At 44.7% G+C, this 461,373-nt stretch carries 390 protein-coding genes, 8 pseudogenes, 1 CRISPR repeat array and 1 riboswitch (2 of these 400 only partly in view); of the genes and pseudogenes, 193 read left to right on the forward strand and 205 right to left on the reverse strand.

Annotation, left to right across the window (positions count from 1 at the left end; all coding sequences use genetic code 11):
* Together panP and MKS89_RS06770 are read right to left on the reverse strand one after the other, a co-directional pair.
* Positions 1–1,093, reverse strand: partial view of a pyridoxal-dependent aspartate 1-decarboxylase PanP gene (gene panP, locus MKS89_RS06765; protein WP_072957121.1) — the 5' portion only. It extends 560 nt beyond the left edge of the window; only the first 1,093 of its 1,653 coding nucleotides appear in the window; it begins with the start codon at positions 1,091–1,093; the stop codon falls past the left edge of the window.
* Between the two features lie 140 nt (positions 1,094–1,233).
* On the reverse strand, positions 1,234–2,154 hold the full coding sequence (locus tag MKS89_RS06770; RefSeq protein ID WP_072957123.1) for an HDOD domain-containing protein: 921 nt from the start codon (positions 2,152–2,154) through the stop codon (positions 1,234–1,236).
* Between the two features lie 320 nt (positions 2,155–2,474).
* On the opposite strand from MKS89_RS06770, the gene MKS89_RS06775 reads away from it, so the two are divergent.
* Complete coding sequence (locus MKS89_RS06775) at positions 2,475–3,080, forward strand: TfoX/Sxy family DNA transformation protein (protein WP_072957126.1); 606 nt, start codon at positions 2,475–2,477, stop codon at positions 3,078–3,080.
* Positions 3,081–3,145: 65 nt separating this feature from the next.
* On the opposite strand, the gene MKS89_RS06780 is transcribed toward MKS89_RS06775, so the two are convergent.
* The 3 genes from MKS89_RS06780 to MKS89_RS06790 form a co-directional block, all read right to left on the reverse strand.
* A complete protein-coding gene (locus MKS89_RS06780) occupies positions 3,146–3,694 on the reverse strand; it encodes a hypothetical protein (RefSeq protein WP_072957128.1) in 549 nt (182 codons plus the stop codon).
* 315 nt (positions 3,695–4,009) lie between these two features.
* Positions 4,010–4,510: a response regulator gene (locus MKS89_RS06785; RefSeq protein ID WP_072957131.1), complete on the reverse strand. Its 501-nt coding sequence runs from the start codon at positions 4,508–4,510 to the stop codon at positions 4,010–4,012.
* Positions 4,511–4,534: 24 nt separating this feature from the next.
* Positions 4,535–6,487: an ATP-binding protein gene (locus MKS89_RS06790; protein WP_072957132.1), complete on the reverse strand. Its 1,953-nt coding sequence runs from the start codon at positions 6,485–6,487 to the stop codon at positions 4,535–4,537.
* Between the two features lie 266 nt (positions 6,488–6,753).
* Between MKS89_RS06790 and MKS89_RS06795 the strand changes: the two genes are divergently transcribed.
* Positions 6,754–8,007 (forward strand): DUF945 family protein, encoded by a 1,254-nt coding sequence (locus tag MKS89_RS06795; RefSeq protein WP_072957135.1) that lies wholly within the window; start codon positions 6,754–6,756, stop codon positions 8,005–8,007.
* Positions 8,008–8,166: 159 nt separating this feature from the next.
* Positions 8,167–9,261 carry a 3-phosphoserine/phosphohydroxythreonine transaminase gene (serC, locus tag MKS89_RS06800; RefSeq protein ID WP_072957137.1) on the forward strand — a complete coding sequence of 365 codons (1,095 nt, stop codon included), beginning with the start codon at positions 8,167–8,169 and terminating at the stop codon, positions 9,259–9,261.
* 63 nt (positions 9,262–9,324) lie between these two features.
* Here serC and MKS89_RS06805 read toward each other — a convergent pair whose 3' ends face one another.
* Positions 9,325–11,559: a YgiQ family radical SAM protein gene (locus MKS89_RS06805; RefSeq protein ID WP_072957140.1), complete on the reverse strand. Its 2,235-nt coding sequence runs from the start codon at positions 11,557–11,559 to the stop codon at positions 9,325–9,327.
* Between the two features lie 208 nt (positions 11,560–11,767).
* Between MKS89_RS06805 and MKS89_RS06810 the strand changes: the two genes are divergently transcribed.
* Both MKS89_RS06810 and MKS89_RS06815 read left to right on the forward strand, forming a co-directional pair.
* The gene (locus MKS89_RS06810) at positions 11,768–12,445 is read left to right on the forward strand and encodes an HI_1241 family integral membrane domain (protein ID WP_072957488.1); all 678 of its coding nucleotides are present in this window, start codon (positions 11,768–11,770) and stop codon (positions 12,443–12,445) included.
* A gap of 107 nt (positions 12,446–12,552) precedes the next feature.
* Complete coding sequence (locus MKS89_RS06815) at positions 12,553–12,750, forward strand: DUF4250 domain-containing protein (RefSeq protein ID WP_072957142.1); 198 nt, start codon at positions 12,553–12,555, stop codon at positions 12,748–12,750.
* Between the two features lie 153 nt (positions 12,751–12,903).
* Here the strand turns inward: MKS89_RS06815 and MKS89_RS06820 are convergent, their stop codons facing one another.
* The gene (locus tag MKS89_RS06820) at positions 12,904–13,380 is read right to left on the reverse strand and encodes an Lrp/AsnC family transcriptional regulator (protein ID WP_072957489.1); all 477 of its coding nucleotides are present in this window, start codon (positions 13,378–13,380) and stop codon (positions 12,904–12,906) included.
* Positions 13,381–13,598: 218 nt separating this feature from the next.
* Here MKS89_RS06820 and MKS89_RS06825 point away from each other — a divergent pair, with 218 nt between their 5' ends.
* From MKS89_RS06825 to MKS89_RS06840, 4 genes are all read left to right on the forward strand, one after another.
* Complete coding sequence (locus tag MKS89_RS06825; RefSeq protein WP_072957145.1) at positions 13,599–14,837, forward strand: trans-sulfuration enzyme family protein; 1,239 nt, start codon at positions 13,599–13,601, stop codon at positions 14,835–14,837.
* Between the two features lie 271 nt (positions 14,838–15,108).
* A complete protein-coding gene (locus tag MKS89_RS06830) occupies positions 15,109–15,915 on the forward strand; it encodes a transporter substrate-binding domain-containing protein (protein WP_072957148.1) in 807 nt (268 codons plus the stop codon).
* Between the two features lie 90 nt (positions 15,916–16,005).
* Positions 16,006–16,950: an amino acid ABC transporter permease gene (locus MKS89_RS06835; protein ID WP_072957151.1), complete on the forward strand. Its 945-nt coding sequence runs from the start codon at positions 16,006–16,008 to the stop codon at positions 16,948–16,950.
* Between the two features lie 22 nt (positions 16,951–16,972).
* On the forward strand, positions 16,973–17,698 hold the full coding sequence (locus tag MKS89_RS06840; protein ID WP_077316323.1) for an amino acid ABC transporter ATP-binding protein: 726 nt from the start codon (positions 16,973–16,975) through the stop codon (positions 17,696–17,698).
* 40 nt (positions 17,699–17,738) lie between these two features.
* Here the strand turns inward: MKS89_RS06840 and metR are convergent, their stop codons facing one another.
* Positions 17,739–18,650 (reverse strand): HTH-type transcriptional regulator MetR, encoded by a 912-nt coding sequence (gene metR / locus MKS89_RS06845; RefSeq protein WP_072957156.1) that lies wholly within the window; start codon positions 18,648–18,650, stop codon positions 17,739–17,741.
* A gap of 273 nt (positions 18,651–18,923) precedes the next feature.
* Here metR and metE point away from each other — a divergent pair, with 273 nt between their 5' ends.
* Positions 18,924–21,233, forward strand: coding sequence for a 5-methyltetrahydropteroyltriglutamate--homocysteine S-methyltransferase (gene metE / locus MKS89_RS06850; RefSeq protein ID WP_072957159.1), 2,310 nt, complete (start codon positions 18,924–18,926; stop codon positions 21,231–21,233).
* Positions 21,234–21,349: 116 nt separating this feature from the next.
* On the opposite strand, the gene MKS89_RS06855 is transcribed toward metE, so the two are convergent.
* The 11 genes from MKS89_RS06855 to MKS89_RS06905 form a co-directional block, all read right to left on the reverse strand.
* Positions 21,350–21,748 (reverse strand): GspS/AspS pilotin family protein, encoded by a 399-nt coding sequence (locus tag MKS89_RS06855; RefSeq protein ID WP_205409145.1) that lies wholly within the window; start codon positions 21,746–21,748, stop codon positions 21,350–21,352.
* A 23-nt stretch (positions 21,749–21,771) separates the two neighbouring features.
* Positions 21,772–22,068, reverse strand: a complete 297-nt coding sequence (locus tag MKS89_RS06860) for a YciI family protein (protein WP_072957164.1) — start codon at positions 22,066–22,068, stop codon at positions 21,772–21,774.
* An 86-nt stretch (positions 22,069–22,154) separates the two neighbouring features.
* A complete protein-coding gene (gene yciA / locus MKS89_RS06865; RefSeq protein ID WP_072957166.1) occupies positions 22,155–22,556 on the reverse strand; it encodes an acyl-CoA thioester hydrolase YciA in 402 nt (133 codons plus the stop codon).
* Positions 22,557–22,709: 153 nt separating this feature from the next.
* The gene (locus MKS89_RS06870; RefSeq protein ID WP_072957167.1) at positions 22,710–23,249 is read right to left on the reverse strand and encodes a septation protein A; all 540 of its coding nucleotides are present in this window, start codon (positions 23,247–23,249) and stop codon (positions 22,710–22,712) included.
* 441 nt (positions 23,250–23,690) lie between these two features.
* Positions 23,691–24,890: a dicarboxylate/amino acid:cation symporter gene (locus MKS89_RS06875; RefSeq protein ID WP_072957492.1), complete on the reverse strand. Its 1,200-nt coding sequence runs from the start codon at positions 24,888–24,890 to the stop codon at positions 23,691–23,693.
* 356 nt (positions 24,891–25,246) lie between these two features.
* The gene (gene trpA, locus MKS89_RS06880) at positions 25,247–26,053 is read right to left on the reverse strand and encodes a tryptophan synthase subunit alpha (RefSeq protein ID WP_072957170.1); all 807 of its coding nucleotides are present in this window, start codon (positions 26,051–26,053) and stop codon (positions 25,247–25,249) included.
* Entirely contained in the window at positions 26,053–27,243 is a 1,191-nt protein-coding gene (gene trpB, locus MKS89_RS06885; protein ID WP_072957172.1) for a tryptophan synthase subunit beta, read from the reverse strand. The genes trpA and trpB overlap by 1 nt, the downstream gene beginning before the upstream one ends.
* Positions 27,244–27,289: 46 nt before the next feature.
* Entirely contained in the window at positions 27,290–28,699 is a 1,410-nt protein-coding gene (gene trpCF / locus MKS89_RS06890) for a bifunctional indole-3-glycerol-phosphate synthase TrpC/phosphoribosylanthranilate isomerase TrpF (RefSeq protein WP_072957174.1), read from the reverse strand.
* A 3-nt stretch (positions 28,700–28,702) separates the two neighbouring features.
* Entirely contained in the window at positions 28,703–29,701 is a 999-nt protein-coding gene (gene trpD / locus MKS89_RS06895) for an anthranilate phosphoribosyltransferase (RefSeq protein WP_072957177.1), read from the reverse strand.
* A 52-nt stretch (positions 29,702–29,753) separates the two neighbouring features.
* Entirely contained in the window at positions 29,754–30,338 is a 585-nt protein-coding gene (locus MKS89_RS06900; RefSeq protein ID WP_072957180.1) for an aminodeoxychorismate/anthranilate synthase component II, read from the reverse strand.
* The gene (locus MKS89_RS06905) at positions 30,331–31,932 is read right to left on the reverse strand and encodes an anthranilate synthase component 1 (RefSeq protein ID WP_072957183.1); all 1,602 of its coding nucleotides are present in this window, start codon (positions 31,930–31,932) and stop codon (positions 30,331–30,333) included. Before MKS89_RS06905 ends, MKS89_RS06900 begins: the two co-directional genes overlap by 8 nt.
* A gap of 249 nt (positions 31,933–32,181) precedes the next feature.
* On the opposite strand from MKS89_RS06905, the gene rnm reads away from it, so the two are divergent.
* From rnm to rluB, 3 genes are all read left to right on the forward strand, one after another.
* The gene (rnm, locus tag MKS89_RS06910) at positions 32,182–33,024 is read left to right on the forward strand and encodes an RNase RNM (protein ID WP_072957184.1); all 843 of its coding nucleotides are present in this window, start codon (positions 32,182–32,184) and stop codon (positions 33,022–33,024) included.
* A gap of 31 nt (positions 33,025–33,055) precedes the next feature.
* Entirely contained in the window at positions 33,056–33,676 is a 621-nt protein-coding gene (locus MKS89_RS06915) for an L-threonylcarbamoyladenylate synthase (protein ID WP_072957187.1), read from the forward strand.
* 139 nt (positions 33,677–33,815) lie between these two features.
* Positions 33,816–34,739: a 23S rRNA pseudouridine(2605) synthase RluB gene (gene rluB, locus MKS89_RS06920; RefSeq protein WP_072957189.1), complete on the forward strand. Its 924-nt coding sequence runs from the start codon at positions 33,816–33,818 to the stop codon at positions 34,737–34,739.
* A gap of 100 nt (positions 34,740–34,839) precedes the next feature.
* Here rluB and cydC read toward each other — a convergent pair whose 3' ends face one another.
* The 7 genes from cydC to MKS89_RS06955 form a co-directional block, all read right to left on the reverse strand.
* Positions 34,840–36,564, reverse strand: coding sequence for a heme ABC transporter ATP-binding protein/permease CydC (cydC, locus tag MKS89_RS06925; RefSeq protein ID WP_072957192.1), 1,725 nt, complete (start codon positions 36,562–36,564; stop codon positions 34,840–34,842).
* Positions 36,557–38,347, reverse strand: a complete 1,791-nt coding sequence (gene cydD / locus MKS89_RS06930; protein ID WP_072957195.1) for a heme ABC transporter permease/ATP-binding protein CydD — start codon at positions 38,345–38,347, stop codon at positions 36,557–36,559. The genes cydC and cydD overlap by 8 nt, the downstream gene beginning before the upstream one ends.
* Positions 38,348–38,499: 152 nt before the next feature.
* Positions 38,500–39,456, reverse strand: coding sequence for a thioredoxin-disulfide reductase (gene trxB / locus MKS89_RS06935; protein ID WP_072957197.1), 957 nt, complete (start codon positions 39,454–39,456; stop codon positions 38,500–38,502).
* Positions 39,457–39,661: 205 nt separating this feature from the next.
* Positions 39,662–40,498, reverse strand: a complete 837-nt coding sequence (locus tag MKS89_RS06940; protein ID WP_072957200.1) for a DUF2797 domain-containing protein — start codon at positions 40,496–40,498, stop codon at positions 39,662–39,664.
* Between the two features lie 138 nt (positions 40,499–40,636).
* The gene (locus tag MKS89_RS06945) at positions 40,637–41,329 is read right to left on the reverse strand and encodes a SanA/YdcF family protein (RefSeq protein WP_077316318.1); all 693 of its coding nucleotides are present in this window, start codon (positions 41,327–41,329) and stop codon (positions 40,637–40,639) included.
* 95 nt (positions 41,330–41,424) lie between these two features.
* Positions 41,425–41,748: a DUF3392 domain-containing protein gene (locus tag MKS89_RS06950; protein WP_021020466.1), complete on the reverse strand. Its 324-nt coding sequence runs from the start codon at positions 41,746–41,748 to the stop codon at positions 41,425–41,427.
* 75 nt (positions 41,749–41,823) lie between these two features.
* Positions 41,824–43,512 (reverse strand): NAD-dependent malic enzyme, encoded by a 1,689-nt coding sequence (locus tag MKS89_RS06955; protein WP_072957206.1) that lies wholly within the window; start codon positions 43,510–43,512, stop codon positions 41,824–41,826.
* A 369-nt stretch (positions 43,513–43,881) separates the two neighbouring features.
* On the opposite strand from MKS89_RS06955, the gene MKS89_RS06960 reads away from it, so the two are divergent.
* Complete coding sequence (locus MKS89_RS06960; protein ID WP_072957209.1) at positions 43,882–44,259, forward strand: hypothetical protein; 378 nt, start codon at positions 43,882–43,884, stop codon at positions 44,257–44,259.
* A gap of 113 nt (positions 44,260–44,372) precedes the next feature.
* On the opposite strand, the gene MKS89_RS06965 is transcribed toward MKS89_RS06960, so the two are convergent.
* The 6 genes from MKS89_RS06965 to MKS89_RS06990 form a co-directional block, all read right to left on the reverse strand.
* The gene (locus tag MKS89_RS06965; protein WP_072957212.1) at positions 44,373–45,482 is read right to left on the reverse strand and encodes a phosphoribosylaminoimidazolesuccinocarboxamide synthase; all 1,110 of its coding nucleotides are present in this window, start codon (positions 45,480–45,482) and stop codon (positions 44,373–44,375) included.
* A 274-nt stretch (positions 45,483–45,756) separates the two neighbouring features.
* Positions 45,757–46,167: a hypothetical protein gene (locus tag MKS89_RS06970; RefSeq protein ID WP_077316319.1), complete on the reverse strand. Its 411-nt coding sequence runs from the start codon at positions 46,165–46,167 to the stop codon at positions 45,757–45,759.
* Positions 46,168–46,545: 378 nt separating this feature from the next.
* A complete protein-coding gene (locus MKS89_RS06975; protein ID WP_159439581.1) occupies positions 46,546–47,616 on the reverse strand; it encodes a J domain-containing protein in 1,071 nt (356 codons plus the stop codon).
* A 71-nt stretch (positions 47,617–47,687) separates the two neighbouring features.
* Positions 47,688–48,338, reverse strand: coding sequence for a YiaD family glycine zipper/OmpA-like lipoprotein (locus tag MKS89_RS06980; RefSeq protein ID WP_106406937.1), 651 nt, complete (start codon positions 48,336–48,338; stop codon positions 47,688–47,690).
* Between the two features lie 95 nt (positions 48,339–48,433).
* On the reverse strand, positions 48,434–49,117 hold the full coding sequence (locus MKS89_RS06985; protein ID WP_072957220.1) for a DUF2786 domain-containing protein: 684 nt from the start codon (positions 49,115–49,117) through the stop codon (positions 48,434–48,436).
* 233 nt (positions 49,118–49,350) lie between these two features.
* Entirely contained in the window at positions 49,351–50,067 is a 717-nt protein-coding gene (locus MKS89_RS06990; RefSeq protein ID WP_072957497.1) for a DUF3334 family protein, read from the reverse strand.
* A gap of 182 nt (positions 50,068–50,249) precedes the next feature.
* On the opposite strand from MKS89_RS06990, the gene ydiJ reads away from it, so the two are divergent.
* Both ydiJ and MKS89_RS07000 read left to right on the forward strand, forming a co-directional pair.
* On the forward strand, positions 50,250–53,297 hold the full coding sequence (ydiJ, locus tag MKS89_RS06995) for a D-2-hydroxyglutarate dehydrogenase YdiJ (protein ID WP_072957221.1): 3,048 nt from the start codon (positions 50,250–50,252) through the stop codon (positions 53,295–53,297).
* 94 nt (positions 53,298–53,391) lie between these two features.
* A complete protein-coding gene (locus MKS89_RS07000) occupies positions 53,392–53,856 on the forward strand; it encodes a methyltransferase family protein (RefSeq protein WP_072957224.1) in 465 nt (154 codons plus the stop codon).
* Between the two features lie 117 nt (positions 53,857–53,973).
* On the opposite strand, the gene MKS89_RS07005 is transcribed toward MKS89_RS07000, so the two are convergent.
* From MKS89_RS07005 to efpL, 3 genes are all read right to left on the reverse strand, one after another.
* Positions 53,974–54,702 carry a DUF3581 domain-containing protein gene (locus tag MKS89_RS07005; protein ID WP_072957225.1) on the reverse strand — a complete coding sequence of 243 codons (729 nt, stop codon included), beginning with the start codon at positions 54,700–54,702 and terminating at the stop codon, positions 53,974–53,976.
* Positions 54,703–55,057: 355 nt separating this feature from the next.
* Entirely contained in the window at positions 55,058–55,378 is a 321-nt protein-coding gene (locus MKS89_RS07010; RefSeq protein WP_072957228.1) for an HI1450 family dsDNA-mimic protein, read from the reverse strand.
* Between the two features lie 5 nt (positions 55,379–55,383).
* On the reverse strand, positions 55,384–55,950 hold the full coding sequence (efpL, locus tag MKS89_RS07015) for an elongation factor P-like protein EfpL (protein ID WP_072957229.1): 567 nt from the start codon (positions 55,948–55,950) through the stop codon (positions 55,384–55,386).
* Positions 55,951–56,228: 278 nt separating this feature from the next.
* Between efpL and MKS89_RS07020 the strand changes: the two genes are divergently transcribed.
* The gene (locus tag MKS89_RS07020) at positions 56,229–56,999 is read left to right on the forward strand and encodes a nucleotidyltransferase domain-containing protein (RefSeq protein WP_072957232.1); all 771 of its coding nucleotides are present in this window, start codon (positions 56,229–56,231) and stop codon (positions 56,997–56,999) included.
* A gap of 103 nt (positions 57,000–57,102) precedes the next feature.
* Here MKS89_RS07020 and MKS89_RS07025 read toward each other — a convergent pair whose 3' ends face one another.
* A complete protein-coding gene (locus MKS89_RS07025) occupies positions 57,103–59,514 on the reverse strand; it encodes a DNA polymerase II (RefSeq protein WP_072957235.1) in 2,412 nt (803 codons plus the stop codon).
* 150 nt (positions 59,515–59,664) lie between these two features.
* On the opposite strand from MKS89_RS07025, the gene MKS89_RS07030 reads away from it, so the two are divergent.
* From MKS89_RS07030 to pgsA, 4 genes are all read left to right on the forward strand, one after another.
* Positions 59,665–59,961, forward strand: a complete 297-nt coding sequence (locus MKS89_RS07030; protein ID WP_072957238.1) for a hypothetical protein — start codon at positions 59,665–59,667, stop codon at positions 59,959–59,961.
* A 392-nt stretch (positions 59,962–60,353) separates the two neighbouring features.
* Complete coding sequence (gene uvrY, locus MKS89_RS07035; RefSeq protein WP_072957500.1) at positions 60,354–60,998, forward strand: UvrY/SirA/GacA family response regulator transcription factor; 645 nt, start codon at positions 60,354–60,356, stop codon at positions 60,996–60,998.
* Entirely contained in the window at positions 60,998–62,830 is a 1,833-nt protein-coding gene (gene uvrC, locus MKS89_RS07040; protein WP_072957241.1) for an excinuclease ABC subunit UvrC, read from the forward strand. Before uvrY ends, uvrC begins: the two co-directional genes overlap by 1 nt.
* Positions 62,831–62,875: 45 nt before the next feature.
* Positions 62,876–63,433 (forward strand): CDP-diacylglycerol--glycerol-3-phosphate 3-phosphatidyltransferase, encoded by a 558-nt coding sequence (gene pgsA, locus MKS89_RS07045; RefSeq protein ID WP_072957243.1) that lies wholly within the window; start codon positions 62,876–62,878, stop codon positions 63,431–63,433.
* Between the two features lie 304 nt (positions 63,434–63,737).
* Here the strand turns inward: pgsA and MKS89_RS07050 are convergent, their stop codons facing one another.
* The 8 genes from MKS89_RS07050 to pspF form a co-directional block, all read right to left on the reverse strand.
* A complete protein-coding gene (locus MKS89_RS07050) occupies positions 63,738–64,538 on the reverse strand; it encodes an ABC transporter permease (protein ID WP_072957246.1) in 801 nt (266 codons plus the stop codon).
* Between the two features lie 86 nt (positions 64,539–64,624).
* A complete protein-coding gene (locus MKS89_RS07055; RefSeq protein WP_083571256.1) occupies positions 64,625–65,374 on the reverse strand; it encodes a DUF2927 domain-containing protein in 750 nt (249 codons plus the stop codon).
* Positions 65,375–65,411: 37 nt separating this feature from the next.
* Positions 65,412–66,209, reverse strand: coding sequence for a peptide ABC transporter ATP-binding protein (locus tag MKS89_RS07060; RefSeq protein WP_072957250.1), 798 nt, complete (start codon positions 66,207–66,209; stop codon positions 65,412–65,414).
* Complete coding sequence (locus tag MKS89_RS07065) at positions 66,206–67,201, reverse strand: peptide ABC transporter ATP-binding protein (protein ID WP_072957252.1); 996 nt, start codon at positions 67,199–67,201, stop codon at positions 66,206–66,208. Before MKS89_RS07065 ends, MKS89_RS07060 begins: the two co-directional genes overlap by 4 nt.
* Positions 67,201–68,088: an ABC transporter permease subunit gene (locus MKS89_RS07070; RefSeq protein WP_072957255.1), complete on the reverse strand. Its 888-nt coding sequence runs from the start codon at positions 68,086–68,088 to the stop codon at positions 67,201–67,203. The genes MKS89_RS07065 and MKS89_RS07070 overlap by 1 nt, the downstream gene beginning before the upstream one ends.
* Positions 68,075–69,037 carry an ABC transporter permease gene (locus MKS89_RS07075; RefSeq protein WP_072957258.1) on the reverse strand — a complete coding sequence of 321 codons (963 nt, stop codon included), beginning with the start codon at positions 69,035–69,037 and terminating at the stop codon, positions 68,075–68,077. The genes MKS89_RS07070 and MKS89_RS07075 overlap by 14 nt, the downstream gene beginning before the upstream one ends.
* Entirely contained in the window at positions 69,037–70,659 is a 1,623-nt protein-coding gene (gene sapA / locus MKS89_RS07080) for an ABC transporter substrate-binding protein SapA (RefSeq protein ID WP_072957260.1), read from the reverse strand. The genes MKS89_RS07075 and sapA overlap by 1 nt, the downstream gene beginning before the upstream one ends.
* A gap of 122 nt (positions 70,660–70,781) precedes the next feature.
* Positions 70,782–71,822, reverse strand: a complete 1,041-nt coding sequence (gene pspF / locus MKS89_RS07085; protein WP_072957262.1) for a phage shock protein operon transcriptional activator — start codon at positions 71,820–71,822, stop codon at positions 70,782–70,784.
* 205 nt (positions 71,823–72,027) lie between these two features.
* Here pspF and pspA point away from each other — a divergent pair, with 205 nt between their 5' ends.
* The 3 genes from pspA to pspC are packed head-to-tail and all read left to right on the forward strand — an operon-like array spanning position 72,028 to position 73,329.
* Positions 72,028–72,708, forward strand: coding sequence for a phage shock protein PspA (pspA, locus tag MKS89_RS07090; protein WP_072957265.1), 681 nt, complete (start codon positions 72,028–72,030; stop codon positions 72,706–72,708).
* Positions 72,709–72,710: 2 nt separating this feature from the next.
* Positions 72,711–72,950: an envelope stress response membrane protein PspB gene (pspB, locus tag MKS89_RS07095; protein ID WP_021020437.1), complete on the forward strand. Its 240-nt coding sequence runs from the start codon at positions 72,711–72,713 to the stop codon at positions 72,948–72,950.
* On the forward strand, positions 72,937–73,329 hold the full coding sequence (gene pspC / locus MKS89_RS07100; RefSeq protein WP_106406935.1) for an envelope stress response membrane protein PspC: 393 nt from the start codon (positions 72,937–72,939) through the stop codon (positions 73,327–73,329). Before pspB ends, pspC begins: the two co-directional genes overlap by 14 nt.
* A gap of 100 nt (positions 73,330–73,429) precedes the next feature.
* On the opposite strand, the gene MKS89_RS07105 is transcribed toward pspC, so the two are convergent.
* The 3 genes from MKS89_RS07105 to MKS89_RS07115 form a co-directional block, all read right to left on the reverse strand.
* Positions 73,430–74,629, reverse strand: a complete 1,200-nt coding sequence (locus MKS89_RS07105; protein WP_072957271.1) for a cystathionine beta-lyase — start codon at positions 74,627–74,629, stop codon at positions 73,430–73,432.
* A gap of 82 nt (positions 74,630–74,711) precedes the next feature.
* Positions 74,712–76,166, reverse strand: a complete 1,455-nt coding sequence (gene cls / locus MKS89_RS07110; protein WP_072957274.1) for a cardiolipin synthase — start codon at positions 76,164–76,166, stop codon at positions 74,712–74,714.
* Between the two features lie 410 nt (positions 76,167–76,576).
* On the reverse strand, positions 76,577–78,745 hold the full coding sequence (locus MKS89_RS07115) for a methyl-accepting chemotaxis protein (RefSeq protein ID WP_072957277.1): 2,169 nt from the start codon (positions 78,743–78,745) through the stop codon (positions 76,577–76,579).
* 627 nt (positions 78,746–79,372) lie between these two features.
* Between MKS89_RS07115 and MKS89_RS07120 the strand changes: the two genes are divergently transcribed.
* The 3 genes from MKS89_RS07120 to MKS89_RS07130 all read left to right on the forward strand — a co-directional run bounded on the left by MKS89_RS07120 (position 79,373) and on the right by MKS89_RS07130 (position 82,474).
* Positions 79,373–80,716: a sodium-dependent transporter gene (locus MKS89_RS07120; protein WP_072957279.1), complete on the forward strand. Its 1,344-nt coding sequence runs from the start codon at positions 79,373–79,375 to the stop codon at positions 80,714–80,716.
* 116 nt (positions 80,717–80,832) lie between these two features.
* On the forward strand, positions 80,833–81,534 hold the full coding sequence (locus tag MKS89_RS07125; protein WP_072957282.1) for a TIGR01621 family pseudouridine synthase: 702 nt from the start codon (positions 80,833–80,835) through the stop codon (positions 81,532–81,534).
* A gap of 7 nt (positions 81,535–81,541) precedes the next feature.
* Positions 81,542–82,474, forward strand: coding sequence for a class I SAM-dependent methyltransferase (locus MKS89_RS07130; RefSeq protein ID WP_072957285.1), 933 nt, complete (start codon positions 81,542–81,544; stop codon positions 82,472–82,474).
* 52 nt (positions 82,475–82,526) lie between these two features.
* On the opposite strand, the gene MKS89_RS07135 is transcribed toward MKS89_RS07130, so the two are convergent.
* A complete protein-coding gene (locus MKS89_RS07135) occupies positions 82,527–82,970 on the reverse strand; it encodes an META domain-containing protein (protein WP_072957288.1) in 444 nt (147 codons plus the stop codon).
* 292 nt (positions 82,971–83,262) lie between these two features.
* On the opposite strand from MKS89_RS07135, the gene MKS89_RS07140 reads away from it, so the two are divergent.
* Positions 83,263–83,517 (forward strand): DUF1289 domain-containing protein, encoded by a 255-nt coding sequence (locus MKS89_RS07140; protein WP_021020428.1) that lies wholly within the window; start codon positions 83,263–83,265, stop codon positions 83,515–83,517.
* A 43-nt stretch (positions 83,518–83,560) separates the two neighbouring features.
* On the opposite strand, the gene MKS89_RS07145 is transcribed toward MKS89_RS07140, so the two are convergent.
* The 4 genes from MKS89_RS07145 to radD form a co-directional block, all read right to left on the reverse strand.
* Entirely contained in the window at positions 83,561–83,782 is a 222-nt protein-coding gene (locus MKS89_RS07145; RefSeq protein WP_072957290.1) for a hypothetical protein, read from the reverse strand.
* A gap of 201 nt (positions 83,783–83,983) precedes the next feature.
* Positions 83,984–84,163, reverse strand: coding sequence for a hypothetical protein (locus MKS89_RS07150; protein WP_072957292.1), 180 nt, complete (start codon positions 84,161–84,163; stop codon positions 83,984–83,986).
* A 482-nt stretch (positions 84,164–84,645) separates the two neighbouring features.
* Positions 84,646–84,924 carry a 50S ribosomal protein L25 gene (gene rplY, locus MKS89_RS07155; RefSeq protein WP_021020425.1) on the reverse strand — a complete coding sequence of 93 codons (279 nt, stop codon included), beginning with the start codon at positions 84,922–84,924 and terminating at the stop codon, positions 84,646–84,648.
* 142 nt (positions 84,925–85,066) lie between these two features.
* Positions 85,067–86,812, reverse strand: a complete 1,746-nt coding sequence (gene radD / locus MKS89_RS07160; protein ID WP_072957295.1) for a DNA repair helicase RadD — start codon at positions 86,810–86,812, stop codon at positions 85,067–85,069.
* An 89-nt stretch (positions 86,813–86,901) separates the two neighbouring features.
* Here radD and rsuA point away from each other — a divergent pair, with 89 nt between their 5' ends.
* From rsuA to MKS89_RS07220, 12 genes are all read left to right on the forward strand, one after another.
* The gene (rsuA, locus tag MKS89_RS07165) at positions 86,902–87,615 is read left to right on the forward strand and encodes a 16S rRNA pseudouridine(516) synthase RsuA (protein WP_072957297.1); all 714 of its coding nucleotides are present in this window, start codon (positions 86,902–86,904) and stop codon (positions 87,613–87,615) included.
* A 69-nt stretch (positions 87,616–87,684) separates the two neighbouring features.
* Positions 87,685–88,902 carry a Bcr/CflA family multidrug efflux MFS transporter gene (locus MKS89_RS07170; protein ID WP_072957299.1) on the forward strand — a complete coding sequence of 406 codons (1,218 nt, stop codon included), beginning with the start codon at positions 87,685–87,687 and terminating at the stop codon, positions 88,900–88,902.
* Positions 88,899–89,579 (forward strand): DUF2913 family protein, encoded by a 681-nt coding sequence (locus tag MKS89_RS07175; RefSeq protein ID WP_072957301.1) that lies wholly within the window; start codon positions 88,899–88,901, stop codon positions 89,577–89,579. Before MKS89_RS07170 ends, MKS89_RS07175 begins: the two co-directional genes overlap by 4 nt.
* A 359-nt stretch (positions 89,580–89,938) precedes the next feature.
* Positions 89,939–90,706 (forward strand): SDR family oxidoreductase, encoded by a 768-nt coding sequence (locus tag MKS89_RS07180; RefSeq protein ID WP_072957304.1) that lies wholly within the window; start codon positions 89,939–89,941, stop codon positions 90,704–90,706.
* A gap of 10 nt (positions 90,707–90,716) precedes the next feature.
* Positions 90,717–91,757 (forward strand): L-idonate 5-dehydrogenase, encoded by a 1,041-nt coding sequence (gene idnD, locus MKS89_RS07185; RefSeq protein WP_072957306.1) that lies wholly within the window; start codon positions 90,717–90,719, stop codon positions 91,755–91,757.
* Between the two features lie 137 nt (positions 91,758–91,894).
* The gene (gene dctP / locus MKS89_RS07190) at positions 91,895–92,776 is read left to right on the forward strand and encodes a TRAP transporter substrate-binding protein DctP (protein ID WP_205409146.1); all 882 of its coding nucleotides are present in this window, start codon (positions 91,895–91,897) and stop codon (positions 92,774–92,776) included.
* Positions 92,777–92,790: 14 nt separating this feature from the next.
* Complete coding sequence (locus MKS89_RS07195; protein ID WP_072957310.1) at positions 92,791–93,270, forward strand: TRAP transporter small permease; 480 nt, start codon at positions 92,791–92,793, stop codon at positions 93,268–93,270.
* 4 nt (positions 93,271–93,274) lie between these two features.
* The gene (locus MKS89_RS07200; RefSeq protein ID WP_072957313.1) at positions 93,275–94,561 is read left to right on the forward strand and encodes a TRAP transporter large permease; all 1,287 of its coding nucleotides are present in this window, start codon (positions 93,275–93,277) and stop codon (positions 94,559–94,561) included.
* Positions 94,562–94,675: 114 nt separating this feature from the next.
* Entirely contained in the window at positions 94,676–95,413 is a 738-nt protein-coding gene (locus MKS89_RS07205) for a FadR/GntR family transcriptional regulator (protein WP_198298120.1), read from the forward strand.
* Between the two features lie 74 nt (positions 95,414–95,487).
* The gene (locus MKS89_RS07210; RefSeq protein ID WP_072957314.1) at positions 95,488–96,741 is read left to right on the forward strand and encodes an enolase C-terminal domain-like protein; all 1,254 of its coding nucleotides are present in this window, start codon (positions 95,488–95,490) and stop codon (positions 96,739–96,741) included.
* A gap of 622 nt (positions 96,742–97,363) precedes the next feature.
* Positions 97,364–98,005, forward strand: coding sequence for a LysE family translocator (locus MKS89_RS07215; RefSeq protein ID WP_072957317.1), 642 nt, complete (start codon positions 97,364–97,366; stop codon positions 98,003–98,005).
* A 154-nt stretch (positions 98,006–98,159) separates the two neighbouring features.
* Complete coding sequence (locus MKS89_RS07220; protein ID WP_072957319.1) at positions 98,160–99,017, forward strand: MBL fold metallo-hydrolase; 858 nt, start codon at positions 98,160–98,162, stop codon at positions 99,015–99,017.
* Positions 99,018–99,223: 206 nt separating this feature from the next.
* Here MKS89_RS07220 and MKS89_RS20895 read toward each other — a convergent pair whose 3' ends face one another.
* On the reverse strand, positions 99,224–99,349 hold the full coding sequence (locus MKS89_RS20895) for a hypothetical protein (protein ID WP_021020410.1): 126 nt from the start codon (positions 99,347–99,349) through the stop codon (positions 99,224–99,226).
* A 157-nt stretch (positions 99,350–99,506) separates the two neighbouring features.
* Here MKS89_RS20895 and MKS89_RS07225 point away from each other — a divergent pair, with 157 nt between their 5' ends.
* Positions 99,507–99,704 carry a hypothetical protein gene (locus MKS89_RS07225; RefSeq protein WP_021020409.1) on the forward strand — a complete coding sequence of 66 codons (198 nt, stop codon included), beginning with the start codon at positions 99,507–99,509 and terminating at the stop codon, positions 99,702–99,704.
* A gap of 16 nt (positions 99,705–99,720) precedes the next feature.
* On the opposite strand, the gene MKS89_RS07230 is transcribed toward MKS89_RS07225, so the two are convergent.
* Complete coding sequence (locus MKS89_RS07230; RefSeq protein WP_072957322.1) at positions 99,721–99,912, reverse strand: hypothetical protein; 192 nt, start codon at positions 99,910–99,912, stop codon at positions 99,721–99,723.
* A gap of 105 nt (positions 99,913–100,017) precedes the next feature.
* Between MKS89_RS07230 and MKS89_RS07235 the strand changes: the two are divergent.
* The 3 genes and pseudogenes from MKS89_RS07235 to MKS89_RS07245 all read left to right on the forward strand — a co-directional run.
* Positions 100,018–100,140: pseudogene (locus MKS89_RS07235) on the forward strand (IS3 family transposase); the annotation flags it as partial.
* A 25-nt stretch (positions 100,141–100,165) separates the two neighbouring features.
* A complete protein-coding gene (locus tag MKS89_RS07240) occupies positions 100,166–103,432 on the forward strand; it encodes a hypothetical protein (RefSeq protein WP_072957324.1) in 3,267 nt (1,088 codons plus the stop codon).
* A gap of 34 nt (positions 103,433–103,466) precedes the next feature.
* Positions 103,467–103,907, forward strand: coding sequence for a hypothetical protein (locus MKS89_RS07245; protein WP_072957326.1), 441 nt, complete (start codon positions 103,467–103,469; stop codon positions 103,905–103,907).
* 330 nt (positions 103,908–104,237) lie between these two features.
* Here MKS89_RS07245 and MKS89_RS07250 read toward each other — a convergent pair whose 3' ends face one another.
* Positions 104,238–104,945 (reverse strand): GntR family transcriptional regulator, encoded by a 708-nt coding sequence (locus tag MKS89_RS07250; protein ID WP_021020406.1) that lies wholly within the window; start codon positions 104,943–104,945, stop codon positions 104,238–104,240.
* A 185-nt stretch (positions 104,946–105,130) separates the two neighbouring features.
* On the opposite strand from MKS89_RS07250, the gene MKS89_RS07255 reads away from it, so the two are divergent.
* The 6 genes from MKS89_RS07255 (at position 105,131) to MKS89_RS07280 (ending at position 112,149) form a co-directional block, all read left to right on the forward strand.
* Positions 105,131–106,048 (forward strand): aminotransferase class IV, encoded by a 918-nt coding sequence (locus tag MKS89_RS07255; RefSeq protein WP_072957329.1) that lies wholly within the window; start codon positions 105,131–105,133, stop codon positions 106,046–106,048.
* 30 nt (positions 106,049–106,078) lie between these two features.
* The gene (gene proC, locus MKS89_RS07260) at positions 106,079–106,915 is read left to right on the forward strand and encodes a pyrroline-5-carboxylate reductase (RefSeq protein WP_072957332.1); all 837 of its coding nucleotides are present in this window, start codon (positions 106,079–106,081) and stop codon (positions 106,913–106,915) included.
* A 56-nt stretch (positions 106,916–106,971) separates the two neighbouring features.
* The gene (locus tag MKS89_RS07265) at positions 106,972–107,952 is read left to right on the forward strand and encodes a TAXI family TRAP transporter solute-binding subunit (RefSeq protein ID WP_072957334.1); all 981 of its coding nucleotides are present in this window, start codon (positions 106,972–106,974) and stop codon (positions 107,950–107,952) included.
* 70 nt (positions 107,953–108,022) lie between these two features.
* On the forward strand, positions 108,023–110,626 hold the full coding sequence (locus MKS89_RS07270; protein WP_072957337.1) for a TRAP transporter permease: 2,604 nt from the start codon (positions 108,023–108,025) through the stop codon (positions 110,624–110,626).
* A 243-nt stretch (positions 110,627–110,869) separates the two neighbouring features.
* Positions 110,870–111,310, forward strand: coding sequence for a hypothetical protein (locus MKS89_RS07275; protein ID WP_131814881.1), 441 nt, complete (start codon positions 110,870–110,872; stop codon positions 111,308–111,310).
* Positions 111,311–111,588: 278 nt separating this feature from the next.
* Positions 111,589–112,149, forward strand: coding sequence for a LysE family translocator (locus MKS89_RS07280; protein ID WP_083571252.1), 561 nt, complete (start codon positions 111,589–111,591; stop codon positions 112,147–112,149).
* A 147-nt stretch (positions 112,150–112,296) separates the two neighbouring features.
* Here MKS89_RS07280 and MKS89_RS07285 read toward each other — a convergent pair.
* Positions 112,297–112,470 (reverse strand): annotated as a pseudogene (locus MKS89_RS07285) (IS256 family transposase); the annotation flags it as partial.
* Between the two features lie 24 nt (positions 112,471–112,494).
* Positions 112,495–112,736 (reverse strand): annotated as a pseudogene (locus tag MKS89_RS07290) (integrase core domain-containing protein); the annotation flags it as partial.
* A gap of 188 nt (positions 112,737–112,924) precedes the next feature.
* On the opposite strand from MKS89_RS07290, the gene MKS89_RS07295 reads away from it, so the two are divergent.
* From MKS89_RS07295 to MKS89_RS07310, 4 genes are read left to right on the forward strand one after another with little or no spacing between them, the layout of a single operon-like run.
* Entirely contained in the window at positions 112,925–115,102 is a 2,178-nt protein-coding gene (locus tag MKS89_RS07295) for an iron-containing redox enzyme family protein (RefSeq protein ID WP_083571253.1), read from the forward strand.
* Between the two features lie 10 nt (positions 115,103–115,112).
* Positions 115,113–115,727: a LysE family translocator gene (locus MKS89_RS07300; RefSeq protein WP_072957342.1), complete on the forward strand. Its 615-nt coding sequence runs from the start codon at positions 115,113–115,115 to the stop codon at positions 115,725–115,727.
* Positions 115,724–117,556, forward strand: coding sequence for a carbamoyltransferase family protein (locus MKS89_RS07305; RefSeq protein ID WP_072957344.1), 1,833 nt, complete (start codon positions 115,724–115,726; stop codon positions 117,554–117,556). Before MKS89_RS07300 ends, MKS89_RS07305 begins: the two co-directional genes overlap by 4 nt.
* The gene (locus tag MKS89_RS07310; RefSeq protein WP_072957347.1) at positions 117,543–118,625 is read left to right on the forward strand and encodes a G-D-S-L family lipolytic protein; all 1,083 of its coding nucleotides are present in this window, start codon (positions 117,543–117,545) and stop codon (positions 118,623–118,625) included. The genes MKS89_RS07305 and MKS89_RS07310 overlap by 14 nt, the downstream gene beginning before the upstream one ends.
* A 183-nt stretch (positions 118,626–118,808) precedes the next feature.
* Here the strand turns inward: MKS89_RS07310 and MKS89_RS07315 are convergent, their stop codons facing one another.
* The gene (locus tag MKS89_RS07315; protein ID WP_072957349.1) at positions 118,809–119,423 is read right to left on the reverse strand and encodes a 3'-5' exonuclease; all 615 of its coding nucleotides are present in this window, start codon (positions 119,421–119,423) and stop codon (positions 118,809–118,811) included.
* A 284-nt stretch (positions 119,424–119,707) separates the two neighbouring features.
* Positions 119,708–120,703, reverse strand: a complete 996-nt coding sequence (locus MKS89_RS07320; protein ID WP_072957353.1) for a C-terminal binding protein — start codon at positions 120,701–120,703, stop codon at positions 119,708–119,710.
* Positions 120,704–120,960: 257 nt separating this feature from the next.
* On the opposite strand from MKS89_RS07320, the gene MKS89_RS07325 reads away from it, so the two are divergent.
* Both MKS89_RS07325 and MKS89_RS07330 read left to right on the forward strand, forming a co-directional pair.
* On the forward strand, positions 120,961–122,121 hold the full coding sequence (locus MKS89_RS07325) for a Glu/Leu/Phe/Val family dehydrogenase (protein WP_072957356.1): 1,161 nt from the start codon (positions 120,961–120,963) through the stop codon (positions 122,119–122,121).
* Between the two features lie 63 nt (positions 122,122–122,184).
* Positions 122,185–123,438, forward strand: coding sequence for an MFS transporter (locus MKS89_RS07330; RefSeq protein WP_077316315.1), 1,254 nt, complete (start codon positions 122,185–122,187; stop codon positions 123,436–123,438).
* Positions 123,439–123,491: 53 nt separating this feature from the next.
* Here the strand turns inward: MKS89_RS07330 and MKS89_RS07335 are convergent, their stop codons facing one another.
* Positions 123,492–124,109, reverse strand: coding sequence for a TetR/AcrR family transcriptional regulator (locus tag MKS89_RS07335; protein WP_072957358.1), 618 nt, complete (start codon positions 124,107–124,109; stop codon positions 123,492–123,494).
* A 218-nt stretch (positions 124,110–124,327) separates the two neighbouring features.
* Between MKS89_RS07335 and MKS89_RS07340 the strand changes: the two are divergent.
* Positions 124,328–125,128, forward strand: a pseudogene (locus MKS89_RS07340) (transposase).
* Positions 125,129–125,280: 152 nt separating this feature from the next.
* On the opposite strand, the gene MKS89_RS07345 reads toward MKS89_RS07340, so the two are convergent.
* The 5 genes from MKS89_RS07345 to MKS89_RS07365 are packed head-to-tail and all read right to left on the reverse strand — an operon-like array spanning position 125,281 to position 130,779.
* Positions 125,281–126,462, reverse strand: coding sequence for an ATP-grasp domain-containing protein (locus tag MKS89_RS07345; protein ID WP_072957363.1), 1,182 nt, complete (start codon positions 126,460–126,462; stop codon positions 125,281–125,283).
* Positions 126,455–127,639 carry an MFS transporter gene (locus MKS89_RS07350; RefSeq protein WP_072957366.1) on the reverse strand — a complete coding sequence of 395 codons (1,185 nt, stop codon included), beginning with the start codon at positions 127,637–127,639 and terminating at the stop codon, positions 126,455–126,457. The genes MKS89_RS07345 and MKS89_RS07350 overlap by 8 nt, the downstream gene beginning before the upstream one ends.
* Positions 127,640–127,643: 4 nt before the next feature.
* Positions 127,644–128,846: an ATP-grasp domain-containing protein gene (locus tag MKS89_RS07355; protein WP_072957367.1), complete on the reverse strand. Its 1,203-nt coding sequence runs from the start codon at positions 128,844–128,846 to the stop codon at positions 127,644–127,646.
* Complete coding sequence (locus tag MKS89_RS07360; protein WP_077316317.1) at positions 128,843–129,880, reverse strand: pyridoxal-phosphate dependent enzyme; 1,038 nt, start codon at positions 129,878–129,880, stop codon at positions 128,843–128,845. The genes MKS89_RS07355 and MKS89_RS07360 overlap by 4 nt, the downstream gene beginning before the upstream one ends.
* Positions 129,880–130,779 (reverse strand): GHMP family kinase ATP-binding protein, encoded by a 900-nt coding sequence (locus MKS89_RS07365; RefSeq protein ID WP_072957372.1) that lies wholly within the window; start codon positions 130,777–130,779, stop codon positions 129,880–129,882. Before MKS89_RS07365 ends, MKS89_RS07360 begins: the two co-directional genes overlap by 1 nt.
* Before the next feature lie 376 nt (positions 130,780–131,155).
* Here MKS89_RS07365 and MKS89_RS07370 point away from each other — a divergent pair, with 376 nt between their 5' ends.
* Positions 131,156–131,851: an aspartate/glutamate racemase family protein gene (locus MKS89_RS07370; RefSeq protein WP_072957375.1), complete on the forward strand. Its 696-nt coding sequence runs from the start codon at positions 131,156–131,158 to the stop codon at positions 131,849–131,851.
* A gap of 243 nt (positions 131,852–132,094) precedes the next feature.
* On the opposite strand, the gene MKS89_RS07375 is transcribed toward MKS89_RS07370, so the two are convergent.
* Complete coding sequence (locus tag MKS89_RS07375; RefSeq protein ID WP_072957377.1) at positions 132,095–133,543, reverse strand: DUF2867 domain-containing protein; 1,449 nt, start codon at positions 133,541–133,543, stop codon at positions 132,095–132,097.
* A gap of 225 nt (positions 133,544–133,768) precedes the next feature.
* Between MKS89_RS07375 and MKS89_RS07380 the strand changes: the two genes are divergently transcribed.
* From MKS89_RS07380 to nspC, 7 genes are all read left to right on the forward strand, one after another.
* Complete coding sequence (locus MKS89_RS07380) at positions 133,769–135,136, forward strand: MATE family efflux transporter (protein ID WP_072957380.1); 1,368 nt, start codon at positions 133,769–133,771, stop codon at positions 135,134–135,136.
* Between the two features lie 79 nt (positions 135,137–135,215).
* Positions 135,216–135,887, forward strand: a complete 672-nt coding sequence (locus MKS89_RS07385; protein ID WP_072957383.1) for an ABC transporter ATP-binding protein — start codon at positions 135,216–135,218, stop codon at positions 135,885–135,887.
* On the forward strand, positions 135,868–138,321 hold the full coding sequence (locus MKS89_RS07390) for an ABC transporter permease (RefSeq protein WP_072957385.1): 2,454 nt from the start codon (positions 135,868–135,870) through the stop codon (positions 138,319–138,321). The genes MKS89_RS07385 and MKS89_RS07390 overlap by 20 nt, the downstream gene beginning before the upstream one ends.
* Positions 138,322–138,466: 145 nt before the next feature.
* Positions 138,467–139,642, forward strand: coding sequence for a Na+/H+ antiporter NhaA (nhaA, locus tag MKS89_RS07395; protein WP_072957388.1), 1,176 nt, complete (start codon positions 138,467–138,469; stop codon positions 139,640–139,642).
* A gap of 509 nt (positions 139,643–140,151) precedes the next feature.
* Positions 140,152–143,040: a pyridoxal phosphate-dependent class III aminotransferase gene (locus MKS89_RS07400; RefSeq protein WP_072957394.1), complete on the forward strand. Its 2,889-nt coding sequence runs from the start codon at positions 140,152–140,154 to the stop codon at positions 143,038–143,040.
* Positions 143,041–143,056: 16 nt separating this feature from the next.
* Positions 143,057–144,301, forward strand: coding sequence for a carboxynorspermidine synthase (locus MKS89_RS07405; protein ID WP_072957397.1), 1,245 nt, complete (start codon positions 143,057–143,059; stop codon positions 144,299–144,301).
* A 203-nt stretch (positions 144,302–144,504) separates the two neighbouring features.
* Complete coding sequence (gene nspC, locus MKS89_RS07410; protein ID WP_072957399.1) at positions 144,505–145,638, forward strand: carboxynorspermidine decarboxylase; 1,134 nt, start codon at positions 144,505–144,507, stop codon at positions 145,636–145,638.
* 111 nt (positions 145,639–145,749) lie between these two features.
* Here the strand turns inward: nspC and MKS89_RS07415 are convergent, their stop codons facing one another.
* Together MKS89_RS07415 and MKS89_RS07420 are read right to left on the reverse strand one after the other, a co-directional pair.
* Entirely contained in the window at positions 145,750–147,357 is a 1,608-nt protein-coding gene (locus MKS89_RS07415; protein ID WP_072957402.1) for a methyl-accepting chemotaxis protein, read from the reverse strand.
* A 249-nt stretch (positions 147,358–147,606) separates the two neighbouring features.
* Positions 147,607–148,131: a glycine cleavage system transcriptional repressor gene (locus tag MKS89_RS07420; protein WP_072957405.1), complete on the reverse strand. Its 525-nt coding sequence runs from the start codon at positions 148,129–148,131 to the stop codon at positions 147,607–147,609.
* Positions 148,132–148,422: 291 nt separating this feature from the next.
* Between MKS89_RS07420 and MKS89_RS07425 the strand changes: the two genes are divergently transcribed.
* Together MKS89_RS07425 and MKS89_RS07430 are read left to right on the forward strand one after the other, a co-directional pair.
* Positions 148,423–149,649, forward strand: coding sequence for a CinA family nicotinamide mononucleotide deamidase-related protein (locus MKS89_RS07425; RefSeq protein ID WP_072957407.1), 1,227 nt, complete (start codon positions 148,423–148,425; stop codon positions 149,647–149,649).
* A 382-nt stretch (positions 149,650–150,031) separates the two neighbouring features.
* Positions 150,032–150,310 (forward strand): 30S ribosomal protein S6 modification protein, encoded by a 279-nt coding sequence (locus MKS89_RS07430; protein WP_072957410.1) that lies wholly within the window; start codon positions 150,032–150,034, stop codon positions 150,308–150,310.
* 65 nt (positions 150,311–150,375) lie between these two features.
* Here the strand turns inward: MKS89_RS07430 and yfaE are convergent, their stop codons facing one another.
* The 4 genes from yfaE to ubiG form a co-directional block, all read right to left on the reverse strand.
* The gene (yfaE, locus tag MKS89_RS07435; RefSeq protein WP_072957413.1) at positions 150,376–150,657 is read right to left on the reverse strand and encodes a class I ribonucleotide reductase maintenance protein YfaE; all 282 of its coding nucleotides are present in this window, start codon (positions 150,655–150,657) and stop codon (positions 150,376–150,378) included.
* Positions 150,658–150,659: 2 nt separating this feature from the next.
* Entirely contained in the window at positions 150,660–151,793 is a 1,134-nt protein-coding gene (gene nrdB, locus MKS89_RS07440; protein WP_072957415.1) for a class Ia ribonucleoside-diphosphate reductase subunit beta, read from the reverse strand.
* 86 nt (positions 151,794–151,879) lie between these two features.
* A complete protein-coding gene (gene nrdA / locus MKS89_RS07445; RefSeq protein WP_072957418.1) occupies positions 151,880–154,168 on the reverse strand; it encodes a class 1a ribonucleoside-diphosphate reductase subunit alpha in 2,289 nt (762 codons plus the stop codon).
* A gap of 422 nt (positions 154,169–154,590) precedes the next feature.
* The gene (gene ubiG, locus MKS89_RS07450; protein ID WP_072957420.1) at positions 154,591–155,298 is read right to left on the reverse strand and encodes a bifunctional 2-polyprenyl-6-hydroxyphenol methylase/3-demethylubiquinol 3-O-methyltransferase UbiG; all 708 of its coding nucleotides are present in this window, start codon (positions 155,296–155,298) and stop codon (positions 154,591–154,593) included.
* A gap of 383 nt (positions 155,299–155,681) precedes the next feature.
* On the opposite strand from ubiG, the gene gyrA reads away from it, so the two are divergent.
* From gyrA to MKS89_RS07495, 9 genes are all read left to right on the forward strand, one after another.
* Complete coding sequence (gene gyrA / locus MKS89_RS07455; RefSeq protein WP_072957422.1) at positions 155,682–158,417, forward strand: DNA topoisomerase (ATP-hydrolyzing) subunit A; 2,736 nt, start codon at positions 155,682–155,684, stop codon at positions 158,415–158,417.
* 411 nt (positions 158,418–158,828) lie between these two features.
* Positions 158,829–160,331 carry a PTS fructose transporter subunit IIC gene (locus MKS89_RS07460; protein WP_207521948.1) on the forward strand — a complete coding sequence of 501 codons (1,503 nt, stop codon included), beginning with the start codon at positions 158,829–158,831 and terminating at the stop codon, positions 160,329–160,331.
* A gap of 102 nt (positions 160,332–160,433) precedes the next feature.
* Positions 160,434–160,925: a PTS sugar transporter subunit IIA gene (locus tag MKS89_RS07465; protein WP_072957428.1), complete on the forward strand. Its 492-nt coding sequence runs from the start codon at positions 160,434–160,436 to the stop codon at positions 160,923–160,925.
* A complete protein-coding gene (locus MKS89_RS07470) occupies positions 160,922–163,621 on the forward strand; it encodes a glycoside hydrolase family 38 N-terminal domain-containing protein (RefSeq protein WP_072957431.1) in 2,700 nt (899 codons plus the stop codon). The genes MKS89_RS07465 and MKS89_RS07470 overlap by 4 nt, the downstream gene beginning before the upstream one ends.
* Positions 163,622–163,767: 146 nt before the next feature.
* Positions 163,768–164,580, forward strand: coding sequence for a MurR/RpiR family transcriptional regulator (locus MKS89_RS07475; protein WP_072957434.1), 813 nt, complete (start codon positions 163,768–163,770; stop codon positions 164,578–164,580).
* An 11-nt stretch (positions 164,581–164,591) separates the two neighbouring features.
* Positions 164,592–165,485, forward strand: a complete 894-nt coding sequence (locus MKS89_RS07480) for an ROK family protein (RefSeq protein WP_072957436.1) — start codon at positions 164,592–164,594, stop codon at positions 165,483–165,485.
* Between the two features lie 418 nt (positions 165,486–165,903).
* Complete coding sequence (locus tag MKS89_RS07485; RefSeq protein WP_162841353.1) at positions 165,904–166,080, forward strand: hypothetical protein; 177 nt, start codon at positions 165,904–165,906, stop codon at positions 166,078–166,080.
* Positions 166,081–166,380: 300 nt separating this feature from the next.
* Positions 166,381–166,977, forward strand: coding sequence for a GTP cyclohydrolase II (locus tag MKS89_RS07490; RefSeq protein ID WP_072957439.1), 597 nt, complete (start codon positions 166,381–166,383; stop codon positions 166,975–166,977).
* A 239-nt stretch (positions 166,978–167,216) separates the two neighbouring features.
* Complete coding sequence (locus MKS89_RS07495) at positions 167,217–167,873, forward strand: MBL fold metallo-hydrolase (protein WP_072957441.1); 657 nt, start codon at positions 167,217–167,219, stop codon at positions 167,871–167,873.
* Here the strand turns inward: MKS89_RS07495 and MKS89_RS07500 are convergent.
* Positions 167,867–168,547 (reverse strand): DUF2982 domain-containing protein, encoded by a 681-nt coding sequence (locus MKS89_RS07500; RefSeq protein WP_072957444.1) that lies wholly within the window; start codon positions 168,545–168,547, stop codon positions 167,867–167,869. The genes MKS89_RS07495 and MKS89_RS07500 overlap by 7 nt on opposite strands.
* A 309-nt stretch (positions 168,548–168,856) precedes the next feature.
* Here MKS89_RS07500 and MKS89_RS07505 point away from each other — a divergent pair, with 309 nt between their 5' ends.
* Positions 168,857–169,213 (forward strand): MarR family transcriptional regulator, encoded by a 357-nt coding sequence (locus MKS89_RS07505; RefSeq protein ID WP_072957446.1) that lies wholly within the window; start codon positions 168,857–168,859, stop codon positions 169,211–169,213.
* A gap of 86 nt (positions 169,214–169,299) precedes the next feature.
* Here the strand turns inward: MKS89_RS07505 and MKS89_RS07510 are convergent, their stop codons facing one another.
* Entirely contained in the window at positions 169,300–169,776 is a 477-nt protein-coding gene (locus tag MKS89_RS07510) for a MarR family winged helix-turn-helix transcriptional regulator (protein ID WP_021020369.1), read from the reverse strand.
* Positions 169,777–170,265: 489 nt separating this feature from the next.
* On the opposite strand from MKS89_RS07510, the gene MKS89_RS07515 reads away from it, so the two are divergent.
* A complete protein-coding gene (locus MKS89_RS07515) occupies positions 170,266–171,840 on the forward strand; it encodes a BCCT family transporter (RefSeq protein WP_072957449.1) in 1,575 nt (524 codons plus the stop codon).
* 126 nt (positions 171,841–171,966) lie between these two features.
* On the opposite strand, the gene MKS89_RS07520 is transcribed toward MKS89_RS07515, so the two are convergent.
* The 6 genes and pseudogenes from MKS89_RS07520 to MKS89_RS07545 form a co-directional block, all read right to left on the reverse strand.
* Positions 171,967–172,689 (reverse strand): 3'-5' exonuclease, encoded by a 723-nt coding sequence (locus MKS89_RS07520; protein ID WP_072957455.1) that lies wholly within the window; start codon positions 172,687–172,689, stop codon positions 171,967–171,969.
* A gap of 1 nt (position 172,690) precedes the next feature.
* Positions 172,691–174,586, reverse strand: coding sequence for a putative nucleotidyltransferase substrate binding domain-containing protein (locus MKS89_RS07525; RefSeq protein WP_072957459.1), 1,896 nt, complete (start codon positions 174,584–174,586; stop codon positions 172,691–172,693).
* Positions 174,587–174,726: 140 nt separating this feature from the next.
* Positions 174,727–174,906, reverse strand: a pseudogene (locus MKS89_RS07530) (tripartite tricarboxylate transporter permease); the annotation flags it as partial.
* Positions 174,907–174,962: 56 nt separating this feature from the next.
* Positions 174,963–175,649 (reverse strand): HAD-IB family phosphatase, encoded by a 687-nt coding sequence (locus tag MKS89_RS07535; protein WP_072957462.1) that lies wholly within the window; start codon positions 175,647–175,649, stop codon positions 174,963–174,965.
* Complete coding sequence (locus MKS89_RS07540; protein ID WP_072957465.1) at positions 175,646–176,506, reverse strand: lysophospholipid acyltransferase family protein; 861 nt, start codon at positions 176,504–176,506, stop codon at positions 175,646–175,648. The genes MKS89_RS07535 and MKS89_RS07540 overlap by 4 nt, the downstream gene beginning before the upstream one ends.
* Complete coding sequence (locus tag MKS89_RS07545) at positions 176,493–177,104, reverse strand: GNAT family N-acetyltransferase (RefSeq protein ID WP_072957467.1); 612 nt, start codon at positions 177,102–177,104, stop codon at positions 176,493–176,495. The genes MKS89_RS07540 and MKS89_RS07545 overlap by 14 nt, the downstream gene beginning before the upstream one ends.
* An 887-nt stretch (positions 177,105–177,991) precedes the next feature.
* Between MKS89_RS07545 and pncA the strand changes: the two genes are divergently transcribed.
* The gene (gene pncA / locus MKS89_RS07550) at positions 177,992–178,612 is read left to right on the forward strand and encodes a bifunctional nicotinamidase/pyrazinamidase (protein WP_072957470.1); all 621 of its coding nucleotides are present in this window, start codon (positions 177,992–177,994) and stop codon (positions 178,610–178,612) included.
* Between the two features lie 111 nt (positions 178,613–178,723).
* On the opposite strand, the gene MKS89_RS07555 is transcribed toward pncA, so the two are convergent.
* The 3 genes from MKS89_RS07555 to citS form a co-directional block, all read right to left on the reverse strand.
* Positions 178,724–179,407: a response regulator gene (locus MKS89_RS07555; protein ID WP_072957472.1), complete on the reverse strand. Its 684-nt coding sequence runs from the start codon at positions 179,405–179,407 to the stop codon at positions 178,724–178,726.
* The gene (locus tag MKS89_RS07560; protein WP_083571255.1) at positions 179,407–181,053 is read right to left on the reverse strand and encodes an ATP-binding protein; all 1,647 of its coding nucleotides are present in this window, start codon (positions 181,051–181,053) and stop codon (positions 179,407–179,409) included. Before MKS89_RS07560 ends, MKS89_RS07555 begins: the two co-directional genes overlap by 1 nt.
* A 544-nt stretch (positions 181,054–181,597) precedes the next feature.
* Entirely contained in the window at positions 181,598–182,941 is a 1,344-nt protein-coding gene (gene citS, locus MKS89_RS07565; protein WP_072957967.1) for a citrate/sodium symporter CitS, read from the reverse strand.
* 280 nt (positions 182,942–183,221) lie between these two features.
* Between citS and citC the strand changes: the two genes are divergently transcribed.
* The 6 genes from citC to citG are packed head-to-tail and all read left to right on the forward strand — an operon-like array spanning position 183,222 to position 188,502.
* A complete protein-coding gene (gene citC, locus MKS89_RS07570; protein WP_072957965.1) occupies positions 183,222–184,271 on the forward strand; it encodes a [citrate (pro-3S)-lyase] ligase in 1,050 nt (349 codons plus the stop codon).
* A gap of 43 nt (positions 184,272–184,314) precedes the next feature.
* Positions 184,315–184,611: a citrate lyase acyl carrier protein gene (gene citD / locus MKS89_RS07575; RefSeq protein WP_072957964.1), complete on the forward strand. Its 297-nt coding sequence runs from the start codon at positions 184,315–184,317 to the stop codon at positions 184,609–184,611.
* Entirely contained in the window at positions 184,608–185,483 is an 876-nt protein-coding gene (gene citE / locus MKS89_RS07580; RefSeq protein WP_072957962.1) for a citrate (pro-3S)-lyase subunit beta, read from the forward strand. The genes citD and citE overlap by 4 nt, the downstream gene beginning before the upstream one ends.
* Positions 185,484–185,496: 13 nt before the next feature.
* Complete coding sequence (gene citF, locus MKS89_RS07585; RefSeq protein ID WP_072957960.1) at positions 185,497–187,023, forward strand: citrate lyase subunit alpha; 1,527 nt, start codon at positions 185,497–185,499, stop codon at positions 187,021–187,023.
* On the forward strand, positions 187,020–187,559 hold the full coding sequence (gene citX / locus MKS89_RS07590) for a citrate lyase holo-[acyl-carrier protein] synthase (RefSeq protein ID WP_072957957.1): 540 nt from the start codon (positions 187,020–187,022) through the stop codon (positions 187,557–187,559). Before citF ends, citX begins: the two co-directional genes overlap by 4 nt.
* Positions 187,537–188,502: a triphosphoribosyl-dephospho-CoA synthase CitG gene (gene citG, locus MKS89_RS07595; protein ID WP_072957956.1), complete on the forward strand. Its 966-nt coding sequence runs from the start codon at positions 187,537–187,539 to the stop codon at positions 188,500–188,502. The genes citX and citG overlap by 23 nt, the downstream gene beginning before the upstream one ends.
* A 182-nt stretch (positions 188,503–188,684) precedes the next feature.
* On the opposite strand, the gene MKS89_RS07600 is transcribed toward citG, so the two are convergent.
* Positions 188,685–189,878 (reverse strand): class I SAM-dependent methyltransferase, encoded by a 1,194-nt coding sequence (locus MKS89_RS07600; RefSeq protein WP_072957953.1) that lies wholly within the window; start codon positions 189,876–189,878, stop codon positions 188,685–188,687.
* Between the two features lie 227 nt (positions 189,879–190,105).
* Between MKS89_RS07600 and yccX the strand changes: the two genes are divergently transcribed.
* A complete protein-coding gene (gene yccX, locus MKS89_RS07605) occupies positions 190,106–190,384 on the forward strand; it encodes an acylphosphatase (RefSeq protein ID WP_072958004.1) in 279 nt (92 codons plus the stop codon).
* Positions 190,385–190,527: 143 nt separating this feature from the next.
* On the opposite strand, the gene MKS89_RS07610 is transcribed toward yccX, so the two are convergent.
* From MKS89_RS07610 to MKS89_RS07635, 6 genes are all read right to left on the reverse strand, one after another.
* Positions 190,528–190,857 (reverse strand): TusE/DsrC/DsvC family sulfur relay protein, encoded by a 330-nt coding sequence (locus MKS89_RS07610; protein ID WP_072957949.1) that lies wholly within the window; start codon positions 190,855–190,857, stop codon positions 190,528–190,530.
* Between the two features lie 174 nt (positions 190,858–191,031).
* The gene (locus MKS89_RS07615) at positions 191,032–191,694 is read right to left on the reverse strand and encodes a Bax inhibitor-1/YccA family protein (protein WP_072957946.1); all 663 of its coding nucleotides are present in this window, start codon (positions 191,692–191,694) and stop codon (positions 191,032–191,034) included.
* Positions 191,695–191,933: 239 nt separating this feature from the next.
* Positions 191,934–192,695 (reverse strand): amino acid ABC transporter ATP-binding protein, encoded by a 762-nt coding sequence (locus tag MKS89_RS07620; RefSeq protein WP_072957943.1) that lies wholly within the window; start codon positions 192,693–192,695, stop codon positions 191,934–191,936.
* Between the two features lie 19 nt (positions 192,696–192,714).
* Positions 192,715–193,812 (reverse strand): amino acid ABC transporter permease, encoded by a 1,098-nt coding sequence (locus MKS89_RS07625; protein WP_072957940.1) that lies wholly within the window; start codon positions 193,810–193,812, stop codon positions 192,715–192,717.
* A 1-nt stretch (position 193,813) separates the two neighbouring features.
* Positions 193,814–195,025 carry an amino acid ABC transporter permease gene (locus MKS89_RS07630; protein WP_072957938.1) on the reverse strand — a complete coding sequence of 404 codons (1,212 nt, stop codon included), beginning with the start codon at positions 195,023–195,025 and terminating at the stop codon, positions 193,814–193,816.
* Between the two features lie 66 nt (positions 195,026–195,091).
* Entirely contained in the window at positions 195,092–196,123 is a 1,032-nt protein-coding gene (locus MKS89_RS07635) for an amino acid ABC transporter substrate-binding protein (protein WP_072957935.1), read from the reverse strand.
* A gap of 472 nt (positions 196,124–196,595) precedes the next feature.
* Here MKS89_RS07635 and MKS89_RS07640 point away from each other — a divergent pair, with 472 nt between their 5' ends.
* Positions 196,596–197,546, forward strand: a complete 951-nt coding sequence (locus tag MKS89_RS07640) for a precorrin-2 dehydrogenase/sirohydrochlorin ferrochelatase family protein (RefSeq protein ID WP_072957932.1) — start codon at positions 196,596–196,598, stop codon at positions 197,544–197,546.
* Between the two features lie 88 nt (positions 197,547–197,634).
* Positions 197,635–197,991, forward strand: a complete 357-nt coding sequence (locus MKS89_RS07645) for a YibL family ribosome-associated protein (protein ID WP_072957929.1) — start codon at positions 197,635–197,637, stop codon at positions 197,989–197,991.
* Positions 197,992–198,081: 90 nt separating this feature from the next.
* On the opposite strand, the gene MKS89_RS07650 is transcribed toward MKS89_RS07645, so the two are convergent.
* Genes MKS89_RS07650 through MKS89_RS07660 form a run of 3 tightly spaced genes read right to left on the reverse strand, consistent with a single transcriptional unit; the run spans position 198,082 to position 201,017 of the window.
* Entirely contained in the window at positions 198,082–198,564 is a 483-nt protein-coding gene (locus MKS89_RS07650; protein WP_021020340.1) for a YajQ family cyclic di-GMP-binding protein, read from the reverse strand.
* An 18-nt stretch (positions 198,565–198,582) separates the two neighbouring features.
* Positions 198,583–199,656, reverse strand: coding sequence for a 3-deoxy-7-phosphoheptulonate synthase (locus MKS89_RS07655; protein ID WP_242656019.1), 1,074 nt, complete (start codon positions 199,654–199,656; stop codon positions 198,583–198,585).
* Complete coding sequence (locus tag MKS89_RS07660; RefSeq protein ID WP_072957926.1) at positions 199,653–201,017, reverse strand: hypothetical protein; 1,365 nt, start codon at positions 201,015–201,017, stop codon at positions 199,653–199,655. Before MKS89_RS07660 ends, MKS89_RS07655 begins: the two co-directional genes overlap by 4 nt.
* Before the next feature lie 149 nt (positions 201,018–201,166).
* Between MKS89_RS07660 and MKS89_RS07665 the strand changes: the two genes are divergently transcribed.
* A complete protein-coding gene (locus tag MKS89_RS07665) occupies positions 201,167–202,012 on the forward strand; it encodes a CvfB family protein (RefSeq protein ID WP_072957923.1) in 846 nt (281 codons plus the stop codon).
* A gap of 147 nt (positions 202,013–202,159) precedes the next feature.
* Here MKS89_RS07665 and rsmF read toward each other — a convergent pair whose 3' ends face one another.
* The gene (rsmF, locus tag MKS89_RS07670; protein WP_072957920.1) at positions 202,160–203,587 is read right to left on the reverse strand and encodes a 16S rRNA (cytosine(1407)-C(5))-methyltransferase RsmF; all 1,428 of its coding nucleotides are present in this window, start codon (positions 203,585–203,587) and stop codon (positions 202,160–202,162) included.
* Positions 203,588–203,877: 290 nt separating this feature from the next.
* Here rsmF and MKS89_RS07675 point away from each other — a divergent pair, with 290 nt between their 5' ends.
* The 13 genes from MKS89_RS07675 to rmf all read left to right on the forward strand — a co-directional run bounded on the left by MKS89_RS07675 (position 203,878) and on the right by rmf (position 224,635).
* Entirely contained in the window at positions 203,878–204,363 is a 486-nt protein-coding gene (locus tag MKS89_RS07675; RefSeq protein ID WP_072957917.1) for a GAF domain-containing protein, read from the forward strand.
* Between the two features lie 90 nt (positions 204,364–204,453).
* Positions 204,454–205,065 carry an RNA chaperone ProQ gene (gene proQ, locus MKS89_RS07680; RefSeq protein ID WP_072957915.1) on the forward strand — a complete coding sequence of 204 codons (612 nt, stop codon included), beginning with the start codon at positions 204,454–204,456 and terminating at the stop codon, positions 205,063–205,065.
* Positions 205,066–205,082: 17 nt separating this feature from the next.
* Positions 205,083–207,089, forward strand: coding sequence for a carboxy terminal-processing peptidase (prc, locus tag MKS89_RS07685; RefSeq protein WP_072957912.1), 2,007 nt, complete (start codon positions 205,083–205,085; stop codon positions 207,087–207,089).
* A gap of 244 nt (positions 207,090–207,333) precedes the next feature.
* Positions 207,334–208,002, forward strand: coding sequence for a hypothetical protein (locus MKS89_RS07690; protein ID WP_072957910.1), 669 nt, complete (start codon positions 207,334–207,336; stop codon positions 208,000–208,002).
* A gap of 219 nt (positions 208,003–208,221) precedes the next feature.
* Positions 208,222–210,825 (forward strand): aminopeptidase N, encoded by a 2,604-nt coding sequence (gene pepN / locus MKS89_RS07695; protein WP_072957907.1) that lies wholly within the window; start codon positions 208,222–208,224, stop codon positions 210,823–210,825.
* Positions 210,826–210,886: 61 nt separating this feature from the next.
* Positions 210,887–211,105, forward strand: a complete 219-nt coding sequence (locus tag MKS89_RS07700) for a DUF2835 domain-containing protein (RefSeq protein WP_072957905.1) — start codon at positions 210,887–210,889, stop codon at positions 211,103–211,105.
* Positions 211,106–211,257: 152 nt separating this feature from the next.
* The gene (locus MKS89_RS07705) at positions 211,258–216,105 is read left to right on the forward strand and encodes an NAD-glutamate dehydrogenase (RefSeq protein WP_072957903.1); all 4,848 of its coding nucleotides are present in this window, start codon (positions 211,258–211,260) and stop codon (positions 216,103–216,105) included.
* Between the two features lie 46 nt (positions 216,106–216,151).
* Positions 216,152–217,162, forward strand: a complete 1,011-nt coding sequence (gene pyrD / locus MKS89_RS07710; RefSeq protein WP_072957900.1) for a quinone-dependent dihydroorotate dehydrogenase — start codon at positions 216,152–216,154, stop codon at positions 217,160–217,162.
* Between the two features lie 178 nt (positions 217,163–217,340).
* Entirely contained in the window at positions 217,341–217,877 is a 537-nt protein-coding gene (locus MKS89_RS07715) for a cell division protein ZapC (protein WP_072957897.1), read from the forward strand.
* Positions 217,878–218,304: 427 nt separating this feature from the next.
* On the forward strand, positions 218,305–220,434 hold the full coding sequence (gene rlmKL, locus MKS89_RS07720; protein ID WP_072957895.1) for a bifunctional 23S rRNA (guanine(2069)-N(7))-methyltransferase RlmK/23S rRNA (guanine(2445)-N(2))-methyltransferase RlmL: 2,130 nt from the start codon (positions 218,305–218,307) through the stop codon (positions 220,432–220,434).
* A gap of 217 nt (positions 220,435–220,651) precedes the next feature.
* A complete protein-coding gene (locus tag MKS89_RS07725) occupies positions 220,652–222,598 on the forward strand; it encodes an ABC transporter ATP-binding protein (RefSeq protein ID WP_072957892.1) in 1,947 nt (648 codons plus the stop codon).
* 2 nt (positions 222,599–222,600) lie between these two features.
* On the forward strand, positions 222,601–224,289 hold the full coding sequence (locus MKS89_RS07730) for a DUF3466 family protein (RefSeq protein ID WP_072957890.1): 1,689 nt from the start codon (positions 222,601–222,603) through the stop codon (positions 224,287–224,289).
* Positions 224,290–224,461: 172 nt separating this feature from the next.
* A complete protein-coding gene (gene rmf / locus MKS89_RS07735) occupies positions 224,462–224,635 on the forward strand; it encodes a ribosome modulation factor (protein WP_072957999.1) in 174 nt (57 codons plus the stop codon).
* Positions 224,636–224,769: 134 nt separating this feature from the next.
* On the opposite strand, the gene fabA is transcribed toward rmf, so the two are convergent.
* Both fabA and MKS89_RS07745 read right to left on the reverse strand, forming a co-directional pair.
* Positions 224,770–225,288, reverse strand: coding sequence for a bifunctional 3-hydroxydecanoyl-ACP dehydratase/trans-2-decenoyl-ACP isomerase (gene fabA / locus MKS89_RS07740; RefSeq protein WP_021020321.1), 519 nt, complete (start codon positions 225,286–225,288; stop codon positions 224,770–224,772).
* Positions 225,289–225,353: 65 nt separating this feature from the next.
* A complete protein-coding gene (locus tag MKS89_RS07745; protein WP_072957888.1) occupies positions 225,354–227,042 on the reverse strand; it encodes a S16 family serine protease in 1,689 nt (562 codons plus the stop codon).
* A 165-nt stretch (positions 227,043–227,207) separates the two neighbouring features.
* On the opposite strand from MKS89_RS07745, the gene matP reads away from it, so the two are divergent.
* The 3 genes from matP (at position 227,208) to MKS89_RS07760 (ending at position 229,896) form a co-directional block, all read left to right on the forward strand.
* Positions 227,208–227,657 (forward strand): macrodomain Ter protein MatP, encoded by a 450-nt coding sequence (gene matP, locus MKS89_RS07750; RefSeq protein WP_072957885.1) that lies wholly within the window; start codon positions 227,208–227,210, stop codon positions 227,655–227,657.
* A gap of 15 nt (positions 227,658–227,672) precedes the next feature.
* Entirely contained in the window at positions 227,673–227,990 is a 318-nt protein-coding gene (locus MKS89_RS07755; RefSeq protein ID WP_072957883.1) for a DUF3634 family protein, read from the forward strand.
* A gap of 625 nt (positions 227,991–228,615) precedes the next feature.
* The gene (locus MKS89_RS07760) at positions 228,616–229,896 is read left to right on the forward strand and encodes a GGDEF domain-containing protein (protein ID WP_252518340.1); all 1,281 of its coding nucleotides are present in this window, start codon (positions 228,616–228,618) and stop codon (positions 229,894–229,896) included.
* A 194-nt stretch (positions 229,897–230,090) separates the two neighbouring features.
* Here the strand turns inward: MKS89_RS07760 and MKS89_RS07765 are convergent.
* A pseudogene (locus tag MKS89_RS07765) lies at positions 230,091–230,463 on the reverse strand (ISNCY family transposase); the annotation flags it as partial.
* Between the two features lie 1,771 nt (positions 230,464–232,234).
* Between MKS89_RS07765 and pigB the strand changes: the two are divergent.
* The 13 genes from pigB to MKS89_RS07830 all read left to right on the forward strand — a co-directional run bounded on the left by pigB (position 232,235) and on the right by MKS89_RS07830 (position 252,379).
* Entirely contained in the window at positions 232,235–234,298 is a 2,064-nt protein-coding gene (pigB, locus tag MKS89_RS07770) for a prodigiosin MAP biosynthesis oxidoreductase PigB (protein WP_083571258.1), read from the forward strand.
* Positions 234,295–236,955 carry a prodigiosin ligase PigC gene (gene pigC / locus MKS89_RS07775; RefSeq protein ID WP_072957875.1) on the forward strand — a complete coding sequence of 887 codons (2,661 nt, stop codon included), beginning with the start codon at positions 234,295–234,297 and terminating at the stop codon, positions 236,953–236,955. The genes pigB and pigC overlap by 4 nt, the downstream gene beginning before the upstream one ends.
* Positions 236,956–237,170: 215 nt before the next feature.
* Positions 237,171–239,759: a prodigiosin MAP biosynthesis protein PigD gene (gene pigD, locus MKS89_RS07780; protein ID WP_072957872.1), complete on the forward strand. Its 2,589-nt coding sequence runs from the start codon at positions 237,171–237,173 to the stop codon at positions 239,757–239,759.
* A complete protein-coding gene (pigE, locus tag MKS89_RS07785) occupies positions 239,756–242,308 on the forward strand; it encodes a prodigiosin MAP biosynthesis aminotransferase PigE (protein ID WP_072957869.1) in 2,553 nt (850 codons plus the stop codon). Before pigD ends, pigE begins: the two co-directional genes overlap by 4 nt.
* 66 nt (positions 242,309–242,374) lie before the next feature.
* Positions 242,375–243,409: a methyltransferase gene (locus MKS89_RS07790; RefSeq protein ID WP_072957866.1), complete on the forward strand. Its 1,035-nt coding sequence runs from the start codon at positions 242,375–242,377 to the stop codon at positions 243,407–243,409.
* An 8-nt stretch (positions 243,410–243,417) separates the two neighbouring features.
* Positions 243,418–243,684 (forward strand): acyl carrier protein, encoded by a 267-nt coding sequence (locus MKS89_RS07795; protein WP_205409101.1) that lies wholly within the window; start codon positions 243,418–243,420, stop codon positions 243,682–243,684.
* On the forward strand, positions 243,681–245,618 hold the full coding sequence (locus MKS89_RS07800) for an aminotransferase class I/II-fold pyridoxal phosphate-dependent enzyme (protein WP_072957859.1): 1,938 nt from the start codon (positions 243,681–243,683) through the stop codon (positions 245,616–245,618). The genes MKS89_RS07795 and MKS89_RS07800 overlap by 4 nt, the downstream gene beginning before the upstream one ends.
* 4 nt (positions 245,619–245,622) lie before the next feature.
* The gene (locus MKS89_RS07805; protein ID WP_072957856.1) at positions 245,623–247,089 is read left to right on the forward strand and encodes a D-alanine--poly(phosphoribitol) ligase; all 1,467 of its coding nucleotides are present in this window, start codon (positions 245,623–245,625) and stop codon (positions 247,087–247,089) included.
* Positions 247,086–249,455: a prodigiosin MBC biosynthesis protein PigJ gene (gene pigJ, locus MKS89_RS07810; protein ID WP_072957854.1), complete on the forward strand. Its 2,370-nt coding sequence runs from the start codon at positions 247,086–247,088 to the stop codon at positions 249,453–249,455. The genes MKS89_RS07805 and pigJ overlap by 4 nt, the downstream gene beginning before the upstream one ends.
* Before the next feature lie 38 nt (positions 249,456–249,493).
* A complete protein-coding gene (locus tag MKS89_RS07815; RefSeq protein ID WP_072957852.1) occupies positions 249,494–249,808 on the forward strand; it encodes a RedY/HapK family protein in 315 nt (104 codons plus the stop codon).
* Positions 249,792–250,535 carry a 4'-phosphopantetheinyl transferase family protein gene (locus MKS89_RS07820; RefSeq protein WP_072957848.1) on the forward strand — a complete coding sequence of 248 codons (744 nt, stop codon included), beginning with the start codon at positions 249,792–249,794 and terminating at the stop codon, positions 250,533–250,535. Before MKS89_RS07815 ends, MKS89_RS07820 begins: the two co-directional genes overlap by 17 nt.
* Positions 250,529–251,578 (forward strand): nitroreductase family protein, encoded by a 1,050-nt coding sequence (locus MKS89_RS07825; RefSeq protein ID WP_077316219.1) that lies wholly within the window; start codon positions 250,529–250,531, stop codon positions 251,576–251,578. Before MKS89_RS07820 ends, MKS89_RS07825 begins: the two co-directional genes overlap by 7 nt.
* A 72-nt stretch (positions 251,579–251,650) precedes the next feature.
* Positions 251,651–252,379 carry a DUF1295 domain-containing protein gene (locus MKS89_RS07830; protein ID WP_072957846.1) on the forward strand — a complete coding sequence of 243 codons (729 nt, stop codon included), beginning with the start codon at positions 251,651–251,653 and terminating at the stop codon, positions 252,377–252,379.
* Between the two features lie 58 nt (positions 252,380–252,437).
* Here the strand turns inward: MKS89_RS07830 and MKS89_RS07835 are convergent, their stop codons facing one another.
* From MKS89_RS07835 to MKS89_RS07845, 3 genes are all read right to left on the reverse strand, one after another.
* Positions 252,438–254,171, reverse strand: coding sequence for an ATP-binding protein (locus tag MKS89_RS07835; RefSeq protein ID WP_072957843.1), 1,734 nt, complete (start codon positions 254,169–254,171; stop codon positions 252,438–252,440).
* Entirely contained in the window at positions 254,171–255,295 is a 1,125-nt protein-coding gene (locus MKS89_RS07840; RefSeq protein ID WP_106406949.1) for an FIST signal transduction protein, read from the reverse strand. The genes MKS89_RS07835 and MKS89_RS07840 overlap by 1 nt, the downstream gene beginning before the upstream one ends.
* Before the next feature lie 151 nt (positions 255,296–255,446).
* A complete protein-coding gene (locus MKS89_RS07845; RefSeq protein WP_072957838.1) occupies positions 255,447–255,809 on the reverse strand; it encodes a hypothetical protein in 363 nt (120 codons plus the stop codon).
* A gap of 322 nt (positions 255,810–256,131) precedes the next feature.
* On the opposite strand from MKS89_RS07845, the gene fnr reads away from it, so the two are divergent.
* Both fnr and uspE read left to right on the forward strand, forming a co-directional pair.
* Positions 256,132–256,881 carry a fumarate/nitrate reduction transcriptional regulator Fnr gene (gene fnr / locus MKS89_RS07850; RefSeq protein WP_038179334.1) on the forward strand — a complete coding sequence of 250 codons (750 nt, stop codon included), beginning with the start codon at positions 256,132–256,134 and terminating at the stop codon, positions 256,879–256,881.
* A gap of 133 nt (positions 256,882–257,014) precedes the next feature.
* The gene (gene uspE, locus MKS89_RS07855; protein ID WP_072957835.1) at positions 257,015–257,962 is read left to right on the forward strand and encodes a universal stress protein UspE; all 948 of its coding nucleotides are present in this window, start codon (positions 257,015–257,017) and stop codon (positions 257,960–257,962) included.
* A 131-nt stretch (positions 257,963–258,093) separates the two neighbouring features.
* On the opposite strand, the gene ttcA is transcribed toward uspE, so the two are convergent.
* The 3 genes from ttcA to MKS89_RS07870 all read right to left on the reverse strand — a co-directional run bounded on the left by ttcA (position 258,094) and on the right by MKS89_RS07870 (position 260,776).
* The gene (ttcA, locus tag MKS89_RS07860) at positions 258,094–259,005 is read right to left on the reverse strand and encodes a tRNA 2-thiocytidine(32) synthetase TtcA (RefSeq protein ID WP_072957833.1); all 912 of its coding nucleotides are present in this window, start codon (positions 259,003–259,005) and stop codon (positions 258,094–258,096) included.
* A 171-nt stretch (positions 259,006–259,176) separates the two neighbouring features.
* A complete protein-coding gene (locus tag MKS89_RS07865) occupies positions 259,177–259,998 on the reverse strand; it encodes a glucosaminidase domain-containing protein (RefSeq protein ID WP_072957830.1) in 822 nt (273 codons plus the stop codon).
* Positions 259,991–260,776 (reverse strand): DUF2189 domain-containing protein, encoded by a 786-nt coding sequence (locus tag MKS89_RS07870; protein ID WP_072957828.1) that lies wholly within the window; start codon positions 260,774–260,776, stop codon positions 259,991–259,993. The genes MKS89_RS07865 and MKS89_RS07870 overlap by 8 nt, the downstream gene beginning before the upstream one ends.
* Before the next feature lie 306 nt (positions 260,777–261,082).
* Here MKS89_RS07870 and potA point away from each other — a divergent pair, with 306 nt between their 5' ends.
* The 4 genes from potA (at position 261,083) to MKS89_RS07890 (ending at position 265,028) form a co-directional block, all read left to right on the forward strand.
* Entirely contained in the window at positions 261,083–262,207 is a 1,125-nt protein-coding gene (gene potA / locus MKS89_RS07875) for a spermidine/putrescine ABC transporter ATP-binding protein PotA (RefSeq protein ID WP_072957826.1), read from the forward strand.
* Positions 262,194–263,045 carry a spermidine/putrescine ABC transporter permease PotB gene (potB, locus tag MKS89_RS07880; RefSeq protein ID WP_373636451.1) on the forward strand — a complete coding sequence of 284 codons (852 nt, stop codon included), beginning with the start codon at positions 262,194–262,196 and terminating at the stop codon, positions 263,043–263,045. Before potA ends, potB begins: the two co-directional genes overlap by 14 nt.
* 3 nt (positions 263,046–263,048) lie before the next feature.
* Positions 263,049–263,831: a spermidine/putrescine ABC transporter permease PotC gene (gene potC, locus MKS89_RS07885; protein ID WP_072957821.1), complete on the forward strand. Its 783-nt coding sequence runs from the start codon at positions 263,049–263,051 to the stop codon at positions 263,829–263,831.
* A gap of 159 nt (positions 263,832–263,990) precedes the next feature.
* Positions 263,991–265,028 carry an extracellular solute-binding protein gene (locus MKS89_RS07890; protein ID WP_072957818.1) on the forward strand — a complete coding sequence of 346 codons (1,038 nt, stop codon included), beginning with the start codon at positions 263,991–263,993 and terminating at the stop codon, positions 265,026–265,028.
* Positions 265,029–265,213: 185 nt separating this feature from the next.
* On the opposite strand, the gene cobB is transcribed toward MKS89_RS07890, so the two are convergent.
* The 5 genes from cobB to MKS89_RS07915 form a co-directional block, all read right to left on the reverse strand.
* Positions 265,214–265,930, reverse strand: coding sequence for a Sir2 family NAD+-dependent deacetylase (cobB, locus tag MKS89_RS07895; RefSeq protein WP_072957815.1), 717 nt, complete (start codon positions 265,928–265,930; stop codon positions 265,214–265,216).
* Positions 265,931–266,149: 219 nt separating this feature from the next.
* Complete coding sequence (locus tag MKS89_RS07900) at positions 266,150–267,403, reverse strand: aromatic amino acid transport family protein (protein ID WP_072957812.1); 1,254 nt, start codon at positions 267,401–267,403, stop codon at positions 266,150–266,152.
* A gap of 287 nt (positions 267,404–267,690) precedes the next feature.
* Entirely contained in the window at positions 267,691–268,911 is a 1,221-nt protein-coding gene (locus tag MKS89_RS07905; RefSeq protein WP_072957810.1) for an ammonium transporter, read from the reverse strand.
* Positions 268,912–269,234: 323 nt separating this feature from the next.
* On the reverse strand, positions 269,235–269,618 hold the full coding sequence (locus MKS89_RS07910) for a DUF3305 domain-containing protein (RefSeq protein WP_072957807.1): 384 nt from the start codon (positions 269,616–269,618) through the stop codon (positions 269,235–269,237).
* Positions 269,619–269,861: 243 nt separating this feature from the next.
* On the reverse strand, positions 269,862–271,235 hold the full coding sequence (locus tag MKS89_RS07915) for a sigma-54-dependent transcriptional regulator (protein ID WP_072957804.1): 1,374 nt from the start codon (positions 271,233–271,235) through the stop codon (positions 269,862–269,864).
* A 283-nt stretch (positions 271,236–271,518) separates the two neighbouring features.
* Between MKS89_RS07915 and mobA the strand changes: the two genes are divergently transcribed.
* Positions 271,519–272,109, forward strand: coding sequence for a molybdenum cofactor guanylyltransferase MobA (gene mobA, locus MKS89_RS07920; RefSeq protein ID WP_072957801.1), 591 nt, complete (start codon positions 271,519–271,521; stop codon positions 272,107–272,109).
* A gap of 46 nt (positions 272,110–272,155) precedes the next feature.
* On the forward strand, positions 272,156–272,707 hold the full coding sequence (mobB, locus tag MKS89_RS07925; RefSeq protein ID WP_072957798.1) for a molybdopterin-guanine dinucleotide biosynthesis protein B: 552 nt from the start codon (positions 272,156–272,158) through the stop codon (positions 272,705–272,707).
* Positions 272,708–272,750: 43 nt separating this feature from the next.
* Here the strand turns inward: mobB and nagK are convergent, their stop codons facing one another.
* The 3 genes from nagK to MKS89_RS07940 form a co-directional block, all read right to left on the reverse strand.
* Complete coding sequence (gene nagK, locus MKS89_RS07930) at positions 272,751–273,662, reverse strand: N-acetylglucosamine kinase (protein WP_072957795.1); 912 nt, start codon at positions 273,660–273,662, stop codon at positions 272,751–272,753.
* Between the two features lie 231 nt (positions 273,663–273,893).
* Entirely contained in the window at positions 273,894–275,975 is a 2,082-nt protein-coding gene (locus MKS89_RS07935; protein ID WP_072957793.1) for a methyl-accepting chemotaxis protein, read from the reverse strand.
* Between the two features lie 138 nt (positions 275,976–276,113).
* Entirely contained in the window at positions 276,114–276,455 is a 342-nt protein-coding gene (locus MKS89_RS07940; RefSeq protein ID WP_072957791.1) for a DUF3802 family protein, read from the reverse strand.
* A gap of 297 nt (positions 276,456–276,752) precedes the next feature.
* Between MKS89_RS07940 and MKS89_RS07945 the strand changes: the two genes are divergently transcribed.
* The 3 genes from MKS89_RS07945 to MKS89_RS07955 all read left to right on the forward strand — a co-directional run bounded on the left by MKS89_RS07945 (position 276,753) and on the right by MKS89_RS07955 (position 280,268).
* Positions 276,753–277,622 (forward strand): fructosamine kinase family protein, encoded by an 870-nt coding sequence (locus MKS89_RS07945; RefSeq protein ID WP_072957788.1) that lies wholly within the window; start codon positions 276,753–276,755, stop codon positions 277,620–277,622.
* A 119-nt stretch (positions 277,623–277,741) separates the two neighbouring features.
* The gene (locus MKS89_RS07950) at positions 277,742–278,464 is read left to right on the forward strand and encodes a riboflavin synthase subunit alpha (RefSeq protein WP_072957785.1); all 723 of its coding nucleotides are present in this window, start codon (positions 277,742–277,744) and stop codon (positions 278,462–278,464) included.
* A 433-nt stretch (positions 278,465–278,897) separates the two neighbouring features.
* A complete protein-coding gene (locus tag MKS89_RS07955; protein WP_072957783.1) occupies positions 278,898–280,268 on the forward strand; it encodes an MATE family efflux transporter in 1,371 nt (456 codons plus the stop codon).
* Between the two features lie 146 nt (positions 280,269–280,414).
* Here MKS89_RS07955 and MKS89_RS07960 read toward each other — a convergent pair whose 3' ends face one another.
* From MKS89_RS07960 to MKS89_RS07990, 7 genes are all read right to left on the reverse strand, one after another.
* On the reverse strand, positions 280,415–281,272 hold the full coding sequence (locus MKS89_RS07960; RefSeq protein WP_077316185.1) for a DNA ligase: 858 nt from the start codon (positions 281,270–281,272) through the stop codon (positions 280,415–280,417).
* 159 nt (positions 281,273–281,431) lie between these two features.
* Positions 281,432–282,607 carry a tetratricopeptide repeat protein gene (locus MKS89_RS07965; protein WP_205409085.1) on the reverse strand — a complete coding sequence of 392 codons (1,176 nt, stop codon included), beginning with the start codon at positions 282,605–282,607 and terminating at the stop codon, positions 281,432–281,434.
* A 2-nt stretch (positions 282,608–282,609) separates the two neighbouring features.
* Positions 282,610–283,236, reverse strand: coding sequence for an energy transducer TonB (locus tag MKS89_RS07970; protein WP_072957777.1), 627 nt, complete (start codon positions 283,234–283,236; stop codon positions 282,610–282,612).
* A complete protein-coding gene (locus tag MKS89_RS07975) occupies positions 283,236–283,640 on the reverse strand; it encodes an ExbD/TolR family protein (protein WP_021020272.1) in 405 nt (134 codons plus the stop codon). The genes MKS89_RS07970 and MKS89_RS07975 overlap by 1 nt, the downstream gene beginning before the upstream one ends.
* Positions 283,637–284,176, reverse strand: a complete 540-nt coding sequence (locus tag MKS89_RS07980) for a MotA/TolQ/ExbB proton channel family protein (protein WP_072957774.1) — start codon at positions 284,174–284,176, stop codon at positions 283,637–283,639. The genes MKS89_RS07975 and MKS89_RS07980 overlap by 4 nt, the downstream gene beginning before the upstream one ends.
* Positions 284,176–285,537 (reverse strand): MotA/TolQ/ExbB proton channel family protein, encoded by a 1,362-nt coding sequence (locus tag MKS89_RS07985; protein ID WP_072957772.1) that lies wholly within the window; start codon positions 285,535–285,537, stop codon positions 284,176–284,178. The genes MKS89_RS07980 and MKS89_RS07985 overlap by 1 nt, the downstream gene beginning before the upstream one ends.
* 1 nt (position 285,538) lies before the next feature.
* A complete protein-coding gene (locus MKS89_RS07990) occupies positions 285,539–286,306 on the reverse strand; it encodes a DUF3450 domain-containing protein (RefSeq protein ID WP_072957769.1) in 768 nt (255 codons plus the stop codon).
* 217 nt (positions 286,307–286,523) lie between these two features.
* Here MKS89_RS07990 and MKS89_RS07995 point away from each other — a divergent pair, with 217 nt between their 5' ends.
* On the forward strand, positions 286,524–287,252 hold the full coding sequence (locus tag MKS89_RS07995; protein ID WP_072957767.1) for a glycerophosphodiester phosphodiesterase family protein: 729 nt from the start codon (positions 286,524–286,526) through the stop codon (positions 287,250–287,252).
* Between the two features lie 139 nt (positions 287,253–287,391).
* Here MKS89_RS07995 and MKS89_RS08000 read toward each other — a convergent pair whose 3' ends face one another.
* On the reverse strand, positions 287,392–288,135 hold the full coding sequence (locus MKS89_RS08000) for a chromosome partitioning protein ParA (RefSeq protein ID WP_072957764.1): 744 nt from the start codon (positions 288,133–288,135) through the stop codon (positions 287,392–287,394).
* A 510-nt stretch (positions 288,136–288,645) separates the two neighbouring features.
* Positions 288,646–288,739, forward strand: a riboswitch (glycine riboswitch).
* A 108-nt stretch (positions 288,740–288,847) separates the two neighbouring features.
* On the opposite strand from MKS89_RS08000, the gene MKS89_RS08005 reads away from it, so the two are divergent.
* A complete protein-coding gene (locus tag MKS89_RS08005) occupies positions 288,848–290,215 on the forward strand; it encodes an alanine/glycine:cation symporter family protein (protein WP_072957762.1) in 1,368 nt (455 codons plus the stop codon).
* Positions 290,216–290,218: 3 nt separating this feature from the next.
* Here the strand turns inward: MKS89_RS08005 and MKS89_RS08010 are convergent, their stop codons facing one another.
* Positions 290,219–291,244 carry a zinc dependent phospholipase C family protein gene (locus MKS89_RS08010; protein WP_072957759.1) on the reverse strand — a complete coding sequence of 342 codons (1,026 nt, stop codon included), beginning with the start codon at positions 291,242–291,244 and terminating at the stop codon, positions 290,219–290,221.
* Positions 291,245–291,407: 163 nt separating this feature from the next.
* Positions 291,408–292,256 (reverse strand): DUF4123 domain-containing protein, encoded by an 849-nt coding sequence (locus MKS89_RS08015; protein ID WP_072957757.1) that lies wholly within the window; start codon positions 292,254–292,256, stop codon positions 291,408–291,410.
* A 421-nt stretch (positions 292,257–292,677) separates the two neighbouring features.
* Between MKS89_RS08015 and MKS89_RS08020 the strand changes: the two genes are divergently transcribed.
* The 3 genes from MKS89_RS08020 to MKS89_RS08030 all read left to right on the forward strand — a co-directional run bounded on the left by MKS89_RS08020 (position 292,678) and on the right by MKS89_RS08030 (position 296,823).
* Positions 292,678–294,159, forward strand: a complete 1,482-nt coding sequence (locus MKS89_RS08020; protein WP_072957754.1) for a carboxypeptidase M32 — start codon at positions 292,678–292,680, stop codon at positions 294,157–294,159.
* Between the two features lie 251 nt (positions 294,160–294,410).
* Positions 294,411–296,249, forward strand: coding sequence for a hypothetical protein (locus MKS89_RS08025; protein WP_072957752.1), 1,839 nt, complete (start codon positions 294,411–294,413; stop codon positions 296,247–296,249).
* 373 nt (positions 296,250–296,622) lie between these two features.
* Positions 296,623–296,823 carry a hypothetical protein gene (locus MKS89_RS08030; protein WP_131814886.1) on the forward strand — a complete coding sequence of 67 codons (201 nt, stop codon included), beginning with the start codon at positions 296,623–296,625 and terminating at the stop codon, positions 296,821–296,823.
* A gap of 193 nt (positions 296,824–297,016) precedes the next feature.
* Here MKS89_RS08030 and MKS89_RS08035 read toward each other — a convergent pair whose 3' ends face one another.
* Entirely contained in the window at positions 297,017–297,946 is a 930-nt protein-coding gene (locus MKS89_RS08035; RefSeq protein ID WP_198298130.1) for a dihydrodipicolinate synthase family protein, read from the reverse strand.
* Positions 297,947–298,306: 360 nt separating this feature from the next.
* Between MKS89_RS08035 and MKS89_RS08040 the strand changes: the two genes are divergently transcribed.
* Positions 298,307–299,335, forward strand: a complete 1,029-nt coding sequence (locus MKS89_RS08040; RefSeq protein WP_072957746.1) for a LacI family DNA-binding transcriptional regulator — start codon at positions 298,307–298,309, stop codon at positions 299,333–299,335.
* 105 nt (positions 299,336–299,440) lie between these two features.
* Here MKS89_RS08040 and MKS89_RS08045 read toward each other — a convergent pair whose 3' ends face one another.
* From MKS89_RS08045 to MKS89_RS08055, 3 genes are all read right to left on the reverse strand, one after another.
* Entirely contained in the window at positions 299,441–300,223 is a 783-nt protein-coding gene (locus MKS89_RS08045) for a DUF5718 family protein (protein ID WP_072957743.1), read from the reverse strand.
* 60 nt (positions 300,224–300,283) lie between these two features.
* Positions 300,284–301,555, reverse strand: a complete 1,272-nt coding sequence (locus MKS89_RS08050; RefSeq protein WP_072957740.1) for an Nramp family divalent metal transporter — start codon at positions 301,553–301,555, stop codon at positions 300,284–300,286.
* 89 nt (positions 301,556–301,644) lie between these two features.
* Positions 301,645–302,574, reverse strand: a complete 930-nt coding sequence (locus MKS89_RS08055; RefSeq protein ID WP_205409086.1) for a dihydrodipicolinate synthase family protein — start codon at positions 302,572–302,574, stop codon at positions 301,645–301,647.
* 1,632 nt (positions 302,575–304,206) lie between these two features.
* Here MKS89_RS08055 and MKS89_RS08060 point away from each other — a divergent pair.
* From MKS89_RS08060 to arsC, 8 genes are all read left to right on the forward strand, one after another.
* A complete protein-coding gene (locus MKS89_RS08060) occupies positions 304,207–304,680 on the forward strand; it encodes a sporulation protein (RefSeq protein WP_072957736.1) in 474 nt (157 codons plus the stop codon).
* 382 nt (positions 304,681–305,062) lie between these two features.
* Positions 305,063–305,395, forward strand: coding sequence for a metalloregulator ArsR/SmtB family transcription factor (locus MKS89_RS08065; RefSeq protein WP_072957733.1), 333 nt, complete (start codon positions 305,063–305,065; stop codon positions 305,393–305,395).
* A gap of 16 nt (positions 305,396–305,411) precedes the next feature.
* Complete coding sequence (locus MKS89_RS08070) at positions 305,412–305,882, forward strand: arsenate reductase ArsC (protein WP_072957730.1); 471 nt, start codon at positions 305,412–305,414, stop codon at positions 305,880–305,882.
* A 2-nt stretch (positions 305,883–305,884) separates the two neighbouring features.
* Positions 305,885–306,601: an arsenical resistance protein ArsH gene (gene arsH / locus MKS89_RS08075; protein ID WP_072957728.1), complete on the forward strand. Its 717-nt coding sequence runs from the start codon at positions 305,885–305,887 to the stop codon at positions 306,599–306,601.
* Between the two features lie 15 nt (positions 306,602–306,616).
* On the forward strand, positions 306,617–307,636 hold the full coding sequence (gene arsB, locus MKS89_RS08080) for an ACR3 family arsenite efflux transporter (RefSeq protein WP_072957725.1): 1,020 nt from the start codon (positions 306,617–306,619) through the stop codon (positions 307,634–307,636).
* A 2-nt stretch (positions 307,637–307,638) separates the two neighbouring features.
* Positions 307,639–308,631: a permease gene (locus MKS89_RS08085; protein ID WP_072957722.1), complete on the forward strand. Its 993-nt coding sequence runs from the start codon at positions 307,639–307,641 to the stop codon at positions 308,629–308,631.
* A gap of 8 nt (positions 308,632–308,639) precedes the next feature.
* Positions 308,640–308,876, forward strand: coding sequence for a thioredoxin family protein (locus tag MKS89_RS08090; protein ID WP_072957720.1), 237 nt, complete (start codon positions 308,640–308,642; stop codon positions 308,874–308,876).
* Between the two features lie 116 nt (positions 308,877–308,992).
* A complete protein-coding gene (gene arsC / locus MKS89_RS08095) occupies positions 308,993–309,421 on the forward strand; it encodes an arsenate reductase (glutaredoxin) (protein WP_072957718.1) in 429 nt (142 codons plus the stop codon).
* Positions 309,422–309,563: 142 nt separating this feature from the next.
* Here the strand turns inward: arsC and galK are convergent, their stop codons facing one another.
* The 10 genes from galK to MKS89_RS08145 all read right to left on the reverse strand — a co-directional run bounded on the left by galK (position 309,564) and on the right by MKS89_RS08145 (position 323,192).
* Entirely contained in the window at positions 309,564–310,727 is a 1,164-nt protein-coding gene (galK, locus tag MKS89_RS08100; RefSeq protein ID WP_072957715.1) for a galactokinase, read from the reverse strand.
* A gap of 104 nt (positions 310,728–310,831) precedes the next feature.
* Positions 310,832–311,896 (reverse strand): UDP-glucose--hexose-1-phosphate uridylyltransferase, encoded by a 1,065-nt coding sequence (locus MKS89_RS08105; RefSeq protein WP_072957712.1) that lies wholly within the window; start codon positions 311,894–311,896, stop codon positions 310,832–310,834.
* Between the two features lie 139 nt (positions 311,897–312,035).
* A complete protein-coding gene (gene galE, locus MKS89_RS08110; protein WP_072957709.1) occupies positions 312,036–313,055 on the reverse strand; it encodes a UDP-glucose 4-epimerase GalE in 1,020 nt (339 codons plus the stop codon).
* Positions 313,056–313,098: 43 nt separating this feature from the next.
* Positions 313,099–314,700, reverse strand: a complete 1,602-nt coding sequence (locus MKS89_RS08115) for a methyl-accepting chemotaxis protein (RefSeq protein ID WP_159439560.1) — start codon at positions 314,698–314,700, stop codon at positions 313,099–313,101.
* Between the two features lie 273 nt (positions 314,701–314,973).
* The gene (gene lamB, locus MKS89_RS08120) at positions 314,974–316,206 is read right to left on the reverse strand and encodes a maltoporin LamB (protein WP_077316187.1); all 1,233 of its coding nucleotides are present in this window, start codon (positions 316,204–316,206) and stop codon (positions 314,974–314,976) included.
* A 147-nt stretch (positions 316,207–316,353) separates the two neighbouring features.
* Positions 316,354–318,420 carry a beta-galactosidase gene (locus tag MKS89_RS08125; RefSeq protein ID WP_072957702.1) on the reverse strand — a complete coding sequence of 689 codons (2,067 nt, stop codon included), beginning with the start codon at positions 318,418–318,420 and terminating at the stop codon, positions 316,354–316,356.
* On the reverse strand, positions 318,420–319,652 hold the full coding sequence (locus tag MKS89_RS08130; protein ID WP_072957699.1) for a glycoside hydrolase family 53 protein: 1,233 nt from the start codon (positions 319,650–319,652) through the stop codon (positions 318,420–318,422). Before MKS89_RS08130 ends, MKS89_RS08125 begins: the two co-directional genes overlap by 1 nt.
* Before the next feature lie 16 nt (positions 319,653–319,668).
* Positions 319,669–320,532 (reverse strand): sugar ABC transporter permease, encoded by an 864-nt coding sequence (locus MKS89_RS08135; RefSeq protein WP_072957698.1) that lies wholly within the window; start codon positions 320,530–320,532, stop codon positions 319,669–319,671.
* Positions 320,533–320,536: 4 nt separating this feature from the next.
* On the reverse strand, positions 320,537–321,832 hold the full coding sequence (locus MKS89_RS08140) for a carbohydrate ABC transporter permease (protein ID WP_072957695.1): 1,296 nt from the start codon (positions 321,830–321,832) through the stop codon (positions 320,537–320,539).
* A gap of 124 nt (positions 321,833–321,956) precedes the next feature.
* Entirely contained in the window at positions 321,957–323,192 is a 1,236-nt protein-coding gene (locus tag MKS89_RS08145) for an extracellular solute-binding protein (protein ID WP_072957692.1), read from the reverse strand.
* Positions 323,193–323,410: 218 nt separating this feature from the next.
* Here MKS89_RS08145 and MKS89_RS08150 point away from each other — a divergent pair, with 218 nt between their 5' ends.
* The 3 genes from MKS89_RS08150 to MKS89_RS08160 all read left to right on the forward strand — a co-directional run bounded on the left by MKS89_RS08150 (position 323,411) and on the right by MKS89_RS08160 (position 326,860).
* On the forward strand, positions 323,411–324,514 hold the full coding sequence (locus tag MKS89_RS08150; RefSeq protein WP_072957689.1) for an ABC transporter ATP-binding protein: 1,104 nt from the start codon (positions 323,411–323,413) through the stop codon (positions 324,512–324,514).
* 77 nt (positions 324,515–324,591) lie between these two features.
* Positions 324,592–325,599, forward strand: a complete 1,008-nt coding sequence (locus MKS89_RS08155) for a LacI family DNA-binding transcriptional regulator (protein WP_072957686.1) — start codon at positions 324,592–324,594, stop codon at positions 325,597–325,599.
* Between the two features lie 262 nt (positions 325,600–325,861).
* On the forward strand, positions 325,862–326,860 hold the full coding sequence (locus MKS89_RS08160) for a glycoside hydrolase family 53 protein (protein WP_072957684.1): 999 nt from the start codon (positions 325,862–325,864) through the stop codon (positions 326,858–326,860).
* Positions 326,861–326,998: 138 nt separating this feature from the next.
* On the opposite strand, the gene MKS89_RS08165 is transcribed toward MKS89_RS08160, so the two are convergent.
* Entirely contained in the window at positions 326,999–327,544 is a 546-nt protein-coding gene (locus MKS89_RS08165; protein WP_072957682.1) for a TetR/AcrR family transcriptional regulator, read from the reverse strand.
* An 86-nt stretch (positions 327,545–327,630) separates the two neighbouring features.
* On the opposite strand from MKS89_RS08165, the gene MKS89_RS08170 reads away from it, so the two are divergent.
* The gene (locus MKS89_RS08170) at positions 327,631–328,650 is read left to right on the forward strand and encodes an NADP-dependent oxidoreductase (RefSeq protein ID WP_072957679.1); all 1,020 of its coding nucleotides are present in this window, start codon (positions 327,631–327,633) and stop codon (positions 328,648–328,650) included.
* Positions 328,651–328,763: 113 nt separating this feature from the next.
* On the opposite strand, the gene MKS89_RS08175 is transcribed toward MKS89_RS08170, so the two are convergent.
* Positions 328,764–330,527, reverse strand: a complete 1,764-nt coding sequence (locus MKS89_RS08175) for an SgrR family transcriptional regulator (RefSeq protein WP_072957677.1) — start codon at positions 330,525–330,527, stop codon at positions 328,764–328,766.
* Between the two features lie 292 nt (positions 330,528–330,819).
* Here MKS89_RS08175 and MKS89_RS08180 point away from each other — a divergent pair, with 292 nt between their 5' ends.
* Positions 330,820–330,999, forward strand: a complete 180-nt coding sequence (locus tag MKS89_RS08180; protein ID WP_072957674.1) for a hypothetical protein — start codon at positions 330,820–330,822, stop codon at positions 330,997–330,999.
* 131 nt (positions 331,000–331,130) lie between these two features.
* Here MKS89_RS08180 and MKS89_RS08185 read toward each other — a convergent pair whose 3' ends face one another.
* Complete coding sequence (locus tag MKS89_RS08185; protein WP_072957671.1) at positions 331,131–333,098, reverse strand: glycoside hydrolase family 127 protein; 1,968 nt, start codon at positions 333,096–333,098, stop codon at positions 331,131–331,133.
* A gap of 12 nt (positions 333,099–333,110) precedes the next feature.
* Complete coding sequence (locus tag MKS89_RS08190; protein ID WP_072957669.1) at positions 333,111–334,526, reverse strand: MFS transporter; 1,416 nt, start codon at positions 334,524–334,526, stop codon at positions 333,111–333,113.
* A 184-nt stretch (positions 334,527–334,710) separates the two neighbouring features.
* Between MKS89_RS08190 and MKS89_RS08195 the strand changes: the two genes are divergently transcribed.
* Together MKS89_RS08195 and MKS89_RS08200 are read left to right on the forward strand one after the other, a co-directional pair.
* Positions 334,711–335,523, forward strand: a complete 813-nt coding sequence (locus MKS89_RS08195; RefSeq protein ID WP_072957666.1) for a helix-turn-helix transcriptional regulator — start codon at positions 334,711–334,713, stop codon at positions 335,521–335,523.
* 431 nt (positions 335,524–335,954) lie between these two features.
* Entirely contained in the window at positions 335,955–336,944 is a 990-nt protein-coding gene (locus MKS89_RS08200) for a carbohydrate porin (protein ID WP_072957663.1), read from the forward strand.
* A 93-nt stretch (positions 336,945–337,037) separates the two neighbouring features.
* On the opposite strand, the gene hxpB is transcribed toward MKS89_RS08200, so the two are convergent.
* The 3 genes from hxpB to hrpA all read right to left on the reverse strand — a co-directional run bounded on the left by hxpB (position 337,038) and on the right by hrpA (position 342,338).
* A complete protein-coding gene (gene hxpB / locus MKS89_RS08205) occupies positions 337,038–337,694 on the reverse strand; it encodes a hexitol phosphatase HxpB (protein ID WP_072957661.1) in 657 nt (218 codons plus the stop codon).
* A gap of 88 nt (positions 337,695–337,782) precedes the next feature.
* On the reverse strand, positions 337,783–338,265 hold the full coding sequence (locus MKS89_RS08210; RefSeq protein ID WP_072957658.1) for an outer membrane beta-barrel protein: 483 nt from the start codon (positions 338,263–338,265) through the stop codon (positions 337,783–337,785).
* A 152-nt stretch (positions 338,266–338,417) separates the two neighbouring features.
* Positions 338,418–342,338, reverse strand: a complete 3,921-nt coding sequence (gene hrpA, locus MKS89_RS08215; RefSeq protein WP_072957988.1) for an ATP-dependent RNA helicase HrpA — start codon at positions 342,336–342,338, stop codon at positions 338,418–338,420.
* A 187-nt stretch (positions 342,339–342,525) separates the two neighbouring features.
* On the opposite strand from hrpA, the gene MKS89_RS08220 reads away from it, so the two are divergent.
* On the forward strand, positions 342,526–342,906 hold the full coding sequence (locus MKS89_RS08220; RefSeq protein WP_072957985.1) for a VC1380 family protein: 381 nt from the start codon (positions 342,526–342,528) through the stop codon (positions 342,904–342,906).
* Between the two features lie 24 nt (positions 342,907–342,930).
* Here the strand turns inward: MKS89_RS08220 and MKS89_RS08225 are convergent, their stop codons facing one another.
* Positions 342,931–343,992, reverse strand: a complete 1,062-nt coding sequence (locus MKS89_RS08225) for an NAD-dependent epimerase/dehydratase family protein (protein WP_072957655.1) — start codon at positions 343,990–343,992, stop codon at positions 342,931–342,933.
* Positions 343,993–343,995: 3 nt separating this feature from the next.
* The gene (locus MKS89_RS08230; protein ID WP_159439562.1) at positions 343,996–344,586 is read right to left on the reverse strand and encodes a TetR/AcrR family transcriptional regulator; all 591 of its coding nucleotides are present in this window, start codon (positions 344,584–344,586) and stop codon (positions 343,996–343,998) included.
* Positions 344,587–344,970: 384 nt separating this feature from the next.
* On the opposite strand from MKS89_RS08230, the gene MKS89_RS08235 reads away from it, so the two are divergent.
* The 3 genes from MKS89_RS08235 to MKS89_RS08245 all read left to right on the forward strand — a co-directional run bounded on the left by MKS89_RS08235 (position 344,971) and on the right by MKS89_RS08245 (position 348,213).
* Positions 344,971–345,420: a tellurite resistance TerB family protein gene (locus tag MKS89_RS08235; protein WP_072957649.1), complete on the forward strand. Its 450-nt coding sequence runs from the start codon at positions 344,971–344,973 to the stop codon at positions 345,418–345,420.
* Between the two features lie 296 nt (positions 345,421–345,716).
* Positions 345,717–347,126, forward strand: coding sequence for a 30S ribosomal protein S12 methylthiotransferase RimO (gene rimO, locus MKS89_RS08240; protein WP_072957646.1), 1,410 nt, complete (start codon positions 345,717–345,719; stop codon positions 347,124–347,126).
* A 202-nt stretch (positions 347,127–347,328) separates the two neighbouring features.
* Complete coding sequence (locus tag MKS89_RS08245; protein WP_072957643.1) at positions 347,329–348,213, forward strand: EamA family transporter; 885 nt, start codon at positions 347,329–347,331, stop codon at positions 348,211–348,213.
* A 62-nt stretch (positions 348,214–348,275) separates the two neighbouring features.
* On the opposite strand, the gene MKS89_RS08250 is transcribed toward MKS89_RS08245, so the two are convergent.
* Positions 348,276–348,806 (reverse strand): 3'-5' exonuclease, encoded by a 531-nt coding sequence (locus MKS89_RS08250; RefSeq protein ID WP_072957641.1) that lies wholly within the window; start codon positions 348,804–348,806, stop codon positions 348,276–348,278.
* A 208-nt stretch (positions 348,807–349,014) separates the two neighbouring features.
* Here MKS89_RS08250 and MKS89_RS08255 point away from each other — a divergent pair, with 208 nt between their 5' ends.
* The 3 genes from MKS89_RS08255 to MKS89_RS08265 are packed head-to-tail and all read left to right on the forward strand — an operon-like array spanning position 349,015 to position 354,298.
* Complete coding sequence (locus MKS89_RS08255) at positions 349,015–349,635, forward strand: DUF2760 domain-containing protein (RefSeq protein ID WP_072957638.1); 621 nt, start codon at positions 349,015–349,017, stop codon at positions 349,633–349,635.
* On the forward strand, positions 349,635–351,494 hold the full coding sequence (locus tag MKS89_RS08260; protein WP_072957635.1) for an Hsp70 family protein: 1,860 nt from the start codon (positions 349,635–349,637) through the stop codon (positions 351,492–351,494). The genes MKS89_RS08255 and MKS89_RS08260 overlap by 1 nt, the downstream gene beginning before the upstream one ends.
* A 2-nt stretch (positions 351,495–351,496) precedes the next feature.
* Positions 351,497–354,298 carry an Hsp70 family protein gene (locus tag MKS89_RS08265; protein ID WP_072957632.1) on the forward strand — a complete coding sequence of 934 codons (2,802 nt, stop codon included), beginning with the start codon at positions 351,497–351,499 and terminating at the stop codon, positions 354,296–354,298.
* 132 nt (positions 354,299–354,430) lie between these two features.
* Here the strand turns inward: MKS89_RS08265 and MKS89_RS08270 are convergent, their stop codons facing one another.
* From MKS89_RS08270 to queE, 3 genes are all read right to left on the reverse strand, one after another.
* Positions 354,431–355,096 carry a CARDB domain-containing protein gene (locus MKS89_RS08270; protein WP_072957630.1) on the reverse strand — a complete coding sequence of 222 codons (666 nt, stop codon included), beginning with the start codon at positions 355,094–355,096 and terminating at the stop codon, positions 354,431–354,433.
* Between the two features lie 1,357 nt (positions 355,097–356,453).
* Positions 356,454–357,155 (reverse strand): 7-cyano-7-deazaguanine synthase QueC, encoded by a 702-nt coding sequence (queC, locus tag MKS89_RS08275; RefSeq protein ID WP_072957628.1) that lies wholly within the window; start codon positions 357,153–357,155, stop codon positions 356,454–356,456.
* Between the two features lie 9 nt (positions 357,156–357,164).
* A complete protein-coding gene (gene queE, locus MKS89_RS08280) occupies positions 357,165–357,833 on the reverse strand; it encodes a 7-carboxy-7-deazaguanine synthase QueE (RefSeq protein WP_072957982.1) in 669 nt (222 codons plus the stop codon).
* Between the two features lie 391 nt (positions 357,834–358,224).
* Between queE and yidA the strand changes: the two genes are divergently transcribed.
* Positions 358,225–359,031 carry a sugar-phosphatase gene (gene yidA / locus MKS89_RS08285; RefSeq protein ID WP_072957626.1) on the forward strand — a complete coding sequence of 269 codons (807 nt, stop codon included), beginning with the start codon at positions 358,225–358,227 and terminating at the stop codon, positions 359,029–359,031.
* A 135-nt stretch (positions 359,032–359,166) separates the two neighbouring features.
* Here yidA and MKS89_RS08290 read toward each other — a convergent pair whose 3' ends face one another.
* The 11 genes from MKS89_RS08290 to MKS89_RS08340 all read right to left on the reverse strand — a co-directional run bounded on the left by MKS89_RS08290 (position 359,167) and on the right by MKS89_RS08340 (position 371,826).
* Positions 359,167–359,637, reverse strand: a complete 471-nt coding sequence (locus MKS89_RS08290; RefSeq protein WP_072957623.1) for a GNAT family N-acetyltransferase — start codon at positions 359,635–359,637, stop codon at positions 359,167–359,169.
* 160 nt (positions 359,638–359,797) lie between these two features.
* Entirely contained in the window at positions 359,798–361,684 is a 1,887-nt protein-coding gene (locus MKS89_RS08295) for a propionyl-CoA synthetase (RefSeq protein ID WP_072957979.1), read from the reverse strand.
* A gap of 70 nt (positions 361,685–361,754) precedes the next feature.
* Positions 361,755–363,206 (reverse strand): bifunctional 2-methylcitrate dehydratase/aconitate hydratase, encoded by a 1,452-nt coding sequence (locus MKS89_RS08300; RefSeq protein ID WP_072957620.1) that lies wholly within the window; start codon positions 363,204–363,206, stop codon positions 361,755–361,757.
* A 14-nt stretch (positions 363,207–363,220) separates the two neighbouring features.
* Complete coding sequence (prpC, locus tag MKS89_RS08305; protein ID WP_072957617.1) at positions 363,221–364,348, reverse strand: bifunctional 2-methylcitrate synthase/citrate synthase; 1,128 nt, start codon at positions 364,346–364,348, stop codon at positions 363,221–363,223.
* A 169-nt stretch (positions 364,349–364,517) separates the two neighbouring features.
* The gene (gene prpB, locus MKS89_RS08310; protein ID WP_106406941.1) at positions 364,518–365,426 is read right to left on the reverse strand and encodes a methylisocitrate lyase; all 909 of its coding nucleotides are present in this window, start codon (positions 365,424–365,426) and stop codon (positions 364,518–364,520) included.
* The gene (locus MKS89_RS08315; RefSeq protein WP_106406940.1) at positions 365,420–366,118 is read right to left on the reverse strand and encodes a GntR family transcriptional regulator; all 699 of its coding nucleotides are present in this window, start codon (positions 366,116–366,118) and stop codon (positions 365,420–365,422) included. Before MKS89_RS08315 ends, prpB begins: the two co-directional genes overlap by 7 nt.
* Positions 366,119–366,576: 458 nt before the next feature.
* Positions 366,577–367,137, reverse strand: coding sequence for a GNAT family N-acetyltransferase (locus tag MKS89_RS08320; RefSeq protein WP_072957610.1), 561 nt, complete (start codon positions 367,135–367,137; stop codon positions 366,577–366,579).
* 77 nt (positions 367,138–367,214) lie between these two features.
* The gene (gene tyrR / locus MKS89_RS08325) at positions 367,215–368,762 is read right to left on the reverse strand and encodes a transcriptional regulator TyrR (protein ID WP_072957608.1); all 1,548 of its coding nucleotides are present in this window, start codon (positions 368,760–368,762) and stop codon (positions 367,215–367,217) included.
* 170 nt (positions 368,763–368,932) lie between these two features.
* On the reverse strand, positions 368,933–369,982 hold the full coding sequence (locus MKS89_RS08330) for a YcjF family protein (protein ID WP_072957606.1): 1,050 nt from the start codon (positions 369,980–369,982) through the stop codon (positions 368,933–368,935).
* Positions 369,979–371,373, reverse strand: a complete 1,395-nt coding sequence (locus tag MKS89_RS08335; RefSeq protein ID WP_072957604.1) for a YcjX family GTP-binding protein — start codon at positions 371,371–371,373, stop codon at positions 369,979–369,981. The genes MKS89_RS08330 and MKS89_RS08335 overlap by 4 nt, the downstream gene beginning before the upstream one ends.
* 78 nt (positions 371,374–371,451) lie before the next feature.
* Entirely contained in the window at positions 371,452–371,826 is a 375-nt protein-coding gene (locus tag MKS89_RS08340) for an MmcQ/YjbR family DNA-binding protein (RefSeq protein ID WP_072957602.1), read from the reverse strand.
* Between the two features lie 133 nt (positions 371,827–371,959).
* Between MKS89_RS08340 and MKS89_RS08345 the strand changes: the two genes are divergently transcribed.
* Entirely contained in the window at positions 371,960–372,853 is an 894-nt protein-coding gene (locus MKS89_RS08345) for a DMT family transporter (protein WP_072957599.1), read from the forward strand.
* 154 nt (positions 372,854–373,007) lie between these two features.
* Positions 373,008–373,670 (forward strand): START domain-containing protein, encoded by a 663-nt coding sequence (locus tag MKS89_RS08350; RefSeq protein ID WP_072957596.1) that lies wholly within the window; start codon positions 373,008–373,010, stop codon positions 373,668–373,670.
* A 60-nt stretch (positions 373,671–373,730) separates the two neighbouring features.
* Here the strand turns inward: MKS89_RS08350 and MKS89_RS08355 are convergent, their stop codons facing one another.
* Positions 373,731–373,922, reverse strand: coding sequence for a hypothetical protein (locus tag MKS89_RS08355; RefSeq protein ID WP_072957594.1), 192 nt, complete (start codon positions 373,920–373,922; stop codon positions 373,731–373,733).
* A 343-nt stretch (positions 373,923–374,265) separates the two neighbouring features.
* Between MKS89_RS08355 and MKS89_RS08360 the strand changes: the two genes are divergently transcribed.
* Positions 374,266–374,976 (forward strand): hypothetical protein, encoded by a 711-nt coding sequence (locus MKS89_RS08360; protein WP_072957976.1) that lies wholly within the window; start codon positions 374,266–374,268, stop codon positions 374,974–374,976.
* Between the two features lie 133 nt (positions 374,977–375,109).
* Here MKS89_RS08360 and MKS89_RS08365 read toward each other — a convergent pair whose 3' ends face one another.
* Positions 375,110–376,624, reverse strand: a complete 1,515-nt coding sequence (locus tag MKS89_RS08365; protein ID WP_072957592.1) for a fumarate hydratase — start codon at positions 376,622–376,624, stop codon at positions 375,110–375,112.
* A gap of 193 nt (positions 376,625–376,817) precedes the next feature.
* Here MKS89_RS08365 and pabB point away from each other — a divergent pair, with 193 nt between their 5' ends.
* The 3 genes from pabB (at position 376,818) to MKS89_RS08380 (ending at position 380,683) form a co-directional block, all read left to right on the forward strand.
* A complete protein-coding gene (gene pabB, locus MKS89_RS08370) occupies positions 376,818–378,182 on the forward strand; it encodes an aminodeoxychorismate synthase component 1 (RefSeq protein ID WP_072957589.1) in 1,365 nt (454 codons plus the stop codon).
* Between the two features lie 21 nt (positions 378,183–378,203).
* On the forward strand, positions 378,204–378,815 hold the full coding sequence (locus MKS89_RS08375; RefSeq protein ID WP_072957586.1) for a CoA pyrophosphatase: 612 nt from the start codon (positions 378,204–378,206) through the stop codon (positions 378,813–378,815).
* Between the two features lie 506 nt (positions 378,816–379,321).
* On the forward strand, positions 379,322–380,683 hold the full coding sequence (locus tag MKS89_RS08380; RefSeq protein ID WP_072957584.1) for an L-serine ammonia-lyase: 1,362 nt from the start codon (positions 379,322–379,324) through the stop codon (positions 380,681–380,683).
* 177 nt (positions 380,684–380,860) lie between these two features.
* On the opposite strand, the gene queD is transcribed toward MKS89_RS08380, so the two are convergent.
* The gene (queD, locus tag MKS89_RS08385) at positions 380,861–381,217 is read right to left on the reverse strand and encodes a 6-carboxytetrahydropterin synthase QueD (RefSeq protein WP_072957581.1); all 357 of its coding nucleotides are present in this window, start codon (positions 381,215–381,217) and stop codon (positions 380,861–380,863) included.
* Positions 381,218–381,434: 217 nt separating this feature from the next.
* Positions 381,435–382,562, reverse strand: coding sequence for a glycine betaine monooxygenase reductase subunit (gene gbcB, locus MKS89_RS08390; RefSeq protein ID WP_278247332.1), 1,128 nt, complete (start codon positions 382,560–382,562; stop codon positions 381,435–381,437).
* Between the two features lie 321 nt (positions 382,563–382,883).
* Between gbcB and gbca the strand changes: the two genes are divergently transcribed.
* From gbca to MKS89_RS08405, 3 genes are all read left to right on the forward strand, one after another.
* Positions 382,884–384,152, forward strand: a complete 1,269-nt coding sequence (gbca, locus tag MKS89_RS08395; protein ID WP_072957579.1) for a glycine betaine monooxygenase oxygenase subunit — start codon at positions 382,884–382,886, stop codon at positions 384,150–384,152.
* A 439-nt stretch (positions 384,153–384,591) separates the two neighbouring features.
* Positions 384,592–385,950: a PTS transporter subunit EIIC gene (locus MKS89_RS08400; RefSeq protein WP_072957577.1), complete on the forward strand. Its 1,359-nt coding sequence runs from the start codon at positions 384,592–384,594 to the stop codon at positions 385,948–385,950.
* Between the two features lie 42 nt (positions 385,951–385,992).
* Entirely contained in the window at positions 385,993–387,147 is a 1,155-nt protein-coding gene (locus MKS89_RS08405) for a porin (RefSeq protein WP_072957575.1), read from the forward strand.
* Between the two features lie 377 nt (positions 387,148–387,524).
* Here the strand turns inward: MKS89_RS08405 and MKS89_RS08410 are convergent, their stop codons facing one another.
* From MKS89_RS08410 to MKS89_RS08420, 3 genes are all read right to left on the reverse strand, one after another.
* Positions 387,525–389,060, reverse strand: a complete 1,536-nt coding sequence (locus tag MKS89_RS08410; protein WP_072957572.1) for a BCCT family transporter — start codon at positions 389,058–389,060, stop codon at positions 387,525–387,527.
* Positions 389,053–389,949: a homocysteine S-methyltransferase family protein gene (locus MKS89_RS08415; protein ID WP_072957569.1), complete on the reverse strand. Its 897-nt coding sequence runs from the start codon at positions 389,947–389,949 to the stop codon at positions 389,053–389,055. The genes MKS89_RS08410 and MKS89_RS08415 overlap by 8 nt, the downstream gene beginning before the upstream one ends.
* 184 nt (positions 389,950–390,133) lie before the next feature.
* A complete protein-coding gene (locus tag MKS89_RS08420) occupies positions 390,134–390,709 on the reverse strand; it encodes an MSMEG_1061 family FMN-dependent PPOX-type flavoprotein (RefSeq protein WP_072957567.1) in 576 nt (191 codons plus the stop codon).
* Between the two features lie 166 nt (positions 390,710–390,875).
* On the opposite strand from MKS89_RS08420, the gene MKS89_RS08425 reads away from it, so the two are divergent.
* The 4 genes from MKS89_RS08425 to MKS89_RS08440 are packed head-to-tail and all read left to right on the forward strand — an operon-like array spanning position 390,876 to position 394,733.
* On the forward strand, positions 390,876–391,862 hold the full coding sequence (locus MKS89_RS08425; protein WP_072957564.1) for an iron-siderophore ABC transporter substrate-binding protein: 987 nt from the start codon (positions 390,876–390,878) through the stop codon (positions 391,860–391,862).
* Complete coding sequence (locus MKS89_RS08430) at positions 391,859–392,896, forward strand: FecCD family ABC transporter permease (RefSeq protein WP_072957562.1); 1,038 nt, start codon at positions 391,859–391,861, stop codon at positions 392,894–392,896. Before MKS89_RS08425 ends, MKS89_RS08430 begins: the two co-directional genes overlap by 4 nt.
* Positions 392,896–393,936, forward strand: a complete 1,041-nt coding sequence (locus MKS89_RS08435) for a FecCD family ABC transporter permease (protein ID WP_106406939.1) — start codon at positions 392,896–392,898, stop codon at positions 393,934–393,936. Before MKS89_RS08430 ends, MKS89_RS08435 begins: the two co-directional genes overlap by 1 nt.
* Positions 393,933–394,733, forward strand: a complete 801-nt coding sequence (locus MKS89_RS08440; protein WP_021021583.1) for an ABC transporter ATP-binding protein — start codon at positions 393,933–393,935, stop codon at positions 394,731–394,733. Before MKS89_RS08435 ends, MKS89_RS08440 begins: the two co-directional genes overlap by 4 nt.
* Here the strand turns inward: MKS89_RS08440 and MKS89_RS08445 are convergent.
* Positions 394,669–395,655 (reverse strand): LysR family transcriptional regulator, encoded by a 987-nt coding sequence (locus MKS89_RS08445; protein WP_072957557.1) that lies wholly within the window; start codon positions 395,653–395,655, stop codon positions 394,669–394,671. The two genes, MKS89_RS08440 and MKS89_RS08445, sit on opposite strands and share 65 nt — an antisense overlap.
* 133 nt (positions 395,656–395,788) lie before the next feature.
* Here MKS89_RS08445 and MKS89_RS08450 point away from each other — a divergent pair, with 133 nt between their 5' ends.
* Complete coding sequence (locus tag MKS89_RS08450) at positions 395,789–397,942, forward strand: TonB-dependent siderophore receptor (protein WP_235862453.1); 2,154 nt, start codon at positions 395,789–395,791, stop codon at positions 397,940–397,942.
* Between the two features lie 49 nt (positions 397,943–397,991).
* On the opposite strand, the gene MKS89_RS08455 is transcribed toward MKS89_RS08450, so the two are convergent.
* Positions 397,992–400,280 (reverse strand): methyl-accepting chemotaxis protein, encoded by a 2,289-nt coding sequence (locus tag MKS89_RS08455; protein ID WP_072957555.1) that lies wholly within the window; start codon positions 400,278–400,280, stop codon positions 397,992–397,994.
* A 514-nt stretch (positions 400,281–400,794) separates the two neighbouring features.
* On the opposite strand from MKS89_RS08455, the gene MKS89_RS08460 reads away from it, so the two are divergent.
* From MKS89_RS08460 to MKS89_RS08475, 4 genes are all read left to right on the forward strand, one after another.
* Positions 400,795–401,568: a hypothetical protein gene (locus MKS89_RS08460; protein ID WP_072957553.1), complete on the forward strand. Its 774-nt coding sequence runs from the start codon at positions 400,795–400,797 to the stop codon at positions 401,566–401,568.
* 400 nt (positions 401,569–401,968) lie between these two features.
* Positions 401,969–402,166: a hypothetical protein gene (locus MKS89_RS08465; RefSeq protein ID WP_072957550.1), complete on the forward strand. Its 198-nt coding sequence runs from the start codon at positions 401,969–401,971 to the stop codon at positions 402,164–402,166.
* A gap of 422 nt (positions 402,167–402,588) precedes the next feature.
* Entirely contained in the window at positions 402,589–403,353 is a 765-nt protein-coding gene (locus tag MKS89_RS08470) for a tRNA-dependent cyclodipeptide synthase (protein ID WP_072957547.1), read from the forward strand.
* 28 nt (positions 403,354–403,381) lie between these two features.
* Positions 403,382–403,729, forward strand: coding sequence for a DUF3024 domain-containing protein (locus tag MKS89_RS08475; protein ID WP_072957545.1), 348 nt, complete (start codon positions 403,382–403,384; stop codon positions 403,727–403,729).
* A gap of 154 nt (positions 403,730–403,883) precedes the next feature.
* Here the strand turns inward: MKS89_RS08475 and MKS89_RS08480 are convergent, their stop codons facing one another.
* A complete protein-coding gene (locus MKS89_RS08480; protein WP_235862454.1) occupies positions 403,884–404,432 on the reverse strand; it encodes a LysR substrate-binding domain-containing protein in 549 nt (182 codons plus the stop codon).
* A gap of 7 nt (positions 404,433–404,439) precedes the next feature.
* Positions 404,440–404,760 carry a LysR family transcriptional regulator gene (locus MKS89_RS08485; RefSeq protein ID WP_072957541.1) on the reverse strand — a complete coding sequence of 107 codons (321 nt, stop codon included), beginning with the start codon at positions 404,758–404,760 and terminating at the stop codon, positions 404,440–404,442.
* 105 nt (positions 404,761–404,865) lie between these two features.
* On the opposite strand from MKS89_RS08485, the gene MKS89_RS08490 reads away from it, so the two are divergent.
* From MKS89_RS08490 to MKS89_RS08500, 4 genes are all read left to right on the forward strand, one after another.
* Positions 404,866–405,168 carry an SLOG cluster 4 domain-containing protein gene (locus tag MKS89_RS08490; protein ID WP_072957538.1) on the forward strand — a complete coding sequence of 101 codons (303 nt, stop codon included), beginning with the start codon at positions 404,866–404,868 and terminating at the stop codon, positions 405,166–405,168.
* Between the two features lie 43 nt (positions 405,169–405,211).
* Positions 405,212–405,289, forward strand: a complete 78-nt coding sequence (locus MKS89_RS20960; RefSeq protein WP_353844461.1) for a hypothetical protein — start codon at positions 405,212–405,214, stop codon at positions 405,287–405,289.
* Positions 405,290–405,348: 59 nt separating this feature from the next.
* Entirely contained in the window at positions 405,349–405,690 is a 342-nt protein-coding gene (locus MKS89_RS08495) for a hypothetical protein (protein WP_072957535.1), read from the forward strand.
* 128 nt (positions 405,691–405,818) lie between these two features.
* Positions 405,819–406,679, forward strand: coding sequence for a DMT family transporter (locus MKS89_RS08500; protein ID WP_072957532.1), 861 nt, complete (start codon positions 405,819–405,821; stop codon positions 406,677–406,679).
* 279 nt (positions 406,680–406,958) lie between these two features.
* Here the strand turns inward: MKS89_RS08500 and MKS89_RS08505 are convergent, their stop codons facing one another.
* The gene (locus MKS89_RS08505) at positions 406,959–407,870 is read right to left on the reverse strand and encodes a DMT family transporter (protein ID WP_072957529.1); all 912 of its coding nucleotides are present in this window, start codon (positions 407,868–407,870) and stop codon (positions 406,959–406,961) included.
* Positions 407,871–407,994: 124 nt separating this feature from the next.
* Between MKS89_RS08505 and MKS89_RS08510 the strand changes: the two genes are divergently transcribed.
* The 7 genes from MKS89_RS08510 to MKS89_RS08535 all read left to right on the forward strand — a co-directional run bounded on the left by MKS89_RS08510 (position 407,995) and on the right by MKS89_RS08535 (position 412,451).
* A complete protein-coding gene (locus MKS89_RS08510) occupies positions 407,995–408,447 on the forward strand; it encodes an Lrp/AsnC family transcriptional regulator (RefSeq protein ID WP_072957527.1) in 453 nt (150 codons plus the stop codon).
* A 229-nt stretch (positions 408,448–408,676) separates the two neighbouring features.
* A complete protein-coding gene (locus MKS89_RS08515) occupies positions 408,677–409,048 on the forward strand; it encodes a RidA family protein (protein WP_072957524.1) in 372 nt (123 codons plus the stop codon).
* Positions 409,049–409,100: 52 nt separating this feature from the next.
* Entirely contained in the window at positions 409,101–409,511 is a 411-nt protein-coding gene (locus MKS89_RS08520; protein WP_072957522.1) for a cytidine deaminase, read from the forward strand.
* Positions 409,512–409,807: 296 nt separating this feature from the next.
* Entirely contained in the window at positions 409,808–411,085 is a 1,278-nt protein-coding gene (locus MKS89_RS08525) for an Nramp family divalent metal transporter (protein WP_072957519.1), read from the forward strand.
* Positions 411,057–411,506: a manganese-binding transcriptional regulator MntR gene (gene mntR, locus MKS89_RS08530; protein WP_205409094.1), complete on the forward strand. Its 450-nt coding sequence runs from the start codon at positions 411,057–411,059 to the stop codon at positions 411,504–411,506. The genes MKS89_RS08525 and mntR overlap by 29 nt, the downstream gene beginning before the upstream one ends.
* Before the next feature lie 341 nt (positions 411,507–411,847).
* Positions 411,848–411,979: a hypothetical protein gene (locus tag MKS89_RS20900; protein ID WP_261859387.1), complete on the forward strand. Its 132-nt coding sequence runs from the start codon at positions 411,848–411,850 to the stop codon at positions 411,977–411,979.
* A gap of 28 nt (positions 411,980–412,007) precedes the next feature.
* Complete coding sequence (locus tag MKS89_RS08535; protein ID WP_072957516.1) at positions 412,008–412,451, forward strand: NUDIX hydrolase; 444 nt, start codon at positions 412,008–412,010, stop codon at positions 412,449–412,451.
* A gap of 13 nt (positions 412,452–412,464) precedes the next feature.
* On the opposite strand, the gene MKS89_RS21060 is transcribed toward MKS89_RS08535, so the two are convergent.
* On the reverse strand, positions 412,465–412,671 hold the full coding sequence (locus tag MKS89_RS21060; protein WP_072957512.1) for a hypothetical protein: 207 nt from the start codon (positions 412,669–412,671) through the stop codon (positions 412,465–412,467).
* A 74-nt stretch (positions 412,672–412,745) separates the two neighbouring features.
* On the opposite strand from MKS89_RS21060, the pseudogene MKS89_RS08545 reads away from it, so the two are divergent.
* Positions 412,746–413,885: pseudogene (locus tag MKS89_RS08545) on the forward strand (IS3 family transposase).
* 1 nt (position 413,886) lies between these two features.
* Here the strand turns inward: MKS89_RS08545 and MKS89_RS08550 are convergent.
* From MKS89_RS08550 to MKS89_RS08570, 5 genes and pseudogenes are all read right to left on the reverse strand, one after another.
* A pseudogene (locus tag MKS89_RS08550) lies at positions 413,887–414,204 on the reverse strand (helix-turn-helix domain-containing protein); the annotation flags it as partial.
* An 82-nt stretch (positions 414,205–414,286) separates the two neighbouring features.
* Positions 414,287–414,517, reverse strand: coding sequence for a hypothetical protein (locus MKS89_RS08555; protein WP_072961400.1), 231 nt, complete (start codon positions 414,515–414,517; stop codon positions 414,287–414,289).
* A gap of 85 nt (positions 414,518–414,602) precedes the next feature.
* The gene (locus MKS89_RS08560; protein ID WP_072961402.1) at positions 414,603–415,241 is read right to left on the reverse strand and encodes a hypothetical protein; all 639 of its coding nucleotides are present in this window, start codon (positions 415,239–415,241) and stop codon (positions 414,603–414,605) included.
* A gap of 343 nt (positions 415,242–415,584) precedes the next feature.
* The gene (locus MKS89_RS08565) at positions 415,585–416,490 is read right to left on the reverse strand and encodes a GGDEF domain-containing protein (protein ID WP_072961404.1); all 906 of its coding nucleotides are present in this window, start codon (positions 416,488–416,490) and stop codon (positions 415,585–415,587) included.
* A 535-nt stretch (positions 416,491–417,025) separates the two neighbouring features.
* Positions 417,026–417,229 carry an RHS repeat domain-containing protein gene (locus MKS89_RS08570; protein ID WP_159439563.1) on the reverse strand — a complete coding sequence of 68 codons (204 nt, stop codon included), beginning with the start codon at positions 417,227–417,229 and terminating at the stop codon, positions 417,026–417,028.
* Between the two features lie 183 nt (positions 417,230–417,412).
* Positions 417,413–418,844: a CRISPR direct-repeat array (repeat unit 29 nt; unit sequence CGGTTCATCCCCGTGTGTACGGGGAACAC).
* A 463-nt stretch (positions 418,845–419,307) separates the two neighbouring features.
* Between MKS89_RS08570 and MKS89_RS08575 the strand changes: the two genes are divergently transcribed.
* Positions 419,308–419,493: a hypothetical protein gene (locus MKS89_RS08575; RefSeq protein WP_072961407.1), complete on the forward strand. Its 186-nt coding sequence runs from the start codon at positions 419,308–419,310 to the stop codon at positions 419,491–419,493.
* Between the two features lie 314 nt (positions 419,494–419,807).
* On the opposite strand, the gene MKS89_RS08580 is transcribed toward MKS89_RS08575, so the two are convergent.
* From MKS89_RS08580 to MKS89_RS08605, 6 genes are all read right to left on the reverse strand, one after another.
* Entirely contained in the window at positions 419,808–420,155 is a 348-nt protein-coding gene (locus MKS89_RS08580; RefSeq protein ID WP_072961410.1) for a hypothetical protein, read from the reverse strand.
* The gene (locus MKS89_RS08585; RefSeq protein ID WP_165614826.1) at positions 420,155–420,631 is read right to left on the reverse strand and encodes a TNT domain-containing protein; all 477 of its coding nucleotides are present in this window, start codon (positions 420,629–420,631) and stop codon (positions 420,155–420,157) included. The genes MKS89_RS08580 and MKS89_RS08585 overlap by 1 nt, the downstream gene beginning before the upstream one ends.
* Positions 420,632–420,864: 233 nt before the next feature.
* Complete coding sequence (locus MKS89_RS08590; protein WP_072961413.1) at positions 420,865–421,128, reverse strand: DUF6966 domain-containing protein; 264 nt, start codon at positions 421,126–421,128, stop codon at positions 420,865–420,867.
* Between the two features lie 15 nt (positions 421,129–421,143).
* The gene (locus MKS89_RS08595) at positions 421,144–421,635 is read right to left on the reverse strand and encodes a hypothetical protein (RefSeq protein ID WP_072961416.1); all 492 of its coding nucleotides are present in this window, start codon (positions 421,633–421,635) and stop codon (positions 421,144–421,146) included.
* 115 nt (positions 421,636–421,750) lie between these two features.
* Positions 421,751–422,182: a hypothetical protein gene (locus MKS89_RS08600; protein WP_072961418.1), complete on the reverse strand. Its 432-nt coding sequence runs from the start codon at positions 422,180–422,182 to the stop codon at positions 421,751–421,753.
* Positions 422,183–422,192: 10 nt separating this feature from the next.
* Positions 422,193–425,765 carry an RHS repeat-associated core domain-containing protein gene (locus MKS89_RS08605; RefSeq protein ID WP_139342895.1) on the reverse strand — a complete coding sequence of 1,191 codons (3,573 nt, stop codon included), beginning with the start codon at positions 425,763–425,765 and terminating at the stop codon, positions 422,193–422,195.
* 208 nt (positions 425,766–425,973) lie between these two features.
* Between MKS89_RS08605 and MKS89_RS08610 the strand changes: the two genes are divergently transcribed.
* The 3 genes from MKS89_RS08610 (at position 425,974) to MKS89_RS08620 (ending at position 429,628) form a co-directional block, all read left to right on the forward strand.
* On the forward strand, positions 425,974–427,299 hold the full coding sequence (locus MKS89_RS08610; protein ID WP_072961420.1) for an MvaI/BcnI family restriction endonuclease: 1,326 nt from the start codon (positions 425,974–425,976) through the stop codon (positions 427,297–427,299).
* 84 nt (positions 427,300–427,383) lie between these two features.
* The gene (gene dcm / locus MKS89_RS08615) at positions 427,384–429,060 is read left to right on the forward strand and encodes a DNA (cytosine-5-)-methyltransferase (protein WP_072961423.1); all 1,677 of its coding nucleotides are present in this window, start codon (positions 427,384–427,386) and stop codon (positions 429,058–429,060) included.
* Positions 429,061–429,442: 382 nt separating this feature from the next.
* On the forward strand, positions 429,443–429,628 hold the full coding sequence (locus MKS89_RS08620; protein ID WP_072961425.1) for a hypothetical protein: 186 nt from the start codon (positions 429,443–429,445) through the stop codon (positions 429,626–429,628).
* Positions 429,629–429,818: 190 nt separating this feature from the next.
* Here the strand turns inward: MKS89_RS08620 and MKS89_RS08625 are convergent, their stop codons facing one another.
* From MKS89_RS08625 to glyA, 22 genes are all read right to left on the reverse strand, one after another.
* Positions 429,819–430,097, reverse strand: coding sequence for a hypothetical protein (locus MKS89_RS08625; protein WP_072961428.1), 279 nt, complete (start codon positions 430,095–430,097; stop codon positions 429,819–429,821).
* Positions 430,097–430,972 (reverse strand): RHS repeat domain-containing protein, encoded by an 876-nt coding sequence (locus tag MKS89_RS08630; protein WP_077316210.1) that lies wholly within the window; start codon positions 430,970–430,972, stop codon positions 430,097–430,099. The genes MKS89_RS08625 and MKS89_RS08630 overlap by 1 nt, the downstream gene beginning before the upstream one ends.
* A gap of 112 nt (positions 430,973–431,084) precedes the next feature.
* The gene (locus tag MKS89_RS08635; RefSeq protein ID WP_072961431.1) at positions 431,085–431,348 is read right to left on the reverse strand and encodes a hypothetical protein; all 264 of its coding nucleotides are present in this window, start codon (positions 431,346–431,348) and stop codon (positions 431,085–431,087) included.
* On the reverse strand, positions 431,345–436,153 hold the full coding sequence (locus tag MKS89_RS08640) for an RHS repeat-associated core domain-containing protein (RefSeq protein WP_077316211.1): 4,809 nt from the start codon (positions 436,151–436,153) through the stop codon (positions 431,345–431,347). The genes MKS89_RS08635 and MKS89_RS08640 overlap by 4 nt, the downstream gene beginning before the upstream one ends.
* Positions 436,153–436,902 carry a DUF4123 domain-containing protein gene (locus MKS89_RS08645; RefSeq protein ID WP_072961433.1) on the reverse strand — a complete coding sequence of 250 codons (750 nt, stop codon included), beginning with the start codon at positions 436,900–436,902 and terminating at the stop codon, positions 436,153–436,155. Before MKS89_RS08645 ends, MKS89_RS08640 begins: the two co-directional genes overlap by 1 nt.
* A complete protein-coding gene (locus MKS89_RS08650) occupies positions 436,890–438,947 on the reverse strand; it encodes a type VI secretion system Vgr family protein (RefSeq protein WP_072961435.1) in 2,058 nt (685 codons plus the stop codon). Before MKS89_RS08650 ends, MKS89_RS08645 begins: the two co-directional genes overlap by 13 nt.
* Positions 438,948–439,347: 400 nt before the next feature.
* Positions 439,348–439,620 carry a hypothetical protein gene (locus MKS89_RS08655; RefSeq protein ID WP_139342896.1) on the reverse strand — a complete coding sequence of 91 codons (273 nt, stop codon included), beginning with the start codon at positions 439,618–439,620 and terminating at the stop codon, positions 439,348–439,350.
* A 122-nt stretch (positions 439,621–439,742) separates the two neighbouring features.
* Positions 439,743–441,341, reverse strand: coding sequence for a BCCT family transporter (locus tag MKS89_RS08660; RefSeq protein ID WP_072961440.1), 1,599 nt, complete (start codon positions 441,339–441,341; stop codon positions 439,743–439,745).
* A gap of 81 nt (positions 441,342–441,422) precedes the next feature.
* Positions 441,423–442,220, reverse strand: a complete 798-nt coding sequence (etfB, locus tag MKS89_RS08665; RefSeq protein ID WP_072961442.1) for an electron transfer flavoprotein subunit beta — start codon at positions 442,218–442,220, stop codon at positions 441,423–441,425.
* The gene (etfA, locus tag MKS89_RS08670) at positions 442,210–443,448 is read right to left on the reverse strand and encodes an electron transfer flavoprotein subunit alpha (RefSeq protein ID WP_072961445.1); all 1,239 of its coding nucleotides are present in this window, start codon (positions 443,446–443,448) and stop codon (positions 442,210–442,212) included. Before etfA ends, etfB begins: the two co-directional genes overlap by 11 nt.
* A 9-nt stretch (positions 443,449–443,457) precedes the next feature.
* Positions 443,458–445,473, reverse strand: coding sequence for a (Fe-S)-binding protein (locus tag MKS89_RS08675; RefSeq protein WP_072961447.1), 2,016 nt, complete (start codon positions 445,471–445,473; stop codon positions 443,458–443,460).
* A 10-nt stretch (positions 445,474–445,483) separates the two neighbouring features.
* Positions 445,484–447,547, reverse strand: a complete 2,064-nt coding sequence (dgcA, locus tag MKS89_RS08680; RefSeq protein ID WP_072961450.1) for a dimethylglycine demethylation protein DgcA — start codon at positions 447,545–447,547, stop codon at positions 445,484–445,486.
* Positions 447,548–447,645: 98 nt separating this feature from the next.
* Positions 447,646–448,179: a DUF5943 domain-containing protein gene (locus MKS89_RS08685; RefSeq protein WP_072961451.1), complete on the reverse strand. Its 534-nt coding sequence runs from the start codon at positions 448,177–448,179 to the stop codon at positions 447,646–447,648.
* Between the two features lie 45 nt (positions 448,180–448,224).
* Positions 448,225–449,202 (reverse strand): dipeptidase, encoded by a 978-nt coding sequence (locus MKS89_RS08690; protein ID WP_072961454.1) that lies wholly within the window; start codon positions 449,200–449,202, stop codon positions 448,225–448,227.
* Positions 449,203–449,469: 267 nt separating this feature from the next.
* The gene (gene gbdR / locus MKS89_RS08695) at positions 449,470–450,615 is read right to left on the reverse strand and encodes a choline metabolism transcriptional regulator GbdR (protein WP_072961457.1); all 1,146 of its coding nucleotides are present in this window, start codon (positions 450,613–450,615) and stop codon (positions 449,470–449,472) included.
* A 617-nt stretch (positions 450,616–451,232) separates the two neighbouring features.
* Complete coding sequence (locus tag MKS89_RS08700; protein WP_072961460.1) at positions 451,233–452,612, reverse strand: L-serine ammonia-lyase; 1,380 nt, start codon at positions 452,610–452,612, stop codon at positions 451,233–451,235.
* Between the two features lie 222 nt (positions 452,613–452,834).
* Positions 452,835–453,701 (reverse strand): formyltetrahydrofolate deformylase, encoded by an 867-nt coding sequence (gene purU / locus MKS89_RS08705; protein WP_072961463.1) that lies wholly within the window; start codon positions 453,699–453,701, stop codon positions 452,835–452,837.
* Between the two features lie 52 nt (positions 453,702–453,753).
* Positions 453,754–454,419, reverse strand: a complete 666-nt coding sequence (locus MKS89_RS08710) for a sarcosine oxidase subunit gamma (RefSeq protein WP_077316212.1) — start codon at positions 454,417–454,419, stop codon at positions 453,754–453,756.
* A complete protein-coding gene (locus MKS89_RS08715; protein WP_072961467.1) occupies positions 454,412–457,429 on the reverse strand; it encodes a sarcosine oxidase subunit alpha in 3,018 nt (1,005 codons plus the stop codon). Before MKS89_RS08715 ends, MKS89_RS08710 begins: the two co-directional genes overlap by 8 nt.
* 11 nt (positions 457,430–457,440) lie before the next feature.
* On the reverse strand, positions 457,441–457,731 hold the full coding sequence (locus MKS89_RS08720; protein ID WP_072961470.1) for a sarcosine oxidase subunit delta: 291 nt from the start codon (positions 457,729–457,731) through the stop codon (positions 457,441–457,443).
* 26 nt (positions 457,732–457,757) lie between these two features.
* Positions 457,758–459,011, reverse strand: coding sequence for a sarcosine oxidase subunit beta family protein (locus tag MKS89_RS08725; RefSeq protein WP_072961472.1), 1,254 nt, complete (start codon positions 459,009–459,011; stop codon positions 457,758–457,760).
* Between the two features lie 31 nt (positions 459,012–459,042).
* Positions 459,043–460,308 carry a serine hydroxymethyltransferase gene (glyA, locus tag MKS89_RS08730; protein WP_072961476.1) on the reverse strand — a complete coding sequence of 422 codons (1,266 nt, stop codon included), beginning with the start codon at positions 460,306–460,308 and terminating at the stop codon, positions 459,043–459,045.
* A 415-nt stretch (positions 460,309–460,723) separates the two neighbouring features.
* On the opposite strand from glyA, the gene asnS reads away from it, so the two are divergent.
* Positions 460,724–461,373: the start of an asparagine--tRNA ligase gene (gene asnS / locus MKS89_RS08735; protein WP_072961478.1), read on the forward strand. The gene runs 751 nt beyond the window's last position; only the first 650 of its 1,401 coding nucleotides appear in the window; its start codon is at positions 460,724–460,726; its stop codon lies beyond the right edge, outside the window.

Here is a 461,373-nt window from a genome sequence, read left to right on the forward strand (position 1 = left end):
GGGCATGATGCTCAATCGCATGGCTTGATGTGGGTGATTTAAATATCACCATTCCAGCGCCCATCGGGAGGTAGAGTTGTTTATGGGCATCGATGGTCACTGAATCGGCTTGTTCGATACCGTTTAACAGATGACGGTATTGATGCGACATCAATGTTGCACCACCCCATGCTGCATCGACATGGAAATGACACTGTTCCTGCTGACAGATTGCGGCCATTTCAGCGAGCGGATCGATATTGCCTGTTTCCGTTGTCCCGGCAACACCGACCACTGCAAATGGTAAGATCTGTTGTTGCTTCAGCCGTTGAATAGTTGTTTTTAGCTCGTCGGGTATAATTCGATTATGTTCATCCGTCGGAATGACAACTAGACCTTGCTGGCCGATTCCCAGTAAATCCGCTGCTTTTTTTAACGAATAATGACCGCGTTCGGAGACCAGAATTGCTAATCCTTCATAGCCATAATGTTTCATGGCTCGGAACAGACCTTCCTTCTCGACCCCCTGAAATGTACCCTGAGCTTTGAGTGCATTATTGCGGGCGACCCATAGGGCCGTGATATTGGCGATCGTTCCACCTGAGCAAAATGCTCCCAGTGAATGGTTGGCACTATGCATCCACTGAGTATAGAACTCTTCATTACCCGCATAGATCAGTCGGTGTAACATGCCGATGACTTGACGTTCGAGTGGTGTAAAGGCTTTTGATGTTTCAATTTTGACTAGATTTTGATTCAGAGCAATCATGATTTTGGACAGCGGCATCAAAAAATAGGGGAGTGCCGATGTCATATGACCGATAAAGCTAGGAGCCGATGTATGAACCGACTGAGCAACGACCTTATCCAACAAATGCTGGGTATGTTCAGAGACAAATGTCGGTTGTTCCGGAATCTGTGAAGATAGGAAATCTTGCTCAATTGTTTTTAGCGGTTTTTCTTCGGAAACGATATGCTCTCGTAAGAACTGATTGAGGTTCTGAGAAATTTCTTCTTCGATTTGGGTCAGTGTGGACCCAGGACCTTCCGGTACGGTAAAAATTCGAAGCAGGCTATCAAAATTGGCTTCCGCTGTTTTGTTTTTTACAACCATAAAGCTATCAAATTGTGTCATGGCCTATTTTGGCGGGACAATCTAAACGAAAACCTAGTGAATGTCCCGTATTAATTGATGGGTTTGCCCAAACAGCGACTGTCTGCATGATGGCTGTTCGGCGTCTCAATCGTCAGAGGTTAAAATCCAGATGAATGAATAATCGAACGAATCTGAGATTTAAAGTCGTTATCTGATAAGTTACTTAGTTCATATAAGACTTCCGCACCCGTTGCGTTGATTTCAACCTCATGATCGTCAATGCTTTCATCTTGCTCGCGAAATAACAGTAAGTGGTAAGCAATCTTGGCAATATCAAGATAAGAAACCTCTTTGGGTTTATGTGGTCTCTCTCTGTTGGATGCCACAGAAAGAAAGTCCTGATCAAATCCCCATGTTTTGAGGACATGATAGCTGGTTCGGTTACAGCGAGATTCAAAAATACGCATAGCCAAGTCATGATCAAGGTAGTTGCCTTGTTCAAGATAGAGATGGTACTCATTGAGTAAACAGAATAACCCGATATCCGCTAATAGACCGACCAGCAATGCTTTGTCTGATTCCAGATAAGCATATTCCTGTGGGTCCAGCTGTTTAAATGCATTGGTGACCAAGACCATCGTTGCACATAGCTTTCGTGAGTTGGTCGCACTTTGACGCAGGATCTGATTACAGTCATCCTGAAGATTCACCGAGTATTTCATTTGTTTCACTGCTTGTGCAGTGACAATGTCTCTGACCCGAAAAATTCCCAGTCTGGATACAGCGGTGTTGATATCGCTATAGGCAATACTTCTTGAATTAAAAATGACGGAATTCGCAATACGTAGGACAACCGCCGTTAAGCCCGGATCATCGATCAGACATTCCGCGACATCAGTGACAGTCGTCGCTTCATCCAAACAGAGTTTCTGGATTTCCAGCACAACCTGAGGGATCGGAGGGAGTTCTATCTTTCCGCTTCGTATAGACAATTCAACCAGTTGGGCAAATTCGGTTTCAATCGCCTGAAATAAGGCTTGTTGATCACTCGGAAGCCAAAAAAAAGAGACGTGATTCATATTTATCAGATTCGTTGCTATTTACGTTATTTTAGCGTTGCACTGACGGCACCGCAATGAATTATCGGTGCGTTATAAAAAATATTGATTTTACGGTTTCAAATTGAGAATACACACGCATATTTATTATCTCTGTGTGATTGCTCTAGTTTTGATGGGACTCATTTCACACCCCTTGCCGAGATTTTAGAAATCAATTCGTTATATCTTTTAAACCGACAATAGGACGATAGCTCGGACGTTCCTGCTATGAATCTCCGAGTTATCGCCTATGACGTCAGCCTGAAATATACATATAACGACTACCGAGGCTAGGGTAAATGATAGCAACAAAATTTTTTGATTACTTAATGGAAAGAGAAAACTTTGACACGAAGTCAATATTTGGGGATATAGGGCTATTTTGGCAAGATGCCATGTTTGCTTTAATCAGCACTAATCATATTTATATTCGAGGAGGCGGTGTTCTGGATGAAAAATTAAATGCGCTAAATTGCTCAAAATATGTCTTTGTTAAAAAACAAAGTATTTCTAAAGTGAATTATTATGATGTTACTGAATTGTTTCAATCCGGTTATCCTTATTTGGGAGAGTTGATCAGCCGTTCCAAGGCATTGGCTATTTTTCAGAAAAAGCAAAAGTATTCATTATCGAACCGACGTTTGAGGGATTTACCCAATTTACACTTGACTATCGAGCGAATGATGAAGAAATCGGGGATTCCGGATGTTGCCACATTCTTTAAATTGGGTGCTTTGAAAGCTTTTATCAAAGTTAGGCAACTGTACGGCACAACGACAGATATTAAACTGTTATGGAAGTTTGTGGGAGCCATTGAAGAAATTCACTGGAAGCTGATCCCGGAAAAGCGCAAGCAGCAGTTGTTGACTGAATGCTGCATCCTGATGGGAATAGAGGAGGGATAATATTAAACAGCCAAGTCGCTTAACTTGGCTGTATTAGTTATGAGTAATTAGGTCAATTGTTCAAATCAATATTTGAAGCGGGCGCTTAAAATGATTTGATCGTCATATGTGTCATTAAAGCGAGCTTCAGCTGCAACCGAAAACAGTTCTGTTGAGTGGAAGCGAGCATAAGCAGCACCCAACCAGTCGTCGTTGTCGTCAATACTTAGATAGCCCACTTTACCACCGACTTCAAGTTGTGGTCCTAACCACTGGCGAACGCCCAGATTCAATTCCATACCGGTATCACTACCTCGGGAATCATCGTGATCAACCATGCGGACTAACATTTCACCGGTGAAATCAGCCCAGTTGTTAATAGGGGCGTGGAAGCCTAAGCCACCTGTTAGATCGTAATCACCTTCAAGTTTTGAATCGACTCGTCCTATCACATGTGCGTTGGGATGAACTGACATACTAAAACCTGCGCCATAAGTATTGGGACTAATACCTATTCGAGCTTCATAGTAGTCATAACTGAAGTTGCTCATCACCGATGGACTATTTGGATCTACCGCTGCAAATGTATAACCAGAGGCTAGTAACAACACTGCCGCACTAATAATTTTACGCATAACCGAACCTATCTTATTTAGAATCCCTGTAAAATGGCAGTAATTCTGCCTTCAATCAACCCTTTAACACATCATAAACCGGATGAAAGGCATAATGCTACCTTAAGAGTGTCATGCTTTTGTCGTGTGAGTGAATCGTATTGCAAATACAATGCCATAAATGAGAGCCAAAACACATCATAACGTGGATAAAAAGGCGATAACTATTTCCACTTAAAAGCATTTGAAAGCGAATGACTATCGAAGACCGTTCAATCATATCATCTTCCCAAAGTCACCTTTAACTACTTGTTTGAATTACTCGTCTTGTTTGAATTACTCGCCAAATTCACGACGTCGTTGTGAAAGTGCTGTAAGTATTTCCGCTGTGTCCAGTATTTTCATCCAGGGTGACAGATCAGATTCGTTCTGAATCATATACTGAGTGAGTTGGTGTTTAATGGTTTGGCGAAGCGCATCGCCTTGCCAAGGTTTACTGATATAAAAATCCAAACCAGCATGGTTAATCGCTTTGACGGTATCATCAAGGCCAGCCTGTCCGGTCAAAAGAATCTTGCGTGCCTTTGCTGTTTGCGGATCGGCATTGAGCTCTATCAGAAATTGAATCCCTGTCTGTTCCGGCATAATGTGATCACAAAGAATCAGTGCCAGAGGGATCTCTTGTTGTTGACAGTCAGACAAGACTTCTTTTGCTTCCGATACCGACTGGGCTGCTTCAACGACGAAATCATCTTCAAAACAGTCGAGGTCTTGGACCACGCTGTCTAAAATCTCCCGTTCGTCATCAACACAGAGGATCAAATAACGTTGATTCATAGCGTGCTCCTTCATCATCACTCTTCATGGTTGCATGTGTTTATCAATGCCCGATTGAACGAGGGGGAGATAAACATCAATCGTTGTGCCTTCACCCACTTGTGAATTGAGTTGAATCCAGCCTTGGTGTTGTTGAATAATCTGCTGACAAACTGAAAGGCCGATCCCGAGACCGAAGTTTCCTTCTTTTTTGGTGGTAAAGTTTAGTTCAAAAATTCTATCTTGGAGTTCAGCCGGAATGCCTGTCCCATTATCGTTCACGGTAACACACAAGTAAGCGCGATGTTGATGTTCGACCTGACGGGTGTGTATTTCAATCTTGCCATTGTGTTCAGGAAGCGCATCGAGTGCATTCGACAGTAGGTTGACCCAGACTTGCTGTAATGCGGTAGGCTGGCCATAAACTAATGAATTTTCTGCATATTCTTTAATCAGTTGATATCTTTTGAGTCGGTTTTCAAAAATGACCAAGGTATCTTCAATGCCCTCATGAATATTGACGGGAAGATAGCCTTCATCGTCTTTACGCGCATAACTTTTCAGACCTTTGACCATATCTGTGATCCGTTGAGCGCAGATAAGCACGGACCGCAGCGCATTACCTGTTTTCATATAATGCTCAAGCTGATGAACGTACGCTTTGGCATCAGTCTTGTCTGTTGTGAGCTGTTCGATGAGCTCACGATCATGATCCAGTTGTAATTTGACTAATTTTTTGGCGAGGCTGCGATCCGGCAACTGATTTTCCAGTGCTTTCACCCGCTGTCTCTCTTCTGATGTTGAAAGCGGTGAGACGGTCATGGCACGGTGCAGTAACGCTGTTGCTTGCTCTGTCAACGCCGGTGTGTGTGTATTGAACACCCACTGAATTTGCTCGGTCAGCGTTTCAGCGCCGCGTTGAATTGCTGCAACGGGGTTATTCAGTTCATGGGCGACCCCAGCCACAAGTTGACCGAGGACGGCAAGCTTCTCCCGTTCTACTAACTGTTGCTGCGTTGCTTCCAGTGACTCGAGCGTTTTCTGTAATTCCAGCTTTGTGGTAATACTACGCTGTAGGCGTCGGTTAAAATGACGTAAAAGTAAATTAGTGAACAGCGGTAATAGTTGACTGTTGGAATGCATCACCTTGGCAAAAACCTCTCGATCAAGCTTGATGACATGGGTTTTGGTCAGGGTGACAGCCGTTGAGAATGAAGCCTCTCCGGTCACAAATGACATCCCACCGACCAGATTTCCTTTTTGATGCCGGACGACTTCGCGTTCATGACCCAGTTCATCTCGCTTAAACAGGGCAACCTCTCCTTGCGTGATAAACCAGAGAAACTGATTTTCTTCGCCTTCCTGGGTGAGCAGGTGATTCGGGGAGTAAGTCCGGCACGCGTGGGTTTCATCCTTTTGCTCAAAGAAAGCATACAGGAGAACGATCACCTTTTCTGCCAGTTCTGTGTCACTCATCTGATGATAATCATGAATAAATCCCTGACGAAAATGTCGCATGGAATTATCCACATGGGCGCGTAAGAGCTGTTTCTGGTCGAGTACTTGACTGTAGTCTAATAAGTTGTCAGATTCGGTGTCGAGAATGAATTGGGTCAGCTCTTTGTAGGCGGTTTGGTACAATATTTGGTCAGGCAGTGGCTTGGTGAGTGCGTGATCCAATCTTCCTTCATTGACGGCAGACAGAATGACCTGAATATCTTTCCCCGCACTGATGAGTACTTTTCTGGCATCCTTGGTATGTGATTGTTTGTCAAGCTGAATTAAGAAATCTGCGCCATTGAGTGCATCATGATGGCAGGCGATCACTAAAGCAACAATTTGTGAACGTTGATGAATAAAATCCAGTGTATACTGCGCGTCGCTGATAGAATCGACGCAATATAGATCGAACAGGCCAGTGAAAGGGGTCAGTTCATGCTGATACTGTTCCACACTGATCGGGTTGTTATCTAAGCAGATAATCGCGTAGTGGTTCACAATGTTCTCACGGATAAGAATATTTTTCAGAAACTTTACCAAGGTTTTACTGATGGGGATGAGAGCTAAGTTCTATAATGAGCGGTTTGTCGGTGAAAAGAAATGAAACAGTCTGGATTGCATGATTGATATGGATGTCATCGATAAATGCCATTGAGAGTGTAAGGATAAATATTCAAATAACTTTTTTGCTTAAACGGATGGGTGTCCATTTCAAAGTTATTTGAATATGTATGATAGACAATAAACCAAAGAGATCCTGTGTTATGAATCAACTTCAAAAAGTAGCAGCAGTTGGCGGTGCGGTCTGCTTGATGGCTTGTTGGCCATTAGTCGTCGGACAGATAGCCGAAAGAGTATTTCAAAACAATATTGGCAATATTGAGAACCAGTTGGTGACCGCAAAAGTGCTGAATTATGACCGTGGATATCTTTCGTCACATGTTCAAACTGAGATTCAGGTGACTGATCCGGGTTTAAAAGCCCAGATGCAGAATGATGATTTACCCACGTCATGGATTTTTAACAGTGATGTGAAACATGGCTTTTTTTCGATTGATGCGGTTACTCAGTTAGATAATCAGCCGGATGAGCCGCTAAAAATCGTGACGCAGACACAACTCAACGGCAATACCCATTTTGAAATCGATAGCCAAGTGACGCATTATCAGGGCACCACATGGTCGATGACATCCACACCAATGTCCTTGTCTGGTGATGTGACAACGTTAGGTGAAATTGATTACCGGTTGAATGTCCCATCAGTGCAGTTTAGTCATGCCGACCTTCAAATCAGTTTAAATAATCTTTATAGCAATGGTCAGGGTAAGAAAGAAAAAGGATTCTGGATTGGTTCTCAAACACTCCAAGTCGATAAAATGGTGATGTCTGATGATTCAGGACTCGGTGATTTTATTTTAGAGAATGTTGGGTATCAGAATACCTCATCAATGGATGCGGATCGGGCCCGATATGATACTCGCCAACAGTTTAACATTGCCAAAATTTCGGCTCAGGATGGTGTGGTTGAACATCTGAACGTGATTTTCTCGATGGGGCAGCTTGATGTCGATAGTTTGGCGAAAATCGCTGAGATATTGGAGCACTATGCCGATATCACGCCGGCTGATGCGCAAAATTTACAGCAAGCACTTGATCAATTGGTTGCCAAAGGTTTTTCAATGGCGTTAGAACAGTTGGATATCGGTTTAACACAAGGACAAATCGAGTCCAAAGTTGATCTGAAATTGCCAGCAGATATGCAAGGCACCCCACAAGACCCAATAGAAATTGTCAAAAAACTGACAGGGCATGTGGAAAGTCAAGTGCCTAAAGCGGTTGCTGATGCTTTTCCTGTATTGCGACAAGGTGTCGATGAATTGGTGACCATGAAGATGATGCGAGAAAATGGTGATGCCTATCAGATGAAGGCAACTGTGCAAGATGGCGACCTTGTGTTTGAAAGTGGGAAAAAAGTACCGCTGATGGTGATATTGATGTCCATGATGATGCAAATGTAACCACTTTTTATCGTTCAATCGATTTATTCTGGGTTATTTCAGCATCAGAATTCGAAAAGAGGCAATTTGCCTCTTTTCTGCTTTTTTTGTCACAGGAAAAGTGATATTAATCAAAGTCTCTATTATAAACGCATGATTGACCGTAGGAGCAACGAAACCATGGAGTTAAAGTCTGACACCGTGTATAACTTCAGTGCAGGCCCTGCAGCTTTACCAAAAGCCGTAATGGAACAAGCGCAATCCGAATTTATCAACTGGAACCAACTGGGCACATCGGTGATGGAAATCAGCCATCGCAGTAAAGAGTTTATTCAAGTCGCTCAAGAGGCGGAGCAGGACTTTCGGGATCTGTTGAATATTCCTGATAATTATAAAGTCCTGTTTTGTCAGGGTGGTGCCAGAGCTCAATTTGCGGCGGTGCCGTTGAACTTATTGGGTCAGTCAACCAAGGCAACTTATATTGATGCCGGATATTGGGCAGAGAGTGCGATCGATGAAGCGAGTCGATACTGCAACGTCGATACATTTGATGCCAAAACTGATATTGACGGACAATCAGCTGTGAAACCTGCCAGTGAATGGCAAATTGCACCGGATTCCGCGTATGTCCACTTCTGTCCGAATGAAACCATTGATGGTATTGAAATTAATGATCTGCCGGTCACGGATAAACCCATCGTGGCAGATATGTCTTCCAATATTCTGTCTCGGGAAATTGATGTCAGTCAGTACGGTGTGATTTATGCCGGTGCTCAGAAAAATATCGGACCGGCTGGGATTACGATTGTTATCGTTCGGGATGATTTACTTGAACTGGCCCATAAAATGTTACCAAGTGTTCTGAGCTATAAAGAACTGGCGGAAAAAGATTCAATGTTCAATACGCCCCCGACATATGCTTGGTATCTTTCTGGTTTGGTCTTTAAATGGCTGAAAAGTCAGGGTGGGGTCAAAGCAATTGAGCAGATCAATCGTGAAAAAGCCGAGACAATCTATGGCTACATCGATCAGTCGTCATTCTATCGCAATACGATTCACCCGAACAATCGGTCTCGGATGAATGTTCCGTTCCAGTTGGCAAAACCTGAACTGGACGGAAAATTCCTTGAGCTAGCCAAAGAAAGAGGTTTGGTGGCATTGAAAGGGCACCGTGCCGTAGGTGGTATGCGAGCGTCAATTTATAATGCAATGACATTAGCAGGTGTTCAGGCATTGGTTGCGTTTATGCAAGAATTCGAAGCGGAATATGCATAACCCTGAATTCCCACTATGATTGGTTGAAAAAAACGCAGCAAAGATGCTGCGTTTTTTTATGGGTTACGATGCTTTTACCCGTTTGGATTTGGCAGTATTTTTGCCACGTTGCTGGGATTTCGCTGGCTGAGATGACGTTTCCTGAGATCGCGTTCCCTGAGATCGATCGCGTCCCTCGCGTAATGGTGCAAATCCCGGTTGAGATTTGCTGTGTTTGGTCGCAAAACGCTTCGCTCCGTGCCTGCCGGATTGTCTGCGCTGCGCCGGTGTTTGCTTGTGTTGATCATCTGCCGGAATCAGACAGTGTGGTCCGTCTCCAATCAGATATTTTTTCCCCATATCGACCAGAGCTTGTCGGATTAATGGCCAGTTATTCGGATCATGATAGCGAAGTAATGCTTTATGCAAACGGCGCTGACGTTCTCCTTTAGCCACCGGAACAATATCCCGCTTTTTATATTTAACGCGTTTGAGAGGATTAGTCTCCGCATGGTACATGGCTGTGGCGTTACACATCGGGGATGGGTAAAAATTTTGAACTTGGTCGCATTCGAAATTATTTTTCTTCAGCCATAGCGCCAAATTCAACATATCTTCATCTTCGGTGCCGGGATGCGCTGAGATGAAATAGGGGATTAAATACTGTTTTTTCCCGGCTTCAGCACTGTATTGCTCAAACATCGTTTTGAACTGTTCGTAAGTGCCCATCCCGGGCTTCATCATTAGATCTAACGGCCCTTTCTCAGTATGTTCCGGTGCAATTTTCAGGTAGCCGCCGACATGATGAGTCACCAGTTCTTTGACATATTCCGGTGATTCGATAGCTAAGTCGTAACGGACACCGGAAGCAATCAATACTTTCTTGATGCCTTCCACTTGGCGAGCTGAACGGTATAAATCAATCGTATGTTTGTGGTCCGTATTGAGCTTATGGCAGATGCCCGGGAATACACAGGAAGGGCGGCGGCAATTGGCTTCGGCTTTCGGATCCGAGCAGCCTAAACGATACATGTTGGCCGTCGGCCCGCCGAGATCAGAGATTGTGCCGGTAAAGCCGGGAACCTTGTCGCGAATTTCTTGCAACTCTTCCAGAATCGATTCTTTCGAACGATTCTGAATGATTCGGCCTTCGTGTTCGGTGATTGAACAGAAAGAACAACCGCCAAAGCAGCCACGCATAATATTGACCGATGTTTTGATCATATCGTAGGCCGGAATTTTCGCTTTTCCGTAGCGAGGATGCGGAACCCGGGCGTAAGGCAGGCCAAACACGAAATCCATTTCTTCAGTAGACAGCGGAATCGGCGCCTGATTGACCCATAATTCTCGATCACCATGTTTTTGTATCAGGGCTCGTCCTGAGTATGGGTTGGTTTCCAAATGAAGCACCCGACTTGCGTGTGCATAAAGAATCCGGTCATTGACCAGTTTTTCATACGACGGGAGACGAACCGCAGTCGTTTCAGCATCATGACGGGAAGGTCGAATGGTAATCGGTTGTGCCGCGGTCTCGCTGGTAGTATTGGTTTCACAGTCGGGTTCTGCCTGATAAGGATTGGTCGGCACAAACGGTTTCCCCGGCTTTTCTATCCGTGAAGAGTCGATGACTCGATAGTTATCAGGGGCTTGCGAGCGGATCACGGCTGTGCCCCGAATATGTGTCATCGACTGAATCGCTTCTCCTTGTGCCAGTCGGTGGGCCACTTCAACCAAGGCTCGTTCAGCATTACCAAACAGTAACAGGTCAGCTTTGGCATCAAATAAGATCGAACGACGGATTTTATCGGACCAGTAATCATAATGGGCGACACGACGCAGACTGGCTTCGATACCACCTAAAATAATCGGTGTTTCTTTATAGGCTTCGCGGCAGCGTTGAGAATAGACCAGTGTCGCTCGATCCGGCCGTTTTCCACCCTCATTTCCGGGTGTGTAGGCATCATCATGACGTAGTTTTTTATCTGCGGTATAACGATTGATCATTGAGTCCATGTTGCCGGCAGTGATACCAAAGAACAGATTTGGCTGCCCCAACGCCATAAAATCATTTTTGTTATGCCATGCCGGTTGCGAAATAATGCCGACCCGGAATCCCTGTGCTTCGAGCAGACGACCGATTATCGCCATACCAAAGCTTGGGTGATCAACATAGGCATCACCGGTGACGATGATGACATCACAGCTATCCCAGCCCAACTGGTCCATTTCTTGTCTGCTGGTTGGCAGAAAAGGTGCGTGACCAAAGCATTTGGCCCAATAGGGTTCATACTGATGAATTGGCGTTGTGGCGCTGTGCATATTTTAACCTCATGAATGTGCGGCGGGCATTATAGCGGCAAGTGAGGGGACTCGCCAGCTTCATTCATCCACAAAATCAATGGGTGATTGATTTGTCGTGATAAGGGATTGTTGACACGATGTGCCTCGACAGTTCTGCATCATTCAGCTTTCATCCAACCGTGTTTTTGGTATGATCGCGCTATCTAATTTTATGCCAGATTTCGTTATGCTGAACGCTTTTATTGCTGTATTGCTTCCAATGACCGCCGGATCACAATTCATTCTTACGCTCGTTTTGACTCGAGGAGAAATTTGCCCGGGACAACGCGGGAGAATTCACCGCATTTTACCGCTCTTACTCGTGCTATGGCTGCTGGTTGCTTCCCAGCATTTATATACATTGTTAAATGTTGCGCTGATTGGTTATTTCTATTCTCAGGTTAAAACGGGTAAAACGCGACAAGAAGGGCCACTTAAAATACTTTACCTCGCAAATGGGGTGGCCGGACTGACAATGTTTTTCGCTATATTGACTGCTCCGAATTGGGTTGCTGCGGTGACGTTGATATTGTCATGCTTGTTGTTAGGTGCAATCGCAGCACACTGGTTACTGACGGTTGCCAGAACGCGTCTGCAAGCTTTCCACCGGCTGTTACCTATTGCAGGGATTCTGGCGGCGATGTTACTGACACTTTGTATTGTACCGTTGGCTGCCAATATGGATCCGATTCAGTTGCATAATGTACTTCACTCCATTTTGCTCAGTTTTTCCTTGTTAGTCGTTGCTGTGATTATCTGGTCGTGGCATTTACTGATGGCCAAAAGCGCGGATAAAGTTCAGTTGGGGATCTCCTGTGTGGTGCTTTTAACGTCGATGACCGGGTTTCATCTGTTGTATTTCTAATTCGGTGGTATTTTTATTCCGTTGTTTGTCACGATTTAGCACTACACTTAAATTTGGTTGACTTCATTCAGGCTTATAGCTCCAGAATCGCCAAAAGGAGGGTAGTGATGGACTTTTCAATGATTGATCGTTTAGACAACTCGATTTTACTGGGTATCGTCAATGAGAAACTGCGGCTCGAATGTGAGAGTTTTGATGATTTAGTGACCACTTATGAGTTCAACTCTCAAGCAGTACTCGATAAGTTAGGTCATCTGGGCTATCAGTATGATCCGCTCACCAACCAGTTTAAAGCCGAAAACTGAGTGTATCATCGGCTGAGAAAGGGCGCGTTTCATTGAATGAACAATGCCAGATTGGCATCAGCAAGGCCGGATGTGACATTCGGCTTTGCTGATGTTGAAATGTCATTCAGAATCATTGATTTTGTGAATGACTGGCTGTGTTGAGCGCGATTGTTACTCGGGTTGATGGTCTTTGACCGGGGTGTAAAAGGAACGTTTCGGACTATCCAGAACCACATGCGTTGTGACCCGCCGGATTCTCGGATTCTCCTGCATCAATTGTTCGATAAACGCATCATATTCCAGCGCTGTGGCTGCGGTCACCAAGACCATCAGGTCGAATTGGCCGGTCACATAATAGATTTGCTGGATGTTTTCTTTCTGTTCGGCCCAGCTTTTGAAGTGGGAGAGAGTCTGGTAGTTATCTCGTTCGATCTCCAAACCTGCCAAAAAGCTCATATGATTCATCAGATATTGCGGATCGATGATCGCGACTTCCTGTTGAATGACCCCAGCTTGACGTAATTTTTTGATTCGACGTTGCACAGCGGATGCCGATAAACCAACCTGTTCTGCAATCCGTTCGGTTTGCAACCGGCAGTTGCGTTGCATGATATCCAGTATTTTCTTATCAAATAAGTCAAGTTGCATAATATAAAGTCTTAAGATGCGGATTTTCTGCATATTACGATAAAAAATGCAGAAAATCATAACTTAGCCGAGTAATTTCTCCGTTCAGCCGCTCTTTTTTACCCGATACTATTTGATCCGAGATGATGTGTGTCACCGCTCACATCTGTTCTATTGTGCACGCTATTTGAAATTTCTTTTTTGAAACCTCGATTTGAAACTTATGGAAGCTGGTATTGATGTCTAAGCCCTCGCAGCATTGTCGTAAAACGTATTGTCCTGAAACGTATTGCCCTGAAACATTGGCTCTGTCAGCTGGTTTTTGGCCGGATCAGCAAACCCAAGCCACTACGCCCCACATTGCGATGTCGGTGAATCACAGTTTTGTTCCAGAAGAAGGTTCATTTTCTGCGAACGGGATTGAGGACTTGGCCGATGCACCTTTTTTGTATGCCGGCTGGACTAATCCGACCGTCCGCCAGCTTGAACAGCGTATTGCTGCACTGGAATGTACCGATGATGCCTATGCAACGACAACCGGTATGGCGGCATTGTCTGCCGTGTTTTTTTCACTGCTTCGCGCCGGTGATCATTTGATTATCAGTGATGTGTGTTATGCCGCTGTTTATGAGTTAGCAAGAGACGTTCTGCCTGATTACGGTATTGAAGTGACCCCGGTGAATCTGACGGATCTCGATGCGGTTGCGCAGGCGATTCGCCCCAATACCAAACTGATACATGCTGAGAGCCCCTGTAACCCATTACTCCGTCTGACCGATTTGACACAACTGGTTCATTTAGCCAAACAGAATCATGTACTGCTGTCGGTTGATTCTACCTTTGCTACGCCAGTGATCACTCGCCCGGTCATGCTGGGGGTTGACCTTGTGATTCATTCTCTGACGAAATTTATCAACGGTCACGGGGATGCGTTGGGCGGATGCGTTGCGGGGAGTAAAGCGCTGATTGCACAAATTCGTTCCAGAGCGGCGGCACATTTTGGTGCAACGATCAGTGCTCAAAATGCTTGGTTGATTATGCGTGGTATCGAGACATTATATCCACGGATGAAAACCATCAGTGATTCTGCGTTACAGATCGCGCAATGGCTGGAGAATCATCCCCGGGTCAAACAAGTGAATTATCCGGGACTTGCTTCTCACCCTCAATATACTCTGGCCTGTGAACAAATGGCTTATGGCGGAGGAATCATTGTCTTTCAGATCGACGCGATGGATGAGATTGCACAACGGTTTGCCAGAGATGCACGCTTATTTTATTACGCTTATTCGATCGGTCATCAGCGTAGTTTAGCGGTCTTACTCAAAACGGCGGACTTGATGGCATCGACTTACCGGATGACCACTGAGCAGGAACAACAATACCGACGCTATGCCGGAGATGGGGTGTTCCGGCTGTCGATTGGTCTGGAAAATCCACATGATCTGATTGAAGAGCTCGACCGGTTACTGTGTTGATGAGTGCGGCTTGATTTTTGCTTATCTCTTGTTAGAGCCTATTGGGGCACTAGAGAGAGCAAGGCATGAACAGTGTATTATACTGTCCATGTTGCTTGATTTTTTTGTAGACAAGGCTGTGATTAATTGTGACGAAAGTATTGAAAAATGCTACCGTTCTGTCGCACTATGTGAAAGATAAATTTGCTGAATCATTCCGCAAAAGTTAACAACACAACATCGCATTTCTTGATGGAAATGGACACTGATATAAAAATCATAAAGGGATAGTATGAATAAAATATTAAAATCAGCTATTGCTGGGGCGGTGCTTGCCTGTTCGGCACTGACGACTCAGGTTTATGCAGCATCCTCTGCTCTGGAAAACATCCTGAATAAAGGAGAACTCAGAGCTTGTTTTGACGCTGGTTATGTGCCGTTTGAAATGAAGACCAAAGATGGTCGTTTTGTCGGTTTCGATTTAGACATGGCGAAACATATGGCACGTTCTATCGGCGTGAAATTTGTGCCGGTCAATACCGCATGGGATGGGATCATTCCTGCCTTGCAGACCGACAAATGCGATATCATTATTTCCGGGATGACCATTACACCGGAGCGCAACCTGAAAGTTAATTTTGCCGACCCTTATATTGTCATCGGCCAGTCGGTACTGATTTCGCCGAAGCTGGCTGGTAAGATCAAAAGTTATCAGGACCTCAATGATCCGAAATATACTTTAACCAGTAAGTTGGGCACCACGGGTGCAGAGGCTGCGAAACGTTATATTCCGAAAGCAAAGCTGGATCTTTATGACACAGAAGTCGATGCAGTGCTACAAGTCTCGAATGGTAAAGCTGATGCCTATGTGTATGATTTACCATATAATGCTATTTACGCCGCGCAGCATCCACAGCAGGTAACCCATCTGGATACACCGTTTACCTATGAACCACTGGGATGGGCGATTCGTCAGGATGATCCGAATTTCCTTAATTTCCTGAACAATTACCTGCGTCAGGTAAAAGGTGATGGAACTTATCAGCGTATTTATGATAAATGGTTCAAATCTGATAGCTGGCTGAAGGATGTTCAGTAATTTCCTCGCTATTCAAATCAATTGATGTAAAGTGCCGGACTCGGGGATTCCCGGGTCCGGCGAAGTAGTAAACAGAAGAGAATCATTGTAATGCAGTCAAAATCCAGCCGTTGGATAGGCCATGGCATTTATGCCGTAATGATGGTGTTGCTGGTGAGTGGGATCTATTTCTCCGGCAAAACGATTAATTATAACTGGCATTGGGATCGATTGTGGCCCTATATCGTCAATACTGAGATGCAAAATATCCGAGCCAGTGGTGATGGTGTGTCTGTTATCGAAGGCAATAAGATTATTGTGAAATTTGATAACGGCGCCCCCGATCAGGTCATCAAATCCTATGATCAACGGGCGATTGGTGACGGCGATTTAATTTTCGAAGGGGATACTCTTGCACGGGTCGAAGATTGGAAGTTCGGGCCGATAGCCATCGGTCTTTGGGTGACGGTAAAAATTTCTTTCATCTCGCTCTTCTTTGCCATTTTTCTGGGGCTGATTTTCGGGCTGATGCGGGTCGCAAAAAATCAAACTGCCCGGGACCTTTCCCTGACCTATGTTGAAATTATTCGTGGTACACCGTTACTGGTGCAGATTTTTATCGTTTATTTCTTTATTGGCACTGTATTGGATTTAGACCGGTTTACCGCGGGCGTTGTCGCACTGTCGGTATTTACCGGTGCTTATGTCGCAGAAATTATCCGGGCGGGGATTCAGTCCGTATCCAGTGGTCAGATGGAAGCCGCCCGTTCATTAGGCATGACTTACCCTCAGGCGATGCTGTATGTCATATTACCGCAAGCCTTTAAGAGAACGCTGCCACCGCTCGCCGGGCAATTTATCAATCTGATCAAAGATTCGTCATTGGTATCGGTGATTTCAATTACGGATCTGACCAAAGCCGGTCGGGAAGTGGTTGCAGGAAGTTTTGCTCCCTTTGAAGTTTGGTTTACCGTTGCAGCACTTTATCTGCTCGTCACCGGCTCACTTTCATGGGCGATCCAATTATTAGAAAAGAGGTTATCGGCTAGTGACTAATAATCAATATTCCGGTGAAGACATGATCGTTGCCAAGGGGATTGAAAAATTTTATCCCAATGGTTGCCATGCACTGAAATCTGTCAGTGCGACGGTCAGAAGAGGCGAAGTTGTTGCGATTATCGGACCTTCCGGTTCCGGTAAATCCACCTTCTTACGGACCCTGAATCAACTTGAAGCCATTAACGAAGGTGTCATTATTGTTGATGGTATCGATATGTACGCTAAATCAACGGATATCAATCAACTGCGGCAAAATGTCGGGATGGTGTTTCAAAGCTTTAATTTGTTTCCCCATAAGACTGCTTTAGAAAATGTGATGCTGGCACCACTGAAAGTGGCTAAGCGCCCGGTGAAAGACGTTGAAGTGGCCGCGAAAGCGTTGATGAAACGAGTCGGTCTGGCTGAGCGGATGAATAACTATCCTTCTCACTTGTCCGGTGGACAACAGCAACGTGTGGCGATTGCCCGGGCGTTGGCCATGGAACCGGATTTGATGTTGTTCGATGAACCGACGTCAGCGCTTGATCCTGAAATGGTGGGTGAAGTATTGGATGTCATCAAGGGGTTGGCAGCAGAAGGCATGACGATGGTGATTGTGACGCACGAAATGGGATTCGCCAAAGAGGTCGCAGATCGTGTGTTGTTTATGGAAGAAGGCGCACTATTGGTTGATGACACGCCTCAGGTTGTATTTGAATCTCCGCCACATCCTCGCTTGCAGCAATTTCTGGCTAAAATTTTATAGTCGATACTTTCCGCCAGTTTACTGGCGGAAGTCATTTTTATCAGGCGATTTTTATCCCTTCTAAGTGTGTTTTACACTGTTGCCGAGCCGTGGCAAAGAAAGCCTGTAGATAACGTTTCTCTTTTTCCCCATGTCGCACGGCAGCAAATAGTCGTCGCCATAGTCCTTGTCCCAGCGGTTTACTGGTGATCAGACGCTGGCGAGAAAATTCGCTGATGGCCCAATTGGGCAGTGCCGCAACCCCTAAGCCAGCTGAAACCATCTGGACCAGCATGAGCGTATTATCTGCCTGTTTCCATTTCAGAGGTTCCACTCCCGCGGGATGAAGGAAGTGCTTATACACATCGAGACGTTGTTTCGGAACCGGATAAGTCAACATGGTTTGGCCAGCTAAGTCTGTGGGTTGAATGGCTGCCGCGTCAGCCAACGGATGATTGATCGCGGTGACAAGGCGCATTTCAAAATCAAACAACGGTTCGTAATGAATTTCGGAGCGGGGCATAATATCCGAGGTGATCAAGAGATCAAGCTCTCCTGCCAGTAGTGCAGGAAGGGGTTCAAAGCCAAATCCGGAAGAAAAATCCAACGTTACATCCGGCCAACTGAGCTGATATTCCTTGAGCGCAGGCATCAGCCATTGAAAACAAGAATGGCAATCGATCGCCATATGCAGACGCCCATTCACATCTTCTTTGAGACCGGCGATTTGGTTCTCTGCCTGAGCCATTCGCGGCAATACATCTTCCGCCAGCCGTAGCAAAATCTCACCTTCGGATGTAAATCGAACGGGGCGTGTTTTACGGAGAAATAGTGGGCTGCCAATCCGTGATTCCAGATCTTTAATCTGATGAGACAGAGCCGACTGGGTCAGGTGTAGCGCGGTTGCGGTTGCGGTTAAAGACCCGGTATCTCTGAGTGAAATCAATGTTTTGAGGTGTTTGATTTCTAACATGAGTTTTCCTCATTCATGTTCAATCATGTTGAATATTTTTACTAAATTACGCTGAAACCTACCACATGTAAACATCTAGACGGCTATATGAGTTATTTAATTTCAATTTACTTTTATGACTATGAATTTTACTAATGTGTCGGTTGAAGAATTGGTGATTGGCAGTGAGATCATTTTGTACGATATTTTAGCCATCTAGACATCTTTTATGTCTGAAAGATAAGTCAGTATCAAATACTCACGACAAGCAATAATCAATAAAGGATGATATTCATGGCTACAACAACACATATTCTGGGCTTTCCTCGTATCGGTGATAAAAGAGAACTCAAATTTGCTTTAGAAGGGTATTGGCGCGGAGAGCTTGATCAATCTCAGTTGGCAGCGACTGGTGCCTCGATTCGTCAAGAGAACTGGACGCTTCAGGCGGACAATCAACTTCGTTTCGTAACTGTCGGTGATTTTGCATGGTATGACCATGTATTGAATACCTCTCTGTTATTAGGGCATGTCTCACAACGCCACCGGGACGGAGATATGGATATCGATACACTGTTTAAGATTGCCAGAGGGCAGTCCCGTCCAGGGTGTGACTGTCAAGGTGGCAGTGCAGCTTCCGATATGACTAAATGGTTTAATACCAATTATCATTACATTGTGCCGGAATTTTCAGCTGATGATACGTTTGAGGTGAGCTGGTCACAGTTATTTGATGAAGTCGATGAAGCGATTCAACAAGGGCATCAAGTGAAGCCGGTATTACTAGGGCCATTGAGTTATCTCTATTTGGGTAAATCCGTTGTCGAGGGGTTTGACCGATTATCATTATTGCCTCGGTTAACGGTCGCTTATCAAACTATTCTGGATAAATTAGCTGCACAGGGGATTGAGTGGGTTCAGATTGATGAACCGATTCTGGTGTTGGAATTAGAGCAAACCTGGCTGGATGCTTTTCAACTTGCTTATGACCAATTACAAAAGAAACAGAGGAAAACCAAGCTGTTGCTCACCACTTATTTTGATTCGATTACTGATATTTTAGAGCGTGTGACCGCTTTGCCCGTCGATGGACTGCATATTGATACTATTTCTGCGCCGCAGCAGTTGAAGGAGGTCGCGGCAAAACTGCCCACAGATTGGATTTTATCTGCCGGTGTTATCAATGGACGCAATGTCTGGCGAGCCGATCTGGCATTATTACTCAAACAGTTACAGCCCCTTAAAGCGCAGCTTGGTGATCGTTTGTGGGTCGCGAGTTCGTGCTCACTACTCCATAGTCCGGTTGATCTTTCACTGGAAACCGGACTGAGTGAAGAAACGCAGAGTTGGTTTGCTTTTGCCCGTCAAAAAGTGGTTGAGTTGGGATTACTTGGTGCCGCGTTAGACGGTGATGTCAAAGCTGTTGAAGCATGTCAGGACTATAGCCGCCCGATTGAACAGCGCCGAGCCTCCCAACAGGTGAATAAGCCACATGTGCGTCAGCGGGTTGAAGCGATCACCGAAGCTCTGGCAACTAGAGCGTTGCCTTATGAAGCGCGCGCTATACATCAGAAAGAGGCTTTGGGGCTGCCATTTTTACCAACGACAACCATCGGTTCTTTCCCTCAAACCAGCGAAATCAGAAGATTGCGGCGTGATTTTAAGCAAGGGCGGTTATCTGAAAGCGACTATAAGACCGCGCTAAAAGCACATATTCATGAAGCGGTTGAGCGACAGGAATCTCTGGGACTGGATGTTTTGGTTCATGGTGAAGCTGAGCGGAATGATATGGTGGAGTATTTCGCGGAGAACTTATCCGGATTCCAGACAACGCGTTTCGGATGGGTACAAAGTTATGGTTCACGCTGTGTCAAACCTGCCATTGTTGTGGCTGATATCGAACGTGAAAAGCCAATCACAGTCGAGTGGTCGCAGTATGCCCAATCGCTCACATCAAAACCGATGAAAGGGATGCTGACCGGTCCGGTGACAATACTATGCTGGACATTCCCCCGGGAAGATATTGCCCGTAAAACAATCACTCAACAACTTGCGCTGGCCTTGCGTGATGAAGTCGCTGATTTACAAACGGCTGGTATCAATATTATTCAGATTGATGAGCCGGCAATTCGAGAAGGCTTGCCATTGAAGAAACGTGATCATCAGGCTTATCTGGATTGGGCGGTACAGTCTTTCCGTATTTCAGCGTCTAGTGCTGCGCCACAAACGCAGATCCACACGCATATGTGTTACAGTGAATTCAATGAAATTATTGAATCTGTCGCAGCTTTAGATGCTGATGTGATCACTATTGAAACTTCTCGTTCAAATATGGCATTGCTTGACGCATTTGAGGCCTTCAATTATCCGAATGAGATTGGCCCGGGTGTTTATGATATTCATTCGCCGAACATCCCATCTCAGGAGTGGGTCGTCGAGCTATTGAAAAAAGCAGCGCAAGCGATTCCGGCAGAGCGATTATGGGTGAACCCTGATTGTGGTCTGAAAACCAGAGGTTGGCCGGAAACAGAAGCTGCATTACGCAATATGGTTGCTGCTGCTAAAACACTTCGTGAAGATTGGGGAAAACAGACAGCCCAATGATGGTTGTCTTTATCATTCAATCGGCTATAAACAAAAGCTCATAAACAGAGAGCCCCGTTATCGGGACTCTCTGTCATTGGATGGCACGATGTCATTGACGAAAATAAGCGACTCAGTTATTGCTTTGCCGAATATTTGTTACACGTGGCTTGGTTGATCAGTTGATCAATCATCAACTGCCCACGGGTATTACGAATTTTTATTCGGTAGGCAAGACCTGCGTCGAGATTCGACTTGGTTTCTGTATTGGCACAGTAACTCTTGATACTTTGGGTTAAAAGTGACTTCGTTGACTTGGCTTTCGGCGCATCATTGTTATAAATCATCATGATTTCAATGACATTCTCTTTTGAAGAGGCGCGCATGATGGACAACGGTCCGGACTTAATCGGGAGTTCAGCATGAAGAATACTCGCGCGGTTGGCTGCAAGTAACTCCAGTTGTTTTTGCTCACTATGACTACTACAACCGATTAAGAGAGTACTCAGTCCAACTGCAATACATATTTTTCTTATCATGAAATGCTATTCTCAGATCGTTAAAAAACTTGTTTATAGGGTTTGACGATAACAGACTGGTACACACCGGCTGTGACATAAGGGTCGGTATCCGCCCATGCTTTGGCTTCATCCAGAGACGCAAAATCAGCAATCACGGTTGATCCGGTGAATCCGGCTTCTCCCGGGTTGTCTGAGTCAATCGCAGGCAGAGGCCCGGCGGTAAGTAAGCGCCCTTCATTTTGTAATTGCTGTAATCTTTCCAGATGCTGCGGTCGGGCACCCATCCGCTTCTCTAAAGAGTTTTCTACATCTTGAGAAAATATGACATACCACATATTTATATCCTTATACAAAAGTCGGGCGATTGACTCGACTTGTGTTCACTCTCCAACCAATGGCTTGGGGAGAACAATGATTTATTTTATGAGTGAAGCTCAATCATTCTCGGGCGTCCGTCACTATCAACGGCCACGTAGTTGAATGTGGCTTCACAGACCTGAAACCGATCACCGATACCGTGTGCATGAACGGGCTTAATCCAGACTTCAAGCTCAATTGACATGGAGCTACGACCAATGCGGACACATTCACCATAACAACAAACCACATCACCGACACTCACCGGTTTTTTAAAGGCAATGCTTGATACGGAAACCGTTACAATTCTGCCGTGTGAAATTTCTTTTGCCAGAATGCCTCCGGCCAAATCCAACTGTGACATTATCCAACCACCAAAAATATCACCGTTTGCGTTGGTATCTGCTGGCATTGCAAGCGTTCGTGAAAGGAGCTGACCTTTCGGAGTATTGACTTCAGACTTCATAATTTCGTACTACACATGTTGAATGCTTTCAGGAGAAGCGTTGATTCATCAATTAAATACGATGAATTCATCCAACTTCGAAACAATAACAGATGGTGCATCGGATTTCACACAGAAGCAAGAAAGAACCGATGCAAGTTCACGTTTTTCATCCTATTGATGATTTTCATCTTTGGGTAATCGCGTATAGATGTATACACCAGTCAGTAAGGTGTATACCAGAGTTGCGACCAGCAGACCAAAGACTTTGAAATTGACCCAAACATCTAAAGGTAATCTGAACGCGATATAGACATTAATCGCTGCACAGGCAACAAAAAAGAACACCCAGGCCCAGTTGATTTTTGACCAGACATCATCCGGAAGTTGTAGTTCTTTACCCAACATGCTTTTAATCGCCGATTTGCCCATGAGATGGGTAACCGTCAGGCCGATGGCAAAAACAAGATAGACAATAGTCACTTTCCACTTAATAAAATTGTCATCATGGAGGAAAATCGTCATCCCACCGAATACTGCGACCAGAACAAAAGTAATGACCTGCATTTTTTCGACTTTTTTATACCAAAAGTAGGTGATGGCAATTTGCATCGCACTGGCAATAATCAGGGCACCTGTTGCGACATAGATATCGTATAGCTTGAACAGTACGAAAAACACAATAAGTGGGATAAAGTCGATCAATTGTTTCATGGGTATTCAGTCCTTCACTAGAGAGCGCTACAGTCTAACTAAAATTGACAGGTATCTGAATAGTCAGATCATGTTTTGTCGCGATTTCTGCCGGGTTTGATCCTGATTCAGAATATTTATGACGAAGTCCGCATGAGCCGATTGTTGCCAGCGAGTGTCTACATTGACATCGGCTATCAGTAAACACCAAGAGTGGCGAGAATTACTTTATTAAACAACATATCAAAATGGGTTTATTTGTTGGTGGTGCCGGTCTGGAAAAAATGAATGCGGAAGAAGCCAAGAAAACGATTCAAAAACTGAAAATGGCGAAGCAGGGTCACGGCAGCCAATAGTTGAATCACTTGCTTGGTATCATGTAGCAGGTATACGTGATTCACAGGTGACAAAAAACCACTCATTTTTGAGTGGTTTTCTAATCAGTCTGCGATAAACGAATATTTATGCTTCTTGTTCAACCACCTTTTCTTCTGTCTCCGGCTCTTCGATGAGAGAATCGACAATCACTGCACAGGCTGCATCACCGGTGATATTCAGTGCGGTACGAATCATGTCGAAGATACGATCCAGAGCAAATAACAGCGGCAGACCTTCAATTGGAATCCCAGCCGCAAGTAAGACAGCGACAACAAGGAAAGATGGTCCCGGAACACCAGCCTGACCGACAGCACCCAATGTTGCCGTAACGATAATGGCGATATAAGAACCCATGCTCAGATCGATGTTGAATAGCTGGGCAAAGAAAATTGCAACCAGTCCGTAGTAAATTGCGTTACCGGACATGTTGATCGTCGCTCCTAACGGAAGTACGAACGATGCAGTTGAGTTTCTGACACCGAGGTCGTTTTCAACCGTATCCATGGTCACTGGCAGCGTTGCCATGGACGATGCTGTAGATAGGGCAACGGCTTGCGGTTTTTTCATTGCGCCAATGAATTTGCGCGCTGATGTTTTGGTAAAAATTTGAATCATCAGTGGATAGACAATAAAACCAAAAATCAGAATAGCAGCAACATAGACGACAAAGAGTTTCAGTACAACGGTCAGGGCACTGAAACCAAATGTACCGACGGCTTCCGCCATCAGACCGAAAACCCCGATTGGCGCAATAACCATCACTTTGTTGATCATCCAGACCATGGCATCAACAATGGTGTTTATACCATTGATGATTGGCAAACGCCGTTCTTCACTCTGTTTGGCAAGCGCCACACCGAAGAAAAGACAGAATACCAATATTTGTAGAATATTTGCGTTATTCAGTGACTGGAAAACGTTGGTTGGGATCATACCGATAATGGTTGCCCAGAAAGTAGGAAGTTCACCTTTTGACGCATATTCTGAAGAGAACATACCTTCAACACCAGAAACATCAATGCCGATGCCGGGTTGGAAAATGTGTCCCATCACCAGCGCTAAAGCAACTGCCAGCGCAGAAGTGACAGCAAAGTATCCTAAGGTCACGGCTCCGACTTTACCTGCGGAATGGCTGTTTCCCAAACCGGCAGAGCCTGAAATCAGTGCAACGGCAACCAATGGAATGACCAGCATCTTAATCAGATTGATAAAGATAGCCCCAAGTGGTGAGAACATTGCGGCGTCATGTCCCATCGTGGCGCCGACAATTGAACCCAGAATCATCGCAATGACAACCTGAACACCAATATTTGATAATAAACTCTTTTGTTTTAACACTTACGCAACCCTTGTGTTATGAATTTTTAATTTACTAGGATTACCCACCAACATTATTAACATTTGCGGATAAATATTCCGGCTAAGTTTTTACACTGATATCTTTTTCTGATCAAGATATCAGTTATGAAAATGCTCGATAGATAGAAAATTTACGCAAACGTTTGGCAAAATATAATACAGGCAGAAATTTATGCTAAATAATATTTTAATTGTAAAATAATTGCTTATGTGAATGGGTTTGAATAGCTTTAAGTGGCATGATTGGCGGTTTCCGTGATGGAAACCGCATATAAAGCTGTTTATCTCTGTGTCGCAGCTTTCATCGTTGAGACAAACTGATGGAGTTGAGTCAGCAGTGTCGATTCATCATGTTGATTGGATTCGATAATTTTCACGACGGCAGAACCTGAAATTGCGCCTGCCGCACCGGCAGTCAACGCTTGTTTCACCTGTTCCGGCTCTGAAATGCCAAATCCAAGTAATGCCGGCGGTGCTTGATATTCTTTTAGGTTTTTCAGCAGGTTATCAACGGGCATTCCAGCTTTGGTTTCCACCCCCGTGACTCCCGCACGAGAAAGGAGATAAGTATAACCTTTGCTGCGTGATGCCACGGTCTGTAAGGTTTGCTGATCGGCTGTTGGCGGAGCAATAAAAATCGGGTCAATCCCGTGTTTTTCAGCGGCCTGAATGAAGTCTTCACTTTCGTTGGTCGGGACATCGGCAATCAGAACGGAATCGACTCCGGCCTGTTGGCAGCGGTAATAGAAGTTGTCAATGCCGCGCGCATAAACCAAGTTGGCGTATACCAGCAGACCGATCGGTACATCGGGATGATCCTGACGTACTTGTGTGATGAGTTCGAAACAGATATCAGGCGTGGTTGCTGCATCCAGTGCCCGCATATTCGCCCCTTGAATCGTTGGGCCATCTGCGAGTGGGTCAGAAAATGGAAGACCAAGCTCCAGCGCATCTGCACCCGCCTCAATCAAGGTATTGATGATCTTTGCCGAGAGTGCCGGGGTTGGGTCTCCGATGGTGACAAAAGGCACAAATGCACCTTGATTCTTTTCCGCAAGTTGTTGGAAAAGTGTTTGGTAGCGATTCATTACAGCACTCCTTTTTCTTCTAAGATTTTATGAACGGTGAAGATATCTTTGTCACCTCGTCCGGATAAGTTCACCACCAGCGTCTGTTCTTTGTCTGGTTCACGACGAGCCATTTTGAGGGCATGGGCTAAAGCATGAGAAGACTCAAGGGCCGGGATAATCCCTTCATGAAGGGCCAATTCTTGAAAAGCATCCAGAGCTTCGTCATCAGTGATGTTTTCATATTCGGCTCTGCCGATCGCATTTAAATGGGCATGTTGCGGGCCGACTGACGGGAAATCGAGCCCGGCAGAAACCGAATAAGATTCTTCAATCTGACCATACGCATCTTGCATCAGTGGGGATTTCATGCCCAGATAAATACCGGTTTTGCCATGTTTTAGCGGTGCACCGTGCTGATGGGTTTCAATCCCTTTTCCTCCGGGTTCGACCCCGATCAAGCGGACATTTTCTTCGTCGATAAAATCAGCAAACATACCAATCGCATTCGAGCCACCGCCGACACAGGCAATCACGGCATCCGGTAATTTGCCTTCACGTGCTAAAATTTGATGTTTCGTTTCTTCCCCGATGATTTTCTGGAATTCCCGGACAATGGTCGGGAATGGGTGAGGTCCCGCGGCTGTACCTAATAAATAGTGGGATGTTTCGTAGCTTGCAGACCAGTCTCGCATCGCTTCGTTACAAGCATCTTTAAGGGTTGATGACCCAGAGTGAACCGGAATGACGGTCGCACCCATTAAACGCATCCGAAACACATTCGGACTTTGGCGTTCAACGTCTTTGGCACCCATGTAGACTCGGCATTTTAATCCCAGTAGCGCACAAGCAATAGCTGTTGCAACACCATGCTGTCCGGCGCCCGTCTCTGCGATAATTTCTTGTTTACCCATCCGTTTTGCCAACAGAGCTTGTCCGAGTACCTGATTGGTTTTATGCGCGCCACCGTGCAGCAAATCTTCTCGTTTAAGATACAGTTTGGTCTTGGTGCCTTTGGTCAGGTTCCGGGTGAGCGTGAGTGCGGTCGGACGTCCTGCGTATTCTTGAAGCAGCGACATAAATTCGGCCTGAAATTCAGGGTCTTCTTGAGCGTCGATAAAAGCCTGTTCTAACTGATCGAGGGCCGGAACCAGTATTTGTGGGACAAACTGGCCACCGAACTCGCCGAAGTAGGCGTTAAGTTTAGACATGATTGATTCCTTTTTGCTGTTCTGTCAGGTATCGGTATTCCGACGACTAATAATCTCTAATTTTTTTAAATGCTTGCTGTAGTTTGTCAGCGTCTTTGATGCCGGGAGCCGATTCAACCCCTGAATTAAAATCCAGTCCATTACATCCGAGAGCGGCCGCTTCTTTCGCATTTTCCGGTGATAAACCTCCGGCAAGCATCACACCTTCAACTTGAGTGAGTTGTTGCCAGTCAAATGTTTGCCCGGTCCCGCCGCTCTGTTGGCCGACTTTGCTATCGTATAAATGACGATCAACATGCTGTGCGAATGGTGTTGGAAGTTGGTCTGAAACCGCATACGCTTTCCAGATTGCAATATCGGCAGATAGCGCCTCTCGGAGCTGATTGACGTAGGCTTGATCTTCGTTGCCATGCAGTTGTACCGCACTTAACTGAAGTTCATGCGCGATTTGAGTCACATCTTCGACGGTGTGATTCTGAAATACGCCCACATATTTGAGTGGTGCACCGGACATGGTGACACGAGCCGACTCAGGTGTGGTGTAGCGTGGGGAAGCTTCGACAAAAATGAGTCCACCGTAGACGGCACCGGCCCGATAAGCTTGCGCGGCGTCATCCGGACGGGTCAGTCCACACACTTTGTTCTCACCGAGAACCACGCGGCGAACCGCGATTTCCAGATTTTGCTCGGACATCAGCGAGCTACCGATCAGGAAGCCTTGTGCATAAGCAGACAGCTCCCGGACTTGCTGATGCGTATAAATGCCGGATTCCGAAATAATCGTGGTGCCTTTCGGTAACTTTGGTGCCAGTACTTTGGTTCGGTTCAGATCGGTCGTTAAGTCTCTTAAATTACGGTTGTTGATCCCGATGACTTTCGCTTGGAGGGCGACGGCCCGTTCCAGCTCTGCCTCGTTACTGACTTCCGTTAAAATTCCCATGTTGAGCTGATGAGCGACTTGAGCCAGTGTCTGATAAGTTTCATCGTCCAATACGGAGAGCATCAGTAGAATGGCATCCGCACCATAGTGCCGGGCCAGATAAACCTGATAAGTATCGATCATGAAGTCTTTACACAGTACCGGCTGAGTGACTTGCTTGCGAACCTGAGGAATAAATTCAAAATTTCCTTGGAAGTACTTCTCGTCAGTCAGAATAGAAATCGCATTGGCATACTGTTTATAAACTGATGCGATATAGTCCAGATCAAAGACGTCACGGATCAGCCCTTTGGAAGGCGATGCTTTTTTGCATTCAAGAATGAACGCTGCTTTTCCAGTATTCAACGCATCATAGAAACTTCGGTCTGAAGGCTTAAGTAAACTCTTAAAACTTGTTAATGGCTGATTCTGCTGACGTTGTTCGAGCCAGAGATGTTTATCACGAATAATCTTGACGAGGACTTCTGCCATTTCCGTATGTTCTGTGGTGATGTGTTCTGATAACTGTGTTGTCATGTATTAGCTCCGCTGTGCAAGTTGACGGACTCGTTGGAATGCTTGTCCTGATTTCATGATATCAATTGCTTGTTGGGCATTGGCTTTTAAATCTTCGCGACCGAACAGACGAAGTAACAGTGCCACATTCACTGCAACAGCCGCCATTTGTGCCTCTGTACCTTTGCCCGTTAACAGATTTTCAATTAGCTGACGATTGTCTTCAGGCGTTCCACCCTGAATGGCTGATAAAGGATACGTTTTTAATCCGAAGTCTTCAGGCGTTAACAGATATTCAGTGATCGTTTGATCGCGTATCTCTGCCACTCGTGTCGGACCATGAATGGCGACTTCATCCAGTCCGGAACCATGGACCACCGCCGCGCGCTTCATCCCTATTTTTAGCATGGTCTGAGCAATCGGCTGAATGAGGTTTGGATCGTAAACGCCCATCAGTTCGATATTCGGCCGTGCCGGATTAATGAGTGGACCGAGAATATTGAAGATCGTTCGGGTTTTCAATGTTTGACGCACAGGCATCGCGTGCCGGACGCCACCATGGTACTGCGGTGCAAACAGAAAAGCGACTCCCAGCTCGTCCAGCGCTTCGCGGGTTGCCTGAGGCGTCATCGCCAGATCAATACCGAATGCATCCAGCAGGTCAGAAGATCCGGATTTGCTTGAGACGCCTCGGTTACCATGCTTGGCGACTTTGACACCGCAGGCTGCTGCGACAAATGCCGAGGTCGTGGAAATATTAAAGGTATTTGCACCGTCGCCACCCGTGCCGACAATATCAGCAAAATCGTAGTCAGGGCGAGGGAATGGCGTGGCATTGTCCAGCAATGCCTGCACGGCCCCGGAGATTTCCTCAGGGGTTTCACCCTTGAGCTTCAGAGCCGTTAACATTGCAGCCATCAGAACCGGGGCCATTTCACCCTGAATAATTTGACTAAAGAGGGTATGGGCTTCTTGTTGAGATAATGAAACCTGTGAGAACAGTTTATCAATGATTGGTTGCATGTGGTCCTTTTCCCTTCTCTTGAGATTTTCGTTTGGTCAATAATGTTTCGGCTTAACTTTCTTGAAGCGCCCATTCAATCGTATTTGCCAGTAATTTCTCGCCATAAGTGGTCATGATCGATTCCGGATGAAATTGAAATCCGCAGACTTTGTGCTGTTCATGAATGACCGACATGGTTAAACCATCCACTTCAGCGGTCACGGTCAATGCTTCCGGTATCTCTAAAGCAATCAAAGAGTGATATCTGGCAACGGTCATCGGTGACGGTAAACCTTGATAAACGGTATGTCCTTGATGCGCCATGAGCGAGACTTTGCCGTGAACGATTTCACCTGCGCCTGCAACCCGGCCACCGTAGGCTTCAACGATTGCCTGATGGCCCAAACAGATGCCAATCACCGGTATCTGACCGATGAGCTGTTGCAATAACTCGGGCATACAGCCAGCTTCGGAAGGTGCGCCCGGGCCCGGAGAAAGAACAACGACAGGGTTTTCCGTCCGCTTGAGCGTCGCCATGATTTGCGCGGTTTCGATATTATTGCGATAAATGGTGACCTGATGTCCGAGTGAACGGAATTGATCGACAAGGTTGTAGGTAAATGAATCAAAATTGTCGATAAAAATAAGATTAGCCATGATGTTTTTCTCCCTGAACTGAGTGCTCTGGTGCCTGATGAGCCATCTGAATCGCAGCAATGACGGCTTGGGCTTTGCCTCTGGTTTCATCCGCTTCCGCTTGCGGGTCAGAATCGTAAACGACACCGGCACCAGCCTGAACGCTGGCCATTCCATTTTCGATATAGGCTGAACGAATCACGATACACGTATCCAGATCACCTTCACCTGTCATGTAACCGACCGCACCACCGTAACTACCCCGGCGCTCTTGTTCAACCGACCGGATTAATTGCATGGCTCGGATCTTCGGGGCGCCTGTCAAAGTTCCCATGTTCATACAAGCCTGATAGGCGTGTAGCGCGTCCAAATCATGTTTTAGCTGGCCGACGACTCGAGAAACCAAATGCATGACATGACTGTAACGGTCCGTTTTCAGGAGATCAGCAAGATGACGAGTGCCGGCTTCAGAGATTCTGGCGACGTCATTGCGGGCTAAATCAACCAGCATCATGTGTTCTGCGTTCTCTTTTTTATCATTGCGAAGGTCTAATTCCAGTCGGCCGTCGAGATCGAAATTGATTGAACCGTCTGGATTTTTCCCGCGAGGGCGAGTCCCTGCGATGGGATAGATTTCAATTTGGTTGGTATCACTGGCATATTTGAGTGCACTTTCCGGAGACGCGCCAAACAGCGTAAATTTTTCATCCTGAATATAAAACATATAAGGACTTGGATTGGTTTCTTTGAGTTTTTTATAAGCGGCTAACGGTGACGGACATGGCAAGATAAAACGTCGGGAAGGGACAACCTGAAAAATATCCCCTTGGACAATATATTGTTTCAGATTGTCCACCACACCACAAAATTCCGCATCACTCATCGAGGGAGACACCGTCACATCATGACATACCACAGCCGGCGGGAGCGGCTGGATGTCCTGACACTGATGCACAATTGACTTCAGGCGCTGTGATAGCGTTTCAGTGGTCTGTTCATCCGGGTTAAACAGTGAGCCCTGAACATGACAACTGCCATTCTGATGGTCGATGATCATCAGCGATTCGGCGACGTAAAAGACATAGTCAGGGCATTGGTTGGTCGCTTCTGCATTGCCCAGCGGTTCAAAGTTGGCAACGAGGTCGTAAGCAAACAGCCCACCTAAGAAAATGGCATGTTTATCAAGCCCGGTCAGATCAAAACTGTGCTGAATCAGACGCAGTGCATCAAATGAGGAAGACTCTTGCAAGCGACTGTCTTCATCAAGCCCTGTCCGTGGTGCATCGAAGTGAAGGATCAGTGTCTGTTCGGTTCGTGTCGCGGCAATGTCGGGTTTGATATTCCGGGCCAGATGATCAATCAGATGTTCTCCGTTGGTTGTCAGTGCATGAAACGTCACTTCATGTCCAAAGCAAATCACGCGAACCGCTGCATCAATGAGCAGCAGACTTTTCAAATCCTCTTTTGAATCAATCTCTGCTGATTCAAGTAACAGACAATCACTCTTATGGCCGCATAAAGTATGGAATACTGCGGTCGGGTCTGCTGAATAGGGTAAGGTTTCCGATAGAAGACGCAGAGTACCGAGCTGAGTGATATCGATGGTGTTATTCATTTACTGATCCTTTATTCTTAATGCCTTCGTTGCCAACTGCCTTCGGGGTTAACCGATCACGCGATGCGATGCTGATTAGGGGTGAAACGTTGTGACACCGCCTGCTCATCAGAAATAAGTGTGAGAACATTTGGATTCATGTTGAATTCTTGTAACATGGGTGTCTGAGTTCAGTTATGTATTTTTGTACTAGTAAACTAGTGCGAGTGTTTGAAGTCAAGCTTTTATTGGTGAAAAATCAAAAAAATGATGAAAATAGATTTACACAGTCACACCGTTGCTTCCGATGGAAAACTATCTCCGGAGGAACTTCTGCTTCGCGCTGTTTCGTTTGATATTGATGTCCTGGCGATTACGGATCATGATTGTGTTGATGGTTTAGATGCCGCGCATCGATTTATCGAAGTACAACAATTACCGATCCGTTTGATTGATGGCATTGAAATATCAACGGTTTGGCAAAATAAAGATATTCATATTGTCGGCTTGAATGTCGATGTAACTTCTGCTGAATTGAATGACCTGATTACCCAGCAAAAACAGCGTCGTGATGTACGTGCGACGATGATCGCCGCACGTTTGGAAAAAGTGACCCGGCCGGGGATACTCGCGGAAGTGAAAGAGATTGCCGGTGATGCTGCGATTACCCGTGCTCATTTTGCGCAATGGCTGGTCGCACATGGTTACGCCAAGACGATGCAGCAGGTGTTTAAGAAATATTTAACCCGAAATCAGCCGGGTTATGTCCCGCCGGACTGGTGTTCTATGCAAGATGCCATCGAGGCGATTCATGCCGCAGGAGGACAAGCCGTATTGGCGCATCCGGGACGATATGATCTGACGACAAAATGGTTGAAGCGTTTGATTGAAGCATTTGCCGAGGCTGGTGGTGATGCGATGGAAGTTGCTCAGCCACAACAAGCACCTCAGGAAAGGCGCAATCTGACGAATTATGCGTTACAATACAAACTGCTAGCCTCTCAAGGTAGTGATTTCCATTATCCTTCTCCGTGGATGGAGTTAGGCCGGAATCTTTGGTTGCCTTCTGATATTGAACCTGTATGGAAAGATTGGGGCTTGTCCGTAGAGTAAGCATCGAGTTGCTCGATGGTGAGGAGTAATAATGAGTCAGTATTTTTATGTTCATCCAGAAAATCCACAAGCCCGATTGATCAATCAGGCTGTGGCGATTATTCGTAATGGCGGAGTTGTGGTTTATCCGACTGACTCTGGTTATGCATTGGGATGTCAATTAGAGAATAAACGAGCACTGGAACGTATCTGTCAAATCCGTCGTTTGGATGATAAACACAATTTTACGCTACTGTGCCGAGATTTGTCTGAACTCTCGCTATATGCCCGAGTTGATAATACCGCATTTCGATTATTGAGAAACAATACCCCGGGGCCTTATACCTTTATCTTTAAAGGTACCAAGGAAGTACCGAGACGGTTAATGAATCCGCGGCGAAAAACAATTGGTATCCGGGTACCGGATAACCGAATTGCGCTGGATTTACTAGAAGCTCTCGGTGAACCGCTTATGTCAACATCATTGATTCTGCCGGGGAAAGATACCACTGAATCTGATCCGGATGAGATCCGTGATTCACTGGAGCATGCTGTGGATGTGATTTTAAATGGGGGATACCTCGGAGAGCAGCCGACAACCGTGATTGATTTCAGTGAAGATGTAATGGTGGTGCAACGGCTGGGTGCCGGTGATCCGACCCCATTTGAATAGTCATGGTGAAACGATTGTTGCAGATAATCGTGTTATCAAAAGAGATGCTTTTTTCACTTTGATTTGAGATAATGTGCGACCGCGATTTTGGGTCGCATTTTTATTCGACGTCTGAGAAGACGACAAGCAAGGTAAGTTAATGAGCGAAAAGTTACAAAAGGTTTTAGCACGCGCAGGTCACGGCTCTCGTCGTGAGTTGGAAACGTTGATTCGGAGCGGGCGCGTCAGTGTTAATGGCAAGGTAGCTGTTTTGGGTGAGCGCTTAGAAGATGAAAGTGCCGTGATTCGGATTGACGGACATGTTGTCTCAATGAAAGCCGATGAAGAATTGGTTTGCCGGGTGCTCGCTTACTATAAATCTGAAGGGGAATTATGTACGCGTCATGATCCCGAAGGGCGAAGAACTGTTTTTGACCGATTGCCGAAAATTCGAGGTTCACGCTGGATTTCAGTTGGTCGTTTGGATGCGAATACATCCGGACTGTTATTGTTTACCACGGATGGCGAACTTGCCAATCGGTTGATGCATCCAAGCCGTCAGGTTGAACGTGAATACTTAGTTCGTGTGTTCGGCGAAATTAACGAACAGAAGATCAAAAATCTCGTTCGTGGTGTTGAGCTGGAAGATGGGGTTGCTCGTTTCGAAGACGTGGTATACGCCGGTGGTGAAGGGATGAATCACACATTTTATGTGGTCATCAACGAAGGACGGAACCGTGAAGTTCGCCGTTTGTGGGAGTCTCAGGACACCACGGTGAGCCGACTCAAACGAGTTCGTTACGGCGATATCTTTTTAGATAAAGCGTTGCCTCGCGGCGGATGGGTTGAGCTCAGTCTGTCCGAAGTGAATTATTTGCGTAAACTGGTTGAATTGCGGCCGGAGCAACGCACGATGATCGATGTTTCTAAAGATAATACGTCTCGTAAACGTGAAAGGGCGAGAAGTCAGAAAATTCGCCGGGCAGTCAAACGCCATGAAGAGCGGATTTCCACTCCGAAAGGGAGAGGGCAGAGAAGTCAGAAAGCGGCGCCTCAGGCTAAAGCCAAAGGACGTCAACGCTAGAAAAAGCGAATATAGAACTCAAAAAAAAGGTGCTTTAACAGCACCTTTTTTCATCTCTTTATTTCTTCATTTGTTGCACGATTCGGTATGTCTTACCTCATTACAACGTTTGATTGAGAGCATGGTATCGACCTTGCTGTGCGATGAGCGCTTCGTGGCTGCCATATTCAACAATCTGGCCCTGTTCTATCAGGCAAATCGCATCCATGCGTTCCAGCTCTATTAAGCGATGAGTAATGAAAATCACGGTTTTATGCGCATAATGAGTGCGTAACAAATCCATAATTTGTCGCTCAGTCTGCTTATCAAGCCCTTCGGTGGGTTCGTCCAATAATAGGATCTCTCCCTGATGAAGGAGTGCTCGGGCAATCCCCAGACGACGTTTTTCACCGCCGGAAAGATGACGCCCGCCATCACCAAGCCAAACATTCAATCCCGGTCCATCAAGGAGTTTATCCAGTCCGACCTGACTGAGGACTTGTGTATATGTCATGTCATCAGCGTCTGGTGCCGCGATCTGTAAGTTCTCGCGTAGTGTGCCGTTTAAGATATCAACCCGTTGGCTGACAATACTCATACAGGCGCGAAGATCGTGTTCATTCCAGTGTTTCAGATCGGTCCCGGCAATCGATACTTGACCTTGGCTCGGATCCCAATAGCGAGAAATCAATTGGAGTAGTGTTGATTTGCCAGATCCAGTTTGACCGACAATCGCAACTTTGTGGCCTGCCGGAATGTGGAGATCAATCTCGTTCAGGACGCGTTGTTGCTGGTGGTCCGGATAATGAAAATTCACCTGTTCAAAACGGATGTCGAACTGGCCATTGTGCTGTGTCGGCTCCGTTTGAAACGTTACTTCGGGTTCGGAAGATAAGACTTCATTCAGGCGTCGTGCCGAGGTGAGTGTCTGACCTAAATGCTGAAATGCGCCAGCAATCGGCATTAACAGTTCAAAGCTGGCCATGGTGGCAAAGGCTACCATTGCGATCATCGGATCCGGCCCGGCCTGACCAACACCATTGGCGACAAACCATAGCATGAATACCAATGTCCAGCCGCTGGCCAACATGAGCAGTGCCTGCGCAAAACCACTATAACGAGTGTTGATATACTGCCGTGAGATCAGGTCTTGCTGATCTTGCATAATTGCTTGGCGGTAGGTCGGCTCGGCACCAAAAATTGTCAGTTCGCTATAGCCTTGAATCCAGTCCAGTAAAGTGACCCGAAGATTCGCTTTGCTTTGGGTCAGTGCTGCACCGTTACGTTTGCCCAGTTTGTAAAATAACACCGGCCAAGACAGCAGCAATACCAGCATAATTGCGCCAAGTGTCAGACCGACCATTGGGTCAAACCAGTACAGAAACGCCGAAAGAACCAATACGCCCAAAATACCAACCATCACTGGGCTGATGAGTCGCAGATAGACGTGATCCATAGCATCGACATCAGCGACCAGTCGATTAAGCAGATCGGCATCACGGAGGTTGGCGATCCGGCCCGGAATGAGTGGCGACAGTTTCTTGAAAAAGAAAATCCGCAGATCCGCCAACACCTTAAAGGTTGCATTGTGGCTGACCACTCGTTCTCCCCACCGTCCGGCAGTTCGTCCAATCGCGAAGCCGCGGACAAAGGCACTGGGTAACATATAGTTAAACGATTGCCGGGCTATCGTTAAACCTGCGACCGCGGCTGCGGAAAGAAACCAACCGGATAACGTCAGTAACCCAATTGAGGCACACAGGGTGAGGAAAGACAAGATTATCCCCAGCGTTAGACCAAACCAATGCTTTTTATAGAGTTTGAGAAATGGGATCAAATCACGCATCGAGATTTCCCTCCTGATGTTCAGGTTGCAGTGTATGGTTGGCTGTCAACATGGATTGGAACAAGCCGTCTTCATGGCAGAGGGTCTGATAATGACCTGACTGGACAATTTTCCCGTCTTGCATCACTAGAATCTTATCTACCGTCTGGAGTTGAGAAAGTTGATGCGTGACCAGTAACGTGGTGTGCTGATGGATCTGTTTTGCCAATCCTTGCATGACCAGTTGTTCACTTCTGGCATCAAGACTGGCGGTCGGTTCGTCCAGTAACCAGAATGAACCGCTTTGCAGCATCGCTCGGGCGAGGGCAAGTCGCTGAGCCTGACCAACGGACAAACCACCGGAGCGGTCACTGATCAAATAATCCAGCCCGTGGTTTTCGACAAAGTCAGCCGCAAAAGAATCTTTAAGGGCATTTTCGAGTTGCTCATCGGTAATTTGGCGTTTACTTAGAGTGACGTTGTCACGAATTGTGCCATGAACCAACAAAGGGTTTTGACCAACCCAGCTAATCAGTTGTCGCCAGTCTTCATGGGAGAGCTCGTGAAGATCGACACCATTGATCAGTAATTTTCCCCGATAAGGCATGAAGCCTAAAATTGCTTGTACCAGTGAGGTTTTCCCCGCCCCGCTCGGGCCGACTAAAGCCGTTGTTTCCTGAGGGTTAAGGCGAAATGAAATGGGACCAACCAGTCTTTTTCCTTCGGGGCTGATGACTTCCAGACTTTCGGCTTCGATGGTGATATGTTCAGGTGTCGGGACAGGTTGTGTTCCTGATTTCACTTCATTCACATCGATTTGAAGAAACTCAACAATACTTTCAGCAGCGCCAACGGCTTGTTGTTTGGCATGATAGAAAGTCCCTAAATCCCGCAATGGCTGGTAAAACTCTGGCGCAAGAATCAGTACAAATAGTCCGGTGAACAAGGTGATTTCTGTCCCGTAGTAACCGAAATTCATTTCCCCGATAAAACTGAAACCAAAATAGACCGCGGTAAGGGCAATAGAAACCGAAGTAAAAAATTCCAGTACTGCCGAGGAAAGAAAAGCGATTTTCAGCACGTCCATGGTACGCATCCGAAAAACTTCGGATGCCGCACGCAAATGTTCGGCTTCGGCTTGTGTCCGATCAAACATCCGGATGGTGGTCATCGCTTGCAGGCGGTCATAAAAATGCCCCGAGAGGCGTTGCAGTGCTTTGAAGTTTTTCTGGGCAGCTTCCGCAGCTTTGATTCCGACCAGTGCCATAAAGAATGGCACCAAAGGCGCTGTCAGCAGGAAAATCAATCCAGCGGCCCAATTGACAGGGAATACGACAATAAGGATGACGAACGGAATCAGCACGGACAGCGACATCTGAGGAAGATATCGGGCAAAAAAGTCGTGCATATTTTCGACTTGTTCGAGCACAAGCGTGGCCCAACTGCCTGCCGGTTTTCCTTTGATATAGGCGGGACCCATTTCTCTGAGTTTATCCAGAATCAGTTGCCTGATATAGATTCTGATCTGTTCGCCGCATTTGAACCCGGCAATTTCACGTCCCCAGCTCAGTCCGGCTCTCACGGCAATGATTGCTGCAAGTCCCAGAAACTGAGGGATTAGATCCGTTTTCGCGGTCTGTTCAATGATCAGCTGATGTAAAATCGAGGCTAGCAAAGCCGCTTGGAACAGTAAGAAAATACTGGAGAGGACACCGAGCCCGACAGCGAGCATCAGCCAGCGTTTTGCCAGCTTGCTTTGTTGGCGGAGCCAGTGATTTAAGCTACGTTGTTTATTCTTATCCATTTTAAAGGCTTTTATAGGAATGAGTTGATAAGGTGCGTTTACCCAGAGGTATCACAGCACACCCGCAAACGAGTAGTATACAAAATAAAACCCGGTGGGGACACCACCGGGTTGAGGGGATTTCACATCAAAAATGGTGAAAAATAATGAACTTATTCTGACAGGCTATCAAGATAACGTTCTGCATCTAGTGCAGCCATGCAACCTGTTCCTGCTGAGGTGATCGCCTGACGGTAATTATGGTCCATTACATCACCGGCAGCGAAAATTCCCGCAACACTAGTTTGTGTTGCATTTCCCTCCAGACCGGATTGAACGACAATATAACCGTTTTTCATTTCTAATTGATTTTGAAACATTTCGGTGTTCGGTTGGTGACCGATTGCAATGAATACGCCCATCACATCGAGTGACTCAATCGTGTCTGATTTGGTGTCTTGCAGACGCACGCCCGTGACACCCATTTCATCACCAGTGACTTCTTCCAACGTACGATTTGTATGTAAAATAATTTGACCGTTGGCGACTTTGTCCATTAAACGAGTGATCAAAATTTTCTCAGCACGGAAGCTATCACGGCGATGAATTAGATGTACTTCAGACGCAATATTGGATAAGTACAATGCTTCTTCAACAGCGGTATTACCACCCCCGATAACTGCGACTTTCTGATTGCGGTAAAAGAAACCGTCGCAGGTTGCGCAGGCGGATACGCCTCGTCCTTTAAATGCTTCTTCCGAAGGGATGCCCAAATATTTGGCCGACGCGCCGGTGGATATAATCAGTGCATCACATGTGTAAGTCTGGCTATCGCCTTTCAGCGTAAAAGGCCGCTGAGTAAAATCCACTTCATTGATATGATCAAAAATCATCTCGGTATGAAAATGTTCCGCATGGGCTTTCATACGTTCCATTAACGCCGGTCCGGTTAGTCCTTCCGGATCTCCGGGCCAGTTTTCAACTTCAGTCGTGGTCGTAAGCTGGCCGCCTTGTTGCATACCGGTAATCAGAACAGGATTCAGATTGGCGCGTGCTGCATAAACCGCGGCTGTATAACCGGCAGGCCCGGAACCAAGAATCATCAATTTAGAATGCTTTACGTTGCTCATCTTATCCTCAGGGGAATCGTTTTAATCTATCTGATTAACAATTGTAGGAGATTCCTTCATTCAATAAAAGTATGAAAAAAAATATATTATGAAAGAAAAGGTTATCGATGGTAGGGCGAGCCGTAATATGGCTCGCTTGATACCATTCAAACATGAAGCTTTGGCAGCGTTTATCGTACGGTTGCGCTAGTCAAAGCAAGATATTTCAATCGAACGAAAGCGGTTGAAATTCAATTTCATAAGATGTGAACTTACGAATATTGATAACACCGGTATCGAGAATCAGATACTGCCCTTTGATCCCCTGCAAGAGACCGGATACTTCAGGATTTTTATCAAAATTGTGTGACACGATTTTGGTCGGGTGCTGTTGTACCGGGAACTGAATCTCCGTGATATCCGGATTGACTTCAGTGACCGCATCCTGTCCATATGTTTGGCGGATCTTTTCAATGGTATCCGCAACCAATGGACGAAGTTTCTCTGCCTGTTGATGAAGCGCGAGCGGATCTTGATCTTCTTTTAGTAATGTTCGCCAGTTGGTTTTGTCGGCAATATGTTGCGCCAACTCAACTTCGATCAAGCCTGAAATATAACGACTCTTGACCTTAAAAATTGGTAACCCTTGTGTCGCGCCCTGATCGATCCAGCGGGTCGGAATCTGAGAGTGACGGGTGATACCGACTTTGAGACCGGAAGTGTTGGAGAGATAGACATAATGATCCGTCATGCAATGTGACTGTGCCCATTCCGGCTCCCGACAGGTTCCTTGTTCATAATGACAGGTTTCCGGCTTCATAATGCACATGTCACAACTCGCCAGCTTCTGCATACAAACATAGCAGTGTCCTTGCGCGTAACTTTTTTTGGTCCGTTTGCCGCAATGACAACAATAAATATTGCCGGTATGGGTGAGGGATAATTGATGGCCGATCAGTGGATTCAAGGCGACTTCCGTTGCTCCGACAGGGAGAAAATACTCGGTATGTGGGTTGAGGGTCGCACGTAGTTTACTGAGGGTTCCCTTGATGACTGAAGACATGACATTGCTCTTTTTATGGTTGAAATTGATATTTGGTATAAATGAAACGGGTGATAGCAAACCGGTCTGAAGCTTGTTCAAACAGCGCGATGTCACCCATTTGGTGATATTAACAGAATTAAGCCTCTTCTAGCGAGTTTACTCAGCCGGGTGAGGTTTTGTATCGTTTGGATGATTGTCGTTTTCAGATGTTTCCGCAGGTGTGTCATCGGAGAAAATCGGTTCTTTCGGTCCGAGGAATTTCGGTTTGGCATCAATGATAAATAGATCGAGGATCGCTCGGGCCCGGGCAAAAATCTCACGGATTCTTATTTTGAGGTCAGTACCGTGGGCGGGGCCGGGGACTGCGAAACAAGCGGCATCAATTTTGTGGTAGTTCGCGATAAATAGCGCTCGTTCGCAGTGAAAGCGCTGAGTAATAATCAGGAAATGGTTGGTATCAAAAATTTTTTTGGCTCGGACAATCGAATCGAGTGTTCTGAATCCGGCATAGTCCAAAGCGATATCTTGTTCCGGTATGCCCGCTTTCATCAAGTCACGCTTCATAGTCCATGGTTCATTGTAAGAACGATGTGCATTATCGCCACTGAGCAGAAAATGAGTCACTTTGCCTGAGCGGTAGAGTTGAATCGCGGCTTCAATACGATGGATGTAATACGCATTGAGTATGCGGCCCAGATATTTACTGGTTCCTAATACCACAGCCACTTGATAATGCTCAATATGATCGGTATTGGTGAGTATCTGGTCTTGTGTTTTCCAACTAACCCAGCGATCAATGGCGCATAAAGATACGGCCAACATCAGCAGCATGATGAGCAAGGCTTTCATGAGCCGCCAGCAAAGACGGCGTATTCTGCTGATGCATCCGCTATCAGCGTGATATTTACTGAAACGAGAATGGATAACTATACCTTTTATCTAGATTATATTTGTCTGTTCTTCTGAGCCCAGAGCCCGATGCCGACAAAACTGACAATGACAACGACAAACATGGTGCCTCGTTCTAAGTGGGCAAGTGTCCGAGCTAAGTCAGGGCTGAGTTTGACGATGATAAATCCATAACCAAATGCATTCAGTAATATAAAGCTAAATGTGCGAATGACAAAGTGCTGATTGCGCAACATCCGGCGTAATAGCGCATTAATTTCACCACCCAACATGACCAACAGACAAGCAATCAGTGCGATGGCGATCTCTTCCAGATAAGGTGCGAGATATTGTCCCGCAGGACTGAAAAAATGCAACATGGTATGAATATCCTTGCAAATAAAAAGCCTCTGTAACAGAGGCTTATCTTATCATATTGATATCGTTTGCCGCTTTTAGAATGCGACACGCTTATAGCGACGATAAACAGGTTGCCAGAAGTTACGCTCGATCGCTTGCTCCAGTGCTTCTGGTGTAATGGCATCCGCAACACCTTGTTCAATGGCTTTTTTCGCGACGGCCATTGCAATTTTCTTCGACACGGAGTGAATCGCTTCCAATGGTGGCAGCAGTGAGCCATGACCATTAATTGCCAATGGGGAACATTCAGCAAGTGCTCGGCTCGATTCCATCAACATCTCATTGGTCACACGTCTTGCATTTGCTGCAAGTACGCCCAGTCCGATACCGGGGAAGATGTAGCTGTTGTTACATTGAGCAATCGGGTAGAGTTTGTCACCTAACATGACCGGTTCAAACGGACTACCGGTTGCAACGAGTGCTTCTCCATTTGTCCATGTCAGCAGATCACTTGGCAGCGCTTCAACGCGGCTTGTTGGATTCGATAATGGGAAGATGATCGGACGTGGACAGTGTTGATGCATCTCACGGATGATGTCTTCACTGAAGAGTCCCGGCGCACCGGAAACACCAATCAAGACGGTTGGTTTCGCTTCTCTGACAACATCGTGCAGAGAGAAGCCTGTTCCTTCTGCTTCCCAGTGTTGTGTATTGGATTTTTTCTGCACCAAACGCTGTTGGAAATCTAACAGATTTGGCATACCTTCTTGTAATAATCCCCAACGGTCAACCATATAGACCTGTGAGCGGGCTTGCTGATCAGAAATACCTTCTGAAACCATTTGAGCAATAATCGCTTCGGCAATACCACATCCGGCAGAGCCTGCGCCAAGGAAGGTGATTCGCTGTTCTGACAGTTTACTGCCAGCAGCTTTACATGCTGCCAGTAAAGAACCGACCGTGATAGCGGCTGTTCCCTGAATATCATCGTTAAAGCAGCAAATCCGGTTTTTGTAACGCTCAAGCAGTGGCATGGCATTTTTCTGAGCAAAGTCTTCAAACTGAACCAAAGCATCAGGCCAGCGGCGTTGAATCGCTTGGATAAACTCTTCAACAAATGCATCGTATTCTGCACCGGTAATCCGCGGATGGCGCCAGCCCATATACATTGGGTCGGCTAAACGTTGTGGGTTATTGGTACCGACATCCAAAACAACCGGGAGTGTATAAGCCGGGCTGATACCACCACAGGCGGTATATAGGGCAAGTTTTCCGATTGGAATGCCCATTCCGCCGATACCTTGGTCACCCAGACCAAGAATACGCTCACCATCGGTGACCACGATGATTTTGACGTGATGGTTAGAGGCGTTATTCAAGATATCATCAATTTTATTGCGGTTCGGATATGAAATAAATAATCCACGACCACGGCGATAGATATTAGAGAAGTTTTCACATGCAGCACCGACGGTCGGTGTGTAGATGACAGGCATCATCTCAGTAATGTGATTTTGCACCAGTCGGTAGAAGAGCGTCTCATTGGTATCTTGTATATTGCGAAGATAGATATGCTTATCCATATCATTATCGAAATTACAATATTGTTGATACGCACGGACAACTTGTTCCTGAATGGTTTCTGTTGCTTCCGGGAGTAGGCCGCCAAGGTTAAATGAGCTTCTTTCTTCTGCTGTAAAAGCTGCACCTTTGTTGAGTAGTGGTGTACTAAGAAGCATAGAGCCCGCGTGGGAAATATATAAAGGGCGTTTGTCGTTGTTCATTGTATGCCTATATTTTGTAGGATGATGAAGGGAAACGGAACAAATTTTACGGATACTCCTGTCGGTTGTAAATAGAGGCAATTTGACGTTTCCCTCATTCTCGCAGGTTAATCGTCGGTTTTTTTTGAACCAGGTTTATCAATGTTTGCATTTTAGTGAATAAATATAAGTTTATTTGTTAAATGAAATATGAATTGTTCATATCACTAAGCTAAATATTTGTTCAAGAGTTGTTACTTATATGCATCTGATAGAGCAATTTTATATATATTTTCGGCCATAAAATACCGTTTTTTTATATTCTATTGCTATAAACGGATTGACGGATCATAGTGTGTCTATGGGGCTGTCACTTTCGTGGGGGACGAAATGATCCAACCGAGCCGAGTCCGAGGCGTATTTGATTACACTGCATTCTTAGATGTTGCATGCCATAAACATTGGACACTCTTTGAAGCCTTCTTTCATACAGAGCGTGTTGCACATGATGAGTCATCACAAACGACCCGTGAGGCATTAGCTCCTGATGAACGTTTGTGGAAGAAAGCATTGCAAAATCTGTCACTGGGACGGAGTGATCAGGAAAATCTGATGATTTTGTCAAAGTTGGCAAGAGCGGAAGGGATTGAGGCGTTACATGTGATGATGCCTTATGCCTTGGATACACAACAGCTGCATGAGATTGAAACGTTGGGGTGTCATGCGACTCAGCGGGTTGAGGTTGATGAACTGTTGATTGAGTGGTGAATAGAAGTGAGATTATCGTTGTTTGACTCCGCTCATCGTGAGTGTTGCGATGAGCGGATGATGATATCGATCAGCCGGTTGATGCAATCCATACCGATTCTGCTATCGAAGTATTATGCATGCTGAATCAGACCATATTCCCGGTCAAGTATTTCAATAATTTCTTGTTTTGGATTGTCACTCAGGTGGATGGGTTGTCCTGTAATCTTCTCAGCAATACTCGTATAAGTTTCGGAAACGTCCTGTAATGCTTTCAATGGTAAAGCATTGTCTCTGGCAAGAGCTTCCCGCTCAGGCATTCGTGTTTTGTTCAGCAGAATGTCCGGGTCAGGGAAGTAGTTGAGCAAAAACTGACGGAAGCCTTCTTTTGAATTTTCAACGATATGACCGGCAGCATATTGCTGAGCATCCCAGATTCTGGATGAATCCGGTGTACCGACTTCATCCATATAGATGAGTTTGTCTTGCCCCTGAGCATCGGTGACATAACCAAATTCAAATTTGGTATCGACGAAGATCTGGTTAATATCAGCAAGCGCTTGACTAATCACGTCAAAACCTTCTTTCAGTAACTTTTCATATAAATCGATATCTTCTGGCTGACGGAAGTTAAACGCAGCGTAATTGGCTTCGATATCTTGTCGGCTGATGTTGACGTCATCTGCCTCCGGTACACCGGGAATTCCTTTGAGAATCCCTTTCGTTGATGGTGTGAGCAGAAGCTCAGGTAGTTGCTTATCTTTTTCTAACCCTGCGGGAAGTTGAATGCCGCAGAATTCTCGCTCACCTTTCTCGTAGGCTCGCCACATTGAACCCGTGATATAGCTGCGGCAGATTGCTTCAATTTTTATCGGTGTGGCTTTCTGAACAATCCAGACAAACGGATGGGGGATATCAAGAATATGGCTGTCTGCCAGACCGTGTTGGCGGAATAGTTTGAACCAGTGATTGGAAATCGCGTTGAGTGCCGCTCCTTTCCCCGGTACTCCAGCGACACCGCCTTCAGCGTGCCAGATACAGTCAAAAGCAGAGATGCGGTCACTGATAACCATAATGGCCAGCGGTGCATCTGCTGCGACGTTGTAGCCTTTTTGTTGAATCAGGCGACGGCTGTCTTCTTCAGTTAACCAGTAAACGGAACGCACTTTTCCACTGTGAACGGGTTTGCTGGTGCGAATGGGGAGGTCGTCATTGACGGCGAGAATTTGATCGGCGAGGCTCATTCAGACATTCCTATCTAAAAAGTAATCGGTTCAACTGACAGATACCCGTTGACCAGACACTGGGTGACAAACATCACGGGATATCCGATTTCTGAGCGCATCATACCAGAACTATTTTTCACTGCCAGAGAAAAAGCAAACGTTTGCTTTAAGGGCGGTATTTTCAACCAATCACTGCTTTAAAAAAATCCCCTCGTGTCGAGGGGATGAAAATGGGGGCGGCAGTGTTCATTTATGGTGTTGTGTTTTTTGTTATCGAAATGAGAGGTTGTCATTAGTGGTAGTGGCGGCTTGAATCCGTCACGAAGAAAACCTCACAGTGGTATTGTTGACCCAACTGTATAAGCTGTTTCTGCGCTTGTTCGGTAAGTTGTTGTGAAGCCACGATGGCACAGGCATTGCCTGATAGGATGGCTTTACGAATCACATGATACTCATCCATCGTTTTTGAGGGTCTCAGTTGCACAACTTGATGACTTGGAATCTTGTGCGAATCAAGTGAGCGTAGATCTGGTCGGTAGGATTCCGATGTGATCAGAATCCACTGCTGCAGTTGAGAGAGCTGTGCTAAACGATCATACAGATAGCTTTCCATTGCGTCGTGCCGGGTTGCATTCCGGAACGTGTGACGACCTGCATAGTGGTGCGATCCGGATGAGTACATCAAATCATTCAACAAACGCATAATACTGGTTCCTTATACATGCTGTTCATATATACAGTATTTTATATTGAATGACTGATCAAGTCGGAATTGATGTAAATTTGTACTTTTCTGTTATCAAGATCTCATTGTTGAATATTTCTTAATCGTGAATGCGAACTGGAAATCGAGGAAAACAGCCGAATAACCCGCCTGTCAATCGTGGTAAAAGGCAGACGCGGGAGACAGAATAAGGTCTCTGGTATATTACAACTGAGTGGGGGAGAGGCTTCTGTTTTGAGTTGAGCGGGGGATTGATGATGAAAAGGTATATCAGGTTGTCGCGATAAAACCATTTGACTGATACTGACCACCGCACAGCCATAATTTCGGGTGTTATTGCGTTATTACGTTATTACGTTATTGCATTGAGGTGTTTTGCTGATGTGCTAATAGTGATTTGAGTGCTTGATTTAACCGCTTCATCTCTTCATCACTGCCTTTCATATCAGGATGATAAATTTTGCTCAACTGCTTATAACGCAGTTTGATCTGTTTAATCTCTGGTATTTCCGTAGCTGAGAAGCCAAATAAAGCACATGCTAAATCGAGGTCCTTCGGGCGAGCTGGTGTGTGTGCTAGCGGCGTTTGTTGTGAGCGCTTAAGCTCCTGAAACAGCATGGTCATCTGTTGTTTTTGTTTGCGAATCGTTTGTTCCTGCTGTTTGATTTTTTGCTGTTGTATATAGGTGCCAGACTGAACCTGTAATGGCTCTGAAGGTGGTGGTTGAACCTCAGGGTGAGCTGATTTCGCTGTTCTGAGTTGTTTTTTGAGTCGAACATGAACAACCCCCAGTAACGTCACTGCCAACATCAGTATAGCCACAACCGCACTGGATATGATCTGAGGCAGCGTGAATTGAGCTGCATCGGTTTGAGCATTGTTGAAATGAGCCGAAGAAGTCGTGGTATCGGGGATTTGCGCATCTTCGAGTGCTTTTCTCTGCGAAATTTCTTTCATTCTGCGGTGATTGAACTGTTGTTCGAGTAACTGGCTGTAACGTTGCTCTGCTGTTGGATTAGACAACCCTGCAATCCGGTACCAAATCAGTGCCTGGGTTTCACCCGACAGGTCTGCGACTTGTTCATAGAGTTGGCCCAGCTTGAATTGTGCCGTTGTGTCGCCTTGCGTTGCTAAGCGAGTCAGCCAATAGATCGCTTGTGTTTTATCCGGTGTGGTTCCGGCGCTGCCATTGAGATAAGCATTCGCGACTTGTAATTGCGCCTGCTTATGGCCATTTTCGGCGGCTTGTTCCATCCAGTAAAAAGATTGTTTGGGGTCGGCTTTCACACCTTGTCCCTGTTGATAATGCAAGGCAAGTTGGTACTGTGCGTTTCTGTCACGCAAGATGGCTTGTTGGCGTAGGGTATTGATGTCGGCTGCCTGTGCAGATGCGAGAGTCAGCAGCAAACATATCAGTAATAATCTCAATCGCACTCCTGACCCCTAGAGAGTTGATATTCCGGATTCAGCGCTACTTCTGATCCGGAATATTTGTCAGTTTATTTCAGTGGTAGGATCTGTATTTCAACCCGTCGGTTACACTGTCTGCCCTGCGGTGTACTATTGCTACACAGTGGGTGGCGTTCGCCGATACCGCGGGCGATCGCCCGGCCGGGAGCAACGCCTTGCGAGACGAGATACTGTCGTACCGATTCTGCCCGTTTTTCTGATAAAACTTGATTCGTGCGGTCGCTACCAGTGTTGTCGGTATGGCCTTCAATGACTAAACTGGTTTCGGGATATTCCATTAAAATTTTAGCCACACCATTTAAGGTATTATGAATCGAAGTATTGAGATGGAAATCATTGGTATTAAAACCGATGCTATTTTTCATGCGTAAACGAAGTTGATGCTCTCCGACGCGTTCAACCTGAACGCCGGAATTGACAAGAGAACGTCGTAATGCCGCTTCTTGTTTGTCAAAGTAGTAGCCGACACCACCGCCAATCGCAGCGCCTCCGGCTGCGCCAATGAGTGCTCGTTGGCGACGTTCTCTGGCGTTATCCCCCGAAGCGAGACCCACAGCAATCCCCGAAATTGCACCAATCAGTGCACCTTTTGTGGTTGCATTGGTCTCATTTTCACCCGTTGTTGCATTTTGTCTTTGCGTTGCCTCGCACCCCGCCAGTAGCGAAAGCAAAGAAAGCATAATGATGGTTCGTTTCACTGAGATACTCCCTGATTGTCATTCTCGTACCATGAATCACAATTATCTATCACATTGTAGACAATAATTCGGATGAATTATTTCAATAATTTTGGTGCTTGTGCACCATCTATTGGTCTATTGACAGAAATTTTACGTCCTTTTTTCAATCCGGTTTCGTAATCTTTGGTCAAATTCTTCATCGCTTCTTTGAGTTGTTTCTTAAACGTTTCGCGGTCGATGTTCTCGAATTCCCGATCAATATAGCTATTGATTTTATCTGCGGAATCTTGATCAGGGGTAATATCCGGCAACTTTTCCAGTGCGCCTTCAATCCAACCGGAGACAAAAGAGTTGACTCTGCGCGACACTTCTTGTGTCGATGTGCCACTACCCGCAAAACTATTACGAAACTGACCGGTTTGCTCGTTCATTTCACGATAAATAACATCGAAAGCAAAAGCAGCAAAAATAGCGCGATCCGCTTCACCGATAAACTCGGCTCTTTTCAGACCTTTATGATTCAATAAAACGGCTTCTACGCCAAATTTGGTGTTGATACCTCGGATAATACGGAGCAGGTGACTGCTGATTTGGCTTGGTAGCAGGTGAGAAGACTGGGTTTTCCCCATTTTGATGAATTCAATATCATCTTTATGCAGACCATATTTTAACATCAGGCTATGTGCCATTTTGATGGCACTTGCCGCCTCATTCACATTCGCGGAATTACCAAGTTCCAAGCATTTCGCTATTTTTTTAAGGGCTTTTTCTTTATTCATTGACCTGAAATATAGGGAGTTGAGATGTACAGCAAAGTCGGTCATTCTAGCTTTTCTAACCAAAAATGGGAAGAATGAAAAGAGGAGGGAACTGTCGCAACTGGCAGGTATTCTGACGAATGGCGGTGTGACCACTGAATTGAGAATATCAGCATAATGAGCAACGGTTGGGGATGTCGATGAAGATCCGGATAAAGTATGACTTTATCCGAATCACATCAATAGCTGGTTATTTATAAGCCAAGCTGATCGAGTAAATCAGCTGCGTTGGTGCTATCTTGTTGATCATCTTCGCGATTTTCTGGATTGCTATCTGATGATTGAGAGGATGAAGCTTGTGCGGATTGTTGCCATGTGGATTCGAGAATATCATCCGGATTTTCATCTTCGGAAATCTCAAACTCTTCTAACTGAATGAATTCGGTTTTGTCCATGGCAAGTTCAAGATAGAAAATGTTGTTTTTTTCGGTAGAGAAGGTGACTCGACGGGCTTGAGGACGATCAAGATTGGTATCCACAGAAAGCAACACTTGCTTGTTTAGTGACAGCATTTTCGGTTGGTTTTGGGTAATGTTGGTCTGTAGCTCTTTGCGAACTTTGTTGGTGAAATCCCCAACGAGTTGATTCATGAGTTCGCCTAGCACATCTCCGACTTCGTCCGATGTATGCAACACCGCCAGTTCTTCTTCCGGCATGCCCATATTACGCATATAGTTACCATAAATTTCCAATGCAGCCTTGGCATTGAAGTTAATGACAACCAATCCGGTAAATCCGCCATCGAAAAGCACAAAACAACCAAAATCAGGCTTGAGTGCGGTTTTATTAATTTTCTGAACCATAGCAGAATAATGAATCTGCGAAGCGGTTGCTGTCGTCAGCACCTTAGAAACAGACTGGCACAACATCAGCAGAATATCTTCTGTGGTGACTACTTGACTTTTTTTCATATGATTGTCCATCAAAATATTTCAACAACAAGGCATCTCGTCATGCCTTTTCCTATTCTTGAACCGAGATTCTGTTTTAATAGCCTCTCTAAATGTTGTAAAGTGAGCTAACTCAAAGATCGAGAACAAAAAGTATTAACCCATCGCTGCATTGAAGTCAGCGTCGTACAGATAGGAAGCAAATGTTACCGAGACTTCACCATCAAACTGACATCGATCCCGTCATATTCCAATTTCTACAAGACCTTAAATCTCGCGAATTTTCCGGTGATATCGAAACGCACTATTCAAGCCGTCTTGCGGTTTCTACAGACAATAGTGTCTATCAGCAGTTACCGCAAGCAGTCATTCATCCCAAGACAACAAAAGATGTTGCCCTCATTGGGAAAATAAGTGCTCAATCGGTTTATAAAACAGTGACCTTTTCAGCACGAGGTGGTGGAACAGGGACCAACGGACAGTCGTTGACGAAAGGAATTGTCGTCGATTTATCCCGTCATATGAATAACATTCTGGAAATCAATTCGGAAGAAGGGTGGGCCCGTGTACAGGCTGGGGTGATCAAAGATCAACTTAATGATGCCGTCAGACCTTATGGGTATTTCTTTTCTCCCGATCTTTCCACCAGCAACCGGGCCACGCTCGGCGGTATGATCAATACCGATGCATCGGGACAAGGGTCGTTGAAATATGGCAAGACCTCGGATCATGTGTTGTCGTTACAGGCAGTATTTGCCGATGGTTCGATACTGGAAACAGATTTGTCGGCCGGATTACCGCAGCAACAGACTTATGCCGCCAAAGCGCTGGCGGTCACGGAATCTGTTTGTCGAGACAAACGGGCTCAGATTCTGGACAAATTCCCGCCCTTGAATCGGTTTTTGACGGGGTATGATCTGAAAAATGCGATCGATGAAAGTGATGATACCTTTGATTTGACCCGCGTTTTGTGTGGTTCTGAAGGGTCGTTGGCATTTATTACTGAAGCCAAGCTGCATTTAACACCGATTCCAAAGGTTCGGATGCTGGTCAATGTCAAATATAACACTTTCGAGTCAGCTCTCAAAAATGCGCCATTTATGGTTGAAGCGCAGGCCTTGTCTGTTGAAACGGTCGATTCGAGAGTGTTGAACCTGGCAAAGCAGGATATTGTCTGGTACAGCGTCAACGATTTATTGTCTGACGTGCCCGGTAAAGAGATGCATGGGATCAATATCGTTGAATACGCAGGACAGGAGCTGGCTGAAATCGAGTCTCAGGTTCAGGCACTGACTGACAAACTGGATCAAATGCTGGTAAATGAAGAGGCTGGCATTATTGGTTATCAGGTATGTCAGGACTTAGCCAGTATCAATCGTATTTATAATATGAGGAAAAAGGCGGTCGGTTTACTCGGTGCAACGAAAGGACGGGCTAAACCGGTCGCATTTACTGAAGATACGTGTGTTCCACCAGAAAATTTGGCTGATTTCATTGCGGAATTTCGTGCTTTGCTTGATTCTAAATCGCTCGCTTACGGGATGTTTGGTCATGTCGATGCGGGCGTATTGCATGTTCGTCCGGCATTGGATATGTGTGATCCGCAACAAGAAGCGATGATGCATCGTATTTCGGATGAAGTCGTCAAACTGGTCGCCAAATATGGTGGTTTGATGTGGGGAGAACATGGGAAAGGTTATCGTTCTGAGTATGGTCCCGAATTCTTCGGTGAAGAACTCTTTCAGGAACTTCGGCGGGTTAAAGCTGCTTTTGACCCACATAATCAAATGAATCCAGGGAAAATTTGTACACCGCTGGATAGTGACCATCAACTGGTGAAAGTTTCGGATGTCAAACGAGGGTATTTTGACCGTCAAATCGACATTCAGGTTCGTGACAGTTTCAAACAAGCGATGGAATGTAACGGGAACGGTCTCTGCTTTAATTACGAAACCAGCTCTCCAATGTGTCCCTCAATGAAAGTGACCGCCGACCGACGCCAGTCTCCGAAAGGGCGGGCGGGGTTAGTTCGCGAATGGCTGCGTCAGTTAACAGAACAAGGGGTCGATATTCTTGATTTGGAAAAGCAAACTTTGAATTCGACGCTATCGGTGAAAACGCTGATTGACCGGATTCGTCATGCTTGGAATCAAGAGCAAAACGGTGATTTCTCTCATGAAGTCTATGAAGCGATGAGTGGCTGTCTGGCCTGTAAAGCTTGCGCCACTCAATGCCCGATTAAAGTTGATGTACCGAGTTTTCGAGCGCGTTTTCTGAATCTTTACCATACCCGTTATCCGCGACCGGTCAAAGATTATCTGGTTGCCAATATTGAAACTATGTTGCCGCTGTTGGCCAAGGTTCCGACGGTGGTGAATGGTGTTATGTCTCAGAACTGGGTGCAAAGCCTCACACGTTCGATGATAGGCTACATCGATGCGCCTTTGCTGACGGTGCCGACACTTGCCAAACGGGTTAGTCGTAAAGTATTGGTGCCTTATCATCCTGAAGGGCTGGCGCAGATCCCTGAGTCACTGCGTCAGGACTATGTCATTATCGTTCAAGACCCATTTACGAGTTATTATGATGCTGATGTGGTCGATGATTTTATTGAGTTGGTGATCCGGTTAGGTAAACATCCGGTACTGTTGCCGTTCAAGCCGAATGGTAAAGCACAGCATGTGAAGGGATTCCTCAAACAGTTTACGGCAACGGCCAATTCAACGGCAGCGTTTCTCCGCGAAGTTGCTGAACTGGGGATTCCGATGGTCGGTGTCGATCCTGCTACGGTGTTGTGTTATCGCGATGAGTATCAGGAAATTTTGGGTGAGCAACGAGGGACATTTCAGGTCTTGAGCGTTCATGAATGGATGGAGCCACGGTTATCTGAATTCCACATCGAGTCATCTCAGCCTTCAGTTTCTTCTCCTTGGTATCTGTTTTCGCACTGTACCGAGAAAACGAAGCTGCCGAATAGTGAAAAAGAGTGGGTGACGATTTTCAGTCATTTCGGTGCCAAACTTGAGCCGGTTGCTGTTGGCTGCTGTGGGATGGCTGGGACTTTCGGTCATGAAGCGGATAAATTCGAGATGTCAAAAGATATCTATGGGTTAAGTTGGAAACCGAATTTGGAGCAACTGCCGGCGGAGCGTTGTCTGGTTACTGGTTATTCATGCCGGAGTCAGGTGAAGCGGTTTGAGCAAATGAAACCCAAACATCCGCTTCAGGCGTTACTCGCGCATCTTCAGTAACGAGCCATCTTTCGAGCTGTCTTTGAAGGAGGGGTTACACTGATCCTCTGAGACCGTGTTGAAAGTGATGTGAAAGACAGTGTTGAGGTGAACTGTGAACTATCGTTTAGCATTGAAAGTGCCACCCGTGTTCGTATTTGTGATCGCGCTGATATTGATTCATCTGGGCAACTGGTGGTTGCCGGGCAACTCGGTTGAATTACCGTTTCGCTGGGGTGTGGTCATCGGGTGCATCATGTTGTCTGGCTGGCTGGGGTTATCGGCTTTATTCACTTTTTACCGGGTTAAAACAACGGTCAACCCGGTGAATCCTGAGTTGGCTGCAACAGTGGTCAAACACGGTGTCTTTCGATTTTCCCGTAATCCGATGTATCTGGGGCTGGTACTTATTTTGATCGCAGATGTGTATTGGTTGGGAAGTTTTATCGGGCTGATTTGTATCATCGGATTCGTGATGTACATGACGTATTTTCAGATTATGCCTGAAGAGCGGATATTAGAGGCACGATTTGGGGAATCCTATCAAGCGTATCAGCGACGTGTTCGGCGCTGGCTGTGATGAGTGTTGTGACGATGATATTGATGTGAGTGAACAAGCCCATCAAAAAAGCAAAAACCGCTGTGGTACACAGCGGTTTTTTTATGTCTTCAGCAGGCGTTTCGGCTGGTTGGGTCTTTAGGCAATCTGCCATCCCATCCGTGTCTGAAATGCATTTTTGAGTTCATGAAACCGAGCAACCAGATTGTCAATCGCATTATCATCGTACGGGCGTAATCCGCTGACGACGAGGCGTTTGGTGCCTTGTCCGACGACTTGATCTTCATTGATAAAATTAAAATACAGCGTCACGAGACCGCGCTTTCCATCGACATCGAATGTGGTATGACTGAGTTCGACTGTCGGATGTGTCAGATCAAGATGCGTGAACTTGGCTTCCATACTCTCATACATCACCAATGGACGCTCGCAGTTAATCATCACATTTTTATCTTTCATCAGAGGAACAAGAAGATGGGGAAAGTTCATTCCAGAGAAGCGGGCATAACTGGTTACGAAATGTTCGATAAATGCATCGTCGTGGCTCACTTCACCGTCACGGTTCATATGCAAGTATTCCTTGCCGTTCTCGTCAACAACGGCACTTTCTTTGCCTTCCATATTTTCAATATGCAATGGTGTTTGGTCACCGACCATACCAGAAAATTTAAATTTCATGTTCTGGCTAATTCCAGCTTTTTTCAACAGCACCGCAAAAAGTAAGTCACCAGGCACACAAAAACGTTTGTTATCCTCGTCGTGAATAGGGTTGAAATCACCGGCAACTTTTTTAGCAAAATGACTTGCTTGCTGACGCGTGAACTGAAATTGATGGTTATTGCTTGAAAAATAAGAATTTAGGAACATATTTAATAGTAAGCAGTCAAAACTGACAGGAATTATATACGATTTTTAGTGAAAAATGGTCTATCCAGATAAAAAATAAATATAGACCACGAGAATACATCCGCAGGAAGTGTAGTTTGTCAGGTCATGGGTGTCAATATTGTGTTAATTTCGTTGATTTAACTATTAATTTTTAAACGATGCATGATTGAAATAAGTTTTCTGATAGAACATTAATTGCATAATGTCTCGTGTCAAGAAAGAAAATAGGAACGTTTCAGGATGAGAGGTGATAATAAATGTCATGTTTGGCACAAATAAACTCCGGTTTCCAAATCGGGAACCGGAGTTTGATGTTTTGTTTAGCGGTCGTTGCTTAGTCTCTTTTCCAGAAGATATGACAAAACTTATGTTCTGGATCCCGACTAATCAACATGCGGGCGAAAACATCATCTAAAGTATCATTTTCTTCGTTGACGAGACCAATATTAACTTCAGCGTAAGTTTCTTTATCAACCTCGAAACCAACTTGGTCGCTCCAGTCATCTTTGACATCAACCAACTCGGCAGCACCGCGATCATCAAATTGAGCCGTGAACAGAATGATATCGGCTGGTTCGAGATTGTCCGGTGCCATTTCGAGAAAGATATCATAGGCTGTATCGATGGCATCATCGTAAGAAATGAGTTCATTCATTTGCGTTATGCTCGGTTCATGAATTTACGTTCTGTTGTGTTGATAACAACACGATCGCCCGTGGCGATATATTCCGGCACCTGAACCACTAAGCCAGTTGCGAAGTGGGCTGGTTTGGTTCTTGCCGAGGCAGAAGCGCCTTTGATCGAAGGGTCAGTCTCTGAGATCACCAATTCAACGGACGCCGGCAGATCTAAGGCAACGACTTGCTGATTGACAAGCACAACATACAGCCCTTGTGTCTCTTCATTGATGAAGAGTAATTCGTCAGCGATATCATCTTGTTTGAATGTATATTGGGTAAAATCTTCGGTATCCATGAAGATGTATTCATCACCATCGATGTACGAGAAACTGATGGGGCGTTTGGTCATATCAACCGTTTCAAGGACATCATCGGATTTAAAGCGTTCATCGACTCGGGTCCCTGTCGTTAAATCGGTGCAGCGGAACTTATAGATTTTTGCGCCGCCACGACCACCGGGTGTTGTAATTTCAATATCTTTCACCAACAGCATTTTGCCATTGGTATCGATGACAAAGCCTTTTTTAATTTCACTTGCCTTCGGCATTGCTTTTCCTTACATGGATTGATTTGAGAAAAGCCGATTATATACTGACTCAAGTGCGTTGATCATCTCTTGTTCTCTTCTTTTGGGATAAACGTGTCTCTGCGAGACTTTCGGACATTGTTTAAGCTGATCGGGTTGAAGGGACGGGGGAATCAAAAAGCACGGCCACTCTCTTTGATAATATCTTTTACAACAATATCTTTTAGAGCAGTGATTCGTGTATGATAGCGAGGCTTTTTAGCTGTATTTTTGAGTTTTTATGATGACATATTCCGGTTATGCAATTACCAGTGATTAATCCGAACATTCCTTTTCAGTCGCAGTATCAGCCCGTTGTCAGTTCCCTTATTGCTTACTTAAAGGCTGGCCTGAAAGATAATTTGCACAGTGTCTATATTTACGGCAGTGTTGCTCGAAAAACCGCGTGCCCGGGGCGTTCAAATATTGATGTCATTGTCGTGACGCATCGGCACTTTGAGGATCAGAAAACCACGATTTTCAATACATTGCGTTGGCGTTTTAAAAAGGACTACCCGTTTGTCACCGATGTGTCGATTGAAACGGCACTGGTTGAAGAGGTGGCCTCGCTCGATAGCCTTTTTTCATGGGGGTTTCTGCTGCGCCATTGTTCTGTCTGTGTCTATGGCCCGGATTTAGCCGAGTGTTTCGGTCATTATGAGCCGAGTTGGGAAATTGCCAAGTTCTGGAATATGGATATTGCGGATTGGGTGAGTTATTACCGAGATAAGATCGCGAAATCAAATAATCCGGACGAGCAGGTGAAGGCCCAGCAGAGTATTGCTAAGAAGTTACTTCGCGCGAGTTATTCTCTGGTGATGTATCGCGATAAGCAGTGGATTGATGATCCTGTGGCTTGCGGAGAGCAGTTTCTTCACTACCATCCTGAGCGGCAAACCGATGTTGAACGATTGGGGATCTTACTGAAAACACAGCGTGCTATCCCAAAACGTTCTGTTATCGGCCTGTTGGACGACTATGGACAATGGGTGGTCAAACAGTATCAGAAAACCGAATTTCGCATTGGTTGACATTCTATATTGGTGGATAAGTTGCCAAGGTTCATATTGTTTTAACTCAATGTCGTTTTAGCCAAATGTTTTTTAAACAAACACCTTTTTAAACAAATACCGCTTAGAACAGTCCTAACTGAGGTCGGGTCAAATCATCAAACCGATAGCCGATAAACGGCAGAATTGCATCAGCGACGGGCCGGAGTTGCTTATCGATATAGTGCTGGTAATCCAGTTGACTGGACTGATAGGCGACGGGTTCCGGACCATTTAAAGTGATGACGTATTCGATGACCCCTTTGTTTTGATATTGTAACGGTTTTCCCCGTTGTTGATTGATGTCGTCTGCCATCCGGGCCGCACGCACTTGCGGTGGGATGTTTTTCTGATATTCATGGAGTTTACGACGTAGCCGTTTACGATAGATCAGCTCCTGATCGTATTGACCGGCAAGGGTTTCAGTCACGAGTTCGCGAATGTAGTCACAGGGGTTCTCACCATGAAATACCCGCAGATACAGTTGCTGTTGAAAGCGTTTGGCGAGTTCAGTCCAGTCGGTTCTGGCACTTTCTAGTCCTTTAAAAATCAGCTGTTCTCCGTCATCAGTCTGAATTAACCCCGCATAACGCTTTTTGGAGCCGGTATCGGCACCGCGGATCGTTGGCATCAAAAATTTGATGTAATGGGTCTCATATTCGATTTCAAGAAAGCTATTCAGCCGATAGTTTTCCCATAAATGGGTTTTCCACCACTGATTTACCAAAGCAACGAGTTGTTGACCGATGTGGTCGGCATCATGTTGGGCGTATGCTTTGCCTAACGATACAAATGTAGAGTCAGTATCACCATAAATCACCTGATGGCCTTGCGCTTCAATCAGCACTTTGGTTTGTTTCATAATTTCATGGCCGCGCATGGTAATGCTGGATGCCAGCCGTGTATCGAAAAACCGACAACCCGCAGAGCCCAAGACTCCGTAAAATGAGTTCATGATGATCTTGATGGCTTGAGAGAAGGCTTTTTCTTGGTTCTTTTTCGCTTCATCTCTGGCAGCCCAAAGCGTTTCGATCATCTGTGGCAGAAAATGTCGGGTGCGGTGAAATTGTCCGCCACGAAAGCCGGGGACTGCCTGATGCGCTTCAGGACCGACGTCGAGTTTTAGTCCTTCTATCAGCCCCAATGGATCAATTAAGAAAGAACGAATGATAGAAGGGTAAAGGCTTTTAAAATCGAGTACGAGCACTGAGTCATAGAGATTGGGGAGTGAGTCCATCACATAACCGCCCGGACTGGCCTGCCAGTGGTCAGCACTCAGGTTAGGGGCGACATAACCAGCCCGATGAAGTTGCGGCAGATAAAGGTTAGTGAAGGAGGCTACTGAACCACCGATTCGATCCAGTTCGATACCGGTGAGACGTGAGCGCTGGATGACAAAGTCGAGGAGGTGGGTCTTGGCAAAAATGCGGTTCACTAACTGACAGTCTTTGAGGTTGTAAACTGCTAGACGGACTTTATCATGGCGAAACATAGTGTTGATTTCTTCCATCCGATCATCCACTTGATGAATAGCTTTCCCCTCGTTGAGTAAGGTGCGTGATACGGATTCCAGTGACCAGGAGGGGAATTGGTAGGTTGCCGTTTTTAACGTATCGATACCATCGAGAACAACACGTCCGGGAATTGTGACAAACCCTTGTTGAGATTGGTTAGATGTTCTGAAATAACTACTTTGATGGTTCCGCCCCAGCATTAGCTTCAGGTGATGTTTTTCTGCCCGGCGATGCAATAGACGGAAATCGAAATCAATCACGTTCCAGCCGATAATAATGTCCGGGTCATAGGTGTGAAACCAATGCACCATTGCCAATAACAGTGCCCGTTCATTTTCAACCCATTGGATCATCGGGATGTCATCGGATTGATCGGTGGGAGAGCAACACGCCGCAGATGAAGTTTCATTTGTTTGTGGTTCACCAATCATGATCACCCGGGCGTCGATTTCACTATCAAGTCCAATCGAGTACAAATGCCCTTTTTCCGAACATTCGAGGTCCAGAGAAACAACATTGAGTGTGGGTAAAAAGTCGCCGCGACGACACTTGGCATCTTGAACGGTCGTGATATGACCATGCTTAGTCATTTGACCGGTGAATTCAAAACTCCCTCGAATAAAGCGTTCCATCAAATAGCGTTCAGCCAGTTTGATATCACTTTCAAGCACTTCAATCGTTTCCTGACGACAGAGTTCATGGATATGGGCCGCTTCTTGTAGTGTGCGAGTATAACAAGCGGTCAACGGCTCATGATCAAAGCTTTTGAGTGGTAGTGATTTCAATTCGGCGGCTATGCCCATTTGGGTTAACTTCTGGGCCATATATTTGGATTTTTGGGTCGGGATGAAACAGACGGGCTTCTCGTGATGGATTAAAATTTGGGTTGGCCCTTCAGGCGTTGCTGCCCAAAGTTCTATCTGTGTTGTGCCGTTAATATCCCGGGCATGGCGGGTTAAAAGAAAACCTTTCCGGAGCGTCAAGCTTGGCTACTCATTTTGTTATTTATAGTCACAATAATTTCATCAATTAATCCAATCCAGATCAATCTTCATTATAGTTTTATCGGTAAAATTTGGTGCATATTCTACACTATATAAGGATGTCTGATATCAGCATGTCTGGAGGATCGTATGATCACTATACACAGAGATTACTTATTAGTTCATCGCGGAAATAAAGATCATGCACATGTGAAGGTCAATCCTGTTGGTCATATCGACATTGAGTTAAACTCATGTCAAGCGTGTTACCATTCCGCATTTGACGATGTCCATTTTGAGAAGACGGGTCAAAAAACCAAGCTGACTGGGAACGATCATTCATCTTCACCTTGGCAGGTGATGTTGTCTGATAACGATGCCAAAGAGCTTAATCATTTGATTGAAGAAGCCAATGATGTTTATGAAACACTGATGCGAGATTTGTAGTCAGATGTAACTCGTCGGATAAGAATGATATTCCCTGAAAATTTGTAAATCGGATTGATGCGCCAGGAGGGGAGCTGATAAAGTGACCTGCTCAAGGCGTTTTTTTTTGAATGTCCACTGATGGTGATGTTTTATCTCGTACGTGTGTCATACTGTAAACTACTTATTATAAACTGGTTTTTGCTTGTTTTTTGAACCAGATAGGTTGTCATAGAGACAAGATTTTGAGGTTGCTTAGATTAACGTGCCGAGAGACAAAGAAGTGCTTGCCAAAGCGATTGTTTGGGCTCATAGTCAGGGAATAGTGAAGGTTTTGGGTTAGGCACAATTGTGCCTGCCTGATCGTGTTGAACCAATTGGGTGCTGAGCCAATTGATTGTGGAGATGCAAGTTTGATTAGCGTATTCCTTGTAGATGATCATGAGCTGGTTCGCACAGGGATTCGACGTATTATTGAAGACGTCCGTGGCATGAGCGTAGCAGGGGAAGCTGATAGCGGTGAACAAGCGGTAAAATGGTGCCGTAGTAACCATGTTGATGTTGTTTTAATGGATATGAATATGCCGGGAATCGGCGGCCTTGAAGCAACAAAAAAGATACTGCGTTATAATCCGGATATTCGTATCATTGTTCTTACGATACATACGGAGAATCCATTTCCGACCAAAGTGATGCAGGCCGGTGCGGCTGGGTACCTGTCCAAAGGTGCCGGACCGGATGAAATGGTGAACGCAATTCGGGTTGTTCATAGTGGTCAACGCTATATATCACCTGAAATTGCACAGCAAATGGCTCTTAGTCAGTTTTCACCTGCGTCTGAAAATCCGTTTGCCGATTTATCGGAACGTGAATTGCAGATCATGATGATGATCACCAAAGGGCAAAAAGTTACTGATATCTCAGAACAGCTGAATTTGAGTCCGAAAACTGTTAACAGTTATCGTTATCGCCTGTTTGCCAAACTGGATATCAACGGTGATGTCGAGTTAACCCATTTAGCGATACGACACGGAATGCTGGATACTGAGACATTGTAGTGACTCAAGCATTTGACCCTTCTTCTTTTTTAGCAACTGTGACCAATCAGCCTGGTGTTTATCGAATGTATAACACCGAGGCTGAGGTGATTTATGTTGGTAAAGCGAAAGATCTCAAAAAACGGTTATCCAGTTACTTTCGTAAGACGTTGGATAACGAAAAGACTAAAGCATTAGTCAGTCATATTGCCAAAATTGATGTGACGGTAACGCATACCGAAACCGAAGCGCTCATTCTGGAGCATAATTACATCAAGCAATACATGCCTAAATATAATGTGCTATTGCGTGATGATAAGTCTTACCCCTATATTTTGGTCAGTGCTCACAAGCATCCGAGAGTGTCGGTGTACCGTGGCGCAAAAAAGAAAAAGGGAGAGTATTTCGGTCCTTATCCTGATGCCGGTGCCGTTCGTGAAACACTGCATTTAATTCAAAAAATATTCCCTGTTCGACAATGTGAAGATTCAGTCTATAGTCATCGGACACGTCCTTGCCTGATGTATCAGATTGGTCGTTGTGCCGGTCCGTGTGTTTCGGATTTGATTTCGGAGCAATCGTATCAAGAGTTGGTCGATGATCTGCGTTTGTTTTTACGCGGCAAAGATCAACAAGTCGTTGCAATGCTGGTGGACAGAATGACATCCGCCAGTGAAGCGTTACGTTTTGAAGACGCCGCGAAATACCGTGATCAGATTCAGGCAATTCGCCGTATTCAGGAGCAGCAATTTGTCTCTGCCGATAGTCTGGATGATATTGATGTGTTGGGATTTGCGCAGGAAAATGGCTTGGCATGTATTCATGTCTTGATGATTCGGCAGGGTAAAATTCTCGGCAGCCGAAGTTTTTTCCCTAAAATTCCCGGCAATACCACGCACGAAGAGGTGTTTGAAAGCTTCCTCAAACAGTATTATCTTTCTCATAACGAGTCGCGGACACTGCCGACTAAAGTGATTGTGAATCGGGGGTTGCTGGACGATATTCAAGTTTTTCAGGCGTTATTGACGGAGATGGCCGGGCGAAAAGTACAGTTTTTTGTCGAACCGTCAGGCGTACGTGGACGATACCTCAAGTTGGCAAATACCAATGCTCAGACTGCAATTACCACTCGTCAGAATCATCGCATGACCATCTTACAACGGGTCAAAGCGCTTCAGGATGAATTAGAGATGGAGCAGATTCAACGGATGGAATGCTTTGATATCTCCCATACCATGGGGGAAAGTACCATTGCATCATGTGTGGTTTTTAATCAGGAAGGTCCGGTTAAGCAAGAATATCGCCGTTATAATATTACCGGTATCACTGGCGGAGATGATTATGCCGCGATGGGACAGGTTCTCGAACGTCGTTATTCAAAGCAGATCGATGTCGATAAAATTCCGGATATTATCTTCATTGATGGGGGCAAAGGTCAGCTATCTCGCGCACATCAGATCGTTTCGCGCTACTGGGATGATTGGCCAAAGCGGCCTTTATTGATGGGAATCGCCAAAGGTGTTACTCGTAAACCCGGACTGGAAACCTTGTTGACCGTCGAAGGCGATGAATTTCATCTGGCGAATGATGCGCCAGCGTTGCATTTAATTCAACATATCCGCGATGAAAGCCATAACCATGCAATTAGTGGTCACCGTAACAAACGCGGAAAAACTCGGCGAACAAGTGCACTGGAAGGTATTGAAGGGATCGGGCCGAAACGGCGTCAGGCGCTGTTGCAGTTTATGGGCGGATTACAAGAACTCAAACGTGCTAGTGTTGAAGAAATCGCCAAAGTTCCGGGTATCAGTCGATCTTTGGCAGAAAATATCCATCAAGCATTGAAACAATAACGAAAATACAGCAACATAATAGCGCAAACTATAAGAGCGAAGCATATGCGTTTAAATATCCCCAATATATTGTCCCTAATTCGACTTTTCCTCATTCCGGTATTCGTTGTCGCTTTTTATTTGCCTTACAGCTGGTCTTCTTTTGCTGCGGCAGTGGTGTTCTGGATTGCCGGTATCACTGACTGGCTTGATGGGATGCTTGCGAGAAAATTACAACAAACCTCTCGTTTCGGTGCATTTATCGACCCTGTTGCGGATAAAGTTTTGGTCGCAACGGCATTGATCTTGATTACGGAGCATTTCCACAGCATCTGGATTACGATTCCTGCTGTGACTATGATTGCCAGAGAGATCATCATTTCTGCGCTGCGGGAGTGGATGGCAGAAATCGGCAAACGTGCAAGTGTTGCTGTGTCTTGGATTGGTAAAGTGAAAACAATGACACAGATGTTTGCGTTGCTCGCATTGATTTGGCGTTATGATGACTGGATGATTTGGTTAGGATATATCTCAGTTTATGTTGCAACGATTTTGACTTACTGGTCGATGTGGCAATATTTAATGGCGGCTAAAAATGATCTTCTGAGTGAAGAAAATCACTGATAGTGTGTTATTCATCAATGATGAACCCTGATATGGCTATTTTCATATCAGGGTTTTTTAATGATAGTCTATAAGTTGTTGAATTTTAATGTATCGCTATACGACTACGCCACTCTATTCAATGATATATCTTGAATAAATTGATGTTTTCTCACGTGATCTGTCATCATGAATGTCAAACATCATCGCACTTATCCACAAAATCTGTGGATAAGATGCTTTAAAGGCAGTGAGTAACAATAACTTTTTGATTTAAAAAATGAACGCGCACAAAAAAGAACATTTTGTGCGCGATTTTGGCGCATTAGAATGTGGAATTTTTTTTGAACTGAACCAAGACTTTACCCTCTTTCGTCAGCACGGCTTTCAACATATATTCTATCGATAGTGCAAGAGATATATTCAGCACCACGAAAATCGCAATCATGATCATAAACTGGTATTTGGCGGCGATTAATGGTGAGGCACCGCCTAAAATTTGCCCTGTCATCATCCCCGGTAAAGTGACTAAACCAATACTTGCCATAGATGCTAAAATCGGTGCATTCGCTTTTTGTATCGCATTTTGAATAAATGGCCGTGATGCGTAGCGGGGAGATGCGCCCAAAGATATTGCTGCTTCGTATTCACTTCTACGTTCATGATAGGCTGTAAATAGATTTTGCAGGGCAACAATATTGCCACTCATCGTATTTCCCATCAGCATGCCAGCCAAAGGAATCATGTACTGAGTGTTGTAAAAGGGCACCGGCTGGACCATCAATAGGCACAGTACGGCTAACATGGGCAGCAAGCCAATCATCATCCCCGTCATCAGCGGGATAATTAACCGGCGTTTCGGCAGATGGGCTTTTGATAGAATGGCGCTCGCACCAACCCCGATAATCAGGAATAGCCAGCAGACATTTACCACAAGACTGTTCAGTGCGAATAAATATTCCAGATAAACACCGACCAAACAGAGTTGTAGCCCCATTCGACACACAGAGATAATAATATCTTTGCTGATCATCAATCGGTATCGGAAACTCATCGCAATAGGAATAAGCAGTGTCAGGCTAAATATTGCCAACTGCCACCAAGAAATATCAATGACGCTTTTCATTACAGGCGGTTAAATTGAGGAACGGAATGGTTACTCTATCTGAATTTGGGGGATAACCACAACTAGAATAAATAACGGCTGACCGTTTACTGACCGAATTGTTCGATGATTGGGGCATGCTTGGATTGAAACAAAGCATGCTTGAGTTTTCCTTGCTGTTGATATTGCAAAAGCAACTGTCTGAGAGGCGGTTGAAGTGCTGAGGCGGTCATGCCGGGCAGAAGTGTCGGCTCGTAGAGAAGTTCCAGTAGAACGATGTCCAAAGGTGATAGAAAATCATCGGGGGTTTTATCATTGAATATGGAAGGATAAGCTTGTTCCGAGTCATTGAATAATCCCAGTGCCTGAGTCGATTCTTCAATAACACATCCGAGTAGCTTACCGTGAGAGCGGGCTTGATCGACGGGAATAACCACGGTTGCCCGTCGGATTTCATGGCTGTTGGGATCAAGTTTTACGCCAAACATACAAACAGAGCCATAGGTATTTTTTAAGGCTTTTTCTCCGAGCTCTGTACGAATAATTTTTCGCCACTGAGACTGACGAGTAAAGTACCAAATAAAATTGGCATCAGCACGTTGATTCACAATCGTGATAGGGATATGTGTCAGTTGTTCGAGATGAGCCAAATGGAGACGAGCCATTTTTTCATGTAACGCTTGAGCACCGACATCATGCTCAAACCACACGCGAATCGGGTGAGTCCACTTAGCGAGACGCGGTGTTTTTACCGATGTAAATTCGTATTCGAGTGCGACATGAAAGAAAGCATTCTGAATAAACGCCGGACGTTCCCATGTCGGTAATTCAGCGAATGCTGCGTTGCTGAAGCTCATGGTTATCATTAACCAGCACAGCAGTCGCCATTGCATATTAATCTTCTGTCCCGAACTCAGGGATTCGACTGAAGTGACTTTCGATCATGCGCTGTGTGATGATGTGTTGCGGATTCGACAGGACCTGTTCAGTATAACCGGATTCGACCACCTTACCTTCGTGCATGACGATGATTTTATCGGTAATGTGCTTAATCACGCCAAGGTGTTGGGAAACATAGACGAAAGACACGCCCATTTCCTCCTGTAACTCCATCAGCAGATTAATGATCTGCGAGCGCATTGCCATATCCAGACCATTTAATGCTTCATCGGCAACAATGATTGATGGCTGCAAAATCAGGGCTCTGGCGAGACACACCCGCTGTTTTTGTCCGGTTGCCAGCATTTGAGGATAGAAATAGGCATGTTCGGGGAGTAGACCCACCCGTAACAAGGTCTCTTTAACCCGTTTCAGGCGCGCCTCGGGTAACATTTCTGTATTTCGTTTCAGCGGACCTTCCAAAATGCGTCCAATCTGAATTTTCGGATTCAGCGATGTATTTGGATCTTGAAAGATCATGCGGATGAGCTTACACCGGGTCGCATAATCTCTATGCTCCAGACGTTCGCCATTCACCCGGATTTCTCCCGTTGTCGGTTCGACCATACCTGATAACATCCGAGCAAGCGTTGACTTGCCCGAACCGTTTTGTCCGATGAATCCAATGGTTTGACCAACTTCCAACGTAAAATCTACCGGCTCGACAGCATGATGAATTTTCTTCTTAAATAAGCTGGGACGAGTAATAAAAGTTTTCGATAAATCAGAAACTTCTAACAGAGGAATCGTCATTGTGTCTCTTCCATATTCAGCGGATAGTGGCAGGAGTATTTATGATTTTTAATCCAGCGGCTTTTCGGCATTTTAACACATTGGCGTTGTGCATGGGGACATCTAGGGCCGAGCCGACAACCAATCGGTAAATGTTGCAGTGGTGGAATTGACCCCGGCAATGAGTTTAACTTCTGCTTATGGGGGATCGATGAGCTGAAATCTGGCATGGCTGTCAGTAGCGCAACAGTATATGGGTGTTTTGGCGTAGCCAAAATATTGTTGGTCATTGCGGACTCGATTGACTGGCCGCAGTACATCACCGTGATACGATGAGCCCATTGCGTAATGGTGGTCAGGTCGTGTCCGATCAACAGGATCGTGGTGTTATTCACCTGATTCATCCGGCTTAACAGACGCAGTATTTGCGACTGTGTGATTGGATCGAGGTCATTGGTTGGCTCATCTGCTATCAGTAGTTTGGGTTGTGTGGCAATCGCCATTGCAATCATCACTTTCTGACATTCACCATCGGTAATTTCATAGGGATAGCTTTTTAAAATACGATGGTGATCTTTAATCCCAACTTTATGCAGTAAAGCAATAGCCTGTTTTTTACGCCATGAAAACCGTTGCCACCATGACCCTTTAAATGTATGGGACGGGATGGCTTCGATCAACTGTTTACCAACTTCATCTGAAGGATCAAGGCACGTTGACGGTTCTTGAAAGATCATGGCGATATCGCGGGCAATCACTCGCCGACGTTCTCGCGGCGTCAGTTGCAGCAAATCGATATTGCCCAACCTCATCCGATCAGCAGTAATACGCCAGTTCTCTTTACACACACCGACAATGGCTTTGGCAACTAGGCTTTTACCTGAACCTGACTCACCCACCAAACCACGAATTTCACCTTCACTCATGGTTAGACTGATGCGATCAACTGCTTTGACGAGCCCTTGTGGTGTATCGATTTCAATCGTCAGATGACGAATATCCAGCATCGGCATTATTCGACCCCCTCGTTGAGTGATTGACGAGCCCCTTCACCCACAAGATTGACAATAATAACGGTAAACATAATTGTCAATCCGGGCAGTACGACAGTCCAAGGCGCGAGATAAAGCAGTTCTACGGAGTCTCCCAGAATGGCACCCCACTCAGAAGTGAATGATTGTGCTCCTAATCCTAGAAAACCAAGTGAGGTGATATCTAAGATGGCAACCGTCATTGCAAAGTTAATCTCTAATACGATGGTCGATAAAATATTGGGTAAAATCGAGTACCACAGCAGATAAAAGTCTTTTGCTCCGTCCAGTCTGGCGGCCATGATGTAATCTTTGCCGACTTCATTGTGAACTGCGGTATAGGCTGAGCGAATAAACCGGGGAATCAGAGCCAGCCCGATTGCCAGCAGAATATTGGATTCACCAACCCCGAGAATTGCAACAAAAATAATGGCGAGCAGGAGAGATGGGATCGACATGATGGTGTCCATCAAATGATTCAAAATACTCGAAAGCAATCCGGAGGTCATGCCTGCCGCGATACCGATAATCGAACCGACACATGTGGCGAATATGGTCAGGAGCACGGCATTACCAAAAGAGTGTCGTGTCCCTTCAATTAAGCGGGATAAAATATCCCGGCCAAGATCATCGGTACCAAAAAAGTATTCGACTGAACCTGCCGGATCCCAAGATGGGGGAACAAGTAAATGACTGGTGTGTGCTTGTGCATCATGTGGGGCGATCCAAGGTGCAAACACAGTAATGAGGATCAGAGCCAGCAGGCACCATAGTCCGAACATTGCCAGATTATTATGACGAAAACTCCGCCAGAACCGTTCGAACGGGGTCGGGATATGCTCTTCTTGATAGATGTTATTTGTTAGCATACCAAGATTTCCTTACGAACGGGTTAATGAGTGCTCCGAGCAAATCAGATAAAACGTTGGCGGTAAGTACCAGTGTCGACACGGAAATAACGCCGGCCTGAATGGAGACTAAGTCCTCATTGGCTAAAGCATCCAGCAGCCACCTGCCGATTCCCGGCCAGTTAAAGATCGATTCGGTGATAATCGCAAACGTCAGCATGGTTGACAGTTGAACCCCGAATTTAGGAATAATCGGCGGAATTGCATTACGAAGCACATGTTCCCTGATGATTTGATATTGTGAGAGGCCGCGAATTCTCGCTACCCGAATATAGTTCTGATTCATGACGTCTGCCACGGATGTTCGCATTAATCGAATCACCTGTGTGGTCGGAGCCAATGCCAGCACGGTGCAGGGAAGAATCAGATGAGAAATCACGCTTTGTAGAATCTGAGGGCGGTAAACACTTTTTGACAGAAAAGCGTCAATCAGTGCAAATCCTGTCACATGCTTAATATTATAAAGTAGGTCATAACGACCGGAGACCGGGAAAATTTCGTAATTGAGTGAAAAGATCAGCAACAGCATCAGCGCGATCCAATAAATTGGTGCTGAGTAGCCACACATTGACACAAAGGAAATCACGGTATCGATCCACTTTCCTTGTTTCATCCCCGCGATTGTCCCGATCGGGATACCAATCGTTAATGAAATCAGAAAAGCAAATAGGCACAGTTCCAGTGTGGCCGGAAACACGATCACTAATTCATCGATGACGGGTGTACCGGAACGGTTGACGCCGAAATTAAGCTGGCTAATTTCAGACACATAACTGAGCCATCCTTGCCAAAAATTCTCAAGTGCCCAATGGGAATATGGATCAAATCTGAGAATGCTGTATCCGACCAACGTTAAAATCAATAAGGTGATGACAAAGAGATTAAATTTACGGATTGTATAGAGAAGCATTATTTTATCCTCTCAACCATATTGAAAGGCTGCACATTAAATGGACTTAGCTGAAAACCAGTCAATGAATTATTATATGCCTTAAATTGCATTCCGTGGGCAATCGGAATCACCGGGAATTCTTGATTAATGATATTTTGTGCCTGCTTGTAAAGATTGAGTCGATAACGATGACGGTCAACTTCCAATGCAAGATTCAGTAGGAAATCAAAATCTTCATTACACCATTTGGATAGATTGATGCCTTCTCCTCTCGCGTCACAGGAGAGAATTGGGCGTAGGAAACTATCCGGATCACCTGTTCGCCCTGACCAGCCGGTCAGATATAAGTCAACATCGGCATAATCGGAGCGATTCTGTCGGTCAATCCGCTCTTCAGGGATGAGGTGTAACTTAATGCCTATATCTTTCAGATTTGCTTGAATGAGCTCTGCGGTTTTCCGTGGACTCGGATTATAAGCGGTCGGTTCGAGCGGAACCAACATCGAGAGTTCTAATCCGTTACTGAAGCCTGCATCTCGCAACAGTCCGATTGCGTAACTGTGATCATAACGCACCTGAACGGCATCTTTTTGATAGGCCCAAGATGTCGGGGGCAAAATGTTATAGGCAATCCTGCCGGTGCCATAATAAACAGAATCTAAAATATTTTGTCGGTTAATCGCAAAACTCAATGCTTTGCGCACACGAGGATCACTGATCGCCGGGTGAGTTGTATTCACTGCGATAAAAGACACATTCATGGCGGGTGTTGAGCTGAGCGAAATATGCTTTTGCTGTTCGATGATCGGAATTTGGCTCGAGATCGGTGTACTGAGTACATCACACTCATTACGCAGCAATTTTGCCAGAGTGCCTGTGCCGCGCTGAGCAATATCAAACACGACCTGTTGCATTTTTGGCAGACCTTTCCAGTAGAGTGGATGCCTTTTTAGTCTGATAAAGTCGCTCACCTGCATTTCATCAAGATAAAAAGGCCCCGTCCCGACGGGGTGGGTGTCAATCATTGACTTTTCATCGGTATAAATCAGTTGATCAGCATATTCTTTTGAGAGAATTACCGCATGTGTGGTAGAGATATTTGCCAGAAAGCTATTGTCGGGGCGTCGTAATGTGAACTGGACGGTATAGGGATCCAACGCATCAACACTTTTGACCAGATGTTTGAAATTAATACCGGCAAACCACGGATAGCGACTGTTTCCGACATTGTGAAACGGATTGTAAGAGCTGAGGATCCGATCAAAGCTAAATACCACATCTTCAGCATTCAGATTACGCGATGGGCTAAACCATTTCGTCTGTTGAAAAGCGACATGATGACGGAGATAGAACGTATACACCGTACCTTGTTCATTCACTGTCCAACGCTCCGCCAGATTCGGTGAAGGACGCTGTGTTTCAGGATCCAGAACAAGCAACGTGTCATAAATTTGGGGACCGAGGGATTCTGCAGTAATGCCACTATCAACCAGTTGAGGGTTAAACGTATCCGGTGTCCCCTGCCCACAGTAGACGAAGCCTGTCTGTCTGATTTCGCTATGATCGGTATTCTGGTCATTACAGCCTGTTAAGAGTCCCAGACCGCAGAAACTCAAGGTGAGTTTTATCAGTATTTTCATTTTAAAAGCGAATATATGAAACGAGGCTCTCTAAGCCACAGAAATCTGCCTCAAACAAGCGGCTAATTTACCACTTTTATATGAGTGAACCAATGAAAAACACATTGAAATTGATCCATAACTTACTCATTTTTAGTAATGAGCTGATATTTTCGGATGAGGCCTCTTAGTTGATGATAGCTTAGTCCTAACAACTGAGCGGCATTTTTTTGGTTATATTTAGCTTGCGTCAGTGCTTGCATAATGACGTGGCGCTCTTGTGTGTCTACCCACGATCTGAAATTGAGCGGAAATACAATGTCACTCGCATGAGGAGTGTCTTGACTGGCCGGGTTGTTTTGCGCCGGATGAACATCTGTTTCATCGGAGGCGTAGTCGTCTGACGGTGGTTGCTGCCACTGACACTGAAATGGATCCAGCACTAAGTCGTCAATCGGATCATCGACTGAACGATGCTGATAGACCGCGCGCTCAACTACATTTTTTAATTCGCGGATGTTTCCGGGCCAGTGATAGTCCAGTAATTGGTCTCGTGCTGGTTGACTGAATCCGGCAAAGTAGGGGCGTTCAATCTCATGACACATCCGTATGGCGTAGTGCTCGGCAAGCAGTAAAATATCTTCTGTTCTTTCCCGGAGCGGTGGTAGGTGAATAATATCAAAGGCTAATCGATCTAATAAATCTGCACGAAATTCGTGACGTCCGGCCATAGATAATAAATCACCATTGGTCGCACAAATCAGGCGGACATCAGTCTTGAGTGTTTTTGAACCACCCACACGTTCATACTCCCCATATTCAATCACCCGTAGCAGCTTCTCTTGGACATTCAGCGGTGCTGCTGCCAGCTCATCAAGAAACAGGCTGCCATGTTCTGCCCGTTCAAAGCGCCCTTGGTGACGTCCTTTTGAACCGGTAAAAGCACCGGCTTCATGACCGAACAGTTCGGAGTCAATCACACCTTCGGCAAGAGCCGCACAATTGAGAGAAATCATCGGGTGTTCCCATCGTTGGGACAAATAATGGATACGTTGGGCAATCAGTTCTTTACCGGTTCCTCGTTCCCCTAAAATTAAGACCGGTCGATTGATTTGAGCCAGATGAGACGCTTTTTCCAGCACGGCCAGAAAATGAGGGGATTCACCAATCAGGTTAATTTTCATGGGCTGTTCCAATAAGCAGTTTCAATCATCAAATAATGGTCAGATTAACCAAAAAGTGGTCATAAATACAAACGCTGTGAAGAGAAATGATCCTGATAGATGTTAATTATCTGATTATTATGAATTTTTAAATATGGCACAGGTTTTGTATCGTCTGAACAAGCATATTGTATGAACAGACCATGTAAACAAGAGGAAACGTCATATGGGTATTTTTTCCCGATTTGCAGATATTGTAAATTCCAATATCAGTGCATTACTTGATAAAGCAGAAGACCCTGAAAAAATGATTCGTCTGATTATTCAGGAAATGGAAGACACGTTGGTTGAAGTTCGCAGCCACTCTGCCAAGGTGCTGGCAGATAAAAAAGAGCTGTTGAGAAAAATAGAGTCTCTCGACAGTCAGATTGAAGAGTGGACACAAAAAGCATCTCTGGCACTGGCGAAAGAGCGAGAAGATCTGGCCCGCGCCGCGCTGATAGAAAAGCAGAAGTTGCAGGATACGGTGAAAGGTTTAAAAACAGAGTTTACGTTGGTTGAAGAGACCATGGATAAACTGGCGGATGAAATCACCAAGTTAGAAACTAAAATTACCGAAACCAGAGCCAAACAGAAAGCGATGATGATTCGGGCGCAGACTGCAGGGAAGCGTCGTGATGTGCAAAAGCATTTGCAGCGCAACCGTACCGATGAAACGCTGGCAAAGTTTGATCAGTTCTCAAGACGTGTCGATGAGCTCGAAGCTGAAGCGGATATTTACGATCAAACCGGGCAAGGGAAGACCTTAGAGCAAGAGTTTGCCGATCTTCAGGCCCAGGATGAAATTGACAGCGAGCTGGCGAAGTTGAAACAGGCGCTGAAAAAAATGAGTCAGAATAAGGAATAACTATGTTAGTGATGCTTGTGTCCGTACCACTGATCGTCTTTATGGTGGTGGTGGCACCTTTATGGCTGATTCTTCACTATCGAAGCAAAAAACGTTCGGAGAGTGGTTTGAGTCAGGAAGATTATGAACAGTTGGCGGCTTTGTCGGCAAAAGCGGATTCTCTACAACAGCGTGTTCATACGTTAGAAAAAATTCTAGATGATGAAACGCCAAATTGGAGGTCACATTATGACGGTGCGTAAATCCCTGTATCGGGATCCTCGCCATGGCAAAATATCAGGTGTGTGTGCCGGCGTTGCCAACTATTTTGAGCTGGAAGTCTGGTTGGTCAGAATCATTGTTTTGTCAGCCACGTTGTTGGGTGGCGGCTTTCTGGTGATTCTAGCTTACATTGCGCTCAGCTTGATGTTGGAAAAACAACCGGAAGATTACGATCAGACCGTTCAGATGCAGCGTGAGCATAAGCTGAAAAGCCGCCCCTGGAAGCAGGGGGCTTCCGCTCACCAGCTACTCCATAATTTATCGCAGGAGCTTGATAAGGTTGAAGTCAAAGTCTGTCAGATTGAGGCTTATGTGACATCCGATGCATTTAAAGTCAATAAGGCCTTTCGGGATTTATAAGTGGTTGCCAGAAATAAGGCTGGCAATTTATCCAGAGCGTCTCCGGTGTTGAATATTTCAAACACCGGAGAGTACCATCTTTACGGTGGTGTTGATGTTATCAGGCTGAGAGAGCGTCGAGTGCTTCCTGATAACGTTGAAGACCCGCTTCTAGATCAGCAATTAAATCATCGGGATCTTCGAGGCCGATGTGAATACGAATCAGCGTTCCGGTAAAGTTTGGATGCGCAACCGTGCGTAATGTATTGAAGCTTTTCGGTTCATTGGCAAGAATAAGACTTTCAAACCCACCCCATGAATACCCCATACTGAAATGTTGCATATGATCGAGCAAAGCGGTTGTTGCATGAGGATGACTGGTTTTCAATACAAACGAGAACAAACCGTTTCCTCCGGTAAAATCCCGTTGGAAATATTCATGCCCCGGACATGTTTCCAGTCCCGGATGACGGACGTGATCCACTTCCGGGCGTTCTGCCAGCCAGCGAGCCACTTTCAAACTGTTTTGAGCGTGCTGTTTGAGTCGGACATCTAGTGTCCGGATACCGCGCAATCCCAAATAAGCATCGTCAGGGGAGACGCATTGACCCATCAAATAGCTTTGTTCCCGCAGTTGCTCCCAACATTTTTCATTGGCAACAGCGGTGCCCAACATGCTATCAGAGTGACCGACAATATATTTAGTGGCAGCCTGGACTGAGATATCCACACCGTGTTCAAAGGGTGAAAAGTTCACGCCTGCGGCCCAAGTGTTATCGAGAATCACGATAATGTCATGCGCATGAGCAATCCGCGATAGAGTCGGGATGTCCTGAACTTCCATCGTGATTGAGCCGGGAGATTCGGTAAATAGAATCTTCGTATTCGGGCGAATCAGGGATTCAATGTCTTCACCGATTAGCGGATCGTAATAGGTGGTTTCAATCCCCATCTTTTTCATGATGGTTTCGCAGAAATCGCGGGTCGGTTCGTAACAAGTATCGACCATCAGGATGTGATCACCGGTAGACACAAATGAGAGAATTGTATTGGTAATGGCTGCCGCACCACAAGGATACAGTGCGCATCCGACGCCCCCTTCGATATCGGTCATGGCCTCTTGAAACGCAAAATGTGTATTGGTACCACGACGACCATAGAACAATGTTTTATTCGTTCGGTTGATCGTTGCGTGATTTTTGGCGGCGACGGAATCGAAAATAATAGAAGAGGCGCGTTGTACTGGCGGGTTCACCGCGCCTTGCGTCCATTCTTTCTTACGACCCGTGGTCACAAACTTCGTTTTTCTTCCTTCTGACATGCAAAGTCCTTTGAGGTGAATTCAGTGATTATTTATTTAAAACATGGGAGAGATATGCATTCAACCCTGAGAATAAAAAAACTCACAATAATGGATTAAAAAGGTAGAAAATCCGTTCTAGAAGCCGGTTGTAATGGGGCCGGTTTTGCCATTCTTCATCCGTCACGGGATAGGACTGCTCAATATATTCATCCTGTAATTGCGATAGCTTTTGGGTGAATTCAATATCATCAACAGCCAGTGTGACTTCAAAATTTAACCATAGGCTCCGCATATCCATATTGACGGTACCAACCAGACAAAACTGTTGATCGATAACAACGGATTTAGTGTGGAGCAGACCACCATAAAACTCATAGATGGCGATACCGATGTCGAGCAACTCACCGTAGAAAGAGCGAGATGCCCATTTGACCATGGTTGAGTCATTCTTATGGGGAATGATGAGATCAATGCTGATTCCCCGTTGGGCCGCGGTTTTCAGCGCTGAGAGCAGCTCAGAACTGGGCACGAAATAAGGGGTGGTGATTCTGATGGACTCATTGGACTGATGAATCGCGAGGATCAGTGCCTGAGAAATCAAGTACTCGGGCATTCCCGGTCCGGATGGGACGACCTGAATCGGATGGCGTGGTAAACCGTCATCAATGCGACACTGGGGAACTAGCGGAAACTCCCTGACGCCGGTTTCAAATTCCCAATCCCAGCAGTGAATCGCTGCCAGCACATTCACGGTCGGTCCTGTGAGACGGACCATAATATCAATCCACTGACCGACCCCGGAGTCCTGTTTGAAAAACGCCGGATCGACCAGATTCATTGAGCCTGTATAAGCCACCATATCATCGATCACAATAATTTTTCGGTGTTGGCGGAGATCAAGACGATGCAGAAAAATACGCCACGGACGGACTTCCAGTGCCTGAACGATCTGAACGCCGGCATCGGTCATCATTTGGTACCAGTGACTTTTGATAAAGCGGTGGCTACCCGCAGAGTCTAGCAGTATTTTGACATCGACACCCCGTTTCACTGCCTGAATCAGACTTGAGGCGACGGCATCTGCCAGACCACCTACATGCCATATATAAAAAACCATGCGAATAGAACGCTGTGCTTGTTCAATATCGGCAATGATTGAATTCAGAATGACCTTCGGATCGCGCTGTAGCGCCAGCGTGTTGCCACTGAGAGCCGGAATCCCCATACGATGATTACAGAGTTCATCGATCTTATAGATGTGGGCGCCCATATTTTCGGTAATATGAGCCTGGCAGTGATTCAATTGGGTAAACCATTCACCGAAAGAAGGTGACATCGCTTTGGCGAGCTCAGCCCTTTTTCTGCCAAGATTGAGCTCTCCGAAGAGGAAATAGCAGAAAACACCAAGAATCGGCAGAATATAGATCACCATCAGCCAGGCCAGAGAGACGCTGACCGCTCTTTTTTTAAAGACGATTCGAAATGTCACAAGTGCGACCAGTAACCAATAGATACCAATGCCGACTAAAGTGAGGATGTGATAAATTTTATCCATATACCCTTGTATATCCGTGTTATCTCTTCATGGATATTAATGTGAAAGTATCGTTTAGGGAAGCAAGATTCCCCCACGCCTATCAATTGTTACAATTGATAGGCGTGGGGGCTTGGTGTTGATATTTTTATACCCAAATGACCTCAAGAGGCAGTTTCAGCGAGAATCACTGGGCTCAGAGGCAAGGCAGAGATTTGAGTCATAGCCATTCTATGGCGAGAATCTCTAACACAGTCTCTGAGTTCAGTGAACTCGCCCTTCGGGAGTGCTTCAATCAGCGCCTTTCTGCGTCAAATGCCATTGAAATGGGAAGGCCATTCCTGCCGACATTTTCCTTGAATGACGCCGATTGAAGACACTCTGAATCCTGCATCTTGAGGTTACTTGGGTATATCTTCCTCCCAGAGGGGTTAGTTTCTGAGTTTAAATTGCTGAATTAAACCGTTGAGCTGTTCGGATTGTTCGGTGAGTTCCTGAGCGGACTGAGCACACTGCTCTGAATTTGTGGTGTTTTGATGTGTTACTTCATCAATCTGATGGATGCCTAAATTGATCTGTTCCGCACCGGTTGCCTGTTCTATCGCTGCCTGAGCAATCCCATTCACTAACGCTGAGACTTCACTAATACTTTGTACGATTTTGTCCAACGCTGCTGCGGTTTGTTCAGAGAGTTGAATCCCGCGTTTGGTTCTTTGCGCTGAGGTTTCGATGAGCGTAGCCGTTTGCTGTACAGCTTGTGCACTGCGGGAAGCTAACTGGCGTACTTCATCGGCGACGACCGCAAAACCACGGCCTTGTTCTCCGGCACGAGCCGCTTCAATCGCCGCATTCAGTGCCAGTAAATTCGTCTGTTCAGCAATCTCTTCAATCGATTGAATGATATGGTTGATATCATTTCCCGATGATTCGATTTCTTGCATCGCGCTTCTGAGTTCAGCCATCAGTTCATTGCCATTTTCAGCGGATTGTAGTGATTGTTGTGACAAGTTACTGGCTTGTTCCGCATGGCCTGAACTTTCTTTGATCTGTGCTGTGATCTGGGCGATGGTGGCACTGATCTCCGTGACGGACGAAGCTGAATTGGTCGCACCATTGGCTAAATCTTGACTCAGTCCGGCAATGGCATCGGCATTTTGAGTAATCACACCTGAACGGTGATTGATTTGACTGACCAATGTATTCAAATCATTGACCATTTGTGTCAGGGCATGACCGAGTTGATCTTGTTCAGATGCAAGTTCAACGGTGAGGTTAAGGTCTCCACGGGAGATTTGCTCAGCCACTGACACTTGTTTTTGCAGGCTATCCGCCATGTTGTCGAGTGCGTTGGATAACTGACCGACTTCATCGGCTGAATGATAATTCAGACGACTGTGGAACTGACCACTCGCAATTGACTGAGCCATATTCACTGCCGCCAAAATTGGTCGTGCCAGTGTTCTGGCCATCAGGAACAAGGCACCAATTGCAAGGATTGTAATCCCTAAGCCAATGATAATTTGCCAAGTCATGTTCTCTTGATTGTTGTCTGCAAGCTCTTGGGAAAGTTGGTGCACATTTTCTAGCACCAACCCCTGATCGACACGAATCAGAATAAACCAAGTGACGCCACTATGACCTAAAGAAATCGGTACATAGACTTCGATGAGATTATCTTGATCATCGGCATGCGTTAACGGCTGTTTCTGTTGAATCACGTCCATGACTTGGGCGCTCTTCGCACCGAATAATCCATCAATGGATTTGCCAATGAACTCTGGTTTCTGACTGTCTGCGATGACCAACCCTGAATCTGTCAGAATTGAGATTTGAGAATGACCATCATACAGTTTAGAAGAAATTTGCTGGCTGAGTTGCTGGACAAAATCGAGGTTGTAATCGGTGCCCACAACCCCTTTGAACTCGCCATTGACAATGACAGGGGCAGATAAAGTTGCCAGCCAGACATTCTTGCCTTGAACCACATAAGGTAGTGGTGCGGTGACTGTTTCATGCAATGTTTTTTCCGGGACCTGATACCAGGCACCTTTGATAACGCCATTCGGATGAGGTTCTGTCGAGTCATATTCGACTAGTGGCTGAACTTCAATTTTACCGGATTGATCGCGAGTCCAGTACGGCGTATAACGCCCGGTTTCTTCATTATTACCATTCAGGCTGTTTGCATTGAGATAGTCTTGGTTGTCGAAAGCGTTTGGTGCCCAGCAACTATATGAGCCATTGAGATCAGGGTTATTCTTCAAAATAGCCAACAACATATCATTGAACGATTGTCGGTTGAGTAATACGGCCCGATTGTCATCTTCGTAGGCCTTCGAAGCAGACGCGACCTCTGCTAATGTCCGGGCTGCATTGAGGCCTTTTTCAAGACGTCGACTAATCGATTGGGCATACTTGGCGGCAGTTGCTTCTAATTCACTAATCGTGATTGTTTTGACAATGGTCGATACTTGTTGAGAAACCAATTGCTGTGTGGTTGACGCAGAATAAACGCCATATCCGACTAAGATGCCAGAAGTAATAAATAAACAGATACCTGCGGTGAGCGCTATCTTGGTTTGAATCGATTTAAATGTCATAAAGGCTTCCCTGAATTATTATCCCAATTTAACTTGGTATACGCCTGCCTCCATGTGAACCAATTTTACTCAGTTGTTTGCAACATGACATTTCAGATGAAAATTCATGTCCTCAGTTTTGGTTTCACTCATCAAAGAAAGAACCGCTCTTCATTGATTGGATAAGCATAAACATGAATATAGCCTAATGGATCTCAATCGGATTACAGTTGTTGTATGAATTATGAATCGATGATTGTCCTAGCCGACAGCCCTGATGGTAAAAACCTCAAGTTCTACCTAATCATAGATGAATGTTTTCGTGATACATAATTTTGCAGATGTGATTCGATGTCATTGATATCTGTTTTTTATGGATGAGGTTTCTGACGGGATTTTCTTGTTGTTATTTTGTTAAATCAGAGATGAATTATAAGGGGGTTGGTCAAAAAAACAGCATGTAACTCGACAAAGTAGGACTCTATCAATAAATAAGACCGTTTGGACTTCCAATCATAGGGACAAACTGTTTTACTTGCCACGCTTTGCGAATCAGCATAATTTTTATTAGGTGTACATTTTATTTTACACTCATCTGGTTCGATTCAGTGTAAACACAATATTGGCATAAAAATTGGTATAAAACATATGGCAAGTAATACAAGAGGTCATTTTTCTTCGAAACTTGGCTTTATTATGGCGGCGGCTGGTTCAGCGGTCGGTCTGGGGAATGTCTGGGGATTTCCCACCAAAGCGGCCAGTAATGGGGGAGCTGCTTTTTTGGTTATCTATCTTGTGATGGTCTTTTTGCTAGCATTTCCAATGCTTGTGGCTGAACTGACTATCGGACGCTATGGGCAGGCAAACCCGATTTCCTCCTTAAAATCAATCTGGACTAAAAATCGTGCAGTTGCCGGTGGGTTTGGATTGATAGCGATTGTGACCGCGTCATTTATCCTGAGCTTCTATTCCATTCTTGCGGGTTGGTTGGTCAGCTATGCCATCGCTCCGGCGATTGATTTGGCTGGTTTTCATCAAACCTCAAGTTGGTTAGTGGATTTTGGTGTGTCACGTAATTTAATTTTTACAGTTATTTTTTCTTTATTAACGATTTTGGTTGTGTTGCGAGGTGTTGCTGATGGTATTGAGCGCTGGTCAACACGGTTGATGCCTTTGTTATTCGTCTTATTTGCGGTGATGATCCTGTACATCTTTACCCAAGACGGTGCGATGGAAGGGCTGAAAATGTATCTGGTACCCGATCTGTCTCAACTGCACGGTGGATTGTTTGTTGATGCTATGGGGCAGGCATTTTTCTCTCTGTCACTGGGATGCGGTTCAATGATGGTTTATGGCTCGTATCTGAAGAAAGATGTCAGCCTTCCCAAGGTCGCAGCGCAAGTTGCTTCGATTGATACCGGTGTTGCTTTCTCAGCCGGATTGCTGATTTTACCGGCGATGTATGTTGCGAAAAATAATGGTGTCGATATTTTTACGGAAAGCGGTGCACTGAAAAGTTCCGGTGATTTAGTGTTTAAAGTGTTGCCTGCTATGTTTGAGACCATGGGGAATATCGGGGTATTACTCGGATTCGGCTTTTTTGTTTTGATGGTCATTGCGGCCCTTACGTCTGCAATTTCGATGCTTGAAGTCCCGGTTTCCTGTGCTCAGGATGAGCTTGGGTGGGGGCGTTCAAAAGCGACGTGGTTGATCGGTGGTTTGATCCTGTTGATTAGCATGGTGATTTGTCTCAATTTTGGTCAGCTTTTTGGTTTAGTTGCTGATATAACGACGGTTTATATGCAGCCATTGCTTGGTGCCGCTTGGGCCGTTGTGGTTGGATGGATTTGGAACCGGAATAAGCTGCTCAATGAGATTAAGCAAGGTTATCCGGAGATCGAACAAGGCTTCTTTTGGAAAGTTTGGCCGTGGTACGTTCGTTTTATTTGTCCGGTTGCGATCATCATGGTGTTTGCTTATCCATTAATCTAATCATTCTGCTGAGATTTCCAGAGAAAACACCTTCCTTCGGGAAGGTGTTTTTATGACTGTCGGTTTTGTTTCTCACACTTTCCCTCTATACTCCACCGCCTGATGTGGAGGATGCCATGTTTCGTATATTATTCGTTCATTCTGATTTTGTGTTAATCCACAAATATCCCGGTGTTTCGGTCCATAAAGACGATGGAGACACCATGCTTGTCCATGAAGTCAGTCGTCAACTGGGAGGTGAACCGCTTTATCTGGTTCACCGGCTAGACAAGATGACATCGGGTCTGTTGCTGTTGGCGCGCTCTGCTGATGCAGCCCGAGCGTTATCAACCTGTTTTGCCGAACGGACGGTTGAGAAATACTATTTGGCGATTGGCAGTAAAAAGCCGAAGAAGAAGCAGGGGATCATTTGTGGTGATATGGTCCGTTCCCGTCGTTCCGGATGGATGCTGACGACTGCGCAAACCAATCCGGCAATCACTCAGTTTTTTTCGACCGCTGGTGAACAAGGGGAGCGCCTGTTTATTTGCCGTCCCTTGACGGGGAAAACCCACCAAATCCGAGTTGCATTGAAGTCGATTGGTGCTGCAATTGTCGGTGATCCCATTTATCACAATCGTCATGATGCGGATCGTGGTTATTTACATGCTTACGCCTTGGCATTTCCGTATGCCGGTGAATGGCATCAGTTTATTTGTGATCCGAGACATGATGATGTCATGGGTGAGAAGTGGCGGGAGCCTGCGATTGTCCACGGCATTGAAATGTGGTCTGAACCGTGGTTACTCGATTGGCCTAAAATTAAACGAAAGCCTTGAATTTATGATGGATAGCAATCAACTAACAGCTTTTTTTCAACATCTTGAGCAGCAACTTGAACCTGAATTATTTGAAATCAGACGCCTGTTTCATGGCCGGGGGCGATGCTGGCCGGGGTTGGAGCAACTGACGGCAGACTGGTTAGCACAGCAACTGGTGGTGAGTCTTTTTAAAGCGCCAGATGAACATTTTATGCATTTGTTACGTCAAGGGTTACTTGAGTTGACACGACAAGCGGATTGGCAACAATGCAGTGGAAAAAGTATTGTACTCCAGCATCGTTATGCACAAGGTGCACCGGCTGAAGTGCTGTGGGGAACGCTGAACCCACATCCGGTTGCCATCGAGGATGGCTTAAAGTATCAACTGGATATTGGTCGGAACCAGAACTGTGGTCTGTTTCTCGATATGCGTTATGGGCGACGCTGGGTGAAAGAGCAGGCGGCAGGCAAGAAGGTGTTGAACCTTTTCGCTTATACCTGTGGCTTTTCTGTCGCTGCGATTGCGGGGGGCGCTGACCAAGTCGTCAATCTGGATATGGCAAAGTCTTCATTGGCGAAAGGGCGGGACAACCATCTTCTCAATCAGCATGATGTGAGTCGTGTTCATTTTTTGGCGCATGATTTGTTGAAATCATGGGGAAAAATCAAAAAATATGGCCCATATGATTTAATCGTCATTGATCCTCCGACGTTTCAGAAAGGTAGCTTCGCGCTGACCAAAGACTATCGGAAAATTTTAAGGCGTTTGAAGGATTGGTTAGCGGAAGAGGGGCAGGTGCTTGCTTGTGTTAATGCACCGATGGTTCCAAGTGATTTTCTGATTCAGAGTATGCGTGAAGAAGCGCCGACACTGACGCTTAGCCATCGTTTAGAGAATCCACCTGAATTTGCGGATGTCGATCCGGAGTCTGGACTGAAAGCACTTGTATTCCATTGAAGCGAAATCTGACACGGTGGTTCCCGGTGGGATTGCCACCGGGAGCGCATCGTTACTTGCTCTGAGCCTCAAATACAAGGGTATGTTTTTCGCCTTTCAAGGTCAGCTTGTTTTTATCTATGTCGATACGGCTCCATTCGGAGAGCGTTGATATAATCGTATTATTGAGTGCTATTTCTTTTTTCAGGCATAATTTCATCGTTGAGTTCAAATGGGTAATTCTGAACTCATGTGAATCCACATCGATGTCAACTTCACCGACATAATCATTACAACCCGCCAGCCCCGTTGCTGTCATTTTTTGATCAACATGTAGCGATGGTGCTTTTTTTCCTTTCGGGCGTTCCAAAGCTTTGCCATCCAACTCAACCAGATGCCACTGAGGGGTTTGCAGTTCAGACAGCTGGATTGGCTTATCTTTACTCGCGCATCCTGCCAAGCCAACTAAAGCTGTGAATGTGATTGTTGTGACGATAGCCTTTGAACTAAGCTTCATATAACCAACCTTTGATTGTTAAAATTGTGACGTTGTTATTCTTTTTGCATATAGATTCACAGTCAATCTGGATACCCAAAGAATATATCCGGTAACCTTTGTTTGAGCGTCGAAAGGACGCGTCATGATATGCAAATACAATTTGGCGAAGTTAATCAACTCCCAACGGGATTGTAAAGAAGGATTTTGATATTTCAATCACCGGAGTGCAATAACGGAACGAAAATGCATTTCAGACGCAAGCTATATTGAACGAAACATAGATAGTGCATCAGACTTTGGATCATAAGACATGGAACAACTCGAATTTTTTGATATTCCCAGCCCTTGTATCCGTGTGTGTGAAGTGGATGAAAAAGGTTATTGTCGGGGCTGTATGAGAAACAGAGACGAACGTCTTCGTTGGTTGAAGATGAGTTCGGCTGAGAAGATCCATGTCATTCAATTATGCAGAATGCGTTATCGCCGTAAAATGGCTAAAAAACATGCCGCTGGCCATTTGGACAAACACAACTCAGAAAGTCCGCAGCGCGATCTATTCGAATGACGTTTTAGAGCGATGCAAAATGTTGTGTGGGCCTGTTTTTTGATTATTTATTGATATACCAGCGATCACTGACCCAACCGCCAGCCCGTTCATCAAAATGATTGCCCGAAAACTGACGCTGACTTTCTGCTTTTTTTTCATGGCGAGGTTGTTCATGGAGTAGATGATGGATGTATTTTGACATTGGATCGTCAGATTGACTGTGTTGTTTTAGGGCGACCTCCTTAATCATATTGAGTCGATATGTTGAACTTGAATGTTTCATGTGACCTCCTATTGGCGAGTGTTGTTCAAAAAATAGCCACTTTATGTGACTGCGTCAATATGGAGTGATTAAGTTCTCAGTTATTTTTGATCTTGGGCAAAAAATATTTGAAGATGAGTGAATGTCAGCGTACGAAGTTGTGTTTTGTGAAACATTGATAAAAAAAGAGATAGTCATTGGACTATCTCTTCGGGCAGTGGTTTAGTGACGATTGTTTCGGTCGTCTCCGGTTGAATTAGCGTCCGCTTGCTGAAGTTTTGTGGAAGCGTCACGACAGCTTTTCTCAACATTATGCAAGTGCTTGCTTGTTTTCAGAAAGTTGTTCCCAATGGTTTTCAGGCCAGCGATAATTTGTTCTTGCGCTTGTGTTTCAGAATTCATCTGCAAATCCCCTCAAGATAAAAATAAAAAGGCTAACGAGAGCATTGCTCATTCGTTAGCCAAACTTATCGTTGTTAGAGACCTGAAGCAGAATGAATCGGTGCTGTTATCTGTTTTAGCGATTCACCGCTTTACTATTATTATTTGTGTACGTTTATTATTTGTGTACGTTATGCCTATGATCGTTATGTTGTGTTTGATTGTTAGCTGTAAGTATAAGGGAAGTGAGGGGCGTCTCCGAGCAGTTTTGAACAAAAATTGTCCGGGGTGGGAGGTGAGTTACAATTTTGTGTGCATTTTTTAAACGTTTCATAACAGATTGCTTACCTATTATTATCGTTTCGTGCGGGAAGGGGAATAAAATAGCGAAACCCCGATGTTTGGTAGCCATCGGGGTTTCTGAACTGTAGATATCACGGTTGGTAAGGCCGATTATCTTTATGCAAAAGGTGCTGGATTACTCCGGCTAATTCTAAAGAGAATTAGATACGGATGAAGTCCATGTGCGTTACTTTTGGCTTGAACACATGACGTTGAACATCTTGTGGTTTCACCTTAACTTCTGCACCGTCAATCACAAGAGTGATTGCTTCGTAGAATTCAGGTTTGTCCATTTGGTTGATGACATCATCATGAGTCAGTGCGATAGATACAGGGGCTGCATCACCACCGTAAACGATAGCTGGGAATAGGCCAGCATGACGTAGGCGGCGGCTCGCACCTTTACCTAGTTCAGTACGTAAGACTGCTTCAAATTTCATATTATTTACTCTCAAAATTAGTAAATGGTTTGGTTAAGTCTGGCAATGCGACCTTGCCAGACGAAGTCCGTTTCACACAGATGATGAAACGAGCGCGGATACTATCATTCTCTGCATTTACGGGCAATAAGTATCTTGTGATCTAATGCTTTTGGCTCAATTCATCGGCAAATATCTTATCTCTGAGCTTCCAGAAACGGCCCGATTTACGCGCAATCACAAATTGTGGCAGCCGAAACCGATGTTGATGGGCGATGACTCGGCTTGGTGATGATTCGTGAAATGGTCGGTGTTTATCTGCCAGATGCGGCCTGACGAAACGTTGATGAAACAGTTGTTTCTGTTTTTGGGTTGTCAAAGGCCAGAATTCATGGACTTGAGCCTGATTCTCTCCGTGGTAAGTGATTTTTAGCTGGTTCTTGCCGTGATTATCTTTATGTAGATTGAGCTCCATATTCAGACATTCGAACACTAACGCATCTTTCAGATTGAGTGCTTCTTTCAGTTTCTTATCCGGATCGACCAGTATGGCCTGGCACTCATGGCAGAAGCGAGCAGCAATATCATTGTCGGCACCACACTCATGACAATACTTCGCCCGGAAACGATAGCCGCAATGATGCCGCTCTTGCGTGTCTTCATCGGTAAAGTAGCCCTGACAACGTCGTCCGTAATGTTCAATCAAAAATCCGCCGGCATCTAACTTGCCCCAAAAATTATTGTTAAACCCACATGAGGGGCAAGGAACGGTGACAATCTCACTCTGACTGTCGGGTTTGGGCTCGCCAATTTCAGGTTGTTCGAGATCGTATTGATTACCGGCGTAATCGAGGATCAGGCAATCTTGTTTACCGGGAGCAAGGCGTAATCCCCGGCCAATAATTTGCTGATAGAGACTGACGGACTCGGTCGGGCGCAGAATCGCGATGAGATCCACATGAGGGGCATCAAAACCAGTGGTTAATACAGAGACGTTGACCATATATTTCAACTGACGCTGTTTAAATTGTCGAATCAGGTGATCTCGCTCTTGGGCTGGTGTCTCACCGGTGATAATTGCTGTTTCTGATTCGGGGAGCAGGGCATAGATTTCCCGGGCATGATGAACGGTTGCAGCAAAAATCATAACGCCATGTCGGTCTTGAGCTTGTTGGATGACCTGAGCAATGATCTGTGGCGTGGCACGTTTTGCCTGCGAAATGACTTTGTCCAGCTCAGAGGTTTTATAAACACCGGTTGCCATTGGCTTAACCTGAGAAAAGTCGTAACTGAGTACCGGTGCATCAATCAACTTTGCCGGTGTCAAAAACGCTTCATCTAACAGATAATGAATCGGTAGCTCGAAAATACAATCCCGGAAGAAACGGGGTTGTTCGCTGCGAACCTGACCGCGGGTATGGTATTGATAGATCCACCCCATTCCGAGCCGATAGGGCGTCGCTGTCAAGCCAAGAATTTTGATGCCGGGATTATGGGCCTGAAGGTGCGCAATGACTTTCTGGTAGCTGCTGTCTTGATTGTCCGGTACACGATGACATTCATCAATGACAAGTAATGAGAACTGATGACTAAATGCCGATAAGTGGCGCGCAACAGACTGAACCGATGCAAAGACCACTTGTTGATCGGTCTCTTTTCTGCCAAGCCCGGCCGAAAAAATGGCACCGTTCAGGCCGTACCCTTCATATTTCTCATGATTTTGTTCAACCAATTCTTTCACATGAGCCAGTACGAGAACCCGTCCTTTTGCCAGTCTGGCCAGCTCTGCAATGACAAGGCTTTTGCCCGCACCCGTCGGTAAGACGATGACTGCCGGGGTATGGTGATGACGAAAATAATGGATGACTGCTTTCACAGCATCACTTTGATAAGGACGAAGTGTATACATAGATTCAATTATTTAAGAAAAGTGTGAAACTGCTCAACTAATGGCTGATAGGTGGCTATAATAGCGCACTTCAATATCATGAGGTACGCATGCGTCTGGATAAATTTTTATGTGATGCTTTGGGCATCACACGTAAAGAAGCAACGAAGGTCATCAAACAGGGTGAAGTTTGTGTCAATGAACAGGTCCAAAAAAGTGGTGCGCTGAAACTGACAGCAGCAGATGAAGTCACGTGGCAGGATCAACCGATACAGTTGCACGGGCCTAAATATATCATGTTGTACAAGCCCGAAGGTTATGTGTGCTCTCACGAAGATGGCTTTAATGAAACCGCTTTTATGTTGCTCGATGAGCCTCACCTGAAACATTTGCATTTTGCAGGGCGGCTGGACGTTGATACGACTGGACTCGTATTGATTACCGACGATGGTCAGTGGTCTCACCGGGTGACGTCTCCCAAGCATCAATGTGCCAAGGTTTACCATGTGTGGCTGGCTGATCCGATTGCCGAAGATGCGGTTGCTCAATTTCAACAGGGGATTCAGTTACGTAATGAACGGGAACTGACTTTACCGGCTCAGCTTGACATTCTGGATGAAAAGGAAGCACGCCTGAAAATTTATGAAGGCAAATATCATCAGGTGAAACGCATGTTTGCTGCCATTGGCAACAAAGTTGTCGGGTTACACCGGGAGCAAGTCGGGCAAATCCGTCTCGATGAGACGCTGGCACCGGGTGAGTATCGGTATCTGACCGAAGCCGAAGTGCAGTCAGTCTGGGAATCCCAGTCTACGGATGATTAGCCTCTTAATGCATGTTGATGAATATCATGTGTTCATCTGAACAATGGCGATAACTTAAATAGGAGATTTATGAGTACCGGGCACGTATTAAAAGATGACAGTTCTCCTCGGATGGACTTATTACTTTTCATTATTCTAGGTGCGATTGGTGCGATCACACCGCTAGCGATTGATATGTATCTTCCGGCCATGCCCGTGATTGCCCATGATTTAGGGGTGAGTGCCGGGTCGGTACAGATGACTTTAACAGCCTATACGGCCGGATTTACAGTGGGACAGCTTGTTCAAGGCCCGTTTTCGGATAGCTATGGTCGTCGTCCGGTCATGTTACTGGGGATCGTTTTATTTGGCCTCTGCTCGGTCGTATGTGCCTGTGTCAACGATATTGACGCGTTAACCTATATCCGTGCCGCACAGGGATTTGCCGGTGCTGCTGCTGCGGTTGTGATTCAGGCAGTTGTGCGTGACATGTTCAATCAGGAAAATTTTGCCAAGGCGATGTCCTTTATTACGCTGGTCATCACGCTGGCACCGTTGGTTGCTCCTATGTTAGGGGGGCATTTGGCGGTCTTATTCGGCTGGCGCTCAATTTTCTGGGTGCTGACGGGGTTTGCGTTGCTCGTTATTTTGATGGTGCTGTGGAAGATTCCTGAAACCTTAAAAGAAGAAAACCGTCAGTCATTAGATCTGAAACGGACCCTGAAAAACTACTGGCAATTGTGTCAGTCAAAACGCTCATTCGGTCTGATGCTTTGTGGTGGGTTTTCTTTTGCCGGGATGTTTTCTTTCTTAACGGCTGGCTCGTTTGTCTACGTTGATATTTATGGCGTGAGTCCGGATAAATTCGGCTATCTGTTCGGTCTGAATATCTTGGGCATTATGTTGATGACTAGTGTGAATAGTCGCTTTGTCAAAAAAGTCGGCTCGATCATCATGCTTCGTTTTGGGTTATTGATTCAGTTTGTGGCGGGTCTCGGATTATTAATCGGTTGGTTCTTTGACTGGGGATTATGGGGAACCGTGCCGTTTGTGGTGCTCTTTATCGGGATGATTTCAACCATCGGGAGTAATGCGATGGGGCTGCTTATGAGTGGCTATCCGCACATCGCCGGAACCGTTTCATCATTGGCGGGGACGTTTCGTTTTGGTGTCGGCTCCATCGTCGGGGTGATTGTCGCGGCAATGCCCGGCGATGCAGTCTGGCCGATGGTGTTCAGTATGGCAACCTGTTCCGTCTTATCTGGGGTGAGTTACTGGGTATCAGAAAAGAGTTTAAGGAGCGCATGATGACCTATCATGATGAAATTCAGCGGGTGGTGGATACCGCGTTGACGGAATTAGCGCAAGCGCATCAACGAGGGCAACTGGTGAATGCACCGGTTGCCAATAATCATTTCCTGATTCGCTGGGTCACGAACGCTTTAAAACAGCAACGTTTTCATCGTTGTGTCGGTGATGACCTGACAGGGTGGCAGAAAGCCGGACGTTCTCAGGGGAATCATGCTGCACTGGAACGTGTATTTCAGCGGATCTCGGCTTATTATCACCTGTTCTTCACCACTGACGCATCAACCGAGCAGCAGATTACCGATCAACAGATCACGGATCAACAGATTGAGCAGTTTCTGGATACCATGACAGAAGCAGGGTGGGAGGTCTCCACTTCAGAACCGCTGGTCGGCTGCGGTAAGGTGCAGTTATTCACGGAAAGCCCCGACTCATTAGCGCTTTGTGCACAGCAGTGTGAATCTTGTTTCGAAGGCGCGATCCTGACGCAGCCGATGAGCTTATTCGTACGGGGTAACCATACTCAGTTCGTTGATCAAGCCTGGCAAGCAGGTCTGATGGTCCATAAACAGACCAATTATAAATCCAATGTAAAATATCACGGCGAGTATTTGATCTATCCGGGAAATCGGGGAGAACAACTGGCAGAAATTCCCCTCGGATTTGTGATTGATTGAGCCGGATTCGATCAATATTGATTGGTGGCACATTGCTATCAAGCAATGCGGCCTCAACTAATGCAGCTTCAACCAATACGATGAAAAGGTCTGAGACGTGAAAACGTGCTCAGACTTTATTTTATCTGGCCGTCTTTCGCAGACTGAATCACTGGTGTTCAGTGCTCATTTTTTGTGATAAAAGATGGCTCTGACTCTCCCATATTTTCAACAAAAAATCCTTATCCATACCTGTCCTACAAGTTTTTCTTGGAACGTGATCCATAACTCATGCTATCAATTCAGTGATTGTTTTGTAATTTTCAAGTGATATTCTCATTTAACTTGTTAGACAACTAATGTGTTAACACGGAGTTAAAATGAATAATATGTTTGATTTGCATGGCAAAACCGCTCTGGTAACGGGTTCTGGTAGAGGATTGGGATTTTCTTATGCCAAAGGGCTAGCGAATGCCGGTGCTCGCGTGATCTTGAATGGGCAGAATGAGGACACTCTCTCTGCTGCTGTCGCTCAATTGAAAAGCGAGGGATTCCAAGTTCTGGGGAAAAGATTCGATGTATCTTCTGAGGCGCAAGTATCAAAGGTATTTGAAGAATTTGACCGGGATGGGATTCATGTTGATATCTTGATTAATAATGCGGGTATCCAATATCGAAAACCCATGGTGGAGTTAGAGCTGGAAGCCTGGAAAAAGGTGATTGATGTCAACCTGAATAGTGTATTTATCGTCTCTCGTCAGGCAGCAAAACGCATGATTGAAAAAGGAACCGGCGGGAAAATCATCAACATCGGTTCTTTGACCAGTGAAGCCGCGAGAGCAACGGTATCGCCGTATACCGCAGCGAAAGGTGGTGTGAAAATGCTGACGAAGGCGATGGCGGCTGAATGGGCACAATATAACATTCAAGCGAATGCGATTGGGCCGGGCTACATCCTTACCGATATGAATGCCGCATTGATTGAGAATAAAGACTTTGATGACTGGGTTAAAGCCAGTAATCCGACTCAGCGTTGGGGCCATCCTGATGAGTTGATTGGCACGGCTGTGTATTTATCATCGAGTGCATCGAACTATATTAACGGCCAGATTATTTATGTCGATGGCGGCTGGCTATCGGTATTGTGAGGAGTAAGTGATGACAGAAGTACAATCAAAATCTTGCATTATTCGTTCAGAACAAGACTTAATCATCGAAAATCGAATTTTGAATCACGAGGAAGACAAAGTATTAGTTCAAGTTGAAGCTGGGGGGATCTGTGGCTCAGATATTCACTACTATCAACATGGACGGGCTGGCGCGTCTGTGATTCAAGAGCCGATGATTATTGGTCATGAGTTTGTGGGTATCGTGAAAACAGCACCAGTGGGTTCCGCTTTAAAAGTGGGGCAGAAAGTCGCGATAAACCCTTCGCAGCCTTGTTATCAGTGTGAGCGATGCCGCAATGGTCAGCTTAATCATTGCCAGTCCATGAGATTTATGGGCAGTGCACAACACTTCCCACACACGCAAGGTGGCTTCACACAGTACGTTTCGGTAAATACCAACCAGTGCTTTCCTTATGACGCATCAATTGCATCTGAAATCATGGCATTCTCTGAGCCATTAAGTGTTGCGATTCATGCCGTGAATAAGGCAGGTAGCTTGATTGGCAAAAAGGTACTGGTTATTGGCTCAGGGACGATTGGCGGTTTAGTGATTGCTGCTGCCAAAGCCGCTGGCGCTCAGGTTGTATTGGGTTGTGATGTCAGTGAGCGTAGCTGTAAGGTTGCAATCGACATGGGGGCCGATCACAGCTTTAGTCCGCTCGATCATGAAGAAGTCACCAAGTATCAGCAAGATAACGGTTACTTCGATGTGACGTTTGAAGCAACAGGGGTTCCTTCAGCCATTCAAACAACCGTTGATTTTACCAAGCCGAATGGAAAATGTATCCAATTGGGAATGGGAAACAGCAGTATTGAATATCCGATTAGCCAATTTCTGGTCAAAGAAATCGAGTGGACAGGCTCCTTTAGATTTAATACAGAATTTGCGGTTGCTGTGAATTGGCTTGAGACAAAAAGAGTTGATCCAACGCCACTGATTTCAGGTGTCTTTAGTTTGGATGATGCAGAATCTGCCATCATTGCTGCTGCTGATAAATCTAAATCAACCAAAGTGATTTTAAAAATTTAATAAGTTAATAATAGCGAAGGCCTAAAATGAAAAACATAATTATATCTCTTGCCCTCGTCTTCCTATTATCATTTCTTATGATAAGCAAAGACTCAAAAGTTTATTCTGCATCTAAACATGGCGTAATAAACTTAAGAATGAGTCAAGTGTCCTCTGAAATGGGAGCCATTGGCAAAACGATGGAAAAATTCTCCCAACTAATATCAGAGCGGACACACGGAAGATACAAAATAAACCTTTTTCATAATGGACAACTTGGTGGAGAACGAGACGCGATTGAAAATATCCAAATGGGTACACTGGACTTAACCGTTGTGAACCAAGCGGTACTCGCAAATTTTGTGAAAGAGTTTTCAGTATTAGATATCCCTTATTTATTTTCCGGTTATGAACATGCGGACCGGATATTCCTCGGTGATGTGGGTCAGCATTTTATGTCACAACTTGATCATGTCGGTTTAAAAGCGATTGGCATTTGGGAGTCGGGATTTAGGAATTTGACTAATAGTGTGCGTCCGATCAACCAGTTGAGCGATGTGAAAAAGCTTAGAATTCGGACCATGGAAAACCAAACCCACCAAAAATTTTGGCGCTATATCGACGCAGATCCGGTGCCAATGGCTTGGTCGGAAGCTTATACCGCAATGCAGCAAGGCGCGATTGACGGGCAGGAAAATCCGATCTTAGTGATTGATACCAATAACGTTGGTCAGGTCAATAAATACTTAGCGATTACAGAACATGCCTATTCAACGGTCTTTGTGATCATGAATCCTGCGTTGTGGCATGTTTTAAGTGATGAAGACAAGAAAATATTTACCGACACCATGAGTGAGATGAATATTTATGAACGTCAATTAAACAGAAGTCTGGAAATTAAATCACTTGAAAATCTGAAACAGCAAGGTGTTGTGGTCACGCATCCAGATAAGCAGGAGTTTATCGACAACTCTAAAGGCTTCAGAGACAGTTATCGTGAAGAATATGGTTCTATGTTAGATAAAATTAAGCATGGTTAAAGAGGATATTAAATATGGAATTGTATAATAAGATAAAATCCATATCTTCGTTTGTATCTGCTGTTAGTTTGATATTGATGGTGTTCGTGGTTTTACTGCAAACTTTTACGAGATTTGTTATTTTCTATAGCTTGCCATGGTCAGAAGAAGCATCGAGATACCTTTTTGTTATCATGATTGTTTCCGGGTTTAATGTCGCTATTTATAATGGCGATATGATAAGAATCAGCGTGATAGATAATTATATTCATGGTCGGATGAAAAAGATAATTGACTATGTAAAACTGATTATATCTATGAACGTTATTTTTATATTTTCTTACTGCGCCTATAAATTTATTCAACTGGGTGTCTATCAGTTGAGTCCGGCAATGCAAATTCCTTTAGCTATTATTTACTTTATTATGTTTGTTGGTTTTTTACTCTCTTTCTTTGCAGTAATCATCAATGGATACGAAACAATGTTTAAAGTGAAAAATATAGGTGGAGAGTAAGATTATGGATTATCCTGCAATATTTCTATTGGTTAGTCTGGTCGTTACATTAATTATCGGTCTGCCTATTACTTGGTCTTTAGGGTTTTCATGTATTGTCTCCATACTTCTGGATGATAAATTACAATTTCTCGTGATTGCACAGCGAATTTTTACCGGGGCAGATAATTTTTCAATGCTGGCTATCCCTGCATTTATCTTAGCCGGAAATATCATGTCAGAAGGTGGGTTATCAAAGCGGTTAGTCGCCTTTGCTGACTCATGCGTCGGGTGGATTTCTGGTGGTATATCCTTGGTTTCTTTGCTTGCTTGTACATTCTTCGCAGCAATTTCTGGTTCGTCGGTTGCGACGACTGCGGCAATTGGCGGTTTGATGTATCCAGAGATGACAAAACGCGGGTATCCAAAAAATTATGCAGCAGCACTACAGGCGGTGGGCGGGACATTAGGGATTATTATTCCGCCAAGTATTGTCTTTGTCATCTATGGCAATATCACCGGAACATCTGTTTCTGAATTACTGATGGCGGGCGTGATTCCCGGTATTATTTGTGGTTTCGCCTTATGTTTATACGCTTACTTTAAGGCCAGAAAAGAAAATTATCCGAAGGAAGATAATTTTAGCTTCAAAAAGTTTTTGCTGTCTTTCCGCTCCGCATCGTGGGCGCTGGTTATGCCACTCGTTATTCTTGGTGGGATCTATGCCGGTGTTTTCACGCCAACAGAATCCGCCGTTGTTGCCGTGGCGTATGGGTTGATCGTCTGCCTCGTTATTTACAAGGAAGTGACATTAAAATCCTCTTGGGAAATTATTCATAGCACCGCCGTCAGTACCGCTAACTTAATGATGCTGGTCATTACCGCCCAGATGTTTGGTTGGTTGATCACCTACTATGAAATACCGGTTATCGTCACTGAAGCATTTTTATATATTGCTGATAACAAATATATTTTCTTGTTCTTGGTGAATATTCTTCTTTTGCTATTTGGTATGTTTATGGAGGTTGGGGCAACCAATCTCATCTTGGCGCCTATTCTTGCGCCGATTGCTATCTCTTTCGGTGTGGATCCGGTGCATTTTGGGCTGATTTTTGTGTTCCTGTTGGCTTTGGGGCAGGCGACACCGCCATTCGGAACGACCATGTTTGTTGCATGTGGGATCAGTAAGCAACCCGTCAGTACGGTGAGCAAAGCGATTTTGCCATTTATCGCGGTCGAGTGGTTGTGTGGTTTACTATTTACTTACATGCCAGCGCTATCGACATGGCTACCATCAATGTTACGAGGTTAAGCTACGAGGTTAAGCGGACAGGCTCATGTCATATTATTGCAGGGTAGTATTAGATTACAGGATAGTATTGGCTGACAACGAAAGTGGTTTACTCACTATTAGTGTTCGATGATAATGTCCTACAAGTTACTGGACCGATTTAATTTTGATATGAGCCTCAAAGCAATTAAAAAACATAATGTCGTAGATGTTGTTTACGATCAGATTAAGGCAAACATTTGTAATAATATTTGGCCGCCGGGTACAAAAATACCATCAGAGCCAAAGCTTGCTGATCTGTTTGAAGTGAGTCGAGTCAGTATTCGTAGTGCTGTTCAAAAGCTGCGGGATTATGGCATTGTTGTGACTTATCAAGGGAAGGGGACCTTTGTTTCCGAAGAATTTGATCAAGAAATGTTTAATCAAGACTTCGTTAAACCAGTCATGCACTTAAGTGAAAGTGACTTTTTCGATATGCTGACATTCAGAAAAACAGTTGAATTTAAGTGCATTCAACTTGCTGTCAAATATGCGACAGAAAGTGATTTGGAAGCCATGGAAAAAGCATTAAGTCAGATGTGGCTTTTCACGCACGAATATAAGAAATATTCATTAGCGGATTACGACTTTCATTTGGCAATCGTGAAAGCATCACATAACAGTATGTTTATATTGGCGATGACCTTGATGAAGGATATGTATTTATACTATCTGGAAGAGATTAATCGTGTGTTTGGTATTTCTAGAAAAAGTATTGATGCTCATCGAGAAGTTTATTTGGCAATTGCTGAACGGAATGCCGAAAAAGCAATTCAGATACTCGATGAAGCGATGGGTGATAACGTGGATGCTTTAGAGAAGTTCGGGGAGTAATCCACATGAAATGTCCTTGAGGACATTTTTTATCGATATAAATGTAGGACAACTGACAAGTTGGAGGCCAGTTCATGAATACATTGAAGATTACAAATGTAAAAACGATTCTTACCGCGCCTGGTGGGATTGACCTAGCTGTCGTTAAAATTGAGACCAATGAACCAGAAATTTATGGATTGGGATGTGCCACATTCACGCAAAGGATTGTCGCTGTGAAAACGGCCATCGATGATTACCTGAAACCGTTTCTGATTGGCAAAGATCCGGCGCGTATTGAAGATATCTGGCAGTCTGCAATGGTCAGTGGCTATTGGCGCAATGGCCCGATTGCCAATAATGCATTATCGGGTGTTGATATGGCATTGTGGGATCTGAAAGGTAAGGTCGCCGGAATGCCGGTGTATGACTTAATGGGCGGGCGATGCCGTGATGGCGTTCCACTTTATCGTCATACCGATGGTGAAGATGAGGTGGCGGTTGAAGACAGTATTCGTGCCGCAATGGAAGAAGGTTATCAATACGTGCGTTGTCAGATGGGGATGTATGGTGGCGCAGGTACTGAAGATCTGAAGCTGATTGCCAACAAATTGGATCGCGCAAAAAACATTCAGCCGAAACGGTCTCCGCGAAATAGAACCCATGGCATTTATTTTGATCCGGAGGCTTACGCGAAAGCGGTGCCGAAACTGTTCGATCACTTACGCAATAAGCTCGGGTTTGGCATTGAATTTATTCATGATGTGCATGAGCGGATCACGCCGATTAATGCATTACAACTGGCAAAGAATGTCGAAGAGTATCAACTCTTTTATCTCGAAGACCCGGTTGCTCCGGAAAATGTGGACTGGTTGAAAACCTTCCGTCAACAAACGTCAACACCGATTGCGATGGGCGAACTGTTTACCTCGCCGAATGATTATAAGCAGTTGATTATTAATAAAGAAATTGACTTCATTCGCTGCCATATCAGTATGATCGGCGGGTTAACCCCGGCGAAGAAACTGGCGGTAATGAGTGAACAGTGTGGTGTGCGCACTGCTTGGCACGGACCGGGTGATATTTCTCCGGTAGGCGTTGCAGCCAATATGCATCTTAGCCTGAATAGTCCGAATATGGGCATTCAAGAATACACCCCAATGAATGACGCACTTCGCGAAGTCTTCCCCGGGTGTCCTGAGATCGATCAAGGCTATGCGTACGTCAATGATAAACCCGGTTTGGGGATCGACATCAATGAAGATTTAGCCAAGAAATACCCAATTGAAGGCGGTATACCGTCATGGACGAATGCCAGAACGCCAGATGGCACCGCGTCTCGTCCTTAGTCCTTTTAAACTCGCTGAACTTATCAAGGTTATCCTGTTAAGTTCAGCGCTTGACGCCGGAAGCGGCACAACAGTCAAGAGCTGCGCAACGTGCAGCTGTATTTGAATAACCTGATTACCACTCATTATGTGCGCTATCATGAGGAGCCGGATGAATCAGATTTGGCATGATGGTTGATTGGTTTATTTAATTTTCGAGCCGCAATTGCGGCTCGTTTTGATCAAGTTCTAAGAACCGGCCCTGCTCGCGGGACTGAATCACATGCTGAGTATCGTAAGTGTATTGTTTGCGAGAAAATTTTAATGATTAAAACGGTTAGGTAATCACTCAATTCTGCCCCATAGTTGGCTAGGCTATTTTTACTTTGCAATAGATTTTGTCGTATTTTGACCTAATTTATCTAATGAAAAATAAAAGAACCATTGTACTCATACACTCATTGAGCCATAGATAATAAAGTGCGGTAATATTGTCTGAATTTTATGAGAATTTATTGATTTTTCATATTTTATTCAATAGGTTAATTTAAATGAAGGCTACAGAAAATAGACCATAGACAGAAACTATAGAAAATAATATGCTGCCTAATAACTGTCCGTTTCTTTAATACAGAGGAATACTATGATTGATGTTTTATCGTTAATTTCAATAGGATTTGCGTTTTTTATTGTGGCGGTTTCGCCAGGGCCGGCGAATATTTCTAATGCAACAATAGCTATGAGTAAAGGTAGAAAAATAAGCCTTGTTTATGGTGCGGGTCTTTCGATGGGTCTTCTGTTGTGGGGTATCGTTGCGGCGAGTGGATTGGGAGTGATTCTACAAGGGTCGGTCTATTTATTGATGTTTCTAAAAATCATTGGAGGGATATACCTTCTATGGTTGGCTTATCTCTCGTTTAAGTCATCTTTTAACTCGGCATCGACAATATCCCAAAATCAAACCAATGAAATAGGGTATAGCAAATGGTTCATACGAGGCTTTGTTCTGAATTCATCCAATCCCAAAACTGTCATTGCATGGATGGCAGCGTTATCTGTCGGTATGGGTGCAAACAATGATATTACCTTTTTAGTTTCGGCAGTGATTACATGCATGCTGGTTGGCTTTTTCGTTAACGCCATTTATTCAATACTGTTTTCAATTAATGGCGTTATGAAGACCTACCAAAAAATTGGTCATTGGGTTGATAGGGTCGTGTCTGGTATGTTCGCGTTAGCTGGATTAGGGCTAGTAATGTCTGCCTTTAAGCGAAATCAAGTATAAACTAGCAAACGTTTAAGGTTTCAAGATATTTTTCTTATCTGAAATGATGCCACTGAATGATTTGAGCTAAGAAGATTTTGTCCAGAGGTGTTTCAAAAAGTCTCTGGCTAACAAATTTCTGCCCCCAAACGTTTTAGTATGATATGGAGAATATATGAAATACATTCTCATCTCGTTTTTAATCTGTTTATTTAGCGTTTCTCAATCTTATGCGAAAGAGTTTATTCCTGAAAAAACTGATAAGAACGGTTATGTAGAGCCTTTTCAAATGTTTGACGATCTGTTTTATGTGGGTGATAAGTGGGCTTCATCATATCTTGTCCGGACAACAGACGGACTGGTACTGATCGAAACACTGGAAAGTCCTTATGGCCGATGGATACCTAGCAACGTAGAAAAATTGGGGCTCAACCCTTCAGATATCAAATACATACTTGTTACAAATGGTCATTCAGATCATGTTGGTAATGCGGAGTATATACAAAGGCATTATGGTAGTAAGGTGGTGATGTCAAAAGAAGAACTCCAATTGGCGAAGGAGCAGTCGACAAAAAGTAAAGGGAAAGGACATTTCGAAGCACCGCACGTAGATGTATTCGTAAAAGATGGTGACCATTTGGTCATTGGGGATACGAAATTTACTTTTTATATTACACCAGGCCATACTAAAGGATGTGTATCTATTGATTTTATGGTTAAAAATGCTGGCATCCCGTATCGAGCTTTTATGGTTGGAGGGCATAGCCCATCAAAGACAGATATTAAACTCGTTGGCGAGTTCATAAAAAGCATGGAAAGGATAAGAACCATAGCCTTACAGGAACCAAAAGTGAGTGTAAATTTAGCCAATCATCCTCACAAAAATCATTTATTCGAAGAAAGAGCACTGGGTATAAATGACAGTAAAAAGAACTATTTCATCGATAGTAAGGGCTTCTTTGAATTTTTAAATAAGCAAGAAGAAATAGGTAAGAAAAAATTAGCAGAATTGCAAGCAAATGCTAATAAATAAAATCACCCGACAGTTATTATGGCGTTATTTTGTTAACTCATGGGTAAATTTTCAAAATACTTTTCCTAATCTGATAGAAACACATTAAGGCAGTGACACTAAAACATTTCTGTTCAGTTCCTTTTTAAAACTGACGGTCCCAAAATTCACTGAAACGCTCATCGGCTGATTATTTTGAGAACTCACATCCAAAATCTCATACTTTTTTAATACTTTTGTCGATCTAAAAACTGATAGCCTGTGAATGCACTGGCAAAATCCAGTGTCGGGATTGAGACCCCTGTATTTTCTTCACAAGACATGTAAAATGCCAGCTCTGCTGATATTTCCATGTAACTTCAGCACACCTGAATTATGGTGGACTGGATAGGGGCGCTTTGGCGCACCGTTTCTTGTGAGCGGTTGTCTCAAACCTGTCCGGTTCGCCACTCAAAGTTTGAGACCTTTGTGTGGTGACGTACCATTCATCACAAGAAGAGGTGACAACCTATGTATGAAACCATCCCTTACGATCATCAATTTGCTCAAAAAGCCCGCGAATACCTGCGCCAGTTAGAAGAAATGTTTGAAGCCGAACAGCGACACAACAGTCAAGAGCTGCGCAACGTGCTGCTGTATCTGAATAACCTGATTACCACCCATTATGTGCGCTATCATGAGGAGCCGGATGAATCAGATTTGGCATGATGGTTGATTGGTTTATTTAATTTTCGAGCCGCAATTGCGGCTCGTTTTGATCAAGTTCTAAGAACCGGCCCTGATCGCGGGACTGAATCACATGCTGAGCATCGTAGGTGTATTGTTTGAGAGAAATTTTGATGATTAAAACGGTGGTAACTGGTTTATGCTCCATTTTAATTTTGGCACGAGCTTCTTGACCATTTTCTCTTTTCATTCCTTGACCTACTTTTTTTAATGGCAGATTATGAGTCTAGTTGAGCACCCATGACTGTATAGACATGTTCTGTAATTTGAGAGTGCAAGGAAAAATAAGACCAATATAACTCGATACATCACGGGCTACTACAGCCAACTCAGGCCACATCAATATAATGGTGGTCTAACACCCAATGAGTCTGAACGACTGTATTGGGGAAACTCTAAAACCGTGGCCAATTTTAGTGACCACTACAGAAAAGGGGTGAAAAATGGGAGCAGAGATAGCAAGTACTTCAAGTCTTTCGCCAAGGGTATTCCTAAAAGCTAGAAGACCAGAGCGTTTTTCCGACTCAATAATAAAGGAAGTAGGTAAACTAGATCGTTCTGTTTTGGAATTTCAGCTGTCTACGCTTAACAGAAGAAATATGGAGTTAGCATTTGAAGATTTCGCTAAAAAACTCTGTGAAAAAGTCATATGTCCAAATCTGCTGGAGCAAACAGGTCCGGTTGCTGGTGGTGATGGAAAGGTAGATACACAAACCTTTCCCGTATCAGAGCAATCTAAAGTTCTTTGGTATATTGGAGTTGATGAAAATTCCAACAACGAACGATGGGCTTTTGCAGTAAGCACACAAGAAGCTTGGAAAGCTAAGTGCAAGAAAGATGTTCGAAAAATAAAAGCTACTGACAGAGATTACAAAAAAGTATTTTGTGTCACAAATATGTATGCAAAAGCTAATCAGCGAAGTGAGTTGGAAGACTCGCTAAAGAAAGAAACTGGAATTGATGTAAGAATTCTAGATATATCTTGGATACTAGATCAAATATTTACTCATGGCTACGAACAGTTAGCGATTGATTGCTTGTCGATTGATATAGATTGGCGCCGAGAAATAGAAATCGGGGTTAATGACTATGCTAGAAATGTAAGGCTAAATGAGCTCGAAGAATCAATAAAAAATGAAATAGACACTAGTAAAGTGCTCCCTCATCAATTGGATTGGTTATTAGAGGTAGCGGTATTGTCAAAGGAGCTCGAAAAACCCTCAATTGAAACGCAGGGTCTTTTTCTAAGAGCCATCAAAGCGGCTGAAAAATTTGGCACAAATTTCCATCGATTTAATGCTCATTATCAGTATGCTTGGGCTGCCTATTGGTGGTTTGAAGACATTGCTATATTTGGTGAGCAGCTATTGTTATGTTTGCAGATAGCGAAAGGAATTGAGCAATCGGGTCAATGGGGAAATACAGTATCGCTTCTTGGCCTTTATTCGAGCTACTATCGAGGTAGTGAGGGTGAAAGTGATTTGGATATCGAATCGCTTCTGTTAGAGGCAAAAGGTGAACTAAATAAGCTTGCAAAAAAGGACGAACGACCCAGTAATTCTCTGATGTCTCGGATCTATATTGAATTGCTAAATTTGCATTCCATCAAGAATATAGACCAAGCTTCAGCCATATTTTCATCAATGCACGAAATTATGAAAGAAGGTGAGAAGTTAGTAGGTTTCTCATTTAATGAACTATCTAACTTGGTTACCGAGCTGGATAGTTTTTTTGGTGAATTAGAAAGTTATGAAAATTTACTTGACTATATCACAGAGTACACTTCACGTCGTGATGGCGAGGTTAGGGGGGCTGTTCTCTGGCTAAAAAGGGGCGCAAGGCGCCTAGAATCTAACGAACCATATCAATCAATAAAGTTAATTGGTAAATCTCTTGCGGCGCTATACAAAAAGGAGTCCAAGAAAGAACTTTATGCTGCATTAAATATTCTTTCAGAGGCTTACAGGAAAGTTGGTTTGCTTTGGGCATCGCGTGCGAATTTATTGCTCGCTGCATCAATAGTTACAGACGAATTTTGGCGTAGCGGTGACATTCTATCTGCTCAAGTATATGCATATATACGGCTTGCTAAAGTTGAACTTCAGTTAGGCCGTGTAAATTACGCTCTCGCATGGTGGGAGCTGGCATCTGTTGCCTCGTCTCTGGTTGAAGAACAAACTATATCAGAAACTGAATATCTTTTTTTCGATGCATATTTGTCTCAATGCATACTCAATACCCCTATCGACCGGCTAAGTTCTATTCAACGATTACCCGATCTTTTGGATAAAGCGCAATTATTCGTTAGTAGATCTATGCTGTTGTATTCACTGGGTCATGAAGATCTTGTAAAAAAAGAGTTTGAATTGAATATAGACGCCGAGTATATAGATTATCTAAAAATGGTTAGAGATACAGATTTAGGTGCATCTGTACCAGAAATAATTGATTGTGAAGAAAGATATGGTCACTTGAAAAGTTATGTTATGGGTTGTGAAATTGGAGTTTCTTTTCCGTTTAGAAGTCCTTTGGTAGAGCTAGCGGAAACACTACTTTCTGTCATAGAAGGTTTTTTCTCAACAGGAATGGTTGATGAAGTATTTGTATACGAGTCTCGCCTTGAAATTGAAATTACAGCCGATGACGATGATGAAATAGAGATATCACATGAAGTAGATGATGCAAGTGGAACTCTAAAAATGAATGTTCTATGTTCATCATTCCCCCCTGATATGTTGAACGTTTCTGGGCAAAAAATTATTCAAGAATGGCTTCATGATTTTGTAATTGACGTATTCTCACGCATGGTTAGGCCCAAAAATACAGAGAGGACTCTGGAATCTATGCTTGGCGAAGACAGAGCTCTAGAGCGTTCTGTATCATTTGGGTCATGTTTTGTTGGTTTGCAAAATATAATGGGTAATGATGCCGTTAGTCGTATTAAGTCTCTTCTGCGTGATTCTGAACACAAAAAATACGACATGCTACGTTCGTTGCCATGGGATTCTAGCTTTCCAAAGTCTAAACCGGCGAGCAAACCATTGAGCGATTTGAAGCCTGGCAACGGAGAGCCACCCGAAGGGTTGATTGATGGTGAAAGCTTGACCCATAAAGATATGAAGGTACAGGATCTTATCAAAATAAGGTTGTGGGATAGAACTGTATGGTGTGGGACTGGATATGCAATTTATCCTAATGGAGATATTGAATTAACTTTACTTTTTGAAGATGAAAAAGCTGCAGAAGTTATTTTTGCAGATTTAGAAAATGAAATTGGTAGTGAAGACAGAGAAGATCGATTAAGAATATCAATTATTAGAAATATTGACCGAAAAAATCCTGCACATTACAGAGTTTGTATTAGTGAAAACTTCACTTTTGACTCGAACAAAACTGTTCAGATGATTGCCAGAAAAAACACAATGACCCCTTCGACATCCGAAAATCTTAATAGGTTTCTATCTGCGTTTGATGAGCGGAAAAGCTATATTTTGAGCTATGCAGTAGTTAGGAATGAACGGATTATAGAGAACTCATTAGCGAAGAAAAAATCAATCCGAAAATTTGACATTAATGTTTTAGAGGCATGGAAGATAGGGCCTAATGATATAGAAGTGATGGCTATTCATTCAGATGATGACCCTCTAATCCCAGAAGGTGTATGTAATGCTCCTATAATTGAGTCTCTAAAAAGGAAGTTTAGTCATTGAAGCCTTATAACAAGTCAAAACACGCGGTAGAATAATGAAAACTGAGCAGATAGAAGAAATTGCAAAAAGGTTTAGACAAGCGATTTTATCGTTTCCTAAATCGGCTTTTCCGTGGAACTCATCAATGGGTATTTGCCAATTTCCAACAGCTTGCTGCGGTGATACATCACAAACGCTAGCAACATACATTTTCGATCAAACAGGCATTATATACAGTTACGTTCATGGTCGGGATGGCGGCGACGATGGAGAAATTGGATCTCATGCTTGGCTAGAGTACGGAGATTTAGTAATAGACATTACAGCTGATCAGTTTAATGATAATGGGTCCTGTCATGCTGAGGTCTACATTGGGCCTAGAACTGAGTGGTATAATTCGTTCGAACTTAGCATTGAACCAGACGGGCGACATTCATCACTAACGGACAAAGGTAGTCTGGATGATGTCTACGCGAGAATATGCAGTGGGCTATAACAAGAGCTAAAGGCCTCAATATACTTTTACTAATATGACAGAAACGAGTTATAGCAATAGTGCTAGCTCATTTCTGTCCAGAAGTGATTTAGTAGAGCGTTAGGTCTGTTTGTGCACTTTCAACAACTGGCAGTTTCACAAGCTACGGGTTGGCCCATTCAGTTGGTCAGATCGTCAATCATTCAAAAGCCCCAAACAGAAGTACTAACGAACGGCTCGATTTTTATTTAAATAGGCGTGAATGGTTAACATCGCGATTTTTGGTTTAGTATCCCCATTGGGATAATTGGTTCAGACCCATTACTCCCATATGGTTTAAGGGGAACAAATTTAGATAGCCTTCGCGTTACTGGAATCAATGGATTCCTGAATAAATCCGACTAACATTTCCACTTTACTATAACCTTGTTGCATGTGGTCTTTTACGTGATTAAGCATTAAATCCAGTGAATCGCCACAGGCAAGTGCAACGTAAGTATCATGAGCATCTACGCGAGGACCTGAACGATTATGAGCTTTCTGATGTAACGTAAAATAGAGGTGTAAACGTCCTCTCAATCTTTTCCATGTATCCTGCAGAAGAGTATGTCCACAATATTTATATACAATATTATGTAATTCCAGTTCCTCTATAATTGTGGCGTCTCTGTCTTCTTCTTTTATAGCCTTGGTCAATTTATCGAGTTGTTGCTTCATTTCAGTATAAAACTCAGGAGTACGTTGGTCCCAGACCAGTCTAAAAGCAAACTGTTCGATCTCTGTTCTGAACGTGTATAGCTCCTGAATTGATTGGACAGAAATATTGGCGACGTAGGTCCCTGTATAGGGGATAGTCTCAACCAGTCCTTGATCAACCAGTTGTCTGATGGCTTCTCTTAACGGTCCTCTGCTAACGCCTAACTGAGAGGACAACAGGGATTCTGTTAATTTGGTTCCCGGAGTTAAATCCCCTCGAATAATGGCTTCTCTCAACTGTTCTGCAACATTAGAGCGTAGGGTTCTGTCTTTAGTTATAGGTTTTAGATTTGTAATACTCATAGTTTCACTAATGCTCAATGGAACGGTACTTATTAAACGATTTTACTATCAAAACTTAACCTATTTGGGTTATTTAGTAAACAGTGATTTGTATGATTGTCAACAATCCTACTGTTGACATGTTTGTTTTTTGGTCATAGCATGAAACAAAACGTTAACATTCCATACACATTCAAGGAAGAAGTATGTCATCACATTCGTTTAGTGCTCACGCTTCAGAGGAAGATATTAGAAACGACTCGATATTAATTTATGTCAATGGAAAGTTGGTGCCGAAAGAAGAGGCAATGGTTTCTGTTTATGACAGTGGATTCATGTTGGGGGACGGTATCTGGGAAGGTCTCAGAGTGTACAATGGTCAAATTGCTTTTCTTGAAGACCACCTTGATCGTCTGTATGAATCGGCAAAAGTTCTCGATATCCCGCTAGATATGCCAAGAGCGGATTTGGTAAAAGCGTTATATGGAACGTTAGAAGCTAATAACATGGTTGATGATGCGCATCTAAGACTGATGGTTAGCCGAGGTAAAAAGCGTAAGCCTTTTCAGGATCCTAAACTGACCATAACCAAGCCGACAATAGTTATCATCGCTGAGCACAGTAAACCAAGTCAGGAAGTTGTCGATAAAGGTATGTCTCTGTTTACGGTTCATGTCGTCAGGGGACAGCCAAACAGCCAGGATCCTAAGCTCAATTCCCACAGCAAACTTAATTGCATAACGGCTCTTATTCAGGCTCAGAAAGCCGGTGCCGATGAAGCGTTAATGCTTGACCCACACGGTTTCGTAAGTACCTGCAACTCAACAAACTTCTTTATTATCAGAAAAGGTGCAGTTTGGACATCTTCTGGTAAGTACTGTATGAACGGAATCACTCGTCAGAAAGTGATTGACGTATGTCACGCAAATAATATTCCTGTTTATGAAAAAGACTTCTCATTATTCGAGGTTTATGGTGCCGATGAAGCATTTACCACGGGTACGTTTGGTGGGCCGGTCCCTGTCATAAATATCGATGGCAGAGTTATTGGGGATGGTGTCCCCGGAGAGGGAGTCATGAAGATTCGCCAACTCTATAAGCAATTGGCGTCAAATTTGAAGTAACTTGTTCTGATGATGAAAGGGAATTGAATTATGACTCAGCCACAAAAAATGACAATGCTGGTTATTGGTGGAGGCAAAATGGGTGGTGCCATCATACAGGGCTGGTTGAAAACAGGACTCGATGCATCACACATTTATCTGGTGGATATGAACGAAAGTGTATTAAGCCAATTTAAACAACTCGGCATTAATACATATAAGCCTGATGAAATTGAACAGTTGCGCTCAGTTAACTTCAGCGATGTTTTACTCGCACTAAAGCCACAGATGATTGGTGCTTTTGCACCAGATTATCGTCAGCTTGTTGGTTCTGATACCTGCCTCATGTCGATTGCGGCTGGTGTCAGCATTGAACAATTACGGTCTATTTTTACCAGCGCTGCAAGTATTGTCCGTATCATGCCGAATACACCTGTGCTTGTTGGTAAAGGTGTCGTGGTTGCTTACACGGATGCGGGGCCGGAGATTAGAGATAAAACCGCGGCTTTGTTTGAACCGTTAGGCAATTTTTACTGGTTAGATCATGAAGATCAGATGCATGCGGCGACAGCGGTTTCTGGAAGTGGCCCTGCTTATATTTTTTACTTCTGTGAGTGTTTTATGGATACAGCAACCAAAATGGGGTTGCCTGAAGATTTAGCACAAAAAATCGCAAAAGACACCTTTATTGGGGCGGCAAAAATGATTGAGCAACAAGAATCATCGGTCGCAGAGTTACGTCAAAATGTGACGAGTCCTAACGGTACAACACAAGCCGGATTAGAGAGATTAGCTCACGGTGGTCTTATCACTGAGCAAATAAAAGCCTGCTGCGAAGCTGCTTGTCAGCGCAGTATAGAAATTTCAATGGAGTTAAGCAGTCAGTAACGAAAAATCTTAATCGGTAAAAGATCTTTATACGTATTTAACAGGGAAGATAAATCATGAAGCATTTTATTAGGAAACATATTGTTACCGCAGCGATAGGTTCGATGGCAGTCATGTCGCACACTACTTTTGCCGAAGAGGTAGAACACTTTTCTATAGGAACGGCTGGCCAGACAGGGGTTTACTACGTTGTGGGTGAGTCTATCTGTAAAATGGTCAACAGAAATAGTGATACTCATCATTTACGTTGTTCTGCTCCCTCAACAGGTGGTTCAATTGCAAACCTGAATTCAATTCGTTCTAACGGCCTTAACTTTGGTATCGTTCAGTCTGACTGGCAGTATCATGCTTATAACGGGACTTCGAACTTTAAAAAAGCAGGTCCGTTTACAAAATTAAGATCTGTATTTTCACTTCATTCTGACATCTTTACTTTAGTTGTTAGAGATGACGCTAATATCCATTCATTTGAAGAGTTGAAAGGGAAAAGGGTGAACATTGGTAACCCAGGTTCAGGTCAGAGAGCAACGATGATGAATGTGATGAAAGAGTTCGGGATGACAACCGATGATTTCAAACTGGCTGGTGAGCTTAAATCTTCGGAACAATCTCAAGCTTTGTGTGATAACAAGATTGATGCTTTCGTAATGGTAGCAGGTCATCCGGTTGCTAATGTAAAAGAAGCAACAAGTACTTGTGCAACGCACATCATCAATGTTGATGGCCCGCATATCGACGATTTGGTTAAAAAGTATCCTTACTATAGTGCGGCGACTATTCCTGGTGGAATGTACGAAGGTACCCCTGATGATGTAAAAACATTTGGTTTGAAAGCGACCCTAGTCACCTCTACGGATACGTCAGATAAGGTGGTTTATAACTTAGTTAAAGCAGTGTTTGAAAACTTTGCTCGTTTTAAACGGTTACATCCAGCGTTCTCAAGTTTAGAACCTGAAGATATGATCACCAAAGGACTATCAGCACCATTACACCCTGGCGCAATCCAATATTACAAAGAACGAGGCTGGATGAAGTAAGTTTTAATTTATCTATCCGCCAAATTATTTTGGCGGATATTGATGTAAGTAATTTGTAATTGGGGTTTACATGGACGTTGTGAAAAGTCAGTCGAATAGTGCCGAACTGGATGAATTGGTGACCACAAATGATGTCGGGGGACGACATCCTCAAAATATGCAGCTTAAAGTACTGGTTTCGGTTGCATTTGTTTGGGCTGTTTTCCAGCTTTGGATATCATCATCGTTACCTTATATGATCGATACCAGCCTGTTGCGGTGGAATAGTAACCAGGCACGTTCAATACATTTAGCGTTTGCTATCTTTCTTGTTTTTTTAAGTTTTCCTGCAGGTAAAAATTCCCCCAGAAACCGAATCCCTGTCATAGACTGGATTTTGGCTGTTTTAGCGGCTATATGTGCGAGTTACTACTTTATCGAATACGATGCTATTGCAACTCGCGTCGGGGCTCCCATCATGCAGGATATTGTGATTGCATGTATTGGTATTCCTCTTCTGTTTGAAGCGGCGAGACGTAGCTTGGGGATTACATTACCTTTAATTGCCACTGTCTTCCTGCTCTACAATGCCTTTGGCAACCATATGCCAGAAATCATCGCTCATAAAGGTTTCACATTGAGTGAAATAGTAAACCATCAATGGATTACGACTGAGGGTGTATTTGGTATTGCGTTAGGTGTTTCAACCGATTTCGTATTCTTATTTGTACTGTTTGGGTGTTTATTAGATAAAGCTGGCGCCGGTAGCTTTTTCATTAAGCTTGCTTTCTCGTGCATAGGTCACTATAGGGGTGGGCCTGCTAAAGCTGCGGTCGTTGCGTCAGGATTAACGGGGTTAATATCAGGTTCTTCTATTGCTAACGTTGTGACCACGGGTACTTTTACAATTCCAATGATGAAGAAAGTTGGATTCTCTTCAGAAAAGGCGGGTGCCGTTGAAGTCGCTGCATCTGTGAACGGACAAATTATGCCGCCAGTGATGGGAGCTGCGGCCTTTCTGATGGTGGAATATGTAGGTATTAGCTATTTAGATGTTATAAAACATGCTTTTCTTCCCGCACTGATTTCATATATAGGCCTTGTGTATATCGTTCACTTAGAAGCGCTAAAGAGCGGTATGGAAGGGCTTCCGAGAACAACACCGAATACTGGTGTTTTACGTAAAATAACCGGGTTCCTGTTTGGTTTCCTTGTCGTCAGTTTAATCGCACTTTTCGTCTATTATGGATTGGGCTGGGTTAAAACAGTAACTGGAGACTCGTCCTTCTATGCGGTCTCATTACTGACCCTTGCTGCTTATGTCGGATTACTGTTTATCAGTTGTAAATATCCGGATTCTGAAAGTGATCAAGAAGATGATATGACTCAATTGCCTCCTCCGAGACAAATTCTCTTTTCAGGGATGTATTATTTCTTACCTGTGGTGGTTTTAGTATGGTGTCTTATGATCGAAAGATTAAGTCCTGGTTTGAGTGCATTCTGGGCATCCGTTCTGACCATCGTGATTATTCTGAGTAAACCGGCACTAGAAGCTTACTTCAGACATCGTGCGTCTATCCCTTATCTGAAAGGGATAAAAGATCTGTTTGACGGCATGGTCAGCGGTGCCCGTAATATGGCCAGCATCTCGATTGCAACAGCGACGGCAGGTGTCATCGTGGGTGTTGTTTCACAGACGAGTGTCGGTTCAGTATTGGCCGATCTTGTAGAAGTGCTGTCATTTGGCAATATCACGCTGATGCTTTTGCTGGTTGCTTTCCTGTGTATCATTCTTGGTATGGGTTTACCAACCACGGCTAACTATATCGTTGTCTCTTCTTTGATGGCTAACGTCATTGTAGAAGTTGGTGCTTCTAATGGTTTGGTTGTTCCGCTTATCGCCGTCCATTTGTTCGTTTTCTACTTTGGACTTATGGCAGATGTCACACCACCCGTTGGTCTTGCTTCGTTTGCCGCGGCTGCTGTCTCGGGTGGTAAGCCGATTGGTACTGGTATTATTGCGTTTCAATATGCATTAAGAACTGCGGTGCTGCCTTTCTTATTTATCTTTAACTCTGATCTACTGTTGATTGATGTTGGCTTTGTCCATGCCGTGTTTATCTTCATCATTTCAACATTAGCAATGCTTCTTTTCACGTCCTCAACTCAGGGGTACTTCTTATGCCGTTCTAAGTGGTGGGAAAGTGCAATTTTGTTATTGGTCGCCTTTAGTTTGTTCAGACCTGGTTTCTGGATCAATAAATTTGAAGATCCGTATCAATACGTTCAAATCGCACAATATTTGAAACAAAATGAAGAGATAAATGCGGGCACACCAATACGGGTTCATGTTGACGATGAAGATCAGTCAGGCAAACCGAAGGAATCTGTTTTGATGATCATCCCTTATAAATCAGGAAGTGTTCATGAGATATTGAAGAATGCTGGCCTGAATATTTATCAGGATAAGCATACTGTAGAAGTTGACAGTGTTGAAATTGGGAGCAGTGCTTACGAGGCAGGCTTTAAACCATTCCAGGTCATTACTGGCGTCGATCAGGCCAGGCCTCAGCCTTCTCGTCTGTTCGTCTATATTCCATGCTTGTTCATTGTATTTGCTGTTGGATTAATTCAAAGAAGAAGAGCCGGTACTAAGAGATTAAGGAAGTATAAAAATCAAGAAGTGGGGGCCTAATCCTGTATAGGCCTGTTGGCCCATCGGTTCCTCAACCTTTGGGCCCTTTTCTCAAGGATTTTAAAGATGTTTTCCCTCGACTCTATCCGTAGCCGTGATACCTACTGGCTAACAAAGAAACCCTAACTGATGATTTTTGGGCAGGTATATTCTGTCCAATTCCTTTTTAAAATTGACTGTCCCAAAATTCACTTCACAAGCTACTTTTTGACCCAACTGATTTATTACATCTAGTATAAAAAAGTGTCTATCCATTGGTTGGCCATTCAGTTGGTTAGATCGTCAATCATTCAAAAGCCCCAAACAGATCCTCAATGCCGGGGAGGGGCTTTAGGGGATGTACCGAAATTGCCCCCTGTCAGGTCGATAGAAAAGCCACAACTAAATCAATCCGGGATGCTGAGTTTTACATTGCCTGATTCAGATTTGGTAATGATGCGTGGTGCTGGCTTTACTGATAGTGGAGACATTATTTTAGAGTCATTCCCAATTCACCTTGATTTAAAGGATATTTTAATTTCTGCAAAAATCAGAGGTGCTAAGGTCGTCATTCAGGTTCCGGATTTGCAGCAAGTGCCATCAATTGATTCAAATTGCGTATCGCCGGATTTGTTTGAGCAGTATCTATCTCACCACCGGCATACCATCAGGATACCTATCGATCTGAGTATTCGAGGCATTTAACCGATGGAAAACTCTTTCGTCGGAATGATGTTGTTGACGAATTAGCGGTCCAACTAAGACAAAGACTAAATCCACATGAGCGCATCATTGCAGGTATTGGTTTACCCGTCGCTGCAATCAACACGATCAATGATCCATATGAGAAATACTGTGTCTCTGTTGGGAGGAAAGGAAAGAAAAAATTTCAATATCACAAAAAGTGAATGGGTGTGTTATAAACATAACTGTAACACTGATGTTAAATATATTTTGGCTTAGTTGAGGTAAGGATATTCCTAATGGTTGAGTATAATTCCCTGTTTGCTTTTTTCGTTTTAGCAGTTGTTGCAACCCTGTCACCCGGACCTGCTGTTTTGTTGGCAATATCGAATGGTGCCAATCTTGGCGTCAGAAAGGCTGTGATTGGTATCTTTGGTAATGTATCAGCCATGATTTTCTATGCGACGTTCGCATCGCTAGGGATGGGGGTTCTGATTAACGAAGGTGGAGAATTTTTACTGAGATGTATACAGTTTGCCGGAGGACTCTATTTATGTTACCTCGGTTATAAATCCATCGTGTCAGTAAGGACGAATAAACCCCTTTCAGAACCCCAGCAGTCACAAGGGCTCTCTGTATTCACAAAGGCTGCACTTGTGGGATTATCAAATCCAAAGGCTATTATTTTCTTTTCTGCACTTTTTCCTCAATTTATTAATAATCAGGGCGATTTTTTAGTTCAAACGACAATATTGACCTCGATCTTTGCTGGTTGTTCTTTTTCAGCACTCACGATGTATGCATTCCTTTCTAGCAAAATATTTGTTGGCAGAAATAATAAATGGTTTAATTATTATTAATAAACTATCTGGTGTCATATTCATGTGTTTTGGTATTGTACTCATGGGGAATAGTATAAAAAATTAAGCATAAGATGGGAGGATAGGGCAAGGTCGTGAACATTATTTGAACAAAACAGATCAGTTTGACGATCACATCTTGCTGTAGCCATTTTTACGGTTTGGTTGCTCGTAATCTTCCAGATGTTGTTCGAGTTCCGCCTTTAAGGCGGTTTCGGTGAGCTGTTTGATGAGAGGAGTAAGAAAGCCGTCTTTGCCAGTCAGGTCTTGTCCCGACTGAAGAGCTTTAAGCGCTTGTTCTAGATCGAAGTTTGTGGTTATGTGTCATTCCTGTTTTTATAGAGGTCAACTAAAACCGGACACGCGCCAAGCCCGATTCTCGGCAATGCAGGTGGAACGCCATCATTATGTTGATGAGGTCGTTGCCAGTTGTAATAGTCCATCAGGTAATAACTGATATTTTGTTTTGCTTCCCGAACCGATGAGTAACCCATTTCTGGTATCCATTCCGATTTTAAACTGCGGAACAACCGTTCCATTGGTGCATTGTCCCAACAGATCCTTCGGCGACTCATGTTTTGTTGGATCTGATATTGCCAGTCTTGTTCTGAATTTTTTATTTAATATCATATGGTTAAGTCTAAATTGAAAGCATTAAGCACATATTGGATGTTAATCTTTCGTACTTTAAAGGGATGAAATTGTTGTAAAAGTGTCACATTTGAGTAGAATAACTTTAATATGAATCTAGTTAATGTAAATCAAGGTGTATATAGTGGGGTCTTCACTGAATCGTCAATCTCGGCACAAACCTTCATTTCTTCCCGTTCCTCAACATGTTATCGGAAATGTTGAAATAAATGCTAGGCAATGGTTTCGTCTGCTAATTGAACATGAAACAGCATATCCTTACATGGAAAATATATGGCAAGATCTCCATGAAGCATTTTCTGAAATCGATAAGTTAAAGCAAAACAATGATGTTTCAAACTGGTTAGATAAATTTAATTTAGCTTTGTATTTAGATTCAAATGATGAATCACCGTTTACGGTTCAACAAATAGACTTTGTTTTTAAGCAGTATTCACCATTATTTAAAGTTATCGGCTCTTGGTTATGTGGTATCACTTCAATTCCTTATGTATGGAAAGAAGACAGTGCTTATCTTTTAAAACAGCATATTCAGATGATGGGAAGCGGGAACTATCAACATAGTATTACAAGAGCATTTGAATCATCAGCACTGCGAATGGATGTAAAAATCCCAGAAGAGTGCAATTTTTATTTCTTCAATGATGATACGATTTCCGGTTACTCATTTGTCCTTCCTGCTTATCTTATGAAAGTTGCCATGTTTCCGAGCTTTTTTTACGAAGAAACACTTGGCGTTAATTTGGCCATGGTTCATTATCTTGAAAAACTGAGTCATCTTTCCATCCTCTGTAATAATCTATTGAATGGCCTCGAAATCGCTCCTTTATTGAAAAATGCTCTTTCTGCTATTGAAAGCTATTTAGATCAGCAAACTGATAGAGATACACACCGTATTTGGAATGGTTATGAACGGACTATCCAATTAATCGACTCCTTTGAACAAAATCTACGCGTCGACTTGTATGATAATACTTATTTTAATAACGATGCCCAGATGATACGCCTCCTGAATAAAATTGGCAGATATGGTTATGGTTATCATAAAAGAGGAAGTTTGCAAGGATGCCCTATTGATTGTTTTCTCAATCCTGAATCCTTTAACCCTGAACAACTACTAGATGCATTGAAAGACTCGAAATACATACGTAAGGGGCAACAGGATAGAAGTGCCTTGGTTCATATGTTTACCAATGTGAACGGTGCTATGTATGGTATTTGTACTGAGGACGATATTCAGATCATCCGCAAGTGGATTTCTGGATTGAACCAAAATGAAGAAATTCCAGAGAAACGTCACAACGTCGGTTCAATAAGCAACTTGAACGGTGTATCTCAACTAAGAGGCATTAACCCGTCAGTTCTAGAGCAGGCAAGACTCGATACTTATGGCAAATATGCACACATCAGTTTACAAGATTTATATGTTCAGTTATTACAGGTAGAACAAAACCCTGATATTTTGCCTATTGCATTTAACTATGCACAAAAATGGTTGAAGAGTCATCAGAACGCACAAGTGGTGCAAGAAAGTATACCGTTTTCTGTATATCACCACGCAGACTTGTCCTTATGGTTTGAAAATCAGCATAGAAAGCAGGTGGATAGCTATCGACCTTTGACTGAAGAACCGGAAGAGAGTCGTGATGAAGTCATTGAAGATGCAATCAGACTAGCTCCATTAACATTGATTGATGGGGCATGGTTGCGGTTAGTGTCGATCCCATCGCTAATTAGCACGCATATAGGTTACCTGCATTACAAAACGCTCATCGATGAACTTGGACAGGGCGATACACATGTTCATCATGGAAATGTTTACCGTAAATTACTAGATAGTATGGGGGTCAAGGTTCCATCACTCGATAATCTTAATACAACTTCACTGAAATTATTCGATGATGATGACTTTCTTGTCCCTGTCTACTGGTTATCGATTTCCCTATTTCCAAAATATTTTTTTCCCGAAATATTGGGGCTGAATTTAGCGATGGAGCTTTCCGGTGTCGGGGGAGAATACCGACGATCCAGCGATGTTCTTCGCTACTATGGTTTTGATTCACTATTTACCGATTTACATAATACCGTGGATAACGTTGTTACTGGACACTCTGCTTGGGCTTTAGAAGCAATCAAGGAGTACTTAGATGATATTTTTCAAAAAGGAGGAGAAGCAGAAAGACAAAAGCATTGGGAACGTATATGGCTGGGTTACTGTTCATTGAACATCCCTAAAAAACTCAGCTTTATGCAAAAGGCTCACTATTCAATCAAGCGTTTTTTTTATTCAACCAACTCATGACGAACTAATTATGAACGACGGTATAGTTTATTTCCTCATCTCTGTATTAATTATAAATTTATCACCGGGTCCAGCTATGTTATATGTGATGAACCAATCTTTAATTCATGGGTTCAAAACTGGAATCAAAGCAGCTGCTGGAGTCGAAGTAGGGGTCTTCTTTTATGTTTTATTAACAGCATTAGGACTTGTGGTAGTTTTTCAAAAAGTACCTATTCTTTATGAAATCATGCAAATATGTGGTGCAATTTACCTTTTATATTTGGCTTATTCTTCTTGGCCTCGACATAACCAAGAGCAAGGTGGTGCGAATGGTACTAAAGAAAATCAAGCAAATATGGTTTTTAGAAAAGGTGTTCTGATTAATATCACGAATCCTAAAATAGGGCTTTTCTTTTTGAGCCTCCTCCCTCAATTTGTTCCTAATAATTCTGAAAGTGCATGGATGTATTTTTTAGCCTATGGGTTAATTTTTAATCTGGGTGGAATTATTGTAAATACCACGGTTGGTCTAACTGCTCAATCGATGAAATCGGTTCTTAGTCGCCTATCGTGGTTTGACTATGTTCCTCCAATTTTGTTTTTCTTAATTGCCGTATCAACATTTATGAGGGAAATTGTATGAGTTATATTCTCGGTATCTCTTGTTTCTATCATGATAGTGCAGTTGCACTTCTGAAAGATGGTGAAATCGCTTTTGCTTTACAAGAAGAACGATATTCTCGAATAAAGCAAGATAAGAATTTTCCTCAGAATGCATTAAAGGCATGCTTATCAGCGGAGAAGATAAGTATTTCTGACATCTCCTGTATTACTTATTATGAAGATCCAGAGCTGAAATTTGAACGCATATGTCAAACTTATAAAAATAATTTCCCTAAAGGTTCAGTGAGTTTTGCAAAAAACTATAAATATTTTATGGAAAAGAAGAACATCAAAGAGATTCTTCACAAAGAACTATCTGAACTGTTTCCTGATGAGAACATACCTCAAATCGTTTTTAGTCAGCACCATTTTAGTCATGCTGCATCTGCATTTTATACGTCCCCTTATGAACGAGCTGCTATTTTGTGTATTGACGGCGTAGGTGAGTGGGACACAACGACCGCATGGCTTGGCTCAGGTAACCAGATAGAAAGTATTTTTAATATTGCATTTCCTCATTCTTTAGGACTTCTATACTCAGCATTTACTTACTATTGTGGGTTTAAAGTCGACTCTGGAGAATATAAGTTGATGGGGTTGGCACCTTACGGTAACCCTTGTTATGTCGATCTCATCTATGACAATTTACTTCATCTCGAAGAAGATGGTTCATTCACCTTAAATCGTACCTTCTTCGATTATGAAGTCGGGGACTGTATGATCAGCGACAAATTCGAGAAGCTGTTTTCAGGTCCAGCCCGTGAGCCTGAATCACCAATCACCCAGAAGATTATGGACATTGCTGCTTCGATTCAGGTGATAACAGAGGAAGTCGTCTTTGGGCTGGCGCGAAAAGTGAAATCAATGACTCAGGCGGATTCACTCTGCCTTGCCGGTGGAGTCGCCTTAAACTGTGTCTCCAACGGGAAGTTGCTTCAATCGGGACTCTTCAAACATATCTACGTTCAGCCGGCTTCAGGAGATGCTGGAGGCGCTCTTGGTGCCGCTCTTAATTATCATTATGCTATCGCCAATAATTCAAGGCTCACAGATGGTGTCACTGATCGCATGAACGGCGGTTACTTGGGGATTGAATATAACGATGAGCAAATTCTGAGTTTTCTTCAGGATGTGAATGCAGATTATGAGTATCATGATACAGCGACACTCCTCAAAAAAACTTCACAATGTCTCGCTGACAATAAAGTTGTCGGATGGTTTCAGGGAAGAATGGAATTCGGTCCTAGAGCCTTGGGATGCCGTTCAATTCTAGGTAATCCTCAATCGCCAGAGATGCAACGTACGATGAACCTTAAGATTAAAAACAGAGAATCTTTTCGTCCATTTGCTCCGGCTATTTTAGCAGAGCACGTCGATACGTGGTTTGATATTACAGCACCATCGCCATACATGTTGATGGTGGCCCCGGTAAAATCTAATCAAAGACTGATCACGAGAGACGATGAGTCAATTGATGGCCTTGATAAATTGAAAATCACACGCTCCACCATCCCTGCGGTGACACATGTAGATTATTCTGCGCGAATTCAGACTGTTGATGGTCAATACAATCCTCTGTTTCGTTCGTTAATTGAAGCATTTGATCAAATCACTCATTGTCCGATTTTGATCAATACGTCCTTCAATGTTCGCGGTGAGCCTATTGTTGAAAGTCCTATGGATGCTTATCGTTGTTTTATGCGTACGGAAATGGATTACCTCGTCATAGGTCACTACTTGTTATCGAAAGAAAAACAGCCTCGCTGGTTTGAAGAAGTCAATTGGAAAGAAGTATATGTCCTCGATTAATAAGAAGCATCTCAGTCATAAAGATGCAATACAAGAAGTATATAAATATACACCACAGATTCGGGATTATGACCGTTTCATGCATGTCGGAGCCACTTGGGTTCCTTATGTCATGTATTTCCACGAAAAAAACTTCCGGTCGGAAACTATTAATACTGATTCACTCGGGTTTCGTTATAGTGTTCATCAATCAACACGTTATTCCGTTGATTCTATTCCAAAAAATAAAAAAGTAAATTTGTTAGTTGGAGGTTCTACCGCTTTAGGCGTGGGTGCAACTTCTGATGAATATTCAGTTGCATCTTATTTATCTGATATAACTGGAGAAGTATGGCTTAATTTCTCTGGTCGAGGTTTCAACTCAACACAAGAATTATTACTATATATAGTGAACCAGACAAAGTTTTATGATATTGGTCAAGTTATTGTTTTTAGTGGCATGAATACACTCGCACTAGAAGGAATACCAGATGAATATGCAAGTGAATATGGTCGTTACTACTATTCCTATGAATTTCAACATTATATGAATAAATTCAATGAGGATATGAAACGTAAGAAAGACTCGTTTGATGACGGAAATAAAGTGTCAATAATTAAACGAATCAAAGATCATTTGGCTACTTCTAATCCAGCGGATAAAATTATTGATGATAGTCATGTTTCATTGGATGAAAGGATCATTCGAGCCGCTGAAACGATTACAACAGCACTGCATCAGTGGAAACTATTACTCGCTGAGTATTCTGCATCCGTCTCATTCGTTTTACAGCCACTTTCCCATTGGTGTAAAGACCAGCTGACGGCTGATGAAGAAGCCGTTTTCCATGCGATAGAAAGTTGCCCTAACAACTTTTATCGCCTATTTAGTGGTGTCTTAGGCAAAGAAGTTCATCAACCTTTCTTTGAAAATATTAAAAGAAAAGCAGGTGATATTAAGTGTTTTGATATGAATGAAATGCTGAAGACTTCTCCAGTTTTTGATCAAACATTATTTGTTGACAGAGTTCACTTCAATGATTTGGGTAACCGTCAATTAGCTGAAATAATCGCTCGTCAAGTTATATAGTGAGGACTTATTATGAGATTTTTAAAAAAAATATTTAGTGTTTTTAGCCGTAAGAAAAAGAAGAAAAGAAATAACTCAATTTATCCTTTAAGATAATTGCTCAGTTTAGGGAAAGTGGACAGTTCACTCTTAAAGCGGTGAACAACGCTTTATACGACTTCACGTCGCACGTCCAATAGTGAATTAAACACGGCTTTTCGCCAGTAGTCGGTTTACTTTCCCTTTTGCTGTTTTACTAACGGTTTGCATAAAGTGAAAACTTGGATTGGTGATTCCTGACAGCTCCAAATCTTCGATCATATGAAGCCAAAGTTTGGCTGTCATTTGTGCATCGGCTAATGCTCGGTGAAAAACACCGTCGTTATCGATGTTTTTGTAGCGAACAAGTTCACCTAGTTTGTATGACGGTGCATCTTGAATCAGTCTTCTTGCCACCAGTAAGGAGCAAACGAACGTTCCTGCATAACCGCGGTTGATCCTTTCAAGCTCTGCGTCCAGAAATCGTTTATCGAACGAAGCGTTGTGAGCGATAAGGTTCTCATCGGCAATGAATTCACTAAACGATATCATTACCTCATCGCAGCTTGGCGCTTTACGTAACATGTTATTGGTGATGCCGGTATAATTTTCAATGAATGGGCTTACTCTGAAGCCCGGATTCATTAATTGTTGAAAACTATCGACAACCTCACCATCGACTAATTTCACCGCGCCGATTTCAATTGCGCGGTCACCAAGGTTAGGAGAGAGACCCGTGGTTTCAAAGTCGAGTATGACAACGGAATTGGCTTGAGGCATGACGTTTTCCAACTAAACACGAATGTGCAAGAGTATCGTCGAAGGTGATAGAAAAATAAAGGCCATTAGGGCGCTGTATCGTTTTTCTATACCTGAGATTGTTGTTATGCCGAGTTTTCATTCAAACGCTACTGAGGTTCTAGCACATTTTACGGTCGAGAACAGTCCTGCTCAATCAGCGAGGAACCTACTTTTTTTCGTGACCGGAAACAAAGAGGCAATGCATTTTTTCGCTCATTATCCATGCAAGAATGGAATCTGGTTGTCGGGTTAGACAGTAAAACTCACTTTAATATTTCAGGGTTAATCAGTCTGAACATTTTATCATAATTACCATTCACATAATTAATAACATTATCACAAGCTATTCTCTGACATTCAAGAATAGATGTTTCAGAATAAAACGCACTATGTGGCGTTATGATTACATTATCACGATTAACTAGTGGGTGATTATCTAGATTCGGTGATTCAGAAACTAATACATCAAGGCCTGCTCCTTTTATTAACTCTTTATCTAGCGCGTCAACTAAATCATCTTCGTTAATTAACGCACCTCTAGATACATTAATGATATATGGTCTTTTAGACATTTTTTTAAATTTTTCCATATTAAAAAATCCGACATTCTCATTCGTTAGTAACATATTAATGCTAATGTTATCGGATTCTGATAATACGTCATCAATTGGCAGTAATTCTACGTTACATTCATTCGCAACTTCCTCGGAAATAAAGGGATCATATGCAATCACTTTAATTCCAAAAGATTGCGCTTTTTTCGCCACCGAGCGTCCAATTTTTCCAAGACCAAAAATACCTAATGTGGAACCATCAAGTCGGATCAAATTGTTAGTTGTGCCATAATCAAATATACCTTTTGCGTCGACATCATTTGTATAATGTTTTAACTTTCTATTTAGCGCAAGCAGTAATGACATAACATGTTCCGACACTTCTTGGGTACAATATTCTTGATTGACGGCAACGCCGATATGCGAACGACTTGCTTGCTGAATATCGATGAAATTAAAACCTGTAGCCATTATAGAAATTATCTTTAGATGATTCAGACTTTGTATTATTTCTTTGTCGATCTCTAAATAACCTGTTATTAATGCATCAGCATCATTTAATATATCAATGAATTCCTTATTGTTTCCATTATATTCATAAACAATAATTTCAGTGTTAGTTCCTAAAGTGTCTCTTAAGTAAGAAATAGCATAATTAATATCAAAATTTAATGATGATTTATAATCTGATATGACAATTTTCAAAATTAACCCTTATTCGTTATGTTTAAAATTAAATGTTAACAATATACGTAACTATACGATCGTATGATTAGAATATCAATATATTTTCCATCAGAAAAATGCCCCATTTAGGTGACCCAAAATGGTTCAATGCACCAAAATAATTAAAGTTTAAATTCTGTTAAAATAAAATGAAAATCACTATTGAACGATCGTATGATTGTGTTGTAGTCTCAATACGAACTCGTGGTTTTTTTATAAAATAAGGACATATTAAAATGACTAAGCCGTATATTTTAGTAGAGTGGAATGACACGGAAACGGATGCCAAAGGATGGCTTTGCGCATATAACTTCGTTAATAATTATTGTGGTGGCGGTACACGTATGCACCCAACGGTTACTGCAGAAGAAGTCGTGCGATTAGCTACCGCTATGGGTTACAAATACAAAGCCTGTGAATCCGTTACTACAGGTGGGTGCAAAGGCGGCATCGCGTATGACTATAAAGCGCCTGATGCAAAGGATGTCCTAAGACGCTATCTCAAGGCAATGAGTCCGTATATTAACAGTGGCGTGTCTATTGGTGGGGATCTAGGCGTCGATTATAACGATGTGTTAGAAATTCTAGATGAAATTGGCATTGGACTTCCGCAAACACAAGCCATGCGTAATGATCCATTACAACAGCAACGAATCAAAGACCATGATGATGTTTGTTCTATGAAATACGATGATTTCTTGATGTACGACATGATTACTGGCTATGGTTGTGCGGCGGCGTTAGACGAAGCATGGAAATTAAAAGGCAATTTACCGGAAGGTACTCGAGTTGTTTTGCAAGGTTTCGGTTGTGCCGGCGCTAGCATGGCAAATTGTCTGGATAATTGGGGCTATAAAGTCGTTGGTATTGCTGATGCGAATTGCTTGGTTACATGTGAAGATGGGCTGAATGTTAAAGAGCTCATCAAAACTCGTAAACCCAAAGGAGAACTTAATCTAGATAGTTTCGAACCTTCATATCGTGTTCACGATAACGTTGAATGGCTCGATATCGACTGCGACATTCTAGTCCCTGCAGCTTTGGAAGACGTTATCAATAAAGATAATGCACACAAGGTAAAAGCATCGTTGGTTGTTGAGGCGGCAAATATCCCCGTAACGCCAGAAGCAGATAAGATTCTTGCTGAAAAAGGCGTCGATATATGCGTTGATTTCATTACTAATATGGGCGGCATACGCATTTATGAAGTCGTAGTATTTGGTCTGGTGAAACCAGAGCCGGAAGCAATTGCTGAAGATACAATGAACATCATTAGACGTCAGACACGTAAAGTATTTGAAGAGGCGTTGACTAGTGGAAAAACAACTAGAGAAGTTGCCAAAGAGCTATTCAAGCCCGAACCATCAACTTTCCCTGATATTCCTGTCGTCAGTTGAATTAATCACGTCTAACACTCTTTGAATTAGACTTTCAATATTTCTTAATAAGGATGGTTGAGAATGATGATGAACAAAACGCTGTATAAATACTTTACGATTTTAGTCTTATCACTTGCCGGAGGAGCAATTTATACGCTTCCGTACCTCAAATATGTATTTTACGATACACAGTTAGAGGTGATGAATATTAGTAATATGCAATCAGGCTTTCTCATTACAATGTATGCTTTGGGCGGTATGTTAACTTATATTCCAGGAGGAATTCTTACAGACAGAATTTCACCGAGAAAAGCGATTAGTTACTCCTTGTTTGGAACTGCCATTCTAGGTGTGATTTACGCCTACACCATGTCATACAGTATGGCTTTGGTTCTCTGGTTCTTGTTTGCGATTACCACCGCATTTGTCTTTTGGACATCGCTATTGAAAGCAATAAGCATGGTCGGTGATAGCAGTGAGCAAGCTCGGTTATATGGTATCTATTATGCCGGTAATGGTTTAGCTGGGGCGGTAATTAATGGATTAGCCTTAAAAGCAGCATCATTTGGCCTAGATCCAAAACAAAGTCTTTTTTATGCAGTCATTGTCATGGCTGGGTGTATTCTATTGTCAGGTGTGCTGGTGTTTGTTGTGCTCAAAGACAAATCTGACGAGACTAATCAAACATCAAGTGATGATAAAATTAATTTTTCTCATGTAAAAGAACTGTTCAAAGACCCAATGCTGTGGTGTTTTTCTATCATCGTATTCACTGGCTACTCGATTTTCAGTAGTACGACTTACTTTAATCCGTACCTAACGAATGTTGTTGGTATATCAGTAGAAGACTCGGGAATGTTCTCTATCATTAGAAGCTATTTATTTTACTTAATTGCTCCTTTTGGTGGTTACTTGGCAGACAAAGTATTTAAGTCAACATCGAAGCTATTTATTGTTTTATTTACGTTGCTAGCGGGCACATTTATTGGTGTGATGTTTTTGCCATCAACAATGAGTGCAACCTTGATTAGTATTTATACGCTACTTCCTGGAGCTTTTGGCCTTATGCTTTACGGTTTAGTTTTCTCTATTGTACGTGAGGCCGGAATTTCGATGAAAGTTGCTGGGACAGCGATTGGTATTGCTTCTATTATCGGCTATACGCCTGACTTATTCCTTTCTTCGATGTTCGGTTATTGGCTCGATATATACGGTAATAGTGGATACAACATGATATTTAGTTTCTTGGGTGGCATGTCTTTGTTAGGTCTAATACTCGCTACTATTCTTGTTAAGAAAAATCAGCTTAATAAAAGGGAACTTGTGACAGCGTAAGTTGAAAGATATTCATAAAAAAGCCATCCGATATAGCGTGGATGGCTTTTATTTTATGAGAATACGCCCAATTTATATGCCTCTAACCACTTCATGAAAATTTTCATTGTATTTTCTGGTGGTAAACATTTTTGCGATAAACAAGTTCTAACCCAAGCACCATCTAACAGTGCGATTAAACTTTGAGCGGCTAAAGATGTATCAGTCATATCAAGACCTTCTTCCTTGTTAATATCAAGCAATAAGTTAATGAGTAAAGTCTCAATTTTATCATTAACATATTCATATGTTTCGGCCATATCCTGAGAATTTCTAATCAGACTCCAAAAGACTAACCATGTTTTCATCAAATCAGGGTCAAGGTTGTCTTCAGAGATATAAGAGCGAAAGAAAATAATCAGCTTTTCTGATGCACTACCTTTATGAGAGTCAATGAGGGCGTTAGTTTGCTCAAAAAATTCCTTCGAAATAGCATCGTAGGCATGAATGACAAGTGAATCGATAGAGCCAAAGTGATGATTGATCATTCCCTGTGACACATTCGCTTCTCGTGTAATTTTACGTACAGATAATCCAGCATAACCATCTAGCTTCAAACAGTTTAAAGTACTTTTAATTAGTGAACTCTTCCGTTCATCTGCGTCATAACGTTCAAATTTCTTTTCTTGCATAGATTAATTCTTACTCATTATCCAGAGAAGGGTTCTCTGGTCGTTAAATCTAGTCATTAGTTGAAAAACTATATCATAAACAGAGCTGTAATGATTTGACCAAATCACTATTGGGTAAATATGGAGGTGAATTGATGTTGTTACATAAATGTCCACTTCCCCTAAACTGAGACAGACTTAATTAGAGTTTTCTGCAATGATGAATACAGGAGACGACTATGAAAAAATCACGATATACAGAATCTCAGATTATCGGCGTACTCAAAGAAGTCGATGCGGGTAGGAAGGTTGAAGAAGTGTGTCGCCAACACGGTATTAGTAGCGCAACTTATTACAACTGGAAGTCCAAATACGGGGGTATGGAAGCCTCTGACGTCAAACGATTGAAAGAGCTTGAAGAAGAAAATGTCAAGCTTAAGAAAATGTTTGTATATATCAGCCTGGAAAATAATGCGATTAAGGAGCTTGTCGCAAAAAAGGGTTGGTGACAACAGAGAAACGAGAGTGCGTCAGCATACTGGTTGATGCGGGGCTAAGTTCGTAAAGGTCTGCCTGTTTGTCGGTATTGGCCGTTCGACCTTCTACCGCCCGGGACGAGATTGGCGCAAAGCAGATGCTGTTGTCATTGACGCAATCAATGCAGTGCTAGAAAAGTCGCCACCGGCGTTTTAGAGCAACTTAAAGCAGAACGCGGATTACCGAATCAGCTGCGCCTAGATAATGGCCCAGAGTTAATATCGACTACTTTGACGGATTGGTGCGAGGCTCATCATATTGAGCTGATATATATCCAGCTTGGCAAGCCCCAACAGAATGGTTTTGTTGAACGCTTCAATGGCTCGTTTCGCAGATAGTTCCTTGATGCGTATTTGTTTGAAAGCATCAGCCAGGTAAGAGATATGGCCTGGCTCTGGCGATTGGATTATAACGAAGAAAGAACCCATGAAAGTCTCGGTAATCAGCCTCCGGCAGCGTACCGAGATAAAATAGAAAACTCTAGTTTAGAACTGTCTCATTAAAGGGGAAGTGGGCATAAAGACGCAAATGTTCGGCGTTTTAGGCACGAAACGGAGACTGAATACTTTTTACCAACTTCTGCATTAATCAGAGCTGGTTCATCAGGTTGGGTAACGCTAAAACTGAGAGCATATAGATCTCAGTTTTATCTAACTTAACTTATATTTATTACAATGGAATCAATGGCCCGTTTACAGTTTTTATCTGCTTCATCAGCATTTAACCCTGTAGCAATGACAAAACCATAGCGGTTAAAAGAGTTAGTTATTGGTTGGACTACATCACCTTCAGATAAGTTCAACTCGATATTTACAACGCCAGGTAAACATCTAGCATTGTGTAATCCAGATATTTTATTTACTACTCCAGATTTGACGCTGAAAAATCGAATCGCAGATCCTATGGTTGACTCATTGAAATTGACCACTGGTTTACACATGCCCAAAGGCCACAATATTGACAGCTCTACAAGATCAACCCCTGTACTTAATTTAACTAAATCAGATATGCGATCTCCACCAATTCTATTATGGGTTTCAATTACAGAAACTTTATTACTCTGTATTTTAATCTCTGTATGTGCAGGGCCATCTTTATACTCTAATGAGTTTAAGAATTTATTAGTAAATTCAATGATTAATTTTTTTTCTTCATCATTAATTCCAGCTGGAACTTTGTGTCCAATTTCAGTGAACTGATTATCATTGATTCCACCTAATACTTCCTTCTCAGTAATAGCAACTACATGATGAACACCGGAGAAAGAAAAGGTCTCTACAGACAACTCTTTACCTTCGATAAAACTCTCCAGAAGCATTTCACCTTCTGTATAGGCACTAGAGATTTCATCTTTACTACTTATCTTGCGAACTCCAACACTTCCCACACCATCTTTGGGCTTAGCAATAAAAGGATAACCATATTTTGAAGAAAAATCAAAGTAGTCATTTATTCTATTAGCCAGATTATAGCCTACAGGGAAATCTGTTACATTATTTGAGCGCATCCGCATCTTAGCCTTGTCTTTCATGGCCATAACGGTTTCTGATTTGGTATGGTGAAGTTCTAGATATTCGGATGCTTTAGCTGCTTGCAGCAACCCACTTTCAGTTAGACTAACAACGGCAGTAATAGGATGCTCATCGTTAATAGAATTGATGATTCGTAATAAAAATTCATCATTTTCATAGTCGAACAAAAAGCAATTCGATAGACGACTAATTAAAGTTGTATCAACTTTATCTGGTTTGTCAATCAAAGTGTAACGTATTTCATTTTTTTCAACACAGTCACACATAGCTCCATGCGCACCAATAAATACAATATGATTAGGCATATGTTAACCTCTTCTGGTACTTGCTTGAAACATAAAAAAATATTGAAATTAGTGCTGATAAAATTGCAGACATTTTCCAAAAATCAAGGTTGGCTATATCAAAATGAAAGTTATAGTAGCTACCTCCAATATAACTACCAATCAGTCCACCGAAAGCACCTGCAAGGCTTAAAATCCCAAAGCTACTAGCAACCAAGTTTTTGTCAATATTTGTTGCATCGTAGTCTAGTCTTATAGAAAATATAATTTCTCCTAAAGTAAATAGCACCACTGCAAACAATAGAAGAGTTAGTGATGTTTCTACTTCAGAAATCACAATAAAGCTAATTAGGAATGTTATACCCCCAATACACAATACTTTTCCCCTATCTTCATGGCATGCCCATTTCGATATAGGTAATTGTAACAAAACAACAGAAATAGCATTAACAATAAACACAAGTGAAGCAGCAGAGTTGTCGAGTGCTTCTTTGGCAAATAAAGGAATTGTAACTTCAAGCTGCATATAAGCAATCATGAATATACACATGATAATACTAATGCTAATCATCTCTCTTCTTTTACATAAAGAGTGAAAATCCTTAAAAGTTAGCTTTGAATCAGATTTTTTTATTTTTGTTGGCTCTATGTAACAATTAAAAAAGAATAATATTGTAAAGATAGCACCAACAGTATTGAATAATATTTCTGGTGATGATTCAAATATAAATAATCCTATTACAGGTCCAACTGCCACACCTACATTAGAACATATCATTCTCAGTGATAATGCATTGACCTTATCTAACTCATCCACCTTACTGACTAATGAAGACTTAGCTGCGGGTAGGTAAATACTACTTCCAAGACCAATTAGAGAACAAGATAAAGTTAATAGATAAAAGTCAACAACGTAACCTAGCATCAAGTAACCAGGAATTCTTACAAGTAAGCCAATTAACATAGTTGACTTTGAACTAAAGGTATCTGAAATTACTCCACCAAGTAGAGAGCCTGCTCTCTGAAACCAAAATGCTATACCTATTATAGTACCTACTTCGACAGTCGTTATTGTATCAATACTGGTTAAGTAAATAGCCAAAAATGGAATTACCATAAATATCCCCACATTACTAAGCAATGTCGTTAGTAAAATGATAAATATTTCTTTATTTATAATGTTCAAGTATTTTTTCATGGCTCTATTCCATTTCGACAATTACTCGATTAGACTCAGCAATTGCATTCAGTAATGCAATTTCAGAAGTTTCTCCTTCAGAGGTTAAGATAGCGACACATGCGCTTTGATCATTTAGCTTAAGTATTTCTTTGCCTCGTTTTGCACAAGGGTAAACTCTACACTTTTCATCATTCACTAGTGTGTCATCAATTCTCTTAAACTTACCAGTTTCTTTTGCGTACAAACAAACTTGCCCAACAGAAGTGTGCTTAGTCAATTCTTCATTTAACAACGCTGGTTTTTGCCCAATTCCCATTTCAATATATGCTGAATAAATATTGCTATTAAAGGCTTTACATAATGATTCTCCAATTTGGACGCCCCCCAAACGAGGGTTAATTTCAATCACTTCCAAGCCATCTGAAGTAACCACAAATTCGGTATGAGCGAAACCATCAGTATATGAGATACTATTAAGAACTTTCTTAATCCAACCTTCTACACTCGCCAGCTCTGTTCCTTCTGTCTCAACAGGTAATGAGATAGCTTTTTCCATAAATAAAGGAACATCAGATAGTATGCGGCTCGATATAGATATAAGTCTGGTTTCACCTGCGTAGCTCAATGTCTCAGCACTATACAAAGTTCCTGTGAAATAGGTTTCTAGTAGTAATTTTTCTGGACTATCTGGATTATCTTTAATATCAGTCAAGAGCATTAGCAGGTTTTGTTTATCTGTTGCTAGCCAAACATTTTTTGAACCAGTTCCAGAAGGATCCTTGACAATTACAGGATACCGAATAGATGTTAGGGTAGACTTGTCTATGCTGTCTACTTCTAACAACATATACTGTCCTGTAGTTAAGTTGTTGTCGATTAGTGTTTTTCTAAGTAAATCCTTGTTACGTGCAATTAGTACTGATTCTGGATTTTGTCCTACTAAACCTAGTCTTTCATTAACTTGAACAGAAACATGAGTCCATGTATCTGTTAGATTTACAACGCCTTTAAGATCATCAAGACTCTTCGCGTAATCAACAATTGAGTCTATATTGAATGTATCAATATCAACTACTGTAAGATGCTCACTTTCAATCTTTGACAACTCATATTCGTAGATGCTTCTATTATATGTTAGAAGGTAAAGATGGATACCTAAATCCTTTGCAGCTTCTGTTAAACGTCCTAGGCCAAAAGTTAACGCTTCAATAAGTATTAAATTCATGATAACACCTCAGTATTTAATTTTTTAAAATTTTCTAAGTTCGATTTCTCATTACGATCCCAATTATACTGAGACCATGGCAATGATAATTCTTGTGCATTATTAATATGTTTTGGTTCAAGTTGATCTAATGGTAAAGCTTCAATGTGACGAGAAAAAACTGATTCAACATATCGATGACCAGTATCTGGAGCAATAACTAAACAAGGAGTGTTAGGATTTTTACGCTGTTCCAATTTACCAACACACCAAGCTGCTCCGGTTGACAACCCAGCGAAAATTGCGTGTTTTTTCATTATGTCTATAGTGCCGCTTAAACTATAATCAAATGAAATCCAATTTATCGAATCATATAAATTATGTTTAACATTTAAAAATTCAATTGCACTTCCAATTCCCGCAATAATAATCTCTGGATCATCAACATGCTCTGCACCGAAAGTAACACTACCAAATGGCTGGACTCCACAGAGCCTTACATTTACACCCAAATCATTCAAACCAGTAACCAACCCACCAGTAGAACATCCTGAACCAACTCCACCAACAACAGTCAAAGTATCAACATTCAATTGTTTTTTAATTACTGTCGCAAATTCTCTATAACCATGATAGTGAATATCATCATGATATTGTTGCATCCAGTAATAATTAGGATTTTTTTCTAGAATATCTTTAACTTTCTCAACTCGGTATTTTTGATCTAACTTCAAACTACCAGCAGATGGTACACCATCAACTTTTGCACCAAGCAATTCAAGTTGCACCCTTATCGAACTATCAACTGTTTTAGATGCAATTATATGACATTTTAAGCCATATTTATGACAAGCTAAAGCTAAAGCATAAGCATAAATCCCACTTGAGCTATCAATAAGAATACTATATTTATTGATCTTTCCAGCATCGAGAAGGTTTCCAACCGCAGAAAGTGTGGAGTATATTTTCATTGACTCAAATCGAGCAACATATAAATTTTCTTCTACTTTAATTATCTGTGGCGTTTTAATAGCTTCTGAGATGTGATCAAACATTATCCAATAATTCCTTTTTCTACTTCTAGACCTGATTCAGAAAATAATTTTGATATATCTTCTTTAATCGAATCTTCTGGTTCCTTACAGAACAATAATCCAATTAAACTTCCAGTATGAGCTACAATCAATCCATCAGATTTAATTTGGTTTAATGATGAATAAAAGTGCCAGAAGTTTTTCTTTGGCATAATACCTTGAGAAAGTAGTGCACTTTTTGTAGAACATTCACATATTTTTTTTAGGTCACCACTCTTAAAAGATGAGTATACATCATCTAATAATATTGAATATTCATTTTTGTTTTCTATGTAATGGTCAATTAATGCATCTTTTGTAGATGTAGTATCAACAACGTTTGATTCAATAGCATAGTAACAATAAATTTTACCTTGAGGTTTATAGATATCAATAATCTGTTGTTTTCGACTAAGGTATAGGCATGGTTGTTCTAAAAAAACCGTATCTGATCTTTCTACCCCACTTAACGAGTTTACAATATCATAGAATGTTAGCTCTTTGTTCATGTGAGAACTGAAACACTTTAGAGCAGCTACTATATCTGATGTCGAACTAGACATTCCAGCTCCAACTTTTAACTCCGATTTGAAGCTCCAATTTCCAGTAGGAGAAGAGATGCCTTTTAGGTGGCAATAATTATCAATAGCACGTTTTACTTTCGTTTTACCTAGCTCTTTTAGATTGCAATCACCTTCACTTTCATTAATGGTAAATGATGCTTTAACATATTTATCAGCAACAGCAGAAATGATGGCAATATCAACTCCCTCTTTTGTAAAGAAAGGCCCTTGGAACAGTTCACCTAGCGTTCCTCTACAGCGCGAACTATAAGTTCTCTCAGATAAATCGGTCTTTCCTATACTGAATGTATTATCCATATGTTAGATATTTCCCTGAAAACATTAAACAGCAAATACTATCCTAGTGTCATTGCAATCAGTATCTATGCATGCACGATCGTTCGCGTAGACTACACGTTTCATTAACATATTGCAACAAATCTCACAAAACCGACAAAAAAGGTTAAATGTATCGATAACTTGTTAATATTAAGTGTAAGTGACTGTAAATAGAGTGTTTTATAAATATTTATCAAAAAAATGGTTGGCGAGTGACTCATAGTTAAGACGATATTCCATATCAGCAAATGTCGTGTATTTTTTAATTTTGTTAAATTGTGCTACACGTTAGGATGCGTAACCCAGTAGTAATGTAAAGCGCAGTGCATAAATAGTAATAATTTAGGGTGTTAAGATGAAAAAGATTGGATTAGTTGGAGGCCTTAGCTGGATATCAACTGCTGAGTATTATCGGTTAATCAATCAAATAGTGAGAGCAACATTAGGAGGATATCATTCAGCTCATATTTTAACCGAAAGCCTTGACGAAAGTAAGTTTTTAGAGGCCGCAGAATCAGACCTATCGCAACAATCGTGTGAGAAAATGATTGTCGATGCCGTTGATATTTTGCTTAGTGGCGGGGCGGAAGTAATAGCATTGTGTGCAAATGGGGTACATAGATTTGAACCAGCCATCAGACAGAAGTGTAATGTATCACTAGTTCATATAGCAGAGGCAACTGCTTCAGCAGTTAGTAAAGCTAATATTAAAAATGTTGGGTTACTTGGTGTTATGAAAACAATGGAAGGTGACTTCTACCCACAAAAACTAAATGAAAAAAATATTGAGGTTTATATTCCAGATTACATTGATAGAGAAACAGTCCATAATAGGATAATTGATGAACTTGTTTTAGGGGAATTTACTGTCGATACTCAAAATTGCTTTATAGATATTTGCAATAGGCTGCATTCGAATGGAGCCGAGGGGATAATCTTTGGGTGTACTGAAATTCCTTTATTGATGAAGGGAGCTGATCAATTACCATTCCCAGTATTTTCTACAACAGAAATACACTGTAGGGCAATTGTAGAAGCAGCAATACAATGAATATATTACAATTGCACCCATGAAAATATATTATAATTTGTCACAAGCTGGAGTGCTGAAGAGACTGTTCATTATCCTGCCTGACTTTCTGCATGAGTAGTTTCTGTAATTATCGCGACGGCGCAGTCGGTCCGGTCCTCGTCCTGACTGTTGTGATGGACCGGAAAAGACAAAGGCCCGTAGATTTCTCTACGAGCTTTCTGGAATTTGTCCCATCGCAGACTTGAATTGGGGACCAATCGATTATGAGCCGCTCGGTATGGTTTTTTGCTCCGCCTTTCGGCAAATTCGTTTTACCATGCCTTTAAAAATAAATAAGTGCGCCGGCATCATCATGAACCAATAGAGCAGGCCATAAAATCCTTGTGGATGCCACCACGCGCGGATGTCTAAGGTGCGGTGGGTGCCGTCATCCGTGATGGAGCATTCCAACCGGCCCAGTCCCGGTGCTTTCATGCCAAATAGCAGGGAGAGAAACTTGCCCGGCTCGCAGCGAATCACTTTCCATGAATCGATATAATCACCGACCTTGAGATGGTCGCCTTGCGGGGCTCTTCTGACGGGTTTGCCGCCGCCGAAAAAGAAGTCTAACCATTCCCGTGTGCGCCATAAGCTGTTGGCGAAAAAATACCCCTCGGGTCGTTGACCAATCCGCTCAATCACCGCCCAGAGTTGTTCGGTTGTCGCGGTGGTCTGAAACGTTGCGCCAGCCTGTTTGGGATAATAGCCATAACCGGGTTGCCAGCGATTGAGTGCGTGTGGGTCGAATCCCCAGACCTGGCTCCGGACAAACCGTCCTTCGTGGGCAATGGTCTGTTGTACTGCGTCACTGTAGTTGAGTAACTTTTGTGGGTAAAGCTGGGTGATTGCACGATTATCAGCCACATAGTCATGAGTCAGGCCTGCCAGCAACGCTTTGCCGATACTACTCGGCACTGAGGTAATCATCCCGAGCCAGTAGGAAGCAATTTTGGGTGTCAGTAAGCGTGTTGACCAGAGACGGAAAGGCTGGTTGGCCATCTGACAAATCGTTTTGAATTGCTCGCGGTAACTGAGTTCCTCGGGGCCGCCGAGCTCAAATAACTGATGTCCGGCCGGGGAGGATTCGGCAAAGCGCAGTAAATAATAATTGAGATTTTCCAGTGCGATAGGGTTGGCTTTTGAATCAACCCATTTGGGCGTGATCAGGATCGGTAAGTTGTAGACAAAATCACGCATAATTTCAAAAGCTGCGGAGCCCGGACCAATCACCACGCCTGCCCGAAGTTCGGTAATCGGGATTGAAAGCTGGCGCAGACATTCTCCGGTCATTTTTCTGGCTTTGAGGTGTTCTGAGTGTCCGGAATCCGGCTGAATGGCACTGAGATAAATAATGTGCTGAATGTGACTATGTTCTGCCGCCTGTCGAAAATTTTCTGCCAACTGTAACTCGTAGTCAAAAAAGTCACCGCCGTAAGCCATGCCATGCACAAGGAAGTAGACCAGTTCAAAATGAGGAATCAATGCTTGTGTCGCAGCGGCATCGGCTAAGTCAAGATACGTGAGCTCAAGGTTAGGATGAGGCTCCAGACGTGCTTTTAATGACTCAACATGACGCGTTGCGGCTGTGACGGTGTAACCTTGTGCCAACAGTTGGGGGACAAGTTGTGAACCGATGTAACCGGATGCGCCGAGGACGAGTACATTTTTCATAAATAATCCATAAGTCGTGGGGGCCGATACGGTGATTCATTCTACTGATATGAATAGCAATTAGCATACGGAATACCTTTCAGGGTATCACTGGCCCGTGTTATACTCACTCGGTTTTTCAGTCTTTCAGTACCCATATTTTCAGTACCTATATTTTCCTGAGTCATGACTGGCTCAGAGTTATCGTCCTGTCACCGGAGTCATAAGCTTTTGTCTAAGATTATCATGATTTTTTCCTCGATCAGGGGCAGTTTTGTACGTCAGTTGATTGCGATTGCTATCCCGATTGCGGTGCAGAATATTTTGTTCTCTAGTCGGGGGCTGGTCGATGTCATCATGCTGGGGCAGCTCGGTGAAGCGGAAATTGCCGCAGTGGGCGTCGCTGCCAGAGCGACATTTGTTTCGACCATTATGTTGGTTGGTGTGACAACCGGCGGGGCTTTGCTCACCGCTCAATATTGGGGGGCTGCGAATCGGCAGGGCGTCCGGGAAAGCACCGCATTGACCTGTTTAGTGTCGATGTTTTTTGCCACTCTCACCGTATTACTGTTTATGTTCTTTTCCGAATCGGTGATGTCGCTGGCGACAGATTCGCCCGATGTGATTCGTTTGGGGAGTGAATATCTTCAGATCACGTCGGTCAGTATGTATGCAGTGGCGCTGGTCAGCAGTATGGCGGTCGGCTTACGTGCGATGCATAAGCCCGCGGTAAGCACCTTTTTTAGTGCGATCGGGATTGGCTCGAATGTGGTGTTGAACTGGGTTTTGATTTTCGGTCATTTCGGGTTACCCGCGATGGGGATTGCGGGTGCTGCCATTGCGACAGTGCTCAGTGGTGTGATCGAAATTGTGACCTTGTATGGGTATCTGTATCGAAAACAGCATTTATTGGCGTTCCGTTGGCCTGATTTGGTGGCAACAATGCATATGCCGAAGGTGAAGCGCTTTTTACAGCTCTCATTGCCGACGACATTTAACTTCCTGATCTGGTCTGGCGGCTTGTTTGCTTATCATGCCATTATGGGTTTGAGTGGGGTGCAAGGGTTGGCTGCGCTGTCGGTGATGACGCCGGTTGAATCGATTTCGCTCAGTTTTATGATCGGCATTTCCAGCGCCGCAGCGGTGCTGGTCGGCAATCAACTGGGTGCCAAAGAATATGAAAAAACCTATGATCAGGCCATTGCATTGACGATACTGTGTGTCTTTGCCAGTATTGTTATCGCTATTTTGTTGTATTTGTTGCAAACGCCTGTGCTCAATGCCTTTTCTGCTTTAACGCCGGAAACGCGTGAGTTGGCTGAAAAGTTTATCGCGATTCTGAGTATTGGTATTGTGTTACGCTCTTTTCCGATGTCTGCGATTGTTGGTGTGTTGCGTGCCGGTGGCGATGTGAAATTCTGTTTATATCAGGATATATGTGCACAATGGGTGATTGGTATTCCGGTCACAGCTATCGTGGCGGTTATGTTTCATGCGCCCCCGGAGTGGGTCTATTTCGCGTTCCTGACGGAGGAATGTGTTAAGTGGATTGGCTCGATTCCACGCATACGGAGTAAGAAATGGATGAGAAATCTGATAGACACGGATGTGTGATTAACACCGCAAACTACTTTCTCCATTATGGTTTTTAGTGTAGATTCACACACCGAGATGTGTGAGGGTGGATCCAAAGATGTTAGAACTGACAGACCTGTGTAAAGGCTATTTAGATGGGGAGGAATTTCACCCTATTTTACAAGGCGCAGAGCTGAAACTGACATCGGGTGAACAGGTCGCATTGATGGGAGAGAGCGGCTCTGGTAAGAGTACACTTTTAAACCTGATCGCAGGGATTGATAAAGTGGACTCCGGAGACATTTGGTTTCCTAATTTCCCGATGCATAACGCTTCAGAACACCATCGTGCGGCTTATCGACGCCATCATATCGGTCACGTTTTCCAACAGTTTAATTTACTTCCGACGCTGAATATTGCTGATAATATTCGTTTTTGTCGTCAATTGCGCCGGCTACCCGAAGATCAAGGTTTGTGGCGTCAGATTCTGTCCGCCCTTGATTTAATGCCTCTGCTCGGGCGCTATCCGGAAGAAGTGTCCGGTGGTCAACAGCAACGTGCTGCGATTGCCAGAGCGCTATATATGGAACCGAAACTGTTGTTGGCTGATGAACCCACCGGAAGTCTGGATGAAAAGAATGCAGAAGCGGTACTTCGGCTACTGACATCTTTATCCCGTAGACTTGAATATACATTGTTGCTTGTCACTCACAGTGAAAAAGTAGCGAGTCATATGGAGCGGAGTGTTCGTCTACAGGGAGGGCAGTTGCATGTTGTGTCCCGTAGTTAAAGCACTGCTGGGTCACTATCGTCGGTCACCATTACAGATTTTACTGGTCTGGCTGGGGCTGACATTAGGCGTTTCTATTCTGATCGGTGTGACAGCGATTACAGAACATGCCCGTAAAAGTTATGCGCATGGTGAAAAGCTGTTTGCGAATCCGCTGCCGTATCACATTCGTCCCCGTTCCCTAGAAAATCAGATTCCATATCAAGTTTATCAACACCTACAACAGGCCGGTTTTCATCAGTGTGTCCCTTTCAGCCGGTTTAAAGCTGAAACGCAGCACGGCGAAACGATGACTGTGATTGGGATCGACCCCGTCAGTATGGCGAATGTTGTCTCCTCAAAGCAGTCGCTCTGGCAACAACCGCTCCTGCCGTTATTGATTGCACCACATTCGGTGATCATCAGTCGTCAGTTTGCCAAGCATGAACGGCTAAAAAATGGCGACTGGATTACATTGTCGTCCGGAGGTCATATCGGCCCGGTGATTGTCGATCAACATGATTGGGTTTATGGGCGCCGCGTGATGACCAACCTGTCATTGGTCCGTGCTTTGACGGGGACCAATTTTCTATCGGTGATTGCTTGTCGGGAAATGCCGAATGAGACGTTACAGCGATTAAAGCAGGTGCTGCCACCGACGTTGTCGATCAATCGACAGTACCGTTCTGATATTGGTTCGCTGACCAAAGCCTTCTTGTTGAACTTAGATGTCATCGGTGGGCTGGCCTTTTTAGTCGGACTTTTTATTTTCTATCAGGCGATATCGCTTTCTTTTATTCAGCGTCAACCGCTGGTGGGCATGATGCGTCAGGCCGGTGTCTCGGGTCTCGAACTGACGAAAGCATTGATGATCGAACTCAGCCTATTGATTCTGCTCTCTTGGATTTCTGGTAACTTTTTGGGACTAGTGCTGGCAGATCGTTTGATTCCATCCGTCTATTCAACCGTGATGAGTGAACCGGAAAGCTTTTTCATCGACTGGAATTGGCATTGGGGTCTATATAGTTTTGTCATGGCAACGCTCGGTGCTTTGGCGGCATGCCTGTGGCCATTGATTCGGCTATTGAAATCGCCTTCCATCCGTTTAACGGCAAAAGTCTCTCTGGTGCGTTTTGCCGGCATCGAGTTTGCCTGTCAGGCCATCGCTGCCGTTTTATTATTTGGCACCGCAATGCTGTTTTATCTGTTTGTACAGCAGCCGTGGGTTGGCTTTGCGGTACCGGCATTGATTTTAATGAGTGTCGGCTTAATGACCCCATTTCTATTTTGGAAAGTGTGTGACTGGCTTTCTTATCGTCTCAAAGATGTCAAACGACGCTGGTTTTTTGCTGATGCAGCCGCAAGCATGGGATATCGCGGTATTGCGACCATGGCATTCTTAATTGCGTTGACTGCCAATATCGGTATTGAAACTTTAGTCGGGAGTTTTCGGGGCACGATGGAACATTGGCTCAATGAAAAATTGGCTGCTGATTTGTATATCTATGCTTCACCATCGTCTCAGGCAGATATGACCCGCTGGCTACGGCAGCAAGATGAGGTGGATTTTGTCTGGAAACGTTGGGAACGTGATATTCCGTCAGAACAAGGTCTTATCCAAGTGGTGAGTACCGGTGTAACGAATATTGAGCTGGGAGCCACGACCATGAAAGTTGCCGTACCGGATTTCTGGGAGTATTTGCACCGAAGCAAGAGTGTATTAATTAGTGAGTCGATGGCGTTGAAACTGAATATTCAACCCGGCGAGCAAATCTCACTACCACCTCCGATGGGAAAAGACTGGTATGTCGCTGGGATCTATTATGACTATGGCAATCCTTTCTATCAGGTCCTTATTTCTGAGTTTGCCTGGCAGCAAATCTTTGCAGCACATGGGGATATTATTCTCAATGTCTTGACGAAAACATCGAGTTTTGACGCTGAAAAGCGTCTCAAGCAGCGACTGCTGAAGACTTTTTATCTGGATAGTGAGCGGGTTTTTAATCACCGGACCGTTCATCAAGCCGTCATGCGTACGTTTGACCGAACTTTTTCCATTGCAGATAAACTCAGTAAAATCACCTTACTGATTGCTGTGTTCGGGATTTTCTTCGCTACTTTCTCCGGTGAGCTGGCGAGGAGAAAGCATCTGACATTGATGCGTTATCTTGGTGTCTCCGGTAAGGAGCTGATTATGATCGGAAGTTTACAACTGTCGACTTTCGGCATTATTTCTCTGTTGATTGCCATCCCACTCGGTATTAGCTTGTCAATCTTGGTAATGGACATGGTCATTCGACAGACATTTGGTTGGTCTGTACAACTCTACTTCACGTATTCCGGTTATTTATCCACAGCACTGTGGTCGATTGCAGCGCTGGTTATTGCCGGGGCACTCCCCGTGGTTAAATTAACTTTGCGTTCTCCGATTCAATCTTTCAGAGATTCTCTATAATCTTTAAGTAGTCATCTTCTTTTCGGTTTTTTGATTCGGTTTTTCCGAAGAAAACTATCATTAGAATCGATTTTTATATATTCCAATTAATTGTTAAAATCGTTATATGTATGTTTCAAAAATAGTTTGAATCAGGAGCCTTCGAATGACGCAAATGATCCGGAAATTCTTCAGCATGGAATCAAGCAGTGGGGTGATGCTGATATTCGCCTCTATTTTAGCAATGTGGGTTGCTAACTCGTCACTACAAGGGCTATATGAGGAAGTTTTACATATAAAGTTGGTCGGTTTATCACTGCGTCACTGGATAAACGATGGGTTAATGGCGATATTTTTTCTACTGATTGGATTGGAAGTTAAACGAGAACTGTTCATCGGTGCACTGAAGAAAAAAGAAACGGCGATGTTCCCTGCGATTGGTGCCGTTGGGGGAATGCTTGCACCTGCTTTAATTTATGCATTTTTCAACCAAGGTGATGCGTTGGCGATTCAAGGTTGGGCGATTCCTGCCGCAACGGATATTGCATTTGCTTTAGGAATTATGGCGTTATTGGGGAACCGGGTGCCGGCCAGTTTAAAAGTGTTTCTATTGGCACTGGCAATTATTGATGATTTAGGCGTCATTGTAATTATTGCACTGTTTTATAATAGTGATCTTTCAGCGTTGGCACTGTCTGTTGGTTTGGCAATGACGGCAATTCTGATTCTTATGAGCTATAAACGTGTCACCCATCTGACACCTTATCTGATCATTGGCGCAATTCTCTGGGTTGCGGTGTTGAAATCAGGTGTCCATGCGACTTTGGCTGGTGTTGTGCTTGGTTTCTCTATTCCGCTGCAAGGAAAAGATGCCCATTCATCTCCGTTAAAGCAATTGGAGCACTGGCTACATCCATATGTGTCCTTCATTATTTTACCTATTTTTGCGTTTGCCAATGCAGGGATTCCGATGGATGCAATTTCCAAAGAGGTATTGGCTAATCCTGTTCCAGTAGGTGTTGCGTTAGGGCTCTTGCTTGGTAAACCGCTCGGGGTGTTTAGCTTCTGTTATGGCGCACTGAAATTGGGGGTTGCCAAACTGCCGTACGGGGTACAACTCAAACAGATATTTGCAGTATCCGTGCTGTGTGGTATCGGTTTTACCATGTCAATCTTTATCTCTTCACTGGCGTTCGGTGAAGTTGCAGAATCACTAGATACTTACGCAAGGTTGGGAATCTTACTCGGGTCAACGGTTGCTGCAATCCTCGGATATATTCTATTGCGGCTTACTTTGCCAGCGAAAAACACAGAAAAAGTCACCGTTTCGGATAGACATTAAGTTAAGAATAATAATGAAATACGAGGGCTTTGCTCTCGTATTTTTTTGGAGAGTTGTTCAGAGAAAATAATTGCAAGTCGTGTCCGATTTATGTTAGATTTCGCGACAATCTCGGAGTGAGTAGCACTTTCTGGGGGATACGCGTAGTGAACATTCAGGCTGATTGTGTCATTACGTAGGGTAGGTATCAGCAAGTCCTTTTGTTGATAGACGGGATACTCTAGTCGTGGGAGCGGCATCAAAATGGGAAACCCAACATTGAAACCATATATATTATCTTCATTAATCAGCTTTGTTCTTCCTCAATGCCCTGTCCAGCAGGACAGTAGCATTACTGAACCTTGATACCCAGCAATCGCTGATTTTCCACTTTATTTATTGTGTCTCCAAACACGTCTGTCGTATATATCCGATTGTCCAGATGATGTAAGAGGCCGGTTGCTATTACCCATTCTTATTATTGATATATTTATTTCTTAAAGATGGGCGTTTTTCCTGAGGAGGTGCAGATGAGTACTGCCTTTGAAGTCAATCAAAATATTTCACCTATTTTTTCATCACAAGTACCTGACGTAAAAGGCGTTTATGATTTAACACCGGATCAGGTTCTTTTAGATCAAGAGAAGTACGAATCTGAAGTTCGTTCGTATCCCCGGCGTTTGCCTATTGCGATCAAACAAGCCTATGGCCTGCTGGTTGAAGATACGCGCGGTCAGGTTTTTCTCGACTGTCTTGCCGGTGCCGGAACTTTGGTGCTTGGATATAATCATCCAGAAATCAATCAGGCATTAAAAGAGCAGTTAGATACCGGACTGCCTTACCAAACGCTGGATATGACCACACCAGCGAAAGATCATTTCATTAAGCAAGTTCGGGCATTCCTCCCTGAAGAGCTTGGCGCAAACTGTGCGATTCAGTTCTGTGGCCCTTCCGGTGCCGATGCCGTAGAAGCTGCGATTAAACTCGCCAAACAAACGACAGGCCGTAATACCATGTTTGCCTTCCGTGGTGCGTACCATGGTATGACCAACGGGACGATGGGGATGATGGGTAATTTGAATACCAAAGCCCGTCGGACCGGTTTGATGTCTGATGTCCATTTTATGCCGTTTCCCTATCACATCCGCTGTCCATTCGGTCTTGGTGGTGAAGAGGGCGCGCGCGCCGGTATTCGTTACATTGAGCGTCTATTGGGTGATGATGAAGCTGGCATCATGAAACCGGCGGGGATCATTGTCGAACCCGTTCAAGGGGAAGGGGGTGTCGTTCCTGCGCCTGCATTCTGGCTTCGTGAACTTCGTCGTATTTGTGATGAGCACGGTATCCTACTGATTTTTGATGAAGTGCAGTGTGGTGTCGGTAAAACCGGCTACAACTTTGCATTTGAAGAAGCCGGTATTATTCCTGATATTCTCTGTCTGTCCAAAGCGATTGGCGGTGGCTTGCCAATGTCGCTGCTCGTCTTTAAAAAAGAAGTCGACACATGGCGTGCCGGTGAGCATACCGGGACATTCCGTGGTAACCAGTTGGCAATGGTCTCCGGTGCGAAAGCGCTTGAAATCATTCAGCGTGATAACTTAGTCGAGCATGCCAATATTGCTGGCCAATATCTACGGATGGGGCTGGAGAAAATTCAAAGCCGTGTGAACTGTATTGCAGACGTTCGCGGTAAAGGATTGATGCTGGGCGTCGAAATCAAGGATCCGCAAGGCGGCCTGAATAAATTCGGTGAACCACAAGCCGATGGTGAGCTGACACTCAGAATTCAACGCGCGGCTTTAGAAAGAGGATTGATGGTTGAAAAAGGCGGCCGTGAAGGCGCTGTGATTCGTTTCTTGCCACCGATTATTATTACTTTCGAACAAATTGATTTTGCACTGCGTGTATTAGAAGAAGCGATCTTAGTTGCCGGTGGCGGTGAGAAGTTACCTGAGGCGTCTCATCAGGCTGAATGGAAGAAACATTTTATTCAGACCGGTGCTCAGGGAAGTGAGCAATTTGCCAAGGTTATGAATCATACCACGGCGGCAATGAAATCGATTTTTGAAGCGGTTCAGGCACCTTATTCCGGTGTGGATCCTGCTCAATTGGAGCAAGCGATTTATGCCGTCGATTTAGACCATAAAAATGCACTGCTGACCGATGTGATTTCTGATACGGCAAAACGAGTCGGTGCTAACTCAATCATTGTTCAGCATCCGAACTGTATTGCACATTTGCATACACCACCGCTGTTAGCTTCTGTTGCGGCAGAATCGATGATCGGCGCATTGAATCAGTCAATGGACTCTTGGGATCAGTCATCTGCGGCAACCTATGTTGAACAATGTGTGATTGATTGGTTGTGTACCAAGTTCCGGTTAGGCGATTCATCTGACGGTGTCTTTACCAGTGGTGGTACGCAAAGTAATCAAATGGGCTTGCAACTGGCACGTGATTGGATTGCTGACAAGCTAAGCGGACACTCGATTCAGAAACTGGGTTTGCCTGATTATGCCGACAAATTACGGATTATCTGTTCTGATAATGCGCATTTTACTGTGCAAAAGGCAGCCTCTTGGATGGGATTGGGTGAGAAAGCGGTATTGACGGTTGATTCTCTGCCAAATGGGACAATGGATGCCTCTAAACTTGCGGGTGTGATTGAGCAAGCGAAGGCTGAAGGTTTGATTCCGTTTGCAGTGGTTGGGACAGCCGGAACGACTGATCACGGTGCCATTGACGATTTAAGCATGATTGCGGATGTCGCTGAGCAACATAACTTATGGATGCATGTTGATAGTGCCTATGGCGGTGCGTTGATCCTGAGTCGTCATGCCGATCGTTTAAATGGTATTGAACGTGCCCGTTCGATTACGGTTGATTTTCATAAATTGTTTTATCAAACAATTAGTTGTGGTGCATTTTTGGTCAATAACAAAGCAGATTTGAAATATCTGTTGCATCATGCTGACTATCTGAACAGAGAACACGACACATTGCCGAATTTGGTTGATAAATCACTGTCAACGACCCGACGTTTCGATGCGTTAAAAGTCTACATGACCATGCAAAGTGTCGGACCGGTTGCGCTGGGAGAAATGTACGACCATTTAATCCAGCAGACACAGCAGGTCGCGCAGTTGATTGATGATGCTCCGGGATGTGAATTGCTATCTCAGCCATCATTATCTACGGTTTTATTCCGTGCGGTGCATCCTGCGGCCACTGATCTCGATGCATTGAATCAGCAGGTGCGTCTTGAAGCGTTAACTCGTGGTGTCGCTGTACTTGGTGAAACGGTAGTGGACGGTCAAACCGCTTTGAAACTGACCATTTTGAACCCGTGTTTAGACATCAACGATTTCGAATCGTTAATGGAGAAGATCACACAGTTAACTCATGAATTAGTCGGATAATTAAGGTAATAGGACAATGTCAATTTTACAAATTGGAGCAGGAGGTGTTGGTTGGGTTGTTGCGCATAAGGCAGCTCAGAACAACGATATTCTAGGTGATATTACGATTGCATCTCGGACAATCGCAAAGTGCGAAAAGATTATTGAGTCGGTACGTCGTAAAGGAAACCTGAAAAACGCGCAAAAGAAGTTAGAAGCTCGTGAAGTGAACGCAGACGACATTGACGCGTTAGTTGCGTTGATTCATGAGGTTCAGCCTGATTTAGTGATCAATGTTGGCCCTCCATGGGTCAATATCCATATCATGGAAGCCTGTTATCGGGCGAAAGTGTCCTATTTGGATACGTCGGTTGCTGTTGATCTCTGCTCTGAAGGTCAGCAGGTGCCAGAAGCCTACGATTGGCAATGGGGATACCGTGACAAGTTCAAAGAAGCCGGTATCACCGGTATTCTCGGTGCTGGTTTTGATCCTGGCGTGGTCAGTATATTTGCAGCCTATGCTGTGAAACATCTTTTCGATGACATTGATAGTATTGACGTCATGGATGTTAATGCAGGCGATCACGGCAAGAAATTTGCGACGAATTTTGATCCTGAAACCAATATGTTAGAAATTCAGGGCGATTCATTTTTCTGGGATGACAACGAGTGGAAGCAGGTCGGTTGCCATACTCGGATGCATGAATTCGATTTTCCGGTGGTCGGTAAACATAAAGTTTACTCAATGGCTCACGATGAAGTACGTTCCATGAAAGAATTCATTCCGGCAAAACGTATCGAATTTTGGATGGGATTTGGTGATCGTTATCTGAATTACTTTAATGTGATGCGTGATATCGGTCTATTAAGCCCTGATCCGGTGACCTTACCTGATGGCCGCGAAGTTCAGCCTCTGCATGTCCTCAAAGCATTATTACCGGATCCGACTTCTTTGGCTCCGGGGTATACCGGGAAAACCTGTATCGGGACTTGGGTTCAAGGGCAAAAAGACGGAAAAGCGCGCAGTGTTTTCTTATATAACATCGCGGATCATGAAGTCGCTTATCATGATGTTGAGCATCAGGCGATTTCTTATACGACAGGTGTGCCTGCCATTACAGCAGCAATTCAGTTCTTCCGTAAGCAGTGGGCTGAGCCCGGTGTTTTCAATATGGAACAGTTGGATCCGGATCCATTCCTCGAGACCATGCCAAGTATTGGTTTGGATTGGGATATGCAGGAACTTGATGTTGGCCAGCCGGATATCCAAATTCTGAAATAATTGATATGTCGTTCGTCGAGCTGACGATAATGACACATATGAAGCAGCCGTAGCATGTGATGTTATGGCTGTTTTTTAACCTATCCCGTACTGGATGTGGTTCTCAATGAATGCTGCGTGGTGTTATTGATGCGACGAAGCCATGATGAGAGATGAACGTTCACATCCGTACAGGGGAAACATGATCAATCGGTAAATGAGTCATGCAAAAAAGTGAATTGAAAACACCTTATTTTATGATTGATGAATCTAAATTGATTCACAATCTTGAAATTGCCAAACAACTTAAAGATATTTCCGGTGTGAAATTAGTGCTTGCTCTCAAGTGTTTTTCCACATGGGGTGTGTTTGATATTATCAAACCGTATCTGGATGGTACGACAAGCTCAGGACCTTACGAAGTCAAGCTGGGTCATGAGACATTTGGTGGTGAGACGCATGCTTATAGCGTTGGTTATAGTGAAGATGATGTCAAAGCAGTCGCAGGTATCTGCGATAAAATGATTTTTAATTCACAGTCTCAATTAGCAGCGTATCGTCATCTGGTTGAAGGAAAAGCATCGTTAGGGCTACGTTTGAATCCCGGCGTGAGTTATGCAGGTCAAGATTTAGCGAATCCGGCTCGCCAGTTCTCTCGGTTAGGCGTTCAGGCCGATCATCTTGATCCGAGCGTGTTTGAATCTATCGATGGTGTGATGTTCCACATGAACTGTGAGAATAAAGATGTTGATGCATTCATCCGTCTTTTAGATGCGATTTCAACACAGTTTGGTGCTTATCTGGATCAACTCGATTGGGTTAGCCTTGGTGGCGGCGTATTTTTTACCTGGCCGGGCTATGATGTTGAAAAACTCGGAATGGCTTTAAAAGCATTTGCTGAGAAGCATCATGTCCAGTTATATCTTGAGCCGGGAGAAGCCATCATTACGCGTACAACCGATCTGGTGGTGTCCGTGGTGGATATTGTTGAGAATGAAATCAAAACAGCGATTGTTGACTCTGCAACAGAAGCGCATCGCTTGGATACTTTGATCTACAATGAGCCCGCTTCAGTGTACGAGAGCACTCAGAATGGCGAACATGAATATGTGATCGGGTCTTGTTCATGTTTGGCTGGCGACCAATTTTGTATCGCAAAATTCGACCAACCGCTTGAGATTGGTCAAAAACTCCATTTAATGGATAGTGCCGGGTATACCATGGTGAAACTCAACTGGTTTAATGGGTTGCGGATGCCTTCAGTCTATTGCGAACGTCTCAATGGGGAAGTCCAAAAACTCAATGAGTTTGATTACGCTGATTTTAAACGTTCACTATCTCAGTGGTCTGTGCAATAAATAGATCAGAAGAATAAAATATTCGATGACATAAAAAATCCCCCAACGATTGCATATCAATCATTGGGGGATTTTTGCTTTATTGCTTGTTTAATGGCCTCTCGCAAGAGACTACAGTTTAAATATCATCAGTTTGTCATCTAATTGTTGAGACATGCTGGCTAACCGTTCACTTTCTTTGGCAAGCGTTGTTGCTGATTCCGACATTTCCTGAGCCGAATCATTAATACCAGAAATATTGCGGTTCATCTCTTCTGCAACAGCGCTTTGTTCTTCTGCAGCCGTCGCAATTTGTGCTGACTTATCACTGATGTGCTGAATATGAGTGACAATCAATTTTAAGTCGCCACCGGAACCTTCCGCACGCTGAACACTATTGTAAGCCAGCTCTTGACTCTTCTGCATGGCATCAGCGGTACCGACTGCCAACTGTTGTAGCCGATTAATGGTACTCTGAATTTCTTCTGTAGACTGATTGGTACGACTGGCCAGATTACGGACTTCATCAGCTACGACCGCGAATCCACGTCCTTGTTCTCCAGCACGGGCTGCTTCTATCGCGGCATTCAGCGCCAGTAAGTTGGTTTGCTCGGAAATACCGCTAATCACAGAAGTCACTTCACTGATTTCCATGACGCCTTCTTTGAGTTTATTGACCCGATCAGAAGCGACCTCCAGTTCTTGAGACAGGGCCTTGATACTCTCAACACTCGATGATACATCCTGATCGCCCAGTCCGGCCTCTTGACTTGCCTCTGCTGTGTCCTTGGCGGTTGATTCTGCGTGGTTGGCAACATCTGCGACGGTTGCACTCATTTCATTCATTGCTGTTGCGATTTGAGTGAGCTGATCTTTCTGAGAACTAACGGCTTGACTGGTATCTTCAGCGGACGAGGCAATTCGATTAGCCGCTTCAGACAGTTGTTTGGCTGATTTGACTGATTCATATAAAGCGGTCCGAATGGAGCTGATAGTCTCATTTATACGTTGGGCAAGAATACCTATTTCATCCTTGCCGTTAATAGGGATCTCAACCGTCATATCGCCATTAACAATATGATACATCGTATTTTTAATCGTTTCTAACGGAACTATAATTGCCCGGGAAATCACGATGCCGAGTAAAATCATACCTGCAACAATAAGGAGTGTTGATAATCCCATTTTGAGTAATAATGAATTCATTTCATGATCAATATCAGTGACGAGCATTCCTGAGCCGATAATCCAACCCCAAGGCTTATAACTATTGAGATAGGAAAGCTTATCGGTTAACTCGCCATTTACATCTGCGAAGCGGTAAAGAACCATACCACCGCCTTGCTTCTGACCTGCCTCGACAAATTCAAACCAGCGTTTATCTTCAGGGTCATTGGTTTGTCCCATTTGTTTACCGTCTAATTCTGGTTTTATCGGATGGACGATAACATACCGTGATTTATTTAACGTGAATAAATAATTACCCCCGTCAAAGCGAATTGTATTCAGTAATATTTTTGCTTGTTTTTGTGCTTCTTCTTTAGGAAGGGTTCGATCAAGATAAGCGATTTGAGAAATGGCTGATTCAATGACAGCAGAAAGACGTTGTTTTTTCTCATTGAGTAAGTTCCTCTCTAATGTTTGATTGGCAATTACGAGTAATATAACAAAACCGACAATAGCAACGAACACTAGACAGGCTAGTTTTCGGCTGACTTTCATATTTCTTAGCATTGACATGACGTTTACCTCGAAGCATCTAAAAGATACTTGTGTATTATTATTTCAACAATTTCGTCCACTATTATATTTTATAATGGTCCATACAACTATGTCCGCAATAATAAGCAGTTGTTTTGCTGATTAGATCATAGAAATATGTAATTGACAATGTTATTTTTTGCGACTCAGTTGTCATTTTTAGAATACAATAATAAGTGTTTTCATATATTTATGGTGTTACTTCAAATTTTATGTTGTTGCCTAAAATTAATATATTGATGAACTATCAATCAGAACTTTCGTATCTTCACTGAGAGATTCCAGCTCACTGATAATATCATCGATTAATAATGTCTCGGGTAAACGAAGGGAGATATGTGCCGTAAATAAACTTGAGTTGACACCACAACTGTCAGAAATAAATATACGCTGACAATTCATGTCTAACACTCTGATTCTCTGACTATCGAGCAGGTGAGTAATATCATTCACAATACCGGCTCTATCATTCGCGTCTATTCGCAAATTATATTCTTTTTTTTGTTCGGTATCGTGCGGCTCGCAATCGGTAATCATCGTTGATAAGTTTGGTTGTGACAGAAAAGCGTCTTTGATATACATTGCAGTCTCTTCGGGAGCGGATATTTTGATCAATGCTGCGACGCGGTTTTCTAAATAGTTGATCTTACTCGTTATCCATTGTCCTCCATTTTCATGGGTAATTGCAGCGAGATGATGGATATCCGCTGGTGCAGCATCACCGATGAAGCTGACAATAAATAGGTGATTCATCCGGTTTCTCCTTACCAAGTTTACTGGCTGATACTATTATCTTAGGCTGAGGCGGCATGATTAGCTGAATGTTTTACAATTTTGTTAATTAGATCGGATCTTTTGTCCGAGGGAGACAGAATGAGCGGTCGAACGGCTATCAGGTTGAAATCAAAGTAAATGGGGCGGAGAATAACAAGTCTTTTTCTATCGTGTATTGTATGATGTAACAAAGTTAGTTTCTGGGCTAGGGAATAAGGGAAGCACCTCTTTCGTACCTAGGGGATTTAGACTGAATAAAAGGTTTTAGTTATGCTAAAAGTTGCAATGCTTAGTACTGGTGAAGAAGTACTCCATGGTGATATTCAGGATACGAATGCAACATGGTTGTCCAGCCTTTTTTTTGAACAAGGCTATCCACTGACAAAGCGTTCAACCGCTGGCGATAACCGTCAGATGTTGCGTGATGAAATTTTGATGCTGGCTTTAAATTCAGACATTTTGATTGTTAATGGTGGTTTGGGACCAACCAGCGACGATCTGTCTGCCGAAGTTGCAGCAGAAGCGGCTGAGCAGCAGTTGGTGTTATTTCCTGACTGGCTTGAAACGATGAAAGCTCGTTTCGTTCAGCGTAATTTGGTCATGTCTGACAGTAATATCAAGCAAGCAATGTTACCGGAACATGCAACAATCTTGGATAACCCCATAGGAACCGCTTGTGGGTTTAGAGTGGAAATTCATGATTGTCTTTGTTATTTCACCCCCGGAGTCCCATCTGAGTTTCAAAAAATGATCAGTGAGCAAGTGCTGCCGGATTTAAAGCGACAATTTCCGGATTCCTCCGATTTGGTTTGTCATCGTTTATACACATTGGGGTCGTCCGAGTCTGTTTTAGAAGATTTACTCCATCAGGTTGAACTGCCCGACGAATATCTACTGGGTTTTCGTGCTTACCTTCCTTTTATTGAAGTTAAATTGTTCGGGCCTGCAGGGCAGGACAATGAAATGTATCGTCTAATGGAAGAAATTTTTACCCATGTGTCCGAATGGACCGTCAGCATTGATCAGCCGATGCTTGCTCAGCTTTCACAAGTGATGTACGACAGCGGAAAAACACTGGCGGTTGCTGAACAGTCAACACGAGGCTGGCTGGTGGATTGGTTGTTTAGTGATGATACGATCTTTGAGCAATGTGGGAGTAGTTGGGTGTTGAGTCCGAAAGTCTCTGAGAAGATGTCTGCTCAGGATCCGGTTTCTGCCGTATTGGCACTCGCCAGTGCGACTAAAGAGAAAAGTGAGACGGAACTCGCTCTCGTGACGGGGGAGTTTCGCAAAGATGGTTTCACACTGGCGTTATCGGCTTCTGAAGGGGAGTGGGCACAGCAGTTGAAATTCAAACGGGATTATCGCGCTGATGAGCGAAAAATTCTGATCGGTACGATTGCTGCAGACATGTTGTTGCGTTACTTATCCTCAAAACCAGTCTTTGGCAAGTACTCATCGACCCTGTCAGAGAAACAGATTTATATACCCAAGTAACCTCAAGATGCAGGATTCAGAGTGTCTTCAATCGGTGTCATTCAAGGAAAATGTCGGCAGGAATGGCCTTCCCATTTCAATGGCATGTATATTCCGGCAACATCCTTATAAATCAATTTATTAGATTCAGGTATGTCGTTTTTCTCCGGTGTATTTCCCCCTCATATTATGTGAGTCATCACATTTGATAGGGGGGTAATACTTTGAATTACCACCTTATAATTTCAAAGAAAATCTGATTATTCTTTATGCGTAAATTGTCTAATGTTTAATCCGATGATTTCTTAAGTGTTTCCTCATTTCCTCAAAAATGGCTATACCCAAGTGTGTCTTATCCACGCTAAACTGAAATCTCGTAAAACGGATACGGCAGGAGGCTGGCATGCAGAGTCATTCAAAGATTCTTGTTTGGTACAAAGTTGCAAGTCAACAAGTTGTTTTGGGAGAGGCATATCAGGATATGAGTGATAGACTGGTTTCGCTTTGGTTAGATACACCGACGGAAAACGACTTGATGAGTGACTTGGGCTATCATATTTCACTATTTGGAGATGATGGACGTAAGATTGCTGATAAAGCAATTTCAATGTTAACCGCTGATCAGTTATTGGGAAAAGCACAACGGCTCGCCGAAACCGGAAAAACTGAGGCCCGACTATAGCGACTAGAAATCAGCCATAGCCGTGTGATAAACATCAGATGAATTGTTGACTTGATGGTAATCGGCTAGGCTCGTTTCACTTCATGCTCGTAATGAACATCTTGAAGTTCTATCGGTTGACTACCTGCCCGGCAAATACAAGGTAAGACCTCATCAGACTGGGTATACGCGAGCGCAAACCCCACATACTCAACTTCCCCTGCAGATAACTTACATCGACAGGCACCACAGTGCCCGTCTCTGCAATTATATTCAACATTCAGCCCAGCGTTTTCCATGGCTTCAAGTAATGTCTCGGAGCCATTGGATTCGATTGTGAGCGTCTGATTGATTTTGATGGTTGGCATAATTACAGCTCAAAGCCTTCAAAGTCATCAAGGTTCACTTGATTATCAATTTGGCCGACCAGATACGAGCTGATCTCTGCTTCCTGAGGGGCAACCTGAACATTGTCTGAGGATAACCAAGCATTGATCCAAGGAATCGGGTTGTTGACTGCTTCCGGATAAGCCACGTCCAGCCCGACAGCCTGCATCCGGATATTGGTTATATACTCGACATATTGACAGAGGATATCTTTGTTCAAACCAATCATTGAGCCATCTTTGAACAGATATTCTGCCCACTCTTTCTCTTGCTCGGCTGCGGTCTTAAATAGGTCGAAACATTCTTGTCTACACTCTTCTGCGATCTGAATGAACGAAAAGTCATCCTGACCATTGCGCAGGAGATTCAGCATATGCTGTGTGCCGGTCAGATGCAGTGCTTCATCACGAGCAATCAGTTTGATAATTTTGGCATTTCCTTCCATGAGCTCTCGCTCAGCAAAGGCAAAAGAGCAGGCAAAGCTGACGTAAAAACGAATGGCTTCAAGTGCGTTGACTGACATTAGGCACAAATAGAGTTTTTTCTTTAACTCATGAAGGCTGACAACGACAGTCTGATGATTGATCTCATGCTTGCCTTCACCATAACGGTGATAGTCGTTAGTCAGTTTGATCAGTTCATCATAATAATGGGCAATATCACCGGCTCGTTTAATAATGTGTTCATTTTCAACAATATCATCGAAAACGGTAGCGGGATCATTGACGATATTACGAATAATATGTGTGTATGACCGAGAGTGAATGGTTTCAGAGAAAGACCAGGTCTCAATCCATGTTTCCAATTCAGGCAGTGACACTAAAGGAAGCAGTGCCACGTTTGGACTACGCCCCTGAATAGAATCGAGCAGCGTCTGGTATTTCAGATTAGAGATGAAAATATGCTTTTCATGCTCGGGCAGATTATTGTAGTTGATTCGATCTGTCGAGACATCGACTTCTTCGGGACGCCAGAAGAAAGAAAGCTGTTTCTCGATTAATTTTTCGAAGATCTCATATTTTTGTTGGTCATAACGTGCCACGTTCACTGGTTGACCAAGAAACATCGGTTCTTTGAGCTGGTTGTTCTTTTTTTGTGTAAAAGTGCTGTAAGCCATAGTTGCCTCAATCTGTTTCACCCTCTCATTGAGAGAGGGTGTAAAACTGGTATATGTTGACAGAGAAAAATTCGATACGGTATACGTTAAATCTTACAAGCGCCACCGGCACAATCATCGTCTTCGACAACTGATGAAGTGACATCCTTCTGATCGTCTTTCGCGCCATCTCTTGTATTGTGATAATACAGGGTTTTCACACCAAATTTATAAGCAGTCAGTAGATCCTGAAGCAGTTGCTTCATTGGCACTCTGCCACTCTCGTAACGCGTCGGATCATAGTTTGTATTTGCAGAAATCGATTGGTCGATAAATTTTTGCATGATACTTACAAGATGTAGATAACCTTCATTTGAACCGATATCCCACAAGAGCTCGTAGTTAGATTTCAACTCAGTAAACTCAGGAACGACCTGTTTCAAAATACCGTCTTTGGACGCTTTTACTGAGATATAACCGCGTGGTGGTTCAATCCCATTGGTCGCATTTGAAATTTGAGACGATGTTTCTGAAGGCATCAGTGCTGTCAACGTTGAGTTTCTCAAACCATATTCCATGATATCGTCACGAAGCTGATCCCAATCATAATGCAGTGGTTCAGCACAAAGTTGATCGATGTCCTTTTTATAGGTATCAATCGGCATGAGGCCTTTCGCATAGTTGGTTTCATTGAAAGCAGGGCAGCGACCTTGCTCTTTTGCCAAATTCATCGATGCTTTGAGCAAATGATATTGCATGGCTTCAAAAGTTCGGTGAGTGAGGTCATTGGCACTACCATCAGAATATTTGACGCCATGTTTTGCCAGATAATAGGCATAGTTGATGACACCAACACCCAGCGTCCGGCGATTCATAGTTGCTTTACGCGCTGCGGGGAGTGGGTAATCTTGATAGTCAAGCAGGGCATCCAGTGCGCGGACAACAAGATCAGAGAGACCTTCAAAGTCATCTAAAGACTGAATCGCACCAAGGTTGAAGGCAGACAGCGTACACAGTGCAATTTCGCCTTCTTCATCTTCAACATTGTTCAATGGTTTGGTTGGTAACGCAATTTCAAGGCACAGATTCGATTGGCGAACCGGAGCAACGCTGGCATCAAATGGACTATGTGTATTGCAGTGATCAACGTTTTGGATATAGATCCGTCCAGTGGAAGCTCGTTCTTGCATCAGCAGGGTAAAGAGTTCAACCGCTTTCACGGTTTCTCGCTTGATCGAGGCGTCATTTTCATACTGAGTATACAAACGCTCAAACTCAGCCTGATCTTGGAAGAAAGCGTCGTAGAGCCCCGGTACATCAGAAGGGGAGAACAAAGAAAGATTGCCGCCCTGGACCAGACGTGTATACATTAACTTGTTGAGCTGAACGCCGTAGTCCATATGGCGGACTCGGTTTTCTTCAACACCACGGTTATTTTTAAGGACCAGCAGTGACTGTGCTTCGCGATGCCACAGAGGATAAAAGACTGTAGCAGCCCCCCCCCGAACGCCGCCTTGAGAGCAACATTTTACAGCGGTTTGGAAATATTTATAGAAAGGGATACAACCGGTGTGAAATGCTTCTCCGCCACGGATTTCAGAACCCAGCGCACGAATGCGACCAGCATTGATACCAATGCCGGCACGTTGCGACACGTAACGAACGATAGAACTCGATGTTGCATTGATTGAGTCGAGGCTGTCACCACACTCAATCAAGACACAGGAGCTGAATTGACGTGTCGGGGTACGGACACCGGACATAATCGGCGTTGGTAACGAGATCTGAAATTTTGACGTCGCGTCGTAGAAACGTTTGACATAGCTCAGCCGTGTTTCCTGAGGATATTTGGCAAACAGGCAGGCTGCGACCAGAATGTACAAGAATTGAGCACTTTCATAGATTTGTCCGGTCACACGGTTTTGAACGAAATACTTACCTTCCAACTGCTTGACGGCAGCATAAGAGAAGTTCAGATCGCGGCGATGATCGATATAGTTGCCCAGTTCGATCCACTCTTCCTGCGTATAATCTTCGATGAGATGACGGTCGTATTTGCCCATCTCAACCAGTTTTGTTACGTGATCGAATAATGTCGGCGGCTCATATTGACCATATGCTTTTTTCCTCAGATGGAATACAGCAAGCCTGGCGGCAAGATATTGATAATCTGGCGAATCTTCGGAAATTAGATCGGCTGCGGATTTAATCAGTGTTTCGTGAATGTCGGAAGTGGTGATGCCATCATAGAATTGGATATGGGCTCGGAGTTCAACTTGTGAAACCGATACATTTTGCAGCTCTTCTGCTGCCCATGCGATAACCCGATGGATCTTATCTAGATCGATTTGCTCTTTACGTCCATCGCGCTTCGTAACTGTGAGTTGTTGGTTCATTCTGCTTTATTTTCCTAACAAAACTGATAAGACCGATTATGAATTATTTGAGGTTTAGGGTCTTGCTTATCTGATACAAATAACATTATGCGTCAAACACAATATATAGGGTCTTCATGCCTTAAGGATTACAAGATAGTGCTATTGTGGGTTTATTTCAAGTTTGTCATCAGGGGACATCTTGTGGATAACCAGCGCATGAAATTTTTTTGTTAGTAGCTGCTTACTGAGAACCTGTGTTTACAAGAGATTGGCAAAAACAGGTGATATTTATTTGAGTGAAGTTCTACTAAAATGAAAAAAAAACCGCTTGATCTTTAGAGGCAAATGATCAGATCAAATGCCTGGTGTTAATTTCGTCAATATGTATGAAATTTGTGCACCAGCAAGCCGATGCACTGAATTTATATAAGGCCTAAACTCTATTCGGGCAGTGTTGTATGCACAATATAATTGACATCGACTCGATGCCCGAGACGATATGTGTGGGTGAAGGGATTGTAGTGTAGCCCCGTGATCCCTCGCTCTTGCAGCGGGGTCTGATCAATCATCCGCAATAACTCTGAAGGACGAATAAATCTCTCATGGTCATGTGTGCCTTCCGGTACAATCTTCAGTAATTTTTCTGCACCGACAATTGCAAATAGATAGGATTTCAAATTACGGTTCAGTGTTGAAAAGAATACATGTCCGCCAGGCTTAACCAGTCGGGCACATGACTGAATAATGGATTGAGGTTCCGGGACATGCTCGATCATTTCCATACATGTGACCACATCATAAGCGGCTGGATGACGTTGGGCGTGTTCTTCAATGGTTGTCTGGACATAATCAATTTGTAAATGACTTTCCAATGCATGGAGTCGTGCAACTTCCAGCGGCTCTTTTCCCATGTCGAGTCCTGTGACCGTCGCACCTTCGCGCGCGATACTCTCGGTGAGGATGCCACCACCGCATCCGACATCCAGTACTTGTTTACCGAACAGTCCATTGGCTTGTTGCAAGACATAATCTAGGCGAAGTGGGTTGATTTGATGTAGTGGTTTAAACTCTCCTTCCAGATCCCACCATCGGGAAGCTATGTCTTCAAACTTTTGAATTTCTTTCGGGTCCACATTCTGTGTTGTCATTTTCAGATCCGTTGTTGATATCTACACTGTCGCAATCGCGATGTACCGTTTTGCTCGTCGTATTATACAGAAATGCAATGCCCCCGAAAGTTTCAGTCTCTGAAACCAGCAATATTTACTATCTATTCATCCAATCAATTGATTCTGGGTCGCTAATAATCTGATGACGGTAAAAAGTTGATTGTGTCATGCGTTGAAAAAATGCACTGATGAATCAATGACTCTTGAAGAAGTGAGTAAAATATAGCCAGTTAATTCGCGACCGATGTAACAAGCTGAGAAAAGGAGAGTGAAAGTGATGCCGAAGTAGCAAAACCTGTGTTATATTTTCCGGTCTTATACGTATCGAATATACGATCAAACTATAGAGGGACAATGGCTCTATGAGCGATCTAGCTAAAGAGATCACGCCTGTCAGTATAGAAGATGAGCTGAGAGGCTCATACCTTGACTATGCAATGTCGGTCATTGTAGGTCGGGCACTTCCTGATGCACGTGACGGACTTAAACCTGTGCACCGTCGGGTACTATACGCAATGAGCGTGTTGGGGAATGATTGGAATAAACCCTACAAAAAATCGGCCCGTGTTGTCGGCGATGTCATCGGTAAGTATCACCCCCATGGTGATAGTGCCGTCTACGACACAATTGTACGGATGGCACAACCGTTTTCACTTCGTTATATGCTGGTCGATGGCCAAGGCAACTTTGGCTCAATTGATGGTGATTCTGCGGCAGCAATGCGTTATACCGAAGTTCGGATGGCAAAAATTGCCCATGAGCTGCTTGCCGATCTGGATAAAGAAACCGTCGATTATGTCTCAAACTACGATGATACCGAGCAAATCCCAGCCGTATTACCAACAAAAGTACCGAACCTGTTGGTCAATGGTTCTTCTGGGATTGCGGTTGGTATGGCGACCAATATTCCGCCCCATAACTTAGGGGAAGTTATCGATGGATGCCTTGCTTTCATCGACAATGAAGATATTACGATCGATGAATTGCTCGAATATATTCCGGGCCCGGATTTCCCAACCGCAGCAATGATTAGCGGACGGAAAGGTATCATTGATGCCTATAAAACAGGTCGGGGAAAAATTTATCTCCGCTCCAAAGCAGATATCGAAAGTGATAAGAATGGTCGTGAAACCATTGTTGTGACTGAAATTCCGTATCAGGTCAATAAAGCACGTCTGATCGAGAAAATCGCAGAACTGGTCAAAGATAAAAAAGTCGAAGGTATCAGTGCACTGCGCGATGAGTCCGATAAAGACGGGATGCGTATCGTTATCGAATGTAAGCGTGATGCTGTCGGAGAAGTGGTACTGAACAACCTGTATTCACAGACTCAGTTGCAAACGACTTTCGGGATTAACATGGTTGCTCTCGATAATGGTCAGCCCAAACTGTTTAACCTGAAAGAACTGTTAAAATGTTTTGTTAACCATCGCCGTGAAGTGGTGACTCGCCGTACAATTTTCGAATTACGCAAAGCACGGGATCGCGCCCATATCCTTGAAGGTCTGGCTCTTGCACTGGCGAATATCGATGACATTATTGAGTTGATTCGTCGTGCACCGACACCAGCCGAAGCAAAAGCGGGTCTATTGGCGCGTGGTTGGTCTTTAGGGGATGTTGCAGCGATGCTGGAACGTGCAGGTGTTGATTCTGCACGACCTGACTGGCTGGAACCACAATATGGTATCCGTGACGGGCTGTATTTCCTGACTGAGCAACAGGCACAAGCAATTCTTGAATTAAGACTGCACCGACTGACCGGTCTTGAGCATGAGAAGATTCTGGATGAGTACAAGGTATTACTGGCGGAAATCGCTGAATTAATGTTGATTCTTTCCAGTACTGACCGCCTCATGGAAGTCATCCGGGAAGAACTGGAAACGATCAGAAATGGTTTCGGTGATAATCGTCTGACGGAAATTACAGCGGCTTCACATGATATTGATATGGAAGAGCTGATTGCGCGTGAAGATGTCGTCGTTACTTTATCCCACGAAAGATATGTGAAGTATCAATCTCTGAGTGATTATGAGTCTCAGCGTCGTGGTGGTAAGGGCAAAAGTGCCACGAAGATGAAAGACGAAGATTATATTGAACGTCTGCTGGTGGCGAATACACACGATAATATTCTGTGTTTCTCGACGCGTGGTAAAACGTATCGTCTCAAAGTGTATCAGTTACCTCATGCGACTCGGACTGCGCGAGGAAAGCCGATCAATAACATTCTTCCGTTGGAAGAAAATGAACGGATTACGGCCATTCTTCGAGTTGCTGAATATGCAGCAGATAAATTCATCTTTATGGCAACCGGTGATGGAACAGTGAAGAAAACACCGCTTGATCAGTTTGCCAATGTTCGCTCCAACGGTTTGATTGCTGTGAACTTGCGGGATGATGATTCATTGATTGGTGTCGATATTACGGATGGGGACAGTGAGATTATGTTGTTCTCTAAATTCGGTAAAGTCGTTCGCTTTAAAGAAGCAGAAGAAATTGCTGTTGTGGATGAAAATGGTCAACCAGTACTGGATGAAAATGGCCAGCCGGAGATCAAATTCAAAGGCGTGAGACCAATGGGTCGTACTGCATCGGGTGTGCGAGGCATGAAACTGGCTGATGGCGATCAAGTGGTATCGTTAATTGTACCGAAGACCGATGGTAATGTACTTACAGTCACTGAAAATGGTTATGGTAAGCGCACCAGCCTATCTGAATACCCAACGAAAGGTCGTGGTACTCAGGGGGTTGTTTCAATCAAAGTGTCCGAACGTAACGGTAGTGTCGTTGGTGCGGTGCAGGTTGATGAGGGTGATGAGTTTATGATGATCACCAATGCCGGAACATTGGTTCGAACCCGTGTCGGAGAAGTGAGTCAGGTTGGCCGTAATACTCAGGGCGTGACACTGATTCGAACATCAGAAGACGAAAAAGTTGTCGGCCTACAGCGAATTGAAGAAGTAGAAGATGCAGATATCGATATTGACATCGAGTCTGAAGGTGCTCTAACCGATGATGCTCCTGAGGCTTCGTCATCAGATGTGGCATCGCCAAATGAGGATGATCATTCAGATGAGCAAGAGCAGTCTGAAGATGATTAGTTCTGACGAATATCAGCGATAACGTTCATAAAATCGAGATATTTGCCTAATGCCGGTCAGTTAAAAGCTGACCGGCATTTTTATAGGGATACTTTTGCGATTTTTCTCACCATGCCAACTTGAATCGGCTACCAGGTTGATGGGTATAAACCATACGCTGGGTTTACGACGTCCTTAAATATAATCTGTTATTGATGAAAATATTACCTATAAAATCGTCTATTTATGAAAAAAACATTCAAATTTTAATTATATGTGACCGATATTATAATTTAAAATGAAAGTTTTTTGCTAAAAATGCGGATGGGGGTATTGTGAAAACTGTCACTTGACCCTAGTGAAACATTAAAAAAAGAGTCAGCGTGATAACGTGAAACAGAACCCTACACAAATGCTGACAAGGTGGTAATGATGATGAAAGTAGTAGCTATAACCTCCTGTGCCGCGGGGATATCGCACACATTTATGGCAGAGGAAGCCCTGATAGAGGCGGGTCAACAGAATGGTTATGATATCCGGGTGGAAACACAGGGCAACATCGGCACGCAAACACCTCTGACTGAATCAGAGATTTCAGCAGCCGAACTGGTGATTATTGCCAGTGATGTCACGATCCCCTTAACACGTTTTGTCGGTAAGCGGGTTTATCAGGTCTCCACCAATGATGCGATTGCCAATGCAGCGCAGGTCATCGAAGACGCGAAAACCAAGGCAGAAACGATTGCTTCAGATGTGATTCAAAGTGCCAAAGGCACCTCGGTCGGTGGTGGCGTGACGATTGGTTCTTCCAGTCATAATGCATTTTTCCGCCATACCATGAGTGGTGTGGGGTATATGATTCCGATGGCGACCTGTGGCTTACTGTTGGCATTAGCCAATATTTTTGCATTTAACAGTGATGCTCAGGGGCATCTGGTGAACTGGGGATTCGATGAAACCACCGCACTAGGCTATTTCATGTCGCATCTGTTTATGGTCGGTAAAGTCGGTTTCACGTTAATGATCCCATTGTTTGCCGGATTTGTGGCGAACTCGATTGCGGACCGTCCGGCTATTGCCCCGGCGATGATAGGCGCTTATATCGCCAATGACCCGACATTCCTCGGCACTAAAACTGGCGGAAGTTTTCTCGCAGCACTGTTGATTGCATTTATTGTTGGCTATTTCGTGTTGTACTTGAAACGGGTGCCATGGCCGAAGATTTTGCGTCCGGCAGTGCCAATTATGATTATTCCGGTGATTTCAACCTTCTTTATCTTCATTTTTGTCCTGTATGGCATCGGAAAACCCATCTCTCTGGCGATGGATACCATGTATCACGGATTAAATGTGCTGATCACCGAACATAAAGGGTCTTCCTTCCTGATAGGCGCGGTCATTGGCGGCATGATTGGCTTCGACTTTGGTGGTCCGATTAATAAAACCGCATATGTTTTCAGCACCGCTGTGTTTGTTGATACGCTCGGGCAATATGGTGTGGAAGGCGCGAATCTGCTGCCGTTTACTGCGGTACAGGCCGCGATTTCCATCGCACCGCTGGGCGTATTTGTCGCATCGCGTTTGTTTAAGAAAAAATTCAATGCAGAAGAGAAAAATACCGCCAATGCAGCGTGTGCGATGGGGTTGGTCGGGGTGTCTGAAGGGGCGATTCCGTTTGCTGCAGCACATCCGTTGCAGGTGATTGTTGCCAGTGTATGTGGCTCGGCGCTGGCCGGTGGACTGGTTGGCTTGTGGGGAATCAAGAATTTTGGTGGTCTGGGCTCACCGTTAGGCACTGTCATCGGGTATATCGAACAACCGATCCCGGTGGTGTCATGGTTACTCTGTACTGGTGCAGGTATTTTGCTGACGGCAGTGATTATCGGCGTCTGGCGTCCGAAAGTGCCCACGGCTGAATCACCTATGGCTGAATAACAGCACCTGCGACAGAACAGAAGCACCTACGGCGGAATAACAGTTGCTACGACTCACCCTTACGGCAGAAGTGACAACGACAGAATTAAATAAGGTAATCATATGTTTAGTAAATGGCTGAATAAATCATCCGGGAAAGCCCGCCCTTCATTTCAGGTAGATCACGTGATTCGCGATCCGGATTCAACTACCCGCGATCAGGCGCTGCGCTTTATTGCGCAGCAGATGCATCAGGCCGGATATGTGGGGGATGTGGATGCATTTTTCTCCGCGCTGGTGGCGCGGGAAACACAGGACACGACTGGTTTTAAAGATCAGATAGCCACACCGCATGCGAAAAGTAAGCAGGTCAAACATGCCGGGATTTGGGTGGTTCATTTTGCCAATGAAATCCCGTGGGAAACGATGGACGAGCGTCCGGTGAAAACCGCCGTGGCGTTTGCCATCCCAGCGAAAGGGGATGAGACGGCGATGGCACCGCTGATCGCGATTTCCCGCGCGAATATGAAACCGACATTCCGCGAAGTATTGAATCATGGTGATACTGTGAGCATAGTTGCGGCGATTGAGGATGCGATCGGAGGCCGGATATGAGTGAAAAAACGGTTCATGTGATTCCTCACACGCACTGGGATTTTGAATGGTATTTTACCCATCCCGAATCCTCGGTACAGCTGGTCTATCACATGGACGATCTGTTTCAGGCGCTCGAATCAGGGCAACTGAATCAATATATTCTTGACGGTCAGATGAGTATCGTTGAGGACTATCTCGAACTGGCGCCGGAAAACCGGGAAAGGTTGCAGCGACTGGTGAAAAGCGACCACTTGAAAACCGGCCCGTGGTACACCCAGTGTGATCAGCTCATCGTCAGCGGTGAATCGATTGTCCGGAATTTGTTACTGGGGATTCAAGCGGCACAATCGCTGGGAAAATGCTGGATGATGGGGTACGCACCCGATGCATTTGGTCAGAGTATCGATATGCCGAAAATTTATGCCGGATTTGGCATTCGGCACAGTGTATTCTGGCGGGGATTATCCCGTGATACCTGCCCGTGGCGTGAGTTTAACTGGCGCAGTGAAGATGGCAGTGAAGTCAGTTGTTATCAGATCCGCAACGGCTACTATCTGGCGGAGCCGCAGATTGCCGGGATGGACCCGGACGAAATTGTGTCGATGGTGTCGCAGGACAGCCGCAGCCGTCATGTGCCGTTTCCTTTTGGTGCCGATCAGATCAAAGTCGATGCAGGCCTGAAATCCCGTATTGAGCATTACAATCAACACTCCCGTACCGGACATCACTTTGTTGAAAGCAGCTACGAGGCTTTGTTCGACGGCATTCAGGCGCAGGTGCATGAACCGTTTGTGGTGGCAGGAGAAATGATCGATGCGCAGTTCTCGAAAATTCACCGTTCCATCTATGCCACCCGCTATGATCATAAGCAGCTCAATGATCAGGTTGAAACCCGGCTGACGAACGTACTTGAGCCGCTGATGGTATTGGCCGATTTTCTGGGGATTCATTATAAACCGTCGCTGGTCAACAATATCTGGAAGCAATTGTTGCGCTGTCATGCGCACGACAGTGCCGGTGGCTGTAACAGTGACCGGACCAATCAACAAATTTTGCAACGTCTGGTGCATGCTGATCAGATGTCGGCTGCGGGGGTCGATTTTCTGCTGCGTAAACTGTCCGAATCTGTGGTTTCTGAAGATACTCCGGATAGTGTGGTGTTTTATAATACGCTGCCATATTCCCGCTGTGAGCGCGTTGTTGCTGGTATTGATACGGAACAACCATTCTTTAGGTTATGCGATGAAGCCGGGGAATCCGTTGATTACACCATTTTAAGCTCGGAACGTTGTTACCGGGGGTCTATCCGGCGCAGTGAAAGTGAACATGATCAATCACTGTATTATTATCAGCATCAGATCGAGCTGAGGCTAGCTCTCCCGGCGTTGGGCTTACGTTGTTTGCATGTTACGGAAGAACATCAGCCACCACAGGGGAACGCCCCACAGGAAACAAAGCACCCATCACAGCCGGAAATCCGCAATAGTCAGTGGACGATTCGCTGTGTTGATGGTCGTCTGGCGCTGGATGATCATCAGACCGGAACATACTGGCCGGATTTCCTCTTCATCAGAGATATGGGCGATGATGGGGATAATTATGATTATTCTCCCCCGGTACAGGACTGGACTCTCCGGCTGGACTTCTGTGAAGCGGATGTTCAGGTTCGCTGTACACCGCTCAGCCAGACTTTGATTTTTAAAGGCGTGTGGCAACTGCCGGCCGATCTGACAGAACGGCAGCAACACAAAACATCCGCGGCACTGCCGTACCGGCTTGAACTGATGCTGGCAGATGACCAGCCGCTGGATCTCCGGATGGAGATTGACAATCAGGCGTGTGATCACCGGATGCAACTGGTATTCAGTACTGACGTGATGACCACCGGCAGTGTGGCGGATACCCCATTCGGTACCGTCAGCCGTCCTCACTTACATCCGAGAATCCATGACTGGCGCGACAAAGGCTGGAAGGAAGAACCGTCCTGTATTTATCCGCTGCTGCATCATGTTTCTCTGAGCAACGCAGAAAAAACACTGACACTGCTGAGTTGTGGGATGAAAGAATACGAGGTGATTCAGCCGCAGAACAAATCTGCCGGAAGTCTATCCGGCGAGAGTGGTGAATTGGCACTAACGCTGTTCCGCTCAGTCGGCTGGCTGGGTAAACCCGATCTGCAACGCCGTCCCGGTATTGCTTCGGGTCAACAGTTCAAATACATTCCGACGCCGGACAGCCAACTGTTACAGCCTTTGTCATTCCGCGCTGGGATGATGCTGAGTGGCTCGTTTCATCCGGCAGAGATCATGCAGCAGTGGCAACAATTCGCAGTGCCTGCGTTGAGCTATCAGCAGCAGGAGCTCAATCGCTTTACCAATACGATGAAGTACTTCGGGGTGAATCCGCTGGATAAGCCGTTGCCTGCTTTGATGAGTCTGCTTCATATCAATGCGCCGGGACTGGTTTGCAGCGCCGTGAAACGGGCCGAAGTAGAATCCGGTGGCGATGGTGTGGTGATCCGGTTGTTTAATCCGTCTTCTCATTCATTGGCGCAGGCCGGAGAAATTCAGCTTCCGGCCGATGTAGTACAAGCGTTTGAAGTCAATCTCAGTGAAGTGGTGTGCAGAGAATTAGCGATTGAGGCGGGGCGGGTCCGGTTGGGGGCGTTTGCACCGAAACAGGTGAAAACCTTCAAATTTTCGTCTGTCAGTTGAGATCCGACGAATCCGACGGGTTATGATAGTGGCGGCTCTCTTTACTTAGGAAGAGAGCCGAAAACAGCGTTATCGACTGCCATGGTTTAGAAGAAAAAGGTTCAGAAGGGAAAAGGCTTGGAAGGAAAAGGGTTCGAAAGAAGAGCATGAATAACGATTTGCAAATGACCATCGCTTATGCACGGGTTAAGTTTACCCGCAAAGAGCACCAGATTGCGGACTATCTGCTGGCCAATCCCGTGCCGGATAAGATTGACCAACTGGCAAAGCAGATCGATGTATCCGCTTCTTCGCTGACCCGGTTTACCAAAAAGCTGGGATTCTCCTCTTTCAAGGAATTTTACTACCGTTATCAGCAGCAGTTGAATGAGAAAACACCGTTTACAGCGGACGAGCAACATAGTGCGTTGCACCATGAATACGTCAATATCATTCACCGGGTGTATGAGCTGCTTGACGGAAACACAGCGGAAAAGCTGAGTCAGGATATTCATTCTCGGCCGGGGTTTCATGTCTTTGGTGCTGGGTTCAGTACACTGGTGGCGCAGGATTTGAAGTTGCGTTTCCGGCGGCTTGGAAAATTCGTTGATATTATTGCTGACGTCGATTCAATGGATATGTACGGTCCGTTGTTACAGGCCGGAGATTTGTTGCTGGTGATCTCACTGAACGGGCGGAATGAGCGGCTGGTGAAATATCTTCATACCCTGAAAGAGCGTGGGGTCACATTGGTTTGTATGACGTCGGATAAAAAATCACGGATGGCGGTGCTGGCGGATTATGTTTTACTGACATCATCACTCCACGGAGAAGAATCAACAGGTATGATTTCGGCGCAGTTACCTTTACTGATGGCAGTTGATTTTCTTTATTGTCGCTACATTACTCTGTTTCGCGATTCGATCGACACTTGGATGGAAACTGAGAAGAATTATCTGCTTCCGAAAAAACCAGAATAAGCAGGGGATTTATGTTAATAGGATTTGATATCGGTGGAACAAAAACCGAAGTGTGTGTGCTTGACCATGCCGGTCATACGCAGTTCAAACAGAGAATACCCACGCCGCAGACTTACAACGAGTTTGTTGAAACGGTGGTGGGGTTGATCACACATGCGGAAGCACAGGTCGGCGAATCATGTCAGGTTGGTATTGGGCTTCCGGGGGCTGTCAGTCCTGCGACCGGGCTGATTAAAAATGCCAATTGTACGTTTTTAAATGGGCATGATTTACAGGCTGATTTAGCCCGCGCCAGCGGGAAAACCATCCATATTGCCAATGATGCCAACTGTTTTGCCTTGTCTGAGGCAGTGGATGGGGCCGGAAAAGATGGAGCCGTTGTCTTTGGTGCAATTTTAGGGACTGGTTGTGGCGGCGGCCTGATTCTGAATAAACAGGTCTGGGGCGGCCGGAACGCAATCGGTGGTGAGTGGGGCCATAATCCGTTGCCCGGATATTTACCGGCCAAAGATGGTCCGGTGCGGCCTTGTTATTGTGGACGGGACAACTGTGTTGAACAGTTTATTTCCGGCACTGGGCTGGAAAAGAGTTACACCATTAAAACTGACAAGACACTTGCTGCACCGGACATCATCGCACTGATGCAGCAGGGTGATTCATTGGCGACTGAATGTTATCAACAGATGATTGATCAGATGGGCAGAAGTTTTGCCGCGCTGATTAATATCCTCGATCCGGATGTGATTGTACTGGGCGGTGGATTGTCGAATGTTGATGCACTGTACCGGGATTTACCTCAGGCAACGATACCGTATTTGTTTACGGATGTTGCGGATTTATGCTTCAAGAAGGCAGCATTCGGGGATAGTAGCGGAATCCGTGGTGCCGCGTGGTTGGGGCGCTAATTAATTATTTTTTCTCCAGCCTGAAAAACATCGGCCAGCGAGCTTAATGCTGATTAGTTAAAAAATTTACAGAGCAGTTGAATGATCCGCAAAAGGCTTCGAAATCCGGTATCAAATAATAGATACCGGATTTTTTATGTCTGTTCAGTCTCTCTTTTGTTACAACTATTGGCTCTGTAGAAACACACACTTCATTAGGGAAATAGCCCGGTTTTCTTATCCTATCGGCCGCTTGTTATTGCTCTTATCTGGGGGTTGACAGTGTAATTAATAATGAAATGAATAAGTTGCTCAGTAGTTCGTAGCAAAAAAAAGTGACATTAAATGTGACTGTTATTCCAATAATTAAATATTCATAGGACAATAAATGAGAAAATGATAAAATTTTTCTACTTGTTACCGATAATGGATAGATGCAGTGGATTCTCAAGTAACTCAGTTGAAGAAAGACTTCTACCAGCGGATTATGTCACAGCACGCGTATGCATTTCCAAATACGTCTTCAACATTGTCACTTTTAACTGATGAAGAGCTGAAGCAGATTGAAAGAGTCTGGATCGAGCTTATCATGTGGAAAAAATCACAGACGCATTAACAGGTAGCGGCTCATGCATACAAAAAACCCGGTGAATCAACTGATTACCGGTTTTTTTATGTTGAAAATTTTCAGTGATGAAATATATGGTGCTGTTTATCTGGTGAGTCGATGGCATTTGATGCGTATGATCTGCAAGGATTGCGCTGCAATATAGAATAATCTCTTTTTCTCTTGGGCATCTAGTGGTATTTTCTATTTGTAATATTATAACGTCACCTCGAATTCGCGATGGTGACGTAAATGCAAAATGTTTTGATTGTTATCGATATAAAAATATCTGAGTAAGAGAGTACTGATATGGCGGATGTCCGAGCCAGAGTGGATTTAAAAGTTGGAGCAAAAAGTGATATTGATGCTGAGATCCTCTCTTTTAACGGTTTGAATACAGAGAAAGAACACATTGCTTTGATTTTTAAATCTGCAGACTTAAATCAAGAAATTCCTTTAGTGAGAATGCATTCAGAGTGTCTGACCGGTGATGTGTTCCACTCATCAAGATGTGACTGTGGTGAACAACTAGAAGAAACGATTACTAAAATGGGAGAATTGGGTGGAATCATCCTTTATCTTCGTCAAGAAGGGCGAGGGATTGGTTTGTATAATAAAATTGATGCGTATCGACTTCAAAATCAGGGATTGAATACTTACGAGGCAAACCGAGAGCTTGGTTTTGATGACGATCTCAGAGAATTTTCTGAAGCTGCGCAAATGCTGAAAGCACTGAATATCACAAAAATTCGCTTAGTCACGAACAACCCCAAGAAAGTGAATGATTTGAAAACACACGGCATTGAAATTGTCGAGATTGTCCATACGGCAGCCCATATTAAAGCTGGTAATACCGACTATCTGAAAGCAAAAGTCAGTTATGGTAAGCATAAACTCTCATTGTAAGTGAGGGCATTTCACTGATTGTCCATTCCATCGCCTCATTAATGTTTACATGTTTTAACGTTATTCAATATCGTGGAAATAATATTGCCTCTGCGTTCATTACGACAGGAAAGAGTAATTCTCAGACTGGCGTGAGTGCCGGAGGCATTTTGCATGTATGATTTGCCCCGTAGCCGATCCTTGTCAAACTTATCTTTGAGTGTCATAGTTCACTGAAATTGGGTTTTATAAGGAAAAATATGTCTCTGCAATATCGAATAGTCCCCGTAACGGCTTTTGCTCAGAATTGTTCAATTGTTTGGTGTGATGAAACCATGAAGGGCATCGTGATTGATCCCGGTGGTGATGAAAATCATCTTACAGAAGTGATTCAGGAGATAGGCGTACAAATTGTACATATCGTTTTAACGCATGGACATCTCGATCATGTTGGTGGTACGCAGGGGTTGCAACAATCGCTTGGTGCTGTCGATATTATTGGCCCTCATCAGGCTGATCGGTTTTGGCTACAAGAGCTGGAAAATCAAAGTCAGATGTTTGGTTTTCCCCGGACGATATCATTTGACCCCGATCAGTGGTTGAATGAGGGGGATTCGGTCTCTTTTGGTCAGCAAGTGCTTCAGGTTTATCACACACCGGGTCATACACCGGGTCATGTTTGTTTGTTCAGTGAGTCAGCGAAGGTTGCTTTTGTCGGTGATGTTTTGTTTCAGGGAAGTATCGGAAGAACAGACTTTCCTCAAGGCGACTTCGAGACGTTAATTCGTTCGATCAAAACTAAGCTTTGGCCATTGGGCAATGATGTTACGTTTATTCCCGGGCATGGCCCACAATCAACATTTGGTCATGAACGTGCTTCAAATCCTTTTGTTGCTGATGAAATGCCTCTCTATTGATGAGATAGCTCCGGCTCTGCTGCTGCAATATAGCGCCGGGCCATTCCAATCAGTTCATCTCCTTGAATGCCCAAATCACTCATGGGGATGAATATATCATACCCATGATAATTTCTTTGGTAGCTCATTCGGTTTGCCAGCATCGCCAGTAAACCGGAATATAGCTGTCCGTCTACTGATCTATATAAACTCGGATCCAAAACAATGTCTTCAAACTCAGAGAGTTGGATATGATGTTGTTTCATGCCCAGATAGAGCAATCCACGTTGAGACAGTAATATCTCACTGATAATACGTGGGCAAATACTGTTTAGATAAGGTGAGTAGGACTTCAAGCGGATACCGACCCATGGTAGCGGTTGATGCCAGCCATCAATGTTGTAGGTGCATTGGTTAATCTCTTGGATATTATTCCATTTGATAACCCAACCGCCGCGAAACGTATGTTGTTGGAAATGGGTTGCGGTCAGCGTATAGCGCACCTGACTTTTGCGGAGCAGCCAATAAAGTAGCACTGCGACTCCGAAGAATAATGCAGTATAAACCAAAGCCAGAGAGAGTGTGTTTGCCGTCATGATGATAAGCAGGGCGACCGTGGCATACGCAATTATCGTTAAACGTACAGATCGCTGCTGAAAATCAAATTCAAAATTTGAAAGATGAACCGTCTGCATATCTGTTCCACAATCATTTGGATCGATGTTCTTTCTTCAATCGGTGATTATCCAGAAGAAATAACGACTTGGGATCTGACATTTGAAACTATCTGAACATAGTATCGTTAAGCATTCAGAAGATACAGTGCGTTTATCCCATTGTTGGTCTATAAATGCTGATTTGCTCGGTTTTTAATCATTTTCGGCCTAAAAGTGGACTTTTCATGCCAAATCATTTCTGCTGGCTATAAATTAAGAGAGAATTTTGATATAAACCGCACTTTGTTTAATGAATACTGTCTCGGCAGTTGTAATGGAGAATATTCGATGAGACTTGCTCACAAGCGTAATGTGCAGAATAAACTGCAAAAGCGCATGAAAGCCTTTGCTGTAAAACCGACTTTAAAACAGTCTGACACTAAGACGCAGACCCCCGTTTCTGCGAGTCAGCCAAAGGTAGCGAAAATCGTCAACGAAAATCTCACCCCGAAGCAGGCTCAAGTGTTGAATATTGTGACTCAACATGCTGATGGGATTAACCCGAAAAGCATAGGGCTAGAAGCGGGTCAGGAAGAAACAAAAGCGGCTAGCTGGGCAACAGGGGCACTGAAAAAACTTTTAGAAGACAATTTTGTTGAGAAAGTGCAACTGGCGGGGAATAAGGTACTTTATAAACGCGCCTAAACTTGATACATACTAAAAAGATCCAGTCGTGATGTCATTACGCTGGATCTTTTGGGAAAATTAGCTAAGGTTCTACCGCTGATTTGTTACTCGTGATTCAAAATACTACCGATTTCTAACATCGGCGCCACATCGATATTATCTGCTTTCATCATTGCTGAAAGACGCTGAATCGAAGATAGCAATAACGTTTGTTCCCACTCTTCCAATTGCTGAAATTGAGACACAAAATTATCCTGCAAAGGTTGCGGTGCTTTATGTAACAGCTCCTGACCGAATTCCGTCAGATGAGCGTGAACTTTTCTCTTGTCTGTTACGCTACGAACGCGGCGTACATAACCATTTCTTTCCAGACGATCAAGAATGGTCGTAGCTGTCGCCTGACTCATATTCGTATTACGAGAAAGTTCACGTATCGTGACTTCACCTAACTGTTCGATAGAGCGCATCAGTATCAGTTGCGGTCCCGTGAGTCCTGCAATTTTACTTAATTTCTTTGAATGAAGGTCAATAGCTCGGATGATCTGGCGTATAGCAACCAGTACTTCTTCATGTTTTTCCAAAATCAATACCCAGACTTTGAGTGATTACTAATATAAATAACGCGGACACTATTTTACTTGTTCACAGAAGAAAAGTATTGGTGTCATCGCTTTCTTTGCAATTTTTTCTTCAGAAAAGAAGGTGACTGAAAAGTATCTTACTGAGTTTCCAAGTAAAGAATGACATGAATGCCATTTTGTTGCAATGCAGTCGTTTACGAAACTGTAGCATAAGATTTTTTACGATATTGTAATCTACATAAAATATTAGTGTACAAAACAATTTTGTCAGTGAAGCACGCCAAATGTGTTTTAATTTTGACCATAAAATCCTGTATTATCTATTTTTTAGTCTATATTTTAACCATTTTATGGCGTTATTGATTTTTTTAAGATAAATTATTCTATGACCATTACGTATTTGTTTATGGTGTATTCAGATGATTTTTAGCTGATTTTTCTAAGGATAGGTAATAATAATTTGAAGGCTAAATCATAAAGAGGGGAATTATGACCAAAGGTATTGATAAGTATAGTATCGACAGTACCGATTACACTGTCGGGCAGGATAATGTGCAGAAATGGGGTTTTGATGTCCATAACCCTGTATTTGGTATTAGCGCGGGGCTGATCCTGTTGTTCCTGGTTGCAACACTCGTTGCTGATCCTGAAACTGCAAAATCTGTTTTAGACGGTATCAAATGGAAAATCATCGGTAATTTTGACTGGCTGTTTATTTGGTCTGGTAATATTTTTGTGGTTTTCTGTTTGATTCTTGTAGTTTCACCATTCGGCAAAATTCGTTTGGGTGGAAAATCGGCAACGGCCGATTACTCTTATATCTCTTGGCTGGCGATGTTATTTGCTGCCGGTATGGGGATAGGCTTGATGTTCTGGAGTGTTGCTGAACCAGTGGCGTACTATACAGGGTGGTATAAAACGCCGTTAAATGTTGCAGCATATTCACCGGAGGCTGCGAAGCTTGCTCTGGGTGCGACGATGTTCCACTGGGGATTGCATCCGTGGGCTATTTATGGGGTTGTTGCCCTTTCTCTTGCATTCTTCTGCTATAACAAAGGGTTGCCATTATCAATCCGCTCAATCTTTTATCCGATACTCGGGGATCGAGCTTGGGGATGGCCCGGACATTTGGTTGATATCCTTGCCGTGGTTGCCACGTTATTTGGATTGGCAACATCATTGGGACTTGGTGCACAACAAGCAGCAAGTGGTATCCATCATGTCTTCGGCATTGAAGCTGGTATAGGGTTGCAGATGATTGTCATTATTGTCGTTACCATGTTAGCTGTTGTTTCAGTGGTTCGTGGTATTGATGGTGGTGTCAAAGTCATTTCGAATATCAACATGATCATCGCTTTCTTACTGTTGATCGCTGTAGGTTTGATTGGCTATGCTGTTACGTTTGACTCGATTAAAACCACGTTACTTGCCTATATTGAAAATATTATTCCTTTGAGTAATCCGCATGGCCGTGAAGATGTAGCATGGTTCCAAGGCTGGACTGTATTCTACTGGGCTTGGTGGATCTCTTGGTCACCATTTGTCGGTATGTTTATTGCCCGGGTTTCAAAAGGCCGTACTGTGAGAGAATTTATTACAGCGGTACTTTTTGTTCCGACACTTGTGACAGTGGTTTGGATGTCTGTATTCGGTGGTATGGCGATTGATCAAGTGGTTCATCAAGTTGGTGAATTGGGCCATAAAGGGATTACAGAAGTTTCACTGGCGATGTTCCAGATGTTTGATGTCTTGCCTTACGGTAAAATACTTTCTTTAATTGGCGTTGTATTAGTTTTGGTATTTTTTATTACCTCTTCTGACTCCGGTTCATTGGTTATCGATAGTATTACCGCTGGTGGTAAGGTTGATGCTCCTGTGCCTCAGAGAATTTTCTGGGCTTCGATTGAAGGGGCTATTGCCATTGCATTGTTATGGATTGGTGGCACAGAAGCGGTTCAGGCATTGCAAGCGGGTGCTATTTCGACAGCGCTGCCATTTACATTTATCCTGCTGATGATGTGTGTCAGTCTGGTTATGGGAATGAAAACCGAACGATTAGATTAATTGATTGATTGGTTTGATTGAACAGAAAAAAGCCGACGTATGTCGGCTTTTTTCGATCTGGACAACTGTCAGATCCATGTTGTGAGGCGGTATATTTCAGTGAATGCTCTGCGGTTTGAGGCGGACTTATATCCAAAAATCACTGACTGGGCGAGTGCGATCATAGTGATGGGCGATCTGTGCCTGAAGCAGTTCTGCCGTTGCGAGTGCATCAAGCAGTGCATCATGGAGTGGATAGAGCGGTAGCCCGTAGCGCTCTCTGGTATTTCCTAAGCGTACTGACGGTTTTTTCTTAAAACCGTTCATGAGATTGAAAATACCACCGGATTGCTGTGCCAAAATCCTTTCTTCAATATTCATGGTATCAACAACCGGAAACTCGATGCCTTCTTTAATTCTTTTTTTAAGTGCCTGATCGAGAAACTGGCGTTCTATCGGATAGTAATGCACGACGATTATTTTCCCCGCCATAAGATGGAGAATATCATCGAGGAACTCATTTAAATCAGGAGCGTCCATAATATCCGTATGCGTGATGCCATGAACAATGATGGATGATTCCTTCAAGGGACGACGAGGTTTCACCAGCCAATGTTTGCACTGACTCAGTTGGATTCGATCCAGCGTAAAAGGTACCGCGCCAATCGTTACGATTTCATCTTTAGCCGGATTCAGCCCTGTGGTTTCAAAATCAAGAGCCAGAAACTCGATTTCCTCAATCGGGGTATCTGCATTCGGTAGTAATTGTTGATAAAAATAGTTGAGAGACGGGTGCGTGACCCGCTTCTGTTTGAGTTGATACTTTTTTTGCCAGTCAATGCTGGGGGCTTTCAATAGTTTTTTTAGCATTTTATGATGCACGTGGTGAACTGTTAGCTTTATAACGATATTTCAAAAAGTTTTGCGCATTGCTCAAAATTTGAAATGCATCTTTCAGGTTACGTCGTTCAAAGTCTGAGAGGTTTTCCGGCTCGATATTGTTGTCCGGCTCAATGCGGTTCTCAACATCATAGGCCTGATGACGGATTCGCACCATGGAAATAAATTCAAGCGCATCTCTGAGGTTTTCACCACCGCCTTTTGGGAGTAGCCCCGATTCGATAATATCATCTAATCGCTCAAATGAATTTTTCGCATGTGAGCCAATGGCAAGGGCATGAACCCGAATGACATCGGCTAGCGGTGCCGTTCCCCGTCGTTTTAGATTGATGGAGTTGTTGTGGCGACCATCTTTTTCCATCACAAAATTTTTGAAAAATCCCAGTGGTGGCGTACGGTTCAAGGCATTTCGGGCGAGACAAGCGAGGAAGCGTGGGCTTCTTTGGGCGCGTCTGACAATAAACCGGTTGAGTTGTTCTGCCCAGCGAGTTTGACCATAGACACCATCCAGATCGAAAAAAATCGATGCATTCAGTAGCGCTTTAGGATTCGGATCATCAATCCAATCGGAGAAGCAAACTTCCCATTCCTGACGGGTCATTCGCCAAATCGGATTCGTTGCCATAATCCCACCGGTACAATAGCTATAACCGCAGAGAGCGAGTGCGTCACAAACAAACTGAGAGAGTTTACTGAAATAGGCATCATGTTTGTTGGCATCATAACGGTTGTCGAGAATAATCGCGTTATCCTGATCTGTGACCACCAGTTGTTCATCTCTTCCCATTGAACCCAGTGCCAGAAAACAGTAGGGGATCGGTGGTGGACCATATTCCATTTCCGCCAGCTCAATAATGCGTTGTTTAAAGCTTCTACCAATCACAGACATCGCTGTGCCAATCATATGGGCATTTGCATCTTCATTGACCAGACGAACAAAACTCTCTTTCACCTGCTCGGCAATTGTCACCAAATCATCGACACTGTTTTGATGGAATATGCTACTGACTAATAGCAGTGAGTTTTGTGACTGATAACGAACCAAATCGGTGGTTTCGAGAATGCCTAACGGTTTGTTCTCTTTCAAAATGGGTAGATGATGAATTTGATGACGCAACATCACCATCATGGCTTCATAAACATAAGCATTATGATCGAGTGTTAACAGCTCGGTTGTCATCACTTCATGAATCGGACGCTGTGGAGAAATGGCATTTGCCAGTACTCGACTACAAAGATCTCTATCTGTAATGATACCTAATTGAGGTTTGTCATCATGGCAATCTGTTGTGGTGGGGTCGGTGTTCAATATCAGCAGGGCAGAGACATTTTCTTCGGCCATTTTTTGCGCTGTTTCATGGATCGACGTCTCCGGTGGAATCCAAATCGCTTCCCCTGTCAGCAGACTCTTCACTTTGGCGGTGGACAGGTCATTGGTTTCTACAGTACTGGAAACCGCATGACGCAGCCTGGTTTTATCATTGACCTCAACAAAGTCGGCAAAGATTTCGTAGTTATCGTATAGAGACTGGAACAGTGATTCTGGAATTCGATAGACCAATGTATCTTCAATCGCTGTGACAGGGAAAACGACTTTGTTGTTGGTCAGTAATCCCATTTGACCAAATAGATCGCCTTGTGAGAGACGATTGTAGAGTTCACCTTTGCGCCGATAAACTTCGACAGCGCCACTCCGGATCATGAACAACTCCTGAATCGCACCGCCGTTTTGAATGATCGGCGTTCCTTTTCGAAAATAGGTGATCTCTATCTGTTGGATGATCTCTTCAAGGACTGTATCTTCAAACTCGTTGAATGGTGGGTATTGGGCAAAAAATTGTTTAATTTCCAATAATTCTGTATGCATGTAGGTTTCCCTATAACGAGCTTTTTTATCATCATAGCAGGAAGTGATGTGTGGTTCGATGGAAGAGAATGAAATTGTTAAAAAAAAGTAAATTCGGCATGGATTAAAAAGCCCAGCTGATGCTGGGCCGTATATCAAATTCAAGAGTGATGTAATGAGGTTTTTTGTGTTTTCAGATGACGGAGCATGGTACTGATGAGTGGACTTATCAGCAATAAGACTGCCAGTGATGCGAATGCCAAAGTAATCGGTCTTTCCCAGAGGAAATTGAGTTCGCCATCACTGATCATCAGCGCTCGGCGAAGGTTTTCTTCCATGAGTCATATGCAGTGAGCCGTTGGCCCACTGCATATATTTACAAGATGAAATGTAGATTTTAACTAGAGCAGAGCTGTGTTAAGAAATGGTCAATATGCTGCCCCACCTCTGCCGGCGTTGAAGCCCGTCTCATCTGTTCCATCGAAGGGAGCTGATTGTTTTGGAAATATTCCGCTGATACAAAGGCATCACTGGCGTGATAGCGTAATGTATCTTGATCGGCTGAGCCGTCACCAACAATGATAAACTTACCCGTCGTTTTATTCTGACTTTTCCATCGCTCGATGACCTGTACTTTCCCCTTTGAGGAAAGTAGTGGGGAAGGTCGTATACTGAGCACTCGATTTCCCAGCCAGATAAAACGATTCGCAGTGAGTTGATCATATTGAATGCCCCATGCATCTAATAACGGGGCAATCCACTCCGTATAACCGCCAGAGATAACATGGAGCTTGATACCTTTGTCGGTTAACGAACGAAATATTTCTTTTAACACGGGGTCTAAAGCATCTATCCGGCTTGACACATACTGATCAACGGTTTGCTTAGTGACAAACATCGCGGTTCTAAGCATGAACAGTTTTTCTTGCCAAGTTGCACGTCCGGCAAATGCCCGCGGTGCAATTTCTGCCAGATACCGGATTGTTTCATCACCGCCTTTTTTATGACTCAATGCGATTTTCAAGATTTCTACCGTACTCTCTTCCGGCAGTAACGTATTATCAAAATCAAAGATGACATTCATAACTGCTTTAACTGCTCTTTGTAACTATATTTATCATCTTTGGTCCAGTGGGTTGCCGGTATCTTCAGATAACTGGCTACAGCCTGTTGGATAGCGTCGGCAAATTCTTGCGGAGCCTGCTCCCGAGAGTAGTGAAGTTTATCCAGATAGGTCACTTCAAAATGGATATAGGGCATCATGAGAATCGTCATGAAGCGGACATACCCCGGAGACATCATCGGACTTGGAGACAATCCGAAAGGAAGTCTGACTTTTAAAGCGACCGGGACGACGGGTTGTCCTCGAATCATAAACTCAGGGCGAAACCGGAATAGCGCTTGCCCATTATTAAGGGTGGCTTCTGGCGTGATGTATAGTGCGTGTTTTTCCGGTGCTTTATTCCACTCCCTGAAACATTGCACTAACTGTCGTTGATTTCTGACGAGCCAATAGCTGGAATTCGAGCCTTTAAATAAGATGTAGCCAACGAATTTACCCAGAGGGCTATCCGCTTTATCAATCATCAGTGTCGCGTGTGGCATTGCTAACCCCGGAATATGATCAAAAATACTGACGTGGGGGGATGCAACGACACATCCGGCAGTATGTTGACCCACAGCTTCCGGTGTCATATTACAGCGAACTCGTATGCCTAACAGTCGGATGAACACTCGATATACCGATTTCCTTTTTGTATGAGGAAAGATTGGAAACACCAGTCCGTAAACGCTAATCAATAGCAGACGAAACAGCAATAATAACGATCCGAATGGCATATATAGGGCTGTCAAGACTGAAAAGTGGCGCCATAATTTTACATCACATAATGTCGAAATGGGGACATCCTGACATAACGTAGATTGCTCAATATTTTGCATGTACTGTTTCCCGTGCTTCTTGTTTCTGAATGTACTGGTATAACTTTTGAGCAGTACTTTCGTTTTTGTCTCTGACCTTGAAAAAGTTATCCCGGTCATAGTCAATCTTGAGGTGTTCACCGAATGGCGTGAAAACAATTCGGCATTGTTCACGGTTAAGGTTGAGGTATTTCAGATTCATCTGAATGGCACGAGTGTGTTTGATGTTCGTAAGTGTATAAACGGATGTGAATCCCAGTACATCAAAGGCCCAGCATAATGCGGTATGTCCTGCTAAATATGTCCAGGGGGTTCCCCAGTATTTTGGTAAGTAACGCATCCCGAAGTTAATACCAAATTGTTTTTCTTCAAATCCTGCGTACCCCATAAAAGGGGCATTGGTTCCTTGAGAAACCACCCAGCGAGCCCATCCTTTTTGTTCCTGATTTTGTCTGAATCGATCAACCTCATTTCTGATGACATCGATTGTTCTTGCTTGTCCGGAAGAGATAAACTTCATATTTTCTTCATCGGAAGCCAATGTCGCATACCCCTGAATATCATCATCGTTCCACTTGCGCAGCGTGATGCCGTATTTGCTACATATTACGTTATTCATATCTACCTACCGCCAAACTTCAGTTGTTCAATTGTTTATCATCGCCACATTGTCCAATGTGATGTTGCTACATCTCGTTCTAATAAGTTGTATTTTCCGTCCTTCTGTGGGTTCATATGACTGAGAACAGATGGAAAAGTTATGAACACTGGGTGAGGAGCTGAACTCAACATTCTTATGTATTTTTTAAACATATTTATTACATCATTATTAATGATATATACACTTTAGCTCCTCCGACCAGTGATGAATTGCATATAAAGAGCGTAAAAGTGACGGAAAATTTTCTTGAGTGAATAGTACTTCGGTAAAATATTCCTCTTTTGAATCATCGCTATGAATTTAAGTTATTTGCTCTTTGTTTTAATGTAAATAGTTGCTTATCGTCATAATTATCAAAAGAGGGAGTCGTGATCTTGATACAGCTAGTCAATCGCTAGGAGGGGAAAGGCACAGTGGATAAAATATAAAATAAAATAAAATCATCTAAAAAAAGAAAAAACATGCGCTTTAGTCTCTAATATGAGAAAATTTTCTTAGTTTTTCTTTTATGAGACTCGGACTGTGGAACAGAGTTATATAAGAATGTTAACGCTTTCATCGCGAATCAATTGGACATATATGATGGTTAATAGTTTTAAATTAGGAAAAAATGTTGACATCGTGATTTTCTGGAGATTTCTCATTTATAGAGATTGATATTGTCAATATGATTGACAATATTAGTTAAATCCAATAGGGCAGTATTATTTATCAGTATGATATTCTTTAAAAGAATATCATTATTGAATTGATAATCATAACTGCAATCACAACCCGCCATTTTATGACCAACAGTGATTTTGAGTGTGCGATGTTATAGGGATAGTGGTATTCAGGAGGAAGGTATGACTCAAACGTTAGTGATCGTCGATGTTCAAAATGATTTTTCACCATCTGGTGCGTTGCCTGTGCCTGATGGAGATTGTGTGGTTACAGTGATCAATCGGTTAATGTCTTGTTTTGATCATGTTGTTGCCACACAAGACTGGCATCCAGTTGGCCACGGTAGCTTCGCGTCCGTACATCATATGTCTCCCGGTGAGATGATAGAACTGAATGGCATTCAGCAGATACTATGGCCCGATCACTGTATTCAATCATCTTGGGGCTCCGAATTTATTCCCGGATTAGCGCAGAGCAATATTGAATATATTGTCTATAAAGGCAGCAATCCTGAAATTGATAGTTACAGTGGATTCTTTGACAATGGAAAACAGCAATCAACCGGGCTTTTGGATTATTTGAAAGAAATCGATTCAGATGAGTTGTACATTGTCGGACTTGCGACAGACTACTGTGTGCTATTTACAGCGCTTGACGCCGTTGAACTTGGTTTTAAAACTTATGTCGTTCAGGATGCTTGCCGTGCTGTAAACCTGAACTCTGACGATGAAGAGAAAGCTCTGGCGAAAATGGCTCAAGCCGGCTGTCGGATTATACAGTCAAAAGACGTGCTGAACGAATGATTGTGCTTAGCCGTGCAGTAAATCGATCATGACATGATGAGAGCGAAGACGTTAACACGTAGATGTATTGGTATGAAAAGAGCCAGTAACTCGACTGACCCATCCATGGTTCTACTTCCGACGGTATAGTCTTTCGGGCCTGCCAACCCGGCCGTGTTGAATAATTGCTTCAAGGAAGCTGGCGGACGTGCAATATTCCAGATATCGGCGAGCGGTCGTCTTACTGATGCCAACCAGTTTACCCAGAGACTCTGCAGTGTGTGTCACATCCTCTTCTTGATAAATGACCTTGATCTTATCCAGTGTTAGTTCATCAATCCCTTTGGGGAGATTATCTTGATGGTATTGTGCTTTTGATTGAAAGTTGAGTAATTCGTCGACATGCCTTTGGTTAAAGTTATCTGCGGCTTTCAGTGAATTGTTATATTTTAAATAGCGTTCAAGTGAGTCCTGTAGTCGGTCATAGGCAATCGGTTTGAGCAGATAGTCAAAAACCCCACAGCGAACTGCTTCACGGACGGTTTCCATATCTGAGGCAGCGGTGACAAAAATTACATCCGGCATGTTTCCGCTTGAAATCATCTCTTTCAGTAAATCCAGACCACACCCATCGGGAAGAAAATTATCTAATATAATTAATTGTGGTTTTAAAAAGCGGAGCATGTTCCGCGCTTCTGCCAGAGAGCGGGCAACACCAACCGGACGAAACCTAGGCATTTGATTCAGGTAGTAAGTGTGAAAATCAGAGATACTGACTTCATCTTCAACAATCAATACATCAAATACATCCATTATTATGTACTCACGTTAGGGATGAAAATAGAAAAAATGGTACCTTTGGGCTCAGCATGATCAATCAATATCGTGCCATTGGCCTGAGTGACCAGTCGATGGACGAGATATAAACCGATACCATGCCCTGGCTGTTCCTTGCTACTGACACCTTTGGTAAAAAGTGAATCAGAAATTGTTTCAGGGATACCGGTACCATTGTCCGCCACCTCAATGACGAGTTCGTCTGAGGCATCGGTTAAAAGCAGTGTGATCGTTTTATTACTGCTATCGCTTTTTAAAGTAGCTTCAAAGGCATTGTCAAGTAGATTACCCAAAATTGCAGCCAGTTCGTCGGATGACATACATTGTAGTTCTTTTTTCATCTGACAGAGTGGATCAAAATCCAACTGTAAGCCGAGTTCTTTTGCTCGGCTATATTTGCCCAGAAGGAGTCCGGCAATAATACGCGAGCAGAAAGTTTGGGTAATATAATCGATTAGTTGTTGTTGATTTTGGGTTTCTTTCTGAATGGCTTGAATGGCTTCATCATAAGCGCCAATTTGTACTAATCCTCCGATAGTGGATAATCGATTGGTATACTCATGACTGAGTACGCGAAGGTTTTCCGTATGCTGGCGAATTTGTGAAATTTGTGATGTCAGGGTATTGATATCATCCCGTCTACGGAAACTCACGACCCAGCCGACATGTTTTTCGAGATCCCCAATATTCACTCGATTGGCAACCAATGTTTCACCGTTGCAGGTGATCAGCTCATCTTGTTGGTCACTGATATCAACCTGACCATGTGGGTCACTCCCCATAAAAAATGAAGCGGGGGTGACGAATTCAGTAATGGATCTGCCGAGTAAATACTTGGGTGGGTGCGCGATGCCCAATGTTTTGAGTGCTCGGTTATTGACCGATAATATTTCACCTTGGGTACTGACAGCGATAATGCCTTCATAAACACTTTGTAAGATTGAACTGTGTAAGCGTAGAGAGAGCGCAATTTCTTCCGGCTCCATCTCGAACATTTGTCGTTTGATATGTTTGGTAAATAACCAAGCACCGAGCATGGATAAGATCAACAGGGCAAAAACAGCATAAAAAAGCGGATAGGAATATAATGCCATCCAGTCACTGATACTATTCATCAAGTATCCAACGGAGATGACACCGATAATCTCATTGTGCTGATTAATAATGGCGGATTTCCCACGGATTGCGAAGCCTAAACTCCCTTTCCTTAACGACGAATAATATTCCCCGTATTTTAACGCTCGAACGTTATCCCCCCCTTGCATGGGAAAACCGACTTTATCTGAATCAGGGTGTGCCAGCCGAATCCCTTTTTTGTTACCGACAACAATGAAGTCAGCATCAGAGATAGCCTGTAGCTCATGGACGGTATTCTGAATCGCTTCAATATTGTGTTGCTCGATGTTGTGAATCAATACTTTATTATGCGCAATCTCTCGGGCTTGGATGACAGCTTTGGTTCTAAACTGATGTTCGAGACTTTTACTGAGTGTGAGATGAAAAAAGACAGTAACCAATATTAATTGAATCGAAATAACAGAGATAAGCAGAAGGGCAACCCTGAGTTGGAATGATAGCTTCTGACATATATGTGTATGAGCGGCTTGAAAGATCGTTTTGAGCATAACGGTAGATTAAGGCTAATTGTTATCCGTGATTATATCGATTCTATGGATGAATAGAATTGACATGTGTGGTTCAACATCCATCTTTAGACGTTAAATATTCTGTATTTCTTATAGTCGTGCGTTCTACATCACAATAGTGAGAAATCAATATCATGCAGTTTTTGATTCGGCGGGTGATTATCATGTGATGATTGTTGTCATATGCATGGGGAATTTAATATATGAAGGCGGTTTGGTCAGAGCGCGTCAGGTGACGCGCTCCTAGGGGTTGTTGACCTTTCGTGGTTGAATTTTGTTCAATCTGAACGGGTATTGATCGCGGCGCGGGGCATGCCGCTTAGCTATCCTAAGCAAATGACCCGTAACAAAGAGCAAGACACGTTCAGATGAACCCTCTGGGCAGCATTTGTCGCTCATTTATCCAGCGTTAGGTCATGGTTCATGTAGATCGCTACACTTCACATGACCTGCCTTGACTAAATGAGCGACAAATTGCTGCAAAAACCATCACGAAAGGTCAACAGCCCCTAAGAAAAGGGAACTACATAAATATCCCGAATACAACACTGGCGATGATGAGAACAATACCCCCACCAAGGCGCGAAGAGATTTGGGCGTAAGAGAGTAAGTTCATTCGGTTAGACGCTGCCAGCACTTCAAGGTCACCGGAACCGCCTCGGTTTGCCATACACAGGCCCGCCGTGATTGAAGATTCAACCGGATAAAAGCCCATCATCCAACCTCCGAGTGCCGAGCCAAAAATTGCACCGGTTACAATGAGTGTCGCAATAATGACATTGGTGAATGTTAATGCATTGACCACTTCACCCAGATCGGTGTAAGCAATACCGACACCAACCATCAAAACCCAGAGCAACTGTTTAGAGAAGAAAGAAGAAAGACGTTTTGCACCTTCTTTGATTTCATCCGAACAAAGACCTGCACCGTTGATGATCGCAACAATAATGACCATATAAGCGAATGTATGAATTTTAATATTACCAAACCCGGGGAGGATATGCTTGGAGAGTGAGGCTGAGAATGTATAAACACAGGCAGCAAGCATTAGGCCAATGGCTATTTCACGAGGTGTAATCGTGGGTGTTTTGGTTGCTTCGCTCACATTGAAATTCGATTTACGTATCAGTTCTCCGTTACCGGTTAGTGACGGCATTTTATCGCCTAAACCATTCAGAAGCGCTGCCGCAACAATGGCAACAATATTGGCAATCGTAAGAATCGCAATAGCAACCGAATAATACTGTTCTTTTGAGCCCCCCGTCACTGACTCGTAAATTTCAGACAGAGGAATTGCGCCTGCACCATTACCGCCGCCCATAATTGGGAGCACATACAGCATCATAATTCGGTCCACCGGAATGCCGAAAATGATTCCTCCTAAGATACCAAGAATTGATGCGCCTGCCACCGCTGCGAGAATTGTTGGAATATAGCCAACTAATGAACGCAGCAGAAGTTTTCTATTGACTGCCAGAATCGACCCGGTGATCAGTACCGCGATGAATAGGTCGAGGAAGTCCGTTTTTTTCATAACATCGGTGACAGCGGTAATTTCTCTTTGGGTCAATAATCCGGTATGGACGAACCAAGCTGCGACAAGAAAAATCATTACTGGCGCGCCACCAATATATTTATTGAATATCGGTAGACGTTTACCGAATTCACCAAATATTGCTCCGACGACAAACATAAAGCTGAAGCCACCAACAATATTATTGGGAAGCGTATCGGTAATATGTGCAGTCAGAACCACAAGAAAGAGTAGGGCAAAAAGATGGAATGGTATGCCGAATATTTTTATTTGTGACAGCAATGAGTGAGATCCCTGAGCGTCACTTGTTATTCGTAACGTTTTTTCATTCATAATCAATTTCCGTAGGTTGATGTTCAATTTAGCAATTTAGATAAAAAATTGATCCATAATTGTGAAAAAGTTCATTGAATGAAGTGACGTTAAAAACGTCAATGGCGTTAATGGTTTTTATTATATTTTACAAATTAAAAACAATGAGATAGCGGGGTTTAGTTCATTAAATTCATAAAGAGTTTTTAAGCCCGCATATAAAGTGATTCATATCATTATTTTATGAGTACAAACACCGCAAACTATGTCGTGACAAATTGATTTATAGAGGCAGTACGGCATGTTAGACGAGGTGTTTTTTTCTCGAGTCCCAATTACGAATCGCCACAAAATGGGTAAAATTCAGACCTTTTTATCGCGTAACGGATTGGACATTGATGATGATGTAGAATATTTCGTTATCGGTAGACATGTCTCTGGGCAGATATTGGCATGTGGTGGCATCGCCGGAAAAGTTTTAAAGTCGGTTGCGATTGATAAGGCACATCGAGGCAGTGGCTTATCACTGACACTCATGACTGAATTGACTAACTTCGCTTATGAGTTAGGACGCTACAATTTATTTTTATTTACCAAACCGCAAAACTTTAATCTATTCCGCCAGTCCGGTTTTTTCCAGCTTGCGCAAGTCGATGATGCCATGGTTCTCATGGAAAATAGCCCCAACCGTTTTCAATCCTATTGCCAACAACTCAAATTGATGAAAGTTGCAGGCGACCGTATTGGTAGCATGATTATGAATGCGAATCCATTCACGTTGGGGCATCAATATTTAGTTGAAAAAGCTAGTGCCGAGTGTGATTGGGTTCATTTGTTTGTTGTTCGCGAAGAAGGTAAGGATTTTTCTTATCTTGAACGACTCAACATGATTCGAGCCGGCACACGACATTTGAAAAATGTAACCGTCCACCCGGGTTCGGATTATATGATCTCCAGAGCAACATTCCCGACTTATTTCATCAAAGATCAGAAGAAAATCAATCATTGTCATGCTGCATTGGATTTACAGCTGTTTCGTGACGGCATTGTTCCGGCTTTAGGGATTACCCACCGATATGTTGGTACGGAACCATTGTGTCCGGTCACCAACCATTATAACGAGTCGATGCATTACTGGTTGACTTCTGCAGCTTCTCGGCCAAACAGCATTGGCATTATAGAAGTACCAAGAAAGGCCATTGGTGGTGAGCCAGTCTCAGCGTCCAGAGTTCGGCGGTTATTATCTCAGCAACACTATGATCAGGTTGCGAAGCTGGTACCGAAAACGACCTACCAAATCCTATTGAGCGATGATGTTCAGTGTAATCGACTAAAATCAGTCGCGGCCTGAACGCCATTCATATAAAAATTTAAAATCAGAAAGGCCCAACCCCATGGAAATTAAACAACCAGCGTTTGCAGGAACACTGGAGTCCAGTGATCTTCAGGTTCGAATCTCCCCCAATAATGACGGAGGTATCATTATTTATCTCGATAGTACGGTTCAGCAACAGTTCGGAGAAGTCATCAAACATGTTGTGCTCGATGCTTTACAGCAACTGAAAGTGACCAATGCCATTTTAACGATTGAAGATAAAGGGGCTTTGGATTGTGTGATTCAGGCTCGGGTACAGGCTGCAGTGATGCGTGCTTGTGGTGTCGAACAGATTGATTGGAGTCTATTGTCATGAGTCAATTACGCAGAAGCATGTTATTTGTACCAGGTGCGAATGCCGCAATGCTGAGTAATACGTTTATCTACAAGCCCGATGCGATTATGTTCGATCTTGAAGATTCTGTTTCATTACGGGAAAAAGATACCGCACGTATGTTGGTGTATCGTGCATTACAACATCCTTTATATCAGGATATCGAGACCGTTGTCCGAGTGAATCCGATCGACTCCAAATTTGGTATCAACGATTTAAATGCTGTAGTCAGAGGTGGTGCGGATGTCGTACGTCTTCCGAAAACGGATACAGCGCATGATGTGACGTTGATGGCGAACCAAATTGAACAAATTGAGAAAGCTTGTGGTCGTGCTGTCGGTAGTACCAAATTGTTGGCCGCAATTGAAAGTGCCCAAGGGATCAACAATGCGATCGAGATCGCACATAGCTCCCCTCGATTGATCGGAATTGCGCTGGGAGCGGAAGATTATGTTCGTGACTTGCGTACCAACCGCTCACCGGAAGGAACGGAGCTCCTGTTTGCCCGATGTAGTATTCTTCAGGCTGCACGAGCTGTGGGGATTATGGCATTTGATACAGTTTATTCGGATGCTAACAATGAAGCTGGATTCCTTCGCGAGGCAGAACACATCAAACAACTTGGATTTGATGGCAAGTCACTGATTAACCCACGTCAAATCGATCTACTTCACAATGTCTATGCGCCGACCCAGAAAGAGGTCGATTATGCTCATGCCGTCATTGAAGCGGCTGAAGAAGCAGAGCAGCAAGGGCTAGGGGTTGTGTCTCTCAACGGTAAAATGGTCGATAGCCCAATCATTGAACGTGCACGCTGGACATTGCAACGTGCTGAATCCGGTATCAAACAATAGAAGGCAGTGTGTTATGAGTGTCAGTACGTTAAATAATCCAATTTCGCTTGATGAACTGGAAGTCCATTCATTAACGCCTTATACAAGAGCCAACGCAATCACACCGCATCTGGCTGAAGAACGATTTAAAAAAGGAAGAAAGCTCAAAGGTTCACTTGAACAGGCCATTAAAGAGTTAGGTTTGGCTGATGGTATGACGATTTCTTTCCATCATGCATTTCGTGGTGGTGATAAAATTATTAATACTGTAATGAATGTGATCGCCAGAATGGGGTTCAAAGACTTAACTTTAGCTCCCAGCTCTCTGACGTCGATTCATGCGCCATTAATTGAACATATCCGCAATGGGGTTGTGCGTAAAATTTATACCTCTGGATTACGGGGTGAGCTTGCTGAAGAGATCTCCCGAGGATTACTGAAAGAACCAGTTCATATTCACTCGCATGGCGGACGGGTTCACTTAGTCCAAAATGATGAAATTCATATCGATCTCGCATTTATCGGTGTCCCTTGTAGTGATGAGTTTGGGAATGCAAATGGCGTTCAAGGTAAGTCACGTTGTGGTTCTTTAGGTTATGCGCAGATTGATGCGCAGTATGCAGATCGTGTTGTTATTTTGACGGAATCAATAGTTGACTACCCGAACTCTCCAGCCTCAATTAGTCAGGACTGTGTTGATGCCGTGATACAGGTCGAAGAAGTTGGTGACCCGGATAAAATCGGGGGGGATGCAACTCGAATGACATCCAACCCGCGTGAATTACTGATTGCGAAACATGCGGCCGAGGTTATCGAACGCTCTGGTTATTTTAAGCCGGGGTTCTCTTTGCAAACAGGCTCTGGTGGTGCATCTCTTGCGGTGACGCGTTTCCTGAAAGATAAGATGATCAAGCAAAATATTGTGGCATCTTTCGGTCTCGGTGGCATTACTGCCACAATGGTTGATTTACATGAGCAGGGTTTGATTGAAACATTATTAGATGTCCAGTGTTTTGATTTGGTCGCTGCTGACTCTTTATCCCGTAACCCGAACCATCATGAAATTTCAGCCAATGAATACGCTAACCCTTCTTCAAAAGGTGCTGTGGTTGATCGACTGGATGTGGTCATTCTCAGTGCTTTAGAAATTGACATGCAATTTAATGTCAATGTGATTACCGGTTCCGATGGGGTGATCCGTGGGGCTTCTGGTGGTCATTGTGATACTGCGGCCGCAGCGAATTTAACGATTGTTGTTGCACCATTGGTTCGGGGACGGATTCCGACGGTTGTTGAACGGGTAACGAATGTGGTGACACCGGGAGCATCGGTTGACGTGTTAGTCACTGATCATGGTATTGCTGTGAACCCGAGACGTGAAGATCTGATCGAACGACTGAATGCACTTTCAATTCCGGTTTACTCTATTGATGAATTACAGGCTCGAGCTGAATTAATTACGGGTAAGCCTGAGCCAATTGAATTTACTGACAGAACGATTGCCTTTGTGCGGTATCGAGATGGTTCTGTCATTGATGTGATTAAGGAGATCGCTCAATGACACACATAACAGAAGGAACACCCGTTCATTTGTGTGAGCTGCTTGCGTGTAAAGAACGCCGAGCAAAAACTCAATTGTCATGGCTGAAAACTTACGGAGTCCCTTTGGTTTCATTTAGCATCAATATGCCGGGGCCCGTCAAATTGAACCCGATGAGTGAACATATTTTTGCTCAGGGATTAGCGGCACTGGAAGCCGCTTGCCATGAGCGGGGGTGGATACTCATCGCACAGCAAATTCATCATGAAAAAACGGGGCCTGAAGGCATATTTGCAGTGCAAGGCGTGAGTGCATCGATTCTTAAAAAACAGATGATGCACATCGAGAAAACGCATCCGGTCGGACGATTGATGGACTTAGATGTAATTGATAAGCAAGGTAAAAGTATTAGTCGTAAAGCTTATCAGATAGGGCGAAGAAAGTGCTTGGTCTGTCAGGAAGATGCTGTTGTCTGTGCTCGCTCCCGTCGGCATCCGCTTCAGGAGCTCTTGACGAAGATAGAGGAAATGACTCATGCAGACGAGTGCTGTCATTGATTTGCTGTTTGACAGACCACATCAGTGTACAGATGCTGAAAGTGTCGATGTGTTACCTTGTCATATTCAAGGGCAGGCATCTTTCGATAAATTTGTAGGTCATCTGGCTTATCATGCCATGATGCTAGAAGTTCATCTAACACCGAAACCGGGGCTGGTTGATACCGTGAATCAAGGAGCCCACCACGATATGGATCTGGCGTTGTTTGTTCGCAGTGCCGAAGTACTCGCACCATACATGGCTGGTTTCGTTCGAACGGGCTGGTTGCATCACCATCAACCGCTCTCGTCTCTTTTAGCGGAATTACGGCTGATTGGTATTGATGCTGAAGTCGCAATGTTTCAAGCAACATCGGGGGTCAATACCCATAAAGGCATGATCTTTTCCATGGGGCTCATATGTGGCGTTGTTGGTTGGCTACAAGCCAACCAACAGAATGTGGATGCATGTACTATCAGTGAAGCAGTGAGTCAGTGTTGTCAACATCTCGTCTGGGATGAGCTGCGGGAAATAAAACATCGGGCACCGATGACGCAAGGTGAAAAACTCTATCAACAGTATGGGGTGACCGGTGCAAGAGGAGAAGCGGCTTCGGGCTTTGAGACGGTCATGATACATGCGTTGCCTGCCTATCAATCGGCTATCGCGCAAGCGTTTTCAACAGAGCAAGCATTGTGGCAGACACTATTAGTTTTGATTGCGCATAATCAGGATACCAATTTACTTTCCCGTGGGGGAATGAGCGGATTGCTGTATGTTCAGCAGTATGCGTCCAGTCTACTTGCATCAGGGGGAATTGCTCATCCTGATATCGAAATGGCATTAAATCAGTTTGACCGTCGTTTGATCGAACGACATCTCAGTCCCGGTGGCAGCGCGGATTTACTAGCCGTGACTTGGCTGATTGCAGAATTGGAGAAAAGACTTTCCCCAATCGATTAAGGGCTAGCGTTTTCGGGGTTCATATCGAAAGCGAGAGCAGAACAATTTGATGATACTTTTGCTTCGGTAGATGACTGTCGCTACCGAAGCTTTTTTTATGGGTGCAAGATCAACGATTCACAGAATAAACCGTTCTATTCAGGGAAGCGATCAATGTCACCAAACTCTATTTATTTGCATTTTTACAGAACCCTACAGGCGAGCCCTTTGAGATAGAAGCCTTCCGGATAGGCTGAGTCGATAGGATGATCGGCAGCCTGACTGAAACGTTCGACAAACTTGACACTCCGGCCGGCATCCAGCGCTGCATCTGCAATAATTTTTTGAAATAGCATTTGATCCATGAGACCAGAGCAGGAGTAGGTGAGTAATGTTCCTCCGGGCTTAAGAATCTGCATTGCCAACATGTTAATGTCTTTGTATCCTCGACAGGCTCCGCTTAGTTGTGCTTTCGACTCGGCAAACTTTGGCGGATCCATAATGACGACATCAAATTGGGTGCCCTGATCGCGATACTCGCGTAATAATTTGAAAACATCAGCGTTCAGAAAGACAGCCCGTTTTTTAGAAATATCGAACTCATTCAATTGAGCATTTGTTTTCGCTGTGTCCAGAGCCGGTTGGGACACATCGGCATTGATCACACGTTTCGCGCCACCTTTCAGTGCATAGAGTCCGAAACCTCCCGTATAGGAAAAACAATTCAGGACTTCTTTATTCTCAACATATTTCATGGCGTGTAAGCGGCTGTCCCGTTGATCCAGATAGAAGCCAGTTTTATGACCATTGACGATATCAACGCTGATTTTGATGCCATTTTCTTCAATAATCACAGGTGCTGTCGGCCGATCACCGTGTAACACACCGACTTGTTCCTGTAACCCTTCTTTTTTACGGACGGCAACATCCGAACGCTCATAAATATGACATTCGGGGAAGCAAATTTTAAGGGCCTCAACAAGTAAATTTTTTGAGAACTCAGCGGCTGCACTCAACACCTGACAGACCAGATAATCTCCGTATCGATCAATTGTAATGCCCGGTAAACCATCAGACTCTGCAGCAATGAGACGATAACCCGTTAACTGACCTTGCTGAATGACGGGGTCTCTCAGTTGTTGTGCCTGACGGATACGTTGGATGAAAAAATCGGTATCAATAGCGGTCGGTTCGAAGCTCCAAATCCGGGCCCGAATTTGTGATTGTGGCGAAAAGCCGGCTTTCGCCAGCCACTTTCCGTCGTGACTATAGACATCAACAGTCTGACCTGAAACTGGCTCACCTTTCACGTGTTCGATTGCTCGGGAGAAAATCCAAGGATGGCGGCGAAGGAGAGATTTGTCACGCCCTTTGGCGAGGTAGATAGCGGCTGTCATAGATGCATTCTGTAGCTTGAAAAAACGGTATTGTCGGTGATGTGCGGGGGAAAAGCAATGAATTGAGGTATTGGGGCTTTGAGTGGTAAGGTGTTTTTGTATGGGGAATCATTGTTTAGCGTGAGCGTGGTATCTCTCACATTCGATTGGAATTTGGATATACTACGTTTATGAGCGAATTATCATTGCTTGATGAGTTTTCTGATGCGAAAGAGGAGGAACTGAATATGTCACAAAAGAGAGAAATCTTTACGGTGAAAGGTGTTGTCCAAGGTGTTGGCTTTCGTTATTACGCCTCGCATCAGGCTTTAAAATTAGGGCTGACCGGTTATGCGAAAAATTTGCATAACGGTGATGTGGAGGTTGTGGCTTGTGGTGAAGCCGATAAACTGGAATTACTCTATCAATGGCTCCATGACGGTTCACCGGCAGCGCGCGTCGAAACGGTTGTGCGGAATGATTTTCACAGTGAAAAATCGTTTCGGGGATTTTCAATTCAGTCATGAGTCATTTTGTGGTTGAGGACCGGTGTTTCAACGGAAAAGACACTGCGTTGAAACACAATGATTCATCCTCAACCTTTTTGTACATCAGTCTTTGAATGTGGGGGAGTACATCCAATATTCACCGACCTGAGTATGTGATGGTATTACAGGCATTTCGCCGGCTTTGGCAGTCCAGCCAGTTTGGTTGCTTGCTTGGCCGGTCCTTTACGGAACAGCTTAAACAGATACTTGCTATTCCCTTTTTCCGGGCCGTGGGCTTTTTCCATCGCTTTGACCAACATACGAATGGCAGGCGAGGTATTGTATTCTTCGTAGAACGCCCTGATAAAATGAATAACTTCCAGATGCGATTCCGTCAATTCAATGCCTTCTGCTTCAGCTAACTGTGGAATCATCCCTTCCTGCCATTGTGTGTGATCAAGTAAATAACCTTCGCTGTCGGTTTCAATCATTTGACCATGATATTCGAACATAAACGCTGTATTGCCTCATTGATTAGAACGCGGTAAGAGTAGCTGAGTGCTTGTGATGAAACAATCATTGTTACAGAAAAAATGGGTGGGAAACGAAAAAAGCCCGGAATTCGGGCTTTTTCTATACTCTGTCGTTAGAACATTATTGTTCTGAACGCACTGGTCTCAAAACCATTAATCGTCGTTCATGACACCCAGAATACTCAGTAGGCTGATGAACAAGTTATAGATTGAAACATACAGCGTAATCGTTGCTGAGATGTAATTGGTTTCTCCGCCACGAACAATTTGTTGTGTGGTCAGCAAAATCGCACCGGTCGAGAACAGCACGAACAGCCCACTCATTGCCAGATACAGGGCAGGGAGTTGCAGGAAGATATTTGCTACAAAGCCGACAAGCAGAACCACAAAACCAGCTAACAGCATTCCGGACAGGAATGAAAGGTCACGTTTTGTAGTCAGTGCATAAGCAGAAGCAGCCATAAAAGTGAGGGCTGTACCACCAAGCGCGGTTAAGACCACATCTCCGAGACCGGCGCTGATATATGCGTTCAGGATCGGGCCTAACGTATAACCGAGGAAACCTGTAAACAGGAAGGTGAAAACTAACCCCATACTGTTATCGCGGTTCTTCTCAGTCAGAAACAGTAAGCCATAGAAGCCGACCAACATAATGATCAACCCTGGAGCCGGAAGGTTCATCGCCATGGAAACGCCAGCAACAAGAGCAGACCACAATAGTGTCATCCCTAATAGCGCATAGGTGTTTCTTAACACTTTGTTTGTTTGAAGTGCACTATCTAATGTCGATGTGCGTGAATACATAGGACGGTTCATACGCTTCCTCGTATAGTGATTGTCTATTACTAATTAAGACTCTATATGGGGGTAAAAGTTCTTATCTTCAACCCTCATGCAATACTATGACCTTATCTTAGTCATAAATGAACTGCAATACCGCGATGAAGTTGTAACACAATTTTTCTGATGAGAAACAAGTGTTAACTTTGGGAGCGTTTGCTGGCGAAAACAAGGCACAAACGTGCCTTGTTCGTGAAAGATGCGTTTTCTGAGCATTAATGCTGCAAAATCTGCGCGAGGAAGTTTTGGGTGCGATCTGACTGGGGGTTAGCAAAAAAATCTTGGGGATTATTTTCTTCAATAATTTCCCCTGCATCCATAAATATAACTCGGTCTGCCACTTCTTTGGCAAATCCCATTTCGTGAGTGACACACAGCATGGTCATACCTTCTTCTGCCAGTTCAACCATAACATCCAAGACTTCTCTGACCATCTCCGGATCCAAAGCGGATGTCGGTTCGTCAAACAACATAATATGAGGATTCATACACAGTGAGCGGGCGATCGCCACTCGTTGTTGCTGCCCCCCGGACAACTGGCCCGGATATTTCTTGGCCTGATTGGGGATCTTGACGCGTTCCAGATATTTCATCGCAATGGCTTCGGCTTCTTCCTTTGGCATTTTCTTCACCCAGATGGGGGCCAGTGTACAGTTTTCTAGCACCGTTAAGTGGGGAAAGAGATTGAAATGCTGAAAGCACATACCGACCTGACGACGAACGGCTTCGATATCTTTTAAATCTTCAGTGAGTTCATGACCTGCGACGATGATCTGACCTTTCTGATGTTCTTCGAGCCGGTTAATGCAGCGAATCATGGTCGATTTACCGGAGCCGGAGGGACCACAGATAACGATTCGTTCACCTTTGGTCACATTCAGGTTAATGTTCTTTAATACATGGAACTCACCGTACCATTTATTCATATCCTTAATTTGGATCACGGTTTCTTTATCTTGAGTATTTTGTAGCGTCATAATACGTTCCTTGAAATTTTTATCGTTTGTGACCCGTATGCAGTTTGTTTTCTAGCCAAATCGAATATCTCGACATGCCAAAACAAAAGACCCAGAACACTAACGCGACAAATGCATAACTTTCGGTGGAAAAACCAAGCCAATTCGGGTCGGTATTTGCTGCTTGACCGATACCAAGCACATCAAACATCCCGATGATGAGTACCAAACTGGTATCTTTAAATAGATCGATGAAGGTATTCACAATCGAAGGAATGGTAATTTTCAGTGCCTGAGGCAAAATAATTAATCCCATCTTTTTGGAATAACTGAGCCCGAGTGAGTCTGCGGCTTCATACTGTCCTTTGGGAATCGCTTGTAAACCCCCGCGAATAACTTCGGCAATATAAGCGGCACTGAATAGCATGACACCAATCAGCGCTCGGACTAACTTGTCACTTTCTGAACCGGCAGCCATGAATAGCGGGAGCATGACAGAGGCCATAAACAAAACGGTGATCAGCGGGACACCACGCCATACTTCAATATAAATGGTACAGAAGCTACGGATGACCGGCATATGAGAGCGTCGTCCGAGAGCAAGTAATACCCCAATGGGTAAGGATGCAACGATCCCGACTAAAGCCAGCACGAGAGTGACCAGAAGACCGCCCCATTTATAGGTTTCAACGATGGGTAAGCCAAACCATGCACCATACAGCAGCCCAGCCATTAAGAGTGGGTAAATGGTTAACGTGAACAGTGCCAGCCAGCCACGTTTCGGTGTCTTCGGATAAGCCAGCAGAGCAACTAAAATGGCCAATGTGGCATAGAAAATCTGTGGTCGCCATAATTCACTTTCCGGATAAAAACCAAACATAAACTGATTGAAGCGGACATAAATCAACACCCAGCAGGCGCCTTGTTTTGAACAGGCTTCACGGCTTTGCCCGATCCAATCGGCTTTAATCAGAGCCCAGTCAATGACATGGTATAATCCGGTGAATGCAAAGTAAGCGAGAATGAGCGTCAATACTGAATTGAAGACATTGCTGAACAAATGCTTGCGCATCCAGGCGATCGGGCCGCTGGTATTTGATGGTGGCGGCAGATCCGGTTGAAATTGATGTACTTTCATCTTATCTCTCCACCAAAGCAACTTTACGGTTATACGTGTTCATTAAAAATGAAGTAATCAGACTGATAGTTAGATAAACCGCCATCGTCATCGAAATCACTTCAATGGCTTGTCCCGTCTGGTTTAATGTCGTCCCGGCAAACACATTGATCAGGTCCGGGTAACCGATCGCAACAGCGAGTGAAGAGTTTTTCGTTAAGTTGAGATACTGGCTGGTTAACGGTGGAATGATAATACGCATGGCCTGAGGGATAATAACCAATTTGAGAGTTCTCCGGCGAGGCAGACCTAGTGACATGGCGGCTTCGGTCTGACCATGGCTGACGGCATTGATACCTGAGCGCACGATTTCTGCAATAAATGCCGCCGTATAGATACTGAGAGCAAGGAGTAGCGCAACGAATTCCGGAATAATCTCGATGCCGCCCTGAAAATTAAATCGTTGTAGAACAGGGTATTCCGCTGAAATTGGCATTCCCATCCAGAAGTAAGCAATCGCAGGCAGGCCGATAATCAGTCCGAGTGCAATACTCAGTGTCGGTGTTTGTTGCCCTGTCACTTTTTGGCGATTACTGGCCCAGATCTTCACGCAGATAGTCGTGATTACTCCGAGAATAAATACTGTTAAGACCAGACCACTTCCTGATGCAAAAATGGGCCTAGGAATAAATAAACCACTGACGTTAATAAAGACCGCGTCGCCGATAGAAAGGCTTTGTCTTTTTCCGGGCAAGGCCTGTAAGACGGAGAAGTACCAGAAAAGAATCTGTAACAGCAGCGGAATATTACGAAAGGTTTCAACATAAATTGCAGCCAAACGGCTGACAAGCCAGTTTGACGACAGGCGGGCAATCCCAATAATAAAGCCGAGTACCGTCGCAAGAAAAATACCAATGACCGAGACATACAAGGTATTCAGTAGACCGACAACAAAGGTCCTGCCATATGTATCTGTATCGTTGTAATCGATCAGAGACTGACTTATCCCGAATCCTGCCGGTTGATCCAGAAAATTAAATCCAGTGGTAATGCCGCGAGACTCTAGATTTGTCAGGGCATTATTCACAATCGTGTAAATAAAGAAGACCAGTGCCAAGATAGCAATTATCTGAAAGACGACTGACCGAAACGTAGGATTATAGAATAAATGTGTCACTTTTTTTGTGGCAGACGTGTTGCCTGTTGAGGACACCGCGTTATTTTCAGGCTTCATACAACAATAACCTCAAGTCCATTTCCGACAAAGGGCGGATTGAACCGCCCGTTTTTAATATGATAATTAGCGGATTGGTGGGGCATACATGAAGCCGCCCGCATTCCATAGTGCATTGACACCACGGGCAATTTTAAGCGGAGAGCCTGAACCAACGGAGCGCTCAAATACCTCGTCATAGTTTCCGACTTGTTTGACGATTTGATAACCCCAGTCGTCGCGGATACCCAGACCTGAGCCTTTCGGTCCATCCAAGCCCAAAATACGTGTAATGTTGGCATCCTTTGATTTCTTCATCTCATCAGCATTTTTTGATGTGATGCCATATTCTTCCGCATTGACTAATGCAAATAGTGTCCATTTGGCGACGTTAAACCACTTGTCATCATCTTGGCGGACAACGGGCCCCAGGGGTTCTTTAGAAATAATTTCCGGAAGTACAACGGCAGAACTTGGATCCTTGAGGTTGACACGGAGTGCATAAAGTTGAGACTGATCTGATGTCAGCACATCACATCGGCCAGCATCGAAACCTTTAGCGGTTTGAGCGGATGTATCAAAGACGACCGGCTTATAAGACATACCATTTTTACGGAAGTAGTCGGCAAGGTTCAGCTCAGTGGTGGTTCCTGACTGAATACAAACGGAAGCACCATCAAGCTCTTTGGCACTTTTGACTCCGAGATTCTTTTTGACCATGAATCCTTGGCCATCATAGTAAGTCACGCCAACAAAATTGAGACCTAAAGCTGTATCGCGTTGCAGTGTCCATGTTGTATTACGAGAAAGGACATCAATTTCACCGGATTGTAATGCAGTGAAACGCTCCTTCGCAGTTAATGGTACAAATTTGACTTTTGTTTTGTCACCGAGAACGGCTGCGGCCAATGCTCGACAATATTCAACATCAATACCTTCCCATTCTCCTTTAGCATTGGGGTTGGAGAAACCGGGAAGCCCTGTACTGACACCACAAGTAACAACGCCATTTGAGAGCACTTTGTCAAGCGTACTCTCTGCTGCTGAAGCAGACTGAGCTGCAACCATTGCAGCTGATGCGACAGTGATTGAAGCAAGAATTTTGAGTGTGTTTGCCATGAGTTTGTATCCTTCCAGTATGAATCATTCAAATGTCATCAGCGATTCCTGACACAAGTAATTCATTTTGTATTTATTTGTTCTGGCGGTTGAAACCGCTATTTGTCAGAACGCTATTCCATTTTCAGTAACAATCGTCTGTAAGCATCGGTAGAGATTAGGTTTTTCTCTAATTTCTAATCAAAGGAATTATCATGTAATCTCAAGCCGAGCCTGCATTTAAGCATGGACAATTGTTATTTAAATGTAAATAGTGCAATCAAGTTCGATCATAGTGCAACTGTGTATATGTATATTTATCAAATGATTTCTTGAATTTTTGTTTTTCATTTTTGTTTATATTTGGTTCTTTAATCTAGTTTTCGGTGTTAATTTAATCAATAATTCCCGTGGTTTCATATAATTCAAGCAGGGTTGCACTTTTTTGGGTTGAAGGTCTTGTTATAGTTGTTAATTTGAGGTTGTAAATGTTATGCAATATTTTCCACTGTTTATGGATTTAACTGAAAGGGCTGTTTTAGTCGTTGGAGGAGGAGAAGTTGCAAGTAGAAAAACTGAAGCTTTGGTCAGAGTCGGTGCTCGAGTGACTATCTTGTCTCCAGCGATTTCCGAGTCACTCCAAGTGTTGTGGCATGATGATGCGATTCAATGGATTGAGCAACGCTATGATAGTGCTTTTCTGACTCGTAATTATGTTCAGGTTTGGGCAACGACTGATCATGCTTCCTTGAACCACCAGATTTATGCGGATGCCAAATTACTCGGATTACAGGTCAATGTTGTTGATGATCAACCTTATTGTGATTTTATTACGCCAGCGATGATTGATCGCGGACAAATCCAAGTGGCTATTTCCAGTGGTGGTGCTTCTCCGGTGTTGGTGCGTAACATTCGTGAGTCAATTGAAGCGGTTTTGGCACAGAATTTACGCGTTCTTGCGCAGTTTTGTGGTGAAAAGCGAGAGCATCTGAAAGCAAAACGACCGGATGTTAACGCCCGTCGCCGTTTCTGGGAGTCTTTCTTGGCGGATCCGATTGTCAAAGAAACGCATGATCCGGCAGTATTAGAGCAAATCTATCAGCGTTATATTGCAGCGCCCGGGCTGACAGTTCGAGAAGTGATGTGGGTGGTTTGTGATGCGGATGTGGAATTGCTACCGATGAAAGCCGTGCGTTTTATGCAGCAATCTGAGCAAGTGCTTTACCATCGAAATATCCCTGCGGAAGGACTTGATTTATGTCGCCGTGATGCAGAAAGAACGGTGTTTGATAGTCGGCCCCAATTACAAGGTTTACTGACGAAAGCCAGAGAAAAAAATCTTAACCTCTGCATCATGGTAACCACCGCTGATTTTCAGAGCGTTGCTGATCTGAAAATGAAAGGGGAACGTCAGTTTGGTAGTGGATTTTATCAGAGTGAATGACAGTTGAAATTCACTGTGATCGGCTCAATCAAAATCTCACGTGCTTGTGATATACTGCGCCGCAATTAACAAATGAGAGTTATTTCCTATGAGTGTAAAAGAGCAAAGCCAGCAATTGAAGAATCGATTGGACAAATGTAAACATAAGCTGGAAGCAGCCAGATCTCGGGGGGATAATGAGATGATCACCCAGTTTACGGATGAAATCGACGCGTTGAGTAAACAGATCAATGCATTGAAAAGTAAGCAGGAATACGATTTAAATAAAGAACGCAAAAGATTGTCGGATTTACCTTTTTCCCGGGAAATTACGCGTGAGGAACAAGCCGATATCGGTAAGCTGAAGAAATCCGTTAAAGGGTTGGTTCTTGTTCACCCGACGACTAAATTAGGCAAGGCGATGCGTCTTGAGGTGATGACCGGTTTTGCGCCTCGCCAGTTCTAACGGCAGCAGCGTTTGGTTGAGAATGCAGGGCTCGTGATACGCGAGCCCTGTATAGTTAAACCACTTGTTTATCTAACCCTATCGGGTTTGTTAGTCTCTGAAGTTGTCGAACTGAAATGGCTGACCAAAATCTTCTGAGCGGATAAAGGCAATGACACTCTGTAGGTCGTCTCGTTTTTTACCCGTGACACGAATTTTATCTCCTTGAATTGAGGCTTGGACTTTGAGTTTCTGATCTTTAATGCTTTTGACTATTTTTTTGGCCAGCAGTGTCTCGATTCCTTGTTTGAATAAAACATCCTGATGCCAGTATTTACCCGACTGACTGGCTGTTTGAGACGCCATCGCATTCCCGTCGACTTCACGTTTTGCCAGATTCGCTCGTAAAATATCACGCATCTGTTTCAACTGAAAATCACCTTCAGCAGATAGGGTGACAACTTCGTCTTTCAATGCAAAACTGGCTTCAACATTTCGAAAGTCGAAGCGAGTCGATAGTTCACGGTTTGCATTATCAACAGCATTTTTTAATTCAACGGTGTCAATTTCTGACACAATGTCAAAAGAAGGCATGGGGAAAGCTCCTTGTTCTTATCGTTTGTTGTTATTTCTGTCTTGTATCGCAGCGTTCAGTTGGGTGATCATCTGCTCGGTATCTGCCCAGCTCAGGCATGGGTCGGTAATCGACATGCCATATGTCAGTTGGTCAAGCGAGGCAATTGGCTGCTGACCTTCTTCGATGAAACTCTCGGCCATAATTCCCGCAATTTGATCACTTCCGCGACGAATTTGCTGGCAGATATCTTCAGCAACGGTCAACTGACGTTTATGTTGTTTCTGGCAGTTCGCATGGCTGAAATCGATGACAACCCGCGGAGACAAATGGTGTGATTCTAATTGAGCACAAGCTTGTTGAACAGACTGGCTGTCAAAGTTCGGCCCGTTTTCACCACCGCGAAGAATGACATGTCCATAAGGATTGCCACTGGTTCGGTAAACGGTCATTCGACCTTGCCGATCCGGCGAGTAAAAATAATGGGACGATTTGGCAGCTCGAATTGCATCAACTGCAACTTTGACATTGCCGTTGGTCGCATTTTTGAAACCGACGGGGCAGGATAGTGCCGAAGCCATTTCCCGATGAATTTGAGATTCTGTCGTTCTGGCTCCGATGGCTCCCCAAGAGATCAGATCGGCAATGTATTGACCGGTAATCATATCCAGAAATTCAGTTGCAGTTGGCAATCCAAGTTGATTAATCGCCAGTAAGACTTCACGAGCTTTGCTTAATCCTTCTTCGAGTGCATAACGACCATCCAGATACGGGTCCGTGATTAATCCTTTCCAACCGACAACAGTCCTCGGTTTTTCAAAGTAGGTCCGCATCACAATCAGTAAATTATCCGCATAACGCTCGCGAAGAACATTCAAGCGTTGTGCGTAATCCAGAGCGGCCTTCGGGTCATGAATCGAGCATGGGCCGGTGATGACTAAAAGCCGATGATCTCTACCATGTAAAATGGCTTCGATTTCATGGCGACTTTGTGAAATATGCTGGCCAACGGCAGCACTGACAGGAGACTGTGATCGCAATTGTTCGGGGGTTGGCATATGCCCTAAAGGCTCTGTTCTTAATTCGTCGGTTTTCATATGATTTAATTTCATTCCAGTTCGTTAGATGTCAGCTCAATTGGTTCAATCGCGACTATCTTGCTGCGGTTGAGTACCACCTTCCAGCGATAGTAAATTGGCTCATCAATATGATTATCCTGTTTGATAATGAGGTTAAACAGGTGGCGTTTTTCAATTTTTTCGCGGCTAACTTGGCCGTTGTTTAAGCGGTAGACACGGTATGTATCTTTATCGAAAAGTCGCGTAATTTCACGAAAGTCAAAATAGATGGTTTCTCGAGTTTCTTCGTAACCGCTCATAAAACGTGACGTTGACATTTCCGTTTCAGAGCGGTAACTAATGACTTGCTCTTCCCGTTGAACAATCCGCTTTTTACGGATGCGTTGAATACGATCGGGAAGGTTGCTAATCGTCTGGTAATTCAACCACTCATATTTTTGACCGATCTGCTTTCCTGTACTGGGATCGTAGTAACGTCTTTTCCATTTCGGTTTGCCTTTACGGAGCCAGCGCCAGAGCATATCTTTCAAATCATCTTTAAATATTTCTCTTAGCGCATAAATAAAAGACATCGCAATAATAAACGAAGCGGTAATCTCTCCCCAGTAATCACGAGCAAAAACAACCATCATCGTGACAAACAGCATTACGAAACCTGTGGCGATACCTTTCACGATACGGCGAATATTATTGCCCAAGGCGATCAATGTTTCTTTCAGAATGACAGGGTGCTCAATCAGGCGACGTAACAGACGCATTTTATTACTAATACGTGTAATGTCCTGGGTGGCTTGATCCGAGTTATAGTGATGCAGTGCTCGGTGTGCCTGTTCCTTCTCTGCCAGAATGATCAGACGATCTTTAATCGTTTTGTACTCACTGTCCCGGGTTAAATGAGCGACCAGAGAAAGAAATTTTTGTTCGGTATACCAAGAGAGATAGTTATCAATATTGGTGTAATACCGTTTGAGCGTTTCTTCATAAGGAATGGTACGCCTGAGTCGGCGGAGGATGTCTAACGTCAGTTCAACGACATTATCGATCTCGGTTTCAGTGACGTTGTCACTATCATGAAGTAGATTGCCGACCGCATTGTCGAGCGCCATCACATACTGGTAAGCAAACAGACTCAAACTAATTCGATATTGCGTGGATGATAGTCTGCCTCGCTGAGCAAGACGGCTATGAATCAATGGCAGGAGATGTTTATCACTGTAATAGGCGCGTTTTTGGGTCAGACAATTGTAATATAGGTCTGTCTCAGGCATCAGATCTTGATTGAGTCCGATCTCTCCCGGTACGAACAGATACATTTCCAGGCTGGAAAGTTTACTTTTTGACATCTCATGGGATATTTTCAACGTAATTGCATCATGTTTGCTAACCTTGATCAAACTTGTCCCTCCGGTAAACGCATCTTTATTCCTGAATCAGCGCAAGTGACATTAATCCTGACGTTGACTCAGTATATATTTGTAAATGGTAGAGAAAGGATATCAGAGATCGCGTATAATCTCTGCAAATTTGAGATGAGAGCTATTTGATGATTAATATTGGACAAATCAATCAGCTAGAGATTTTACGGGAAACGGACTTTGGTGTGTTTCTCGATGCCAAAGATTATGGCACGGTCATGTTGCCGAAGAAGCTGATGCGTCAACCGGTTGAGATTGGTGCATCAGTGGATGTTTTTTTGTATTTCGATTCTGACAGTCAGCTTGCAGCAACAACGGAAACGCCGGTTGCTTGTGTTGGTGAATGGGGCATGATGAAAGTGGTTGGTGTCAATCAAACGGGTGCTTTTGTCAATTGGGGAATTCATGAGAAAGATCTATTGATTCCTTTTAGTGAACAGCGTGGACGGCTTACCGCTGAACAATCCATTTTGGTTTATGTTTATATAGATAAAGCCTCCGGACGGATTGTCGGGACAACGAAATTCAATAAGTGGCTGGATAAAACACCGGCTTCGTATACCCTGAATCAGAAAGTTGATTTGTTGGTCGCAGAACGTTCCGCTTTGGGATACAAAGTGATCATCAATGGCCAACACTGGGGAATGCTGTTTCAGTCGGATGTCTTTGGCAAAGTGTTTGTCGGTAAAAAACTGAAAGGGTTTGTGAAACAGATTCGTGATGATGGCAAAATTGACATTTCCCTGCAAAAGCTTGGTGTTGCAAAACTTGATGAATTGAGTGGCAAAATTATAGAGCAGCTCCGTCAAAAAGGTGGTTTTTTGCCGCTGGGGGATAAGTCTTCACCAGAAGCAATTTTCGACGCTTTCCGGACCAGTAAAGGTACCTATAAAAAGACAATTGGCCAGCTTTATAAACAAGGTATGATTGAGATTGAAGCCAATGGTATTCGATTGGTTGATGATGCTGAATAAACGCATCGAATCTTAAGTGTTTGCTGTAAAATTAAGCCCGATCCAGCGTTGGTATCGGGCTTTTTATATGGAACTGATGTGAGTTAACTTGAATGTCAGTTAAAATCGATGTCCGTTAAAACAGACGTTTATTAAAACAGACATGCGTTAAAACAAATTACCATCTCTTACCAGCTCCCTTGGCAGGCTATTTTTAATCCGGTTACCGACCCATTTCCCCAGTCCAAGAAAGACACCTTGATATTGAACCAAAACTTCGCCTTGGCCGGCTTCAGTCTGTTCCGGACGAATATCTTTGCCCATAAACCATTGGCGAGCGTCTTCCAGTGAGAGAGTGATCGCTTTGGTTTCATGTCCAGATGTCAGAGCGGTTACAACTTGATGTTGCCAGCGATAGCCTTTTTTGTGTGCTTCAGCCAGCTTGATGCCCATCCGGGAGAATTTGAATCGGCCGATCATCGGCTCTAAAGCTTCAGGAAAGAGCCATACTTCATTATCACGAAGCCAAATCCGACTGCGTGCCGGAAGGTCAATATCCAGTGATTGCTTTAACGCCTCACTGATACTCTGGCACTGCTTGTGAGTTGCTTTACTGAAGGGAAACTTTCCGAGCCGTTTTGTGATTTGAGGTGTCGGCACGGAAGCCGTTTTACGGATGCGAGCAACAAAGAAACCTTCACAGTCATAAATTTGCGGGAATATATGTAGGAAGCCTTCTTCGGTCAATGCTGATTGAGCTTGTGGAAAGAGGGATGCTAAAGACTCAAATGTGACGGCGTCACCAAAAACTTGTTTCAGATGATAACAGATATTCTGGTTTTCCTCTCGACTCAATGTACAGGTTGAGTAGACGAGAATGCCTCCCGGTTTTAAAGCGTAGAAAGCACTTTCAATCAATGCTTTTTGCGTCTCGGCAATTGCTGCAATCGATGCCGGGCTCCAGTTTTTCATCGCATCCGGATCTTTGCGTACCGTACCTTCTCCGGAGCAAGGCGCATCAATTAATACCGCGTCAAATTGCTCGGGAAGCCATTCACCGAAAACCCGGCCGTCAAATGTTGTGAGAGCACTGTTTCTGATACCACATCGTTCAATGTTTGAGTAGAGGGCTTTGGTCCGACTGGCGGAAAACTCGTTGGCAACAATAATGCCTTCATTATTCATGAGAGCAGCAATCTGAGTTGTTTTCGAGCCCGGTGCTGCTGCCATATCCAATACTGATTCAAAAGCTGTTTCCTGCTGATGAAATAATGCACTGACAGGCATCATTGAACTGGCTTCCTGAATATAAAACAAGCCGGTCATATGTTCGAAGGTATTACCTATTGGTGTAGTAAAATCTTCCGGCTCAACCCAAAATCCCTCCGGACACCAAGGAATCGGGGTCAGGCGCCAGCCATTTTCTTCGGCACGCTGGCAAAAATCAGCAACAGATATTTTCAGGGTATTGACGCGAATACTCTTGCGCAGCGGTCGCTGACAGGCGGCAATAAAATCATCCATCGTGAGTTGAGATGGCAGTATCTGTTCAATCGTCCGCAGAAATTCATCCGGCAAATAAATATTCGTGTGCAAAATAACTCTCTCAATTTAACGTTCAATTGCAGGGAAGCGCAGCATTATATACACAAGTCATATTAAGATACAGAATCAGACGTCTTCTTGTCTGTTTTCCAACCCGTTTATCAAAGAGGTGACGTCCGATGGCGGTGTAAATTCTACCCACGGATATGGATGTATTTGCATCAACACAATATGAATGTTAGTTTTTGCTTGTATTATCAATCATTCAGCGATAAAACGGCTCATTTTAAAGCAATGTTTATTGCAATGATTGAACAGATTGCATGACAACGGAAAGATTTATGGAACTTGAACAGTATCGACTTTTAACAAAACAGGCCGTGACATTCATTGGTTCTGAAACCAACCTAGTGGCTAACTTGGCAAATTTATCAGCGCTTCTGAATATGGAAATGACCGACATCAACTGGGTGGGGTTTTATCTGTTAGAAGGTGATGAACTCGTATTGGGGCCGTTCCAAGGTAAACCTGCTTGTATTCGAATCCCTGTCGGTCGCGGTGTCTGTGGAACTGCGATTGAGACGAATAGCGTCCAACGGATTGATGATGTGCATGCATTTGACGGGCACATTGCTTGTGATGCCGATAGCCGCTCCGAGTTGGTGATCCCTTTTTCGATTCACGGTCAATTGCGTGGGGTATTGGATATTGACAGCCCGAGCAAAGGACGATTTTCCGAAGTTGACGAACAAGGTCTAACAGAAATGATGGATCAGATAGAAAAGCTGTTTAATTCACAGACTAACGAGACATTATTTACAGTCTGACGGTGGTTTTTCCGATTCAGAACACTATAATACCCGAACATTGATATCTTCATGTCTTACGGAATGAAACCGTAGTAACCAGGAACCCACATGGAAAACACTGAAAAGTTAAAAAACAGCAAAGAAGTCATTGCATATATTGCTGAATGTTTCCCAAAATGCTTCACATTAGAAGGTGAAGCTAAGCCACTGAAAATTGGTATTTTTCAAGATCTTGTTGAACGTCTGGAAGGTGATCCGAAGGTGAGTAAAACTCAACTTCGTGCAGCATTAAGACAATACACCTCTTCATGGCGTTATCTGCATGGGGTAAAGCCTGGTGCCGAACGAGTTGACTTAGATGGGAATCCATGTGGTACATTAGAACAAGAACATGTCGAACATGCCCAGACTACGCTGGCCGAGAGTAAGGCAAAAGTTCAGGCTCGACGCAAAGAAAAACAGAAACAAGAAAAGAATAATGCACAGCCTAAAACTAGGAAGCCAAATCCTAAGGCAAAAACGGTAAAACGTGCTCAGGAAAAAACTGTACCAGCCCGGGCGTTGAATGCTGATGAACTAAGTGTGGGTCGTCAGGTCAAAGTCACCATGGGTAAAGGCAACATGGCTGCGACCATTGTTGAGATCAATAAGGAAGATGTGCGCGTACAGCTTGGAAATGGCCTGCAAATGGTCATCAAAGCGGAGCACTTAAGCGCATAAAGGAGAGCCTCCTACGCATGAAATGCCGTTCGAAACTGACACTAATTGCTGCTGGCCTTTGGCTGGCAGTTTCTTCTGTTCAAGCCTCTGCACCTTTAATCCGTGAATCGGATCTCCCTGTTCTTACTCCCGAAAGCCAACATTCGCTTGCGACGGAACGGATTAAGAATAAGTTTGTGCAGTCTCACTATAAGCATATTTATTTGGATGATGCTTTTTCCAAAAAGATATTTCAGCGTTATCTTGGTCTGCTTGATTACAACCGTAATATTTTTACTCAAAAAGATATTGATGGGTTTAAACAGTGGTCAGTTGAATTGGACGACCAACTGAATGCAGGCAACGACCAAATTGCGTTTGATGTATACAACATCTCCGTTAAAAAACGCTATGAGCGATTTCAATATGCGCTTTCATTACTGGATCATGAGATAAAATTTGATACCAATGAATCGATTGAATTAGATCGCTCGAAAGAAGCATGGCCGAAGAATCAGCAGGAATTAGATGATTTATGGCGTAAGCGGGTGAAATATGATGCGTTGAATTTGAAATTGACCGGAAAGAAATGGCCGGAAATCAAAGAGACGCTGACGAAACGCTATAATAATGCAATCAAACGCTTGACGCAGACACATAGTGAAGATGTCTTTCAACTGTTTATGAATGCTTTTGCGCGTCAGATTGACCCGCATACCAGCTATCTTTCCCCGCGTAGCGCAGAACAATTTAAGTCTGAAATGAATCTGTCGCTGGAAGGGATCGGTGCCGTGTTGCAAATGACGGATGATTACACCATCATTCGTTCATTAGTCGCTGGCGGACCGGCAGATAAAAGCCACAAACTTGCTGAAGGTGATCGTATTATCGGGGTCGGTCAGGAAGGTAAAGCGATCGTTGATGTGATTGGGTGGCGTCTGGATGATGTCGTACAACTGATCAAAGGGCCGAAAGGTACCGTGGTTAAACTGCAAATCCTGCCGGAAGGCAAGAACGCCAAAAGTCACGTTGTCACAATCACACGAGATAAAATTCGTCTGGAAGATCGGGCTGTTAAGTCAAAAGTGATTGAACGAGACGGCAAGAAAATCGGGGTGCTTGAAGTACCTAGTTTTTATGTCGGACTTTCCCGGGATACCGATAAACTGTTGACTGAATTTAAGCAGCAGCATGTTGATGGCGTGATTGTTGACCTGCGTAATAATGGTGGTGGTGCGCTGACTGAAGCAACCGGATTAACGGGCTTATTTATTAAAAAAGGACCGGTGGTTCAGGTACGTGATAGTCGCGGGCAAGTAAACATCAACAGCGATACGGATGGCAAGAGTAGTTATGACGGGCCTTTAACGGTATTGATTAACCGCTATAGTGCTTCTGCTTCTGAAATTTTTGCCGCAGCCATGCAAGATTATGATCGCGCAGTGATTCTCGGAGAAAACTCTTATGGCAAAGGGACGGTTCAGCAACATTACTCGTTGAATAGTATTTACGATTTGTTCAGTGAGCCATTGGGATATATCCAATATACCATCCAGAAGTTTTATCGCATCAATGGCGGTAGCACTCAGGATAAGGGCGTAGCCCCTGATATTGCATTCCCGACAGCCGTCGATCCGAGTGAAACCGGTGAAAGTGTTGAAGATAATGCATTACCTTGGGATAGCATTAGTCGCGCTGATTACACGCAAGTGCATCACTATCAAAAGCTGATTCAGGCACTGAAAAAACGTCATGAAAAACGCATTGCCAAAGATATGGAGTTTCAGTTTATCGAGCAAGACATTGCGAAGTATAAACAAGAGAAAGAAAATGAGAATTGGCTTTCTCTGAACGAAGCTGTCAGACGTCAGGAGACTGACGCTGCGGATGCACTGAAATTAAAACGAATCAATTTGCGCCAGAAGCAAGAAGGCCATAAGCCTTATGCCAAGTTCGAAGATATTCCGAAGGACTATGTTGCTCCGGATGCTTATTTGGATGAAGCCGTCGCAATTACCGTTGATATGGTCAATATTGGTTCTTAATTTCGTCATTTTTTGACTTCTATAGATAAACGCGCTTTTTTAAAGCGCGTTTTCTTTTTTTTATCTGCCTCATACTGTCAATCTCTGTCTTTTGGCATCCCTAGGGGTTGTTGACCTTTTGTGGTTGAATTTTGTTCAATCTGAACGAGTCTTGCTCTTTGTTGCGGCCTAGACAATCATGGAATTGTTCGCTTTATCAGTATATGGATTCTAAGCTTAAAGAAAAAAGTGAGGAGAATATCTGATGCGAAATGTGAAATGGTATGTCGCTATCCTCAGTTTTATGTGTTCTGGGAGTGGATTGAGTTCCAGCCATAAGGACGATCTCACTCAGTTCAATTTTCCTTTTTTGATCGGTGAGTGGTATCTGGTGAATCCTGATCCTGAAGACCCGCATCAGGATTTTATGTCCATCCATATGACTCTGAGTTCCAGTTATACATTTGCCGTTCAGGTAAAAAAGCGGGATAGTTCAGTCGAGTATTGGGAAGGTGGATATACAGCGAGCCAAGATACATTAATGCTTGGCACTCACGCTCTTGAACCACAAATTTATACCTACCAGACAACTCATAATCGACTGATGTTAAATGGGGTTACTTTCTTCAAAGCACTTTCTCGCTCTCTGGTCGGCTATTGGCAAAGTGAATATCTATCGGGAACGGAGTTGGATGTAGTCGGTGTGACACGAATTCAGCTGATTCTACAACCTGATTTCTTATTTTTTATTCGTTCTGTTGATGGACAAGGCAATGAAGCCGTTCACCGTGGTGTCTACTATACCGAAAACGATCATCTGGTTTTATTGTACGATCAGGGAGAACACGATACCCGTTTTCAAGTCAGTGCCGATCAGCTTACGGTTAATTTTGAACATGGCGCAATGGTTGCGGTGTTGAATCGAGTTGAGTAAGTCTGGGAGCTTGTTGATGAGTATATGAGTCATATTGCTATACAATAAGATAGGAACATCAGCACATCGACAGATAATCTTGTTCGGTCATTGAGAATTATATGAGAATCGCCTAGAGTAGCTTTATCTATAGACGCGAAAGACGTTCTATATCTCTGACAAAACCTATTTCCATATATTCTGGAAAAGTTTTATATTGTTAACGCAAAAGGATTCAAGATGGCAAGTACGCTTCAAGCCAAATATCGTAAAGATTATCAATCGCCTTCTCATACGATCACAGATCTCAATCTCACATTTGACCTTCATGAAAATCAAACCCGCGTCGTCGCCGTATCTCAGGTGAAACAGTTACAAGAAAGCAATCAATTGACGCTCGATGGTGAAGCCCTTGAGTTGGTGAGTGTTCAGGTCAACCAGCAACCGTGGACCGATTACCAGGTTGTCGAAGCCGGCTTAGAATTGAGTAATCTTCCTGCTCAATTTGAACTACAAATAGAGACACTGATTAATCCAGCAGAAAATACAGCGCTGGAAGGTTTATATTTATCTGACGGCGCATTTTGCACACAATGTGAAGCTGAAGGGTTCCGCCGAATCACTTATTATCTCGATCGCCCTGACGTGCTAGCGCGATATACCACCACAATTATTGCCCCACAAAATTATCCTTATTTGCTCAGCAATGGTAACAAAGTTGCGCAGGGGACAACCGATGAAGGAAAATCTTGGGTCCGCTGGGAAGATCCGCATCCAAAACCTTCATACTTATTTGCGCTGGTGGCTGGTGATTTTGATGTGCTTCGCGATTCTTACCAAACCGTATCCGGCCGAGATGTTGCACTTGAAATTTTCGTTGATAAAGGCAACTTAGATCGCGCACATCATGCGATGCGTTCGCTGATCAACGCGATGAAATGGGATGAACAACGATTCGGGTTGGAATATGACCTGGATATCTATATGGTCGTAGCCGTTGACTTTTTTAATATGGGCGCGATGGAGAATAAAGGGTTAAATGTCTTTAACTCCAAGTTCGTCTTAGCCAATGATCAAACCGCGACCGATACTGATTATCTCGGTATCGAGGCTGTGATTGGACATGAGTATTTTCATAACTGGACGGGGAATCGCGTCACTTGCCGGGATTGGTTTCAACTCAGCCTGAAAGAAGGGTTGACCGTTTTCCGTGATCAAGAGTTCTCTTCAGATTTAGGCTCTCGGGCTGTCAATCGTATTCATAATGTTCGTATTATTCGCGGACCACAATTTGCCGAAGATGCTTCACCGATGTCACATCCGATTCGTCCGGATCAAGTGATCGAAATGAATAACTTCTATACTTTGACGGTCTATGAAAAAGGCAGTGAAGTGATTCGTATGATTCATACCTTACTGGGTGAAAGCAATTTCCAGAAGGGGATGAAACTCTACTTTGAACGTCATGACGGCACCGCTGCAACTTGTGAAGATTTCGTCGCGGCAATGGAAGATGCATCGGGCGTTGATTTGCAACAGTTCCGTTTATGGTACAGCCAATCGGGAACACCGGAACTTCGAGTGAGCGGTGCTTATGATCAAGCCGCGCAGACGTTTACACTCTCAGTGAAACAAAACACACCACCGACAGCCGATCAAAAAGAAAAGCAGCCACTTCATATTCCTCTTGCTATCGAACTCTATGACGTAGCGGGAAACATTATTGAGTTACGGTGTAACGATAAAAAAGTATCAAATGTTCTGAATGTCACCCAAGAAGAGCAGACATTTGTGTTTGAGTCGGTTAGTAGTGAGCCAATCCCTTCGCTGCTGCAAGAATTTTCAGCGCCGGTGAAACTGGTTTATGACTATCAAGATGAAGCATTAGCATTTTTGATGATCCACGCGAGAAATGAATTTGCTCGCTGGGATGCCGGACAAATGCTGATTGCGAAGTATATTCGCGCCAATATTGAGCGAGTGCAACAGGGATTGTCAGTTGAGTTGCCTGTATCGGTGATGGATGCTTTCCGTGGGGTATTGCTCGATCCATCTTTGGACCATGAATTTATTGCCGAAATGTTGTCACTGCCAAATCATAATGAAGTGTCAGGTTGGTTTGAAACGGTTGATGTTGATGCGATCTCGTTGGTATTGAAAGCGATCAAAAATGCTTTAGCACAAGAGTTACAAGATGAATTTTCAGTATTCTATCACTCGTTGAAGCAAGATGAGTACACCATTGAACACGCTGCGATTGGCCAACGTTCTCTGAGAAATACTTGTTTATCCTATTTAGCATTGACGGAACAAGGGGATGCATTGGTGCGTCGGCAGTACCAGGATGCCAACAACATGACCGATACAATCGCTGCCATGACGGCGGCAAATCAGGCTGAACTTCCGTGCCGCGAAACATTAATGGCTGACTATAGTCGTCAGTGGAAACACGATGGTCTGGTGATGGATAAATGGTTTGCGTTACAAGGAACCAATCCGGCAGAAGATGCACTGGTGGTGATTCAGAAAACCATGAACCACGAAGCATTCACGCTGAAAAACCCGAATCGTATCCGGAGTTTGATTGGTTCATTCCTGAATCAGAACCCTGCGCGTTTCCATGACCAGTCTGGGAGCGGCTACCGTTTTGCCGGTGAAATATTACAGCAACTGAATGCGATTAATCCGCAAGTCGCTTCACGTCTGATTGATCCGTTGTTGAAATATAAACGTTATGACGCCGTCCGTCAGAAATTGATGAAGCAAGAGTTAGAAGCGTTACTCAATATGGATAATCTAGCAAAAGATCTCTATGAAAAAGTGACCAAAGCGCTGGAAGCTTAGTCGTATTATCATTAGTTAAAATGAGGAAAGACCGTGGCAAGGCCACGGTCATTATTCGCTGATGAAATATTTTTATTTTTCTCTTTATATTCCCTATCAGGAATACCTTGCACATTACTCCGGTTCGGCAAGTCATATTGTTGTGAAAACGGACAATGGACTCACACTTCAACTTCCCGCAACACATTTTCGTTCTTATTTGACTCAGTTTGGTTTGAAAGGCAGATTCCGTCTCACGACTGATGCACAATATAAATTTCAGCACCTTGAATTAATTTGACATTTACGTAACACATTCTCTCTTTTGTGATACGAATTAGTTAATTTTTATCAAAACTGCTTCACAATTCAGTTGTTTATTTTACAAAAATATTCTCTTTAACGCATAAACTAACAAAAATAACAGGCAATTCAGTAATAGATGAGGTTTCTATGGGCTCCCACGATACATTACAGCCAGTTTTAGTTGAGAAAGTATACCAACTGATCCAATCAAAGTTCGATTCTGAACAACATTCGGTCGTCAAGCAGTTGGCGCAGCATCTTTTTAATAACGTTTCACAGGATGACCTGATTGATCGAACGGAGTCCGATCTCTATGGTGCGGTCATTAGTCTTTGGCATCATTTGAATGAAGCTCAAGTTACTGAACAATCCGTCAAAGTTTTTAATCCGGTGGTCAGCAAACATGGATGGCAATCCACACATACAATTATTGAAGTCGTTGTTCCCGATACGCCTTTTTTGGTCGATTCAATTAAAATGGTTCTGAATCGCCTTGATCTGGCCTGCCATATCATGCTGCATGGTCCCGCTCAGATTCAGCGTGATGAGAATAATAAAATTATTTCAATTGGTCATCATAAGGGCGAGCTGCATTCGATGTTTCACATCGAAGTTGATCGATTAACGGATAGCCAAAAGATAAAACACCTACGTGATGAAGTCATCCGAGTGATTGCAGATACTGTATTGGTTGTCAGAGACTGGACGCCGATGGTTGAACAACTCAATCGTGTTATTCAGCAACTGGAAAAACAGAAAAAGCAACTGCCAGTTGATGAAGGACGATTCTCAGAAACGATGGAGTTCTTACATTGGCTCGCCAATCATAATTTCACGTTCATGGGTTACAAAGAGTACGATTTGATTGATACCTCGGAAGGCGGGGAGCTTAAACCAACCGATGATGTTGGACTGGGACTTTTTTCTGATCCGAAGCGGGTCAGAGGTGTCAAGCTCTCCGATTTTTCTGATTCCGCACGTTTGGAAGCAACCAAGCCATTCTTGTTGATCATGACCAAAGGGAATGGTCAGTCTCGGATCCACCGTCCGGCTTATACCGACTATATCGGGATCAAAAAGTTTGATAAAAACGGCAAAGTGATCGGGGAGCATCGTTTTACTGGTTTATACACTTCAGCGGTCTATAACCAAACGGTTGAAAGTATTCCGTTGATCCGTGATAAAGTCCGCCGGATCCTTGCTGCCAGTGGCTATCGCGAGGGGGCTTATTCTTATAAAGCGTTACACAATATTCTCGAAAATTATCCACGGGATGAACTGTTACAGGCCAATGAGGAAGAGTTGCTCGAAGTCGGTATGGGCGTGGTTCAGATGCAGGATCGGGATCTGTTGCGGTTATTTGTCCGCAAAGACCCGTTCGGACGCTTCTTTAGTTGTATGGTTTATGTCGCGAGAGACCGACATACGACTGAACTGAGGAAAAAAACACAAACGGTGCTTGCTGATTATTTTGAATCAAATCAACCCGTTGATTATACAGTATATTTCTCAGAAAGTCCGTTAGCCCGAACGCATTATATCGTGCGGGTTGATAACAATAATATGGATATTGATGTGAAAAGAATAGAGCAGAACTTGATGGAAGCATCGACCAGTTGGGATGATCGGTTATCTGAAGCCATTGTTGCAAATTTAGGTGAGAGTAAAGGACTACCACTTTCAAAAGAGTATATGCGAGCTTTTCCTCGCTCTTATAAAGAAGCCATGATGCCAAGTACGGCTGTCGCGGATATCGAACGGCTGGAGTCCTTAAGCGAATCGCATAAATTAGACATGCTGTTCTATCGCCCACAGGAAGAAGATCGTCACTCCAAAGTGGTCAAGCTGAAACTCTATCATCGGGATGAACCGATTCATTTATCCGATGTCATGCCAATGCTTGAAAATCTCGGGCTTCGAGTGATTGGTGAGTCTCCTTATGAAGTTGATAAAACCAATGGGCAGACTTACTGGATTCTTGATTTCTCTATGCTACATAAAACTGATATGGCGATTGATATTCGTGAATCAAGAGATCGTTTCCAACAGGCTTTTGCTGCGATTTGGCAAGGGGAGCTCGATAATGACGGATTTAACCGTTTGGTATTGAGCGCTTCACTGACGGGAAGAGAAGTTTCTATTCTGAGATCTTATGCTCGGTATATGCGGCAGGTTGGCTTCCCGTTCAGTCAACAATATATTGAAGATACACTTAATCATTATCCTCAGTTGGCTAAGGGGCTCGTCGCTCTGTTTAGCGCGCGTTTCAATCCGGCTTTGGATGAACAGAAACGTATCCGGGCATTTGAGAAATTGGTGAATGAGCTTTCAGCCCAGCTTGAAGATGTTGAAAGTCTTGATGATGATCGAATTTTACGTCGTTACATGGAAATGATTCAGGCCACACTCCGGACGAATTACTTCCAGACGGATGAGCAAGGGCAGCCGAAACCTTGGTTGTCGATGAAACTGAGTCCGCGGGATATCCCTGATATTCCAGCACCGGTTCCTGCTTATGAGATTTTTGTTTATGCACCGGATGTTGAAGGCGTCCATTTACGCGGCGGTAAAGTTGCTCGGGGTGGATTGCGTTGGTCGGATCGACTCGAAGACTACCGCACAGAAATTCTGGGGTTGGTCAAAGCTCAGCAGGTGAAGAATACCGTGATTGTACCTGTGGGAGCCAAAGGCGGCTTCATCTGTAAAAAACAATACTTGTTTAGTAACCGCGATGAAATTTTTGCGGAAGGACAACGATGTTATCGCCAGTTTATTCAGGGACTGCTGGATATCACAGACAATATTAAAGAAGGGGATGTTGTGCCACCGGCCCAGGTAGTTAGACATGATCCTGATGATCCGTATCTGGTGGTCGCAGCAGATAAGGGGACGGCAACATTCTCTGATATTGCTAATTCTGTTTCACAGGCATATAGCTTCTGGTTAGGAGATGCATTTGCATCCGGTGGTTCAAACGGCTACGACCACAAAGCGATGGGTATCACCGCGAAAGGTGGTTGGGAATCGGTTAAACGTCATTTCCGAGAGTTAGGGATTGATTGTCAAACCTCCGAGTTTACCGCGATTGGGATCGGTGATATGGCCGGTGACGTATTCGGTAACGGGATGTTGTTATCACAACACACTCGTTTGTTGGCGGCCTTTAACCATCTGCATATTTTCTTGGATCCCGATCCGGATCCTGCACAAAGTTGGCAGGAGCGGGATCGTTTATTCAAGATGCCCAGATCATCATGGGAAGATTATGATCAGAAGTTGATCTCAAAAGGGGGTGGGATCTTCTCGCGTAAGGCGAAATCAATCACACTGTCACCGGAAGTCCGAACCATGCTGCAAACGGATCAAAAACGGCTGGCTCCGAATGATTTGATCCGTTTAATTCTGAAAATGGATGTTGATTTGCTGTGGAATGGGGGAATTGGTACTTATGTGAAATCCTCCCAAGAAACCGATGCTGATGTCGGTGACCGAGCCAATGATGCTGTGAGAATTAATGGCGCTGATTTGCAGGCTAAAATTGTCGGCGAAGGCGGCAACCTCGGGATGACGCAGTTAGGGCGCATCGAATATTCATTGAAGGGGGGACGCATCAATACTGATTTTGTCGATAATGTCGGTGGTGTTGATTGTTCGGATAATGAAGTCAATATCAAAATCTTCCTGAATACATTGGTTGCACATGGTGAGCTGACGATGAAGAAGCGCAATCAGTTACTGCAATCAATGCAGGATGAAGTGGGAGAAATTGTTCTCGCTGATGCTTATCAGCAGGCCGAATCGATTTCGGTGACTGAAGTGCAAGGTATCTCTTTGGTCAAAGAGCAGATTCGCTTTATTCATGCGCTCGAAAAGAGCGGTGCTTTGGACCGGGCGCTGGAATATCTACCCGATGATGAAACCCTGTTGGAGCGTGAAAAACAGGAAGTAGGACTGACTCGTCCTGAACTGTCTGTTCTGATTGCTTACGCGAAAATGGTGTTGAAGGAGCAGTTGGCGGATGAACGTATTGCCAGTGACAATTACCATGCGACGCAGTTGATTCAATATTTTCCTTCTGAGTTACGCCGTAACTATGCTGAGTTACTTCCGACGCACCCATTGCGGATCGAAATTATCGCAACGGCACTAGCGAATCAAATGGTCAATGAAATGGGCTGTAATTTTGTCTCTCGTTTACAGGATGAAACCGGAGCCGGTGTTGTTGAGATTACCAATGCTTATTGTGCGGCTAGAGATATCTATAACCTTGACCATATTATGGAAAAAATTCGGGTGCTGGATAATCAGGCTACCACAGCGGCACAATATGAAGTGCTGGGGGTTGTCCGGCGATTTTTAAGACGTTTGTCCCGTTGGATTCTCCGCAATCATATGGGTAAAAAATCGGTTAATGAACTGATCGAACTTTATAAAGAGGATGTGCAGCAAATTGCGGCACATCTGGATGAGGCGTTGGTTGGCAGAGAAATCAGTGATCACGATGCGCTTGCTAACCGCTGGATCGGACAGGGAATCGATGACGATATGGCACATTATGTTTCCCGCCTTTCCAGTCTCAATTCTGCATTGGATATTTGTATCGTCGCCAGAGAGAAAGGGATTACAGTTCAGCAAACAGCGAAGCTATATTTCCACCTTGGTGTACGTTTATCGCTGCACTGGTTCTTAGAGCAAATCAATCATCAGGCGGTTGATAATAATTGGCAAGCTTTGGCTCGTGCTGCATTCCGGGAAGATCTCGATTGGCAGCAGCGTCAGTTAACATCTCAGGTTCTTTCTTGTGCTTGTCTCGGAGATTCATTTGATGAGCTCGCATTACTGGAACAATGGATTGAAGCCAACCAGGTAACCTTGCAACGGTGGGAGAATATCCTCAACGAATTTAAAGTCGGCGCTGTCCATGAATTTGCCAAATTCTCAGTGGCACTCAGGGAGCTGACATTATTAAATTTGAATTGTTCGGCAAATGAGTAAATAATAAGGCCCCGTTTGTACGGGGCTTTTTTCTTTCGGAGGCACAATGCTTTACCGTATCGCCAGAAGTGGCTTTTTCCAATTGGATGCCGAGAAGGCACATGATCTTGCAATTCAAAATTTTAAACGTTTCACCGGCACACCTCTTGATCTCCTTTACCGCCAGCATTTACCGCATCGTCCGGTCGAATGTATGGGCCTGATGTTCAAAAATCCGGTTGGATTAGCGGCAGGGCTGGATAAAAACGGAGAATGTATCGATGCATTTGGTGCTATGGGATTTGGTTTTGTTGAAGTTGGCACGGTAACACCAAAGCCACAGCCCGGGAATGATAAACCTCGACTGTTCCGATTGGTCGAAGCGGAAGGGATCATCAATCGGATGGGATTCAATAACCAAGGTGTTGATCAACTGATCGAGAATGTCAAAAAGTCAAACTATGATGGCGTTTTGGGGATCAATATTGGTAAGAATAAAGATACTCCGATTGAGAAAGGAGCGGATGACTACTTGATCTGTATGGAGAAAGTTTATCCATATGCCGGATATATAGCTGTCAATATCTCATCACCCAATACACCGGGACTGCGTTCGTTGCAGTACGGAGAAGCGTTGGATGAACTACTGACGTTATTAAAAGCAAAACAAGCTGAATTAGCGAAGCTGCACGGTAAGTATGTTCCGCTTGCACTGAAAATCGCACCGGATTTAAGTGATGATGAACTCGAACAGATCTGTCAGTCTTTGCTGCGCAACAATATCGATGGTGTGATTGCAACGAATACGACGCTGGATCGTTCAATTGTGGCAGGCATGAAACACGCCAATGAGGCGGGTGGTTTGAGTGGTCGTCCAGTGCAACTTCGAAGTACCGAAGTGATTCGTAAATTATATCAGGAACTGGGAGAGCAGATTCCAATCATTGGTGTTGGTGGTATTGACTCTTATGTTGCTGCCAAAGAAAAACTGCTGGCTGGTGCTAAATTGGTGCAGGTCTATTCTGGTTTTATTTACCATGGGCCTGGTCTAGTAAAAGACATCGTCAAAAATTTATAGTCATCTGGTAATATTGCACTGATTTGCACCAAATCAGCCTGAAATATTCGAGAGGAAATGAGTATTCATTTCCTCTTTTTTTTTCTCTTTTCACTTTTAGAATGATATTGATTCGTTGGTAAACTGCTCGATCAGGGCACGAGTATCATAAATGATCCGTATTGAAAAGAGTTGTAATATGCTGAAACCGAGTGATAAATGGAACTGGTATTTTTGTGATAGAGAAGGCCACTTAATGCTCGATTTGGGAAACGAGATGGTTTTTAAAACCCTTTTACCCAAAAAGCTGCTTGTTACTTGCGCTTTTACTTCTGGTCAGTTCACAGTTGATGATGCCAGTGATTACCAAGTGTTTAAAGAGAGTGTTGCGTGTCTGGATTTGTCTGAACCCAGAAAAGTTGAACTCATTCTAAACTGTGTCGCAGCGAAAAGATTTCATAAACCCGTTCAACCGAAAAGCTGGTTCTTTGATCTCCAGAATGCTGAAACCGTCCCGCATGTCGGGGGAATAGTCCAGCTGAAGAACAGAATGAACGCTGGTCGCTTTATTGTTCTGGAAGTCGGTGAATATGCCAGTTTATGCGCTAGCATTGAACTGGAGGCATTTACACTGGCTCCGGGTAAAGAACTCAAATATGGTCAGGCTATCAAAGTTATGCATGACCGTATGGAGTACGTGAACCTCGGTTCACAACCTGTAGCCTTAGTTGGCTAGTGATTTCCATTCGTATTTTGTTCCTTTTTTTATTTCCTATCGGCTGAAAGGCCGATTTTTTTTGTCTTAAAATCTTGCAACCAACCGCCATGCTATCCAGATGGAAATCTCAACTGTGAGATTCATCCATAAATTTCGATAAATTCATCATCAATGCGATAGCGAAAATCACTGTAATGATGACCTTTTGAATACAAGAGTTCCTCTTTTGGGGTATTTTTGTAATAAATTTACATTGTAAATAAGGTTCTGGTATAGACCAATTTAAGGGTGAATAAATACTCACTTACTGGAAATGCATTGGTATATAAGGGAAGAAAAAATGGCGACTTTCAGAGCAGAAAAAGAAAAATTCCTTGGTTTGATTTACCCAAATAGACGAATGTCAGGTATAATTGCGAGCCAATTTTCAGAGTAAAGACCATCGATGCATCAGTATTTAGCCACGACTTCAATCGGACTTGAGAATCTATTAGCAGAAGAGTTGAACCGCTTAGGTGTTAGTGATACCCAAGTCGTTCAGGCCGGTGTCCGGTTCCGCGCCACCAATGAAATAATTTATCGTTGCTGCCTTTGGAGCAGGATCGCTTCACGTTTTATCCGAGTTCTCTCAGAGTTTTCATGTCAGGATGATATGGATCTTTATCTCTCGGCATCAGCGATTCGGTGGAGTGATTACTTACAACCATCGGGAACGGTGATAGTTGATTTCAACGGCACCAATCAGTCGATCCGCAATAGTCAATACGGGGCGGTTAAAGTAAAAGATGCGATCGTTGATCATTTTACGAAAAGAAACTTACCTCGACCGACGATCAGTAAAGATCGTCCGGATCTTCGGGTACATGTCCGTCTGAATAAAGAAAAAGCCATCATGGGGATCGACATGGTTGGGGGAAGCTTGCATATCAGAGGTTATCGGACCGAAGCTGGTGCTGCACCTTTGCGAGAAACGCTGGCGGCAGCGATGATCATGCGTAGTGGTTGGCAAGGTGATATTGCGTTGATGGATCCAATGTGTGGATCCGGCACGATCGTCATTGAAGCGGCGATGATGGCTGCAGGTATAGCTCCCGGTATCAATCGGGCTCATTGGGGATTTCAGTCTTTGCCTGACTATGAACCAGAGCTTTGGACACAAGTCAAAACACAAGCCAGTGTTCAGTCGAAAAGGGGAATCAAACAAGTCTCAGTACCGATCTATGGTTATGACTATGATGAAAAGATGCTGAATCTGGCAAAAGAAAACGCACGTCGTGCCGGTGTTCGTGATCTAATCGAATTTCAATCGATGGATGCTGCAAAGTTACAGCGTCCGGTGTCTTTTCAGGCTGGCTTGATTATTTCTAATCCACCTTATGGGGAGCGGTTGGGGACGGAGCCAAGTCTCATCGCATTGTATGCTTCGTTAGGTGCGCAACTGAAATCTGAGTTTGGCGGATGTAAGGCGATGTTCCTTTCCAGTTCTGACGAGTTATTAAGCTGTTTGCGGATGCGGGCTGATAAACAATTCAAAATGAGAAATGGTTCGTTACCTTGTCACTTAAAAATATATGCAATTGCTGAGCGAGATGAGAGCCAGCGGCAGTTGGCAAGTCAGGAAGTCGCTGCCGATTTTGCCAACCGTTTACGCAAAAATATTGCAAAAATCACCCCATGGGCAAAACGAGAACAGCTTGATTGTTATCGCGTCTATGATGCTGATCTTCCCGATTATAATGCTGCAATTGATGTGTATGGCGACCATGTGGTTATTCAGGAATATGCGGCACCAAAATCAATTGCACCGGAGAAAGCCAAACGGCGTCTGACCGATATGATTCGGGCAACAACGCAGGTGATGGATGTCGATGCAAATCATATTGTCCTGAAAGTGAGAGAAAAACAGAAAGGACACGCGCAGTATCAGAAAATGTCCACCAAAGCTAAAACCTCGCAAGTGCAGGAATATGGCGCCCGGTTTATTGTTAATTTATATGACTATCTCGATACCGGTTTGTTTCTCGATCATCGATTGACACGCCGTCGTCTGGGAGACATGGCAAAAGGTCGGGATTTTCTTAATTTGTTCGCATATACAGGAACAGCGACGGTCCATGCGGCATTGGGTGGCGCAAAATCAACCACGACGGTTGATATGTCCAAAACGTATCTGGAGTGGGCGAAAGAAAATATGGCTCTCAATCGGCAAATTGGGCGTCAACATCGCTACGAGCAAGCGGATTGCCTACAATGGCTTGAGCAAGCGAAAGGACAATATGATTTAATTTTTATTGATCCTCCGACATTCTCAAATTCGAAACGAATGGCAGCGACATTTGATGTTCAACGTGATCATATTCATGTCATGCAACATCTGAAACGCATTCTACGTCAGGATGGTGTCATCGTATTCTCCAATAATAAACGGCAGTTCAAGATGGATATGGAAGGTATGGCCGCATTGCAGCTCTCTGCGGAGAATATCTCATCACAAACATTGCCTTTAGATTTTAAACGGCATCAGCAAATCCATAACTGTTGGCTTATTCGTCATCGCGAAGCAGATACGGAATAATTGATATCTTGCTTCATTTCTCGATAACATACAGCGCGATAATTTTATTTAGTGAGCAGGCTGACCGAAAATCAGCCTGCTTTGTTGGTCAGTCAATGATGATGACTGAAAAATAAGTGCAAACTATAGTGACGCTGTCACGATTGGCATTTAGCTTTCAGAGATGAGTATCAAAGTGACCGTTATATTTACAGCATTCAAGATTGGTTAGAAGCATATGGCATTAATAAGCATTCATAACGGGTATTTAGCATTTGGTGATCATCCGTTGCTGGATCATATGGACTTTTCTCTGCAGGAAAACGAGCGGGTCTGTCTGGTTGGCAGAAACGGTGCGGGCAAATCAACGTTAATGAAAATTCTCAGCGGAGAGATTCATCTGGATGACGGCAAAATGACCGTAACGCAGGACGTCGTGGTTTCCCGTTTGGAACAAGATCCACCCAGAGATCAGGAAGGGACGGTATTTGAGTATGTTGCGGATGGTCTGGCTGATGTCGGCCAACAACTTCAGAACTATCAAGAATTGCTGACGTTGATTGAACGTGATCCGAGTGAAAAAAATATTACCCGACTCGCGCAAGTTCAGGAACAACTGGATCATAATGGCGGATGGCGTTTTGATGAACGGATTAAAAATGTTTTGGCTTCGTTAAATCTTGATGGGCAGACTTTATTAACCGATCTATCCGGTGGCTGGCAGCGGAAGGCCGCACTGGCCCGGGCATTGGTTTGTGAACCTGACGTATTGTTGCTTGATGAACCGACCAACCATTTGGATGTTACGACGATTGAGTGGTTGGAAAATTTTCTGAAGGATTTCAAAGGGTCAATCATCTTTATTTCGCATGACCGCAGCTTTATTCAGTCGATGGCGACCCGGATTGTCGATTTAGATCGCGGACAGCTTGCTTCATTCGAGACGGGTTATGAACAATATCTGACGGAGAAAGAAGAGCTGCTACGTGTTGAAGAACTGCAAAATGCTGAATTTGATAAGAAGCTCGCTCAGGAAGAAGTTTGGATTCGTCAAGGTATTAAAGCCCGTAGAACACGTAATGAAGGGCGGGTGAGAGCATTGAAAAAACTCCGCCAAGAGCGCAGTGAGCGACGTGATGTTCAGGGGAAAGTGAACTTACAATTAGATGATACGGTTCGTTCCGGCAAGATTGTCTTCGAAGCTGAAAATCTTTCGTATGAAATTGATGGCCGAAGTATCATTGATAATTTTAGCTTTAATGTTATGCGTGGCGACCGAATTGCCTTGATCGGGCCAAATGGTTGCGGTAAAAGTACATTGTTAAAATTGTTATTAGGTAAAATTCAGCCGACTCATGGCCGCTTACATTGCGGTACAAAACTGGAAGTTGCTTATTTTGACCAGTATCGAGAGAAACTGGATCCTGAAAAAACCGTGATGGATAATTTAGCTGACGGTAAGCAGGAAGTGATGGTTGGTGGGCGTCCACGCCATGCTTTAAGTTATTTGCAGGATTTTCTATTTTCTCCGAAGCGGGCAAGAACGCCAGTGAAAGCGCTATCTGGCGGAGAGAAAAATCGATTATTGTTAGCCCGAATCTTCCTCCGCCCGAATAACCTTTTGGTGCTGGATGAACCAACGAACGATTTAGATATCGAGACATTGGAACTTTTGGAAGATTTACTTGCCAACTATCAGGGTACATTGCTTTTGGTCAGCCATGATCGTCATTTTGTGGATAATACAGTGATGACAAGCTGGATTTTTGAGGGCAATGGCCAGATTGAAGAGTTTGTCGGCGGATATCACGATGCGCAGCAACAGCGGCAGCAAGTATACGCGGCAAGAAATGAAGTCATAAAGCGCCAAGCGTCAGAGCCGGATGTATCTCTGGTGCAGGCAGCGGGCGCTTCAGTGAAAACAAATCCACCTGCGAAGGTCAGTAAAGGTAAAAAATTATCTTATAAGCAGCAACGTGAACTTGAGTCGCTTCCGGAACAGCTCGAAGCTTTGGAACAAGAGATAGAAACACTCCAGACGCAAGTAAACGATGCTGATTTTTTTTCGCAGGGTGTTGAACAGACTCAACCCATTTTGGAACGATTAGATGCCGCGGAAAAAGAACTTGAGCAGGCATTTAACCGATGGGAAGAGCTTGAAGCATTACAACAGGACAGTAAATAATAATGACACCAATCAAGACGAAAATATCACTTTTAGCCTTTTCTGTATTTGCAGCGACGCAGGCTCATGCTGCTCTTTATCAAATTGTTGAAGTGACGCCCCCCGTTTCTTCAAATAGTTACCAAAGTGCATTTGGTGTCGCAATTCAGCCTTCTACGGATGATAGTAATTCAGCCACTAATTTTAATAGTTGTTTTCTCGCGAGCTCGATTGGTGGGACGGCTTGCTCTGGTTTTAATCTTGCCGGAGAAACACGAATTCAGAAAACAATGGCTGGTGAAGCGGTTGATGGGATCAGCTATCGAGAAGAAGTACCTTTCGGGATAGATAATGCTTTCTCTTATGCTCAGACAGAGAATGATTTGAAGAATTATTGTTCGAACGAGTTGCTTTACTCAACTTGTGATGTTTGGGGAGAATCCCATTGGGCGGAGTGGCAGCGAGAGCTGACCGGTGATAATACTGTTAACGCAATCGCCTTTGTTGAAGGCGGTTCTGTCTTTAGTAGTCAAAATACCGTGATCAACAGCTTAACAACCAGTTCTAGTCCGATTGGTATTCAACTGTCGACAGGGAATAGCCGTCAGACGGTCACTGCAATTGCTGATGTAACACCGACAGGAACAACATTTGATAAATCCCGAGCCTGGAAAACCGATGGTACTTTCACTGTTGGGAGTGTATCGAACAATCAAACCAACACTTTTGGTAACTATTACCGTTCTAACGCTGCGATTTGGGGCAGTAATGGGGTGGTGGTCAAAATTGGTTGGGGATCCGGTGTCAATCAGGAGAAAGATCAGCGCCTTGCTCAAGGCAGTATGCGTGACTTTGTGGTCAAAAATGGGAACATTTATGGCGTCGGTTATAATACCTACGACAGCGATAATAATTTTATGAATGCGACAGTCTTTCAGGTGGCTACAGGCAATTATGCGACAGCAGCATCGTGGAAATCCACTGAGATTAATGACGCAAAGACTGAATCGGGCAGTGATCGAATCTATAGTCATACTGTTTTGACTGCTGTTAATGACAATCTGGTTGCGATTGGCGAAGCGAAACGGGCGGGAAGCCGGCCATCCGGTGGTGCTGCTGCAAATCGTTTTTTTGTCGTGCCTGATGTCAGTGTCGTATCACCATCGGCGCAGTTTATCTCTGACAATATTTCGTTTTCCGGTGCTGGTGGCCGTGCGAATGCGATCAATAACTTTAATGAAATTGTTGGTCAGGTCGATACGGAATCCAGTCGTGAAAGTAGTGGTAAGCCGCGACGGAAACGTGCGTTTATCTATCCGTATAATGCAACCGGTAGTAACGCCACACGGATGGGCATTTTCGCCAACCGTCCTTGGTTACTGGATGATTTGACCAATGGTGGTAATTTCTCTGCGAATAACAACCAATACCGTATTCTCAATGCATCCGATATTAATGATGCCGGCGTGATTGCTGCAACTGCGATTAAGTGTAGTGGCGGATATGATTCAACCGCTCACAATGCAACATGTGGTAATGGTGGACGGACAGAGACAACGGTTGCGGTAAAGCTCATCCCGATAGAGAACGCAACCAGCAGTGACATCAGTGCCAGAGGGCAGGAGTCAAATCCAACGAAGCGGAGCGGTGGTGCTTTGGGTAGCGCAGGTTTGACACTACTGACTCTGCTTTGGTTCCGTCGAAAATGGTGAGTTTTGTCAATAATTGGAATGAGTCACAGATTTAGATTTGCACCTATTTTGGCCTCTTTTTATGCTTGAGTCTGATTCCTAATTGAGCGATTCTTAGAGGTGTGGTCATAAAAAAGCCACATCGTTGTAACAGTTATCAGTTAATGAATCGTTAATGTATGAGGACTTTACTATGAAGAGACAAAAGCGGGATCGTCTGGGAAGAGCACAGTCTCAGGGGTACAAAGCAGGGTTAAATGGTCGTTCTGTGGAGGAGTGCCCTTACCAACAGATGGATGTTCGCTCCTATTGGATGGGCGGTTGGCGCGAAGCCAGAGATGACAAGAATGCAGGTCTCTATAAATAACGAAACATTCCACATACACTGAGAAGTAGCCCCTGTAGACAGGGGCTTTATTATATACTTCTCATGCACTATAACTAATTTGTTTAGATAAACAAAAAACGGTCCGTTCACGAACCGCTTATATTAAATAATAATTAAAAAGTTGATGTATCTTGGAACAGGCCAACTTTCAGATCCTTGGCCACATAAATTTCTTTACCATCAACTAATACTCTACCATCCGCGACACCCATAACCAGTTTACGGTTGACGACACGCTTCATGTTAATTTCGTAAGTGACTTTTTTCGCCGTTGGCAGAATTTGACCGGTAAATTTCACTTCACCGACACCTAAAGCTCTGCCTTTACCTTTGCCGCCAACCCAGCCGAGGAAGAAGCCGACAAGTTGCCACATCGCATCGAGTCCTAGACAGCCGGGCATCACTGGATCACCAGGAAAATGGCAGTCAAAAAACCATAGATCAGGAGTAATATCAAGCTCAGCCAGAATCAAACCTTTACCAAATTCACCTTCTGTCTCAGACATCTTGGTTACACGATCCATCATTAACATATTGGGAGCTGGTAATTGTGGATATCCTGGCCCAAAGAGTTCGCCTCTGCTTGATGCCAGAAGGTCGTCACGATTATAAGACTCACGTTTATTTTGCATTATTTATTACTCCAAATATCAACAGCGAGCATGTTAGTGAAGCGGTGTATGTGAAACAACTCCGATCAGTAAAAATTCAGTCTATTTTTGAGTTTTTCCCATAAACTTTCCGGATTTTCTTCACGCTCGAATAATTCAATTCTTTCAGCTATTTTTTCAAGAACACTATTTTTTTCAAAGCCACTATCTTTGCTTAGGGCTGCATCTGTATCTTTTCGACGAAAGGGTTTTCCCATGAGGATAGGAATCGCTTCATCAACGGTTGATACGGGCCAGATATGGAACTCTCCGGCTTGTATACTACTTACCAGCGTGTGGTGAAGTGCCAAATTCCTTAAATTGGTTTTAGGGAGAACGACACCTTGTTTGCCTGTTAGTCCTTGATGACAACAAACATGGTAAAATCCTTCAATTTTTTCATTTAAACCACCGACAGCCTGAACTCTGCCAAATTGATCCACCGCACCAGTCACTGCAATCTGTTGATCAATGGCGATGTTTGACAATGCACTCACCAATGAACAGACTTCAGCTAAAGAAGCGCTGTCACCATCGACCTCACTATATGATTGTTCAAATACAACCGATGCAGAATAGGGCAATGGCGCATTTAATTCCAGAGCACTGCTGACAAATGCCTGCATAATCATCATGCCTTTCGCGTGAAGGTTACCACCTAAGTCTACTTTACGCTCGACGTCACTGATATCCCCATCACCAAAGTGAACGACACATGAAATACGAGCGGGTTCTCCGTAAGAGAAAGGATGTCCTGCAATATCAATCACAGTTAGCCCATTAACCTGACCGACTTGTTTCCCCTGTGTTTCAATTAATACCTGGCCATTGAGAATATCACTCAGTGCACGCTCAGGCAGATAACTTTCGCGATAATAGCGTTTATCCAACGCAGACTGAATATGGTGAGACTCAATCGTGCTATTGCCAGCTTCAATAGTCGCTTCTTCCAACAAAGTTCGGTGCCAGAATAAACACAGCGGAATATATTGCTGGTCTTCAGTTTGACGGACGCCGGCTGTCAACAATAACCGAACAGCGTCTTCCGCAAGATCCGGATAACAATAAGTTTGCAGCAACCATTTCAAATAAGCGAAATAGTGAGCAAGGGTGTCCGGCTCAATTTTCATCTCCAGCTCAATCTCAGTATAAAGAGATAAACCACTACGGATATCGTCATCAATATAATCGACTGTTGCCAACTGTTCGCGATCGCCAGATAAAATCAGTTTAATATCGTAACGTTTTGTCCATTCATACTGGAGTGGTGATTTCTCATCACAGTTCAATGCCGAGACTTCTTCACCAAGTAAAACACTTTTCAGAATCGGCCAGCTAGCGGCATTTTTGATTAGCCAGTTAGGAGAGATAATCAAATAACCGCCATCAGCTTTATCGAGCAAACCGGAAATTTCGCTGACAAGGTGCCCATTATCTGCTTTGACCGTGGTAAACATGTACTTTTTTTCCAGAGACTCACTGGTGATCACCGGTATATTCTCTGGAAGTAGGGCTGAGAGACTATTCTGGATGATATGGCGATAAACTGAATTGTCAGGTGCATGGATAATCAATAAACGGCTCAGTCCTGTCAGCTCGGTAAAACGACGCAGTGTCGATTGGAGTCGAGGCTGGGTTGACATAAAATCAGCGGGTTGAATCGATGGGTATTGTGCGAATTGTGTGCTGTAGTCGTCGAACTGAGGCGTTACAAGGCGCCATATATCATTTGTCATTGCATATTCGATATGAATTAAAAGATGAAAGATTATATAGAAAAAGTTACTTGGAAAACAGATTCACATCTCATTGATCAATGATCTATTTGCAGATATTCATATCATGGGTTACGCTGTCACTGCATCTAAGCTCATTCTGCATAAGACAATAGGTTATCCCAAATGAAATACCAGCAACTTGAAAATCTGGAATGTGGATGGAAATGGCAATACCTTATGGACCGCTATAAAGATGGGGTTCAGATTACTCGCCACATCGATAGTAGTGAGATTGATCATGCCATTGCATTATTGAGTCAGATTGAACATGAGCCTATCCATGTCTTGGAGTGGATCGAACAACATATGTCATCTGAACTGGATAACAAACTGAAACAGGCGATTCGGGCAAAACGGAAAAGGCACTATAATGCTGAACAGATTCATACTCGAAAGAAATCAATTGATTTGGATTATCGCGTATGGGAAAAACTGTCTTTTCGTGCGAATGAACTAGGATGTACCTTATCTGAAGCGATTGAATACTTACTCAGCGAAGCTTCCAAAACTGAAAAAACGAGTCAGAAAATGAGTTCACTGAAAGAAGATTTAAATCGATTACTATCTGAATAATCAAGGGGTTATATTATGATGTACATCATAATCATTGCAGCTATTGTGATTTTCTGGTTGCTTGTTCTTGATCGGCCTGTGTTGTATGTTCATTTTAAAAAAGGTCAGTTGGTTAAAGTCAAAGGTCATTTGCCAGTGACGTTGAAACACAATCTGACAGAAATTGGCCATCATTCTCCATTTGATGGATATCTGAAAGCCTACCAGCGTAGAGAGGGGATTCGGCTCAAATTTTCTCCGTCGGTACCGAAGAGTATTCAGCAGCGGGTTCGTAATGTTTTTCCTTTCAGTGGGCTGAAAAAATCGGATAGTCATCAAAAAAGCAAACGCTAGATTCGATAAACCTAACCTTTGTTTGCAATTCGTTGATTATGAGCTAGATTTTATACTGTTTAAGTCAAGGAATAAGAACAATGTCATGGTCCAGTCTAAAACATATACGAAGTTCATTTACTTCACCTTCTGGGGCACTATCTCGATAGCCTCTATATCCTTGATTCTGATTATGTTTCAGAATCAAAAAGATGCTACTGCAGACAATCGTGCGCAGCTTTTCTTTTCTAGTGCTGAACAATACTCTGATCTTTATGTAAGACTCATAAAAAGCTCGCTTCAGGCGATCCAAAAGAGCGAGGCTGTTCATGATTATCTAATCAATTCAGAGTCTAGTCATCAGTTGTCACTTCGTTATATGATTCAACAACTTACACGAACTTTTCCCGAGATTGAACAACTGGATATTCTGAACGGAAACGGAAGTTCATTGCTCCGTTTTATGAAGACGGTCGCGCTAAACACTCAAATAGATTTTTTACCGTCTGATCAGAAACCTATTTCCCCTAATTTTCGTCAATTACTTAAAGTTAAGCCGAATGAGATTTGGTTTTCTCAGATAACGCAACAATCCAGTCTCATAAAAGCGCAAAGAGTGATGCTTCAGGCCGGCTTACCGATTTTCATGAACAAAAGATTGATTGGTGCACTTGTTGTCAACCTTGATATGACCGAGTTTTTACAGCATATCTTTTCTCAGTCGGATGCCGATATTTACTTGTTGGATAAACACGGTCTGATTTTGTATGCGAATCGAATCCCAAACAATTCAAATACTGATTACCGTCATACGTCATTACCAATGACTTTAGCGATGTGGAAAGCATCCGGATTTTCTACGTTTGGTTTATCTCATCTAATCCCCAGCCATGATGAGTTGACTCTGGCATACAGAATGGGCGGCGATAAGTTTTATCGTGCAGGCCACAAAAGCCTGTTATTGATTGTGGTGATGGTTATGGACGCTTTTTCAGTAACGCTCGGAACTTTGCTTGTGTGGCACGCCATTTATCGTAAGATAATGTTCAGTAAATTGTTTGTTGAGAATCAGGCAAGTCTCAATGTCATCGACCAATATATCCCAGTCATTTTCACTGATAAGCAGGGCCGAATTCGGCGTTGTAATGATGCTTTTTTAAAATTAACGGGTTATGAGAAGAATGAGTTACTCGGACAGTCTTACGGCATGCTCAGCGATCCTCATGTGATGAATCAGGTGCCTTTTTCAATGTTTAGAACACTGTTACCTGGTAAGCAGTGGCAAGGAGAACTCCATAGTCGGACAAGAAATGGGGCTGAGTTATGGTTACATACATCCATTATACCGAGGTTTGATAAACGCCAGAATCTGATTGGATATATGGCTATCTTTTCCGATAGAACAGACCGTAAGCAAGTCGAGCGAATCGCTGAAAGAGATCCATTGACCGGCATTTATAATCGAATGAAACTCGATGAATTAATGAGAAAACAACTTAATCTGTCAGAGAAATCAGGTTATGAATTTGCCATTATTCTGATTGATATCGATTATTTCAAAGCTATCAATGATGAATATGGCCATCTGGTTGGTGATAATACTTTGATTGAAGTCACTTGCTTGCTGCAACAATCTCTCAATAAGCCGGATGAAATCGGCCGTTGGGGTGGTGAGGAGTTTGTTGTAATTTGTCCTCAATCGAACTATTTAGAAGCGTTTCATCTTGCCAAGAAACTTTGCAATATTGTCTCTCAACATCGCTTTAGACAGACTGGTCAAGTGACCATTAGTTTAGGCGTTAGCTCATCGCTTGGAAAATGCTCGATTGCAGAATTATTGAATGAAGCAGATCAGGGATTGTATGAAGCTAAAGATCGTGGACGTTGTCAGGTTGTTGGACGTTTGAATGATGGTCAACCAGCATAGGCTTCAAACTTTCAAGAGTATTGAATTATGCTGATTTGAAAATTGGGTTTCATCAAAAACACCATACAATCTAATGCACTATAACTAGTTTATTAAGACAATCAAAAATAATCCATATCTCCAAGACAAAATAGATAAAAGACCTAATCAACTACAGAATCAGTATGTCTGAGGGGAAACTTGAGCTTTTCCTGATTAACACGAAAAATCGAGTGTTTATCGCTGTAGAATGCGATAGGTTTCCCGTGGCTGTTCAGGTATTCCCGCGTAGCTACCATGTAGTCAAAGGAAGATTCGATCTCGCTAAAGCGGAGATTATTCATTAATCGACTGGTCGCATCGTCCATAAAGACCAGGAGAAAGCTTAGGGCTGCGTCCTTCAAACCCAGTCGTGGTGAGAGCCGTCAATCTGTACGAGTTCACCCAGACAATCACGACGGTAACGAGGCTGATAAACACGAGATTTACGCTGTGAGTGTGGCACCCAAAGACCATCTGTGATCATCCATTGAGAAGCATCTCTGAAGAAACATTGAGGTTATGATGTTCAGAGAGTTTTTCTAATGCAAACACTTGGCTAAGTGGACGTCTGTTAAAACTTTAAATCGTAGAATGTCTCGGTCGCTCATTGGAATTAGCATCGGTTTGGGTCCTCAAGCGAATGGAAGTCCATTAAGCATAAGAGGACATTTCTAAATAGCCCAAACCGAACATTACTAAATTGCTCTAACAATTTAAGTGCGTATTATATATATTATGTTAAATAAGATAGTTAAGGCAATTCAGTGCGTTAACTCTTCCTATCCCCTTACGAGCTTTTGGAGAAGCAAACAAACGAGTTTAGACGTATTTACCACACCTCTAAGTCTCTGTCTCTCTTTGTTCATGTCATGTCCATTGTATCCTCGTTATTCGGTTAGAAATCACCCATTGCTACTAATTTAACTAGAGGTCTCGCGTTTCTTCATTAAAGTAGCTGATCGCATTGGCATGATTATCTATACAGGAAAACGAAATATTGTCAGAGACAAACAGCGTCGACGGTGATGCGACAAAATGTTCTGCTTACCCAATCGTAACCAGATTATCGTTAAAACGGCAGCTAACGATATCATTACTCGCTTCGATAAGAGACTTTAGGGACGTCGATAGTTCGTTAATATCCATACCGGACTCGTTCTTAAATACCATTCTAAATACATTTTACATTAGCAAATGTTTATAATATTCACCTTGAGATTCGCAACCTCATTTAGAGCAATCATTTTAAAACAATTGGAGTAATTACTCGACAAAATAAACCTCAACGCTTCAATCTAAATAATAGTCATTAATTTATTTCAATAATCAAATTAGATTTAAATTCCAACGCCAATCTTTAAAGGGTTATTCTTTATCTATCAATCACTTACTTGATAAAGTGAAATGATATCACATCTATTCTGATAGAAATGTTGATTAATTTTGATGGGCATGATTCCTTGAAATCATGGCAAGCACAAATTTTCACATGAGTAAAATTTTACAAAATGAATGTCTTCATCTACACTCCAATTGTTAAAGTATAAACTCTATTTTATTTTTTACATTTCTATTAATTAATAGCTAATGTAGTAAGATATAAATCAAAAAAATGAAATAAATCCTCCCTTCTCTTGAACTAAAAGTCATAATTTTTAGTTACTAACATTTTGAGAAGTACATCTCATGTTGAAATTTTAAATAAATATTTTCAAATATGGAATGATAATCCTATCATATTGATTTTTATTGAAAATGATTACTGAGCAATTGTTGAGTAATTATTCTATTCTACATTTTAATCTTGATAGCCCCTCTGATTGTATGGTAACTATTTACACAGAAAATAAAAATCTAATCAAATAATACCCTTTGACTTAAAAGTTTAATCTTTTTAATTTATAAAATAATACAACGAGCCATCACGACTGAATGGTCGATATAAAAACAAATTTTTAGGTATAGTGTAAAAACAGCAATATACATATTTATCAATAAATATTTTTTGAAAGAATAATTATAACAACGTCAGGGCTAGGCACGGAAATTTTATTTTATCAGCAGTATAAAGACGCCACTAATATCATCTATATCAATAGGTGTGAGTTGTGTTCTATCTGTAAATAGAGTTTTTGAATATAACGAACTAGATATAACCAGAATCACTCTTTTCAATGGTTATAGACTGTAACAGTCTGTGACTTTTAGAAATAGATAATTTCTGGGAAAGTAAGTTACCTGCCCGATGAGTTGTCCGCTTCGAACGATAGTCACTGATTCTCGTTCGTAAAATAGGCTTTATAGAGGTAACTATCGAATGATAATTCAACGTATTTTCGCCGTACTATATATGCTTGCCGGCATTGCTAAACTTTTTCCTCAGTTTGAAGATGTTGTTGCAGAACTCCAAATGGCAGCTGTGGCAAATCAGGGAACTTGGTATGAAGGAATTTCTGTTTGGATTGGTACTCACGCTCAATTTTTCAATCTCCTCTCCGGTGTTATTCTTTTCGTTTCAGGACTAGTTTTGCTACTGAATCCGATTTGGACAAAATGGGTCATCTATGGCCAACTTCTGATGATGGTTGTTTTTGTTACCATTTTGCACCGCTCACAGCCTCAGGTTATATGGCTGGATGCCGTCTTTGCTTTAGCGGCACTGTATATGCTCCGCAATCAATACCGACGCAAAACAGCATTTCGCGTCTTCCCCACACAAGACTTTTCTCTACTTCAGTCAACCGGCGTTCAAGCAAGCCGACCTCAAAATGGAGAAAACTATGATGTAGTGATTATTGGTGGCGGTATTGCTGGATTAACCGCAGCCAGCGAATTTGATCAGGAACGTGTCTTAGTTGTTGAGAAAACAGCGTCTTTGGGAGGAAATGCCCGCCATGAATCCTATCAAGGACTCAAACACCCCGTCGGTGGTGTCTGTTTTCAAGAGCCGCTCCCCGATTCTGAGATGATGTACATTCTGAAAAAAATCGGACTGGATAAAAGCTACCGCTCGAATGCAGAAGACATGCTGGTTTTCTTCGATACGATGTTACTGATGCGTTGTTTGGGAGAAGTCATTGTTGGCTTTCTCAAAAAACCGGCTTTTCTGCTCAAGCCTGAAGTATGGGGACTCACCTGCCAGCTCTTTATCAATGCCATCATTGGTAAACCGTTTGTAAGTTCATCAAAACAACTCGGTGATCCAACTTTTGCTGAACTTTATCGCTTTCTAGACCGATTCGCTCCCGGCACCCGACTCTACCCTCAAATGCCTTGGAGTGAAGAAAGTGGTTGGCCTCGGGAAGAAATGGAACTGCTGGATAACATTTCTCTGTACACCTATCTGTTTGAACCCGAAAAAATTGCCCACTTCCCCCAACATCTACGTCCGCCCGTCTCTCTTGGTAAATTAGTTGAGAATGCAATTCGAGTGGCACTTCGGGTTGAATGTTCTGATCTTAATGATGTGTCTGCTTATGCCGGTCTTTACTTTCTCATCGGTTATTTACGTGGCAACCTCATGGCACTGCCCGGCGGTAATGGTGGATTAAGTGAAGGATTGTGTCGTTACCTTGATAGCAAAGAAAATGTGACCATGGTGACCGATGCAACTTTGGCAAACATCAACCAACTTTCTGATCACCATGCCCAATTACAACTTATGGTGGGAGGTCAATCAATACAGGTCAATACGCGGCAAGTCATTTGGGCTGCACAGAAAAGCGCGATTGTTCCCCATGTTCCAACGCTGCCACAATCTCAGGTTGAAGCCATTCAGACGATTTGTTACGAAGATTATTATATGGCCAGTGTGCTGTTATCAAAACCGGTCCTGAGTCATGCGTTTGGCGGATATATGATCGAGCCTGAACACGCTTCAGTCGATGAACCGTACTACTGGTGTAAACCCGGCACCTGTCTTGTCGCGAATTGGATGGATCCTAACGGCAATAATGAAGTCGGTGTGCTCACACTACTCATGCCGACGACTCGTCCTGAGCGTAAGGGCCGCGATGCTTATGGAAAATTCAACTCGCTGCAAAAACAGACTTATTTCGAGATTTCCAAACTCCTGACTAATATCGGTATCAGTCCGAATGTCATTGAAGATATCAAAATTTGGCATTGGTCTGGCGGACTGGTAACTGCGGTCAAAGGGCATCATAGCCGTGGTATTTTCACAACTGCCGGACAGCCATTTAAATGTATTCAGTTTGCCAATCAGGACAGTGTCGGGATCGGAAATATTGAAGGCGCAATTTTCTCAGGTCTGAAGACATCCAGAGCAGTCAAACAACAGCTCAAGGCTACGATCGCCCCTCAGCCGAATACAGTCTCTCAACCTCAAACTGAAGATTCTTTAGCAGGAGCAACACTATGACGGATTCACAGATCGTCGTCGGGATCTCCGGTGATCAGCAACTCGCTCATCAACATTTAGGTGGTAAAGGTTATTCACTGAACCATTTGGTTCATGCGGGCCTGCCCGTTCCGGTGGCTTTCTGCGTGACCGCAGATGCTTATCAACAATTTATTCGAGAAACATTGCCCGCCCCACTACTAGAATCCGGAGAGATTGAGCAGGTGCGGGAAACGATTCTCAATGCTGATATCCCTCAACCCATTAAACAGGCCATTCAGCAAGCCTATCAAGATTTAGGTGAGAATCCGCGCATTGCTGTACGCTCATCCGCACTGGATGAAGACGGGCAATCTCAGTCATTTGCAGGTCAGTACGAAACTTATCTGCATGTTCAAGGCATTCAAGATGTCTTGCAGAAGGTCCGTTCCTGTTGGGCATCGCTTTGGGCGGACAGAGTGGCGCTTTATCGTCAAGGCCATGCTGCCGAAAGTGCTATCGCTGTCGTTTTACAAGAGATGGTCGATGCCGATGCAGCCGGCGTGATGTTCACTTGTGATCCACTGTCCGGCAATCAGGATCAGATTGTTATCGATAGCTGCTGGGGACTTGGTGAAGGGGTTGTTTCCGGTCAGGTCACAACCGATACCTTTACGCTCGACAAGCAGACGGGCAACGTCATTGCTCAGGAGATCCGTCACAAACCCCACTATTGTCAGTGTGATGAAAAGGGACAAGTGACGATTCTACCAACCCCGGATGCATTGCAAGAGCAATCCAGCCTGACACCGGAACATTTGAGCGAGCTGAACAACCTTGCGCGTCAGGCTCGGTTAATTTACGGCACAGATTTAGATATCGAATGGGCAGTGAAAGATAACAAAGTTTGGTTGCTACAGGCACGTCCGGTCACAACCGAGGCAAAAGAAGCGACCGTCATCTATGCCAACCCTTGGGAATCTAAACAATCCGTCAAAGATGGCGCTCTGTTTTCCCGGATGGATACCGGCGAAATCGTAACCGGGCTGATGACCCCGCTAGGCCTGTCTTTCTGCGAATATTATCAGAAACATATTCACGGGCCATCGATTCAGAAAATGGGAATGGCGGATATCTCAGACTGGACGATCTACATGGGCTACATTCAGGGACAGGTCTATCTGAATATTTCCGGGTCAGCCCACATGCTCAGACAGTGTCCACCGACTCGCGATGAAATGAAATTTACCACCCGTTATGCGACGGATGATATTGATTTCACTCACTATAAGAATCCTTATGGCCCCGGCGTTGAAGGTTGGGATTATGTCAAAAGTGCTTGGTATTGGCTCAAGCAGCAGGTTCATAATGTCCGTCATGCCCCCAAAATCGTTGAACGTATGATTACCCTGCGTCAGCAAGAAACACAGCGTTTTCTGGCACTGGATTTCAGCAAAATGACGCTGGCCGATCTGAACCGTGAATTAGAGCGTGCCGATCAATACTTTCTGGAAAGTTGTGCTGCTTATATGCCTTTCTTTCTGCAATCTTTTGCGTTGTATGATGCATTAACCGAAACCTGTGAGGCGTATTTGGGCGACAAAGGCAATGGCCTGCAAAATCGCATCAAAGCGTCGATGAATAATCTACGGACCATCGAAGTCACGCTCGGTATTTTCAAACTGGTTGATATCATCAATCAGCAACCTCAGTTGAAGCAGCTTTTTGAAAATTATGAAGCGAATGAACTGGTCGAACGCCTGCCGAAGGATCCTGACGGTCAAGCTTTCTGGAATGGGCCATTTGAAGATTTTCTGTTTGAATTCGGCTCCCGGGGAAGACAGGAGTTTGAATTAAGTATTCCACGCTGGCGTGATGATCCGAGTTACTTATTACAAGTAATGAAGATGTATCTCCAGCATCCGGTTGATTTACAGAAGAAATTACAAGAGACGGAAAGCCTGCGCAATCAGGACAGTGAACAATTATTGAGCGGTCTACCCTTTATGGGACGATTCAAGCTGAAAATGCTGATGAAACTTTATGGCGTGATGGCTGAGCGCAGAGAAGCGACTCGTCCAACGTTTATCACCGAAACATGGTTCTATCGCCGGATTATTCAGGAAGTGCTGGGACGATTGGAAGCGAAGAATATCGTCCGTCGCGAAGATTTACCTTATATCGATTTTCAGCGTTTTCGTGACTATGTGGCCGGCCGGATTTCTACCGATGAAGCATTTTCTCCCGAGTTGCTTAATCAAAACCGCCATCAGCATTTATTGAATCTTCATGCGGATGAGCCACCAATGGCAATTATTGGTGGTTATACGCCACAACTCAAAGTCTCAGCCACTGACGATAACCCCGACCAGTTAAAAGGCTTAGCCGCAAGTCCGGGACAAGTCGTTGCGAAGGCTCGGGTTATTACCGATTTGCAAAGCCAAGCCGGAGAATTGCAGCCCGGTGAAATTCTGGTTGCAAAATATACCGATGCCAGTTGGACCCCACTATTTGCTTTGGCAGGTGGTGTTGTCACGGATATCGGCTCTGCCCTCTCCCATAGCTGTATTGTTGCGCGAGAGTTTGGCATTCCGGCCGTCGTGAATCTGAAAACGGCAACTCAGCAGATTCAGAGTGGCGATACGCTGATTATCGACGGTGATAACGGACATGTCAGGATCCAGCGTCAGGAATCTTAGGCAGAAAAATCACCCATATCGGTGGTAGAAGCCCTGCCACCGTCAACAACATGATGACAAATAAACATCGAATCATCTCTGATGATTCGACGGGGGTTGCTACGTTTTTTTATCGGGCAACGGCTGTATTTCATCATATAGCTCGCCCCATTTGAGCAAGTACACATGCGAGTTGGATGACTCCCATGATTTCAGCGAAAACAAGGAACCGATCCATGATAGGACAAGCAACAAACGCTTCCGGCGCCTTATATGAGCAGTTTTGGCAAGCGACTCACAAAGAGCAGTCTCAAATGAAACTGGATACAATTACTGTCGGTGTCATTGTCGTAACTCAAGATCCCGCCTTTTTTCAGACTGGTCTGAGTGTATTGAATGACATCCGGGACTATTCATTTAATCAGGTCCATATCCAGTCAGACCTACCTTTGCAACTCCTCGACTTATCTTATGATGAGCTCTATCTGGAGACACGAGGCAAAGCCATTCATTTTCTCAAAGATCAGAAAAAAGCCATCAACATTCAGGTCATCCAGTGCAGCAGTCTCGCAGAAGCCACCGGTAAGATCGTCTACTCCCACGCGTTGGAAGAGCAATCGGCATTTCAAGTGGGCATGCTGTTTTACGATCAAGCCTCTTTAGGGCAAAGCGATGATCACATCGAGAAAATCGATCGCGATCTGGATGCATTCTATTGCGCGATGCAAAAAACGGGGATTCCGGCGTTTTATACCACGTTTTCTACGGTGACATTCATTCGTAGTCTGCGCTCCCCTTGTCGTTATTTACCGCAGCAATACCGAGAAATCGTTCGCTCTCAAGATCCTCAGGTTTTTCAAACCGAACTCCTCTGTCTGTGGATGGATTTTTTTGAAATGAACTACGCCAACCGACGGGTTAAACCTGAAGGTGCCGCGGTGCTACATAATACATTGGCCGATCAACTGATCCGTTTTTTTGAAGATGTAACGCCAGATCGGTGGCTATTCTCTTATTATACCGGTTCTATCGTCTCCAATCTTATTGGCTATCTGGATAAACATGCCCAAGCGCATGGTGCTTTAACACTACGCGGTCCGAATGAACATGCCATTGCCTGTGGTGCGATCGCAAACTGGCAGCTCTATCGAATGCCGTTTCTCGGGGTTGTCACGTCCGGCATGATGGATGAGTTCAAAGGAACCTTAGCCAACCTGCGTGAAACCGCAGCCAAAGGGATTTTGGTGGTTGCAGAAAACCGCAATAACCAGTGGTACAGTTTTCAGGGAACGCTAACGCCGACAGAAGACATGCGGGAAGTCCTACAAGCCCGACGGATCCCATATGTCTACATTCACGATGTCAGTCAGATGACCGAAGGACTGACCGAAGTCTTTCGGTTGTATCATCTCAATCAAGGGCCGGTAGTGATTCTCGCCACTCAGAATGTATTGGAATCCAGCCTGCCCTTAGAACATGTGATCAGTGATGTGTCTTCTCTACCGATTCAATCCTCGGATGATTCATTCATTTCGGGTGAAGCATTTGAACAGGCCATGCAACTTATCAATGCAGGTCCGGAAAAACTCATTTGGCAGCTTGGCCCCGTCACTGATGATGAATACGCCCTGATCCATGAAATCGCTGACGAAGCTGGTATCGCGCTGGTTGATTCATTAGCACACCCCGGTACGGCACCGAAATATTATCAAGGCCAATTGAATCCTCACTATCTCGGTACATTGGCGATTTACGGTTATAGCCCACGCGTCTATAACTTTATGCATACCAAAGACAAGATCAATCCACTCCACGAGCAGAGCCTGTTCATGATCAAAAGCCGCGTGGCTCAGATCACCACGCCCTTCTCCGATGGCCGGTTAGAAAATAAGGTGCATCTTGTTCAATTAACCCATGATGAACGTCATTTATCACCTTATGCCAATATCCATCTCCATATGGATTGTTTGCCATTCCTCAAGGCAGTGAAAGCCAACCTCAATGTCAGTGATAGCCTGCGGGAAAAACGTCAGGCGCTGATCCGTACTTATCTGGACTCCCCTTCAGATGTGGTCAGTCGTTTACCGACACTACCGATGTCACCGAACTACTTCTTCTCGCAACTCAATCGAGTGATTGAAGATTTAATTGCAACGCAGTCATATGACTATACCGGCATTTATGATGTTGGCCGCTGCGGAATTTCTGCGGTCAGAAATGTCGCCAGAACCCGCCGCGGTTTTTCTGGCTGGTACGGCCGGGCCCTGATGGGAGATGCCTTAATGGCAACAACTTATCTGGCGCACACCAGTCCGACACATGTCATTGCATTTATCGGTGACGGAGCAAAAGGGATTGTGCCTGACATATTACCGGCATTTATCGACAACATTCTCACCCATCCGGAGTCACTGAATAAAAGCATTACGGTGTTCTATTTATGCAACGGTGGGTTATCCGTCATTAATACCTATCAGGAACGGATTCTCTTTAACCGGACATCCCGACAGATGCGTCTGATGAACCTCGATCAACCGGCGTTTGAACAGAGCATCAATGACTTTCAGATCAAAAATCAAACGCTGACGCATTTTGATGAAACCGTCATCCGGGATGCGCTGACGAGTCCGAAGCGGCTTAACTTATTTTCCGTGGTTCTCGGACACAACAATGAAGGGGATGGTATTTCACTGGCAACCGCCAAAGGCTGGCAGCGCGATCCCTGCGATAAAGAAACCTTACAACAACGTACAGCGGCTGCTAGTCCATCAGAGCCTGCCAGCCAATCATTCGACCATATTCAAGCAAAGGAAGTCACATCATGAAGTTCGGGTTCATTGCTCATCCAACATCTGTTGGTTTAAAACGTTATGTCAAAATGCTGGATCTGCTTCAGCGTAGTTCGAATGAACTCCACAGTGGTTACAGCCGAGAGTTATGGCATAAAGAAAACCTCGTGCCATTTATGAACTTTGCCCGGATCACATCAGCAACCGGGGCAACTTGTGAAGGGATTATTCGTTATATGCCGTTGGTTGCCGACGAAATGTTGGCGGAACCGCGTGTCATCGCACAACGGGTACTTCAGGGAATAGAAGAGCTTGTTAACGAGGGGGCTGAGCTGGTCGGTCTGGGCGGATTCACTTCGATTGTCGGACGACGCGGAGAAGCCACCGCTGAAAAATCACCGGTGCCGGTGACATCAGGAAATTCACTGACAACGTACGCGGGTTACCGTGCGCTTCGCCAGATTACAGAATGGCTGGATATCAATCCGGAAAAAGAACCGATTGCCATTGTCGGTTATCCCGGCTCGATCTGTCTGGCTTTGAGTCGGCTCTTGTTAGCAGAAGGTTATTCGCTTTATCTGCTGCATCGCGCCAGTCATAAAGATCAGGCTGAACTGCTCAGCCACTTGCCGGAACAGTACCACCACCGCGTCACATTAACCGGAGACCCGGAGACACTTTACCGGTCATGCCGTTTGTTTGCGGGAGCAACCTCTTCCGGTGGCATTATCGAAACCGCACGTCTGCAACCCGGTTCAATCTTTATTGATATTGCACTCCCCCGGGATGTCGATACCGAAGTTCGCCCTCAGCGAGATGACATTCTGATCATCGACGGTGGTTGTGTCACCGCGACCGATGCCGTCAAACTCGGTGGTGAGTCGTTGAACGTCACGATCAAGCAGCAATTAAATGGCTGTATGGCCGAAACCATTGTCTTGGCTTTGGAAGGCCGTCGTGAAAAATTCTCGTTAGGTCGCTATCTGCCACCGGAGAAAGTACTTGAGATCGGTGAAATTGCAGAAAAACACGGCTTCTACGCCTACCCGCTCGCTTCTTTCGGAGAACGACTCGAACGCCAGCAGGTCACCAACCTCAAACGCTATTATCACCATGATATTTACGATAACAACACTGAAAGCGCCTCGGCGCAGTTAGCCTTCATTGATGGTCTGCTCAGTCAGGATGCTGAACTCGAAGACACTCTGGATCGTTACCGTCAGTATGTGAATCCAATGATGGTTGATTTTCTCCGTCTACAACATTGCGACAATGTGTTCCAACGCGCATCCGGGACAACATTATGGACGGCAGACGGAACCTCATATCTGGATATGGTTGCGGGATATGGCTGTCTGAGTCTCGGTCACAACCCCCAACCACTGGTGAATGCATTGAAAGATTACCTCGATGCACAAGGCCCCAACTTCATTCAATATATTTCGATCCCGGAACAGACGGCAAAACTCGCTGAACTGCTGTGTTACCTCTCCCCCGGAAACATGGGGCGGGTCTTTTTCAGTAACTCAGGCACCGAAGCTGTTGAAGCGGCGATCAAAATTGCGAAAGCATCTACGGGCAAACCGGGTATTGCGTATATCAACAACAGTTATCACGGCAAAACACTCGGTGCGCTCTCACTCACCGGTCGCGATAAACACCGTCGTTATTTCCAGCCACTGTTAGAAAGCATGGTGGAAGTGCCCTTCGCTGATCCGGAAGCATTAGAAGCCGCGATCCGACGTGATGATGTCGGTGCGCTGATCCTTGAACCCATTCAGGGAGAAGGCGGCGTACACCTCTTCCCCGAAGGTTATCTGCAACGCGCCCAGCAGTTATGTCGGGAAACCGGAACACTGTTGATGGTGGATGAAGTTCAGACCGGGCTCGCCCGCACCGGGAAACTGTTCGCCTGTGAATGGGACAACCTAGAACCGGATGTCATGATTCTGTCGAAATCGCTGTCCGGCGGGCTGGTTCCGATTGGGGCAACCTTGTGTCGTGCTGACATCTGGCAGCAAGCCTATGGTACGGCGGATCGTTTTCTGGTTCACAGTTCAACATTCGGTGGCGGTAACGTTGCTTCGGTCGTTGCCCTGAATGCATTGCGCGAATTGGTCGCCCAAGATCTGCCGGCCCGTGCGAACCGCTCGGGACAATATCTCAAGCAGGCGCTGGAAGAGATAGCCGCACAATATCCGTTTATCAAAGAAATTCGCGGGCGTGGACTCATGCTGGGAATCCAGTTCGAGCAATCTTTTGCCGGTGCTGTTGCGGCATCAGCGCGTGAGTTTGCGACACGCCTACCCGGTGACTGGCACACCATGTGGAAGTTCTTACCGGATCCGGTCCGTGAACATCTCCAGATTGCCATGACGCGTATGGAGCAATCACTGGGTGAAATGTTCTGTATGAAGTTTGTCACCAAGTTATGTCTGGATCACAACATTCTGACATTTATCACCGCGAACAGCTCAACCGTGATTCGTATTCAACCGCCGTTGATTATTGAACAGGAAGAGATGGAACGGTTTGTGACTGCGTTTGCTGATGTCTGTGAAGAACTCTCGACATTTATGGACTGAGCACTGAATTCACTCACGGAATTCAATTACTGAATTTAAAACTGAGCACTTATAAAGGAATTTTTCATGACACTAACGAAACAAGACGCTGTGAATCAAATGATGGGCTTTTTTCAGGCGAAGACACTGACAGCGGCATTAGATTTAAAACTATTCGACCATTTACACAACCAAGATTTAAGCGCTCAGACGGTTGCCGACAAACTCAATAGTCCGCTGCGCTCCGTAGAGCAAATGCTGATCGCACTTCGCGCAATGGGCTATTTGGAAAAACAGGGCGAGTACTACCACTTGCCACAGGAACACGCCTCCTTTTTGGTCAGTAGTGAGCCGATGTGGCTGGGATGGTTAGGCCGTCATATCGACACATTCTTGTATCCATTATGGGGTGAGCTGAAAACTGCCGTTGCCAGTGACACCAATCAACGTCAAACCGTATTCGGGGATAACCGGAGCTGGTTCGATATTCTTTACCAAAATCCGGATGATGTAACCGATTTTCAAGAGTTCCTGGGGAAATTCGCAGCTCCGTTCATTGAAGGGTTTATTCAAGATTACGATTTCACTCAGCATGATTCGTTCTTGGATATCGGTAGTGGTATCGGCACTCTGCCAATTGCCGTTGCCGGGGTCAATTCCGACATTCATCTGACGATTTGCGAGCTGCCTCAAGCGTGTGCATTTCTGCGTGATCGATTAGCCGTTCAAGGCTATGGCGACAGAATCAATGTCATTGAAGGTGACGTAATTTCGGGAAATCTTTCGTTACAGGATCACGATCTGATTCATTTGGGCTGGATGCTACATGATTATGCCCCGGAAATTCAGCTGACTATTTTGAAAAACATTTATGAAGCCATGCCGGCTGGCGGACGCTTCATGGCATCTGAAACACCGTTGAATGATGAGAAATCCGGCCCTGAATTTACGGCCCTGCTCTCACTCAACATGCTGGTTTCAACCGATGGTGGCATAGAAAGTAGTACCGAGGAATATCTGGAACGCTTCCGAGCGGTCGGATTTGAAAATGTTCGGATTATCGAACTGTCCGGTCCACGGGCACTCATCTGCGGCGATAAGCCTCAATCAACCAATCTGTAAGGAATTCAATGATGTTAACGAACCAATTAATCCAGCATATCGCCCAGCAGTTTCTTGACGGAGACACGGATGGTTTAGAGCACGACACCCCATTATTTGAGCTGAATATCGTTGACTCCGCTGCAATTTTTGATCTGGTCGATTTTTTAAAGAATGAGGCTCAGGTTGAGATCAAAATGCAGGATATTTATCCGGAAAACTTTGCATCTGTTGCCGCGATGGTTTCGCTGGTTGAACGGCTGAAAGGGAGTCAAACTGAAGGAGAACAAGCATGACAGAACATAACCAAGCAGCATCTGATGCGCTACAGCAATTCATTCTGCAAACATTTTCCGAAATCACCGAGTATCCGGTCGATGCATTATCAGTAAGCAGCCATCTGGAAAATGATTTAGGCATTGATTCAATTGCACTGGCAGATATTGCCACCACACTGACCAAGCAACTGCAGCTTGCAGCACCGCTGGCGACAGATAAGGTCGAAACCATTGCGGATATCATGTCAGCGATTCAATTGACGACCTATCAGTTACCGAGCGCTACGTCCGCGGTGCCCCCTGTGTCTGAAAGTCATTGGTTGGACGACATGATTTGTCAGGTGTTTGCTAACAATAGCGGCTACCCTGCTGAATCTCTCAATATGAATGCTCAGATTGAAAATGACTTAGGGATTGACTCGATCAATGTGCTATCGATCCAGAGTGAATTGCTGACGATGCTGGGACTCGATCCGAAACTAACCTTACCCAAAGTAGATACATTGGCTGCGATGAAAACGGCGCTTATCGCTCAGCTGCCACAAAATGGTGAAGGCTATCAACCTCCCGTGATCGCCAAAACGGAAGCCGCGACACCGAGCGAAGAAGATCCATATGCGCACCTTGCGATGTCTTCAGAGGCGGATCGTAAACAAGTCGGTGACCCGAGAACCATGCGCGATTTTGTCGGGATTCAACATCCGGATCTATTTCATAAAGCCCGTGAGTTCCGGAAGTTTTATCATGAAAAACGAGATAACCAGCTTTATTGGTATGGGATGCCACTTGAGACGCCTTGTAAGAACCGCGCAGTGATCTTTGATGAAACCACAGGGAAAAGTCGCGAATTTCTCATGTTTGGCTCAAACAGCTACCTTGGGCTATCCAGTCATCCCGAAGTCATTCAAGCGATTCAGGATGCTGCGGGGTTATACGGTGCGACCAATACCGGTTGTCGGATTATTGCCGGCAGTAACATGCTGCACTTGGAGTTGGAACGCAAGCTGGCCAAACTGAAAGGACGCGATGACTGTATCGTTTATCCATCCGGTTACTCGGCCAACCTCGGTTGTATTTCTGCCCTGACCAGTAAACATGATCTGGTGTTTACCGATTCAATTAACCATATGAGTATTCAAGATGGTTGTAAACTGGCCGGCGCACAACGCAAAATTTACGATCACTCGCTGACTAGTTTAGAAAAATCATTGGCGAAGTATGCCGATCATCCGGGCGGAAAACTGATTGTGACCGACGGTGTATTCAGTATGCACGGTGATATCGTCGACCTGCCGCGTCTGGTCAAACTGGCAGAACGGTATGGCGCCAAAGTCTTGGTTGATGATGCACACTCCACGGGTGTGTTAGGGAAAACCGGCTCCGGTACTTCTGAACACTTCAATATGAAAGGCCAAGTCGATCTCGAACTGGGGACGATGAGTAAATCGCTGTCAGGATTGGGTGGATATGTTTGTGCTGATGGTGACGTGGTCGAATATTTACGCTTCTATTCCAATTCCTATGTCTTTGCCGCCACAATCCCGGCTCATGTCGCTGCGGGGGTTATCGCTTCAATTGATATCATGCTCCGTGAACCAGAGCGTCTTACTCGTCTGTGGGATAACATTTACTATTTCCGGACGCGTCTGCTCAATGCCGGCTTTGATCTGGAAAATTCCGATTCAGCGATTATTCCGGTCGTTGTCGGTGATGATGCGAAGACGCTACTGTTTGGCCGAGCCGTCAGAAAACGCGGCATGTATTGTCAGACTGTCGTCTTCCCCGGTGTCAGTGTCGGTGATGCCCGGCTACGGATCAGTGTCACCAGTGAGCATACCCGCCAGGATCTCGATGAAGCCTATCAAATCTTGGTCGATTCAGCACTTGAGGTGGGTGTTCCTGTTGCTGATACAGCTCGAGTCCGGGAAAAAGTTGCCATCGCGGAGGCATAATAATATGGCGATACCAACGATTTTAAACCGTTTGTTATCTCATATCCGTCATGCACCGGATCGTTCAGCGCTGCGTTGTGGAACGCAGCACTGGCGCTATGCACAACTGGGTCAACGGGTGCTGCAAATTGCTGCAGCACTACAGCAGATGAATGTATCTCGTCAGGGCATTTTGCTCAATCTGCCCAAAAGCCCGGATACAGTTGCAGCGATTTATGCAGTCTGGCTGACGGACAATCACTATATTCCGGTTGATTTCAGTCAACCGGAATCGAGAATCGAGCGGATTATCGACATTGCCCAGCCTGCCCTCATCATTGATCAGGATTGGCTGGATTCACTCGATCATCAACAAATGCCGATAGCAGCTATTGAAGATTTCCAGACCTTCAGTCATTCGCTTGCGGCGGTGTTATACACCTCAGGCTCCACCGGCCAACCCAAAGGTGTTCAGCTCACTCATACGATGCTCCAATTTTTTGTCGAATGGGCTATCGCTGATGTGACATTACAAGCGGAAGATACATTGGCTAACCATGCCAGCTTTGCTTTTGATCTGAGTACGTTCGATCTGTTTGCCGCAGCCTCCGTCGGCGCTTGTGTCTGGATTATTCGAGAATCCGAACAGAAAAATTGTCCGGCTTTAATTGAAGGGATTGCACAACACCAAGTCACGGTGTGGTACAGCGTCCCGTCGATTCTGGCAATGATGGAAAAAAGCGGTCTATTGAATCAAGATGTGACAGTGTCACTAAGACGTGTCATTTTTGCCGGAGAGGCCTACCCGATTGCGGCATTTCGTCAGTTGCTTAAACATCTCCCCCGCCACTGTCGGATCAGTAATTGGTATGGCCCGACTGAAACCAATGTATGCACCGCTTATACCATTGATCGAGACCGTTTATCCCAACTGAGTCATATTCCTATTGGTTATCCGCTCTCCGGTCTTCAAGGCGACATTGAAGATGATGCCGGCCAGCGTCATCGAATCCCAGACTGTATCGGAGTCAGTGGTGAGTTATTGATTTCAGGCCCTTGTGTGACACCGGGCTATCTGAATGCTCCCGAATCGCGACAAACCGCGCTCCATGCCAAACAGTGCCATGCAACCGGAGATCGCGTGGAGATGACGCCAGATGGTCTCATCTATCGTGGTCGAATCGACGATATGGTCAAGATCAACGGCTATCGGGTTGAGTTGGGAGAAATTGAGTCGGCATTATACCAACATCCTGCGATTCAACAGGTGGCCTTGTTTGTCGAACTCGGCGAACTAAGCCAACAATTGGTCATGGTTGCGGTTTTGAAAACACCGGATACCAAATTGAGTCTGCTTGCCATCAAGCAGTTTCTCCGGGAGAAATTGCCCGCTTATATGTTGCCGCAGAAACTGGTGATCACGGAACAATTACCGATGAATCCCAACGGCAAAGTAGACCGCAGACGTTTATCGGAGGTCACGCCACGATGAGTTCAGAGCAATCGAACAACCGGCTGGCAATTGTCAGTATCGGATGCGTTTTCCCCGGTCAACGCGATTTTAATCATGTGTCAGAGCCACATGCATGGCAACAACTGGTGCAACAGCATTACGGTTCGCCATGGCAGCATTTAGATACGGCGCTGGACGCCAAAGCTCCTCTCTCTATCGGCCAAGTCAGTGATGAGGGCTTTGATTTCAGAAAATTCGCGATCCCCCCGCTGTTTCGCAAGGCGGTTAGTAAAGAAACCCGGCTGGCATTGCTTGCGGCTGAGGATGTATTCAAACAGATTTCGCTCCCTGAATCCCTACGGGACCACTGCGATCAATTTTGTGCTGTGCATCTGGGGAGCGACGCAGCTTATCGTAATGCTGCGAAAGTTCAGGTACTACGTCAACTTGGCGATCAATTGATAGGACATGGCAATACACCGCAAGAAACCGAACAACAAATTGATGCGTACAAACAGCAACTGGCGCAAAACTTGGGGGCCTCTTCCCATGACCGTATCGGTGAAATGGCTTCCAGCATTCCAGCTCGGATTGCACATTTTGCTCAGACCCGCGGGAAATGTCAGACCATCGATGGTGCGGATCTCGGGGGATTGCGACTTTTACAACTGGCGCAAGATAGCTTTCGCTGTCAAGACAGTCAGATTACCCTTTTGACATCGATTCAATGTTTTCACCATGCCGAGCAAGCCAACCTGTTACTGGAACAAGGCGTCTGCGCAAATCAGACTTGGCTGGAAGGTGCGATTAGCCTGCTGGTTTGCCCCGTCAAAGTAGCTCAGGAGAACCAATGGCCGGTGCTTGCTGAATTAGGTGATATCGACACGCTGCCATCAACGGAGATAACGCCAGATCCCGGTAACTATTTTGCCGGTGCCAATCAGGTGTTCTGTCAGTTACTTGAGATGCTGCGTGAGCAACAACAGCACTGTTGCGGTCATTCATTCACCGGTCCCGGATGGCAAATTAGTCCGACATCGGTCAATAAGACAATTGCTCATCCACAGGCACCGATCCAGATTTCGGATTACTGTCCGCTGACAGCGCTCGGTTGTGACAAGCCACCATTTTGGCAAACGTTGGCCCAAGGGGACGATACCCTTCAGCCATTATCTGCCGAACAACTACATCAGGTAGCATTGTTTCGTCCCCATCCCCAGAAACTCAGCACCTATATTCACCAGGCGATGTGCTTTCCCAGCCACAAAATTCAGGATGTGGCTGCCGAGAAACCGATGATGCCAGCCAAGCAACACCGCTTGGATGTCACCCAGCAATACCTGCTCAATGCCAGCACACGTTTATCGCTGCCGTCACCCGATCCTCAGCGTCGTACAGCGATTATTGTCGCAACTAATTTATCGTTGACACCCGATCGGGTTCGTACTGCGCGTCATTTATGGAATCAATTACCTCAAACGTTCACACTCCCTCGCCCTCAGCCGCAACCGCAAAACCGTTGGAACTGGTATGGTGCCAGTGGTATCGGCTCAGCGATGTTGCTCGCACAGCAATTAGGGATTGAGGCAGACTGTTATGCGGTTGAGGCTGCATGTGCCAGCTCGATGGCCGCCCTGCATGATGCGGTGAGAGCATTGCAGTCGGGACGTTACGATCAAGTGATCGTCGCTGGTATTGAAATGGCTACGACGGAGCGCGATTTAGTGTTGTGCAGCGCCCAGATGATGCTCTCAACATCTCGGATCCGTCCGTTTGCCGATAAAAATGATGGTTTTACGCCCGGTGATGGCGGTGGGGTATTTATTCTCGCCCGTCACCCCGACAACTCAGCAGCACTTGCGACGATTCGTGCGATTTCCGGCTCATGCGACAGCCGCTCAATGACAGCACCGGATAAGGAAGGACAAGCTCTCGCGATAGAAAAAACACTGGCATTGACTGACGTAACACCGGAGCAGATTCAATATATTGAAGCTCACGGAACCGGAACCGCTCTGGGGGATATCTCAGAAATCAGTGCGATTCGACAACATTATCAGCGCGAAAACGGCGCAACAGATACAACACAACAGCAGGCACCATTATTCATTGGCTCGGTGAAATATAACTTCGGTCATTGCTTTGCCGGTGCCGCAGCACTGAGCCTGTGTAAAGTGCTCAGTGCATTTGAACATGAACAGATTCCACCGATGCCGATCCACGGGCAAATCAATCCTCAGTTGATGCTAACGGATCTTCCGGCTGATATTCCTCAGCAACCGATCCCTTGGCCTTACCCTGATGCAGGAGGACGTATCGCAGCCATCAACTCATTCGGTACAGGCGGGATCAATTACCACCTGATCATCGAACAAGCCGGTGGTGCAACGAGTCACTGTGAATAACGGATATTGAGAACCATAAATGAAAGAAGGACAAAAAAATGAAAACAATTGTGCATAAAATTCGCCTCAAAGATATCTCCCTGTACCACGAGTTTCGCGACTGGGTCATTCATACCGACTATCAAGCTTGTCATCAGCTTGATTCTGTTCTGGCATTTGATGTGATTGATGTCAGCCAGCCCGCCGATGCGCAATTCCATTTGATTGAAATCATTCGCGTCAGCGGTCTGGAAGCATTCGAGCGTGATATGCAAACCCCTATCTTCCAAAGTCTGGTTGCCCGTTTCGAGCAAATGGCCGAAGTCATTGAAGAAATTTCCGGAGAAAGAATCGGCAATGGTTATCAACAGTGAAGACCATACACACATCACCAATCAGTATTCAGCGGGCACGGATGTGCCTCGCTTAATGATTGCACAAGCATGTTTCGATGAGCATACAACGGTCACTGACAGGCGATCGCAGGTCAGGCAACAGGCGCGTTGGCAAACCAAACGATGGCTGAATCAGGTATGGCGTACTGCTGCTGTGCCGTTTAGCAGCCCTGTTAAAAATGCAGTTGCACCGAAGACTAAATGCTTTGAGTTTAATGTCATACATACTCAGCAAGGTCAGCCAATCGGCTTTCATCCAGACTTAGGTGTTCGCGGTGTATCCGTCAGTCACAGTGGTATTTGGTATGCAATTGCCACTGCATCGCAACCGTCATTGGGGATTGATCTCCAATGCTACCGACATTTTGGCTCGTCAGCCCGGCAATGGGCTTTCACTGCCGGAGAATGTACGCAATCCATGACGTTACTTTGTGCGGCTTGGGCGGTCCGAGAAGCCTTTTTGAAAAGTCATGGTGTCGGGCTACCGCATTTATTGCGGAACATCGACATCGACTGGCAACAACAGCGGGTATCGGATCCTGCTGCAAACCTGAGTGAACGGATGTTCCGGATGGTTTATGGCTTATATTGGGTTTGTGCGATCTGTTATTGTTCCGAAAGTGAGCGTCCAGAATGGGATGTAGCAACATTATCGACCACTGTACCACTGACCGTTTCATCCGCCAGGAGCACATCATTATGTTGACGACATCGTTTGAACAAAACTTGGCTGGTGCGATTGAAATTGCGCGTTCAGCGCCCTCTTCTCATAATTGCCAACCTTGGGCTGTGCACTATTCGCCCGTATCCCGCACTGGCTATCTGGCCATTGATCGGTGTCGGGCTTTGAAAGGGCTGCCGTCATTAGAAAATGAAATGCTCATGAGCTGTGGAATTTTCTTTCAGTATATTGAGACATTAATGCGTCATGCCGGTACTCCGCTACAGTGGACATGGTTCGATGAGTCTCATACCACACCGACACTGCCTCAAGAGCAAGATGGTCTCATCTGTTTTTGTCCGACGGAGCAGCAAACTGCAAATCCGGATGCTTATCATGATCTGGCAGAGCAGATCCGCCATCGTCATACCAACCGTATGCCCTACGAAACAACAACGCTCTCCGCACGACAACAGTTTCAGCTTCGGGAAATATTCACTGATGCCCCTGTCCGGTTAGACATATGGCAAGATCAAACCAGTCGCAAACAGGTTGCTGATTTAGTGTATCAATATGCGGCACTGGACTTTGCCGACAAAGCAGCTTGGCAGGAAACTTATAGTTTTATTCATTTTGATAAAAACAAGCCGGTTGAGGATGGGTTTTACCTCCATCATCTATTTGGCAAAATCCCTGCTTATATGGCGTGGTTGTTCCGGATCGGTTTTCATCCGAAACTGAACCGATTCACCCGCCTCCTGCGGTTACCTCAGTTCATGGCTCGCGAGTTCTCGAAACTGACCGGACAAGGACCGCAATATCTGGCACTGAGCCTTCCCGATCCCAACCCGCACAATCTATTTGTGACCGGTATGAGACTGGCTCAAGTGTGGTTATTACTCGAGCAATGGGGTTGGGGGATTCACCCACTCAGTGTGCTCGTTCAACACGATTTACCCAAAACAACACTGGCAAATACGCTGGGAATGACTCATCTGCCAATATTTTTTGCCCGATTTGGGCAAATCAAAATTGCAGCAGAGGTTTCGCCCCGACGTCATTTAGACAGTATTTTAACGATCGATTAATTTTTTAACGATCGATGAAGCCCTCAGCGACAAGAGGGAAAATATAAATTGTCCTCGCAAGAAGGAGTTATTATGGAAATTTGGATCACGTTAGTTGTCATTATGTTGGTTTTATCCGGCCTGTCTTATCGTGCCACTCGAAAAGCACAAAATACCCGCCCTATGTTTATCTGGGGATTTAATAGCATGGCCCCCGTTGCTCTCGCCTACTGTTATTGGGGAACGGGTGATTTTGGACATAAAGCATTAATTATTATATTTGTCGGCTTTTATTTACTGCGGATGAATATTGTATTAACGCGTTGGTATGTAAATACTGCCGCAGCGAAACTTGGTGGCGTTATTCCCGAACAACAACAACCCATGTTGGCGGTGATGATGGTCAATATTTTCGGTTGGCTCTACTGCTTACCGTTTTACTGGGCGGCAGATCAGCAAGGATCATTCGGTGCCATGCAATGGCTGGCTATTGTTGTCTATATTATTGGTACCATTTACCACTTCGGGAGCGACTACCAGAAGCGCCGTTTCAAACAGAACCCGAACAATCGCGGCAGACTGTTAAACACCGGTTTTTGGGGGACATCTCGCCATCCCAATTACTTTGGTGATTTTCTGATTTTTGTCAGTTTCGGTCTGCTCGCCAATCACTGGATTGGGCTAATTGCTCCACTCACGAATATCGGACAATATTATGGTGACGCCATTCCGAAAAGTGAAAAAATGTCTGGCGAACGCTATGGCAAACAATGGGAAGATTATAAACGGAAAGTGAAATGCTTTATTCCGTTTGTCGTGTAACCTGATACCACATCATTAAAACGAATTAAAACAACCAGTCCGTTTTGGGGCTGGTTGTTTAGCGGTTTTCATTCAGATATTTATCGACGATCGCTTGGATATGATGCTTTCTGAACGGCTTAACAATAAAGTCATCCATTCCCGCCAGTAGGCACTTATCGCGATCTTCTGGTGTTGAATGGGCCGTTAAGGCCACGACCGGTGTAAGAATATTGTGATGACGTAATCTTTTAGTCGCCTCTATCCCATCCATAACCGGCATAGAAATATCCATCAGAATCAGGGAAAAATCAGTATTCTTTACAATAATATCCAGAAATTCTTGCCCATTCTCGGCAATAGTGACACTGTAACCCATTTGTTCTAACAGAATCTGAATAACCATCTGGTTGGTTTTCGTATCTTCAACCACCAATACATTTTTCTGGGTGAGTGGTTGGTGCGAGGAAGAATCCCTCGGTGGTAATTCAGGTTGAGAGACCTGATATGTTTTTTTCAGACACAGCGGTAAATTGACATGAAAAGTTGTCCCTTTTGCTAATCGGCTTTCAACATAAATATGCCCTCCCATGAGATCAACAAGGTGTTTTGTGATCGCTAAACCAAGCCCTGTCCCCCCATAGTTTCTTGTTTTGGTACTGTCAGCCTGAATAAACGGTGTAAATAAATGATGCAGTTTCTCCGGTTTAATCCCAATACCTGTATCAGCAACAATGATCGACAACTGATCATCCACCGTATTGAGTTCAACGCTAACTTCACCTTCATCAGTAAATTTGATCGCATTTCCAACCAGATTAAAAATAATCTGCATGAGCCGGACCGGATCAACAAAATATTCATATTGGTCTGAAACCTGAGCTGAAATGTGAAATGTCAGATTTTTCTGTTCGGCATTACTTTGATAATGCTCCAGAGAACCGAGCAGACGTTCGTTTAAATTGGTCCATTGACGATGTAATTTAAAGTGTCCGGATTCAATCTGACTGACATCCAAAATATCGCCGATAATCACGTGTAGTAATTCTGCAGAATGTCCCATGCGAGTTAATAGATCACTCTGATAGTCATCTGAGCCTTGCTGCAAGATATCGATGATACCAATCACCGCGTTCAGCGGTGTTCTCAGTTCATGACTCATCATTGCGAGAAACTGAGATTTAGTTTCATTGGCTTGTTCGGCAATCTGGCGGGCTTCTTGTAACTCTTTGGTTCGCTGATCAACGATACTTTGCAGGGTTTCTTTATGCTCGATTTCACTGATTGCACGTTCGATCAATGGCCGAAAACGGAGGAATGTTGACTTGGTATCGGTGTTGAATTGACCATTTTCAGATCCGAGTAATAATAGGACCGAGTCGCTGGCTTGGGCTCGGATACCAATCATCAGTGCCATCCTGATGCTTTGCCTGAGCGATTCACCTAAAAAGCTAAACTCAGCAAGGGAATCAGGCTGGAAAAGTAGAATACATTCTCCATCGAGCACCCGTTGAAATTTATTACCGTAGCGCCAGTGTCTGTCTTTAAATACGCGATTGGTTGTCAGAAACGTGGTAAAAGTCAGTTCTGATTTCTGTTTAGAAATGACAATGAAGTCGCTGAAATCAATGTATTGTCCCAGCACTTTTTGGAGTTCATCAAATATCTGATATTTGTTTTCTGAATTGCTTAACGCCGACAGTGTTGCCAAAATGGTTCGGTTTTCTTCAGCCAGACTGATTTCCCGCTCCCGACATCGCCTCAATTCGAGTAAGGTTTCATTCAACTCTTCTATATGCTCAAGATTTTTCATCACGAGAAAGACTCCGGCTCATATAAAATGGCAGATGAAATCATCAAATTACCATGCGCATTTTCACCACCGACAAACCGCCCTTGCTCACCATAAGTAAACGGACAGATAAAAGGTTTGTCGTTTAACTGCTCACACATCTGTTTCTGTACACTCTGAATATCACTGCCCAATCGAGCCATAGCACCGGCACAAAAAATAGAGATGGCTCCGAGGATTTCCGAGTGGGTATAATTCTTAGCACTGGCTTCTTTCAGGACTCTGGCCGCTCGATTCACCAATTGTTCTCGGGAACCGGTCATCAGTGTAATCTCTTCACCGACTTGAACATCAGCAAATAGTTCCAGCCCGCCCCGTTCCGTGATTCGTCTTGGATGGGTCAGCTTATAATAAGGTTGCTCATAGATTTGTCCGGCAACTCGTCCAAGCGGGAAACTCGTAATGTGTTGGTAGACATATTCATCGGAAATCAGCAGACTGGAATGATCACTGATCCAAGCCTTATAAACATCAATTGCAGGTTCATCATCAATTTCCTCAAGCAGGCGACCATGAGATTTGGTGATGGTTCCGACACATTCAGTCGGAGAATAACCGGCACAGAAACCTGTTGCCACAACGCTGAGAGGAAAACACAGTTGAACGGCAATCGCATTACCAGACCAGCCCTTGTCGGTCATCACAGACCATCGCTGCTGAATAAGATTATCCGCCGCACTACCACCAATTATCGGCACTGACATGCCAAAAACAGTATCTATCGCAGCGATAATTTCTTCTTCATATCCGGGAATCGCGTGTAACACAATCAGATCGGGAACCTCACCACAGCGTTGTGCGTGTTGTAATGCCTGCTGAATTGCCTCTTGAACGGCGTCATTGATTGTGGCGTGATTTGCAAATTCAGCAAATCCTGTTCCAAACGCGCAGGTGTCATGTTGAACGGCCATTAAGGCAATCGTCGGCCCGTTGAAATAGCCTTTTTCTGTCATGATGCCTTGATATGACGAACACCCCACTATCGGGACATTCGGTAGCTGACGAGTCAACTCTTGCCATAAAATTTCCGGGGCATAGTCTTCAGTATAGTAAAAAAATACACCGCGCAAGTAGGGACGATCCAACGCAGAAACAAGTGAAGTGACGGCCGCAACCGGATCGATAACCTGAGAAACTTGAGTTAAAAATCGCACCTTGCCACCGTTTCATGATTCTTTCCACTTATTGGGCATTCTAACAATAATTATATGAGATACAATCGACTTAGTAGCGTTTCTATCTGTTTTTTATATGGATAATATATTTTTTATGCATACCGGTTACTAAGGTAAACTGAGAGCGATTTTCAAGCGCCAAGATCAGCTTCATTTGACCGTTTTCATTCTTCTCAATCTGTGGTGAGATTTCTACGATGGACCAATTTTTTTGAGCCGGAAACATTGAAATGGTACCCGTCTCTTTATCATCGCTTGTAATGAAAGTGGATTGACCATCAATAGCAACCTGACACGGATAGTTGCAAGAAAGTTGCTCAGGATCCGAATAGCGATAAGTTCGCCAGAAAAATGCAGCAACTAAAATGGTTAACATCACGATGATATGAATCAATCTTTGTTTGGTGAGTTTTTCTGCAGGCATAGTGACTTCAATATTCTCAATCTCTGATGAACAGTCGATAAAGACTGTTGAAAAGCGTTTAGTCTACCACTGAAGCCCGATCGGAGGAAATTCGGTTCGAATGATTTGTATGCCATAAGTAGCGTGTTACAATGAAGATATACGCTCATTACCTTGAGCAAGAATATGTGACTAGAATACAGGTATCATTCAGGTAAAGTTTATCTGTCAATTTTACAAGAACGCTATATAATCGCCTGATTCCTGTACTCTTTTTTTAACTATTCTTTATGTTCAAGGAATGGTAAAATATTGATGTATATCAAGATAGTGAAAGGTTATTATGATTTCAGATAAGCCAGGTACGAAACGGATTCAATCTGGAGGGTGTGCGATTCACTGCCAGGATTGCAGTATTAGCCAACTTTGCATTCCTTTTACTTTGAATGAGTCTGAGTTAGATCAGCTCGATCAAATTATTGAACGAAAGAAGCCTATCCAAAAAGGACAAGAACTATTTAAAGCCGGTGATGATCTCCGCTCGTTGTATGCAATTCGGTCCGGAACCATCAAAAGCTATACGATTACTGAACAAGGTGATGAACAGATTACTGCTTTTCATCTGGCAGGTGATTTAGTTGGTTTCGATGCAATTACCGGAGACAGCCACCCCAGTTTTGCCCAGGCATTAGAAACCTCAATGGTTTGTGAGATTCCTTACGAAATCTTAGACGATCTATCAGGGAAAATGCCCAAGTTACGCCAACAGATCATGCGCCTGATGAGTAATGAGATTAAAGGCGATCAAGAAATGATTCTGTTGTTGTCCAAGAAAAATGCAGAAGAGCGTTTAGCAGCCTTCCTCTTCAACCTATCCACTCGTTTTGCGCAACGTGGTTTTAGTCCGCGTGAGTTTCGCCTTACAATGACTCGAGGCGATATTGGTAACTATTTAGGCCTGACCGTCGAAACGATCAGTCGCCTATTAGGTCGATTCCAAAAGTCGGAAATCCTGAGTGTAAAAGGTAAATATATCACGATATTAGATCACGATTCTCTCATGGAACTGGCTGGCGTCTCAGCGGATAGCTAACCATCATCATGATACAGTTCATTCATGGAATGAGCTGTATCAAAATTCTACAGACTCCCCGACAATTTTTCTCATCTTCCTCCTCCTTTTAAGCTAAAGTTGTATTGAAGCCCCATGATATGAGGGAGATATAATGAGTATTTACAATAATATTCTTGTAATTGCAGATGTTAACCATGATGAGCAATCGGCTCTTGCGCGAGCAATGCTGCTAGCCAAGAAAAACGAAGAGATTAGTCACATCACGTTGTTCCTCTCTATCTATGATTTTTCTTATGACATGACATCCATGCTTTCTGCTGACGAACGAGAAGCGATGCGTCGCGGCGTTATTCATCAGCGAGAGGCTTGGCTCAAGAGTGTCGCGAAACCTTACATCGACGATTCGATCGATTTCACGGTCAAAGTCGTTTGGTACCATCGCCCCTATGAGGCAATTATTGCTGAAGTGTTTTCCGGGCAATACGATATTTTAATCAAAGCAACACGTAAACATGACTTCCTCGAATCGGTGATCTTTACACCAACTGACTGGCATCTGATGCGTAAATGTCCTGTCCCGGTATTACTGGTGAAAAATACTGAGTGGCAGAAAGAATCTAATGTAATGGCTTCTGTACATGTCGGTTCTGAAAATGAGGTTCATCATTCATTGAATGTAAAACTCACCGAACAATTACTGAGTATTGCGGATCATCTCGACGCAACGCCGTATTTAGTCAGTTCATATCCGGTCACACCGAGTAATATCACACTTGAGCTACCTGAATTTGATATCACGGCCTATCGGGATGCAGTCCGCTCCCATTGTCTGACATCGATGAAAGAGCTGCGCCAGTCTTTCGGGATTGACGATGAACAAACCATCGTAGAAGAAGGTTTACCTGAAGATATTATTCCAAAACAAGCGAAGCAACTGAATGTAGCCATGGTGATCATTGGTACGACAGGCAGAACAGGATTGTCTTCAATTTTTATCGGCAACACCGCAGAACATGTTATTGATAAAATTGACTGTGATGTTTTGGCAATTAAACCGGAAGGATATGTCAGTCCACTTGATCCGAATCAGAGCTCGTAGATTAAATATCTAAACCAATATCAGAATGTATATGGACAAAAAACCTTGCGTCAATAACGCAAGGTTTTTGTTTGAGGTTCATTCGACCCATCTTGAACCATACCACTTGTCTGACTTGGTGAATATTCAGCCTACACGTTTGTTACATCAATAAACATGGATTCATCGATATTTGCTGAGGATCCAATATTCGTAGAGGATACAATGGCTTCACTATAAGCGTATTCACCTCGGTCCCCTTCACGCGCCAGCGGCAGATCCATGAAATCAAACAGTGATTTATCTGCCAATTGACTTGGACTCACATTCTGCAGCGATTTGAAAATACTTTCGACACGTCCGGGGGTTTTCTTATCCCATTCCATGAGCATCGCCTTAATCGCCTGTCGCTGTAAATTTTCCTGAGAGCCACACAAATTACAAGGAATAATCGGGAATGCTTTATGCTCGGCATACTGAATCAGATCTTTTTCCCGACAATAAGTTAATGGTCGGATAACAATGTTACGCCCATCATCAGAGCGAAGTTTCGGTGGCATAGCTTTCATCCGCGAGCCGTGAAACATATTCAGAAACAAGGTTTCAACAATGTCATCCAGATGGTGTCCAAGCGCGATCTTTGTTGCCCCTATTTTTTCAGCAAACGAATATAAAGTACCGCGACGAAGCCGAGAGCACAGCCCACATGTTGTCTTCCCTTCCGGTATTTTTTCTTTGACGACCGAATAAGTATCTTTATCCACAATATAATACGGAATATTCAGACTCTCAAAATACTGCGGCAGTATATGCTCGGGAAATCCAGGTTGTTTTTGATCGAGATTTACAGCAACCACATCGAATTGAACGGGTGCCGCTTTTTGCAGGTTCAACAGAATATCTAACATCGCAAATGAATCTTTTCCGCCACTGATACAAGCCATCACAACATCATTTTCTTCAATCATGCTGTAATCAATAATGGCATTGCCAACATTTCTGCGCAGACGCTTCTGGAGTTTGTTGAACTCAAGGGTTTCTTTTCTGGTATCTTTTTGATTCATGACGACTTCTCACACTGTCGATTATTCCGACTGTAGATTACTGCTAGGTTCTCTGTAGGGCGTGGATTATACGGATTTTTCGCGTGGGTTGAAATATATGTAAATCGCTAAATATCGCTCTAACACAGGCAATGAAACCAAGCCGTCAATTCCGGCTCGGTCAAACTGGCGTTATTCTGTAGCAACTGAATCATCTTGCAGATATTTCTGATTATGGCGAATCATCGTTTGAAGGGATTTCACGTAAGCTTCACCTCGCTCGGAATATTTGGTTAATCCGTTCGTTAATTGCATGGCGCTCTCCAGCGATAAAAGATCCTGACCTTTCGCTCGAAGCTGATAACGGATTTCGCGTAATTTTCGGTAAGCTAAGTTACGGTTAACATTAATAAAATATCGATGAATCGATTGTTGTACGGATTTAAACTTTGCGACCTCATGCGCCATCCCTTCCCCTCTGGCGAGTGGAACCAAGCCACACCCTTTTTGATAACACCATTGGCCAAAATAATTATTGGCTTCTCTGGCAAAACGGGAGGTTCCCCAGGCCGATTCATTTGCAGCCTGAATCAGTACCAACGCCTCCGGTAGTACGTCGACCTTATACAGCATTTTATCCAGCCATTTTAAGTTGGGGCCTTCCACAGGAATTTTAACCGAATAAAGAGAGCTGAGTTCAGCCAATTGTTCAATTTCAGCCTGAGACAATGAACCAGACTTAATGTCCTCTTTGGTGTTTAGCAAAAAATCTCTTTCTTTCTGGACTCGGTGATTTTCATATTTGATCCCCGGTTTAAGGTAATGAAAGAAAGCATGTTTTCTCTGTTCTATATTTTTAAACGCCTTGAATTTTGGCGCAGTTGCAACAGGTATACCTTGCGGTTGCTTGCCTTCCCTCGTCGAACGACGCTCTTCAATCTGCAACTGATAATAAGTACAACTGACGAGAATCAGTACAACGACGGAAAAAAAGAAATAAATCAGTTTACGCATTGAAAACCTTACTTTGCTGATCACTGTCTGATGTCGAAACAATCGTCAACCGAATCCCAAACATGTTGCGATATAAGATACCTTTGACATGTAAGAAAAACGGCAAGACAAAAATAAAACCGATACCATAAAAAAGAATCGCAAATCCGGTCAGCATCATCAAAATAAAGTAGATACTGGTAAGAGGCAGGATTTTTTTATTCGTTGCTTTCAGAGAGAGCAATAAGGCTTTAAAGATTGGCAAACGTTTCTCACAAATCAACAGAATCGTATGACTAAATGCAACGGAGACATACATGGAAAGAAGCCAAAAAACTTGCCCGAGGAGCGATTGAGTAATGAGCATAATCAATGTTGCCAGCGTCACGGAAACTGTGAATTGTAGCCCTTTGGTAATATACCGGGTCTGCGTTTTTAGACCCGCAGCATGACTCATCGCCATAAGACTGGCTCCGGCATAAATCGGTGCGCTAACCACTTCGAAACTAAATACAGCAATAAAAAAGGCTTGCACTAAACGGGGATCGATTTTCTCCTGATTCTGGAGACTCGCCAGAATACTATCCATGTCTGGTAATTGAAGTTTCAGGACAATGTAGAAAATAATGAGTTGTACTGCGAGCAAAATAAATATAGCCGGAGTAAAGGACCAAAAGTGCTTGGCCGTGCAGGATACGCCTTCCCTGAGAATCGCGCCAACTTTCAGTTCATAATCGCCAGTCAAAGCTTTTTCTAAGCTTCCCCCTAAATTAAACTCTTTTTCAAATTTCTGACTCATGCTACCTCTTGGATGGCTGTAATTCAGACCACCATATTCATAACGAAGGGGGCATTATACTGAAATTGATTTCAACCCGAAATTGCATAGATGTAACTTTTTTTATTGATTTGATAAAAACGCCCTCGTTGGCACTGATTTCTACGCATCATTTGAGTAATTTGTTGAAGTTGTCATAAAAATTCATTGTCAAGCCTCGAAAATTGAATTGACTTCAAATGAGTGAATATTATGATGCAGCGAATAACATGGATCGTCATGAGATACCTTAATCGACGCTGATAGTCTCAGCCTTTCAATGGAGAAATGCAAACATTGAACGCAGCACAATCACATGAGTTTCCCGTGGTTTCTCTGGTAGGAATGACCAAGAGTTACGACGGAAAAAAAATTATTGATGACTTTTCATTACAAGTGAATCACGGTGAGTTTTTAACCATTCTCGGGCCATCCGGATGTGGTAAAACCACCATCCTGAGAATGATTGCGGGATTTGAATCAGCCGATCAGGGCAACATCTTCCTCGACGGACAAGATGTCACTGCTATTCCGGCAGAACATCGTAACGTGAATACTGTTTTCCAAAGTTATGCCCTCTTCCCGCATATGACGGTTTTCGACAATGTGGCCTTTGGATTGAGAATGCGCAAAGTGCCGACAGCGGATATTCACACCAGAGTATTCGAAGTGCTGAAAATGGTACGATTAGACGATTATGCCGGACGCAAACCTCATCAGTTGTCCGGTGGGCAACAACAACGGGTTGCCATAGCTCGAGCCATGGTCAATAAACCGAAAGTGCTCTTGCTGGATGAGTCATTATCCGCACTCGACTATAAACTACGTCAACAAATGCAGGTCGAACTGAAACAACTTCAACGCCAGTTGGGGATTACTTTCATTTTTGTCACCCATGATCAGGAAGAAGCGCTGTCGATGTCAGATCGAATTATCGTCATGAGAGACGGTAATATTGAACAAGACGGCACACCGAAAGCAATTTATGAAGATCCGAAAAACCTGTTCGTCGCTCGTTTTATCGGTGAAATCAATGTGTTTGAAGCGGTGACCATCGAGAGAGTGGATGACAAACGGATTCTTGTTTCAATCGAAGGGACAAATGCAATCATTGATTTCGATAAACCGATGATTGCCGGTCAGCAACTTCAGGTTCTATTGCGCCCTGAAGATATTCGTCTGAAAGAAGTGAAAGAAAGTGATAGCGAAGGGATTACCGGACATGTGATCGATCGAACCTACAAAGGGATGACATTGGATTCAGTGGTTGAATTGTCGTCTGGCCTGCGCGTTATGGTCAGTGAATTCTTCAATGAAGATGACCCTGATGTCGATCACTCGCTCGGTCAAAAAGTTGTACTTACTTGGGTTGAAAGTTGGGAGGTAGTTCTGGATGAAAATGCCTCGAATTAGTCTCCGACAAGCCATAATCTGTTTGATTGTAAGTTGGCTGTTGCTCTTTGTTTTCATCCCTAATCTGATGGTGATTGGAACGAGCTTTCTTACCAGAGATGAGACTGACCTCATCAACTTTACGCTCACGTGGGAAAACTATATCCGTCTGATCGACCCGCTCTATATGAAAGTGCTGGCGCATTCATTTTATATGGCGGGAATCGCGACATTGCTCTGTCTGCTCATCGGCTACCCTTTTGCATTTGCAATTTCAAAGATGCCGGTGGCCCGGCGCCCTTTGCTGTTATTTCTCGTGATTGTGCCGTTCTGGACCAATTCTCTGATTCGCACCTATGGCCTGAAAATCGTCATGGGGACCAATGGTATCCTGAATAAGTCACTGCTTGGCTTAGGGTTGATTGATACCCCGTTTCGAGTCATGTATACCGAAATTGCCGTCATGATCGGACTGGTCTATATTTTACTCCCTTTTATGATTCTGCCGCTTTACTCCGCATTCGAAAAACTGGATTACGCCTATGTGGAAGCCGCGCAAGATCTCGGAGCAAATAAGTTTCAGACGTTAATCAAAATTATTATTCCTCTGACAATGCCGGGTATTATCGGTGGCTGTTTACTCGTGCTATTACCGGCACTTGGCATGTTCTATATTTCTGATTTACTGGGCGGGGCGAAAAATCCGTTGATCGGTAATATTATTAAAAGTCAAATACTCAATGCGAGAGACTGGCCAGCCGGTGCAGCGACCAGCATCGCTCTGACATTCGTCATGGCACTGCTGCTTTATGTTTATTACAAGACCGGCCGCCTGTTAAACAGAAAAATGGAACTTTAAACCATGACAAAAATCTTTCGCTTTAGTTTGATGACTATCGTATATAGTTTTCTGTATCTCCCGATTTTTGTTTTGATCATCAACTCATTCAATGCCAATAAATTTGGCATGCGATGGGATGGATTCTCTACCAAATGGTATAACTCTCTTATCGAGAATGACAGTTTGATTCAGGCTGCATGGCACTCTTTCAATATCGCGGTTTTTTCGGCGACAACAGCAACCATCATTGGTAGTTTGACCGCCGTTGCGCTATTTCGCTATCGGTTCCGAGGTAAACCCCTAGTCAATGGGATGCTATTTGTTGTGATGATGTCACCGGATATCGTGATGGCGATTTCTCTGTTGGCCCTCTTTCTTGTGTTAGGTGTCCATCTCGGTTTTCTGACATTATTCTTTTCCCATATTACATTTTGTCTGCCTTTTGTCGTCGTTGCTGTCTATACACGCCTGAATGGTTTTGACGTCAAAATGTTGGAAGCAGCCAGAGATTTAGGGGCCAGCGAATGGGTGATTCTGCATAAAATAATCCTCCCATTAGCCAAGCCGGCTGTGGCTTCAGGCTGGCTGATTAGCTTTACCCTTTCACTGGACGATGTCATTATCAGCTCATTTGTGACTGGCCCGAGTTATGAAATACTGCCTTTAAAAATTTATTCCATGGTGAAAGTCGGTATTTCTCCGGAAGTCAACGCGCTGGCGACAGTGATGTTACTGATATCATTTATACTGGTTGTTATATCTCATTATATTGGGAGAGATAAGCTCCAACGCCACTCAAAATAAAATTGCCACAAAGATAAAAAATGATTCATCTTTTGAAGTTTTTAGTGAACTTCATTGGCTACAATCATGGTTTTCAATGCCATAATTGCACAGACGTATCGCATCATATTCTTTGGTGTGATTAACACTTTCCACGGCTAACAGGGATCCACAGCGATAATGAAAAATAAATTCTTTGCAGGTATTTTGTCTACCGCTGCATTATTTTCCGGCTATAGTATGGCAGACGATCAGACGCTCTATTTTTACAACTGGTCTGAATATATTCCAAATGAAATCCTTCAGGAATTTACCAAAGAAACAGGGATTAAAGTCATCTATTCAACTTACGAATCGAATGAAACGATGTACGCAAAGTTGAAGACTCAGGGATCAGGTTATGATTTAGTTGTACCATCAACTTACTTTGTCTCAAAAATGCGCAAAGAAGGCATGTTGCAACCAATTGACAAATCTCTGCTACCTCATTTCGATGGACTGGATCCCAATTATCTGAATAAATCGTTTGATCCGAATAACAACTATTCCATCCCCTATATCTGGGGAGCAACCGGTATTGGCGTCAACACTGATATTATTGATAAATCTACGATTCATCGTTGGGACGATTTATGGAATCCACAATGGAAAGGTCAATTGTTGTTGATGGATGACGCGCGTGAAGTTTTCCATATTGCGCTGTCAAAATTGGGCTACTCACCCAATACGACCAATCCGGATGAAATTAAAGCCGCTTACGAAGCATTGAAATCGCTCATGCCGAACGTACTCGTATTCAACTCTGATTTCCCGGCAAATCCATATATTGCCGGTGAAGTTGCCCTAGGAATGCTGTGGAATGGCTCGGCATATATGGCACGGCAAGAAGGCGCACCCATTGATATCGTCTGGCCGGAGAAAGGCACGATTTTCTGGATGGATAGTCTGGCAATTCCTTCAGGTGCCAAACATATTCAAGCGGCTCATCAAATGATTGATTTCCTACTTCGTCCTGAAAACGCAGCAAAAATTGCGCTGGAAGTTGGTTATCCGACCCCGGTGAAGGCAGCTTATAAACAACTACCAAGCGAGTTTACCAATGATCCGAACATCTTCCCACCTCAATCGGTTATGGACAGTGGTGTCTGGCAGGATGAAGTCGGTGAGGCAAATCACTTATACGAATCGTATTACCAAAAGCTGAAAGTCAGTAACTAGTGATTCGTTGTCCAAGTTGCAACAAACAGTCTGACTTCAACGATCACCACCTTCATAGAAGGTCGTTTAGGGTTAGAAAATAAAAAAGTGGCGAAAGCCACTTTTTTATATGTCATCCATTGTCTCGCAATGAACACCGAATCAGACAAGAACCCCTTCAAACAAGTGTCTCTTCAGACAAAAAGCTAATCAGGTAAAAGTAACTCATCAACCAGTTTCGGGACTTCTATACTGGCTTTACCGTAACGCTTTTCGACAAATTCGCTTTCCACGGCACTCGGCTCAAGATTAATTTCTATCGTATGAGCACCATGCATTTTGGCATCATGAACAAAACCAGCCGCAGGGTAAACCACCCCTGAAGTGCCAATTGAAATGAACAAATCCGCTTGTTCGAGTGCAGTATATATCTCTCCCATTCTCAACGGCATTTCACCAAACCACACAATATGAGGACGTAATTGAGAAGGTATCTGACAGCAATGGCAAAGATCACCCATGTGCAAATCATCCATTTGATCAATCACTTGCTGTGATTCGCAGCAACGTGCTTTCAACAGTTCACCATGCATATGGATCACATTGTTACTCCCGCCGCGTTCATGTAAATTATCGATATTTTGGGTAATGACGGTGACCTGACCATCGAGTTCCGCTTCAAGTTTACCTAAAGCAAGATGAGCAGAATTCGGTTGAATCGATGCAGAAAGAAGTTTTCGTCGTCGTTGATTATAAAAATCCTGAACCAGTTCCGGATTGCGTTCAAACCCTTCGGGAGTCGCAACATCTTCAATACTGTGATTTTCCCAAAGACCATCCTGCGCTCTGAAGGTTTGAATCCCTGATTCAGCGGAAATACCAGCGCCAGTGAGAACAACAATATTACGATATGGATAGTGCATGTCATATCCTTATACTTTCATGTTTTACCTTTAATATACCTGATCTTTTTTGCAGACAAAAATAGACCATGGTATACCTCGTTCAACAGGCTTCAGCGATATACCGCCCTTTTCCCGGAAACATCATCGGTATAACGTGTTTACCCGTAAATAAAAATGAACAACCCCACAAAAGATAACACCTGTGGGGTTGTAAAAGTATTGGGTACAGACAAAACGTTACAAAGCGCCACAAATTACAGAAGTAATGGCAGCCAAACCACAGATCATGGTAAAAACCTGTACTGGTGCAGAAGTTTTGAACGTCTTCATCGCACCAACGCGTCTCATCGCATAGACCGGCATAATAAATAAAATGGCAGCAATCATCGGTGCGCCCATGGTTTCAATCATCCCTAAGATACTCGGATTAATAATGGCAACGATCCAAGTCGTCAAAACGATAAAAATCAGAGCAGATCGGTCAATTGATTTCACCGCCATGTTACTGCGGGATTTAATCAACCCAACCAACCCTTCATGCGCACCAAGAAAATGGCCGAAATAGCTGGATGTAATGGCAGCAAACGCCACAATCGGTCCCAAATAAGAGATCAAAGGCGAATCATGTTCATTCGCTAAATAAGACAAGACAGAAATGTTTTGCGCTTTTGCAAGTGCAAGTTGTTCAGGAGAAAGCGACAGTACGACCGAGAACACAAAAAACATCACAAATGCCATCAGCATAAATGCAGCACCACCAGTGATCATATCGGTCTTCTGCGTCGCATCATCACCATAAGTTAAACGTTGTTCTTTGGTAAATTGGCTAATAATCGGGCTGTGATTAAATGAAAAAACAATCAGTGGAATCGCTAGCCAAATAATCATCGGCATCGCCGACCAATCGGGTTTCACTTCCATCATCGATGTATTCCAGTCCGGAATCAGATAAACCGACAGCGCGAGTAAAATCAACACCAGCGGATAAACCATCAATGAGGTTGCTTTCAGCATCAGGTTTTTACCAAATACCACCCCACCCGTCATGGTTAGAATCAATGCGCCGGATAATAACCAACGGGGAATCGAGGGCAACGCAAGTTGATGCACCAAGAATGAATCCACCGTATTGGTAATTCCCACGCCATAAATTAACACGATAGGATAAATTGCGAAGAAATAAGCAAACGTAATCAGGTTGGCACCGGTTTTACCAAAATGTTCTTCAACTGTATCCGTAATATCAGATTCAGGATGCTTGGCTGATAACACAAAACGCGCCAGACTTTTATGCGCAAACCAGGTCATTGGTGCAGCAATCAGGGCTAGAATGACTAATGGCCAAAAGCCACCGGCCCCAGCTTTAATCGGGAGGAAAAGCACACCCGCTCCGACGGCTGTTCCAAACAGGGAGAGGCACCATGTAAAATCTTTGTAAGTCCATTTACCAGATGAATATTTGTTATTCTGTACTAATATTGTTGTATTCATGTTAAGTTTCTCATCATTGGCAAAATAATATACTAAAAATAAGCTTCAGTTATATTTGACCAGCAATCAGAAGTTTTGGGAATACGGAAGTGAACGAACTTGAAGATAAGCTTGACAAAAGACAATCCGGGTCACGAATTTAACGTGCTATACATGATTATTTCTAATTATACGAATAAGAAAAAATGATGCGAAAGACGGTGTTGAACAGATGTTATTTAAATAAATCCAATCATTACATTAGCCAATAAGCACGGGGATGAGCCCCCGTACTTATACGTGATGATTTATTCCTCATTGACAGTGGAAATTTTATGAATGGATAGATCCGCACCATTAAATTCATCTTCCTCAGAAAGTCTCAGACCCATGATTTTCTGAAGTGAACCATAAACAATCAATGCGCCAAATAGCGCGACGAGAATACCGGCAATGGTTCCCAGCAACTGAACCGTCAGGCTCACACCACCGATACCACCGAGTGACTGCTGACCAAAAATACCTGCGGCAATGCCGCCCCAGGCACCACATAAACCGTGAAGTGGCCAAACTCCCAACACATCATCAATATGCGTTTTGTTCTGTAGCCAGGTAAACACCCAAACAAACAGAACCCCTGCGATTCCCCCCGTAACCAACGCACCAAGAGGATGCATCAGATCCGAACCGGCACATACTGCAACCAATCCTGCCAACGGTCCGTTATGAATAAATCCGGGGTCATTTTTACCGACAATAAATGCAGCCAGAATACCACCAACCATTGCCATGAGAGAATTCATGGCAACAAGACCGCTGATCCCGTTGAGTGTTTGTGCCGACATCACATTAAAACCAAACCATCCCACACTAAGAATCCAAGCGCCTAAAGCAAGAAATGGAATATTTGACGGCGCGAAGTTGGTATGTTTCCCGGCTCGAATCCGTCCTTTCCTCATTCCTAAAAAGATCACGGCAACCAGCGCAATCCATCCGCCCACAGCATGGACAACGACCGAACCGGCAAAGTCATGGAACGGATGACCGAACTGAACCTCAAGCCAGTTTTGGAATTGGAAGTTGCCATTCCAGATCATCCCTTCGAAAAATGGATAAATCATACCAACCGTGAAAAAGGTGGCGATCATAATCGGATGGAAACGAGCTCGCTCGGCAATACCACCAGAAACAATCGCAGGGATCGCAGCCGCAAAAGTCAGTAGAAAGAAAAACTTAACTAAAGCATAACCGTTCCCCGCCGCAAGCACTTCAGCACTGGAGAAAAAAGTCGTATGGTATGCAATCCAATAACCAATGAAGAAATAGGCGATGGTTGACACGCCGAAATCAACCAGTATTTTGACCAAGGCATTGACCTGATTTTTCTTTCGGACCGTGCCAACCTCTAGAAAAGCAAAGCCAGCGTGCATCAGAAAAACCATAATCGCACCCAGCAATAAAAACAGTGTATCTGAACTTTGAGTCAGGGTCTGAACTGCCCCCTGAACTTGACTTAAATTGTGCTCCATTCTCGTTCTCTCCATCAATTCAATTGCACTCTGCATCCCGGAAAGAGTTTCGCCGCCCATAAGATGCCCTAACTTAGTGCTATAAAAATGAAAAATCCCCATTTTGGGGAGAATAATAGTTTGCAGCGATTTAAGCAGTATTTGTGCCAAATTACATGGCAGTGATAAGCTGTAAAAAAATAGATATTAATACTTTGAATAATAAGGTTTATTTAATTTATACCCGATTGATAAACATTCCCCGACCACATGAGAGTGCACCAATATTGATCTAATGCATCAACATTGGGCACCCAATTAAGTGAAACAATTCTTTATATCAGCTAACGTTTATCAATGTAAGATGCAATCCATGCCCTGACTTTATCCGGCATCCGATTTGATAGGACTAAGTATTCTTGATCCATAAGCCGTCGAGCCGTTCGGGGAGACGCAGTTAGCATCTGAATTTCTTTTTGAGGGGTTGTACTTAATATCGCATAAAGTTTGGGCTCTTTGGATTTTAAGTTTTTTCGGTAGTCTTTTTTTTCACGACGATGCAGTCGTAATGTCCCAAGATTTTCCGAAGCGTGATCAGGAATCAGTTCAAATCCAACTAACTGCTTTTGTATTGTGATCCATGCGCCGACAGTGATCTGGTGTTCAATAAACTGACATTCAATTAGCCATGTGATATCTGACTTTGTAGGTTTTTTTAAATATGACATTTTTTAATCGCTCTTATTTTTTATTAACAGGCTCTCACATTCGAGTCACCCTTACTTTTTATTTGTCACAAAATCTCGTGTAAACAATTATTGCAATACCGATAAATAAATAAGGTTTAAGATCCGAATATCAGAGTAGAATAGCGTATCAATAAATAAGCAAATGTCTCATTTTTTAGAGAATAATGAAGTATTGGTAGGGTTTTTATTGTAAATAATGTCACATAACACGTCTTAGTGAACTCAATCAAACTCTGATTGCCATTCTTTATATTTCCGGTCTAATGTCTTGCGTGAAATACCAAGCTGTCGAGCCGCCGCTGACTTATTGCCATCGTAAAAATCAACCACCTTCAGTATATGGGATTTCTCTATTTCCTGAAGACTCCAATCACTCGGATAACCCCGCATCGGTGTTGGTGTTCTTGATGGAGAAAACTCTGGAATTTCACTATGATGAGAAACATTAATCATCATTTTCGACGCATATTGTGATGACGGTATCATATACTCATGCCAATAATCATTAGGGGATTTATTTATAACCAAGCACTTCTCAATCAGGTTAATAACCTCTCTTACATTTCCCGGCCAGTTATATTTGCCTTGATAAAAATCGTATTCATTTAACCACGTCGGTATGGGAAGTGATAATTGCTTACAAAGACGTCGGGTTAAGTAAGGGAATAGTTCTCTTAAATCACTCAATCTATCACGCAGTGGGGAAATATTCATTTTCAATACTGACAAGCGTTCATATAACTCTCTGCAAAATCCATTCTCTCTGACAATATTAGTCATTCCTTTCGTGCTTGCTGATATTAAACGAACATCAATTAAGTACGATGAACTCCCCCCATGTGACTGAACCGTTCGCCCTTCAAGTAACTGAACCAAAATATGTTGAAAATCGGCAGGGATATTTTCAATACCATCCAAAAACAGTGTGCCATGATTGGCAAGACGTAACGAACCACCATGATGGAACAGCCGTTCTGTTGCCACTGAATCCGAATGGATATCCGCACAGTTCACCATGACAAAAGGCCCGACTCGCCCACTCGCCTCATGGATAGCTCGAGCTGCCAATTCTTTACCCGTTCCGGCCTCACCCTCGATCAAAACGGGCGCTTTCGACGGCGCGTACTGCATGATCTGTTGTTTGAGAGATGTTGTTTTGTCCGAATGACCAACAATGGTTGTCTGGTGATACTGATCTAATGTCTGTGTCAGCACCGTATATTTTTGGGTTTCAATCAGCCGTTGTAAGGCAGGCTTAACCGCTTGCTGAATCTGATGCTCGTTTAACGGGGGCAATAGATAATAACGTCCTTGAACAAGGTCTGATTTGAAATCTTTTTCACTCAACAACAGCAAGATTTCGCCTTCAAAACATGATGCAATTTGAGTAACTTCATGGGGTTGGCACGCATTAACGTCCAGAATAATCAGGTCATAAAGCGCCAATAACTGACTATCATCCTGCGGATTACTGATTGTATCCAATCCTGAAACCAAACCAGATAAAGCATGGATAAACTGCACTTGAACCTCTGGTTGCTGGCTAATCACCAGTACAGAAAAAGTCAGAAATTGTCGTTCGGTCAGTAATTTCACAAGTATGATTCTCGGCTAGATGATCAACTGTTTTCAGGCAAAGGAATCTATTATTCAGAATAACATACGGAATATTCTCGCCTACCTTGGCACTATTGTCACCATTTCACGCAACGATTCATCAAATCCATGTTATTTCTTCAATCGTATCGTGATCTTATTTCAAAAGTAGCCAAACCGGATACTTTCACGCATATCATCAAGCCAAGTATTGATATTGTAGTTGAGATAAATTGTGATTGAGATAAAGTGAATGCCTGTCTCGGTATGAAGTAAATGTAATATGCTCGAAGAACATCAAATCACTTGGGTGATTCTTGCCGGAGGACAATCTTCGCGGATGGGTGGTCATGATAAAGGGTTGTTGATTTATCAGGGGCGGCCATTAATCCAGCGGGTGATTGACGCACTGCGACCTCAAGTCTCCTCTCTTTGGATCTGTGCCAATCGCAATCAAGCGGCTTACCGGCAATATGCGCCGGTCATTGAAGATCTTTATCCGGATTATCCCGGACCTCTGGCCGGACTACACAGCGGTTTAAAACATGCTAAAACGGAATGGGTTGGCATTCTTCCCTGTGATGGCCCACATGTCAGCCATGATTTGGTTGAGCGCTTCTGTCAGGCAAGTGAGAGCGGTGGAAAGGTTTATGTCGCTCATGACGGTGAAAAATATCAGCCGGTTTATGCGCTGGCCCATCGTTCCGTGCTCAGTCAGCTTGAACACTTTCTGGCACAAGGTGAGCGAAAAGTGATGCGCTTTTTTGACCAGCTCGGTGCCCGTCCTGTTGATTGTCACGATATTCAGTCGATGTTCATGAATGTGAATACCCCAGAACAACTGTTAAATCCGCAAGATCAGCAGACGGTTTAAACCCAAAGCCTGAACCTAAAACCACTTTCTAAGGAACATCATTAACATGACGAGTCTTTCAGACAAGCTGCCCAATATTGCTGTACTTGGCTTTGCTGCTTTTTCCGGAACCGGAAAAACAACACTGCTGGAATCCTTAATTCCTGTCTTGATGGCACATGGCATTCGCGTGGGTGTTTATAAACATTCACATCACGCCATCGAACAGGACGAACCGGGGAAAGACAGTTTTCGACTGCGCAAAGCCGGGGCATTTCAGACATTACTTTCGACACCGGCGCGAACCATTCTGACCACTGAATTTCCCGAAACACCGACATCTCCTGATTTCTATCATTTGCTACAACAATTTGATACAGAGAGTCTGGATATTATTCTGGTTGAAGGTTGTAAGGAACAGCGCTTTCCTAAAATAGAGTTACACCGTCACGAAATGAACAAGCCGTGGCTCTATCCCGATGATCCGGATATTATTGCAGTCGCAACAGATCGCATGATCACCTGTCCCCTGCCTTGTCTGGATATGAATAATACCACCCAGATTGCTGAATTTGTGGTGCAGTATGTACAAAGTGAACGGCATCGCAGCCCGAATTAATCAGGCTGCCAAACCAAGTAGAACAATATAAACATCGTTATTTTCAAGGTTGAAGATTTAAAAATGCAGCGCCCCGGACACCGCCGGTTGCGCCGTATTTTGCTCTTCTGATTTCCGGACATTGTGCGATTGGTAACAAATAACGCGAGATTCGCTGCGGCAGCTCCTGATAAAGCCGTTCAAAATTTGATAGTCCACCACCCAGTACAACGGTATGCGGATCATGAGCCGTAAAGATATTTCCGAGACATATCGCCAACAATTCGATGAAAAAATCAATAAAATCACTTGCTGTCTTATCACCTGCGTAAAAATTCTCAATGATCTCGACGGCAGGTTTGAATTGCCCATACCGGTGTTGATACAGCGCCTCAAAACCGCGACCAGAAATATAGTTCTCCAGACACCCTTGCTGACCACATCCACATTGGAATAAAGGCGGATTGTCTCCTAACCAAAACCATGCATCTATTGGTATTCGCATATGGCCGACTTCTCCTGCGATATGATTTCTGCCGGAAAAGATTTCACCGCGGTAGACTAGTCCGCCACCAAACCCAGTACCTAAAATGAGTCCCATGACCGAAGGACTGTCTCGCAACGAGTCATCCCATGCTTCAGACAAGATAAAACAGTTTGCATCATTTTCGATCCTGACGGGGCGTTGCAGTCGTTCTTCCAAGTCGTGGCGTAAATGACGACCATTAACACTCGGAATGTTGGCCGTCAGCAACGTGCCGTCATCAACACGTTCCATGCCGGGGAGCCCCACACCAATTTGACCAACACAGCCCAAAATTACATCATACTTTTCAACTTGTTCTGCGATCACGTTGATAAACTGGTCATAGTTCTTTAGCGGAGTAGGCAAACGTTCGGTTGCGACTCGGGTCAAGGTTGTATCGAATGCACCAAACTCAATTTTCGTTCCACCGACGTCAAAGCCATAATACATGGCGCGCCTCCTCCATAGCGGTGATTATTATTCTGTAGTTGTTTCGGACATCACAATCGTACAGCTTTGCCCGTATCCGATGCAGACAATATACTCAAATTCAGATGATATACCCAATTCAAACGACGATACATCCAGAAATGAGCGGTGCCAACCATGATGATCGGCACCGCAATGAGATGGGATTTAAGCGGATAGGATTTAAGTGGATAGGATTTAAGTGGATAGAGTTTAAGCGGATGCAGCGACCGTCGGCGTCGCTGATCGTTGATGTTGTGACAACTGATATTGTGACAGCATCGTCTGTTGCTGATTGGCTATGTCGGAAACCTGCCCGGCACTACCGACCACTTCCTGTAAACTTAACGCTGTCTGTTGCCCTTGTTCAGCAATTAAAGCGATGGAATGGTTTACTTCTGCCGTAGCTTTTTCTTGCTGTTCTGCCGCGACAGAGATCTGTTCAACCCGCGCACAAATGCCTTGCACCGATGATTCAATCGAGGTGAATGATGATTTAACTTCTTCTCCGGATTCTAATGCCAGTGACATTTGTTGCCGCGAATCATTCACAGCCTGACGCGAACGATTTGCTGATGTAACCAACTCTGACATCAATTGACGAATGTTCGTGGTCTGTTCAGATGTTCCGCTCGCTAGCTTTCTCACTTCATCTGCGACCACAGCAAAACCTCTGCCCTGCTCACCCGCTCTGGCAGCTTCAATCGCCGCATTTAGCGCCAACAGATTAGTATTCTCAGCAATCCCGCTGATCAAATTGACCATGCCCTGAATCTGATCAACCCGTTCCACGAGTTCATTCATTGCATCATCACTACTGTCCAGCCGTGCATTAAGAGATTTCAGTGCATTCTGATTCTGAAGCAGTACATCGAGCCCCTTCTGGGCATGAGCAACGGATAGCTGGCTTTCCTGATGGGTCTCGCCGGTAATTGATGCGATTTCACTAATTGATGCTTCGATTTCCGTCATGGTTGTACTCATACCTGCCAAAGCTTCATTCTGGCGCGTCAAACGTCGCTGACTACTTTCTGATGCTTGATGACTGATTTCCGAAGCCTGATAAAGTGATGAAGACGTTTCCGTCACTTGATTGAGTGACAGACGGATCGCATCAACCACTTCATTCAGATTTCTGGCAACGCTTCTCAGTTCTGAAGGACCTGATTCAATCAGGTTATCCGAGAAGTCTTTTTGTGCCAGAGAATGCAACTCGGTCAGAATATGACGCAGACTATGTAGCACCCAACGACGTAAAAGAAACCAAACAATAACCAAAACAATAATTGCAATCACCATGAACCATATCTGAGCCGAGGTTGTCAGACTAAGCGTCTCTTTCACCAAAGATTGATTATTCTTGATCTGCTGACTGGCCCCCTGTGAAATCTCATCCAGTTTCTGAATGGTTTCAGTTGCAATACTGATCGCTTGATTGAGTTGCTCATCCTGTTTGTGGATCAAGTCAATTTGTGCCAATACCTGCTTGATGACACCGTGGTCAGCAAACCCTTTCTCCATGAGTTCGTAAGGGGCGGTCAGACTGGCAAATTCAGATACGTCTGGATACATTTCCCGAAAATCATCGAAAGCCAGTGAGACGGCCGACTCCCGGGTTCTCAGCGTCTTATAGAATTTTTGCGCAGCGCCTTCGTCTTTCTCCATCATCAGCATCAAAAACAGACTTTCCATTTTTGCAGCATTTGCAACAAAACGATTGGCAGCATCCATTGCTTCCGGATTTTCAAAAGCCAGCATGTTGGCAATCCGGTTCATTTCAGGGCCGATAGAGCTCACACCATAACGAAAAGTATCTGCGGCATCTTTTAACTGAACTTGCTCTTTTAACTTCTCTGCCTGTATCGACATCAATGAGCGACTGAGAGACACAAAGGTGTCTACATTGCGAGTAATCGTATCAACCTGTGCTTTGGTGAGGCTGTTGTGCTGAACTGACTCATCCACCGCTTGCTTGAGCTGCTCTAACAGGCTTTGCGTCGCATTGATTTTTTGATCAATGCCTGCGCGAATTTGGGTCAGTTGATCTTGTTGTGTTGTACGAATACCAGCACTCATCAGCTTGGTATTTTCTAGAATCGCTTGCACAAGCTGAGCATTGGTAATTGCCAAGGGAAATGCCCGGTTAGACAGGTGATCAAATTGTCCGGCGACAGAATGAAGCCCGCGGAGTCCCTGATAGGAAAGCAGTACAACAAACAGAATAAAGGCAACAAAACACGTGCTGATGATTCTGATAAGGGAAGATGAGGAAAAAAATTTGAAAATATTTAGCATCTGAGTTGGTCATCTGGTGAATACCTGCGTTGATGCTAAGAATAAAAAATTTCAGTCGTGTAACAGTTATATGACAAATGTATGACAGTGATAATAATATAACTAAACGCTAACATGAAAGCGAATCATTCTTCATACTCAGTCATATTTTGCAACAGCCGTATCAAACAGATTCTTCATCAATGAAATAAACTCATCCAGAAAAATAATCTGCTCATTGGTTGCTTTTTTCTTCCAGCATCCGGCCAGCACTTCTTCCAAATCTTCGGCAACCATATCCGCTTCTTTCAGAAGTTGAAAACGGACACTTGAATGAAGGTCAGGATTCTGTTCGAAAATATCCATAATATTACTTGCAACTAGATCCGTCACAACATCTTCAACACTCTCCTGACCTATATCACCTTCGTGCATGAACACGTCGAGATTTAATGAGAGATGCTCGATCAATGCCAAATAGCCTTCGGTTTCTACAACCACTTTTGTACTCCACGATGATTCATGTCTAAGCCAGCAATTACTTCTATTCTAATTATAGAACGCAATTTTTGCAGTAGTGCTGTTCAGAAAATTATTGTTTTTGAACGTTTAGCACAGTCTATAGATAATCTGTAACCAATTTCAAGAACTGAATGTTCAAATCGGAACTCTAGAATATGCATTAAATCACATTATTCAAGGGATGCCCCCTATCCAAGTCACTATTAATTATAAAGAATAGGAAAAATAATTGACTCTCACCTAGACTTACGAAGGCGTCGTTACGAGGTAATCGTTATGTGGCAAGGTATCGTAGAACAACTATCACTTACATTAGGCAAAGAATTTCAACTTCACGAGAGACAAAGAATTCATGGCGGTGATATCAATGCCAGCTATGTCATCAGTGACGGACAAGAGAAATATTTTGTCAAAGTCACGGAGCAAGAGGGACTCTCACAATTGATTTGCGAACAAGATAACCTCAAGGCTCTTGCGCGTAGTCACTGTGTGAATCTTCCCAAAGTACGACTGATCGGCAGTTCCAAGACGCATGCTTTTCTGGTGCTGGATTATATCCACTTAAAACCGTTGGAGAGCGGAGAACGCAGCTACCTTTTCGGTGAACAGTTAGCTCGCCTCCATCAATGGGGAGAACAAAAAGAGTATGGTTTTGATCAGGATAACTATATTGGTGTAACCATCCAGCCCAATTCATGGAACAAAAAGTGGCATCGTTTTTTTGCCGAACAGCGCATCGGCTGGCAGTTGCAACTGCTTTATGAAAAAGGCATCGTATTTGTTGATATTGACAAATTTGTCGAAATTATCGCTCAGCGACTTGGACCTCATCAACCCAAACCTTCATTACTCCATGGCGATTTATGGCATGGGAACGTGGCGGACAACGGACTTGCCCCCTTCTGTTTTGACCCTGCCAGCTATTGGGGAGATCGAGAATGCGATATTGCCATGACAGAGCTATTCGGTGGATTCGAGCCTGAATTCTATCAGGGTTATGAAAGTGTTTTACCGTTAGAACTGGCATATCAGGAACGCAAGCATATTTATAACCTTTATCACATCCTCAATCACTGTAACTGCTTTGGCGGCCATTATCTCGATGATGCCCAACAGTCGATTCGCTATATTTTAGAAGAATCATAGCGAGAAAATCATTACAGGGCTTGAAGCCGCTCAGCATGAGAAAAGACACTAGGAATTAAGCGACAACTGGTTCAAAATACCGACGACACTGTCACATGGGCATAACAGGAGAAACAACAATGTTCACAGGTATCATTCAGTCTGTCGGTCTTATCTCATCAATCAGTGACCACAAGGGTATAAGAACATTTAATATTGAGTTTGAACCTGGTTTCTGTACCAACCTAGAAGTTGGGGCGAGTGTTGCAATTGATGGCGTTTGCTTAACGGTGACGGAGATAGTTACAAACACCAAAGCAAAGTTTGACGTCATGCTCAAAAGCTTGGAGATTACTACGCTGAGTGAGTACGGACAGAACCAAAGAGTCAATGTCGAACGCGCTGCAAAAGATGGGGCTGAAATTGGCGGACATCCACTTTCAGGACACATTGATTTCAAAACGTCAGTACTTGACGTACAACAGATTGATGATAACTATCGTGTCCGTATTTCAGTCCCGCACGAATGGGGTAAGTATATTTTCCCCAAAGGGTATATTGCCTTAAATGGTGCAAGTCTGACCGTTTCAGATGTAAATAAAAATGAAGGCTGGTTTGATGTTTGGTTGATCCCGGAAACCCGAAGAATGACCACTTTCGAAGATAAGCAGAGCGGCTCAAATATTAATGTGGAAATCGAGCGTGGTACGCAAGTGGTTGTAGACACGGTTCGCGATGCCATTGATGAGAAAATGGGCGCTTTAATGCCATTATTCGAGCGGTTCTTAGCCTCAAACAACACCGATGTTGAGTCTATCGGTCAAGCCGCTCAAAAAGCACTCTCCAAATCAGACCACTCGTAACCGATTATATGTAACCGATCACATGATGAGCGAGAGGCACTGCCCCTCGCTTCTGTCATACTGAACAACAAATGCAACTACATGAATATATAGGTTCTTTTTTCATTCTCGTCAAACAACTTTTACTGAACTTTGAACGATTCCTATAAACATTCTTGCTGCCTACTGAGTATGACAGTGATAGAATATATTCAGACGACATCCATATGACGCGAATATAATAGTTTCATTGAATATCGTCAGGCAGGGATACGCAATATGAGATGACTCGGTTTATCCATATCATCTCAAGCAGGGCTCAGGCTATCGGGCTGCAGTAATATACCCAAATGACACGCAAGATATCGGATACGATCTCTGTCCTAAACATCAGGGTATATGTGAATAGCAGTGAATTTAACTCGTTTTATTTTTTGTCTCATTGGGTAATTTTGTGCATCTCTATAAAGCAGAAACAAAAAAATTATTTAACCTTGCCGTTCCCGTTTTAATCGCCTCCGTGGCGCAGACAGGAATGGGGTTTGTTGACACCGTTATGGCCGGTGGTGCCAGCGCTGTCGATATGGCGGCTGTTGCTGTCGCCGGTAGTATCTGGATGCCAACTATCCTTTTCGGTATGGGGATTCTAATGGCCTTAGTGCCAGTGATTGCTCAGTTGAATGGCGCCGGCAAACAGAACAGTATTCCTTACGAAATTCAGCAAGGCATCTATACCGCACTTTTGCTGACAATTCCTGTCATTCTGATCCTACTCCAGACCAACCAAATTATGGTCTGGATGGATATTGATCTTCCCTTGGCAGAAAAAACCCGCAATTACATGTATGCCATGATGTTTGGTGCACCGGCTTTCTTGCTCTTTCAGGCACTGAGAAACCTGACTGACGGGATGTCGATGACCAAACCGGCCATGGTGATTGGTTTCCTCGGCTTACTGATCAACATTCCATTGAACTGGATCTTCGTCTACGGTAAGTTCGGTGCCCCGGCATTGGGCGGTGTTGGATGCGGAGTCGCGACAGCAATCGTCTATTGGACGATGTTCTTGATGTTATGTTTCTATGTTGTCACGGCCAAACGGCTCGCCCCGTTCTCCCCTTTCAAGTCACTTGCTCGTATCAATAAGAAAGAGCAGATGCGGATTTTCAGTCTGGGGCTGCCCGTTTCTGCTGCCATTTTCTTTGAAGTGTCACTTTTCGCCGTGGTTGCCCTCTTGGTTGCTAAATTGGGAGCGACCGTTGTCGCAGCTCACCAGATTGCAGTTAACTTCTCATCGATGGTATTTATGCTCCCAATGAGTATCGGTGCCGCAGTTAGTATCCGTGTGGGCCATAAACTGGGTGAAGATGACTTTGATGGATCGATCATCGCCTCAAAAGTCGGCATCGCCTTAGGTCTCAGTACAGCAGTGATCACCGCAACATTGACGATCCTGTTCCGTGAACAACTGGCTTGGATGTATACAGATAATCTTGAAGTCATTGCATTGGCAGCTCACCTGCTGTTTATTGCCGCGATTTATCAATGCACCGATTCGATTCAAGTTGTCTCAGCCGGTGCCTTGCGGGGCTATAAAGACATGAAGTCCCTTTTCTACATTACTTTTATTGCTTATTGGTTATTCGGACTGCCTTTCGGTTGTATTCTGGCCTTTACCAATTGGATTGTAGAACCAATGGGTGTCGCCGGGTTCTGGGTCGGATTCATCATTGGCCTCTCTTCAGCGGCATTGATGCTGGGGACTCGGCTCGGATGGATCTTCAAACGGCATACAGTTCCTAAACTGAATGTGGCTTCATCATAATTGAATCATCGTTTGATTATTTTCCAATCACAGGGATGCATTGCATCCCTGTGATTTTTTGAGTCCAACTGACCCGAATATCCGCTTTCCATTTCGACACTCAACCCTATCAACACTCAGTCATAAAAAGTATCGCGATACACGATTCAGGGCAGTCGTTCACGGAGAAACCGGGCAAAGCGAGGCTTTCCTTTCGCCGTCATTCGATCATAACGATAAGTAATCCAGCTCCCGATGCTCGGAGGTGACGCTCTCTGCTGATCGGTTAAACCACTCCCGACATAAAACTCGACACCCTGACGACTCCTGACCAAAAGCGCCCCGACTTGATTTTGATACTTCCCTTTGCCGTTTTTGTAACCAATCACCTGCGCTTCATCATCCCGATAAGGTTTTATCTTGAGCAAGGTATCACTCCGGCCAGAATGATAAGCAGCATTCCAGTCCCGTAGCATAATCCCTTCACCATTCGCTTGAATGATACGCTGCATCAATTTGTCCAGCGCCTTTTGAGATGTCAGAGCAAATTGCTCAATCAAATGAATATGGGAGATATCGGGCTGACGAAGTAACCATGAGGCAATCTTATGATAGCGCTGATGATAAGGGCCAATCCCGAAGGGAATGTCGAACAGCATAAATGACATCTGCTGCCAGCTCTTCGGATCAGGTCGCTGATCCAAAATGGTCTGCTGAACCAAGTGAAATTGCCCTCTTCCGGCCCAGAGTTCCCCCTCTACCGGAAACGGCGGGAGTTGGCGTAAAAACCACTGCGGTGCATGAATTGGCGTACCATTTCGAGTCCGTAACAGCTTGCCATCCCAGACACCCCGAATGCCATCCAATTTTTCGCTGGCTCGGTAGTGGTTGAATTCAAGTTCATAACGACCGGGAGTGTAAGTGTTGGCCAGCATGACTTGTTCGGGAGATAATTCATCATGTGGCCCGGCATCTGCTGCCTGTGACAACATCAGGAGCGAGAGAAGCGTCATTTTTATTTTCACGGTAGCAATATCCTGTTATCGGTTGATCTGTCGATAACATGACGGCGTACGTGAAAGGCGTCATCACATGTCTGGTTTTAATTCGAGGAAGTATTCGGTTTCTCATTCACCAGTAACATGATGGCTCATCAATCGTGTGAGATGACTCGCAACGTACCGCTAAGATTCTCTATTTTGTCGATATGCATGCAACTGAGTCAGATACTTAATCCAGCTTTTAGCCTCGCGGGACGGTTGAAGACTATCAGCCTTCTTCGCTTGGCTGAGCGCCTGCTCAAATTGGTTCAGCTTGTAGAGCGCTTGCGTCCGTAACAGTGCAATATCGGCTGGTTTATCATGTCCTTGTAACAAAGCCAATGCATCGAGCGCATGCTGATAATGACCTTGTTGGAGCTGTAAACGCGCAACGTAGCGATAATATTTTTTATCGTGTTGTGCGGCGAGCTGCCAGTTTTCAATCGCTTTATCCCACTCCTTTGCCTGCTGCCAGTAGTAAGCCGTTTGGGTTATTTCTTCAAGTGCCGGTGCGGATTGCTTCGCCAACCCGGCCATGACTCGGGCAGCTCTTTCCGGAATACCGTTTTGTGCATATAGATTCGCGAGCAATTTCAGGTTTTGCTCTGAAAGTGCCACCCCTTTCAATCGCGCGAGTTCCAACGAAGCAAGCGCCGAACGGAACTGTTTCGTTTTGATCTCCATATTCACTAACTGTAGCCACAAGTTGCGTTGATCCGGTTCAAGTGTCAACAATCGTTTAATGGTTGGAATGGCTGCTTGATAGCGAGTGAGCTGGATTTGAGCGCCTAATTTCACCGAGAGTGGCGTCACCGCATCCGGCAGTCGGAATTGTTCATATCGTGAGATTGCGGCCAGTGATTTTTGCCACTGAGATAACTGATAATAAATTTGTCCGATCCGAAGCCAAAGCTGGGACACATCTTTTTTCGGGGGAGCAGATTCAGCCAGTTGTCGATAGTAGGTCACGGCTTCTTGATACTGGTGGTCATTCGCGAGCAGATCAGCCAGCATCCGCTTAGCGGTCCAAGCCAGATCATCTTTGAGTTGATTAGATGTGACCGCGTAACGGGCTTGTTCAATCGCCTGCTGGCTCTGTTCATTTTGCCAATAGTAATTGGCTAGGATTAAAGCAACATAAGCTTGATCCTGTGGCTTCGCGGCGGTGACGGCACGTAATGTCTGAATTGCCTGTTCCAACTGCTGCTGTTCAGCCTGTTTTTGAGCTTGAACCACTTGAGCGGCGACATGACGACTCAGTTCCACCGCGGAGACAGTACTGGTATATAACCATAACAAACCGATAAAAATATATTTCATCTTCATTTATCCATCTCAAACTTGATGATCTGAGTCATCCCTACCTGCTTCTCAGCCTTGCCGTTAACAATTCGAGGCTGAAACTTCCACTGTTTGATCGCTCGTCTGGCCGACCGATCAAAAATCCGTTTCGGCTGACTCTCAATCACTTGCACATTGACCGCCCGCCCGCTTTCATCAATATCAAACTGTAATGTCACCGAGCCTTCGATTTCTCTTCGCTTCGCCCGGGGCGGATAATCAGGTTTGATCTGATAGAGAGGAATCGCCTGCCGGCTACCGCCGATCGCATTGATATCAAACGCCGGCGCCTGAATCGCGATCCCTTCCAAACCGGTAGGTAATCCCAAATCAGGGACGGACGCCATCATCGGAACATGATCAGCGACCGACTGTTGCTGAGCGACCGAGGTCATCTGCGGTGCTTCAGGCGGTTTTGGCTTTTCCGGCACAGTTCTCTGACGCCGTTGCACTGCATCATCCGGTTCAGTCATCACCATATTGAACTGCAAAGCACGCTGTTCTTCCGGTTTCTGGTGCGAGCCGTTATCCACCATCCAAGCCATAAAGCTAAATAGACCGACAGAGAAAACAATGGCAACCGGCAGAGCAAATAACCAGCGCATCATTACCGTTTCTCCGCTGCCAATGCGATTTGTTTAACACCGGCACTTTTGGCGGCATCCATCACTTGGACGACCGTCCCGTTGTAAGCGTGTTTATCGGCTTGAATCACCAAGGATGCATCGGGTTTATCCAGTAACATCTGTTCCAATGTTGCCTGAACCCTTTCAACATCGACACGCCGCTTATCAATATAAATATCATTCGCAGCCGTTATCGCCACAAAAACACCGGCCTGTTTTTGGCTCACCGCATGCGCAGCCTGCGGCCGGTTAACTTCGACACCGGACTCACGCACAAAAGAACTCGTCACGATAAAAAAGATCAGCATGATAAATACGATATCCAGCATCGAGGTCAAATCGACCTGCGCTTCATCCTGCTTTACTGAGCGTCTTCCCAGTCTCATAAACGACTCCTCAGTGATTTTTCGAGTTTCATTTCCAGCCACTGACATTTTTTATACAACCGGGCATAGATAAACATCCCCACGAGCGCGGCAACCATACCCGCCATGGTCGGCAGTGTTGCCAGAGAAATGCCCGAAGCCATAAGTTTCGGATTACTACTGCCTTGATTCGCCATCACATCAAAAACAGAAATCATGCCCGTCACCGTCCCGAGTAATCCCAACATTGGGCAAATACTCACCAACACTTTGATAAAATTCAGGTTTTGATAGAGCGCATCATGAGCCTGCCCTAACCAACCGTCACGGATTGAACGGGCATACCATGACGTCTGGTCATCACGCTCAATCCACACTTGAATCCAGTGCTGCTTCTGTTTAGGAAACTGGAAAAACAGATAAATCAAGCGCTCAATCACCAGTAACCAGTTCAAACAGACAACGGCAGCCAGCCACCAAAGCACCGTCCCCCCTTGGGACATGAAATGGTTCAGCGGTAGCAACAGTTGCTCAAACGGCATGAAGAAACTATCCATCACGCAGCATGCTCCAAATCATCTTTTGAGACTTGATCGTTCTCTGCTTGTGCGGCAACTAAACCAATCCCCTGTTTTTCAAGAATGGTACGAATACTTTCGGCCTGAGAAGAAAGGATGTTGTGTGCCAGTAACATGGGCATTGCTGCAACCAATCCCAGAACCGTGGTGATCAGCGCCATGGATATGCCGCCAGCCATAACTTTCGGATCCCCATTCCCGAACTGAGTAATGACCTGAAATGTTTCGATCATACCGGTCACCGTACCGAGTAACCCAAGCATCGGCGCTAACGCAGCAAGCAGTTTGAGCATTGACAACCCTTTTTCGAGATGGCTTTGTTCATCAACAACAACTTCCAGTAAACGGAGTTCCAATGCTTCAACGCTACGATGTTTCTCTTTGTCATACACACTCAGCACTCGGCCTAACGGATTGTCGCCCGGTTGCTGAGGCATTTTAAGCTGTGCTTTGATTTTTTGCTTGATCACCGCCAGAGAAATACCTCGCAAAATCGCGATGACAAGGCCAATGGCAAGCAGACCCAAAATGATATTTCCGACAACACCGCCCGCTTTTAAACGATCAAGTAAGGTTGGTACATTTGCAAGCTGAGCCAGCAATGTTCCTTTTGACGGGTCAACAACCAGTGATTGTGTCTGACCGGCCAGTAATGGTGCAATGCTGTTTAGTGTCGGGCTGTCATCGGGTTGTTTGAGATAAGGGAACGCGACCTGTTTGTTGTCATCCCAGTTCATGTACCCTTGGGTAGCAATCAGGCCAAATGAGCCAAGGCGGGCGGCGGCCTCCGTACTTTTGATCCCGGATTCATTGACATAAGGCACCTTCACTTGAGTGACTTCACCACTCGCGCGAATTTGTTCATTCATACTCTGCCACAAGCCACTAAGCTGCTTGAGTGACGGAAGCGATTTCGCGGCAACAATGTCATCAACAACCGGTGCGTAAGTCTGTCGATCAATTTGCGTTATCGAATGAGACAAATCTGATTTGAGGGTCTTGGCGTTTTGCCGTACCACGCCGAATATTTCACCCAGTGAGCCGGTTTCAAGCCGGAGTTTCTCTTCTTGCTTCGCCAACGCGCTTTCATTGTGACTGAATTGAGACGTCAGTGAATCAATCTCTTCTTGCAGATTCACTTTGGCTTTTTGTAAGCGTTTCACTTCTGCTCGCAACGTTTGCTCGGTTTCCTGAAACGATGTTTCCCGCACTCGGTTATGTTGTCGTTCCTGCTGTTGTGCGCTTTGGGCTTGATTGACCAAGGACGTCTGGCTGTTATCAGCCATAACTGGCGTCGTCAGACTCAATAAGCAAAGGCTGAGGCATACTTTTAATTTCATCTTATTTCGCCTCCGTTACAGCAAGAGAAACCGGCACATCCAACAACGTCGGTGCAATATGTTGATTGGCTAAATCAAATGCCTGATTGATGCGCGTTAGCTGCGCCGTATCACCATTGATCCACTGATGAGATTGCATGTCCCACATCCAGAACGCCTGATGATTTAAACTTCTTGCGAGCAGGCTTAAACGACCGATATAGAGAATATCAACTTCACGGGTCACATCGTCTGATGTAGTAATGTCATCCTGATAAGTCGCGATTTTATTCCCGTAGTCCATTTCGATTTGATAGGCCTCTAAAATACGACGATACTTTTCCGCCTCACTCACATCGGCTCTTCCCATCAACGCAGTCAGTTTCTCGACGCGCTCCCGGCGTTGTGCAAGCTTGATCGGTTTATCTTGTGCAATGATCTGTTTGAGTCCGTCGATCATGTGATACATCAAAGGAACAATCCCCTGCCGGGTTTCTTTGATATCGCTGATTTGCTGCACCAGACTGGTCATCTCTTGGTTCTGACTATCAATCAATGTCTTCAAGTGATGACGATACACCTCTAAGTTATTGACCTCTTCTCTCAATCTTTCAATTGATGCTTTGAGTTCAATGGCGGCCGAGGCACTTTTATCAATCACTTTCTGGCTACGGACGGAAGCTTGATTGGTTTTTTTCTGAATGGATTCAGCCTGGTCTATTGGTGCTGCAAGTATTGGAAATGCTGTTAATGCAGCCAAAACGAATGCACTGGATCTAAAACGATTCATAAGAATAAAGTTGGTTGCGTCAAATTGCCCTCATCTTAATGAGAAAAAATCTCATTATCAATAGATAAATCAAATCTACTGCTCGATTGGCATGAAATATACAGCCGCCGCGCCACGCGCTGATCGGGACAGCTTTCTCCAGATATTCAGACGCGATGCTATCGTTTACAGCCACTTCAGTCTATTATTTGGGGCACATTTTTGTAAGGAGTAAACAATGCAACCCCGAATCGTCGGACACCGCGGTGTCGCCGGAAGTTATCCGGAAAATACCATGGCCAGTATCATGGCCGCGATTGACCTCGGCCTCGAATGGATCGAAGTGGATATTCAACCCACCAAAGATCAGGCGCTGGTTGTCTGTCATGACTATAAGATTAATCGGTGCAGTAACGGGCGGGGACGCATTAATGAATTGACACTCGATGAGCTGCAACAATTCGATTTCGGCAGTTGGTTTGCGCCAAGCTTTGCCGGAGAGTCCATTATGACCTTGCAAGAATTGCTCAGAGTCGTCAAAGCCACGGGGATCCGGGTCAATCTCGAAGTGAAACTCGATCATGATGCTGTCGGGCCAGTAATTGCTTCACTCAAAAAAGAACTTGAAACGAGTAATGTCTCCCCCGATTCAATTTTATTATCCAGTTTCCACCATGACGTCATGCGTGAAATGAGTCAGCAGCTTGCTGATTTTCGTCTCGGTGTTTTAGCAGAAAGAGTCAATATGAAAGTGATGCGGCTGATTGATGAAATATCAGCCTTTAGTTGTCACCTCAATGCACGCTGGCTGACCAAGAAACAGATCAAAAAGCTGCGTGAAAAGTCAGTTGAAATTTGGTGTTATACGGTCAACAACCCACGCTTTCGTCGTTTGTCTGACGTCGATGCGATTTTCAGTGACTTTCCGGAACGATTCTTAAATCATGACTCACCGACGCCATCTTAACCGTCGACCGTTCTGCGAGAGGAATAGCGGGTGAGAGAGGAATGGCGGGAGTTACTTGATCGAGTACGCATCAATGAGGTGATTCAACAGAATATCCTGCGATGAACCGGACGCCAATGTTCCGGTTCATCGGTTGTCATTACTCAATCCCCAGATCTTTTGCCAGTGCCTGAATTTCTTTCAAATCCATCTGATTCACTTTGATCAGTTGATTGATTTTACCCAAACGTTCATTGGCAGCATCTTGTTGATCACAAGCATCTGAATGAGCATCCCAAGAGGTTCCTTGTAAATAAAGGTCACACTCTTTCTTTAATTCTTTCTTTTTCTGCTGGAGCGTGTCCCGCTCTTGTTCCAGTGACTCTAGGGATTGTTTTACTTTGAGTTCCTTCTGGAACAATTCTCGCGACCGCTCAAACATCGTTGCTTGAAGATCGGCCTGATGATTGAGTCGGTTATTCACTTTGTTAACCTGCGTGATCTTGGATTTCTCCTTTGATAACTGCTCCGTCAGTGCTGTTTTTTCCTGCGTTAATTGGTCTATTTTCCCATTCAACACATCTAACTGTTGCTGGTAGGTACTTTTTTGCTCGGCCAGCTTTTGGTCAAACTCTTTACTCAGTTGTTGAATTTTCAAATGAGTTTGCTGGTCCGAATTTACCAGTGTTTTCTGGTTGGCTTGTTCAAGCTGATGATAACGAGTTTCCAGTGCCTGATAACTCTGCTGCCAACGTTGTCCCGACAACAAGGCACCAATCAGCCCGCCCGCGGCAATACCGATGGCGGCAGCGATACCAATGTAGAAATAAGTCCGTTTGTCTCTTTGTTCAATAACGACAACGTCTTCATCTCCATCATCCAAATTGTCAGATTGTTTATTCACAATAACTCCATCTGCTTTAACGCATTAATTCACTTACAACAACGGCAATCAGGTAAATTGCAAAAGCGCTACAAAGAACAACGATAATGCCCTTCTGTATGTTCTCACGAGTGTCGTATCGAACCAAAACATATGCAAGCGCAATCAAAACTATAATTGCAATGAGTCTAACCATAATTATTCCGCCTTACTCATCTGGGATTTATATCATGATTCTTTTATTTAAGGTCAGAAGAAAGTCGATAATACATCAAGTCATCATTTTTTATAGATTTACGTAAATTCTGTAGATGACATCACAATTCTTTTGGATTAACATCAGCCTGTAAATCATCAAATTAGATGATTGTTCCAGTGAAGACTACAGGAGAGAGGTTGTTAACCTAATTTTAACATTAGGACTAACATTTCCCACCGAAGAAGTAAATCTTTCAGGTGTATCACGCTTAATTTTGAAGAGCTTTCAATTTTGAAGAACTCTTCTTTTTTCGGGATACGAGGACTGTAGTTGGAGGAACCTCTGGAGAGAACCGTTGAATCGGTCGCCGAAGGAGCAAGTCCCATCCGGGATGAAACTCTCAGGCAAAAGGACAGAGGAGTGAAAGGCCCATTTTTTGAAATTAATTCAATGCGTCGTCCGTAATTTCAGGACGATCACTTTATAATAAACCTTTCCTCTTCTCCTTATGTGTACTTATTTTAAGGGGAAATCATGCAAAACCTGCAATCCATATTCAGTGCTATCGATAGTTTTATTTGGGGACCACCATTACTCTGCTTATTGGTCGGAACCGGTATCTATTTCACGTTCAGTCTCGGACTCCTGCAATTCCGTCATCTACCCACCGCTTTAAAACTCGTGTTTGGTCGTTCCCCTCAAGGGAAAACCGGTGATGTATCCAGCTTCGCGGCATTATGTACCGCCCTATCCGCAACGATCGGAACCGGCAACATTGTCGGTGTCGCAACAGCCATTAAGCTCGGCGGCCCCGGAGCGCTGTTTTGGATGTGGTTTGCGGCCTTGTTCGGCATGGCCACCAAATACGCAGAGTGCTTGCTGGCCGTCAAATATCGTAAAACCGATGCAAAAGGCCAAATGGTTGGCGGGCCAATGTATTTTCTACAGTACGGTGTCGGTTCAAAACTATTGGCGACTGCCTTCGCAGTATTTGCGATTGGTGTTGCATTCTTTGGGATCGGCACATTCCCGCAAGTCAACGCCATTGTCGATGCATCACAACTCTCATTCGGGGTATCCCGAGAACTCGCGGCCGGTATCCTGACGCTGCTTGTTGCCATCGTCACCATTGGCGGTATTCAGTCAATTTCGAAAGTTGCCAGTAAAGTGGTACCGACCATGGCCCTATTTTATATTCTGGCCTGTCTGTCGATCTTGATCATGCAAGCGGATCAGTTTGTTCCCGCGGTCCTGCTGGTGATTCAATCCGCTTTCACATCAACAGCCGCAACCGGTGGTTTTGCCGGTGCAACCATTATGTTAGCGATTCAGGCCGGTGTTGCTCGCGGGGTATTCTCCAATGAATCCGGTCTCGGCAGCGCACCGATGGCCGCCGCAGCCGCAAAAACCGATTCTTGTGTGCGGCAAGGGTTGATCTCGATGACGGGGACATTCTTCGATACGATTCTGATCTGTACCATGACCGGGCTGGCGTTAATCCTCACCAATACATGGCAGGGAGATTTGTCCGGTGCCGCCATGACCACCCATGCATTTGCAGTTGGTCTTGATTCAGCAACGGTTGGTCCACTACTCGTATCGATTGGTTTAATCTTCTTTGCATTTACCACGATTCTGGGCTGGAACTACTACGGTGAGCGTTGTGTCGTCTTCTTGTTCGGCACCAAAGGCATTCTGCCCTATAAACTGATCTTCATCGCGTTGGTTGCTTCCGGTTCATTTTTGCATCTGGATTTAATCTGGATTATTGCCGATATTGTCAATGGTCTGATGGCCATCCCGAACCTGATTGGCTTGCTGATGTTGCGAAAAGTCGTCATTGAAGAAACCGCATTATTCTTCCGCCACGGCATGATGAAGTCTGCACCCGCAGAAGCCTAAGATTTAACGGTGAGTCGCGCGCGTTGTGTGATCGATCACAGGTGCGCTCAATCCCGATTCACCGAAATGCGTGGTATGTGCCACTGTTGTCAATTGTGGTTTTTGTCGTCCCGGCCATTCTTGCGACCAGAGCGTTAAATTCCCCTGCTCACACCGCCCCGTATCCAGATTCCAGTTCTTCAGCCAATCTGTTGCAGCATGATCATAAACACTCCGGCCAAGCAACCGCTGATAATGAACAACATTCGCGACCGTAAAATCAAACACCTGATCATAGTGCCAATAGCCATAAGGCGTCTCCAGATGGGTAATGTACTGCTGATCAATGGCTGAAATCGGTGGATAGACCAAGCCGAGAAAAGCCGCAACATGACGGGACAACGGAAATAACCGATATTGGTCTTCCACCAAGGCCATCACGCGAATAAAAGCAACATACCAACCGTGAATATCCGGCATCCCGAACCGTTGCCCGTATGTATCCAGCAACGACTCGCGCCAGACCACCTCAATCACATGATCAATCTGATTCGGCGACTGTATTTCAGCACAGTGCAGTAAATGACGAGATAAACGTTCGACATATCCGATATCACCCAACCCCATCCGTTGCCAGATAAACGCATCCTGATGCATCTCACATTCCCGATGCTGCTGTTTATTCTGATCGTAATCCCCGACTTTGATTTCAATCACCGGGTGAATCGTGATATCCGTGATCACATGGGCGAGAAATCCACTCAGCCAGGCAAATGCTCGGTCCTGCTGCTCTCCGTACAGACGACGCACATGCGCAATCATACCGCGCACCAAATCCCCGACATAGTGATAATGCATTCGATCAGCCCATGCCGCCTGGAGAGAATCGGTAATTTTCAGATAAGGAAAGTCCGGAGAAACCGCACCCATTTCAACATAGCGTTGATTCACCAGTAAAATACGTTGCATTCGGCTGGGCAAAACATACCGAACATCTCCCTGCATGAATGCCTGATTGACCGCCGTGATATGAGCAAATGCACCCGGCATAATAAACCTTCATCATTGCTTACCTGATGATAATAAATTACGTGATTTGTATGACAGTTATCTTGCATAAGCAGTGATAGAACCCGATACAATTCTCTCTGACTGTGTCGGTACTTCGCCTTCTGAACCAACACGTCGGTACCGGTGAATGCGTACCGAACAATCACACACCCAACGCATACTGTTTTGCGCATCGGGCGGCCTGACGAATCCGCTGAGTCGGTGTCCTTTCCTGTGAGGGAAAGTGAATCAGTTTATAAATGTCCGGATATGCTTCCCCCGCCACCGCGGATTCTCCCAACCAACCGATGATATTGAAGTAATTCAATTGATCCTGACGGGTGACAAATCCTTTCTGACGGGCAATCTGAGCATGGGCTTCAACCCACAGATCGCCACGCTCCTGCTGGAACAGCACCTCGGGAAAATGTCGTTTCATGTGATGGTATATCGCTTCAAGCAGGCTCTGCCATGCGATATGGCTGAGTTGTTGCCACTGCACGGGTGTAAGTTGCAGCGGTAATTCAAACTCAACCATGGGTTCAAAATCAGACCGGTCTATCACTTTCCAGCCCAAAGAGGTTGGGAGCCACACCTGATCCATCGGCTGCCAAAACCAATGACACGACGCGCTGAGTAAAGTCCATGCCACATCGGCATGAGCCATATTGAGATAACTTGTCGTCCCATAAGGAGACAACACCTGTATCTGCTGCCGAAAATGTTCAGCGAGTGTCTCTATCGACCAGGATGAACTGAAGAAAAACCCCTCCGCACCGCGCCGGTGTCGTAAAAACCATTGCTTCACCAAATCATCCACAGCCAACAGATAAGGCGACTGTTCTTCATCCGATTCATAGAGATAAACCGCGGCCGATTCGACGATTGGCTCATCAGGGAAATAGCTTTGGTAATACGGTGGCAACTGTCGGCCATCCACAAACAGATAGAGACGATGCTCCGCCCCTGTCGGTATTCGCTCCAATGCTTGTTCAAATTGCAATATGCTCATCGTGCCAAACCATCCACGATGACCCGATAAGATATGCAAACAGGATTATTCAAAATATGGCCGATGTAACGAATAAAGGCATCGCAAATGACTATCATGATCATTCCTTTTATATAGATAGGCGAGAAACGGCTCCGTCAAAAACACTACGGATTCAATAAATTGTTCATCATACAATTAAACTCATTTGAGTAAATATAAAAACTTAAATGAGAAAAAATGATTCTATCAATATTTTTTCCATCATGAAGATTGCATTTTGCAGTTTAGATCACTTTTGGGAGTCACTTAACAAATAGAACCCATAATAAAAATCACATAAAAATCAATAAGTCATAAAAAATGAAAATCATTGGGTGTTTCACTGCATCTTGATATACCCTTGAATTCATTTGCTACCACTTAAATAAGAGGTGAATCTATGAACGCGTACCATCAGTTGGTTGAGCATACAAAAAATATCACTCACTTCGAGCATCTTTCTGCAATCTGCGGCTGGGATCAGGCCGCGATGATGCCGGCAGGTGGGGCTGAAGCGCGAGCCCAAGCAATGGCCGCGTTACAAGTCCATATTCACCAGTTGATGAATCAGCCCCAACTGACCGAGTGGTTTGCTCAGGCAGAACAAGCACCACTCTCAGCAGAGCAGCAAGCCGTGCTCCGCGAGATGAAACGGCAATGGCAGCAAGCCACCGTGCTGCCTGAATCATTAGTTCAGGCGCAATCAATCGCTGGCGCCCGATGTGAACATGCCTGGCGGCAACAAAAACAAGACAATGATTGGGCCGGTTTCGCAGCCAACTGGGAGGAAGTCGTTAAACTCTCACGTGAAGAAGCACAGATTCGGGCCGCAGCGACAGGCAAGACCCCATATGATGCAATGCTTGACCTTTATGAACCCGGTGCATCGACCCAAGCACTGGACAGCTTGTTTGACGACGTCAAATCTTGGTTGCCCACGCTCATTGATCGTGTTCTTGAGAAACAGTCGCATGAGTCTGTTCTGTTACCGCGGGGTAACTATCCGAGTGAGACACAAAAATCGCTGGGATTAGCAGTCATGAAACAGCTGCAATTCGATTTCGATCACGGGCGGCTGGATGAAAGTACTCACCCGTTTTGTGGCGGTGTGCCTACCGATGTCCGTATCACGACACGCTATAGTGAAACGGAATTTGTGCAATCGTTGATGGGAATCGTCCACGAAACCGGCCACGCGCGCTATGAACAGGGATTACCCAAAGCATATGCCGGCACACCGGCCGGTGAAGCACGGTCGATGGGGATTCATGAATCGCAATCACTTTTCTTTGAAATGCAGATTGGGCGCAATCCTTTGTTCATCAATCATCTGGCCGATTTGGCATCGCAGTATTTCAACGCTCACAATGACCCCGTGTTTGCCAAAGCCAATCTGCAAAAACTTTATTCCAGAGTGAGCAAGGATTTCATCCGCGTCGATGCCGACGAACTCACCTACCCTGCCCATGTCATTTTGCGTTACGAAATCGAGCGCGACCTGATCAACGGTGTGATCGAATTCCGTGATGTACCCGAGTTATGGGATCACAAAATGCAGAATTATCTCGGGCTATCCACCCAAGGCAATTATCGCCAAGGCTGTATGCAAGATATTCACTGGACGGACGGCTCATTCGGCTATTTCCCTTCTTATACACTCGGTGCAATGTATGCTGCGCAATTTATGGCGGCCATGAAGAAAACGATCGATGTTGACGGAGTCATCCACAGTGGCGATTTGACACCGATATTCACTTGGCTAGCTGACAATATTTGGTGTCAAGGGAGTTTGTTAACCACCGATGAACTGGTGAAACAAGCGACGGGTGAGACGTTGAATGCTGAGCATTTTAAAGCGCATCTTGAGAAGCGTTATTTATAACGGTTATTTGCCTGCGAGCGGTCATGCGGCTGCTCGCAGACTGTCATATTCCTTAGTTACACGATATATTTTGCAGTATCAGTAGAAATCATCATATTTATCCCAGATAACTATATTCCAATCTCCCAAACTCGTCACCTTTCATATAAATCAGTGATATAGCCATCAATTTTATATGAACAACAGCACAACTTAACCGTATACCGCTAGTATTTAGAACATGAATTTTAGTTCGTTATGCAGGTTATCTTATGAAATTAAGCCAAGTTTTAAACCATACTAATCAATTTGAGCGCTCAAAATTTATCAACTGTATAGATAAGCTATGTCGAGACAATAAAGACGACACTGAACTGACTAAACAGTTAGATAAGATTGATGGCCAACTTAAAGCTGCATCTGGTAATGAAATCAAAGAATTGTTTAATCTCGTCAAAAAACATTTCAGAAAACATGTTGTAGAACAAATTGCCATCGGCGGCCCCCAATCATCATTACTCATTAACATTCTCGCAAGAGATGGAAACTGCATTTCCACAATCCCTTGGATCGAGCACCTCTATGCCAAAGAGCATGCAAAAATAGACCAGCTCAGTATTTCGCTCATCGATGAGCTAGAGTCATCTGAGTTTAGTGATTTTGACCGCTTAAACCGACTGGATATTTACAGAGATTGTATGCGGACAGCATTTAATAATGATCTTAAAGCGAATCGAACAGCTAAAATTTCGGAGGACGAACGCAGTATATTGAATGTACTCGCCCAGCGTTTGGGATTATCAAGAGAGGAAGTTAATGCCATTGAACATTCAATTGACCCTATACCAGATCTTGGTATAGATAGTGCCCTCGAATATCTCAGAGAGAATGGCATCATCATGATTAATCGTCGTCGTTCAGAGGTAATGGTCGCTGACGAAATCGTAGATATCTTTCATGACGTACTTGGTAAAGAAATACATGATAAATATGTTTTAAGAATTCTACGCTCCCTATCTGATACTGAGTTATCAAGTATTTTAAAAAATTACGGGTGTAAAATCCGCGGAGTCGATAGAAAGGAAAAAATTGCTACCATCGCACACTTGGGTCTTTCTATACGGAACATACTCATCAACGATATACACGCTGATGAAGCAACCCAAAACCAGAGGAAGGAACGCATCAAACAGCTCATGGAAGACATGGATCTCGATATTCCAAGAATAGGTACACGGCTACAGGATCGCATTGATGTGTTGATTGATTATCTAAAATCGTCAGAAGAAGATGAATTTAACTTGCTTAGTGTTAGCGGCTTTAAAGAGTTATTGGAGTCGCTATCGGAAACAGAGTTCAATGTAGAAGAGCGCATCCGAGCAGATTTCGAAATTGAAAACAAAGAAAATCTAGACCCTGAGAGATTAAAAGCATTAAGCATCACACCGTTGGATATATTGTACCTCTACACCAACGACGAAATAAAAACCATTAGAAATGACATGGGACTTTCTAGAAGAGGTAATCCAAGAAGCCAGATCATAGAGAGTTTCGCGAGTGCAAACGACAGATTAATTGAAAACTATAATTTACTAGCGACGAGAGATTTAAAGGGATTACACGATGCTGGTATCGATATCAAGGAGTCAGATATTGGTGCTAAATTTGAGGAGATTACTCGCTCAATTCTCGAACAACTCGACATGAACGTTGATGAAGATTTACGTAAGAGCATTAACACAGCTAAAGATAAAACAGATATTATTATATCTCTGGATAATGATGACGTAATCATTGGAGAAGCGAAGTCTTTTAAAAATGGGCAGTTTGCTAAATATTCTACAACGTCAAGACAAGTAAAAGCTTACGTGAAGCGTTGTGAAGCCACTGGGCACCGTGTCGCTCAAGTTCTTATAGTTGCTCCAGAGTTCTCCAAAGACTTTATAGATGCCGCTGACATGGATACCGAGATTAATATTTCACTTCTTGAAGCTAGCGGGTTGCAAAAAATCCTTGCGGCATATAAGCAACGCAGAAATCCAATTTTTTCACCTAAGCTTCTGACAAAAGGCGGACTGCTCAAGGCGGAGTTGATTTCCAAATCCATTTAATAAGTATCTATTTTAAAGCGCAGGTTTCCCAGACCTGCGCCAACGAGAATAAACCCTGTTAACTCACTCGCAAAACCTCATACTTTTTTCATACTTTTATTTTCCCCAAAACAGATAACCTACGCCCTGCACTGGCAAAATCCGGTGCCGGGCGTAGGAACCCGCAAATTTGTTCTTCAGGTATTATAGTTGCTAACTTTACGTTGGTTTCTTACTATATGCGGCCTCAGCACATCTAAATTATGGTGAGCTGGGCAAGGCAGCTTCGGCTGGTCGTAATCCTGAAGAGCGGCATTCCTACACCTTGTTCCAGTTCACCACCCGAGCGTAGGAACTCCTGTGGTGAAATAATTTTCCACTCTTCAGGAGTTAAATGATGTACGAAACCATCCCTTACGATCCCGAGTTTGCCCAAAAAGCCCGCGAATACCTGCGCCAGTTAGAAGAGATGTTTGAAGCCGAACAGCGGCAAAACAGTCAAGAGCTGCGCAACGTGCTGCTGTATCTGAACAATCTGATTACCACCCATTACGTGCGCTACCATCAAGAGCTTGATGGGGAGGATTTGGTGTAGTTACTGGTAAGATGATGTCGAGCCGCGAATGCGGCTCGTTTTAGAAAGGCATAAATGGTCTGCTATTCACTTCATAAGATACCACCTCTGCCGGTTAACTCGTTGAGACATATTCCCTTCACCAGAGCTAACCACTGCTACTTTTTTCAAACCGTATAGCCAGCAACTCGGTTACTGGCTACGCGCTTTTGAATTAGTCGACAAGTCCGGCAGAACGAAGAGCGGCGGCAATTTCTTCGTGCGCACCTTCTTGTAGTGGACGGAGCGGATTACGGACTGTTGCATGCTCAAGAATACCCCGAGCAACCAGACCTTCTTTTAACGCCACTGTTCCTTCCATATGTGAACCGCGATGATAAACATTCTGCGTTACTGGGAATAATTGATCGTGAATTGCACGGGCTTTCGGATAATCGCGCGCTTTACCAGCTTCAATCAGTTCAACCAAAGGCTCAGGAGCCAGGCCGCCGTAACCGACGAGTGCACCGTCAACATCAAACATGGTGTGAAGTAGATATTCATCGTGACAGGTCAAAATCGTTAGCTCCGGACATTCACGACGAATAATTGGAATTTCGGTATCCCAGCGGCGCATGTTGCGAACACCATTTTTCATCGCAATCACACCCGGCTGTTTTGCAATATCTAACAGGGTTTGCAGGTTATAAGTTGCTTTCGTCACATCAGGATATTGGAACAGAATCAGTGGTAATCCACTTTCTTCATGGACTGTTTTATAACGTTTTTGCGGAGCACCTTCTTGGTAACCAAAACGTAGCCAACCATGTGAAGGATACAGCAGACCAGCAGAAGCACCGGCTTCGACCGCACGCTTCGCTTCCAGTGCAGCAACCATGTCCCCTTCACCAGTAATACCGGCAATAATTGGGATTTCATCATTGACCGCATCTTTAAAAGCAGTAATAACCGCGCACTGCTCTTCGGGCGTTAAAAAAGTACCTTCGCCAGCATGACCAAGCACGACAAGACCTTTTACGCCGTCAACACTTGCCAGCCATGAACCGAGACGTTTGATTGCAGCAAAGTCAACATCGCCATCACGGGTAAAAGGGGTTACTGGAGCAGGCACAAGACCTTTCAAATCAATTTCGTGTTTCATCATTCGTTCCTATTTATTTGTATTTGTTTGCCAAAGTGCAAACGTTCTTGCAAACGTTTGCACTTTGGGTTTAATATACTGCGAATCAGCTTTGCTTCAAGAAAAGTTGCTGCTTATTGCCAATGAATTCACAAAAAAGATAAGAATTATTTCGTGCATCTTTCCACGTGATCTAGCACACAGAAATTTTATTTAATACGTTTTAAGGAAATGATGATGTGACGTGAAAATGTACTGCAAATTATAAGATGAGATTGAAGCATTTGAATCTTTAAAACGAACGTTCCATGTAGTCATGTAACTGTTACTCTCGGCAGGCTCTAGTGTTATAATTGCCCGACTATTATAAATGATATTACTATAATGAATGACTTAACGAACCAAAAACCTCCGGCAAAAGCCTTACCCGTAACTTTAAAAGATGTCGCAAAAGCGACTGGCGTAAGTATATCTACCGTATCTCGGATCCTTGATGAGCGATTACCTAAATCCAAGAGTAAATCGGCAGAGAAAGTCAGGGCTGTCGCTAAAGAGCTTGGATATACACGAGATGTTATGGCATCTAGTTTAAGGAGAGGTGGAACCGGAACTATCGGCGTTTTGGTTCCTCATCTTACAGATACCGTAATGGCTATTCTGTATGAAGAATTAGCAAAAGCTGCTCAACAAAGTGGTTATTTTACAATTGTGGCTACATGTGGTGATGAAGTAGAAGAGGAAGAAAAAGCGATTGAATCTCTTTTAGGGAGGCGTGTTGATGGGCTCATTCTTGCCACTTCAAGATTAGATAGTCATTCTACAGAAAAGTTAAGAAGATCCGGTGTACCTCATACATTAGTATTAAGAACCGACCATACGAGTAACTCCGTTGTGGGCAACGATATCCATGGTGGATATATCGCCACTCGTCATTTGATCGATCTCGGCCATACAAGAATTGGGATTGTTGCTGGTCCGAGTTACTCATCGAATTCATTGGGTCGAACTGAAGGGTATAAAAATGCATTAACACAAGCCGGAATAGCGTTTGAACAATCGCTATGTATTGAATCACGTTTTGATTTTGAATCCGGAGAGAATGCAGGAAGAACCCTTCTAAGTCTGCCAGATAGACCGACTGCAATTTTCGCCGTGACCGATAACCTAGCCCTCGGCGTTATATCTGCAGCGAAAGAATTCAAATTAACGCCAGGAACAGATTTTGCGTTAGTTGGCTACAATGATACGCCACTCGCAAATATGCTACCGACACCGATATCATCTGTTCATATTCCATTAGATTTTATCGCTTATAAAGCGGTCGATCTTTTATTTGGAGACAAAACAGGCGAAATAGTAGAAATTATGCCGAGCTTGATTCCTAGACATTCATCAATCTATTACAAGGTGTAGATATTATCCATCGTTTACAAGCAAAAAAAATGTATCAATAATAAATCCGAGTAAAATATCACTCGGATTAATGCCCTCTATCCCATCACTTTTAACGACTGATACTTATATAATAACTTTTTGATATATGTTTACTATATTCTCTTTCTCTAAATCACAATTATTAACTATTTTCTCTATTTCTTCTTGATCATACTGGCCGTCTTTATATAACAATATAAACACTTCATCGCCATTTTTTAAGAAATTATTTTTTCCAAAATCAGTATATCGAGTCGCACCTATGGCAATCTGAATCGTTTCAGGAAATCCACAAGCTTCCAATATATTGATTAAATTATCTTTCACTTCAGTCTCTTCTTGACTGTTTATTGTATCTTTTATCCAAGATAACAATGTATCATATTTGAATGTGTACTCTTTTGTAGAACAATCTTCATTGTATTGATAAAGGACATCATCTCTCTTTACAAAACTAACAATTCTTAAATTTTCTAGTTCCGAATCTTCAGCGTATGAGCATAAAGGAATAGGTTTTAAATAAGCCCCTTTAGAGCAAGTCCCCCAGTTTTTCTTCAGTGAGATTTTCTTTATGTCATTACTTCTAATTGAGCAATCATTAAATAATGTATAATGTGTAGCGCTCAGATCAACGACTTTACCATCTTTATATTGCACATCAAAAAAAAGAGAGATTTCTGGCTCAATTTGATAATTATAGTCATTTGTTATTCTCAGGTAATCTTCGCTGACAGGATAAACACTAAGATAACCATCCATTCCTTTGGCATAAATTGGGAATATACACCCAGGAATATCAACATTGTTATTTTCTTTATTTACTTGACCTAAATGACCTTTAAAATTACCGGATATTCCGAATATCATATATCACCTCATTAAAATAACATCTAGGGTTTACGAGTGCCCCCTAGATGTTATGCTGTTTTATGCAAAAAGTTTAATAACCAATCTAAATGACAAAGAAAATATTGCAAGTAAACCTATCAACCCCATTGTTAGATGTAAGTTTTTATTCACTAACTTACCCATAATGGATTTTTTAGACGAAATAACAAACAATAGGATACCTAAAAATGGCGCAACAAGAACCGTTAAGGCTTGAGCCAAAATAATCAATTTAATTGGTGAGCCATTATTAAATATAGCAACTGATGCGCCAAATATTAAAATACCATAGACAAAAACTTTCACTTTTGAACATGATAATTTATTACCCCACCCTACAGCGTCACATAATAATGTTCCGCCAGCAGAAGCATTTGCGGCCATAGATGAAAATGCTGCAGAGAAAAAACCAATACTAAAAATAATTGACCCCATTTTCCCTGACAAAGGCTCTAATACTTTAGTCAGTTGGGTAAAATTATTCGCTGTTTCACCTGTCACATTAAATACTGCGGCAGATACAATGATAACCAACATTGTCATGGCCGCCGTAGCTATATTGCCAGGAATCGTATCAGCAATAGTAAGGTGTTTATATTGCTCTGGTTTCAACCCACGCTCATGGATAGAATATCCACTATAAAATGCTGAATTAATAGAAAAGTTTGTGCCAATTAATGCTATTAGTAAATACCCTGCTTCAGCCGGTATTGTGGGAATAAATCCCATAGAAACATCAACCCATTCAGGATCACTTAAAATCGCAGATCCCAAAAATCCTAATGACATAATTGCAATCAGAGCAACAAGCATCTTTTCTAATGCGCGATACGCATTTTTCATCGCAATCAAAATACCAACTGCGACAGTTGAAGCCAATACCCAAGCAACAACTGAACCACCAAATAATAACTGTAAAGCGATACCAGAGCCGACTGCATTCCCAACAGAAAAACATAAAGTAATGAAAAATACACCGACCCCAGCTAACACGCCAATTTTGTGACCTAAAGTTTCCTTGATTGTATCAACTAATGACTTCTCACCCGTTGCAAGGCCGATTCTCACAGACATGTCATTAAAGAAGAACATGAGAACACCAGAGACAACGATGACCCATAGTAGATGGTATCCATATTGACTACCTGCCTGTACGGCTGATGTCAGAGCACCGGGACCGAATCTCCATGCACCAGCAACAAATGCGGGCCCCATGAGGAGTAAGATCTTGTACCAATTAGACGACTTTTCGCCCTGTTGATACGAGTTACCGACAGTTTTTACTGTCTCTATTCTCGTATTAGATTTCATACAATACCTACATTTTTTGTTTCACGTTTGAATTATTATTTTTTATAGGAGACCAGAATCTCTTGGATTCCGGTCTCGACATGCTCGTGTTAATCAACAAGTCCGGCAGAACGAAGAGCGGCTGCAATTTCTTCGTGTGCACCTTCTTGTAGGGGTTGGAGCGGATTACGAACTGTTGCATGCTCAAGAATACCCCGAGCAACCAGACCTTCTTTTAACGCCACTGTGCCTTCCATATGTGAACCGCGATGATAAACATTCTGCGTTACTGGGAATAATTGATCGTGAATGGCACGGGCTTTCGGATAGTCACGCGCTTTACCAGCTTCAATCAGTTCAACCAAAGGCTCAGGCGCCAGACCGCCGTAACCGACGAGCGCACCGTCAACATCAAACATGGTGTGAAGTAGATATTCATCGTGGCAGGTCAAAATCGTTAGCTCCGAACATTCACGACGAATAATTGGAATTTCGGTATCCCAGCGGCGCATGTTGCGAACACCATTTTTCATCGCAATCACACCCGGCTGTTTTGCAATATCTAACAGGGTTTGCAGGTTATAAGTCGCTTTCGTCACATCAGGATATTGGAACAGAATCAGTGGTAATCCACTTTCTTCATGGACTGTTTTATAACGTTTTTGCGGGGCACCTTCTTGGTAACCAAAACGTAGCCAACCGTGTGAAGGATACAGCAGACCCGCAGAAGCACCGGCTTCGACCGCACGCTTCGCTTCCAGCGCCGCAACCATGTCCCCTTCACCAGTAATACCGGCAATAATTGGGATTTCATCATTGACCGCATCTTTAAAAGCAGTAATAACCGCGCACTGCTCTTCGGGCGTTAAAAAAGTACCTTCGCCAGCATGACCAAGCACGACAAGACCTTTTACGCCGTCAACACTTGCCAGCCATGAACCGAGACGTTTGATTGCAGCAAAGTCAACATCGCCATCACGGGTAAAAGGAGTTACTGGAGCCGGCACAAGACCTTTCAAATCAATTTCATGTTTCATCATTCGTTCCTATTTATTTGTTGTATTTTTCCTTTAAACTGGGAACGTTCTTGCAAACGTTTGCAGTTTGAATTTAATATACTGCTAATTGACTTTGCTTCAAGAAAGGTTGATTTTTATTGCCAATGAATTCACAAAAAAAAATAAGATTTATTTAATATATTTTCTACTGTGAGATCGCTCAAAGAAATATAGTAGGAATATGTTATTTGCACAGAATATGAAAAGAACTGACTGCAAATGTACGCTTGCTCAGATAATATGTGCTTCAACAAGAGGGATGTCCAATTAAAATTTTAATCAACTAAATCATTACCTTATGAACATATCGGTGACATTTACTTAATAACGATGAGGCCATACCAGAACCCCGTTATAAGACATCAATCAGTACACTAACGGTAAATTACGGTCTAGAGGCATTGTATCCGTAGCTATATTTCTAATTGAACGCCCTTACCGTAAGAAGTAAAAATATAGATACTTTACTTATATAATTCTCGACTACTTTTCTTCTTTTTTTTACGCTCTTGTATCAAATTAAATTGAACTTTTAAAATAATGTTAGGCTATTAATCTGGCCGATATACCACCGCCAGCATATAAAAGAATAAACCCTGTTAACTCACTCCCAAAATCCAGTGCCGGGCGTAGGAACCCGCAGTCATTTGTTCTTCAGGGATTATAGGTTGCTAACTTTACGTTGATGAAACAACTTTTTACTCTTCAGGAGTCAACTATGTACGAAACGATCCCCCGACGATCACCAATTCGCCCAAAAAACCCGCGAATACCTGCGCCAGTTAGAAGAAATTTTTGAAGCCGAACAGCGGCACAACAATCAAGAGCTGCGCAATGTATTGCTGTATCTGAATAATCTGATTACCACCCATTATGTACGCTACCATGAAACCCCTGATGGAGAGGATTTGGTGTAGTTACTGGTGAGATATCGAGCCGCATATACGTCTCGTTTTATAAAATAACCATGAATAGATGAGATAATAGATGCTGATTTAGATTGTGAGTTCGCCTGAGCAAACCGCTTTAAATGGTGAAACCTGCGAGCTTAAACACTGAAAAACCGTGAGCGATTTATTATTTCCCAGTGCTCATCCATTTTTTAATATCTCGATTTTATCATTTCATTCAAACTATCAATCATATTAAAAATATATTTACAGCAGAATAATGATTCTGATCAACATTTATACAAAATCATCCATCACTGCAGAAAATATAATCAATGATAAGGCTCGACTGTTCTTCGAGGCTCAAGCGCCACCAATAAAACGACCAATTTTCAGTCAATTCAGTGTCACGCCATTCAGACCCAGACTGATTGCAAGCATCAGATAAATCAGCTGTTTTTGTGAATATAAAGGCGCTATTGATAAAAATATTGTTGTATAATCTGAACATCGTACATCATATAGACGCATATTTTCCTGCCTGACAGCGTTTCTTGGCAAAACTCATCAGCTCGAAAAAGCGATGCGCGATAATCTTTTTTATATAGAAATCATAAGAAGATTCATAAGAACGCAGCGTTATACATTCAACAATACAACGTCAATATTTCAAAATCTATTCATAGATCAAATTTTAAACCATAGTTAAATTAAAGGAAAAAAAATGGGGTTTTTCGATAAAGTAAAATCAATTAAGAATTTCATTACCGGTGGTGCGGCGAAAGTTTATTTAGACTCATCAGAAATTGTGTTTGGTGAGCAGTTTGAATTGCGAATTAGAGTTCAGGTTGATGATGCTGATTTAAAAATCGATCGCGTTTATGTTGAAATTGAAGGTATAGAAGAAATAGAAGTACCGGATGTCGATGTCATTTATGAGTACGATGACGAAGAGGAACGGCGCATAGAAATCGTACGAGCAGAAACCACCACAACAGAATTAGAGATCACAGTGGATGACGGGCAAGTTTTAAATGCCAATGAAAAATACGAATGGACAGTCAATGTCGAGTTACCAAGTGACGCCCTGCCTCCGTATAATGGCGAATATTGTCAGCATTCGTACATGGCACGTGCGTCGCTGGATTGTTTTGGCAACGACCCCGATTCTGGCTGGATTGAGCTTGATATCAACTAAAATCACCATAAACCAGTCAGCAGGGAAATACATCCCTGCTGGCGGTAATATTCAATGTTTAAGTTGCTCAATGGCATGATAACGTGTACTCAACTCATTCATCACTCACTTTGGGTCACTGTCACTGTCGTATGAACCAATCCCCTTCCCCAAAAAATCTCATATTTTTTCCATACTTTCTCTTTCCAACAATTCGATAACCTGACTCCTGCGCTGGCCAAATCCGGTGCCGGGCGTAGGAACTAAAATGCCCATAAGGTCAGCAAACGTTACGATACATCATTATGAAATAAGTTTTGTATTTAAAAATGACGATACAAGTTTGACATATGGAAAAACACATATATTATATATCACATATGTTTTTTAAGAGATATAACCAATGACACCACTACAGTTTTTTAAATGCTTGTCTGATGAAACCAGACTCAAGTCGATTCTGATTATTCATCAGCTCGAGGAAGTTTGCGTGTGTGATCTCATGGCAGCACTTGAGCTTGACCAACCCAAAGTCTCACGCCATTTAGCCGAGCTACGCAAATGTAATATTTTGCGAGATGAGCGCCGTGGCAAGTGGGTGTATTACCAACTCCATGAACAACTTCCTGACTGGGCGAAAACGGTCATCAGCCAAACGGCTGAAAGCAATCACAGCTATTTTGCTGAAGCCTTATCAAAACTAAAAGCGACCAAACAGCAAGATTTATGCTGTTAGCCCGAAAGGAATCACCATGAAAATTCTTTATATCTGCACCCACAACCGTTGTAGAAGTATCTTATCTGAAGCCATCACCAATCATGTGGCTGGAGAGCGAATTATTGCAAGAAGTGCGGGGAGCCAGCCTTCAGGGGTCGTGCATCCGCTTTCTGTTCAGTACCTGAGAGAAGCCAACATTGCTGTTGAAGGTCTGCAAAGTCAGTCATGGGATGACTTCGAAGATTTCAAACCCGATGTAGTTGTTACCGTGTGTGATTCTGCTGCCGGAGAAGCCTGCCCGGTGTGGTTTGGTAATTCAGTTAAAGTCCATTGGGGGCTGGCCGACCCTTCCAAAATAGAAGGGAGTGAAACTGAAAAAGCACTTGGGTTTCGCGCCTGTATTGCTGAAATCACAGCGCGGGTTAACCAATTACTCCCGATAGCAGAAAAAACGCTCGCCCCTGCCGAACTAAAAGCTGAACTGGCGAAATTAGGAGCACTGTAGCCATGATTCACGACATGACACTGCCGAATATTGATGCGTCACAGCTTGAAATTCCGGTATTTGATAAATGCCAGAGTACATCGGCTGACCATGCACCGCGCATCCTTTTACTTTACGGCTCTTTACGGAAGCGTTCATTCAGCCGCTTAGTGATTGAAGAATGCGCTCGGCTTCTGATGCGAATGGGTGCAGAAGTGAAAATCTTTGATCCCGAAGGCCTGCCACAAGCTGATACTGCAGATGAAAATCACCCCAAGGTGAAAGAACTCAGAGAATACATGATGTGGTCAGAAGGTCAGGTATGGTGTTCGCCAGAACGCCATGGCTCAATGAGCAGTATATTCAAAAGCCAGATTGACTGGGTGCCTCTGAGCATTGGTGCCGTGCGGCCGACGCAGGGTAAAACGTTAGCGGTGATGCAGGTATGTGGTGGCTCACAGTCATTCAATGTGGTGAATCAATTACGTATTCTTGGTCGCTGGATGCGCATGGTCACCATCCCAAACCAATCCAGTGTGGCGAAAGCTTTTCTTGAATTTGATGAAAACGACAGGATGAAGCCTTCCTCCTACTACAATCGTATTGTTGATGTGATGGAAGAACTCATGAAGTTCACGTTATTGCTCCGAAGCGATAAAGACTATTTGGTAGACAGGTATTCTGAACGTGTTGAGTCGGCTGAACAGTTAAGCCAGCGCGTCAACCAGCGTTCTATTTAAGTTAAGGGGAAAAAGATGGGCTTATTTGAACGCTATTTATCAGTATGGGTGGGGATTGCCATTGTGATTGGTATTCTCCTTGGTAGTGTTGTCCCTGATGCTTTCGCTGCCATCGCCGGTCTTGAATATGCGCACGTGAATTTGGTGATTGCCGTACTCATCTGGCTGATGATTTATCCAATGATGGTGCAGATTGACTTTTCCTCGTTGAAAGACGTGGGTAAAAAACCCAAAGGTCTCGCCCTCACACTCGTGATTAACTGGTTAATCAAGCCGTTTACAATGGCTTTCCTTGGCTGGTTATTCTTCAAGGGGCTGTTTGCTGACTGGGTTGATCCACAAACGGCAACCGAATATATCGCAGGAATGATACTACTCGGCGTTGCACCTTGTACCGCAATGGTGTTTGTCTGGAGTCAACTGACCAAAGGCGATGCGAACTACACGCTGGTGCAGGTTTCCATCAACGACATCGTCATGATCTTTGCCTTCGCACCGATTGCAGGGATGCTCTTAGGTGTCACTGATATTACCGTGCCGTGGGATACACTATTTTTGTCGGTCATCTTGTATGTGCTGATTCCCCTGATTGCAGGGGCAATAACACGGCAAAAGCTGGATAAGGCGGATGACCATTCCCGATTGAATCAGTTTTTAGCGACGATGAAACCCTGGTCAGTGATCGGTTTACTGGCAACCGTCGTTTTACTCTTTGGTTTTCAATCGGAAACAATACTGGCAAAACCGCAAGCGATCGTGCTGATTGCCATTCCTCTGCTGATTCAGACTTACGGAATTTTTGCGATTGCTTATTTTCTCGCCAAGCAATTGAAGTTACCTCATAACGTCGCAGCGCCCGCTTGCATGATTGGCACATCGAACTTCTTTGAACTGGCGGTTGCCGTCGCGATTTCGTTGTTTGGTCTGCATTCAGGCGCGGCACTGGCCACCGTGGTTGGGGTGTTGGTGGAAGTGCCCGTTATGCTATCGCTGGTATGGTTTACGAACCGTACTCGTCATTGGTTCGGAGCGTAAACATGTTTGAAGTGTTCACCCAATTCGCCGATTGGCTGACTTATTCTGTGTTCTCACTGTCACCTGAGTCTAAATTGGGTGACGCTGTACATTTTTTTATCGAAGATGTCAGTAAAATCTATGTTCTATTGGTTGTGATGATTTATGTCATCGCCTTACTGCGAGCATCTCTCAATGTTGAGCGTGTCAGAGATTATCTTGCAGGCAAACACAAAGGTGTAGGATACGTATTAGGTTCTGCTTTCGGCGCGATTACACCCTTTTGTTCCTGTTCTAGTATTCCCGTTTTTTTGGGCTTTACGTCAGCGGGGATTCCCGTTGGTATCACAATGGCCTTTCTGCTCACTTCGCCACTCATCAATGAAGTCGCAGTTTTACTACTGATGAGTCTGCTGGGATGGAAGTTCACGTTGGTATACGTTGCAATCGGGATGCTTGTCGGCATTTTGGGCGGCGTATTTCTGGATTTCATCAAGGCCGAACGATGGCTACAAGATTTTGCAGCAAAGGCCCTGAAGAATGCGCACAACAGCACCGTAGCCGCAACATCGGCAACACCACAAAAAATGACGTTTTCAGCAAGACATCAGTTTGCCAAAGATGAGGCCGTCGAAATTTTTGGCCGGGTGTGGAAATGGGTGATTATTGGTGTCGGTTTGGGGGCCGCCTTACACGGTTTCGTCCCTGACGGCTGGATAGCACAACACCTCGGCGACGGCCAATGGTGGTCAGTCCCTGCGGCAGTGCTCCTTGGCATTCCACTCTATTCTAATGCCACCGGCGTTATTCCGGTGATGGAGAGTTTAATCGTCAATGGACTACCTATCGGAACCACGTTGGCGTTTTGTATGAGTACCGTTGCGGCCAGTTTCCCCGAATTTATTTTATTGAAACAAGTGATGCAATGGCGATTATTAGTCACCGTCTTTTTGATGCTACTCGTGTCCTTTACTTTGGTCGGATGGCTATTTAACGCCTTATCCATTTATATATGAGGTGAACGATGAAAAATATTAAAGTGCTTGGCAGTGGCTGTGCAAAATGCACAAAAACAGCAGAACAGATTGAGAAAATTGCGGCTGAACTCGATGTAGAAGCCAATGTGACAAAAGAAACCGACCCACAGACGATAATGCAGTACGGCGTCATGAGCACGCCAGCCGTTGTCATTGATGAACAGCTTGTTCATTCGGGTTCGATCCCTCAACCAGCCCAGATAAAAACGTGGCTGAATAGTTAAGCAACTTAAATTTGAAGCCCTAGCTCATGTGAATATTGTATTTCGATCAGCACGGTCGTGATTGCCGAGTCGCTTTTGTGATGCCGGATATTCAATGAGAAGAATAAGGTAAAGTTATGATTGTGATACATCACAACCCTGAATGTGGTACATCAAGCAATGTTTTGCAGATCATTCAAGATGCGGGATATGCACCGGTCATCGTGGAATATTTACAAGATGGCTGGACGCGAAATCAGCTCATGGGGCTTTTTGCAGCAGCGAACATCACGCCTCGTGAAGCGCTGAGAACGACAAAATCTCCTGCCAAAGAACTGGGGTTACTCGATGAAAATGTGACAGATGAAACCCTCATCACTGCCATGCTTGAACATCCGGTACTCGTCAACCGACCCATTGTTTGCTCTCCGAAAGGAGTCAAATTATGTCGGCCAAGTGAGGCGGTACTGGATCTACTCGACAAGTGGCCGGCTGGCCCCTACTTCAAGGAAGATGGGGAGCAAATCTTGGATGAGCAGGGGTATTTGATATCCGCGCAGGAATAAGACGAAGAAAAACTCGGAATGCAACGGATGCCGTCACTATCTTTGGCTCACATCCTTTGCCCATTCTATTCATCGCGCCATATTGAGCCAGCGCTTTCACGCTGGCTTTCGTTCAAGTTTATCAAGATATTCACACCCAACGTCACAGCTCACTGGTAACAAGACCGGCGCCCGCTTCTGCTTTGCAGACGTAAATCGATTCTTTGAGGCCGGTTGCTTGTTCATATTTCGCTTCAACAGCCGCTTTGACGCTATCAACCAAGGTCGATGGGATCAACGCAACGACACAGCCACCAAAGCCGCCACCGGTCATCCGCACACCACCTTGTTCGCCAATCACTTCTTTGACGATTTCAACTAAGGTATCGATTTCTTTTACGGTGATCTCGAAATCATCACGCATCGATGCATGTGACTCCGCCATTAACTGACCCATGCGGTGCATGTCATGGGCGCGCAGCGCTTTTGCAGCTTCAAGCGTGCGCTCATTTTCAGTGATGACATGACGGGCGCGCTTAGCGACGACTTCATCAAGTTCTGCACGTCTTTGATACAACTGCTCGATATTCACATCACGCAAGGCTTTGACCCCAAAAAAACGTGCAGCTGTTTCACATTGCTGACGACGCGTGTTGTATTCACTGTCCACTAATCCGCGTTTTTTATTGGAGTTAATGATGAGTACGGCCATGTCTTCCGGCATCGATACGGCTTCGGTTGCCAGACTCCGGCAGTCCAATAGCATGGCGTGGTTTTTACGACCTTGCGCAGAAATCATTTGATCCATGATGCCGCAGTTACAGCCGACAAATTCGTTCTCCGCTTGCTGACCATTTAATGCAATTTCAGCCTGACTGATGTCGAGATCGAAAAGCGCTTTAAACGTCTGTCCGATCACCACTTCAAGCGCTGCTGACGAACTTAATCCCGCCCCTTGGGGAACATTGCCGCTGACAGCAATATCAACGCCACGAACCTGATAACCGCGAGCCAGCAAGCACTTTACAACGCCGCGAATATAGTTCGCCCACATTTTATCCGGCTGAAACGTGATTGCCTGAGTGAGATCGAATTCATCCACAGCATTGCCATAATCAACCGATACAACCCGCACCAGATTGTCATTCCGCTTTGCCGCGGCGACCACAGTTTGATAGTTAATCGCGCATGGCAGGACAAAACCGTCATTGTAGTCAGTGTGTTCACCAATCAAGTTCACCCGGCCGGGGGCTTGAATTATATGGCTTGGCGCATAGCCCAACACTTGTGCAAAATTCTTTTTCACATCTTGGATACAATCAGACATAAGGTCGCTCTCTTAAACATAAAAATTGGAATGGGATAGCACGCCTGACTTTTGTCTGTTCAGTCGCACTATCCTGTAAGGGGTTATCAGCCGCATTCGCGGACTTACTGCGCTTTGTAGTGCACATCGCTCAGGTCACGCAGACGCTGCGCCGCTTGTTCGGCGGTGAGATCTCGTTGTGCCTCTGCCAACATTTCGTAACCCACCATGAATTTACGCACCGACGCACTGCGGAGTAGTGGCGGGTAAAACACCGCGTGTAATTGCCAGTGTTCAATGCTTTCCCCTTCTGCATCCGCTTCGGTAAAGAACGGCGCATAGTGCCACCCCATGCTGTATGGAAAAGCGCATTGAAATAGGTTGTCGTAACGGCTGGTCAGTTTTTTGATTGCGACGGCGAGATCGTCACGTTGCTCATCACTCAGTTCACTCATGCGACGAATATGGGTTTTAGGCAGCAGCATGGTTTCAAATGGCCACGCCGCCCAATAAGGCACCAGCGCGAGCCAGTGTTCAGTTTCAACGACAGTGCGCGAGCCGTCTTGCAGTTCAGCTTGAACATAATCCACCAACAAGTTGCTGCCATGCGTTTGGTAATACGCTCTTTGGTGATGATCTTTACGCGCGATTTCGTTCGGTAAGAAGCTATTCGCCCAAATTTGACCATGCGGATGCGGTTGAGAGCAGCCCATGCTTTCGCCCTTATTCTCAAACGCCTGAACCCAGATGTAATCTTTGCCGAGCGCTTCGATTTGCTCGTTCCACGTATCAATCACACTGCGGATGCTGTCTACGGGAAGCTCCGGCAAGGTTTTGCTGTGATCAGGAGAGAAACAGATCACGCGGCTCAAACCGCGAACCCCTTGGGTTTTGAACAGTGGACTGTCTGACTCTGGCGCGTCCGGTGAATCTACCATCAGCGCAGCGAAATCATTATCGAACACGTATGTTCCTTGATAGTCCGGGTTCACATCGCCAGAAATACGCGTGTTTGTCGGGCAAAGGAAACACGTCTCATCGTAGCTTGGTAATTGATCCATTGCTGGTTGTTCATCTGCGCCACTCCAAGGCCGTTTGGCACGGTGGGGGGACACTAAAACCCATTGACCTGTCAGTGGGTTGTAACGGCGGTGTGGGTGATCCACAGGATTAAATTCAACGTTCGACATCTTATACTCAACTCTTAACATTTCTTCTCTCTGCATCCCTATAAAAACTGTATCCCTATAAAAACTGTGTCTCTATAAAAAATAGAGGGATGCAGCCAAAACAACTTAGAAAGTGCGGGTTACAACGCTGCAACTGCAATTACTCTGGGGAATAACCTTGTGGGTTCTTAGACTGCCAATGCCAAGTATCGGCCGTCATCTCTGCCACGCTACGTGTTGCTTTCCAACCCAGTTCACGTTCTGCTTTTTCTGTACTGGCCCAACATTCAGCAATATCCCCCGGACGACGAGGACACAACTCGTAACGCACCGGCTGACCGCACGCCACACTGAAGGCTTCCACCATTTCAAGCACGCTCGAACCTTGACCCGTCCCGAGGTTATAGATGTGTAACCCTGACTGTTCACCAACCGTTTTGAGCGCGGCAATATGGCCTTCGGCTAAATCCATGACGTGAATGTAGTCGCGCACGCCGGTGCCGTCTGGTGTCGGGTAATCGTGACCGAATACCGACAGATACTCTCGACGCCCTATCGCGACTTGAGCAATAAATGGCATCAAGTTATTGGGGATGCCTTGCGGATCTTCCCCCATTGTGCCAGAGGGGTGAGCACCGACCGGATTAAAGTAACGGAGCAACGTAATACTCCAGTCCCCTTCGGCAAAAAATAAGTCACTCAACCCCTGCTCCACCATGTATTTACTCCGCCCGTAAGGATTGGTGGTCGCACCGGTCGGCGATGCTTCAGTAATCGGCACCGTGTCAGGATCACCGTATACGGTGGCAGAAGAACTAAAGACCAGACTTTTCACACCGGCTTTACGCATACAACGCGCCAGAACAAATGAGCCGTTGACGTTGTTGTCATAATATTCCAGCGGTTTTGCAACGGACTCCCCCACCGCCTTGAGGCCGGCAAAGTGAATGACCGCCTGAATATTGTGGCTCGCAAATACTGAATCCAAGAAGGCTTCATCCCGGACGTCGCCTTGATAAAACAAAGGTTGTTGGCCCGTGAGAGCTTCAATTCTGCTTAAGACTTCTACTTTGGCGTTAGACAAATTATCGATAATGATTGGCTCGATACCCGATTCAATGAGCCGGACACACGTGTGACTACCGATATATCCCATTCCGCCTGTCACCAGAACTTTCATTGTTGATTCTCCTTTCCTCATTTCGGATGATTCCGTTGGGTCGTTAAACTTTGAAAATCGCTACGTCTTTCGTTAATGCAGAGGAAACCCGGCTAATATCACCATGAACACTCGCGATAGCATTGGCACTTCGAGTAATTTCATCGCTCAGCGAGTTGGACACTTCAACTTCTGAGTTCAGTTTCTTCATCATTGCGCACTGGGTATCTGACGCCTGAGAAATACCTGAGTTAATGGTATTGATTTCACCGACAGCCTGCTCAGCCAGTTGAATTTGTTCAATCACGGCTAAGGTGCTGTTACGGCTTAGCTCGCTACTTTTAAGAACCTGAGACATTTGTCCGACAATTTGATCTGACGAATTGGAAAACTGAATCAAAAACTGATCAATTTCTATGGTGCTGCTTCGTGTTTTCGACGCTAGTGCCCTTACTTCTTCTGCGACAACCGCAAACCCCTTGCCTGATTCACCGGCGCGTGCAGCCTCAATCGATGCATTTAACGCTAACAAATCCGTTTGATCGGCAATTTTCTGAATGGAACTCAAAATGCGACTGATCCCCTGCGAGACAGTCTCCATCACACCAATTGATGATGAGATTTGTGCTGTATTTTCGCCTAAGGTGATCACCGTGTTTTCAGCAATAACACCTTTTTCGACCGCTTCACCAACCTGATGACGCACTTGCTCTGCTAACGTCATTGCCAGATGTGTTTGTTGTTGGATATCCAGTGATGATTGTTGAATGTCATTGATAGCCCCCGACAGACTTTCACTTTGCTGGTTATAACTGGCGACCGTCGAAACATTGCGTCCAATTTGCACATCAAGCGCTTCTCTGGCTTCATTCAACGCTTGGTTCGAACCAGAGATGTTTTTAAATAAAGCCTGTAAATTATCGATAAAACCATTGACCGACTGAGAGATATCACCAATTTCATCTTGGCGATTCAGATTAATTCTTTGGGTTAAGTCAGCATCATGGCCGGATAGACTTTCCATGAGCTGCTTTAATTTTGATAACGGATTTAATTGCGTGTTCAGGATCATTAAACTGATCACCAGCATAATCAATGCACAAAGTGCCATATCCTTGGTAATATCCTGATTGATTTTATCGATGATTGTATTGATATAGCCATAATCAATATATGAACGTAAATGCCAGTTTGAACCGGCAACTGTGATCGTATCCGTTTGCTTTAACGCTAAATTGGATTTACTGGTTGAATAAATAGAATTATTCTGATCATCCAGCAATTCAAAATAAACACCCGGCACACTATACCTATCAATTAACTCACCAATTAAGCCCAGATTGATAGTAAAGAAGTCCACAACCCCATTTTTCTTTTTCGAAATAATGATCTTTGCCTGACCATTTTTTGCAAAAATTTGCGTTATTTTAATCCCGTCGGGGTGGTCATGGGCTAAGTTGATATAATATTGGGATTGCGCTTTATCTAAGCTGCCTTTGTCGCTTAACGCAGTTTTGTTAATCAGCTTGACAACTTGTTCATAACCGAGTTTTTGCTTGGTATCACGAATACCGATGATGCCGAAATCAAGGCTCTCTATCACCGAGATATCGCGTTCAATCGATTTTCTGATTTCACTACTAATTAAATTTACATTACTAGCCATACGACTGTCGTAAGTTTTATTAATATAGTCACCAATCACATATTTAACGCTAAAATATGCACTCATAATGGTGATAATTAATGACATCCCAAACAAGGTAATAATCTTATTTTTTAACGACAGCGGTTTCATATATCCGTCCAGATAAAAAGGCTCTTGAAATTTGTGCGGCTAAATATCACTCACCTCAAGAGCAAATGGCAGAGGCTCTCCAAATAGGCCAGCATACTTACCGCTGGCCTCACGATAGGATTAATTCACAATGCTAATCAATTACCACCAAGCCTCGATTTGTACACCGTAGTTGAAGGTGTTGTTACTGTTGTTGTTGTCAAAATGTTTTCCTTCATTATCTTTCAAATAAGTCACATAGAAGCGAATTTCGGGACGAGCGAAGAAAGATTCACCGGCAGAGATGGCATGGGCAAGCGTGAATTTTGTACCGCTAGAGTTCTCTTCAGAACCTAAGTGATTCGTTTTGTCTTGGTCAAAGTAACCGACTTCTAACATGGTTTTGTTGTATGGCGACCAGATATAGGTCGGACGCGCAACAAATGAGAACAACGTTTCCTTACCAAGCCCGTCATCATGATCTTTCACGTGACCGTAAGTAAGGACATGATCGATCACGACATTTTTGCTTAAGTTCACATCACCGGTACTGATGAAACGAAAGCCTTTTGCTTGACTCGTATCACCATGCCAGAAGTCATACCATCCGCCGCCTTGTGAGATAGCATTTTGTGCCAGTCCTTTGTCCATGTATTGCAAGACAAACTTGTTATAGCCCAATGAAAAATTCTGACTCAGTTCAGCAGTTAACATCAAACCGTTGTCGAAATTTTTCGCCGACTCTTTTTGTTCATCGGTTGGATTCACAATCGCGTAGTCAACACCGAACTCAGTCCACGCGCCTTCCCACGGGCTAAACCCTGCGTAGCGTAAATCTAAGTAGTAGGTATTCAGATCGCCCATATCCAAGTCCTTATCGGAACGGATGACCGCGGCTGACACTGCACCGGTATCTAACTTGATATTTTCAATACCGGCACCATAACCGGAAACATTCCAGTATTTGGTATCGATAATATGGATATCATGACGTTGATAAAAACGTTTCCCCGCCCAGATAACAGCATCCGGTAGCGATGGAATATAGCCCTTTGCCTGAATGTTTAACTGTTTAATTCCAAAATTGGCATTGTCATCGTTGCTATTTTCAGATTCAAGGTGTCCGTCTGATGACATCTCAACCATACTTTGAAAATACATTGACCTGCCGTCTTGATTAAATAATTCTTGCCCTAAACCAATTTCGGAATAGGTATCAAACTCATTCCCTAACCGGCCTAATGTCGATTTGTTAAACTCATCGCCACCTTTCGTACCACCTCCATCAGAATTCGCGCCGATACCAGCCCGAACATAACCACTAAAATCAACTGCGAAAGCTTGAGTGGCAGATAAAGCGCTTAAAATAGCGACTGTCAATATTGCTTTTTTCATTTGCATTTCCTTTTGTTTTATTTTTGAGTTATTGGATGGGTAAATATCGCCATGCCATTAATTCAGGCAATACTTACCCGTGAGATGAATCTCATCTCATTTTTAAATCGGGTGATTGATATCCGCCTAAATCATTAGGCGGAATCATTATTTATTATTTTCGATAACGATGACTTGATAAGGTTGAATCAATATATTCTCCTGAACTGCATCACCTGTATTGACATTAATCCATTCCCCGTGTGGCACATTCACAGTTTGCTGTTCATTCATAAAGTTCATCATAAATAAATAGCGCGACTGTTCATCTTCACGCGTTGTCACTGACACACCGTAAGGAATATTATCAATAGGCTTGCGAATATCATGTAAATGCGCAAGTGCGGTATAGAATAACTGGTTGAATTCTGTCTCGGTACGTGCCGCAATATAATAAGCACAACCTTTACCGAGTTGATTCTTCGTGATAGCCGGGCATCCCTCGAATAAGTCCTCGCGGTAATAAGCCAAAGCTTCTGCCGTTTCTAAATGAATATGCTCCATTAAGTGCTTGGCCTGAAACTCACCATTAAAACCAAGACCGGAATGCGCTTCCATCGCAAATAAAACGCGCTCATCGTCGTAGAGTGAGTCAATCTCTTCGGCCCAAATACCGAATGTGCGCCGCAGCGGGCTCCCTTCTCCACCGGGAAAACCGCCCAAGAAGCACAGATCATTGTGATCAACGATGCCACTCCAATATGTTGAGACTAAGGTACCGCCCTGTTCAACAAACGCTTCCAGACGTTCAGCGACCCCCGGTTTGATGAGGTACAGCATCGGCGCAACAATGACTTTGTAAGGTGTAAAGTCACAGAGCTGTTCAATGATGTCGCAACTGATCCCTTGCTGCCAAAAACCCCGGTAATGATCACACACCGTTTGTTCGTAGTTCAGGCCTTCATTGCGAGGGCCGGAAGCATCATCCATTGCCCAACGGTTTTCCCAATCAAAAATAATTGCGACTTCCGACTGCGTGCCCGTTCCCGCGACAGCATTGATCTGTTGCAGATACTCACCGACAGCGGTTACTTCCCGGCCGGTACGCGTATTGGCATGACCCACATGATCAATCACGGCACCATGAAACTTCTCAACGGAACCGCGGCTTTTTCGCCACTGAAAATACTGAACAGAATCAGAACCATGCGCCACTGCCTGTAATGAAGACAGCAAATGAACACCGTCTTTTTTGAGTTTAGTAATCGGCTGCCAGTTGGTTTGACTTGGGGTTGATTCCATCAGTAAAAACGGCTGGTTTTTCAGGGTGCGCATCAGATCATGGTACATCCCGATATAGCAAGCGAGTGCAACCTCATCGGGGTCACGGTGCCATAGCGGATAACTGTCCCAAGAAACAACATCAATTGACTTCGCCAGCGCCCAATAGTTGTAATCGTAAAAATACTCCATAAAGTTTGCCGTGGTCGGTAGATCAGGATTGATCGACTTCAGCGGTGCAATCTCATGCTCACAAAAGTTGGCGACCCGGTCGGTACAGAAGCGTTTCCAGTCCAGCTTCAGTGCGTGCACGGAATTCTCTCCAATCGGAGATGGCGACTCAATTTGTTCCCAACTGGTATAAGTATGGCTCCAGAAAGCGCTCCACCACAGTTTATTCAGATTGTGTAGCGAGCCGTACTTGTTTTTCAGCCATTCCCGAAACTCAGCCTGACAGTAATGACAGTGACAATCGCCACCATATTCATTGGAAACGTGCCAGCCGATCACCGCAGGATGGTGGCTATAACGCTCTGCCAATTTGGTATTGATGATCGCCACCTTCTCGCGATAATTTGGCGAACTGTAACAATGGTTATGCCGTTCTCCATGCAACTGCTTCACCCGTGCACTGTTGACCCGAAGCACATCAGGGTATCGCGCCGACAACCAAGCAGGACGAGCGCCACTTGGTGTCGCCAAAAGCACCGAAATGCCATTGTCTGCCAAGGTATCAAGGACGTTATCCAGCCATTCAAACTGAAACTCCCCTTCAACCGGTTCAAGTGCAGACCAACTGAATATACCGACAGACATTACGTTACATTGTGTCTGCTTCATCAGTTCAATGTCTTTGGCTAAAATATCCGGCCTGTCGAGCCACTGCTCGGGGTTGTAATCTGCCCCATGGAGCAAACCTTTTATCTTGGGAATAATATGTTTTTTATGATTCATTATTGACCTTTAAATACTTTCAATGACGGTAAGGCATTACCTTCAAAATCAAACAGCGCTTGGTTTTCCCATGAGTTCCCCATGTCCCCTTTGTCGCCACTATATTTCATGCCAGCTTTCGTTGACCAAGTTGCACCATCAATCGGTAGCCATGCCGGCTCCCAGTAATAGATCCCCAAACCTTGTTCATCAGGCAGTTCATTCAACAGCGTCATGATGTCAGCCAAGTATTGCGCCTGACCATTGACAGAAACGCTGTACCCTTCAATCGGACCTGAACCGGCGTAGCTGTTACTGAGTGAGTCCCCATTCTCAGTGGTAAAAGGAAAAGCCGTTTCCACCAATACGATAGGCTTGTGATAGCGACGGATCACATCATTCATATTGGCTTTGACTTTATCGATGGGGCCATGCCACCACGGGTAGTAGGACATACCAATCACATCAAAATCGACGTCGCGCTTGGTGATTTCATCAAACCACCAGCGGAACAGACCGTTGTCTCCCGCTTCCGCGAGATGCAACATGATTTTGATGTCTTTACCACTGTCGTTATCATGCACGGCTTGAATACCGGATTTCAGGAGACGTGACAGGCGGTCAAACTCCTTGCCATCTTGCCCCCAACTCTTTCCATCAGGCCACAGCATCCCGCTATTCAGCTCGTTACCGACCTGAACCATGTCTGGCACAACACCTTTCGCGTGGAGTGCTTTCATCACATATGCGGTGTAGTCGTAGACTTTCTCAGTCAGATGCTCAAATGTCAGTTGCTGCCATGCTTTTGGTTTTTGTTGCTTCTTCGGATCCGCCCAAAAATCGCTGTAATGAATATCAAGCAGGAATGACATGCCGTTTTCCTGAGCACGTTGACCAAGCTCGATGGCACGCGCTAACGTATTATTCCCGCCACCGAACACTTCACCGCTGGCAGACATCGGGTCAACCCATAAACGTGCGCGGATCGAATTCACCCCATTCTCTTTTAATATTTTGACCAGATCTTCTTGATGACCATTTTGGTAATATTTCCCGCCTAACTTTTCTATTTCAGGCAACATAGAAATATCCATACCACGGATAAAATCAGCTCTCAGGTGTGGCGTAGTGATCACCTTACCCTCCGAGTTGGTATTCATATCTGCACGATGATTTACTGATGAATTCACGGATTGACAGCCAGCCAAAGCCACTGCCGCACTGATGAGTGCAACCTTTAATTTTCTATTCATATCTTTCTCTCTCGTATTAGCCTTTCGTACTACCTGCTGTTAAGCCAGATACAAAGTATTTTTGTAGTGATAAATAAAGCAGCGCGACCGGTATCGAAATCAGCACAGCACCTGCGGCATATGTGGTATAACTTGCGCCCATTTTTTCCACGACCAAATTATATAAACCGATCGGCAAGGTATAATTTTCAGGCGTTCTTAAAATCGTGGTTGCGAGAATGAAATCACCTAATGGCCCGGTGAAAGAAAACAATGCGACGACGGCAATAATCGGTTTTGAAATGGGTAATATAATTTCCAGAAAAATACGAATATTACTGGCACCATCCATTTTGGCCGATTCATCCAGATCCTTCGGTATGGCGTCCAAGTAACCTTTCATTAAATACGTATTCATCGGGATCATACCGCCGACATAAACCAGCACTAATGCAAGATGGCTATTAATCAAACCCAACATCTGTGCCAAAACAAATATCGCAATCAAGGCCGAGAATTGTGGGATCATCTGCAACAGAAGAAACAACATCAGACCGTTTTTTCTGCCCTTAAAACGAAACCGTGAGAACGCATAGGACGTACATGACACACAGATCAGCGTGAGAGCCATGGTCAAAAAGCTGATTTTCAAACTATTCCAAAACCAAGTCAGGTAGGCGACTTTGTCATTCGCAAACAACGTTGCATAATGACTCAGCGTCGGGTTATCCGGAAAAATGGATTCTCCCATGATGCTGTTGCCCGGATAGAATGATGCGCCGACCGTCCACACCAATGGGTAAATAATGATCACGGATACCAGGAGGATCAGACCATAGCTCAATGTCAGTCGAATGCGATTACTACGTTTAATACTCATATTATTGCGTTTAATACTCATATTGTTATCTCGCTTCTTCTTTGAATGATTTGGTCATCCGGAATTGCCACAATGCAATACCGACCACGAAAATCGACAGTAGCAAGGTGATTGCCGATGCCACTCCGTATTGCGATGAAGACATCGTCAATTTATAAATCCATGACACTAAAATATCGGTACCGCCCGCGTTACTCCCAATGACAGCAGGACCACCATTGTTAAAGAGATAAATAATATTGAAGTTATTGAAGTTAAACGTGTATTGCGTGATCAGAATCGGTGCAATGGAATACAGTACCAGCGGTAATGTAATCGTTTTTAACTGTTGAAATTTACTCGCACCGTCCATCGTCGCGGCTTCATACAGATCACCGGGGATCGCCTGTAAAACACCGGTTGTCATGGCAAAGACAAACGGGAAGCCGAGCCAGGTCTGAATCATGATCAACGCAATCTTGGTCCAGAACGGGTCGGTCAACCAAGCTCTCGCTTCAATGCCGAAGAAATCGAGAATAACGTTGTTGATCACGCCAAAGCTATCGTTAAACATCCCGGTAAAGATAAGAATGGTCACAAAGCCGGGTACCGCCCAAGGCAGAATAAAAATAGTCCGGATCAATGGTTTAAATTTAAGGTCTTTCTGATTCACCAGAATTGCCAACAGAACCCCGACGGTACATTGCAACGTTGATGCAACTAACGTCCAGACGACCGTCCACTGCAATACATCAATAAAGGTGTTGCGCCACAAATTGATTTGGAAAATGTTGAAGAAGTTCTTTAACCCAATCCAGTCAACCAGCTTCGCAGGCGGTGAGTTGTACAAGTTATAGTTGGTAAAGCCAATGGCAAAACCGAAGATAATCGGAAACACCACCACAAAGACTAAGAGGATAAAACCGGGGCTGATCATCAGATAAGGAAAGCCGGCATTGATGACATTGCGGTACTGAACACGTAATGAGTTCAACGGGCGTCCTTCATCAAATAACTTACCGTTTTTATAAGCGTCATTGATACTCAGGACATACACCACCAAACCAAATACCACCACAAGTGCAGCGATAATCCCATGTGCGAGCAGGAAAACTGAGTTGTCTTCAGGGAGATTTTCACCCAGTGTGACCAGCCCCCACATGCCGTGAGAAATAAAATCACGCGTGACTGCATAAAAACTCGTGAGCAAGATGAAAAACATCATGCCTTTTACAAACTGGCGGTTATAGAATTGGCCAAAGCCAGGTATTAACGCAAGTAAGGAGGCCGTCAGTCGGTGGGATCGATATGGTCCCGAGTCATGCTTAAAACGTTCACTCATGTCAGGTATCACTTACAAACTCCATTTCAGAAAACATCTGAGGAAAACTTCTGGCGTCTGTCAGCCCAAGCCAAAACGGGCATATAGGGCTAACAACTGCTTTCGCCAGAACAATATCTTTCAATTATTGACCCATCATTGCGTGGTTCGCTTCGATTTGCATTTGGATGCTTTCTACCGCAGAGTCGAGTGCACTTTTCGGATCTTGTTTATCGGTCGCGATCAACTGTAATGCGCTGTTTGCGGGTCCCCAGACTTCATTCATTTCTGGAATAGAAGGCATTGAGGTCGCGTGAATGGACTGAATCGCAACCGCACTTGCACCCGGGTCATTTTTGATGACCGGATCGTTCACCAATTTTTTCACGGCCGGAACTTCACCAGTCAGCTCAAAGCGGCGTTTGGCATTCTTATAATTATTGATGAATGTAATAAACTCTTGCGCGAGTGGTTTGTTTTTCGAGAAAGTGGGAATGCTGTAACTCTTCACGCCCATAAATGATCCCATTGGCTGACCAGATGGCAATTTTGGAAGTGGAGCGACACCGTAGTTGATGCCTGCTTCTTTATAGGGCTGAAGTGACCAAGGGCCAGTTTCAACAATCGCGGCTTTGCCCGATGTGAATAATGAATCGATTGCATTCAGACCATTATTACCAATAATGCCGGTCGGAAATACTTTAGACTGATAGAACTTCTGAATGAATTTTGCGCCTTCTATCGCCCCGGGAGTGTTCAGTAATATTTTATTGGGATCGTAAGAGCCGTCGGCTTTTTTCCCGAAAATATCGCCACCCATACCGTTTAAAATGCCATAGGTGTAATAAAGCTCATCCCATTTAGCCAGCAAACCGTATTTATTTTCCTTGCGAAACTTCTTCGACAGCTCAAATATTTCGTCCATCGTTTCTGGAAGCTTCGAAATAAGGTCTTTGTTGTAAACCATAAATACGGTTTCAACCGACTTTGGCAAGCCGTAGAGCACGCCATTGTATGTCAATGCATCAATTGAAGATTGCGTGAATGTATCGGTAACCGCTTTATCGACCTGAATCGGAGCAAGCAGACCTTGAATCACCGCCCCACCAATCTGATCATGAGGAATCAAGACAACGTCAGGACCGGTGCCCGCCGGACCGTCCATACGCAGAGATTCGATCTGACCACCATATGGCATTTCAAGCACTTTCACGTTCACATCGTGTTGTTTTTCAAATGCTGCAACCGCGTCTTCATTACCAAAAGACTTTTGAATGTCCTCCCAGACTAATAAAGATTGCTGCGCCAACACCATTGGCGAACAAAATAGAGCGGTCACTGCGAGAGCAGCTATTTTTTTACTAAATTTATTATTATCCATAAAATTTCACGCCTTCGTTTTTGGTAAAAAATAAAATTTATGGTGCAAATATGCTCCTTTGTGTTATTTTTTCCATAGACGCAATTCATTGGCGTGATGTAAGTCACTTTTACTAATGGCTATTGTGATAAAACAAGCAATTAAAAATAAAATTTACTAAATAAAAGACGAATTAGATCACACACTTTTTATTTATTACCAGTTATGAGGAACTTAAAATGTCTTCGATTCAATTATCCAATGTCGTAAAACGTTTTGACGATACCCAAACCATTCACAACGTAAATTTATCGATAGAAGAAGGTGAATTTGTCGTCTTTGTCGGTCCATCAGGCTGCGGGAAATCGACGCTGTTGCGTATGATCGCCGGTCTGGAAGATATCAGTGATGGGTCCATCTCTATTTCAGGAAATATCGTCAACGACACGCCCCCATCGGAACGAGGCGTCGCCATGGTATTTCAATCTTATGCGCTCTACCCGCATATGACCGTTGCAGAAAACATGGGGTACTCGTTAAAAGTAAACAAAGTGCCAAAAGAAGAGCGTGATAGAAAAGTACAACTGGTCGGCAAAGCACTCCAGTTAGAGCATCTGCTTGATCGTAAACCAGCCCAACTTTCAGGGGGTCAGCGCCAGCGCGTTGCCATCGGTCGGGCAATTGTCAGAGATCCCAAAGTCTTTTTATTTGATGAGCCGCTCTCAAATCTTGATGCCGAATTACGCGTAGACATGCGTCTGCATATCGCGAAGTTACACCAAGAACTTCAGTCAACCATGGTTTACGTGACGCACGATCAGGTCGAAGCCATGACATTGGCAGATAAAATCGTGGTACTGCGTGATGGAAAAGTTGAGCAAGTGGGGTCACCGATGGATCTGTACCATCATCCAGTGAACCGATTTGTTGCCGGATTTATCGGCTCGCCTAAAATGAACTTTCTGCCTTGTACCGTCGAGAGCTGGGATGAAAATAGTTTAACCGTCACGTTGGATGTTGGTCGCTCAATCACCCTACCGATCAAAACAGCACCCATTGAAATCGGCAAAACACTCACATTAGGGATTCGACCTGAACACCTTACGACAAGTCCGGCGATGATCACGCTGGCATTCCAGTGTGAAGTCATCGAGCGACTGGGAGGCATGACGTATATCTTTGGCCAATGTGGCGGAGTGGATGACTTTAAGTACCTCCATCATGGGGATACACAAGTACAGCCGGGTGAGTCAATTTCGTTATTTGCATCACCTTCCCATTTACACATTTTTGAACCTGATGGAAGCGTCATAAAATTTGATTCTGTACAATCAACGCATTAACGCTCTAGTACCGAAGCGCATTTAGAATGCGCTTTGGCATGTAGGACCGTCCGATAAAAATAATATAGGGTAATCTTTTGGCGACACTTAAAGACATTGCACAAAGAGCTAACATTTCTACTTCCACGATTTCGCGCTTTCTGAACGAAGACCCGACTTTATCGGTCAGCGAAGATAAGAAGCGAGCTATTTTGGAAGCCGTCGAGTCACTGGGCTATCAATCCCCGAAACGGAGTAAAAAACAATTTGTTCATCATGAAGTAACCAAAACAAATGAACGGGTTGACGCATATCATGTTGTGATGTTGAACTTTTTAACCCCCACACAAGAAATCGACGACCCGTATTTCACTTCTATTCGCGCTGGTATTCAAAATCGCTGCTTAGAAAAAGGCGTTGATTTAAGAACAATCCATTTAGATCAAATCGATACCAGTCTAAAGCTGATAGAAAATTCCCCCGCTCTGATCGCGGTCGGACATTTCGCCGAACATGTTGTCGAGACATTATATAAAACTAACCCCAATATTATTTTTGTTGATTCAAATCCCTTGGGGAGTAAAACAGATGCCGTCTTAATTGACCGGTTAGCATTATCTAACGAAGTGATGCAGAATATATTAAACAACCGCTGCAAACGCCCTGCTTTCATCGGTAACAATGAGGAACGTTTGCATGTTTTCCGTAAAGTGACCAAAGAAAACGGCTTATATCACGAGGCATTATGTAAAGTCAGTAAAGAATATTGCATCGAATCCGGATATCAAGCGATGAAAGAAATGTTACACCTCGATGAACTGCCCGATGTGGTTTACGCTGCGACAGATATGGTCGCCGTCGGTGTTTATCGCGCCATTTATGAGTCTGGATTAACCATTCCGGGGGATATACAAGTCATCGGAACCAATGATATCTCGTCAGCCCGACACATGAGTCCAAGCCTGACAACCATGAGGCTGTTTCCGTTTGAAATGGGAGAAGTCGCAATCGATATGTTCATTGAGAAAATGGCTGGCCGACAGTATAAGAAAACAGTTTTATTTGGTCATGAATTTATATGGCGGGACAGTTTTAAAATGAAATAAATTCGATTCGGTTTGAATTCTGTTATTCAGAATAAGACGATGACATTCAAATAAATTTTAATCATCTCTGTCACAAGGCCAGCATCACAATTATCTAAGTAAATTTACTTAGATAATTCCCTCATAATCACAACCACACGAAATAATTGCTTCAAATTCCCCCAACACTTTTATTCATCACATCAATATTAAAATCCGTTGCTATTATATTCTGTATGTCATTCAAGTGACGATAACGTGAATTAATAAAAATGGTGGAACGATGAAAAATACCCTAAAAACACTAGCAATCTTCGGCTCATTAGTCACATCGGGCTATTCTCACGCGTTGATTAAAGGCGCGGATATTAGTTGGATAACTCAGATGGAAGATAGCGGCTACGAGTTCTACAACGATTGGGGCTATCGACAAGATGTCCTGTCAATCTTACGAGACCATGGCATGAACGCCGTGCGTTTACGTGTGTGGGTCAACCCGCGCGATGGTTATTACAACTCACTTGAAGATGTGATCGTCAAAGCAAAATGGGCCAAAGCCGCCAATATGGATGTGATGATCGATTTCCACTATAGCGATACGTGGGCTGATCCGGGCAATCAATGGAAGCCTGCGGCATGGGCGCAACTCAGCTTTGACGATTTAATGGCACGCGTCTGGTCTTACACTCGCGATTCACTCGAGACCTTAAAAGCGGCGGGGATTACCCCAAAATGGATTCAAGTCGGGAATGAAACCAATAACGGCATGCTTTGGAATGATGGCATGGCTTCAAGCCACATGCGTAACTATGCATGGTTATTTAATAGCGGACGCAATGCGGCGAAAGAAGTGTTCCCCAATGCCAAAGTCATTGTTCATTTAGCCAACTGCCATGACAACGCCAATTTCCGCTGGATATTGGATGGATTACAGGCCAATAGTGCCTGGTGGGATGTGATTGGTGCCTCTTCTTATCCCAAGAATGCGACCGGCCTGTCTTGGCAAGAAGCAAACAAGCGATGCCTGAATAACCTCAACGATCTGGTTAATCGCTATGGAACTGAAGTGATGATCACCGAAATCGGTGTCCCTTGGGATGATCCGGAATCTAAACGTATCGTTGCAGACATGATCCAAAAAGTACATCAAGTGAATCAGGGCAAAGGGATTGGGATTTTCTATTGGGAGCCACAGGCATATAACTGGCAGGGCTATACCCTAGGCGCATGGAATCCAAATACCCGCCGCCCGACTCAGGCGCTGGATGCTTTTCTTGAATAACGCATAACGGAGAATTCCCTCGGCCCCTCAATGATCAGAGGGGCCCCCATTCCCTTGGCTGGAGGAACATCGAATGAATACAAGTATGGAAGACTTGAAAATAGTACTTTGACTTTATACGTCCGTATCACATTGATGTTATTTCATAATGACTGAATTAGCCATTACATGAAAAAGGTGCTCAGCTCTAGGTGCATGCGATGGTTGCTCTCGTAACCAAGCCAGTGCTGCTATGAGATCAAATAATTCCTCACCAGTTAGCTCAGGGTTTGCACGCCCTTCGGATTGCGCACGAGTAAGCAATGCTGAACCGGCACAACGTAAGGAATGGCATGATACATGAAGTGCCGAATCTAAATCCTCTATTGCCTCCATCATCACTGAAATAATACCTCGATGATTGTATGTAAACGTAATGACATCCTGAACCCAAGAAAGTAATGCCTCATCGGGATCACTCGCGTTTTTTCGTTTTTCGGCTTGCTGAGATAACGAATCAAAACTCTCACGTAACAAGACTTCCAGGAGCGCTTCTCGTGTCGGGAAATGACGATAAAAAGTCCCCATGCCAACGCCTGCCCTTCGGGCAACCTCACGTAAAGAAGCGCTTGCCCCCTGTTCAATAAATATTTCTCGAGCCACAGAAATAATGCTGTCGTAATTTTTTTTCGCGTCGATTCTCATAATATCCTTGACAAGTGGAGCACCGCTCCGATTAAATGGACTAATGTTCCGTTTATTATATATCAACCATCTTAAAGGAAAAAGTCATGATGACTAAAACAATGAAATCAATTCAACAACACGCCTTTGGTAGTCCTGAAGTTCTACGGTATGAAAATGCTCCGATACCAGAAATAAAGTCAGGTGAGTTATTAGTGCGTGTCAATGCCGTAGGCCTGAACCCGCCAGACTGGTATTTACGTGAAGGATATAAGGCGCTTCCTCCCGAGTGGCAACCACAGGTAACTTTCCCTCTCATTTTGGGAACCGATGTTTCCGGTGTTGTAGAGGCCGTTGCCAATGACGTCACTGATTTTAAAGTGGGTGATGAAGTGTATTCGATGGTCCGCTTTCCGGAAGGCATCGCTGGAGAAAGCAGAGGCTATGCGCAATACGTTAACATTTCAGCCTCAGAGGCAGCAATCAAACCGACGAATATCAGCCATGAGCAGGCAGCTGCGGCACCAATGTCATTGCTCACAGCATGGCAGTTTATGATTGAGTTAGGACATGATAAGCCTAATCCATTACAGCCTATGCAACATAAACCTGTTTTACTTGAGGGTAAGACGGTTCTAGTCAATGGTGCTGCCGGCGGCGTTGGCCACTTTGTGGTTCAAATTGCCAAATGGAAAGGAGCAAAAGTAATCGCAGTCGCCTCCGGTGCCCATGAATCATTTCTGCAAGAATTAGGGGCCGACGTGTTTATTGATTACACCCGAACAGCACCCGAGGATACAATCAAAAATATTGATTTGGTCATCGACTGCGTTGGGGGGCCAACAACCGAACGCTTCTTGAAAACACTAAAACAGGGAGGAGCACTGTTTCCTATCTATCCTCTCGGCTTTACCGGTGCAAAAGAGGCAGAAAAAGCTGGTGTCATCGTGTCGTCTACTCAGGTGAGATCAAATGGGGCGCAACTCGCGCAACTCGCCCCATTACTCGATGATGCCACCATTCGCGTGGCTATCGACAGTGTGTACAAACTGGAAGACGCGCAAAAAGCACATAAACGTGCCGCAGAAGGACATATACAAGGAAAAATAGTATTAACGGTAGACTGATGATGAATTTTTCTGAAAAGTGCTATTGAAGATTGGCGTTCTGCTCTAGCTCAATAACCTGATTACCACTCATTATTTGCAATATCACAAGGGAAGTTTGGCGTGATGATCGGCTACTCATCAGCCCAAACATCCCGTATTTCAGGCCACCCCCACACATTGATATCGACATCTTTGAGCACACCTTCGAATCGCAATGTCTGTAGGTGGTGAAACATTGGTATGAGATAATGTGAGGTAATCATTGACGATATAATTGGCTCGAGCTCCTGCATGTATGAGGAAACAGGTAAACGACTTCTGACATCATACAACAGGTTATCCAGCCACACCCTATTCGGCTCACTCAGACTTTGCTGTAAGACTGGATTTGATAACATCCAGCAAAATGCTGATACAGGGCGGTTGTCGTCGAGGTTGATACTGGTAAGAATGATGTCTTCGTTGAGTGCCTGACTGTTTGCTTTCGCGTAAAACTCATCAAATGAGTAAATATTGATTCTACAATGTACGCCAACCTGACTTAATAACACTGTAATCGCTTCTGCGCATTCCTTTAGGGCGTGATGTTCGAATATTGCAATCGTCAAAGTATCAGGCAGAGGTTGTGGTGGTATGGCTGTAGTTATCATCTTTAGCCATCCGGGAAACAGGTTATATGCCGGGACCGCCTTAACTCGACTCTTTTTTAAGCTACCGATCTGTTTTAGAACCTCATCAGTGCGAATCAGCTCACTCAGGTATGAACGTTGCGAGAGAGAGAACCGAGCTCTATGGTTGATGATAGCAAGCAGGCACCCCTCTTCAATTCTACTTTTTTGGTCTTTGTCGGAAGATTCACTCGTTGATTGGGGATTGAAACCATCAACAGACTGGGAGTCTATGTATAAAGAATTGAACTGATTCGTAGTACCGACTTGCGGTGAAACCTCATCGTACACATTGTAACTTTGTGGCGGGAGTTGCCAAATGGTCACGGTATCAGTGAGCGCACGAAGACCATGATAATCTCGATAGGCTTGGAGAGTGATGCGTTGGTTGCTGTGCTCCACGACCTGAAATATGCCACTACCAATGACGGAATGGGTGCCCAAAAGTTGGCTTGGCGGTTGAATTGAATATTTGATACCCGAGAGCAGTCCTGCAAAATCGGCATCAGGTTTTGAAAGCGTAAACGCAATGCAAAGTTCATTCACCTCAGCAACACTTTCAACATGGGCCAGTTCTTTCGTATACAACGGGGAGTCCCGTAGTTGCCTGAATAGAGTAACAACCTCATTCGCGGTGATATCACTGCCATCATGAAATCTAAGCAGAGGACGGAGAAAAAACTTCCAATGTAACTTGCTCTCATCACTTGTCCAGTGATGGGCAAGATCAGGTCGTATCTCCCCGCTCTCAGTGCAATGTGTAAGGCAGCTATATACTTGACGTAATAAAAAACGTTCACTGTTTCTCAATGCAGTATGAGGTAGGAGCGGTAAAAATATCCGGTCATAGGTCAGTTGAACATGTAACCTGCCTTGGCGTATTTGCGTGCCAGAGGTACATCTAAGGAGTTGAGCAAATAGCACTTGGTCATGGTCAATCAAATCGAGTGCTTTTTCGTATTTGCCAATCGAAATTAGCTTCTGAGCGAGCATCGCTTTCAGTTCTTGAAGGCTGTAAATCAGGTAAAGGCGAGAGCGCTGGTTACGACCAACTTTGGGCTCCCATTCAATCCAGCCACTATCGCGCATCTGCTTGAGCAATGTCCGACAATGCCGAGGGCTTGTGAACAAGCGCTCTGCAATCTCAGGAAGGGTTGTCAAAATAGCGGTATTCACACCTAGCTTGGCTAAACGGGAAAAATACAAGATTTGTCGATTAACATTCAAAATAGGAACCCTTCTCTTTCACTTTTTCACATTTTTCCTACCCAAATTTACGTAAAGCAGATTTTCACTCGATATCACGCTCATATTAGGAACAAGATCATTATATTCCGTCTGTTTTTATCTTCCCCTTTTTGCATCACACTTTACCTCGTTAGAGAGAGAAACTGGCAAAGCACTAAGCAGAACCACGAATAAGGCAAATAGATTTGTAGCCTTGTCTGGTTGGCGGCTCATTGACCTTAATGTCGCAGCAAAGCCGGTTAGTCGATCATCATCGGTAGGAGGTAAAGTTATGATTTCATTTAAAAGCTTATCGCGGGAGCTAAAATCTGACTCACTCGCACAGTATTATCAACGGCGCCTTGAGCAAACCAGCCAAGCGCTTGAGCAAGAGGCTATTCAAAATATGTTGTCTCTGCTTTCCCTTAATAACTCGGATGGAGAAGAGAAAAACGACAAAGATGAGAAATAAAAGTGATGCTTGATCACATTGGCATTGGGTGTAAAAACCGCACTGAAGTGACGGTCCCGCTAACGAAAGCTGGTTGAAAACTCTCTATCGGTCTTCAACCAGCTTGGTATTCACGGATGATGTATCGAGTATTATTCCTTCTCAGTGATCCACACCCGCATCTCACCTTCACCCCGGTTTGCCCAGGTAAAGTAAGGAATGAGCGTCAATGGCTGTGAAACCCATTGTGGTTTAGATGATCGATAACGATAAAGTGATGCTTCACCGCTTTGAGGACAAAGTTTTTTCACCGCTTGTGTTTTAAGTAGTGTTTTCCCTTCAAACAGCCCCTCTCCCTGTATGACCGTAAATTCTGCATCACTGTCGAGACGTAGGTTATACAGTTCACTCCCATTGTCGGCTTCTTCAATACAGTAAACCAACGGACCACGTTGAACCGAAATCTTACCGGCACTGTGGCGCAGTTTTTCATGTCCTCTGATAATCAATGTTTCCATTGGTAAAGTTAAGGTAATGGTATCGCCACTTTGCCAAACTTGGTTGATCAAGGCGTAACCGTTCTCCACTGCGTTCTCAAGTGAATATGGATTGCCATTTACCGTCATACTTGGCTGGCGGCACCAGTCTGGAATCCGAAACCCTAATGAGATAGCCTGATTAGGCGACTCATCAATACAGAGTGTGATGGTCTCCTTCCATGGGTAGTCGCCACGTTGGGTAATCGTTAAGTTGCCATATTCAGTCGCAAGCGTGGATGTTGAACCTATATATAAATTAGTTAACACCGTGTCTTGTTTAACGGTATACAAGTAGTTTCCCAATGAACCGATAATTCGCGCAATATTGGGTGGGCAACAAGCGCAACCGAACCAACGTTGACGAACCGGTTTCACATGATCATAAATATGATTATGTGGGATACTGCTTGGATGAACTTCCAGCGGATTGACATAGAAGAAGTGTTTTCCATCCATCGCCATCCCGGCCAACACTGTATTGTAGAGCGCTCGCTCCATAACATCAGAATAATGACTATCGGTATCGAGTTGTAGCATCCGGTTCGCAAACATCATGAGTCCAATCGACGCGCAGGTTTCCGTATAAGCGGTATCATTGGGCAAGTCATATTCGCAACTGAATGATTCGCCTTCACTCTGCGAACCAATCCCTCCTGTTACATACATCTGTTTGTTGACCATGTCTTGCCACAGCGTCTTACATATGGCGACTTTTTCTTGATCGCCACTTAAGCGAGCAAGGTGAGCGACTCCCGTCAGTAGATAAACGAACCTGACAGCATGACCAACCGCAACTTTTTGCTCAGTGAGTGGTAAGTGCGCTTGACTATAGGCCTTATCTTTCACCATCCAGGCGGGCCCGTGGACATGCCAATACGAGGTTTGTCCGCGACGTTGATATTCCTCATCATAGTAATGTGGGCTTTGCCCGCGTTGCTCAACGAAAAAATTACAGAGGTCTAAATAACGGGGTTGTTCCGTCACTTCGTATAAACGCATCAGTGCGAGCTCAACTTCAGGATGTCCCGGGTAGCCAAGCAGTTGATCTGGTTTATGACCGAAAACCTGATCAATATGGTCTGCAAATCGACACGCTATATTGAGTAAGGCATCTTTACCGGTAGTTTGGTAATAGGCAACAGCCGCTTCAATGAGGTGCCCGGCACAGTATAGCTCGTGGCATTCACACAAATTATGCCACTTTGCATCCGGCTCTTTGACTGAGAAATAAGTATTGATGTAGCCATTGTCACATTGCACTTTGCCAATGAGTTGAATGACATCATCTGCTAGGTTTTCTAGAGACGGGTCAGGCTTGTTTGCCAAAGAGTAAGCAACCGCTTCTAACCATTTAGTGACATCACTGTCCTGAAATACCATGCCATAGAACTCGCCATCGAGTTCACCCGCTGCAATCTTAAAGTTTTCTATGGCGTGGCTTGGTTCTGTATCAGGCAGATTATCGTTCAGTGCATCCCATTGATAAGGGATCACCACATCATTAATCAATGTCTGATAGTTCTTCCAAAATTTATCGGAAATGTTAACGCGTGTGTATTGTGATTCATTGTTGTGAGTCATGGGGGTTCTCTCTTACGCCATTTGTTTCTTTAGATCAGCGCTAATGCGCACCATTAGCTGGTTGTCTAGCTTGGTTTTGGCAATCATGTACGCTAATGCGAAGTGAATGACTGCAGGAATCATACTTTCTAGGGATGTAATGCCCGATACAGAGGCTTCAGTTTGGTTTTCTATTCCCGGCTGATAGGCAACCCAAACAAGAATCGCGCTGATAATGACGGCACTCGATGCCCACGCCAGTTTGATACAGAATAAGTTGAAGGCGAAATTCAACCCGGAAGAACGAACCCCGGTTTTCCACTGCCCATAATCGTCGGCAAATGCCATTAATGAGAAGTGTAAAGGCAGCGTAAAACCGAGCAGGACGCTGTAGCACAAAATGACGACCAACCATAGGTTCTGGGTTGTATCATTCGCAGGGATGTAGAACATGGTCAAAGAATAAAAACCAAGAAGTACATTGGTGTATAAGTACAGTGTTTTAGGGTCAATGTGCTTCGTTAGGTAGTTCACCAATATCGGTCCAATCACTAACCCCGCAGTGACCATGGCAAAAAATAGCGATGTATAGCTGGAAGTGCCGCCCAAGACGTAGTTGATAAAGTACATGTACGCACCACCACGAGTGTTAAAAATAGTGATGAGCAAAAATGACATGATGAGCATCAGCATGAGTTGATCGTTTTGCTTGATACTTTTTAAATGCTCTTTGAGGGAAACCTTTCCCAGAGATTCAATCGGTGTTCGCTCTCTAACGGTCGTAAAACACCACAAAAACATCACGATAGCGATTACGCACAAAATGCTAACGCCATATTGATAACCCAGTGCTTGTTGGTTTGAATCAAACTGGCCGACAAACCATGGCAGACCAACCGAGACGAGAACACCGGCTCCGCCAGTGAGAACGAATCTCCAGCTCTGACATGAAATGACTTCTTTGTGATCGGTGGTCATCGTATTGATGAGTGCGCAATAAGGGACGTTAATTGCGGTATAACAAATTGACAACAGCATATAGGTGACGAAAGCGTACATCACCTTAAGGTTGTAGCTGATTTCCGGCACCGTAAAGGTAAGAATTCCGACGATCCCGATGGGGAGAGCAATCCATAGCTGCCAAGGTCTAAAGCGCCCATATTTGCTATGTGTTCTATCGGCCACAATCCCCATCAAAGGATCGGTGACGGCATCAAAAATACGGAGTGTCATAAAAAGGATACCCACAATCGCGGGCGTTAATCCAAAGATATCGGTGTAGAAAAAAGTTAAAAAGTTTCCGATTAAGCCCGTAATAATTGTGCCTCCGGCATCGCCCAGACCATATCCGAATTTTTCACTGGTGGTTATTTTTTCTGTTTGAGGTGTGTTGACTATATTGTTGTTCAACACTTGGGTACTTGTCTCGTTCATGGTTGCTTCATCCATATTGAATTCATTATTGTCATTATTTTTATGCATCCATCGTAGCGAGAGCGGAGTACCAACAATAGGTGATAATTTTGTATAAAAAGAGGATAAATCCGACTTTGTGAGAGGAAGTGTGACAATGATCTTTTGGCTATGTTTCAGCCTCAAATAAGATGTGTCCAGACAACAAAGGGACTCAAAAATGGCAAATATATATCACGATGTTCCTGTAGAGATAGAGAATGGCGGCTTGTTCATCTCTAATGGAAGTGGCAGGCATCCAAGAAGAATTATTGACTCTTTTGAACTCATTTTTGTGCAACGTGGGACGTTATCGATTCAAGAAAATGATCAGCAGTACCAGCTTGGTGCCGGTCAATGTTTACTGCTTTATCCGCACTGTGAACATATGGGGATTGAGGATTATCCAGATGATTTAAAGTTTTACTGGGTTCACTTTCGCTTGTCGCGCCATAGTAAAGATTCGGCCTCTCAGCATTTCATTCACTTACCAAAGTTGGGGCGTGTTGACGATGGCTCAAAAGTGACCTCGTTGTTTAATTTGTTATTAAACGAACAAGAATTGGTAGGCGACAGGCTGTCATTAAACCTGCTGCTGATGATGATTATTGGTAAAGCAGGCAATAAGAATGCAAATGAGTCTGAGCCCAAGCCAGTCAATTTAGCATACAACGCACGTTCCATTATCAAACAGTTCTATCGAGAACCAATTACCCCATCATGGGTAGCTCAGCGCTTGCGGTGTAATGTGGACTATTTAGGTCGGGTCTATAAACAAACTTTTGGAACCACATTGACAGAAGCCATCCAGACACAAAAGATTCATGCTGCAAAACAAGCTTTAACGGACGCGACCCACCCTATCCAGTTTATCGCTCGCGGCGTTGGCTACCAAGATGTTGGCTACTTTAGACGCGTATTTCTTAAGTATGTTGGCATGACCCCTTCGAATTTCCGAAAACTACATACGATTCGAACGGTGAACTCTGAGTAGTTTAGAAACAATCTGAGTAGTTTAGAAACAAGTAGTTTAGAAGCATCATTATCACCAAGAAAAAGACAACGTTCCCAAAAATGTGATCACGATAAAATCAGCCAATACACTCAATTTCATAGCCAAAAAGCCAATAAACCGCTTAAAAACCCCGAACAAAACCAATCACTGTATAAAAAACTCTTATTAATTACTAACCACAAAATCAATAATATGAAGTAAATCAAATTTGCCACACCAAAAATAGGGAACGATCCCGAAAAGTGATCCAACCGAAAGTTTCATTCAACCAGCAAATGTAATCTCTAAATTCATCACCAAGATGAAATCAACAAAATTCAATCAATGATTGATTGGATCCCCAGAAAATAATAATTGTGGATTAAACCACTTATGGGGCTGAAGAATGAGTAACTTTACGGAGTATAACGATGAAAACAAGTGGTATTTTGAAATTATCAACTATTGCCCTATTGACTGCTACTGCACTGAATGTTCAGGCAGGAACCAGCGTCACCAATGAAATGGGAACATTCGCGATCCACGGTGATGTGGAATTTAATAATGACTACCGTAACCAAGAAACAACCAACCCCGACACAACTACTTATGATCAGAATGGCCGCCTTTTAATTGGTGTTTCCGGTTCGCGGGATGTGGGTAGCAATGGCTATATCAATGCAAATGCTGAGACATTACTGCATCTCGATGGTGACATCACTGCCGATGATGCGTGGATTGCAATCGGTGAGAAAGCTGATTGGGAAATTAAAATGGGACGCTTTGAAGCATATGACCTCTTCCCTGCCGGTCAAGATACGTTTGTCAATTACGCCCAAGACGTTTATATGACCAAGTATGCTCGCGGACGCAGTGATAACGGCCAGATAAATCTGTCCAAAACCACTGAACGCGTCTATTTCGAGCTCAGCACCAACTTTATGGCCAATGATGACAGCAATATCAACGCAAGAAATAATGCTGTGTTTCTTCGTCCGGTCGTCGCCGCCACGCTGACTGACTCATTGAAGTTAGCCGTTGGTGCAGAAATTAATGCAACCGCAGACGAAGAAGATGCTGCTAATGATTTTTCCGGTTATGGTGCAACGCTGAACTATATAATGGGCGACATCAATATGAATGTGAGCTATGCCACCCGTGACTTTGATGGCACCACCAACCAAGAAGATACCACCTACGGTGTCAACGCTCAGTATCAAAACTTCTTTATTGCCTATGTCTATGGCGAAACCGATACCGGCACAACCGCGAAAAGCACCACCGTCTATACCTCGTATAAATTCGCCAACATTATGGATGTTGAAGACTTGGCACTGTACGCCGGCGGTTATTACTCTGACGTAAAAGATGCCGACAAGACTGACAGCGGTTTACGTCTGCGCGTCAAGTATCTGTTCTAAATTTTCCCCACACTGCCTGTCCGCCCCATATCTGTTGTAACCCATGCGGTTTCAGTCACAGATATGGGGCTGACTCTTTATATTTCGGCTGATTCAGTCGTTTGCACCAATCAATGATACGATAGCTTCCAGTGACGTGAAATATTGATCAGCCAGCGCAAACCGAGGATCCTGCTGGTGCGCGTTCACAACGAACGTCGTCATTGATGCAGCTTTGGCTGCGGTCATACCGGTCACACTATCTTCAATCACCAGGCATTGATCAGGCGACACATCGAGTTTTTGCGCAGCACTTAAATAAACGGCAGGATGCGGCTTACCATAGTCTTCATCCTCGGCGCTACAAATTTGGCTGAAATACGCTTCGATCTCGAGGCGCTGAAGCACAGCTTGAATAATTTCCGGCCCGGACGAGGTCGCCAAACCAATACGATAACCCGCCTGTTTTAGCGCATCTAAAAGTTGATAAACACCCGGCAGTGCACGACCATGAGCCCTCACCTGAACAATCAGTTTTTCTAGGATTTGCTGCGCCAGAATCGCAGGATCAATCTGAAGCTGACAACGTTGACACCAAGTCGAAGCAATTGCGTCTAACCGTTTTCCCATGGTGTACTGAATACATGCTTCAACCGTGATTTCAGCACCATAAGTAGCCAGTGTTTCAATCTGTGCCTGTCGCCAGAATGGTTCTGAATCAATTAATACACCATCCATATCAAAAATAACTGCTTTATATGGCAATGCCATCTGCTATCTCTCCTCTGTTTACCGGGATTTGAAATATAAAAAGCCAGCAAAATGCTGGCTTAAATTGATTGTTCGACGATGAGAAAACTTAAAGAAAATGGAATGTGGCATTCAGATTGAAAGTTTTCATGTCATCGTCACCCATAACATAGGTCTGGTAGCTGGCACCGACAGAAATCGGCCCCATCATGAAGTATTCCGCACCGACACCGTACATCAGGTCAACACCGTCATCCACTTTGGCACCATTGACCTTTTCATCCCAAGAATGCAAGCCGCCTTTGGCGTAAATATGCAACGGACCGAAATCAATACTTGGCTTAATGGCGAAATAGCCGGTTGTTGCTTCAGTTTTATTAGTTGGCGAGACATCAATTTCTTGAAATTTGGTGAAACCCGCTTCCAAGCCGATCAATGGCAGGATACCGGTTCCGACATGAATATTGTAGGCTGTACCATGTTCACCTTTAAAGTCAGATTGTCCAACGGAAGCGCCGCCATAAATCCATGAATCTGCCAAGGCAGATGTTGATGCACCTAAAAGTGCCAATCCAATTAATGTTTTTTTCATGATGAACCTTCTCTACTTTTTCATCGGTGATCATACGGTTGGTGATCATACTATTGGTGTTGATACCAAAGCGGCATAAAATTGCCTACGCTCGCCAAAAAACTAACAGAATTATCTGTAATAGTCTGTTTTATGCAAAAATCGAACCCAAATTAACATTCACTAATTGCATTCTTGATCCGCTTATCCGAAACGGGATAAGGCGTTCCAAGTTGTTGAGCAAAGAAGCTCACCCTTAACTCTTCAATCATCCAGCGGATTGCTTTAACATTCTCGGGAATCGGCGCACCTTTCGGAATTTTGTTCAATAACTCCCGATAGTCCTGCGTCACTGATTCTATTTTCAGCATATGAAGTCGATCTTTGTTGGGATCGATAGGTAATTTTTCTAATCGACGCTCGATAGCCTTCATATACCTTAGGATATCCGGCAACTTTTTCCAACCGCATTCCGTGGCAAAGCCTTTGAAGATCAAGCTTTCAATTTGTGCTTTGATATCAGAAAGTGCAAATGCCATTGTAAAATCGACTTTCCCTTTCAGTTTTTTATTGATCTGATAGGCAGTTGTCAAAATTTCTTCAACTTGTCTTGCAATATCAACAACGGTATCACCTAACTCACCGCGAACATACTCTTTCAACGCTTCAAACGCCTCGGCCTGCCAGACTAATCCGCCTTGCCCATCGATAAGCTTATCGATACCACAGGCAATGCAGTCATCAATCAGATCCAACACTTTGCCATATGGATTGAAATAGAGTCCGAGTTTCGATTTATTCGGTAGGTTGGTGTGCAAATATTTCACCGGAGACGGAACATTCAGCAAGATTAATCGCCGCTCCCCTGCTCGCATGGCGCGTTGTTGCTCTTGCTCGGTCTCAAATAGCTGAATAGCGACGCTGTCTTTTTCATCAACCAGTGCCGGATAGGCTCTGACATCGAAGCCACCTTTTTTCTGCTGATAGACCAGAGGAAGCTCACCGAAACTCCAAGTATGCAGACCTTTCTGTTCGATATCATCATCAGCAACCTGAGACAGGGTTTCTTTAACTTTGTCTTTCAGGCTCTCTTTTAACGTGAATAAGTCTTTATTTTCCCGTAGCTTTTTATGCCGATGATCGACGGCCCGGAATGTGATTCGCAGGTGATCCGGGATCTGATCGATTTGCCAGTCTTCGCGCAGAATGGTCACACCGGACATCCGTTTCAGCTCTTTTTCCAGTGCGTCCAACAATGGCAGTTCCATCGGGGTCGTCCGGGCCAAAAAGGCATCCGCATAGTTCGGTGCCGGTACAAAATTCTTGCGCAATGTTTTCGGCAACGATTTGATCAAATTGACCACAAGTTCATGGCGTAGCCCGGGGATCTGCCAGTCAAACCCCATCGGTTCAATTTGGTTCAATACGGCCAACGGGATATGAACCGTGACACCGTCACTATCATCACCGGGTTCAAATTGATAGCTGAGCTTCAGCTTGATGCCATTCTGATGCCAGAAATTCGGATAATCGAGTTCGGTCACATGGCTGGCATCACCTTTGAACAACATCTCTTTTTCAAAATGAAGATATTCCGGATTCTCCCGGCTGGTCTTTTTCCACCACGTATCAAAGTGACGGCCGGAGACAACTTCCGTGCCGACGCGCTGATCATAAAATTGAAACAAGGACTCATCATCAATCAGAATGTCCCGCCGTCTCGATTTATGTTCCAGCTCTTCTACTTCTTGTAACAGCTTGCGGTTTTGTTTGAAGAAAGCGTGTTTGGTCTCCCACTCACCTTCAACCAGCGCACTCCGAATGAATATTTCTCGGCTCAAGGTCGCATCAATCGGGCCATAATTCACGAGTCGTTTGGCAACAATCGGTACACCAAACAATGTCACTTTCTCATACGCCATCACCGCTGCGCGCTTTTTCGACCAATGCGGCTCACTGTAGCTCCGTTTGATCAAATGTTGTGCCAGCGGTTCAATCCACTCCGGCTGAATCTTCGCCACCACTCTGGCCCAAAGTTTCGAGGTTTCCACCAGCTCAGCCGACATCACCCATTTCGGTTGTTTCTTAAACAGGCCGGACGCCGGGAAAATATGAAAACGGGCGTTTCTCGCCCCGTGATATTCTTTCTCTTCCTGATCTTTGATACCGATATGAGACAGCAATCCAACTAGAATCGAGGTGTGCACCCCCTGATAACTGCCGGGTTCTTCATTCAGCTTCAGCCCGAGGTCATGCATACTCTGATGCAATTGAAAATAGACATCCTGCCATTCACGAATGCGCAGATAATTCAGATAATCACTTTTACACTGACGTCTGAACTGATTACTACTCAGGGCTTTTTGTTGTTGTTTGATGTAATCCCATAGATTAACAAAGGTCAGAAAATCAGAGTCTTCATGATAAAAACGGCGGTGTTTATCATCGGCTGACTGTTGTTTGTCCGAAGGCCGCTCTCGCGGATCCTGAATCGACAAAGCAGCCGAGATAATCATCACTTCTTTCAGACATCCCCATTTCGGTGCTTCAAGCACCATACGAGCCAGCCGTGGATCTATGGGAAGACGCGACAACTTTTGTCCAATCTCGGTCAAGCGTTTTTTGCGCTCCTGAGATTGTGTCTGAATCGCACCTAATTCTTCCAGCAGCCGGACACCATCTTGAATATTGCGCTGATCCGGGGCTTCAACAAAGGGGAATGCCTCGATGTCACCGAGCCCCAAGGCTGTCATCTGCAAAATAACCGATGCCAGATTGGTTCTGAGTATTTCGGGATCGGTAAACTCAGGACGAGATTGAAAATCATCTTCGGAATAAAGCCGGATACAAATCCCAGCTTCAACCCGGCCACAACGCCCTTTACGCTGATTGGCGCTGGCTTGAGAAATGGGTTCAATCGGTAAGCGCTGCACTTTGGTGCGGTAACTATAACGACTGATGCGAGCGGTCCCCGGATCAATCACGTATTTAATTCCCGGCACCGTCAGAGACGTTTCAGCAACGTTGGTCGCCAAAACAATTCTCCGCCCACTGTGGGATTGAAAAATCCGGTTCTGCTCACCTGCGGAGAGACGCGCATACAAAGGCACAATTTCAGTATGTTTGAGGTTGCGCTTGCTCAAGGCATCGGCGGTATCCCTGATCTCACGTTCCCCGTTCATAAAGATCAGGATATCTCCCGGTCCCTCATCACTCAGCTCATCAACGGCGTCAAAAATCCCGTCGAGCTGATCACGCTCACTCTCATCTTCACCGGCTAAGGGACGATAACGGGTGTCCACCGGATACGTTCTGCCGGACACTTCAATGATCGGTGCGCCGTCAAAGTGCTGGGAAAACCGTTCAGGATCGATTGTTGCCGACGTGATAATGACTTTCAGGTCAGGACGCTTCGGCAGCAGCTGTTTTAAATAGCCGAGAATGAAATCAATATTCAGGCTACGCTCATGGGCTTCATCGATAATGATCGTATCGTACTGATTGAGGAATCGATCATGCTGAATTTCAGCCAGCAGTATCCCGTCCGTCATCAATTTAATCTGAGTCTGATCGGATATCTGATCATTAAAACGCACTTTATAACCGACGAAATCGCCGAGTGAAGTTTTGGTTTCTTCAGCAATCCGGGCGGCGACAGAGCGTGCGGCTAATCGACGGGGCTGTGTATGACCAATGACCCCATATGTGCCACGCCCCAGTTCAGCACAGATCTTCGGCAACTGTGTGGTTTTCCCCGAGCCGGTTTCACCCGCCACAATCACGACCTGATGTTTTTCAATCGCTTGTGCAATGTCATCTCGTTTCTGACTGACCGGCAGAATCTCTGGGTAATCTAATACCGCAGAGGTTTGCTGTCTGAGCTCGGCTGCCATCATCGATTTGGCAATGTCCTGAGCGATTTCATCAAAAACGGCCTGTCTGGCTTTGGGATTGTTAATTTTACTGGCCCCCTGAATCCGTTTACTCAGGCGGAACCGATCTTTGAGCATACATTCGTTCAATGCATGACGCAGAGTTCCCGGAGTATTGGGCTGTGCCTGAGGGGGTTGGGTATGTGGCTGTGACGACGTCAAAGCGAATCCTATTGTATACTTGATTAAAACTGGCCGGATTGTATCACTGTCAGGCCATGACACCAAAAACTCCTTGGTTTTCATCATCAGTCTGACCAGACAGTTCTTACTCCAATCTGGTGCAGGTGTAAGGTTTTTGATGTATATTTCGTTTGATGTCAGACATGCCGGTGAGACCAAAGATAACGTGAAAGCTTCTGAATTGATTCATATACTGAATGCCCTGCCCAATGATCCGGAAATCGTGACCGGAGAAACGTGGCTTCCGGAGCGTTTGCTGCACGCCAAATGTTTCGATGATTTGTTATTTTGTCAGTTTGATAATGCACCGGAAGAGAATGAGGGCGAAGAAGAAGGCAGAGGATTCGTCGATCATGAACTGTCGCTGATGAGAAGTCATATCATGCAGATTTTTATGGAAAAAGCGCCTTTGGAACATAAACGGGATGCGATTCTGGCTTTAATTCTTTATGCGCATGAACACTCATCATCTGATGTCGTCGAGATGCTTGAACAGATCAGCCTGCAAGAAAACAGTTTGCAAGAAGGCAATGATCAAGAAATTTAACTCATACGTCAGCGAAGCGCGTTGTCAACGCTCCAATTTTCCGGTCTCAACTAGCTGCGCAAAGAAGTCGTTCATCGTCACCGACAATGGTCGGTATTTCAGCTCCAGTTCCCCAATACTTTTGGTATTGTTGCCTTTCCAAGCGTAGCCAACATTCTGCGTAATCGTTTTCCGAGTTATCCCCGGGTTGATCAGCGGCCCAAACAACCAGACAAGAAATTTTGGCAATACCCGTTTAGGCAACGGGTAATGTTTACCATATTTGGGTAACAGTTGACGCGCCATTTCAAGTAATGTCGTGTTACAACCAGAGATAATATACCGTCCTCGGGCATGCGTGGTATAACCGGCTGATAAATGGGCTTCAGCAACATCCCGGACATCAACGACCCCGATCCCCCAGTTCGGCACACCAACTCTCATGGAACCATCCCCCATCTGGCGGATGATATGAAAACTTTCAGAGGTTATATCAGGGTTGACGGCAGGCCCCATCACCAGAGAGGGGTTGATGACAACTAGCGTCCACTGTTGTTGCGCCTCCGCGATACGCCATGCTTCTTTCTCAGCTTCGGTTTTAGAATAAGCATATGGATTATGCTCAGGAGAGCTGGAGTGATTCCAGACTTCTTCAGTCACCATACCGTGCTCTAAGTCTAACAGATCAGCATTATCACCATAAATCGCGGCACAACTGCTGGTCAAAACAACACGCTGTACTGACGGTGTTAACGTTGCCTGATTTAACACATTGTGCGTACCTTGCACGGCCGGGGCAATCAATTCGCTTTGCGGGTCACGAGCCTGAAGCCGAAACGGAGACGCCGTGTGAAAAACCACGCGACAACCTTGCATGGCTTCAGCATATGAACCGTCATCAAATAAATTGGCCTGAAAATAGCGGAGTGTTCCCGGTGCGGTGCTCGCGACTCGGTTGAGAGGTTTGAGTTTGTCCTGATCCCTCAAATCACGAACTGTCGCATGTACTGTGACACCGGATTCAAGTAAGCGTTTGATCAGCCATCCAGCGACATATCCTGTTGCGCCGGTGACAAGTACCGGCCATTTACGGTTAATGTAATACATAATTTAATCGAGCTCATCTAAACAAGATGTAGATATTGCAATGCCACGCCAAAACACACAAAACGCCTCTCGAAATATCATTTCAGCCTCATGCCAGCCATATTGCTTCCGATTCGTATATGCCACCAGTGCATGCAGGTAACTTTGCACATTGATACATATCAGTTCGGGAGACGTCGGATGGAGTATGCCGCTCTGCTGAGCATCTTTCAGTTTGTCGAGCATCGGCATCCATAACTTTTCTGCATACTGACGTGCCGTTTCACCTAATACCTGCGAGGCATTCAGGACATTCATTGCCCGGTATTCCGTCAAATGATCGTAGGACCAGTGCGCAAAAGCAATCCATTGCTTAAAACAGACATCGAAGAGCGAAGCAGAGAAATCGACATCACTCAAAATAACATCAGCCATGTTTCGCTTGATAAAGATATAGACTTCATCGATTAGCATTTGCTTGGTCTCAAAATGATTAAACAACGTGCCATTAGAAACACCGGCTTCTTTCGCAATTGCTGCAGTCGCGACACCCGCCCCATCCTGAGCGAACAAACGAATCGCGGCTTCTATAATCTGAAGTTTCTTTGTATTCATCAAAAATAACACTTTAGAGTGACTAGTCACTCTAAAGTATACAAAAACACCCCTTGCGTCAACCATTATATAATTGAGAATCATTTGCATATTGACGAGTAACAGCTTGCTTTTAAACAGCATTGATCTCAAAACTAATACGGTGAGTGTTGAAAATGAACCGGATCGCACTCTGATGGTCAAACTATCAAAAGAGCAGCAATGCGGTCTTGCAAGAAATAGGGACTTTCAAGAGGTTTCCATCAATTTGTAGAATAACATTGCATGATCTTTCCCAAATGCAATTGGGTATAAAACAATCAATATCGACTGGATCACGTTTATTTTCTGCTGATCCTATGATATTTCTTACGGCTGATAATCAAGCGCTTCTGTGAGGAAAATATGTTTAATACCATTACATCGCTTTTTAAAGAACTACTTGAAGGTCAAGATCTCGGTCACCATGAAGATAGTCCGCAACTGGCTATTGCTTGTCTGCTGACTGAGGTGTCCGGTGCTGACCACGACATATCCGGACCAGAACAAGATGCGCAAACTCAGCTTCTCATCAAACTGTGTCAACTGACTCAACCTGAAGCTGACAATCTACTAAAGCAGGCTGCACAACAAGTCAAAGATTCAGCGTCGCTCTATGATTTTACATCTCAACTGAGGGCGTTATCTCAAGAAAGACGTTTCGAACTGATTCAAGCCATGTGGGAAGTCGCCAATGCCGATGAATACATCGACCCATTTGAAGATGCAGTGATTCGTAAGACCGCAGAGCTTTTATATGTTGATCACAGTGAATTTATCCGAGCAAAATTAATCGTGACTGAGCATAAGTCTTAACGGGCAATACAGCTTCGCGGTCACATCAGCGACTCTCGTCACGATCAACGTCACGCACTGACACCCGTTCATTTTCTGATAGAAGTCGGATACCCCGGATCGACTTCTTCTGTTCAATGTCTACACATCCGTTATAATGTGTGCCTTTTGATAACCGGATGTTAAAAATAGTCTCAGGGCATCCGGAATCCTATGTCAGATAAAAAATGTAAGACAACGATTTAAATCGGTTGTTCGAATCACTGTGTGACAGCGGTGACCATTGATAACATACGATTAGGTAGCAAAATAAAGCAATGACAGTCCATACTTATACGCCAAATCAAACCACGACTCTGGATACAGCACAAAAAACACTGGCCCAGCAAGAATCAATGAACAATGCGGTGACAGGTAACAGAATCGGATTTGTCTCTCTGGGATGCCCGAAAAATCTGGTCGATTCGGAGCGAATTCTGACGCAATTACGCACGGAAGGATACGATATCGTCAGCCAGTATCAGCATGCGGATTTAGTCATCGTCAACACTTGTGGTTTTATCGACAGCGCCGTTCAGGAGTCTCTCGATGCGATCGGGGAAGCGCTGCATGAAAATGGCAAAGTCATCGTGACCGGATGCCTCGGGGCACGCGAAGATGAGATCCGAGAAGTTCACCCGAATGTCTTAGGTATTACCGGGCCTCACGCTTACGAGAATGTACTTGAGCATGTTCATCAGTTTGTACCTCGTCCGGCACACAATCCATATACCAGTCTCGTCCCGGATCATGGTGTCAAACTGACACCGAAACACTACGCTTACCTGAAAATATCGGAAGGCTGTAACCATCGCTGCACCTTCTGCATCATTCCTTCCATGCGCGGTAAATTAGTCAGTCGTCCGGTTGGAGACATCATCGGAGAAGCAGAACGACTGAAAAACGCCGGCGTCAAAGAGCTGCTCGTGATCAGCCAGGATACCAGTGCCTATGGCGTGGATACCAAACACAGTCTCGGTTTCTCAAACGGTACGCCGGTAAGACAAAACCTCAAAGCACTCAGTGAACACCTGAGTCAATTGGGCATTTGGGTCCGACTCCATTATGTTTATCCTTACCCGCATGTTGATGACATTATTCCGTTGATGGCTGAAGGAAAAATCCTACCCTATCTCGACATTCCGTTTCAACATGCCAGCCCGCGCGTATTGAAGATGATGAAACGGCCGGGTCAGGCAGAACGAACGCTGGAGCGTATTCAGCAATGGCGTAACATCTGTCCGCAATTGGTCATTCGTTCTACTTTTATCGTCGGGTTCCCCGGAGAAACAGAAGAAGACTTTCAAATCTTACTGGATTGGCTTCAGGAAGCGCAGCTCGATCGGGTCGGATGTTTTAAATACTCTCCGGTTGAAGGCGCAACAGCCAATGAACTGGCCGAACAGGTTCCGGAATCGGTCAAACAGGATCGCTATGAGCGTTTTATGGCGTTACAACAAGCAATCAGTACCGCAAAACTCCAACAGCGTATCGGCAGCCAGATGCAAGTGCTGATCGATGAAGTGGATCAAGAAGGTGCGATTGGTCGTACTTACGCTGACGCCCCCGAAATCGACGGTGTGGTTTATCTCAATGGCGAAACGGGTGTGAAAGCGGGTGATTTAGTCAATGTCACGATTGAACATGCTGACGAATATGATCTGTGGGGCAGCCTGACAGCGAACTAAAACGCTTTCATCAGATTTAGATATTGCACCAGATTTAGAGCTTTCATCGGGTTCAGATACTGCGGCCAGCATCTGAGCCCTTTTTTCCCTCCGTCAGCATGATGATTACTTCTATCATCATGATTGTTTTTACAAAAGCAGCAACTAAAGCTATGCTGCTTTCTCTTTTCCGCTCTCTTTTTCTAACAAAGGATTCCTTAAGATGTGGATTCTTGTAACACTCTTTGCTGCGGCCTGCCAATCGATCCGGACTGCTTATCAAAAAACACTGTCTCAAGAGCAAGGCTTTTTACACGCCACCATGGCACGTTCACTATACGGTTTACCCATTGTGAGTGTTTATTTATTGATTTGCTGGCATTTCGTCGGGCAAGTCACCTTACCGTCCATCGGGCTATTTTTGGGTTATGCATCCGTTTGTGCCATTGCGCAAGTGCTCGCTACCTATCTGATGCTCCGGGTTTTTCAATCCGGTAGTTTTGCATTAGGTACACTTCTGGCAAAAACAGAAGCGGTGCTTGCTGCCTTGATCGGTATTCCGCTGCTACACAACTCGCTAAACCTGATTGCCTGGAGCGGTATTGCACTGGGTGTCACTGGGACGTTAGTGATGAGTATGCGACTGAGCAATTTACGTTATATGCATAAAGATCTGTCGCTGCTGGCCGGGCTGGGAAGTGGATTCTGTTTTGCCATCACATCAGTGACAGCGTCACTTGCAAGCCATTCACTGCAAGGATCGATTATTACCAGCGCGGGTGTCACCATCTGGTACGTCCTTGCCCTACAATCGGTGCTCTTATGTGGTCTACAAATCTATCGCAGCCGTGATGTCTTAGCGCCAGTGAAACAGTCTTTTCTGCTCAGTACCAAAGTGGGGATTCTCAGTTCACTGGGCTCGATCGGATGGTTCACCGGATTTGCCCTGATAAATCCGGCACTGGTCAAAACACTGGGACAAATCGAGATTCTCGGCACGCTATACTTTTCCAAACGTCGCTTCCATGAACGGATGAGCTTACAACAATGGATCGGTGGCAGCATGATTGTCGGCAGTGTCATATTGGTTGCCATTGCAACGCTGTAAGACAGTAATCGGTAGCAACGCGGTGAGCCGGAACGTTTCTTTCGCGCTGCAAATACACCGAGCTATAACATGGTCAACGCCAGCTTAGCGAGATTATAGGCGTCAATATATCCGGAATGCTGACGCCCTTCCCATGGGATCCCGGCCGATTCTTGAGCCGTCCGGTGTCCGATGCGGCGTTCTTTCATCCGGTGTTGAATCCGGTACAAGGTTGCCAGATTGATAAACTCATGAATCGGCGATTCGATACCTTTCTGTTCACACTCTTGTTGCAAAATCAGATCATCCCTGCCCCATGCCATATAGACTTTCTTGGTTGAACCAAAGTTTTTGATCATCGACTGAATCACCTGTGCCAGAGGTCGCCCTTGTTTCTCCAGTTTACGCGGGGTAATTCCGGTCAGTTCAGCGCAGAATAAAGACACCTCATCCTGTTCCGGCTGAACATAATACTGGGCTCTTTTGACGATCTTACCTTCATCCAGTGCAATTTCAGCCAAACCGATTTCAATAATTTCTCCGGTTGTGCCGACACCGTTTTCATTCCAACAACACATTTCCAGATCGAAGCAGACTACCCGATTGCAGTTCATAACCTATATACCCAGTATTTCGCTCAAACCCGTGATCATAATGAAATAATCGCAAAAAGCGAATCACGGATACAACACCCCGAACAGGATGAACAAATAATCAGCGAACAAGCGCCTGATAACGGCAAATCCAGAGACTTCATACATGGATTTATAGCCTTTTGTGTTAAGATTTGCGCCATTATTTTAATGTAGCAGAGAATTACATATGACCTTCGATCTAAACACAATGCCGACTAGTTTCGACATGCTTCATGCCATTTTAGCCCTGTGTGCCATCGTTTTATTTATTTTAGTCATCAGCCGCCGGGCAAAAGTCGTCGAAAAAATTGTGGAGAAACCCGTCGAAACCGTCGTTGAAAAACCGGTTGAAAAGATTGTCGAAGTGGAAAAAGTCGTTGAAGTCGAAAAAGTCGTGGAGAAAGTCGTCGAATCCAAACTGGCAACAACAGCAACGGACTCTGCCTTACAAATACTCGCTCTGTTCCAGAAAGAAGCCAGACTGATCGATTTTCTCAATGAAGATATTATCCACTATTCCGATGAAGAAGTGGGTGCCGCTGCACGCGTGATCCACAGCGGTGGTAAAAAAGTGCTCGATGACTATCTCTGTCTGCAACCGGTTCGCGATGAAGCAGAAGAAAGCAATATCACGATTGAAGCCGATTTCAACCCGCAAGCCATTCGTCTGACCGGACATGTCACCGGCAATGCACCTTATCAGGGCCTGTTGATTCACAAAGGTTGGCAAGTCACAGCAATCAATCTTCCTCAAATCGCACCAGACTATGATGCATCAATTATTGCGCCGGCAGAGGTGGAACTGTAATGGAACAACATGCGCGTTACTGTGTCGGTATCGATCTCGGAACCACTCATAGTGTGCTGTCTTATGTGGATATGCACGCTGAAACCCCGCAGGTTTCGGTATTATCTATTCCACAAATGACCGCACCGGGGACGGTTGAATCATTACCTCAGTTAGGCTCATTTATCTATCAGCCCCATGAACATGAAATGTCGCCCAGTGCGCGGATCCTCCCTTGGAGTGATGAGCCGCAAGCATTGGTCGGGGCAATCGCCCGTCAGTTGGGCAGTAAAACCCCGATTCGCCTCATCGCCAGTGCCAAATCCTGGCTGTGTCACGGTGGCGTCAATCGCCGTGATGCGTTCTTACCGGCCGGCAGCCCGGATGATGTCAGTAAGCTGTCGCCACTACAGGCCAGCGAACTGTATCTTGAGCACTTGCAAAACGCCTGGAATCATCAGTTTCCTCAGTATCCTTTAGCTGAACAGGATGTCACTATTACGATTCCGGCCTCGTTTGACCCGGCAGCGCGTGACTTCACCGCAGAAGCCGCCAAAAATATCGGCCTCAACCGCCGGACACTGCTGGAAGAACCTCAAGCAGCACTCTATAGCTGGATTGATGCCAATGGCGAGTCATGGCGTGACCGTGTCAACGTCGGTGATGTGGTTCTGGTCGTCGATATCGGTGGCGGCACAACCGACTTATCGCTGGTTGAAGTCAAAGAAAGTGACGGACACTTGGTTCTGGAGCGGGTTGCGGTCGGTGAACATATTCTTCTGGGCGGGGACAATATGGATCTCGCCCTCGCCTATCGTCTGAAAATGAAGCTGGCGCAAAATGGTCAAGAACTGCAAGCGTGGCAAATTCAGGCACTCACCCACGCTTGTCGTGATGCCAAAGAAGCCCTGCTTAATGATGCTGAGCTGGCTGCCGTACCAATTGTTGTGCCGAGCAGAAGCTCGAAACTGTTCGGTTCGACGTTGAAAACCGAACTGACTCAACAAGACGTTCGCCAGACACTGGTTGATGGCTTCTTCCCTCAAGTCGGGATTGATGAACTGCCTCAGCAAAGAGCCCGAGGCGCACTGACGCAAATGGGCCTGCCATATGCACAAGATGCCGGAATCACTCGTCACATTGCAGCATTTTTAACCAAGCAAGCAAGCGCATCCACTGACACGACGGATACCATGATGCCGTTTGGCGGAATTCCCGGTCTGGAAGCGGCCAGTACACCAGCCTTTATCCAACCCAGCGCGATCTTACTCAACGGCGGTGTGCTCAAATCAACGTTACTGACCGAACGTTTGCTGACCACCATCAATCGCTGGCTGACCGACGCCGGGGCCGAACCCGCTCGTACCCTGACTGGCATTCACCTTGATCTGGCGGTGTCTCAGGGCGCTGCATATTACGGTGCGGTTCGTCAGGGAAGTGGTGTCAGAATTCGCGGCGGATTAGCCAGTGCTTATTATGTCGGGATTGAAAGTGCGATGCCGGCAATTCCGGGCATGGCACCACCGCTGGAAGCCATGTGCGTCGCCCCGTTCGGGATGGAAGAAGGCGCTAGTGTCACCATCAACCAGCGGGAATTCGGTTTGGTGATCGGTCAACCGGTTCACTTCCAGTTTTTCGGCTCAACGGTTCGGCGCGATGACTCTGCCGGCACTCATTTGGACACGTGGTCTGGCGATGAACTCCAAGAACTGCCAGAGATTCAAGTGACACTACCCGTCACCGAAGGGCGCAAAAACGGCCAGATTGTTCCGGTCACGCTCGCCGCCCGAGTGACCGAAGTGGGCACGTTGTATCTGGAAGCAATCGCCACCGATAACGGCCAGACATGGCATGTCGAGTTTGATGTACGTGAAGGATAACTATGGCGACACAACATTATTTAGTCGGCATCGATTTGGGCACAACCAATACGGTTGTGGCCTATTGCGAGAACGGCCAGAATCTATCCGAATGTCCGATCCGGCTTTTTGAAATCGACCAACTCATCGGCCCCGGTGAAGTCGCCCGTCGGGCGACACTCCCCTCGTTTCGTTTTCATCCGGCTCAAGGACAACACCACCCGACGGATACCGAGCTCCCTTGGACACATCAGCCGGTCGATGGTGATTTCACACCGGTAATTATCGGGGAATGGGCCAGAGAACTCGGTGCTCAGGTTGAAGGCCGACAGGTCGTCAGTGCCAAAAGCTGGTTGTCGCATCCTTCGGTTGATCGCTACGAAGCAATTTTACCCTGGGCCGGCACGCAAGATGTCGAAAAAGTTTCTCCGCTCATCGCCAGCGCCAGTTATCTCAATCATATCCGTCAGGCATGGAACTATCATCATCCGGCCGCCCCGCTCGAACACCAAGATATTGTGGTTACCGTACCGGCTTCATTTGATGAAAGTGCCCGTAAGCTGACACTGGAAGCGGCGGCACTGGCGGGGATGCTTCATGTCAAACTCCTTGAGGAGCCGCAGGCCGTTTGTTACGACTGGTATAATCGCTTCCAGTCTCAAGCAACCACACAGCTCAAAGATGTATCCGCGATTCTGATTTGCGATGTCGGTGGCGGCACAACCGATCTCAGCCTCATCTCGGCAGCATTAGAACAGGATGCGTTGCAATTGGATCGGGTCGGGGTCGGAGAACATTTAATGCTCGGTGGGGATAACATCGATCTCGCGCTGGCCCATCTTGCCGAGCAACAATTGACTCAGCAGCATAATCAGACTCAAAAGCTCAGTTCATCTCGCCTGAGTAAACTCATTCAGCAAACCCGGAAAACCAAAGAGAGCCTACTTGCGGCGCAATCACCGGAATCAGCCAAAATTACCTTATTGGGCAGTGGTTCAAAACTTTTGGGAGGCACCAAAAGTATCCACCTCGATAAAACGCAGGTTCAGCAGATGGCACTGGATGGATTCTTTCCTCACACCACGCTCGATACCCTGCCGACCCAGCGGAAAGGAGCGGTGCTTGAGTTCGGTCTGCCCTATGCTGCCGATCCCGCAATTACCAAACATATCGCCGCATTTCTAGCGCAGCATCCGACGTTAACCCGAACAACCGATCAACCGTCAGCCCCACTTGGCCTCTTGCTTAATGGTGGCGTTTTCAATAGCGCGCTGATTCAACAGCGGCTGACGCAAGTGTTGTCGGACTGGACCGGACAACCGATCATCTTGCTCGACAATCCTCATCCTGATCTGGCTGTCGCGCTCGGTTCCGTCGGATACCTCAAAGCCTGCCGAGGCGCACAACTGAAAATCGGTGGCGGTGCGGCACGGTCTTACTTTTTACATTTAGAACAGCGTAAACAGAAAACGTCTCAGGCGCTCTGCCTGTTAGCCAAAGGCACCGATGAAGGCCACGAAATCCGCTTGTCGAGCCGTCGTTTTTCTCTCACCCTTGGCGAACCGGTGCGTTTTAACCTGCTGACCTCACGACATGATAGACTCGGTGACGAGTCATCGATTCAAAACGGACAACTGGTCGATGTCGACCCCGACTATTTTTCACCATTACCGCCCTATATTACGTCACTAGAACGGATGTCCGATCAATCACTGGCGGCGAATCAAAAAGACCGGGTTGAAGTGTATCTCTCCACGCAGCTCACACCTGTCGGCACCTTGCAGCTAGAATGTGTTCAGGTCGATAACGAGCAACACCGCTGGCAGTTGGAGTTTGAGGTGCGCCATCAGTCACATCATGAATCCACCGCATCGTCTGATATTCCGGGTCTGGCTCAGGCCTGTGAATTGATTACCGGTTTATACAGTGGCAATAGAAACAGTGATTCTCAGGCCGATCCGCGGATACTGAACAAATCCCTGACTCACTGGCTCGGTGAAAAAGATAGCTGGGATATCATCACCAATCGCCAGTTATTTGATCGATTGGATCAGGGCAAGAAAAGACGCCGACGCTCCGAAGCACACGAAAAAAACTGGCTGCGACTGGCAGGATTCACCTTGCGTCCGGGATTCGGTGATCCGGTCGATAGTTGGCGTATCGAGCAAATTTGGTCGCTCTATCAGCAAGGCATTCAATTTCAGACCCACCAAAGCTGGAGTGACTGGTGGACATTCTGGCGTCGGATTTGCGGCGGCCTCAATCAGGAACAACAAGAAACCATTTTGGCCGATATCGCCAAATACCTCCATCCCGGAGCACATAACAGCAGTAAACAGGCCAAAATAGCCCAAGAAAAGGGGTATGAAGCGATGGTTCGTCTGGCTGCTTCACTGGAGCATCTGGAAACGGAAGATAAGATACTGTTGGCAAACTGGTTCATCAAACGGGCGCTGCGCCAATCTCAATATGCACAAGCGCATTGGTGGGCGGTCGGCCGTCTGGCATCAAGAGTGCTGCTTTATGGCAGCCAACATAAAGTGATTCCGAGAACGCAGCTCAGTCACTGGTTACCGGAATTACTACAACAGGATTGGAAAAAAGAACCGATGATCGGGTTTGCAGCCATGATGATGTGCCGGAAAACCGGAGATCGGCAGATTGATATTGCTGATGCGCTGCGTACGGCTGTCACGGATAAACTCAAACAGAGCAAAGCGCCACAAAGCTGGCTTGCTCTCATTGATGAAATCAGCCAAGTCTCCGAAAGTGACTCCAAACGCATCTTCGGTGATACCCTGCCAAGTGGATTACTTTTACTTTAGCGTTCGCTATCCGCAGCCGATGCGCTGTATCAATTGATGATGGATGGGTGAAAACAGAGTGAAACAAGCCTGAACGGGATGGGTTCCACAAGAAGAAAACCCGGGCGAATAACTTCGCCCGGAATCAATCAACTATTTGGCTGAATGACGTTTCAGTAAATCTTCTACAACTTTGGTATTCTCTTCCTGAACTGTCATACCCTTAATTTCAGGTACACCTGCGCCCATGAAGATATCGCTACTCATTGTGCTGCGATCCATATAATTCACCGGTCCACTGGTGCTCAGTTGCGAAGACTGCTCAGCTTGTGCTTCAGCGACTTCAGCAGCGCTGCTAACAACAGTCAAACGTGCTGCTGCAACGTTATTACTCTCATTCGTCTCTTTTACGACCTGACGATAATCGGCAGATAAGACAATCATGTAATTACCCGCAGGAAGTGATTTAGGAATAGTGAGCGTGAAGCTGTAACGTGCACCTGATGGTAGTGCAATCGGAATCTCACCGAAAAGTCCCAACGGCTGACCATTCGCATCTGCCAGCAAAACGCCTAACGTTGGAGCGGTTCCCGATGTTTGAGGACATCCTGTGGCAACAGTTGTCTCAACAGATACTTTACCACCAGCAACAACGGTTCCCGGAGAAAGGCTTCCTGAAGCAATCAGCCAGTCAGGTGCGGAGCAACTGGCAACAGTAGGTGCATTGTCTACGGCTGCATGTTCTTGTGAAGCCAATGCTGATTGACTACTTAGACCAACTGATGCGATAAGAGCTACAAATAGAGGTGTTAATTTCATAATCTTTTCTTCCGTTTTTATAGGCTATTCAGTTAACATTAATTTCCTTCCAACAACGAAAGCCAAAATATATTTAAATCAGGTTATTCGATGGAAAACAATAACCAACTCAATACATACCCTGCACGCTTGATATTGAGACAATCAGTGCACGGATCCATAACAAATAATTTTAGCTTTCGTTCCCTTGCTATTTTCTATATTTTTATCTATTAAAAAATGATAAAAAAAGCCGATATAGAATAAATAAGCAGGTATATTATGTGCTGGAAATATACACATCACAACACCTAATACTCAACTTATTGCACAAAGACTCAAAGAAGCATTAAAAATGAGAGCATGATCGAATAATATCTGAGACATTGTTTATAATGCTATGAACAGTATCTATCTTATTACTCTATTTAATATTAAAAGTATAATATCTTCTGATGTAACTCACCGAATATAAAAATTTTATTTGAACGACATTATTTAATAGCACCGATAAAAGTAGGTTCCCCTTTCCGAGTTCATCAGGACTGATGCAGCTTATAGAATCAAATATCAGATACATCATGCATGTCTTCATGTTGTTCATTAAGCCCTCTGATGTTGTCAGTCATTAGCTTTGGAAGCCTATAAGCATTCGACTCTATCACCAGTGCAGCCAGTCACATCACGATCAGCCACTCAATTTTTGGTAGCGCGAAAGTACGGCTCAGTACATGATGACTGGAATGTAAAAATAAAAGACCGGAGAACTTATTTTAGATAATAAAATATCAAGTTGAAATAAATGAAAACAGAAATAAACTCAATTTTTATTCTGTTAAATAATTATAAATTTTATTGAACAATATTTTAATTTATCTGCATTCTAGTTAAGAATCAACATATCGACTAACTAAAAATAGCATTGATAATTTTAACACCAATAAACACTGGAACATAATGAATACTTAATACATCACGTTAAATATCAATGTTAATTCATCTCACCAAATAAGACTAATATACGAAATTTAATTTTATCCTTTGACTATCCACTGATAAATTATTATGACATTTATCATTCAATGTGATTGATACACTGCAAAATAAACCAACCTATTCCAATTCAATTTACATATCAATCACTGACCCTATGAAATAAATATTATCTTTAATTATCAATTTTAATTGGCGATGCAATTAAATTGTTTCAGAATATGAAAAAAGAGTATTGGATAAAATTCTCAAGTGGGACAAATATATCATTCAAGAAATAGAAAACCACCTTTCAGGTGAACATCAATCCTGAAAGATGGGTTAACTGAGGGAATTCGCGACTGCACCTCAATGGCATTCATCAATGTCTGGCTAAGATGCAGTATTATGAGTGCGCTTGAGTGGCTCGCTTATCCAAATAGGCTTGTTGGACGGCCTCTCGGTTGTGCAAATATTCATCCAACCCTGCTTTTCTTAAGTGACAGGAAGGACACTCACCGCAACCATCACCAATCACACCGTTATAGCATGTGAGCGTCTGGTTTCGGACTAACGCTAATGCGTCATAATGGTCGGCCATTGCCCATGTTTCAGCTTTATTCAGCCACATCAACGGGGTGACAATGTGCATCTTTCGATCCATCCCTTGAACCAGCGCACGATTCATGGTTTGAATAAATTCATTCCGACAATCCGGGTATCCTGAAAAGTCTGTTTCACAGACACCGGTAATCACGGACTCAGCACCGATCTGATACGCATAAATGCCCGCGAGTGTCAGGAATAAGATATTGCGGCCGGGCACAAATGAATTGGGTAATCCATTGTCCTGTAATTCATGAGAGACCGGAATATCGTCACGTGTCAGTGAACTGATCGCTAATTCATTCAGCAAGCCGACATCCATCACTTTATGGGCTTTCACGCCCAATTGCGTTGCTAATTGACGAGCAGTCTCAATCTCAAGCCGATGCCGCTGTCCGTAATCAAACGTAATCGCATGAACTTCATCATAAGTTTGCAGCGCTTCAACAAGGCAAGTGGTCGAATCTTGTCCGCCACTAAAGACAACAACAGCTTTTTTCATAACAATTCCTCAGGCAATAGACAGGTATTTATGAGTCTGAATCGATAGACGCCAATTGCGTTCGATACACACCTCAATACATAACTCAGTCGCTCGTGGTTTCTGGCTAATCGGTTGTAAAGCAATGATTGTATCATCGGTAACCGGCGTCTGGTGTAGTAAATGATCGAGCTGCTCAATATCCTTACGAGTCCCGACAGGATGCTTAATTTCATTGGCTCGTCGCAATGCACTTTCCAGCACCGGTAAGCGACCTTTCATTGCTATTTTTGGTGACACTGTCACCCATGTCTGTACTGAAGCTTGAACGTCAGCCGTGCCACTGGTTTCAATCTGACAACGACACCCGATCGCTTCAAAAGCTTCGGTTAACACGGTCAAATCATAAAGACACGGTTCTCCACCTGTAATCACAATATGTTTCGCGGTATAACCTTGGCGATGATAACAGTCGATGATCGCTTCTGCGCTCATTTGGCACCAAAGAGAACTATCCTGAGTTTTCACGATGATATCGTCAACAGACCGCAGATCTTGCGGCTCGGTAAACCAAGTATGCTTCGTGTCACACCAAGAACACCCGACCGGACACCCCTGTAATCGGACAAAAACAGCAGGCGCGCCCGTAAAGACACCCTCACCCTGGATAGTTTGAAAGATTTCATTGACTTTATAGATACTCAAAATGAATCCTAATTCAGCGGTCATATTATGCGAGTCGCAGACCTTAATAGAAGCTTGTCAGAAGGTCAAATCAAACCCATGTCGTATTAACATAAAAATCAATGTGACAATCTACAATTATAATAAAATTCAATAAGATACAACTTTCCCCGATTTCTCCGCTCACATATGGAGCGCCGCATTGAAACCATCAGACAGGCGATTTCAAGCACATCCGGCATCGGCGTTTTATCGCGATAAAACAACATCATGACACTGGATGTTATGCTTGTATTTGTGCTGAAACTCCCTCATATTGGTGCGTCTTGGGCAGTTATCCCACGGATAAATCTCATGCCACGTTTTATTTTTAGTCCCACATTTCTGAAGTTACCGGTGATAAATCATGTATAAACTGATCGGAATCGACATGGATGGCACGTTGCTAAACAGTCAAAAACAAATTTCGCCCCGCACTCAGGCTGCCATACAGGCGGCAAAGGATAAGGGCGTCCAAATTGTTTTATCCTCTGGTCGCCCCATAGAAGGACTGCGGGCCTATCTCGACCAGTTAGGGTTGAACAGCGAGCACGATTATGCCGTTCATTACAACGGCGCTTTTGTCGAGAATGTGCTGACGGGTGAAATCATCCGTCAACAAGTTGTCAGTGCTGCCGATGTCAAGATGATTGGTCGAACAGCTCGAGCACTCAACGTCAATACCCATGCTTTCAGCCAAATACTGGGACTCATCACCCCCAAAAGCTCGAAATACACACAATTGGAAGCGCAAATCAATCATATCGATATCCATGAAATCGATTTTGAGACACTGGATGACGATCATCCCATGATAAAAGCGATGATTGTTGATGAACCGGAAAAGCTTACTCAGGCCTATCAAAACTTGCCTGCGGCAGTCGTCGAAAAATTTACGATTGTCCAGAGCGCCCCACATTTTCTTGAATTTCTGAACCCGCAAAGTAATAAGGGATTAGGGATTCAAGCCGTGGCCGAACGGTTGGGTATTCCGGCGGAAGCGGTCATGTGTATCGGTGATGCAGAAAATGATCATCACATGCTCGAATATGCAGGGTTAGGGATTGCGATGGCAAATGCGATGCCACAAACCAAAGCGATTGCCGACTACATTACCGCAAGTAATGATGAAGACGGCGTCGCACAAGCCATTGAAAAATTTATACTGGTGTAACAGACGTCTATCCTTTACTTTGGCATCGGCACCAGATCAACAGCAACGGTGAATCAATAGACGCTCGAATCCTGCATTCAGAGCGTCATCGCAACTGAGAAGCGCTAAGAGTCGTTGAATCTCTCTGGCGCTTTTTTATTGAATTCCCTTTCTTAAGCAATGGATATGATGGCGAAAGCCGAGTCGCTGATAGAGTTTGACGGCAGACTGATTAAAATCCCAGACTTCAACAAAGACTTGTTGTACACCATAGTCTTCGAATTCTCTTTCTATACGCTGTAAAAGCTGACTACCAATACCCTGCCCGCGATAGGGCGGAAGCACGTAGAATTCATCAATACTACCCATAAATACTGGCTGGCTGACGGAAGAAACCAAATCAGCAAAATGACCGGAAACAAAACCGATACAACGATGATCGCAAAGCGCAACAAACACCAGCCCTTCAGGGGATTCTAAATAATCAGCAATTCGCTTCTCTTGCATCACCGCTTCTGCCGACTTAAAGTGCTGCGGACAAGCCAAGTGATGCTCATTGTGTAATTCATACATCATCTGTTCAAGAACGGGGAGATCCGAAGATTTCGCCAACCGAATATTAACCATAGCCGTCTCAGGTACAAGATAGGAATATGGCTAGTTTATACCCGACGCTCTCTCAGGTAAAAAAATAACGCAAAAACAAGACCGCGGAGAGGCTGCCTTACTTTGGCAACACTCTCCGCAGCAAGATGACGACATCATATGTCATCTCTTTCACGCAGCTTTATGGTTTATCAGGATGCAATGTATGTTCAAGTTCAGACAAACTCAACGGATCATCAATGGTTGAAGGAACCGTGTAATTTTCACCATCTGCGATCTGCCGGATCACGCGGCGCAAAATTTTGCCGGAACGGGTCTTGGGCAACCGCTCAACCACAACAGCATGACGAAAACAGGCGACCGCCCCGATTTTGTTACGCACCTCCCCGACTAACTCAAGCTCCAACTGATGCGAATCCACCTTCATACCATTTTTCAGCACCACCAAACCTAGTGGGAGCTGGCCTTTCAGCTCATCATGTACACCAATCACAGCACACTCGGCCACAGCAGGATGAGCCCCGACGATCTCTTCCATTTCTCCGGTTGATAACCGATGCCCGGCGACATTGATCACATCATCGATACGCCCCATGATGAACAGATAACCTTGTTCATCCGTATATCCCCCGTCACCGGATACATAGTAACCGGGAAACTGACTCAAATACCCCGACTCAAACCGATCATGATTACGCCAGATAGTTGGCAGACACCCGGGCGGCAATGGCCGTTTCAGTGCTACATAACCTTGTTGACCACAGCTCTGAGGCTCACCTTGCTCATCAAGAATGTCAACCACATACCCCGGTGTCGCTTTGGTTGATGACCCCGGTTTAATTGCCATTTGTTCAATGCCTAACGGGTTTCCGGCAATCGCCCAACCGGTTTCGGTCTGCCACCAGTGATCGATCACAGGCTTATCGGTATGAGACTGCACCCATTCCAGCGTCGGCGGATCAAGCCGTTCTCCGGCCATAAAAATTGCCTGCAACGATTGGAGTGAGTGATGTTGGATAAATTCGCCATGTGGATCTTCTTTTTTTATCGCTCTGAACGCGGTCGGTGCAGAAAAAAGCACATCGACTTGGTATTCATCACAGACTCGCCAAAAAGCGCCCGGATCCGGGGTCCGCACCGGTTTGCCTTCATAAAGCACCGTCGCACAACCATGAAGCAGCGGCCCATAGACAATATAGGAATGACCCACAACCCATCCGACATCCGAAGCGGCCCAGAACACCCCATCTTGCGGCATATTATAAATAGCAGACATCGAATACTTCATTGCTACAGCATGGCCACCGTTATCCCGGACGACGCCTTTCGGTTTGCCCGTTGTCCCCGAAGTATAGAGAATATACAACGGATCGGTTGCCCGGACCGGAACACATTCATGCGGTGTTGCAACCTCAAACAACTGTTGCCAATCATGATCTCTTGCTTGATTGAGTTCTGCGGTATGCACCGGCCGTTGTACGACAATCACTTGTTCCGGTTTCCAGCGACTATCCATAATCGCTTTATCGACCAAAGGTTTATACGGGATAATCTTGTTGACCTCGATACCACATGAGGCCGTTATCAGCACTTTCGGCTCAGCATCTTCGATTCTGACAGCCAACTCATTCGGGGCAAAACCGCCGAACACCACGGAGTGAATCGCGCCCAAACGAGCACAAGCCAACATCCCCATGACCGCCTCTGGAATCATCGGCATATAAAGCACCACCCGATCCCCTTTCGTCACCCCTTTGGCTGCTAACATGCCAGCAACACGAGCGACATCATCCCGTAACGCTTGATAACTCCACTGTTTTTGGATACCTGTCGCCGGTGAATCATAAATCAGCGCCGTCCGTTCTCCCCGCCCTTGCTGACAATGATAATCTAACGCCATCCACGCGGTGTTCATTACCCCATCAGAGAACCAACGCTCGATCTGATGTTCATCGACACTCAGAATGGTTTTCGGTTTCTGAAACCAATCCAGTTTATTTGCCTGCTCGCCCCAGAACTTTTCTGGGTAATCCTTGGCAAATTGATACTCTCGTTCATATGTAAGCATCATTTCCCCCATAGATAGTGGCTGGCATCCGTTCGACACCAGCGACCTTGGGAAGTTAATTTCACACCCGTTAATTGATCATGAATAGCGCCATGAACTCATCAACTGGTGTACGCTCCAGACGTTCCTGATCCAGACACAGTGTCGTCAGTGCTTTAACACGGCCTTGAGGGAAACGCGTCTGTAAATTGCGGATGAACTTTTGCTCAAGTACAGGAATCCCTTCTTCTCTGCGACGCCGATGACCAATCGGATACTCGACCTCGACTTTCTCCGTACATGAACCATCACGGAAGAACACCTGAATTGCATTTGCGATCGAACGTTTATCTGATTCGAGATATTCACGGCTATAACGGGCATCTTCCTGAATCACCATTTTATCTCTGAGCTGATCAATTCGCGGGTCACTCATATGGAAGCTATCTTCATAATGTTCAGCAACTAAATCACCATACAACAATGGCACAGCCGTCATATATTGTAGGCAATGATCGCGGTCTGCCGGATTGGCCAGTTCACCAACCTTGGAGATAATACGAATGGCTGATTCATGCGTTGTCATTTCAATGCGATCAATCTCGTCAATTCGATCACGGACATGAGGATGCAATTTAACCGCACACTCAACCGCCGTTTGCGCATGAAACTCAGCAGGAAACGAAATTTTGAACAGCACATTTTCCATCACATAGCTGGAGAAGTTCTGTGGCATATCAAATGCTTTCCCTTTGAACAGCACATCATAATATCCCCACTGCGGTGCTGAGAGTACCGTCGGGATTCCCATTTCGCCTTTCATGGTGATCATCGCCAGCCGAACTGCTCGCGAGGTCGCATCTCCGGCGGCCCAGGATTTGCGCGAGCCGGCATTGGGCGCATGGCGATATGTTCGCAACGCACCACCATCGACCCAAGCCTGAGAAAGTGCATCAATAATCTGCTCTCTGCTGCCGCCAAGCATCTTGGTGACCACTGCAACGGATGCCACTCGTACCAAAAGTACATGGTCAAGGCCAACTCGATTGAAACTATTGTTCAATGCCAAAACACCTTGAATTTCATGCGCTTTGATCATCGCAGTTAAAACATCTTTCATAACCAGCGGTGGCTTTCCTTGAGAAACAGCCATGCGGCTCAGATAATCTGCGGTCGCGAGAATGCCCCCCAGATTATCTGAGGGATGACCCCATTCGGCCGCCAACCATGTGTCATTGAAATCAAGCCAGCGAATCATGCAGCCAATGTTAAATGCGGCCATGACCGGATCGAGTTCATGGGAGGTGCCCGGAACCCGGGCGCCATTGACCACTGTGGTGCCCGGTACGATGGGACCTAAATGCTTGGTACATTCAGGAAACCGTAACGCAAGCAAACCACATCCCAGAGTGTCGATCAGGCAATTACGCGCAGTGTGGTAGGCTTCTTGCGAAGTAATGGGCTGTTGATCGACATAATCGGCAATTTGAACCAGTAGTTCATCCGGTTGTTGCCGTTGATTAAAATCTACATTCTGACTCATGAGTCTGTCCTTGATTAACGCTGTTCAATGGGAATCCAATCCTGATGCTCAGGGCCTTGATAGTCGGCACTCGGACGAATAATCCGGTTATTGTCCCGCTGCTCGAAAACATGAGCGGCCCAACCGGTCAAACGACTGATGACAAAAATCGGGGTAAATAATGGCGTAGGAATCCCCATAAAGTGGTAAGCGGACGCATGATAGAAGTCGGCATTACAAAACAGCCCCTTCTCCCGTTTCATCACCGCTTCGACCCGTTCGGAGACAGCATAAAGGTGGTGATCACCCACCTGTTGTGAAAGACGTTGGGACCACTGTTTGATCAGTGCATTCCGAGGGTCACATTCCCGGTAGACCGCATGACCAAATCCCATGATCTTGTCTTTACGGGCCAGTTTTTCGAGCAGCGCGGTTTCCGCTTGTGCCGGTGTTTCCCACTGTTCAATCATTGCCATGGCCGCCTCATTCGCGCCCCCGTGCAGTGGGCCGCGCAGCGTGCCTATCGCCCCGGTAATACAGGAGTGGAGATCCGATAAGGTCGAAGCACACACCCGAGCATTGAATGTAGACGCATTAAACTCGTGTTCAGCGTACAAAATCAGTGAACAATGCATGACCTGACGAAATTGCTCGTCGGGTTCACGGTCAAGCAGCATCTTCAGAAAGTACCCCCCGATCGAGGATTCGCTCCGATCTTCGGTGTCGATTCGTACCCCATCATGGCTAAACCGATACCAGTAACAGATAATGGCCGGGAAGCAGGCTAATAACCGTTCTGTCGCTGACAACTGCTGGGAAAAATCAGTCTCAGGTTCAAGATTCCCGAGTACCGAACATCCGGTGCGCATCACATCCATCGGATGGGTTGCTGCGGGTAAGCGTTCTAAAACATCCTTGAGTACCTGTGGTAATCCACGTAACTGCATCAAGTGAGTTGTGTAGGCATCCAACTCTTGTTGATTCGGCAGTTTGCCTTTCAGTAGCAGGTAAGCCACTTCTTCGAACTGCGCATGATTGGCAAGATCTGTAATATCGTAACCGCGGTAGGTTAACCCTGTTCCGGTTTGTCCGACAGTACATAGAGCAGTCGTGCCAGCACTCTGCCCCCGCAACCCTGCACCTCCCAATTCCTTGTTTGGCATATTGAGCTCCTTGTTACCTGCCGCTTATCTCTGACGGATAATCATCGTCCCAAATGGGCAATGATTCAGTCGGCAGGATTGATTTCACGTTATGGATCTAAATTGTTTGATGCAGCCAATAATCGGCTGTCTAATCTCAGTTAATCAGGTATTGAGACCTGAGTCTCCCCTATGAATCCGACTGATGCTGACCAGAAAATAGCTGATCCAGCTTGTCTTCATAGGTGTGATAATTCAGGTAGTCATAAAGCTCTTTCCGGGTCTGCATCTGTGGCAATAACGTCTGCTGATTACCCGTCGTAAGCAGATGTTGATAGACCATTTCCGCTGCTTTATTCATGGCTCTGAATGCACTCAACGGATACAGCACCATGCTCACTTTCGCACCGGCAAGCTCGTCACAGTCATACAAAGGTGTTTGGCCGAATTCGGTAATATTTGCCAAAATCGGAACGGGTTTCCCCGTGGCATCTTCCAGTGCTGTCGCAAACTGCTCATATTGACCCAATTCGACCATCGCTTCGGGAAAAATCATATCGGCACCCGCTTCAACACAAGCAATCGCCCGTTCAATCGCCTTTTCCATACCTTCAACCGCTAAAGCATCGGTACGCGCCATGATGACAAAATTATCATCGACACGCGCATCCACAGCAGCCTTAATTCTATCGGCCATTTCATCACGACTGACAATCGCCTTGTTGGGCCGGTGTCCGCACCGTTTTTGCAGCACTTGGTCTTCAATATGAACTGCCGCCGCACCTGCTTTTTCCATCGCCCGGATAGTTCGGGCAATGCTGAAAGCGCCGCCGAAACCGGTATCGATATCGACTAATAACGGTAAATCACTCGCATTGGTAACCCGTTCAACGTCCACCAACACATCATTGAGGGTCGTAATCCCCAAATCGGGCACCCCGTAAGAAGCATTTGCAATACCGCCACCGGACAGATAAATCGCCTGATGGCCGATTTGTTGCGCCATCATGGCACAATACGGATTAATCGTGCCGACGATTTGAAGGGGGTGGTTGTTGCTGACTGCTGCTCTGAATTTTTTACCCGGACTGTTCATGATTGTTCTCCCTGTTCGGACAGCATGTGGACTTCAATCAGTTTCCGACTGCCCGCGATATGACGCCGCATCAACATTTCCGCTAGTTCTTCATCCCGTTCCCGGATTGCCCTCAGGATAAATTGGTGCTCCCCCAACGCTTCTTTCGGCTGACTATGCGCCCGGGGAGATTGATAACGAAACATGCGCAGTAAATGATACAACTCATCACACAATAGCCGGATAAGCTGTTGATTACGGCTGGCTTTGATAATGCAATAATGGAAATCGAAATCTCCATGTTGATGAAAGTATGAAGCCCCTTCAATTTGAGTGAGATGGCGAGCATGTTTTTCTAACACGGCCTCTAAATTGATCAACTCTGCGGGCGTGATATATCGGGCTGCGAGACGCGCAGCCATGCCTTCAAGTGCTTCCCGCACCGCATACAGTTCAATCAACTTTTCATAAGACAGTGCAATCACCCTCGCACCGACATGTGGTATCCGTTCAATCAGGCCAAGACCTTCCAGCCGCATCAACGCTTCCCGTAATGGCCCCCGGCTGACCTGAAACTGACGGGCAAGACTGGGTTCGGAGATTTTACTCCCCGGCGCAATCTCTCCCTGAATAATTGCCTCAATCAAATAATCCGTCAGATGTTCTGACTTGGTGTTGTCTTTCTCTGGCTGAATTAAATCTGTCGCTTGATCCACTGTCGTCTCTCTTTTAATGAGGTCTTTTGACCGACTTCATGTAGAAAATAGCCGATCCACTGGCAGAACCGCAAGCAGATTGTTGACAATTTAGACTAATGTCTAACCCGTAAAATCTTATCTATATATCAATCAAAAATAAAAGCATTTAAAAACAACAAGATAATTTAAATACATTTTTCGACCTGAAAAAATTGTCAACAATTTAGCCTAAAGGCATCGACTTTATAGGCATGTAGAACTGATTGAACGGCCGAAAAGCATGAATGAAAGGGAGAGAAAAACCGAGTGGTGTGATGAGCAATGTCATGCGAGGGAGATGAATCGGTGAATAAGCGCGACCTGAATGACTACCGAGCCAGACAGGAAGCGCAGCAATGGCTCAAAAAGCATCACAGATGCTAGCCGTAATACGAATATATCCGCTGTAATTCAAAATATGGAGATCAGGAGGCAGACTAGACTTTCCACCCCGGATTGATCAAAGAGGTCTGATAATGATCTTCCCACTGACCGTTAATCAACAGAAAATCTTTCAGCTCGCCTTCGTACTGAAATCCTAACCGCTTCAGCACGGCTTCACTGCGTTGATTATGGGGCATATATGTAGCGGAGATACGATGCATATTCTGTGCTTCAAACATAAACCGACAAGCCATTTTCAATGCTCGGGTCATCACACCTTTCCCCTGCGAATTTTCAGCCAATGAATAACCGACATAACAGCTATAAACCGGAAAACGTGAAATCTGGCTAAACGAGATCGTACCGAGCATTTCATTGGTAGACATATCGAAAATCAGGAGATAGAAACCAACCTCCATCTTTTCTAATTCTTTAAGTTTTATCAGACGTTGTGTCCAACCTTGTTCAAGGAAGAATTCCGCTTCTCGCTTCGGTTCCCATGGGGCAAGGAAGTGACGGTTGACATTAAAATACCGGGCAATCGTTCTGGCGTCATCAACCCGAGCCGAACGAATCATAATGTCGCCATCGACATCATAAACTTGTTTATACATAAATTACTTAGCGTCCTATTGCTTGTCACTCCGAAAGCATCAGCCTCCATCACAAGGCGATGAACATCACGGAGAAATTAATGTTTCCGAATATCGTAATCTCGCAATTTGTTTGCAATTGAGGTATGAGAGACATTCAATCGTTTGGCTAGCTTGCGACTCGACGGGAATGACTGATAGAGCCGCTCCAAAACTTTGGCTTCATAATCTTTCATAATATCATCCAGGCAGCCATCGAGGTTCAGCAATCCGATGCCTCCATTCACGACTTCAACCCCCGGAAGATGGAAATATTCAATTTTTAATTCATCGTCTGGCATCTCAGTCAATGCTCTCAGCACCATATTATCCAACTGGCGCATATTGCCCGGCCACTGATAATGCGACAACTGTTCAATGACCGATTCGTCATAGTGTGGTTTGACCATTCCCATATGACGCACATGCTTGGCGATAAAGAGTTCCAGCAATGGTTGCACATCATTTGGCCGCTCGCGCAATGGTGGAATTGACAAAGTCAGCACATTCAAGCGATAAAACAGATCTTCACGGAATTGATCGGATTCAGCCAAGGCTGCCAGATTATGCCGCGTTGATGCGATCACTCGGACATCCACATGAATTTCATGTTCTTCCCCAACTCGGCGGAATGTTCCATCCTGGAGAAAACGTAATAATTTAATCTGCAGATGTGCGCTCATTTCACCGATTTCATCGAGAAATACAGTGCCCCCATTCGCCTGCTCAAAAATGCCCTTATGCCCTTCGCGATGATTGAAAGATCCCGGCGCATGGCCGAATAACTCAGTTTCGGCAACGTCATCCGGCATCGATGCACAACTAACCACCAAAAATGGTCTCGATGCCCGTTCTGAGCGGTTATGACAGGCTTTCGCCAACATTTCTTTGCCGGTCCCGGTTTCGCCTTCGATCAACAACGGTTGATCCAGCATCGCCAGCTTTTTCGCCTGATTGATGAGGTGTTTATGCCGATTGGAGATACCCACGAAATGTTCAAATCCCAGTTCGCTATGCAGCGGTAATTGCGTGTGCTGTATTTCATGCTGAAACTGTCTGGCGCGTAGGATCACCATTGCACTGGCCAGAATCGATTCTTTTGACTCACTCTGAATATAAACGGGCATGATTTCCAGAATATAGTCCAGACCATTCAGCACAATGTCCTCACGCTGACGGGACTTGCTCCCCTCAAGCCAGCGAGAAAAGTTAAACGCCTGCACCAGTGTTGAAATCGCATGACCGATGACGTCGTTTTCCTGCCGATTGAACAATGATAAAGCAGCATGGTTGGCTGTATCAACAAAACCTTTTAAATCAATAGTTAATACAGCATCCGGCAAGTTATTCAGCAGTGAGACCAATTCGGTGTTATGCCGTTCCATTGGCATGAACTGAATTTTTCGGACATCTCTCACGCCTGATATCATCCGAATTTGAGCCATCAGTTCACTAAACGTCGCGAAATCAATATCCGGGCAATTCAGATAAATAATCCCAGAAATATCAATTTCAATACCTCTTAAATCGATGTTTCTGGATACCAGAATATCCAGCAGCTCTCGGGTCAACCCGAGACGGTCTTCACACAAGACTTCTAGACGCACAAAAAGCAACCCAAACGTGTAAGGAAAAGTTGACAGTAGTGTCTATCAACACTCAACCTCCGTCAAGTCACAAACATGCCCGAGTCAGAATCAATGTACTGATATCACAATTTGATAAGGCACGTATCCGGGAGACGCATAACTGGATCTGTTGCACAGAAAAATGCTCATCACGAGGTCTTCATCAGGGCCAGCACTCTCGAAACAATGGCTTTCCTGACACTGGTCAGTTTCGCTTTCCGTTCCGGAACCCATGGCAATGGCCGCAATAGTGTAACCGCCTGAAGCCCCAACCGCGCAGTCAGAATCCCGACGCCGACGCCTTGTCCGGCTCTGGCTGAGATTTTTCCGGCCAATCCGGCCGAAAGCAGGTCAGTTCCGGCATCAATCGCAATTTCACTGGCCCCGGCGGCGGCCATGTTGATAAACAACGTCCGCAACAAACGAATCCGAGACCAGTAACCTAAACGAACGCCATATAAATCAGACAATCGGTTGATCATTATCAGATTACGCCACGCAACCAACAGCATGTCGGTGATCGCCAACGGGCTGACCGCAACCAACGCAGCCGATTCAGTTGCATACCGAGAGATCATCTGAATCGCTTTTTCATCGAGATGCTTCAGGACAAACACATCGAACAACGCCAGAACCTCACCATCGTTATAAGCTGAATTCAGATGCTTTTCCCATTCAGCCACATGCTGAGGTTCGATCGCTGACACGGAGCCATGAACCAAACCCGCATCATCGATAATTTTACGGCACAGCCCTGTTGCCTGACCGACACTGTGTGACTGAATCAGACTTTCAGCTTCCGTCTGGCGAGTAAAGTGTTTCCGCAAGGTGCGCAGTGTAAACCACTCCTTCAGTAACTGGCTGAGCCCTGCCCCGGCAAGTGCTGTGACGAGGGCTGTCCATCCCAATGTTAACCATTCACCATTTTGATATGCCGAAAGAATGGTATCTATCGCCTGCCAACCCACTAAACCGACAAAAGCGCTGCCACTCAATCGCCAAAACCAAGGGGTTTTGCTCCGGGGGCGAATAACCTTGTCGAGATTGACAGCTTCTGATTCCGCCAATGATGACTCAGAGACGGGCTCAGGCGTAAATGTTGCCTCATCAAACTGCTGTTGCGCCAGCAGTGATGCCGTTTTCTCATTTGACAATTCTAAGTCTTGTTGAAAGACGCGTTTCGGTTGATAAGGTGTCATCGCAATTTATCTCCGATTAAATATTCCAATACCGTATCCAGACGAATTTGAGGAATCGGCTGCCGGGGATCAGAAATTTGTGGACGAAATTCGGTAAAATCAAACTGCTGAGATTGCCAAAATGCTGAGGATGGAAGTTTATCCGGGACTTCTCCGGGGAAAAGCGTCACATTATCTCCGCTCAGTGTTGTGCCTTGAATTGCGTGTATCTGCCCTTCCGGCGTTGAGATATATCCGGCTTGCGTCGCCTGAACAGACGCTAAAGTCAGACATTCCATCGACACATTTTCATAAGACACATCTTGCCAGACCGGCTGAATCATTTGATTCAACAGATGTAACAAATGGACATGTTGATCCGGTGTCACATGATCCGCTTTGGTCGCCGCAAACAACACTTTATCGATTTTTGGAGAAAATAGTCGTGACAATAAACCACTCCGCCCGTATTTGAAACTTTGCAGGAGTTGTACCAAGGCTTGTTGCATATCAACAAACGCATCATGCCCGGCATTGAGCGGACTCAGACAGTCCACCAGCACCACTTGACGATCAAAAGTGGAAAAATATTCCCGATAAAAGTGGCGCACTACTTTTGATTGATACTCTTGGTAACGGGCTTTGAGCACATCGTAGTTAGTGGCAATTCGTTGTGTCAGTGAGCGGCGGGGGCTCTGTTCCTCTGGCGGAAGACACGGAAAAAACTGCAGCACCGGCGCTCCGCCCAGTTCTCCGGGTAAGACAAAGCGACCGGGTTGTACCCAGTGAAATCCTTCGGCCTTACAACGATGCAGATAATCCGTATACTCGGCCGCAATACCCGCCAATCGTTGCTCATCGGCTTCCGCATTCAAATCCAGTACCTGACTCATCTTAAGCCACCCATCGGCCATGATTTTTCTTTGACCGCTTAACTGTTGTATCTGCTGAGTCGACCACTGTTCAAAACTCATCTCCAGTAACGGTAAATCGAGTAGCCACTCTCCCGGGTAGTCGATCAAATCGATATACAATGTCAGCGACTTGCCCAGTAAACGTTTACTTCTTTTTTCCGGTCGGTATTTGATCGCAACCCGAGTCTCACTGACATCCCGGGTTGGCTCCGGCCAAAAAGGCGGCTGACTCTGAATGGCGGCAATGGCTTTCTCATAATCAAAACGAGAGACCATCAAATTCCGTTGTGGGATCCGTTTGGTACCGATAATTCGTTGCTGCTGACTCGCGGCCAAAAAAGGCAGATGGCGATGGGTCGAGAGATACTGAATTTGATTAAGCAATGAAGTGATAAATGCCGTTTTACCGGCTCGTGATAGCCCTGTGACAGCGACTTTGATATTCGCGTCCAGCCCTCGCTGAATCAATTCCGAAACATCCTGTCCAATCTGTCGCATCGATACCACCTTTATTCTTTTAAGCTATATTTAGCTACAATTATATATTCAAGCCATCTAAAATTCAGTGCGAATGGCTCAGGAGCATGGGGATTGATTCAGTCCAAGTGCTTGCTGTGTACGTCGACTCAATCCCAATAAAACGATCCGGTAAGATTCAGACAAATAGTACATCAGCGCTTCATCAGTATCGGCGGTACTTTTATCATGCTGGATCCACTTCATCCCGCGGGAAGCAAAATAAGGGGCTGGTCGGTACCCCGGTTGCTCGCTTAGAAAGTCAAAATTCAGCGGCGATGCTTTAAACGTAAATGCCGGTTGCCCTTCGCGGTTCAAACGACCGATAGCAAAAACTTTGCCACCGATTTTCCACACATGGGAATGATGCCATTGCACCACATAAGTCGTCGCAGGTAAGACACGACAGAACGCATTATATTCATCTAAATTCATCAAAAATGATTCTCACACTTGAATCGTTATCCGTCTTTTAGTACCGGTAAAAAGAGAGACAAGTCAGCTTAATCAAGCTAAAATGTGATCTCTCTCTTCTCCAATCTACTGATCAATATAAGCTGTTATAAAAATGAAATCACCCCAACAACCGATTTTTCCCATCGGTGTTCAATTTATGTTTCTGTCGGCTTTGGGATTTGCTCTCATGACTGCATGTGTCAAAGCCACCAATCAGTATGGTATTCCCGTTTTCGAAATTGTTGCCGCCCGCGCACTAGTATCGCTGATCATCAGCTACATCGATGTCAAACGTAAGAAAATTTCAATTTGGGGCCACAATAAGCCGTTGCTGTTTGCCCGGGGTGCTGTCGGTACAGTCGCGCTGATGTGTGTCTATTATTCTGTCACCACACTCCCTTTGGCTGAGGCGACGATTTTACAATATGTCCATCCGGTGTTTACGGCGCTGTTAGCTGTGTTTTTCTTAAAAGAAAGGGTTCAGCCGGCAACCATTCTCTGTATTTTAACCTGTTTGCTCGGGCTCTATTTTATCCTACAGTCTGATATGTCCTCAGAATCAACCGCACCGCTCCCTTTATTGAGCGTCGCATTTGCACTGATGGGCGCATTCGGCAGTGCAATCGCTTATGTTATCGTCAAAAAACTAAGCACGACCGAAGACAGCTCAGTCATTATTTTTTATTTCCCGCTGGTTGCACTACCAATCGCTTCTTTGCTGATTGGTGATAATTTCGTCTGGCCTGATTTCAATATCACTATTTTGCTGATTTTCGTTGGTATATTTACTCAGGTGGGTCAGTATGGCCTGACCAAAGCGATGCAGACACAGGATGCGGGCCGAGCGGCAGCATTCGCTTATGTACAGATTGTCATCTCAATACTTATCGGCATCGCTGTATTTGATGAAATCCCTTCGGTCTGGACGTTGATCGGCGGCATTCTCATCGTCTCCGGTGCGCTGATTAATCTGTTCGGACAGCGGTTAAGACTTGCCCGGAATTGAGCGTCATTTGTACGAAAAAGAGCAGATATGTGGTGAAAAAGTAATTTTGTGAAGGGATAGATTGATTTCTCCCTCGCTAACGGATAATTGCACCGCTATGATGATAAAACGAAGCTGAGGAAATTCCTCAATATCATCAGGGATATCCGACATCATGAGATTGTTTGCACTGGCTGTGTTGCTACTGCTTAACTTGCCCATATGGGCTCATGCCACCGAATCATCGACAGCGCCATGGTCGCTTTATAAAACACATGGCAGCGTCAAAATATACAGCCACAAAACGACAACAGATCATATAGAAGTCAAAGCGGTCGCCATTGTTAAAGCGATTCCCGGTGCATTAGTGGCCTTATTGCATGATGCACAACGTGGCCCCGAATGGATTGCGAACTGCCGTCAGGTTGTCATTGCAACCAAATCTACTCATGAACGAATTATCCATGTCTATTACAGTGCGCCCTGGCCTGTTAAAGATCGGGACATGGTGATTGATTCCGTGATTCATTATGATCCGCAAGCCCAACGATTAACAATTAGCGTGCAGGATGTGGGTGATCAATATCCTCCAGAACGAAATTATGTGCGCATGAAACATGTCCGTGGCAAGTGGCAAGCAATTCGGCTGAATGACCAGCAGACTCAGATCTCGTACCAAGGTCAAGGGAGTGCTGCCGGTCATATTCCGCTCTGGCTGGAAAATAAACTATTATTGCGTTCTACTTATGAGACCTTCTTAAATATGACCGCTGTGATTGAAGAGAAAGTCTATCAAGTCCCGCTCCCCTATTTATCAGTCGCATTATTGACGAACTAAATCTCTAGGGACTGTTGACTTTTCGTGATGGTTTTTGCAACCATGAAAGATCAACAGCCCCTAACCACGCCGTAATTGATGATGGGTTGTTGCCGGGTTTTCAGAGACAGCCACCTGTTCAGAAATCTGCTCCTGTTCCTGCGGCTCATCTTCCGTAGAAGAAAACAGATAGGTCAGAAATCCAACACTCGCCATATAGAGGCTGGCAGCAATAATGGCGGTAATCAGGATGATTTTTTTTAACCACTGCATGGTTGTTCTCGTAAAATTGAATGAGTAGCAAACCATACCAAACTGGATAGAAATTGAAAGCGTTTCATCATTCCTCAAAACGGTTCTCCGCAGATTGAATCCAGAAGCAGTCACAATCCGTCACATAACTGACGACAAACGGTACATTTCACGAAGGTCTCTCACGCTATCATTCAGCTATATGCATTTTTATTGAGTGCATGTCGGTATACATATTGATGAAACACTTAAGATATGATTGATATAACAAGCAATTCATATCATGAATTCGTTTCATGAATATATCAGCCAATATTTTCTCCTCGAAATGACGATGTTTTTACCTAACGACAAGATAACAAAAATGAAAAAAATTATTTACAGTACAATCCTGAGCATATCACTCATTGCCTGTGGTGGTTCCGATGGTGATGGTTCATATTCCCCCGTCAATTACCAATCCAATGGATTAGGATTCAATGATATTACCAATGGTTTCGATGTCTCCATCCACTTATATAATCAATTGAATGAAAAACAAATCGAAAAAGGCAATATCACGGTGACATTCGACTTGAATCATAATTCAACATTCGATGATGGTGACATTCGGATTAAAGTCGGGAATACATCAAATGTACCCAATATTTACTATGAGACAAGCTGGACTGTTGGTGACTTCATTGTCGAATATAATAAAGCAGGGACAATCATGTCCGTGCGGCCAAACAGTGGTGTCATTGTCGGAAGTAATAATATTCTGACCAATGATATCGGTGCGGTCGCCTATCGACTCACAACATTCAACGGTGGTTTTGTCAGTAATCATCTGATTTTCAGGATCAATCGCGCCTTCACTGCAACACATGCAGATGTGCCGCTGATCAAACAAAGCTTAAACCTCATTTCCAGTGCAACACCATTTAATATTGAGTTCAGCGATGGCGTCAGTAGCGCTGATTATATCCCCGCTAAAGATGTATTCAGCCAAGGCACTTTTACGGATAACCGATATGATTACACGGGGAATAACAACGAAATTGATCTTAAATCAATCAGCATTCGCAATATCTGATTACTGATTCTTGAACCTTGAAGAGTCTGAGAATTTGAAGTGAAAATGATTCAATGATGATCACGAGATGAGTGATGCAGTATCAGCCAATAAAAAAGCCTCTGTTCAGAGGCTTTTTTATCACGGACAGGTTTTATTTCTCGGCTTCTGCGATTTTGACCTTCCATACATCCGGGCCGGTTTGGTGCGCGTTGACACCATGAGAATCGACCGCCACTGTGACAGGCATATCTTCGACTTCGAATTCGTAGATAGCTTCCATACCCAGCTCTTCGAATGCCACCACACGTGCTTTCTTAATGGCTTTGGCAACGAGGTAAGCAGCACCACCGACAGCCATCAGATAAACCGCTTGATGGTTTTTGATCGATTCAACCGTTGCAGCACCGCGTTCAGCTTTACCAATCATGCCCATCACACCCACATCGTCAAGCATCATATCGGTAAACTTGTCCATGCGCGTTGACGTTGTCGGACCCGCAGGGCCAACGACTTCATCACCCACAGCATCAACCGGCCCGACGTAATAGATAAACTTGCCTTTCAGGTCAACGCCTTCAGGTAAGCCTTCACCATTATTTAGCATGGTTTGAATGCGTTTATGTGCCGCATCACGTCCGGTCAGAATCTTGCCTGACAACAACAGCGTTTCACCGGTCTTCCATTCACGGACATCTTCTTTCGTGACCTGATCAAGGTTAACGCGACGCGTGTTTTCACCCGCTTCCCACGTAATATCCGGCCAATCTTCCAACTTCGGTGGTACAAACTCAGCCGGACCATTGCCATCGAGAGTAAAGTGGATATGACGTGTTGCTGCACAGTTCGGAATCAAACAAACAGGCTTCGATGCTGCGTGTGTCGGCGCGGTTTTGATCTTCACATCAACCACCGTGGTTAAACCGCCCAGCCCTTGTGCACCAATTCCTAAACGATTCACCCGGTTGAAAATATCCAGACGCAACTCTTCTTCGGCGTTTTGTGGACCGCGATCAATCAGCTCTTGAATATCGATATGTTCCATCAAGGATTCTTTTGCCAGTACAGCGGCTTTTTCTGCTGTACCACCGATACCAATACCGAGCATTCCCGGCGGACACCAGCCGGCACCCATTGCCGGTAACGTTTTTTCGACCCACTCCGCAATATCATCTGACGGATTGAGCATCGCCATTTTCGTTTTGTTTTCAGAGCCGCCCCCTTTGGCAGCAATCTGAATTTCAACCTGATCACCGGGAACCATATTGATATGAACAACAGCCGGCGTGTTGTCGCGGCTATTGATCCGTTTCCCTGCCGGATCGTGCAATACCGATGCCCGCAGTGGATTTTCCGGATTGGTATATGCCTGACGAACACCTTCATCAACCATTTCTTGAACGGTCATATCACCTTCCCACTGGACATTCATACCGATATTGACAAAACAAGTCACGATACCCGTGTCCTGACAAATTGGACGGTGTCCTTCCGCAGACATGCGCGAGTTAATCAGAATCTGGGCAATCGCATCTTTCGCGGCCTGACTCTCTTCGCGGTCATAGGCTTTCTTTAACGCCTGAACAAAATCAAGCGGATGGTAATAAGAGATATACTGAAGCGCATCAGCCACACTACTGATGAGATCTTCTTTCCGAATTAATGTCATTGCTTACCTCATTCTATTTATGCTTCCGGGGTCATTTCAGACAACAAAATATCTGATTATAAAACAATCAAATACTGCCATTTACCGGAGATTTCACTAGCTTATAGTTATTGCTTTTTATGATACTCTTGGTTGCACCAACAAGCCATGCGACGATTGGACTTTTCGTCACAGTTTATACAAATGAACAGCCATGAATAATGCCTCGGATCAATACATTGAACACAAGCCACTCACATATCATCCTCAACTCGCTATTGAGTATTTCTCCCGTATTGAACATTTGCCTTGGTCGATGTTGCTACGCTCTCCGGCGGAACATACCGACAGCCGCTACGATATCCTCGTTGCCCAGCCTATTGTCACGCTAAAAACACAAGGCGCCGAGACTCAAATTCAAACAAGTGACGGCCACGTCTCATCACCAGACGACCCGTTTGAACTCTTGACGCGCTACCAAAATCAATACGCCCCGGCCCTTGAAAAGATGAGTGCATATCCGTTTGTCGGTGGCGCTCTGGGCTACTTTGCTTATGATTTGGGACGGCGTGTCGAGCACTTACCCGAGCAAGCTGCACGAGATATTCCTTTGCCAGAAATGGCAGTGGGTATTTATACCTGGGCACTGGTTGTCGATCATCGTCAGCAAACAGCAGCATTGGTCGGAATCGGAACGGACGCTGCAGCGCAATGGCTCAATGCACAACAAGCCGTTGAACAGCTTCCTTTTCGGTTGACATCCGACTGGCAAGCGAACATGACTGAGCATGAGTACCGCGATAGAATCAACGCAATTCACGAATATCTGCATTCCGGAGACTGCTATCAGGTCAACCTGACGCAGCGCTTTCAAGCCGGTTATACAGGTAGTGAATGGCAAGCCTATCAACGATTAGAAAATGAAAACCGGGCACCTTTTTCTGCTTACCTCCGGATCGAAGAAGGCGTCATTTTAAGTATTTCTCCGGAACGTTTTCTACAATATAAAGCACCGGTCATAGAGACAAAGCCCATTAAAGGCACGATGCCGCGTAGCGCGGATCAAGCCCTTGACCGGCAACATGTACAAACATTAGCCGCCTCGGAAAAAGATCAATCCGAGAACCTGATGATTGTTGATTTATTACGCAACGACATCGGTCGAGTGGCCAAACCGGGCAGTGTCCATGTCCCGACATTATTTGCAATTGAAAGTTTTCCGGCGGTTCACCATTTGGTCAGTACGATCCAGGCTGAGTTAGATACCCATTACACCGCCGCGGATTTGCTGCGCGCTTGTTTTCCGGGCGGCTCCATTACCGGCGCGCCGAAAATCAGGGCAATGGAAATCATCGAAGAGCTGGAACCCCAGCGTCGAAGTGTTTATTGCGGCAGTATCGGCTATATCAGCCGCGATGGTCAGATGGATACCAGCATTACAATTCGCACCCTGACCGCCACAAATCAGCAGCTCTATGTCTGGGCTGGCGGGGGGATCGTCGCTGATAGTGAATGTGCCAGCGAATATCAAGAAACATTTGATAAACTGAGTCGGATATTACCCGTATTATCGTCATAATCTGCCACTACGAGACTGAAGATGCATCTGACCCGAACAACGATATTAAGAGATTTTCAACTCCGTCAGCCGAGTGACTATACCTTGGAATCATTATCGCGGACCAAGCATCTTTCCGGGCAAAAGTTACGCAAAGCAGCCGTATTGGTTGCTTTTGTCGAACGGTCAACGGGTTTAAATGTCATTTTTACCAAACGGGCAGCGCATCTGAAACATCATCCGAGTCAGGTCAGCTTCCCCGGTGGCAAGTGTGAGCGGTGGGATTCATCCGTCTATGCGACAGCGATTCGAGAAGCACACGAAGAGATAGGTCTGACGCAACATCAGGTTGAATTGATTGGCAGCCTGCCGGAGTTAAACACCGTCAGCCACTTTTCGGTAACGCCAGTCGTAGCATTCGCATCCCCCGACTATCAAGCCACGATAGACCCGAATGAAGTTGAAGAAGTCTTTGAAGTACCCGCAGATTATTTGCTCCATCCCCGTAATCTCCACCATGCGACATTTGCCCTGAAAAATGCCCGACATCGAGTCTTTGCCATCCCTTATCAACGACATTTTATATGGGGTATGACTGCCCAGATCGTCCACGCATTACAAAAACAAATCCAAATATATACCGCCAGCTCATAACCCGGGAGCACAGTAGCTATCAGCGACTATCAGCGACTATCAGCGACTATCAGCGACTATCAGCGACTATCAGCGACTAAATGTAGTATAAGCTTCTGCGAGATCAACGAGATATAAGCCGTAACAATCTGAGCAACAGTTATGATGACCAAAACTGCAATTCAGATCTGACTGTCGGGGTTTATCCTGAGGTGGGTGTAGAGCTGTCACTTTCCCGTCTGAAACCGGCAACCTATGCACGCTATTATAAAACGGCAAACAGCGGTAAAAACGAGTACCGCATGTACGGTGCATATATCGGCCTCAGTTTTTAGCATTTTGAAGCAGTTCATAGATAGCAAAAATAACCGCAGATTAGGTAGATTATCAGTTGTGCAGGCAGGGGGAGTCATGTACTCTCCCCCCGCTATTTCAACCTGCTCAGACTACGTTATTTCACGTCATTCAGGATGAAATCATCATTTGCTGTTATTTGTTGATATAAGCTGTTTGTGAGTAAGCCATCTATGATTAGTGTTTTTGACATTTTTAAAATCGGCATAGGGCCATCAAGCTCTCATACGGTAGGGCCAATGAAGGCCGGGAAACAGTTCATTGACGAGCTATACCAGAAAGCAATTTTACCCAATGTAACGAAGATTACGGTTGATGTTTATGGCTCTCTGTCGTTGACAGGGAAAGGCCATCAAACCGATACCGCAACCATTCTCGGTCTAGCCGGGTATACTCCGGAATCTGTAGAGATCGACCAGATTCCCCATTTTATCCGTCAAGTCGAACAGACGGAGAAACTCCCCATCGTCTGCTATGACTATCAAGTCGATTTTCTCAAAGCAGATGGGATGACATTCCACACCAGTAATCTGTCTCTGCATGAGAACGGCATGAAAATTCATGCTTGGCAGCATGATGAGCGACTCTACTCCAAGACATATTACTCAATCGGCGGTGGATTTATTGTCGATGAAGAAAATTTCGGTCTGTCAATCGAATCATCTGACGAGGTGCCCTACCCTTATATCAGTGCCTCAGAATTGGTCAGCCAGTGTCGTGAATCGGGTTTATCCATCAGCACACTGGTGTTAGAGAATGAAAAAGCACTGCGTTCCCAAGAAGCGATCCATGCGCATCTGGACAAAGTCTGGCAGACCATGAAAGACTGTATCGCCAGAGGCATGAAAACCGAAGGCATTCTTCCCGGCCCATTGCGAGTTCCCCGCCGCTCTGCAGCGCTCTACCAACAACTCCAAACGTCAGAGCGAACGTCCAACGATCCGATGGCTGTGATCGACTGGGTGAACATGTATGCGTTTGCCGTCAACGAAGAAAATGCTGCCGGCGGACGCGTGGTCACGGCTCCAACCAATGGGGCTTGTGGTATCGTTCCGGCGGTGCTGGCTTACTACGACAAATTTATTCAGACCGTACATGAAGAAGATTATGTTCGTTATCTGGCAACGACGGGCGCCATTGGCGGACTCTACAAACGCAATGCTTCAATCTCAGGCGCAGAAGTCGGTTGTCAGGGAGAGGTTGGTGTCGCCTGCTCTATGGCTGCCGCAGGTTTGGCTGAGCTGTTAGGCGGTAGTCCGGAACAAGTTTGTATGGCCGCAGAAATTGCCATGGAACATAACCTCGGTCTGACGTGTGATCCGGTTGCCGGGCAGGTGCAAGTTCCGTGTATCGAAAGAAATGGTATCGCAGCGGTCAAAGCCATCAATGCAACACGCATGGCGCTGAGACGTTCTTCTGCACCACGGGTTTCTCTCGATAAGGTGATCGAAACCATGCTCGAAACCGGTAAAGATATGAATGCAAAATATCGTGAAACGTCACAAGGTGGCCTTGCGGTCAAAGTCACTTGTTAAAAAGTCACTTGTTAAAGGTTACTTGTTAAAGGTCACCGACGAACAACCACAGGTTAGACGTGACCAGTAACACCGGATACCGAGCTGACCGAATCATGCTTCAACAAAAACGCCCTTCACATGAAGGGCGTTTTTAATCACTTGAATCACAACGGTTTGAACCCATTGGCTGATGCATTATTCTCCGCGATAAACGCATCCTGCGGTACAGGTCTCTTTTACTTCGATTTGGCTGAGCAATGGCAGATTCGGTTTCAATTCATGCCAGATCCAGCGGGCCAACACTTCACTGGTCGGGTTCTCCAACCCTTCAATCTCATTCAAATAATAATGATCGAGGCGTTGATAAATCGGTTTAAACGCAGCCTTAATGTCTGCAAAATCGATGACCCAGCCAGTCTGAGGATCAACCTCTCCCTCAACACTCACTCGAACCAGAAAAGAGTGCCCATGAAGACGCCCACATTTGTGGCCTTCAGGCACATGAGGCAGATGATGGGCGGCTTCAAACGTAAACTCTTTATATATGATCATCTCAAACTCTATAAATATCAATAACTTAAAATAAAAACAAACAAGTTATTATACGCGAAAAAGCACCATTGTCACACGCTAAAATAAGACAACATCATCCCCCCTCAGATGATTTCCTCAGCCGTTGTAAAAAGACATAAAAAAATCCCCGCATCATCGCCCGGGGATTGGTTGATTCAAATGAAATAACAGTATCGAGCGTGAGCGCGTCTAGTGATTAATATTCAACCACGACATCACCCTGTGGCACGCTGCAACATGACAGGATATATCCTTCTTCAACATCTTCGTCGGTAATCCCACCGTTGTGCGTCATCTCAACGTCACCTTTGAGTTTTTTCACCTTACAAGTACCACAGATCCCCATCCCGCAAGCTTTCGGAATCGTCAGTCCCACTTTGGCAGCAGCCGCGTGCACGGTTTCTCCCGGTGCAATTTGGACGATTTTGTCACTGGCTGTAAACGCAACTTCGATCATTTCACTAGGGAGAATCGCTTCTGCTTCTTCAGCAGCAATTTCCGCATCGAGAACAGCTTGTTCTTCAACCACATCCGGTGTCGCACCAAAGGCTTCTTCATGATAATTGCGCATGTCAAAACCGGCACTTTCCAACATCGCACGCACCGCCTTCATGTATGGCGTCGGGCCACAACAGAAAATTTCTCGCTCCATAAAATCAGGCGCCATCATTTTCAGTTTGATTTCATCGAAAAAGCCCCGGTATCCTGACCAGTTCTGTCCTGACTCCAACCTTTCACAAATCAGATGCAAATTGAAGTTAGAAATGCGCGAAGACATGAACTCCAGTTCCCGATGAAAAATCACATCACGAGGCGTTCTGGCACTATGCACAAACACAACATTGACATCAGTATTGGTATCATACGCCCAGCGTGCCATCGACATCACCGGCGTAATCCCCACCCCACCGGATAACAGCAAAATCTTTTCTGCCGGGAAATCAATGCTATTGAAGTTACCGACCGGACCATGCACTGCCAGCTCAAACCCCTCGTCCATATTGTCATGCAACCAGTTCGATACCAATCCACCGGGAACACGTTTTACCGTAATAGAGAAACTATAAGGGACAGACGGAGAGCTGGATATCGTATATGAGCGGAAGATCTGCTCACCAGCAATCTCAAGTTCCAATGTGACGAATTGACCCGGTTTAAAAAAGAACATAATCGGCTGATCAGCCATAAAACAGAATGTTTTTGTATCCCACGTTTCTTGTATCGTCTTCACACATCTCACAACATGACGACCGTTGCTCCATGTTTGTGTCGTGACGGGAATAAATGAATTGCCAATGGCAGGTGTGTTGTTCGGGGTATTCATATCCGGCATCTCCGCAACGGTGTTATATAGTTATATCCCTCCATGGAGGTTGATCGTATTGTTCAGGTATACGCAAAAATACATTTATCTCTTAACGACGTCCTGTTGTCTAATACAGTCATTTATTTTGATTTTTTTTCTCCTTTGTCTCAAACAGCATCATTTGATGTCGTGTATAGACTCTTCTCAAATAATGTAAACGTGCACGATACGCAGAGACACTAACTCATTCCCTTATTTTTTTAAGGGCGGGGATTGAGGTGTGCAGCAAGGAAGCCCGGCTCGGGTATAAACTAACCCCCAGAGAAGAAGATAGCAGCAATGACACAGAATGATTTACTCAATATTAGCTATGCAAGTTTGGATATAGCCCGCGATAAAATGACCGAACTACTGAGTGAACGTAAACCGAATTACTCATTACCACGTCCCTTATATAATGATCCCGTGATGTTCCGGGTTGATGTAGAAGAGATCTTTCAAAAAGAGTGGTTGTTTGTCGGGATGACAAGTGAGATCCCCAGTAAAGGAGACTATTTTACTGTTGAAATTGCCCAAAACCCGGTTCTGATTGTCCGCGATGCCGACGGTTCTGTGAATGCGTTTCACAATACCTGCCGACACCGTGGTTCACGCATCTGTCTCGAACATCGAGGAAAAGTGGCCAACCTTGTCTGTCCTTATCACCAGTGGACATACAACACCAAAGGCAACTTACTCTTTGCCGGCACAGAAATGGGTGATGATTTTGACATGTCAAAACATAAGCTACACTCAGTTCACTGTAAAACCGCAGGCGGCTTTATTTTCATCTGTCTGGGTGACAATCCCCCTGAATCTGACTTCGATGAATTTCTGGCAACACTCGAAGAATACATGGAACCGTATGATGTTGAAAACACCAAGCTGGCGGTTGAATCAAACATGTATGAAAAAGCCAACTGGAAGCTGGTACTGGAAAACAACCGGGAGTGTTATCACTGTTCCGGAAGCCACCCCGAGCTGCTGAATACGCTGCTGGAGTGGGATGATACCAACGACCCTCGTGCTTCAGAAGAATTCCTCGCCCACTACAAGCGAATGTCCTGTGAATGGGATGCTGAGAAAATTCCGCATGCGCACAAAGGCTTCGGGACTCGTAACCGTCTGGTCCGTATGCCACTCAAAGAAGGCACAGAAGTGATGACCATTGATGGTAACCACGGTTGTGAAAAACTGTTGGGACGAATTAAAAACCGTCAGCTCGGTTCACTGCGTATTCTGCATTTGCCTAACTCGTGGAACCACATGCAAAGTGACCATTTTATTGTGTTCCGCGTTCTGCCGATTTCAGCACAGGAAAGTCTGGTCACTACCAAATGGTTTGTCCACAAAGATGCGCTCGAAGGTCAGGATTACGATCCGGAGCGGTTGCGTCAGGTTTGGGATGCCACCAATGATCAAGACCGTATTTTGGGTGAAGAAAACCAACGCGGCATTAATTCACTCGCTTATGAGCCGGGACCTTATTCACAAACCTTTGAATTTGGCGTAATTAACTTCGTCGATTGGTATTCAGATCGCGTATTGAATAACCTAAAAGAGAAATAATCCTGCTCATTCGTTTATTTCATTTTCGAGCCGCAATCGCGGCTCGTCTTGAAAGGAAGTAACTTTATGAGAAAGAGTGAATTGATGAGAAAAGTTCAAAGGTTTTAGCCAGATAAGGTAGCCACTATATTTGTGACTGGATTAAAAAACATTACTTTTAGAGGATTTCAGAATTGTTCCAATAACGCTGATAAATTGTGAATAATTTGCAGTATTAATATGAATGCAAATTAGTATAAGCTATATAAACGCAGTGATACAAATCACGAATTCTGGTTTACTTCCTTTAATTTTAAAAATGAATTAGTTATAAATCACATCAAATAAACGACGCATCATTAGATGCAGACGGGCGTGTTACTGCTAAGCAGGCAAGACCTGGAATGGACAAGAAATTGTCTTTCCAGGTCTTTTTTTTGTCAAAAAAAAAGGATAACTGATGAACTACGAGAATTTAACAAAGTCCATCTTGGAGTATGTCGGCGGTAAAGAAAATATATCGAGTGCTTTACATTGCTCGACTAGACTCCGATTGGAACTTAAAAACTCTTCTAATGCTGATTTAGAAAAAATAAAGACAATCCCAGGAGTTATGGGCGCTGTATATAGTGGAGGTCAATGCCAAATTATTATAGGAAACAATGTAAGTACTGTTTTTCAAAACCTCACTGATTCTATTGGTGGTAGCATTGAGAAAACAGAAATTAAATCAGAAAAAATGGACCTTTCATTTAAAGGAATATTTAATAAATTTGCAGCTGTAGTAACTGGTATTTTTCAACCGATTATACCTGCAATTGCAGCTTCAGGAATGTTGAAAGCATTACTTCTGCTCTCAGTTTCTCTAGAATTAACAAGTAAAACTAGCCAATTTTACTTAGTAATGAGTTTTATTGCAGATGCCGCATTCTATTTTCTCCCTTTATTACTTGCATTTTCTTGTGCTCAGAAATTCAAAACAAATCCTTTTGTTTCTGTAGCTCTAGCTGGTGTATTAATTCACCCAAAACTAATTGCATTGATGGGTTCTGGAACGCCAATTGATTTTATTGGTTTCCACATCCCTTCCGTTTCATATGCATCTTCAGTACTTCCAATTATTTTTTCAATATGGTTGATGTCATATATTGAACCGCTCGCAGATAAAGTATCTCCAGGGGCTGTCAAAATTTTCATGAAACCTTTATTGGTTCTAGTGATTGTCGCACCAATAGCATTAATTATTCTTGGCCCTCTTGGTAATTATTTGGGACAGGGATTATCAAGTGGTGTTTTCTGGGTACAAAGTAAAGTTGGTTGGTTAGCTGTTGCATTATTATCAATATTCATGCCACTGATTGTGATGTTTGGAATGCATAAAGTTTTTTATCCAATCATATTTGCCGCTATGGCAAGTCCGGGGTATGAGACATTAATTCATAGTGCGATGCTCTCTTCAAATATTGCTCAAGGTGCAGGTGCATTAACGGTTTGGTTTATGGCTAAAGATGTCTCATTAAAGCAAATTGCATTACCCGCTGGTATCTCTGCATTATTTGGTATTACAGAGCCTGCATTATATGGCATACATTTAAAATTAAAACGCCCATTGTTAGGTTGCATGGTCGGTGCTGGTTGCGCTGGATCATTTGCTGGGCTTGTGACATTAAAAGCTTATGCGCCGGTAGGACCAGGCTTAGCCTCTCTACCGATGTGGATCGGTGAAGGAAATAATTTCTACTACGCATTAATTACGCTTGGCATATCACTGATTGTTACACCAATTGCAGTAACGTTGATTGGTTTTGATGAAAAATAATTATATCTAAAGACATGACAAACACACTAGAAAAGGTAAGCTATGAACATTAAATTAAATACTCTCGCTGTCACTATTTCACTTGTTTTTATCGCGCCACAATTACAAGCATATCAACTTATTAAGGATAATGATAATGATGTAAAATTAACTGGCATGGCGTATGCCGGACATTTCTTTGGTAATGAAAAAAATAGTGCAAACTATGGTAGTAATAACTTTTTAAGATTTGGCGTAGATGCTAAAACAGCCATCGACGAAAAATTGACTGCCATAGGTAGATATGAGGCTCAATTTAAATTAAATAACCCGGATAGTGAGCAAAATTTTGCATCAAATGTAAACAGCTCAGATAATAGAAATGCTGGTGATGCACAAGGCACTAACATCCGTACCAGATTAATTTTTATTGGGCTTGGTGTGAAGGATATCGGAACATTTACATTTGGCCGTCAATGGAGTCCTAATGCAGATACTTTCACTGGATGGACAGATATTGGCTATACAGATGGATATACAGGCGCTGCTTTAGGATTGGGGACTGACCGTTTTGCATCAGCAAGAGCAAGTGATGTATTGAAATATTCTGGCGTATTCGGGAAAGCACATATTCTAGCAAGTTATAAATTTAAGACTAAAAGAGATACGAGTACCCTAGATAAAGACAATAGCGCGTATAATTTAGCGATGACATATGACTTACCAATGCATATGTCTGTCGGCGCTGGATTTATAAATGGTAATCGTCCTCAAAGTACAGCAGGTGTCAGTACGAGTGATCCTAAATTATATTTAACAGGTTTAAAGTATGATGATTCTTCTTGGTATGCAGCCGTAACTGCTTCTAAGGGAACTAATTTTCTAACGAATGGTGTAGATCATAAAGGTATAGAAACTGCATTACGCTATACTTTTACCAATGGTTTCGGGTTACTTACTACTTGGGAAAAACAAACGGTTGATGTCAATGGGGAAAGTCTAGATTCTCATAATTCAACAACATTGGGTGCTATATACAACTTCAATCAACATTTGAGTGTATCTTTTGAATACCGCATTAATAGCCTTGATAAAAATGCTTGGGATCCTGCAGCGGTAAGAGCATATGGTGATTATAGTAAGACTTCAGGCTCATATAATTCAGAGGCTGTCGATGCAGCTGATGATTATCAATTTGCCGTCAAATACTTATTTTAAAACCCCCAGCTATAATATGCTAGTAAGTTAAAAATTAATCACATTATACAATGCTATAGTTAATTTTATCTTTATCTATATAAAAATAAATATATAGGGCGTGCTACTGTATTCTCAGGCAAGTCCCGAGTAGAGTATTACATCTTAATACTCTACTCGGCATTTTTTATTTTTTAGTAATTTAAGATAAAGTACATCTATTATATTAATAATTTATCCAATGATATTGGGTGTGTATAAAATAGATCATTCATCACTCTATATTCCTTAGGTTTAATTATATGTCGATCGCGATCTGTAGTTTTACATTGAATTGAGTTGTTCTAAAACTATGCCGTATCCCATTCATAAGCTAAGGAATATTTTTCATTTGACCATTAAGGCATGAACTCTTGATATTCGACTAATTCCTCGGATTGCCCCTGTTGTACCTGACCGTTTGAAAGTTGCATCAGTAGTTGCTTCACCAAAATAGCATAAACAAACATCATAGGGAGTCCTGCGACAACGCACAGTGACTTAATCGTATCAATGCCGCCACCACACAAGAAAACGCTGAAACTGATGAGTGCGATTGCCCCTGCCCACATGAGTTTTACTTTGTTATCCGGGTCACCTCTTAACGATAACTGATTCGTCGTCAGCATAGCCGTAGCCACACTCGCACTCGACATCGTGGTTAACATCAAGAAGAACTGAATCACTAAGAACACGGCTAAAATGACATTTTTCGCCGGCAGGGTTTGGATAAGTGAAACAACGGCAAAGGTTAGTCCGCCCTCGCTCATCCAGTCTTGCACCGGATAGCCGCCAAGAAGCTGAGCCCAAACTGCATACCCGCCAAAGATAGAGATAAAGAATGCACATCCCAACGACCCCATAAATATCGTGTACAAAATCACTTCACGGATTGTACGACCTCTTGATATACGGGTAATGAATAACCCCATCATGATGAGATAAGCGTAATACCAGAACCAATAGTATTGCGTCCAACTCTGAGGAAAACCACTCTGCTGCACCGGGTCGGTCCATAATGACATCCGGAAATAACTGTCTAACATCACTCCAAAAGAATCGGTGACGTTATTTAAAATAAAGGGGGCGTTTGACGTAAATAACACGAACAGTGCAAAGCAGATGGCCGCCACGACAGTGTAGTCAGAAACCTTGCTGATCCCTCGATTGAACCCCACCAGCATGACCACAAACAATACCAAGACGAACAGCAAGATGATGCTGCCTTGAAGCATCAAATTGTTTTCAATCTCAAACAGTTGAGATACGCCTTCACTCAATAGCGTCACCGTCAGCGCCAATGAACTGGCAAAAGCAGCTAACGTGCCGAAGATGGCAACCAAGTCGATACATTTCGCGACAATAGGGTTCTTACCTAATACCGGCTCACACAACGTTGAGAGCTTTAATGTACGTTTCTTCTGGACATAAAAGGCATAAGAAAAGGGAATCGCCGGAAAACAGTAAATCGCCCAACCGGTAATGCCCCAGTGAAACATTGAATAGGTGACCGACCATGCGGCTGCGGTGTAACTATTGGCGTCTGCGAACAATGGTGGGGATTGCAAGTTATACATCGGTTCGCCAATTCCCCAATATATCAGAGAAGCCCCAACGCCCGCAGTAAAGATCATGCCACCATAAGAGAAGTTTGAATATTCAGGCTTATCGTCCCCTAAACGAATCGCTCCGTATTTAGAAAATGCAAGCCAAAACAGAAAAAACACTAATGCTAAACTCCCCAATTGGACTAACCAACCGAACCAATTTGTCACAAAAGTCATGGCATCACCGGCCATCGCCTGAGACAAATCCGGGTATAGTGAAGAGACAACCAGCAGAAGCAATACCAGGATGATGGCCGGAATTGTGAGTCCAAAGTTGAGATTATTCAACGCTGTCTCTCCATGTCGCTAACGCTTTAATATGGCTTGGTTCAATGCCACAACATCCACCGATGATACTCGCGCCTAGCTGATGCCATTTTTGAGCAAACTCAAGATACTCTTGTGGTGAAACATTGCGAAGTGTCTGGATGGTGTCATTGGCTTGATGCCCTGACTTGATCGGCGTAAAACTATTCGCGAATACACCAATGGTCAGTATCTTGCCTGAGCGTTCCAACACTTGGTTGACATCCAAAATCGCTTGCTCAATGACCTCAGGGACCGAACAGTTAAAAAAGATCCCCGCAGCATTGGTTGCGAATAAGGCTTCAACAGCATCGGTGACCAATTCTCCTGAGCGAAGGCGGGATTGCCGGTCCACTTCATCCATCAGGGTAAAAGAGATATAAACCGGTTTATCCGTATGAGCTAAAACCTTTGAGATCACTGCCGCTTCCGCAAGACTCGCCACTGTTTCAGCCAGCCAGATATCAACATACTGGTCTTGGGCATCAAATAGCGTCGAACTGATCTCATAAGCGCTTGCAGCTTCAAACAGGTCAGGACGATATGAACCAAACGCTGGCGGGATAGACCCTGCGACCAAGACCTCTTGCTGGGACTCAGAGGCGACCTCTTGCGCAATCCGAGCCGCTTTTTTGGCAAGCTCCGCCCCTTGTTTGGCAAAGCGTTCTGCGCCTAAATGGAAAGGTACACAAGCATAGCTATTGACGGTAATAATCTGTGCGCCTGCCTCAATAAAACCTTGGTGAGCCTGCTTCACATGTTTTGGCGATTCTATCAGCGCCTGAGCACTCCAAAGTGGTTGAGAAAAAGGTGCACCGATACGTTTCAGCTCACGCCCCATCCCACCATCCAAAATTGTAATATTTGCCATTTTAGACTTCTATACTGCTAAACATCCATGCAGGTATTTAACCACAGTATTCAAGAAATTATATTGAGAATCTTTCATCACAAACATGAGTAAAATTCATATTAGAAAGTCATTGAATATTTATATTCATGAAATGATTTCATGTAATGACTGACTGATTGATTGACGCCCATAAATTCGTTGCTTAATCGCCTCCTCGCTGCTCTTTTTCGACTTGCTGATCCTGAATAATCGTCACCAGAGACGGTAAAAACTCTCGGTTGATATACGATTCACTACACCAGATTTTGGATTTCATTAACGCTTTAGGGCAATGAAAGAACAGTGCGTCAACCGTCACTTTGACAACCAGCTTTGGCCTTGTTTTCCCATCAAGACATAACGCTCTGATGTCATCATCAACATGGATGGATGCAGTCCCTTTCACTCTCACCACATCTTCAATGTTAGCAACCATGAACAGTAACCCGACTTTGGGGTTGGTGATGAGATTGGTTAAGGTATCTAAACGGTTGTTACCGGGACTGTCCGGAAAAGCCAACGTTTTGTTGTCCAAGACTTTGACAAACCCAGCTTCGCCACCGCGGGGAGAAATATCTAACAAACCATCTTGGTTGGTTGACGCGAGAAAAAACAGTCTGCTGTTTTCAATGAATGTGCGGGAATGCTGATCAATGTGTTGGATTTCTTTGGCAACAGCGAGTGGATGCAGCGTGCGATAAAGCTCTCTTAATTGTTCCAATGTGGTGATTTGCGTCATTTGAGGCATTCTCTTTTGTTATCGGTCATAAACTATTTGTAAATGATACTTAGTTTCATTTGAAATTGGTTTGCATTATCATGTTCTAACTCATAGGACAGAGTCAAATGCCATCTCGACGAGATGCACTCTTAGATATTTGCAGCCATAAACCGAAGCCAATCGAATGTTAAATCTCAAAGCCGTTTTTACCGTTTTTCTTGTTTCTTTCGCGACTACGTTGAGTTGGGCAGACGATAGCGTGACATATCCCATCAAAATTCAGCATGCCTTTGGCACGACCATCATTCAGAAAAAACCGGTGAGGGTTGCGACGGTCGCATGGGCGAACCATGAAGTGCCGCTGGCGCTTGGTATCGTACCGGTTGGCTTTGCTGCCGCGACATTTGGCGACGATGACGGAGACGGCGTTCTGCCTTGGGTAAAAGCGCGACTCGATGCACTTGGTGCACCAACACCGCCACTGTTCGATGAAGGGGATGGGATCGATTTCGAAGCAGTTGCTGCAACACAACCAGATGTCATTCTTGCTGCGTATTCTGGTTTGAGCCGTTCTGATTACGAAACCCTCAGCATGATTGCACCGGTGGTGGCGTACCCGAATGCACCTTGGTCGACTGACTGGCGGAGTATGATCCGCATCAACAGTCTGGGGCTGGGAATGGCGAAAGAAGGTGAAGCGCTCATTGCAAGTATTGAGCGAGACATCGCATCGCGAACAGCGAAGTATCCGGAACTGAAGGGAAAATCGGCCATGTTTATTACCCATTTAGACCCGACCGATTTGAGTGTGGTGCACTTTTACACCGCGAACGACACACGAGTGAAATTTTTCAATGACTTAACCCTCGTCTCACCGCAAAGCATTCGTGATTTGAGTCGTTCCGGGCAGTTTTCCGGCGAAGCCAGTATTGAACGAATCGATGCATTTAATGATGTCGATATCTTCGTCACATACGGCGGTGAAGCACTGTTAAAACCACTGTCCAATAACCCATTGATGTCAAAAATGAATGCGGTTAAGCACGGTTCAATTGTCATGCTGGGCAATGGGCCGTTAGCCACCGCAGCCAACCCAACACCGTTATCTATATCATGGGTATTGGATGATTACCTAGAGGCGTTGGCAACGGCCGCACGCAAAACCCAATGAGTTCCTCGGTTGCCAAAAACAATCCGTCAACTATGGGAAGTTTTGTGATGTCGCGCTCGGTGATTCTCGTGGCTTTCGTGATCGTTTTATTGCTTTTGTGCCTGCTCTCTGTCGCCTTGGGGACAAGAGAAGTCACATGGGAAGAAATCATCAGCGCACTGCAAGGAAACCTAAATACGGTGGGTGAAGCCGCAGTGGCAATGCGCATTCCGCGTACCGTCTTAGCGGTCATTGCGGGTGCCTCTTTAGGCTTGTCAGGCACCGTCATGCAGGGTATCACTCGCAATCCCCTTGCCGACCCCGGCATTCTCGGTGTAAACATTGGCGCTGCTTTTTTCGTGGTCGTGGGACTGGCTTGGTTGGGCATGAATCAGATCCAGACTTATGTCTGGATGGCCATTTTAGGCGCGGCTCTCACCGCCGCATTTGTTTATACCATCGGCTCAATGGGACGAGGTGGCGCAACACCACTTAAGCTAGCATTAGCAGGTGCGGCAACATCAGCCGCTTTATCGTGTTTCACCATCGCAGTGGTATTGCCACGCAATGACATCGCTGGCGGAGCCAGATCCTGGCAGATCGGCGGTGTCGGGGGGGCGACATTCGAAACCATGAGTCTCGTTTGGCCTTTCTTACTTGTCGGGTTAGTCATCACGGCATTCACTGCAAGAAAATTAAACAGTTTAGCGCTTGGAGACGAACTCGCCGCTGGTTTGGGTGAAAACGTAGTTTTGGCTCGAAGTGCCGCCGGACTGGGGGCGGTTCTGCTCTGTGGCGCGACCACCGCAATTTGCGGGCCTATCGGCTTTGTCGGGTTGGTCGTGCCGCATTGTTGCCGTCTGTTTGTGGGGGTGGATCATCGCTGGCTATTGCCTTTCTCTGCGGTGGGCGGTGCCAGTTTACTCCTGCTTGCAGACATTATGGGACGTATCATTTCCCGCCCCAGTGAATTATCTGTAGGCGTGGTCACTGCATTTATTGGTGCCCCATTTTTCATCTGGATTGTGCGCCGTCAGCGTGTTAGGGAATTGTGATGTCCGCTGAATTGCTTCTTTTACAACGAGTGAGAACGGCCCGCCAGCAACGCATGCGACGCTGGTCTTTGATCACCATAAGCTTATTGATTTTAGCGGCAGCGGCTTGGTGCTTAACGCTGGTCTTAGGTCAATCGTATACGTCTCCGTCAGTCGTCTGGAGCGTGTTACAAGGTGAAACAATCCCCGGCGCGAGTTTCACCGTCGGGTATTTGCGATTCCCCAGAGCGATGATATCGCTATTGGTCGGCATGAGTTTTGGCTTAGCCGGTGTCACATTTCAAACCATGCTACGTAACCCTTTAGCCAGCCCTGATATCGTCGGGGTGAGTTCCGGAGCCAGTGCGGCAGCAGTATTTGCCATCATTGTGCTGGATATGAATGGTTCTGCTGTTGCTATTTTTTCAATTTTGGCCGGTTTGGCTGTTGCACTGGCCGTCTATGGTCTCTCTTATAAAAATGGTGTCGCCGGGACGCGGCTGATTCTGGTCGGGATTGGTGTTTCCGCAATGATTGAAAGTTATATCGCCTATCTTCTGTCGCAAGCCTCATCTTGGGATCTGCAAGAAGCGATGCGTTGGTTAACGGGCAGCGTCAATTCCGTACAGATTGATCAAAGTATGCCACTGTTGATGTCATTGGTTATTTTTGGCGGTCTGCTCCTGAGCCGGACAAAATCCTTAGAGGCATTACGGCTGGGCGATGACACCGCAGCGGCTCTGGGTGTCAATATCACCGTCACCCGCATCATCGTTATAGTATGTGCTGTCGGTTTAATTGCGGTTGCCACCGCCGTGACAGGCCCTATCGCTTTTGTGGCATTTCTCTCCGGGCCAATCGCTGCGCGTATTGTCGGTTCTAACGGCACACGATTCATTCCTGCTGCACTAGTCGGGGCGGTATTAGTGTTGGCGGGCGATTACATTGGGCAGTTTCTTCTTCCAAGCCGCTATCCGGTCGGTGTGATAACGGGCGCTTTAGGAGCCCCCTACCTCATTTATCTCATTATTCGCGTGAATCGTAACGGGGGGTCTTTATGACAAAAGCGCATGAACTTGTGGTAACGCAGTTGTCTGCCGGTTATGGCGAAAAAACGATCGTTAAAGATCTCTCGCTCAAGATAGCACCGGGAAAAATTACCTCGATTGTCGGGGCGAATGCCTGTGGCAAGTCAACACTGTTAAAAACCCTGTCTCGTTTACTGGCCCCGTCTCAAGGGCAAGTGCTGCTTGATGGAAAATCGGTCCATCAAAGCCCGACAAGAACATTAGCGCGAACATTGGGGTTGCTGCCTCAATCTCCGATCGCCCCTGAAGGTATTACGGTTGGTGATCTCGTCAGCCGTGGGCGTCATCCGCATCATGGGATCATGTCACGCTGGCGCAAGCAAGATGATGTCGCGATCGCGAATGCGCTGGAAGTCACCAAGCTAACAGACCTGATCGACAGAGACGTTGATGCGCTCTCCGGCGGACAGCGTCAACGCGTTTGGATTGCAATGGCGCTGGCTCAGGAGACAGATATTTTGCTGCTCGATGAACCGACGACGTTTTTAGATGTGACGCATCAAATCGAAGTGTTGGATTTACTGGTGGATTTGAACCTGCAACGTGGCATTACCATCGTGATGGTTTTGCATGATCTCAACTTAGCTGCCCGTTATTCAGACCATCTGCTTGCAATGATCAACGGGCAGGTTCACGCACATGGTGAGCCCAAAAAAGTGCTGACGAATGAGACCATTCAAGCAGTATTTGGTTTGAACAACCATATCATGATTGACCCGGTGTCGAATATTCCGATGATGATTCCGATCGGCCGACACAAACTGAAATAGCCACCGCAGCAGAACAACGTCCACCAACACGATCTGAAAGACACGCTTGGTTGGAAAGGCACTGCAAAAATGCCATCAGTGCAGGATTATCCGACGTTTTTTTATAGACAAAACTCAGCGGTGATGTATGTGGTACAACATCCAGCGACGTATAACAGATCATATTCGAAGACCGGGTAAAGTGGCGCTCATTGACAATTGCGACACCATTACCGGCTGCGACCAAACCAAGCATGGTGCTTTCTCCGTGTGCCCATTGAGTGACTGCTGGTGTCCAGCCGATCTCGTGAAACAGCGCTTCTTGCCAATCGAAGTAGTAAGGATCCACACTTCTTGGCAAGCGAACCGCCGGCAATAGGTTGAGCGCTTCAACTGTCGTTGATGGTGAGATGGTTCTCCCCCAGCTCGCAGGATAAGCCAGCACTAACTTGTCCTGAGCGATAGGTTGTACCACGTATTCTGAAGACAACTCAGAAAAGTGATACAAAAAAGCCCCGTCAATCTGGTCAAGCTCTAATCGTTTCAGCAGCACGATTGGCGTATCTGAATACACCTCAAGTTCAACGTCATGGTTATCATGGCAAAACTGGCTCACGCACTGATTCATCTCGCCCTCCCACAGCACGAAGTCATGAACGCCCAAAGCAAGAGAGCCATGCGTATGGGTAAACTGACGCACATGCTCGTTGGCGTCGTCAATTTGTCTGATGATTGCGCCTAACTGTTTTTGATAAGCCTTTCCTGCCCGATTCAGACGTAATCCTTTCGGCTGGCGGTCAAATAACAAAACGCCCAACTCTGTTTCTAATTCTTTGATTTTTCTTGATATGGCCGGTTGAGTAACGTGCACTTTTTGGGCGGCTAAACGAATATTTTGTGTTTCAGCGACCGCTAAAAAGTATTTGAGGTGGCGTAGCTCCATGAGGTTGTTTCTCTCCCGGCATCGGTTGATAACTATATATCAATTTAATTTATCACAAATAGTAAGCATTATCATTTGTATTATCAATAGTATTAAATAACAATAAAAACTAGCAGTATAGGATTATTAAAAAATGGCAAATATTAGAAGTGGTAAGGCGCATTGGCGTGCAATGCACCTACTCCTCTGTTTCGTTCCTGTTCTTTCTTATTCAGGCGCTGTTTATGCGTCTGTTGATACAGAAGTGAAAGATGATCGTGTTAAAAAAGATCGTGTTAAAGAAGATCACGCTCAAGAAGACCAGGCTTATCGTGTAAACACCATTACGGTTTATGGGCAGCCCATCGCAGAGGATGCCGATACCACAGTCGCGGAAGAATTATGGGTTGGCGGTAAAGTGGCAACCAATATTCAAGATACCCCGGCATTGCTTTCTGTTATCACCGAAAAAGAGATCAACCAGCGTAACGCAGCGACGACTGAAGAAATTTTGCAGTATTCCCCGGGGTTGGTGACAGATTACTACGGCTCCGATGATCGCAATGACTACTTTATGATACGTGGTTATCAGGCAACCACGTATCGTGACGGCATGACACTCGGCTCAATGCGTGGCGTGCGCGAAGACCCTTATGCTTATGAACGTGTTGAAGTCATTCGCGGGGCAAACTCGACCCTGTTTGGTCCTGCTGATCCGGGCGGCTCCGTGAACTTTGTCAGTAAAAAGCCGAAATTTAAACGCTTCGGCAGCAGCTATGTTTCCTACGACTCTTTTGATCATAAAGAAATTGGCTTGGATTTTGGGGATACCCTGAACGAGTCGGAAACGCTCGCCTATCGCTTTACCACGAAAGTAAAAGACGGTGATCTTGAATACGATCATTCAAAAGATAACGCTCAGTTCTTCATGGGCGGGATAACATGGCAGCCATCAGTACAAACGACAGCCACCCTTATCGTTGACTATCTTGACCGAGATACCACGCCGAACAGTGGTGGTTACCCCTTGGACAGAGAATACAGCCGCAGTGAATTTTATGGTGAGCCCGATTACAACAAACACGATGTTGAACGGACGAACATTACAGCGCAAATCACACATTATTTTGACAACGGCATCTCATTCAGCGGTAACTTGCGCTATAGCAAACTCGAAGATGATTTCGGCTATGTCTATTTGTATGATTACGAAGGAAGAACAGGTAGTGATATCGCTCGTTACTATTTCGGAACCGATACGCACTCCAAGCAACTCATTGGCAATACGATTCTGCAATACGATGCAAGTTTTGAACATATCGATAGCAGCACCTTAATCGGTTTGGAATACCGTGATGCGTCGACTCAAGATGCATCCGTTTATGGAACGACAAGCAGCATCAATATCGACAGTCCATCATATTCTGGCATGCCGACAATCGGTGCGCCTTACAGCAAAAATGATCAGGATGAGACGACAAAATCGGTTTTCATTCAGCAGAATTTATCATGGGATGACCGATACATCCTGACATTGGGTGCTCGTCATGACTATATGGATTTAACGAGCCGTGATATCAGTAACCGCGATTCAAGTGGTGAATTCTCTGAAACATCGTTGCGCGGTGCGTTTACCGTAAAAGTGACATCAGAATGGTCAACCTATATCAGTCAGGTCGAGTCTGTTGCACCGCCAAGTATTGGCGTGAAACCGGAAAGAGGCGAGCAGCTAGAAGCGGGGGTGAAGTTTGCACCACTGAGTATGAATGCGCTGTTCTCAGCGGCGGTTTACAATCTTGAAAAGAATGATGTGACCATGGCGATTATTCAGGGTGATGGAACCATTGAACGCGAAACCATTGGTGAAACACGTGTCCGTGGCCTCGATTTGGAAGTCAAAGCCGAAGTAACCGACAGTTTCAATGTCACGGGAGGATACTCCTACACGAAGTCGAAAGTGATTCGAGGCAGTACAAGAAGCGGTGATGTGCTAGACGGCAATGAATTCGCGACAGTCCCAAATCATAGCGCTTCTGTATGGGGTTACTACACCCTGCCCAATAAAACCATGGATATTGGTTTAGGGGCACGCTATGTAGGTACGTATTACTTTGATGCCGCGAATAAAGGGAAAAGCGACTCGGCAACACTTTTTGATGCAGCATTTGCATACCACATGTCAAAGTCTGTTCAGTTGTCACTTCATGTACAAAACGTAACGGATAAGCAGTATGTGGTCGGTTCAGGGACTGCAAACTACTACAACCCGGGCCGTTCGTTTAATGCATCTTTCAATTACGCTTGGTAACGCATCGTTTATTTAGTTTTCGAGCCGCAATCGCGGCTCGTTTTAAAATTTAGTTTTTTTGTTTTCTAGCGGTTTCCTGCTGCTCTACCTGAAGAATAATTTCATCGAGCAGTGCGATAAGATCAGAGGAATATTTTTCCATATCCTGAAATAAACGATCAGCCTCAATCATGTCACCGCTTTCTTTGGCCTGAATAATTTTCTTGATGGTTGCGTGCATCTCACTATGCGGCATATCAATTGCCGCCGCAGCCGGAATGCCGCTAAATTTCTGCCGACCGACCGCGTCATACCACTGGCCAAAATGACACTCTTTATGAGAGACGATTTCTTGCTGATCCATCTGCGTTAATCCGGACAGATAACTGCGGATAATGGTTTTCCATGCCAGATGGGATGTCTTTGCCTGTTTCAATTTCTGTGCATCAGAATCACCGCCGAAACTGGTACAATATTTATTCAGTTGTTCCACATCATTGGCAATCTCCGCTGATAGTTTCGCAGTCAGAAGTGAAGAGCTGGCCGTAGTCTCGGCTAACTCATGAATTTTACTGATGTTCGCATTCACTTCATCGGAGACCTGAACTTGTTGTTCGGAGGCAGCCGCTATCTGAGTCGTCATCTCATTAATCTGCCCGACAGAGTGTTCCATCTCAGAGATTGCCCCACCGGCGACCTGAACATTATCGACACTTTGTCGAGCCTGTTCTTGACTGGACTGAATCACCACAATCGTAGCATTCACACTGTTTTCCAGAATCGTGATTTTCTGGCGGATCTCCTCCGTTGATTCCTGCGTTTTTTGTGCCAGATTTCTCACTTCACCGGCAACGACAGCAAATCCCCGTCCCTGCTCTCCCGCACGGGCAGCCTCAATTGCTGCATTCAGTGCCAATAAATTCGTCTGTTCAGAAATATTTTGTATGACTTCGAGAATCGATGCGATTGAAGTACTGGCGTCATGAACCTGAGTACTCAGATCCCCGATCTGATGAATGGATTCGTCCAGTTGAAGCATCTGATTGATAGCTTTTTGCAGAACTTCTTTACTGACCTGAGATTGATCATTTGCCTGCGATGTACTGTCGGCGGCCTGCACAATATTTCGGGTAACATCATGTACCGTTGCCGTCATTTCCGTCATCGCTGTTGACACATAGGTAAGCTGATCTTTTTGTTCCTTCATCCCTTTGTCGGTTATCACCGATTCGTTCGATAAATGCTCTGACTGGACGACCATATGATTGATCGCATCTGACATTTGGTAAAAAGTCGCCTGCAACTTATCGCAAAAACGATTGAAAACCCGGGTCAGGCTTTCTATCTCCCGAGGGCCACCTTCTTCCAGTCTGGCATCTAACCCTTGTTGTCCTTCAACCATTTTTTCGATGGCATCAATGATGTCCTTCATCGGACGGATCGAGTAACGGGTCATCCATATCAATCCCCCTGCGACGACGAATGCACTGATCAGCCCGTATATCATCATCATCACGATATCAGACCAAATCATCGCTTGTAACTGGGAGATACGATAGCTGACTTCAACCACCCCGATAGCTTTTCCGGAATAGTCTTTCAGCGGGAAAACTCTGATGGCCGTTTCATGACCTTGCTGCTCTGAACGGATATCCATCGTCTGACCGGAAATAACCTGCTGATATTGCTCCGGCGTCAAAACCGGCACATCTCCCGTCCGGGGAGTGACCACATCCTTCAATCCATTGTTTTTCCGGACGCGAATCGCTACATCCGTCAATTCATCTCTGAGTAAGTTCGCGAAGGTCTCCCGGTTCAATGTCATCCCGAATTCGACACTACCGACAGGTTTCCCTTCAAAACTGATCGGGGCAACATAACGCAGACCGAGCCCAGCAACACCGGCTTCAATTCCGGAGATAGGCCGATGCGAAGTATTGACATCAACCACCGTATGGCGAAAAGACGATAAATCATCACCACTTTTTCCCGGTTTATGAACCCGGTAGAGTGAATCGGCCGGCGGAATGTGGAATTGAAACTGACTGACTCCCGATGCCCGGATATGTGGCCATTGCGCATCAAACAGCTCACTCAATTTATTCTTATCATGCTGTGCGACGGCCTTTTGGACGTCAGGCAAAGCGGCAATCGTATCTACCGCTAACTGACTTTTGGACAGGATCGAATCGATTTGAAACTGTACCTGTTGTTCCAACCCGGCCATCTTTGTAAAAATAAAGTCATCCGATAACTGCTGAGCTAAACGCACCGCGCCCCAGATAAATAAAAAGCAGACCAAGAGAATCGACATAAAGCCTGCGGCACTAAAACGAGCAAGTAAACTGAGATGTTTCATCAATACCTCAAGGTTAATCAAGTTGTATTTTTTTAATTATAGAGAACTCATTCTAACTATTTGCTTTTTATATCAATAATATGATTCAAATCAATATTTGCTCTATGGCTGTGATCTTCCACCGACCAACCACCTACCCTGTACTCCCAGCAGAACACCACGCCACCGGACAGCTCGCGGGACTGAATCACATCCGGTGCATCATAGGTGTATGATTTGCGAGAAGGTTTTGATGATTAAAACGGTGAGGTAATCATTAGTTTGTGCCCCGGAATGTATTGGGCCTAGGTTCCTGACCACTGTCTTATGTTAGTTCTTGACCTATTTTTCCTAATAGCAGAATATGCATCTAGTAGAGAAAATGTATACAGACATCTTCTGTAACTTGTGAATTCAGGGAAGTTTAAGACTTATAAAACAGTATGTTAATTAAATGGTATCTGTAATTTCTCACAATTTTATATAGGCTATATTTGTATAATAACTGTTAGGGCTCACGACCAAAAAGGCAACAATGAACTTTGAAGAACGAAAGATAGCAAAGCAAGAATTTGAAAAAAAGTTGACCTTATTGCTTTCCGATATCAGGAGTGCTCTGGGCGAGGGGGCGGCTAAAGAAGTTCTTCAGGCTAATTTTGCTGAAGAGTTAAAACTTCAGCATACTAAAAAAGCTGGTAGTCCTTTAGCTATTGATGAAAAAGGTCTTAAATCTTGGCTTATTAAGCATTTAAGTCCCGATTTCTATTTGTATTCTGAAGTTTCTGGAACTCATTTAATTACAGAAAATCAAGTATATGCCGATTTCGTAGCTTATCCACGCAAGCATTTGATTGATGCTGGCTTTGTGCCAAAACCATTTGGAATCGAAGTTAAACATATTGATCCTGAACTCCAATTCGTAAAGAAAACTTCCCGTTTGCTTTGGCAAACAGTGACTTACAACCAAAGTGAATTTACACTCTCACGCAAAGGCAAAACTAGAGTTTTTAGGCTACCTTATAGCGTTATTTTTACTAACTTGTCTTTCGACCAAGATTTCTCTTTTGTTAGTAAAATAGATCATAACTTAGTTAGTCATAGCGAAGCATGGCGTGGGATGAAGCATTTGGCTAACCACGCTAATGTAGCTGAACTCAACGTTAGGGGTAACTTAAGAGAGCCTCGTCTTTTCTTTATTCACTTTGCATCAGGTACATACTTTAGTTGGGGCTATGATAATACTGGGAAACGATTTTACAAAGTCACTAACTCAGATCTCGCTAAAAAAGTGAGAGTTGGGAGTTTCTAAATCCCATACAAACAACCAAGGTATCAACATACTTTTCCTAATCTGACTGTCCCCAAATTCGCTGAAACGCTCATCGCTGATTGTTTTGAGAACCCACACCCAAAATCTCATACTTTTTTAATACTTTTATTTTCCCAAAAACAAATAACCTACGCTCTGCACTGGCAAAATCCGGTGTCGGGCGTAGGAACTCGTAACAACTCACAACATATGTGATTGCTAACTTTATGTTGGTTTTTTATTATGTACGGCTTCAGCACATCTGAATTATGGTGGGCTGGACAAGGCAGCTTCTGCTGGCCGTATCGTGAGTGCGGTATTCCTACACCTTGTTTCAGTTCACCACTCAGAGCGTAGGAACTTTGTGTGGTGGTAAAAAGTAACTCACGGAGTATCTACTATGTACGAGACCATCCCTTACGATCACCAATTCGCCCAAAAAGCCCGCGAATACCTGCGTCAGTTAGAAGAAATATTTGAAGCCGAACAGCGGCACAATAGTCAAGAACTGCGCAACGTGCTGCTGTATCTGAATAATCTGATTACCACCCATTACGTGCGCTATCATGGAGAGTCAGATGAATCAGATTTGGTGTAATGATTGATTGGTTGATTTAGTTTTCGAGCCGCGGTTGCGGCTCGATTTGAATCAATCTGATACAGAATGATGAACAGTCTCAAATTCAGGTATTAATTATAAGTTTCTAATGATTTCTTCTGTTTTACTTATTTCATTCAAAAACGCTGTTGGTAATGACTAGACGGTTTAGTAACTCAATTTGCATCTATTTTTTATTCTGAACGAACGACCTGACCCGATGTTTTCTGGGGAGGAATATGAATTATTAGTGGTGTGGTTATGGTTCTGCGTCATCAAGACAGACCGCAAAAAATAGCAAACCCGGTAAGTCCACCAGAAGCTCACAAGGAAGTAATTTCTTTCCGATTAATGAGATAAAGTATATTGTATCTCATTAATTTTATTGTATTTGAATTTTTCATAAGGAGTTTCGGAGTTTCATGACATATCAGCATCAGTACAAGGGAGAAATACAGCAAGTTTCACCAAAAACCAGAAGAGACTATCTGAAGCGTAAACCCAAATGTTTTGTCGGTGTCAGTTTGAGTAACCCTAGTTTTTTGGGCGCTAAATTCGAAGGCCTGATTAACTTCATCGCCAATCGACATCATGAGTGTACATTTTTGCTTGGTGATTATATTCACAGACTGACCCTGCAAATCAGGGAAGGTTTCGCAGAAGACGAAGCAAAAAAGGCAGCGCTACAAATGGGGGAAGAATACATAGAACGACACAGGAACCTGTTGGAAAAAAACCATCCGCAACTTTCCCTCAATCTTATAAAAGGTTCTCATATCTGCCATAACGAACGGGTACAATCTTATTTAGATCATTTGCGCCGAGAGTATCACGATAATTCAGAATTCAAATTGGCAGTGAATCGTTTTTCCGGAAAATTTATCGCTCGGGCAATGAGTGAAAATGAGCTGACAGAAAGGGCTGTATCGCTATCGTCACAATATGTTCTTGAAGAATTGGCTGAGACATGTTTTATGATTCATGCAGGTCATGAAGTTCTGATTTATCCCGGTTCGCTTGCTATCTTTGAGCAAATAGCAGAGGGACATTTTCCTCACCTGCCTGAAGAGCTCAATACTCTTATCAATGTCAGTGTCCGGCTCAAGAAACGGAAACAGGTATGTCAGTCGCCTCTCAGCGAATCACCTGACCGTCATGCACTTTCGAGCGAATATCCGATAAACTAAAACCACATCATTTATTACTGGAGCGGTTATGGCATTTTCTGAATTTGAACAAAAGCGCTATGAAAAGATTATTGGCACATATATTGAATCACGCAGGCCAAAACCATCTCTAAGAAAAAAGCTGGATATTAGTTATCGGATATCGGGTCAAAGTATAGAAATTTTTGAAATAAGACCTGACTGGAAAGATCCCTCTATAGTAAATGAGCATCCAATTGCTAAATCTACTTATATTAAAACATCACAGTGTTGGAAAATCTATTGGATGAGGGCTGATTTGAAGTGGTACAGCTACGAACCAAATACACATGTGAAAACATTAGATGAATTTATTCATATCCTTGATTCTGATGAGTATGGATGTTTCTGGGGATAAACTTCACAAGTTCACACGATGGCCGGTTTTGTCGGTCTCGGTTTGAGCAACCCGAGTTTTTAGGGCGCTAAATTCGAAGGCTTGATTAACTTCATCGCCAATCGACATCATGAGTATAGATTTTGTTTGGTGATTATATTCACATATTTAAATATCAGGAATTATCAGGAATTTTTATATGATTTACCACATTTTGTAGTTTTCGATCTTTAAGTAAAGGCAAATGGTCTGGAACATATAAATAAATTTCACAGTCAGAGTCGTGAAAACCAAATGGTGCTACTAGTTCATTCTTTTCTATCGATGAATTTACTATAAATGAAGGTGCTATGGTTACACCAACACCCATTTTTACAGTATCCAATGCCAAAGACAATGTGTCTAAGACTATATGGTTAACATTTTCAAAATTTAAATTCATTTTTTCACACCATTCAAACCAAGCATATTCCTTACTCTTTGAGTTAACCACGGTAATTGGTTCCAAATACTCTACAACTGATTTGTAATAACCACATGAACAGACTAGTCCAACTTTACACTTAAGTAATGTGATTTTTCTAAAACCTGGTTTAATTGATATATTATCACCAGAAATAAGACAGTCGATAGAGCCATTATATACTGAACTAATACTATTTGAAGAAGTAAAGGAAAATTTAAAATCTTCATTATTATTGATATAATCTTTTAACTTGGGCAATATCCAGTTACTTAACAGGCTTGTAGAACAACCTATGTTCAAGCACTGTTCTTGGGCTTGATCTTTTTATGTTTACTGAAATGAACTCCAATTCTGAGAATACGGATTGGCACTTATTTAAAAGAATGTTCCCAACTTCAGTAAGTTCAATTCCGGCCTTACTCCGATTAAATAAAGTAATCCCATACCAATCTTCAAGAATCTTTATCTGCTGACTTATGGCGCCTTTAGTCATATGGTTTTCTTCTGCAGCCTTTGAGAAACTTGGATAGCCTGCAATCATTTCAAATATTCGGAGTGAATTTAATGGTGGTAGATCTCTTTTCATTATGAACACATTGTGTATAGCAAAACTAAACGATAGTTTAGTTTAATACGATTTTAAACATTATGCAATTCATATATATTAACTACACATTGATGAAGGATTGCTATGAAGAATATCATATTAAATAAAATCGAAACCATCGATTATCATGAGACTAAAATAAAAAATGGCATTGCTATTTTTGGTAGCGCTAGAATAAATAAAGGCGACTTCTATTATAATAAAGCATTTGAGCTTTCAAATAAGCTTTCTGCCGCAGGTTATCAAATTATTTCTGGCGGAGGATCTGGAATAATGGAGGCAGTAATAGAAGGCGCAGCAGATTCCAAAAAAAATCAATTGGCCTTAACATATCTCTTCCATTTGAGTCAGATATACTTTCTCATAAAAAATAGGTATAAAATTTAAATATTTTATGACTAGAAAACTGGCATTTTCACGATATTCAGATATGTTCATTGTCATGCCAGGTGGAATTGGAACATTAATGCAATTGTTTGTAATATATCTTCGAAATCAAGTATTGTAGATGCAGCTCAATCAATTGGTACAATTGGATATCATCATGAAGCTTTAGGTGCTGACATTATGTTCTTTCCATTGCATAAACATTTAGCAATTGAAGTGGGTTTTGGCATCTTGTGTGTAAATAATAATTCAAAATATCAATCGGTTGTTGATGTCGCTAGCATCTCTGAATCGGGAACTCAAAGTTTATATCAACTCAGTAAATTGGCTAAAAAAATCTATCTCGGTAAGGATTTTATCAATATTGCAATATTCAGGATTGATTATTATGTTAAAAAAAAGTTAGCTAGTTTAGCTATTAATATTTTATCACCAACTGACTATGAAACACCATTCATTGTGGTTGAATCCAACATGACTAACTTACTAAATATGTCTGAATCCCCTTCACTATTACAGTGAAAAAACTTATTCCGAACCAAAATATCTATCATATTCCTTGTTTCATTAGAGGAAATCTACTGTTAAAAAAATTGATTGCACCCATATTTTATTAAAGTTGTTAATTAAAAACACGAAGGAAATTCAACATGTCTAAAAATGGTTATGTCTTAGCAACAATCGGCGGTATTGTCCTGAGCTTTGATACTGTATTTATAAAAGCCATCGATTTTTCTCCAGAGCGTATGGCTTTTTGGCGATCAGTTTCTATGAGTTTACCAGCTATATTAATCCTAATTTATCAACTACTATTCTCATCAAAAAGTTATCAAAAGATTAACCTTACAAATAAATACTTTATATTATCTTCTATCTTTTATGGTTTATCATCTATATTATTCCCCGTATCTGTGATGCTCACATCAATCTCGAACATGTTATTTATAATAAGCACTGCACCTTTATGGGCGGCTGTGATATCCAGGATTTTCACAAAAGAAAGCATTAACCTGTCGACCTTAATGTGTTTTATTATTTCAATGCTCGGTGTAATAACTGTTATGCTTGGTAGTAGTACAGGGCTGACTTTATCAATTGGAGATTTGACTGCATTTGCTACCGCAATTTGTATGGCTTCTGCTTTTGTAGTTGGTCGTAAAAGTAACATTAACGTCTCACTTTCACCATCATTTGGTTCTATTGTTGCTGCCATATTTCTCTATTTCTACTTTAATCTAGATTTTCATGTCGCTGGTGATAAATTAATTTTAATATTATTAGAAGGTGCGGTAGTCATGTTTATAGCTTTATCACTATTGGCAAAAGCTTCAAGCATTATTCCTTCAGTTCATCTTGGATTTTTTTTATTACTTGAAACGGTATTTGGACCAATCTGGATTTGGATGACTTTCGGTGAAATACCACCGATCTACACTGTAATAGGTGGTTTCATTATCCTAGTCGGTTTGCTGACCAATAGTTTTCTGGCGATGAGAATGCAAAGAGCCTAGAGGCGTTTATCCCCTTGCTACAGGAACTCAATTTCCAAAGAACCTACTGCGAGCCGTCACGTAACTTGTTTATACCCCGAAGTTTGTTAGTGCATTTATTCGGTGATCTATCAACCCGCTGGAATCACAGTATTTTTGGTCATGAATGGCGATTTAGAAAAGGTGCTTGGAAACTCCCAGAACTTTGCATTTCCTGACAGAATAATAGCACCTCTATACATGAATATTTATTCAACAACTCAAGTTGAAATATTATTTAAATCAAGAGTTATATTAGCTTTAAATTGAGCTGCTTTGTTTAATCGATAAGCCTGAACGATTCAGCTTTATAATACCGAGAGCTAGAGACATACCTACGCAGATAATCACTGAACCAATGATTTCATTAGTGGTCATCAAATCATCTAAAACGATATAACTTAAGATCAGTGAAACAGGTGGGACTAACGATGCAAAAATTGCACCTCTGGCTGCTCCTAAAATAGCAACACTTTTTGAATAACAGTAGAGGGCTAGGATAGCGACTAAAATACCCTGATAGATGCCATGATAGATCAATAACTCAATCGGATTGTTTTTAATTACTTCTATAGTAAAAGGGGCGCACACAACACCTGAAACAACTGAGACCATTGCTGTCGCAACCCATGAGTTTAGCTGCCAGTACTTACTAAACAGTGTGAAAGAGGCCCACAGTGCACCGCACCCTACAAACATTAAATCGCCTAGTAGGATCTCTGGGTTGAGGCGATTGAAATTGACTACCCCTATTACGGTAACCCCAACAATAATGGCTGTTATGCCCATACATCTTGAAAAGGCTAACTTTTCTTTGAAGAACAGAACACTACCGAAGGAAGAGAAGACCAGCATTGAGCTTGGGGCTATTGTGCCAAAGTGAGCACTGGAAGAAAGCTCAATACCGTAGGTGCCGAGAAGCACGTAGGGTGCTCCTGCCCCTATTGCCAAAAAAACGCCTTTCGTCAAAATCAAACGCAGACTTACTGATTGATAAACGAGGACAGGTAATAATACCGCACCAGCGATGGTAAATCGAAGTGATGTAATATCTATCGGCGAGAGAGCGTGTGTAGTGGCAATTTCAGAGATGACAGGCCAACTTCCCCATATTAATGAGGCGATTACTCCCAATAATATCCCTAGATTGAATTTTTGTTTACTGATTACCATGAGTCTTATCCCTACGTTGTTGGTCAATCTAGTGTATGTCTATACATAGTTTGTATTGCAGCCTTTCTTACCCATATAATCTCAAATACTGCATAATATTTACTATTACGAGGAAAAACTGCATATGGATAATTTTGATAGGCAAATACTCGTCAGTTTACAATCCAACAACAAGAAAACATCGGAAGAACTTGGGATTGAAATTGGTCTTTCGGCTACGGCTATTCAGAGAAGGATCAAAAAACTAAAAGAAACCGGTGTTATCGATAAAGAGGTAGCAATAGTTAATGCCAGCCAGCTAGGTGGTTTTGTCACGGTTGTTGTGGAAATCGTTATGGTAAAAGGAGGCGCATCAGTTATTGATCGCTTTAAGAACAAAGTAACCAATCATCCGGAAGTTCAGCAATGTTATTATGTTGCCGGAGAGAAGGATTTTGTACTAATTGTTACAGCAGCCAGTATGCAGCGATATGAAGAGATTACTCGTGAGTTGTTTCTGGATGACGATAGTATTCTCAAATTTACTTCAAACGTTGCCATGCAATCTGTGAAAGTTGGCTTATCTATCCCGATTTAACTGGCAACAAGTATGAACCTTACTTTGGTTAGTTTTATAATTGTCAGTCAAAATAGATAGGTATATTGATTTTCAGCATTCGTATGCGATTTCGAAATGATGTGGTTTCTTGTGGTGATGAACGAAATTGTCCAATTGTCCACTTCCCCTTTAATGACACAGTTCTAAACGAGAGTTTTCGAGCCGCAATTGCGCGCTAATAAAATGTTATGTTCTAGGGAGAAATCAAGTGGTTGAACGGGTTACTTACGAAAGCTTGCCTCAAATTGCCGGGCCTTATGTCCATGCAACGAAGCACAACAAAACGCTTTATATCTCAGGGCTTACAGCTTATGGTACAGATGCCCAAACCTTTGGTCTGACAGCGCAGACTAAAGAGATTCTGGAACAAATCTCAGAAATCCTTAGGCTAGAGAAACGCTTAAAAAGTGATCTGGTGAAGCTAACAATTTTTGTTCGTGACATGTCTGCGTTAAGCAGCATCCGAGAGCTATTATTTAATTTCTATGAAGGCAATTTACCAGCATGCTCGTTGGTTGAAGTTTCCAAGCTCATTCATGCAGATTTGCAGATAGAAATTGAAGCTGTCGTAGCACTGTAAGTTCGAACATAACGCGATGTGATAGCACACTCAAAAATTCGGAATGAATGGAATGGAAAGAATAGAAAAAGATCTTTATGACGCGGCAGTGCAATTAATAGAGACCCGATATCCGACAGGTTGGGGTGGAGCGGCAGCAGTGAGAACCCGATCAGGAAAAATCCTAACAAGTGTTGCCCCAGACGTGAAAAATGATGCGTTATCACTTTGTATGGAAGTTGGGGCTTATTTGGAAGCTCACAAATTAAATGAAGCGGTAACTCATTCGTTGTGTATATGTCGTGAAAATGAAAATGGAGACTTTTTGGTTCTATCTCCATGTGGTATTTGCCAAGAGCGTTTGGTTCATTGGGGTGGTGATGTCAAAGCAGCAATCTCAAACGAAAACAATGAGTTGATATTCAAAACCATCCGCGAATTAATGCCTCACCATTGGTCGTTGGTCAATGGAAATACGCTATAACGCGGTGTCAGGCGTAAGAGGAAGCGCTGTGCCAACACCGTATCATATGGCATTCGTTTGCTTGAACTGTCGAAACTTGAATTATCGAAAGTCGTTTAAGCGTGAATTCGATCCAGCTAAAGGTGCCCTAGCGAACTCAAGTGCCCAGAGTGTGGTGGTGCATCATACAATGATGTAAGCCCGCCTCTAGTTGATAACACTTATCATTTCAATAGGATTAAACGATTAGATTTCAACCAGCGATTTAACCGAATATAAGATCATTAACCAAGGTTAACTTATATGAGGTAAGTTAAATGTTGCAGGCAATTTCGAATAATTCTATCCAGTATCAGGCAACCAATATACTGCGAGGAAAAGCGAAAGGTTTTAGCTGGATGGTTATGTTCGGCCCTGCTTTAATCGCTGCCGTTGCATATGTTGATCCTGGTAATTTTGCGACAAATATTGAGGCCGGTGCAAAGTATGGTTATGCACTGCTATGGGTTGTGCTGGCCGCGAATCTGATGGCAATGTTGATTCAAGGTATGTCTGCCAGATTAGGCGTGGCAACCGGAAAGAATCTAGCAGAAATAATACGAGATCGTTACCCGAAACCTGTCGTCTGGTTTTACTGGATACAGGCGGAGGTTGTTGCAATTGCCACCGATTTGGCCGAGTTTCTGGGTGCCGCTCTGGCATTTAAACTGCTGTTTGATATTCCGATGATCTATGGTGCACTTTTGACAGGTGTTATCACATATTTAGCGCTGCTGACCCAACGGCTTGGATTCCGTTTAATGGAAATTGTTATCGGCGCAATGATTCTGGCGATTGCGAGTGGGTTTGCGACGGAGCTTCTGTTAAGCCGGCCTGATATGGCCAGTTTAACCAAAGGGATGTTTATTCCTGATTTCCCGGATAGTTACGCAGTTTATCTGGCCTCGGGTATTCTGGGCGCAACCATCATGCCTCATGTGATTTATCTGCACTCCGCGTTAGCAACAGACCGGATCAAAGCATCAAATAATCAGGAGAAAAAAACCATCGCCAGATTTTATCGTATGGATGTGATTGTCGGGATGGCACTAGCCGGGATTGTCAACATGGCATTACTCGCATTAGCAGCCTCGGCATTCTACGCTAACGGTTACCACGATGTGGCGACAATATCGGAAAGCTATCAGCTACTTGCGCCATTAATGGGCAGTAAAATGTCCAGTATCGTATTTGGTGTCGGGCTATTACTGGCGGGATTATCTTCATCGATTGTGGGTACGATGTCAGGGCAAGTATTAATGCAGGGTTTTGTCCGCTTTACCATTCCGATTGGTGTGCGTCGTCTGATTACGATGATTCCGGCTCTGGCTGTCATTATGCTGGGCGTTGATGAGCAAAAAGCATTGGTCGCGAGTCAAGTCGTACTGAGTTTCGGTATCCCGTTTGCTCTGATTCCGTTAGTTATTTTCACTGCACGTCGTACCATCATGGGTGATATGGCAAACAGTAAATCGGTAACCTGGATAGGTAGCCTCATTTGTAGCTTGATCATAGGATTAAATATCTATGTCATTTATTACACGATCGTATCTTAACGTTATGCCTAAAGTGAAACAGAGCAGTGCCTTCAGTAAAGTCAAAGAAGACCATCAGGCTGAATTGGTTGAAGATTATGTAGAAGAAATTGCGGATTTGTTCGAATCCCGGGGAGAAGTCCGCAGTGCTGATTTGGCAAAACGGTTTGGTGTCAGTCCGGCGGCGGTGTCTAAGTTTATTTCTCGTTTGAGAAGTGCCGGGCTGGTTGAATCTGAACCATACCGTGGCGTGTTTTTAACACAGGAAGGAAAACAGTTAGCAGAAAAGGTGGCCAGAAGACATCACATTGTTTATGAAACGCTGATAAAAATGGGCGTCCCGGAGTCCAGCGCAAAAGCAGATGCGGAAGGCATTGAGCATCATTGCAGCGAAGATACCGTGAAAGCGATGCAGCGCTATCTGATGCTTTCGGCGGAATAAACCAGAGGTGAACAGTGTTGGTGTTTGCCATGATTACTTCACTTCGATTTGCACCATGAATACTGGACAAACCATGACGCGACGTTGTCATAAAATCTGGTTTAGAAGAGGGAGTATTCCCCTCCCCCTCTCCCGCACAACGCCCCTCACATTTGATATTGCCGGATATCAAGGAAAATAGTGAAAATTTTTGCGCGTTTTCCAGATGGTGTATTGGGCAGAAAGCTGATAAGTTCTTAACATACAGGCAGTTAACTGTGCGCGTTTTCACTGGTCTAACGAGCAAAACGCGCTGCGCACTAATAAAATGTGATACAGGTATCTGCTCGGGAGTAAGATACTTGAAATTAGAAGATAAAACGTTTGAGTTAATACTGAAAGCGATGTCTGCAATAGTATTACGATTCGTACCTATTTACTTTGGCTATGTCGGTAAAGCTACAGAAATGGGGTTGATGATTGTCGCACTTTAGCAAGACGTTATGATTCAAAGGAAATTTTATGAAATACTATGTAACTGGTTTTCTATTTACAAAAGATCTTAAACATGTTGTTTTAATAAAAAAGCTAAATCCAAAATGGCAACGAGGATTATTTAATGGCGTAGGTGGAAAAATAGAAGAAAATGAAAAGTCTTGCGATGCTATGTCTAGGGAATTTGAAGAGGAGACGGGAGTTATTATAAATGCTGAAGAGTGGGTTCATTTTTCACATATTCATCGTCCTAGATTTTATCATTTGGATTTATATTATGCTCATTCTGATCTTGCTTTTGATGTAAGAACTATTGAAAAAGAAGAAGTTCATATAGTAAAAGTTGATAACTTACCAGAGAATATTATTCCGAACTTACAATGGCTAATTCCTTTAGCTTTAGATAAAGAAATGGATTTTTCAAATCCTATTTTAATGCAGGAAATAGCTAATGAAAGAACTAAATCATAACAAATCGGTGGCGCTAATAGATTACCTGATGTGACTGCATTCCCAGAATCAATGACCTTCTCTGTCGAAGCAGTCCCTTCTCCTGACCAAGACAGAAATACATCATATTTGGCTCCTGAATTTTTCGCTGCTCAGGTGTTAACGCTTTATTGCCTGCCGTTACGCCAGTTTTCTCTTGTTCAAGCTGTTTAACCCAACGTCGGAGAACCGTTTCACCAATATCAAGGGAAGGGTTCTACCCATATTTTACGGACACATCTATAAAGAGGCATACTATGCCTAAAAGGAGTGTCTATGACCAAGCGAAGAAAATATTCTGCAGAATTCAAACGCGAAGCCGTTGCGCTGACTCAGCAACCGGGTGTCAGTTGTCGTCAGATAGCATTAGATATCGGCATCAATCCTAACTTATTAAACCGTTGGAAACGAGAAGCGGAGCAGTCACAAGATAAAGCATTTCAAGGCACTGGCTCTCCTCGTGATGAAGAAATGGCGAGGCTAAAACGCGAATTAGCTAAAGTGAAAAAGGAACGTGATTTTTTGCGAGAAGCGGCAACGTTCTTCGCCAAAGAGTTACCGTAAGGTATCTTGCGATATTGCGCTGCCGCGATGTGTTTTCTGTTCGCCTCATGTGCCGTTGTTTGCGCGTCTCCCCTAGTGGTTATTATGCTTGGGTGGAACGTCAGCCAAGTGCGCGTACTCTTGCTAACGCAACGTTATTAAAACGAATGCGCGAGCTCCATGATGATAGCGGCGGCATTATCGGCGCACCACGTATGCACGAAGATCTGCAAGCCGAAGGGTTGAAGGCGAGCTTAAATCGTGTGGCCAGGCTGATGTCAGCGAATGGACTTTATGGCTGGCCGCGTAAAAAAGGTCGAGGGGCAAAGCGAAAGTCCGCACGTCCTGACGGTTTAAAGAATCATCTTGAGCGGGACTTTAATGCTTTGGAGCCGGAAACCAAATGGGTCACAGACATTACAGAAATTGGGACACTTGAAGGGAAACTTTATCTGTGCGTGGTGCTTGACCTATTTAGCAAGCTCATCGTTGGTTGGTCGATGCATCATCGACAAGACCGTCATATGGTGATTCGAGCCGTCGAAATGGCGGTTTGGCCGCGACAGGAAAGACATCATGCTATCTTACATTCAGATCGTGGCACACAATTTACCAGCGGAGACTATCAGCGCTTTACTTAAACAGCAGCATGAGTGCTGTAGGCCATTGTGCAGATAATGCGGCTTGTGAAGGGTTCTTCGGTGTGATGAAACGGGAACGAATTAATTATCGACAGTACCGGACAAGAAATGAAGCCAGAGCAGATATTTTTGATTATATCGAACGGTTCCATAATCCAAGAATGCGACGTAGACTGGCGAATCAAGACAGCAAGTTTACGTCTTTACTAAACCGTCCGTGAAAACGGGGTAGAACCCCTTGGAGAGATAAACACCCCCAGTTTACGTAATTCATTACTCGTTCTAACTTGTCCATGAGCTGGGAAGTCGATGGCGTATTTGATAACGGCTTGCTCAGTTTCACTATCAACACGGTTCTTTAAATTCGGTGCCCTTCGGCTCTGGTTAATCAGAGCATCAATACCCCCCGTCTCAACCAACTCTTGATAACGGTAGAAAGTATCTCTTGATACCCCCATAACCTTACAGGCTCTAGATACATTACCGAGTTCTTCTGCAAGATTGAGAAGGCCCGCTTTGTGTTTGATGATTGGATTGCTAGTATGAAGCATGAGAGTTACCCACTTTGATTTGTGATTAAGCACCTTTAATCAAAGTGGGTAACTCTCTTCTTTTCAAATTGAAGTGTCAGATCTAGTCGGAACTAATACAGCTTACATGTACTATAAAGAAGGTGCCATTATTAACATTATAAGTAACTAAGTTGTTTCTACCATTGAAATTAATATTTGCAGTCCCTCCGTTTGGATTAATGTTCTCTTGATTTTGATCGACCCAAATTTGAACTGCTTCGGAGAACTGTATCGGATCTAAGTTTAAATTTTTGACGTCGCTTAGTCCTGATGGTTCGTATTCAACTTTCATCGTTCAATCCTTATCTAATTCGGATAGTTGTGTTATGTGGACACCAATTAATTGGCGTCTGTGAAAGATAAAGTACGGGTTATACTTATTGAAGTATCCATTTTCCATCTTTGTACAACACTTTGCTAGAGTTCACCTGTGTCATGTCTATCTCTATTGAGTTACTTCTGGCTGTACTGAACATTGTTGATGTTTCGATGTTTTTCTCAAACCAAACCATTACGGATTCTTTAGGTGTGAGCTCTACGTTACCTACAACTTCTTGCGCTTCACTTACGTATATTGGTAAACTTTTTTGCCCACTTGCAGTCGTTAGCAACTGATTGACACCAGTGTGGATTGGACCATATTCATTGTTAAAGGTAAGTGCGGTGCTTGAACCTCCGTCTTTAGCTAAACTCAGTTCTCCATAGCTATCTAGAGTACATGTCTGACCAAGGTTGCAATTTCTGTTCTCTGTCGCAGCATGGACAGTCACGCCTCCAGCAAAAGTATTACTCCCAAAAAGTTGATATAGTGGAGTCCAACTAAAGGTATCGAAGCGTAAATACTTGTAGTTTGAGTGCCATACAACATTGAATGTGTCACCTACTTTTTTCGCGAAACATAAGTTGTATCCTCCAGTTTTAAGAACTTTGAAATCTTCGGAAGCGATTTCAATATGTACTTCTTTACTGACGGCTTTCATTGCTTCAATAAAGTGATTGTAATGTTCGATTTTCATAATAATGTTCCTAGCCTTACTTGAGTTAAAAATGCTTGCCATGTTCATGGCAATATAAACTATAGTGCATATTGTGGGGTTGTGCTTTTTAATTTTAAGAGTTTCTTCACGGAAATTCTATTATGAAATCTATTGATATTCTTTGTATCCGCCCCATGATCCCACGAGGCGATATTGTTAGTGTTTGAAGTTCCAAGGTAAGAGTGCATCGATATCAGGTTCTGCTTTCGCTAACTCCTGCATACACTTGACCATGTGTAACGTGTATTTATCACATTAGAGCAAATTATTATGTAAGGAGAGGTTCGAACACAACCTATCCCTAATATTTTCATCAAGCGAATTACTTATCTATTGACCATTCATAACGGTTACGTCCGTTAGTTTTTGCCCGATATAAAGCATGGTCTGCCCTTTTCATTGCATTGTGTGTCGATTCATGTTGCTGTTTTAGCGCTATTCCTGCACTAACGGTCAATTGCGTATCTTTGTGTATTTTTATGGAGCGACTACTTTCTAACAGCGAGGATATGTAATTTTCTACAGTTGATCGCTCTTGAGTGTCTATGAATACTGCGAACTCTTCTCCACCTAAGCGGGCAGACATGCCGTTAGGTAGGTTTTTGTCAGCTAAGATTTGACCAAACTCTTGAAGAACTGTATCTCCTTTTTCATGTCCATAAGTATCATTAATTCTTTTAAAGTAATCTAGGTCAAGTATGATGATAGTTAGGGTACGATTTTTATAATTAGACAATACGCTATTAAAAAATCGCCGATTGGGCAATTCAGTTAATTCATCATAGATAGCTAATTTTTTTATATCACGGATGTATCGCTTAACACTTTTGACTAATCTTCCCAAACCTATAATACACAGTACCATACCAACCGATCGTAGAAGGTCTTCCCCCCAAACGGATAACCATAGTGGCTGTTGGAATAGCTCATCCATAAAGTCGATTGTTCCAGATACGATCCAAAGAATCATTCCCATACTTATAATGAGGTAGTTTTTTGGATTTAAAGGAGACGTTTGAATGATAAAAAACATTAATATAAGCAATAATAAGACGATTAGTTCAAAAATAAACCCATAGTTTTCATGGTTAATATTATTTATTTTCGACAAAAATAATATGTTGAAACCGACAACGGAAGATGTTGAGATGAATAAAAAACAAATCAAGAGTATTTTTAATTGAACAAATTTAGCAGGCTCATCACTACTGAACACATATTTTTCCATAAATTTCCTTATTAAGGTCATCAACTAAATGCATGCCAGAAAGATTGCGCTTTTATTACAGTAAATGAAGTATTATAAGTGAGTGCTTCCGATCTACGAGGCTTTGTTGCTTAAATTAATGAAACTAAATCAAGAAGCTATGATCTGGTCGGCTACATCCATTAATCGCCGTAACCTCATGCCTAAACCTCTTTACAAACTGAAAACAGTTCTCCCGTAACCCCGCTTGCGAAAGCTATTCTTTATCGGAAGCGTATCAATCCAAAATATCGGCCATCTCGCCGAAGTCACGCAGATAAACAACTCAACGACGTAACTCTCAAATTATACTCTGTCAACCAGCAACAAACAAATGAAAGTAACGAGCGAGTTGAACGTCGTTGGGGTCTCCGCAGAATTTGCCCGTAACTGTGTATTTGTTCGTTTGTTAAAAAATCGACGGGCATATTCGTTCACCTTATTATTTCGCTGTGAATTTTGGTGTTACCAACGGAGTTCGTAAGCTTTTTCATCGAAATTCTCAGTATCAAAATTTCTAGTTGGTCTTCTTCGTCACCAGATGCAGCGGGAACTCATAATCGTAGGTGGTGGCTCTGCCCTGCTCATCGGTGAACTTGGTGACCTTGTTATAGGCGTTGTATTCATAAAAACAGGTCTGACCGCCCGACAACACCTGTTTGGTCAACCGCCCGCTGCGGTCATAGGAGAGCTCTGTCACGCCCTGACTGTCATGACGCAACCGCAACCGCCCCACCAGCCAGCTCGCGCGACTGAATCACATGCGGTGCATCGTAGATGTATTGTTTGCGAGAAAATTTTGATGATTAAAAAGGTGGTAACTCATTTATACCCCGAAATGAGTTTTAGCCACTCAAATTCGGGATTAGATTTGCTAGGCTCATGTAAATACATATGTATGGCTCGATTCATCCCCGTGTGTACGGGGAACACGATAATGACCTGCTGGTTGCGGTTCGCCGTTACGGTTCATCCCCGTGTGTACGGGGAACACGCATGGCAGATCAAAAGCAGCACATTGAACAACGGTTCATCCCCGTGTGTACGGGGAACACAATCAACTAGCTACCAATGGCAAAAACGACGCCGGTTCATCCCCGTGTGTACGGGGAACACGCGCGTTTACGCCATAATTGTTTACGTTCCGCCGGTTCATCCCCGTGTGTACGGGGAACACCCGAGTGATTGCGACCGTGGTCGCAATGGGTCCGGTTCATCCCCGTGTGTACGGGGAACACGATATGGATAATGTTGTTCTCAAAGTCGACATCGGTTCATCCCCGTGTGTACGGGGAACACGATATGGATAATGTTGTTCTCAAAGTCGACATCGGTTCATCCCCGTGTGTACGGGGAACACCGAACCAGACCAATGAATACGCCCCGGTCGATCGGTTCATCCCCGTGTGTACGGGGAACACCAGATATGGCCGGTGAGCTGATGCTGTCGGACCGGTTCATCCCCGTGTGTACGGGGAACACGGGCTCCGGATCGTTAAGAGGAATATGAGAAACGGTTCATCCCCGTGTGTACGGGGAACACTTATTGATTTGACTTGGTGAAAGGCTCTTAGCCGGTTCATCCCCGTGTGTACGGGGAACACATTCGTTGACGGGCATTTTCATCATCAAATTGCGGTTCATCCCCGTGTGTACGGGGAACACGTTTCGTCATAATCCATTTCGTGAATGATTACCGGTTCATCCCCGTGTGTACGGGGAACACGCCGTTTCCCCCCGTTCTATGCGTTGATAGGTCGGTTCATCCCCGTGTGTACGGGGAACACTATTTATAAAGCTATGCATCGCCATGGAAATGCGGTTCATCCCCGTGTGTACGGGGAACACGCGATCCATTTTATGCTCATTAATGATATAAACGGTTCATCCCCGTGTGTACGGGGAACACTTACCAAGCCCTAGCGCATACGATCCGAAATCCGGTTCATCCCCGTGTGTACGGGGAACACTGATCAATAAAACACGCTCCTTTAAAGTTCAGCGGTTCATCCCCGTGTGTACGGGGAACACCAATTCCAACCTCTGATAACTCAGTTGGGTTACGGTTCATCCCCGTGTGTACGGGGAACACTTTTTTCTAATTCATCAATTTGCAGAGCAAGCCGGTTCATCCCCGTGTGTACGGGGAACACATCAATTTTGCGGTTGTACAGCTCAGCGTGTGCGGTTCATCCCCGTGTGTACGGGGAACACATTTCTCGCGCGATCTTGACTCGCTCGACGTCAGGTTCATCCCCGTGTGTACGGGGAACACGCTGAAAAAGTTAAGGGGGGTAAAATTGATTGCGGTTCATCCCCGTGTGTACGGGGAACACTCTAAATATAGATCATTGATCAATAAAAAGAAATTTCATCATTAACAATCTACCAACATTTTAAAGAGCAAAATCCACCTTTTCAAAGCGCTGCAACTGAGTCGAATTTTATCAATTCCAGACGCTCATCGGCTGATTATTTTGAGAACCCACACCCAAAATCTCATACTTTTTTCATACTTTTATTTTCCGAAAAACAGATAACCTACGCTCTGCACTGGCAAAATCCGGTGCCGGGCGTAGGAACCCGCTGATATCTATCCAGACATTATAGGTTGCTAACTTTACGTTGGTTTTTTACTATATGCGGCCTCAGCACATCTGAATTATGGTGAGCTGGGCAAGGCAGCTTTGGCTGGCCGTGTCCTGGATTACGGCATTCCTACACCTTGTTCCAGTTCACCACCCGAGCGTAGGAACTCCCGTGGTGAAATTATTTTGATCACTATCCAGGAGTCAAATAATGTACGAAACCATCCCTTACGATCACCAATTCGCCCAAAAAGCCCGCGAATACCTGCGCCAGTTAGAAGAAATATTTGAAGCCGAACAGCGGCACAATAGTCAAGAGCTGCGCAATGTGCTGCTGTATCTGAATAATCTGATTACCACCCATTACGTGCGCTATCATGAAGAACCGGATGAATAAGATTTGGTGTAATGATTGATTGGTTGATTTAGTTTTCGAGCCGCGATTGCGGCTCGTTTTGGAATATAAGATGTAACTCGTTGGCTACATATTTATCAGGGCAATACCTGCACCCCAGATATTCATTTCAAGGGCAAGAGGCTGTGTGAGGCTGTGTTTGAGACCTAGACGAAGATCACCGTCAATATCACAGCGGACTGTATTGTGCTCGCCCCCGATATCAGTTGATATGAACGAAACAGCCGGGACTATTTTTAGCCCAGCTGTTTTTTTGAGAGGGGGAATTTGTGAATCGAGTTAGAGGAGACTGTTAATTATCTCCATTTTTTCCCATAATTGACTGTCATCAAATTCTTCATATCTATATCGTGCTGCCAAAAAAGTTCACTTTCAGGACGTTCTTCGTGTGCTAATACAACTGTAAATCCAACTTCATTAGTTGATTTTTCAAATGTGTAGAAATTACCAGATAGAATATCTATTTTTTTTAACTTTTTTTCAGACAGTTCTAATAAAAACAATCCTTCGTCTTTAGAAAAAAAAGCTGCATACTTCTCATCTTCACTAAGAATGGCTTGTGTAATATGAGGAATTTCAAATTTCATCCAATCCAAACCCACATAAAATGAAATGCTTTTCTTTAATATTTTTATTTTTTTCATTATTTTTTCACCTTCGGTAGCTTAGTATTAGACACAACTTTCATATAAGCATCTTTGGTAAAATCATTATCAGCATTAGCAACTGCATTTTGATAATCTTTATACAATAATTTTACTTGTTCTCCCCCTCCCGGAAGATAAGAATATGAACCGTCAGCAGCTTTATTTATCTGAGGGCCAACAGGGCCATACTCAACTTCAAAGGGTTTCTGAACCTTATATGTGACTTTTCTATCTAAAGTTGGCTTCCATTCGTCAATAATTGCCAAATTATTTCTACCAAATATTGCATCTGGAATATCATTTGGAGAAGCAAACTGCCCAGGATAGTTTCCTCGACCAGTATTAGTGATCATTGTAAATTTCTCCCCAGGTTCAGCTAATCTCGTTTTAGGTTGATAACCTATAGGCCACGGAGATTTACCGTCTCTAAGGGTTTCAAATGCATCAACCGTAGACATTTCATCTTTGAACATGCCTTCATGATGCCTCTTAAACTCTTCATATACTTCTCTTTGTTCATGAGGGATATGTTGTAAGACACTCCCCTCACACTGATTCAACCCCAGCGGATCCACCCATCCCGTCGGATTCACCACATACTGGTAGTTGTTTAAACCACCCGCGAGGCCGATTGGGTCAGGGGTAGTAAAACAGCCGGGACTATTTTGAGCCCAGCTGTCTGTTTGAGGGGGCTGTTCCTGTTAATTTACTTGATACAAATGTTATAAAGTTCACTACGAAGTTCACTGAATCGTAAATTATCTTTTAAATTCGGAACACCATTCTGATGCAAAACGATATCATTTAATGATCCCATTCCCCCGTACATCGAAACAATTCTGCTTTTCGCTTCTGTAGGTGAATCACTCATATATGATACATTCGATTTCAATGCTTTTGCCCAATCAAAGTATCCATAAGTTTCTAGCAATTCGATCATTTCTGAAACAATAGAACTAATATTTTTCATTTAAATATCCATAACTTACTTCAGTGCTTTTGAACCCATAACTTCAACGCCTTCTAAAGCCCATGGCTGCAAAACAACAATTTGTTCTGTTCCACCAATGAATGCTTTACTCTGTGAGCCTACTTCACCCACATAAACTTTCGTACCCGCTGGTATTTTTAATTCAAATACAGTATCTATTGGGGATTTTCCTCCGCCGGGCCACACAGGTAATACAGCCTTGTCTATTCGTGTTTGGATCTCGCTAATTGGTGGCTCAACACTAAAGAATTGTCCATATGGATTACTCTCAGTACCAGCACGATAAAGTATTGTATCTTCTTTCAATGAAACGACTTTGTAGCGCCCGCCTGAAAATGTACCGGCAATCCCATCGTCTAAAGGCCCAGGGTTTATCGCTGAATATTCACCTTCTATTTCACCTAATTTGCTGGAGTTATCAGTATATTTTGGAGATTTGCCCGGAGGACAATCCCCCACACACTGATTCAACCCCAGTGGTTCCACCCACCCCGTCGGATTTTTTACATACTGGTAGTTGTTTAAACCGCCCGCGAGGCCGATTGGGTCCGGGGTGATAAACCGACCGAATTGTAAGGTTCGCTAAATATAATATTCACACCTAAATTGTAAATTTTTTAGGTTTAATAACGTCAAATCCATTAGTAATCAGATCACTCCCCCAATGCTTATACATTTTTAAATATATAATTTCAAAAAAAAGTCGAGGATTATTGATTACCCATGAATATGGCAGACAAAAATAGTCATCTCTCTCATAAATCACAGAATCAAAGTCATAACTTGAGTCACTCAGAGCTTGCGCTAACATTTTAAGAAGTTCATATTTATGCTCTAATGAAAATTTAGACAGCCTTCCTCCATTAAAGAATTTTTCATCAAGTAAATAGCTAAGCTGGTCAAAATCATTAGGATCAAATTGACTCAAGTATTCACCTAATGTTTCTTCACGATCATAAACATCAAAATCGCCAAGAAAATAAGCAGGAGTAACAACAAATTCAATATCACTATCGGGAAATTTTAAGCTCATATTTAAATACTCATGGTGTTGGATATCCAGTAAAAGGTTGTCCCGTTCCTGCATCAAACCGGATAGTCCATTTTGTATAATTTGGATTAAAATGAGGCTGGCTTAGATTTTGACGGTTTTTAGTAAATCCCCGACCTACAGTCTCATGATATGTCCCTGTTACAACCGGATTACCCTGACTATCAAATCCATTATATTTGGGTAGCCCTCTCGCCTCTCGCGTTATCGCTTCATTAATGATATTTCGCTGAGTCTGCCAATCTTTAAATTGTGAACTAGGTTGAGGGAATCGTCCCGGAGCTCCTGTTCTAGGATGAGATCCATCAATTGCTCTACTAGCCAAATTGGGGCTTAATGGAATATCAGGTCCATGCTTATCTACAAAGTGAGGATTTAGCCCAGGATAACGTTGCCCCAAGTTTACTTCGTACTCTCTAACCCAACGTTCTGCATTTAATTCCACTTTTTGTTGTAAAAGAGCAGACCGCTCACTACTAGTAAGGTATCCCCACTTGTTATTAAGAAATGCTCGCCGTATAGCCCCAGCACAACTCCCCAAACACTGACTCAACCCCAGCGGATCCACCCATCCCGTCGGATTCACCACATACTGGTAGTTGTTTAAACCACCCGCGAGGCCGATTGGGTCCGGGGTGATAAACCGACCGGAGTCAGGGCTATAGTAACGATGACGGTTGTAATGTAAACCCGTTTCTTCATCGTAATACTGCCCCTGAAAACGCAGCGGGCTGACGATGTCGGCCTTGCGCTGGTAAGCCACATTGCCGTAGCTGTGGTAATCCACCGACCAGGCAACACGGCCTTCTACATCGGTGATTTCCAACGGGGTGCCGATTTGGTCAAGGTGATAGAAGTACGGTGTCGCGTTATCCGCCCCTTCACCAGTGACCAGCGCCAGCGGTTTAAAGCTGCCGTATTCGTACAGATAAGTCTGATAATGACGCTCACCCGATTCGGCCAACAGCTTGTCACCCTGCCATAAAAACTCAGTGGTGGTCTGGTGACCGGTTTTGTCAGTGACCGTTTTATGGGTTCTTCTGCCGAAGGCATCGTATTGGTATTCCGCAAGGGTGCCGTCGGGCTTTTCAACGTGAGTCAGGCGGTGCTGGCCGTCGTATTGATAGCGAGTGATGAGGGACTGATTGGTGCCGCGCGCTTCCTGTATCAGATTACCAAACTCATCATACTGATAGTGTCGGTCCCCCTGAAACAGCAGCCGGTTCCCTTCAACATTGCTCTGCCGGCTCTGTATCAGGTTGCCTGCCGGGTCGTGGGCAAAGTTCTCACTCAGGCTGCCGCGCACCTGCGTCAGGCGGTCTAACGGGTCATAGTGATATTGTGTCAACCCTCGCAGGTTATCTTCCACCTGCGTTAAGTTCCCCGAGCGGTTGTACTGATAACGGCGGAACAACGTTTGTTGCTGAGCCTGACTGACCCGATGCTCGGTCAGGCGACCGGTTTCATCATACTGAAAATGACTGCTCAGCGCCCCCTGCGTCCGGCGGGTTTCCAGACCACTGACCTGATATTGGTGTTGTGTCAGGCAGTGACCGTTCAGATTGACCTGATGCAGCCGCCCATGTTGGAAGTCATAGTCAAGCTGCTGCCCGTCCGGCAGTAACTGAGCCGTGATGTGGCCCAGCGCATCATAACGATAACCGGTGGTTGCCCACCCCTGATGCTCGGTAGTCAATCGGCCCAGCACATCATAGGCATACGCCAGTGGCCAGCGGCCGTCATCCACACCGGTCAGATTGCCGAGTAAGTCATAACTGTACTGAATTGTCGATTCATCCGGCAGGGTTTTCCCAATCAGCTTGCCCTGTGCGTCATACGCGTAACGGGTCATCAGCTCGGTGCCTTCACTGCCGATTTCCGTTTTTGCCGTCAGTTGGGTGTGCGCGTCATATTCATAGACAAACTGCCGCCCGTCAAAGGTCACTTCCCGCTGGACATGGCCGGTCGGCGTGTAGTCTATCTGATAGCGCTCACCGCGCTCATTGATAATGGCACTGACAAAGTGGAACGGGTTGTCATAGCGATACTGCACCGTACTGCCGTCCGGGTTGGTCTTCTGCGTCACCAGATGCAGCGGGAACTCATAATCGTAGGTGGTGGCTCTGCCCTGCTCATCGGTGAACTTGGTGACCTTGTTATAGGCGTTGTATTCATAAAAGCGGGTCTGACCGCCCGGCAACACCTGTTTGGTTAACCGGCCGCTGCGGTCATAGGAGAGCTCTGTCACGCCCTGACTGTCATGACGCAGCCGCAACCGCCCCAGAATATCGTAGCGGTAACGAATCACTTCCCCCTGCGGGGTGGTCTCATCGACCAGATGACCGTTGCGATTCCAGGTCAGTTGGTGAATGCCACCATCCGGATAGGTGATTTTCTCAATCAGGCCGTGGTCGTTGTAATCATAAACGGTGGTATGACCGAGCGGGTCGGTCTGCTCGGTGATATGACCCCAGCGGTCATGTCGGTAACGCCACACGGCTTTGTCCTGCTGCACCTGAGTCAGCAGGCCGTTCCGGTATGAAAAATGGGTTGTCAGTCCGTTCGGCGCAATTTTAGCCACCAACTCACCGGCATCGTTGTACACCGATTCGGTGACATTACCGAGCGCATCAGTCTCTTTAGTCAGCCGCCCTTTGTCATCATAGGCCTTGAGGTACTCCCCGCCGCTGCCGTCCACTTCTTTAATCAGCCGCGCGTTTTCATCATGCTGGTAAACTTGCTGCGAGCCGTCGCTGTTGGTCAGCGTCACCGTCCCGGCCTCTTCATCCCAGTCATAGCGGGTATCGACTTGCGTCAGGTTACTGTACTGGCGCACCGCCCGAACATCCTTCCCTTCGCCCTGCCATTCCCAGCGGAACACCGCACCACCGGCCAGCTCGCGTGACTGAATCACATGTTGGGTATCGTAGGTGTATCGCTCGGTCTCCCCACTGGCATTGGTGGCGGAGATGAGCTGCGACTGCGCGTTATAGCCATAACTGACCTGCGTCTGAACAAATTGCCATTCGTCCTGCTCAGCCAGATAAGCGTACAAATCCACTTGGGTAATCAGGTCATCCGTATACACCAACTCAAATCTAAGGTTGGTCTCGGTTGAAATCCGTATCGGACGGTGCTGACGGTCGTAAGTGATGCTCAGTGAATGGTCATATTGGTCTTTGATAGACGTCAGTAAGCCCGAGTCACCACGCATTTTAAAGGTATAAAACCGCTCACCGCTGGCAATAATCATCTGCTGTTTATCACTACCCAGAAATGCCGCTGATTTCGCCATCCGGTTGGTAATCGCCGACAATTGCTCTGTCGGTCTGGGGAAACGGGTCAGTTTCCCTTCGCCGTCCCGCCAGATAATCTCATCCCCCGCAACCGTCAGTTGGTGTGACAGGGAATGCGACCAGCCATAACCGAGCCCGACATGGGTTTCAACCGCAGCGGTCCTGTACAGCCGTTGCCATTCAAACGGCAACAGACCAATCAGGTGGCCGTCGGTCAGCGACAGTAACTCTTCGCCGGTTGCCATCGATATCGGGTCTTTGTCACACACCGTATCTTTACTATCTTGGGTCGGCTTTCCGGATTCATTGGTCGCTGCATGGCTGTCGTCCGGCAGTGGGGTTCTACATTTTGATAGGATAAATATAAATAACTAGTAGAGGCTTTATTATAAAACGAGTTCTTGTTTGAGTATTAAATAATGTTTTTGAGATGTGTATAGTGTGAAAAATGAGAAATTTCGCTTTATAGAGGTATAGATGGCAACTTTCAGTAGTATTTCAGACCATATGCGCAACCTAGGTGCAACTCGAATTATTTTTAAACCTCTCGCAAACAATGACAACACAAAACAACAGATTTATCTCGGGGCTGATTTCGACGTAATCCGGGTTATTCCATCTGGCGACATATATGCAAGTGGAACCAGTAAAAAAGGTCCAATATTCAAAGCTCCTCTGAATTTTTATTGGATAGATGAAAATGGAAATACTGATCATGCTCCTAACAGCCAGATCATACTCTATCCCAAATACCCTGAAATACGGATGTCTGGTTTTCTGTCGGACACAAACCGAAAGCTTACAATCACACCACGACACTTAATGCAGCCACCGACTAGGGAAGAACGGGAAGCACGCTTGAAGACACATCGTTATCTGATCCTTGGAGTAAACAAAGATACAGTGTGGGCATACTGCACATCTTGGCAGGATACTCTTGCAGAAGAGTTGTGTGTGTTGGTTATTAATGAAAAGGCAACAATAGTAGCTTCTGTTTTTTACGAACAGCCAAAAGTCGGAAAAACCAGTGAAGAGAAACTATTGGAAAAACTGAGACAAGTTTACGAAACAGGCCCCATCGAATCATGTCGACTGAAAGCGGATGGAACAAAAATTCCCTACAAGGCACAGAACGGAGCCGGATATACGCTGGAAGCTCAATTCGGGATAACCCCGAATGGGTGTGCCGACCCAGATTTCATGGATTGGGAACTCAAATCACACTCAGGTTCAGTTGTTACACTCATGACACCGGAGCCTAATACCGGGAGTTATATTGACGGCGGACTGAAAGTATTTCTGGATCAATACGCAACCAATAATCAACCCGAACGCTTGGACTTTGCAAGTCGCCACGAAGTGAATAAAGAAAACAGAAAGACAACACTGACTATGAGAATGGAAGGATACGACCCAAAATCCGGCCAGATAATCGATCCGGAAGGTGGTCTGATGCTAAGAGATCGGGATGGTAATCTTGCTGCCGGATGGAGGTTCGATAAAGTAATAGAACACTGGAAAAGGAAACATTCCAACACTTGTTATATTACCTATAAGGCTTGCAAAGATAACGAGTTTCCAACTTATCATTATGGCCCCGATATAACTTTAGGGCAGGGAACAAGTCTGGAACACTTTTTGAGAGGGTTGCATTCCTGTGCAATCTACTACGACCCGGGAATCAACATGAAGTTTAAAGATGGTAAATGGAAGCCCAAAAAACGAAATCAATTCCGAGTAAAATGGAAAGATCTCTATCGTCTGTACGACTCACTACGCAAATTAGATTTGAGAAACATATAAACTGTATATTCATACAATACAAATCTATTATATGGGAATATTGTGTGATAAAATACGCACCAAAATTCCCAGAGAAAAACAAATATGCTTTACAACGAAATACTAAAAGGTGATCTTGAAGATCAACTGCGTATTGAAAAAAACATCAAAGAAAGCAATAAACTACTTAAACTACTCGTTGAGATATATGATCAGAAAAATCTTGCTTCCAAGTTCAAACTTATGGGTGGAGATATTGCATCAGTAACCAGAGAAAAACTGAACAAATGGAAAGCACATCCTGAACATACCCCGATTATTTTTAACAAACGAGCGATAGAATATATCAGAGAAGCACTGCTACCACTCAAACCGGAGCACTGGGATAACCCAACTTTCAAATTTATCGATCTATTCGCTGGTATTGGCGGAATAAGAAAAGGTTTTGAAGAGATAGGCGGGAAGTGTATTTTCACTAGTGAATGGGACTCAAATGCTCGTCGCACCTATCTCGCAAACCACTACGTGGATGATACTGAGTTGTCTTACTTCCTCGACTCTGAAGAAGAGAACCCAACTAAGAACAAATCGTTCATGGACATCACCAAAATAACAAAAAGTGGGAACAGTCAGGCTACAGCACAAGAAAAGCGAGAAAGTATTCTTTCACATATCCCCGAGCATGATGTTTTGTTAGCAGGTTTTCCATGTCAGCCTTTCTCTCTTGCGGGAGTATCGAAGAAAAACTCTCTCGGCCGTACCCATGGCTTTGAATGTGAAACACAGGGAACTCTGTTCTTCGATGTCGAGCAAGTTCTTTTGGTTCGTCAGCCTAAGTATTTCGTTCTGGAAAATGTAAAAAATTTGAAAAGCCACGACAAAGGCAACACCTTTGCAACTATTATCCGCGCGTTGGATCATGCTGGATACTGGGTTGCAGATATCAGTAACCAGAGCGACGATATCGAAGAAGCCATCGAAATTGTACGCAGACGCAAAAACGAGCCGACAATTATAGATGGAGTTCACTTTACCCCCCAACACCGTGAACGTATTGTACTTGTTGGGATCAGAAAAGATCTTATAGACAACAGACCTGAGCTAGCAAGGCTCAGTCTGAAAGACATTCAAAAACCGGAATTCCGATATACCGTAGCAGATATCCTTTGCCCGTTAACTAATGCTGAACAACGTAAATACACACTCACACCAAATCTGTGGAACTATCTTTATCACTATGCACAAAAACATCAGTCTAAAGGTAATGGCTTTGGGTTTGGTTTAGTCGATCCATCAGATACAAATGCAGTTACTCGCACATTGTCAGCCCGATATTACAAAGATGGTTCAGAAATTCTGATTAATCAGCATGGGATAACCCCAGATTATCTAGAGCGTAATAAAATATTCGCAATTCGTAAGAATCACGAAAGAGAACAGGCCGCGTTAGAATACGCGCAACACTGGCAGAAATCGAATATAGATAGCTCTGAAAAAGAGTTTAAGGACAAAATCAAAGAAGGCGAGAAAGTGTACGATGAAAAATTCGGCCGTTATGCGGAAGAATTTGATTCATTGTACCGAACTCCCCGTCGCCTTACACCTCGTGAATGTGCTCGCTTGATGGGATTCGAAAAGCCAGAACAGTACAGAAACGAAACTGATATAGATTTTCGAATAGTTTGTGCAGATACATCAGCATATAAACAATTCGGAAACTCTGTTGTAGTACCAGTTTTCAGAAGTGTGGCAAATTTGTTACAAAAGTACATTATCCAGTAGAAGAGAATATCAGCTTATGAGACTTTTTACTTAACCCAAGTGTGCTTCATGCTACTCATTGTCGTGAACTGGTAGGTATATTCTCATACTTTTTCCATACTTTCTTTTCCCTAAAAACAGATAACCTACGCTCTGCACTGGCAAAATCCGGTGCCGGGCGTAGGAACCCGCATTTCCCCACAAGGCATAATAAATGTCAGTTTATACTGGTATTTTTCTATGTTACGCTTTAGCTCGCCTGATTATGGTGGGCTGGGCAAGGCAGCTTCGGCTGGCTGCTAACCTTGTGGAGCGGTATTCCTACACCTTGTTCCAGTTCACCACCCGAAACGTAGGAATTTCGTGTGGTGTTCATATCTCAACAACCACAAGGAGTTCTACTATGTACGAAACTATCCCTTACGATCACCAATTCGCCCAAAAAGCCCGCGAATACCTGCGTCAGTTAGAAGAAATATTTGAAGCCGAACAGCGGCACAATAGTCAAGAACTGCGCAATGTGCTGCTGTATCTGAATAATCTGATTACTACCCATTACGTGCGCTATCATGAAGATCCGGATGAGTGAGATTGGTGTGATGATTGATTGGTTGATTTAGTTTTCGAGCCGCGGTTGCGGCTCGATTTGAATTATCTGAAATATAAGGTGTAACTCGTCGGCCACATCCCAGATATCAGTTGATATGAACGAAAACAGCCGGAACTATTTTTAGCCCGGCTGTTTTTTGGAAGGGTTTGAATGTGTCAACTGGGTTAATTTAATTCCCCATATTCCCTTTTATTAATGAGTATGTATTAAAGCAATCTATTGTTTGTTTATCAGTATCAACTTTAATGGTATCGGGAATATCAAAAACCTTTAACAGCTGTTCAAAATCAATTTCATTCTTTAAATGACAAAAATATCCTGTTCGATTATTGCCCCATAAAAACGAATTACAAGATTCGTTACCATGTTCCAGTAAATAGTCAACTATAGGTTGTAAATGATAGTAATCTGGCATTCCATCTGGAGCAGATGTTTCAATTTTGATCATTATTTATTCCTTAACTTTTCTAATTTATTAGAAACATCAGGTGCTTTAGTATCTTTCATGACCTCTAAAGAACCTTTAACAGGCACCAACTTTATTAAATGTTCATCTAGGATAAAGTATTGATCATGTGTCTTATAACGGCCCGGATTAAATTGTGGATTTGCTTTAGTAGGACCAAATGCCGCACCTCCCATAGGAATATCTTCTTTCACTTCAAACATCTGAACATATTTTTTATAGTCAGTTCGTCCATCGCCAGCATATACCTGAACCCCTTGGTTCAGTGCCCTTGAACTAACTAATCCATCTTTGGCCCGACTAACTTCAACTGCACTTGGAGTAGTAAAATAATTACCCGTAATACCACCTTGCTCTTTCCAGGTTATATGAGCTAGCTGAGTTCCTTTCGGTATAGAAATGTCTTCTAATTTATCTACTCCGAAGTAAGGATCAGAACTTTGATAAGCAGCCGACTGTTCAGCGGCAGTCAAAGGATTCCCAGCACAACTCCCCTCACACTGATTCAACCCCAGTGGATCAACCCATCCCGTCGGATTTTTTACATACTGGTAGTTGTTTAAACCACCCGCAAGCCCGATTGGGTCCGGGGTGATAAACCGACCGGAGTCAGGGCTATAGTAACGGTGGCGGTTGTAATGTAAACCCGTTTCTTCATCGTAATACTGCCCCTGAAAACGCAGCGGGCTGACGATTTCGGCCTTGCGCTGGTAAGCCACATTGCCGTAGCTGTGGTAATCCACCGACCAGGCAACACGGCCTTCTGCATCGGTGATTTCCAGCGGGGTGCCGATTTGATCAAGGTGATAAAAGTACGGGGACGTCCGTCGCCGGAAATTATCCCCGACAACCCTAATGGATAAAGAACAAGCTCAATTGAGTGAAATAAAACAACCGGACTATTGAGTGAGCCCAGCTGTTTTTTTTGGGGATGGGGGAATCGGATTAGAGTGTCCCGTTAACTTGGACTCACATTGGTTCTCCCCTCAGATCTCCCGGTGGTTGTAGCAGAAGATGATCTTTTTTACGTTCTCGACAAAGTTTAACGAAAGATAGTGCTAGTTCCATATTTTGATAAAATAGCTGAAATTGGCTTTCATCGATTTCATAATATTCTTCATAATCAACATAGCTATTGCTTACTGGTATTGAGACGAAATACTTTCCGCTCATCTCTTCTACACCAATAGAAAATCTATGTTCCTTATTGATTTTTTTATCTTTAAATATCATAATTTTGGCTTTGGTATATTGAAGTGAAGTGTTGTTACTTTATACCTTTCTGGTTGCAAATTAGTAGCATCAATTACGGCTTCCAAATTTCCATCAGGCAAACGCCCCCCTGGTATCCACTGACTATTAGCTCCCGCTTCATTTCCAGACGGCATTCTTAAATTAAGCTCACGAGGTTTCGGTATATCAACTCTTACTAACTGATTTCCGTCAAGGAATCCATTCGGTAATCCTAAAGCTTTTTCCATAGCACTGGCACTACCTTTCGTTGAATTAAGTAAACTCGTGGCTTCTTGGTTTGTCATAACAAAGGATGTTCCATCTCTTTGACCAATTCCATACTTCTGCAAGTTCGTTTCTGTCATAAATCTACTTGCTCCATTATCAAACTGAGCCAAATGGCTTTCTATATGATCTTTGGATAAATATTTGCTTGGATCTGGTCTACTACCATGAGGAATAGAACGAATTTCATCGATTTTCTCTTGTGTTAAAGGAACAGAACTCCCCGGACAACTCCCCAAACACTGACTCAACCCCAGCGGATCCACCCATCCCGTCGGATTCACCACATACTGGTAGTTGTTTAAACCACCCGCGAGGCCGATTGGGTCCGGGGTGATAAACCGACCGGAGTCAGGGCTATAGTAACGGTGACGGTTGTAATGTAAACCCGTTTCTTCATCGTAATACTGCCCCTGAAAACGCAGCGGGCTGACGATGTCGGCCTTGCGCTGATAAGCCACATTGCCGTAACTGTGGTAATCCACCGACCAGGCAACACGGCCTTCTACATCAGTAATTTCCAACGGGGTGCCGATTTGGTCAAGGTGGTAGAAGTACGGTGTTGCATTCTCCGCCCCTTCACCAGTGACCAGCGCCAGCGGTTTAAAACTGCCGTACTCGTACAGATAGGTCTGATAATGACGCTCACCCGATTCGGCCAACAGCTTGTCGCCCTGCCATAAAAACTCAGTGGTGGTCTGGTGACCGGTTTTGTCAGTGACCGTTTTATGGGTTCTTCTGCCGAAAGCATCATATTGGTATTCAGCAATAGTGCCGTCGGGCTTTTCAACTTTGGTCAGGCGGTGCTGGCCGTCGTATTGATAGCGGGTGACCAGCGACTGGTTAGTGCCGCGCGCTTCCTGTATCAGGTTACCGAATTCATCATACTGATAGTGTCGGTCCCCCTGAAACAGCAGCCGGTTCCCTTCAACATTGCTCTGCCGGCTCTGTATCAGGTTGCCTGCCGGGTCGTGGGCAAAGTTCTCACTCAGGCTGCCGCGCACCTGCGTCAGACGGTCTAACGGGTCATAGTGATATTGTGTCAACCCTCGCAGGTTATCTTCCACCTGCGTTAAGTTCCCCGAGCGGTTGTACTGATAACGGCGGAACAACGTCTGTTGCTGCGCCTGACTGACCCGATGCTCGGTCAGGCGACCAGTTTCATCATACTGAAAATGACTGCTCAGCGCCCCCTGCGTCCGGCGGGTTTCCAGACCACTGACCTGATATTGGTGTTGTGTCAGGCAGTGACCGTTCAGATTGACCTGATGCAGCCGCCCATGTTGGAAGTCATAGTCAAGTTGCTGCCCGTCCGGCAGTAACTGAGCCGTGATGTGGCCCAGCGCATCATAACGATAACCGGTGGTTGCCCAGCCCTGATGCTCGGTGGTCAACCGGCCCAGCACATCATAGGCATACGCCAGTGGCCAACGGCCGTCATCCACACCGGTCAGATTGCCGAGCAAATCATAGCTGTACTGAATTGTCGATTCATCCGGCAGGGTTTTCTCAATCAGCTTGCCCTGTGCGTCATACGCGTAACGGGTCGTCAGCTCGGTGCCTTCACTGCCGATTTCTGTTTTTGCCGTCAGTTGCGTGTGCGCGTCATATTCATAGACAAACTGACGCCCGTCAAAGGTCACTTCCCGCTGGACATGGCCGGTCGGCGTGTAGTCTATCTGATAGCGCTCACCGCGCTCATTGATAATGGCACTGACAAAGTGGAACGGGTTGTCATAACGATACTGCACCGTACTGCCGTCCGGGTTGGTCTTCTGCGTCACCAGATGCAGCGGGAACTCATAATCGTAGGTAGTGGCTCTGCCCTGCTCATCGGTGAACTTGGTGACCTTGTTATAGGCGTTGTATTCATAAAAGCGGGTCTGCCCGCCCGGCAATACCTGTTTGGTCAACCGCCCGCCGCGGTCGTAGGAGAGCTCTGTCACGCCCTGACTGTCATGACGCAGCCGCAACCGCCCCAGAATATCGTAGCGGTAACGAATCACTTCCCCCTGCGGGGTGGTCTCATCGACCAGATGACCGTTGCGATTCCAGGTCAGTTGGTGAATGCCACCGTCCGGATAGGTGATTTTCTCAATCAGGCCGTGGTCGTTGTAATCGTAAGTGGTGGTATGACCGAGCGGGTCAGTCTGCTCGGTGATATGACCCCAGCGGTCATGCCGGTAACGCCACACGGCTTTGTCCTGCTGCACCTCAGTCAGCAGGCCGTTCCGGTATGAAAAATGAGTTGTCAGTCCGTTCGGCGCAATTTTAGCCACCAACTCACCGGCATAGTTGTACACCGATTCGGTGACATTACCGAGCGCATCAGTCTCTTTAGTCAGCCGCCCTTTGTCATCATAGGCCTTGAGGTATTCCCCGCCGCTGCCGTCCACTTCTTTAATCAGCCGCGCGTTTTCATCATGCTGGTAAACTTGCTGCGAGCCGTCGCTGTTGGTCAGCGTCACCGTCCCGGCCTCTTCATCCCAATCATAGCGGGTATCGACCTGCGTCAGGTTACTGTACTGGCGCACCGCCCGAACATCCTTCCCTTCGCCCTGCCATTCCCAGCGGAACACCGCCCCACCGGCCAGCTCGCGTGACTGAATCACATGTTGGGCATCGTAGGTGTATCGCTCGGTCTCCCCACTGGCATTGGTGGCGGAAATGAGCTGCGACTGCGCGTTATAGCCATAACTGACCTGCGTCTGAACAAACTGCCATTCGTCCTGCTCAGCCAGATAAGCGTACAAATCGACTTGGGTAATCAGGTCATCCGTATACACCAACTCAAATCTAAGGTTGGTCTCCGTTGAAATCCGGACCGGACGGTGCTGACGGTCGTAAGTGATACTCAGTGAGTGGTCATATTGGTCTTTTATAGACGTCAGTAAGCCCGAGTCACCACGCATTTTAAAGGTATAAAACCGCTCACCGCTGGCAATAATCATCTGCTGTTTATCACTGCCCAGAAATGCCGCTGATTTCGCCATCCGGTTGGTAATCGCCGGCAATTGCTCTGTCGGTCTGGGGAAACGGGTCAGTTTCCCTTCGCCGTCCCGCCAGATAATCTCATCCCCCACAACCGTCAGTTGGTGTGACAGGGAATGCGACCAGCCATAACCGAGCCCGACATGGGTTTCAACCGCAGCGGTCCGGTACAGCCGTTGCCATTCAAACGGCAACAGACCAATCAGGTGGCCGTCGGTCAGCGACAATAACTCTTCACCGGTTGCCATCGATATCGGGTCGTTGTCACACACCGTGTCTTTACTGTCTTGGATCGGCTTTCCGGATTCATTGGTCGGCGCATGGCTGTCGTCCGGCAGTGTGTCTTTATCATGGTGCAGGGTACTGGTGCGGCGGTTATCCGCGACAAATTCAAGTTTGCCGTTGCGGTAAACGCCCTGCCCGCCTTTGTTAATTGCCAGACGTTTAAAAGTATCGCTGGCCGAGTTAATTAGCTTTTTGGCAAAGGTAAATAGCTCTTTGACAACGTCTACCAGCGAATTAATCGCTTCAAAAATCTTGCGGCCAGCTGTTTTCATCGCCCGCAGCACAGCATAGGCCATGCCGGTTGCCGGAGTGGCAATAAAAGAGATAATCAACCCACCAAGCAGCCCCAGTAACACATCCACAATCACCTGACCGCCAAAATTGGCGATCTGATTGAGCATCGTGGTTATCGGCACCATCGAGATGTAAGTCATGATGCCGCGCACAAACAGATACATGGCCGCTTCATCCGAGGCGAACAGCAAGGCCTTTTCCATCATCCCCGGTGCACTGCTGGCCGTCTCTTTTATCGTATTGATAATATCCGCGACACCTTCACCCAGATCTTTCAGTGTTTTGACCGGGTCTTTGAGCATCTCATAAAGCTCTTCAATGCCGCTCCAGAGCGCTTTCAAACCACGCCAGATCCCATCGGCAAAATTCGCAATCACGCTTAAGACCGACTGCGCGGCCGAGCTGTTAAAATAACTGTCCCACTGCGGCTGATACCCTTGCCATTTTTGATTCAGCCAACCCGACAGGCCATCACTCAACGTATCATAATGGGAAAACAGCGAGTCCATCTCTGCCGGGGTCGGCTGATGGTCGATAAAGACCTCGTAGTATTTGCCCGGAGTCAGGCCAGCGACAGTGGCTTTACCCTGCGCATCAAGCATCACTTCCCGCGTATCGCTGCCGTCTTCGGCTTTGACAATCGCCTGAATATTCCCGAGCGGCACATGATAAATCGACTGGAACACACTTTCGATTTCCAGCTTGCCACTGAGCGGACATTGCACGGTGGTTTTGTAGTTATCATCATCTTTGCCGACCGTGGTACTCTCGCCACTGACTTTAAGCTGTTTATCCATCGCAAAAAGAGAAGGGCGATCCATCGCTTCTGTGGCTTTATCTGCGAGTTCGAAATACCACTTCTTGGTCATTTGCCGATAGTCAGTCAACAAATCAGGAAAGCTGTTCAACTGCTGATTGATATAATTATAAAATTCTTGTTGTTCGCTCATCAAAGCATCCCTAGCCGTTGTTGCTCTTGTTCGATTAATTCAATGAAAGCCGCCAGATAACCGTCTTCTTCCCCCTGATAACGCGCCACAAACCGTTCGGTTTTCTGACGTAACACCGGCTCAGGATAGGCGTCATACAAGGCCTGTTGATATTCACTCAACCCCTGAAGCAGATTGTTGACCAGTACACTCGGGTCTTCGCTCAACCCCGCCAGCACTGCCTCCGGTACCGTCCACCACGGGAAAGCGCGTTCCTGAAAATTGGTTTGGCTTATCGGCGCGGGGTTATCAACTCGAGTGAGTGCTTCTTGTGCAGTGACACGCAGCCAGCATTGAGTCGGGCCCATCAGGGCGATGCGCTGCTCATCATCACACAGGCTCGCCACATCCAGCGCGAAACGCGGGTCATAGAAGCGGAAGAACACATGCTCACCGGCGGGCAACCAGACATGGGTCAGGCTGCGAAAATGGGCCTGCACCGTGGCGAAATCGGCCTCAGCGCCGACCAGAATCCCCCAGTCAGCACAGGATTCATCGGTAATCCAGTCAAGAAACGGATGATCCGCAGAAATCTGTGCGATGTTCGGCATCACTTCACGCCACTCGGCATACGGCGTGCTCAGCCAGATGCCCTGCGCATCACTGCCGCCGTTGAGATAAAACCAACGCTGTGGCTGGCCGTCACTGGTTTCATTGAGGATCACGTACCAGTTTAAATCTGCGGTCAGTTGCTGGTTTAAATCGCACATACCCCGTCCTTACATTTTTCACACTCTTCACAGAATGGCGCGGCCGATTTCATGGTAGCAATCTGCGCGGGGGTCAAAATCGGTGCCGGATTGTCCGGTTTGGTGGTAATTTCTTCGGGCAACAACGCGGCTTTGCCGCCATAAGCGACCGCACTGCCGGCGCTGCCGCCGGCGTTGAGGTTAATCGCAGCACCGGACATGTTCACGCTTCCGCTATCGATGCTGATAAAGCTGCCACCGGCCGATAAGGTCAGCCCCGAGCCAGCTTCGGCTACAATCTTCGCCCCGCTTTTGAGAGTAATTGCGCTGCCGGTTTCGACCGCGGTCAGGCTGCCGATTTGCTGCTGTAAATCACCACCGATGTCATGGCTCTGATCTTGGGTGATTTTGATCCGTTGCTCACCGTCTACAGTCAGATGGTCGTTCATCTTGATGTGTTCATAACGATCGTTTTCGACGGTTAAATGGCTGTCGTGACGGATCAGTGTGGTCGCATCATTTTCAATCAGGGCTTCGGTGTCTTTCTGCGCATGGAGGTAGACTTGTTCGCTTTCGGCCTGATCTTCAAAACTCAGCTCGTTAAAACCCTCCCCTTGGTGGGTTTCGGTCCGCAGCACAGTTTTGGTTTTGTTCGCCGGTAAAGGGTAAGGCGGTACATGGCTGGCATTGAATGCGCGTCCGGTGATGAGCGGTTGATCCGGATCGCCTTCCAGAAAATCAACAATCACTTCGTGACCGATGCGCGGCACGGCCACCATGCCGTACTGACTGCCCGCCCACTGCTGTGACACCCGCACCCAGCATGAGCTGAATTCATCGCCGTTGCTTTCGCGGTCCCACGGGAAATGCAGCTTGACGCGGCCATGCTCGTCACAGTAGATCTCTTCTCCGGCCGGGCCGACTACCGTGGCGATCATCGTGCCATCGACCCGCGGCTTATGCACAACCGGTGACAGCCATAAGTTATCACCGGGAATGGCGGTAAACTGATTGGCATACGTGGTGGCACCACTGCCACCGGATTCTTCCAGCGCCTGAGGCTGACTGCCTTGATGCGCGACCTGTACCAGCAACCAATTCTGATTCATCGCCGTATCGAGGTGGTCGCTGAGGTCAAACCGCACCCCGGCCTGAAGCATCGCCTGATTACTTTTGCCGCTGGCAGTATGTGCTTCACGTCGCAGCGCATCGAGGCGGATTTGGCTGAACGCCTTGCCGCTGGCATCGTCTTTGTAACGTCCCGGCGCGTCATAATATTCATAATTCGGCAACTGATAGTCTAAATCACTGGCTTCAACCGACTGTTTAAAACTGTAGGTCGGCTTTTTAAAGCTGTAATCCTGCATCCACACCGAGCTGACTTCAGACTGCTTGCGCGCAGTCATCGCCGACACATACGGGGTCTCAGACACGCCGCCGGACAGCACGTTATAGGGCACCGTGCCACCAAGCCGGGTAAAGCCTTCTGCATTGTCGGTCACCACCAGCGTGTGTTTGTCTGCTTCGTGAGCAAAGTAGTACATCAGCCCTTCTTCAGCGGCGAGTCGGTGGAAGAACTCTAAATCGGTTTCTCGGTATTGCACGCAGAATTCACGTGGAGGACATTCGCGCTTGGTGGAAAAGGCATAGTCGGTGATGTTCATTTCCTGCAACAGCACCGAGAGAATTTGCGGGACACTTTTCTGTTGGAAAATCCGGCTGTTGTGGCGCAGTGAAAGCCGTTCTAACGACGGCACCAACGTCAGGGAATAAAAAGTGTGGTGATGACCGGTATCGCCACGGCTAAAATTGCGGATGATGCCATGCACTTTCTGCACCACCTGTCCGTTGCGGAAAACTTCAAGCAATGCCGTGGTATCGACCAACTGCTCAAAGGTCAAATCACTGTTGCGACTGGCGAGCTCGATATGATAGCGATAACCATAAACCGGATGCCCGCTGGCACCCACCGATGCTGAAACTGATTCAAATCCCTGATAGTCACGAACGACCAATGATGCATCATTGACCCCATTGATCGTGAGCCTGAAACCTAACGTTGCCATGAAGAAAACCTTTGATGTTTGATTTGAGAATGTCGATGTTTTGTTCTAGTTTGCGTCGCAACTGCCGATTCATACACAAACAAACCGGCCAAGCACGCGATGATGATTTATTCAACAGTTTGCTATTGTATTCAATTTAATTTGCTGAGTTCAGCCTTTATCAGTTCACTTTCATTACCAGATGCATTTTATTGAATGCATCTCTCATTTTTAATGTGTGCAGCGTTAATCACTGAGTGGACGGATAATCAGGAAATAAATCATTAGGGGCTGTTGACCTTTCGTGGTTGAATTTTGTTCAATCTGAACGGGTATTGATCGCGGCGCGGGGCATGCCGCTTAGGATACGAATAAAAGCAAAAAGGCCTCTGACGAGGCCTTGAATAGATGCAGCGGATAACTAGCGAGAAACGTAATACTGGCGACTCCAACAAATAATATTTTCGACATCCGGCAAGAGAATGCCATCATCTTCAATACGATCGATGGTTTCCCAGAAAGCGCACAACGCACGATCATCGGCCTGATTTAACCAAACCTTGATCTGTCCTTTAAGTTCATCACTATTCGTGTTCTCTTGATTGGCTGTATTTGGGTGACTGGCCGTAATTCCGAATTTCCCTATCATAACAGTGAAATCCTCCATATCGACCAATTCGGCATACATCATCATGTCCTCCTTGATATCGAATCATTCAGGGCTCAGCGCCTGAACCCTGCTGTTCTGACCTCGTTAAAACGCGTGTTTCCCGATTACCGTGTCAATTGATATTCGCGAGTGTCAATATATGTGTTTCAATATAAATGTTTCTCTGTCGCCAACCCTCGGTACAGACTCCAACACATCAAAATCAGCACCAGTGTAAATGGTAGCCCGGTGGTTATCGCGCCGGCTTGCAGGGCTGTCAGTGCTTGATCACCACCGCCCAACAACAAGGCAATCGCAATCACCCCTTCCAGCGATGCCCATAGCACTCGCTGTGCCGTCGGGACATCGGTTTTACCACCGGCAGTAATGCTATCGATCACCAACGACCCGGAGTCCGAAGATGTGACGAAAAACAGCAGTACCAACAGAATACCCAGTGCAGAGAGTAAAAATGTCATCGGCAAGTGATCAAACATCTGGAACATGGCTTTAGAAACATCACTGATCCCATTTGCAAGATCGCCCACACCATGCGTCACTTGCTCAAGGGCGGTTCCCCCCATAACGCTCATCCATAAAACCGTAACCAGCGTCGGGATCAGTAATACCGCTGTGATGAATTCGCGCACGGTGCGTCCTTTGGAAACCTGTGCGATAAACATGCCGACAAACGGAGACCAAGAAACCCACCATGCCCAGTAGAACACGGTCCAGCCATGGAACCATTCGGTGTCTTGCCGCCCAACCCAGTTAGACAATGGAATGAAGTTTTCGGCATAACCTTTGGCAATGGTGCCGACCGTCTGGAAAATCGACAGTGTCGGACCGACAATAATCACCAGAGCAATCAAACCACCGGCCATCAGCATATTGATATTACTCAGGATTTTTACCCCACCGTCCAGTCCGCGAGAGACGGAAATAATCGCGATCAGGGTGACGACGACAATAAACGCAATCTGAGTGCTGAGGCCATTACTAATCCCAAAGAGGTGACTGAGACCTCCGGCAGCTTGCTGCGCACCGAAACCTAAAGAGGTTGCCAGACCAAAGATAGTCGCCAGCACAGCAAGAATATCAATGATGTTACCAAGTGTGCCCCAGCAACGTTTGCCGAAAATAGGATAAAAGACGGAGCGAATCGTCAGCGGTAATCCTTTGTTATAAGCAAAAAATGCCAGTGCCAGACCAACCACTGCATAGATAGCCCACGGATGTAGTCCCCAGTGGTACATGGTTGCACTAAGCGCCAATACCCGACCATCTTCAGTGCGCGGAGCAGCACCCAATGGCGTACCGTACCAATCCGTATAGTAAGCAACGGGTTCGGCAACACTCCAGAACATCAAACCGATACCCATTCCGGCAGCAAATAGCATACTGAACCAAGATAGGGTTGAAAATTCCGGGGTGGCATCAACACCACCGAGACGGATTTTGCCGACGGGTAGGACCAACAATACCAAACAAAAGAGCACAAACAGGTTACAACCCGCCATAAATAACCAGTCAAAATGACTAATTGACCAGCCACGTGCTTGTGTCAGTACCGTTTTTGTCCCTTCGGGGAAAATCAGAGTGAGAATAATAAATAACAGTATCAAACCCACGCTGACACCAAATACGGGATTGTGAATGTCCAACCCCCAAATCTTAACGTTATCCTGCCCGGCACAATAATCAGTGTCATACTGAATCCGTGATACGGGTTTACGACGTTTTGGAGAACCTAATGTCGTTTTCATGCGATCCCTCATCAATACTGTCTGTCACGAGATGTGCAGACATTCGCTTTTCACCCTGTGAATTCCTTCCACTAGGGGCTGTTATTTTTGACGAATGACGCCTTCTTCAAGCAATACATCAAACACTGCCTTAGCCATCTCGCTGACTGGCTGATCTTTGATGACCTGCCCACCTGAAGACGTCGTTTTTGCAGTCGCAGCCTTGAATCGGTCTGCTGCCGTTTTGGCTTTCACCACTTTCAAACGTTTTACTTTCGCTTTCGCGGATGTTTCCTCCCAATTCATCCACTCATGATCGAGTGTCACACTATCGACCTTACTTACGTCAATTTGCGTACGGCGGGCAATGCCGAAGGCACTTTGCCTTGGCATTGGTGCCGCCATATCTACGCTGGCAACAAAAGGTAAAGAAACGCTCAAAGCACGTCTCTGCCCACGGGGCAAAGCCTGAAGCACTTTCGCCTGTCCGTTTTCAATCGAAAGGATTTCTGCAATCCCTACGACAACCGGGCATTGAAGTTTTTGAGCGAGAAAAAAGGGTAACAATCCTGACGATTCGCCACTTTCGGCACGTGTCCCTGTCAGGATAATGTCTGGCATGTCTTGTTGCAGATATTGTGCTAATGTATCCACAGCATCTGCCTGAGGTTCCTGTGCCAGAACACGAATACGGGATAACCCCATACCGCTGTAATAACCAAGAGCCGGATGCGCCGGATCACCGGCATGAACCACTTCCAGTTCACTCTCGGGTAAATTCAACGCCAGCTCCACCGCTCTGGAATCGGTCATCGCTCGACGCGGACGGCCAGAGTCAGGATGGGCACCAATCGAGACCAGGGTTTTAACAACGAATGATTTGGCTGAACTAGGCTGCATCCTTGAGCTCCTCTTTGTGGTGGTTCTCGATCAGTGAAATCAGCGCCGCCAGCAACTCATGACTATCGGCAATCACACTCAAATCAGCGCGCTTCACCATGTCACATCCGGAATCGGTATTGACTGCAATTACTTTGTCACATCCGCCAATGCCTTGCAGATGCTGAATTGCGCCACTGATCCCCACCGCAATATAAACTCGGGCGGAGACCCAAGAGCCCGTTGCACCAACCTGTCTGGAACGCGGCATAAATCCATTGTCCACGGCGACACGGCTCGCGCCCTCAGTGGCACCGAGCATTTGGGCTGCCTGATGGAATAATTCCCAATCATGAATACCGTTTCCGGCAGAAAGGATAAATTCGGCTTCGGTCAAAGGGACGGACTGCGGATCGATCGCAACCTGTCCCAGATCGGCAATCGTCGGCTGAATTGGTGTCGTGACCTCAAGTGTGACGGCTAGCGCCTCATGACGGGTTTCATCAATTTGTGGTGCGCACTCTTCTGCCAATAACAGGCATCGCGGCGTTGCACGTTTGATATCGCTCCGGCCACCGGCAGCACGGCAAACGGTCTGTTGCGAATTCACCTGCCACGCTTGGGTCGCGGGGCGTTCACCAATCCGCGCCGTCAGGCGTGCGCCCAGCTCAAATCCACCGGAAATACTGTCCGGGAACAACCAGTGTTTCGGTGCATATTGCGCCTCAACCTGTTCGAGTGCGGCGACTTTCTGTTCCGGGCAATATCCGGTATAGATGTCATCCGCAAGATTTAGCAAACGGTCAACACCGGCGGTATCAAACTGGGTTTCACGGTGAATACCAAAAACAACCGCCATCACAGCACCTGCACCACCGTGCTGCTGAACAAGCTGATGTGCCTGCCCGAGGACATCACGATCATGGCGGCTTAAACGGCCGCCCGGCATATCCGGTACAACCACAATGTAATAGTCAGGCTCGGCAACCGTATGTAACGGCAACTGAACTTCGGCTGAAGCGCCCTGAGAACGGACCGAAAATGACGGGGCCCCACTGCCATGCAGGCGATCAATTCGCTTGAGACCATTCGGCCCGATAAAACCGACGCGGTGCGGATAGCGGCGCATGAGACCGCTCGGGCTTCTTTCCTCTGCCGGCTGCGTGACAAAGCTGTCATGTTGTGGATGAAGCCGATTGCGCATGATCCATTCAATGCGGCGATCACGGCGTACAATTATTTCACTCATAATTCTCCCCTACACCGTTACGGCCTGAGTATCCGGAGTCCATACACCGACATCTGCTGAATGGCTTTCACTTGCTTCAACACTTGTTTCAACACTTATTTCAACATTTGTTTCAACATTTGTTTCAAGTAGTGCTTCGGCAACCAACTCAGCGATATCTTTCACTTCAGGCCTTGGCTCAACCACTCCTTCAAGCATGGCTGTACACTGTTGACAACCGACAGCGACCAGTTCTGCGCCGGTTTCACGAATGTCATCCATACGCATGTCTGCAATCCGGCGTTCTCCGGGAATATCGGTGATCGGGGCTCCGCCACCGCCACCGCAGCAGCGAGAGCGGAAACCGGAACGCACCATCTCACTCACTTCAATGCCCAGCTGTGCCAGAACTGCGCGGGGAGAATCATATTCACCGTTATAACGTCCCAGATAACACGGGTCATGGTAAGTGACTTTGCCACCCTGATAAGGGCGTAAGTGAATCAGACCTTTCTCAACCAGTTGATTGATAAACGTGGTGTGATGCCAGACCTGATATTGTGGTGACTGTCCTGCCGGATAAAGATCCGGGTACTCGTTTTTCAGACAGTGGAATGCATGTGGATCGGTCGTGACGATACAGCTGAATTCATATTTTTCCAGCGTTTCAATATTGCGGCGAGCCAGACGCTGGAAGGTTACATCATCCCCTAAGCGGCGGGCGACATCCCCACTGTCCAGCTCTTCATCACCGAGAATAGCGACATCGATTTTGGCAGCTTTCAGGATCTGCACGAAAGATTTGAGAATCCGCTGACTGCGCATATCAAACGCACCATCAGAGACCCAGAACAGTACATCCGCTCTTTTGACATCAGACATCAGATTCAATGACTGATCCGCAGCCCAGTGCGAACGACGCTGTGGTGCATAACCGCTTGGGTTGTCGGTATAGATCAGGTTTTCCAGCACCTCGACACCTTTTTCGGGCGTCTGTCCTTTTTCCAGAGTCAGGAAACGTCGCATATCAACAATGGCATCGACATGCTCAATCATCATCGGACATTCTTCGACACAGGCCCGGCAAGTGGTACAAGACCACAATGTTTCTGAGTTCAGTACGCCACCGACAATCGGTTGATGCGGGTCGCCTTTGGCGTGACCGACCTCCTTGCCCGGATACGGGCTACCGGCATAATGCTGGTCAGTCCCACCAGCCAATCCGACCACCATATCCTGAATCAGTTTTTTCGGGTTCAACGGCTGACCGGCAGCAAATGCGGGACACATCGCTTCACACTTACCGCACTGAACACAGGCGTCAAAGCCCAGTAGCTGATTCCATTTAAAATCGGATGGGTGCTCAACACCGAGTTTGTCGGCGTCAAGATCAACGGGTTTCAGGCCGGTTGACCGTCCACCGCCGAAACGTTCCGGTCTGCGGTGAAATGCTAAATGCAACGCACCGGCAAAGGCGTGCTTCATCGGCCCGCCCCAGCCCATACCGAAAAACATTTCTCCCATCCCCCAGACAATGGCAACCAATAACACGGTGACGATAGCCCAGTGGCTAAATTGTTCTGGCAGTACACCCGAGACCGGGAGCGTCACAAGAAAGAAACTGACGGAAAACATCAGTAAGCTCTTCGGCAAACGCATCCATGGCCCTTTCGATAACCTCGAAGGCGGGTTCAAACGACGGCGGAACACAAACAGCGCACCGGTAAACATCAGCGCCAGAGAAGCCAGTAACAGATAGGAAAGAATTTCTTTGGCAACCCCAAAGACGTGTACAGCAAAAATGAGCAGCACCGACAGGACAAATCCGCCCGCCGTTGCAACGTGGGTGTTGGACATGACTTTGTCGCGGGCAACCACATGGTGCAGATCAACCAGATAACGCCGGGGCATCGCCATTAATCCACCGATGATAGCAACCGAAGATGCCTGTCCCCGCAACCACATACGGACTCGCCGGACCATCCCGAGAACCGCCAGCGTACTGGCGGTCACGACTAAAATGGGAAGCAACCATTCAAGGTTCATAGGCACCTCCTTAGAGATCTTTACACAGACGTAATGCGTCGTAGATCGCAGCGTGGGCGTTACGTTGTGACACACAATCTCCCAAACGCCACAGAATCATGCCCTTGTCATCCGCAGATAACACTGGCTGCGGTGCGGAGGCAAACAGCGCTTCATTATCAACCTGACCTTTGTTGATCGATTCCGCTTTCAGCTCGTAGTACAGCGCTTCATTCGGGCGGACACCATTTTCAACGACGATCTGATCGACAACGCGCTCCTCTTGCTGGCCGGTATACTCATTTTCCAGTAACGCAATCAGGTTATCCCCTTCACGGTAGACTTTTTCGAGCATCAGATCAGAGGTCATGATGACTTCTTTTTCATACAAACTGCGGTAATAAGTCGGGAAGGTTGTACCACCGATGCCGACTCCCGGTTTGATGTCATCTGTCACCAATTCAACCATTGCGCCTTTCGACGCCAAATAATCCGCGACCGACATGCCGGAGAACTCACAAATGGTGTCATAAACCAACACATTTTTACCCGGCTCAACGGTTCCGTTGAGAATATCCCAACTCGAAACAACCAAGCCTTCTTCTGCTCCCCATGCTGGGTTTTGGTCGATAAACGGACGGCCGCCGGTTGCCAGAATACAAACATCCGGATTCATTTCACGAACTACTTCCGCACTGGCACTGGTATTGAGAATAATTTCAACCCCTAAACGATCCAGCTCCATCGCCAGCCAGCGGGTAATCCCGGCCATTTGATCACGCTGTGGTGCTTTCGCAGCAATGGTAATCTGTCCGCCCAGCGCCTCACCTTTTTCGATCAGCGTCACTTGGTGGCCACGCTCTGCCGCCACCCTTGCAGCTTCAAGCCCACCGGGACCACCTCCGATCACCAAAACTTTACGGACGGGGCCGGTGGTTTTTTCAATAATATGCGGCATCCCCATATATTCACGGGATGTCGCTGCGTTTTGAATACACAGGACGTCTAATCCCATATATTGACGGTCGATACAGTAGTTTGCTCCGACACACTGACGGATCTGATCGACCTGATTCAGTTTGATTTTGGCAATCAGATGCGGATCGGCAATATGCGCACGGGTCATCCCGACGAAATCGACATAGCCGCCTTCCAGAATACGTTTCGCCTGATTCGGGTCTTTAATGTTCTGTGCGTGAATCACCGGTACCGAAACCACCTCTTTAATGCCAGCCGCCAAATGAAGAAACGGCTCTGGCGGATAACTCATATTCGGAATAACGTTGGCCAGCGTGTTGTGCGTATCACAGCCGGATCCGACCACACCGAAGTAATCCACCATGTTCGTGGCATCATAGTAAGCGGCGATTTTTTTCATCTCTTCGTGATCAAGGCCGTCCGGATGGAATTCATCACCGGTAATCCGCATCCCGACTACAAAGTCAGGGCCAACCGCTTCGCGGACGGCTTTCAACACTTCCATACCGAAGCGCATCCGGTTTTCAAACGTTCCGCCCCATTGGTCAGTCCGTTTGTTGACCCGGGGAGACCAGAACTGATCAATCATATGCTGGTGAACCGCAGAAAGCTCGACACCATCCAGACCACCTTCTTTTGCCCGTACCGCGGCTTTGGCGAAATCACCAACGATGCGCCAGATCTCTTCTTCTTCAATGGTTTTACAGGTGGCGCGGTGAACCGGTTCACGGATACCTGACGGTGACATGAGACTCGGCCAGTTTTCACCGTCCCAGCGCGAACGCCGTCCCATATGAGTAATCTGAATCATGATTTTACCGCCATGCTTATGAACGGCATCGGCAAGATTCTGGAAATGAGGAATGATTCTGTCTGTTGAAAGATTGACCGAACTCCACCAACTTTGTGGGCTGTCGATAGAAACCACACTCGAACCGCCACAAATACAAAGACCACAGCCGCCTTTGGCTTTCTCTTCATAATATTTGACATAACGATCCGTTGTCATACCGCCGTCGGTTGCGTACACCTCGGCGTGAGCGGTACTGACGATGCGGTTACGAATCGTCAGATGATTGATTTTTAATGGTTGGAACAGAATATCAAACTGAGACATGCTTCACCTCTATACCAGCCTTATCTCCGACCGGATAAGGCTGTCTTCCTTGACGAATACTTTTTAGTAATCAGTATTTTTTGTATTTGTATGTGTTATCAGGCGACCGGCGAGACTGCGAAGATGCCGTAGTCACACCCATCTTCTGCTGCACTCTGAACCTGTTCTGCCTGAGTTTGTACGGTGTACCCCAGACTTTGGGCGATTTGGTCAATCGCACCGGCAAACCAACCGGTGAACATGTAATCAACTTTGCGGTTCACTTTGCCGTACTGATAAACAAATGCGGAATTGTCCAGACGTACTCGGGCGCTTCCCTCGGCAATATTTAAATGCTCGATAGTGAAAATGCCCCAGCCACGTTGAGATAATCGATTCATATAGTGTTCGAAGACGGCATCTCCTTCGATACCATGAGCTTCCGCTTCTTTTTCACACCAGTAGTAAGCCGATTTGTAACCTGCTTTGTAGAGGATTTGTGCATAACGCTCAGCACCCATTTCTTCTTCAATCGCCATATGGTTGTTGACGAAGAAATGACGAGGGACATAAAGCATTGGCAGTGCGTCGGTTGTCCAGACACCGGTCTCATCATCAACCAGTATTGGCATTTCAGGTGCGTGTACTCCCATTTCGGATTCTCCTTTTTATTTGCTGTTCAACGCCATAAAGGTGGTTTATTCACCCCACACGTCACCTAAAACACGAAGCCAGTTTTCGCCCATAATTTTCCGGACTTGCGTCTCAGTAAAACCATGCCGTAACAGCGCGTCAGTCAAGTTAGGAAACTCACCAAGGGTACGAATACCTTCCGGGTTGATAATCTCGCCAAAGTTAGTCAGGCGACGGGCGTAGCCCTTGTCGTGAGTTAACCATTCAAAAAAGGGCTGGCCATGACCTTGCGTAAAATCGGTCCCGATGCCGATTTGATCCTCGCCAACCAAATTGAATATATAAGCAATTGCTTCCACGTAATCTTCAATGGTTGAATGAATGCCGTTTTTCAAAAACGGTGCAAACATCGTGACACCGACAAAACCACCGTGATCAGCGATGAACTTCAGTTCCTGATCTGATTTATTCCGTGGATGATCTTTGAGTCCGCTGGGCAGGCAGTGGGAGTAACAGACAGGTTTTTTCGACGCGAGAATCACTTCTTCTGAAGTTTTTGCGCCAACATGAGACAGGTCACACATCACCCCGACACGATTCATTTCCGCCACGATTTCATGACCGAAACCGGATAAGCCACCGTCACGTTCGTAACAGCCGGTTCCCACGAGGTTTTGCGTGTTGTAACACATCTGAACCACCCCAACCCCTAAATCTTTGAAGACTTGTACGTAGCCAAGCTGGTCTTCATAGGCATTCGCATTCTGGAAACCCATCATGACACCGGTTTTTCCTTCCTGCTTCGCCCGACGAATGTCGTCGGTGGTATGTACTTTGGTCACAATATCGCTGTTTGCTTCAATCAAATTGTTCATTTCGACGATGTTGTTGACTGTATTCTGGAAGCCTTCCCAGACTGATACCGTACAATTTGCCGTCGTGATTCCGCCTTTGCGCATATCTTCAAATAAATCACGATCCCATTTTGCTATCACAAGTCCGTCGATAACGATCGCATCATCATGCAATTCTCTTGAGTCCATTTTTTCACCTGATTCATTTCACTGTGAGCTTGGTATCCAGAATAGGTATTCCTGCCGCTGAGTAGTGTTCTGAAAACGTCACTCAGAACACCTTTTGCGTAACTTGATATGTCGTTTTCGGGCCGTTTTGGGGGAGGTAGTTTCGGGGTATCGTTTTGGGCTATCGTTGCAAATACATACATTTAACTGAGGTGATTGAGCAGCAGTTTTCACAGATAGACAAAAGCCGCCGGGATATCCGGCGGCCTGACAGAAAGGTATATGGAATCAGACTAAAACCGAACCATAAGTCGGTTCATACTGTGCTTCGTATAAGGCGCGTGAAGAGCGGAGACTTGGGACTTCAAATACGGAAATATCGGCCTGAACCGGATTGTCTTCGATCACATCAGGGGTCAGCAGCACATTCTCGAATTCAGTTTCACCGTGACCAAGACGTTCAGCCCGTGGTGAAATACCAATATGAATACGATAACACTTACTGAAATGGGGAGATGAAACAAATCCGCAAGCGGTTGCAATGTCAATAATCGACATCGAGGTCTGACGCAACAACTGTCTGGCTCTGAACAGTCTCAATTTCAAATAGTATTTTGACGGGGGACACTGCAAGTATTTCTGGAACAGCCGCTCCAACTGTCTACGTGATAGTCCGACATAGGTAGCCAGTTCATCGAGTTCAATGGTTTCCTCAATGTTCGCTTCCATCAGGGTAATCGCTTCAACCAATTTCGGTTGGGCAGTTCCCAAGACATGGCGCAGCGGAATACGCTGATAATCCGTTTCACCCCGAATTCTGTCGCAAATGAACATCTCGGAAATACTGGCAGCCAACTGATGGCCGTAATCACGTTTAATCATGTTGATCATCATATCCATGGGTACCGAGCCGCCGGTACTGGTCATGCGATCACGGTCAATCACAAACAAATTGTTGGTACATGAAACGCGGGGGTACGCTTCCTGCAAGGCAGCAATACATTCCCAATGCGCACTACATTCATAACCATCCATGACACCGGCATCAGCCAACAAATAAGGGCCGGTACAGACCCCACCAAGGTTGACATGCTTACGTGCCAAAGACTGAACCCAGCTCACCTGACGACGTGTATAACTACGGGTAATATTCACGCCGCCGACAACAATCAATGTATCCAGCTTTGGTACTGTATTGATTGATGTATCCGGCGTTACGGTTATGCCATCACTCGCCGCAACCGACTCCCCATTTTCTGTGATCGTATACCAATCATAGAGTTCTTTACCACTGAGCTGATTCGCCATTCTTAACGGCTCAACCGCTGACGCCAAAGCGATCATGGTAAAATTATTCAACAGCAAAAAACCAATACGACTAACTTCCTTTTGCGGATATTCTTTTTTGAGCGAGCTATTTAATAATGCTGACATTGCGCGACTCCATTTTGCTTTGTAATAGTGGAGAACATTTTTAACAATTGGTTAACTGCAAATACCTTACAGAAACAAATTAGCAACATTTATACCTTAAAATAAATACGCCACCCTCTAAAATTCATCTATCGGCTTGACAAAAATTGATCGAAGTCTCAAACGTAGAAAAGAAGGGCGATGTAGCACATTTTCTGGCAGGCATAGAAGGGAAAATGAGTCACTAAAACATGAAATTTTTTGCAACTAATTTGCATAAAGTAAGGGTCTTGCACCAAAATAACTCATCAGCTCACCCTAAAATGGCGCATTCAATGAACCTAGAGCCATCCGAGTCTGCCGAGCCTTAATGTATACAGGGTTGAACCAACAGATAAACGAATGCTGCCAATGAATATTCCGGTGAAATGACCTTGGGTTGAATGAATTTATGAGAATTGAGTAAATAAGCATTGAATCGATGAGCGTCGAATCACTGTATTTTGAATAGATGTATCTTGAATAAAATCGAGAAGAAGAAGGAGAATGCCAACACCAGCAAAACCATATTGAAACAACGATGATATGGAGACCATCATCCGTGGATCGTTGATTCTGCCAGTGTGATATCGATTGGTTTAACACTCGATCGCATTCACCGCCAATCCGCCGCGAGATGTTTCTTTATATTTATCCTGCATATCCCGCCCTGTATCTCGCATTGTACGGATCACTTTATCGAGCGAAATGAAATGCTCTCCGTTACCTCGTAACGCCATATTCGCGGCATTAATCGATTTCACCGCAGCAATCGCATTGCGTTCAATACAAGGCACTTGAACTAACCCACCAACGGGATCACACGTCAGCCCCAGATTATGTTCCAGCGCAATTTCAGCCGCATTCTCGACTTGCTCGGGAGTGCCGCCGAGCACTTCGGTCAATCCTGCCGCTGCCATTGCACTGGCAGAGCCGACCTCCCCCTGACATCCGACTTCAGCACCGGAAATCGAAGCATTCATTTTACACAGTGCACCGATTGCACTGGCAGCCAGAAAATACTTATTGACGTCTTCGGCTTTGGCTTTCGGATGAAAATGCATGTGATACATCAATACTGCCGGCATAATCCCTGCCGCGCCATTGGTTGGCGCTGTCACCATCCGTCCACCGGCTGCATTTTCCTCATTGACCGCCAACGCATAAAGATTGACCCAATCCATACCACTCAATGACGTGTATATCACGTTGTCATCGCTGGATTGGATTAAAGAACGATACAGGGATGCGGCTCGTCGCTTCACCTGTAATCCCCCGGGCAAAATCCCCTCTTGCTCAATGCCGTTGGCAATACATTCCTGCATGACTTGCCACAATTGTTCAATTCCGGCATTGATTTCCGGTACCGTCCGCCAGGTTTGCTCATTTTTCATCACCAATTCACTGATGCGCAGTTTGTGTTGTCGACAAATCTCAAGTAACTCTCGAGCGGTCGTAAATTCGTAAGGGAGTTTAATCTGTGGTGTGACATATTCCGTTTTCTGAATCGATGCTTCATCCAGCACAAATCCACCGCCGATCGAATAATAAGTGTTGTCGCTCACAACGGTATTATCCGCACCGTAAGCAGCCAGATACATCGCGTTGGGGTGATACGGTAAGGCTTCATCAATAAACTGCAAATCGGTATGCCAGTCGAAAGAAATGGTCTTCTGCTTTGCCAGCCGCAACGTGCCTGTTTCTATCGTCGCTTTGATTGCCGACTCGATCGCTGCAGGGTCAACGGTATCCGGCTGATATCCCATCAGCCCCATCACGGCAGCCTTATCGGTGCCGTGCCCGACCCCGGTTGCACTGAGCGAGCCATATAATTTTATTTCAACCCGTTCAATACTGGCCAACAATTGCTGACTCACCAGCACTTCAGCAAAAAGACTGGCGGCTCGCATCGGGCCAACGGTATGGGAACTGGATGGTCCGATGCCGACTTTAAACAGATCAAATACGCTGATACTCATGACTCGCTCCTACAAAAATCCGTTTCTTATTTTATGCTGAATTATTGGTGATTCAGAGCATGAAGACATGCTTTAAAACGACATCCTGACCACTGATGTCGACGAGAAAATGATAAAGGGAACCAATTGGTTCCCCTTATCATTACTTTATAGCAGAGCGTTGTGTTTCTTGCTGCCCAAAGGATTCATCTGAACAAAATTCAACCATGAAAGAAACAGCCCCTAATTACTGAAAACAACCGTTCGGTTACCACTAAGAAAAACCCGCCGCTCGATATGATAACGGACGGCATTAAACAACGTAATCCGCTCGACATCCTGCCCTTTCGAGATTAAATCCTCAGGATAATGCGCATGGTCAACCGGCTGAATCCCCTGCGTGATAATCGGCCCTTCATCCAGGTCGTTATTCACATAGTGCGCAGTTGCTCCGACCATTTTCACACCTTTTTCCCAAGCCTGATGATAAGGACGAGCTCCTTTAAATCCGGGAAGTAACGAGTGATGGATATTGATCGCCCGACCATCTAGAGCAGCACACATTTCAGGAGACAGCACCTGCATATAGCGCGCTAATACCACTAAATCGACCTGATATTGTTCAACCAGTCGTAAAATCTGCTCTTCCTGCTCGCGTTTGGTTTCCGGTGTGATCGGCAAATGGTAATACGGAATGTCATGCCATTTTGCCAGTGACTCTAAATCCGGATGGTTGGAAATAATCACCGGCACTTCAATATTGAGCTGGCCGGTCCGGTAGCGAAACAGTAAATCATTCAGGCAATGGTCAAATTTCGAGACCAGTATTGCCACCCGATCTTTTTTCGTCGCCGGATAGAGTTGCCAATTCATCTCAAATGGCTCGGCTCTTATTGCAAATTGTTGATTAAACGGTTCGGGAGAAAAGTTTTCATCTTCCGGCGTAAACTCGATCCGCAAAAAGAATTGATCAAGCACCCGATCATCAAATGAATGGATCTCATTGATATAATTTGCCGATTCCGCCATAAAACGGGTGACGACATCGACCGTACCTAAACGGCTGGGACAGCTTGCTGTCACAATCCAAGTGTCAGAAGAAGGCTTCATTCGTTACTCCAGTCAAAACTGCCGGGTCAAACCCCGGCAGCGTCTTCACTGCTTATTTTTCAATGGATAAACCATATTCTTTACCGGCATCCGCGAGCCATCGCCAGATATAATCCGCAAAACTACGACGGACAATAATCTGCCAGCGTTGCTCATCAGCCCGGCGGAACACCGCCGAGCTTTTCGCCAGAACGGAACCGGCAATCTTCCCAACCGGAAACTCTTTCGGATGCACATCAAGTGTGGTGCTTTTCTTCAGCATATTGACCGCCTGAGGACCACTCAACTCAATTACCGTCTGTCCGCTACTCTGATTGACAATTGAAAAATGACCGGCAAGATGGTCACGCAGCGCAATTTCCACCGCGTAAGCCTGCTCGCCCGGAACCAGAATCAACCATTCATCAGGACTCATCCAGCAAATTGCTTTATCATCTTTTTCAGATGACGTCAGCGGCAGTGTCGGCAACGACAGTCCCAGCACTTTCTCCACCGCATCAACCAATCCTTGATCGTGACTGTCACCTCTGAGTATGAGGTGCCCCAGCAGAGCGACCTCTTTCATCGTGACACCGGCAGTCGTAGAATGCGATGCAACAGATGCCTTTTTACTCATATGCAATGGTGTTTGGGAAGGCACCAACGCATATTGATCCATGACCGCCACCAGGTCAGCTTCAGACACTTGTTGTTTTTCAGGGCTTAATACATCAGACATTCTGGCGTTCTCCTTTTGGATCAAAAAATACGGCGCTACAAATTTCTGCTTCAACCACTCGCCCGTCAACCAATGGGTAATAGACCTTTTCTCCCATCCGTTGCAGGCCGTTTTTCACAAATCCCATCGCAATACTGCGATCCAAATTTGCACTCCAGTAACTTGAAGTCACATGACCGAGCATCTCCATCGGCACCGGCTGATTCGGATTATTGACCGCTTGTGCGCCTTCGGGGAGCACAACTTTCGGATCGATGGTTTTCAGGCCAACCAGTTGTTTACGACCTTCACGGGCATTGCTTTCCAGTGCCATACCACGCTTACCGATAAAGCTGAACGGTTTCTTGTCCGCGACACACCAGCCCATATTCAAGTCGTACGGCGTTACGGAACCATCGGTATCCTGCCCGGCGATAATGAAACCTTTTTCAGCACGCAGAATATGCATGGTCTCAGTCCCGTAAGGCGTCAGATTGTATTTTTCGCCATGTTCAAACAACTTGTCCCAGACATATTGGGCATAGTTTGCCTGGACGTTAATCTCAAACGACAGCTCTCCGGTAAACGAAATCCGGAAAATACGAGCAGGCACACCCGCGACATGTGCTTGTTTCCAGTCCATAAATTTGAAATTATCGTTGCTGAGATCAAGATCAGTCAGCTCAGACAATAACTTACGACTGTTTGGTCCACCGATAGTCATGGTCGCCCAGTGATCCGTGACACTGGTGAAGTAAACTTCAAGATCCGGCCATTCGGTCTGATGATAGAATTCCAACCATTCAAGTACGTGCGCGGCCCCACCGGTCGTGGTCGTCATCAGGAAGTGATTCTCACCGAGGCAAGATGTCACACCATCGTCAAACACCATGCCGTCTTCACCACACATCAAGCCGTAGCGACATTTACCGATGCCCAGTTTCGCCCATGCATTGGTGTAAACACGGCCGATAAATTCCCGGGCATCTTTGCCTTGAATATCGATTTTACCCAGCGTGGATGCATCGAGTACGCCCACACTTTCACGGACGGCTTTACATTCACGGTTCAATGCTTCTTGCATTGTTTCGTTACCGCGAGGGTAATACCACGGGCGTTTCCATTGGCCGACATCTTCAAATTCTGCACCGTGGGCAACATGCCATTCATGCATTGCGGTATACCGCATCGGGTCAAACAGTTCATTACAGTGGCGCCCCGTAATCGCACCGAAGGTGATCGGTGTATAATTCGGTCTGAAGATGGTCGTTCCTGTATCCGGAATGGTCTGCCCCAGTTTTTTGGCGGCAATCGCCATGCCGTTGATATTGCCCAATTTGCCCTGATCAGTCCCAAAGCCCATTGCGGTATAACGTTTCACGTGTTCGATGGACTCAAAACCTTCCAGCGTTGCCAGCTCAATCCCGGCAGCGGTGACATCATTCTGATAATCAACAAACTGTTTTGGTGCACGCGAGGTCGGTTTGGTATGGGGTACATGGAATAGCGCCATCGCCGGACCTTCTGCGATTGTAGCCGCTTGCGGCACCGCCACTTTCTCCGCTGTAAAGCCAAGCAACTCAGTCACTTTCTGGCCAATCGAAACGCCTTGTTTCAGCACTTCGTCCAGACTGAACAAACCGTTGATAGACCCCGCAGTCAACTGACGCTGTAACGTTCTACCGGGAATAAAACCGATAACGCTGTCATCCCAGATCGGACGGCTACCCGTATGACAAGACAAATGAACAACCGGGCTCCAGCCACCTGAGCTGGCAATCGTGTCACAGGCTATGGTGCGAACATTGCCAGTGACCTTGTCCCCTTCACTGTCGATACTTGCCACAACCGCACCGGAAACACGTTTCTTGCCTTCGACATCAATCACAGCGCTACCGGTCACTACCGAAATCCCAAGCGCCTTGGCCTTATCGATCAGCTCGCCTTTCGGTTTCGCCCGTGTATCAACGACTGTGACCACTTCACGCCCGGCATTCAACCAATCGATCGCAGTCTGATAAGCACCGTCATTGGTCGTCATCAAGACCAGCTTCTCGCCCGGAACAACACTGTACCGATTGATGTAAGTTGATACCGCGGATGCCAGCATACAGCCGGGAACATCGTTATTGCCGTAAACCAACGGACGCTCATGTGCTCCCGTCGCCAGAACCACCCAACGGGCACGAACCCGGTGCAGACGCTGGCGAACCTGATCCGGTCCGGCGCGATCAGCCAAGTGATCGGTTTTCCGTTCGTGAATCGTCAGGAAGTTGTGATCGTGGTAACCATTTACGGTCGAACGTTTGAGCAGTGTGACATCCGGATACGTTTCCAGTTCAGCAACCACCCTCTGCACCCATTCCAGAGCCGGTTTACCATCAATCACATCCTGTGAACTTAACAGGCTACCGCCGAATTCATTTTGTTCATCAGCGATGATCACTCTCGCACCGGCACGTGCCGCACTCAGTGCTGCGGTCAGACCGGCAGGACCGCCACCGACGACCATCAGATCACAATGTTGATTGAGGTGATCGTAAATATCCGGATCATTCTCCACCGGAGAACGCCCAAGGCCAGCCGCTTTACGAATATATTTCTCGTAAGTGGGCCACATAGACGCCGGGGACATGAATGTTTTGTAATAAAATCCCGGCGGCATCATCTTCCCGCTGAGTTGACCGAAAACACCCATCCAATCTTTTTCAACGTTCGGCCAGCCATTGGTTGACGCACAGACCAGGCCATCGAATAGTTCTTGTTGTGTCGCCCGGACATTCGGCACCTGCGTGGCTTCACTGGCACCTAACTGTAAAATTGCATTCGGCTCTTCTGCACCGGCTGCCACAATGCCGCGTGGGCGGCTGTATTTAAAACTACGACCAACGATGTCAATCCCATTGGCCAATAATGCCGATGCAACCGTGTCCCCTTTGAAACCCTGATAACGACGACCGTTATAAGTGAAATTCAGCGGTTTTGAATGGTCAACACGTCCACCTGACGACAAGCGATTTTTCTGCTTCATTGTTCCGCTCCTTAGCCCTGTTTCGCCATACTTTCAGGTTGTTCACCAATTTTATAAACCTGCTTGATTTCGTAAGTCACAGTATCGCGGGACACATTGAAAAACTTTTTGCATCCCAGTGCGTGATACCAGATCTCATGATGTAACCCACGGGGGTTCTCCCGAAAATGGAGAAACTCCCCCCACTCTTTATCTGTACATTGTTCGGGGTCAAGCGGACGAGAAATATGTGCCTGACCTTTCACATGGAATTCTTCTTCTTCCCGCACTTCATGACAGTGCGGGCAATAGATGTGAAACATAGAATGCTCTCCTTCGCTTATTTCGCTTAGTGTGCTACGCCCGCTGCGCCATGCTCATCCACCAATGCACCATCGTGGAAACGGAACATTGAGAACGGTTTTGCCAGCGCATTTGCTTCACCTTTTGCCAGTGTTTCAGCAAAAACATGCCCGGATCCGGGAATCGCTTTAAAGCCTCCGGTTCCCCAACCACAGTTGAAAAACAGATTTTCAACTGGCGTATCCGAGATAATCGGACAGGCATCATGTGTGGTATCCACAATACCGCCCCACTGACGGTTCATGCGAACACGACTAAAGATTGGGAAGAGCTCAACAATCGCCTGAAGCGTATGCTCAATCGTATGATACGACCCACGCTGTCCATAACCGTTATAACCATCGATACCGGCACCGATGACTAGATCACCTTTATCAGACTGACTAACGTAGCCATGGACGTGGTTAGACATCACCACAGTATCCAGAATCGGTTTAATCGGCTCAGAAACCAACGCTTGCAACGGGTGAGACTCAAGCGGCATTTCAAAGCCAGCCATTTTTGCCATCACGCCCGAGTTACCGGCCGTTACACAGCCCACCCGATTGGCTTTGATGATGCCGTGACGGTTGGTTTTCACCCCGACAATCGCACCATCTTCAATCACCATATCGGTGACTTCACATTGCTGGAGCAAGTCCACACCATAACTGTCCGCACCACGGGCATAGCCCCATGCAACTGCATCGTGACGGGCAACCCCGCCTCGTGGTTGCCACGAGGCTCCCATCACGGGGTAACGACGATTCTGCGAACAATCCATATGCGGGACGATTTCTTTTACCTGCTGGGCATCTAACACTTCACCGTCGATGCCGTTGAGACGGTTCGCATTGACCCGCCGTTCAATATCACGCATATCCTGGAGGGTATGCCCGAGATTCAGCACGCCACGCTGAGAGAACATCACGTTATAGTTCAGATCCTGAGACAGACCTTCCCAGAGTTGCATAGAATGTTCATAAAGATGAGCGGCTTCATCCCATAAATAGTTCGAACGAACAATGGTGGTGTTACGAGCGGTGTTTCCGCCTCCCAAATAACCTTTTTCAATCACGGCGACATTGGTAATGCCATGCACTTTCGCCAGATAATAAGCTGTCGCCAAACCGTGACCACCGCCCCCGATGATAATGACATCATATTTCTTCTTGGGCTTGGGATTACGCCAAACGCGTTGCCAGTTTTCGTGATAGGCCAGACTGTGTTTCAACAGCCCAAATCCAGAATAACGCTCCATAAATACTACTCCCAGACAATCCTTAGCAAACTCAGCGATACACAGGGAATTCAGCGCAAAGCGCGATAACCTGTGACTTAACTTCTTCTATTGTTTTCTCCAGCTTCGCTTCGTCATCAAGGACATCGAGAATGTCCGCGATCCAGCCGGCCAGCAGTGTACATTCTTGCTCTTTAAATCCCCGAGTCGTCACGACCGGAGACCCAATCCGCAATCCAGACGTCACAAACGGTGACTGAGGGTCATTGGGAACTGCATTCTTATTCACGGTAATGTTCGCTCTGCCAAGTGCGGCATCAGCGGCTTTTCCGGTTAGACCCTGCTTAATTAAACTTAGCAAGAACAGATGGTTATCCGTCCCGTCAGAAACAATGTCGAACCCGCGACCACTCAGCACTTCAGCCATGACCTGAGCATTGAGAATGACTTGTTGCTGATAGGCTTTAAACTCCGGCTGAAGCGCTTCTTGGAAAGCAACTGCTTTCGCCGCAATCACATGCATCAACGGGCCGCCCTGACCACCGGGGAAAACGGCTGAGTTGAGTTTTTTCTCCAATTCAGGATTGCTTTGTGCCAAGATCAGACCACCACGCGGACCACGTAATGTTTTATGCGTTGTCGTGGTGACAACGTCAGCCCATGGGACAGGGTTAGGATAAAGTTTGGCGGCGACCAGACCGGCCACGTGTGCCATATCAACGAACAGATACGCATCCACCATATCGGCAATTTCACGGAAACGAGCCCAATCCACTTTTCTTGAATAAGCAGAGAAACCGGCAACGATCATCTTCGGATGATGCTCTTTCGCCAGACGCTCGACCTGATCATAATCGATTTCACCGGTTTCAGGATTGAGACCATATTGAACCGCATTGTAGATTTTTCCGGAAAAGCTGACTTTCGCCCCATGCGTTAAGTGCCCGCCATGATCGAGGCTCATTCCCAGAATCGTGTCGCCCGGATTACACAGTGCCATGTAAACCGCGGCATTCGCCTGAGAACCTGAGTGAGGTTGTACATTGGCGTAATCGGCACAAAAAAGACGACAAGCACGCTCGATAGCCAGAATTTCCACCTGATCGACGAACTCACAGCCACCGTAGTAACGTTTCGCCGGATAGCCTTCGGCATATTTATTTGTCAGTACAGAGCCCTGCGCTTCCATGACACGCGGACTAGTATAGTTTTCTGATGCAATCAGCTCGATGTGTTCTTCCTGTCGCTTTGCTTCAAGCTGCATTGCCGCCCATACCGCATCATCGAAACCGGCTATCGAATCATTCTTTGTAAACATTTATTTCTCTCCATGCTGACCTTTTATTCAGGGCATATCGTCCTTACCCGCTGATGTTATCGGCTGACCTCTATGTCGATATGTTTCGAAACGCCTCACCGATGTCGATTTGCGACATAGTGGTGAATAAAAAAATCAGTCCGGGAAATGCGATTCAACCAGCGTGAGTCAGTAGCAAAGCGACCGAAATAGCACAAAGTTCAGCCATGACGGTTGAAGATGGCTTAAAAACGTCATTCATCGATACGCTTCTCCGCGTTTCTTCACGCCAAACCATTCAAGAGTCATTGATTTTAGTGTATTGTTAAGCATCCACTGATGCTGGGGAAGAATGACTGTCAGAGACTACCCCAACACTTTCGGCATAAAATTTTGATTTGTAATAATTAATTAACTAAAGGATACAAACACTACTATGACGTACGCGCCTGTTGTTGACGTATTAAGCGGTAAGCTTGCAGTTGACAGTGAAGTTACTGTCCGCGGCTGGATCCGTACACGTCGTGATTCCAAAGCCGGAATTTCGTTTCTTGCCATTTATGACGGCTCTTGTTTCGACCCGATTCAGGCCGTGGTCCCGAATAATCTCAATAATTACAATGAAGAAGTTTTAAAGCTGACAACCGGTTGTTCTGTTGAAGTAACCGGTCAAATTGTTGCGTCTCCGGCCAAAGGTCAGGACTTTGAACTCGCGGCAACAACCGTTAAAGTCGTCGGATGGGTTGAAGATGCGGATTCTTATCCGATGGCGAAAACACGTCACTCGATTGAGTACCTGCGTGAAGTCGCTCACCTGCGCCCGCGCACCAATGTGATTGGTGCCGTTGCCCGTGTGCGTAACTGCCTTTCTCAAGCCATTCACCGTTTTTATCACGAGCAGGGATTTTTCTGGGTTTCAACCCCGCTAATCACAGCGGCTGACTGTGAAGGTGCCGGTGAAATGTTCCGTGTTTCAACGCTGGATCTGACCAACCTGCCGCTGACTGAACAAGGTGATGTGGACTTTAATGAAGATTTCTTCGGTAAAGAGACATTTTTGACCGTTTCAGGCCAGTTAAACGGTGA

Origin of the sequence: Vibrio gazogenes, assembly GCF_023920225.1 — a bacterium.
Lineage (GTDB): Bacteria > Pseudomonadota > Gammaproteobacteria > Enterobacterales > Vibrionaceae > Vibrio > Vibrio gazogenes.

What these genes read in the sequence shown, in the direction of transcription:
- prc (WP_072957912.1), top strand. Translation starts at nt 205,083, where the DNA reads ATGAAATGCCGTTCGAAACTGACACTAATTGCTGCTGGCCTTTGGCTG.
- arsB (WP_072957725.1), top strand. Translation starts at nt 306,617, where the DNA reads ATGGGCTTATTTGAACGCTATTTATCAGTATGGGTGGGGATTGCCATT.
- trpB (WP_072957172.1), bottom strand. Translation starts at nt 27,243, where the DNA reads ATGTCTAAACTTAACGCCTACTTCGGCGAGTTCGGTGGCCAGTTTGTC.
- MKS89_RS07795 (WP_205409101.1), top strand. Translation starts at nt 243,418, where the DNA reads ATGATGTTAACGAACCAATTAATCCAGCATATCGCCCAGCAGTTTCTT.
- MKS89_RS07970 (WP_072957777.1), bottom strand. Translation starts at nt 283,236, where the DNA reads ATGATGCGCTGGTTATTTGCTCTGCCGGTTGCCATTGTTTTCTCTGTC.
- MKS89_RS07370 (WP_072957375.1), top strand. Translation starts at nt 131,156, where the DNA reads ATGAAAAAGATTGGATTAGTTGGAGGCCTTAGCTGGATATCAACTGCT.
- MKS89_RS07010 (WP_072957228.1), bottom strand. Translation starts at nt 55,378, where the DNA reads ATGAATGAACTCATTTCTTACGATGATGCCATCGATACAGCCTATGAT.
- dctP (WP_205409146.1), top strand. Translation starts at nt 91,895, where the DNA reads ATGAGTCAAGTGTCCTCTGAAATGGGAGCCATTGGCAAAACGATGGAA.
- MKS89_RS07975 (WP_021020272.1), bottom strand. Translation starts at nt 283,640, where the DNA reads ATGAGACTGGGAAGACGCTCAGTAAAGCAGGATGAAGCGCAGGTCGAT.
- MKS89_RS08340 (WP_072957602.1), bottom strand. Translation starts at nt 371,826, where the DNA reads ATGAATTTAGATGAATATAATGCGTTCTGTCGTGTCTTACCTGCGACG.
- MKS89_RS07325 (WP_072957356.1), top strand. Translation starts at nt 120,961, where the DNA reads ATGACTAAGCCGTATATTTTAGTAGAGTGGAATGACACGGAAACGGAT.
- MKS89_RS08600 (WP_072961418.1), bottom strand. Translation starts at nt 422,182, where the DNA reads ATGAGCTTAAAATTTCCCGATAGTGATATTGAATTTGTTGTTACTCCT.
- MKS89_RS07890 (WP_072957818.1), top strand. Translation starts at nt 263,991, where the DNA reads ATGAAAAATAAATTCTTTGCAGGTATTTTGTCTACCGCTGCATTATTT.
- MKS89_RS08720 (WP_072961470.1), bottom strand. Translation starts at nt 457,731, where the DNA reads ATGTTTCACATCTATTGCCCGCACTGTCATGAAGTGCGGGAAGAAGAA.
- MKS89_RS07465 (WP_072957428.1), top strand. Translation starts at nt 160,434, where the DNA reads ATGTTTAGTAAATGGCTGAATAAATCATCCGGGAAAGCCCGCCCTTCA.
- MKS89_RS07240 (WP_072957324.1), top strand. Translation starts at nt 100,166, where the DNA reads ATGGGAGCAGAGATAGCAAGTACTTCAAGTCTTTCGCCAAGGGTATTC.
- MKS89_RS07230 (WP_072957322.1), bottom strand. Translation starts at nt 99,912, where the DNA reads ATGAAAAGAGAAAATGGTCAAGAAGCTCGTGCCAAAATTAAAATGGAG.
- MKS89_RS06955 (WP_072957206.1), bottom strand. Translation starts at nt 43,512, where the DNA reads ATGAACAACGACAAACGCCCTTTATATATTTCCCACGCGGGCTCTATG.
- etfA (WP_072961445.1), bottom strand. Translation starts at nt 443,448, where the DNA reads ATGAGTGAAATAATTGTACGCCGTGATCGCCGCATTGAATGGATCATG.
- MKS89_RS07020 (WP_072957232.1), top strand. Translation starts at nt 56,229, where the DNA reads ATGCAATTACCAGTGATTAATCCGAACATTCCTTTTCAGTCGCAGTAT.
- MKS89_RS08145 (WP_072957692.1), bottom strand. Translation starts at nt 323,192, where the DNA reads ATGGATAATAATAAATTTAGTAAAAAAATAGCTGCTCTCGCAGTGACC.
- MKS89_RS07125 (WP_072957282.1), top strand. Translation starts at nt 80,833, where the DNA reads ATGTTTCGTATATTATTCGTTCATTCTGATTTTGTGTTAATCCACAAA.
- MKS89_RS08265 (WP_072957632.1), top strand. Translation starts at nt 351,497, where the DNA reads ATGGCGACACAACATTATTTAGTCGGCATCGATTTGGGCACAACCAAT.
- MKS89_RS06785 (WP_072957131.1), bottom strand. Translation starts at nt 4,510, where the DNA reads ATGAATCAACGTTATTTGATCCTCTGTGTTGATGACGAACGGGAGATT.
- MKS89_RS07005 (WP_072957225.1), bottom strand. Translation starts at nt 54,702, where the DNA reads ATGTTCCTAAATTCTTATTTTTCAAGCAATAACCATCAATTTCAGTTC.
- MKS89_RS08350 (WP_072957596.1), top strand. Translation starts at nt 373,008, where the DNA reads ATGAGATTGTTTGCACTGGCTGTGTTGCTACTGCTTAACTTGCCCATA.
- MKS89_RS07965 (WP_205409085.1), bottom strand. Translation starts at nt 282,607, where the DNA reads ATGAAATATATTTTTATCGGTTTGTTATGGTTATATACCAGTACTGTC.
- MKS89_RS07050 (WP_072957246.1), bottom strand. Translation starts at nt 64,538, where the DNA reads ATGAAAAGCGTCATTGATATTTCTTGGTGGCAGTTGGCAATATTTAGC.
- MKS89_RS08520 (WP_072957522.1), top strand. Translation starts at nt 409,101, where the DNA reads ATGGAAAGAATAGAAAAAGATCTTTATGACGCGGCAGTGCAATTAATA.
- MKS89_RS07280 (WP_083571252.1), top strand. Translation starts at nt 111,589, where the DNA reads ATGGTTGAGTATAATTCCCTGTTTGCTTTTTTCGTTTTAGCAGTTGTT.
- yccX (WP_072958004.1), top strand. Translation starts at nt 190,106, where the DNA reads ATGTCACAAAAGAGAGAAATCTTTACGGTGAAAGGTGTTGTCCAAGGT.
- MKS89_RS07215 (WP_072957317.1), top strand. Translation starts at nt 97,364, where the DNA reads ATGATTGATGTTTTATCGTTAATTTCAATAGGATTTGCGTTTTTTATT.
- trpA (WP_072957170.1), bottom strand. Translation starts at nt 26,053, where the DNA reads ATGAATCGCTACCAAACACTTTTCCAACAACTTGCGGAAAAGAATCAA.
- MKS89_RS07390 (WP_072957385.1), top strand. Translation starts at nt 135,868, where the DNA reads ATGTTGTGTCCCGTAGTTAAAGCACTGCTGGGTCACTATCGTCGGTCA.
- MKS89_RS06795 (WP_072957135.1), top strand. Translation starts at nt 6,754, where the DNA reads ATGAATCAACTTCAAAAAGTAGCAGCAGTTGGCGGTGCGGTCTGCTTG.
- MKS89_RS07150 (WP_072957292.1), bottom strand. Translation starts at nt 84,163, where the DNA reads ATGAATTCTGAAACACAAGCGCAAGAACAAATTATCGCTGGCCTGAAA.
- citF (WP_072957960.1), top strand. Translation starts at nt 185,497, where the DNA reads ATGAGTGTCAGTACGTTAAATAATCCAATTTCGCTTGATGAACTGGAA.
- MKS89_RS07665 (WP_072957923.1), top strand. Translation starts at nt 201,167, where the DNA reads ATGATTAATATTGGACAAATCAATCAGCTAGAGATTTTACGGGAAACG.
- MKS89_RS07560 (WP_083571255.1), bottom strand. Translation starts at nt 181,053, where the DNA reads ATGCTCAAAACGATCTTTCAAGCCGCTCATACACATATATGTCAGAAG.
- MKS89_RS06970 (WP_077316319.1), bottom strand. Translation starts at nt 46,167, where the DNA reads ATGCGTTTGTTGAATGATTTGATGTACTCATCCGGATCGCACCACTAT.
- MKS89_RS07255 (WP_072957329.1), top strand. Translation starts at nt 105,131, where the DNA reads ATGTCATCACATTCGTTTAGTGCTCACGCTTCAGAGGAAGATATTAGA.
- MKS89_RS07270 (WP_072957337.1), top strand. Translation starts at nt 108,023, where the DNA reads ATGGACGTTGTGAAAAGTCAGTCGAATAGTGCCGAACTGGATGAATTG.
- citS (WP_072957967.1), bottom strand. Translation starts at nt 182,941, where the DNA reads ATGAATGAAAAAACGTTACGAATAACAAGTGACGCTCAGGGATCTCAC.
- MKS89_RS08320 (WP_072957610.1), bottom strand. Translation starts at nt 367,137, where the DNA reads ATGTATAAACAAGTTTATGATGTCGATGGCGACATTATGATTCGTTCG.
- MKS89_RS07910 (WP_072957807.1), bottom strand. Translation starts at nt 269,618, where the DNA reads ATGTCATATTTAAAAAAACCTACAAAGTCAGATATCACATGGCTAATT.
- pspA (WP_072957265.1), top strand. Translation starts at nt 72,028, where the DNA reads ATGGGTATTTTTTCCCGATTTGCAGATATTGTAAATTCCAATATCAGT.
- potC (WP_072957821.1), top strand. Translation starts at nt 263,049, where the DNA reads ATGACAAAAATCTTTCGCTTTAGTTTGATGACTATCGTATATAGTTTT.
- MKS89_RS06815 (WP_072957142.1), top strand. Translation starts at nt 12,553, where the DNA reads ATGGACTTTTCAATGATTGATCGTTTAGACAACTCGATTTTACTGGGT.
- MKS89_RS08375 (WP_072957586.1), top strand. Translation starts at nt 378,204, where the DNA reads ATGCATCTGACCCGAACAACGATATTAAGAGATTTTCAACTCCGTCAG.
- MKS89_RS08115 (WP_159439560.1), bottom strand. Translation starts at nt 314,700, where the DNA reads ATGGCTAGTAATGTAAATTTAATTAGTAGTGAAATCAGAAAATCGATT.
- citG (WP_072957956.1), top strand. Translation starts at nt 187,537, where the DNA reads ATGCAGACGAGTGCTGTCATTGATTTGCTGTTTGACAGACCACATCAG.
- MKS89_RS07170 (WP_072957299.1), top strand. Translation starts at nt 87,685, where the DNA reads ATGAGTACCGGGCACGTATTAAAAGATGACAGTTCTCCTCGGATGGAC.
- MKS89_RS08505 (WP_072957529.1), bottom strand. Translation starts at nt 407,870, where the DNA reads ATGGTAATCAGTAAACAAAAATTCAATCTAGGGATATTATTGGGAGTA.
- MKS89_RS07300 (WP_072957342.1), top strand. Translation starts at nt 115,113, where the DNA reads ATGAACGACGGTATAGTTTATTTCCTCATCTCTGTATTAATTATAAAT.
- radD (WP_072957295.1), bottom strand. Translation starts at nt 86,812, where the DNA reads ATGTATACACTTCGTCCTTATCAAAGTGATGCTGTGAAAGCAGTCATC.
- MKS89_RS07610 (WP_072957949.1), bottom strand. Translation starts at nt 190,857, where the DNA reads ATGTTCGAATATCATGGTCAAATGATTGAAACCGACAGCGAAGGTTAT.
- MKS89_RS07200 (WP_072957313.1), top strand. Translation starts at nt 93,275, where the DNA reads ATGGATTATCCTGCAATATTTCTATTGGTTAGTCTGGTCGTTACATTA.
- MKS89_RS07535 (WP_072957462.1), bottom strand. Translation starts at nt 175,649, where the DNA reads ATGAATGTCATCTTTGATTTTGATAATACGTTACTGCCGGAAGAGAGT.
- MKS89_RS07115 (WP_072957277.1), bottom strand. Translation starts at nt 78,745, where the DNA reads ATGACATTTAAATCGATTCAAACCAAGATAGCGCTCACCGCAGGTATC.
- nhaA (WP_072957388.1), top strand. Translation starts at nt 138,467, where the DNA reads ATGACGCAAATGATCCGGAAATTCTTCAGCATGGAATCAAGCAGTGGG.
- MKS89_RS08360 (WP_072957976.1), top strand. Translation starts at nt 374,266, where the DNA reads ATGAAAAAAATTATTTACAGTACAATCCTGAGCATATCACTCATTGCC.
- MKS89_RS07140 (WP_021020428.1), top strand. Translation starts at nt 83,263, where the DNA reads ATGGAACAACTCGAATTTTTTGATATTCCCAGCCCTTGTATCCGTGTG.
- MKS89_RS20895 (WP_021020410.1), bottom strand. Translation starts at nt 99,349, where the DNA reads ATGGAAATATCAGCAGAGCTGGCATTTTACATGTCTTGTGAAGAAAAT.
- mobB (WP_072957798.1), top strand. Translation starts at nt 272,156, where the DNA reads ATGACGAGTCTTTCAGACAAGCTGCCCAATATTGCTGTACTTGGCTTT.
- MKS89_RS07815 (WP_072957852.1), top strand. Translation starts at nt 249,494, where the DNA reads ATGAAAACAATTGTGCATAAAATTCGCCTCAAAGATATCTCCCTGTAC.
- pigD (WP_072957872.1), top strand. Translation starts at nt 237,171, where the DNA reads ATGATAGGACAAGCAACAAACGCTTCCGGCGCCTTATATGAGCAGTTT.
- etfB (WP_072961442.1), bottom strand. Translation starts at nt 442,220, where the DNA reads ATGCAGCCTAGTTCAGCCAAATCATTCGTTGTTAAAACCCTGGTCTCG.
- MKS89_RS07540 (WP_072957465.1), bottom strand. Translation starts at nt 176,506, where the DNA reads ATGCAAAATATTGAGCAATCTACGTTATGTCAGGATGTCCCCATTTCG.
- pepN (WP_072957907.1), top strand. Translation starts at nt 208,222, where the DNA reads ATGGCAAGTACGCTTCAAGCCAAATATCGTAAAGATTATCAATCGCCT.
- MKS89_RS07145 (WP_072957290.1), bottom strand. Translation starts at nt 83,782, where the DNA reads ATGAAACATTCAAGTTCAACATATCGACTCAATATGATTAAGGAGGTC.
- MKS89_RS07980 (WP_072957774.1), bottom strand. Translation starts at nt 284,176, where the DNA reads ATGGATAGTTTCTTCATGCCGTTTGAGCAACTGTTGCTACCGCTGAAC.
- MKS89_RS08430 (WP_072957562.1), top strand. Translation starts at nt 391,859, where the DNA reads ATGAGTTCCTCGGTTGCCAAAAACAATCCGTCAACTATGGGAAGTTTT.
- MKS89_RS07690 (WP_072957910.1), top strand. Translation starts at nt 207,334, where the DNA reads ATGCGAAATGTGAAATGGTATGTCGCTATCCTCAGTTTTATGTGTTCT.
- ttcA (WP_072957833.1), bottom strand. Translation starts at nt 259,005, where the DNA reads ATGAATCAAAAAGATACCAGAAAAGAAACCCTTGAGTTCAACAAACTC.
- MKS89_RS08050 (WP_072957740.1), bottom strand. Translation starts at nt 301,555, where the DNA reads ATGAAATCTAATACGAGAATAGAGACAGTAAAAACTGTCGGTAACTCG.
- MKS89_RS08245 (WP_072957643.1), top strand. Translation starts at nt 347,329, where the DNA reads ATGTGGATTCTTGTAACACTCTTTGCTGCGGCCTGCCAATCGATCCGG.
- MKS89_RS08335 (WP_072957604.1), bottom strand. Translation starts at nt 371,373, where the DNA reads ATGCGACAGATTGGACAGGATGTTTCGGAATTGATTCAGCGAGGGCTG.
- MKS89_RS08255 (WP_072957638.1), top strand. Translation starts at nt 349,015, where the DNA reads ATGACCTTCGATCTAAACACAATGCCGACTAGTTTCGACATGCTTCAT.
- MKS89_RS07845 (WP_072957838.1), bottom strand. Translation starts at nt 255,809, where the DNA reads ATGCCTGCAGAAAAACTCACCAAACAAAGATTGATTCATATCATCGTG.
- MKS89_RS08045 (WP_072957743.1), bottom strand. Translation starts at nt 300,223, where the DNA reads ATGATATTCGGAATATCCGGTAATTTTAAAGGTCATTTAGGTCAAGTA.
- MKS89_RS08225 (WP_072957655.1), bottom strand. Translation starts at nt 343,992, where the DNA reads ATGTATTACATTAACCGTAAATGGCCGGTACTTGTCACCGGCGCAACA.
- MKS89_RS08690 (WP_072961454.1), bottom strand. Translation starts at nt 449,202, where the DNA reads ATGGACTCAAGAGAATTGCATGATGATGCGATCGTTATCGACGGACTT.
- queC (WP_072957628.1), bottom strand. Translation starts at nt 357,155, where the DNA reads ATGAAAAAAGCTGTTGTTGTCTTTAGTGGCGGACAAGATTCGACCACT.
- MKS89_RS08380 (WP_072957584.1), top strand. Translation starts at nt 379,322, where the DNA reads ATGATTAGTGTTTTTGACATTTTTAAAATCGGCATAGGGCCATCAAGC.
- MKS89_RS07120 (WP_072957279.1), top strand. Translation starts at nt 79,373, where the DNA reads ATGGCAAGTAATACAAGAGGTCATTTTTCTTCGAAACTTGGCTTTATT.
- rlmKL (WP_072957895.1), top strand. Translation starts at nt 218,305, where the DNA reads ATGCATCAGTATTTAGCCACGACTTCAATCGGACTTGAGAATCTATTA.
- dgcA (WP_072961450.1), bottom strand. Translation starts at nt 447,547, where the DNA reads ATGTCTCAGTTTGATATTCTGTTCCAACCATTAAAAATCAATCATCTG.
- MKS89_RS07985 (WP_072957772.1), bottom strand. Translation starts at nt 285,537, where the DNA reads ATGAAATTAAAAGTATGCCTCAGCCTTTGCTTATTGAGTCTGACGACG.
- MKS89_RS08700 (WP_072961460.1), bottom strand. Translation starts at nt 452,612, where the DNA reads ATGAGTATCAGCGTATTTGATCTGTTTAAAGTCGGCATCGGACCATCC.
- ubiG (WP_072957420.1), bottom strand. Translation starts at nt 155,298, where the DNA reads ATGACAACACAGAATGTGGACCCGAAAGAAATTCAAAAGTTTGAAGAC.
- MKS89_RS07755 (WP_072957883.1), top strand. Translation starts at nt 227,673, where the DNA reads ATGATGTACATCATAATCATTGCAGCTATTGTGATTTTCTGGTTGCTT.
- MKS89_RS07405 (WP_072957397.1), top strand. Translation starts at nt 143,057, where the DNA reads ATGTCAATTTTACAAATTGGAGCAGGAGGTGTTGGTTGGGTTGTTGCG.
- MKS89_RS08330 (WP_072957606.1), bottom strand. Translation starts at nt 369,982, where the DNA reads ATGACACCTTATCAACCGAAACGCGTCTTTCAACAAGACTTAGAATTG.
- MKS89_RS06830 (WP_072957148.1), top strand. Translation starts at nt 15,109, where the DNA reads ATGAATAAAATATTAAAATCAGCTATTGCTGGGGCGGTGCTTGCCTGT.
- MKS89_RS08660 (WP_072961440.1), bottom strand. Translation starts at nt 441,341, where the DNA reads ATGAAAACGACATTAGGTTCTCCAAAACGTCGTAAACCCGTATCACGG.
- MKS89_RS08580 (WP_072961410.1), bottom strand. Translation starts at nt 420,155, where the DNA reads ATGAAAAAAATAAAAATATTAAAGAAAAGCATTTCATTTTATGTGGGT.
- MKS89_RS08290 (WP_072957623.1), bottom strand. Translation starts at nt 359,637, where the DNA reads ATGGTTAATATTCGGTTGGCGAAATCTTCGGATCTCCCCGTTCTTGAA.
- MKS89_RS08485 (WP_072957541.1), bottom strand. Translation starts at nt 404,760, where the DNA reads ATGAAAAGAGATCTACCACCATTAAATTCACTCCGAATATTTGAAATG.
- cydC (WP_072957192.1), bottom strand. Translation starts at nt 36,564, where the DNA reads ATGCGTGATTTGATCCCATTTCTCAAACTCTATAAAAAGCATTGGTTT.
- efpL (WP_072957229.1), bottom strand. Translation starts at nt 55,950, where the DNA reads ATGCCGAAGGCAAGTGAAATTAAAAAAGGCTTTGTCATCGATACCAAT.
- MKS89_RS06770 (WP_072957123.1), bottom strand. Translation starts at nt 2,154, where the DNA reads ATGAATCACGTCTCTTTTTTTTGGCTTCCGAGTGATCAACAAGCCTTA.
- MKS89_RS07175 (WP_072957301.1), top strand. Translation starts at nt 88,899, where the DNA reads ATGATGACCTATCATGATGAAATTCAGCGGGTGGTGGATACCGCGTTG.
- mobA (WP_072957801.1), top strand. Translation starts at nt 271,519, where the DNA reads ATGCTCGAAGAACATCAAATCACTTGGGTGATTCTTGCCGGAGGACAA.
- MKS89_RS07715 (WP_072957897.1), top strand. Translation starts at nt 217,341, where the DNA reads ATGCTGAAACCGAGTGATAAATGGAACTGGTATTTTTGTGATAGAGAA.
- serC (WP_072957137.1), top strand. Translation starts at nt 8,167, where the DNA reads ATGGAGTTAAAGTCTGACACCGTGTATAACTTCAGTGCAGGCCCTGCA.
- trxB (WP_072957197.1), bottom strand. Translation starts at nt 39,456, where the DNA reads ATGAGCAACGTAAAGCATTCTAAATTGATGATTCTTGGTTCCGGGCCT.
- MKS89_RS08085 (WP_072957722.1), top strand. Translation starts at nt 307,639, where the DNA reads ATGTTTGAAGTGTTCACCCAATTCGCCGATTGGCTGACTTATTCTGTG.
- MKS89_RS08355 (WP_072957594.1), bottom strand. Translation starts at nt 373,922, where the DNA reads ATGCAGTGGTTAAAAAAAATCATCCTGATTACCGCCATTATTGCTGCC.
- MKS89_RS07705 (WP_072957903.1), top strand. Translation starts at nt 211,258, where the DNA reads ATGGGCTCCCACGATACATTACAGCCAGTTTTAGTTGAGAAAGTATAC.
- MKS89_RS07995 (WP_072957767.1), top strand. Translation starts at nt 286,524, where the DNA reads ATGCAACCCCGAATCGTCGGACACCGCGGTGTCGCCGGAAGTTATCCG.
- MKS89_RS07195 (WP_072957310.1), top strand. Translation starts at nt 92,791, where the DNA reads ATGGAATTGTATAATAAGATAAAATCCATATCTTCGTTTGTATCTGCT.
- MKS89_RS08710 (WP_077316212.1), bottom strand. Translation starts at nt 454,419, where the DNA reads ATGTCTGATGTATTAAGCCCTGAAAAACAACAAGTGTCTGAAGCTGAC.
- MKS89_RS07725 (WP_072957892.1), top strand. Translation starts at nt 220,652, where the DNA reads ATGGCATTAATAAGCATTCATAACGGGTATTTAGCATTTGGTGATCAT.
- pigC (WP_072957875.1), top strand. Translation starts at nt 234,295, where the DNA reads ATGACGGATTCACAGATCGTCGTCGGGATCTCCGGTGATCAGCAACTC.
- MKS89_RS07180 (WP_072957304.1), top strand. Translation starts at nt 89,939, where the DNA reads ATGAATAATATGTTTGATTTGCATGGCAAAACCGCTCTGGTAACGGGT.
- MKS89_RS07625 (WP_072957940.1), bottom strand. Translation starts at nt 193,812, where the DNA reads ATGAAAGTACATCAATTTCAACCGGATCTGCCGCCACCATCAAATACC.
- yidA (WP_072957626.1), top strand. Translation starts at nt 358,225, where the DNA reads ATGTATAAACTGATCGGAATCGACATGGATGGCACGTTGCTAAACAGT.
- uspE (WP_072957835.1), top strand. Translation starts at nt 257,015, where the DNA reads ATGAGTATTTACAATAATATTCTTGTAATTGCAGATGTTAACCATGAT.
- MKS89_RS08300 (WP_072957620.1), bottom strand. Translation starts at nt 363,206, where the DNA reads ATGAGTCAGAATGTAGATTTTAATCAACGGCAACAACCGGATGAACTA.
- MKS89_RS07205 (WP_198298120.1), top strand. Translation starts at nt 94,676, where the DNA reads ATGTCCTACAAGTTACTGGACCGATTTAATTTTGATATGAGCCTCAAA.
- MKS89_RS07480 (WP_072957436.1), top strand. Translation starts at nt 164,592, where the DNA reads ATGTTAATAGGATTTGATATCGGTGGAACAAAAACCGAAGTGTGTGTG.
- MKS89_RS07135 (WP_072957288.1), bottom strand. Translation starts at nt 82,970, where the DNA reads ATGAAGCTTAGTTCAAAGGCTATCGTCACAACAATCACATTCACAGCT.
- nrdB (WP_072957415.1), bottom strand. Translation starts at nt 151,793, where the DNA reads ATGGCTTACAGCACTTTTACACAAAAAAAGAACAACCAGCTCAAAGAA.
- cydD (WP_072957195.1), bottom strand. Translation starts at nt 38,347, where the DNA reads ATGGATAAGAATAAACAACGTAGCTTAAATCACTGGCTCCGCCAACAA.
- MKS89_RS08025 (WP_072957752.1), top strand. Translation starts at nt 294,411, where the DNA reads ATGAAATTAAGCCAAGTTTTAAACCATACTAATCAATTTGAGCGCTCA.
- MKS89_RS06825 (WP_072957145.1), top strand. Translation starts at nt 13,599, where the DNA reads ATGTCTAAGCCCTCGCAGCATTGTCGTAAAACGTATTGTCCTGAAACG.
- MKS89_RS07220 (WP_072957319.1), top strand. Translation starts at nt 98,160, where the DNA reads ATGAAATACATTCTCATCTCGTTTTTAATCTGTTTATTTAGCGTTTCT.
- MKS89_RS08555 (WP_072961400.1), bottom strand. Translation starts at nt 414,517, where the DNA reads ATGAAAGTTGAATACGAACCATCAGGACTAAGCGACGTCAAAAATTTA.
- MKS89_RS08010 (WP_072957759.1), bottom strand. Translation starts at nt 291,244, where the DNA reads ATGCCGGGTGCATTTGCTCATATCACGGCGGTCAATCAGGCATTCATG.
- MKS89_RS07615 (WP_072957946.1), bottom strand. Translation starts at nt 191,694, where the DNA reads ATGAACCGTCCTATGTATTCACGCACATCGACATTAGATAGTGCACTT.
- MKS89_RS08260 (WP_072957635.1), top strand. Translation starts at nt 349,635, where the DNA reads ATGGAACAACATGCGCGTTACTGTGTCGGTATCGATCTCGGAACCACT.
- MKS89_RS07870 (WP_072957828.1), bottom strand. Translation starts at nt 260,776, where the DNA reads ATGAGTCAGAAATTTGAAAAAGAGTTTAATTTAGGGGGAAGCTTAGAA.
- MKS89_RS08455 (WP_072957555.1), bottom strand. Translation starts at nt 400,280, where the DNA reads ATGAAACATCTCAGTTTACTTGCTCGTTTTAGTGCCGCAGGCTTTATG.
- MKS89_RS06780 (WP_072957128.1), bottom strand. Translation starts at nt 3,694, where the DNA reads ATGCGTAAAATTATTAGTGCGGCAGTGTTGTTACTAGCCTCTGGTTAT.
- MKS89_RS07305 (WP_072957344.1), top strand. Translation starts at nt 115,724, where the DNA reads ATGAGTTATATTCTCGGTATCTCTTGTTTCTATCATGATAGTGCAGTT.
- MKS89_RS07805 (WP_072957856.1), top strand. Translation starts at nt 245,623, where the DNA reads ATGGCGATACCAACGATTTTAAACCGTTTGTTATCTCATATCCGTCAT.
- MKS89_RS07365 (WP_072957372.1), bottom strand. Translation starts at nt 130,779, where the DNA reads ATGGATAATACATTCAGTATAGGAAAGACCGATTTATCTGAGAGAACT.
- MKS89_RS07820 (WP_072957848.1), top strand. Translation starts at nt 249,792, where the DNA reads ATGGTTATCAACAGTGAAGACCATACACACATCACCAATCAGTATTCA.
- MKS89_RS08560 (WP_072961402.1), bottom strand. Translation starts at nt 415,241, where the DNA reads ATGAAAATCGAACATTACAATCACTTTATTGAAGCAATGAAAGCCGTC.
- MKS89_RS07210 (WP_072957314.1), top strand. Translation starts at nt 95,488, where the DNA reads ATGAATACATTGAAGATTACAAATGTAAAAACGATTCTTACCGCGCCT.
- MKS89_RS08345 (WP_072957599.1), top strand. Translation starts at nt 371,960, where the DNA reads ATGAAATCACCCCAACAACCGATTTTTCCCATCGGTGTTCAATTTATG.
- MKS89_RS07900 (WP_072957812.1), bottom strand. Translation starts at nt 267,403, where the DNA reads ATGAATACAACAATATTAGTACAGAATAACAAATATTCATCTGGTAAA.
- rluB (WP_072957189.1), top strand. Translation starts at nt 33,816, where the DNA reads ATGAGCGAAAAGTTACAAAAGGTTTTAGCACGCGCAGGTCACGGCTCT.
- MKS89_RS07945 (WP_072957788.1), top strand. Translation starts at nt 276,753, where the DNA reads ATGTGGCAAGGTATCGTAGAACAACTATCACTTACATTAGGCAAAGAA.
- MKS89_RS06980 (WP_106406937.1), bottom strand. Translation starts at nt 48,338, where the DNA reads ATGCTTTCTTTGCTTTCGCTACTGGCGGGGTGCGAGGCAACGCAAAGA.
- MKS89_RS08675 (WP_072961447.1), bottom strand. Translation starts at nt 445,473, where the DNA reads ATGAACCTTGAATGGTTGCTTCCCATTTTAGTCGTGACCGCCAGTACG.
- MKS89_RS08475 (WP_072957545.1), top strand. Translation starts at nt 403,382, where the DNA reads ATGGCATTTTCTGAATTTGAACAAAAGCGCTATGAAAAGATTATTGGC.
- MKS89_RS07500 (WP_072957444.1), bottom strand. Translation starts at nt 168,547, where the DNA reads ATGCAGACGGTTCATCTTTCAAATTTTGAATTTGATTTTCAGCAGCGA.
- MKS89_RS07250 (WP_021020406.1), bottom strand. Translation starts at nt 104,945, where the DNA reads ATGAGTATTACAAATCTAAAACCTATAACTAAAGACAGAACCCTACGC.
- MKS89_RS08495 (WP_072957535.1), top strand. Translation starts at nt 405,349, where the DNA reads ATGTTCTTTCCATTGCATAAACATTTAGCAATTGAAGTGGGTTTTGGC.
- MKS89_RS08105 (WP_072957712.1), bottom strand. Translation starts at nt 311,896, where the DNA reads ATGTCGAACGTTGAATTTAATCCTGTGGATCACCCACACCGCCGTTAC.
- MKS89_RS07460 (WP_207521948.1), top strand. Translation starts at nt 158,829, where the DNA reads ATGATGAAAGTAGTAGCTATAACCTCCTGTGCCGCGGGGATATCGCAC.
- MKS89_RS08565 (WP_072961404.1), bottom strand. Translation starts at nt 416,490, where the DNA reads ATGGAAAAATATGTGTTCAGTAGTGATGAGCCTGCTAAATTTGTTCAA.
- MKS89_RS07375 (WP_072957377.1), bottom strand. Translation starts at nt 133,543, where the DNA reads ATGAAAAATGTACTCGTCCTCGGCGCATCCGGTTACATCGGTTCACAA.
- MKS89_RS07935 (WP_072957793.1), bottom strand. Translation starts at nt 275,975, where the DNA reads ATGCTAAATATTTTCAAATTTTTTTCCTCATCTTCCCTTATCAGAATC.
- citE (WP_072957962.1), top strand. Translation starts at nt 184,608, where the DNA reads ATGAGTCAATTACGCAGAAGCATGTTATTTGTACCAGGTGCGAATGCC.
- citX (WP_072957957.1), top strand. Translation starts at nt 187,020, where the DNA reads ATGACACACATAACAGAAGGAACACCCGTTCATTTGTGTGAGCTGCTT.
- MKS89_RS20960 (WP_353844461.1), top strand. Translation starts at nt 405,212, where the DNA reads ATGTTCATTGTCATGCCAGGTGGAATTGGAACATTAATGCAATTGTTT.
- dcm (WP_072961423.1), top strand. Translation starts at nt 427,384, where the DNA reads ATGCTTTACAACGAAATACTAAAAGGTGATCTTGAAGATCAACTGCGT.
- MKS89_RS08125 (WP_072957702.1), bottom strand. Translation starts at nt 318,420, where the DNA reads ATGAATCATAAAAAACATATTATTCCCAAGATAAAAGGTTTGCTCCAT.
- MKS89_RS08040 (WP_072957746.1), top strand. Translation starts at nt 298,307, where the DNA reads ATGAATGACTTAACGAACCAAAAACCTCCGGCAAAAGCCTTACCCGTA.
- MKS89_RS07950 (WP_072957785.1), top strand. Translation starts at nt 277,742, where the DNA reads ATGTTCACAGGTATCATTCAGTCTGTCGGTCTTATCTCATCAATCAGT.
- MKS89_RS07635 (WP_072957935.1), bottom strand. Translation starts at nt 196,123, where the DNA reads ATGGCAAACACACTCAAAATTCTTGCTTCAATCACTGTCGCATCAGCT.
- MKS89_RS07830 (WP_072957846.1), top strand. Translation starts at nt 251,651, where the DNA reads ATGGAAATTTGGATCACGTTAGTTGTCATTATGTTGGTTTTATCCGGC.
- MKS89_RS07425 (WP_072957407.1), top strand. Translation starts at nt 148,423, where the DNA reads ATGCTAAAAGTTGCAATGCTTAGTACTGGTGAAGAAGTACTCCATGGT.
- pspB (WP_021020437.1), top strand. Translation starts at nt 72,711, where the DNA reads ATGTTAGTGATGCTTGTGTCCGTACCACTGATCGTCTTTATGGTGGTG.
- MKS89_RS08460 (WP_072957553.1), top strand. Translation starts at nt 400,795, where the DNA reads ATGAACTTTGAAGAACGAAAGATAGCAAAGCAAGAATTTGAAAAAAAG.
- MKS89_RS08500 (WP_072957532.1), top strand. Translation starts at nt 405,819, where the DNA reads ATGTCTAAAAATGGTTATGTCTTAGCAACAATCGGCGGTATTGTCCTG.
- MKS89_RS07700 (WP_072957905.1), top strand. Translation starts at nt 210,887, where the DNA reads ATGAAATATTTTTATTTTTCTCTTTATATTCCCTATCAGGAATACCTT.
- MKS89_RS08160 (WP_072957684.1), top strand. Translation starts at nt 325,862, where the DNA reads ATGAAAAATACCCTAAAAACACTAGCAATCTTCGGCTCATTAGTCACA.
- MKS89_RS07640 (WP_072957932.1), top strand. Translation starts at nt 196,596, where the DNA reads ATGCAATATTTTCCACTGTTTATGGATTTAACTGAAAGGGCTGTTTTA.
- MKS89_RS08170 (WP_072957679.1), top strand. Translation starts at nt 327,631, where the DNA reads ATGATGACTAAAACAATGAAATCAATTCAACAACACGCCTTTGGTAGT.
- MKS89_RS07245 (WP_072957326.1), top strand. Translation starts at nt 103,467, where the DNA reads ATGAAAACTGAGCAGATAGAAGAAATTGCAAAAAGGTTTAGACAAGCG.
- fabA (WP_021020321.1), bottom strand. Translation starts at nt 225,288, where the DNA reads ATGCAAAATAAACGTGAGTCTTATAATCGTGACGACCTTCTGGCATCA.
- idnD (WP_072957306.1), top strand. Translation starts at nt 90,717, where the DNA reads ATGACAGAAGTACAATCAAAATCTTGCATTATTCGTTCAGAACAAGAC.
- MKS89_RS08510 (WP_072957527.1), top strand. Translation starts at nt 407,995, where the DNA reads ATGGATAATTTTGATAGGCAAATACTCGTCAGTTTACAATCCAACAAC.
- MKS89_RS08490 (WP_072957538.1), top strand. Translation starts at nt 404,866, where the DNA reads ATGAAGAATATCATATTAAATAAAATCGAAACCATCGATTATCATGAG.
- gbca (WP_072957579.1), top strand. Translation starts at nt 382,884, where the DNA reads ATGACACAGAATGATTTACTCAATATTAGCTATGCAAGTTTGGATATA.
- MKS89_RS06810 (WP_072957488.1), top strand. Translation starts at nt 11,768, where the DNA reads ATGCTGAACGCTTTTATTGCTGTATTGCTTCCAATGACCGCCGGATCA.
- MKS89_RS07470 (WP_072957431.1), top strand. Translation starts at nt 160,922, where the DNA reads ATGAGTGAAAAAACGGTTCATGTGATTCCTCACACGCACTGGGATTTT.
- MKS89_RS07655 (WP_242656019.1), bottom strand. Translation starts at nt 199,656, where the DNA reads ATGAAATTAAATCATATGAAAACCGACGAATTAAGAACAGAGCCTTTA.
- MKS89_RS06820 (WP_072957489.1), bottom strand. Translation starts at nt 13,380, where the DNA reads ATGCAACTTGACTTATTTGATAAGAAAATACTGGATATCATGCAACGC.
- MKS89_RS08200 (WP_072957663.1), top strand. Translation starts at nt 335,955, where the DNA reads ATGAAAACAAGTGGTATTTTGAAATTATCAACTATTGCCCTATTGACT.
- glyA (WP_072961476.1), bottom strand. Translation starts at nt 460,308, where the DNA reads ATGTTTACAAAGAATGATTCGATAGCCGGTTTCGATGATGCGGTATGG.
- MKS89_RS07330 (WP_077316315.1), top strand. Translation starts at nt 122,185, where the DNA reads ATGATGATGAACAAAACGCTGTATAAATACTTTACGATTTTAGTCTTA.
- MKS89_RS07075 (WP_072957258.1), bottom strand. Translation starts at nt 69,037, where the DNA reads ATGCTTCTCTATACAATCCGTAAATTTAATCTCTTTGTCATCACCTTA.
- MKS89_RS08450 (WP_235862453.1), top strand. Translation starts at nt 395,789, where the DNA reads ATGGCAAATATTAGAAGTGGTAAGGCGCATTGGCGTGCAATGCACCTA.
- pigB (WP_083571258.1), top strand. Translation starts at nt 232,235, where the DNA reads ATGATAATTCAACGTATTTTCGCCGTACTATATATGCTTGCCGGCATT.
- MKS89_RS08365 (WP_072957592.1), bottom strand. Translation starts at nt 376,624, where the DNA reads ATGACATTAATTCGGAAAGAAGATCTCATCAGTAGTGTGGCTGATGCG.
- MKS89_RS07310 (WP_072957347.1), top strand. Translation starts at nt 117,543, where the DNA reads ATGTCCTCGATTAATAAGAAGCATCTCAGTCATAAAGATGCAATACAA.
- ydiJ (WP_072957221.1), top strand. Translation starts at nt 50,250, where the DNA reads ATGTTACCGAGACTTCACCATCAAACTGACATCGATCCCGTCATATTC.
- MKS89_RS08645 (WP_072961433.1), bottom strand. Translation starts at nt 436,902, where the DNA reads ATGTGCGATTTAAACCAGCAACTGACCGCAGATTTAAACTGGTACGTG.
- pncA (WP_072957470.1), top strand. Translation starts at nt 177,992, where the DNA reads ATGACTCAAACGTTAGTGATCGTCGATGTTCAAAATGATTTTTCACCA.
- proQ (WP_072957915.1), top strand. Translation starts at nt 204,454, where the DNA reads ATGGAAAACACTGAAAAGTTAAAAAACAGCAAAGAAGTCATTGCATAT.
- MKS89_RS08425 (WP_072957564.1), top strand. Translation starts at nt 390,876, where the DNA reads ATGTTAAATCTCAAAGCCGTTTTTACCGTTTTTCTTGTTTCTTTCGCG.
- MKS89_RS06900 (WP_072957180.1), bottom strand. Translation starts at nt 30,338, where the DNA reads ATGGCTAATCTTATTTTTATCGACAATTTTGATTCATTTACCTACAAC.
- MKS89_RS07865 (WP_072957830.1), bottom strand. Translation starts at nt 259,998, where the DNA reads ATGCGTAAACTGATTTATTTCTTTTTTTCCGTCGTTGTACTGATTCTC.
- MKS89_RS08165 (WP_072957682.1), bottom strand. Translation starts at nt 327,544, where the DNA reads ATGAGAATCGACGCGAAAAAAAATTACGACAGCATTATTTCTGTGGCT.
- MKS89_RS08130 (WP_072957699.1), bottom strand. Translation starts at nt 319,652, where the DNA reads ATGAATAGAAAATTAAAGGTTGCACTCATCAGTGCGGCAGTGGCTTTG.
- MKS89_RS08535 (WP_072957516.1), top strand. Translation starts at nt 412,008, where the DNA reads ATGAAATACTATGTAACTGGTTTTCTATTTACAAAAGATCTTAAACAT.
- MKS89_RS07060 (WP_072957250.1), bottom strand. Translation starts at nt 66,209, where the DNA reads ATGACGATTCCTCTGTTAGAAGTTTCTGATTTATCGAAAACTTTTATT.
- MKS89_RS07495 (WP_072957441.1), top strand. Translation starts at nt 167,217, where the DNA reads ATGTCTCTGCAATATCGAATAGTCCCCGTAACGGCTTTTGCTCAGAAT.
- MKS89_RS06965 (WP_072957212.1), bottom strand. Translation starts at nt 45,482, where the DNA reads ATGAGCCTCGCCGATCAAATTCTCGCCGTCAATGACGACCTCCCCATT.
- MKS89_RS06835 (WP_072957151.1), top strand. Translation starts at nt 16,006, where the DNA reads ATGCAGTCAAAATCCAGCCGTTGGATAGGCCATGGCATTTATGCCGTA.
- MKS89_RS08420 (WP_072957567.1), bottom strand. Translation starts at nt 390,709, where the DNA reads ATGACGCAAATCACCACATTGGAACAATTAAGAGAGCTTTATCGCACG.
- rmf (WP_072957999.1), top strand. Translation starts at nt 224,462, where the DNA reads ATGAAGAGACAAAAGCGGGATCGTCTGGGAAGAGCACAGTCTCAGGGG.
- pgsA (WP_072957243.1), top strand. Translation starts at nt 62,876, where the DNA reads ATGCGTTTAAATATCCCCAATATATTGTCCCTAATTCGACTTTTCCTC.
- MKS89_RS07030 (WP_072957238.1), top strand. Translation starts at nt 59,665, where the DNA reads ATGATCACTATACACAGAGATTACTTATTAGTTCATCGCGGAAATAAA.
- MKS89_RS07760 (WP_252518340.1), top strand. Translation starts at nt 228,616, where the DNA reads ATGAACAAAAGATTGATTGGTGCACTTGTTGTCAACCTTGATATGACC.
- fnr (WP_038179334.1), top strand. Translation starts at nt 256,132, where the DNA reads ATGATTTCAGATAAGCCAGGTACGAAACGGATTCAATCTGGAGGGTGT.
- MKS89_RS08400 (WP_072957577.1), top strand. Translation starts at nt 384,592, where the DNA reads ATGAACTACGAGAATTTAACAAAGTCCATCTTGGAGTATGTCGGCGGT.
- citD (WP_072957964.1), top strand. Translation starts at nt 184,315, where the DNA reads ATGGAAATTAAACAACCAGCGTTTGCAGGAACACTGGAGTCCAGTGAT.
- MKS89_RS07650 (WP_021020340.1), bottom strand. Translation starts at nt 198,564, where the DNA reads ATGCCTTCTTTTGACATTGTGTCAGAAATTGACACCGTTGAATTAAAA.
- MKS89_RS06840 (WP_077316323.1), top strand. Translation starts at nt 16,973, where the DNA reads ATGATCGTTGCCAAGGGGATTGAAAAATTTTATCCCAATGGTTGCCAT.
- MKS89_RS08195 (WP_072957666.1), top strand. Translation starts at nt 334,711, where the DNA reads ATGGCAAATATATATCACGATGTTCCTGTAGAGATAGAGAATGGCGGC.
- MKS89_RS06985 (WP_072957220.1), bottom strand. Translation starts at nt 49,117, where the DNA reads ATGAATAAAGAAAAAGCCCTTAAAAAAATAGCGAAATGCTTGGAACTT.
- MKS89_RS07905 (WP_072957810.1), bottom strand. Translation starts at nt 268,911, where the DNA reads ATGGAGCACAATTTAAGTCAAGTTCAGGGGGCAGTTCAGACCCTGACT.
- MKS89_RS07315 (WP_072957349.1), bottom strand. Translation starts at nt 119,423, where the DNA reads ATGCCTCAAGCCAATTCCGTTGTCATACTCGACTTTGAAACCACGGGT.
- MKS89_RS07525 (WP_072957459.1), bottom strand. Translation starts at nt 174,586, where the DNA reads ATGCATACAGAATTATTGGAAATTAAACAATTTTTTGCCCAATACCCA.
- MKS89_RS06905 (WP_072957183.1), bottom strand. Translation starts at nt 31,932, where the DNA reads ATGAATAACACCATCGATATCACTCAGCTCGGTACTCTGCGTCTTCTA.
- MKS89_RS06960 (WP_072957209.1), top strand. Translation starts at nt 43,882, where the DNA reads ATGATCCAACCGAGCCGAGTCCGAGGCGTATTTGATTACACTGCATTC.
- MKS89_RS08135 (WP_072957698.1), bottom strand. Translation starts at nt 320,532, where the DNA reads ATGAGTATTAAACGCAATAATATGAGTATTAAACGTAGTAATCGCATT.
- MKS89_RS08575 (WP_072961407.1), top strand. Translation starts at nt 419,308, where the DNA reads ATGTACGAAACCATCCCTTACGATCACCAATTCGCCCAAAAAGCCCGC.
- MKS89_RS08610 (WP_072961420.1), top strand. Translation starts at nt 425,974, where the DNA reads ATGGCAACTTTCAGTAGTATTTCAGACCATATGCGCAACCTAGGTGCA.
- MKS89_RS08625 (WP_072961428.1), bottom strand. Translation starts at nt 430,097, where the DNA reads ATGATCAAAATTGAAACATCTGCTCCAGATGGAATGCCAGATTACTAT.
- pspF (WP_072957262.1), bottom strand. Translation starts at nt 71,822, where the DNA reads ATGAAAATTAACCTGATTGGTGAATCCCCTCATTTTCTGGCCGTGCTG.
- MKS89_RS08090 (WP_072957720.1), top strand. Translation starts at nt 308,640, where the DNA reads ATGAAAAATATTAAAGTGCTTGGCAGTGGCTGTGCAAAATGCACAAAA.
- MKS89_RS06870 (WP_072957167.1), bottom strand. Translation starts at nt 23,249, where the DNA reads ATGAAACAATTGATCGACTTTATCCCACTTATTGTGTTTTTCGTACTG.
- MKS89_RS07730 (WP_072957890.1), top strand. Translation starts at nt 222,601, where the DNA reads ATGACACCAATCAAGACGAAAATATCACTTTTAGCCTTTTCTGTATTT.
- gyrA (WP_072957422.1), top strand. Translation starts at nt 155,682, where the DNA reads ATGAGCGATCTAGCTAAAGAGATCACGCCTGTCAGTATAGAAGATGAG.
- MKS89_RS06990 (WP_072957497.1), bottom strand. Translation starts at nt 50,067, where the DNA reads ATGAAAAAAAGTCAAGTAGTCACCACAGAAGATATTCTGCTGATGTTG.
- MKS89_RS07490 (WP_072957439.1), top strand. Translation starts at nt 166,381, where the DNA reads ATGGCGGATGTCCGAGCCAGAGTGGATTTAAAAGTTGGAGCAAAAAGT.
- potA (WP_072957826.1), top strand. Translation starts at nt 261,083, where the DNA reads ATGCAAACATTGAACGCAGCACAATCACATGAGTTTCCCGTGGTTTCT.
- MKS89_RS08055 (WP_205409086.1), bottom strand. Translation starts at nt 302,574, where the DNA reads ATGATGAAACATGAAATTGATTTGAAAGGTCTTGTGCCGGCTCCAGTA.
- yfaE (WP_072957413.1), bottom strand. Translation starts at nt 150,657, where the DNA reads ATGCCAACCATCAAAATCAATCAGACGCTCACAATCGAATCCAATGGC.
- MKS89_RS07105 (WP_072957271.1), bottom strand. Translation starts at nt 74,629, where the DNA reads ATGTCAGAAGGAAGAAAAACGAAGTTTGTGACCACGGGTCGTAAGAAA.
- MKS89_RS08635 (WP_072961431.1), bottom strand. Translation starts at nt 431,348, where the DNA reads ATGATATTTAAAGATAAAAAAATCAATAAGGAACATAGATTTTCTATT.
- gbcB (WP_278247332.1), bottom strand. Translation starts at nt 382,562, where the DNA reads ATGAATACCCCGAACAACACACCTGCCATTGGCAATTCATTTATTCCC.
- MKS89_RS08585 (WP_165614826.1), bottom strand. Translation starts at nt 420,631, where the DNA reads ATGTTCAAAGATGAAATGTCTACGGTTGATGCATTTGAAACCCTTAGA.
- MKS89_RS07505 (WP_072957446.1), top strand. Translation starts at nt 168,857, where the DNA reads ATGAGACTTGCTCACAAGCGTAATGTGCAGAATAAACTGCAAAAGCGC.
- MKS89_RS08150 (WP_072957689.1), top strand. Translation starts at nt 323,411, where the DNA reads ATGTCTTCGATTCAATTATCCAATGTCGTAAAACGTTTTGACGATACC.
- MKS89_RS07835 (WP_072957843.1), bottom strand. Translation starts at nt 254,171, where the DNA reads ATGAAAAATCTTGAGCATATAGAAGAGTTGAATGAAACCTTACTCGAA.
- MKS89_RS08440 (WP_021021583.1), top strand. Translation starts at nt 393,933, where the DNA reads ATGACAAAAGCGCATGAACTTGTGGTAACGCAGTTGTCTGCCGGTTAT.
- MKS89_RS08250 (WP_072957641.1), bottom strand. Translation starts at nt 348,806, where the DNA reads ATGAACTGCAATCGGGTAGTCTGCTTCGATCTGGAAATGTGTTGTTGG.
- MKS89_RS07355 (WP_072957367.1), bottom strand. Translation starts at nt 128,846, where the DNA reads ATGAATTTAATACTTATTGAAGCGTTAACTTTTGGCCTAGGACGTTTA.
- nspC (WP_072957399.1), top strand. Translation starts at nt 144,505, where the DNA reads ATGCAAAAAAGTGAATTGAAAACACCTTATTTTATGATTGATGAATCT.
- MKS89_RS06940 (WP_072957200.1), bottom strand. Translation starts at nt 40,498, where the DNA reads ATGTCTTCAGTCATCAAGGGAACCCTCAGTAAACTACGTGCGACCCTC.
- MKS89_RS08190 (WP_072957669.1), bottom strand. Translation starts at nt 334,526, where the DNA reads ATGGATGAAGCAACCATGAACGAGACAAGTACCCAAGTGTTGAACAAC.
- metR (WP_072957156.1), bottom strand. Translation starts at nt 18,650, where the DNA reads ATGTTAGAAATCAAACACCTCAAAACATTGATTTCACTCAGAGATACC.
- MKS89_RS07790 (WP_072957866.1), top strand. Translation starts at nt 242,375, where the DNA reads ATGACACTAACGAAACAAGACGCTGTGAATCAAATGATGGGCTTTTTT.
- MKS89_RS07360 (WP_077316317.1), bottom strand. Translation starts at nt 129,880, where the DNA reads ATGTTTGATCACATCTCAGAAGCTATTAAAACGCCACAGATAATTAAA.
- MKS89_RS07265 (WP_072957334.1), top strand. Translation starts at nt 106,972, where the DNA reads ATGAAGCATTTTATTAGGAAACATATTGTTACCGCAGCGATAGGTTCG.
- MKS89_RS07545 (WP_072957467.1), bottom strand. Translation starts at nt 177,104, where the DNA reads ATGAATAACGTAATATGTAGCAAATACGGCATCACGCTGCGCAAGTGG.
- MKS89_RS08020 (WP_072957754.1), top strand. Translation starts at nt 292,678, where the DNA reads ATGAACGCGTACCATCAGTTGGTTGAGCATACAAAAAATATCACTCAC.
- MKS89_RS08470 (WP_072957547.1), top strand. Translation starts at nt 402,589, where the DNA reads ATGACATATCAGCATCAGTACAAGGGAGAAATACAGCAAGTTTCACCA.
- prpC (WP_072957617.1), bottom strand. Translation starts at nt 364,348, where the DNA reads ATGCCAAACAAGGAATTGGGAGGTGCAGGGTTGCGGGGGCAGAGTGCT.
- MKS89_RS08230 (WP_159439562.1), bottom strand. Translation starts at nt 344,586, where the DNA reads ATGAATACAAAGAAACTTCAGATTATAGAAGCCGCGATTCGTTTGTTC.
- rnm (WP_072957184.1), top strand. Translation starts at nt 32,182, where the DNA reads ATGAAAATAGATTTACACAGTCACACCGTTGCTTCCGATGGAAAACTA.
- MKS89_RS07825 (WP_077316219.1), top strand. Translation starts at nt 250,529, where the DNA reads ATGTTGACGACATCGTTTGAACAAAACTTGGCTGGTGCGATTGAAATT.
- MKS89_RS08270 (WP_072957630.1), bottom strand. Translation starts at nt 355,096, where the DNA reads ATGAAATTAACACCTCTATTTGTAGCTCTTATCGCATCAGTTGGTCTA.
- MKS89_RS06875 (WP_072957492.1), bottom strand. Translation starts at nt 24,890, where the DNA reads ATGATTCTGGGTTCAATTGTCGGCGCCACGATGGGACATGACGCCGCA.
- MKS89_RS07475 (WP_072957434.1), top strand. Translation starts at nt 163,768, where the DNA reads ATGAATAACGATTTGCAAATGACCATCGCTTATGCACGGGTTAAGTTT.
- MKS89_RS07415 (WP_072957402.1), bottom strand. Translation starts at nt 147,357, where the DNA reads ATGTCAATGCTAAGAAATATGAAAGTCAGCCGAAAACTAGCCTGTCTA.
- cls (WP_072957274.1), bottom strand. Translation starts at nt 76,166, where the DNA reads ATGGATAAAATTTATCACATCCTCACTTTAGTCGGCATTGGTATCTAT.
- MKS89_RS07800 (WP_072957859.1), top strand. Translation starts at nt 243,681, where the DNA reads ATGACAGAACATAACCAAGCAGCATCTGATGCGCTACAGCAATTCATT.
- MKS89_RS07990 (WP_072957769.1), bottom strand. Translation starts at nt 286,306, where the DNA reads ATGAATCGTTTTAGATCCAGTGCATTCGTTTTGGCTGCATTAACAGCA.
- MKS89_RS08140 (WP_072957695.1), bottom strand. Translation starts at nt 321,832, where the DNA reads ATGAGTGAACGTTTTAAGCATGACTCGGGACCATATCGATCCCACCGA.
- MKS89_RS06860 (WP_072957164.1), bottom strand. Translation starts at nt 22,068, where the DNA reads ATGTGGTATGTCATATTTTCTCAAGATGTAGAAAACTCTTTAGAGAAG.
- MKS89_RS07430 (WP_072957410.1), top strand. Translation starts at nt 150,032, where the DNA reads ATGCAGAGTCATTCAAAGATTCTTGTTTGGTACAAAGTTGCAAGTCAA.
- MKS89_RS07335 (WP_072957358.1), bottom strand. Translation starts at nt 124,109, where the DNA reads ATGCAAGAAAAGAAATTTGAACGTTATGACGCAGATGAACGGAAGAGT.
- citC (WP_072957965.1), top strand. Translation starts at nt 183,222, where the DNA reads ATGTTAGACGAGGTGTTTTTTTCTCGAGTCCCAATTACGAATCGCCAC.
- trpD (WP_072957177.1), bottom strand. Translation starts at nt 29,701, where the DNA reads ATGCAACCAATCATTGATAAACTGTTCTCACAGGTTTCATTATCTCAA.
- rplY (WP_021020425.1), bottom strand. Translation starts at nt 84,924, where the DNA reads ATGAAATTTGAAGCAGTCTTACGTACTGAACTAGGTAAAGGTGCGAGC.
- mntR (WP_205409094.1), top strand. Translation starts at nt 411,057, where the DNA reads ATGTCATTTATTACACGATCGTATCTTAACGTTATGCCTAAAGTGAAA.
- MKS89_RS07130 (WP_072957285.1), top strand. Translation starts at nt 81,542, where the DNA reads ATGGATAGCAATCAACTAACAGCTTTTTTTCAACATCTTGAGCAGCAA.
- galE (WP_072957709.1), bottom strand. Translation starts at nt 313,055, where the DNA reads ATGAAAGTTCTGGTGACAGGCGGAATGGGATATATCGGTAGTCACACG.
- MKS89_RS08620 (WP_072961425.1), top strand. Translation starts at nt 429,443, where the DNA reads ATGTACGAAACTATCCCTTACGATCACCAATTCGCCCAAAAAGCCCGC.
- MKS89_RS06950 (WP_021020466.1), bottom strand. Translation starts at nt 41,748, where the DNA reads ATGTTGCATTTTTTCAGTCCTGCGGGACAATATCTCGCACCTTATCTG.
- MKS89_RS08405 (WP_072957575.1), top strand. Translation starts at nt 385,993, where the DNA reads ATGAACATTAAATTAAATACTCTCGCTGTCACTATTTCACTTGTTTTT.
- MKS89_RS08685 (WP_072961451.1), bottom strand. Translation starts at nt 448,179, where the DNA reads ATGGGAGTACACGCACCTGAAATGCCAATACTGGTTGATGATGAGACC.
- sapA (WP_072957260.1), bottom strand. Translation starts at nt 70,659, where the DNA reads ATGAAAATACTGATAAAACTCACCTTGAGTTTCTGCGGTCTGGGACTC.
- galK (WP_072957715.1), bottom strand. Translation starts at nt 310,727, where the DNA reads ATGTCTGATTGTATCCAAGATGTGAAAAAGAATTTTGCACAAGTGTTG.
- gbdR (WP_072961457.1), bottom strand. Translation starts at nt 450,615, where the DNA reads ATGTCAGCATTATTAAATAGCTCGCTCAAAAAAGAATATCCGCAAAAG.
- MKS89_RS07225 (WP_021020409.1), top strand. Translation starts at nt 99,507, where the DNA reads ATGTATGAAACCATCCCTTACGATCATCAATTTGCTCAAAAAGCCCGC.
- MKS89_RS08065 (WP_072957733.1), top strand. Translation starts at nt 305,063, where the DNA reads ATGACACCACTACAGTTTTTTAAATGCTTGTCTGATGAAACCAGACTC.
- MKS89_RS07620 (WP_072957943.1), bottom strand. Translation starts at nt 192,695, where the DNA reads ATGACGCTACAAAATACTCAAGATAAAGAAACCGTGATCCAAATTAAG.
- MKS89_RS07345 (WP_072957363.1), bottom strand. Translation starts at nt 126,462, where the DNA reads ATGCCTAATCATATTGTATTTATTGGTGCGCATGGAGCTATGTGTGAC.
- matP (WP_072957885.1), top strand. Translation starts at nt 227,208, where the DNA reads ATGAAATACCAGCAACTTGAAAATCTGGAATGTGGATGGAAATGGCAA.
- proC (WP_072957332.1), top strand. Translation starts at nt 106,079, where the DNA reads ATGACTCAGCCACAAAAAATGACAATGCTGGTTATTGGTGGAGGCAAA.
- MKS89_RS07420 (WP_072957405.1), bottom strand. Translation starts at nt 148,131, where the DNA reads ATGAATCACCTATTTATTGTCAGCTTCATCGGTGATGCTGCACCAGCG.
- MKS89_RS08295 (WP_072957979.1), bottom strand. Translation starts at nt 361,684, where the DNA reads ATGCTTACATATGAACGAGAGTATCAATTTGCCAAGGATTACCCAGAA.
- MKS89_RS08445 (WP_072957557.1), bottom strand. Translation starts at nt 395,655, where the DNA reads ATGGAGCTACGCCACCTCAAATACTTTTTAGCGGTCGCTGAAACACAA.
- metE (WP_072957159.1), top strand. Translation starts at nt 18,924, where the DNA reads ATGGCTACAACAACACATATTCTGGGCTTTCCTCGTATCGGTGATAAA.
- MKS89_RS07065 (WP_072957252.1), bottom strand. Translation starts at nt 67,201, where the DNA reads ATGCCGATGCTGGATATTCGTCATCTGACGATTGAAATCGATACACCA.
- MKS89_RS08015 (WP_072957757.1), bottom strand. Translation starts at nt 292,256, where the DNA reads ATGAGCATATTGCAATTTGAACAAGCATTGGAGCGAATACCGACAGGG.
- MKS89_RS07515 (WP_072957449.1), top strand. Translation starts at nt 170,266, where the DNA reads ATGACCAAAGGTATTGATAAGTATAGTATCGACAGTACCGATTACACT.
- MKS89_RS08415 (WP_072957569.1), bottom strand. Translation starts at nt 389,949, where the DNA reads ATGGCAAATATTACAATTTTGGATGGTGGGATGGGGCGTGAGCTGAAA.
- MKS89_RS08525 (WP_072957519.1), top strand. Translation starts at nt 409,808, where the DNA reads ATGTTGCAGGCAATTTCGAATAATTCTATCCAGTATCAGGCAACCAAT.
- MKS89_RS07675 (WP_072957917.1), top strand. Translation starts at nt 203,878, where the DNA reads ATGGAACTTGAACAGTATCGACTTTTAACAAAACAGGCCGTGACATTC.
- pigJ (WP_072957854.1), top strand. Translation starts at nt 247,086, where the DNA reads ATGAGTTCAGAGCAATCGAACAACCGGCTGGCAATTGTCAGTATCGGA.
- pabB (WP_072957589.1), top strand. Translation starts at nt 376,818, where the DNA reads ATGAATAATGCCTCGGATCAATACATTGAACACAAGCCACTCACATAT.
- nrdA (WP_072957418.1), bottom strand. Translation starts at nt 154,168, where the DNA reads ATGAACCAACAACTCACAGTTACGAAGCGCGATGGACGTAAAGAGCAA.
- MKS89_RS08465 (WP_072957550.1), top strand. Translation starts at nt 401,969, where the DNA reads ATGTACGAGACCATCCCTTACGATCACCAATTCGCCCAAAAAGCCCGC.
- MKS89_RS06775 (WP_072957126.1), top strand. Translation starts at nt 2,475, where the DNA reads ATGATAGCAACAAAATTTTTTGATTACTTAATGGAAAGAGAAAACTTT.
- MKS89_RS07520 (WP_072957455.1), bottom strand. Translation starts at nt 172,689, where the DNA reads ATGCTAAAAAAACTATTGAAAGCCCCCAGCATTGACTGGCAAAAAAAG.
- MKS89_RS07600 (WP_072957953.1), bottom strand. Translation starts at nt 189,878, where the DNA reads ATGACAGCCGCTATCTACCTCGCCAAAGGGCGTGACAAATCTCTCCTT.
- yciA (WP_072957166.1), bottom strand. Translation starts at nt 22,556, where the DNA reads ATGAAGTCTGAAGTCAATACTCCGAAAGGTCAGCTCCTTTCACGAACG.
- MKS89_RS08650 (WP_072961435.1), bottom strand. Translation starts at nt 438,947, where the DNA reads ATGGCAACGTTAGGTTTCAGGCTCACGATCAATGGGGTCAATGATGCA.
- arsH (WP_072957728.1), top strand. Translation starts at nt 305,885, where the DNA reads ATGATTCACGACATGACACTGCCGAATATTGATGCGTCACAGCTTGAA.
- hxpB (WP_072957661.1), bottom strand. Translation starts at nt 337,694, where the DNA reads ATGGCATTGCCATATAAAGCAGTTATTTTTGATATGGATGGTGTATTA.
- MKS89_RS08030 (WP_131814886.1), top strand. Translation starts at nt 296,623, where the DNA reads ATGATGTACGAAACCATCCCTTACGATCCCGAGTTTGCCCAAAAAGCC.
- MKS89_RS07385 (WP_072957383.1), top strand. Translation starts at nt 135,216, where the DNA reads ATGTTAGAACTGACAGACCTGTGTAAAGGCTATTTAGATGGGGAGGAA.
- MKS89_RS07350 (WP_072957366.1), bottom strand. Translation starts at nt 127,639, where the DNA reads ATGAAAAAATACTTGAACATTATAAATAAAGAAATATTTATCATTTTA.
- MKS89_RS06945 (WP_077316318.1), bottom strand. Translation starts at nt 41,329, where the DNA reads ATGAAAGCCTTGCTCATCATGCTGCTGATGTTGGCCGTATCTTTATGC.
- MKS89_RS08005 (WP_072957762.1), top strand. Translation starts at nt 288,848, where the DNA reads ATGCAAAACCTGCAATCCATATTCAGTGCTATCGATAGTTTTATTTGG.
- queD (WP_072957581.1), bottom strand. Translation starts at nt 381,217, where the DNA reads ATGATCATATATAAAGAGTTTACGTTTGAAGCCGCCCATCATCTGCCT.
- MKS89_RS08180 (WP_072957674.1), top strand. Translation starts at nt 330,820, where the DNA reads ATGATTTCATTTAAAAGCTTATCGCGGGAGCTAAAATCTGACTCACTC.
- MKS89_RS07380 (WP_072957380.1), top strand. Translation starts at nt 133,769, where the DNA reads ATGATTTTTTCCTCGATCAGGGGCAGTTTTGTACGTCAGTTGATTGCG.
- MKS89_RS08435 (WP_106406939.1), top strand. Translation starts at nt 392,896, where the DNA reads ATGTCCGCTGAATTGCTTCTTTTACAACGAGTGAGAACGGCCCGCCAG.
- MKS89_RS07400 (WP_072957394.1), top strand. Translation starts at nt 140,152, where the DNA reads ATGAGTACTGCCTTTGAAGTCAATCAAAATATTTCACCTATTTTTTCA.
- MKS89_RS07055 (WP_083571256.1), bottom strand. Translation starts at nt 65,374, where the DNA reads ATGAGCTTCAGCAACGCAGCATTCGCTGAATTACCGACATGGGAACGT.
- MKS89_RS06805 (WP_072957140.1), bottom strand. Translation starts at nt 11,559, where the DNA reads ATGCACAGCGCCACAACGCCAATTCATCAGTATGAACCCTATTGGGCC.
- MKS89_RS06915 (WP_072957187.1), top strand. Translation starts at nt 33,056, where the DNA reads ATGAGTCAGTATTTTTATGTTCATCCAGAAAATCCACAAGCCCGATTG.
- pyrD (WP_072957900.1), top strand. Translation starts at nt 216,152, where the DNA reads ATGCTTTACCGTATCGCCAGAAGTGGCTTTTTCCAATTGGATGCCGAG.
- MKS89_RS07745 (WP_072957888.1), bottom strand. Translation starts at nt 227,042, where the DNA reads ATGACAAATGATATATGGCGCCTTGTAACGCCTCAGTTCGACGACTAC.
- MKS89_RS08715 (WP_072961467.1), bottom strand. Translation starts at nt 457,429, where the DNA reads ATGAAGCAGAAAAATCGCTTGTCGTCAGGTGGACGTGTTGACCATTCA.
- MKS89_RS08060 (WP_072957736.1), top strand. Translation starts at nt 304,207, where the DNA reads ATGGGGTTTTTCGATAAAGTAAAATCAATTAAGAATTTCATTACCGGT.
- lamB (WP_077316187.1), bottom strand. Translation starts at nt 316,206, where the DNA reads ATGAAAAAAGCAATATTGACAGTCGCTATTTTAAGCGCTTTATCTGCC.
- potB (WP_373636451.1), top strand. Translation starts at nt 262,194, where the DNA reads ATGCCTCGAATTAGTCTCCGACAAGCCATAATCTGTTTGATTGTAAGT.
- MKS89_RS07630 (WP_072957938.1), bottom strand. Translation starts at nt 195,025, where the DNA reads ATGAAGCCTGAAAATAACGCGGTGTCCTCAACAGGCAACACGTCTGCC.
- purU (WP_072961463.1), bottom strand. Translation starts at nt 453,701, where the DNA reads ATGAAGCCTTCTTCTGACACTTGGATTGTGACAGCAAGCTGTCCCAGC.
- MKS89_RS07645 (WP_072957929.1), top strand. Translation starts at nt 197,635, where the DNA reads ATGAGTGTAAAAGAGCAAAGCCAGCAATTGAAGAATCGATTGGACAAA.
- MKS89_RS08640 (WP_077316211.1), bottom strand. Translation starts at nt 436,153, where the DNA reads ATGAGCGAACAACAAGAATTTTATAATTATATCAATCAGCAGTTGAAC.
- pspC (WP_106406935.1), top strand. Translation starts at nt 72,937, where the DNA reads ATGACGGTGCGTAAATCCCTGTATCGGGATCCTCGCCATGGCAAAATA.
- rimO (WP_072957646.1), top strand. Translation starts at nt 345,717, where the DNA reads ATGACAGTCCATACTTATACGCCAAATCAAACCACGACTCTGGATACA.
- trpCF (WP_072957174.1), bottom strand. Translation starts at nt 28,699, where the DNA reads ATGACAACACAGTTATCAGAACACATCACCACAGAACATACGGAAATG.
- MKS89_RS08210 (WP_072957658.1), bottom strand. Translation starts at nt 338,265, where the DNA reads ATGAAAAAAACATTAATTGGATTGGCACTTTTAGGTGCATCAACATCT.
- pigE (WP_072957869.1), top strand. Translation starts at nt 239,756, where the DNA reads ATGAAGTTCGGGTTCATTGCTCATCCAACATCTGTTGGTTTAAAACGT.
- MKS89_RS08035 (WP_198298130.1), bottom strand. Translation starts at nt 297,946, where the DNA reads ATGATGAAACACGAAATTGATTTGAAAGGTCTTGTGCCTGCTCCAGTA.
- MKS89_RS08185 (WP_072957671.1), bottom strand. Translation starts at nt 333,098, where the DNA reads ATGACTCACAACAATGAATCACAATACACACGCGTTAACATTTCCGAT.
- MKS89_RS08725 (WP_072961472.1), bottom strand. Translation starts at nt 459,011, where the DNA reads ATGGAGCGTTATTCTGGATTTGGGCTGTTGAAACACAGTCTGGCCTAT.
- arsC (WP_072957718.1), top strand. Translation starts at nt 308,993, where the DNA reads ATGATTGTGATACATCACAACCCTGAATGTGGTACATCAAGCAATGTT.
- MKS89_RS08235 (WP_072957649.1), top strand. Translation starts at nt 344,971, where the DNA reads ATGTTTAATACCATTACATCGCTTTTTAAAGAACTACTTGAAGGTCAA.
- MKS89_RS08655 (WP_139342896.1), bottom strand. Translation starts at nt 439,620, where the DNA reads ATGATGATGTATGCCGAATTGGTCGATATGGAGGATTTCACTGTTATG.
- MKS89_RS08070 (WP_072957730.1), top strand. Translation starts at nt 305,412, where the DNA reads ATGAAAATTCTTTATATCTGCACCCACAACCGTTGTAGAAGTATCTTA.
- nagK (WP_072957795.1), bottom strand. Translation starts at nt 273,662, where the DNA reads ATGTATTATGGCTTTGACGTCGGTGGAACGAAAATTGAGTTTGGTGCA.
- rsuA (WP_072957297.1), top strand. Translation starts at nt 86,902, where the DNA reads ATGCGTCTGGATAAATTTTTATGTGATGCTTTGGGCATCACACGTAAA.
- cobB (WP_072957815.1), bottom strand. Translation starts at nt 265,930, where the DNA reads ATGCACTATCCATATCGTAATATTGTTGTTCTCACTGGCGCTGGTATT.
- MKS89_RS08590 (WP_072961413.1), bottom strand. Translation starts at nt 421,128, where the DNA reads ATGAAAAATATTAGTTCTATTGTTTCAGAAATGATCGAATTGCTAGAA.
- MKS89_RS07070 (WP_072957255.1), bottom strand. Translation starts at nt 68,088, where the DNA reads ATGCTAACAAATAACATCTATCAAGAAGAGCATATCCCGACCCCGTTC.